The sequence below is a fragment of the Achromobacter sp. EG18 genome (assembly GCF_059759395.1).
The window spans coordinates 4,826,471-5,275,399 of record NZ_CM186213.1 but is presented as its reverse complement, the minus strand read 5'-3'; the positions used below and the strand labels follow the sequence as shown (position 1 = coordinate 5,275,399).

At 67.9% G+C, this 448,929-nt stretch carries 434 protein-coding genes, 3 tRNA genes, 1 pseudogene and 1 riboswitch (2 of these 439 only partly in view); of the genes and pseudogenes, 219 read left to right on the top strand and 219 right to left on the bottom strand.

Annotated elements, in window-relative coordinates; translation table 11 throughout:
* The 3 genes in view from AC6CR5_RS24395 to AC6CR5_RS24385 are tightly spaced (at most 7 nt apart) and all read right to left on the bottom strand, a layout consistent with a single transcriptional unit that may run on beyond the window.
* Positions 1-1,369, bottom strand: partial view of a sensor histidine kinase gene (locus AC6CR5_RS24395; RefSeq protein ID WP_026382455.1) — the 5' portion only. The gene continues 164 nt to the left of window position 1, outside the view; the window shows 1,369 of its 1,533 coding nt (coding positions 1-1,369); it begins with the start codon at positions 1,367-1,369; its stop codon lies beyond the left edge, outside the window.
* 7 nt (positions 1,370-1,376) lie between these two features.
* Complete coding sequence (locus AC6CR5_RS24390; RefSeq protein ID WP_020925157.1) at positions 1,377-2,063, bottom strand: response regulator; 687 nt, start codon at positions 2,061-2,063, stop codon at positions 1,377-1,379.
* Entirely contained in the window at positions 2,044-2,616 is a 573-nt protein-coding gene (locus AC6CR5_RS24385) for an RNA pyrophosphohydrolase (RefSeq protein ID WP_006217428.1), read from the bottom strand. Before AC6CR5_RS24385 ends, AC6CR5_RS24390 begins: the two co-directional genes overlap by 20 nt.
* Before the next feature lie 65 nt (positions 2,617-2,681).
* Here AC6CR5_RS24385 and AC6CR5_RS24380 point away from each other — a divergent pair, with 65 nt between their 5' ends.
* From AC6CR5_RS24380 to AC6CR5_RS24335, 10 genes are all read left to right on the top strand, one after another.
* Entirely contained in the window at positions 2,682-4,412 is a 1,731-nt protein-coding gene (locus AC6CR5_RS24380; protein WP_054446655.1) for a proline--tRNA ligase, read from the top strand.
* Positions 4,413-4,469: 57 nt separating this feature from the next.
* Positions 4,470-4,892, top strand: coding sequence for a tol-pal system-associated acyl-CoA thioesterase (gene ybgC, locus AC6CR5_RS24375; RefSeq protein WP_006388743.1), 423 nt, complete (start codon positions 4,470-4,472; stop codon positions 4,890-4,892).
* A gap of 2 nt (positions 4,893-4,894) precedes the next feature.
* Positions 4,895-5,575: a protein TolQ gene (gene tolQ, locus AC6CR5_RS24370; RefSeq protein WP_006388742.1), complete on the top strand. Its 681-nt coding sequence runs from the start codon at positions 4,895-4,897 to the stop codon at positions 5,573-5,575.
* Complete coding sequence (locus tag AC6CR5_RS24365) at positions 5,575-6,033, top strand: ExbD/TolR family protein (RefSeq protein ID WP_006388741.1); 459 nt, start codon at positions 5,575-5,577, stop codon at positions 6,031-6,033. Before tolQ ends, AC6CR5_RS24365 begins: the two co-directional genes overlap by 1 nt.
* Before the next feature lie 39 nt (positions 6,034-6,072).
* Positions 6,073-7,161: a cell envelope integrity protein TolA gene (gene tolA / locus AC6CR5_RS24360; RefSeq protein ID WP_026382456.1), complete on the top strand. Its 1,089-nt coding sequence runs from the start codon at positions 6,073-6,075 to the stop codon at positions 7,159-7,161.
* A gap of 16 nt (positions 7,162-7,177) precedes the next feature.
* Entirely contained in the window at positions 7,178-8,500 is a 1,323-nt protein-coding gene (gene tolB / locus AC6CR5_RS24355; protein ID WP_006388739.1) for a Tol-Pal system beta propeller repeat protein TolB, read from the top strand.
* A 31-nt stretch (positions 8,501-8,531) separates the two neighbouring features.
* Positions 8,532-9,032 (top strand): peptidoglycan-associated lipoprotein Pal, encoded by a 501-nt coding sequence (pal, locus tag AC6CR5_RS24350; protein ID WP_006388738.1) that lies wholly within the window; start codon positions 8,532-8,534, stop codon positions 9,030-9,032.
* Positions 9,033-9,117: 85 nt separating this feature from the next.
* Positions 9,118-9,810: a tol-pal system protein YbgF gene (gene ybgF / locus AC6CR5_RS24345; protein WP_006388737.1), complete on the top strand. Its 693-nt coding sequence runs from the start codon at positions 9,118-9,120 to the stop codon at positions 9,808-9,810.
* Positions 9,810-10,853, top strand: a complete 1,044-nt coding sequence (locus AC6CR5_RS24340; RefSeq protein ID WP_006388736.1) for a FecCD family ABC transporter permease — start codon at positions 9,810-9,812, stop codon at positions 10,851-10,853. Before ybgF ends, AC6CR5_RS24340 begins: the two co-directional genes overlap by 1 nt.
* On the top strand, positions 10,850-11,650 hold the full coding sequence (locus tag AC6CR5_RS24335) for an ABC transporter ATP-binding protein (protein WP_054446654.1): 801 nt from the start codon (positions 10,850-10,852) through the stop codon (positions 11,648-11,650). The genes AC6CR5_RS24340 and AC6CR5_RS24335 overlap by 4 nt, the downstream gene beginning before the upstream one ends.
* Positions 11,651-11,703: 53 nt before the next feature.
* On the opposite strand, the gene AC6CR5_RS24330 is transcribed toward AC6CR5_RS24335, so the two are convergent.
* Complete coding sequence (locus AC6CR5_RS24330) at positions 11,704-12,201, bottom strand: YbaK/EbsC family protein (protein WP_006388734.1); 498 nt, start codon at positions 12,199-12,201, stop codon at positions 11,704-11,706.
* A gap of 142 nt (positions 12,202-12,343) precedes the next feature.
* Here AC6CR5_RS24330 and AC6CR5_RS24325 point away from each other — a divergent pair, with 142 nt between their 5' ends.
* Positions 12,344-13,153, top strand: a complete 810-nt coding sequence (locus AC6CR5_RS24325) for an alpha/beta fold hydrolase (RefSeq protein ID WP_026382459.1) — start codon at positions 12,344-12,346, stop codon at positions 13,151-13,153.
* A 12-nt stretch (positions 13,154-13,165) separates the two neighbouring features.
* On the opposite strand, the gene AC6CR5_RS24320 is transcribed toward AC6CR5_RS24325, so the two are convergent.
* Entirely contained in the window at positions 13,166-13,636 is a 471-nt protein-coding gene (locus AC6CR5_RS24320; RefSeq protein ID WP_006388732.1) for an Lrp/AsnC family transcriptional regulator, read from the bottom strand.
* 243 nt (positions 13,637-13,879) lie between these two features.
* Here AC6CR5_RS24320 and AC6CR5_RS24315 point away from each other — a divergent pair, with 243 nt between their 5' ends.
* A complete protein-coding gene (locus AC6CR5_RS24315) occupies positions 13,880-14,836 on the top strand; it encodes a DMT family transporter (RefSeq protein ID WP_026382460.1) in 957 nt (318 codons plus the stop codon).
* Between the two features lie 61 nt (positions 14,837-14,897).
* Here AC6CR5_RS24315 and fusA read toward each other — a convergent pair whose 3' ends face one another.
* From fusA to AC6CR5_RS24295, 4 genes are all read right to left on the bottom strand, one after another.
* Positions 14,898-17,009 carry an elongation factor G gene (gene fusA, locus AC6CR5_RS24310; protein WP_006388729.1) on the bottom strand — a complete coding sequence of 704 codons (2,112 nt, stop codon included), beginning with the start codon at positions 17,007-17,009 and terminating at the stop codon, positions 14,898-14,900.
* A 279-nt stretch (positions 17,010-17,288) separates the two neighbouring features.
* Positions 17,289-17,753 carry a universal stress protein gene (locus AC6CR5_RS24305; RefSeq protein WP_006388728.1) on the bottom strand — a complete coding sequence of 155 codons (465 nt, stop codon included), beginning with the start codon at positions 17,751-17,753 and terminating at the stop codon, positions 17,289-17,291.
* Positions 17,754-17,840: 87 nt separating this feature from the next.
* Positions 17,841-18,185, bottom strand: a complete 345-nt coding sequence (locus tag AC6CR5_RS24300; protein ID WP_006388727.1) for a protein tyrosine phosphatase family protein — start codon at positions 18,183-18,185, stop codon at positions 17,841-17,843.
* 57 nt (positions 18,186-18,242) lie between these two features.
* Positions 18,243-19,640 (bottom strand): aminotransferase-like domain-containing protein, encoded by a 1,398-nt coding sequence (locus AC6CR5_RS24295; protein WP_149895634.1) that lies wholly within the window; start codon positions 19,638-19,640, stop codon positions 18,243-18,245.
* A 172-nt stretch (positions 19,641-19,812) separates the two neighbouring features.
* On the opposite strand from AC6CR5_RS24295, the gene AC6CR5_RS24290 reads away from it, so the two are divergent.
* On the top strand, positions 19,813-20,739 hold the full coding sequence (locus AC6CR5_RS24290) for a DMT family transporter (RefSeq protein ID WP_462793996.1): 927 nt from the start codon (positions 19,813-19,815) through the stop codon (positions 20,737-20,739).
* Complete coding sequence (locus tag AC6CR5_RS24285; protein ID WP_020925166.1) at positions 20,736-21,380, top strand: LysE family translocator; 645 nt, start codon at positions 20,736-20,738, stop codon at positions 21,378-21,380. The genes AC6CR5_RS24290 and AC6CR5_RS24285 overlap by 4 nt, the downstream gene beginning before the upstream one ends.
* Positions 21,381-21,431: 51 nt before the next feature.
* On the opposite strand, the gene AC6CR5_RS24280 is transcribed toward AC6CR5_RS24285, so the two are convergent.
* A complete protein-coding gene (locus AC6CR5_RS24280) occupies positions 21,432-22,124 on the bottom strand; it encodes an LrgB family protein (protein ID WP_024067733.1) in 693 nt (230 codons plus the stop codon).
* On the bottom strand, positions 22,114-22,518 hold the full coding sequence (locus AC6CR5_RS24275; protein ID WP_054499723.1) for a CidA/LrgA family protein: 405 nt from the start codon (positions 22,516-22,518) through the stop codon (positions 22,114-22,116). The genes AC6CR5_RS24280 and AC6CR5_RS24275 overlap by 11 nt, the downstream gene beginning before the upstream one ends.
* A 95-nt stretch (positions 22,519-22,613) precedes the next feature.
* Between AC6CR5_RS24275 and AC6CR5_RS24270 the strand changes: the two genes are divergently transcribed.
* The 9 genes from AC6CR5_RS24270 to AC6CR5_RS24230 all read left to right on the top strand — a co-directional run bounded on the left by AC6CR5_RS24270 (position 22,614) and on the right by AC6CR5_RS24230 (position 31,091).
* Positions 22,614-23,501, top strand: a complete 888-nt coding sequence (locus AC6CR5_RS24270; protein ID WP_020925169.1) for a LysR family transcriptional regulator — start codon at positions 22,614-22,616, stop codon at positions 23,499-23,501.
* 71 nt (positions 23,502-23,572) lie between these two features.
* Complete coding sequence (locus AC6CR5_RS24265; RefSeq protein WP_006388720.1) at positions 23,573-24,460, top strand: alpha/beta hydrolase; 888 nt, start codon at positions 23,573-23,575, stop codon at positions 24,458-24,460.
* Positions 24,461-24,717: 257 nt separating this feature from the next.
* Positions 24,718-25,629, top strand: a complete 912-nt coding sequence (locus tag AC6CR5_RS24260; protein ID WP_020925171.1) for a dihydrodipicolinate synthase family protein — start codon at positions 24,718-24,720, stop codon at positions 25,627-25,629.
* 70 nt (positions 25,630-25,699) lie between these two features.
* On the top strand, positions 25,700-26,455 hold the full coding sequence (locus AC6CR5_RS24255) for an ABC transporter ATP-binding protein (RefSeq protein WP_006388718.1): 756 nt from the start codon (positions 25,700-25,702) through the stop codon (positions 26,453-26,455).
* Positions 26,448-27,167 carry an ABC transporter ATP-binding protein gene (locus AC6CR5_RS24250; protein ID WP_049053528.1) on the top strand — a complete coding sequence of 240 codons (720 nt, stop codon included), beginning with the start codon at positions 26,448-26,450 and terminating at the stop codon, positions 27,165-27,167. The genes AC6CR5_RS24255 and AC6CR5_RS24250 overlap by 8 nt, the downstream gene beginning before the upstream one ends.
* Before the next feature lie 86 nt (positions 27,168-27,253).
* Positions 27,254-28,459 (top strand): ABC transporter substrate-binding protein, encoded by a 1,206-nt coding sequence (locus AC6CR5_RS24245; RefSeq protein WP_006388715.1) that lies wholly within the window; start codon positions 27,254-27,256, stop codon positions 28,457-28,459.
* Positions 28,460-28,571: 112 nt separating this feature from the next.
* Positions 28,572-29,474: a branched-chain amino acid ABC transporter permease gene (locus AC6CR5_RS24240; protein WP_006388713.1), complete on the top strand. Its 903-nt coding sequence runs from the start codon at positions 28,572-28,574 to the stop codon at positions 29,472-29,474.
* A gap of 1 nt (position 29,475) precedes the next feature.
* Positions 29,476-30,441, top strand: coding sequence for a branched-chain amino acid ABC transporter permease (locus tag AC6CR5_RS24235; RefSeq protein WP_024067728.1), 966 nt, complete (start codon positions 29,476-29,478; stop codon positions 30,439-30,441).
* A complete protein-coding gene (locus tag AC6CR5_RS24230) occupies positions 30,441-31,091 on the top strand; it encodes a GntR family transcriptional regulator (RefSeq protein WP_020925174.1) in 651 nt (216 codons plus the stop codon). Before AC6CR5_RS24235 ends, AC6CR5_RS24230 begins: the two co-directional genes overlap by 1 nt.
* Here AC6CR5_RS24230 and AC6CR5_RS24225 read toward each other — a convergent pair.
* Positions 31,066-31,557: a multidrug/biocide efflux PACE transporter gene (locus AC6CR5_RS24225; protein WP_047993461.1), complete on the bottom strand. Its 492-nt coding sequence runs from the start codon at positions 31,555-31,557 to the stop codon at positions 31,066-31,068. The two genes, AC6CR5_RS24230 and AC6CR5_RS24225, sit on opposite strands and share 26 nt — an antisense overlap.
* A gap of 111 nt (positions 31,558-31,668) precedes the next feature.
* On the opposite strand from AC6CR5_RS24225, the gene AC6CR5_RS24220 reads away from it, so the two are divergent.
* Entirely contained in the window at positions 31,669-32,532 is an 864-nt protein-coding gene (locus AC6CR5_RS24220) for a LysR family transcriptional regulator (RefSeq protein WP_026382466.1), read from the top strand.
* Between the two features lie 51 nt (positions 32,533-32,583).
* Here the strand turns inward: AC6CR5_RS24220 and AC6CR5_RS24215 are convergent, their stop codons facing one another.
* Positions 32,584-33,399 (bottom strand): ChbG/HpnK family deacetylase, encoded by an 816-nt coding sequence (locus AC6CR5_RS24215; RefSeq protein ID WP_047993462.1) that lies wholly within the window; start codon positions 33,397-33,399, stop codon positions 32,584-32,586.
* A 36-nt stretch (positions 33,400-33,435) separates the two neighbouring features.
* Here AC6CR5_RS24215 and AC6CR5_RS24210 point away from each other — a divergent pair, with 36 nt between their 5' ends.
* The gene (locus AC6CR5_RS24210; RefSeq protein ID WP_498085015.1) at positions 33,436-33,831 is read left to right on the top strand and encodes a GtrA family protein; all 396 of its coding nucleotides are present in this window, start codon (positions 33,436-33,438) and stop codon (positions 33,829-33,831) included.
* Here the strand turns inward: AC6CR5_RS24210 and AC6CR5_RS24205 are convergent.
* On the bottom strand, positions 33,788-35,377 hold the full coding sequence (locus AC6CR5_RS24205; protein WP_498085014.1) for an ArnT family glycosyltransferase: 1,590 nt from the start codon (positions 35,375-35,377) through the stop codon (positions 33,788-33,790). The two genes, AC6CR5_RS24210 and AC6CR5_RS24205, sit on opposite strands and share 44 nt — an antisense overlap.
* Positions 35,377-36,429, bottom strand: a complete 1,053-nt coding sequence (locus AC6CR5_RS24200; protein WP_006388701.1) for a glycosyltransferase family 2 protein — start codon at positions 36,427-36,429, stop codon at positions 35,377-35,379. Before AC6CR5_RS24200 ends, AC6CR5_RS24205 begins: the two co-directional genes overlap by 1 nt.
* A gap of 268 nt (positions 36,430-36,697) precedes the next feature.
* On the opposite strand from AC6CR5_RS24200, the gene AC6CR5_RS24195 reads away from it, so the two are divergent.
* The 5 genes from AC6CR5_RS24195 to AC6CR5_RS24175 all read left to right on the top strand — a co-directional run bounded on the left by AC6CR5_RS24195 (position 36,698) and on the right by AC6CR5_RS24175 (position 40,830).
* Entirely contained in the window at positions 36,698-37,201 is a 504-nt protein-coding gene (locus AC6CR5_RS24195) for a GNAT family N-acetyltransferase (RefSeq protein WP_448685521.1), read from the top strand.
* Positions 37,202-37,349: 148 nt separating this feature from the next.
* Positions 37,350-38,558, top strand: a complete 1,209-nt coding sequence (gene gltS / locus AC6CR5_RS24190) for a sodium/glutamate symporter (protein ID WP_006388699.1) — start codon at positions 37,350-37,352, stop codon at positions 38,556-38,558.
* Positions 38,555-40,057 carry a TAXI family TRAP transporter solute-binding subunit gene (locus AC6CR5_RS24185; protein ID WP_498085013.1) on the top strand — a complete coding sequence of 501 codons (1,503 nt, stop codon included), beginning with the start codon at positions 38,555-38,557 and terminating at the stop codon, positions 40,055-40,057. Before gltS ends, AC6CR5_RS24185 begins: the two co-directional genes overlap by 4 nt.
* 42 nt (positions 40,058-40,099) lie before the next feature.
* Complete coding sequence (locus AC6CR5_RS24180) at positions 40,100-40,363, top strand: hypothetical protein (RefSeq protein ID WP_238912573.1); 264 nt, start codon at positions 40,100-40,102, stop codon at positions 40,361-40,363.
* The gene (locus AC6CR5_RS24175; protein ID WP_006388696.1) at positions 40,363-40,830 is read left to right on the top strand and encodes a YaiI/YqxD family protein; all 468 of its coding nucleotides are present in this window, start codon (positions 40,363-40,365) and stop codon (positions 40,828-40,830) included. The genes AC6CR5_RS24180 and AC6CR5_RS24175 overlap by 1 nt, the downstream gene beginning before the upstream one ends.
* A gap of 27 nt (positions 40,831-40,857) precedes the next feature.
* Here the strand turns inward: AC6CR5_RS24175 and AC6CR5_RS24170 are convergent, their stop codons facing one another.
* From AC6CR5_RS24170 to AC6CR5_RS24140, 7 genes are all read right to left on the bottom strand, one after another.
* Complete coding sequence (locus tag AC6CR5_RS24170) at positions 40,858-41,025, bottom strand: hypothetical protein (protein WP_006388695.1); 168 nt, start codon at positions 41,023-41,025, stop codon at positions 40,858-40,860.
* A 360-nt stretch (positions 41,026-41,385) separates the two neighbouring features.
* Positions 41,386-41,460: transfer RNA gene (locus AC6CR5_RS24165), tRNA-Val, on the bottom strand.
* Between the two features lie 60 nt (positions 41,461-41,520).
* Entirely contained in the window at positions 41,521-42,243 is a 723-nt protein-coding gene (gene dnaQ, locus AC6CR5_RS24160) for a DNA polymerase III subunit epsilon (RefSeq protein WP_020925183.1), read from the bottom strand.
* 4 nt (positions 42,244-42,247) lie between these two features.
* Positions 42,248-45,364: an efflux RND transporter permease subunit gene (locus tag AC6CR5_RS24155; protein ID WP_498085012.1), complete on the bottom strand. Its 3,117-nt coding sequence runs from the start codon at positions 45,362-45,364 to the stop codon at positions 42,248-42,250.
* 29 nt (positions 45,365-45,393) lie between these two features.
* The gene (locus tag AC6CR5_RS24150) at positions 45,394-46,482 is read right to left on the bottom strand and encodes an efflux RND transporter periplasmic adaptor subunit (RefSeq protein WP_049054735.1); all 1,089 of its coding nucleotides are present in this window, start codon (positions 46,480-46,482) and stop codon (positions 45,394-45,396) included.
* 240 nt (positions 46,483-46,722) lie between these two features.
* Complete coding sequence (gene rnhA, locus AC6CR5_RS24145) at positions 46,723-47,184, bottom strand: ribonuclease HI (protein ID WP_020925186.1); 462 nt, start codon at positions 47,182-47,184, stop codon at positions 46,723-46,725.
* Positions 47,185-47,233: 49 nt separating this feature from the next.
* Positions 47,234-48,013: a class I SAM-dependent methyltransferase gene (locus tag AC6CR5_RS24140; protein WP_020925187.1), complete on the bottom strand. Its 780-nt coding sequence runs from the start codon at positions 48,011-48,013 to the stop codon at positions 47,234-47,236.
* Positions 48,014-48,033: 20 nt separating this feature from the next.
* On the opposite strand from AC6CR5_RS24140, the gene gloB reads away from it, so the two are divergent.
* From gloB to fabI, 3 genes are all read left to right on the top strand, one after another.
* A complete protein-coding gene (gene gloB, locus AC6CR5_RS24135) occupies positions 48,034-48,855 on the top strand; it encodes a hydroxyacylglutathione hydrolase (protein ID WP_020925188.1) in 822 nt (273 codons plus the stop codon).
* Positions 48,856-48,862: 7 nt separating this feature from the next.
* A complete protein-coding gene (locus tag AC6CR5_RS24130) occupies positions 48,863-50,281 on the top strand; it encodes a transglycosylase SLT domain-containing protein (protein ID WP_006388688.1) in 1,419 nt (472 codons plus the stop codon).
* Positions 50,282-50,405: 124 nt separating this feature from the next.
* On the top strand, positions 50,406-51,191 hold the full coding sequence (gene fabI, locus AC6CR5_RS24125; protein ID WP_006388687.1) for an enoyl-ACP reductase FabI: 786 nt from the start codon (positions 50,406-50,408) through the stop codon (positions 51,189-51,191).
* 73 nt (positions 51,192-51,264) lie between these two features.
* Here the strand turns inward: fabI and AC6CR5_RS24120 are convergent, their stop codons facing one another.
* Positions 51,265-51,663 (bottom strand): OsmC family protein, encoded by a 399-nt coding sequence (locus tag AC6CR5_RS24120; RefSeq protein WP_020925191.1) that lies wholly within the window; start codon positions 51,661-51,663, stop codon positions 51,265-51,267.
* Between the two features lie 179 nt (positions 51,664-51,842).
* Between AC6CR5_RS24120 and AC6CR5_RS24115 the strand changes: the two genes are divergently transcribed.
* Positions 51,843-52,520: a tellurite resistance TerB family protein gene (locus AC6CR5_RS24115; protein ID WP_054508181.1), complete on the top strand. Its 678-nt coding sequence runs from the start codon at positions 51,843-51,845 to the stop codon at positions 52,518-52,520.
* 75 nt (positions 52,521-52,595) lie between these two features.
* Here AC6CR5_RS24115 and AC6CR5_RS24110 read toward each other — a convergent pair whose 3' ends face one another.
* The 3 genes from AC6CR5_RS24110 to AC6CR5_RS24100 form a co-directional block, all read right to left on the bottom strand.
* Positions 52,596-53,582, bottom strand: a complete 987-nt coding sequence (locus AC6CR5_RS24110; protein ID WP_026382472.1) for a tripartite tricarboxylate transporter substrate binding protein — start codon at positions 53,580-53,582, stop codon at positions 52,596-52,598.
* Positions 53,583-53,610: 28 nt separating this feature from the next.
* Entirely contained in the window at positions 53,611-54,489 is an 879-nt protein-coding gene (nadC, locus tag AC6CR5_RS24105) for a carboxylating nicotinate-nucleotide diphosphorylase (RefSeq protein WP_006388683.1), read from the bottom strand.
* Between the two features lie 84 nt (positions 54,490-54,573).
* Entirely contained in the window at positions 54,574-55,509 is a 936-nt protein-coding gene (locus AC6CR5_RS24100) for an NUDIX hydrolase (RefSeq protein WP_006388682.1), read from the bottom strand.
* 234 nt (positions 55,510-55,743) lie between these two features.
* Here AC6CR5_RS24100 and AC6CR5_RS24095 point away from each other — a divergent pair, with 234 nt between their 5' ends.
* Entirely contained in the window at positions 55,744-55,980 is a 237-nt protein-coding gene (locus AC6CR5_RS24095; RefSeq protein WP_026382474.1) for a hypothetical protein, read from the top strand.
* A gap of 44 nt (positions 55,981-56,024) precedes the next feature.
* Here the strand turns inward: AC6CR5_RS24095 and AC6CR5_RS24090 are convergent, their stop codons facing one another.
* Entirely contained in the window at positions 56,025-56,360 is a 336-nt protein-coding gene (locus tag AC6CR5_RS24090; RefSeq protein WP_006388680.1) for an STAS domain-containing protein, read from the bottom strand.
* Between the two features lie 195 nt (positions 56,361-56,555).
* On the opposite strand from AC6CR5_RS24090, the gene AC6CR5_RS24085 reads away from it, so the two are divergent.
* Both AC6CR5_RS24085 and alr read left to right on the top strand, forming a co-directional pair.
* Complete coding sequence (locus AC6CR5_RS24085; RefSeq protein WP_026382475.1) at positions 56,556-56,987, top strand: ATP-binding protein; 432 nt, start codon at positions 56,556-56,558, stop codon at positions 56,985-56,987.
* Between the two features lie 130 nt (positions 56,988-57,117).
* Positions 57,118-58,263, top strand: coding sequence for an alanine racemase (gene alr / locus AC6CR5_RS24080; protein ID WP_054508178.1), 1,146 nt, complete (start codon positions 57,118-57,120; stop codon positions 58,261-58,263).
* Positions 58,264-58,341: 78 nt separating this feature from the next.
* Here alr and AC6CR5_RS24075 read toward each other — a convergent pair whose 3' ends face one another.
* Positions 58,342-60,759 carry an MFS transporter gene (locus AC6CR5_RS24075; protein WP_081397373.1) on the bottom strand — a complete coding sequence of 806 codons (2,418 nt, stop codon included), beginning with the start codon at positions 60,757-60,759 and terminating at the stop codon, positions 58,342-58,344.
* Positions 60,760-60,919: 160 nt separating this feature from the next.
* On the opposite strand from AC6CR5_RS24075, the gene AC6CR5_RS24070 reads away from it, so the two are divergent.
* From AC6CR5_RS24070 to AC6CR5_RS24055, 4 genes are all read left to right on the top strand, one after another.
* On the top strand, positions 60,920-62,923 hold the full coding sequence (locus AC6CR5_RS24070; protein WP_020925199.1) for a SpoIIE family protein phosphatase: 2,004 nt from the start codon (positions 60,920-60,922) through the stop codon (positions 62,921-62,923).
* Positions 62,920-64,116 carry an ABC transporter substrate-binding protein gene (locus tag AC6CR5_RS24065; protein WP_498085011.1) on the top strand — a complete coding sequence of 399 codons (1,197 nt, stop codon included), beginning with the start codon at positions 62,920-62,922 and terminating at the stop codon, positions 64,114-64,116. Before AC6CR5_RS24070 ends, AC6CR5_RS24065 begins: the two co-directional genes overlap by 4 nt.
* A gap of 157 nt (positions 64,117-64,273) precedes the next feature.
* The gene (locus AC6CR5_RS24060) at positions 64,274-64,846 is read left to right on the top strand and encodes a BspR family type III secretion system anti-sigma factor (RefSeq protein ID WP_047993391.1); all 573 of its coding nucleotides are present in this window, start codon (positions 64,274-64,276) and stop codon (positions 64,844-64,846) included.
* A gap of 242 nt (positions 64,847-65,088) precedes the next feature.
* Positions 65,089-65,655, top strand: a complete 567-nt coding sequence (locus AC6CR5_RS24055) for an RNA polymerase sigma factor (protein ID WP_020925202.1) — start codon at positions 65,089-65,091, stop codon at positions 65,653-65,655.
* 73 nt (positions 65,656-65,728) lie between these two features.
* Here AC6CR5_RS24055 and sctC read toward each other — a convergent pair whose 3' ends face one another.
* The 23 genes from sctC to AC6CR5_RS23940 all read right to left on the bottom strand — a co-directional run bounded on the left by sctC (position 65,729) and on the right by AC6CR5_RS23940 (position 83,052).
* Positions 65,729-67,621 (bottom strand): type III secretion system outer membrane ring subunit SctC, encoded by a 1,893-nt coding sequence (gene sctC, locus AC6CR5_RS24050; RefSeq protein WP_035199458.1) that lies wholly within the window; start codon positions 67,619-67,621, stop codon positions 65,729-65,731.
* 47 nt (positions 67,622-67,668) lie between these two features.
* Positions 67,669-68,067, bottom strand: coding sequence for a CesT family type III secretion system chaperone (locus AC6CR5_RS24045; RefSeq protein ID WP_179840943.1), 399 nt, complete (start codon positions 68,065-68,067; stop codon positions 67,669-67,671).
* Positions 68,064-69,122, bottom strand: a complete 1,059-nt coding sequence (gene sctU / locus AC6CR5_RS24040) for a type III secretion system export apparatus subunit SctU (protein ID WP_045953356.1) — start codon at positions 69,120-69,122, stop codon at positions 68,064-68,066. Before sctU ends, AC6CR5_RS24045 begins: the two co-directional genes overlap by 4 nt.
* Entirely contained in the window at positions 69,119-69,919 is an 801-nt protein-coding gene (gene sctT, locus AC6CR5_RS24035; RefSeq protein ID WP_047993389.1) for a type III secretion system export apparatus subunit SctT, read from the bottom strand. The genes sctU and sctT overlap by 4 nt, the downstream gene beginning before the upstream one ends.
* A 15-nt stretch (positions 69,920-69,934) precedes the next feature.
* On the bottom strand, positions 69,935-70,201 hold the full coding sequence (sctS, locus tag AC6CR5_RS24030; RefSeq protein WP_008163300.1) for a type III secretion system export apparatus subunit SctS: 267 nt from the start codon (positions 70,199-70,201) through the stop codon (positions 69,935-69,937).
* Between the two features lie 7 nt (positions 70,202-70,208).
* Positions 70,209-70,877, bottom strand: coding sequence for a type III secretion system export apparatus subunit SctR (gene sctR / locus AC6CR5_RS24025; RefSeq protein ID WP_459228960.1), 669 nt, complete (start codon positions 70,875-70,877; stop codon positions 70,209-70,211).
* A complete protein-coding gene (gene sctQ, locus AC6CR5_RS24020; RefSeq protein WP_498085010.1) occupies positions 70,874-71,953 on the bottom strand; it encodes a type III secretion system cytoplasmic ring protein SctQ in 1,080 nt (359 codons plus the stop codon). The genes sctR and sctQ overlap by 4 nt, the downstream gene beginning before the upstream one ends.
* Before the next feature lie 12 nt (positions 71,954-71,965).
* Positions 71,966-72,526: a hypothetical protein gene (locus AC6CR5_RS24015; RefSeq protein ID WP_020925209.1), complete on the bottom strand. Its 561-nt coding sequence runs from the start codon at positions 72,524-72,526 to the stop codon at positions 71,966-71,968.
* Positions 72,523-73,029 carry a type III secretion protein gene (locus tag AC6CR5_RS24010; protein WP_020925210.1) on the bottom strand — a complete coding sequence of 169 codons (507 nt, stop codon included), beginning with the start codon at positions 73,027-73,029 and terminating at the stop codon, positions 72,523-72,525. The genes AC6CR5_RS24015 and AC6CR5_RS24010 overlap by 4 nt, the downstream gene beginning before the upstream one ends.
* Positions 73,026-74,357 carry a type III secretion system ATPase SctN gene (sctN, locus tag AC6CR5_RS24005; RefSeq protein ID WP_020925211.1) on the bottom strand — a complete coding sequence of 444 codons (1,332 nt, stop codon included), beginning with the start codon at positions 74,355-74,357 and terminating at the stop codon, positions 73,026-73,028. Before sctN ends, AC6CR5_RS24010 begins: the two co-directional genes overlap by 4 nt.
* Positions 74,358-74,359: 2 nt before the next feature.
* On the bottom strand, positions 74,360-75,010 hold the full coding sequence (locus AC6CR5_RS24000) for an HrpE/YscL family type III secretion apparatus protein (protein WP_498085009.1): 651 nt from the start codon (positions 75,008-75,010) through the stop codon (positions 74,360-74,362).
* Complete coding sequence (locus tag AC6CR5_RS23995; RefSeq protein WP_020925213.1) at positions 74,980-75,636, bottom strand: SctK family type III secretion system sorting platform protein; 657 nt, start codon at positions 75,634-75,636, stop codon at positions 74,980-74,982. The genes AC6CR5_RS24000 and AC6CR5_RS23995 overlap by 31 nt, the downstream gene beginning before the upstream one ends.
* 2 nt (positions 75,637-75,638) lie before the next feature.
* Positions 75,639-76,484 carry a type III secretion system inner membrane ring lipoprotein SctJ gene (gene sctJ, locus AC6CR5_RS23990; protein WP_054472448.1) on the bottom strand — a complete coding sequence of 282 codons (846 nt, stop codon included), beginning with the start codon at positions 76,482-76,484 and terminating at the stop codon, positions 75,639-75,641.
* Positions 76,484-76,927, bottom strand: a complete 444-nt coding sequence (sctI, locus tag AC6CR5_RS23985) for a type III secretion system inner rod subunit SctI (protein ID WP_223821552.1) — start codon at positions 76,925-76,927, stop codon at positions 76,484-76,486. Before sctI ends, sctJ begins: the two co-directional genes overlap by 1 nt.
* Complete coding sequence (locus AC6CR5_RS23980) at positions 76,908-77,303, bottom strand: hypothetical protein (protein ID WP_227740002.1); 396 nt, start codon at positions 77,301-77,303, stop codon at positions 76,908-76,910. The genes sctI and AC6CR5_RS23980 overlap by 20 nt, the downstream gene beginning before the upstream one ends.
* Before the next feature lie 69 nt (positions 77,304-77,372).
* Positions 77,373-77,852 (bottom strand): SycD/LcrH family type III secretion system chaperone, encoded by a 480-nt coding sequence (locus AC6CR5_RS23975; protein WP_269474960.1) that lies wholly within the window; start codon positions 77,850-77,852, stop codon positions 77,373-77,375.
* Between the two features lie 26 nt (positions 77,853-77,878).
* The gene (gene sctE / locus AC6CR5_RS23970) at positions 77,879-79,156 is read right to left on the bottom strand and encodes a type III secretion system translocon subunit SseC family protein (protein WP_054480529.1); all 1,278 of its coding nucleotides are present in this window, start codon (positions 79,154-79,156) and stop codon (positions 77,879-77,881) included.
* Positions 79,157-79,181: 25 nt separating this feature from the next.
* Positions 79,182-80,003, bottom strand: coding sequence for a type III secretion system translocon subunit SctB (gene sctB, locus AC6CR5_RS23965; protein WP_200220828.1), 822 nt, complete (start codon positions 80,001-80,003; stop codon positions 79,182-79,184).
* 1 nt (position 80,004) lies between these two features.
* Entirely contained in the window at positions 80,005-80,508 is a 504-nt protein-coding gene (locus tag AC6CR5_RS23960) for a SycD/LcrH family type III secretion system chaperone (RefSeq protein WP_053074847.1), read from the bottom strand.
* A 22-nt stretch (positions 80,509-80,530) separates the two neighbouring features.
* Positions 80,531-80,842, bottom strand: coding sequence for a hypothetical protein (locus tag AC6CR5_RS23955; RefSeq protein WP_047993381.1), 312 nt, complete (start codon positions 80,840-80,842; stop codon positions 80,531-80,533).
* Positions 80,843-80,877: 35 nt separating this feature from the next.
* Positions 80,878-81,474 carry a hypothetical protein gene (locus AC6CR5_RS23950; RefSeq protein ID WP_498085008.1) on the bottom strand — a complete coding sequence of 199 codons (597 nt, stop codon included), beginning with the start codon at positions 81,472-81,474 and terminating at the stop codon, positions 80,878-80,880.
* Positions 81,475-81,558: 84 nt separating this feature from the next.
* Positions 81,559-82,278, bottom strand: a complete 720-nt coding sequence (locus tag AC6CR5_RS23945; RefSeq protein ID WP_070780654.1) for a hypothetical protein — start codon at positions 82,276-82,278, stop codon at positions 81,559-81,561.
* 105 nt (positions 82,279-82,383) lie between these two features.
* Positions 82,384-83,052, bottom strand: coding sequence for a hypothetical protein (locus AC6CR5_RS23940; RefSeq protein ID WP_223821554.1), 669 nt, complete (start codon positions 83,050-83,052; stop codon positions 82,384-82,386).
* Between the two features lie 283 nt (positions 83,053-83,335).
* Here AC6CR5_RS23940 and sctW point away from each other — a divergent pair, with 283 nt between their 5' ends.
* Genes sctW through AC6CR5_RS23900 form a run of 8 tightly spaced genes read left to right on the top strand, consistent with a single transcriptional unit; the run spans position 83,336 to position 89,676 of the window.
* A complete protein-coding gene (gene sctW / locus AC6CR5_RS23935; protein ID WP_316312857.1) occupies positions 83,336-84,436 on the top strand; it encodes a type III secretion system gatekeeper subunit SctW in 1,101 nt (366 codons plus the stop codon).
* A complete protein-coding gene (locus AC6CR5_RS23930) occupies positions 84,433-84,813 on the top strand; it encodes a hypothetical protein (RefSeq protein ID WP_047993377.1) in 381 nt (126 codons plus the stop codon). Before sctW ends, AC6CR5_RS23930 begins: the two co-directional genes overlap by 4 nt.
* A 22-nt stretch (positions 84,814-84,835) precedes the next feature.
* Positions 84,836-85,243, top strand: a complete 408-nt coding sequence (gene sctX / locus AC6CR5_RS23925) for a type III secretion apparatus assembly protein SctX (RefSeq protein ID WP_020925226.1) — start codon at positions 84,836-84,838, stop codon at positions 85,241-85,243.
* A gap of 8 nt (positions 85,244-85,251) precedes the next feature.
* The gene (gene sctY / locus AC6CR5_RS23920) at positions 85,252-85,611 is read left to right on the top strand and encodes a type III secretion apparatus assembly chaperone SctY (protein ID WP_020925227.1); all 360 of its coding nucleotides are present in this window, start codon (positions 85,252-85,254) and stop codon (positions 85,609-85,611) included.
* Between the two features lie 8 nt (positions 85,612-85,619).
* A complete protein-coding gene (gene sctV, locus AC6CR5_RS23915) occupies positions 85,620-87,713 on the top strand; it encodes a type III secretion system export apparatus subunit SctV (RefSeq protein WP_498085007.1) in 2,094 nt (697 codons plus the stop codon).
* Between the two features lie 25 nt (positions 87,714-87,738).
* Positions 87,739-89,100 (top strand): type III secretion system inner membrane ring subunit SctD, encoded by a 1,362-nt coding sequence (sctD, locus tag AC6CR5_RS23910; RefSeq protein WP_150101715.1) that lies wholly within the window; start codon positions 87,739-87,741, stop codon positions 89,098-89,100.
* A gap of 26 nt (positions 89,101-89,126) precedes the next feature.
* Entirely contained in the window at positions 89,127-89,399 is a 273-nt protein-coding gene (locus tag AC6CR5_RS23905) for an EscE/YscE/SsaE family type III secretion system needle protein co-chaperone (RefSeq protein WP_020925230.1), read from the top strand.
* Between the two features lie 10 nt (positions 89,400-89,409).
* Positions 89,410-89,676 carry an EscF/YscF/HrpA family type III secretion system needle major subunit gene (locus AC6CR5_RS23900; RefSeq protein ID WP_020925231.1) on the top strand — a complete coding sequence of 89 codons (267 nt, stop codon included), beginning with the start codon at positions 89,410-89,412 and terminating at the stop codon, positions 89,674-89,676.
* Positions 89,677-89,708: 32 nt separating this feature from the next.
* On the opposite strand, the gene AC6CR5_RS23895 is transcribed toward AC6CR5_RS23900, so the two are convergent.
* Positions 89,709-90,215 carry a CesT family type III secretion system chaperone gene (locus AC6CR5_RS23895; RefSeq protein ID WP_150101716.1) on the bottom strand — a complete coding sequence of 169 codons (507 nt, stop codon included), beginning with the start codon at positions 90,213-90,215 and terminating at the stop codon, positions 89,709-89,711.
* Between the two features lie 95 nt (positions 90,216-90,310).
* On the opposite strand from AC6CR5_RS23895, the gene AC6CR5_RS23890 reads away from it, so the two are divergent.
* Both AC6CR5_RS23890 and AC6CR5_RS23885 read left to right on the top strand, forming a co-directional pair.
* On the top strand, positions 90,311-91,228 hold the full coding sequence (locus AC6CR5_RS23890) for a hypothetical protein (protein ID WP_498085006.1): 918 nt from the start codon (positions 90,311-90,313) through the stop codon (positions 91,226-91,228).
* Complete coding sequence (locus tag AC6CR5_RS23885) at positions 91,225-93,012, top strand: patatin-like phospholipase family protein (protein WP_150101718.1); 1,788 nt, start codon at positions 91,225-91,227, stop codon at positions 93,010-93,012. Before AC6CR5_RS23890 ends, AC6CR5_RS23885 begins: the two co-directional genes overlap by 4 nt.
* 70 nt (positions 93,013-93,082) lie before the next feature.
* Here the strand turns inward: AC6CR5_RS23885 and AC6CR5_RS23880 are convergent, their stop codons facing one another.
* Both AC6CR5_RS23880 and AC6CR5_RS23875 read right to left on the bottom strand, forming a co-directional pair.
* Positions 93,083-94,561 carry a glutamate-cysteine ligase family protein gene (locus AC6CR5_RS23880; RefSeq protein WP_020925235.1) on the bottom strand — a complete coding sequence of 493 codons (1,479 nt, stop codon included), beginning with the start codon at positions 94,559-94,561 and terminating at the stop codon, positions 93,083-93,085.
* A 144-nt stretch (positions 94,562-94,705) separates the two neighbouring features.
* Complete coding sequence (locus tag AC6CR5_RS23875; RefSeq protein WP_020925236.1) at positions 94,706-95,611, bottom strand: LysR substrate-binding domain-containing protein; 906 nt, start codon at positions 95,609-95,611, stop codon at positions 94,706-94,708.
* Positions 95,612-95,753: 142 nt separating this feature from the next.
* On the opposite strand from AC6CR5_RS23875, the gene AC6CR5_RS23870 reads away from it, so the two are divergent.
* On the top strand, positions 95,754-96,746 hold the full coding sequence (locus AC6CR5_RS23870) for a Bug family tripartite tricarboxylate transporter substrate binding protein (protein ID WP_020925237.1): 993 nt from the start codon (positions 95,754-95,756) through the stop codon (positions 96,744-96,746).
* Between the two features lie 17 nt (positions 96,747-96,763).
* Positions 96,764-98,035 carry a hypothetical protein gene (locus AC6CR5_RS23865; protein WP_054518093.1) on the top strand — a complete coding sequence of 424 codons (1,272 nt, stop codon included), beginning with the start codon at positions 96,764-96,766 and terminating at the stop codon, positions 98,033-98,035.
* A gap of 48 nt (positions 98,036-98,083) precedes the next feature.
* Here AC6CR5_RS23865 and AC6CR5_RS23860 read toward each other — a convergent pair whose 3' ends face one another.
* The 3 genes from AC6CR5_RS23860 to AC6CR5_RS23850 form a co-directional block, all read right to left on the bottom strand.
* Positions 98,084-98,734 (bottom strand): DsbA family oxidoreductase, encoded by a 651-nt coding sequence (locus tag AC6CR5_RS23860; RefSeq protein WP_006388669.1) that lies wholly within the window; start codon positions 98,732-98,734, stop codon positions 98,084-98,086.
* A 169-nt stretch (positions 98,735-98,903) separates the two neighbouring features.
* Positions 98,904-99,662, bottom strand: coding sequence for a putative nucleotide-diphospho-sugar transferase (locus AC6CR5_RS23855; protein WP_223821555.1), 759 nt, complete (start codon positions 99,660-99,662; stop codon positions 98,904-98,906).
* Between the two features lie 313 nt (positions 99,663-99,975).
* Entirely contained in the window at positions 99,976-100,356 is a 381-nt protein-coding gene (locus AC6CR5_RS23850; protein ID WP_026382496.1) for a tautomerase family protein, read from the bottom strand.
* Positions 100,357-100,439: 83 nt separating this feature from the next.
* Between AC6CR5_RS23850 and AC6CR5_RS23845 the strand changes: the two genes are divergently transcribed.
* Together AC6CR5_RS23845 and AC6CR5_RS23840 are read left to right on the top strand one after the other, a co-directional pair.
* Positions 100,440-101,297, top strand: coding sequence for a LysR family transcriptional regulator (locus AC6CR5_RS23845; RefSeq protein WP_006388666.1), 858 nt, complete (start codon positions 100,440-100,442; stop codon positions 101,295-101,297).
* 1,219 nt (positions 101,298-102,516) lie between these two features.
* Positions 102,517-102,804, top strand: coding sequence for a hypothetical protein (locus AC6CR5_RS23840; RefSeq protein ID WP_448202388.1), 288 nt, complete (start codon positions 102,517-102,519; stop codon positions 102,802-102,804).
* Between the two features lie 82 nt (positions 102,805-102,886).
* On the opposite strand, the gene AC6CR5_RS23835 is transcribed toward AC6CR5_RS23840, so the two are convergent.
* Together AC6CR5_RS23835 and AC6CR5_RS23830 are read right to left on the bottom strand one after the other, a co-directional pair.
* Positions 102,887-103,912: a phage portal protein gene (locus tag AC6CR5_RS23835; RefSeq protein ID WP_179841035.1), complete on the bottom strand. Its 1,026-nt coding sequence runs from the start codon at positions 103,910-103,912 to the stop codon at positions 102,887-102,889.
* The gene (locus AC6CR5_RS23830; protein ID WP_263914258.1) at positions 103,909-105,663 is read right to left on the bottom strand and encodes a terminase ATPase subunit family protein; all 1,755 of its coding nucleotides are present in this window, start codon (positions 105,661-105,663) and stop codon (positions 103,909-103,911) included. Before AC6CR5_RS23830 ends, AC6CR5_RS23835 begins: the two co-directional genes overlap by 4 nt.
* A 140-nt stretch (positions 105,664-105,803) precedes the next feature.
* Here AC6CR5_RS23830 and AC6CR5_RS23825 point away from each other — a divergent pair, with 140 nt between their 5' ends.
* The 25 genes from AC6CR5_RS23825 to AC6CR5_RS23705 all read left to right on the top strand — a co-directional run bounded on the left by AC6CR5_RS23825 (position 105,804) and on the right by AC6CR5_RS23705 (position 123,029).
* A complete protein-coding gene (locus AC6CR5_RS23825; protein WP_448202387.1) occupies positions 105,804-106,667 on the top strand; it encodes a GPO family capsid scaffolding protein in 864 nt (287 codons plus the stop codon).
* Positions 106,668-106,710: 43 nt separating this feature from the next.
* Entirely contained in the window at positions 106,711-107,718 is a 1,008-nt protein-coding gene (locus AC6CR5_RS23820; protein WP_448202386.1) for a phage major capsid protein, P2 family, read from the top strand.
* Positions 107,719-107,720: 2 nt separating this feature from the next.
* Positions 107,721-108,416: a phage terminase small subunit gene (gene gpM, locus AC6CR5_RS23815; protein WP_058664980.1), complete on the top strand. Its 696-nt coding sequence runs from the start codon at positions 107,721-107,723 to the stop codon at positions 108,414-108,416.
* A 92-nt stretch (positions 108,417-108,508) separates the two neighbouring features.
* Positions 108,509-108,979, top strand: a complete 471-nt coding sequence (locus AC6CR5_RS23810; RefSeq protein ID WP_448202385.1) for a head completion/stabilization protein — start codon at positions 108,509-108,511, stop codon at positions 108,977-108,979.
* Positions 108,979-109,185, top strand: coding sequence for a tail protein X (locus tag AC6CR5_RS23805; RefSeq protein WP_006390738.1), 207 nt, complete (start codon positions 108,979-108,981; stop codon positions 109,183-109,185). The genes AC6CR5_RS23810 and AC6CR5_RS23805 overlap by 1 nt, the downstream gene beginning before the upstream one ends.
* A gap of 5 nt (positions 109,186-109,190) precedes the next feature.
* The gene (locus tag AC6CR5_RS23800; protein WP_172999746.1) at positions 109,191-109,553 is read left to right on the top strand and encodes a putative holin; all 363 of its coding nucleotides are present in this window, start codon (positions 109,191-109,193) and stop codon (positions 109,551-109,553) included.
* Positions 109,550-109,849 (top strand): phage holin family protein, encoded by a 300-nt coding sequence (locus AC6CR5_RS23795; RefSeq protein ID WP_172999747.1) that lies wholly within the window; start codon positions 109,550-109,552, stop codon positions 109,847-109,849. The genes AC6CR5_RS23800 and AC6CR5_RS23795 overlap by 4 nt, the downstream gene beginning before the upstream one ends.
* Entirely contained in the window at positions 109,842-110,651 is an 810-nt protein-coding gene (locus tag AC6CR5_RS23790) for an N-acetylmuramidase domain-containing protein (protein ID WP_448202384.1), read from the top strand. The genes AC6CR5_RS23795 and AC6CR5_RS23790 overlap by 8 nt, the downstream gene beginning before the upstream one ends.
* Entirely contained in the window at positions 110,648-111,070 is a 423-nt protein-coding gene (gene lysB, locus AC6CR5_RS23785) for an Rz-like lysis system protein LysB (RefSeq protein WP_172999749.1), read from the top strand. The genes AC6CR5_RS23790 and lysB overlap by 4 nt, the downstream gene beginning before the upstream one ends.
* Entirely contained in the window at positions 110,964-111,185 is a 222-nt protein-coding gene (gene lysC, locus AC6CR5_RS23780; RefSeq protein WP_232066841.1) for an Rz1-like lysis system protein LysC, read from the top strand. The genes lysB and lysC overlap by 107 nt, the downstream gene beginning before the upstream one ends.
* Positions 111,169-111,672 (top strand): phage tail protein, encoded by a 504-nt coding sequence (locus tag AC6CR5_RS23775; RefSeq protein ID WP_448202383.1) that lies wholly within the window; start codon positions 111,169-111,171, stop codon positions 111,670-111,672. Before lysC ends, AC6CR5_RS23775 begins: the two co-directional genes overlap by 17 nt.
* A complete protein-coding gene (locus tag AC6CR5_RS23770) occupies positions 111,665-112,126 on the top strand; it encodes a phage virion morphogenesis protein (RefSeq protein ID WP_320566050.1) in 462 nt (153 codons plus the stop codon). The genes AC6CR5_RS23775 and AC6CR5_RS23770 overlap by 8 nt, the downstream gene beginning before the upstream one ends.
* Before the next feature lie 61 nt (positions 112,127-112,187).
* A complete protein-coding gene (locus AC6CR5_RS23765; protein WP_448202382.1) occupies positions 112,188-112,823 on the top strand; it encodes a phage baseplate assembly protein V in 636 nt (211 codons plus the stop codon).
* The gene (locus tag AC6CR5_RS23760; protein ID WP_227739984.1) at positions 112,820-113,176 is read left to right on the top strand and encodes a GPW/gp25 family protein; all 357 of its coding nucleotides are present in this window, start codon (positions 112,820-112,822) and stop codon (positions 113,174-113,176) included. Before AC6CR5_RS23765 ends, AC6CR5_RS23760 begins: the two co-directional genes overlap by 4 nt.
* 1 nt (position 113,177) lies before the next feature.
* Positions 113,178-114,095: a baseplate J/gp47 family protein gene (locus tag AC6CR5_RS23755; RefSeq protein WP_058664989.1), complete on the top strand. Its 918-nt coding sequence runs from the start codon at positions 113,178-113,180 to the stop codon at positions 114,093-114,095.
* 1 nt (position 114,096) lies between these two features.
* The gene (locus AC6CR5_RS23750; protein ID WP_238876241.1) at positions 114,097-114,717 is read left to right on the top strand and encodes a phage tail protein I; all 621 of its coding nucleotides are present in this window, start codon (positions 114,097-114,099) and stop codon (positions 114,715-114,717) included.
* Positions 114,714-116,120, top strand: a complete 1,407-nt coding sequence (locus AC6CR5_RS23745) for a phage tail protein (RefSeq protein ID WP_448202381.1) — start codon at positions 114,714-114,716, stop codon at positions 116,118-116,120. Before AC6CR5_RS23750 ends, AC6CR5_RS23745 begins: the two co-directional genes overlap by 4 nt.
* 5 nt (positions 116,121-116,125) lie before the next feature.
* Positions 116,126-116,338: a hypothetical protein gene (locus tag AC6CR5_RS23740; RefSeq protein ID WP_448202380.1), complete on the top strand. Its 213-nt coding sequence runs from the start codon at positions 116,126-116,128 to the stop codon at positions 116,336-116,338.
* A 135-nt stretch (positions 116,339-116,473) separates the two neighbouring features.
* Positions 116,474-117,655, top strand: a complete 1,182-nt coding sequence (locus AC6CR5_RS23735) for a phage tail sheath protein (protein WP_448202379.1) — start codon at positions 116,474-116,476, stop codon at positions 117,653-117,655.
* A gap of 57 nt (positions 117,656-117,712) precedes the next feature.
* Positions 117,713-118,228: a phage major tail tube protein gene (locus AC6CR5_RS23730; protein ID WP_058664993.1), complete on the top strand. Its 516-nt coding sequence runs from the start codon at positions 117,713-117,715 to the stop codon at positions 118,226-118,228.
* 21 nt (positions 118,229-118,249) lie between these two features.
* The gene (locus tag AC6CR5_RS23725; RefSeq protein ID WP_448202378.1) at positions 118,250-118,609 is read left to right on the top strand and encodes a phage tail assembly protein; all 360 of its coding nucleotides are present in this window, start codon (positions 118,250-118,252) and stop codon (positions 118,607-118,609) included.
* An 8-nt stretch (positions 118,610-118,617) separates the two neighbouring features.
* On the top strand, positions 118,618-118,734 hold the full coding sequence (locus tag AC6CR5_RS23720; protein WP_081322395.1) for a GpE family phage tail protein: 117 nt from the start codon (positions 118,618-118,620) through the stop codon (positions 118,732-118,734).
* Positions 118,735-118,737: 3 nt separating this feature from the next.
* Entirely contained in the window at positions 118,738-121,476 is a 2,739-nt protein-coding gene (locus AC6CR5_RS23715; protein ID WP_448202377.1) for a phage tail tape measure protein, read from the top strand.
* 12 nt (positions 121,477-121,488) lie between these two features.
* Entirely contained in the window at positions 121,489-121,944 is a 456-nt protein-coding gene (locus AC6CR5_RS23710) for a phage tail protein (protein WP_058664995.1), read from the top strand.
* Positions 121,944-123,029, top strand: a complete 1,086-nt coding sequence (locus AC6CR5_RS23705; RefSeq protein ID WP_448202376.1) for a contractile injection system protein, VgrG/Pvc8 family — start codon at positions 121,944-121,946, stop codon at positions 123,027-123,029. The genes AC6CR5_RS23710 and AC6CR5_RS23705 overlap by 1 nt, the downstream gene beginning before the upstream one ends.
* 11 nt (positions 123,030-123,040) lie before the next feature.
* Here the strand turns inward: AC6CR5_RS23705 and AC6CR5_RS23700 are convergent, their stop codons facing one another.
* The 3 genes from AC6CR5_RS23700 to AC6CR5_RS23690 all read right to left on the bottom strand — a co-directional run bounded on the left by AC6CR5_RS23700 (position 123,041) and on the right by AC6CR5_RS23690 (position 124,207).
* Positions 123,041-123,331, bottom strand: coding sequence for a hypothetical protein (locus AC6CR5_RS23700; protein ID WP_110134403.1), 291 nt, complete (start codon positions 123,329-123,331; stop codon positions 123,041-123,043).
* Positions 123,332-123,462: 131 nt separating this feature from the next.
* Complete coding sequence (locus AC6CR5_RS23695; protein ID WP_448202375.1) at positions 123,463-123,756, bottom strand: hypothetical protein; 294 nt, start codon at positions 123,754-123,756, stop codon at positions 123,463-123,465.
* Between the two features lie 49 nt (positions 123,757-123,805).
* Complete coding sequence (locus tag AC6CR5_RS23690) at positions 123,806-124,207, bottom strand: helix-turn-helix domain-containing protein (protein ID WP_448202374.1); 402 nt, start codon at positions 124,205-124,207, stop codon at positions 123,806-123,808.
* 310 nt (positions 124,208-124,517) lie between these two features.
* Between AC6CR5_RS23690 and AC6CR5_RS23685 the strand changes: the two genes are divergently transcribed.
* The 7 genes from AC6CR5_RS23685 to AC6CR5_RS23655 all read left to right on the top strand — a co-directional run bounded on the left by AC6CR5_RS23685 (position 124,518) and on the right by AC6CR5_RS23655 (position 130,599).
* Positions 124,518-124,805, top strand: coding sequence for an Ogr/Delta-like zinc finger protein (locus tag AC6CR5_RS23685; protein WP_035359366.1), 288 nt, complete (start codon positions 124,518-124,520; stop codon positions 124,803-124,805).
* Entirely contained in the window at positions 124,795-125,184 is a 390-nt protein-coding gene (locus AC6CR5_RS23680; protein ID WP_238876250.1) for a hypothetical protein, read from the top strand. The genes AC6CR5_RS23685 and AC6CR5_RS23680 overlap by 11 nt, the downstream gene beginning before the upstream one ends.
* A 125-nt stretch (positions 125,185-125,309) precedes the next feature.
* Positions 125,310-125,504: a hypothetical protein gene (locus tag AC6CR5_RS23675; RefSeq protein WP_179841076.1), complete on the top strand. Its 195-nt coding sequence runs from the start codon at positions 125,310-125,312 to the stop codon at positions 125,502-125,504.
* 2 nt (positions 125,505-125,506) lie between these two features.
* Positions 125,507-128,209, top strand: a complete 2,703-nt coding sequence (locus tag AC6CR5_RS23670; RefSeq protein ID WP_448202372.1) for a toprim domain-containing protein — start codon at positions 125,507-125,509, stop codon at positions 128,207-128,209.
* Entirely contained in the window at positions 128,206-128,475 is a 270-nt protein-coding gene (locus AC6CR5_RS23665) for a hypothetical protein (protein ID WP_054448001.1), read from the top strand. Before AC6CR5_RS23670 ends, AC6CR5_RS23665 begins: the two co-directional genes overlap by 4 nt.
* Positions 128,475-130,304 carry a DNA cytosine methyltransferase gene (locus AC6CR5_RS23660; protein WP_448202371.1) on the top strand — a complete coding sequence of 610 codons (1,830 nt, stop codon included), beginning with the start codon at positions 128,475-128,477 and terminating at the stop codon, positions 130,302-130,304. The genes AC6CR5_RS23665 and AC6CR5_RS23660 overlap by 1 nt, the downstream gene beginning before the upstream one ends.
* Complete coding sequence (locus AC6CR5_RS23655; protein WP_448202370.1) at positions 130,297-130,599, top strand: helix-turn-helix transcriptional regulator; 303 nt, start codon at positions 130,297-130,299, stop codon at positions 130,597-130,599. The genes AC6CR5_RS23660 and AC6CR5_RS23655 overlap by 8 nt, the downstream gene beginning before the upstream one ends.
* Here AC6CR5_RS23655 and AC6CR5_RS23650 read toward each other — a convergent pair.
* The 5 genes from AC6CR5_RS23650 to AC6CR5_RS23630 all read right to left on the bottom strand — a co-directional run bounded on the left by AC6CR5_RS23650 (position 130,596) and on the right by AC6CR5_RS23630 (position 137,064).
* On the bottom strand, positions 130,596-131,870 hold the full coding sequence (locus tag AC6CR5_RS23650) for a tyrosine-type recombinase/integrase (protein WP_448202369.1): 1,275 nt from the start codon (positions 131,868-131,870) through the stop codon (positions 130,596-130,598). The genes AC6CR5_RS23655 and AC6CR5_RS23650 overlap by 4 nt on opposite strands.
* Positions 131,871-132,059: 189 nt before the next feature.
* Positions 132,060-132,150 (bottom strand) — tRNA-Ser (locus AC6CR5_RS23645).
* A 178-nt stretch (positions 132,151-132,328) separates the two neighbouring features.
* Positions 132,329-133,879 carry a SpoVR family protein gene (locus tag AC6CR5_RS23640; protein ID WP_020925243.1) on the bottom strand — a complete coding sequence of 517 codons (1,551 nt, stop codon included), beginning with the start codon at positions 133,877-133,879 and terminating at the stop codon, positions 132,329-132,331.
* Positions 133,876-135,135 carry a YeaH/YhbH family protein gene (locus AC6CR5_RS23635; RefSeq protein WP_020925244.1) on the bottom strand — a complete coding sequence of 420 codons (1,260 nt, stop codon included), beginning with the start codon at positions 135,133-135,135 and terminating at the stop codon, positions 133,876-133,878. Before AC6CR5_RS23635 ends, AC6CR5_RS23640 begins: the two co-directional genes overlap by 4 nt.
* Positions 135,136-135,147: 12 nt before the next feature.
* A complete protein-coding gene (locus AC6CR5_RS23630; RefSeq protein ID WP_370445607.1) occupies positions 135,148-137,064 on the bottom strand; it encodes a PrkA family serine protein kinase in 1,917 nt (638 codons plus the stop codon).
* A gap of 874 nt (positions 137,065-137,938) precedes the next feature.
* On the opposite strand from AC6CR5_RS23630, the gene AC6CR5_RS23625 reads away from it, so the two are divergent.
* Both AC6CR5_RS23625 and AC6CR5_RS23620 read left to right on the top strand, forming a co-directional pair.
* On the top strand, positions 137,939-139,135 hold the full coding sequence (locus AC6CR5_RS23625) for a DUF3142 domain-containing protein (RefSeq protein WP_020925246.1): 1,197 nt from the start codon (positions 137,939-137,941) through the stop codon (positions 139,133-139,135).
* Positions 139,122-141,578 (top strand): hypothetical protein, encoded by a 2,457-nt coding sequence (locus tag AC6CR5_RS23620; RefSeq protein WP_054441081.1) that lies wholly within the window; start codon positions 139,122-139,124, stop codon positions 141,576-141,578. The genes AC6CR5_RS23625 and AC6CR5_RS23620 overlap by 14 nt, the downstream gene beginning before the upstream one ends.
* On the opposite strand, the gene ribD is transcribed toward AC6CR5_RS23620, so the two are convergent.
* Positions 141,575-142,696 (bottom strand): bifunctional diaminohydroxyphosphoribosylaminopyrimidine deaminase/5-amino-6-(5-phosphoribosylamino)uracil reductase RibD, encoded by a 1,122-nt coding sequence (gene ribD / locus AC6CR5_RS23615; protein WP_085941813.1) that lies wholly within the window; start codon positions 142,694-142,696, stop codon positions 141,575-141,577. The genes AC6CR5_RS23620 and ribD overlap by 4 nt on opposite strands.
* A 240-nt stretch (positions 142,697-142,936) precedes the next feature.
* On the opposite strand from ribD, the gene AC6CR5_RS23610 reads away from it, so the two are divergent.
* Positions 142,937-143,506 carry a cysteine hydrolase family protein gene (locus AC6CR5_RS23610; protein WP_047993362.1) on the top strand — a complete coding sequence of 190 codons (570 nt, stop codon included), beginning with the start codon at positions 142,937-142,939 and terminating at the stop codon, positions 143,504-143,506.
* A 12-nt stretch (positions 143,507-143,518) separates the two neighbouring features.
* A complete protein-coding gene (locus AC6CR5_RS23605) occupies positions 143,519-144,478 on the top strand; it encodes a GlxA family transcriptional regulator (protein WP_020925249.1) in 960 nt (319 codons plus the stop codon).
* Positions 144,479-144,525: 47 nt separating this feature from the next.
* Here AC6CR5_RS23605 and nrdR read toward each other — a convergent pair whose 3' ends face one another.
* Together nrdR and glyA are read right to left on the bottom strand one after the other, a co-directional pair.
* On the bottom strand, positions 144,526-145,005 hold the full coding sequence (gene nrdR / locus AC6CR5_RS23600) for a transcriptional regulator NrdR (protein ID WP_006388651.1): 480 nt from the start codon (positions 145,003-145,005) through the stop codon (positions 144,526-144,528).
* A 206-nt stretch (positions 145,006-145,211) separates the two neighbouring features.
* A complete protein-coding gene (glyA, locus tag AC6CR5_RS23595) occupies positions 145,212-146,462 on the bottom strand; it encodes a serine hydroxymethyltransferase (RefSeq protein WP_006388650.1) in 1,251 nt (416 codons plus the stop codon).
* Between the two features lie 205 nt (positions 146,463-146,667).
* Between glyA and AC6CR5_RS23590 the strand changes: the two genes are divergently transcribed.
* The gene (locus AC6CR5_RS23590) at positions 146,668-147,306 is read left to right on the top strand and encodes a LysE family translocator (protein WP_448684640.1); all 639 of its coding nucleotides are present in this window, start codon (positions 146,668-146,670) and stop codon (positions 147,304-147,306) included.
* A 79-nt stretch (positions 147,307-147,385) separates the two neighbouring features.
* On the opposite strand, the gene AC6CR5_RS23585 is transcribed toward AC6CR5_RS23590, so the two are convergent.
* Both AC6CR5_RS23585 and tyrS read right to left on the bottom strand, forming a co-directional pair.
* Complete coding sequence (locus tag AC6CR5_RS23585) at positions 147,386-148,042, bottom strand: YbhB/YbcL family Raf kinase inhibitor-like protein (RefSeq protein ID WP_006388648.1); 657 nt, start codon at positions 148,040-148,042, stop codon at positions 147,386-147,388.
* A 72-nt stretch (positions 148,043-148,114) separates the two neighbouring features.
* The gene (tyrS, locus tag AC6CR5_RS23580) at positions 148,115-149,344 is read right to left on the bottom strand and encodes a tyrosine--tRNA ligase (RefSeq protein ID WP_024067702.1); all 1,230 of its coding nucleotides are present in this window, start codon (positions 149,342-149,344) and stop codon (positions 148,115-148,117) included.
* A 257-nt stretch (positions 149,345-149,601) separates the two neighbouring features.
* Here tyrS and AC6CR5_RS23575 point away from each other — a divergent pair, with 257 nt between their 5' ends.
* Both AC6CR5_RS23575 and AC6CR5_RS23570 read left to right on the top strand, forming a co-directional pair.
* On the top strand, positions 149,602-151,011 hold the full coding sequence (locus AC6CR5_RS23575; RefSeq protein WP_026383217.1) for a M23 family metallopeptidase: 1,410 nt from the start codon (positions 149,602-149,604) through the stop codon (positions 151,009-151,011).
* Positions 151,012-151,089: 78 nt separating this feature from the next.
* Entirely contained in the window at positions 151,090-152,199 is a 1,110-nt protein-coding gene (locus AC6CR5_RS23570) for an anhydro-N-acetylmuramic acid kinase (protein ID WP_024067699.1), read from the top strand.
* 105 nt (positions 152,200-152,304) lie between these two features.
* Here the strand turns inward: AC6CR5_RS23570 and erpA are convergent, their stop codons facing one another.
* The 12 genes from erpA to pmbA form a co-directional block, all read right to left on the bottom strand.
* A complete protein-coding gene (gene erpA / locus AC6CR5_RS23565) occupies positions 152,305-152,676 on the bottom strand; it encodes an iron-sulfur cluster insertion protein ErpA (protein WP_006388644.1) in 372 nt (123 codons plus the stop codon).
* A gap of 85 nt (positions 152,677-152,761) precedes the next feature.
* Complete coding sequence (locus AC6CR5_RS23560) at positions 152,762-153,508, bottom strand: DUF6776 family protein (protein ID WP_006388643.1); 747 nt, start codon at positions 153,506-153,508, stop codon at positions 152,762-152,764.
* 40 nt (positions 153,509-153,548) lie between these two features.
* Complete coding sequence (argC, locus tag AC6CR5_RS23555; protein WP_498085005.1) at positions 153,549-154,613, bottom strand: N-acetyl-gamma-glutamyl-phosphate reductase; 1,065 nt, start codon at positions 154,611-154,613, stop codon at positions 153,549-153,551.
* Between the two features lie 188 nt (positions 154,614-154,801).
* On the bottom strand, positions 154,802-155,194 hold the full coding sequence (rpsI, locus tag AC6CR5_RS23550; RefSeq protein ID WP_006388641.1) for a 30S ribosomal protein S9: 393 nt from the start codon (positions 155,192-155,194) through the stop codon (positions 154,802-154,804).
* 9 nt (positions 155,195-155,203) lie between these two features.
* A complete protein-coding gene (gene rplM, locus AC6CR5_RS23545) occupies positions 155,204-155,632 on the bottom strand; it encodes a 50S ribosomal protein L13 (protein ID WP_006217309.1) in 429 nt (142 codons plus the stop codon).
* Between the two features lie 364 nt (positions 155,633-155,996).
* Positions 155,997-156,710, bottom strand: a complete 714-nt coding sequence (locus AC6CR5_RS23540; RefSeq protein WP_006388640.1) for an ABC transporter ATP-binding protein — start codon at positions 156,708-156,710, stop codon at positions 155,997-155,999.
* The gene (locus AC6CR5_RS23535) at positions 156,707-157,495 is read right to left on the bottom strand and encodes an ABC transporter ATP-binding protein (RefSeq protein ID WP_020925256.1); all 789 of its coding nucleotides are present in this window, start codon (positions 157,493-157,495) and stop codon (positions 156,707-156,709) included. The genes AC6CR5_RS23540 and AC6CR5_RS23535 overlap by 4 nt, the downstream gene beginning before the upstream one ends.
* Positions 157,488-158,354 carry a branched-chain amino acid ABC transporter permease gene (locus tag AC6CR5_RS23530; RefSeq protein WP_006388638.1) on the bottom strand — a complete coding sequence of 289 codons (867 nt, stop codon included), beginning with the start codon at positions 158,352-158,354 and terminating at the stop codon, positions 157,488-157,490. Before AC6CR5_RS23530 ends, AC6CR5_RS23535 begins: the two co-directional genes overlap by 8 nt.
* Positions 158,355-158,356: 2 nt before the next feature.
* Positions 158,357-159,238 (bottom strand): branched-chain amino acid ABC transporter permease, encoded by an 882-nt coding sequence (locus AC6CR5_RS23525; RefSeq protein ID WP_006388637.1) that lies wholly within the window; start codon positions 159,236-159,238, stop codon positions 158,357-158,359.
* 249 nt (positions 159,239-159,487) lie between these two features.
* Positions 159,488-160,642: an ABC transporter substrate-binding protein gene (locus tag AC6CR5_RS23520; protein WP_020925257.1), complete on the bottom strand. Its 1,155-nt coding sequence runs from the start codon at positions 160,640-160,642 to the stop codon at positions 159,488-159,490.
* Between the two features lie 257 nt (positions 160,643-160,899).
* On the bottom strand, positions 160,900-162,150 hold the full coding sequence (locus tag AC6CR5_RS23515) for a TRAP transporter substrate-binding protein (RefSeq protein ID WP_498085004.1): 1,251 nt from the start codon (positions 162,148-162,150) through the stop codon (positions 160,900-160,902).
* Between the two features lie 133 nt (positions 162,151-162,283).
* Positions 162,284-163,648 (bottom strand): metalloprotease PmbA, encoded by a 1,365-nt coding sequence (gene pmbA / locus AC6CR5_RS23510; RefSeq protein ID WP_006388634.1) that lies wholly within the window; start codon positions 163,646-163,648, stop codon positions 162,284-162,286.
* Between the two features lie 58 nt (positions 163,649-163,706).
* Here pmbA and yjgA point away from each other — a divergent pair, with 58 nt between their 5' ends.
* The 6 genes from yjgA (at position 163,707) to AC6CR5_RS23480 (ending at position 168,625) form a co-directional block, all read left to right on the top strand.
* On the top strand, positions 163,707-164,255 hold the full coding sequence (gene yjgA, locus AC6CR5_RS23505) for a ribosome biogenesis factor YjgA (protein WP_006388633.1): 549 nt from the start codon (positions 163,707-163,709) through the stop codon (positions 164,253-164,255).
* A 15-nt stretch (positions 164,256-164,270) separates the two neighbouring features.
* Positions 164,271-164,948: an alpha/beta hydrolase gene (locus tag AC6CR5_RS23500; protein WP_006388632.1), complete on the top strand. Its 678-nt coding sequence runs from the start codon at positions 164,271-164,273 to the stop codon at positions 164,946-164,948.
* Positions 164,949-165,263: 315 nt separating this feature from the next.
* Positions 165,264-166,271, top strand: a complete 1,008-nt coding sequence (locus AC6CR5_RS23495) for an ABC transporter substrate-binding protein (RefSeq protein ID WP_437257178.1) — start codon at positions 165,264-165,266, stop codon at positions 166,269-166,271.
* Positions 166,271-167,083: an ABC transporter ATP-binding protein gene (locus AC6CR5_RS23490; protein ID WP_006388630.1), complete on the top strand. Its 813-nt coding sequence runs from the start codon at positions 166,271-166,273 to the stop codon at positions 167,081-167,083. Before AC6CR5_RS23495 ends, AC6CR5_RS23490 begins: the two co-directional genes overlap by 1 nt.
* A gap of 3 nt (positions 167,084-167,086) precedes the next feature.
* Positions 167,087-167,923 carry an ABC transporter permease gene (locus tag AC6CR5_RS23485; RefSeq protein ID WP_006388629.1) on the top strand — a complete coding sequence of 279 codons (837 nt, stop codon included), beginning with the start codon at positions 167,087-167,089 and terminating at the stop codon, positions 167,921-167,923.
* 9 nt (positions 167,924-167,932) lie between these two features.
* Positions 167,933-168,625 carry a cysteine hydrolase family protein gene (locus AC6CR5_RS23480; RefSeq protein WP_049071161.1) on the top strand — a complete coding sequence of 231 codons (693 nt, stop codon included), beginning with the start codon at positions 167,933-167,935 and terminating at the stop codon, positions 168,623-168,625.
* Between the two features lie 47 nt (positions 168,626-168,672).
* Here AC6CR5_RS23480 and AC6CR5_RS23475 read toward each other — a convergent pair whose 3' ends face one another.
* The gene (locus AC6CR5_RS23475) at positions 168,673-171,114 is read right to left on the bottom strand and encodes a bifunctional acetate--CoA ligase family protein/GNAT family N-acetyltransferase (RefSeq protein ID WP_026383211.1); all 2,442 of its coding nucleotides are present in this window, start codon (positions 171,112-171,114) and stop codon (positions 168,673-168,675) included.
* A 120-nt stretch (positions 171,115-171,234) separates the two neighbouring features.
* Between AC6CR5_RS23475 and gltX the strand changes: the two genes are divergently transcribed.
* A complete protein-coding gene (gene gltX, locus AC6CR5_RS23470; protein WP_026383210.1) occupies positions 171,235-172,641 on the top strand; it encodes a glutamate--tRNA ligase in 1,407 nt (468 codons plus the stop codon).
* Positions 172,642-172,715: 74 nt separating this feature from the next.
* Here the strand turns inward: gltX and AC6CR5_RS23465 are convergent, their stop codons facing one another.
* The 3 genes from AC6CR5_RS23465 to AC6CR5_RS23455 form a co-directional block, all read right to left on the bottom strand.
* On the bottom strand, positions 172,716-173,909 hold the full coding sequence (locus AC6CR5_RS23465) for an MFS transporter (RefSeq protein WP_006388625.1): 1,194 nt from the start codon (positions 173,907-173,909) through the stop codon (positions 172,716-172,718).
* A 129-nt stretch (positions 173,910-174,038) separates the two neighbouring features.
* Positions 174,039-174,545, bottom strand: coding sequence for a hypothetical protein (locus tag AC6CR5_RS23460; protein ID WP_006388624.1), 507 nt, complete (start codon positions 174,543-174,545; stop codon positions 174,039-174,041).
* Positions 174,546-174,733: 188 nt separating this feature from the next.
* On the bottom strand, positions 174,734-175,633 hold the full coding sequence (locus AC6CR5_RS23455) for a LysR family transcriptional regulator (RefSeq protein WP_054446587.1): 900 nt from the start codon (positions 175,631-175,633) through the stop codon (positions 174,734-174,736).
* An 83-nt stretch (positions 175,634-175,716) separates the two neighbouring features.
* Here AC6CR5_RS23455 and AC6CR5_RS23450 point away from each other — a divergent pair, with 83 nt between their 5' ends.
* Together AC6CR5_RS23450 and AC6CR5_RS23445 are read left to right on the top strand one after the other, a co-directional pair.
* The gene (locus AC6CR5_RS23450; protein WP_241072005.1) at positions 175,717-176,559 is read left to right on the top strand and encodes an alpha/beta hydrolase; all 843 of its coding nucleotides are present in this window, start codon (positions 175,717-175,719) and stop codon (positions 176,557-176,559) included.
* Positions 176,560-176,702: 143 nt separating this feature from the next.
* Positions 176,703-177,683: a Bug family tripartite tricarboxylate transporter substrate binding protein gene (locus tag AC6CR5_RS23445; protein ID WP_238875089.1), complete on the top strand. Its 981-nt coding sequence runs from the start codon at positions 176,703-176,705 to the stop codon at positions 177,681-177,683.
* A 543-nt stretch (positions 177,684-178,226) separates the two neighbouring features.
* Here AC6CR5_RS23445 and AC6CR5_RS23440 read toward each other — a convergent pair.
* Positions 178,227-178,676 carry an Lrp/AsnC family transcriptional regulator gene (locus AC6CR5_RS23440; RefSeq protein ID WP_006388620.1) on the bottom strand — a complete coding sequence of 150 codons (450 nt, stop codon included), beginning with the start codon at positions 178,674-178,676 and terminating at the stop codon, positions 178,227-178,229.
* A 138-nt stretch (positions 178,677-178,814) separates the two neighbouring features.
* Here AC6CR5_RS23440 and AC6CR5_RS23435 point away from each other — a divergent pair, with 138 nt between their 5' ends.
* The 5 genes from AC6CR5_RS23435 to AC6CR5_RS23415 all read left to right on the top strand — a co-directional run bounded on the left by AC6CR5_RS23435 (position 178,815) and on the right by AC6CR5_RS23415 (position 188,508).
* Positions 178,815-182,321 carry an indolepyruvate ferredoxin oxidoreductase family protein gene (locus AC6CR5_RS23435; RefSeq protein ID WP_498085756.1) on the top strand — a complete coding sequence of 1,169 codons (3,507 nt, stop codon included), beginning with the start codon at positions 178,815-178,817 and terminating at the stop codon, positions 182,319-182,321.
* 303 nt (positions 182,322-182,624) lie between these two features.
* Complete coding sequence (locus tag AC6CR5_RS23430; protein ID WP_024067687.1) at positions 182,625-185,555, top strand: ribonucleoside-diphosphate reductase subunit alpha; 2,931 nt, start codon at positions 182,625-182,627, stop codon at positions 185,553-185,555.
* 20 nt (positions 185,556-185,575) lie between these two features.
* Entirely contained in the window at positions 185,576-186,775 is a 1,200-nt protein-coding gene (locus AC6CR5_RS23425; RefSeq protein ID WP_006388616.1) for a ribonucleotide-diphosphate reductase subunit beta, read from the top strand.
* A 345-nt stretch (positions 186,776-187,120) separates the two neighbouring features.
* Positions 187,121-187,768, top strand: coding sequence for a histone H1-like DNA-binding protein (locus AC6CR5_RS23420; RefSeq protein WP_006388615.1), 648 nt, complete (start codon positions 187,121-187,123; stop codon positions 187,766-187,768).
* A gap of 179 nt (positions 187,769-187,947) precedes the next feature.
* The gene (locus AC6CR5_RS23415) at positions 187,948-188,508 is read left to right on the top strand and encodes a YggT family protein (protein ID WP_026383203.1); all 561 of its coding nucleotides are present in this window, start codon (positions 187,948-187,950) and stop codon (positions 188,506-188,508) included.
* Between the two features lie 64 nt (positions 188,509-188,572).
* On the opposite strand, the gene AC6CR5_RS23410 is transcribed toward AC6CR5_RS23415, so the two are convergent.
* The 13 genes from AC6CR5_RS23410 to AC6CR5_RS23350 form a co-directional block, all read right to left on the bottom strand.
* On the bottom strand, positions 188,573-190,021 hold the full coding sequence (locus AC6CR5_RS23410) for a D-alanine--poly(phosphoribitol) ligase (protein WP_047993350.1): 1,449 nt from the start codon (positions 190,019-190,021) through the stop codon (positions 188,573-188,575).
* A 16-nt stretch (positions 190,022-190,037) separates the two neighbouring features.
* Complete coding sequence (locus tag AC6CR5_RS23405; RefSeq protein ID WP_006388612.1) at positions 190,038-191,165, bottom strand: MBOAT family O-acyltransferase; 1,128 nt, start codon at positions 191,163-191,165, stop codon at positions 190,038-190,040.
* Positions 191,166-191,172: 7 nt separating this feature from the next.
* Complete coding sequence (locus tag AC6CR5_RS23400; RefSeq protein WP_006388611.1) at positions 191,173-191,379, bottom strand: hypothetical protein; 207 nt, start codon at positions 191,377-191,379, stop codon at positions 191,173-191,175.
* Positions 191,376-192,554, bottom strand: a complete 1,179-nt coding sequence (locus AC6CR5_RS23395) for a D-alanyl-lipoteichoic acid biosynthesis protein DltD (RefSeq protein ID WP_006388610.1) — start codon at positions 192,552-192,554, stop codon at positions 191,376-191,378. Before AC6CR5_RS23395 ends, AC6CR5_RS23400 begins: the two co-directional genes overlap by 4 nt.
* Complete coding sequence (locus AC6CR5_RS23390) at positions 192,532-192,771, bottom strand: acyl carrier protein (protein WP_006388609.1); 240 nt, start codon at positions 192,769-192,771, stop codon at positions 192,532-192,534. Before AC6CR5_RS23390 ends, AC6CR5_RS23395 begins: the two co-directional genes overlap by 23 nt.
* A gap of 414 nt (positions 192,772-193,185) precedes the next feature.
* Positions 193,186-193,689 carry an outer membrane lipoprotein gene (locus AC6CR5_RS23385; RefSeq protein ID WP_006388608.1) on the bottom strand — a complete coding sequence of 168 codons (504 nt, stop codon included), beginning with the start codon at positions 193,687-193,689 and terminating at the stop codon, positions 193,186-193,188.
* 220 nt (positions 193,690-193,909) lie between these two features.
* Positions 193,910-194,851 carry a carbohydrate kinase family protein gene (locus AC6CR5_RS23380; protein ID WP_024067683.1) on the bottom strand — a complete coding sequence of 314 codons (942 nt, stop codon included), beginning with the start codon at positions 194,849-194,851 and terminating at the stop codon, positions 193,910-193,912.
* 12 nt (positions 194,852-194,863) lie between these two features.
* Positions 194,864-196,276 carry a DUF3426 domain-containing protein gene (locus tag AC6CR5_RS23375; protein ID WP_038502800.1) on the bottom strand — a complete coding sequence of 471 codons (1,413 nt, stop codon included), beginning with the start codon at positions 196,274-196,276 and terminating at the stop codon, positions 194,864-194,866.
* Positions 196,277-196,301: 25 nt separating this feature from the next.
* Positions 196,302-197,228 carry a 50S ribosomal protein L11 methyltransferase gene (prmA, locus tag AC6CR5_RS23370; RefSeq protein ID WP_006388605.1) on the bottom strand — a complete coding sequence of 309 codons (927 nt, stop codon included), beginning with the start codon at positions 197,226-197,228 and terminating at the stop codon, positions 196,302-196,304.
* Positions 197,229-197,330: 102 nt separating this feature from the next.
* A complete protein-coding gene (accC, locus tag AC6CR5_RS23365; RefSeq protein ID WP_006388604.1) occupies positions 197,331-198,677 on the bottom strand; it encodes an acetyl-CoA carboxylase biotin carboxylase subunit in 1,347 nt (448 codons plus the stop codon).
* 9 nt (positions 198,678-198,686) lie between these two features.
* The gene (gene accB, locus AC6CR5_RS23360) at positions 198,687-199,148 is read right to left on the bottom strand and encodes an acetyl-CoA carboxylase biotin carboxyl carrier protein (protein WP_006388603.1); all 462 of its coding nucleotides are present in this window, start codon (positions 199,146-199,148) and stop codon (positions 198,687-198,689) included.
* Positions 199,149-199,236: 88 nt separating this feature from the next.
* Entirely contained in the window at positions 199,237-199,671 is a 435-nt protein-coding gene (aroQ, locus tag AC6CR5_RS23355; protein ID WP_006388602.1) for a type II 3-dehydroquinate dehydratase, read from the bottom strand.
* Positions 199,672-199,760: 89 nt separating this feature from the next.
* Positions 199,761-200,291, bottom strand: a complete 531-nt coding sequence (locus tag AC6CR5_RS23350) for a TlpA family protein disulfide reductase (protein ID WP_006388601.1) — start codon at positions 200,289-200,291, stop codon at positions 199,761-199,763.
* Positions 200,292-200,387: 96 nt separating this feature from the next.
* Here AC6CR5_RS23350 and mpl point away from each other — a divergent pair, with 96 nt between their 5' ends.
* From mpl to AC6CR5_RS23285, 13 genes are all read left to right on the top strand, one after another.
* Entirely contained in the window at positions 200,388-201,758 is a 1,371-nt protein-coding gene (mpl, locus tag AC6CR5_RS23345; protein WP_006388600.1) for a UDP-N-acetylmuramate:L-alanyl-gamma-D-glutamyl-meso-diaminopimelate ligase, read from the top strand.
* Positions 201,759-201,808: 50 nt separating this feature from the next.
* Entirely contained in the window at positions 201,809-202,411 is a 603-nt protein-coding gene (locus AC6CR5_RS23340; protein ID WP_054473793.1) for a YqiA/YcfP family alpha/beta fold hydrolase, read from the top strand.
* Between the two features lie 65 nt (positions 202,412-202,476).
* A complete protein-coding gene (locus AC6CR5_RS23335) occupies positions 202,477-204,384 on the top strand; it encodes a ribonuclease catalytic domain-containing protein (protein ID WP_024067678.1) in 1,908 nt (635 codons plus the stop codon).
* Between the two features lie 988 nt (positions 204,385-205,372).
* The gene (locus AC6CR5_RS23330) at positions 205,373-206,044 is read left to right on the top strand and encodes a response regulator transcription factor (RefSeq protein WP_006388597.1); all 672 of its coding nucleotides are present in this window, start codon (positions 205,373-205,375) and stop codon (positions 206,042-206,044) included.
* Positions 206,031-208,517: a sensor histidine kinase gene (locus AC6CR5_RS23325; RefSeq protein WP_498085003.1), complete on the top strand. Its 2,487-nt coding sequence runs from the start codon at positions 206,031-206,033 to the stop codon at positions 208,515-208,517. Before AC6CR5_RS23330 ends, AC6CR5_RS23325 begins: the two co-directional genes overlap by 14 nt.
* A gap of 197 nt (positions 208,518-208,714) precedes the next feature.
* Complete coding sequence (locus AC6CR5_RS23320) at positions 208,715-209,812, top strand: ABC transporter substrate-binding protein (RefSeq protein ID WP_006392747.1); 1,098 nt, start codon at positions 208,715-208,717, stop codon at positions 209,810-209,812.
* Positions 209,813-209,960: 148 nt separating this feature from the next.
* The gene (locus tag AC6CR5_RS23315; RefSeq protein WP_024067677.1) at positions 209,961-211,739 is read left to right on the top strand and encodes an ABC transporter permease; all 1,779 of its coding nucleotides are present in this window, start codon (positions 209,961-209,963) and stop codon (positions 211,737-211,739) included.
* Positions 211,732-212,820 carry an ABC transporter ATP-binding protein gene (locus AC6CR5_RS23310; protein ID WP_024067676.1) on the top strand — a complete coding sequence of 363 codons (1,089 nt, stop codon included), beginning with the start codon at positions 211,732-211,734 and terminating at the stop codon, positions 212,818-212,820. Before AC6CR5_RS23315 ends, AC6CR5_RS23310 begins: the two co-directional genes overlap by 8 nt.
* A gap of 38 nt (positions 212,821-212,858) precedes the next feature.
* The gene (locus AC6CR5_RS23305; RefSeq protein WP_080981541.1) at positions 212,859-213,758 is read left to right on the top strand and encodes a TonB family protein; all 900 of its coding nucleotides are present in this window, start codon (positions 212,859-212,861) and stop codon (positions 213,756-213,758) included.
* Positions 213,755-214,618 (top strand): shikimate dehydrogenase, encoded by an 864-nt coding sequence (aroE, locus tag AC6CR5_RS23300; protein ID WP_498085002.1) that lies wholly within the window; start codon positions 213,755-213,757, stop codon positions 214,616-214,618. Before AC6CR5_RS23305 ends, aroE begins: the two co-directional genes overlap by 4 nt.
* Positions 214,619-214,622: 4 nt before the next feature.
* Positions 214,623-215,357: a monofunctional biosynthetic peptidoglycan transglycosylase gene (mtgA, locus tag AC6CR5_RS23295; RefSeq protein ID WP_006388590.1), complete on the top strand. Its 735-nt coding sequence runs from the start codon at positions 214,623-214,625 to the stop codon at positions 215,355-215,357.
* A gap of 91 nt (positions 215,358-215,448) precedes the next feature.
* Positions 215,449-216,627: an LPS export ABC transporter permease LptG gene (gene lptG / locus AC6CR5_RS23290; RefSeq protein ID WP_054473845.1), complete on the top strand. Its 1,179-nt coding sequence runs from the start codon at positions 215,449-215,451 to the stop codon at positions 216,625-216,627.
* Positions 216,624-217,457: a symmetrical bis(5'-nucleosyl)-tetraphosphatase gene (locus AC6CR5_RS23285; RefSeq protein WP_107316693.1), complete on the top strand. Its 834-nt coding sequence runs from the start codon at positions 216,624-216,626 to the stop codon at positions 217,455-217,457. The genes lptG and AC6CR5_RS23285 overlap by 4 nt, the downstream gene beginning before the upstream one ends.
* An 899-nt stretch (positions 217,458-218,356) precedes the next feature.
* Here AC6CR5_RS23285 and AC6CR5_RS23280 read toward each other — a convergent pair.
* From AC6CR5_RS23280 to AC6CR5_RS23255, 6 genes are all read right to left on the bottom strand, one after another.
* The gene (locus AC6CR5_RS23280; protein WP_006388587.1) at positions 218,357-219,082 is read right to left on the bottom strand and encodes an amino acid ABC transporter ATP-binding protein; all 726 of its coding nucleotides are present in this window, start codon (positions 219,080-219,082) and stop codon (positions 218,357-218,359) included.
* Positions 219,079-219,795 carry an amino acid ABC transporter permease gene (locus AC6CR5_RS23275; RefSeq protein WP_020925283.1) on the bottom strand — a complete coding sequence of 239 codons (717 nt, stop codon included), beginning with the start codon at positions 219,793-219,795 and terminating at the stop codon, positions 219,079-219,081. Before AC6CR5_RS23275 ends, AC6CR5_RS23280 begins: the two co-directional genes overlap by 4 nt.
* Entirely contained in the window at positions 219,796-220,497 is a 702-nt protein-coding gene (locus AC6CR5_RS23270) for an amino acid ABC transporter permease (RefSeq protein WP_006388584.1), read from the bottom strand.
* 28 nt (positions 220,498-220,525) lie between these two features.
* Entirely contained in the window at positions 220,526-221,353 is an 828-nt protein-coding gene (locus AC6CR5_RS23265; protein WP_241060465.1) for an ABC transporter substrate-binding protein, read from the bottom strand.
* A gap of 68 nt (positions 221,354-221,421) precedes the next feature.
* Entirely contained in the window at positions 221,422-222,639 is a 1,218-nt protein-coding gene (locus AC6CR5_RS23260; RefSeq protein WP_498085001.1) for an aminotransferase class I/II-fold pyridoxal phosphate-dependent enzyme, read from the bottom strand.
* Complete coding sequence (locus AC6CR5_RS23255; RefSeq protein WP_006388581.1) at positions 222,636-223,310, bottom strand: RraA family protein; 675 nt, start codon at positions 223,308-223,310, stop codon at positions 222,636-222,638. Before AC6CR5_RS23255 ends, AC6CR5_RS23260 begins: the two co-directional genes overlap by 4 nt.
* Positions 223,311-223,476: 166 nt before the next feature.
* Between AC6CR5_RS23255 and AC6CR5_RS23250 the strand changes: the two genes are divergently transcribed.
* Positions 223,477-224,373 carry a LysR family transcriptional regulator gene (locus AC6CR5_RS23250; protein ID WP_020925287.1) on the top strand — a complete coding sequence of 299 codons (897 nt, stop codon included), beginning with the start codon at positions 223,477-223,479 and terminating at the stop codon, positions 224,371-224,373.
* A 920-nt stretch (positions 224,374-225,293) separates the two neighbouring features.
* Here the strand turns inward: AC6CR5_RS23250 and AC6CR5_RS23245 are convergent.
* The 6 genes from AC6CR5_RS23245 to AC6CR5_RS23220 form a co-directional block, all read right to left on the bottom strand.
* Positions 225,294-226,034 carry a lysophospholipid acyltransferase family protein gene (locus tag AC6CR5_RS23245; protein ID WP_047993570.1) on the bottom strand — a complete coding sequence of 247 codons (741 nt, stop codon included), beginning with the start codon at positions 226,032-226,034 and terminating at the stop codon, positions 225,294-225,296.
* On the bottom strand, positions 226,031-227,335 hold the full coding sequence (locus AC6CR5_RS23240; protein ID WP_054516764.1) for a dihydroorotase: 1,305 nt from the start codon (positions 227,333-227,335) through the stop codon (positions 226,031-226,033). Before AC6CR5_RS23240 ends, AC6CR5_RS23245 begins: the two co-directional genes overlap by 4 nt.
* Positions 227,332-228,321: an aspartate carbamoyltransferase gene (locus tag AC6CR5_RS23235; protein ID WP_076469028.1), complete on the bottom strand. Its 990-nt coding sequence runs from the start codon at positions 228,319-228,321 to the stop codon at positions 227,332-227,334. Before AC6CR5_RS23235 ends, AC6CR5_RS23240 begins: the two co-directional genes overlap by 4 nt.
* Positions 228,322-228,340: 19 nt before the next feature.
* Positions 228,341-228,742: a Holliday junction resolvase RuvX gene (gene ruvX, locus AC6CR5_RS23230; protein WP_241061363.1), complete on the bottom strand. Its 402-nt coding sequence runs from the start codon at positions 228,740-228,742 to the stop codon at positions 228,341-228,343.
* Complete coding sequence (locus tag AC6CR5_RS23225) at positions 228,735-229,322, bottom strand: YqgE/AlgH family protein (protein ID WP_006388575.1); 588 nt, start codon at positions 229,320-229,322, stop codon at positions 228,735-228,737. Before AC6CR5_RS23225 ends, ruvX begins: the two co-directional genes overlap by 8 nt.
* A 127-nt stretch (positions 229,323-229,449) precedes the next feature.
* Positions 229,450-229,614, bottom strand: coding sequence for a rubredoxin (locus tag AC6CR5_RS23220; protein WP_003814980.1), 165 nt, complete (start codon positions 229,612-229,614; stop codon positions 229,450-229,452).
* Between the two features lie 119 nt (positions 229,615-229,733).
* Here AC6CR5_RS23220 and AC6CR5_RS23215 point away from each other — a divergent pair, with 119 nt between their 5' ends.
* Genes AC6CR5_RS23215 through hemL form a run of 3 tightly spaced genes read left to right on the top strand, consistent with a single transcriptional unit; the run spans position 229,734 to position 232,524 of the window.
* Positions 229,734-230,579, top strand: coding sequence for a bifunctional hydroxymethylpyrimidine kinase/phosphomethylpyrimidine kinase (locus AC6CR5_RS23215; RefSeq protein WP_349666361.1), 846 nt, complete (start codon positions 229,734-229,736; stop codon positions 230,577-230,579).
* On the top strand, positions 230,576-231,241 hold the full coding sequence (thiE, locus tag AC6CR5_RS23210) for a thiamine phosphate synthase (RefSeq protein WP_058665305.1): 666 nt from the start codon (positions 230,576-230,578) through the stop codon (positions 231,239-231,241). The genes AC6CR5_RS23215 and thiE overlap by 4 nt, the downstream gene beginning before the upstream one ends.
* Before the next feature lie 5 nt (positions 231,242-231,246).
* Positions 231,247-232,524, top strand: coding sequence for a glutamate-1-semialdehyde 2,1-aminomutase (gene hemL, locus AC6CR5_RS23205; protein ID WP_047993571.1), 1,278 nt, complete (start codon positions 231,247-231,249; stop codon positions 232,522-232,524).
* Positions 232,525-232,625: 101 nt separating this feature from the next.
* On the opposite strand, the gene AC6CR5_RS23200 is transcribed toward hemL, so the two are convergent.
* Positions 232,626-233,369 carry a lytic transglycosylase domain-containing protein gene (locus tag AC6CR5_RS23200; protein ID WP_026384888.1) on the bottom strand — a complete coding sequence of 248 codons (744 nt, stop codon included), beginning with the start codon at positions 233,367-233,369 and terminating at the stop codon, positions 232,626-232,628.
* Between the two features lie 308 nt (positions 233,370-233,677).
* Here AC6CR5_RS23200 and AC6CR5_RS23195 point away from each other — a divergent pair, with 308 nt between their 5' ends.
* On the top strand, positions 233,678-235,405 hold the full coding sequence (locus tag AC6CR5_RS23195) for a flagellar assembly protein A (protein WP_024067662.1): 1,728 nt from the start codon (positions 233,678-233,680) through the stop codon (positions 235,403-235,405).
* 130 nt (positions 235,406-235,535) lie between these two features.
* On the opposite strand, the gene AC6CR5_RS23190 is transcribed toward AC6CR5_RS23195, so the two are convergent.
* The 6 genes from AC6CR5_RS23190 to AC6CR5_RS23165 are packed head-to-tail and all read right to left on the bottom strand — an operon-like array spanning position 235,536 to position 241,315.
* Positions 235,536-236,342: an SDR family oxidoreductase gene (locus AC6CR5_RS23190; RefSeq protein WP_498085000.1), complete on the bottom strand. Its 807-nt coding sequence runs from the start codon at positions 236,340-236,342 to the stop codon at positions 235,536-235,538.
* 14 nt (positions 236,343-236,356) lie between these two features.
* Positions 236,357-236,968, bottom strand: coding sequence for a cysteine hydrolase family protein (locus AC6CR5_RS23185; protein WP_020925297.1), 612 nt, complete (start codon positions 236,966-236,968; stop codon positions 236,357-236,359).
* Positions 236,965-237,498: an aromatic-ring-hydroxylating dioxygenase subunit beta gene (locus AC6CR5_RS23180; protein WP_020925298.1), complete on the bottom strand. Its 534-nt coding sequence runs from the start codon at positions 237,496-237,498 to the stop codon at positions 236,965-236,967. The genes AC6CR5_RS23185 and AC6CR5_RS23180 overlap by 4 nt, the downstream gene beginning before the upstream one ends.
* Positions 237,489-238,832, bottom strand: a complete 1,344-nt coding sequence (locus tag AC6CR5_RS23175) for an aromatic ring-hydroxylating dioxygenase subunit alpha (RefSeq protein ID WP_498084999.1) — start codon at positions 238,830-238,832, stop codon at positions 237,489-237,491. The genes AC6CR5_RS23180 and AC6CR5_RS23175 overlap by 10 nt, the downstream gene beginning before the upstream one ends.
* A gap of 9 nt (positions 238,833-238,841) precedes the next feature.
* Positions 238,842-240,086, bottom strand: coding sequence for a dienelactone hydrolase family protein (locus AC6CR5_RS23170; protein ID WP_047993563.1), 1,245 nt, complete (start codon positions 240,084-240,086; stop codon positions 238,842-238,844).
* A 41-nt stretch (positions 240,087-240,127) separates the two neighbouring features.
* On the bottom strand, positions 240,128-241,315 hold the full coding sequence (locus AC6CR5_RS23165) for an ABC transporter substrate-binding protein (RefSeq protein WP_047993562.1): 1,188 nt from the start codon (positions 241,313-241,315) through the stop codon (positions 240,128-240,130).
* A 262-nt stretch (positions 241,316-241,577) separates the two neighbouring features.
* On the opposite strand from AC6CR5_RS23165, the gene AC6CR5_RS23160 reads away from it, so the two are divergent.
* The gene (locus tag AC6CR5_RS23160; protein WP_437262822.1) at positions 241,578-242,564 is read left to right on the top strand and encodes an AraC family transcriptional regulator; all 987 of its coding nucleotides are present in this window, start codon (positions 241,578-241,580) and stop codon (positions 242,562-242,564) included.
* Between the two features lie 485 nt (positions 242,565-243,049).
* On the opposite strand, the gene AC6CR5_RS23155 is transcribed toward AC6CR5_RS23160, so the two are convergent.
* The 18 genes from AC6CR5_RS23155 to AC6CR5_RS23070 all read right to left on the bottom strand — a co-directional run bounded on the left by AC6CR5_RS23155 (position 243,050) and on the right by AC6CR5_RS23070 (position 263,351).
* Positions 243,050-243,454 carry a RidA family protein gene (locus tag AC6CR5_RS23155; RefSeq protein WP_006388562.1) on the bottom strand — a complete coding sequence of 135 codons (405 nt, stop codon included), beginning with the start codon at positions 243,452-243,454 and terminating at the stop codon, positions 243,050-243,052.
* A gap of 52 nt (positions 243,455-243,506) precedes the next feature.
* Positions 243,507-243,932 (bottom strand): acyl-CoA thioesterase, encoded by a 426-nt coding sequence (locus AC6CR5_RS23150; protein ID WP_020925303.1) that lies wholly within the window; start codon positions 243,930-243,932, stop codon positions 243,507-243,509.
* 20 nt (positions 243,933-243,952) lie between these two features.
* Entirely contained in the window at positions 243,953-245,593 is a 1,641-nt protein-coding gene (locus tag AC6CR5_RS23145) for an AMP-binding protein (protein WP_006388560.1), read from the bottom strand.
* Positions 245,594-245,653: 60 nt separating this feature from the next.
* Positions 245,654-246,823: an acyl-CoA dehydrogenase family protein gene (locus AC6CR5_RS23140; protein WP_173001502.1), complete on the bottom strand. Its 1,170-nt coding sequence runs from the start codon at positions 246,821-246,823 to the stop codon at positions 245,654-245,656.
* A 2-nt stretch (positions 246,824-246,825) separates the two neighbouring features.
* Positions 246,826-247,683, bottom strand: coding sequence for an enoyl-CoA hydratase family protein (locus AC6CR5_RS23135; RefSeq protein ID WP_020925306.1), 858 nt, complete (start codon positions 247,681-247,683; stop codon positions 246,826-246,828).
* 38 nt (positions 247,684-247,721) lie between these two features.
* The gene (locus tag AC6CR5_RS23130) at positions 247,722-248,513 is read right to left on the bottom strand and encodes an SDR family NAD(P)-dependent oxidoreductase (RefSeq protein ID WP_020925307.1); all 792 of its coding nucleotides are present in this window, start codon (positions 248,511-248,513) and stop codon (positions 247,722-247,724) included.
* The gene (locus AC6CR5_RS23125) at positions 248,510-250,861 is read right to left on the bottom strand and encodes a bifunctional salicylyl-CoA 5-hydroxylase/oxidoreductase (protein ID WP_006388556.1); all 2,352 of its coding nucleotides are present in this window, start codon (positions 250,859-250,861) and stop codon (positions 248,510-248,512) included. The genes AC6CR5_RS23130 and AC6CR5_RS23125 overlap by 4 nt, the downstream gene beginning before the upstream one ends.
* 1,142 nt (positions 250,862-252,003) lie before the next feature.
* Positions 252,004-252,558, bottom strand: coding sequence for an EAL domain-containing protein (locus tag AC6CR5_RS23120; RefSeq protein ID WP_498084998.1), 555 nt, complete (start codon positions 252,556-252,558; stop codon positions 252,004-252,006).
* On the bottom strand, positions 252,489-254,618 hold the full coding sequence (locus tag AC6CR5_RS23115; RefSeq protein ID WP_498084997.1) for a sensor domain-containing protein: 2,130 nt from the start codon (positions 254,616-254,618) through the stop codon (positions 252,489-252,491). The genes AC6CR5_RS23120 and AC6CR5_RS23115 overlap by 70 nt, the downstream gene beginning before the upstream one ends.
* Positions 254,619-254,657: 39 nt before the next feature.
* A complete protein-coding gene (gene siaD, locus AC6CR5_RS23110; RefSeq protein ID WP_006388554.1) occupies positions 254,658-255,455 on the bottom strand; it encodes a biofilm regulation diguanylate cyclase SiaD in 798 nt (265 codons plus the stop codon).
* Positions 255,452-255,829, bottom strand: coding sequence for a biofilm regulation phosphoprotein SiaC (gene siaC / locus AC6CR5_RS23105; RefSeq protein WP_006388553.1), 378 nt, complete (start codon positions 255,827-255,829; stop codon positions 255,452-255,454). Before siaC ends, siaD begins: the two co-directional genes overlap by 4 nt.
* A 38-nt stretch (positions 255,830-255,867) precedes the next feature.
* The gene (gene siaB, locus AC6CR5_RS23100; RefSeq protein WP_006388552.1) at positions 255,868-256,407 is read right to left on the bottom strand and encodes a biofilm regulation protein kinase SiaB; all 540 of its coding nucleotides are present in this window, start codon (positions 256,405-256,407) and stop codon (positions 255,868-255,870) included.
* 23 nt (positions 256,408-256,430) lie between these two features.
* Positions 256,431-258,425, bottom strand: coding sequence for a biofilm regulation protein phosphatase SiaA (siaA, locus tag AC6CR5_RS23095; protein WP_200903989.1), 1,995 nt, complete (start codon positions 258,423-258,425; stop codon positions 256,431-256,433).
* Between the two features lie 217 nt (positions 258,426-258,642).
* Positions 258,643-259,347 (bottom strand): ABC transporter ATP-binding protein, encoded by a 705-nt coding sequence (locus tag AC6CR5_RS23090; protein WP_006388550.1) that lies wholly within the window; start codon positions 259,345-259,347, stop codon positions 258,643-258,645.
* The gene (locus AC6CR5_RS23085; RefSeq protein WP_058665353.1) at positions 259,347-260,147 is read right to left on the bottom strand and encodes an ABC transporter ATP-binding protein; all 801 of its coding nucleotides are present in this window, start codon (positions 260,145-260,147) and stop codon (positions 259,347-259,349) included. The genes AC6CR5_RS23090 and AC6CR5_RS23085 overlap by 1 nt, the downstream gene beginning before the upstream one ends.
* Complete coding sequence (locus AC6CR5_RS23080) at positions 260,144-261,115, bottom strand: branched-chain amino acid ABC transporter permease (RefSeq protein WP_006388548.1); 972 nt, start codon at positions 261,113-261,115, stop codon at positions 260,144-260,146. Before AC6CR5_RS23080 ends, AC6CR5_RS23085 begins: the two co-directional genes overlap by 4 nt.
* The gene (locus AC6CR5_RS23075) at positions 261,115-262,035 is read right to left on the bottom strand and encodes a branched-chain amino acid ABC transporter permease (protein WP_006388547.1); all 921 of its coding nucleotides are present in this window, start codon (positions 262,033-262,035) and stop codon (positions 261,115-261,117) included. The genes AC6CR5_RS23080 and AC6CR5_RS23075 overlap by 1 nt, the downstream gene beginning before the upstream one ends.
* A gap of 152 nt (positions 262,036-262,187) precedes the next feature.
* Positions 262,188-263,351, bottom strand: coding sequence for an ABC transporter substrate-binding protein (locus tag AC6CR5_RS23070; protein ID WP_006388546.1), 1,164 nt, complete (start codon positions 263,349-263,351; stop codon positions 262,188-262,190).
* Between the two features lie 260 nt (positions 263,352-263,611).
* Here AC6CR5_RS23070 and AC6CR5_RS23065 point away from each other — a divergent pair, with 260 nt between their 5' ends.
* The 13 genes from AC6CR5_RS23065 (at position 263,612) to AC6CR5_RS23005 (ending at position 277,817) form a co-directional block, all read left to right on the top strand.
* A complete protein-coding gene (locus AC6CR5_RS23065; RefSeq protein WP_006388545.1) occupies positions 263,612-264,106 on the top strand; it encodes a MarR family winged helix-turn-helix transcriptional regulator in 495 nt (164 codons plus the stop codon).
* A gap of 110 nt (positions 264,107-264,216) precedes the next feature.
* The gene (locus AC6CR5_RS23060; protein ID WP_053498939.1) at positions 264,217-265,257 is read left to right on the top strand and encodes a hypothetical protein; all 1,041 of its coding nucleotides are present in this window, start codon (positions 264,217-264,219) and stop codon (positions 265,255-265,257) included.
* Between the two features lie 121 nt (positions 265,258-265,378).
* Positions 265,379-266,605 carry a bifunctional glutamate N-acetyltransferase/amino-acid acetyltransferase ArgJ gene (gene argJ, locus AC6CR5_RS23055; RefSeq protein ID WP_498084996.1) on the top strand — a complete coding sequence of 409 codons (1,227 nt, stop codon included), beginning with the start codon at positions 265,379-265,381 and terminating at the stop codon, positions 266,603-266,605.
* A 300-nt stretch (positions 266,606-266,905) separates the two neighbouring features.
* On the top strand, positions 266,906-267,772 hold the full coding sequence (locus AC6CR5_RS23050) for an ATP-binding protein (protein ID WP_020925316.1): 867 nt from the start codon (positions 266,906-266,908) through the stop codon (positions 267,770-267,772).
* On the top strand, positions 267,765-268,727 hold the full coding sequence (locus AC6CR5_RS23045; RefSeq protein WP_498084995.1) for a Nudix family hydrolase: 963 nt from the start codon (positions 267,765-267,767) through the stop codon (positions 268,725-268,727). The genes AC6CR5_RS23050 and AC6CR5_RS23045 overlap by 8 nt, the downstream gene beginning before the upstream one ends.
* Positions 268,728-269,022: 295 nt before the next feature.
* Complete coding sequence (locus AC6CR5_RS23040) at positions 269,023-270,459, top strand: ABC transporter substrate-binding protein (RefSeq protein ID WP_054473513.1); 1,437 nt, start codon at positions 269,023-269,025, stop codon at positions 270,457-270,459.
* A 4-nt stretch (positions 270,460-270,463) separates the two neighbouring features.
* Complete coding sequence (locus AC6CR5_RS23035) at positions 270,464-271,585, top strand: ABC transporter ATP-binding protein (protein WP_173010723.1); 1,122 nt, start codon at positions 270,464-270,466, stop codon at positions 271,583-271,585.
* The gene (locus AC6CR5_RS23030) at positions 271,582-272,526 is read left to right on the top strand and encodes a carbohydrate ABC transporter permease (RefSeq protein ID WP_462794013.1); all 945 of its coding nucleotides are present in this window, start codon (positions 271,582-271,584) and stop codon (positions 272,524-272,526) included. Before AC6CR5_RS23035 ends, AC6CR5_RS23030 begins: the two co-directional genes overlap by 4 nt.
* Entirely contained in the window at positions 272,516-273,415 is a 900-nt protein-coding gene (locus AC6CR5_RS23025; protein WP_054473506.1) for a carbohydrate ABC transporter permease, read from the top strand. The genes AC6CR5_RS23030 and AC6CR5_RS23025 overlap by 11 nt, the downstream gene beginning before the upstream one ends.
* A gap of 9 nt (positions 273,416-273,424) precedes the next feature.
* The gene (locus tag AC6CR5_RS23020; RefSeq protein ID WP_498084994.1) at positions 273,425-274,354 is read left to right on the top strand and encodes a DUF6963 family protein; all 930 of its coding nucleotides are present in this window, start codon (positions 273,425-273,427) and stop codon (positions 274,352-274,354) included.
* Complete coding sequence (locus tag AC6CR5_RS23015; RefSeq protein ID WP_024067639.1) at positions 274,341-275,006, top strand: TetR/AcrR family transcriptional regulator; 666 nt, start codon at positions 274,341-274,343, stop codon at positions 275,004-275,006. Before AC6CR5_RS23020 ends, AC6CR5_RS23015 begins: the two co-directional genes overlap by 14 nt.
* A gap of 7 nt (positions 275,007-275,013) precedes the next feature.
* Positions 275,014-276,513 (top strand): N-acyl-D-amino-acid deacylase family protein, encoded by a 1,500-nt coding sequence (locus AC6CR5_RS23010; RefSeq protein ID WP_498084993.1) that lies wholly within the window; start codon positions 275,014-275,016, stop codon positions 276,511-276,513.
* A gap of 50 nt (positions 276,514-276,563) precedes the next feature.
* A complete protein-coding gene (locus tag AC6CR5_RS23005; RefSeq protein ID WP_024067637.1) occupies positions 276,564-277,817 on the top strand; it encodes a D-amino acid dehydrogenase in 1,254 nt (417 codons plus the stop codon).
* Positions 277,818-277,890: 73 nt separating this feature from the next.
* Here AC6CR5_RS23005 and AC6CR5_RS23000 read toward each other — a convergent pair whose 3' ends face one another.
* The 8 genes from AC6CR5_RS23000 to AC6CR5_RS22965 all read right to left on the bottom strand — a co-directional run bounded on the left by AC6CR5_RS23000 (position 277,891) and on the right by AC6CR5_RS22965 (position 290,679).
* Entirely contained in the window at positions 277,891-278,889 is a 999-nt protein-coding gene (locus tag AC6CR5_RS23000; RefSeq protein WP_024067636.1) for a Bug family tripartite tricarboxylate transporter substrate binding protein, read from the bottom strand.
* Positions 278,890-279,098: 209 nt separating this feature from the next.
* Positions 279,099-280,673 carry an efflux transporter outer membrane subunit gene (locus AC6CR5_RS22995; RefSeq protein WP_024067635.1) on the bottom strand — a complete coding sequence of 525 codons (1,575 nt, stop codon included), beginning with the start codon at positions 280,671-280,673 and terminating at the stop codon, positions 279,099-279,101.
* Complete coding sequence (locus AC6CR5_RS22990) at positions 280,670-283,780, bottom strand: multidrug efflux RND transporter permease subunit (protein WP_498084992.1); 3,111 nt, start codon at positions 283,778-283,780, stop codon at positions 280,670-280,672. The genes AC6CR5_RS22995 and AC6CR5_RS22990 overlap by 4 nt, the downstream gene beginning before the upstream one ends.
* The gene (locus AC6CR5_RS22985; RefSeq protein WP_498084991.1) at positions 283,777-286,875 is read right to left on the bottom strand and encodes an MdtB/MuxB family multidrug efflux RND transporter permease subunit; all 3,099 of its coding nucleotides are present in this window, start codon (positions 286,873-286,875) and stop codon (positions 283,777-283,779) included. Before AC6CR5_RS22985 ends, AC6CR5_RS22990 begins: the two co-directional genes overlap by 4 nt.
* 15 nt (positions 286,876-286,890) lie before the next feature.
* Positions 286,891-288,168, bottom strand: coding sequence for an MdtA/MuxA family multidrug efflux RND transporter periplasmic adaptor subunit (locus AC6CR5_RS22980; RefSeq protein WP_035200201.1), 1,278 nt, complete (start codon positions 288,166-288,168; stop codon positions 286,891-286,893).
* A gap of 137 nt (positions 288,169-288,305) precedes the next feature.
* The gene (zapD, locus tag AC6CR5_RS22975) at positions 288,306-289,058 is read right to left on the bottom strand and encodes a cell division protein ZapD (protein WP_026383627.1); all 753 of its coding nucleotides are present in this window, start codon (positions 289,056-289,058) and stop codon (positions 288,306-288,308) included.
* A gap of 42 nt (positions 289,059-289,100) precedes the next feature.
* Positions 289,101-289,748 carry a dephospho-CoA kinase gene (gene coaE / locus AC6CR5_RS22970; protein ID WP_006386940.1) on the bottom strand — a complete coding sequence of 216 codons (648 nt, stop codon included), beginning with the start codon at positions 289,746-289,748 and terminating at the stop codon, positions 289,101-289,103.
* Positions 289,749-289,821: 73 nt separating this feature from the next.
* Positions 289,822-290,679 (bottom strand): prepilin peptidase, encoded by an 858-nt coding sequence (locus AC6CR5_RS22965; RefSeq protein ID WP_020925331.1) that lies wholly within the window; start codon positions 290,677-290,679, stop codon positions 289,822-289,824.
* Positions 290,680-290,861: 182 nt separating this feature from the next.
* Between AC6CR5_RS22965 and AC6CR5_RS22960 the strand changes: the two genes are divergently transcribed.
* The gene (locus AC6CR5_RS22960; protein WP_026383626.1) at positions 290,862-291,638 is read left to right on the top strand and encodes a copper resistance protein NlpE N-terminal domain-containing protein; all 777 of its coding nucleotides are present in this window, start codon (positions 290,862-290,864) and stop codon (positions 291,636-291,638) included.
* 133 nt (positions 291,639-291,771) lie between these two features.
* Here AC6CR5_RS22960 and AC6CR5_RS22955 read toward each other — a convergent pair whose 3' ends face one another.
* The 4 genes from AC6CR5_RS22955 to AC6CR5_RS22940 all read right to left on the bottom strand — a co-directional run bounded on the left by AC6CR5_RS22955 (position 291,772) and on the right by AC6CR5_RS22940 (position 294,290).
* Positions 291,772-292,170 (bottom strand): response regulator transcription factor, encoded by a 399-nt coding sequence (locus tag AC6CR5_RS22955; protein ID WP_020925333.1) that lies wholly within the window; start codon positions 292,168-292,170, stop codon positions 291,772-291,774.
* Positions 292,171-292,295: 125 nt separating this feature from the next.
* Positions 292,296-293,150 carry a pantoate--beta-alanine ligase gene (gene panC, locus AC6CR5_RS22950; RefSeq protein ID WP_026383624.1) on the bottom strand — a complete coding sequence of 285 codons (855 nt, stop codon included), beginning with the start codon at positions 293,148-293,150 and terminating at the stop codon, positions 292,296-292,298.
* A gap of 44 nt (positions 293,151-293,194) precedes the next feature.
* Positions 293,195-294,085 carry a segregation and condensation protein A gene (locus tag AC6CR5_RS22945; RefSeq protein WP_024067627.1) on the bottom strand — a complete coding sequence of 297 codons (891 nt, stop codon included), beginning with the start codon at positions 294,083-294,085 and terminating at the stop codon, positions 293,195-293,197.
* A gap of 16 nt (positions 294,086-294,101) precedes the next feature.
* Entirely contained in the window at positions 294,102-294,290 is a 189-nt protein-coding gene (locus tag AC6CR5_RS22940; RefSeq protein ID WP_006386935.1) for a DUF3460 family protein, read from the bottom strand.
* Between the two features lie 98 nt (positions 294,291-294,388).
* Here AC6CR5_RS22940 and AC6CR5_RS22935 point away from each other — a divergent pair, with 98 nt between their 5' ends.
* Both AC6CR5_RS22935 and glpK read left to right on the top strand, forming a co-directional pair.
* The gene (locus AC6CR5_RS22935; RefSeq protein WP_006386933.1) at positions 294,389-295,843 is read left to right on the top strand and encodes a DHA2 family efflux MFS transporter permease subunit; all 1,455 of its coding nucleotides are present in this window, start codon (positions 294,389-294,391) and stop codon (positions 295,841-295,843) included.
* Positions 295,830-297,353 carry a glycerol kinase GlpK gene (gene glpK, locus AC6CR5_RS22930; RefSeq protein WP_498084990.1) on the top strand — a complete coding sequence of 508 codons (1,524 nt, stop codon included), beginning with the start codon at positions 295,830-295,832 and terminating at the stop codon, positions 297,351-297,353. Before AC6CR5_RS22935 ends, glpK begins: the two co-directional genes overlap by 14 nt.
* A 43-nt stretch (positions 297,354-297,396) precedes the next feature.
* On the opposite strand, the gene AC6CR5_RS22925 is transcribed toward glpK, so the two are convergent.
* Complete coding sequence (locus tag AC6CR5_RS22925) at positions 297,397-297,954, bottom strand: hypothetical protein (protein ID WP_006386931.1); 558 nt, start codon at positions 297,952-297,954, stop codon at positions 297,397-297,399.
* On the bottom strand, positions 297,954-298,889 hold the full coding sequence (locus tag AC6CR5_RS22920; protein WP_006386930.1) for a LysR family transcriptional regulator: 936 nt from the start codon (positions 298,887-298,889) through the stop codon (positions 297,954-297,956). The genes AC6CR5_RS22925 and AC6CR5_RS22920 overlap by 1 nt, the downstream gene beginning before the upstream one ends.
* A gap of 169 nt (positions 298,890-299,058) precedes the next feature.
* On the opposite strand from AC6CR5_RS22920, the gene gtdA reads away from it, so the two are divergent.
* The 12 genes from gtdA to AC6CR5_RS22860 all read left to right on the top strand — a co-directional run bounded on the left by gtdA (position 299,059) and on the right by AC6CR5_RS22860 (position 310,136).
* On the top strand, positions 299,059-300,111 hold the full coding sequence (gtdA, locus tag AC6CR5_RS22915) for a gentisate 1,2-dioxygenase (protein ID WP_498084989.1): 1,053 nt from the start codon (positions 299,059-299,061) through the stop codon (positions 300,109-300,111).
* A gap of 59 nt (positions 300,112-300,170) precedes the next feature.
* Positions 300,171-300,869, top strand: a complete 699-nt coding sequence (locus AC6CR5_RS22910) for a fumarylacetoacetate hydrolase family protein (protein ID WP_498084988.1) — start codon at positions 300,171-300,173, stop codon at positions 300,867-300,869.
* Positions 300,870-300,881: 12 nt separating this feature from the next.
* Positions 300,882-301,520, top strand: a complete 639-nt coding sequence (maiA, locus tag AC6CR5_RS22905; RefSeq protein WP_006386926.1) for a maleylacetoacetate isomerase — start codon at positions 300,882-300,884, stop codon at positions 301,518-301,520.
* The gene (locus AC6CR5_RS22900) at positions 301,517-301,915 is read left to right on the top strand and encodes a chorismate mutase (protein WP_054473498.1); all 399 of its coding nucleotides are present in this window, start codon (positions 301,517-301,519) and stop codon (positions 301,913-301,915) included. The genes maiA and AC6CR5_RS22900 overlap by 4 nt, the downstream gene beginning before the upstream one ends.
* Positions 301,908-302,912 carry a Bug family tripartite tricarboxylate transporter substrate binding protein gene (locus AC6CR5_RS22895; protein ID WP_038502759.1) on the top strand — a complete coding sequence of 335 codons (1,005 nt, stop codon included), beginning with the start codon at positions 301,908-301,910 and terminating at the stop codon, positions 302,910-302,912. Before AC6CR5_RS22900 ends, AC6CR5_RS22895 begins: the two co-directional genes overlap by 8 nt.
* 83 nt (positions 302,913-302,995) lie before the next feature.
* Positions 302,996-304,348 carry an FAD-dependent oxidoreductase gene (locus AC6CR5_RS22890; RefSeq protein WP_498084987.1) on the top strand — a complete coding sequence of 451 codons (1,353 nt, stop codon included), beginning with the start codon at positions 302,996-302,998 and terminating at the stop codon, positions 304,346-304,348.
* 19 nt (positions 304,349-304,367) lie between these two features.
* On the top strand, positions 304,368-305,588 hold the full coding sequence (locus tag AC6CR5_RS22885; protein WP_053497538.1) for a 3-hydroxybenzoate 6-monooxygenase: 1,221 nt from the start codon (positions 304,368-304,370) through the stop codon (positions 305,586-305,588).
* A gap of 26 nt (positions 305,589-305,614) precedes the next feature.
* Entirely contained in the window at positions 305,615-306,790 is a 1,176-nt protein-coding gene (locus tag AC6CR5_RS22880) for an ABC transporter substrate-binding protein (RefSeq protein ID WP_148317642.1), read from the top strand.
* Positions 306,791-306,805: 15 nt separating this feature from the next.
* A complete protein-coding gene (locus AC6CR5_RS22875) occupies positions 306,806-307,720 on the top strand; it encodes a branched-chain amino acid ABC transporter permease (protein ID WP_241060451.1) in 915 nt (304 codons plus the stop codon).
* A 7-nt stretch (positions 307,721-307,727) separates the two neighbouring features.
* Positions 307,728-308,696 carry a branched-chain amino acid ABC transporter permease gene (locus AC6CR5_RS22870; RefSeq protein ID WP_498084986.1) on the top strand — a complete coding sequence of 323 codons (969 nt, stop codon included), beginning with the start codon at positions 307,728-307,730 and terminating at the stop codon, positions 308,694-308,696.
* Entirely contained in the window at positions 308,689-309,444 is a 756-nt protein-coding gene (locus tag AC6CR5_RS22865) for an ABC transporter ATP-binding protein (RefSeq protein WP_054446327.1), read from the top strand. The genes AC6CR5_RS22870 and AC6CR5_RS22865 overlap by 8 nt, the downstream gene beginning before the upstream one ends.
* Positions 309,444-310,136 carry an ABC transporter ATP-binding protein gene (locus AC6CR5_RS22860; protein WP_006386914.1) on the top strand — a complete coding sequence of 231 codons (693 nt, stop codon included), beginning with the start codon at positions 309,444-309,446 and terminating at the stop codon, positions 310,134-310,136. Before AC6CR5_RS22865 ends, AC6CR5_RS22860 begins: the two co-directional genes overlap by 1 nt.
* Before the next feature lie 32 nt (positions 310,137-310,168).
* Here the strand turns inward: AC6CR5_RS22860 and AC6CR5_RS22855 are convergent, their stop codons facing one another.
* The gene (locus tag AC6CR5_RS22855) at positions 310,169-310,531 is read right to left on the bottom strand and encodes a glyoxalase superfamily protein (RefSeq protein ID WP_006386913.1); all 363 of its coding nucleotides are present in this window, start codon (positions 310,529-310,531) and stop codon (positions 310,169-310,171) included.
* Between the two features lie 84 nt (positions 310,532-310,615).
* Here AC6CR5_RS22855 and AC6CR5_RS22850 point away from each other — a divergent pair, with 84 nt between their 5' ends.
* On the top strand, positions 310,616-310,975 hold the full coding sequence (locus AC6CR5_RS22850; RefSeq protein ID WP_047993009.1) for a hypothetical protein: 360 nt from the start codon (positions 310,616-310,618) through the stop codon (positions 310,973-310,975).
* Between the two features lie 134 nt (positions 310,976-311,109).
* Here AC6CR5_RS22850 and AC6CR5_RS22845 read toward each other — a convergent pair whose 3' ends face one another.
* The 5 genes from AC6CR5_RS22845 to AC6CR5_RS22825 form a co-directional block, all read right to left on the bottom strand.
* A complete protein-coding gene (locus tag AC6CR5_RS22845) occupies positions 311,110-312,126 on the bottom strand; it encodes a Bug family tripartite tricarboxylate transporter substrate binding protein (protein ID WP_006386911.1) in 1,017 nt (338 codons plus the stop codon).
* 268 nt (positions 312,127-312,394) lie between these two features.
* A complete protein-coding gene (locus tag AC6CR5_RS22840; protein WP_006386910.1) occupies positions 312,395-313,135 on the bottom strand; it encodes an amino acid ABC transporter ATP-binding protein in 741 nt (246 codons plus the stop codon).
* A 60-nt stretch (positions 313,136-313,195) separates the two neighbouring features.
* Positions 313,196-314,299, bottom strand: coding sequence for an amino acid ABC transporter permease (locus AC6CR5_RS22835; RefSeq protein ID WP_006386909.1), 1,104 nt, complete (start codon positions 314,297-314,299; stop codon positions 313,196-313,198).
* Position 314,300: 1 nt separating this feature from the next.
* Positions 314,301-315,464, bottom strand: coding sequence for an amino acid ABC transporter permease (locus tag AC6CR5_RS22830; protein ID WP_026383613.1), 1,164 nt, complete (start codon positions 315,462-315,464; stop codon positions 314,301-314,303).
* Between the two features lie 238 nt (positions 315,465-315,702).
* Complete coding sequence (locus tag AC6CR5_RS22825) at positions 315,703-316,719, bottom strand: amino acid ABC transporter substrate-binding protein (RefSeq protein WP_110059857.1); 1,017 nt, start codon at positions 316,717-316,719, stop codon at positions 315,703-315,705.
* Between the two features lie 315 nt (positions 316,720-317,034).
* Here AC6CR5_RS22825 and AC6CR5_RS22820 point away from each other — a divergent pair, with 315 nt between their 5' ends.
* The 3 genes from AC6CR5_RS22820 (at position 317,035) to cheD (ending at position 319,797) form a co-directional block, all read left to right on the top strand.
* Positions 317,035-317,748 (top strand): cell division ATP-binding protein FtsE, encoded by a 714-nt coding sequence (locus tag AC6CR5_RS22820; protein WP_006386903.1) that lies wholly within the window; start codon positions 317,035-317,037, stop codon positions 317,746-317,748.
* The gene (locus AC6CR5_RS22815) at positions 317,745-318,653 is read left to right on the top strand and encodes a cell division protein FtsX (RefSeq protein ID WP_020925351.1); all 909 of its coding nucleotides are present in this window, start codon (positions 317,745-317,747) and stop codon (positions 318,651-318,653) included. The genes AC6CR5_RS22820 and AC6CR5_RS22815 overlap by 4 nt, the downstream gene beginning before the upstream one ends.
* A 415-nt stretch (positions 318,654-319,068) precedes the next feature.
* Complete coding sequence (cheD, locus tag AC6CR5_RS22810) at positions 319,069-319,797, top strand: chemoreceptor glutamine deamidase CheD (RefSeq protein ID WP_498084985.1); 729 nt, start codon at positions 319,069-319,071, stop codon at positions 319,795-319,797.
* Between the two features lie 12 nt (positions 319,798-319,809).
* Here the strand turns inward: cheD and AC6CR5_RS22805 are convergent, their stop codons facing one another.
* On the bottom strand, positions 319,810-320,781 hold the full coding sequence (locus AC6CR5_RS22805; RefSeq protein ID WP_498084984.1) for a GlxA family transcriptional regulator: 972 nt from the start codon (positions 320,779-320,781) through the stop codon (positions 319,810-319,812).
* Positions 320,782-321,074: 293 nt separating this feature from the next.
* Between AC6CR5_RS22805 and AC6CR5_RS22800 the strand changes: the two genes are divergently transcribed.
* Positions 321,075-321,764, top strand: coding sequence for a M24 family metallopeptidase (locus tag AC6CR5_RS22800; RefSeq protein ID WP_498084983.1), 690 nt, complete (start codon positions 321,075-321,077; stop codon positions 321,762-321,764).
* An 86-nt stretch (positions 321,765-321,850) separates the two neighbouring features.
* On the opposite strand, the gene AC6CR5_RS22795 is transcribed toward AC6CR5_RS22800, so the two are convergent.
* Positions 321,851-325,462, bottom strand: coding sequence for an indolepyruvate ferredoxin oxidoreductase family protein (locus AC6CR5_RS22795; RefSeq protein WP_498084982.1), 3,612 nt, complete (start codon positions 325,460-325,462; stop codon positions 321,851-321,853).
* 170 nt (positions 325,463-325,632) lie between these two features.
* Here AC6CR5_RS22795 and mutY point away from each other — a divergent pair, with 170 nt between their 5' ends.
* On the top strand, positions 325,633-326,709 hold the full coding sequence (gene mutY, locus AC6CR5_RS22790; RefSeq protein ID WP_498084981.1) for an A/G-specific adenine glycosylase: 1,077 nt from the start codon (positions 325,633-325,635) through the stop codon (positions 326,707-326,709).
* 282 nt (positions 326,710-326,991) lie between these two features.
* Here the strand turns inward: mutY and AC6CR5_RS22785 are convergent, their stop codons facing one another.
* Together AC6CR5_RS22785 and AC6CR5_RS22780 are read right to left on the bottom strand one after the other, a co-directional pair.
* Positions 326,992-327,948: an IS110 family RNA-guided transposase gene (locus AC6CR5_RS22785; protein WP_049055769.1), complete on the bottom strand. Its 957-nt coding sequence runs from the start codon at positions 327,946-327,948 to the stop codon at positions 326,992-326,994.
* A gap of 318 nt (positions 327,949-328,266) precedes the next feature.
* Positions 328,267-329,085, bottom strand: a complete 819-nt coding sequence (locus AC6CR5_RS22780; protein WP_020925358.1) for a helix-turn-helix transcriptional regulator — start codon at positions 329,083-329,085, stop codon at positions 328,267-328,269.
* 201 nt (positions 329,086-329,286) lie between these two features.
* Here AC6CR5_RS22780 and iaaH point away from each other — a divergent pair, with 201 nt between their 5' ends.
* Complete coding sequence (gene iaaH, locus AC6CR5_RS22775) at positions 329,287-330,732, top strand: indoleacetamide hydrolase (protein ID WP_498084980.1); 1,446 nt, start codon at positions 329,287-329,289, stop codon at positions 330,730-330,732.
* A gap of 31 nt (positions 330,733-330,763) precedes the next feature.
* Here iaaH and AC6CR5_RS22770 read toward each other — a convergent pair whose 3' ends face one another.
* The 10 genes from AC6CR5_RS22770 to metH all read right to left on the bottom strand — a co-directional run bounded on the left by AC6CR5_RS22770 (position 330,764) and on the right by metH (position 343,409).
* Positions 330,764-332,326 carry a mannitol dehydrogenase family protein gene (locus AC6CR5_RS22770; RefSeq protein ID WP_498084979.1) on the bottom strand — a complete coding sequence of 521 codons (1,563 nt, stop codon included), beginning with the start codon at positions 332,324-332,326 and terminating at the stop codon, positions 330,764-330,766.
* Entirely contained in the window at positions 332,314-333,525 is a 1,212-nt protein-coding gene (manD, locus tag AC6CR5_RS22765) for a D-mannonate dehydratase ManD (protein ID WP_006386881.1), read from the bottom strand. Before manD ends, AC6CR5_RS22770 begins: the two co-directional genes overlap by 13 nt.
* 28 nt (positions 333,526-333,553) lie before the next feature.
* Complete coding sequence (locus AC6CR5_RS22760) at positions 333,554-334,285, bottom strand: amino acid ABC transporter ATP-binding protein (protein WP_026383606.1); 732 nt, start codon at positions 334,283-334,285, stop codon at positions 333,554-333,556.
* A gap of 125 nt (positions 334,286-334,410) precedes the next feature.
* Positions 334,411-335,070, bottom strand: a complete 660-nt coding sequence (locus AC6CR5_RS22755; RefSeq protein WP_006392648.1) for an amino acid ABC transporter permease — start codon at positions 335,068-335,070, stop codon at positions 334,411-334,413.
* The gene (locus AC6CR5_RS22750) at positions 335,067-335,732 is read right to left on the bottom strand and encodes an amino acid ABC transporter permease (RefSeq protein WP_006392647.1); all 666 of its coding nucleotides are present in this window, start codon (positions 335,730-335,732) and stop codon (positions 335,067-335,069) included. Before AC6CR5_RS22750 ends, AC6CR5_RS22755 begins: the two co-directional genes overlap by 4 nt.
* Before the next feature lie 31 nt (positions 335,733-335,763).
* Positions 335,764-336,801, bottom strand: a complete 1,038-nt coding sequence (locus AC6CR5_RS22745) for an L-idonate 5-dehydrogenase (RefSeq protein WP_054516664.1) — start codon at positions 336,799-336,801, stop codon at positions 335,764-335,766.
* A 12-nt stretch (positions 336,802-336,813) separates the two neighbouring features.
* On the bottom strand, positions 336,814-337,647 hold the full coding sequence (locus AC6CR5_RS22740) for a substrate-binding periplasmic protein (RefSeq protein WP_498084978.1): 834 nt from the start codon (positions 337,645-337,647) through the stop codon (positions 336,814-336,816).
* A 130-nt stretch (positions 337,648-337,777) separates the two neighbouring features.
* Complete coding sequence (locus tag AC6CR5_RS22735; protein WP_054443771.1) at positions 337,778-338,644, bottom strand: substrate-binding periplasmic protein; 867 nt, start codon at positions 338,642-338,644, stop codon at positions 337,778-337,780.
* 83 nt (positions 338,645-338,727) lie between these two features.
* Entirely contained in the window at positions 338,728-339,456 is a 729-nt protein-coding gene (locus AC6CR5_RS22730) for a FadR/GntR family transcriptional regulator (RefSeq protein WP_020925365.1), read from the bottom strand.
* Positions 339,457-339,635: 179 nt separating this feature from the next.
* Positions 339,636-343,409 carry a methionine synthase gene (gene metH / locus AC6CR5_RS22725; protein WP_498084977.1) on the bottom strand — a complete coding sequence of 1,258 codons (3,774 nt, stop codon included), beginning with the start codon at positions 343,407-343,409 and terminating at the stop codon, positions 339,636-339,638.
* Between the two features lie 447 nt (positions 343,410-343,856).
* Between metH and AC6CR5_RS22720 the strand changes: the two genes are divergently transcribed.
* The 6 genes from AC6CR5_RS22720 to AC6CR5_RS22695 all read left to right on the top strand — a co-directional run bounded on the left by AC6CR5_RS22720 (position 343,857) and on the right by AC6CR5_RS22695 (position 351,016).
* Positions 343,857-345,902, top strand: coding sequence for a TonB-dependent receptor (locus AC6CR5_RS22720; protein ID WP_269877956.1), 2,046 nt, complete (start codon positions 343,857-343,859; stop codon positions 345,900-345,902).
* Between the two features lie 54 nt (positions 345,903-345,956).
* Positions 345,957-346,865: a cobalamin-binding protein gene (locus AC6CR5_RS22715; RefSeq protein ID WP_200220792.1), complete on the top strand. Its 909-nt coding sequence runs from the start codon at positions 345,957-345,959 to the stop codon at positions 346,863-346,865.
* Between the two features lie 247 nt (positions 346,866-347,112).
* Complete coding sequence (locus tag AC6CR5_RS22710; RefSeq protein ID WP_020925370.1) at positions 347,113-347,922, top strand: thiazole synthase; 810 nt, start codon at positions 347,113-347,115, stop codon at positions 347,920-347,922.
* The gene (thiD, locus tag AC6CR5_RS22705; RefSeq protein ID WP_020925371.1) at positions 347,919-348,761 is read left to right on the top strand and encodes a bifunctional hydroxymethylpyrimidine kinase/phosphomethylpyrimidine kinase; all 843 of its coding nucleotides are present in this window, start codon (positions 347,919-347,921) and stop codon (positions 348,759-348,761) included. The genes AC6CR5_RS22710 and thiD overlap by 4 nt, the downstream gene beginning before the upstream one ends.
* 141 nt (positions 348,762-348,902) lie before the next feature.
* Entirely contained in the window at positions 348,903-349,583 is a 681-nt protein-coding gene (locus AC6CR5_RS22700) for a protein-L-isoaspartate O-methyltransferase family protein (protein ID WP_026383599.1), read from the top strand.
* Positions 349,584-349,684: 101 nt separating this feature from the next.
* Positions 349,685-351,016, top strand: coding sequence for a TolC family outer membrane protein (locus AC6CR5_RS22695; RefSeq protein WP_020925373.1), 1,332 nt, complete (start codon positions 349,685-349,687; stop codon positions 351,014-351,016).
* Between the two features lie 15 nt (positions 351,017-351,031).
* Here AC6CR5_RS22695 and AC6CR5_RS22690 read toward each other — a convergent pair whose 3' ends face one another.
* From AC6CR5_RS22690 to ubiE, 6 genes are all read right to left on the bottom strand, one after another.
* A complete protein-coding gene (locus AC6CR5_RS22690) occupies positions 351,032-351,520 on the bottom strand; it encodes an adenylyltransferase/cytidyltransferase family protein (RefSeq protein WP_020925374.1) in 489 nt (162 codons plus the stop codon).
* A gap of 89 nt (positions 351,521-351,609) precedes the next feature.
* The gene (locus tag AC6CR5_RS22685; protein ID WP_006386867.1) at positions 351,610-352,488 is read right to left on the bottom strand and encodes a ferritin family protein; all 879 of its coding nucleotides are present in this window, start codon (positions 352,486-352,488) and stop codon (positions 351,610-351,612) included.
* 181 nt (positions 352,489-352,669) lie between these two features.
* Positions 352,670-354,223: a ubiquinone biosynthesis regulatory protein kinase UbiB gene (gene ubiB / locus AC6CR5_RS22680; RefSeq protein WP_498084976.1), complete on the bottom strand. Its 1,554-nt coding sequence runs from the start codon at positions 354,221-354,223 to the stop codon at positions 352,670-352,672.
* Positions 354,224-354,226: 3 nt separating this feature from the next.
* The gene (locus tag AC6CR5_RS22675; RefSeq protein ID WP_026383598.1) at positions 354,227-354,865 is read right to left on the bottom strand and encodes a ubiquinone biosynthesis accessory factor UbiJ; all 639 of its coding nucleotides are present in this window, start codon (positions 354,863-354,865) and stop codon (positions 354,227-354,229) included.
* A 195-nt stretch (positions 354,866-355,060) separates the two neighbouring features.
* Positions 355,061-356,059 (bottom strand): Tim44 domain-containing protein, encoded by a 999-nt coding sequence (locus tag AC6CR5_RS22670; protein ID WP_020925378.1) that lies wholly within the window; start codon positions 356,057-356,059, stop codon positions 355,061-355,063.
* 176 nt (positions 356,060-356,235) lie between these two features.
* Positions 356,236-357,012 carry a bifunctional demethylmenaquinone methyltransferase/2-methoxy-6-polyprenyl-1,4-benzoquinol methylase UbiE gene (gene ubiE, locus AC6CR5_RS22665; protein WP_107316722.1) on the bottom strand — a complete coding sequence of 259 codons (777 nt, stop codon included), beginning with the start codon at positions 357,010-357,012 and terminating at the stop codon, positions 356,236-356,238.
* Between the two features lie 161 nt (positions 357,013-357,173).
* On the opposite strand from ubiE, the gene phoB reads away from it, so the two are divergent.
* The 13 genes from phoB to AC6CR5_RS22600 all read left to right on the top strand — a co-directional run bounded on the left by phoB (position 357,174) and on the right by AC6CR5_RS22600 (position 372,219).
* On the top strand, positions 357,174-357,872 hold the full coding sequence (gene phoB, locus AC6CR5_RS22660; RefSeq protein WP_006386862.1) for a phosphate regulon transcriptional regulator PhoB: 699 nt from the start codon (positions 357,174-357,176) through the stop codon (positions 357,870-357,872).
* A gap of 12 nt (positions 357,873-357,884) precedes the next feature.
* Positions 357,885-359,192, top strand: coding sequence for a phosphate regulon sensor histidine kinase PhoR (phoR, locus tag AC6CR5_RS22655; protein ID WP_498084975.1), 1,308 nt, complete (start codon positions 357,885-357,887; stop codon positions 359,190-359,192).
* Positions 359,193-359,256: 64 nt separating this feature from the next.
* Positions 359,257-359,943: a heavy metal response regulator transcription factor gene (locus AC6CR5_RS22650; protein WP_006386860.1), complete on the top strand. Its 687-nt coding sequence runs from the start codon at positions 359,257-359,259 to the stop codon at positions 359,941-359,943.
* Positions 359,940-361,340, top strand: coding sequence for a heavy metal sensor histidine kinase (locus tag AC6CR5_RS22645; RefSeq protein ID WP_020925379.1), 1,401 nt, complete (start codon positions 359,940-359,942; stop codon positions 361,338-361,340). The genes AC6CR5_RS22650 and AC6CR5_RS22645 overlap by 4 nt, the downstream gene beginning before the upstream one ends.
* Before the next feature lie 74 nt (positions 361,341-361,414).
* A complete protein-coding gene (locus AC6CR5_RS22640; protein WP_020925380.1) occupies positions 361,415-361,909 on the top strand; it encodes a cupredoxin domain-containing protein in 495 nt (164 codons plus the stop codon).
* A gap of 18 nt (positions 361,910-361,927) precedes the next feature.
* Positions 361,928-363,766: a copper resistance system multicopper oxidase gene (locus AC6CR5_RS22635; protein ID WP_498084974.1), complete on the top strand. Its 1,839-nt coding sequence runs from the start codon at positions 361,928-361,930 to the stop codon at positions 363,764-363,766.
* A 264-nt stretch (positions 363,767-364,030) separates the two neighbouring features.
* Positions 364,031-364,855: a copper resistance protein B gene (locus AC6CR5_RS22630; RefSeq protein WP_422841693.1), complete on the top strand. Its 825-nt coding sequence runs from the start codon at positions 364,031-364,033 to the stop codon at positions 364,853-364,855.
* A gap of 18 nt (positions 364,856-364,873) precedes the next feature.
* Positions 364,874-365,350 carry a DUF411 domain-containing protein gene (locus tag AC6CR5_RS22625; protein WP_498084973.1) on the top strand — a complete coding sequence of 159 codons (477 nt, stop codon included), beginning with the start codon at positions 364,874-364,876 and terminating at the stop codon, positions 365,348-365,350.
* Positions 365,351-365,495: 145 nt separating this feature from the next.
* Positions 365,496-366,695: a phosphoglycerate dehydrogenase gene (gene serA / locus AC6CR5_RS22620; protein WP_006386855.1), complete on the top strand. Its 1,200-nt coding sequence runs from the start codon at positions 365,496-365,498 to the stop codon at positions 366,693-366,695.
* Between the two features lie 179 nt (positions 366,696-366,874).
* Entirely contained in the window at positions 366,875-367,399 is a 525-nt protein-coding gene (locus AC6CR5_RS22615) for a sigma-70 family RNA polymerase sigma factor (RefSeq protein ID WP_047993025.1), read from the top strand.
* Complete coding sequence (locus tag AC6CR5_RS22610; protein WP_498084972.1) at positions 367,399-368,412, top strand: FecR domain-containing protein; 1,014 nt, start codon at positions 367,399-367,401, stop codon at positions 368,410-368,412. Before AC6CR5_RS22615 ends, AC6CR5_RS22610 begins: the two co-directional genes overlap by 1 nt.
* 250 nt (positions 368,413-368,662) lie before the next feature.
* Positions 368,663-371,044 carry a TonB-dependent receptor gene (locus AC6CR5_RS22605; RefSeq protein ID WP_155871768.1) on the top strand — a complete coding sequence of 794 codons (2,382 nt, stop codon included), beginning with the start codon at positions 368,663-368,665 and terminating at the stop codon, positions 371,042-371,044.
* Positions 371,044-372,219, top strand: coding sequence for a PepSY-associated TM helix domain-containing protein (locus AC6CR5_RS22600; protein ID WP_498084971.1), 1,176 nt, complete (start codon positions 371,044-371,046; stop codon positions 372,217-372,219). Before AC6CR5_RS22605 ends, AC6CR5_RS22600 begins: the two co-directional genes overlap by 1 nt.
* A 31-nt stretch (positions 372,220-372,250) precedes the next feature.
* Here the strand turns inward: AC6CR5_RS22600 and AC6CR5_RS22595 are convergent, their stop codons facing one another.
* On the bottom strand, positions 372,251-372,859 hold the full coding sequence (locus AC6CR5_RS22595) for an HD domain-containing protein (RefSeq protein ID WP_054483603.1): 609 nt from the start codon (positions 372,857-372,859) through the stop codon (positions 372,251-372,253).
* Between the two features lie 72 nt (positions 372,860-372,931).
* The gene (locus AC6CR5_RS22590) at positions 372,932-373,807 is read right to left on the bottom strand and encodes a LysR family transcriptional regulator (RefSeq protein ID WP_006386853.1); all 876 of its coding nucleotides are present in this window, start codon (positions 373,805-373,807) and stop codon (positions 372,932-372,934) included.
* Between the two features lie 141 nt (positions 373,808-373,948).
* On the opposite strand from AC6CR5_RS22590, the gene AC6CR5_RS22585 reads away from it, so the two are divergent.
* From AC6CR5_RS22585 to AC6CR5_RS22570, 4 genes are read left to right on the top strand one after another with little or no spacing between them, the layout of a single operon-like run.
* The gene (locus tag AC6CR5_RS22585; protein WP_498084970.1) at positions 373,949-374,380 is read left to right on the top strand and encodes a VOC family protein; all 432 of its coding nucleotides are present in this window, start codon (positions 373,949-373,951) and stop codon (positions 374,378-374,380) included.
* A gap of 24 nt (positions 374,381-374,404) precedes the next feature.
* Entirely contained in the window at positions 374,405-375,139 is a 735-nt protein-coding gene (pxpB, locus tag AC6CR5_RS22580) for a 5-oxoprolinase subunit PxpB (protein WP_054439324.1), read from the top strand.
* On the top strand, positions 375,136-376,137 hold the full coding sequence (locus AC6CR5_RS22575) for a 5-oxoprolinase subunit C family protein (protein WP_049053066.1): 1,002 nt from the start codon (positions 375,136-375,138) through the stop codon (positions 376,135-376,137). Before pxpB ends, AC6CR5_RS22575 begins: the two co-directional genes overlap by 4 nt.
* 55 nt (positions 376,138-376,192) lie before the next feature.
* Complete coding sequence (locus tag AC6CR5_RS22570; RefSeq protein ID WP_026385182.1) at positions 376,193-376,963, top strand: LamB/YcsF family protein; 771 nt, start codon at positions 376,193-376,195, stop codon at positions 376,961-376,963.
* Between the two features lie 88 nt (positions 376,964-377,051).
* On the opposite strand, the gene AC6CR5_RS22565 is transcribed toward AC6CR5_RS22570, so the two are convergent.
* Entirely contained in the window at positions 377,052-377,753 is a 702-nt protein-coding gene (locus tag AC6CR5_RS22565) for a GntR family transcriptional regulator (RefSeq protein ID WP_024067588.1), read from the bottom strand.
* Between the two features lie 110 nt (positions 377,754-377,863).
* Positions 377,864-378,502 (bottom strand): trimeric intracellular cation channel family protein, encoded by a 639-nt coding sequence (locus AC6CR5_RS22560; protein ID WP_006386844.1) that lies wholly within the window; start codon positions 378,500-378,502, stop codon positions 377,864-377,866.
* A gap of 259 nt (positions 378,503-378,761) precedes the next feature.
* Here AC6CR5_RS22560 and AC6CR5_RS22555 point away from each other — a divergent pair, with 259 nt between their 5' ends.
* A complete protein-coding gene (locus AC6CR5_RS22555; protein WP_006386843.1) occupies positions 378,762-379,631 on the top strand; it encodes a universal stress protein in 870 nt (289 codons plus the stop codon).
* Between the two features lie 37 nt (positions 379,632-379,668).
* Here AC6CR5_RS22555 and AC6CR5_RS22550 read toward each other — a convergent pair whose 3' ends face one another.
* The 4 genes from AC6CR5_RS22550 to AC6CR5_RS22535 form a co-directional block, all read right to left on the bottom strand.
* Positions 379,669-380,949, bottom strand: a complete 1,281-nt coding sequence (locus AC6CR5_RS22550; RefSeq protein WP_080684560.1) for a muropeptide transporter — start codon at positions 380,947-380,949, stop codon at positions 379,669-379,671.
* 69 nt (positions 380,950-381,018) lie between these two features.
* Complete coding sequence (gene metW, locus AC6CR5_RS22545) at positions 381,019-381,633, bottom strand: methionine biosynthesis protein MetW (RefSeq protein ID WP_006386841.1); 615 nt, start codon at positions 381,631-381,633, stop codon at positions 381,019-381,021.
* Positions 381,630-382,901, bottom strand: coding sequence for a homoserine O-succinyltransferase MetX (metX, locus tag AC6CR5_RS22540; protein ID WP_020925391.1), 1,272 nt, complete (start codon positions 382,899-382,901; stop codon positions 381,630-381,632). The genes metW and metX overlap by 4 nt, the downstream gene beginning before the upstream one ends.
* Positions 382,891-382,972, bottom strand: a riboswitch (SAM riboswitch). Its footprint overlaps the gene before it by 11 nt.
* 147 nt (positions 382,973-383,119) lie before the next feature.
* Positions 383,120-383,875: a GntR family transcriptional regulator gene (locus AC6CR5_RS22535; RefSeq protein WP_054448549.1), complete on the bottom strand. Its 756-nt coding sequence runs from the start codon at positions 383,873-383,875 to the stop codon at positions 383,120-383,122.
* A gap of 182 nt (positions 383,876-384,057) precedes the next feature.
* Between AC6CR5_RS22535 and AC6CR5_RS22530 the strand changes: the two genes are divergently transcribed.
* From AC6CR5_RS22530 to AC6CR5_RS22505, 6 genes are all read left to right on the top strand, one after another.
* A complete protein-coding gene (locus AC6CR5_RS22530) occupies positions 384,058-384,339 on the top strand; it encodes a UxaA family hydrolase (protein WP_006386838.1) in 282 nt (93 codons plus the stop codon).
* Positions 384,340-384,369: 30 nt separating this feature from the next.
* Positions 384,370-385,545 (top strand): UxaA family hydrolase, encoded by a 1,176-nt coding sequence (locus AC6CR5_RS22525; protein ID WP_006386837.1) that lies wholly within the window; start codon positions 384,370-384,372, stop codon positions 385,543-385,545.
* 251 nt (positions 385,546-385,796) lie between these two features.
* Positions 385,797-386,810 (top strand): Bug family tripartite tricarboxylate transporter substrate binding protein, encoded by a 1,014-nt coding sequence (locus AC6CR5_RS22520; protein ID WP_241060940.1) that lies wholly within the window; start codon positions 385,797-385,799, stop codon positions 386,808-386,810.
* Positions 386,811-386,823: 13 nt separating this feature from the next.
* Positions 386,824-387,759 carry a hydroxyacid dehydrogenase gene (locus tag AC6CR5_RS22515; RefSeq protein WP_238866241.1) on the top strand — a complete coding sequence of 312 codons (936 nt, stop codon included), beginning with the start codon at positions 386,824-386,826 and terminating at the stop codon, positions 387,757-387,759.
* A 30-nt stretch (positions 387,760-387,789) separates the two neighbouring features.
* Positions 387,790-388,797: an Ldh family oxidoreductase gene (locus AC6CR5_RS22510; protein ID WP_006386835.1), complete on the top strand. Its 1,008-nt coding sequence runs from the start codon at positions 387,790-387,792 to the stop codon at positions 388,795-388,797.
* A 75-nt stretch (positions 388,798-388,872) separates the two neighbouring features.
* Positions 388,873-389,481: an SUKH-4 family immunity protein gene (locus AC6CR5_RS22505; protein ID WP_498084969.1), complete on the top strand. Its 609-nt coding sequence runs from the start codon at positions 388,873-388,875 to the stop codon at positions 389,479-389,481.
* A 21-nt stretch (positions 389,482-389,502) separates the two neighbouring features.
* Here AC6CR5_RS22505 and AC6CR5_RS22500 read toward each other — a convergent pair whose 3' ends face one another.
* Entirely contained in the window at positions 389,503-390,402 is a 900-nt protein-coding gene (locus AC6CR5_RS22500) for an AEC family transporter (RefSeq protein WP_006386833.1), read from the bottom strand.
* 118 nt (positions 390,403-390,520) lie between these two features.
* Between AC6CR5_RS22500 and AC6CR5_RS22495 the strand changes: the two genes are divergently transcribed.
* Positions 390,521-390,772 (top strand): helix-turn-helix domain-containing protein, encoded by a 252-nt coding sequence (locus tag AC6CR5_RS22495; protein ID WP_006386832.1) that lies wholly within the window; start codon positions 390,521-390,523, stop codon positions 390,770-390,772.
* Here AC6CR5_RS22495 and AC6CR5_RS22490 read toward each other — a convergent pair.
* Positions 390,762-391,301 carry a hypothetical protein gene (locus tag AC6CR5_RS22490; RefSeq protein WP_006386831.1) on the bottom strand — a complete coding sequence of 180 codons (540 nt, stop codon included), beginning with the start codon at positions 391,299-391,301 and terminating at the stop codon, positions 390,762-390,764. The two genes, AC6CR5_RS22495 and AC6CR5_RS22490, sit on opposite strands and share 11 nt — an antisense overlap.
* A gap of 61 nt (positions 391,302-391,362) precedes the next feature.
* Between AC6CR5_RS22490 and AC6CR5_RS22485 the strand changes: the two genes are divergently transcribed.
* From AC6CR5_RS22485 to AC6CR5_RS22475, 3 genes are read left to right on the top strand one after another with little or no spacing between them, the layout of a single operon-like run.
* Positions 391,363-392,256, top strand: a complete 894-nt coding sequence (locus AC6CR5_RS22485; protein ID WP_269877948.1) for an alpha/beta hydrolase — start codon at positions 391,363-391,365, stop codon at positions 392,254-392,256.
* A 32-nt stretch (positions 392,257-392,288) separates the two neighbouring features.
* A complete protein-coding gene (gene gshA, locus AC6CR5_RS22480; protein ID WP_054515518.1) occupies positions 392,289-393,860 on the top strand; it encodes a glutamate--cysteine ligase in 1,572 nt (523 codons plus the stop codon).
* A gap of 38 nt (positions 393,861-393,898) precedes the next feature.
* A complete protein-coding gene (locus AC6CR5_RS22475; RefSeq protein WP_020925402.1) occupies positions 393,899-394,420 on the top strand; it encodes a lipocalin family protein in 522 nt (173 codons plus the stop codon).
* 124 nt (positions 394,421-394,544) lie between these two features.
* On the opposite strand, the gene AC6CR5_RS22470 is transcribed toward AC6CR5_RS22475, so the two are convergent.
* The 13 genes from AC6CR5_RS22470 to AC6CR5_RS22410 all read right to left on the bottom strand — a co-directional run bounded on the left by AC6CR5_RS22470 (position 394,545) and on the right by AC6CR5_RS22410 (position 407,239).
* On the bottom strand, positions 394,545-395,489 hold the full coding sequence (locus tag AC6CR5_RS22470; protein ID WP_200220779.1) for a M14 family metallopeptidase: 945 nt from the start codon (positions 395,487-395,489) through the stop codon (positions 394,545-394,547).
* 85 nt (positions 395,490-395,574) lie between these two features.
* Positions 395,575-396,567 (bottom strand): Bug family tripartite tricarboxylate transporter substrate binding protein, encoded by a 993-nt coding sequence (locus AC6CR5_RS22465; RefSeq protein ID WP_047993036.1) that lies wholly within the window; start codon positions 396,565-396,567, stop codon positions 395,575-395,577.
* Between the two features lie 174 nt (positions 396,568-396,741).
* Complete coding sequence (locus AC6CR5_RS22460; protein WP_026385171.1) at positions 396,742-397,656, bottom strand: LysR family transcriptional regulator; 915 nt, start codon at positions 397,654-397,656, stop codon at positions 396,742-396,744.
* Between the two features lie 25 nt (positions 397,657-397,681).
* The gene (locus tag AC6CR5_RS22455) at positions 397,682-398,566 is read right to left on the bottom strand and encodes an alpha/beta hydrolase (protein WP_238880005.1); all 885 of its coding nucleotides are present in this window, start codon (positions 398,564-398,566) and stop codon (positions 397,682-397,684) included.
* The gene (locus AC6CR5_RS22450; RefSeq protein ID WP_006386821.1) at positions 398,559-399,320 is read right to left on the bottom strand and encodes a GntR family transcriptional regulator; all 762 of its coding nucleotides are present in this window, start codon (positions 399,318-399,320) and stop codon (positions 398,559-398,561) included. The genes AC6CR5_RS22455 and AC6CR5_RS22450 overlap by 8 nt, the downstream gene beginning before the upstream one ends.
* Positions 399,321-399,404: 84 nt before the next feature.
* Positions 399,405-400,442: a carbon-nitrogen hydrolase family protein gene (locus AC6CR5_RS22445; RefSeq protein ID WP_054443760.1), complete on the bottom strand. Its 1,038-nt coding sequence runs from the start codon at positions 400,440-400,442 to the stop codon at positions 399,405-399,407.
* Positions 400,443-400,462: 20 nt separating this feature from the next.
* On the bottom strand, positions 400,463-401,155 hold the full coding sequence (locus AC6CR5_RS22440; protein WP_006386818.1) for an ABC transporter ATP-binding protein: 693 nt from the start codon (positions 401,153-401,155) through the stop codon (positions 400,463-400,465).
* Complete coding sequence (locus AC6CR5_RS22435; RefSeq protein WP_006386817.1) at positions 401,142-401,897, bottom strand: ABC transporter ATP-binding protein; 756 nt, start codon at positions 401,895-401,897, stop codon at positions 401,142-401,144. The genes AC6CR5_RS22440 and AC6CR5_RS22435 overlap by 14 nt, the downstream gene beginning before the upstream one ends.
* Positions 401,898-401,991: 94 nt before the next feature.
* Positions 401,992-402,978, bottom strand: a complete 987-nt coding sequence (locus AC6CR5_RS22430; RefSeq protein ID WP_006386816.1) for a branched-chain amino acid ABC transporter permease — start codon at positions 402,976-402,978, stop codon at positions 401,992-401,994.
* A complete protein-coding gene (locus AC6CR5_RS22425; RefSeq protein WP_006386815.1) occupies positions 402,975-403,889 on the bottom strand; it encodes a branched-chain amino acid ABC transporter permease in 915 nt (304 codons plus the stop codon). Before AC6CR5_RS22425 ends, AC6CR5_RS22430 begins: the two co-directional genes overlap by 4 nt.
* Complete coding sequence (locus AC6CR5_RS22420) at positions 403,886-405,055, bottom strand: ABC transporter substrate-binding protein (protein ID WP_006386814.1); 1,170 nt, start codon at positions 405,053-405,055, stop codon at positions 403,886-403,888. The genes AC6CR5_RS22425 and AC6CR5_RS22420 overlap by 4 nt, the downstream gene beginning before the upstream one ends.
* Before the next feature lie 58 nt (positions 405,056-405,113).
* Entirely contained in the window at positions 405,114-406,025 is a 912-nt protein-coding gene (locus tag AC6CR5_RS22415; protein ID WP_020925409.1) for a fumarylacetoacetate hydrolase family protein, read from the bottom strand.
* An 89-nt stretch (positions 406,026-406,114) separates the two neighbouring features.
* The gene (locus AC6CR5_RS22410; protein WP_498084968.1) at positions 406,115-407,239 is read right to left on the bottom strand and encodes a cupin domain-containing protein; all 1,125 of its coding nucleotides are present in this window, start codon (positions 407,237-407,239) and stop codon (positions 406,115-406,117) included.
* 207 nt (positions 407,240-407,446) lie between these two features.
* On the opposite strand from AC6CR5_RS22410, the gene AC6CR5_RS22405 reads away from it, so the two are divergent.
* A complete protein-coding gene (locus AC6CR5_RS22405) occupies positions 407,447-407,707 on the top strand; it encodes a hypothetical protein (protein WP_498084967.1) in 261 nt (86 codons plus the stop codon).
* A 242-nt stretch (positions 407,708-407,949) separates the two neighbouring features.
* Here the strand turns inward: AC6CR5_RS22405 and AC6CR5_RS22400 are convergent, their stop codons facing one another.
* The gene (locus AC6CR5_RS22400) at positions 407,950-409,062 is read right to left on the bottom strand and encodes a porin (RefSeq protein ID WP_047993041.1); all 1,113 of its coding nucleotides are present in this window, start codon (positions 409,060-409,062) and stop codon (positions 407,950-407,952) included.
* A 248-nt stretch (positions 409,063-409,310) separates the two neighbouring features.
* Complete coding sequence (locus AC6CR5_RS22395; RefSeq protein ID WP_020925411.1) at positions 409,311-410,246, bottom strand: MBL fold metallo-hydrolase; 936 nt, start codon at positions 410,244-410,246, stop codon at positions 409,311-409,313.
* A 297-nt stretch (positions 410,247-410,543) separates the two neighbouring features.
* Here AC6CR5_RS22395 and AC6CR5_RS22390 point away from each other — a divergent pair, with 297 nt between their 5' ends.
* The 3 genes from AC6CR5_RS22390 (at position 410,544) to AC6CR5_RS22380 (ending at position 413,149) form a co-directional block, all read left to right on the top strand.
* Positions 410,544-411,422, top strand: a complete 879-nt coding sequence (locus AC6CR5_RS22390) for an RNA polymerase sigma-70 factor (protein WP_047993042.1) — start codon at positions 410,544-410,546, stop codon at positions 411,420-411,422.
* A gap of 120 nt (positions 411,423-411,542) precedes the next feature.
* Positions 411,543-411,974, top strand: coding sequence for a cupin domain-containing protein (locus tag AC6CR5_RS22385; protein WP_026385166.1), 432 nt, complete (start codon positions 411,543-411,545; stop codon positions 411,972-411,974).
* A gap of 170 nt (positions 411,975-412,144) precedes the next feature.
* On the top strand, positions 412,145-413,149 hold the full coding sequence (locus AC6CR5_RS22380) for a LysR family transcriptional regulator (RefSeq protein WP_024067564.1): 1,005 nt from the start codon (positions 412,145-412,147) through the stop codon (positions 413,147-413,149).
* Between the two features lie 4 nt (positions 413,150-413,153).
* On the opposite strand, the gene AC6CR5_RS22375 is transcribed toward AC6CR5_RS22380, so the two are convergent.
* From AC6CR5_RS22375 to AC6CR5_RS22365, 3 genes are read right to left on the bottom strand one after another with little or no spacing between them, the layout of a single operon-like run.
* Positions 413,154-413,648, bottom strand: a complete 495-nt coding sequence (locus AC6CR5_RS22375) for an Ohr family peroxiredoxin (RefSeq protein ID WP_006386805.1) — start codon at positions 413,646-413,648, stop codon at positions 413,154-413,156.
* A gap of 20 nt (positions 413,649-413,668) precedes the next feature.
* The gene (locus AC6CR5_RS22370) at positions 413,669-414,424 is read right to left on the bottom strand and encodes an SDR family oxidoreductase (RefSeq protein ID WP_047993044.1); all 756 of its coding nucleotides are present in this window, start codon (positions 414,422-414,424) and stop codon (positions 413,669-413,671) included.
* A gap of 10 nt (positions 414,425-414,434) precedes the next feature.
* The gene (locus AC6CR5_RS22365; protein ID WP_006386803.1) at positions 414,435-414,914 is read right to left on the bottom strand and encodes a carboxymuconolactone decarboxylase family protein; all 480 of its coding nucleotides are present in this window, start codon (positions 414,912-414,914) and stop codon (positions 414,435-414,437) included.
* A 390-nt stretch (positions 414,915-415,304) separates the two neighbouring features.
* Here AC6CR5_RS22365 and AC6CR5_RS22360 point away from each other — a divergent pair, with 390 nt between their 5' ends.
* Positions 415,305-416,486 (top strand): MFS transporter, encoded by a 1,182-nt coding sequence (locus tag AC6CR5_RS22360; RefSeq protein WP_498084966.1) that lies wholly within the window; start codon positions 415,305-415,307, stop codon positions 416,484-416,486.
* Between the two features lie 20 nt (positions 416,487-416,506).
* On the opposite strand, the gene AC6CR5_RS22355 is transcribed toward AC6CR5_RS22360, so the two are convergent.
* A tRNA-Arg gene (locus tag AC6CR5_RS22355) sits at positions 416,507-416,581 on the bottom strand.
* 229 nt (positions 416,582-416,810) lie between these two features.
* On the opposite strand from AC6CR5_RS22355, the gene AC6CR5_RS22350 reads away from it, so the two are divergent.
* Complete coding sequence (locus AC6CR5_RS22350) at positions 416,811-417,734, top strand: c-type cytochrome (protein ID WP_024067561.1); 924 nt, start codon at positions 416,811-416,813, stop codon at positions 417,732-417,734.
* A gap of 98 nt (positions 417,735-417,832) precedes the next feature.
* On the opposite strand, the pseudogene AC6CR5_RS22345 reads toward AC6CR5_RS22350, so the two are convergent.
* From AC6CR5_RS22345 to AC6CR5_RS22330, 4 genes and pseudogenes are all read right to left on the bottom strand, one after another.
* Positions 417,833-419,368 (bottom strand): annotated as a pseudogene (locus AC6CR5_RS22345) (3-hydroxyacyl-CoA dehydrogenase); the annotation flags it as partial.
* Between the two features lie 43 nt (positions 419,369-419,411).
* Positions 419,412-420,641 (bottom strand): CaiB/BaiF CoA transferase family protein, encoded by a 1,230-nt coding sequence (locus tag AC6CR5_RS22340; RefSeq protein ID WP_006386798.1) that lies wholly within the window; start codon positions 420,639-420,641, stop codon positions 419,412-419,414.
* A 540-nt stretch (positions 420,642-421,181) separates the two neighbouring features.
* Positions 421,182-422,330 carry an acyl-CoA dehydrogenase family protein gene (locus AC6CR5_RS22335; RefSeq protein ID WP_006386797.1) on the bottom strand — a complete coding sequence of 383 codons (1,149 nt, stop codon included), beginning with the start codon at positions 422,328-422,330 and terminating at the stop codon, positions 421,182-421,184.
* A gap of 35 nt (positions 422,331-422,365) precedes the next feature.
* Positions 422,366-422,989 carry a TetR/AcrR family transcriptional regulator gene (locus AC6CR5_RS22330; protein WP_006386796.1) on the bottom strand — a complete coding sequence of 208 codons (624 nt, stop codon included), beginning with the start codon at positions 422,987-422,989 and terminating at the stop codon, positions 422,366-422,368.
* Positions 422,990-423,188: 199 nt separating this feature from the next.
* On the opposite strand from AC6CR5_RS22330, the gene AC6CR5_RS22325 reads away from it, so the two are divergent.
* Both AC6CR5_RS22325 and AC6CR5_RS22320 read left to right on the top strand, forming a co-directional pair.
* Positions 423,189-424,160 carry an NAD(P)H-dependent flavin oxidoreductase gene (locus AC6CR5_RS22325; RefSeq protein ID WP_238920585.1) on the top strand — a complete coding sequence of 324 codons (972 nt, stop codon included), beginning with the start codon at positions 423,189-423,191 and terminating at the stop codon, positions 424,158-424,160.
* On the top strand, positions 424,157-424,897 hold the full coding sequence (locus AC6CR5_RS22320) for an enoyl-CoA hydratase-related protein (RefSeq protein WP_024067558.1): 741 nt from the start codon (positions 424,157-424,159) through the stop codon (positions 424,895-424,897). The genes AC6CR5_RS22325 and AC6CR5_RS22320 overlap by 4 nt, the downstream gene beginning before the upstream one ends.
* A 115-nt stretch (positions 424,898-425,012) precedes the next feature.
* Here AC6CR5_RS22320 and AC6CR5_RS22315 read toward each other — a convergent pair whose 3' ends face one another.
* A complete protein-coding gene (locus AC6CR5_RS22315; protein WP_020925438.1) occupies positions 425,013-425,846 on the bottom strand; it encodes an enoyl-CoA hydratase/isomerase family protein in 834 nt (277 codons plus the stop codon).
* 90 nt (positions 425,847-425,936) lie between these two features.
* Between AC6CR5_RS22315 and AC6CR5_RS22310 the strand changes: the two genes are divergently transcribed.
* The 3 genes from AC6CR5_RS22310 (at position 425,937) to AC6CR5_RS22300 (ending at position 429,266) form a co-directional block, all read left to right on the top strand.
* Positions 425,937-426,806: an NAD(P)H-hydrate dehydratase gene (locus AC6CR5_RS22310; protein ID WP_047993050.1), complete on the top strand. Its 870-nt coding sequence runs from the start codon at positions 425,937-425,939 to the stop codon at positions 426,804-426,806.
* A 121-nt stretch (positions 426,807-426,927) separates the two neighbouring features.
* Positions 426,928-427,161, top strand: a complete 234-nt coding sequence (locus AC6CR5_RS22305; RefSeq protein WP_006386792.1) for a hypothetical protein — start codon at positions 426,928-426,930, stop codon at positions 427,159-427,161.
* Between the two features lie 491 nt (positions 427,162-427,652).
* Complete coding sequence (locus tag AC6CR5_RS22300) at positions 427,653-429,266, top strand: ABC transporter substrate-binding protein (RefSeq protein WP_006386791.1); 1,614 nt, start codon at positions 427,653-427,655, stop codon at positions 429,264-429,266.
* A 74-nt stretch (positions 429,267-429,340) separates the two neighbouring features.
* Here AC6CR5_RS22300 and AC6CR5_RS22295 read toward each other — a convergent pair whose 3' ends face one another.
* Positions 429,341-430,255: a LysR family transcriptional regulator gene (locus AC6CR5_RS22295; RefSeq protein WP_024067556.1), complete on the bottom strand. Its 915-nt coding sequence runs from the start codon at positions 430,253-430,255 to the stop codon at positions 429,341-429,343.
* A 166-nt stretch (positions 430,256-430,421) separates the two neighbouring features.
* On the opposite strand from AC6CR5_RS22295, the gene AC6CR5_RS22290 reads away from it, so the two are divergent.
* From AC6CR5_RS22290 to AC6CR5_RS22250, 9 genes are all read left to right on the top strand, one after another.
* Entirely contained in the window at positions 430,422-431,858 is a 1,437-nt protein-coding gene (locus AC6CR5_RS22290; protein ID WP_024067555.1) for a M20 family metallopeptidase, read from the top strand.
* 53 nt (positions 431,859-431,911) lie between these two features.
* Positions 431,912-432,883 carry a M14 family metallopeptidase gene (locus AC6CR5_RS22285; RefSeq protein WP_047993052.1) on the top strand — a complete coding sequence of 324 codons (972 nt, stop codon included), beginning with the start codon at positions 431,912-431,914 and terminating at the stop codon, positions 432,881-432,883.
* 64 nt (positions 432,884-432,947) lie between these two features.
* On the top strand, positions 432,948-434,588 hold the full coding sequence (locus AC6CR5_RS22280; protein WP_024067553.1) for an ABC transporter substrate-binding protein: 1,641 nt from the start codon (positions 432,948-432,950) through the stop codon (positions 434,586-434,588).
* Positions 434,589-434,638: 50 nt separating this feature from the next.
* Complete coding sequence (locus AC6CR5_RS22275; RefSeq protein ID WP_006392551.1) at positions 434,639-435,616, top strand: ABC transporter permease; 978 nt, start codon at positions 434,639-434,641, stop codon at positions 435,614-435,616.
* A gap of 5 nt (positions 435,617-435,621) precedes the next feature.
* Positions 435,622-436,539: an ABC transporter permease gene (locus tag AC6CR5_RS22270; protein WP_026385154.1), complete on the top strand. Its 918-nt coding sequence runs from the start codon at positions 435,622-435,624 to the stop codon at positions 436,537-436,539.
* A gap of 129 nt (positions 436,540-436,668) precedes the next feature.
* Entirely contained in the window at positions 436,669-437,652 is a 984-nt protein-coding gene (locus tag AC6CR5_RS22265) for an ABC transporter ATP-binding protein (protein WP_006386784.1), read from the top strand.
* Positions 437,649-438,659: an ABC transporter ATP-binding protein gene (locus AC6CR5_RS22260; RefSeq protein WP_020925445.1), complete on the top strand. Its 1,011-nt coding sequence runs from the start codon at positions 437,649-437,651 to the stop codon at positions 438,657-438,659. Before AC6CR5_RS22265 ends, AC6CR5_RS22260 begins: the two co-directional genes overlap by 4 nt.
* Before the next feature lie 5 nt (positions 438,660-438,664).
* Positions 438,665-439,570, top strand: coding sequence for a prolyl oligopeptidase family serine peptidase (locus AC6CR5_RS22255; RefSeq protein WP_026385153.1), 906 nt, complete (start codon positions 438,665-438,667; stop codon positions 439,568-439,570).
* 33 nt (positions 439,571-439,603) lie between these two features.
* The gene (locus AC6CR5_RS22250) at positions 439,604-440,731 is read left to right on the top strand and encodes a M20 family metallopeptidase (protein ID WP_047993053.1); all 1,128 of its coding nucleotides are present in this window, start codon (positions 439,604-439,606) and stop codon (positions 440,729-440,731) included.
* An 84-nt stretch (positions 440,732-440,815) separates the two neighbouring features.
* On the opposite strand, the gene ppk2 is transcribed toward AC6CR5_RS22250, so the two are convergent.
* A complete protein-coding gene (gene ppk2, locus AC6CR5_RS22245) occupies positions 440,816-441,736 on the bottom strand; it encodes a polyphosphate kinase 2 (RefSeq protein WP_054443752.1) in 921 nt (306 codons plus the stop codon).
* 157 nt (positions 441,737-441,893) lie between these two features.
* Here ppk2 and dapD point away from each other — a divergent pair, with 157 nt between their 5' ends.
* Positions 441,894-442,874, top strand: coding sequence for a 2,3,4,5-tetrahydropyridine-2,6-dicarboxylate N-succinyltransferase (gene dapD, locus AC6CR5_RS22240; RefSeq protein WP_053499010.1), 981 nt, complete (start codon positions 441,894-441,896; stop codon positions 442,872-442,874).
* A gap of 29 nt (positions 442,875-442,903) precedes the next feature.
* Here the strand turns inward: dapD and AC6CR5_RS22235 are convergent, their stop codons facing one another.
* Positions 442,904-443,836 carry a GlxA family transcriptional regulator gene (locus tag AC6CR5_RS22235; RefSeq protein WP_054439362.1) on the bottom strand — a complete coding sequence of 311 codons (933 nt, stop codon included), beginning with the start codon at positions 443,834-443,836 and terminating at the stop codon, positions 442,904-442,906.
* A 128-nt stretch (positions 443,837-443,964) separates the two neighbouring features.
* Here AC6CR5_RS22235 and AC6CR5_RS22230 point away from each other — a divergent pair, with 128 nt between their 5' ends.
* Entirely contained in the window at positions 443,965-444,801 is an 837-nt protein-coding gene (locus tag AC6CR5_RS22230) for an SDR family NAD(P)-dependent oxidoreductase (RefSeq protein ID WP_173000697.1), read from the top strand.
* On the opposite strand, the gene AC6CR5_RS22225 is transcribed toward AC6CR5_RS22230, so the two are convergent.
* The gene (locus AC6CR5_RS22225) at positions 444,768-445,607 is read right to left on the bottom strand and encodes a class II glutamine amidotransferase (RefSeq protein ID WP_006386776.1); all 840 of its coding nucleotides are present in this window, start codon (positions 445,605-445,607) and stop codon (positions 444,768-444,770) included. The genes AC6CR5_RS22230 and AC6CR5_RS22225 overlap by 34 nt on opposite strands.
* 138 nt (positions 445,608-445,745) lie before the next feature.
* Between AC6CR5_RS22225 and AC6CR5_RS22220 the strand changes: the two genes are divergently transcribed.
* Complete coding sequence (locus AC6CR5_RS22220) at positions 445,746-446,804, top strand: threonine aldolase family protein (protein ID WP_047993056.1); 1,059 nt, start codon at positions 445,746-445,748, stop codon at positions 446,802-446,804.
* Positions 446,805-446,828: 24 nt separating this feature from the next.
* Here the strand turns inward: AC6CR5_RS22220 and AC6CR5_RS22215 are convergent, their stop codons facing one another.
* Together AC6CR5_RS22215 and AC6CR5_RS22210 are read right to left on the bottom strand one after the other, a co-directional pair.
* Entirely contained in the window at positions 446,829-447,656 is an 828-nt protein-coding gene (locus AC6CR5_RS22215) for an AraC family transcriptional regulator (protein WP_006386774.1), read from the bottom strand.
* A gap of 72 nt (positions 447,657-447,728) precedes the next feature.
* On the bottom strand, positions 447,729-448,929 hold the 3' portion of the coding sequence (locus tag AC6CR5_RS22210; RefSeq protein WP_026385150.1) for a UvrD-helicase domain-containing protein. 863 nt of this gene lie beyond the right edge of the window; 1,201 of the gene's 2,064 nt are visible here — the last part of the coding sequence; its start codon lies off the right edge, out of view; it ends in the stop codon at positions 447,729-447,731.

The window sequence follows — 448,929 nt, the reverse complement described above, 5'->3', positions numbered from 1 at the left end:
CGATGGCCAGTCCCAGGCCCGAACCGGAGGATGCCACCGGTTTGTCGGTCCCGACACGCTCGAAGCGGGCGAAGGCGCGGGCCCGCAGGAGCGGCTGTAGCCCGGGGCCGTTGTCGGACACGGCCACCTCGGCACGGTTTTCGACCCGGCTGACCGATACCGTGATGCGCGCCCCGACGGGCGCGTAATGGATGGCGTTGTGGACCAGGTTGGACAAGGCCTCATGCAATTCGGCTTCGCTGCCGGAGACGGGCGCGCCGATTTCCTGGCCCTGCGCGTTGACGGCCTGCACCCAGCCCAGGTCCTGTTGCTTTTCGTGCGCCAGCGGCAGGTACTGCAACACCACCTCGCGCGAGACCGCGTTCATGTCGAGCAGTTGGCGCGGCAACTGGTCCGCCTGGTTGGCGTGCGCCAGCGACAGCAATTGCTCGGTCAGGCGGCGGGTGCGGCCCAGTTGGTCGACGATGGCGCGCAAGCCTTCCTGGGCCCGCGCCGGATCGCGTTCGCGCAAGGCGTATTGCGCCTGCGTCAGCATGATGGCCAACGGCGTGCGCAACTGGTGCGAGGCGTCGGCCAGGAAATGCGACTGCTCTTCCAGCACGCGGCGGTAACGGGCGATGTGGTGATTGACGGCGTCGACCAGCGGCGCAACTTCGCTGGGCACGCGGGAGGCATCGAGCGGGGTCAGGTCGTCGGGCCTGCGGTTGCGGATGTCGGCGCGCAGGCGGCGCAGCGGTTTCAAGGCCCAGGACACCCCCCACCAGACCAGCAGCACCACGAGCGCCAGCATGCGCGCGTCGCGCAGGATTTCCTGGCGCCGGGCGCTGTTCTCGGCCTCGATGCGCTTGCCCGTGCTTTCGGCCACCAGCACCAACACCTGGCGATGCACGCCCTGGTAATACAGGTCGCGCACCAGCGATACCACCCGCACCGGGTCATTGCGGTAGACCCCGTCGTAGAACACCGGCGGCCCGTTGGAGCGCGGCCAGCTTGGCGGGCGCGGCAGTTCGGGCATGCCCAGCAGCGTCTTGCCCTGCTCCAGGGGCACCGGCGCGCCGTCCGGCAAGGGCGGATCGATCTGTTCGATGCGGAAATACTTGCGCAGCCCGGCGCGCGATTCCAGCATGACCTGGGCGTACAGCGGCGTCGCCACCTGGAGCGAGCCGTCGGGCGTGAATTCCAGGCTGCTTTCGAGGACCCGGGCAGGCTCAACCAGCGCGCTGTCGTAGGCCTCGTTGGTGATCTCGGACAGGGTGCGGTAGTCGTTCAGGCTGTCGATGACCAGCAGCGCCACCACGCCGGGCAGCAACAGGATGATCAGCAGCGCGCGGATGCCGACCCGCGGCAACCCAGGGATCCGGAGGCTCACGAGGGCGTCAGGAGTCGGCGGCTTCGCTGGCGACGCTTTCCAGCATGTAGCCGAGCCCGCGCACCGTGACTATGCGCACGTCGCTGCCGGCCAGCTTCTTGCGCAGGCGGTGCAGCACCACCTCGATGGCGTCCGGATTGGCCTCGCTATCGTGGGTGAAGACCTTGCCGAACAGTTGCGACTTGTCCACCGGGTAGCCGCTGCGCGTCAGCAGCGCCGCCAGGGCGGCATGCTCGCGCGGGGTCAGGAACAGGAGGGAGCCGTCGAGCGTGAAGGCGCGGCTTTCACTGTCGTACGACAGCGATCCGCACTGCAGGCGCGGATGCTGGCGGCCGCGGCTGCGGCGCACCAGCGCGGTCAGGCGGGCTTCCAGTTCTTCCAGGGCGAACGGCTTGGTCAGGAAATCGTCAGCGCCCAGGTTCAGGCCGCGGACCCGGTCCTGCAGGGCGCCCTGGGCGGTCAGCAGCAGCACCGGGGTGCGGTCATCGCGGTTGCGCATCTCACGCAGCACCACCAGGCCGTGCTTGTCGGGCAGGCGCAGGTCCATGACGATGGCGTCGTACTCGGTGCCCGCCATGAAGGCCTCGGCCGTGCGCGCGTCGGCCGCGTGGTCCGGCACGAAGCCGCTTTGCGCGAGCGCGCGCATCAGCCAGGACGCCATGTCCCGTTCATCTTCAACCAACAATATGCGCATGACCGTCCGTTCCTTCGGGCAAGTTCTCCGCCGCCCGCTGCCCATGCACGCGCTGACGCAGGTAGCGGGTTTCGTGATGACGCCGAAAGAGGATTGCCGACAACTCGTTCAACGCCTGGGTATAGACGTCCCGCTTGAACTCGATCACGGCATCCAGCGGCACCCAGTACTGGCTCCAGCGCCAGGCGTCGAATTCCGGATGCTGCGTCGCGCGCAGGCATACGTCGCTGTCACGTCCCACCAGGCGCAACAAGAACCAAATCTGCTTTTGTCCTTTATAGTGGCCACGCCACTCACGCCGGACGAAGTGATCGGGCACGTTATAACGTAACCAATCGCGTGTACGCCCCAAAATACGGACATGCTCGGGCTTCAGGCCCACCTCTTCATGGAGCTCGCGATACATGGCCTGCACCGGGCTTTCGCCGTACTTGATGCCGCCCTGCGGGAACTGCCAGGCATGTTCCCTGATACGCTTGCCCCAAAAGACCTCGTTTCTGCTATTGACGAGAATGATGCCGACATTGGGGCGGTAGCCTTCGCGGTCAAGCATGGGCCACCCCCACCGAATTCAATACAATTACAGTCGATTATACGTATCTGCTGCCACCTTTAAACATGCGCGCATCCAACTACCATATCAACACCCTGAAAGAAGCCCCTTCCGAAGCCGAAGTCGCCAGCCACCAGCTGATGACCCGGGCCGGCATGATCCGCAAGCTCGCGGGCGGCATCTACACCTACATGCCGCTGGGCCTGAAGATCATCCGCAAGGTCGAGGCCATCGTCCGCGAGGAAATGAACGCCTCGGGCGCGATCGAACTGCTGATGCCGGTAGTCCAGCCGGCCGAACTCTGGATGGAATCGGGCCGCTGGGAGCAGTACGGCGCCGAGCTGCTGCGCATCAAGGACCGGCACCAGCGCGATTTCGTGCTACAGCCGACCTCGGAAGAGGTGATCACCGACATCGCCCGCAACGAGATCCACAGCTACCGTCAGCTGCCGCTGAATTTCTATCACATCCAGACCAAGTTCCGGGACGAACGCCGCCCCCGCTTCGGCCTGATGCGCGGCCGTGAATTCACCATGAAGGACGCCTACTCCTTCGACCGCGACGAAGCCGGCGCCCAGAAGAGCTACGACAACATGTACGCCGCGTACATGCGCATCTTCGGCCGCCTGGGCCTGGAATTCCGCGCCGTCGCGGCCGACACCGGCTCCATCGGCGGCACCCGCAGCCATGAATTCCAGGTGATCGCCGACACCGGCGAAGACCTGCTGGTCTACAACGCCGATTCCGACTACGCCGCCAACATCGAGCTGGCCGAGGCGCCCGGCCTGTACGCCGAGCGCGGCGCGCCCACCCAGCCCATGGCCGACGTGGCCACCCCGGGCGCCGCCAAGTGCGAAGACGTGGCCCGCCTGCTGGAACTGCCGCTGGAGCGCACGGTGAAGTCCATCGTCCTGGCCACCGATGGCGACAAGGGCAAGGTCGAGATCTGGCTGCTGCTGCTGCGCGGCGACCACGAACTGAACGAGATCAAGGCCAGCAAGCTGCCCGGCCTGGCCGGCTTCCGTTTCGCCACCGAAAGCGAAATCGTCGAGCATTTCGGCTGCAAGCCCGGCTACCTGGGCCCGGTGCGGACCGCGCGCCCGGTGCACGTCATCGCCGACCGCACCGTGGCCAACATGGCCGATTTCGTCTGCGGCGCCAACCGCGAAGACTTCCACATCCAGGGAGTGAACTGGGGCCGTGACCTGCCCGAACCCGAACAGGTGGCCGACCTGCGCAACGTGGTCGCCGGCGACCCCTCGCCGGACGGCAAGGGCACGCTGTCGATCCAGCGCGGCATCGAGGTCGGACACGTTTTCTACCTGGGTAAAAAGTACTCCGAAGCCCTCAAGGCCACCTTCCTGGACGAAACCGGCAAGCCGGCCGTGCTGGAAATGGGCTGCTACGGCATCGGCATCACCCGTATCGTCGGCGCCGCCATCGAGCAGAACCACGACGACCGCGGCATCATCTGGCCGCGCGCCATCGCGCCGTTCGAAGTCGTCATCTGCCCGGTGGGCTGGGGCAAAAGCGAAACCGTGCGTAACACCTCCCTGAAGCTGTACGAATCGCTGCTGGCGCGCGGCGTGGACGTCATCCTGGACGACCGCGACGCCCGCCCCGGCGTCATGTTTGCCGAATGGGAATTGATCGGCGCGCCGCTCCGTGTAACAGTTGGAGAACGCGGATTGAACGACGGTGTGGTGGAATTGCAGGCCCGTCGGGAAACCGAAGCGGCCAAGATTCCGGTAGAGTCCGCGCTTGAAACCGTGCTGACGAAACTCGACACGCTGTAAACCTTAAAGTAACTACGGACTTTTCGCGTCCCGACCCGCATCATCGAATCTCCCATCGTGACCGATCCGAAGTCCACCGAATCCCTCCTGCAGGTCCGTGTCTACTACGAAGACACGGACGCGGGCGGGGTGGTTTTCTACGCCAACTATTTGAAATTCCTGGAGCGCGCCCGCACCGAATGGCTGCGCGACCTGGGAGTCAATCAATCCGACCTGGCCGTCGGCGAGCAGCGCCTGTTCGTTGTCCGCGCCCTGGACATGTCTTATCGCAAACCGGCCAAGCTGGACGATTTGCTTACGATACGCAGCCGGGTCACACGACTGGGCCGCGCTTCGATACACTTCGCGCAGCGCGCAGAACGGGACGGGGAACTGCTTGCCGAAGGCAATATCCAAGTCTGCTGCGTCGATGCCGTCAACATGCGGCCGGTGGAATTACCGGCCGACGTCCGCGCCAAACTGGAATCAATTCAGGAATAACCATGCAAGCCACCAACGACATGTCGTTGCTTTCGTTGATTTCGCACGCCAGCGTGCCGGTCCAGTTGATCATGCTGATGCTCCTGGGCATCTCGATCATGTCCTGGACGTACATCTTCGCCAAGCGGCTGGCCATCAAGCGCGCCCACGCCCAGACCCGCCGTTTCGAAGACGATTTCTGGTCGGGCGGCGACCTGTCGATGCTGCAGCAGGCGGTGGCCTCGCGCCGCGACGAGCAAGGCGCGCTGGCCCGCATCTTCGATGCCGGCATGACCGAGTTCCTGAAGGCCCGCCGCGGCAACGCCAGCAATGACGCCACCGCCGTGCTCGACGGCCCGCGCCGCGCCATGCGCGCCGCCTACCAGCGCGAAATGGACGCGCTGGAATCCCACTTGAACTTCCTGGCCTCGGCCGGCTCGGTTTCGCCCTACATCGGCCTGCTCGGCACGGTCTGGGGCATCATGCACGCCTTCATCGGTCTGTCGAACATGCAGCAGGCCACGCTGGCCTCGGTGGCCCCGGGTATCGCCGAAGCGCTGATCGCCACCGCCATCGGCCTGTTCGCCGCCATCCCCGCGGTGGTCGCGTACAACCGCTTCACCAACGACATCGATCGCATCTCGATCCGTTTCGACAGCTTCGTCGATGAATTCCTGAACATTCTGCAACGGCAGGTGCGCTAATGCCCTCGGTAAGCTCGCGCGGCAGGTCCGGCCGCCGCATGAAGGCCGACATCAACGTGGTGCCCTACATCGACGTGATGCTGGTGCTGCTGGTCATCTTCATGGTGACCGCACCGCTGATCACGCCGGGCCTGATCCAGCTGCCGTCGGTGGGCGCCGCGTCCGACGTTCCCGTCAAGCCGCTGGAAGTCCAGATTTCGGAAGACGGCAAGATCGCGCTGCGCATGCGCGAACCCGGCGCCACCATGCAGGACATTGCCCGTCCCGAACTGGTGGCGCAGGTGCGTTCGCGCATCACGGCGGAAACGCCGGTGGTGATCGCGGCCGACGGCAAGGTGCCCTACGAGACGGTCGTGAAGGTCATGGACGAACTGCGTACCAATGGCATCACCCGCCTGGGCCTGCTGGTGGACCAGTCCGCCGGCGGCAACCAGCCCGCCCCCGCGAAAAAACGCTAACGCGACGTCCTCCGCCGGCGCCGCCGGCCTGCAACGCTCATGACGCCACCCATCATTCGACACCACAGCGGCCCCCCGGCCACGCCGCCCAACAACGACAACCGGATCGCCCTGGTCCTGGCGTTGCTGGTGCACGCGCTGCTGCTGGCCGTGTTGATCTTCAACCTGAACTGGCGCACTGAAAACCCGGGACCGGTGGAAGTGCAGCTGTGGGCCGACGGCAATTCGCCGGTCTCGCCCCCGCCGCAACCGCAACCCGAACCGCCCAAGCCCCAGCCCAAGCCGCAACCCGAGCCCGAGCCGGAAAAGCAGCCCGAGCCGCCGCCGCCCCCGCCCAAGCCGGAGCCGCAGGCCCAGCCCAAGGCCGACGAGGTCGATCCCGAGATCGCGCTGCAGGAAGCCAAGAAGAAGAAAGAGAAGGAAGAACAGGCCCGCCAGGCCGCCGAGGCCGCCAAGGAAAAGGCGCGCCTGGAGGAAGAGCGCAAGCAGGCCGAGCTGAAGGAAAAGAAGCGCCTCGAACAGGAACGCCAGGCGGCCGAGAAGGCCGCCGCCGACAAGGCTGCGGCTGAGAAGGCGGCTGCGGACAAGGCCGCTGCCGAAAAGAAGGCCAAGGAAGACGCCGCCAAGAAGGCAGCGGCTGAAAAGGCGGCTGCCGAGAAGGCCGCCGCTGAAAAGGCCGCGGCCGACAAAGCCGCCGCTGAAAAAGCCGCCGCCGAAAAGAAGGCCAAGGAAGAAGCCGCCAAGAAGGCCGCGGCCGACAAGGCCCTGAAGGATGCGTTCCGCAACGACGCCCTGGGCGCGGCCGGCATTCCCGGCGGCACCGCCGACCGCAATCAGGCCGGTGGCGGGCGCGACAGCGGCTATGGCGCCAAGGTGCGTGCCTGCGTGCAACCCGGCGTGGCCTACCCGCCGCCGCCGCGCAGCGGCTCGGACAATCCGACGGCCCAATACCGGGTACAGTTAGGTTCTGACGGGAAGGTTAACGGGGTCACGTTGACCAGTTCCTCCGGCAACGCGGGCTTCGACCGCGCGGTCGAGACCGGCATCCGCCGCTGCAACCCCTTCCCCAAGCCTTCGACCGGCCGCTACGAGCCCATCATTGACGTTGTGTACAGAATGTATGATTGACAGGAGATTGCTGATTATGACTCCCGCCCATAGCCGACGAGCTTCCCCCCTCGTTCTCTGGCGATCGTATGGATTCGGCCTGTTGCTGCTGGCGCTGGCCTGCCTGATGGCCCTCAAGCCCGCCCAGGCCCAGCTGCGTGTCGACATTTCCGGCACCGGCGCCACCCAATACCCCGTTGCCATCGCCGATTTCGCGGTGGACGACGCCCATGGCCGCGCCCTGGCCGAAGTGATTCGCGCCGACCTGACCCGCACCGGCCAGTTCCGCCTGATCAGCGCCGCCGGATCGGGCCTGAACGTCGATTCGCCCATCGCCCATGACGACTGGCGCGCCAAGGGCGCCGACTTCATCGCCTACGGCAGCATCGTGCGCGGCAACGACGGCCGCTACGACGTGCGCTACCGCCTGGCCGACACGGTCAAGAAGGGCCAGTTGGATGGCGTTGCGTTCTCCGGCACCGAGCAGGAACTGCGCCGCGTCGCCCACCAGATCGCCGACCGCATCTATGAAAAGATCACCGGCGTGCGCGGCGTGTTCTCGACCCGCATCGCCTACGTGCTCAAGCAAGGCGCCACCTACGAACTGCAGGTGGCTGACGCCGACGGCCAGAATCCGCAGGTCGCCCTGCGTTCGCGCGAGCCGATCATCTCGCCGTCCTGGTCGCCCGATGGTTCCAAGCTGGCGTACGTGAGCTTCGAATCCGGCAAGCCGGTGGTGTACGTGCACACCCTGGCCACCAGCGCCCGCGTGCCGGTCGCCAACTTCAAGGGCAACAACAGCGCCCCCGGCTGGTCGCCCGATGGCACCCAGCTTGCCGTGGCCCTGACGCGTGATGGTCTGTCGCAAATTTACATCGTTAGCGCGGCCGGGGGCTCGAATATGAAGCGAGTTACGCGTTCTCCCGGGATTGACACCGAGCCGAGCTTTACGCCGGACGGCCGTTCCATTATCTTTACCAGTGACCGCAGCGGCGGGCCGCAAATTTACCAAACCGGCCTGGACGGTGGCGATGCTCGCCGCCTCACGTTTAATGGTGGTTACAACATCTCACCCCGAATTTCCCCCGATGGATCGACGCTGCTGTACGTTGCCAGACGCGACGGCGCGTTTCGAATCGCATCGTTGAACCTGTCCTCCGGCTCGGAGAACTTGTTGACCGATGGTCGTGACGATCAGTCGCCAAGCTTCGCGCCGAACGGCATGCAAGTCCTCTACGCCGCGATCCAAAACGGACGTAGCGTGCTTGCAGGTGTTTCGAGCGATGGTCGCGTACGGCAGACGCTTTCGGTACTGAACGGGGAAATACGTGAACCGACTTGGGGCCCATTTACCCGATAACACGTGTGACTCTCTTTGCAAAGGAACTATCATGAAGTCGCGCATTGCCAAAAGCCTAACCATCGCCGCTCTGGCCGCCACCCTGGCAGCTTGCAGCTCCGTCCCTCTCGACGATAAAGCGGGTCAGGGCGGAGGCGCTGGCCAAGGATCCTCGGCCTCCGGCCAGATCCTTGATCCCTTCAACCCCCAAAGCATCCTGGCGCAACAGCGCTCGGTATACTTTGACTTCGACAGCTACACGGTGTCCGACCAGTACCGCGGCTTGGTGGAAACCCACGCCCGTTACCTGGCTTCGCACCAGCAGCAGAAAATCAAGATCGAAGGCAACACCGACGAACGCGGCGGCGCCGAATACAACCTGGCCCTGGGCCAGCGCCGTGCCGACGCCGTGCGTCGCATGATGACCCTGCTGGGCGTCAGCGACAACCAGATCGAAACCATCAGCTTCGGTAAAGAAAAGCCGAAGGCGACTGGCTCGTCGGAAGCCGACTTTGCGGAAAACCGCCGCGCCGATATCGTTTATCAGCGTTAAGCTTTTCGTATAGTTAAGTGCCCCACCACGCGTCGGGACGGTCAGCCGGCCGTCCCGACGTTTGTTTTTATCCCCGGGAATTTTCATGCGCGATTACGTTCTGTCCCTGCGTCCCTTGATGGCGGCCACTGGCCTGGTGCTGGCGGCCCTGGCGGCCCCCGCCCACGCTTTCTCCGATGACGAGGCCCGCAAGGCCATCCTGGATTTGCGCCAGCAGGTGCAGCAGCAGAACGAGCAGAGCCAACGGGCCAAGCTGCAATTGGCCGATCAGATCCAGGCCCTGCAGCAGGAAGTCGCCCAGTTGCGCGACCAGCTCGAGCTGGTGTCGCGCCAACAGCCCAGCGCCAACAAGCCGGGCGGCGCCGCCGGCGGCGCCAACCCGCCGGGCGCGACGGCCGGCGATCCGCAGGAGCAGGCCGCCTACGACGGCGCCATCGACCTGTTCCGCAAGGGCCAGTACAAGGAAGCGTCCGAATCGCTGGCCGCCTTCACCGCGCTCTACCCCGCCAGCCAGCTCGCGCCCAGCGCCCAGTTCTACCTGGGCAGCAGCCGCTACGCGCTGAAGGACTTCAAGGGCGCCATCGAACAACTGAACGCCATGGTGCAGAAGGCGCCCGACAACGCCCGCGCCCCTGACGCCCTGCTGGTCATCGCCGGCAGCCAGATCGAGATGAACAACCGCGCCGGCGCCAAGACCACGTTGCAGCGCATCGTGCGCGACTACCCGACCACGCCGGCCGCCAACACGGCCAAGAGCCGCCTGCAACTGCTGCAGTAATGGCGGAAGCCGCAACCGCGGTCGCCGCCTACCGGCACATCCTGCGCCGCCGGGCAGGGCTCATCGCCCTGCTGCTGGCGGCGATTTGCATTGGGCTGCTGCTCGATTTCACGCTCGGTCCCTCGGGCCTGGGCTGGGGCGAGTTGTGGCGCACGCTGAGCGCGCCGGCGTCGGCCGATCCGACGCTGCGCGTCATCGTCTGGGATATCCGGCTGCCCTACGCGCTGATGGCCGCGCTGGTCGGCATGGCGCTGGGCCTGGCGGGCGCGGAAATGCAGACCATCCTGAACAATCCCCTGGCCAGCCCATTCACGTTGGGCGTGTCGTCGGCGGCCGCCTTCGGCGCGTCGCTGGCCATCGTGCTGCACCTGGGCGTACCCGGCATCCCCGACGGCTGGCTGATCGCCGGCAATGCCTTCCTGTTCGCCCTGCTTGCCGCCCTGATGCTGGACGGCGTGGCGCGGCGCGGCGGCATGAACACGTCGGGCGTGGTGCTGTTCGGCATCGCCATGGTGTTCACTTTCAACGCGCTGGTGTCGCTGGTGCAGTTCACCGCCAGCGCCGAGGCGCTGCAAAACCTGGTGTTCTGGACCATGGGCAGCCTGGCGCGCTCGAGCTGGACCACCGTGGCCACGCTTGGACTGGCCTTCGCCGTGGCATTGCCGTTGGCGTTGCGCCAGTCCTGGAAGCTGACCGCCCTGCGGCTGGGCGAGGAACGCGCCGCCAGCTTCGGCGTGGACGTGCGCCGCGTGCGCGTGACGGCGCTGGCGCGCGTCAGCCTGCTGTCGGCGCTGGCGGTGGCGTTCGTCGGCACCATCGGCTTCATCGGCCTGATCGCGCCGCACATCGCCCGCCGCCTGGTGGGCGAGGATCATCGCTTCTTCCTGCCGGGCAGCGCGCTGGTCGGCGGCGTGATCCTGTCGCTGGCCTCGGTCGCCTCCAAGAACCTGGCGCCAGGCGTGATCGTGCCAGTGGGCATCGTCACTTCGCTGATCGGCATCCCGTTCTTCGTGGCGGTAGTGCTGCGCCGGAGGCTGCCATGACGGCCGCCCCGCAGCCGGCGCTGGCGATCGAAGGCATCACCGCCGGCTATGGCGGCACGGACGTGCTGCACGATCTGTCGCTGCCCCGGCTGGACGCGGGCGAAGTCACGGCCCTGCTGGGTCCCAACGGTAGCGGCAAATCGACGCTGCTCAAGGCGCTGGCGGGCCTGGTGAAGGCGCGCGCCGGCCAGGCGCGGCTGGACCACCTCGATCTGACGCGGATGGATTTCGCGACCCGCGCGCGCCATCTTGTCTACCTGCCGCAAAGCCTGCCTGCCGCCGTGCACCTGCGGGTGTTCGAATCGGTGCTGGTGGCCGCCCGCGCCAGCCAGGCCGAAGGACCGCCGGCGGATCTGCACGGGATCGACCGGCTGCTGGAGCGGCTGGGCATCGCTCACCTGGCGCTGTGCTACCTGGACGCCCTGTCGGGCGGACAGAAGCAGCTGGTGGGGCTGGCGCAGGCGCTGGTGCGCCGTCCGCGCGTGCTGCTGTTGGACGAGCCGCTGTCGGCGCTGGACCTGAACTACCAGTTCCACGTGATGCGGCTGCTGCGGCAGGAAACCGCGCAGCACGGGCTGATCACGGTGATCGTGCTGCACGACCTGAACGTGGCCCTGCAGCATGCCGACCGCGCGGTGATGATCCATGGCGGCAGGCTGGCCGCCGCCGGCGCGCCTGCCGAGGTGATCACGCCAGCGTCGCTGGCGGCTGTATATGGAGTGCAGGGCCGGGTCGAAGCCTGCTCGCGCGGACGGCTCCAGGTGCTGATCGACGACCTGGAAGCGCGTCCGCACTGACCGCTACGTCCCGCGCGGGACCCTGAGGCCGGCGGTCCGGCGGCCAGGCAACGCTAGGCGCGCTGCGCGACGTCCGCAACCGGCGCGCCGGTCATGGCGGCCAACTGCTGCGGCGTCAGGTTGAACACGGCGTGCGGGTGCCCCGCCGCCGCCCACAGGCTGTCGTACTGGAACAGGTCCTGGTCGAGCAGCATGACCGGCTTGACCGCGTGGCCGATGGGGCAGACGCCGCCGATGGCGTAGCCGGTCATGTCGCGCACGAACTTGGCGTCGGCCTTGGCCAGGGCGCCGACCTGCTGCGCGACCTTGGCCTCATCGACGCGATTGACGCCGCTGGCGATGACCAGCACCGGCGCATCGTCCGCGGCCCGGCGGAAGATGATCGACTTGGCGATCTGGGCCACTTCGCAGCCCAGCCCCGCGGCCGCTTCCGCCGAGGTCTTGCCGGTCTGCGGTAGCACCACCACCGGCTTGTCATGACCCATTTCGGCGAGCAGTCGGGCGACGCGTTGGGCGGACTCGGGAAGATCGGCGGGGGTGGCGGGGGACATCTGGCGAACTCCGTTCAAGGGAAAAAAGATCGGGAAACGAGTTTATCAGCCCCCGCCAATGCCCCCGCCGCGGGCGCGGGCGTGCCGTGGGCGGGGGAGCGAACCGGCTAGAATGCCCGCCTGGCTTTCCCAACCCGATCCGATGCGTTCAGAACCCGTCCTGCCCCTGCAAACCGCCGACATCGGCGGCTATGCCATGTCCTACACCGAATACGGCGAGGGCGAGCCCCTGGTGCTGGTGCACGGCTCGCTGTCGGACTGTCGCTACTGGAAGTCGCAGATGGCGCCGCTGGGCCGCTCGTTCCGGGTGCTGGCGGTGTGCCTGCGGCGCTACTGGCCCGAAACCTGGGATGGCGAAGGCGAGGGGTTTTCGGTGGCGCAGCATGGCGCCGACGTGCTGGCCTTCATCGACCAGGTCGCGGGCCAGCCGGCCCACCTGGTGGGCCATTCGCGCGGCGGCCGCGTGGCGCTGGAGGCGGCGCTGGCGCGCCCCGACGCGCTGCGCAGCCTGACGCTGGCCGACCCGGGCCTGCCGCTGCCCGGAGACAACGATCTGCGCGGCGGCTTCCGTCAGCGCGCGCTGGAATTGATCCGCGACGGCGCGCTCGAAGAGGGCCTGGCGCTGTTCGTCGACACCGTGACAGGGCCGGACACCTGGCAGCGCATGGTGCCCTGGTTCAAGGAGATGGTGCGCGACAACGCCGGCACGCTGTTCGGCCAGGCCCGCGAAACGCCCGCCACCCTGAGCCCGGAACAGATCGGTTCGCTGGCCCTGCCGACGCTGCTGATCGGCGGCGCGCTCAGCCCCGCGCCCTACCCGGCGGTACTCGACGCGCTGGCGCAGTGGCTGCCCCAGGCGCGGCGCGTCGACATCGCCGGCTCGTCGCACGGCATGAACCTGGGCAACCCGCGCGCCTTCAATGGCGCCATCGAATCGTTCCTGCGCGGCTGACCCCGCGCGCCGTCAGGGTTCGACCGACGGCGTGTGCTTGAGGCGCTTGAGCACGAAGGTCGAGCGGCTGTGGCGCACGCCGGGCAGCTTGTAGAGCCGCTTGCGCAGGAATTCCTCATAGCCTTCGGTGCCCGCCACCGCGACCTTGATCAGGTAGTCGTATTCGCCCGTCACCAGGAACGCCTCCACTACCTGCGGCAGGCGCGTGATCGCCTCGCCGAAGCGCGCCAGCGTGTCGTCGTCGTGGTGTTCGAGCGTGACCTCGATCATCACCGTGTCGGGCAGGCCCAGCGCCTTCTGGTTCAACAGCGCCGCGTAGCCCTCGATCACGCCCGCGTCCTCCAAGGCCTTGACCCGGTTCCAGCAGGGCGTGGGCGACAGGCCCACCTGCTCGGCCAGTTTCAGGTTGGTGAGGCGGCCATCGGTGCGCAGCGCGCGCAGGATCTTGCGGTCGGTTTCGTCGATTTTGGGCGGGGTGGACACGGCTGAGAATCCGCAGAAGAGAATATCCCTGTAAAACTTAATTTTATAGGATATATATTCCTCTATCTCTACGGAAATGGCGGGAATCAGGAAACCTATTTTCCCGACCCGGTCGTAGACTTTCCAGCAAGACGGGCATTACCCCGCCCGTCGGATCCAGCGCCTGCGCCGCGGCACAACCCGGCCTTGGCGCCGGTGTAGTCCACCGCAGTTGCCGCGCGCCGATCCGCGCGGCGGGAAATCATGTCTCACGCAGCAGCAGTACCCGCAAGAACCGGCCTGGGCCTGTCCGGCACCGCCATGCTCCTGGCCGCGCCGGCGCTATTCGCCTCCAACATGGTGGCCGCCCGCTGGGCCCACGACGCCGCCCTCCCCCCCGTTTTCCTGGCCTTCGGCCGCTGGCTGATCGCCTTCCTGATCCTGTTGCCGCTGGCCGCGCCGGCCTTGCTGCGGCATCGCCAGGCGCTGTGGCGCGGCCTGCCCACGCTGCTGCCGCTGGCGGTGTTGGGCATGGGCGTGGCGGTGGCGCCGCAGTACATCGGCGCCCAGAGCACCAGCGCCACCAACATCGCCCTGATCTTCTCGTGCAGCCCGATCCTGGTGGCGCTGCTGGAAGCGATCATCTGGCGCAAGCCTCTCTCGCCGCTGCGCGCCGCCGGGCTGGCGCTGGCGCTGGGCGGCGTGCTGGTGGTGCTGACGCGCGGCGACGCCTGGGCGCTGGCGCGGCTGGCGTTCGGCCAGGGCGACCTGTGGGTGCTGCTGGCCGCCACCGGCTGGGCGTTCTATACGGTGCTGCAGAAGCGCCTGACGCTGCCGGCCGTGCCGGACGGCGCGCGGCTGGCGGCGATGATGCTGGGCGGCGCGATCGCGCTGGCGCCCTTCGCCGGGATCGAGGCCGCCGCCGGCGCCACTCCCCCCTGGAGCGATCCGCGCCTGGCGGCGGTGCTGCTGTTCCTGGCGGTCGTGCCGAGCCTGGGCGCGTACTACGTCTACGGCCGGCTGATCAGCCGCGCCGGCCCCGCCACCGCGGGCCTGTCGATGTTCCTGGTGCCGGTGTATGCGGCGTTGCTGGCCTGGCCGCTGCTGGGCGAGGCGCCGCAGCTATTCCATGCCTATGGCTTCGTGATGATCCTGTCGGGCGTGAAACTGGCGTCCTTGCGCATGCGGACGACGACGGCCGGCGCCGCCGCGCCGGCCTGAGGCGCGAGAAAGAAAAAAGGGCCACCCGCGCGGGTGGCCCTCGTTACGGGCAGCTCCGGATTCAGCGGCCCGTGCCCTGGGCCGCGATCACTTCCTGCGCCACCTGGCGCGGCGCTTCGGCGTAGTGCTTGAACTCCATCGTGTAGGTGGCGCGGCCCTGCGTCAGCGAGCGCAGCGAGGTGGAGTAGCCGAACATCTCGGCCAGCGGCACCTCGGCGCGCACCACCTTGCCGCCGCCCCCGGCGATGTCTTCCATGCCCTGCACCATGCCGCGGCGTGACGACAGATCGCCCATGACGTTGCCGGTGAAGTCCTCGGGCGTTTCCACCTCGACCTGCATCATCGGCTCCAGCAGCACCGGATCGGCGCGCCGCATGCCTTCCTTGAAGGCCATCGAACCGGCCATCTTGAAGGCGTTCTCGTTCGAATCCACGTCGTGATACGAGCCGAAGAACAGTGTCGCCTTGACGTCGACCACCGGGTAGCCCGCCAGCACACCGGCGTTGAGCGCCTCGCGGATGCCCTTGTCGACCGCCGGGATGAACTCGCGCGGCACCACGCCGCCCTTGATGGCGTCGACGAATTCGTAGCCCTTGCCCGGCTCCTGCGGCTCGAGCTTGAGCACCACGTGGCCGTACTGGCCGCGGCCGCCCGACTGCTTGACGAACTTGCCTTCGACCTCGTCACAGGTCTTGCGGATGGTCTCGCGATAGGCCACCTGCGGCTTGCCCACCGTGGCCTCGACGCCGAACTCGCGCTTCATGCGGTCGACCAGGATTTCCAGGTGCAGCTCGCCCATGCCGGAAATGATGGTCTGGCCGGACTCCTCGTCGGTGCGCACGCGGAACGAGGGATCTTCCTGCGCCAGCCGGCCCAGGGCGATGCCCATCTTTTCCTGGTCGGCCTTGGTCTTGGGCTCGACCGCCTGCGAGATGACCGGCTCGGGGAACACCATGCGCTCCAGCACGATGACGTGCGCCGGATCGGTCAGCGTGTCGCCCGTGGTGACGTCCTTGACGCCCACCGCGGCGGCAATGTCGCCGGCGTAGACCTCGGTGATTTCGCGCCGCTCGTTGGCATGCATCTGCAGGATGCGGCCCAGGCGTTCCTTCTTTTCCTTGACCGGGTTGTAGACAGAGTCGCCGGACTTGACCACCCCGGAGTAGACGCGGAAGAACACCAGCTGACCCACGAACGGGTCGGTCATGATCTTGAAGGCCAGCGCCGAGAACGGTTCCTTGTCGGTGGGATGGCGCTCGATCTCGTGGTCGCGCTCGTCGTGGCCCTTGATGGCGGGCACGTCGACCGGCGACGGCAGGTAGTCGATGACCGCGTCCAGCATGGCCTGCACGCCCTTGTTCTTGAAGGCGCTGCCGCACAGCATCGGCACGATCTCGTTGGCGACCGTGCGCTGGCGCAGGCCCTGCTTGATCTCGGCTTCGGTCAGCGCCTCGCCGCCCAGGTATTTCTCCAGCAGCGCCTCGTTGGCCTCGGCGGCCTTCTCGACCATCTTGTCGTGCCACTCCTGCGCCTGCGCCTGCAGCGCCGCCGGAATGTCGCGATACTCGAAGCGCACGCCCTGACTGGCGTCGTCCCAGATGATGGCTTTCATCTTGACCAGATCGATCACGCCCTCGAAGCCGTCTTCCGCGCCCACCGGCAGTTGCACCGGCACGGCGTCGCCCTTGAGGCGTTCGCTGATCTGGCGCTGCACGCGCAGGAAGTCCGCGCCGACGCGGTCCATCTTGTTGACGAAGGCCAGCCGCGGCACGCGGTACTTGTTGGCCTGGCGCCAGACGGTCTCGGATTGCGGCTGCACGCCGCCGACCGCGTCATAGACCATGACCGCGCCATCCAGCACGCGCATGGAGCGCTCGACCTCGATGGTGAAGTCGACGTGGCCCGGCGTGTCGATGATGTTGATGCGGTGTTCGGGATAGTTGCCGGCCATGCCTTTCCAGAAGGCGGTGGTGGCGGCGGACGTGATCGTAATGCCACGTTCCTGTTCCTGTTCCATCCAGTCCATCACGGCGGCGCCATTGTGCACTTCGCCGATCTTGTGGGTGATACCGGTATAGAAGAGGATGCGCTCGGTGGTCGTCGTCTTGCCCGCGTCGATGTGGGCGCTGATGCCGATGTTCCGGTATAGCTCGATAGGCGTCTTGCGAGTCATGGCCTCGTTCCTTGCAGTAATCACCAGGAATGGGCGGCAGGTCCGACCGGATACTGCCGCGGCGGGCGCCATGCCGCGTTGAGAGGTGTGCTCGGGGATTGCGAAACCGCGCCCGCACTATCCGTGAATATTACGCGCCGCGAGCCGGTTTACAAGCTTTAGCCATAAGCGCCATAGGGAATGGCGCGGACATGAAAAAGCCCCTCGGCGGGAGGGGCCTGGCATGCGTCGACGCCGGCGGGCCTGACAGCGGCCTGACACCGGCGGCGGGCAGCGGTGTTACTTCTTTTCTTCCTTGACGCGGTACACCAGCACGGCGGTGCTGGCCAGCGACAGCACCTTGGCGGTGACGCTGCCCAGCAGCAAACGCGACAGGCCGCTGCGGCCGTGGCTGCCGATGAAGATCAGGTCGCAACCGGCGTCGGCGGCGGCCTGGACGATGCCGTCGGCCACGTTGAAGTTGGACACGGCGCGCGCCTCGGACTTCACGCCGGCGGTGTCGGCGCGATCGGTGATCTGCTTGAGGTACTTGTCGGCCTGTTCGGCCGAGGCCTTTTCGTAGTCTTCGTCGGTGATGGCGTAGGCCGCGGCCATGCCGTCGAAACCGATGGTGGCGGCGAACGGCTGCGTCACGTAGAGGGCGACGACGTCAGCGCCCACCGAGCGCGCGAAGGAAATGCCGGCGTTGGCGGCTTGGGCCGACAGCGGCGAGCCGTCGGTGGGAATCAGGATCTTCTTGAACATCTTGCCTGCTCCTGTTTGAGAGGAAGCTCCATGCTACCGGAAACCCGCCAGGTTCACATCAAGCGAACCCGGGGTCCTTGATGCGCGTCAACCCAGTTGCTGGGCGGCCGCGAACAGGTTGGTGCAGCGCGTCCCGGTGCGGCAGTACGCCAGTACCGGGCCCGGCAGCGTGCGCAGCAGTTCGGCGAAGCGGACCACGTCGGCGGCGGTCATGGCGCTGCCGACGACCGGCTGGTATTCGATTTTCAGACCGGCGGCAGCGGCGGCCTTGGACACATCGGCGGCGGTCGGCTGGTCGGGGCCGCCCTCGAAATCGGGACGGTTGATGATGACGCTCTTGTAGCCGGCGGCCGCCACGTCGGCCATGTCGTCGGGCCCCAGTTGCGGGGCGACGGCGAAATTGTCGGTCAGGGGCTTGATCGGTGCGGACATGGCGATTCCTTGATGGCGAGGTAGAGAGGGCTGGATCCTATTATTGCAGGTGCCGTTTCAGCCGAACAGTTTTTCCAATACGCTCCAGGCCCCGCGTTCGTCCGCCATCGACACCGAAAAACGCAACATGGTGGATGGCGCCTGCGATGGCGAGAACAGCGTGCCCGGCGCCAGCAGCATGCCGCGGTCGGCGGCGGCGCGGGCCAGCACCTCGCTGTCGCGGCCGCAGTCGGCCCAGACGAACATGCCTGCCTGCGGCTCGTGAGGGACCGTCAGGCCCAGCTTCAACAGGCCTTTCAGGCAGCGCTGGCGGGCTTCGTCCACCCGCTGGCGCACACGCTCGATATGACGCCGGTACTGGCCTTCCATCAGCACCCGGTGCACCACCCGTTCGCCCAGTTCGGGCGAGGTCAGGCCCGCCAGCATTTTCAGGTCGGCCAGTTTCTGCAGGATGTCGGGATTGGCGGCCAGGTAGCCGACCCGCAGGCTGGCGGCCAGCATCTTTGAATAGCCGCTGACCAGGATCACGCGGTTCAGGCGATCGAGCACCGCCAGCTTCATGGCGCCGCCGGGGTGCAGATCGCCATAGGTATCGTCCTCCACCACCATGAAATCGTGGCGCTCGGCGATGCGCAGGATGTCGTAGGCGGCGCCGGCCGACAGGGTATGGCCGGTCGGGTTGTGCACGGCGCTGTTGACGATGAAGAGCCTGGGCTTGTGCTGCGCCGCCAGTTGTTCCAGCTGCGCGATGTCGGGACCATCGGGACCGCGCGGCACGCCGATCAGCCGCGCGCCGAACGCGGCCAGCCGGCCGAAGATGACGAACCACGCCGGATCCTCGACCAGCACGGTGTCGCCGGGCTGCACCAGCAGGCGGGCAATCAGGTCCAGGCCGTGCGTGACGCCGTTGGTGGTGAGCAGGTTGCGATCGGGATGGGCCGGCACGCCTTCGCTCTGCAGCGACGCCGCGATCTGCTGGCGCAGCGGCGAAAAGCCCTGCGGATGCCCATAGGACACCAGATGGCCGCGCACCGAGCGCCCGACGGCGCGTACCGCGCTCGCCACCATGTCCGGATCCAGCCAGTCGGCCGGCAACAGGCCGGCGCCGCCCGGCATGCCGGGGCCGCCACCTTCACGGAACATGCTGCGCAAGAGCCAGGCGATATCCACCCGCGCGGGCGGCGTGAACCCCTGGCTTTCGGGAATCGCGGCGGCCGCGGCCAGCGGGCCGTTGCGGGCCCGCACGAAGAAACCGGCGCCGCGGCGCGACTGCACCAGGCCGCGCGCCACCAGCCGGTCGTAAGCCTCCACCACCGTAAACCGGCTGACGCCGGATTGCTCGGCCATCTTGCGGATGGAGGGCAGGCGGGTGCCGGGACGCAGGCCCTGCTCGTCGATACGGCGGGCCAGGCCGTCGGCCAGTTGCGCCACCAAGGTGGCGTCGGCCTGGCGCACCGGCTGCCAGGGCATGGAGGGGGAGGCAACTGTCATGGGGATTTCACCAGGCCAGTGGTTAAAGTGACATGCAAAAGTGTACCGGTACTGTACCGATGACTATGCGTAGAGTGACAGCAATGGCGCCAACCCGCAAGCCCTGTGGACCGCCCCTTCTTCCGGATGTCCACCGATGAGCCGTTCCGTGCTGTATCCCTCGCCCCAGGTCGCTCCCGCCGCGTCCGCGGTCTCCTCCTGGGAAGGCTATGGCTACGGCCTGCTGGGGGTGGTGGTGTTCTCGCTGACTCTGCCGATGACCCGCGTCGCCGTCGCCGAGCTGCCGCCGTTGCTGGTGGGCCTGGGCCGGGCCCTGCTGGCGGCCGTGCCGGCCCTGGCGCTGTTGTGGCTGACACGCAGCCGGCGGCCCGATCGCCGCGAATGGCCCGGCGTCATCCTGGCCGCGATCGGCATCGTGGTGGGCTGGCCGCTGGCGTCGTCGCTGGCGATGCAGACCGTGGCGTCTTCGCACGGCGCGGTGTTCAACGGCCTGCTGCCCCTGTCCACGGCGGTTTTCGCGGCCTGGCGCAGCGGCGAACGGCCATCGCCGGCGTTCTGGGGCTGGGCCATGGTGGGCTCCGCCCTGGTCTGCGCATTTGCGCTGCGCGAGGGCCAGGGCAGCCTGGTGATGGGCGATTTCTGGCTGTTGCTGGCCGTGCTGCTGGGCGGCATGGGTTATGCCGAAGGCGCGCGCGCCTCGCGCACGCTGGGCGGCTGGCGCACCATCTGCTGGGCGCTGGTGATCAGCGCCCCGGTGCTGGTCGCACCGGTGGGCTGGATGGCCGCGCAACAGGCGGCCTGGCCTGGGGCCGACGTCATCTGGGCCAGCGCCTATCTGGCATTCGGCTCGATGTTCCTGGGATTTTTCGCCTGGTATCGCGGCCTGGCCGTGGGTGGCATTGCCCGTGTCGGGCAGATTCAGCTGCTGCAACCGTTCCTGACGGTACTGGCCGCCACCCTGTTCTTTGGCGAATCGGCGGACATGATCACCTTCCTGTTTGCCGCCGCCGTTATCGTTGTGATCGCCGGTGGACGCCGCGCGATCGTTGGAGTCAAGAAATGACGCTGTTCCCTTCCAGCCTGGCCGATGTGCCGCTCGCTTCCCTGTCCCTGCTGGGGCCCCTGGCGCTGTTCGCGCTGGTCAGCTCGATCACGCCCGGGCCGAACAACGTCATGCTGGCCGCCTCCGGGCTGAACTTCGGCTTCCGCCGCAGCATGCCGCACCTGCTTGGCGTGAACCTGGGATTCACGCTGATGATCTTCCTGGTGGGCATCGGGCTCGGCTCGGTTTTCCAGCAGGCGCCGGTGCTGTACACCGTGCTGAAGTACGTGGGCGCCGCCTACCTGCTGTACCTGGCCTGGAAGATCGCCAACTCCGGCGGCGTGGAGGAGGGTGAAGCGCGCGGCAAGCCGATGACCTTCCTGCAGGCAGCGGCCTTCCAGTGGGTCAACCCCAAGGCCTGGGTGATGGCGGTGGGCATCATCGCCACCTACACGCCGCAGGCCGGCTTCTTCGCCAACCTGGTGATCGCCACACTGGTCTGCGGCCTCGTCAACCTGCCCAGCATCGGCATCTGGGTCACCTTCGGCACGGCGCTGCGCCGGGTGCTGCACAAACCCTGGGCGATCCGGGCCTTCAACATCACCATGGCCCTGCTGCTGGTGGCCTCGCTGTATCCGGTGGCGCTGGAAGCGCTGCACTGACATGGCCGGGGGCCGGCGCGCCGCGATGCTCGTGACGCACTGACCCTGGCCTCAGGCCAGCAGGGCGACCACCACGACGGGCGTGACGAGCACGTTGAACAGGCCCGCCATCACCATCACCAGGCCCGCCACCGCGCCCTCTTCGGCCGCCAGCTCGCGCGCCTTGGCGGTGCCGGCGCCATGCGCGCCCATGCCGAACAGCGCGCCGCGCGCCAGGGCCGAGCGTAGCGGCAGCCAGCGTCGCATGAACTGGCCGATGGCCGCGCCGAACACCCCCGTGACAATGACGAACACCGCCGTCAGATCCGGCACGCCGCCAACGTGCGACGACACCGCCACCGCGAACGGCGTGGCCACCGAACGCGGCAACAGGCTCAACCGCAGGCCCGGCGGCAGGTCCAGCAGACTACCCAGCAGCCAGGCGCTGGCGCCGGCGATAGCGCTGCCCACCGCCACGCCGGCCAACAGCACCGGCCAATAGCGCCGGATCAGCGCGCGCTGCTCATACAGCGGCAACGCGAACGCAACGATGACCGGCCCCAGCATCATCATCAACCAGTGGGAGCCGGACATGTAGTCGCGATAGCCGGTGTGCAGCAGCAACGCCAGCATCAGCAGCAGGGCTGGCGCCACCACCAGCGTGGACGTCCACCAATAGGCATAGCGGCGATAGAACAGGCGCGCGCAGACATAGGCCAGCACCGTGGCCAGCGGCCAGAACAGCAGATTGAATTCAGCCCGCATGGCGGTTCATCCAGCGGTAGCAAAGGTCGATCGTCAGCGCGGTGCCGAGCATGACCAGGGCCGTGCCCAGCAGGATCACGGCCAGCAGTTTCGCGCCCAGCACGCCGAGGAATTCGCGATGGTCCAGCAGCGACATCACCGCGGGCACGAAGAACAGCAGCATCTCGCCCAGCAGCCAGCTGGCGCCTCGGTGCACATTGCGCACCCGCAACAGGCCGGCGGCCAGCAGGGCCAGCACCAGCACCATGCCGATGACGCCGCCCGGTATGGGCAGGCCGGCGGCGTTGGCCAGTACCTGGCCGAGCAGGGAAAACAGGATCAGCAGGACGATCTGCAGCACGCGGCTGCGGCGCAGCAGGCTGCGCAGGACGATGGGATAGCGAGGGCGAGACATGGAATTTCCAGCGGACAGGAAACGTTTTACGCTCGGCGCGACCATAGATAAAATGAATTTGTCGAATTCATCCCATTCCAAACAGGCATACCCCCATGGATCTGCGCCCCTTGCGCGCGCTGGTGGAAGTGGTCCGCCAGGGCGGATTCTCCCAGGCCGCGAAAGCGGTTTTCGCCACCCAGCCCACGGTCAGCAAGGCCGTGCGCCAGCTGGAAGACGAGATCGGCATGCCGTTGCTCGACCGCCAGGCGCAGCCGCCCCGGCTGACCGAGGCCGGTGAAATCGTCTACCGGCGCGCCGTCAAGATGTTGGCCGAGCGCGACGATCTGTACGCCGAACTGGACGAGCTGCGCGGCCTCAAGCGCGGCGTGCTGCGGCTGGGCCTGCCGCCGCTGGGCAGCAGCACGCTGTTCGCGCCGATGTTCGCGCGCTTTCGCAGCCGCTATCCGCACATCGAGATCAGCCTGCTGGAACACGGCGGCCACCGGCTCGAAGAAATGGTGATGGCCGGCGGGATCGAGCTGGCGGCGTCGCTGCGGCCGGACTCCGACAATTTCGACTGGCAACCGGTGGCGCGCGAGCCGCTGGTGGCGTTGCTGCCGGCCGATCACCCGCACGCCCGGGCCGCCACCGTCGGCCTCGACCAATTGCGCGACTCCCCCTTCATCCTGTTCGAGACCGGCTTCGCCCTGAACCGCATCATCCAGGAGGCTTGCCGGCGCGCCGGCTTTGCGCCGGCCATCGCCGCGAGGAGCGGCCAGATCGACTTCATCGTGGCGCTGGTCAGCGCCGGGCTGGGCGTGGCCTTCCTGCCGCGCGTCAAGGCGGAGGAAGAACGGCACGCGGGCGTGGCGCTGGTGCCGTTGCGCGATGCCCATACGGATTGGGAGATGGGACTGGTGTGGCGGCGTGGCGGTTACCTGTCGCCCGCGGCGCAGGCCTGGCTGGCGCTGGCGCGCGAGATGCATCCGGACACGGCTTGAAGCGATGCGCCAACAATCCGCGTTGTATGCTGGCGGCGCGACCGCGCCCGTCGGCGCGGGTTTCATTGATCATGCCCGCCCTGCCCCGCTTCACCGTCCGCCGCCTGTTCGGCGCCGCCGTGCTCGCCGCCGCCAGCGTGGTCGGCTGTTCGCAGCTTGACTCCTGGCAGCGCCAGACCATTTTTTCGCCGCAATCCGAACCTCAGACCTGGTGGCGCGAGCCAGCCAAGGGCACGCAGGTCTACGACCTGGCGCTGGCCAATGGCGACAAGGTGCGGGCCTGGTACTGGCAAAGCCCGCAAGCCAACGCGCCCACAGTCCTGTACCTGCATGGCGCGCGCTGGAACCTGAACGGCAGCGCCTTCCGCATCGACGGCTGGACGCGCAAGGGCTATTCGGTGCTGGCCATCGACTATCGCGGGTTCGGCGCGTCGACGCCGCGCCTGCCGTCCGAGGCCAGCGCGCTGGAGGACGCCATGGCGGGCTTGAAGGAATTGGCCCGCCTGCAACCGGACCCGGCGCGCCGCTTCATCTACGGACACAGCCTGGGCGGCGCCATCGCCATCAACCTGGCGGCGCGCCCGGAGCAACCGGACTTCGCCGGGCTGATCGTCGAATCCAGTTTCACCAGCATCAGCGCGATGCTGGCCACCATGAAGTGGGGCCGCGTGCCCGGCGCCAGCCTGTTGGTCACGCAACCGTTCGACTCGGTGCAGACGCTGGCGCAACTGCACACGCCGATGCTGTTCATGCATGGCACCGCGGATCGCGTGGTGCCGCACACGATGAGCGACGAACTCTACGCCGCCGCCCGGGGGGTGGCGCCCGAACTGAAGCGGCTGGTCAAGATCGAGGGCGCGACGCATTCGGGCGCGTTCCGCAGCGGCGAACAGTACGACGACGCCGTGAAGACCTTCATGCGCGACGCCAGTCGCGCCTATCAACGCAAGGCCGGCTGACCCTCGCGCCCCGCGACCAGGGGCGGGGCCATCCGTCGAATCCTTCCCGGGTCGGGCAGGCGCGCCCGGCGTTCGCCGGTTCCCTTCCCGGCCCACTCCCCTGCGCCTGATAAGGCGCCCGCACGGTTCTCCCCGGGGAAACCCGCTCTCGGGAAACTCCCATATCAAAATATCTTCTAAATATATTTAACAGATATTAGACTTTCTCCCACCCGCCGCCCTTCCTTCGCGGCGCCGGCCATCCGAGGAGAATCCAGTTGAGTAACGTGCGTTGGCAGGGCGTCTTTCCTGCCGTAACCAGTAAGTTTCATGCCGACGAAACCCTCGACTTCGAAGCGATGCGCAAGCATTTCGGCTTCCTGATCGACAACGGCGTGCATGGCCTCGTCACCTGCGGTTCGCTGGGCGAAGCCAGCACCCTGACGCTGGAGGAAAAGCTGGCGGTGACGCGTTGCGCCGTGGAAGTCAGCGGCGGCCGCATCCCGGTGCTGGCCAACGTGTCGGAGACCAGCACCCGCGAGGCGCTGCGCTTCATCAAGGCCGCGGTCGAGCTGGGCGTGGACGGCTTCATGCTGATGCCGTCGCTCATCTACGTGGCCGATGCGCGCGAGGCGATGCAGAGCATCCGCACCATGGCCGAGGCCGCCGCCAAGCCCTGCATGATCTACAACAACCCGGTCGCCTACCGCGTCGACCTCAAGCCCGAGCACATGGCCGAGCTGGCCGATTGCCCCTGGCTGGTGGCGATCAAGGAAAGCAGCGACGACATCCGCCGCGTGACCGACCTGCGCAACAAGCTGGGCGACCGCTACCAGCTGTTCATCGGCGTCGACGACCTGTCGTTCGAAGCCCTGGCGCTGGGCGCCGACGGCCTGCTGGCCGGCCTGGTGACCGCCTTCCCGCGCGAGACCGTGGCGCTGTATGACCTGATGAAGGCCGGCAAATGGCAGGAAGCGCTGGCGCTGTACCAGTGGTTCACGCCGCTGCTGCACCTGGACGTGTCGACCAAGCTGGTGCAGAACATCAAGCTGGCCGAGACCCTCGCCGGCGTCGGCAACGAGCACGTGCGCCGTCCGCGCCTGCCGCTGGTGGGCGCCGAGCGCGAGCGCTGCGCCGGCATCATCGAAGCGGCGCTGGCCAAGCGGCCGCGGCAATACCAGTCGAAGTAAACGACCCAGCCCGAAGCAGGACAGGCGCGCCCGCCAGGCGCGCCGTCCACCCGCCAGCCTCTCGGACACCATGCACAGCGACATCATCCTTCAGACCCGGGGCCTCACCAAGGAATTCCGCGGCTTCGTGGCGGTCAACGACGTCAACCTGAGCGTCAGGCGCGGCGCGATCCATGCGCTGATCGGTCCCAACGGGGCCGGCAAGACCACGGTCTTCAACCTGCTCACCAAGTTCCACATCCCCACCCGCGGCGAGATCGTCTACGACGGCGTCGACATCACCGGCGAACGGCCGGCGCAGACGGCGCGGCGCGGCATCGTGCGCTCGTTCCAGATTTCGGCGGTGTTCCCGCAGCTGTCGGTGCGCGAGAACGTGCGCGTGGCCTTGCAGCGCAAGCTGGGCGTGGACTATTGCTTCTGGCGTTCGGAGCGCTCGCTGGAGCGCCTGCATGCGCGGGTCGAGGAACTGCTCGACCAGGTCGGCCTGCGCGCGCAGCTGGACGTGGCCGCCGGCGACCTGCCCTACGGCCGCAAGCGCACGCTGGAGATCGCCACCACGCTGGCGCTGGAGCCCGAACTGCTGTTGCTGGATGAGCCGACGCAAGGCATGGGCCACGAGGACGTGGACCGCGTCAAGCACCTGATCAAGCAGGTCTCGGCCGGTCGCAGCATCCTGATGGTGGAACACAACATGAAGGTGGTGGCCGACATCTGCGACACCATCACCGTCCTGCAACGCGGCGAGATCCTGGCCGAGGGTCCGTACGCCGAGGTGTCCGCGAACCCCGCGGTGCGCGAAGCGTACATGGGAGCGGAAGATGAATGACGAGACCCCGGCGCGGTCCATGCTGGAGATCCGCGACCTGCACGCCTGGTATGGCGAATCGCACATCCTGCACGGCATCGACCTGGACGTGAAGGCGGGCGAGTGCATCACGCTGCTGGGCCGCAATGGCGCCGGCCGCAGTTCGACCCTGAAGTCGGTGCTGGGCCTGGTGGGCCGGCGCAGCGGCTCCATCAAGGTGCAAGGCCAGGAAACCATCGGCCTGCCGCCGCACAAGATCGCGCGCCAGGGCATCGGCTACTGCCCCGAAGAGCGCGGCATCTATGCCTCGCTGACCGCCGAGGAAAACCTCATGCTGCTGCCCACGGTGGGGCCGGACGGCATGTCGGTGGACGAGATCTACACGATGTTCCCCAACCTGAAGGAACGCGCCCACAGCCCCGGCACCCGGCTGTCGGGCGGCGAGCAGCAGATGCTGGCGATGGCGCGCATCCTGCGCACCGGCGCCCGCCTGCTGCTGCTCGATGAAATCACCGAAGGCCTGGCGCCCGTCATCGTGCAGGCGCTGGGCCGGGTGATCCGGCAATTGCAGGAGCGCGGCTACACCACCGTGCTGGTCGAGCAGAACTTCCGCTTCGCCCGGCACCTGGCCGACCGCCATTACGTCATCGAGCATGGCCAGGTGGCCGCCGTGATCGAGCGGGCCGAGGTCGAGCGGTCGCAGGACCGGCTCAACGCCCTGCTCGGCATCTGAAGGCCGTCGCGCGCAGTTCCCCGTCGTTGCAGTTCCCGTGGTGCTTCCGACCGCAGTCCCCCCATTCCCATACGGAGCGTAGTCAGATGAAATTGAATCGAATCGCAGCGGCGCTGTGCGCCATCGGCCTGGCGGGCGTCGCCCACGCCGAGGCCGGCATCAGCGACGGCATCGTCAAGGTCGGCGTGCTGACCGACCTGTCGGGCGTCTATTCCGACCTGGCCGGCAACGGCTCGGTGGTCGCGGCGCGCATGGCGGCCGAGGAAATGGGCAACAAGGTGCTGGGCAAGCCGGTCGAGGTGGTGGCCGCCGACCACCAGAACAAGCCCGACGTCGCCGCCAACCTGGCGCGCGAATGGTTCGACCAGGGCAAGGTCGACATGATCACCGACTTCCCCACCGCGTCGACCGCGCTGGCCGTGATGGAGATCGCGCGCCAGAAGAACCGCGTGACCATGCCGTCCGCCGGCCTGTCGACCGCGATCCTGGGCGAGAAGTGCTCGCCGCTGAACGCGCAGTGGACCACCAACACCTATGCGCTGGCGGCCGGCACGGCGCGCGCGCTGGTCAAGGAGGGCAAGAAGACCTGGTACTTCATCACCGCCGACTACACCTTCGGCCACTCGCTGGAAAAGGACGCCACCGAAGTGATCCAGGAAAACGGCGGCAGCGTGGCCGGTGTCTCGCGCCACCCCTTCCCCGGCAACGACTTCTCGTCGTTCCTGCTGAAGGCGCAGGCCTCCAAGGCCGACGTGATCGCCCTGGCCAACGCCGGCAACGACACCGTCAACGCGGTCAAGCAGGCCAATGAGTTCGGCATCACCAAGAAGCAGATCGTGGCGCCGCTGCTGACCTACATCTCGGACGTGCACAGCATGGGCCTGGCCAAGGCGCAGGGCATGTACCTGACCGAAGCGTTCTACTGGGACTACGACGACGCCTCGCGCGCCTGGGCCAGGAAGTTCTTCGAGAAGACCAAAAAGATGCCGACGGCATCGCAGGCCGGCGTCTACTCGGCCACGCTGTCGTACCTGAAGGCGATCGAGGCGGCCGGCACCGACGAGGCGCCGGCGGTCATGGCCAAGCTGCGCGAGATGACCATCAACGACGCCGTGATCCGCAACGGCAAGCTACGCGCGGACGGCGCGCTGGTGCACGACATGCTGCTGTTGCAGGTGAAGGCGCCGGCCGAGTCCAAGGCGCCGTGGGACTACTACCACGTGAAGTCGGTGCTCAAGGGCGACGAGGTCTTCCCCAAGCCGCAGGCCGCCTGCGCGCTGAACAAGTCCTGACGCCCGCTGGCGCCGGGCGGCTTGCGCCCGGCGCCGGTTCGATCCGCCCGCGGCGCGCGGCAACGCGCGCCTCCCGCAAACCGACGCGTCCCGTTTCCGATCGCCGCCCACTATGTTCGACATCTCGCTTCCCGCCCTGCTCGCCCAACTGCTGGTGGGGCTGATCAACGGCTGCTTCTACGCCATCCTCAGCATGGGGCTGGCCATCATCTTCGGCCTGCTCAACATCGTCAATTTCACCCATGGCGCCCAGTTCATGATGGCGGCGTTCCTGGCGTGGATCGGCTTCACCCAGCTGCCGCAACTGCTGGGCCCGGGCGCGCAGATCAACTTCTGGGCGGCCCTGGTGCTGGCGCCGCTGATTGTCGGCGCGGTCGGAGTGGTCATCGAGAAGACACTGCTCAAGCGGCTCTACCACCTGGACCACCTGTACGGCCTGCTGCTAACCTTTGGCATCGCGCTGATGATGGAAGGCGGATTCCGCTACTTCTACGGCATATCCGGCGTGGGCTACGAGCCGCCCGAGATCCTGCAGGGCGGCTTCGACCTGGGCTTCATGTTCCTGCCGGCGTACCGCGCCTTCGTGGTGGTGGCTTCGCTGCTGCTGTGCCTGCTGACCTGGTACCTGTTCGAGCGCACCCGCCTGGGCGCGCTGCTGCGCGCCGGCACCGAGAACGCCCGGCTGCTGCAGGCCTTCGGCGTCAACGTGCCGGTGATGATCACGCTGACCTACGGCTTCGGCGTGGCGCTGGCCGGCGTGGCCGGCGTGCTGGCCGCGCCCGTCATGCAGATCAATCCGCTGATGGGCTCCAACCTGCTCAATATCGTGTTCGCGGTGGTGGTGATCGGCGGCCTCGGCTCGATCATGGGCGCCATCGTCACCGGCCTGGCGCTGGGCCTGCTGGAAGGTCTGGCCAAGGTGTTCTACCCCGAAGCGTCCACCGTGGTCGTATTCATCGTGATGGCGGTGGTGCTGCTGACGCGCCCCGCGGGCCTGTTCGGCAAGGAGAAATAAGGTGTCGCGCTTTCCTCTTTCCATCCGCATCCTGGCGCTGCTGCTGGTGCCGGCGCTGCTGGTTCCGTGGTTCCCGCAGATTGTCTATCCGGTCTTCGTCATGAAGGTGCTGTGCTTCGCGCTGTTCGCGCTGGCCTTCAACCTGCTGACCGGCTTCACCGGCCTGGTGTCGTTCGGCCATGCGGCCTTCTTCGGCTGGGCCGGCTATGCCGCGGGCGAGATGATGATCCTGTACGGCGCGGCCGGCCTGCCGCCGGAACTGGCCATGCTGTGCGGCGTGGCCATGGCCGCCGCCATCGGTTACGCGATTGGCTGGCTGGCGATCCGCCGCACCGGCATCTATTTCGCCATGATCACGCTGGCGCTGTCGCAGGTGGCCTACTTCATGGCGGTGCAGGTCCGCTGGACGCGCGGCGAGGACGGCATGCAGGGCATTCCGCGCGGCAAGTTCCTGGGCCTGGTCGACCTGAGCGCCGACACCAACATGTATTACTTCACGCTGGGCGTGTTCGTGCTGGGGTTCCTGTTCGTCTACCGGGTCATCCATTCGCCCTTCGGCCAGGTGCTCAAGACCATCCGCGACAACGCGCCGCGGGCGATTTCGCTGGGGTACGATACGGATCGGTGCAAGCTGCTGGCGTTCGTGCTGTCGGCCTCGGTGGCCGGCCTGGCCGGTTCGCTCAAGGCGCTGGTGCTGCAGCTGGTGGCGCTGAACGACGTGTCGCTGGCCACCTCCACCGAAGTCCTGCTGATGACGCTGCTGGGCGGGATCGGCACCGTGTGGGGTCCCGTGGTGGGCGCCACGCTGGTCGTCAGCCTGCAGAACTACCTGGCCACCCTGGGCGATGTCGTCACCATCGTCATCGGGTTGATTTTCGTGTTGTGCGTGTCGTTCTTCCGGCGCGGGTTCGTCGGCGAATGGCTGGCCTACACGCAGTGGCGCAAAACGAAGGAAAACAACCGTTGATGGCAGGAGCAGAACCCAAAAGGCGCGCGGCAGACGTCGCCTATGACCAGATCGAAAGCATGATCGCCACCCTGCAATTGCAGCCGGGCAGCGCGGTGGTGGAAGCCGATCTGGTCGAAAAGACCGGCCTGGGCCGCACCCCGCTGCGCGAAGCCCTGCTGCGCATGGTGGCGGCCGGGCTGATCCGCCAGGAGCCGCGGCGCGGCCTGCGGGTGTCGATGATCCAGCTGGCCGACCACATGGACCTGATCCAGACCCGCCGGGCGCTGGAGCAGTTGATCGCCGCCAGCGCCGCGCGCCGCGCCACGCCGGCGCAACGCGCCCAGATCGTCGAATGCGCGACGCAGATGGTGCGCGCGGCCGAGGGCGGCAACCTGGACGACTACATGCAGGCCGACCAGTTGCTCGACCACGTCTGCCACAGCGCCTGCCGCAACGTGTCGGCGGTGAACGCGGTGGAACCGCTGATTATCCAGTGCCGGCGCTTCTGGTACGCCTACCAGCACGAAGGCGACATCGCCGAGGGCGCGCGCCGCCACATGGCCATGGCCGCCGGCATCGCCACGGGCGACGAAGCGGCGGCCATCCGGGGCGCGGATTCTCTGATGGACTACCTGGAGATGTTTACGCGCAAGGTGATTGACGCGTAGCGCTCGCGGCCGGGGCGGCGGCGTCCTTGGCGCCGCGCGCCAGCCACGCCATGACGCGCGGGCGGGCGCGGTCGTAGCCCAGGTTGTAGAAGAAGGCGTACGGCAGGTAGAACAGCACCAGCGCGATGTCCAGCACGAAGGCCTGCCACAGGCTGATGTTCAGCCACCAGGCGGCCAGCGGGATCACGATGAGGATCAGCCCGAGCTCGAAGCCGAACGCGTGGATCACGCGCACGCGCAGGTTGCGGGTGATGCCCAGGCGGTTCTCCAGGCGGTCGAAGCCGGCGTTGTAGATCATGTTCCAGACCAGCGCGATCCAGGCGATCACGGCGGTCAGCACGCCCATTTCGAACAGCGACTTGCCCATGGCCCAGGCGGCCACCGGCGCGCACAGGCCGATGGCGAGGATTTCGAACAGGAAAGCGTGGATGAAGCGCTCTTTGATGGTTTTCTTGGCTTGCGTCATGACCCACCTCTGAGGTCGTTTGTTTCAGTGACCGGGGGATTTTCGACGATATTTCCGGTACGATAAAGATAATATCCATCGGAAAAACCGATAATGAAAACGCCCGCCGCCATGCGCCACTCCCTCGAGTCCCTGGCCACCTTCGCCCAGGTGGCCGCCGAGGGCACGTTTTCGGCGGCGGCCCGCAAGCTGGGCAAGAGCCAGTCCACCGTCAGCGAGACCATCGCCAATTTGGAGGTCGACCTGAACGTGACGCTGTTCGACCGCAGCCAGCGCCAGCCGGCCTTGACCGAGGCCGGCCAGGTGCTGCTGGGCCAGGCCCTGCAGGTGCTGGCGGCCAACGACCGCCTGAACCGCAGCGCCAGCCAGCTGTCGGCGGGGCTGGAACCGCGCCTGACCGTGGTGCTGTCGGATACGTTTCAGTCCGAAACCTTTGAGAACATGCTCAGCCAGATCGACCAGCGCTATCCGGCACTGCGCTTCGAATGCCTGATCGCGGAATACGAGGACGTGGTGGCGCTGGTGCAGCAGGGCCGCGCCCACCTGGGGTTGATGGCGGCCCAGGAAGACTACCCGCCCGACATGGCTCACGCGACGCTGCGCGAAGCCTCGGAAATCGTGCTGTGCGTGGGCCGCGGCCATCCGCTGGCAACCTTGTCCGGGGTGACCAAGGACCACCTGAAGACCGAACGTGAATTGCGCCTGAGCACCTACGAGCTGGACGACAAGGCCCCCGCGCCATCGCAGTCCACCTGGTCGGCGCCGGGCTATCTGATGTTGCTGGAAATGGCCACGCTGGGATTCGGCTGGGCGGAGTTGCCGCGCTGGATGCTGCACCGTTTCGGGCGCGGACAGCTGGTGGAACTGGCGGTGCCGGGCTGGCCGCGCCAGATCCGCGTCGACGCGGTGTGGTCGACGCGCCGTCCGCTGGGGCCGGCCGGCGCGTGGCTGCTGCAAAGCCTCACGCGGGCCTAGGGCCTGTTTACGCTGAAAGGCGCCTCGCAGGCGCAGCCAACTACCCGGGCGCTAGCGCGCCCCCGAGGGCAGGCGCGAGATACGCACGCCGTTGGCGAGCATCCAGTCGCCCAGCTTGGGGCAGGCCAGCACGTCGTATTCGGCACGGCGCTGGCGCGCCATGGCGCCGCCGCCCCGGGCATCCTTGGCCGGGTGGCACATCAACAGGTCGCCATCGCGCGCGTTGAACAGCCAGTTCTGCAGCAGGTCGGCATAGCGCCGGCGGCCTCCGTCGAAGCCATACACTCCCAGCAACCGGCGGTTGGTGCGCAGACCCTCGCGGTCAGCCCGGCGGCCCAGTTCCGCCGCGCCCAGCGCGCCGATGATGCGAGCCTTGATCGATTCCTTGAGCGGAATGCCGCAGAGCATGCCCGGCGCGGTCTGGCGCAGCCAGGGCCGGTGCGCGCCATAGCGCTGCTTGAGCGCCAGCAGCAGGCGATCACGCACCACCGGCAACTGGTGCACGTGCTGATGCCCGTCCACGTAATCCGGCGCGCGTCCGAATGCGGCCTCGAAGGCGTCGAACTGGCGCTGCAGGTGCCGGTCGACCCAGGCGGCGTCCAGCCGGCCGGTGTAGGCCCGCAGGATCAGCCGGGACAAAGACGGCAGGTCCGCATCGCCATCGCCCAGGCGTTCGGTCAGATTCACATGCAGGCCGAGATCGGCGTCCATCAACGCCAGCCGCGGCGCGTTGGCCACGAAGGTCGGGCCCAACGACAGGCAGCTGATGGCGCTCAGCCGACGCATGCCCGCCAGCGCGATCATGCCTTCATCGATGTCGGCATTCATGCCAAAATCATCACCGCAAACCACGATGCGCTTGGTCAAGTTCTCACCTCGCTTTCTTTCTTCGACACGCCCCACATGCGCGCCCTGCTTCAACAAGTCAGCCTGTTCATCGCCGTCGGATGCGCAGCGGCCGCCACCCACTGGGGCGTCGCGGTCGCCTGCGTCGAAGGCCTGGGCGCCGCTCCGCTCCTGGCCAACCTGCTCGGCTGGCTGGTGGCGTTCGTCGTTTCCTTCAGCGGACACTACCGGCTTACGTTCAGACATTCGAAAACACCCTGGACCATAGCAGCACGCCGTTTCTTCTTCATTTCAGCCGTCGGCTTCATCATCAATGAATCCGCTTACGCCTGGTTGCTGCGGGTAACGGCGGTTCCCTATGACGTGCTGCTGGCCCTGATCCTGATTGCGCTGGCGATCGTCACCTTCATCACGAGCCGGCTGTGGGCGTTCCGCCACAGACCCGCTGCTTGAAGGCGGCATCCGACACGACCTGCCAGATCACGTATTTCACGCTGTTCGCGACCGGCTCCAGGCCCGCCAACGCCCGATAGGCGCCCGCGTCCGACCGGGTGCCCCAGACCCAGTAGCGCGCGCCTTCGGGCGCCGCGCACAGGCGGGACTGGAATTCCTGCGGGCTGATCAACACTTGCCTGCCCACCTCGGGCTCGAACCTGGCCGCGTCGTAGAGTTCCTTGCGCCAGTTGTCGCGCACCGGCACTTCCGGATTGAGCCAGTCGTCCACCACCCAGGTTGGCCTGGGCGCCTGGGCGTACAGCGCCAGGTCGAACGGATAGGTGTGCAGCGACACATAGGTATCGCCGGGCTTGGCCAGCGGACGGACCATCGCGGCCAGCGGGCCCGCGCTGCCGCGGGCTGAATGGGCCGCAATGCCGATGGCCAACACACAGATCGCGGCGCCAACCCCGGCGCAGATGCGCACCAGGCGCGGCGCCAGGGCGTCGGCCTTGTCGCGGCTCGCGGCCACGATCACTTCGGCCAGCAGGAAGGCGAGCGGCGGCACCGCCGGCAACACATAGCCCACCAGCTTGGAATTCGGCAGCGAAAAGAATCCCACCACCACCACGAACCATACCAGCGCCAGGCGCCGCAGATCGCGCTGCGGCCCCGCCGCCCAGAACGCCTTGCGCAGGATGCCGCCGCCCCACAGCGACCAGGGCAGGCTCAGTCCCACCACCACCGGCAGGTAAAACCAGAACGGCTGGGCGTTGTTGAAACCGGTGGCGGCGAAGCGCTGAAAATGCTGGTAGACGAAGAAATAGTCGTAGAAGCCCGGATAGCGGACCTGCATCAGGACGAACCACGGCACGGCGACCGCCGCGAACACCAGCAGCGCGGGCGGCCACAACAGCGCCCCGAGCGCGCGCCAGCGGCGCCCCCAGACCAGCCAGATGAAAAGGATGGCGCCGGGCAGAACCAGGCCGATCAGCCCCTTGGCCAGCACCGCCAGGGCCGCCAGCGCGGCGGCGGCGAGCGACATCCACCGATAGGCCTGGCCGCGCTCCAGGCGCAGCACGGTGTCGGCCGCGGCCAGCACGCACAGGGTGATCATGCCGGCCACCAGCATGTCGAGATTGGCGAACTGCGCGCCGCCGTAGAAGAAAGGCAGGGTCGCCAGCGCCAGCACGGTCAGCGTCGCGGTGGCGGCATCGCGATGGCGCCGCAGGAAACCATACAGCGCGGCGGCGGCGGCCCATGCCGCCAGCAGCGACGGCAGGCGCGCGGCCCAGGGATGCACGCCGAACACCGTGAACGACAGTTCGGTCAACCAGTAATACAGCGGTGGTTTGTGGAAATAAGGCATGCCATCGAGCAACGGCACGGCGTGCGAACCGCTGCGCAGCATGTCCCAGGCGACACCGGCATAGCGGCCTTCGTCAGGCAGCGTCAGCGGCCGCACCCAGGCCAGGAACGCCAGCCAGACGCCGACCGCGAGCAGGAACCATCCCGCCGGCGGGATCCAATCGGAACGCGCCGGCCGTTGCATCGCGGCGGCCATCAGGATGCGACCTTGTCAGAATGGGAGGCTCGCCCCTGGCGGCGGCGCACCACGAACAACGGCCGTCCCTTGACCTCGTCGAAGATGCGCGACACGTACTCGCCTACCACGCCAAGCGAGATCAGGTTGACGCCGGCGAAGAACAGCACGGCCGTCACGATGGTGGTCCAGCCCGACACGGCATTGCCGGAGACCAGGTAATCGATCACGAGATAGCTCGCATAGGCCATTGCCAGCACCGCGAACAGCACGCCCACCAGGCTGACCAGGCGCAGCGGCCAGGTCGTGAACGCCGTCAATCCATCCAGCGCGAGGCGTGCCAGGCGCATGCCCCCGAAACGGCTGTCGCCATGCATGCGCTCGTCGGGCGTATAGGGCAGCGCTTCACCCTTGAAACCGACCCAGGCGTACAGGCCTTTCATGAAACGGGTGCGCTCGGGCAGCGCGTTCAGCGCGTCCACCACGTTGCGGCTCATGAGACGGAAGTCGCCGGCGTGGGCCGGCACCTCGACGCCGCGGGCGCCGCTGAGCAGCTTGTAGAACCAGCGGGCGCCGGTGCGCTTGAGCCAGGATTCGTCGGCGCGGGTCTCGCGCACGGCATAGACCATTTCGGCGCCGGCGGCCCAGCGCGCCAGCATCTGCTCGATCAGGGCCGGCGGATGCTGCATGTCGGCGTCCAGGCAGATGATGGCGTCACCCGTGGCGCTTTCCAGGCCGGCGCTGAGCGCGGCCTCCTTGCCGAAATTGCGCGACAGCTGCACGTAGCGGAAGCCGTCGTATTGGGTCCATTCAGCCATCAGGGCCTCGGTGCCGTCGGTGCTGCCGTCGTCGGCCACGATGATTTCCCAGCCGGTGCACAGGGCCGCCAGCCGGCTGCGGAGCAACGGCAACAGCACGCGCAGGTTTTCGCATTCATTCAGGCAGGGAATGACGCAGGTGACGCAGGCGTCGTAAGGCACGTTGGCAGCGGCCGTGCGCCAGATCGCTTCCACGGGAAGCGCTTTGGCCAGGACTTGCTGCCCCATGGGCTCGGACCGGAATTGAATGTGCATAAGGCTCTGGAACTGGAATGCGGGACGTTATGCCCGGCAGTATGCGCAAGCCCTCGTCGAATTTTCATGAAATGCTTTCGGTATCGGACTCGTCGCAATCGAGGCGATTCTAGGCAGGCATGCGGCCAAATGTATGAAGCGCCGTTTAGGCTCCGTAAACCTCTGTCCCCGATTTGTGAAAGGGCGTAAAGCGGCCCCGGCCCCGGCATCGGTAAAATGCGCGAAGCTCTTGTTTTCAAAGGTGGTTATGCAATATCGAGTCCGCCCCATGCTGGCCGGCGACATGGACGGCATCCTGGCAATCCAGGCCGGCGCCTATCCGGGTTTCCTGCTGGAGAGCGCTGATTTCTTCCTGAACCGGCTGACGCTGGCGCCAGCCCATTGCTGGGTGGCGCAGACCGACGCGACGCCGGATTCCCCGCACCTGCTCGGCTATCTGGTGTCGTACCCGTGGGATGCCGGCCTGCCGCCCACGCTGGACGCTCCGCTTGCCGCCCTGCCCGAGCGGCCGGACCACTGGTTCCTGCACGATTGCGCGGTGGCGCCCTCGGCCCAGGGGCTGGGCGTGGGACAGGCGCTGTTGCGCACGGCCGCCGGCCATGCCGCGCAAACCGGGTTGCAACGCGCCAGCCTGGTGTCGCTGGGTTCGGCGGTCGGTTATTGGACGCGGCATGGCTACGCGCCCGTCGCGGCCGGCGGCCGCGAACTGGCCGACAAACTCGAGGGCTACGGCCCCCAGGCCAGCTACATGGCGCGCGCCTTTCCGCTCTGACCGGCGCGGCACGGCCCGCCTTCGTTCGTTGCCGCGCGCATGCCGCGCCGCCGGCGTCCCGTTAAGATGGGAACGCAATCCCGGAAAGACATGGCGGCAACGGTTTCCACAGCCTGACTTCGCTGCGCCCGCGGGCGCGAAGGTTTCCATGATTTCACTCTCGCCCGTCCAATCCCTGCTGGCCTGCTGCCTGGTGCTGGCCATCGGCCGCGTCCTGACCACCCGCATCGGCGTGCTGGCGCGCTACAGCATTCCGGACCCGATCGTCGGCGGCCTGCTGTTCGCGATCGGCGCCTATGCGCTGTCGACCTGGGGCGGCCATGCCGTTTCCCTGGAAACCAGCATCAAGCCGACCCTGCTGCTGCTGTTCTTCGGTTGCATCGGCCTGACGGCGAACCTGAAACTGCTGGCCAAGGGCGGCCCGCGGCTGATCGCCTTCCTGCTGGCGCTGATCCCGTTCCTGGTGCTGCAGAACGCGGTCGGGCTGGGCATGGCCTGGCTGCTGGACATGCATCCGCTGATGGGGCTGCTGGGCGGCACCATCACGCTGGTCGGCGGCCACGGCACGGGCGCGGCCTACGCCACCCGCTTTGCGGACGTCAACAATATCCAGGACGTGATGGCGCTGGCCATGACCGCGGCGACGATAGGATTGGTGCTGGGCGGCGTGGTCGGCGGCCCCGTGGCGGAATGGCTGATGCGCCGCCACAAGCTGGCCGGCAGCCTGGATCGCCAATCGGCGGCGGGCCACGAGGCGCCGGACCTGAGCGAAGCGCAGGCGCCGTCGACGGCCGCCTCGTTCATCACCTCGATGACCGCCGCCTTCGTCTGCCTGGTGGCGGGCGGCTACCTGGCCACGCTGGTGGAAGGCGCGCCGGTAAGCCTGCCCAACTTCCTCTGGTGCCTGGCGACCGGCGTGCTGATCCGCAATGGCGGCGAACGCCTGGGCCTGAAACTGGACGACCGCGCCACCGAGATCATCGGCACCATCACCCTGTCGCTGTTCCTGGCCATGACCATGATGACGCTGGACCTGACCAGCGTGGCGCGCCTGGCCGGGCCCCTGGCGCTGATCCTCGCGGTGCAAACGCTGTTCTGCGCGCTGTATTCGGCCTGGGTGGTGTTCCGCCTGCTCAAGAGCGACTACGAGGCCGCCATCATGTCGGCCGCCTTCTGCGGTTTCTCGCTGGGCGCCACCGCCACCGCCATCGCCAACATGCAGGCGCTGACGCGGCGCCATGGCCCCGCGCCGCAAGCCTTCATCGTGGTGCCGGTGACCGGCGCATTCCTGGTGGACATCCTCAACGTGATCGTGCTGACCTCGTTGATCTCGCTGCCGTTCGTGGGAGGAATGTGACCATGCTCAAGCGCATCCTCCTTATGGCCCTGTGCCTGCTCGTGGCCGCCTGCGGCCGCGCGCCCGATACCGACGCGCTGCTCGCCGACGTCGAACGCGGCCTGGCCGCCACCTACGGCGCGGGCCTGTTCCGCATCGACCAGCTCAAGAGAATGGGCTCCGCCACCGACAGCAGCGCTCCGGCAGGCGAAACCCGCCGCGTGGTCTATTACGACCTGCGGCTGGAAGTGACCCGCGACATCGCGCTCGGCGCCTGGGACCAACCCGGCGCCGCCGCCCTGGTAACGCTGCTGGGCGCGGGCCCGCGCAGCATCAGCGGCGTGAAATCCAGCGGCAACCAGGCCGGCGACCAGATCGTGGCGCATGCCAGCGCCATCTACCGCAAGGAAGGCGAAGGCTGGACGCTGGTGACCCCCTCCGGCTTCAAGGCCGCCGAGGCGCCCTCATTGGACACCGGCGCGCCGCCGCCCGTGACGCAGCGGCTGCTGGACACGCTCGACCAGATCACCCATTCGGTTGCCTACAGCGCCTCCAGCACCGCGCAGCACGTGGTGCAACAGGAACTGGAACGCTCGGTCGCCCGCATCAATGGCCGGCTGGCGCGCATGCAGCAGGGCTATCCGCTGGCCGGCGGGCCGGACCGCGGCGAGTACGTCACCTTCGCGCGCGCGCTGGGCGCGGTGGGCCAGGCGCGCCAGATCCGCGTCACGCCGCTGATCACCGGCGGCGGCGCCGAGAACATCGCCCTGCTGCGCAGCGGCGACGCCGTGGTCGGGCTGGCCCAGGGCGATACCGCCAAGCTGGCGTACGAGGGCCGCGGTCCGTTCGCGTCGCAAGGGCCGTTCGCCGGCCTGCGGGCGCTGGGCAGCCTCTATCCCGAAATGGTGCATATCGTCGTGCGCGACGACGCCAAGCTGCGCGGCGTGCGCGACCTCAAGGGCAAGAAGATCGCGCTCGGCGCGCAGGGTTCGGCGGTGCGGGCCACGCTGGAAGCGGTGCTGGCGGCGCATGGGCTGCAGCCTGGACGCGACTACGAGGCGGTTCCCACGCCCTTCACGGCTTCGCTGCCGGCGCTCAATGCCGGCCTGATCGACGCCGCGGCGCAGGTGATCGGCATTCCCGCCACGCCCCTGCGCGACGCCCTGACGCAGGCCCACCTGAAACTGCTGCCGCTCGATCCGGCCGCGGTCAAGACGCTGGCCGCCCAGGACAACGCGCTGATGCCCCTGGAAATCGCGGCGGGCACCTATCCCAACCAATCGGAACCGGTCGCCACCATCGGCACCGCGGCGCTGCTGCTGACCACGTCCGACCTGACGCGCGACGAGGCCCTGCAGGTGGTGCGGGCGGTCTACCAGACCGGCCAGGACCTGCTGGCCGCCGGCTCGGCCCAGGGCGCCCAGGTCAATATCGCCAACGCCCGGCGTGGCCTGACCGTGCCGTTGCACGACGGCGCCGAGGAAGGCCTGGCCGCGCTGGAGAACGCAAACCCCCGCTGACCGCGCTTGCGCTTATGATGGCGCTCCCAATCAGGAATATTCATGAACAAATTCGATCTGCAGAAGAACCAGGCGCTGAAACTGGCCGGCCAACTCAAGCAAGCCGGCACGCCCGACCGCTTCGGCACCGCCTCGCAAGTGCCCGACCGCCGCGAGCAGCGCAAGCTCGACCAGGCCGCCGGCCTGGTGCCGTTTCCGCTGAAGCTGTCGCAGGCGCAGGCGGACCAGCTGCGCGCGGCCGCCGCCGAACGCGGCCTGAGCACCAACGACATCATCGCCGAAGCCTTGCAGAAGGCCCTGGGCTGATGCATATCTGGGTCGACGCCGACGCCTGCCCCGGGGTCATCAAGGACATCCTGTTCCGCGCCGCGCAGCGCTGGCAGGTGCCGGTGACCCTGGTGGCGAATCAGGCGCTGCATACGCCGCCTTCGCCACTGATCCGGGCGGTGCAGGTGCCGCGCGGCTTCGACGTGGCCGACGCTCACATCGCCGAACGCGCGGTGGCCGGCGACCTGGTGATCACCGGCGACATCCCGCTGGCGGCGCAGGTGCTGGAAAAAGGCGCCATGGCGCTGAACCCGCGCGGCGAACGCTATTCGCCCGAGACCATCCGTGAACGGCTGGCGCTGCGGGACATGATGGAGGAATTGCGCGCGAGCGGCGTGGACACGGGTGGACCGTCTTCGTTCAGCCAATCCGACCGCAAGGCCTTCGCCAACCAGCTCGACACCCTGCTGGCGCGCGCGGCGCGGCTGGCCGCGCCCAAGGCCTGAACGACGCGGGCAATGCGCCCGGCCGCGTCAATAGAACGTGATGTACGCCTTGTAGATGATGGTGCCGATGGCCGTGATAAGGCCGATGCCCATCAGCCCCATGCCGATGTTGCGATCCCGCAGCCCAAACCCGAGCAGCATGAGCGCCACGCCCGTGACGATGATGATCAACATGGTGTTGGTGCTGGGGTGCATGAAGGTCTCCCGGTAAACGACGCGTTTCGCGTCTCAGTCTGCGTTTGCCTTTGCTCTTGCTTTTGCATCCACATCCGGTTGCCGCGGCCCGGCCACGCGCTTTGGGTCGAGCTTTGGGTCGAGCTTTGGGCCAAAATTGCGACTTCAGATTTCATCATAGACAACCCGGGGCACGATGGCGCCCAAATCCGGCGGTCGCGCTTGCGGCATATCAAGGCCGCGCGCAAAACAAAAAAGCCAACCGGCTAAGGTTGGCTTCATTGTCGCTCGGGTTTGCGTCTTTGCTTGCGCAAAGCGCTTGCACCGGTCTCGAGTCGCGACTGCCGGCTTTTCAGCCTGACGGCGCTCTTCGAGGGTCTTTGGTGGGTAGTACTGGGTTCGAACCAGTGACCCCTGCCGTGTGAAGGCAGTGCTCTACCACTGAGCTAACCACCCCGAAAGAGGCGAAATATTAGCACGCTTTTTTGAAAGTGTGCAAGTCGCCTCGAAAAAACTTCAAGCGGCCGCCACCGGCGCGTCCAGCTTGCGCCACACGCATTCGCCGCCAACCGACTTGTCCAGCGCCGCCAGGTAGGTTTCGTGCTCGGCCAGTTCGGCTTCGCTGGCCTTCACCACCGGCAGGCCGGAGGCGTCGAACCTGGCCAGCACCACGCCGCCGCCCGCGCCCGAGTCGTTGTCGTCGACATCGATCAGCAGCGCATCCTGGCCGCGGGTCATGGCCAGCCAGACTTCCGCCAGCAGTTGCGAGTCGAGCAACGCGCCGTGCAGCGTGCGGTGCGCGTTGGAGATGCCGAAGCGGTCGCACAGCGCATCCAGCGAGTTGCGCTTGCCCGGGAACAGCGAACGCGCGTGCAACAGCGAATCGGTGACCGTCGCGCAGTATTCGGTGATCGGGCCGCGGCCGGTCTTGGCCAGCTCGGCGTTGAAGAACTTCACGTCGAACGCCGCGTTGTGCGCGATCAGTTCGGCGCCCTGGATGAACTTGACGAACTCGTCGGCCACTTCCGCAAAGCGCGGCTTGTCGGACAGAAACTCGGTGGTCAGGCCGTGCACCGCCAGCGCCTCGGGGTCGCTGTCGCGGTCCGGGTTCAGGTAGATGTGCAGGTTGTTGCCGGTGGCCATCCGGTTGACCAGTTCGACGCAGCCGATTTCGACGATGCGGTGTCCCTGGGCGGGATCCAGCCCGGTGGTTTCAGTGTCAAAGATGATCTGGCGCATAAAGCTATTCCGACGCTTGGGCCGCTGGCGCCGACGGCGTCTTGCCATCCGCCGGGCCGGCCGGGGGATGCGCTGCGCTGCCGGCCGGGCCGGGTTTCCTGCGTGCGGTGGCGATCAGGGTGTAGGCCACCGGCACGACGAACAAGGTCAATAGTGTACCCAGCATCAGCCCGCCCACCAGGACCCAGCCGATCTGCTGGCGCGATTCGGCGCCCGCGCCCGACGACAGCGCCAGCGGCACGGTGCCCAGCACCATGGCGCCGGTGGTCATCAGGATCGGCCGCAGGCGCAGCACACTGGCCTCGGTGACGGCCTCGAACAGGGCCTTGCCCTCGTCGCGCAGCTGGTTGGTGAATTCGACGATCAGGATGCCGTGCTTGGTGATCAGGCCCACCAGCGTGATAAGGCCGATCTGGCTGTAGATCGACAGCGTGCCGCCCGTCAGCCACAGCGCCAGCAGCGCGCCGGTCATCGACAGCGGCACCGACAGCATGATGATGAAGGGGTTGCGCCAGCTTTCGAACTGGGCCGCCAGCACCAGGTAGATGAAGGCCAGCGCCATGGCGAACACCAGGTAGATGCTGCCTGACGAATCGCGGAACTCGCGCGACTGGCCGTCCAGGTCCGTCACCACCGTATTGGGCAGCACGTCACGCGCCACCTGGTGCATGTGGGTCAGCACCTCGCCCAACGCATAGCCCGGCGCCACGGCGGCGTCGATCTTGACCGCGCGCAGGCGGTTGAAGTGGTCCAGCGACTGCGGCGACACGCCTTCGTGCACGGCTACCAGGTTGTCCAGTTGCACCATGCTGCCGTCACGCGCCCGCACGTGGATGCCGGAAATATCGGTAGGGGTGGCGCGGTCGCGCGGCGTGACCTGCACGATCACGTCGTACTGCTCGCCCTGGTCCTTGTAGCGGGTCACCTGGCGCCCGCCCAGCATCGATTCGAGGGTGCGGCCCACGGTGTCGACGTTGGTCCCGACGTCGGCCATCTTGTCGCGGTCCACCCGCACCCGCAACTCGGGCGTGTTCAGGCGCAGGTCGGTGTCCAGGTTGAGCAGGCCGGGATACTTGCGCAGTTCCGTCAGGAACACCTCGGTCAGGCGCGCCAGTTCCTCGTAGGAGGCCTGGCTCATGATGATGAATTCCACCGGCTTGGAACGCGCCGACTGGCCCAGCGACGGCGGATTGGTCGGGAACGCCCGCACCCCCGGCAGCGACGAGAACAGCGGTTGCAGTTCCTGCGTGATGGCCTGCTGGCGGCGGCCGCGCTCCTCCCAGGGCTTGAGGCGCAGGATCGCGGTGCCGTCGGTGACCGTGGGAAAACCGACGGTGACCTGGCTGCCGCTGGCCTCGGGAATGGCGGCGTAGAACTGCTCGATGCCGAGCATGCTGTCGAGCGTGTAGTTCAGCGTCGCGCCTTCCGGCGAACTGACGATGCCGAACACGACGCCGCGGTCCTCGACCGGCGCCAGCTCGCTCTTGACCACCTTGAACAGCACGCCGCTGGCCGCCGCCACCGCGATGCCGATCGCCACCACCAGCCAGCGATGGCGCAACGCCAGCGCCAGTGTCCGCCGGTAGCCATTGCTCATGGCGTCGAGCCAGCCTTCGATCAGGTTGTACCAGCGGCTGTGGCTGCTCTGGTGGCGCAGCAGTACCGAGCACATCATGGGCGTCAGCGTCAGCGCCACGAAGCCGGACACCAGCACCGCGCCGGCCAGCGCCAGCGCGAACTCGATGAACAGCCGCCCGGTGCGGCCGGTGGCGAAGGCCAGCGGCGCGTACACCGTCACCAGGGTCATGGTCATGGCCACCACGGCGAAGCCGATCTCGCGCGAGCCGCGCAGCGCCGCTTCCTTGCGCGGCATGCCGTCCTCGATGTGGCGGAAGATGTTCTCCAGCACCACGATGGCATCGTCCACCACCAGGCCGATGGCCAGCACCATGGCCAGCAGCGTCAGCGTGTTGATCGAGAAGCCGAACAGGTACATCAGCGCGCAGGCGCCCACCAGCGACACCGGGATGGTGACGATGGGAATGATGCTGGCGCGCAGGTTGCGCAGGAAGAAGAAGATCACCAACACCACCAGGACGATGGCTTCGCCGATGGTGTGGAACACGGAGTCGATGGAGCGCTCGATGAACACCGACGAGTCGTAGGCGATGGTCAGCTTCATGCCCGCGGGCAGGTTCTCGTTCAGCCGCGCCACTTCCTCGCGCGCCGCCTTGGACAGCTCCAGCGGGTTGGCGGTGGACTGACGCGTGACGCCGATGTTGATGGCCGGCTTGCCGTTGAAGCGCGACAGGATGCGGTCGTTGGCGGCCCCGATCTCCACCTTGGACACGTCCCGCAGCCGCACCGGATAACCCTTCACGTTGGCGACGATGACGTTCTCGAACTGCGCCGGGGTCTGCAGGTCGGTGGACGACACCACAGAGAACTCGCGCGCCCGCGACTCGATGCGGCCGGCCGGAATCTCCACGTTCTGGCTGCGCAGCGCCGACTCGACGTCCTGCACCGTGAGGCCATAGGCCGCGAGCTTGTCGCGGTCGACGTAGATGCGCATGGACGGCAGCCGTTCGCCGAACACGCGCACCTCGGCCGCGCCGGGCAGCACCGACAGGCGGGTCTTGATGTAGCGGTTGATGTAGTCGGAAGTCTGGATGGCCGAATACGAGCCGGACTCGACCGCGATGTAGATGATGGGCTGCGAATCCGCCTCGACCTTGCCGATGATGGGCTCGTCGATCTCGTCGGGCAGGAAACGGCGCGCGCGCGAGACCTTGTCGCGCACTTCGGCCGCCGCCGCGTCCGGATTGCGCGACAGGTTGAACTTGATGTTGATCAGGCTGCGCTCGGAGCGGCTGCGGGAGGTCATCACGTCCACGCCCTCGATGCCGGCCAGCTGGTCTTCCAGCGGCTTGGTCACCTGCGACTCGATCACCTCGGGCGAGGCGCCCTTGTAGGTCGTGTCCACCGACACGATGGGCTCGTCGATCTTGGGATATTCCCGCACCGTCAGGCGCGAATACGAGATCAGGCCGATCAGCACGATGACCAGTGACAGCACCGATGCGAACACCGGCCGCTGGATACAGGTTTCCGAAATGCGCATGAAGGCCGCCGCTCGCTGGGATAGTGGCGTCAGGCGCCGTTGTTGACGACCTGCACCGGGCCGCCGTCGGTGACGCGCTGCAGTCCGGAGACCACCAGTTGGTCGCCCGCCGCCACGCCCGTCAGGATCTCGACCTTGCCTTCACGGCGCTCGCCGATGGTGACTTCGCGGCGCTCGGCCACGCCGTCCTTGACGCGGTATACGTACTGGGTCTCGCCGGACGGCGACAGCGCCGCCTCGGGCGCGACCAGCGCCTTGTCCTGGTTGAACAGCAGTTGCACGCGCGCGAACATGCCCGGACGCAGCAGCGAATCGGCGTTGGCCACGGTGGCGCGCAGCAGGATGGAGCGCCCGCCCGCATCGACCAGCGGGCTGACCGCGTACACCAGGCCGGGGCGTTCCTGGCCCGGCAAGGCATCCAGGCGCAGCGTCAGCTGCTGCCCCACGCCGACCTTGCTGAGATACATCTCGGGCACGCGGAAATCCACCTTGAGCGGGTCGATCGCTTCCAGCGGCGCCAGGTCCTGGCCCTGGTTGACGTAGTCGCCCACCGACACGCTGCGCAGGCCGGCGAAACCGGCGAACGGCGCGCTGATGGTCATCTTGTCCAGGCGCGCCTGCGCCAGCGCCACCGCGGCCTCCTGCACCTTGAGCGTGCTGGCCGACTCGTCGCGCGCCTGCTGGCTGACGAAGCCCTTGGCCTGCAGCGCCACGGCGCGGCGATAGTGGCTCTGCGCCAGCGCCAGGTTGGCACGGGCCTGCGCCAGTTCGGCGCGCGGCACGGAATCATCCAGGCGGATCAGCGCCTGGCCGCGCTTGACCGGCTGGCCTTCCTTGAATTCGATCGACTGGATCCGGCCGGCCACTTCGGGCCGCAGCATCACGGCCTCATCCGAGCGCAGGCTGCCCACCGCCGACAGGCCGCGGGCGAACGGAATTTCCGTGACGGCGGAGACTTCGACCCGCACTGGAGCCGCCTTGGAGACGGGTTTGGCGGGCGCGGCGGCGCTGGCCGCCTGCGTGGCGACCGGCGCGAGCCAGCGCGGCACGAATACGCCCAGAGCGGCCCCCGCGGCCACTCCCGCCGCGATAGCGGCCAGCAATGCTGCTTTTTTCATGCGAATGTGGCGGTATCGCGGCGCGTGCCAGGCATCCCCCGCTGGGACGGCGCCGCAGGAACAGGATCAAGGGTTGGCACTTTAGCACCGGATTTACAACCTGGAACAATCCTGAAGCGCACTGAAAGCACTAAACCGGCCGACCCAGGGTATTTCCCGATGCGGCAGGCCGCCGCAGCGCGCCCGCATCGGTGAAAACACAGAGCCGTTGGCGGACGCCGCGGCGCCCCGGCGGGTCGTTCAGCCGCGTCGGACCGACTCGACGCCCTGGTTGGCCAATTGGTCGGCGCGCTCGTTGCCGGGATCGCCGGCATGGCCACGCACCCAGCGCCACGACACGGTGTGACGGCGCACCTGCTCATCCAGGGACTGCCACAGCTCGGCATTCTTGACCGGCTTCTTGTCGGCCGTCATCCAGCCGCGCCGCTTCCAGTTGGCCAGCCATTCGGTCATGCCTTTCATGACGTACTGGGAGTCGGTGTGGATGGTGACCGCGCAGGGACGCTTGAGCGCGCGCAGCCCCTCGATCACGGCCAGCAGTTCCATGCGGTTGTTGGTGGTCTGGGCCTCGCCGCCGTGCATGGTCTTTTCGTGCACGCCGGCGCGCATCAGCACCCCCCAGCCGCCCGGACCGGGATTGCCCTTGCAGGCGCCGTCGGTCCACATTTCCACTTTCTGGTCGTTCGCGTTGTTGTCCTGCATGGTGCTGCTTGTATGTCCTTGTACTCTCGATGTGAATGCGGCGGGCCGCTCAGGAGCGGTCGAAGCCGTCGTCGGCCTGGCGGTTGACCACCACCGACGCGGCGCGGGCCCGCTTGGGCTTGGTCTTCCAGGCCGGGCCGATGATACGCATGCCGGCCACGCGCTTGACCGCCGACACCAGGTAGACCGCGCCGCCCACGCTCCACCATCGCGCGCCGGCCGATTCCAGAAAGCCCCAGCGCTGCAGCCATTTTTCGCTGCGGCAAGCCGGCGCGTAGCAGCCAAAGTGGCTTTGCTCGACCTCCAGCGACAGCAGCTTGAACCAGTCTTTCAGGCGCGGCAGCGACACCTGCGACGACGGTGGTTGCGGCAGCCAGGGCTCCATGCCCGGCATGCGGGTGCGCGCGCCCCACATGCTCCAGGGGTTGAAGCCGGAGATCACCACGCGCCCTTCCGGCACCAGCACGCGCTCGACCTCGCGCAGCACGTTGTGCGGCTCGCTGGTGCATTCGAAGGCGTGCGGCAGGATCAGCAGGTCCACGCTCTGCGATTCGAACGGCAGCGCCTCGGGCTGCGCCAGCACCACCCGCGACTGCCAACCGGCGATGCTTTCGGCGGTCGGGGTTTCGGTGCCGACATACCCCTTGAAGGGCATGCGGTTGGCGCGCAGCAGGTTCAGGTCGGCCAGGCCGACCTGCCAGGCGTAATATCCAAAGACGTCCGCCACCGCCGCGTCGAACTGCGCGCGCTCCCAGGCCAGGGCGTATTGCCCTGGCGGAGTCTGGAACCATTCGGCCAGTTCTACAATCGGCGGAGTCTCTTCTGCCACGTCCTATTCCTTCGAATCCCATGCAAGCCTTGACCGCCCCCGCAGGCGGCCGCGAACGCAATGCCGCGGTCTTGCCCCTGCCCGCCTTCACCGACAACTATATCTGGGCCATCGTCCGCGACGGCCAGGCCGCCGTGGTCGACCCGGGCGAAGCCGGCCCGGTGCTGCAATGGCTGGCCCGCGAAGGCCTGCGACTGCGCGCCATTCTACTCACGCACCATCATGGCGACCATGTGGGCGGTGTTCTCGAATTGTCCCGCATCGGCGACATCACGGTGTACGGCCCGGCGCGCGAAAAATTGCCGCGCTGCGACGTGCCGCTGGTCGAAGGCGACCGCGTGGTGCTGCCCGAACTGGACCTGGACCTGGCCGTGCTGGACGTGCCGGGACATACCGCCGGCCACATCGCCTACACCGGGCGGGCGGCGGGAAAACAGCCTGTGCTGTTCTGTGGCGACACCCTGTTTGCCGGGGGCTGTGGCCGGCTTTTCGAGGGCACTCCCGCGCAAATGTCTGATTCTTTGGAAAAATTTTCTGTTTTACCGCCAGATACACAGGTTTTTTGCGCACACGAGTACACTCTAGCGAACTTGCGCTGGGCCATGGCGGTCGAACCCGCCAACCGCACCCTGCAACAGTGGTATCAGCGGGCCCGGCAATTACGCGCAGAAGGTCTCCCCACGCTTCCGTCGACCATCGGCCAGGAACGCGCGACCAATCCGTTTTTGCGTACGCAGCAAGCTGACGTCGTCCGCGCCGCAGACAACTGGGCCGGCCACGACCACCCGACGCCGGTAGAGGTTTTTGCCTCCCTTCGTGAATGGAAGAACGATTTCAAGTGACCGCCCGATGAATTTCTCCCGACTCCTTCTGCCACTTCTGCTGGCAGTCCTCGCCGGTTGCGCAGGAACCAAATCCCACGACAGCAAGAACCTCACCACCAATTCCCAAGGGCGCTACATCGCCCGCGACACGTCCCGCACGGTCGACCTGACCAATCCGCCGGTCGACGCCTGGGACCGCATCCGCCGCGGCTTCGCCATCCCCAACCTGAACACCGACCTCTCGCAGCAGTGGACCGACTACTACGCGTCCCACCCCGAGGCGGTGCAGCGCATGGCCGAGCGCGCCGGCAAGTACCTGTATTTCATCGTCGACGAGATCAACCGGCGCGGCCTGCCGACCGAGCTGGCGCTGCTGCCTTTCGTCGAAAGCGCCTACAACCCCACCGCGCTGTCGCGCGCCCAGGCCTCGGGCCTGTGGCAGTTCGTGCCGGCCACCGGCCAGCATTTCAACCTGAAGCAGGACTGGTGGCGCGACGAGCGCCGCGACCCCATCGCCTCGACCAACGCGGCGCTGGACTACCTTGAAAAGCTGTTCGAGATGCAGGGCGACTGGTACCTGGCGCTGGCCTCGTACAACTGGGGCGAAGGCTCGGTGCAGCGCGCCATGGCCAAGAACGAGGCCGCCGGCCAGCCCACGGACTACCTGTCCCTGAACATGCCGGACGAGACCCGCAACTACGTGCCCAAGCTGCAGGCCATCAAGAACATCATCGCCGACCCGCAGCGCTATGCGGTGGCGCTGCCGCCGGTCGGCAACACGCCCTACTTCGTGACGGTGCAGAAGAACAGCGACATCGACCTGGAAATCGCCGCCAAGCTGGCCGAGATGCCGCTGGACGAATTCAAGGCGCTGAACCCGTCGTTCAACCGCCCGGTGATCCGCGGCGACCACGCCCCCACCCTGCTGCTGCCGGCCGACCGCGTCGAGATCTTCAACGCCAACCTGACCAACTACAAGGGCGACCTGAGCGCCTGGAAGGTCTACCACTCGCGCCGCGGCGAATCCTACGCCTCGATCGCCAAGCGTTTTGGCGTGACCGAAGCCAAGCTGCGCGAAACCAACGACATAGGCTCGCGCCAGAAGGTAGCGTCGGGCCAGTCGCTGCTGGTGCCGGGCGACCCGGGCACCGGCGGCGTGCAGCTGGCCTCGCTGGCCGCGCCGGTGGGCGCGCTGGATTCGGCTCCCGTCAGCACCGGCAAGACGCCGGCGCCGCGCGGCAAGGCCGCCGCGCCAGCCGCCCGCGGGGCCAATGCCCGTCCCAACGTGCGCACCCACAAGGTGCGCCAGGGCGACACGCTGTTCTCGCTGGCCAAACAATACGGCACCTCGGTGGACGCGCTGCGCGCCCTGAACAACCTCAAGGGCAGCGCGCTCAAGATCGGCACCCAGCTGCGCGTGCCGGGCACCAACGCTCGCGGCTGACCCCGCGATCGATACGCTTCATGCAGCGGCGCCCGCAAGGGCGCCGCTCTGTTTTGTCCGCGAAACCGCCAAACTCCTTAAAATAGGCGGTCTCCAGCAGGAAAAAATCAAAGGAATCACACACATGGGCTTTCTCGCCGGCAAACGCATCCTGGTCACCGGGGTGCTTTCCAACCGCTCCATCGCCTACGGCATCGCGCGCGCCTGCCATCAGCAGGGCGCCGAACTGGCCTTCACCTACGTCGGCGACCGCTTCAAGGACCGCGTGGCCGAATTCGCCGCCGAGTTCGGCAGCGACATCGTGCTGCCCTGCGACGTCGCCGAAGACAGCCAGATCGAAGCCACCTTCACCGAGCTGGCCAAGCGCTGGGACGGCCTGGACGGCCTGGTGCACTCGATCGGTTTCGCGCCGCGCGAAGCCATCGCCGGCAATTTCCTGGATGGCCTGTCGCGCGAAGGCTTCCGCATCGCCCATGACATTTCCGCCTACAGCTTCGCCGCGATGGCCAAGGCCGCGCTGCCGCTGATGGAAGGCCGCAACGGCTCGGTGCTGACGCTGACCTACCTGGGCGCCGAACGCGTGGTGCCCAACTACAACACCATGGGCCTGGCCAAGGCCTCGCTCGAAGCCAGCGTGCGCTACCTGGCCACGGCGCTGGGTCCGCGCGGCATCCGCGCCAACGGCATTTCGGCCGGCCCGATCAAGACGCTGGCCGCCAGCGGCATCAAGGACTTCTCGGCCATCCTGAAGTTCGTCGAGGCCCAGGCGCCGCTGCGCCGCAACGTCACCATCGATGACGTCGGCAACGTCGCCGCGTTCATGCTGTCGGACCTGGCCGCCGGCGTCACCGGCGAAATCACCCACGTGGACGCCGGTTTCTCGACCATCGTCCCGGGCATGGAAGAGTAATTCCGTTGGCGGGCCGGGCGCGCCGCCCGGCCGTTGCGCCCCGGGCGGGTCTTCCGCCCGGGCTGCCGGCGCCTCAGGCCGGCCGCACCACCAGCGTGGACACCTGCACGTCCACCGCGGTCATCAGTTTGTGGATCGGGCATTTCTCGGCCACCGCCAGCAATTCGTCGATCTGCGCGTCCGACAGTTCGCCATGCAAGGTGAGCTTGGCGGTCAGGCGATAGACGCCCTTGCGTTCCTCGCTGGCATCGCGCACCACGTCAACGCCCACCGACTCCAGCGGCAGCCCCTTGCGCTGCGCGTAGACCATCAGCGTCATGGCCTTGCAGCCGCCCAGCGCCGTATCGAAGTAATCGTGGGGATCGGGGCCCGCGCCTTGCGGCTGCGGCATGTCCAGCGGCAGGTCGTGGCCTTCGGCCGTGGCGGTGAACTGCAGGGTCTTGGGCGCGTTCTGGCGCACGTGGATGGTCATGGGCGGGGTTCCTCGCGTTGCGGGCGGCACGACGGGCCGCTCCTGCCCCGTTTGTAGCATCCGCGGCCGGCTATCGGGCTTCCGCAACACTCATTTCTGACTGTAAGCTGAACTTCCAGCCTCGGCGCTGGTCGGATATTGCTGTCCGCAAGATCGTTTGCATTCAACAGGAAGACCGCATGAGCGCCAGACAACTTCTAGACCAATTACTGCAATCCGGCCAGGGCCTGCTGGCCGACGCCGGTTCCAAGGTGCAGGGAGCCACGGGCGGCAAAGGATCGTCCTTCCTGACCGGGTTGGGCGGCGGCGCCCTGGGCGCCGGGGCGCTGGGCCTGCTGCTGGGCAGCAAGAAGGCCCGCAAGATCGGCGGCAAGGTCGCCATGTACGGCGGCATGGCCGCGCTTGGCGCCCTGGCCTACCGCGCCTATGGCGACTGGCAGCGCAAGCAGGCCGGCGCGCCCGCCGCCCCGCCGCAGACGCTGGACCGCCTGCCCGCGCCCGAGGCCGAACAGCACAGCACGGCGGTGCTGACCGCGATGATCGGGGCGGCCAAGGCCGACGGTCATATCGGGCCTGAAGAACGCGCCCTGCTGGAAACCGAGTTGGCCAAGCTGTCCAGCGATGCGCAGGACCATCGCTGGCTCGAAACCGAGTTGTCGCGCCCGCTCGATCCCGCCGTGATCGCGCAGTCGGCCAAGACACCGGAAATGGCCGCCGAAATGTACCTGGCCAGCCTGCTGGTGGTCGACGAGGAAAGCTACATGGAGCGCGCCTACCTGGACGAACTGGCGCGCCAGCTCAAGCTGCAACCGGGGCTGAAGGAACAGCTGGAACAGCACGCGCGCGCGGCGGCCTGACGGCGGGCGCGTCGCGCCAGCCCGCAGCGGCGGGGCCAGCGGCACAACCGCCGGCCCCGCCGTTTTCATGTCCTGTCAATCGGCATGCAGGCCGATTGCGGCAGTCAGCGCCGTGTAGCGGTCGATATCGGCGTTGATCATGTCCTGGAACGCGCCTGGCGAGCTCGTCGTCGGCGTGAAGCCCTGCTCGCGCAATGCCGCCTGCACGTCGGGCCGCAGCATGATGCGCGCCAGCGTGGCGTTCAGCCTCGCCACGACCGCCGGCGGCGTGGCGGCCGGGGCCAGCAGGCCGTGCCATTGGTCCAGCGCGTAGCCGCTGATGCCTTGCTCGGCCACGGTCGGCACGGCCGGCAGCAAGGGAGAACGCTGCGGCGACGTCACCGCCAGCGCGCGCAGGCGGCCCGCCGCGATCAAGGGCGCGGCGCTGGACGCCGTGACCACGCCCATGCCGACCTGGCCGGACATCACATCGGTCAGGGCCGGACCGCAGCCCTTGTAGGGCACCTGCTGCAAGGGCGCGCCCGTGGCCCGCGCCAGCATTTCACCCGCCAGGTGCTGCGGCGTGCCGTTGCCGCAGGAGGCAAACGGCAGCGGACGCTCGGGTCGGGCCGCGTTGAGCGCGTCATCCAGGGTGCGCAGCGGCGAGGCCGCCGGCACCACGAACACGGATGGCACGAACGCCACATTCATCACCGCCGTGAAGTCGCGCCTGGGCGCAAATCCCAGGCTGCGGTACACACCGGGATTGATCGCGAACGAACTGTTGACCATCAACAAGGTGTAGCCGTCGGGCGGCGATTCGGCGACCACGCGGGCGCCGATGTTGCCGCTGGCGCCCGGCCTGTTCTCGACCACCACCGGCTGGCCGAACTGTTCCTGCAGGTCGGCGCCCAGCCGCCGCGCCAACAGGTCGGTGCCACCGCCAGGCGGGAAGGTCACCACGATGGTGATGGGGCGGGTCGGATAGGTCGCGTCCGCGACGGGATCGCCGGATGGCGGATTGCCGCAGGCACCCAGCGCCAGGGCCAGCGGCAGCAAGCAAAATCGAAGGGCGCGTTTCATGATGCGTATCCCTGGCAAAAGGCCGGACTCAGGCGTCCAGTCCGATATCGAGCACCTTGGCGCTGTGCGTCACCCAACCGACGGCGATCTGGTCGACACCGGTGGCGGCCACCGCGGCGGCGGTGTCGGGCGTGATGCGGCCGGAGGCTTCGGTAATGGCGCGGCCGCGCGCCATGGCAACCGCCTGGCGCAATTCGTCCAGGCTCATGTTGTCCAGCAGCACCACGTCCACGCCCAGCGCCAGCGCGGTTTCCAGCTGCGCCAGCGTGTCCACTTCCAGCTCGATCTTGACCATGTGGCCGACGCTGGCGCGGGCCCGCTGCACCGCGGTCTCGACGCTGCCGGCCAACGCGATGTGGTTGTCCTTGATCAGCACGGCGTCGTCCAGGCCGTAGCGGTGGTTGCTGCCGCCGCCCACCCGCACCGCGTACTTCTGCACCGCGCGCAGGCCCGGCATGGTCTTGCGGGTGCAGGTGACGCGGGCGCCGTGGCCGGCGATGGCGCGGGCGATCGAAGCCGTTGCGGTGGCCACGCCGCTCAGGTGGCACAGGAAGTTCAGCGCCACCCGCTCGGCGCTGAGCATGGCGCGGGCGTTGCCGCGGATGGTCGCGATTTCGGTGCCGGGCGCCAGCTCGGCGCCATCGCGTTGCGCCACGCGAAACTCCATGGCGGGGTCCAATGCGCGAAACGCCAGGCGCGCCAGGTCAAGACCGGCCAGTACGCCATCCTGGCGCGCCACCAGGCGCGTCTGCGCCACGGCATCGGCCGGCACGATGGCGTCGGTGGTCAGGTCTCCGGCCCGTCCCAGGTCTTCGAGCAGGGCCGCGCGCACCAGCGGCTCCAGCATGACATCCGGCAGGGAGGGAATGGTCAATCGGGCAAACGGGGCTTCAGCATTAATGCTCATTTTGAGTATTTGTTGGTTAAAAAAAGGCGCGCTCCAATTGCGCATGCACTTATGCTAAAGATGAGTATATAAGCTTGTCAAGCGTCAGAGTCCGCGCGACACGGGCAACTTGCTGCCGGCGATGGCGCGCTCGAGCAGCACATCGCGGCGGAAGCGGAACAGTTTGGCCGGACGACCGGCCGTGCCGGTTGCCATTTCGCCGGTCTCTTCCACCAGCGCCTGCTGCTCGATCAGGCGCCGGAAGTTCTGCTTGTGCAGGCCGCGCCCGGCCAGGGCCTCGACGGCCTGCTGCAACTGCAGCAGCGTGAACTGCGCCGGCATGAGTTCGAACACCACCGGCCGGTACTTGATCTTGGCGCGCAGCCGCGCGATCCCGGTGGCCAGGATGCGGCGGTGGTCATGGCGCATCGGCTCGCCCGGCAGCGCGGCGGCCTGCCCCGCCGCGTGGCGTCGCCCCGCCTCGGGCACCAGGCCGGCCTCGAACAGCAGCTCGTAGCGCTGCAGCACCATGTCTTCGTTCCAGGCAGCGCCATCGAGCCCGAAGGTGATGGCAACGCGCTGGCCGCGGCGGTTGCGCATGGCGGTGTCGGAAGCGCCTTCACACCACGCCCGCAGGCGTGGCACGATCAGTTCGTCCAGCACCGAGGGCGTGCCCGCGCGCCGGTCTTCCCACGGGAAATAGCGGTACCAGTCCTGCCAACCGACCTGCGCCACGCCGGTCTCGCCCGCCTCGCGAGTCAGGCCGAGATAACTGACGGACATGACCCGCGCACCCGACTCGTCGGAACGATCGCCGTCGGCGAAGGTATAGAGCTGCTCGACGTAGCCCAGGGGATGATGCGTCTGCGCCTCCACCCACGCCCGCAAGCCCGCTTGCAGCGAACGGTGCGAGAGTTCGAAAGGCCCCGCCGGCAAGGCGCGCGCGTCATCGGTGGTCAGGACGCGCGGCTCGCCGTTGGTGACGGCGACCAGGACGGCGACGAGTTCGGCATGGACGGAGCGTTCGACGGATTCGGTCAAGGTGGATGGCTGGAAATGAAGGAAACCGGGCGCTGTGGAGGGAGGTCGCGAGGCCAGGACATTCGTGGTCTGGCAACGTCGCAACGCGCTCGGCATTATAAGGGCCAGGACGTTGCAACAGCCCCTTGCAAACGTGACAACGCAAATGGCGCCGCGGGCCGATGGCAGCCCTAAGATGAAGGGAAATCCCCGGCGCGTCGCCATCCTGGGACGCCCACAACCGGAGACGTCATCATGCTGAAAACCGTCATCGATTCTTCCGCCGCCGCGACCAAACCGGAACCGGCCAAGGACAAGGCTGCCACCGTCGACCCACGCAAGGGCACCGGCGTGCTGCCGATGCCCGACCAGAGTCCCACGGTCGCCGGCATGCCACGGCAGGGCCGCGCCATCGAGCCACCCGGAGATCCCGGCATCATCACGCCGGAGGACGATCTGCTCGATACCTCGTACGAAAACCGCAAGCCCTGAGGCTGCGCGCCCCCCCCCCCGGCCGGGGCGCCGCGCGCGGGCCGTCAGCCGACCTTGGCCACCGCTTCCTGGCGCGTGTCGACCACCGTCAGGATGGCCAGGAACCCGCTGATGTCGAACACCTCGCGCACGTGCGGCTGCATCGCGCACAGCGCCAGCGCGCCAGCGCTCTGCTTCAGGCGCTTGGCCAGCACCAGCACCACGCGCAGCCCGGCGCTGGAGATGTAGTTCAGGTTCGACATGTCGAGCACGAAGCGGTGCTCGCCCTTTTCCACGTGCGACAACAGGTCCGCTTCGATGCCCGCGGCGTTGCCGCTGTTGATCTGCCCTTCGGGCGAGACAACCAGCACTTCCCCGACTTTCTCGATTGCGAGATTCATAGTGGTTCCCGGAAATTGACCGGCGCCCCGATCCCGGCGCTTGCGGGCGGCGGCGCGATGCCGAGATGATACGCGAGGCGCCCGCGCAGCCAAACGCAAACTTCAAAACGCGCGCGCCATAGCCTGCCGGTACGCCGTCGGCGCGCATTCGGGCATACTTCCACCTGCACGTGTACCACTGAACGCAAGGCGACCATGCCCTCTCAGCCCGATACGCTTGACCTCGTCCCCGACGCCCGCGCCGTCGCTTCCGCCATCGAATGGCTGGAGGCCATCGCCGAGCGCGACGGCTGGTCACCCAAGCTGAGCTTCGGTCTGTCCTTGAGCCTGGACGAAGCGCTGACGAACATCGTTTCGTATGCCTTCGACGATCCCCTGCTCGCGCCCGATCCTGCCCGCGTCAACCTGGCCTGCCGCCAGGATGACGAATGGATATCGCTGGAGATAATCGACAATGGCCGACCGTACGATCCCACCAAGACAGCGCCTCCCCCATTGGCCGCTACGCTCGACGACGCCGAGATCGGCGGCCATGGCGTGCGGCTGATGCAGCACTATCTGCACGACCTGCGCTACACGCGCGACGGCGGCCGCAATCGCCTGACCCTCGTGATGCGCGCCGCGTGACTCACCGGCGCGTCCCATCAAGACGCGCTATCGACAACTTGCAATGCATAGACAGAAAGTACCGAACGAAACCCGGTGATCTGTCACTCATGCATAGACTGCGCGCCGGTTGCGCGTGGCCCCCGCTCAGATGCCGCCCGTGAACGCTCCCTATCGTCCAGAAGGATTGCTTGCCCGCCCCCTGCATGCCCGCGTCGACGCGAGCGCCGTGGCCCACAACCTCGCGCGCTTGCGCGCCGCGTTGCCGGACAGCGACGCGCCACGGCTGTGGGCCACGGTGAAAGCCGATGCCTACGGCCACGGCCTGGCGCGCGTGCTGCCGGCCCTGCGCGACGCCGACGGCCTGGCCGTGCTGCACCTGGACGAAGCCCGCGCCTGCCGGCAACTCGGATGGAACGGACCGGTGCTGGTCTATGGCGGCCTGTACTCTCCCGCCGACACCTTGTTGCTGGACACGTCGGACCTGCACCTGGTCATCACCCACGCCGCGCAGCTGCAATGGCTGGCGCAATCGCCGGCGCGCGAGCGGCCGGCGATCTGGCTGCGTTTCGCCGGAGACATCCATCACACCGGCTTCTGCGCGGACGACTATCGCGCCGCCTTCGAACAGGCCCGGCAGCTGGCCGCGCGCGGCCTGGTCGGCGAAATCGGCCACTTGAACCACTACGCCCGCGCCGATGAAGCCGACGGCGTCGACCAGGCCGACGCGCACTTCCGCGAGGTGGTCCGCGGATTGCCGGGCCCGGTGTCCACCAGCAATTCCGCCGCCGTGCTGCGACATGCCGGCCTGGCCGCCGGCACGCAATGGGTGCGCCCCGGCCTGGCACTGTATGGCGCCAGTCCCTTCGCCGACCGCAGCGCGGCACAGTTGGCATTGCGGCCCGCAATGTCGCTGCACTCGCAGGTGGTCGGCATCCAGCGCGTGCGGGCCGGCGCCGGCGTCGGCTACAGCGGCGCCTTCGTGGCGCCGGCGACCATGGACGTCGGCATCGTTACCTGCGGCTATGCCGACGGCTATCCGCGCCATGCGCCCACCGGCACACCGGTGATGGTGGCCGGCGTGCGCACCCGCCTACTTGGACGCGTGTCCATGGACATGATGGCGGTGGACCTGGATCCCATCCCGCAAGCCGCCATCGGTTCCCCCGTGACGCTGTGGGGCGCGGACGGCCCGCCGGTCGAAGAAGTGGCGATGGCCGCGGGCACCATCGCCGCGCAATTGCTGACTGGCTTGAGCGCGCGCGTGCCGGTGGCGCTGGCCGGCGCCACGCGCTGAATGACGGCGCCCAGGACACGCGGCGCCTCCCCGACGCAAGCCGCGGCGCGGCGCGCCACGGCGGTACCGTCGCTGGCGTCAGGCCGTTTCTTCGCGCGGCCTGGCCGGCGCGAACAACAGGAACACCAGCGTCGCGCCCAGGTAGATCACGCCGGTCGCGGCCAGGCCCGCGCCCATGCCCGCGGCGCCGAACATCGCGCCGACCACCAGCGGACCGGCCATCTGGCCCAGCTTGTCGGCAGCCCGCATGACGCTGGTGGCGCCCGCGGCGCCGTAGCGCTGCACATCCGGCAGGGCCAGCATGTAGGGCGATTGCGACGCGCCGGCGAAGCAGCTCGCCAGCGCCAGCAGCAGCACCGCGGCGGCGGCGGCCAGCAGGCCGCTGTTGAAGTACAACCCCAGCATGCCGGCGCTGCCCACCAGGCCGCCCAGCACGATCCAGCTTTTCTTGATGCTGCTGCGATCCACCACCCGCCCCATCAGCGGCCCGACGTAGATGACGCACAGGCCATAGATCATCAGCACCCGGCCGATGCTGGACGCGGCCACGCCTTCGGCTTCGAGATAGAGCGGCAAGGCGAAGGACAGCAGGCCGACCTGGGCGATCGAGAACGGAATCACGCTGCCCAGCAGCAACAGGCCGAAGTCGCGCGTGCAAAGCAGGCGCAAGGTATCGGTGAAATGCGCGTGGACGCGTCCCGCCGCCTGCGCGGCCAGCTTGCGCCCGCGGTCCATGTAGGGGCGCATCAGCACCAACACGCCCGCCAGCGGCATCGCCAGCATCACCGCGCCCACCGCGAAGACGGCGCGAAAGCCCACCTGCTCCATCAGCATCGCGCCCACCGCGGCGCCAGACAAGTGCCCGGCGAACAGGCCGGCGATCACGCCGGTCATGTTGCGGCCACGATACTGCGGCGGGCTGCGTGTCACGATGAAGCCCTGCAGCCCCATCCACGTCAGGCCGTAGCCCAGGCCCACCAGGCCGCGCGCGGCGCTGAACATCAGCAGATTGGCGGCGGCGGCGCAGGCCAGCATGCCCGCGGCGGACACGCCCAGGCCCGCCAGCACCGGCACCTGCCAGCCCCTGCGGTCGGTCAGCCGGCCGGCCAGCAGCGAGGTCAGCAGGCCACAGCCCATTTCCACCGAGATCGGCAGGGCCAGCAACAGATTGGCCGGCAGGTCCAGGCCGCCGGCCGGCAGGCTGCGCGCATACAACGGCAGGAAGCCCAGCGGCAACGCCCACGCGAACAGGAAGCCGAACATCACCGGCCGCGCGATGCGTCCCACTTCGGATTCATCGTCGGGACCGACGCGGCTGCCGTCGGCCAGGGTGGCGCGCGCGGCGAAGGCGCGGTTCATCAGCAGCGCCAGCAGCAACAGCATCTCGATCGCGGCCACCAGCGCCACCGCCACCACCGTCACGGCATCCAGCGCACGACTGCGCACGCCCGCGGCGATGACATCGCCGGACAGGCGCAGCACCAGGTCGCCATGCGCCTTGGGATCGGCCAGTGCCGCGCCGAGGGGCAGCACCAGCGTCAGGTCGTCGGCCTGCGGCCGGCTCACGGGCAACTGCGACACGTCCAGCGCCCCGCGCGCATCGGCGCCGTAGAGGACGCGGCCGTTGCGGTCGGCCAGTTCGATCTGCGCCACCGCCGGGAAAGTGCCGGCCAGGCGGCTGAACGGCGCCTCGACGCCACGCAGCCGGTCCACTTCCAGCCCATAGCCGAGCACCCGGTTCAGGTCGCGCTGCAGGCCCTCGGCCAACAGGCCGACGTTATTGCGCGTCACGTCGAGCCAGCCGCTGCGGAAAGTGGAAATGGTGTAGGCCGCGTACACGCCCTGTGCCAGCACCAGCGCCAGCAACGGCACCACGAAACGGGCCCGGCCGCCGGCGGCGAGCGAGGTCAGCGGCACAACGTATTTGAAGACCGCCGCCAATCCCAATCCGACCAGCACCGTAACCAGCAACAGCACCTGCAGGTTGTCGATGATGAGCCGGCGACTGGCCTCGCCGTCCTTGGCAGCGGACAGCACCACGGCGCCCACCACCTTGCCGCCCGCGGCGCTCAGCGGCACGGCCACCGTCACCCCGTCGTCGGCAACGCCGACCAGGGCGCCGGAGCCACGGCGCGCCAGGCCCGCCGCGAGCGGGCCGCCCGCATCCAGCGTGCGCGCCAACCGCGCCGCGCCTTCGGGCAGCTCGCCCTGCGTGGCCAGTGCCTGGCCATCGGCCAGCAGCACCGCGGCGCCCTGCACGCCGCGCGAGCCCGCGGCCCCATCGCGCAACGTGTCGCGCAGACCGAAGTACTGTTCAAGCGGCTTGCCAAGGCGCAGGCCGTTTTCGATATTGCCGGCGACGCGGCGCGCCACCACCTCGACGCGGTCGGCGGTGGTATCCACCACCAGCCGGTTCAGCGCGGACAGGCTGAGCGCGCCGATCAATGCCTGCGCCAGCAGCAGCACGGCCAGACAGGCCAACGTGACTTCAAGCACGGGGCGACGACGCAACCCATCGAGCACTATTTGTATTGGTTCGCTACGCATGGGGCCCCGCCGCCGCAAAGTATTTACACACGGGCACCAATGGTATTTACAATTAATGCAAATTGCATCTTATTTCACGCCTTCACCTCATCCGCCGCCTATCGCCCCCATGTCGTTGCGCTCGCTCCGTAGCAAGATTTTTCTACTGGTCGTAGCGCTGCTCCTGGCGGTCGCGGCATTCGTGATGCTGACCACCCAGCGCAATGTCACGCGCACGGTGGTCAACAGCGAGCGCCACGCCGTCAGCAACGTGATGGAACTGGTGCTGCGGGATGCCGAGGCGCGCTGGGGCGCCCTGCTGGCGGACAAGATTTCCACGGTGCGCAGCGGCCGGCGGCAGCTGATGCAGAGCGGCACGGTGGTGGCCGCGGCCCTGAACGCCTATGCCGACATGGCCGAACGCGGCATCATGACGCCCGGCGCGGCCAAGGGCATGGCGCGCGCCTGGATCAATCGCCTGAAACTCGACGATCGCCGCTACGCCTTCGTCTATGACGCCGACTTCCAGGTGCTGGCCAGCGGCAACCCGGACATGATCGACCGCGACCTGTCGTCGCTGTCCGACTTCAAGAACCGGCCGCTGGCCCAGGCCCTGCTCGAGGAAAGCCGCAGCTCGGGCTATGGCTTTGCCATCTACCGCTGGCCGCCGTCGGCCCAGCGTGGCGATGGCGAAACGCGCTACGCCTATTTCGGCTACTTCCGTCCCTGGAACTGGGTCTTCGCCATCTCCGACAGCGCCCAGGATGTGATCGAGCAGATCGAGACGCGCCGCGCGCAATTGGAAAACTCGGTGCGCGACACGCTGTCGAAACTGACGCTGGCGCAATCGGGCTTCATCTTCATCGCGGCCGATGACGGCCGCATGGTCGTGGCGCCTCCCGAGGCGCGCGCCGGCCTGCTCGACGCCAAGGATGGCCAGGGCGAAACGCTGCGCGCGCTGCTGGCGCGCCAGGACCGCGGCGGCAAGCTGCAAAGCCTGCGCTTCGAGGGCGGCGACGGGCCTTGGCAAATCGACAGCGCCCGCTTCGCGCCGCTGGGCTGGACCGTGGTGGCGGTGGTTCCCGAAAGCGACCTGACGGCGCCGGCGCGCGAGCTGCTGAATCGGCAGGCGCTGATCTTCGTCGGCATGATGCTGGTGGCGCTGGTATGCGCCTGGCTGGTGGCGGCGCGCATCGTGCGCCCGCTGGAGACGCTGACCCACTATGCCCGCCTGCTGCCCGAGCAGGACCTGACCGCGGCATCCAGCGTGCCCGCCTACATCGCCGCGCTGCCGGACAGGCACAAGGATGAGGTCGGCCGGCTGGCGGCATCGTTCCTGTTCATGGACCGCAAGCTGCGCGAGAACATCTCCCGGCTGATGCGCGAGACCACGGCCCGCGAACGCTTCGAAAGCGAGCTCAATATCGCGCGCGCCATCCAGCTCGGCCTGTTACCGGTGCCGCTGTCGCCGCTTACGCGGGAGCAGATCGACCTGAATGCCGTGATGCTGCCGGCCAAGGAAGTCGGCGGCGACCTGTACGACTACTTCACCCTGCCCGACGGCCGGCTGTGCCTGGCCATCGGCGACGTTTCGGACAAAGGGGTGCCGGCGGCACTCTTCATGGCGGTGACGCGCACCTTGATCCGCGCCACCGCCGAGGACGAGACAGATCCGGCGTTGATGATGCAGAAGATCAACAATCGCCTGTCCGAAAACAATCCCAACATGATGTTCGTCACGCTGCTGGTCGGTGTGCTGGACATGACCACCGGCGAACTCAAATGGGCCAACGCCGGCCACCTGCCGCCGGCGGTGGTGGGCGCCGACGGCGTGGTGCGGTTGCTGGAAGGCCGCAGCGGCCCCGCCTGCGGCGTCCAGGAGAACCTGGAGTACCGCTGCCTGTCGACCGTGCTGGGGCCCGGCGAGATGTTCGTGGGCTACACCGACGGCATCACCGAGGCCGTCAATCCGCAGAATGCGCAGTACGGCGACCCGCGCCTGCTGGCCGTGCTGTCCAATCCCCCCGTGCCGGCGGCCAGCCTGGCCAAGCGTCTGCTGGAAGACGTGCAGGCCTTCGCCGACGGCGCGGAACAATCCGATGACATCACATTGATCGTGATCCGCCGCCCATGAAGACATCGCTGTCCCCCCTATTGCTGAGCCTGGCCCTGCTGGCGCCCGCCGCGAGCCTGGCCCAGGCCGCGGCGGCGGCCCCCACCGCCGGTCCTGCCGCGGCCACGCCGCCCGCCGCCACACCACAGGTGTTTCCCACCAAGCCGGTGACGCGCCCCGACGGCAGGAAATGGCGCATCGGCTATTTCGAGAGCGGCGACTACAGCGAATATCCGCGCACGCTGCGCGTCACCGTCGATGGCCTGCAGAAGCTGGGCTGGATCACCGTTCCCGCCATCCCCGACGGCCTCAATGGCAGGCAGATGTGGGAATACCTGGCCGACAACGTCCGCAGCGACACGCTGGAATTCGTGCGCGACGCCTGGTGGCAGCCGGGCAACTTCGACGCCGCGCAGCGGCCGGCCGTGCGCGAATCGATCAAGCAGCGCCTGGAGGGCAGGAAGGACATCGACCTGATCATCGCCATGGGCACCTGGGCTGGCCAGGACATGGCGGGCCTGGGCGCGCCGGTGCCTACGATCGTGGCCTCGACCAGCGATGCGGTCGGCGCCCGCATCACCCGCTCGGTGCAGGACAGCGGCCTGGACAATCTGCACGCGCGGGTCCAGCCTGAGCGCTATCAGCGGCAAGTGCGCCTGTTCCATGAGATCGTGCCGTTCAAGCGGCTCGGCCTGGTATACGAGGACAGCCCCGAAGGCCGCACTTACAGCGCGGTCGAGGCGGTCGAGCAGGTGGCGCGCGAACAGGGTTTCAAGGTGCTGAGCTGCAACGCGCCCTCCAATGGCATCGCGCCCGAAGTGGCCACCCGCAATGCGCTGGAATGCTATGCCAGGCTGGCGCCGCAGATCGACGCGGCCTACGTCACGGTGCATCGCGGCGTCACCCCGACGTCGATCGACACGGTGGCCGAGATCCTGCGGCAGGCGCGGGTGCCCAGCTTCTCGATGCTGGGTTCCGAAGAGGTCAAGCATGGCCTGTTGCTGAGCCTGGCGCAGGCCGACTATTCGTACGTCGGCCTGTTCTATGCCGAGACCATGGCGCGCATCTTCAACGGCGCCAAGGCGCGCGAATTGAGCCAGGTCTGGATCGATCCGGCCAAGATCGCCTTGAACCTGCAGACCGCCCGCGTGATCGGCTTCGATCCGCCCGTGGACATCCTGCTGGCGGCCGACGAAGTCTACGAGGCGCGGTAACCCCCTGTATCCGGCGCCGGCCTGAAATCGCGCAATCGCATAAAATCCGCATACGTGTCGTGGCAACGGAACTAAAACGCCACCCGGGTTACTCAATCACAGGGGCTGTTGAATCTCCTCTGGGCCCGATCTCGGACACGCCGGATTTATTGGCTGCATGACAATTTCATCGGTTACCCCATCATCGCCGTTCGTCTCTCTCGATGCCTTCGCCAAGGCGGCGCAGAGCGGCGAGGACGTCTACGTCGACATCGCGGGCGAAACGCTGCGGGTTCTCGGCGTGGGCAGCACGCCCGGCGGCCGCAGCGTGGCATGGGTGGCGCCCAATGTCGACACGACCGGCATGTTCGCCCAGGCGTTGGCCCGCAGCTACGGCCAGGGCATCGCCAGCGCGGTGTCGCGCGAACTGGGACTTGAACCGAATCCGGGCAAGCCGCTGTCGGCGCGCACCGTCACGCTCGCACTCGACATGGCGCAAACCTCGCGCGACGCCCTGTCGGGCGTTGATTTCATGACACGCCTGGCGCTGTCCGCCACCAACGACGCGCCGGCCTTCCAGCAGGCCTGTCGCGACGCCGGCGTGGCGCCCTCCGGCCTGGACGCCGGGCGCCGCGGCGCGCTCGACCAGGCCATGCAGGCGCGCTTCGACCAGGCGGCCGAATCCGGCCACAGCCCGGTTTCCCTGGCCACCGCGGCGGGCTGGCTGCGCGACCTGCTCAAGTCCGCCTGAAGCGCATGCCGGCAGAGGATTCCGCTCCCCGGAATATCCTCGCGCGCGGTTTACTTGTTTTTACATATCTGACTTAAAAAACGCTACTTTTGCCTCAATATTTCGATTTTCGAAATATTGTGACAGAGGTAAGCTGCGATAATTCGCGCCATGCCGGTAGTAACTTGTAGCTTAATACACGTTTCTTTTCCCAACCCATGACCAATCCGAGCGATTGCACAACCGCTTCCCCGGAAGCGGATTTGCCTCCCATTCGCCCTGACGGCGAAGGGCAGGGATGGGACACGGGCGAGGAATACCTGCTGCGCGACCTGGTGCGGGAACACGCCACCCGGCTGCAACGCTTCATCGTCAAGCACATCGGCAACAGCAGCGAGGCCGAAGACCTGGCCCAGCAGGCCTTCGTCGAAGCGGCCCGTTCGTACCGCAGCTTCCGCGGCGAATCGCAACTGTCCTCCTGGCTGTACGGCATCGCGCTCAACCTGGTGCGCAACCACCTCTCGCGCGCGCCGGAGCGGCGCCACGACTTCGTCAGCGACAGCGTGCTGGCCGACCATGCCGCTGACGACCTGTCTCCGGACCGCGTGGCGGAACAGAACCAGACCCTGGCCCTGCTGCAGGAGTCGCTGGAAGAACTCCCGGAAAACATGCGCGACATCCTGCTGATGGTGGGCATCGACGAAATCTCGTACGAGGACGCGGCCGCCCTGCTGACAGTGCCGGTGGGCACCGTGCGCAGCCGCCTGTCGCGCGCACGCGCCGCGCTGCGCGACAAGCTGGCACAGAAGGGCTTGCGGCTCGACGCCTGAGCCGCGGCGGCCCAGGCCGCCCCCTTCGCGGCTTGTCCGCTAATGTGCCGTGCCGTATCTGCGGGACAGCACACTAGGGCGCCCTGCCCGTCCCCGGCGCCGCCACCGGCTCGACCTGGATCACCGGCCCCTGCTGCGCGTTGGACTTGCCTTCCAGCACCGGCGCGGCGCTAGGCGTGCCATCGAGCCATTCGGAGGCCCGCACCGGGCCGCTGCTGCGACGCAACTCCACATTCGGTCCGAAGACGATGCGCGTGCGCTGGCTTTGCGCCAGGTCGAGATACTGCCCCGCCGTCATGCGCCCGTCTCCTCCCCATGTGGCGTTGAGCATGGGGCCGGTGCCCGCGGCGCCGGGCGTGGCCACCACTTCGCCGTTGATCGCGACCACCTTCGGCCGGATCAGGAACAGGCGTTCGCGCCGCTGCACGGTCTTGGACTTGTTGGAGAACAGCAATCCCAGGCCCGGAATGTCGCCCAGGATCGGCACCTTGTCGACCTGCTCCGAATTCTGGCTGCTGTTGTAGCCGCCGATCAGCAGGGTCTGGTCGTTGCCGACGATGGCCAGGGTGCTGATATTGCTCTTTCGGACGGTAGGCAGATTGTCGATCTGGCGCTCTTCCTGGATGCGGCCGTCTTCGATGTCGACCGTCAGCTCGACCCGCGCGCCGTTCTTCGATTCGATATGGCGCGGCGTCACGCGCAATGAGGTGCCCACGGTCACCGGTGTCACGGTCGCCACGCGCTCGCCGCGCGTCTGGATATAGAAGGTGTCGGACAGGTCGATCATGGCGCCGAGATTGTCGGCGGTCAGGATCGACGGCTGCGACAGGATGTTGGCCTGTCCCTTGGTCTGCAGCGCGCGCAGGCGCGCCGCCAGGGTGTTGCCGACGCTCACGCCGATGGTGCCGGGCGACAGGGCGGCGCCGCTTTCCAGCGGCAGGCCGCCGCTGGGACCGAGGCCCAGGTTGCCATAGCCGAAGGTGGTGGAGCCGGCGCGCGCGCCCCAGGTCACGCCCAGTTCGCTGACCAGGTCGGAGTTGACGTCCACGATCATGGCCTCGATCTCGACCAGCGTGCTGGGCAGGTCGAGCTGCTCGATCAGGCTGCGGTAGATGGGAATGCGGTCCGGGATATCCTGCACGATGATGGCGTTCAGGCGCGCATCGGCCTGCACCGTGGGCTCGCGCAGGCGCAAGCCCGACTTGCCCGTGCTGGCAGGCGCGGCAGGCTGATTGCCCGCCTGCCCGGCCGGCGCTGCGGCGCCGTCGCCAGCCACCTGCGGGAACGCCGGCGGATTGTCGCGCAACGGCGCCGCGATCGCGGCCAGGGTTTCGTTATTGGCGCCGCCCCCGCCGCCGGTGATCAGGTTGCGCAGCACGGTCGACAGGCCGGGCGTCACCACCTTCTGGTCGCGGTAGCTGATGGTGCGGTCGTTGACCGAAGCATGCTTGAGCCGGAACACCGCCACCTGCTGGCCGCCGGCGCCCATCGGCAGCGCGGCCACGGTGCGTTCCACCAGGTCCACGTAGCCCGGAGGGCCCGACACCAGTGCAATGCCCTGGTCGGGCAATTCGCCCCAGCCAAAGCGCGGGTCCAGCACACCCAGCTGCTGCAAGGCCTGGCGCAAGGCGCTGATGGAACTGCCCATGGCGCTGACCGAGCGCGTTTTCATGTCGTTGGTGCGGCTGACGAACAACGTGCCCGCGTAGACAAACCAGTTGAAGCCGTACACGCCGCCCAGCCGGTCCATGAACTCGGTCGGCGTATTGGCGTTGAATTTGCCATTGACCGTGCCCGTGACATTGGGGCCGATCTGCAGCGACAGGCTGAAGCCCCCGGCGAATTCACGCAGCAACGTCTGCAGGTTCTCGTCGCGGGCATAGTAGCTGTAGGGCACGTTGGGCCAGTTCGGCGCGGCTTGCGCGCCGGCCGCCAGGCCCAGCGACAACGCGGTCGCCAGAATCATCCGCTTCAACACTCTTTCTCCTCGGGCGGAATGCCCGTCACGCGTGTTCATGCCAGCCGCCGCGCGGCGCCGGCCCAAAAGGAAAGCGCATTGGCGAACGCGCCCATGGCTTCGTCCAGCGCCAGCTCCCCGCTGCCCGGCTGCAAGGACTGCTGCAGCCACAGCGCCCGCCCCTGCGGATCCACCACGCAGGTGGCCGCATGCCTTGCCAGCATGCCCGCGGCCAGCTTGCCGATTTCCGTCACCAGCCGGTCACGGTCGGCGTCGCCGGCCGGCAAGGCGCAAAGGCGGGCGGACATGGCCAGCCAGCCGTCACGCACCGGCTGCAGATGGACGCGGTAGGTGTCGTCGATCACCACGGTGATGCGGCCGTCGGCGCGTGTCGACGGCGCCAGGCCATGGCGCGCCGCATAGGCGGCAATCAGGGGATGCTGGGGTGCGTTCATGTCGGATCGTCCGCATTGCCGGCCAGCTTCCTGACGAGTCGCAGGACTTCGGCGACCGGCTCGATCAGTTCACTGGGAATGTATTGGTCTGGCAGCGCGGACGCCATCAACGCTCGCGCCAGGGGAATGTTCTGCATCACCGGCACACCGGCTTCGCGCGCCGCCCGCATCATCTGCTCGGCCAGCGCGCCCTCGCCCTTGGCCAGCACCACCGGCAGCGGCGTCTCGTCGGGCTCGTAGTAGATGGCCACCGCCAGGTGGGTGGGGTTGGTCACCAGCACCGAGGCCTTGCGCGTGCTGGCAACCGCGCCGTGCATCACCATTTCCTGGTGCAGGTGCTTGCGCTTGTGCTTGATGTGGGGATCGCCCTCCATCTCCTTGAATTCCTGCTTGATGTCTTCCTTGCTCATCATCAGCCCCTTGCGGTACTGCATGCGCTGCCAGACGAAATCGGCCAGGGAGATCACCACATAGGCCACGGCGATGTTCACGATCAGCGCGCGCATCATGCCGCCCACGCCCGCTTCCAGGCCGGCCAGGCCGCTGTGCGGCACCGCCATCAATTCCGGCAGCGCGTCACGCACCACCAGCGTCACCAGCACCGACAGGAAGGCGATCTTGATGATGGACTTGAGCAGTTCCACGAGGTTCTTCTTCGAGAAGATGTTCTTCAGGTTGCTCATCACGTTGAGCTTCTTGGCCGACGGCTTCAGCTTCTCGAACGCCAGCACCACGCCCACCTGCAGGAATTCGGAGAACATGCCCACCACCAGCACGATCAGCACGAACGGCAGCACCAGGTAGACCGCTTCGCGCAGGGCCGCGTCCAGTGCGATTGGCAGCGCTTGTTCGAAAGACTGTCCCACCAGCGTGGACGGGATCAGGACCAGCCGCCCCAGCGCCTCGACGATGCCATGGGCGTTGCCCAGCAGGTAGCCGAACAACGCCAGCACCAGCAGTGTCTGGGTGAAGTCCTTGCTGTGCGCGACATCGCCTTTCTGGCGCGCGTCGCGCAGCTTCTTTTGGGTGGGCTGTTCGGTCTTTTCGCCGCTCATGGCGCCCGCCATTGGTTGTCCAGGAACGGCAGGGCCGAACCGATCTGGCCCGTGGCCTCGGCGGCATACTCGAACAGCGTGCTCATGTAGAGCACCATCACCAGCAACGCCAGCGCGCTCTTGATCGGCATCGCCAGGAAGAACACCTGCAACTGCGGCGCGAAGCGGCTGACCAGCGCCAGCCCCACTTCGGCCAGGAACATGGAGATGATGGCCGGCGCGGCGAACAGCAGCGTCAGCCGCAGGAAGCGGCCCAGCTGGTCCAGCATCAGCGGCACGCTTTCGCGGCGCAGCGTGGGCGCCCAGTCCCACAGGTCCCACAGGCGGAAGCTGTCGTACAGCATCGTCAGCATCAGCATGAAGCCGCCGCCCACCAGGAAGAACACCATGAAGGCCTGGTTGAACAGGATCCCGAGCGGCGACGAGTCGTTGCCCGTGGCCGGGTTGATGGTGGCGCCCAGGCTGGCGCCGCGCTGGTTGTCGACCACGAAGCCCACCGCCTCGAAGATCCAGAACGGGATCGCCACGAGAAAGCCCATCACCAGGCCGATGAAGACTTCCTTGGCCACCAGCAGCACCAGCTCGACCGCGTCCAGGTCAATCACGGCGTAGCGCGGCGCCAGGGCTGGCACCAGCACCAGGCCGATGGCCGCGCACAGGGCGTAGCGCAGCATGCCGGGCAGCAGCTGGCGGTTGAACAGGGGCAACATCGCGCACAACGCCAGGATCCGCGGCTGCGTCAGCGCCAGCGTGCCCAGGAAGACTTTCGCTTCGACGAAGTTGATGCCCGAGGTCATGGTTGCGCGCCGCTCCTAGTGGATCTTGTAGAAGAGGTCGAACACGGAGATCGTGAAGTTGTACAGCTCGGCGCTGAGCCAGCGCGCCGTCAGCATGATGGTGGCGAACACCGCGATCAGCTTGACGGCGAACGACAGCGTCTGTTCCTGGATCTGCGTCAGCGCCTGGAACAGCGAGAACAGCGTGCCCACGATCGCCGCCACGGCGATCGGCGGCAGGGACAGCCACAGCACCAGGTAGAGTGCCTGCGTCATGTACGAAACGAGGTCGACGGTTCCCATGGCGGCCTCAGGTATAGGACAGCACCAGGCCCTGGATCAGCCGCGTCCAGCCGTCGACCATGACGAACAGGAACAGCTTCAGGGGCATGGAAATCGTGACCGGCGACACCATCATCATGCCCATCGCCAGCAGGATGTTGGAGACGATCAGGTCGATGATGACGAACGGCAGGTAGAGCAGGAAGCCAATCTGGAAAGCGGCGGTCAGTTCCGACAGCAGGAACGACGGAATCAGCACCAGCAGGTCGTCTTCCTTCAGGTTGCGGGCCTGCTGCTCGCCCCACAGTCCGCGCGCGGTGCGCAGGAAGAAATCGCGCTGCTCCGCGCGGCTGTTCTTGAGCATGAAGGCGCGCATCGGCTCGGCGCCGCGCGCCACCGCGTCGAGAATGCCTTCGAGCCGGTCCGGCTCGGGCGTGCCAGGGGCCGCCACGGCCGGCGGCGCGCGCAGCTCATCACCGATCTGCATCACCACGGGCCCCATGACATACGCGGACAGTATCAGCGCCAGCCCGTACAGCGCCATGTTGGGCGGCACCTGCTGCACGCCAAGGGCATTGCGCACCAGCGTCAGCACCACCGCGATCTTCAGGAACGAGGTGGTCATGACGGCGGCCAGCGGCACCAGCGCCAGCAGCGCCAGGACAACCGCCAGGCTGATCGGATCCGCGCCGTTCATGCGCCCGCCTTGCCCAGGCGATGCAGCGTGACGCCGATGCGGCCGTCGATCTCGACCAATTCACCGCTGCCGACCAGCGCGCCGTTGGCGCGCACCAGCACCGGCCCCTCGGCCAGCGGCCGCGCCAGATCGAAGGTCTCGCCGGGCTGCAGTTGGCGCAGCTCTCCCAGGGTGATCAGGCGCTCGCCCAGTTCGAAAGTCAGTCGGACGGGGATGGCGTCGATATCGAGCGGCGTCTGGGCGCCCGCGTCGGCATCCTGCGGCGATTGCGGCGTCTCGGTCATGAGGGAAGTCCAGCCTTGGGTAACGAGGTATGAAGAATCCTGGCGGCGCACGCGCAGCCCCTGGGCGCCGGCGCCCAGCCACAGTTCGCCCTCGGGCGACACCAGGCAGTGATCGAGGAACACCGTGTCGCGGGGCGCCAGGCTGCGCAGTTGCGCCGCGTCCAGCTCGGTCCAGCCCAGGCAGGCGGCGATGCGCACCGGCACGGCGTCGGCATCGATTTCGTTGGCTGCCGGCGCGGCGCGGCCGATCAAACCCGCCAACAGCATCAGGCCAAGGCCGTCCGCGGCCAACGTGGCGTAAATCGTCTCGCCGCTGGCAGGGTGGCGCGCGGCGAGCGTCCAGGCATGCGCCAGCGCCGCCGCCGGCGCGTCGCGGGCGACCACCCGCAGCGGGCCGCCTGGGGAAGTTTCGCCCAGGGCAGCGACCACCTCGGCCAGCAGCGTTTCGATGGCGGCCGACACCAGGGCGGGAGGCAGCTCGCCCGTATCCAGGTCGGGCCAGCGAGCCGCCAGCCAGGCCTGGGCCGCGCCGGCCGGCAGGCCCAGGCGCAGCCGCGCGCCGGCCCATTCCAGGTCGGCCGACAGCGTGGCCGAGCGCTGCACGGCGTCGGGCGCCCCGGGCGTGAAGCCCAGGCGCCAGCGCGCGGGTTCGGCGTCACTGCCGGCCAGTGGCGCCAGCGTGACCGCCAGGTCGGCGCCATGGCGCGCGATCAGCGAACGGGCGCGGGCCTCGTTGCCGGACAGGCGCGGCAGCGGGAGCGGAGACGAGGGGGAAAACGTACTTGCGGTCATGGGTTCCAGGGATCAACGGAGCGGCGCATCGGCGTCGGTCTCCGTCAGGCAGGGGTCTTCCGGGTCATCGGTGCCGACGCGCACGCGCGTCGGCCGGCCCAGGTTCTCGGCCAGCTGCTCGGCCAGCGGCCGCGCCAGAGTGGCCAGGCGTTCACGCGAGGTCTCGTTGGCGCAGACGAAATCGGCGACGACGCGTCCTTCCGCTTCGTAGACCGACACGCTCACGCCCGGCAACACCTCGTCTTTCAACTCCACGCGCACCTGGCGCCGGCCCTGGCTGCCGTCGGCCACCAGCAACTGCTCGGCGCCGCCCAGCAGGGCCTCGGCCAGTGCCCGGGACGGCGCGTCGGCGGGCACAACGGCCTGCGCGCCGGCGGCCCCGAACAGCGAAAACGGCGTGGGCGCCGCGGACGGCGCCGGGCTCGATTCGTCGCCGCCTTGCGCCATGGCCTGCTCGAATGCGCGCCGATCGGCGTCGCTGGCCTGGCGTCCGGACGTCTGGGCATCCGACTGGGCCAGGCCCGAGCCGTGGGTGATCGCGGTATCCAGGCCGATGCGGCGGTCGATGCTCATGCCGGCTCGTACTCCTCGTGCTGTTCCCAATCCTCGCGATCGCGGGACAGCGACGCGGCCTCTTCCATTTCCATGTCTTCCTTGTGCTCCAGCGCCTTCAGGTGCTCGGCCAGATGGAGGCTGGCCAGCTCCACGAACTTGCCCGTCAGGCGCACCGCCTGCTGGTGCTGATCGCGACGCTCGGCCAGCGCCCGGGCCTCGTCGCCCAGGCGCTGCGCCGCCTGCTCCAAGGCCTGTTCGCGCTGGCGTTCGCCTTCGCGCAGGCCGGCCACGCCCTGCAGCACGTCCTCGATCTCCCGCACCCGCACCACGCGGCTGCACAGGTCGCGGTACATGGCGCGCTCGCGCCGCTCGGATTCGTCGCGGAAATCGGCCAGCGCCTGCTCCGACGCCAGGCGCGCGGCATCGGCCTCGGCGTGCCGCAGGCGCTGGCGCGACACCGCGATCTCGGCCTGGCCTTCGCGAAAGCGCTTGATGGCGAGCAGCTCGTCGAACACGCTCATGCCGCCCCCACGATGCCGGTCATCTGCGCCAGCGCCTCGGGCAGCGTGGCGCGTTCGTCGGTGCGCTGCCGCAGGAACTGGTTGATCGCGCCGATCTTGTCGATGGCCTCGTCGGTGACCGCGTCGCCGCCGCGCTTGTACTCGCCGATCTTCACCAGCAATTCGACTTCCTGGTACTTGGCCATCAGCTCGCGCAGCCGGCCGGCGGCGCGCTTGTGCTCCGGCGTGATGACCGCGTTCATGACGCGGCTGGCGGAGGCCAGCACGTCGATCGCCGGATAGTGATTGGCCGCGCCCAGCTTGCGCGACAGCACGATGTGGCCGTCGAGGATGGAGCGGGTCTCGTCGGCGATGGGCTCGGTCATGTCGTCGCCCTCCACCAGCACCGTGTACAGCGCGGTGATGGAGCCATGCTCGTTCATGCCGGCACGCTCCATCAGCTTGGGCAGCGTGGCGAACACCGACGGCGGATAACCCCGCCGGGTCGGCGGCTCGCCGGCCGCCAGGCCGATTTCGCGTTGCGCCCGGGCGAACCGGGTCACGGAATCCATCAGGAACAGCACACGCTTGCCCTGGTCGCGGAAGTATTCGGCAATGGCGGTGGCCACATAAGCGGCCTTGGCCCGCTCCATCGACGACTTGTCGCTGGTGGCGCAGACGATCACGCTCTTGCGCCGGCCCTCGCGGCCCAGTTCGTGTTCCAGGAATTCCCGCACCTCGCGGCCGCGTTCGCCGATCAGGGCGACCACGGTCACGTCCACCGCCGCGCCCTTGACCAGCATGCCCATCAGCGTCGATTTGCCGCCGCCGGCGGCCGCGAAAATGCCCATGCGCTGGCCTTCGCCGCAGGTCAGCACGCTGTCCAGGGCGCGCACCCCCAGTTCCAGCGGCTGTGAAATGATGCGGCGCTTGAGCGGGTCCGGCGCCTCCGCGAACACGGGATAGAACTTGCTGGCCTCCAGCGGCCCGCGCTCGGCTTCGTCCAGCGGCCGGCCCAGCCCGTCCAGCACCCGGCCCAGCAGGCCCGGGCCGACGGGCACCATGTGGGCACGGCCGGTGGGGATGACTTCGGTGGCGGTGGAGATGCCATACATGTCGCCGATCGGCGTGAGCAGCGCCGCGTCGCGCGCGAATCCCACCACCTCGCCCTTCATCTCGAAATTCTCGCCAGGGTTGCGCAGGATGCAGACCTCGCCCACCTTCACCGACGGCACCACGGCCTTGATGATGGTGCCGATCACCTGCGTGACACGGCCCTTGATACGCAGCGTCGGCGTGTCCTGGAGCGCCAGCGCCATCATCTCGGAGATGTAGTCGAACTGACGCATGGCTATACGCGGCTGCCCAGGGTGCGCTGAAAGGCCTGGCGCAAGGCCTGGATCTGCCCTTCCAGGCTGGCTTCGACCATGCCGATCTCGCTTTCCAGGATGCAGGAGCCACGCGCCAGCCGGCCATCGGCCAGGATGTCGAGATAGCCCACGCCGGGATAGGCCGCCAGCAGCTCGTTGATCTGTTCTCGCACCGTATCGACTTCCGCCGGATTCAGGCGCAGCGTCATCTGCTTCTGGTTGCGCACGACGGCCAGGGCATTGCGCACCACCACCATCACCTTCTCTCGATCGTCAAAGCCGTCGACCACCTTGCGCACCGCCGACATCACCAGCTCGACCATCTCGTTTTCGACGCCGGCGAAATAATCCACCGTCCGGCCCACGGTCTCGATCATTTTCTCGGCCTGGTCCAGCAGCGCCGCCTCGTGGCCCTCATCGTAGCCGCGCTGGCGTTCCGCCTCGAAGGCCGCCTGGGTGCCGCTGATGATCGCGTCCGCCTGCGCCCGCGCATGCGCCAACAGCCGCTCCGCGTCGGCCCAGGCCAACAGCTCGGCGGCCCGCAGCACGCGCGTGGCCGGATCGATGCGGCCCGCGGCGTCGGTGTCCGCGCTGCGCGGCGTCAGCGGATCGCGGGGAATGAGGAAAGCCATGTGGGATCCGTTTGCTTCAGGAGCGACAAGCCCAGCGTCAGAGCCTGCGGCGCCGGCAGGGGTGGCGCAGGCGTGGCCACGTCGGGCAGTTTCAATTCGGCGCGGCGCGCCAGTTCGGGGCCGGCGCCGCTCCAGGCGGCGCGCAGCGCGCCCAGTCCCAGCGAGTCGATCGCGGCGGTGGTGTCGGCCAGGGTCCAGGCGACGCTGTCGGCCAGGCCGCCATGCAGGCTGGCGGCTGTGCGGCGCGAGAACGCGAGCAGGTCCCCGCCCAGGTCGGCGATGAGGGCGCGCACCTCGTCGCCGGCGATGGCGCGGCGCAGGCGCGGGCCGCACAGCACCGCCCCCAACTGGCGCGCGCATCGCATCATCGCGTCCGGCGCCAGCAAGGCCAGCGCCAGCTCCGGATGGTCCGGATCGGTCACGGGGCGCTGCCGCAAGCCCAGCGTCTCGAGGATCTCGCGCGACCAGTGCCGGTGCCACGCCGGCGCCAGCGCGGGCGCGGCGGCCACCAGCGCCAATGCCGGGCGCGGCGCATACGCGGCGTGCCGGCTGGGATGCAGGGTGCGACTGGGCAGTTGGTTGAACTCGACCAACCTGCGATCCAGCAGCGTCGATGCCGAGACCATCGCTAGCGCGCCTCGGTCACGGGTTCGCGGCGCTCGGGCCGGACGCGGCCCGGCATGCCGTGGCGCCACAGCAGGTAGCCCAGGCCGCCGGCCAGGCACAGCACCAGCAGGACCAGCGCCGTCATCCAGGCTATCAGCGTGGCCGACGATCCCTCGCCGACCTCGATGCCCAGGACGTGACGGCTACCGCCGGCGACAGCCGATGCCGCCGCGGCCGGCTGCGCCGACACCAGGGCGATCGAGACCCGGTCTTCCGTCAGCCCCGGAATCGCGTGGGTGACCAGCTTGCGGATCTGCGGCTGCAACGCGTCCAGGTTGTAGCCGGTCTGGTGCTTGATGAACACCGCGGCGGTGGATGGCGTGGTGTTCTCGCCCACGCCGCCACGCTCCGGCAAGACCACATGCACCCTGGCGGCCAGCACGCCATCCATCTGCGACAGCGTGTTGGTCAGCTCCTGCGACAGCGCATAAATATAGCGGGCGCGTTCCTCCAGGGGCGACGACACCAGTCCTTCCTTGCGGAAAATCTGTCCCATGCCGTCGAAGCGTTCCCGCGGCAGGCCGCGGGAACGCAGGATGTCGAGCGCGCGGGCCACCTGCTGCCCGTCGACCGACACCGCCACGCCGGTCTTGGTGGTGGCCTTCTGCGCCGCTATCCCGGCATCCAGCAGCACCGACAGCACCTCATTGGCCTCGCTCTCGTTGGCGGCGGAAAACAGCTCCACGCGGGCGCCGCAGGCGGCCAGGAGCAATGCCAGGCCCAGCAGCAGCCAGCGCAGGCGCGACAGCGGTCCGCCATGGGCGCGGCCATCGACGGCGAAAGAAGACGGCATTGGAACAGCTTGCATTAGGACATCCTGACGAGCGAATCGATGTTCTGGGTGGTGCGCGAGACGGCCTTTCCGACCAGCTCGTACTGCACCGACACCTGCACCAGGTCGGCCTGCAGCCGCAGCATGTCGGCGATGGCCGGCGCGGACGACATCGCGTCCAGGCGGCCCGAGATGTTCTGCCACTTCTCCGAATACTCCGTCGTGGTGCTGCGCAGGCTGGCCAGGATCTGGTTGCCGAGCGTGGCGGGGGCTGCGTCTACAGCAGGCGCGAAGGCGGTTTGCAGCGCGGCCTGCAGGCCGGTAAGCGCGGGCGTTCCGGCTTCGGGCGCAGCCATCAATTGGGCAAAGCGTTCCGTGACCAGCTCGGACGGCGTGGTCTTGACCGTGTCCAGCACGGGCGCCATTACGGCGGAAAGCGCGGTGATCTCCATGGTTCCCCTACCTAGATCTGTCGTCATTCAATTCGTTCTGCAATCCCAGCAGCGAACGCGCCAGTGCGGCGCCCTCGTCGCCCTCTCCGCCTTGCGCGCAGGCCCGCAACAGGCGCGTGCTTTCGGCTTTGCGGCCAGCCAGTTGCAGGGCCAGGCCGCGCCAGGCCGTCAACAGTGCGCGCTCGCCGGGCGCGCTGACCTCGCCCTGCTCAAGCAGCCGTACCGCCTCGTCCGCGCTATCCGCATTCAGCCGCGCCACAGCCAATCCCAGCCAGGGGTAAGCTCGGCCCGGCCGCAAGGCGCGCAACGCCAGGAAGATGGAATCGGCATGCGCCACGTCGCCGCGGCCGGCGGCCAGAAACCCTACTTCGGCCAGGATGCGGGCATCGTCCGCATCAAGCACAAAAGCCGTCTCATCCGAGACGGCCGTTGCGGTGCCTGCACCCCCCCTATCGATCATGGCGTTTGCGTCTCACGAGGAGACTCCTTTTCCGGTCAGTGCCAGCAGGCTTGCCGCCCGCGCCCCCAATTGGGCATAGCTGTCGTCACCCTGAGCGACGGCCATCACGAGCTGCAACGATTCTCGTGCTTCCTCGGCCTGCTCCAGAGCCAACTGGCACTCCGCCACGCGCAGCGTCGCCTCCGGCGCCAGCGGATACAGAACGCCGATCAATGAATGGATCCGGATCGCTTCTTCGTAGCGCGCCTGCATCTGCAGGCACAGGGCCAGGCCGGCCAGGTAATGCTTGCGGGTGGGGCCGTACTGCGACAGAAAGGCGAACAGCGGCAATGCCTGGGCATACTGGGCCTGCGCCACGTGCGCATAGGCCATGGCGTAGATCACTTCGAGTTGGTCGGCGGTGAGCCGCTGGCTGCCCGGCAATGCCGCCAAACCGTCATAAAGTTGCTGCCCGAAGGGGCTGCGCGACGCCGCGGATGAGAATTGGGACACTTGGTTTTCTCCGATATTGACGCCAGTCAGACCATGGCGCGCTTGCCGATATTGGCGGTGACCTGGCTCATGCTCTCGGCCGCCGCATTGATCATCTTGCTGACCATCTGCATCGACTCGTCCATGGCCTGCAGCACACTCTTGATCTTCTCGCGGTCTTCCTCCATTGAGGCCTGCAGCTTGACCAGCAGCGCCTCGAGCGCCTTCTTGTCGGCCAGCACCTTGTCGGCCGCCTCCTGCGCCTGCGCCGACTTGATGGTTTCGGCGCCGGTAATGACTTGACCCGCGCCCTTGGCCACCGCTGCCGCGCCCGAGGCCACCTGGCCGGCAGTCTTGACGCTGTCGGCCACGGTGCGCGCCGTTTGCGAGCCGACATTGGCGGCCGCGTTGGCCCCGGCCGATACCGCCCCGGCGCCGAACGAGGCCACCGCCATCACCACCCCGACCGTGATCGTCGCGGCAAGGCCGACCGCCATCGCGATATAGCCCGCGGTCTGCGGATCGGCCCCAGCGACCACCGCGATGGCGCCGGCCATCTTGCCCAGCGCGCCGGGTTCGATAAGGATTGCGCCAGTCATCAGCATCGAGGCGCCGGCGACGATATTGCCGATCTTCTCCGCCAGATCCGGCTCCACGCCAAAAGCCTGCAGCAACTTGCTCACAGCCTGGGTGATCAGATTGCTGATGCTGATTTCGGGGCCGCCACATTCTGCCGATATCTGATTGGCCAGCAGGCTGACCGCACCCGCCACCGCGATGGCCGCCAGCGTCACCATGACCGGACCCGCCGCACCGCCCGTGACGGCCGTGGCCGCCACCGCCGCCACCACCATCAGCGCCGCGGCGATTGCGGCCACGATGGCGCCGATCCAGCCGAAGATCTTGCCCAGGATGCCACCCTTTTCAGCTTCCTTGCTCTTCTGGATCCATTCGTCGACCTTGCGCGCCTGCTCCTCGTTGTTCTTGGCCTGCTCGATGCGGTTGTTTTCGATGTTTTCCTTGGCGCTGCGCAACTGCGCATCCTGTGTCTTGCCCTGCAGGGCCCGCAACAAGTCCACCATTTCGGCGGCCGAGAACTCGCGGCTCGGTGGTGTGATGGCAGGCTTGCCGTTGGCGTTGGTCACGCCGTCGCCGCCGCTGCGAGCTTGCGCGACGCTGGATGCCCACTGCGATGCCAGTGCGGCCAGGTCCAAGCCGCTGGCCGCACGCAGCACAGCCTCGGCCGCCGCGCCGGCGGCTCCAGCGCCGGACGCATCCGGGGTCGGCGTCAATCCGGCGTTGCCGGTCGAAGGGCGGATGTCCATGGTGTCGGCTCCTCTTGTGGCGGACTCAGAGGTTGCGGGCGATGCCGCGATTGGTCTCGCTACGGCTCTGCTCGATCGCACCGAGCTTTTCGCGGATGTCGCGGATGATGTCCATCATCTGCTGCATCATGTCATTGGCATGCTGCGCCCCCGACTCGGCCACCTTGGCCTGGGCCTCCAGCTGGGCCCTGACCGCGTCGGCCTCGCCCGCCTTGCGGTCGTAGGCCGCCTGGACGATGCCGCCGATTCCACCGGCCATGCCGCTCAAGCCCTGGCCGATGCCGGAGGAATTACTGGCAAAGCCATCCAGGCGCGCTTGCGTCACGGTTTGCTGCGCGGTCAGCGGGCTGGAGGTGGTGGTCATGCGGGCCGAGGCGCCCATGGCGGCCACGCCACCGGCACCGACGCCGGCCTGCATCACGCCGCCGACGATCTGGCTGATGCCCTGCGCGAGAGCGCCCTTGAAACGCTCCTCGGCCGCTTCCTTGATCTTGTCGGCCGCGGCCAGCAACGACTGCGTCTGCGCGTCCAACGACGCGGCGCGATCGGCACGGGCGGCATTGCGCTGTTCCTGCGAGATCTTCTGCAGCAACGCCATCACGGCGTACATATCGGTGTCGGCATTGCTCATCAGTTTGTTCAGTGCATCGGTGGCGCCGGCAAAGGCCCCGCTCACGGGTGGCGGCAGGCCCAGCGCGGCCAGCTTGTCGGCCCCGCCCCCCTTGCCAACGAACTTAGCGGCGTCCAGTGCGGTGTAACCGGGAACCGCCGACTTGGCGCCTTCGACGCCGGCCAGCGGATCGAGCAGCGCCGGGTTGATGGCGCCCGGGGTGTTAACGTTGATCATCTCAATTCTCCTTGGCGCCACGCGCCGCCAGCAGATCACGCAAGCCGCGCGCACGCTCGGCCAGCGCGGCGTGGCGATCCGGTTTGCACATGGCCAACGCCAGGTCGCACGATTGCAGGGCGGCGGCGGGTTGGCCCATTTCCAGCAGGCATTGCGCCGCATGGAACACGGGCGCCGGTTCTAGCGGATCGAGCAGCGTCGCGGCCATGTACTGCTGCAGCGCGTCGGCATGCTTGCCCATGGCCTGCGCGGTGGCGCCCAGAGCCATCAGATAGCGATGCTCCGTGTGGTCCAAAGTCACCAGATAGGCCAGCACCTTGAGGGCATCGGCGTAGCGCCCCTTTTCATACAAGCCGTAGCCCAGCGCGTAGAGCGCCTCGCATTCGTCGGCGGTCATACTCTTGAGCTGCCGCAGACTGCCACCCCGGGCCATCTGATCGACGATCTGGTCGTGCAACGCTGCATACTCCGCGCCGGTCATCGGCGCCTGGGTGGCGGTATTCATGGCGGGCTCCCTGGCGTCAGGATCAGACCATCGTGCGCGGACGCTTGACAGGCGCGCCCGAGGCGCGCGGCGTGCTGCGCTGGCGGGCGTAGGCGGCTTCCTGCTCGACTTCGCGGTCGACCGCCTCCATGTCCTGACGGAACAGCGCCTCGGCCTGCTGGCGCTGGCGCTCGTCCATCGGCTGCGCCAGCAACGTGGCGCGCACCTTGTCCGGATCCAACCCGAACTTGCGCAGGTTGTCGTCGGATGATTCGAGGGACCGCTGGGCCTCGCGCACGGCGGCTTCGGCGCGTTCGATGAGGTCCTGAATGTTCTGATATTGGGTGTCGGCCATTGCCGTTCTCCGGATTGCGGGCAGGTGGGAGGGGCTCAGCGCATGTTGCCGATGATCGACGAACGGCTGTCCTGCATCTTCTTGATGAAGTTGGTCATAGTGTCGAAGGCTTCATTGCGCTTGTTCGACAGGCTCTGCAAGCGCAGCATGTCCATCTGCTGGCTATTGCTGGCGGAATCGAGCTTGCTCTTGAGATCCGGGATCGCCTTCTCCAGACCTTCGCGGGTCGGCATGCCGGTCACATTGGCGCCAACGACGTTACCCGCGGCATCCTTGATCGGGGTGGCCGTCACAGGCGCCGGATCCATGCCCAGCTTGAACGCCTGCGTGGCGTATTCGGTGGCCAGCGTCTTGTTGGTGGGCGTGCCAGCGCCTTCGCTTACCTTGTCCCCCGGCTTGGCGTCCTTGGACTCCAGCGTGGCCTTCATGCCGTTCAGCTTGGCCTGCATGTCGTTCAGCGCGCCGGTCAGCTCGTTGCGCTTCTGCACTTCCTCGATCTGACTTTTGAGCTGGCGGTCCAGCAGCTTGGTGCGCTCGCTCTGTACCATAATCAGGGCAGTCTCGATATCCATGCCGGAGATATCGGTTATGTTGATGGCGCCAACGCCGGCGGGGTTCATGTTCACGCTCATGAGAGAGACTCCTGGTCCGGGCGGATCGCCTGGTTTCGATGTTGCGGTTGACCGACTATGCAGCGTAAGTAACGGAATCCGGCGTCAGGTTCCACGAATCTTTTCGGAAATCGCCATCCGGCTGTCCTGCATCTTCCTGATGTAATTGGTCAGCATGTCGGCGGACTCGTTGCGGCGATTCATCAGTGCCTGCAACCGCAGCATCTGGTCCTGCTGCAGATTCGAAGCCTCATCGATCGCGCCCTGGACCCGGGTCACGGCCTTGCGCAATTCACCGTATTCCGAGTCGTAGCGAATGCCGCCAGGGCAGCGGTTAAGGGTTTGCCCGGGGTAGTCGGGCGCCATGAAGCCATCACGGCCGGCCATCCGGTCAACCAGTTGCGCGGCCAGCAACTGGCCCCGCAGGTCGCCCTTGTCGCGCCACTGTGCCAGCAGGTCGGCCTGCCCGGAGGGCAAATAGGCGCGGGCAAAGTCCTTCATGTCGCCCATGTGGCCGAACAGGCGCCAGGTATTGCTGTCGGCGGCGAAGCCCAGGTTGATGCCCGCCTCGGCCGCCGCCCGATTGATGCGGTCAGCCAAGCGGAAACTCCAGCCACCACTGGCGTCATCCCATTCCTTGTCGTACTTGGCGCTCGCATTGAACTGCGCCTGTACCGCTTTCAGGCCGGCCTGCACGATGTTGAGCAGCTCCAGGCGCCGGTTAAGCGCCCGCAATTCCCGGATCTGCGTCTCGATCTGCTTGTCGAGCAGGCGCCCACGCTCGCCCTGCACACTGAGCATCGCGGTGTCCTGGTCGGCGCCCACCAGGTCGGCGCCACGAACGCCACTGGAACTTTCCAGGCCCACGCCTCCCAGGCTGGGCTGACTGCCGTTGACCGGTCTGGCCATAATCCGCCCCCGTTTATTTCATCAGCGCATGTTGCCTATGATCGACGACCTGCTCTCCTGCATCTTCTTGATGAAGTTGGTCATCACGTCGAAGGCCTCGTTGCGCTTGCCGGTCAGCCCTTGCAGCCGCAACATTTCCATCTGCTGGGTATTGCTCAGGTTGTCGAGCGAGCTCTTGATCTCGTTGACCGCCTGTCTATTGGCATCGATGGCCTTGGCGTTGTTGGCGACCTGGGCCTCGAGCGCCGAAATCTTGGCGCCGAGCTGATCGACGAAACCCTGCACCACCCGTCCCTTCGCATCCATGGTCCCGTTGCGATCAACATCACGGGGCGCGTCGTCGCCAGTCGGGATCGTCAGTCCTGCCGCCTTGATCTGGTCCAGCGTGGCGTGCGAAAGCGCCTTGTCGTCACCCTGCCCCCAGGACAATCCGTACCATCCCTCGGGGTTGGGACACTTGCTGGCCGACAGCCGCCCCTGCAGGTCCTTGAGCTGATCGATCTGGCCCTGCAGCGTCACGTTGGACGATTCCAGCTTCAGGCTTTCAGCGTTCTTGGCGTTCATGGCCTCGTTCAGGCCGGCCATCTGCGCATTGCGCCCATTGACCGAATCGAGCTGCTGGCGCAAGGCGTCCTCCAGCATCTGCGAGCGCTGGGTCTGCACCGCCATCAGCGCGGTCTCCAGATCCATGCTGGCCAGATCCATGCCCGCAACACCCCCTACTCCCATTCCGGAAACCGTAGACATTCCTTTCTCCTTGATCGCCCCTCCCGGTCACCACGCGGCAATCGGACGGCACGGGTTAACCCTGAAATTTCTCGCGGCTCATCCGGATTCCGGGGAATCCGCGGCCTGCCCTTGTACGTAACGGCCGCCGGGCCTTGGTTCCATGCAAAGTAGATGGAACTTTTCCAGCCCAACCGTTACTACCCCTGACTGTGCGCGGCCTCCGGCCGCCTTTCCTCGCGCCCCCATGAACCGTATCGACGCCGGCCTGCCCGCCTCCGCCTTCTCATCCACGACCTCGCATGCCGACGTCCAGCACGGCCAGCAGCAGGTCGGCACGATGCTGGGCCAGGCCGTCGTGACGGTGGAGGGCGAGATCTCGCTGGCGGATTCGGCCGAGGAACTCAGCCTGCACATGGCCGAGAAGACCGAGGACAAGCATCACGCCGAACGCAGGATTGGCCGGGACCCCGCGCAGCAGCTGCTCGGCGCCGAGGCGATCATGGCCTACCTGGCCGAATCGCATGACGCCGACGCCCAGGAAAAACTGGTGGAACTGGCCCGCCACCTGCTGACCGGCCAGGCCGATCCGCGCCAGGGCGCCGCCCGGGCGTTCGGCGATGCGGCCCGCCAGTACCTGGGCCTGCAATACGCGCTGCGGCAAGGTGAACAGCAGGGCGCATCCGAAGAAATCCTGGACGGACTGCGCGAAGCCCTGGCCGATCTCGAACTGGAAAGCGGCCCGCAGATACGCGCCAGCCTGAACACCGTCGGGGCGGCGGCCGGCTATGCCGACGACGCGCGCGGCGTGGCTGATTTCCAGCGCACCTACCAGGATGTGGTGCTGGGGGAGGCCTCGCTGGCCAGAACCCTGTCGCTGGCGCTGGAACGATTCGGCGGCAAAGACGTGGGCCGCGGCCTGCAGCAACTGATCCAGGCCCTGGGCCAGGACCTGGCAGCCGCCCGCCCGTCCACCAGCCCCGACCGGCTGCAGGCCCTGATGCAGGACCTGTACCAGCTCGGCGTGGCGGTCACGGTGCTGGACGGCTGCGGCGAACTGGGCGAAAAAATGGCGCATGAACACGGCAAGCCGCTGGCGGCCGACCGCCTGATGCAGGATCTGGTCAATATCAGCAACGAGAAGTGGATTTCCGAATCCCGCTTCGCGGCGCTGGCCGCGAGCCACGGCGTCGACAGCGTGGCGGCGCGCATCGCATTCCTGGGCGGGGTGCGCGCCGTGCTCAAGGATCTGCCCGTGCCGATGTACCCGGACGCCGACGCACGCCAATCGGTCCTGGGCGCGGCGCAACTGGCCCTGGATGCGGCCATCGACGAGGAATACGAATGAATGGCCTGGATGGCGCCCTGGGGGCATTCGGTGAAAGCATCGGCCTGGAGCGGCTGGCGCTGGGCGCGCGCGGCAACCTGGCCCTGCAACTGGATTCGGGACGCCGCCTTGCCATCGAGCCCATCGGCGACGAAGTGCTGGTCTATGTCTCGGAACCGGTGCCTTACGACGCCGCGCAGCGCCTGCTGCGCGCCTGGCGGCGGGCCCACCATTCGCGCCTGGAGGGCCTGGCGGTGCAGGCTGCCCTGCGCGACCAGGACGGTATCCCGCGGCTGCTGGCGCTGGCCCGGTTGCCCGCGGCACAGGCCGACGCGCCGGCGCTGCGGCGTACGGTGGAGCAGCTTGCGCGCTGGCTCGACGACACGCGCACCGACTGACCCACGACGGAGACCCCGAATCATGTCCGACATGCGCATCAACAGCTTTGCCTTCGACCGCGGCCTGGACGGCATCTCCTACGCCGGCCGCGAGGCGGCGGGCCAGCACCTGCCGGAACGCCAGGAACTGGCGCCTCCCGCGGACGGCGTCAAGGCGCAGCTGGCCCAGTTGCTCGACACGCCCAACATCGACCGTTACCTCGACAACCAGTTGCGTCCCACGGTGTCCAACCGCGACCTGCTGCTGCCGGGCAAGTTCGCGCAGGCCCTGCAATCGACGCTGGAAGGCCTGAGCGCCGCGGCCGAACAGGGCCCGGAGCGCAGCGCCGACGACGCCCGCGCGCTCAACCGCGCGGTGCGCCTGCTCAAGGACGAAGCTGGCCTGCGCGAACTGGTCGCCATGTATCGCAGCGCGCTGTACCAGGGATGAACGCCTCCATGTCCTTGACGCCCGACGCCCGCGAACTGCTCAGCCTGCTCGCCTATGTCTATCTGGAAAACAACCGCCCGGAAAAGAGCGCGGTGCTGTTGAATGCGCTGCGCACACTGGGCCTGGCCGACAACCGCCAGCTCGCCACCCTGGCGCTGGCCCAACTGCGCGCCGGCAAATCCGAAGCCGCCCTGGCTACCCTCGACCTGTTGGCCATGCAGGGCGGCATCGACGCCTCGTTCCACCTGATCCGCTCGCAGGCCCTGCTGGCCCTGGAGCGGCGCGACGAGGCCGCCGCGGCCATGCGCGCCTACGTTGCCCTGCGCCCCGCCCCGGCGGCCGCGCCCACCGAAGCAGAAACGACTTGAGCCGCCCCATGCAAGCCCTGAACCGCGTCGTCGCCGCCGCCACCAGCCGCAACGATATCGTCCTGGCGGTCCTGATCGTCTCGATCATCTTCATGATGATCCTGCCGCTGCCCACGACGCTGGTCGACGTGCTGATCGGCGCCAACATGACGCTGTCGGCCATCCTGCTGATGGTGGCCATGTACCTGCCATCGCCGCTGGCGTTCTCGTCGTTCCCGTCGGTGCTGCTGGTCACCACGCTGTTCCGCCTGGGCATCTCGATCGCCACCACCCGCCTGATCCTGCTGCAGGGCGATGCCGGCCACATCATCGAGACCTTCGGCAACTTCGTGGTGGGCGGCAATCTCATTGTCGGCCTGGTGGTGTTCCTTATCCTCACCATCGTGCAATTCGTGGTCATCACCAAGGGCGCCGAGCGCGTGGCCGAAGTAGCGGCGCGCTTCTCGCTGGACGCCATGCCCGGCAAGCAGATGTCGATCGACGCCGACCTGCGCGCCGGCACCATCGACATGGACGAGGCGCGCAAGCGCCGCTCGGTGGTGGAAAAGGAAAGCCAGCTGTACGGCGCCATGGACGGCGCCATGAAATTCGTCAAGGGCGACGCCATCGCCGGACTCATCATCGTCGCGGTCAACCTGCTGGGCGGCATCCTCATCGGCACCATGCAGCGCGGCCTGTCCGCCGGCGAGGCGGTGCAGGTGTACTCGATCCTGACCATCGGCGACGGCCTGATCGCGCAAATCCCGGCGCTGTTCATCGCCATCTGCGCCGGCATCATCGTGACCCGGGTGCAGACCGGCGACGGCCCCTCCAACGTCGGCAAGGACATCGGCGCCCAGGTGCTGGCGCAACCGCGCGCGCTCTTGATCGCCGCCGCCATCGCGATCGGCATGGGCCTGATCCCGGGCATGCCGACCCTGACCTTCCTGGCGCTGGCCGCGGTGGTCGGCACCATCGGCTTCGTGCTGCTGCGCGGCACGCGCAAGGTGGTGGACGAGAAGACCGGCGAGATCACCGAAATCCCCGCCCTGGCGGCCGATGGCCAGAAGCCGCAGGCCAGGCCGCGCGCCGACGGCAGCGCCGAGTTCGCGCCCACCCTGCCGCTGATGATCGACGTGGCCGCCGCGCTGCAACGCAGCTTCGACGCCGACGAGCTCAACGAAGAACTGCTGAAGATCCGCCGCGCGCTCTATTTCGACCTGGGCGTGCCGTTCCCCGGCATCCAGCTGCGCTTCAACGACGCGCTGCCGGCGGACAGCTACAACATCCTGCTGTCCGAAGTGCCGATCTCCCAGGGCAAGCTGCGGCCGGGCGCGGTGCTGGTGCGCGACACGGAACAGAACCTGCAGGCGCTGCAGGTGCCCTACGAAACCGACAAGCGCTTCCTGCCCAACGTCCCGACGCTCTGGGTCGACGCCGGCCTGGCGCCCACCTTGACGGCCGCCGGCATCCCGTTCCTGGACCCGCACCAGGTGCTGACCTGGCACCTGGCCTTCGTGCTGAAGAAATACTCGTCGGACTTCATCGGCATCCAGGAAACGCGCTTCCTGTTGACGGCCATGGAAGACCGCTTCCCCGACCTGGTCAAGGAAGCGCTGCGGGTGATGCCGGTGCAGAAGATCGCCGAGATCCTGCAGCGGCTGGTGTCCGAGGACATCTCTGTGCGCAACCTGCGCGCGGTGCTGGAAGCGCTGATCGAATGGGGCCAGAAGGAAAAGGACTCGGTGCTGCTGACCGAATACGTGCGCGTCTCTCTCAAGCGCCACATCAGCTACAAGTACTCCAGCGGCCAGAACATCCTGCCGGCCTACCTGCTGGCGCCCAACGTCGAAGAAACCGTGCGCGGCGCCATCCGCCAGACCTCGGCCGGCAGCTACCTGGCGCTCGACCCCAATGCCTCCAGGAAGCTGGTGGACAACATCAAGCGCGTCGCCGGCGACCTGACGGCGGCAGCCCAGAAGCCCGTGCTGCTGACCTCGATGGACATCCGGCGCTACCTGCGCAAGATGATCGAGCAGGACCTGTACGAGCTGCCGGTGCTGTCCTACCAGGAGCTGACCCAGGAAATCAACGTGCAGCCGCTGGCCCGGGTGGATCTGTGAAGACACCCGCAACCGGAGCCCCCTCATGAGCGAAGCACTGGAACTGCGCGTGCTGTCCGGCCTGCATCGCGACGCCCGCTGCCTGGCCGCCGATGGCGCGGTCCTGGGCGCCGACCCGGCCTGCGACATCGTGCTGGCCGACGACGGCATGGGTCCGCGCGCCGCCCGCCTGCGCATCGGCGAGACCGGCTGGGACCTGGCGACCGATGACGGCGCGCCGGCCGATCCGGCCGGCGGCCAGCCGCGCACGCCATTCAACCGTCCCGTGCCGCTGGGTCCGGTCTGGATCACCGTCGCCCGCCGCGGCGACCCCTGGGCCAATCCGCCCGACGCCGCCAACGATGCGCTGGCCGGCGGCGCAGTGGTGGTGGCGGCCGCCGACGATGCGGCCGCGCCGTCCGTCGCGCCCGCGGCGGTGGCGCCCAACCCGGACGAAGAACGTCTGCTGGAGCGACGCCTGCCGCTGCCGCCGATACAAGGCCGACGTCGCAAACGCGACTCCTGGCCGGTGCTGCTCGGGCTGGCGGCCGTGGTGCTGACCGTCGTCGTCGCCATTTTCCTGGCATGGATGCCGCAGTCCACCGCCAGCCGCGCGCCGCAGGTCGATCCGCGCCTGGCCGCGGCGGAAAAATCCGTGGGGCAGATATCCGCGGTCTTCGAACGCATGGGGCTGGCCTCGCGGCTGCATGTCTCGATGGCGCGCGACGGCGTGGTGACGGTATCGGGCTGGGTGCGCAACGCCGCCGAGCAGGACGCCGTGGCGGCGGCGCTGTCGCAGATCTGGCCGATGCCGGCCATGCGCATCAGCAACGAGGACGCCGCGGTGCGCACCGCGAGCACGGCGCTGCGCGCCTTCAACGTGCGCTATGAGCCGCGCTACGAGGGCGACGGCCGCCTCATTGTCGCCGGCATCGCCAGCAGCGCGCGCGAGCGCGCCTCGGCGCTGGACGCGCTGCGGGCGCAGCTGCCCGGCATGACCGTGCTGGGCAACGATATCGCGCTGGCCCAGCAGGTGAGCGACACGCTCTCCAGCAGGCTGGTGGATGCCGGCCTTTCCGGCGTCACCCTGACCTGGAAACCCGATCACCTCGAAATCGCCGCCGGCGCGCTCGACGACGATCAGCAGGCGCGCCTGCAGGAGACGCTCGACGACTTCAACAAAAGCCATCTCGGCGTGGCCAGGCTGGCCGCCGCCAGCGCCACCGCGGCGGCCGACAGCGTGCCCTTCGTGATCCGCAGCGTGGTGGGCGGCGCCCAACCCTTTGTCGTGCTCGAAGACGGCAGCAAGCTGCTGGTGGGCGGCGTCTACCGCAAGTACCGTCTGGTGGCCGTGGAAAACACCCGCATCATCTTCGAAGGCCCGCGCACGGCCATCGTGACGCGCTGACCCCCTGAACCGCCCATTTCGCAACCATGAACGCACCGACCGCCCTGACCGAACTGGAACAACGCCTTGCCGCGCCCGGCGGCGCCGAGCTGCGCGCCACGTTGTCGCAACGGCTCGCCACGCTCGAACAGGCCGCCCGCGAGCGTCTGGACTCGGGCCTGGTGCCCGTCGCTTTCCAGCAATGCCAGGCGGTGGCGCAGGCCGCCGCCGCGGCGCGCGAGGTGCTGGCCGGCATGACGCTTGATTCAACGGCGCGCACGGCCGCGCCGCCTTCCCCCTTCTCTCGCTCGACCCGCTAGGAGACGCACCATGGCACTGAACGGATTGACCGGCTCGTCCGGCCTGAATTTCAACAGCGTGAACAACACGATCTACGACAGCATCCGCTCGCAGGAAAGCAACCTGCAGACGACCTTGTCGACCATGCGCACCAACGCCGACGGCAGCGTGTCCCAGGCGGACATGCTGAAGATGCAGCAGCAAGTGCAGCAATGGACCATGCTGATCGAAATCCAGAGCACGATCACCAAGCAGATCGCCGACTCGCTCAAGGGCGTGATTCAGAAAGCCAGCTGACCCGTCCGGCCGGCGCATGCCGGCCGCCGGCGCTATACCGACTGCCGCATGAATGTGGGGGTGCGCCGCGGCGCGTCCGGTTCGGCGCGCGCGCCGCGTTTTTCCCAGGCCTCGACCTGGTTGAGCAGCGCATCGATCGCCGCCAGCAGCGCCTGGGCGTTGCATTGTTCGCGCGGGACGCCCAGCTGCAGATGCATGCGGCCGTCCGGCGCCGCGCACGCCACCACGCCGCCGCCCGCCTGCAGGAAGTTGCCCTGCGCGGCCAACAGCGCCTGCGCCCCGTCCATCTTGCCGCCGCCCACCGCGCATGACAGCAGGATCTGGCCGCGCGCGCCGTGCGCCAGCAGTTGCACCAGGTGGCGGCCATCGAACGCCAGCTGGCACAGCCCGCCCTCGGCCGGCGCCAAGGCGGGAATGCCCAGCGCCTGGCCAAGTTCGGAAAGCGCCTGGGCGAAGTGGGAGTCTGACACGATGATGGAGGGCGATACCGGCGTCGTCTTGCGCGGCTGGCCGTAGGCACGAAATTGAAGAACCGCCATTATGGCACCCGCATCGCGCGAATCCCAGCCCCGACTGGGAACCCGGAGAGGGTCCGCGGTTACTCAGGGAGTGATTTCCACTCGGCGAGCTCTTCATGGCGCAAAACTCCCTCTTCGACATCGCGCAAGCGGCCGCGCAATACACGCACGCGCATTTCCATTCCGACGACACGCAACAGCCCGCGCAGTGGGTCGCGCCGGTGGACGACCACCATCAGGTGGGCATGGCCCGCAATGCCTATGACGGCAGCGTAGTCCTCACGGCCTGGCGCCACGCCTTCAACGACGCCCCCGGCTTTGACGATCCGCAAGGCGAAGCGCTGCTGCGTCGCGGCTTCGATACACGGCTGGGCGCAGGCCTGATCGGCGGCATTTCCCCTGAACTCGGCCCGAGTCTCAGCATTGCGCTGTATTCGCCTTGCGATGCCCAGGCGCTGCATGACACCGCCGATGCGCTGCTGCGCGAACTCGATCGCCTCGAGCGACCGCTCGCGCACGACACATCCTCCGCATCGGCGCTGCCGCGCGGGCCGCAAGGCGATGCGCGCCAGGCCGAGCACGACCTGGCGCGCCTGGCCCGGGCTTGTGGACTGGACGCCCTGCCCATCGGCGCGCGCCAGTTCGATCTGCTGTTCGACGATCTGCCCGGCCGCATCACGCTGCACCCATCCAACCGGTTGCTGCTGGCCGACTTCTTCCTGCACGACGCCGCCGCCCTGCAAGGCGCCCTGCGCCGCGCGGTCATTAAGAGCGCGCTGCTGATCAACCAGAACGCGTTGCGCGGCCACGCCTACGTGGTCGGTCTGGACAGCCGCCAGTTCATCACCGCGACCGGCCGTATCGCGCTCACAAGCCTGGACGACGACACGTGGCCGCGTTGGCTGCAATACCAGGTGGCACAGGCGAGCGACACGCGCGCCCTGGTCCGCAACCTGGCGCTGGAAGACGCGCAGATCGCGTATGGCACGGCGGCCGCCGTGGCCGGCACGACCACACCGGGAGCCCTGGCATGAACGGAATTTCCAGCGCCATCCAGAACAGCGCCGCCGCCTCCGTCTGGCAGCCGCCCGCGCAACAACCCGCATCACTGCTGGGCCAGCTGAAAGGCCTGTTCGTCACCCCCGACAGCAACGCCGCGCATGTGGACTCGGCCAGGCAGTCCTTCGAGCAGTACTTCCTGCGCGAGACCAGCGCGCTTGCCGACATGATGGGCGCCAAGGGCATCGAGGGCTTTGCCAGCGACGTGCAGACCCGTTTCGATTCCATCGTCCGGCGCACCTTCGACGCCCTTGCGCGCAAGGACGACGGCTCCGTCGCCGGCAAGGATTTCGCCAACGCCATGAAGTCCGCCGGCAAGCAGGCCGTCATGGCCCTGGACCGGCTCAAGGTCGACGCCGCCCGCGCCGAACTGCTGTCCAATCTGGGCCCGGTCGATACCCGCCCGCAGATCATTCCACGCGGCGACAAGTTCGTGGTCATCCGTCCCGCGCCCCAGCTGGAAAACATGGTGCTGCGAGGCGGCGGCGCCAAGGGGATCGGCTACAGCGCCGGGCTGGACCAGCTGGAGAAAGCCGGCATGCTGGCGGGTATCAAGCACCTGGCGGGCTCCTCGGCGGGCGCGCTGACCGCCACCTGCCTGGCGGCCGGCCTGAGCGCGGCGCAATTCGAGAAAGGCCCGGCCGACGCATTGTTTCGCCCCGGCATGCTGGATGCGCTCAAGGGTGGCGCCGACGCCGCGCGCATCTATCCCGGCGTGCGGATGGAAGGTGGCCTGGCGCCCGCCTTCGCGTCGCTGAAGGTGATCGATCAGACCACGGCCCAAAGCGTGCGCAGCTATCTGACGGAACACTGGAACACCCCGGCATTCCAGGACAGATTGGTGGCCCTGGCGGACCAGGGGCGGCTGGACGACCGGCAACTCGCCCGTCTTTCCCTTTTGCAGCAGACGCCCGATTTCGATCAGCCGCACGAGGACAACATGGTCACGTTCGGCGACCTGAAATTGCTGAACCAGCTGGCGCCTGACAAATTCAAACAGTTGACGCTGACCGGCTGGGGCAAGACCCCGCCCGGCGAAACGTACTTCGACGCCGACACCCATCCGGACATGCCGGTGGCGTATGCCGCGCGCATCTCGATGGCGTTCCCGATCGCATTCAAGGCCGTGTCGATCGAAACCGCGGAGGGCGGCAGGAAGGTCTATGCCGATGGCGGCATCGGCAGCAACATGCCTTCCGAGGTGTTCACACGGCCCGTCAACGCCCACGGCGTTCGGGTCCCGCTGGCCGGCCCGGAGATGGCGCAGGCCCGCGCCCGTACCCTGCTGCTGACCTTCGACGAGAACGGCAAGGCCTACCAGATCATGCACGGCGGACCGCCGCAGCGGCCGGCGCCGGGCGCGCTGGGCAAGATCACCTCGTTTTTCGTCAACCTGGTCACCGGCCATCCCAACCAGGCGGACGCGGATCTCGCCGACCAGCGCAAGGTGTGGGCGGCCGGTCCCAATGCGCTGCCGGTGTTCCATGGCGGCATTGGCACGCTGACCTCGAACATCAGCGACCAGACCCAGCACCAGGCCCATATGCTGTCGGCCTGGAAATCGCTGGAGCAGATCGACGCCCGCACCCAGCAAGCCTACTCGATGGAATGCGGCAGCCTGGAGGAACTGGCGGGGCTGTTGACCGACGATGAAAAGCAGGCGTTGCGCACGGGCGCCGCGCCGGATGGCTTGCAGCGTCAGTTGCTGGCGCTGCTGGACCGGACGCCGGGACTGGACCCCATGCTGCTGCGCGTCTGAAGCGCGCCGTCCGCAAGTAGCGGGCGGCCCGTGCAAGGCCTGCCCCGCCGTCTGCCGCTGCCACTGCCGCTTACAGCGGCACCACGGCCCGCGCGCGGCAGATCGCCGCCAACCGGTTGGGGTCGCCTTCCAGCTCGCGCCACAGGCGCAGCATGCGGTCGGCGCCGGTGCTGCACGCGTCCACCGCATAGCGGGCATAGGCCAGCCAAGGGCGCTCGTGCGGCGCCAACCCGCCCTCGGCCACCGCCAGCACCTCGCCCGCCAAGGCCCGCACGGCGGGATCGTGCAGCGCGTCGCGCATGGCATCGGCGCGCATCGTGCGCAATCGCAACCAACCCCACGAACGCAGCAAGTCTTCCGCCTGCGACAGGTTGCGCATCAGGCCCAGCTGCAACGCGGAGGGCGCCATCACCAGCGTGGCCGCCACCGACGCCCCCGCCTCCCGCAGCAACTGCGCGTCGGCAAACCCGGCGCCCGGCGCCCGGCCTTCGATATAACCGATGGCGCCCAGGCCCGCGTACAGGTCCTCGATACCGCCCGGCCGCCGCCAGGCCTCGCGCAGCGCTTCCAGCGGCGGCGGCGTTGCCAGCCGGTAGCGCCAGCGCGCATCCAGGAAATGCGCGAACTGCGAATACTCGAAATGGCCGCCCTGCGGCGTCATGGTCACCGTTTCACCGGTGTCCGAACGCCGGCCCGGCCAGCCATCCGACGCCAGGAAGGCCGACAGCGACGGCGCGCCGTGCAGATACACACCAGCGGCGGACTTGTAGCCCTCGTCCACGGCCAAGGGCAGGCAACGGCTCGCCGTGCCGGGCGCGAACATCCAGCGGAAGTAATCACCCAGGTCCACGAACGGCCTTTCGGGCAGCCGCTGCAGGTAGTAATCACCGGCATAGCGCGAATGGCGGAACATGCGGTCCCAAACGGTCAGCCGGTTTTCCTTCAGGCCGGTCACGCGCCCCTGCGCGAGCGGACTGTTGGCGAAGATCGCGATGCTGGCCGGCGCCAGCGCCAGCACCACGTTCAGCGCGCGCGCCGCCTGCGACACGTCCACCGAGGTGCAGGGACTGTTCTGGGCCTTGGCGTCGATGCCCACGCGGTGCAGCCATTCGCGGTGGCCGACCAGTTCGTGATAGATCGGCCGCGGCACGTGCACCGCCGCGTACCACTGCGGATCCAGCGTGCAATCCGGATGTTCCGACGCATTCAACAGCACCGCGCCTTCCGCTTGCAGCGCGGCGCAGGCATCGCGCAGCTCGCGCGTGATGCGCCGCGCCAGTTCGGCCAATCCGCCTTCCTGCTCGGACACCGGGGCGAACGCGGTTTCCAGCAGGTTGAAGCCGTTGTCCAGCCCGCTCTCGCCCGCCGCCACCGACACGCCGACCGCCCGCTCGCCAATGCGCGCCAGGTCCGGCGCTTCGCCGCGCGCGGCCTTGATCGCGGCGAGCGCTTCGAAGTAGCCGGCCACCGGGTGGCTGGCGCCGGTATCGTGCCGCGCCACCGCCATTTCCATCTCCAACCCCAGCGTGCGTCCGGCGAGCGGCGTCATCGCGCCGCTCCGCCCGGGCGGATGGCGGCGGGGCGATGCCGGACTCGAGGGATGGCGGCAGACATGGGGCGAATTCTCCAGGGACAATGGACGCAGTGCAGACTTAGTAACACGAATTGCGCGGACGTTCCGCCAGGCCCCGGATCAGGCGACGTCTGCCATGGCCCGGAAGCGTTGCGTCAGGATGTCGACAAAGGCTTCCGTCACCACCGACGGCGCCGTCTGCGCGGGATAAGCCATGCAGACGCGCACCGGCAGGCTCGGCGTGAACGGCCTTATCGCCAGTTGCTGCGCGAACACGTCGGCAATGTACGGATTGACGATGCCCAGGCCGGTGCCGGCAGCGGCCAGCGCGCAGATCGTCGAGGAATAGGTGGTCTCGATTTCGGACACCGGCTGCACCTGGTGCGCCAGCATGGCGCCGCGCAGCTGCAGGTAGACGTCGTCGTCCGCGTTCAACACCAGCAACCGGCGCTCGTTCAGGTCGGCGATGCCGATGGCGGGCAGCGCGGCCAACGGATGGTCGGGCCGCATCACGCAGACCGCCGCGCTCTCGTGCAGGCTGTGCAGCGCCAGGTGCGCGCCGTCCAGCGGCACCGTCGTCACCACCACATCGTAGGTGCCATGCAGCAGGCCTTCGCGCAGGTACTGGCTGCCAACGGTCTGCATGTTGATGTGCACGTCGGGATAGCGCTGCGCGAATTCCTCGACCGCGCCCGGCAACATGCCCAGGCCCAGCGCCGGCGTGCAGGCCAGCCGCAGCACGCCGCTGCCGCTGCGGCGCATGGCGGCCACGCGATCCTCGATGCGCTCCAGGCCCACGAAGTGCCGCTTGACGGTGTCGAACAGGTCCTTGGCCTCGCGTGTCGGACGCAGGCGGCCACGCTCCATGTCGAACAGCTTCAGGCCGCTGGCCTGCTGCGCCTGCGCCAGCAGGCGGCTGATCGACGGCTGGGTGGTGCGCAGCATCTGCGCGGCACCCGTGGTGGTGCCGGCCAGCATTACCGCGTGGAAGGCTTCGATCTGACGGAAATTCAGCGGTCGGCTCATGGCGTCACAGGGTATTGCAAACCTGCATAGCCTATGCCGAAAAAAGAATTTTTTCAAATACCCTCGCCACTCCTACACTCGTGGCTCCCAGGGTGTGGTCACTCGCGCCCCTCTTGAAATCCAACTGCTGTGGGGAATTACCATGTTTTCATGCCGTCCCTGGCGCCGCCGCGTCCTGCAAGCCCTTTGCCTGACCCTCGCCGGCGCGGCCCTGCCGTTCACCGTGCAGGCCCAAGCCAATTATCCCGACCGACCGTTACGGATCATCGTACCGTTCACGGCCGGCGGCAGTTCGGACATCCAGGGGCGCCTGCTCGCCGAACACCTGGGCAAGCTCTATGGCCAGTCCGTCGTGGTCGAGAACCGGCCCGGCGCCGGCGGCCATATCGGCGGCAAATACGTGGCCGATTCCGGGCCCGATGGCTACACCCTGCTGCTCGGCTCCATCGGCCTGCACGCCACCTATGGCGTCTACAAGACCTTGAACTACCGCCCCGCCGACGACCTGAAGCTCATCACCATCGTCGCCGAGATGCCGCACGTCGTGGTAGCCAATCCAGCGCTGGAGGCCACCACCCTTGCCGAGCTTACCGCGCAGGCCAAGGCCAAGCCGGAAACGCTGCACTTCGGCTCGGCCGGCGTGGGCTCTTCGGTACACATGGTAGGCGAACTCTACAAGACCGCCTCCCAGGCCCCGATCGTACACATACCGTACCGCGGCAGCTCGGCCGCCCTCAACGACCTGCTCGGCGGCCAGATCCAGCTGCTGTTCGAGAACGTGCCCACCACCATCGGCTACATCCAGTCCGGCAAGCTCAAGGCGCTGGCCATCACCGGCGCCACGCGTTCGGCCGCGCTGCCCGACGTTCCCACCGCCGCCGAGGCCGGCCTGCCAGGCCTGACGGTCACCTCCTGGACCACGCTGGCCGCCGGCAAGGACGTGCCCGACGCGCTGATCGAGAAGATCAGCGCCGACCTGCGCCGCGTCTACGCCGACCCCGCGTTCCGCGCCGGGCTCGAACGCCTGGGCATGACCCCGGTGGGCAACACCCCGGCCGAGGCGCGCGCCTTCGTCGAACGCGAACGCGCCCGCTGGAACAAGGTCATCGAGGCCGAACACATCAGCGCCGGTTGAACCTTTTTTCCCGACCCATGACTCGCATGACCACACCCATCGCCTGCCGCCGCCTGGGCGCCGCGCCGCATCATCATTTCTTCGGCTACTACAACAAGACCGTCTGGCACCGTGACGGCCGCTATCTGCTGGCCAATCGCACCGCGTTCAAGGATGCGGTGCTCACCCCGCAACTGCAGGCCGAAGTGGGCTACTTCGACCTGCGCGACGGCGGACGCTACCACGCCGTCGGCGCCACCACCGCCTGGAACTGGCAGATGGGCTGCCAACTGCAATGGCTGGACGGCAAGGCCGAACCGCAGCTGATCTACAACTGCCGCCGCGACGACGAAAGCGGTTTCTATCCCGGCCTGCGCTCGGCGGTGCACGATCTCGGCACCGGCGAAACCCGCTACCTGCCGCTGCCGATCTACGTCGCCGCGCCCAACAGCCGCTACGCGCTGTGCGTGGACTACCGGCGGCTCTACATCACGCACCAGACCATCGGCTACAGCGAACACGCGCCGGGCCCGGTGGCCAACGCCCCGGCGGACGACGGCATCCACGCCCTGGACCTGGACAGCGGCGACCACCGCCTGCTGGTCAGCTATGCCGAACTGCGCAACTTCCACCCGCGCGCCTCGATGGAGCGCGCCATCCACTGGGTCAGCCACATCGAGGTCAACCCGTCATCGACCCGCATCCTGTTCCTGCATCGCTGGACCGAACGGGTCGAGGACGAAACCTGCTTCCTGCACCGCCTCATCACGATGAATCCGGACGGCAGCGACATGCGCCTGCTGGAATGCTCCGACCATCCCTTACCGCAGCTGGCCGCCGACTTCGATCCGAACGCGGTCGGCACCTTCGACTACGAGAAGTCGGAATACCAGATCTCGCACCCGCTGTGGCGCGACGACCGCTCGATCATCGTGTGGGGGCCGCACGCCGGCAGCATCCACTACCACCTGTACGAGGATGCCGACGGCGGCCAGGTGCAAGTGGTCGGCGACGGCATCCTCACCGAGAACGGCCACATGACTTTTTCGCCGGTGGACACCCGCTGGCTGCTGAGCGATACCTATCCCGATCCCGTCACGCACGAACGCATCCTGTTCCTGTACGACATGCGCACCGGACAACGCCACGATCTCGGCAGTTTCTACGCCGATCCCGCGCTGTCCAAGGAAAACCGCTGCGACCTGCATCCGCGCTGGAGCCGCGACGGCACCCAGGTCTGCATCGATTCCGTGCACGAAGGCGAGCGGCAGATGTACGTGCTGGACGTGGGCCCGATCGTGCGGGCTTGAAGGCGGTCGACGGAATGCGGCGGCCGGGCTGCCCGCAAGGGCGCCGCCTCAGCCCTCGCGCGCCACCTGGCGCAGCGCCTGTTCGAACACGTCGGCCGGCTGGCCGCCGGACACCAGGTACTTGCCGTTGAGGATCACCGACGGCACGGACGTGATGCCCCGGTCGCGCCAGTCGGCCTCTTCCTTGCGCACCTCGTCGGCATAGCGCCCGGACGCCAGCACCTCGCGCGCCTGCGCTTCATCCAGTCCGGCGTCGGCCGCGGCCCGCGCCAGCACCTGGGCATCGCTGGTGTCGTGGTTCTCGTAGTGATAGACCTCCAGCAGGCGCTTCTTCAGCGCGGTCTGGCCGGCCTGGCCCTGCAATCCGGCCCAATGCAACAGGCGATGGGCATCAAAGGTATTGAACGAGCGGTTGTCATCCTCCATGCGCATGCGCATGCCGACGGCTGCCGCGCGTTCGCTGATCACCTTGCGATTGGCCTGCACCTGCTCGCGGCTGTAGCCGTATTTCGCCATCAGCCGTTCGATGGTGTTCTGCCCGCCCTTGGGCATGTCGGGATTGAGTTCGAACGGCCGGAAATGCAGTTCGACGTCGGCCTCGCCCGCCACCCGCTCCATCGCGGCCAGCAGGCCGCCCAGGCCCACCGCGCACCAGGGGCAGGCAACATCGGACACGAAATCGATAGTGATCTTGGGCATGGCAATCTCCGGGAACAGGCGATTAGCGTAGAACATTGCCGCGCGCCGCCATGCAAAAGCCCTGGGCCTGCCAGGGATTCAGGGCAAATCCGGCTGCCGGCGCCAGGCGGACAGGCAGGTCGAATGCCTGCTGGACCACATCATCTATGCCGTGGCCTGACGCGCCCCTTCATTCGAACAGGATCCGCTCGATCGCGCGCACCCGGTCCCGCCGGCGCCTGACCGCGCGGACCGGCCTGCCGAACACGCGCTTGCGTTGCGTGGCTTCCCGGCTGGCCTGCAGATGCTCGACGTAGATCTCGTCGCACGGCGCATTGTCGGTCTTGTCGAAGATCCAGCAATAGGCAACGGGCAACCGCGCCAGCCGATAGCGCGGTTCGGCGCAGGCGGCGTCGCTGTCAAGCAGCCGCTCGAGCACCAATTGATCCCATTCATCCGGATTCTCCGCGCAAGCCTGCGCCCAGGCTTGCAACAACGCGGTGGCGGCCGGCGTATGGTTGATGAACAGCGTGCCGCTCAGCAGATGCCCCTGCGGCTCGTAGTAGGCGGCGATATCGCAGTCCATCGCGGCCAGCGCCGGCCACGGGTCGCGATGAAACACCGCGTCCACGTCGACGTACAACATGGGGCCCGCGTGCTTGCGGCGCATGGCAACCAGCACCGACGGCTTCATGGACGCATTGCGCACCCAGGACCCGGTGGATTCGATCGGCTCGGCGTCGACGGCCAGTCCCAATCTTTGCGCCGATCGCAGCAGACGGTTCTTTTCCGTCTCGTAGATGCTGTCGCGCGTGAAGAACGCGACCACCACGCCGGTGGCGTCACCGCCACGCCGGTCCGGCGCCCCCGTATCCCGCGGAAAGCTCGGCACCACGCGCGTCTGCTCCGCGGACCACCCGAACCACTTGCGTCGAAACCAATCGAACATGCTGCGCCACGCTTTTCAAGATGAGGTAAAGCGGGCGTACCGGCAACGTCGGATCGACAGCGCGGCGGCAGGCTCGCACAACGCGGCATCCCGCCGCCGCGCGGCGCGTTTGCCGGGCCGCGCAAGCGGGCGCGGGATGACGCGCAGGCGGAGTGTATGAATCGCCGCATTTGGCGTCCATGTATTTGCAATCAGTCGAAATGCAAAGCGCCATGCTGAAACACGCGCCCTGCGGACTTCCCTGGGAAACCCGGCCACCGGGTCAACACAACTTTCAACTGGCTTTCCAGATTACGGCCTGTCGCGGGCCAGATCAGGCGTACTGCGCCAGGCCGCGTCCCAGCGACCAGTTTTCTTTCACGACCTCGACGAGACTGACGAACACGTCCTCGGACCGGATGCCGGGATTGTCGCCAAGCAATGCCGCGATCCGCTGGAACAACGCCTTCTTCTGCTCCACGCCGCGCGTGTTGTTCGCGGTGATCTGAATGAACACGAGATCGTCGCTGCGGGCGACATCGAGGTAAGTCGCACCGTAGCGAAAGTTCGCGGCCTCGTGCTCGGTCAGGAACATGAACTGGTCGTCTTCGGGAACATCGAATGTCTCGCGCATCGCGCGATAAACGCCATCGAAGATCGCCTGCCTGTAAGCCTCCGTCTTTCCGGTACGCAACGAGATATGAGCGAGCGGCATCGTGGATTCCTCCATGGTTGTCAGCCTTCATGTTATCTATTCTGATAACGTATAGATCTTTATTTCAACGATAAACTATTGAAATGACTGAGCGCGCCCTCGACCTGGAAGCCGTCCGAGCCTTCATCCGCATTGCGGAACTCGGGAGTTTCACCCGCGCCGCCGAAGCCTTGCAGACCACGCAGGCGGCGGTCAGCCTGCGGCTCAAGCGGCTCGAAGACAGGCTGGGATTCAGGCTTGTCGAACGCACGCCTCGCAGCGTGGAACTTTCTGCACAGGGCGCGACCTTTCTCGAACATGCGCGCGAACTCATGCAGGCCCATGACCGGGCGGTCTCGGTTGTCGCGCAAACGCGGCGGCGTCTCGCCATCGGCATCAGCGACCATGTCGCCGGCCCGGAACTGCCCGCCTTGATTGCCCGCATGAACGCGCAGGACCCGCAACTGCTGATCGAAATCCGCATCGGATCGTCAGCGGAGCTGCTTCAGAGTTTCGACCGCAGGGAACTCGACACGGTGATCGTCCGCTTCCACGCGGGCCGCGGCGATGGAGACCTCCTCGCCGAAGAGAAGTTTGGCTGGTTCGCCATGCCGGGCTGGCAACATCGCGCGGGAACGCCCCTGCCGCTGGCCACGATGGCCGAACCTTGCGGCGTGCGCGCCATGGCTGGACAGCTGCTCGACGAGGCAGGCATACCCTGGACGGAAGTATTCGTGGGCGGCGGCGTGATGGCGGTCGCGGCCGCCGTGATGGCCGGGCTCGGCGTTGCCGCGCTCTCCGCGCGCATGGTGCCGTTCGGGGCGGTCGACGTCGGGCCCAGGCTGGGGTTGCCGGAATTGCCGCGCCTGCCCATTCTGCTTCATACCAGGGTCAGGGACAGCCGGGCGCGCGACGCGCTTGCCGCGCTCTCGGCGGCCTTTCGCAGCGTGGCGCGAAACTGAGGCAGGCAAACAACAGCGGGCAACAAAAAACCCGCAGAACCAATGTTCATGCGGGTTTGTGACATTGCCGGCAAGGCCGGGCAAGGGCTTGGGGAAATCTTGGCGGACAGAGGGTCACCCGTACACTTTGCGGAGACCCGTATAAACACTGCGTTTTCAAAGTTTGAAAACGATAGATACCCGCAAAAATACCCTATACCTGTTGGAAGCGCGGGTTGGCATCGAGCTACTGACCATGCCCACCGCGACCTGCAGCGCCGGCACTTACCCGGCGCGCCGCCGGCGGCCGCCGCGCGCTGCTGGCCACGTCCACCACCACCTGCAGCGCCAGCTCCTGGCCAGCGCGCCGCCAGGGGCCGCTGCGAGCTGCTGGCCACGTCCACCACGACCTGCAGCGCCGGCACCTGGCCAGCGCGCCGCCGGCGGCCGCATCGAGCTGCTGGCCACGTCCACCACGACCTGCAGCGCCGGCACCTGGCCAGCGCGCCGCCGGCGGCCGCGCGCTGCTGGCCACGTCCGCCACCACCTGCAGCGCCAGCACCTAGCCAGCGCGCCGGCCGGCGCCGGAGCGCGATCGAGGAATCTGAGCGACGACGGCGAGCGCACCAGAAACCGGCGTGGCAGAGCGCCTTTTCAATATTTCGGGAGGGGCTGGGAAAAACCTAACCTTCCTAACCAGACATAGCGAATCGGGCGGAGCGCCTTTATTCATGCGGGTTTCCGACGTTTCGGAAAACCTAACTTTTTCCTAACCAAAGCCTAACCCGGTTAGGTTTCTATACCCTAACCTTATAAAAAATAGATATCCATATAAATCAACGACTTACGGAGAGGTTAGGTTTCAGGTTAGGTCAGGTTAGGTTTTGAACCTAACCAAAATTGTCCATACAAATCAACGCTTTACCCATCATTTTCAGGCCCGGTTAGGAAGGTTAGGTTTTTCCCAGCCCCTCCCCCAATCTGCGCAGAAGTTGAGCAAGTCGCCTTGTGTCGCACATCCAGGGCATCAATCCGCGTCCCTACTGCGTCGCTTTGCGTCAACCGACAAGGCCCCAAATCGGGCCGCTGAGGCGCTTAAAGCTTGGCAGTGGAGGGTGACGCAGGGGTGAGTCTTTTTTTGCCCATTTAGCGCGCAGGCGTGGAGGGGGGAAGACTGCGCGCCAGAGGTGGTGACGGGTCGATCTACTGTATATTTGTACAGTACTATGAGGTGCCCAACATGACCCTGCTCGACCGTCCCCCACCTACGCCCATGCCTGCGGCGCGCATACGCGAGCTGTACGCCCGCAACCCCACCACCGAGACCTGCGCCATGGCCTGGGAAATCTGGCGCCTGCAGCGCGTTCTGATCGCTTTGGAAGCCGGCATGCGAAACGCGGCAAACCTGCGCCATCGCCAGGATGTGATTGACCAGGTCACCGGCCTGCTGGAATACATCCAGGGCGAACCCTGTCTGACCGAGCCGCTGGCAGTAAAACAGGGGCGCAAGCGCGGCGAGCGTCGGTAAGGGCCAGGCCTGCAGACCAGCGCGCGGCGCGGACGAAAAAAAACCCCGCTGATGCGGGGCTGATGCCTGTGGCTTGGGCGCACTACTCGTCGCCTTCTCCGGGGATCATGTAGGGCTTGAAGCGCACAACCTCATCGCCCAGCCAGTCATTGATTTCCAGGAACTTGGCCTGCAGCGGCTCCAGCTCGTTACGCGCGAACACCTTCGCCGCCGATATCGGCGTGCCGAAGCCGCCCGAGTTCGTCGGCACCAGGCCCATGAGCTGCGGCGGCACCCGGTGCGCGGCGAGCACGTCATCGCGCGACACGTTCTTGATGTTGAAAAAGTCATCGCGCGCGGCCACCTCGCTAACCGGGATGATCTGCATGCCGTCTTTCTTGCCGCCGGGTGCATAGACAAAGAGGTTGCGGAAGTTGCCCGGCCCCTTCGAGTTCTTCATCGCCTCGCGGATGTCATCGACATAGCCACCATCCGGCAGGGTGTCCGTCACGTACATGATGAATCCCGCATGACTGCCGTTGTGGTAGTACTTGCGCCGGAACAGCGTCGCCGACTCGTTCAACCATGCGGCATTGAGCGCGGCCAGGTATTCGGGCAGTCCATAGATTTCCTGGTTGATGTCGGGCTGCATCAGCTGGCACACCGTGCCGGCGCGGAATTCATGCTCCTGGCCGGAGCTGGGCAGAAAGAAGAAGCGGCCAGGCTCTACGCCGCGCCGCGTGTACTTCGCAAGCGCATGCTTCATCATGATCAGCTTGCCCGTCATGCTGTCCAGCCGCTCCGCGTAGGTGTTGCCGAAGGTCAGAAAGTCGATGGCCATTTTCAGGCAGGTATCACGGCCAAACGCACGATGCGGCAGCAGCGTGGAGGCCAGGATATTGGCCTTGAAGTAGATAGCCGAACTGTGGTGCGGGCTGGCCCGGAACGTCTTGGACAGGCCGCCGAAATTGATCGGCGGCTCATACCAGCGCCCATTGCGCCAGCACTCCAGATAGTCCAGTATCTCGCGCCGATCAAGCACCGGCACCGGGTCGCCGAAGGTGAAGGCCTCGACCTTTTCAGGCATGGGCGCCGGCGCAGCGCTGGCCGCCTTGCTTTTCCGTTTCATCCGTAAATCTCCATGAAGCTTTTTCCGACGCCTGCGGCGCCTTCCAGGGGTTCCCAATCCAGCGCGTGCATCAGCGCCCAGGCCAAGTCGGCGTGTCCGGTCTCGCTGGCCCGGCCGGCGTCGTATGTGACACTGCGCCCGCTGGCGGTTGTGGTCTTGCGAATTGCCATGAGCGACTGCGCCAGGTCGGTGGCGCCGGCGTCGAACTCCAGGCGTTTATTGCGGATCACGTCCCCCGCCTTGAGCACCAGGCGGCCTTTGACCTCGGGCGAATAGCTGTAGGACCGAACGCCGGGAAAGAACTGCTTGACCAGCTGGAACACGCCCTGCCCCATGCCGGTCGCGTCGATACCGATGTAGGCAACGGCGTACCGCTTCGTGATTTCCTCAATCTTTTTGGCCTGCGCTGCGAAGTCCATCCCCCTGAACTGGTGATACTCCAGCACGCGGAACTTGCCGCCGGGGGTGCGCGGCGCTGCCAACACGACACAACCGGCGGAATCCCCCGACAACGACGGGTCATATCCCACCAGCACCGGCCAGTGTCCGTAGGGCCGCAGCAGAAATTTCTGCACGTCGACCCACTCGACCATGGAATCCACCATGCAGCCCTGCAGCACCGACAGCGGGAAGATGGATGCGGTGTCATCGATGAAACCGCACATCAGCAGGTTTTCGAACTGATCGGGGCTGTACTCAAGCCGCAGCTCATCGATGTCAAAAAGGTTGCAGCCGCCAGCCTCGGCGTCCAGGATGGTGACGATCTGCCGCCAGATGCGGTCATCACACTGGTGGCCATTCTTCAAAATCGAGTGCGCCAGCTCAATGGCCACTTGATCGCGCTTGGCGCGGCGCTTGTTGAACACGTCGCCAGTCCAAAGTGGATAGGCTTCGTGGGCCATGCTGGACGGGGTAGAAAAATAGGTCTTGCGCCAGTGCTTATGCAGCGCCATGCCGCTGGCCACCTTGTTCAGCTCGGCGAACTTCGGCACCCAGAAGAACTCATCGAAGTAGAAATTGCCGTGGTAGCTCTGCGCCGTGCGTGCGTTCGTCCCCAGAAAGTACAGGTGCGCGCCGTTCGGCAGGACGATGGGATCGCCCTTGAGATCGACGTCCGCGGCCTCTCGCGCGAATTGAACGATGTACTGCTTGAAGACGTGTGCCTGCGCCTTCGAGGCGGACAGGAAGATTTGATTTCGGCCCGTCCTGATCGCATCGTCCAGCGCCTCGCGCGCGAAGTACCAGGTTGCCCCGATCTGCCGCGACTTGAGGATCATCCGGGTTCGCTGATCGCCGTTGCGTAGCCAGACCTTTTGATAGTCGAAGAGAGAATCGCGGAACGCCTGTGACAGCTTTTGCGCCTGTTCGTCGCTGATCGCGTTGCGCTCGGGCTTGCGCTTCGGCCCAGCATTGCGCCGGTCAAGCGCGGGGTTCAACGTGGAATCGCGCCCGTCCTCATCGAACTTGCGCACGCGCGCCGTGCGCTCAAGCTGGCGCCCCAGCAGGTCGATTTCCTTGAAGTCGCGCCCGTCCTTCTCAGTCTTGGCGATGAGCGTACACAGGCGCGCATCAAGCGCGGTCTCTACGCGCTCGACCGGCGAAGCCTTGTCCCAGCCGTCGCGCGTTTTCCAACTGTGAACCGTGGTGCGCTTTTCGCTCAGGTGGCGGGCAATGGACGAGATGCGCCAGCCCTGCCAGTACAGGTCACGGGCGACGCGGCGCGGGTCGATGTGGTCGGTGGATTGCAACATGCCGCCATCCTGCCGGGCTTCTCCGCGCGCGCGTGAAGCCGTCTCTTCTGGATCGCACGCGCACAACGCCGCGCCGTTGAGTGGCCGGGCGGCGGGGGCCAGTATGGCAACACCCGAACACCACCGACGAGCCAAACCCTATGAAAAAAGACCGCTGGTTTACCGTGGCCACCGAAGGCCAGACCACCGATGGCCGCAACATCCAGCGCACCTGGCTGGAAGAGATCGCGGCAACCTACAACCGCGAGAAGTACGGCGCGCGCATCTGGATGGAACACATTCGCGGCGTCGTGCCGGAAAGCCCGTTCTGCGCCTATGGCGATGTCCTGGCCGTGCGCACCGAAGAGAACGATGAAGGCAAGCTCACGCTGCAAGCGCAGCTCGACCCCACTCCCGCGCTGGTGTCCATGACGAAGGGCCGCCAGAAAATCTATACGTCCATCGAACTTCAAGAAGACTTCGCCGGCACCGGCAAGTGCGGCTTGGTCGGCCTGGGCGTCACCGACAGCCCGGCCAGCCTGGGGACCTCCATCCTGCAATTCGCCGCCAAGAATCCTGCATCCAACCCGCTCGCTGGCCGCAAGCAGTCGCCGGAAAACCTGTTCTCCAGCCTGCTGGAAACGCCCCTGAACTTCGACGAAGAGGCCAAGCCCACCGACGACACCGCCAAAGCCCTGCAGGGGTTCGCCGCCTTCTTCCGCTCCCTGCTGCCGAGCCAGCCGCAAGCCGCAGCACCGCAGCCCCCGCAGGTGGCCACCGCGCCGGTTGACGTGGCCGCCGCAACACAAGCCTTCAACGCACTGGAAGCCGCGATCAAGAAGACCACCGGAGACCTGGCCGACGCCGTGACCAAGGTCAGGACCGAGATGGAGGAATTCAAGAAGAACGCTGCGACGGCCAAGGAACTGGCCGAGCTGCGCGCCCAGCTCGACAAGACGCCCGGCAACCACTCGCAGCGCCCGCCGGCCGCTGGCGGTAACGGCCGCGTGAAAACGGACTGCTAACGCGGGCCGCCCCTGCCCCATCAATATCAACCGGAACCACAACATGCGCAACGAAACCCGCGTCCTCTTCAACGACTATCTGCACAACCTGGCCCAACTCAACGAGGTCGATAGTGTCGCCCACACTTTCAACGTCGCGCCGACCGTGCAACAGACGATGGAAACCAAGATCCAGGAAAGCTCGGCCTTCCTGACCAAGATCAACATGATCGGCGTCACCGAACAGCAAGGCGAAAAGCTGGGCCTGAACCTGTCCGGCCCCATCGCCTCGCGCACCGACACCCAGACCAAGGACCGCGAGCCGCGCGACCTGACCACGCTGGACGTGAACGGTTACTACTGCCGTCACACCAACTTCGATTCGTTCATTCCCTACGCCAAGCTGGACGCCTGGGCGCACTTCAAGGACTTCGAGACCCGCATCCGCGATCTGCTCGTCCAGCGCCAGGCGCTCGACCGCATCATGATCGGCTTCAACGGCACCAGCGTAGCCGCTACGACCAACCCCAGCGCCAACCCGCTCCTGCAGGACGTGAACAAGGGCTGGCTGCAGAAGATGCGCGAGTACGCGGAAGAGCGCGTCATGAACGAGGGCAAGACGACGGGCAAGGTCCAAGTGGGCGCCAGCGGCGACTACAAGAACCTGGACGCCCTGGTCTACGACGCCATCACGCTGCTGGACCCGTGGCACCGCGAAAGCGCCGGCCTGGTCGCCATCGTCGGCCGTGGCCTCATGCATGACAAGTATTTCCCGCTGGTCAACCAGGACAGCCGCGCCACCGACACGCTGGCGGCAGACCTGATCATCAGCCAGAAGCGCATCGGCGGCCTGCCGGCGGTGCAGGCGCCATTCTTCCCGGAAAAGAAGGTGCTCATCACCACTCTGGATAACCTGTCGTTGTACTGGCAGATTGGCGGCCGCCGCCGGCACATCGAGGAAAACGCCAAGCGCAGCCGGGTGGACACCTACGAAAGCTCGAACGATGACTACGTTGTGGAAGACTACGGCCAAGCCGCCATGGTCGAAAACATCGAGCTGGTGCAGGCCTGACCATGACCAGCCCCGCACAACAACACCGCACGCGGGTGCTGGCCGCCCGCGCAAGCGCTGCCGATGGCGACGCCCCGGCCGTCATGGGCGGCATCTACGGTCAGATGATGGCCAAGCTGACCCAGGACCGGCGGCGCCTGCACGATATCCAGTCCGTGGAGCGAAAGGTAGCCGTGAAACGCGAGTTGGTCCCCGAGTACGCCGACTACCTGCAGGGTGTATTGGCGGGCGATGGCGGCCAGCCTGATGAAGTGGTGACCACGCTGATGGTGTGGCACTTCGACATCGGCGCATTCGCGCCCGGCCTGCAGCTCGCCGACTACGTACTGCGCCATGACCTGCAACTGCCGGAACGGCTCAAGCGCAACACGGCCACCCTGCTGCTGGACGAGGTGGCCGGCCAGGTCGCCAACGGCGCAGTGTCCAAACCCGACGAAGCCATGCAGGTGCTGCAGGAAGTCGCGCGCCTGGTGGACGGTCAGGACGCGCCGGACCAAGCCCGCGCCAAGCTGCACTTGGCCCTGGGCAAGACGCTGGCGGCCCAGGCCGGCGAGGAGCCGCGCGGCCCGCAGCTGGAAATGGCGCGGGCCAGCGTCGCACAACTGCGCCGCGCTGTGGAGCTGCACAGCGGCGTGGGCGCGAAAAAGCTCATCGAACAGCTGGAACGCAAGATCAAGAACGCCGGCGACGCCGGCTAACCGAGTGCCCCCAAGCGCACGGCGGCGCGGGCGGAAGGTCGGTCACAGACCGGCTGGATGCCCGCCCACCGCCGATTTCATGAGAACAGGCCATGAGCTTCATCGCAACCGCACCCGCGCCCCGCACCGAACCGCCGCAAACGGTCGGAAATGATGGCTTTTTCCCGGATATCGACCTGGCCGACGCCCGCGAGACGTTGCGCCTGGATGGCACGGTGACCGCACCGCGCCTGCGCTTCGCGCTCGTTGGCGCCATGCTGGAAGCCGGCAATAGCCTGGCCGCATGGAAGGCTATCCAGCGCGCCAAAGGCTACACCCAGCTCCAGGAAGTCCCGGCGGAAAAGATCGACGGCGCCACCCGCCTGGAACACGCCTACCGCCGCGCCGTCTACAGCCTGGCCAAAGCCGACCTGATCGAACGCATGACAGACTACGACGCCACGGCCGCCGGCCAGAAACGGGCGGAATGGCTGGACGAGGCGCCCAGCGACCACCGCCGCAACGCGCGCTGGGCCATCGCTGATGTCGTCGGCGCCAAGCGCAATATCGTGGACCTCATCTGATGAAAGTCCGCGCTCAACAAGGCGACACCGTGGATGCGCTCTGCTGGCGCCACCTCGGCACGACACGGGACGTGGTCGAAGCCACCTACGAACTCAATCCCGGCCTGGCCGACCTCGGCGCGGTGCTGCCGCACGGTCATGTGGTTGTCCTGCCGGATGCCGCCCCTCAACCTACGGCGGCGCCTGCCGTCAAACTCTGGGACTGAACCCAATGGCCGAACCCTCGACCGTATCAAGCGCCGTGGCTACCACGCTGGTATCTGGCGCGGCCCTGTCGCAAATCCTGCCGCTGATCGACGCAAACGCGGCCTTCGGCGCTGTCATCGGCGCCGCCCTGGTGGCGAGTACCAAGAAAGACCTCACCTCCTGGAAGCGCTTCGTTTCCTTCCTGGTCTCGGGCCTGTGCGGCTACGGCGGCGCCGGCGAAATCGTCGCCCGCGAGCTGGCCAAGGAATCCTTTCTGCCGGCGCTGATTGGCGCGATCGTCATCGTGCCGCTGGCGCTCAAGCTGCTGGCCAAAGCACCGGACTTCGACCTCGGAAGCATTTTCCGAGGCTTTGGGGAAAAGAAATGATCGACCTGCACCCCACCCCTGCGCTGTCCCTCATCGCGGTGGCCTGCGCCCTTCTGTACGCCGGCACGGCGAGCCGCTTCCTCTGGTATCAGCCCAATGGCGCACGCCATCGACGTGTGCTGTCGTGTCTGGCCACTGCTCTGATTGCAGCGCTGTTCTGCCGCGCCGTCGAAATCCTGCTGCTGCACTCGCCGGCCAGCCTGTCCGAGCTGGTCATCGCCGCCCTGCTGTTCGCCGGCGCCTGGCGCGCACGCGGCAACTTGGCAACGTTCACCCGAGGAAACCCCGATGTCTGAAATTCTGCGCAAGGGCGCCATCGGCCAGGCCGTGGCCGACCTTCAATCCGATCTGCAGCGTGCCGGATACAAGGTTGAACGCACGGCGATCTACGACGACGCCACGCGCGGCGCGGTGGCAGCGCTGCAGCGGGCCACCGGCTTGGTGGTCGATGGCGTCTATGGGCCGAAAAGCCGCGCCGCGCTGGCACACTACGATGTGACGCGCTTTCTGCGGGAACCCGACCTGATCGCGGCCGCCGAGCGCCTGGGCGTCCCCTTGGCCAGCATCAAGGCCGTGAACGAGGTGGAAGCGAACGGGCGTGGCTTTCTGCCCGATGGGCGCCCCGCAATCCTGTTCGAGCGGCATGTCTTCCATGAACGCCTGCGCGAGCATGGCATCGACCCGGCACCGCACACCGCGCGCCTTCCTGCCATCGTCAATCCCAAGCGCGGCGGCTACGCGGGCGGCGCGGCCGAGTACGTCCGCCTCGCTGCCGCGATCCAGATTTGCCGCCCTGCAGCGCTGGAGGCCGCGAGCTGGGGCGCCTTTCAAATCATGGGCTACCACTGGCGCCGGCTGGGGTTTGAAAGCGTGGAAGCATTCGTTGCCGCGCAACAGGAAAGCGAGGGTGCGCAGCTCGCCGCCTTCGTGGGCTTCATCGAGACCGATCCGGGTCTGCATAAAGCTCTGGCCGGCCGCAAGTGGGCGGCATTCGCGCGCGGCTACAACGGCCCGGCCTACGCTGAAAACCTCTATGACGTGAAGCTGGAGCGCGCCTACGCGCGATTCTCCGAAAAAGACGCGGGGCAGGCAGCATGAACACGTTCCTGCGAGCCATCGCGCCCTATGCGGCAACCGCCATCCTGGCCGTGGTGGTTTGGTTCCAGCGTGGCGACATCGCGCGCCAGGATGTCGCCATCACCGCCTATGGCCAGGTGATCGAGCGCCAAGCCAGCGACCTGGCGGACCTGGGAAACCGCATGACCACCCAGCGCCTGGACCTGGCGCAACTGGAGCGCACGCAAGACGACTTCCGCAACGCGCTGGACCAGCGCACGTTCGACCTTGAAAGGCTCAAGAATGAAAATCCGCAAGTTCGCAGCTGGGCTGATACTGTGCTGCCTGATCCTGTTGCAAGGCTGCGCCAGCGCCCTGCCCTCGCCGGGGCCGCGGCTTACGCTGAATACCTGCGCACCCGTGACCCCGTGCAGTCTGCCGGCGGCGGCGCCAAGGACTGACGGCGATCTGAACCTGTTGATAGACCGCCTTGAGGCCGCCTGGGCTATGTGCGCGGCCAAGGTGGACACCATCATCAAATGCCAGGACGAGGCGAGCCATGCGAAAGGCCAATGAGCTGCGCGAATACCTGACGCGGCACAACGAGTTTCTGTCCACGAACCCGGACAGGCTGCATGTTTTCGTTGACGACGGCAGCATCCATTGCACGGGAACGCGTAACCTCTCGCACGAATATCGGTACACCCTCACCATCGTGGTGACCGACTACGCGGGGCAGGCCGACACCATCATGCTGCCCCTGTTGGCTTGGCTTCGCATCAAGCAGCCCGAACTGCTGATCAACCCGGAACGACGCGCCAGCGCAATCCAGTTTGATGTTGAGCTGCTGAGCCATGAGTCGGCGGACATTGAAATCAAGCTGCCGCTCACCGAGCGCGTAGTGGTGAAGCCATCGGGCGCCGGTGGCGCCCTGGTGGCCGAGCATGCCGACGAACCTGCCGACGCCGAACTGCCGGCCGAAGATGAGGAAATCACCATCGTCATCCCGGGCGCGGCCCCGGTTACCGTCACTGTCCCGGCGTGGCGCCATCCCGATGAGTGACGATTTCTCGGACGTGCAGGCCTGGGCGTCGGCGCTGCTGGCGCAGCTGCGGCCAGCCGAACGCCGCCGCGTGAATCGCGCTGTGGCCGTGGAGCTGCGCCGCACCGAGGGCCAGCGGATTGCGGCCCAGCAGAACCCGGACGGCACGCCCTACGCCCCAAGGCGTACCAAGAACCTGCGTGGCAAGCGCGGCGCCATCCGTCGCAAGATGTTCACCCGGCTGCGCACCGCGCGATATCTGCGCGTAGAGGCCAGCGACACCGACGCGGTGGTCGGCTACAGCGGCCGCGTAGCGCGCCTGGCCCTGGTTCACCAGGAAGGCCGCAGCGACCGTCCGGCACGCGGCCAGAAGCCCGTGCGCTACCCGCGCCGCAAGCTGCTGGGATTCACCGAACGCACCCGTGAAATGGTGCTCGACACCTTGGCGCGGCATCTGGCCGGCCAAGGCCTGTAGCACGCCGAAGCACAAGGCGCGCCCCGTGCGCGCGCGAAGGCGGCCCGGCAACATGGCCGCTATGCATGAAATCGCCGAACTCTTCCGCCTCATCTCCAACCTGATCCGCATCGGTACGGTTTTCGCCGTTGATCTGGCCAGCCAGCCGGCGCGCGTGCGCGTCGCGTCGGGCGACCTTCAAAGCAACTGGTTGCCGTGGCTGGAGCTGCGCGCCGGCACGACAACGACGTGGAACCCGCCGACCATCGGCGAACAAGTCGTTTTGCTGTGTCCTGACGGCGACCCCGCCGCCGGCGTGGTGCTGATGGGTTTGAACTCGGATGCGATACCCGCCCCGTCCGCCAGCGCGGCGGAACACGTCACGCGCTACCCGGACGGCGCCCGCATCGTGTACGACCACGAGGCCGGCCAGCTCACGGCTGAAGGCATCAAGACGGCAACGGTCACCGCCAGCGAGTCGGCCACCCTCAAATGCCCGGAAATCACCCTTGACGGCAATGTGACCGTGACGGGTCTGTTTACCTATCAGGCCGGCATGAGCGGCAAGAACGGCAAGGGGAACAACACGACTATCACCGGCGACCTTCGCCACACCGATGGCGACCTTTCCTCCCATGGCGTCATCCTGCATAAGCACCCCCACGGCGGTGTATTGCGGGGAGGGGCGCAGACTGACGCACCGGAGGCCACCGCATGACCTACATCGGGATGGACGCCAATACGGGCCTGCGAATCAGCGGCCGCCAACACCTGAATCAGTCCGTGACCAAGATACTCACGACGTCGATAGGGACACGCATTCGCCGCCGCCCCTTCGGCGCACTGGCCGCCGACCTGATCGACACCCCCACCAATGGCGCCGCCGTCCTGCAGCTCTACGCGGCGGCGGCCACGGCGCTGATGCTGTGGGAACCCCGGCTGCGTGTTCGCAGCTTGTCGGCCAGCGTCAGCGCAAACCGGCCCGGCGCCGTCGTGCTGAACATCATCGGCGAAGCCGACACCGGCGACCGCACCGAAAGCGTGTCCCTCTCCACCACCTTGAGCGCCTGACATGGCAAGCCCGAACATCATCGACCTTTCCCAGCTTCCCGCACCGGACGTGGTGGAAACGCTGGACTACGAACGAATCCTGGAGACGCGCAAGGCGCGGTATCTCGCCCTGTTCGCGCAAGAAGACCGCGACGCCGTGGCCAAGGCGCTGGCGCTGGAGTCGGAGCCGCTCGTCATCACCCTGCAGGAAAACGCCGAGCGCGAAGTCATCTTGCGCCAACGCATCAACGATGCCGCGCGCTCCGTCCTGCTGGCATTCGCGCGAGGCACCGACTTGGAACACATCGCAGCCGAGTATGGCGTAAGCCGCCTGGTCATCCGGCCGGCCGATCCCGTCGCCGTGCCGCCGGTCGAAGCCGTCTACGAAAGCGACGACGAACTACGCGAGCGCGCGCAGCTGGCATGGGAAGGCCTGTCAACCGCAGGCCCGCGCGATGGCTACGTCTTCCATGCCTTGACCGCGGACGGACAGGTCGCGGACGCGACCGCCACCAGCCCCGAGCCTTGCGATGTGCGCATCTGCGTACTCGCCCGCGATGGCGACGGCACCGCGCCGGCCGAGCTGCTGGACAAGGTACGCGCCAAGCTCAACGACGAGGACACCCGCCCCATGGGCGACCGCTTGACCGTCCAATCCAGCAGCATCATCACCTACAGCGTGCGGGCGGTTCTCCACATGAAAGGCGAAGGCCCGGGCCGGTCGGTCGCGCTGGAGGCCGCCACGCGCGCGTGTCGCGCCTACGTCAACCGGCCCCGCCGCGCCGGCGTATCGGTCTGGCGATCCGCTATCAATGCCGCGCTGCATGTCGAAGGCGTCGCGCATCTCGACTTGATCGAGCCGGCGGACAACCTGGTTCTCGACTCCACGCAGGCCGCCACATGCGTGGCGGTGGAAGTCTCCATTGCGCCCGGCGGTTGAAATGGCGAAAAAGCCTACTCTGCTGCCGCCCTCATCCACCCCGGTTGAGCGCAAGCTTGCCCAGGTCGGCGCCGACATCGAGGAAATCCCCTTGCCCTTGCGCAAGCTGCGCCGCGCGAGCACCACGCCCGCCCTGCTGCTGCCCTGGCTGGCTTGGGAAAGATCGGTGGACCGCTGGGACGATACCTGGTCAGAAGCGGCCAAGCGTAAGGCCATCGCCAATTCTTTCAAGATTCACCAGCTGAAAGGGACCATCGGCGCGCTGCGTCGCGTGGTAGAGCCGCTGGGCTATCTGCTGGAGGTGACGGAATGGCACCAGATGGCACCAGAAGGTCGGCGCGGAACGTTCCGGCTCACTATCGGCGTGCTCGATGGCGGCATTTCCGAAGCGATGTATTACGAGCTGGGCCGCCTCATCGACAGCACCAAGCGCCTGAGCCAGCACATGACCGGCCTGGCCATCGCGGTGGAAGTGCGGGCGCCCCTGAATCACTGCATCGCGTCCTATGACGGCGACGAGATGACCGTATACCCCTATCAACCCCAACCCGTGGAAGTCGCGGCCGCCACGCCGGCCGCCCTGGCCACGCACATCATCGACACCCTGACGGTATACCCATGACTACCTATTTCGGAATCCTGACCAAGATCGGCGAGGCCAAAGAAGCCAACGCCAAGGCGCTGGGCGTTCCCGTGAAAATCGCCGAGATGGAAGTCGGCGACGGCGGCGGCGTCCTGCCCGTCCCGGACCGCGAGCAGACATCGCTGATCGGCTCCAAGCATCGCGCGCCCATCAATCGGATATTCGTTGATCCGAACAACCCGGCGTGGCTGGTGGTAGAACAGGTCATCCCCGAGCAATTCGGCGGCTGGTGGGCGCGCGAGCTGGGATTGCGCGACGCGGACGGTGACCTCATTGCGGTCTCCAATTGCCCGCCCACGTACAAGCCGCAGATGGCGGAGGGGTCGGCGCGCACGCAGGTGGTGCGCATGGTGCTACAGGTTTCCAGCACCAGCAATTTCACGCTCAAGATTGATCCGGCCGTGGTGCTGGCCACGCGGGCATATGTTGACGAGAAGGCAATTGAGGTCCGGGTATATGCGGACCGAGAACTGGCAAAGAAGCTTGATAAGAATGGAACTGCAATAGCGGCCGAAAAGATCGCTACGCCGCGAAGAATATCTCTCCAAGGGGATGTTGTAGGCGAAGCGACTTTCGATGGCACCAAGGACATTTCCGTGGCGGCAAAAGTCACTCAGTTGAACCCCGACGATTGGGCGCTTGGCACATTCGGCGCCCGCAACAAGGAACTGTTGACCGTTCCTGGTTCCGGGGTATGGGCTGTGCCTGCCGGCGTCACTCGCATACGAGTTCGCGTTGTAGGAGGCGGAGCAGGCTTCAATGGGCTGCATGGCGGTGGCGGCGGCGGCTTCGCCGGCGGCACGTTCTCTGTCGAGCCCGGTGAACGAATTCCCTACGTTGTCGGCGCTGGCGGCCTCACGGGTGCGAATGGTGGATCCTCATCGTTCGGGGGGCTTGTGTCCGCCACGGGCGGAGTGGGAATTCGCGGTGGTCGCGGCTATGGTCCAAGGATTGCCCCGGGTGGCATGGGCGGCACAGGCGCAATTTTCAACACGGACGCAGTTGGAACTGGCGGCGGTGGCGCTGGCTCTCCGTATGGACCCGGCGGGGCTGGGGCAGACTACCTACCGTCCTCCAGTCAGGGCGTTGTCCACGGCCGAGCGGGCTCATCCGGCGGCGCAGGAGGGGGAGCATCAAGCGGAACGCCGCAAGGCGCCTACGGTCTGCCCGGTGGAATCGGCTCGTCGGATCAGGCCGCCCTTGCAGTTGGAATGGACGGCGGGGATTCAGTAGCCGGTGGCGGTGGTGGAAACGGTGGCGGCCTGGCAGGAAAAGGACAGGCGGCTGCGGCGAATGTTCGTGGTTCCGGTGGTGGTTGGGAAGGTGGGCAATCTACCCCGGCTTCGCGCGGTGGCAATGGCGGTATCGCAATCGAATGGTGAATCCAATGAAGCAATATGCGCGTGTAGTGAACTTCCAGGCAGTGGATGTCGTCCCAGAAACTGTCAACGGGTACAAGCTGTCTGATCGATACCACCCGTCTTTGCTCACCGAATTCCAGGAAGTTCCTTCCCAGGTCAAAGCGGGGTGGTACTTCTGGGATGGGGAATGGCAGGCTGAAAAGCCGGCCGCCCTGCAGGAGGAGCCGACGCACTACTAGCCAACGTCGATAGCTGTTGTATTGACCGCGCGGACAAGGTGAACTTCGTGCGCGCGCGAGACCAAGCCCCCAGAATTTGAGCGATCCCCGCCCGAGGTAGAGCGGGATTCAGCTCAACTCTCTGAGGGCTTTTTCATGGCACTTGATCAATACCACCACGGCGTGCGCGTCATCGAGGCCGACGACGGCACGCGCCCCATCCGCACTGTCTCATCCGCTGTGGTCGGCCTGGTGGCCACGGCCGAAGATGCAGACCCGAAAACCTTCCCGCTGAATACGCCGGTGCTGGCCACCAACATTCTGGCGGCCGCCGGCAAGGCCGGCACCAAGGGCACCTTGGCGCGCTCGCTGGATGCCATCGGCGCCCAGACCAACCCCGCTACGGTTATCGTCCGCGTCGCCCAGGGCGCCACCGAGGCTGAAACCACGTCCAACGTTATCGGCGGCGCCGGCAGCGACGGCCGCTACACCGGCCTCAAAGCGCTGCTGGCTGCGCAGAACTCCGGCCCCAAGCTGAAACCGCGCATCATCGGCATCCCGGGCCTGGAGAACGCCGCCACCACGGCGGCGCTGGCCGAGACCGCGCAGAAGCTGCGCGGCTTCGGCTATGCCAGCATGAAGGGTTGCGAGACCAAGGAAGACGCCGCAGCGTTCCGCGAAGGTTTCGGACAGCGCGAACTCATGCTGATCTGGCCCGAGTTCCTGGGATGGGACACGCGCGCGAACGCCGAAGGCATCATCACCGCGTCGGCCGCCGCGCTGGGCCTGCGCGCCAAACTGGACAAGGACATCGGCTGGCACAAGGTGCTGTCCAACGTCGCAGTCAACGGCGTCACGGGCATCAGCAAGGACGTCTTCTGGGACTTGCAAGACCCCGCCACCGATGCCGGCTACCTGAACGAGAAGGACATCACCACGCTGGTGAACCGCACCGGCTTTCGCTTCTGGGGTAGCCGCACATGCGCCGGCCCTTCGAGCCTCTTCCCGTTCGAGAACTACACGCGGACCGCGCAGATTCTGGCGGACACGATGGCCGAGGCGCACATGTGGGCTGTGGACGCGCCCCTGCATGCATCGCTGATCAAAGACATCCTGGAAGGCATCAACGCCAAATTCCGCCAGCTCAAGTCCCTGGGCCTGATTATCGACGGGCAAGCCTGGTACGACGAAGAGCCGAACACCAAGGAATCGCTCAAGAGCGGAAAGTTGGTGCTCGACTACGACTACACGCCCGTGCCGCCGCTGGAAGACCTGGGCTTCCGCCAGCGCATCACCGACCGCTATCTGCTGGACTTCGCGCAGCGGATCGCCGCGTAACCCATCCTGCCCAGCGCACGCCCGCGCTGGGCCATCTGCACATTCGGAGCCAATTCCATGGGACTGCCCACCAAGCTCAAAAACATGAACGTCTACAACGACGGCACCAGTTACGCCGGCGTCGCCACGTCCGTCACCCTGCCCAAGCTGACGCGCAAGATGGAAGCGTTTCGCGCCGGCGGCGTCGCCGGCGCCATCAAGGCTGACTTCGGCCTGGATGACGACGCGCTGAAAGTCGAATGGACTTGCGGCGGTAACGTCAAGCAAGTCCTGCAGCAGTACGGCGCCGTCGACGTTGCGGGCGTTCAGCTGCGTTTTGCCCAAGCCTACCAACGCGACGACACCAACGAAGTGACCGCAGTGGAAATCATCGTGCGCGGCCGCCACTCGGAGATCGACCGCGGCGAGTCGAAAGTCGGCGATGACACCGAATTCAAGATCGTCACCGAGTGCGTCTACTACAAGGAATCGCACGACGGCCAGACGGTCTTCGAAATCGACCTGGTGAACATGATTCACATGGTCGGCGAGATCGACACCATGCAGGCCATCCGAACCGCCATCGGCCTGTAACCCCCTTTTCCTGGAACCATCATGACCCAAAAGACCACCCCGAACCTCGACCAGCAAGCCCAAGGCGACGGCGCCGGCATCATCGACACTCTCGACCTGAAATCTGTTGACCTGGATGAGCCGATCAAGCGCGCCAGCGGCGACATCGCCCGCCTGCTGATCCGCAAGCCGAAGTCCGGCGCCCTGCGCGGCGTCACGCTCATGGCTCTGGTGCAGGTCGACGTGCAGGCGCTGACCACCGTACTGCCGCGCGTTTGCGAACCCATCCTGACGCCGGCCGAAATCAGGGATCTGGACCCCGCCGACCTGTTGAACGTGGGGGCCACGGTCGCCAGTTTTTTTATGAGCAAGGCGGAACGGCTGGCTATCCAAACTGCGTAGAAGACGCCATGGCGGATATCGCCATGGTCTTTCACTGGCCGCCGGCCGAGATGGATTCAATGGAATTGACCGAGCTGGCCGACTGGCGCGAGCGAGCGCGCGTGCGCTACCAACCCGAGACGTAACAGATGGACAAGGCGTTACAGCTTCGCGTCATCGCGGCCCTGCAGGACAAGCTGTCGGGGCCGCTTCGCAAGATCAAGAGCACAGCCGGCGCGTCCGCCCAGGGCGTCGCCGATCTGCGCGGAAAGCTCAAGCAGCTGACGGCGGCGCAGCGCGAGGTAGGGCAATTCCGCGAGCTGACGCGCGGCCTGCAGACCACCCGCGCTGAACTGGCGACGGCGCAGCAGCGCGTAGCCGCCCTGGCCCAGCAGATGCAGGGGGCAACCAATCCCACCCGTGCCATGACGCGGGAATTCAACCAGGCGGTGCGTGCGGCCCAGCAGCTGAAAGAGCGACACGGCCAGCAGTCCGTAGAGCTTCAACGCCTGCGAGATAACCTGACGCGCGCCGGCCTTTCTACATCGAACCTGGCGCGCGACGAACGCGACCTGCGCCAGAAGATCGACAACACGTCGCAGGCGCTGGACCGGCAGACGCGCAAGCTGCAGGCCGCCGCCGCACACCACCAGAAACTGGCCACGGCCAAAGAGAAGTACGGCAACGGCAAGGCGGCCGTGGGCGCAATGGCCGGCGCCGGCGCCGCTGGCCTGGCGTCCGGCGGCGCTGCCCTGTACGCGGAATCGCGCTTCATCCGGCCTGGTGTCGAATTCGACGCCAAGATGAGCAAGGTTCAGGCGCTGGCCCGCATCGAGAAGGACAGCGCCGAGATGCAGGCGCTGCGCAAGCAGGCGCGAGACCTCGGCGCTAAGACAATGTTCTCCGCGACGCAGGCGGCGGACGCGCAAGGCTTCCTGGCCATGGCGGGCTTTACCCCCAAGGCCATCCAGGACGCCATGCCCGGCATGCTGTCCCTGGCCAAAGCCGGCGACACCGATCTCGCTCAGACCGCCGACATTGGTTCAAACATCCTCACCGGCTTCAAGCTCCCGGCCGAACAGATGAACCGCGTGGGCGACGTGCTGACCGGCGCTTTCACGCGCTCGAATACCAGCCTGTACATGCTGGGCGAGACCATGAAGTACGTGGCGCCCGTGGCGGCCGGCGTCGGCCAGGATATCGAGACCGTGGCGGCCATGGCCGGCAAGCTGGGCGACGCAGGTATCCAGGGCAGCATGGGCGGCACCGCATTGCGGGCGGTCATCGGCCGCCTGGCCGCGCCGCCGAAAGCGGCGGCCGACGCGCTGGACGCGCTGAACATCAAGACCAAGGACGCGAACGGCAACCTTCGGCAGTTGCCGGACATTCTGGCCGAACTGCACCAGAAGACGGCGAAGATGGGGAACGCCGAACGGTCGGGGTTCTTCAAGCACATCGCCGGCGAAGAAGCATTCAGCGGCCTGCAGGTGCTGGTGGAGCAAGCCGGCACGGGCGAGCTGCAGAAGTTCATCGCCATACTGAAGAAGGCCGCCGGCGAAGCGGACAAGACGGCCGGCACCATGGCCAACAACCTCACCGGCGACCTGGACGAACTGAAAAGCGCCTGGGAGGATGTCGGCATCCAGACGGAAGAACTGCACGATAAGACGCTGCGCCGCCTCACCAAGGGCCTGGCCGGCGTCGTGAGTGCCGTGGGCGAGTGGATGAAAGCCAACCCGCAGATTGCCCGCGCGCTCACCGCCACGGCCGCCGTCATCGCCGGCCTGGTCGCGGCCTTCGGCGCGCTCACCCTGGCGCTGGCCGCCGTGCTGGGGCCGTTCATCGTCGTGCGCTACGGGCTGTCCATGCTTGGCATCCAGGGCGGCAGTCTGATTGGCGTGCTGTTCAACTTGGCCAAGGGCGGCTTTGGGCTGCTGGGAAGCGCCATCGTGTCCGTGGGAAAGCTGCTGCTCGGCAATCCCATCGTCCTGGCGGTCGCGGCCATCGCTGGCGCCGCGTATCTCATCTACCAGTACTGGACGCCGATCAAGGCGTTTTTCTCCGGCCTCTGGGCGCAGGTCACCGCGGCGTTTGATTCGGCCATGGCGTGGCTGGGCCAGCTGCTGGCTGCCCTGAACCCCATACCGATACTTTCCGCCGCATGGAACGGCCTCACGACGTTCTTTTCCGACATCTGGGAGTCCGTGAAGGTGGCCTTCGATGGCGGCCTTGCCGGCATCGGTGCGCTGCTGGTGAACTGGTCACCGCTGGGCCTGCTGTACCAGGCGATCACCGGCGCGCTGGGTACGCTGGGGGTTGAGCTGCCCGGCAACTTCACGCAATTCGGCTCGATGCTGATCCAGGGTTTGATCAACGGCATTTCCAGCATGGCCGGGGCGCTCAAGGAATCGATTTCCAACATCGGTACGGGTATCGTCGGCTGGTTCAAGGAAAAACTTGGCATTCACTCGCCCAGCCGGGTATTTGCCCAGATGGGCGGCTTTGTGTCCGAAGGCGCCGCTGTCGGCATCGAGGCGGGCCAGCCGGCCGCCGTAAAGGCCGCCCAAGCGCTCGCGGCATCCGTGGCCATAGGTGGGACCATGTTGCCTGCCTCAGGCGCTCTGGCGGCCTCTGGCGGCCTGCTGGCAGCACCCGCCGGCATGGTCACCGATGCTGGCACCCTGGCGCGCATCGATCACCGGCCGGCCATGGCCGCCAACGCAGCGGGCGGCCGCTCAATCACGATCCAGGGCGACACGATCACCATCCATATCAACGGAACCGGGGCCGGCCCACAAGACATTGCCCGCGCGGTGGACGATGCCTTGCGCCGGCGCGATGCCGACAAGGCCGCGCGCCTGCGCTCCGCCTACTACGACAACGATTAGGAGACCACCACCATGATGATGGCCCTTGGCATGTTTATTTTTGGCCTGCCCACAGCCGCCTACCAGACCCTCAAACGGCAGACGGAATGGCGGCATCCGTCGAACTCGCGCATGGGCGCGGGCCCGGCCTATCAGTTTGTGGGGAAGGGAGAAGACACCATCACCCTGTCGGGAACCATCATCCCCCAGCTGTTCGGCACAACCGGCGCCATCCGCTTGCTGCGCCGTATGGGCGACACGGGCAAGGCCTATGTCATGGTGGATGGCATCGGCACCGTCTACGGCGCCTTCATCATCACCGGCCTGGATGAAGAGGGGTCGATGTTCGTGGTGAACGGCCTGCCGCAGAAGACGGATTTCACCCTCACGCTCAAGTGCGTTGACGATTCGCAGGCGCGGCCGCTGCTGGATGACCTGCAGATTCCGATCGACACCATGGACGGCTCTATCGCCGGCTGGGGGCTTTGATGTTCGCCGCCCTATCCGATGGCCTGCAGCGCGGCCGCACCGAGTACCTGGCACCGCGCTGGCGCGTCCTGCTTGGCGATCAGGACGTCACCGGCAAGCTCGCGCCGCGCCTGATCAGCCTTTCCATCACCGAATGTCGTTCGGAACAGGCCGACCAACTCGATATCACCCTGAGCGACCATGATGGGCTGCTGGAGCTGCCGCGCCGTGGCGTGGTCGTGCGGGTCTTTCTCGGCTGGAGCGATTCGCGCGGCATGGTCGATAAAGGGACGTTCGAGGTGGACGAAGTGGAGTTTTCCGGGCCGCCAGATGTCGTCACGCTGCGCGCCCGCAGCGCAGACATGAGCAACGCGCTACGCACGCGCGCCACGCGCAGTTTCCACAAGACGACCATCAAGGCCATCGTGGAGACCATCGCCAAGGCGCACAAGCTCGCGCCCGTGGTTGGCACGTTCGGCGGGACGAAGATCGCGCACATAGATCAGACCGACGAATCCGACCTGGCATTTTTGAACCGCATCGGCAAGCGCTACGACGCCGTGGCCACCATCAAAGAGGGAAAGCTCCTGTTCCTGCCCATTGGCAAGGGAGACACCGCCAGCGGCAAGGAAATGCCAACCATCGAGCTGACGCGGCGCGATGGTGACGCCATCCGCTACCAGGTCGCGGACCGCGATTCATACACCGGCGTTCACGCCTCATGGCAGGACAAGGGTAAGGCGAAGCGCCGCCACGTCCTGGCGGGCGTCATCGGCAACGCCAAGCGCCTGCGGCAGCTATATGCGAGCGAAGAGGACGCCCTTGAGGCGGCTCGCGCGGAATGGGCGCGCCTGCAGCGCGGCACGGCCACGCTGCGTTTTGAATTGGCCTATGGCCGGCCCGACCTGGCACCACAAACCAAGGTGCGCATGCTCGGCACCAAGGCGCTTATCAGCTCCACGGTCTGGCTGCTTTCTCGGGTCACGCACAAGCTGGACGACGGCGGCCTTACCACCAGTTGCGAGGGAGAAACGGCAGACGCACGAAAGACCGATGATGATCAATCAGACGGCGACCTGCCCACGATTGAGGACGGCGCGGAATAGCGCGCTGTGTCCTATCGCTTCACGTTCATCGTTACTTGCACAACCAGCTGTACCGCGCCGATCTGGATATTGTTGTTGCCGGTTATCGACTGGTTTGGCATTGCCTGTGCGGACATCTGGATATTGCCGTCACCGCTGATCTGCTGATCATTAGAGGCCGGCGCGGCGGCGTTATCTTGTCTCCGTTCCTTCGCACCCTTGAGCGCATGGAAGAGGGTTCCGAGCACGTCGCCCGCTTTCACTTCGGCCGCAGGCAAGTTGAGAAAATGAACGTTTGAACCGGGGTCTTGAGGCTTCTGCATTTCTTATATTTCCTGTGCGTTCGCCGGCTCCATACGGCTGCACACGCGAACAGCCGCAGCCCTTGCCGGCTATGTAGGGCAACCGGCACCCCCCAAGGCCTCATATACCCGGTTCAGTCAGTCAGCGGGCGCTACCCCTTCTTTCCGTTCATCATGCACATGGCGGCGACCGTGGCCACTTCCTGGCCCTGGGCCGCTTTCTCGCTGGCCACCTCGTCAATGCAGGACGCGGCCCTAACGGATTGCTCCACAACCTCCATCGGTCGTTTTGCCAGTTTCGCCGCCACCACCATATCTGCCATGGTGGCCATTTTGTTTTGTGTCGTGGCGGATGCCCATTGCTTCAGCGTGGCACTGTGCAGCGTGCCGCCTTCGTACCATTCGCCAGCGGCATTCGCCAGCGGCGTGGCCGCCATCAGGGCCATTGCAAATCCAACTCTGAACACCTCTTTCTCCTTTTTATGGGACGGTCAATCAGGCCGCCAGCTGCAGAACCAATTCGGTCAGCTTGTCTTTGTCCATCGACATTTGCGCCTTGCTCGCTTGATACAGCGCGTCAGCCGCTTTGCGCTTCTTCGCCGGGCTTAGGTCGCGCCCTGCGGCTTCCAGAGCCATTTCCAATGTCTCCCAGGCGTCACCATACCTTTTGAGATCGTCCGCGAGGTCTTGAGGTGCGATGGCCCGCACACCCGTAACGATGTACTGAATGTCGGCGCCGTGAGCGGCGATTTTTTCCAGATACGCGGCATCGGGCATGCGTTTGCCGTTCTCGTAGTTCGATTGGGCGACCGTCTGCACGCCGCCGATCTGTCCGAACGGGCCTTGATCCAGACCGATGCGCTTGCGCTCCTCCCGGAGCCTATTTCCTATGCTCATTTGAATATGTCCCATTGACTAAATATCCATTTGGATAAATAATTGAGGCTCACACTTGCTATCAATTGCCAATGAGCATGAAACATACACCAAGCCAGAAGGCCCGGACCGGCCTGCCTCCTGATGCCGAGGCGCAAAAGATGGTCGGATTTCGAATCCCGGCGGATGATTTCGAGCGTTGCGTCACATATGCAATTGAGCAACGACGCACGCATTCCTCATTCATTCGAATGCTCGCCCTCAAAGGCCTGGAGCATTTCGAAAGTGAGCGCCAGGGCGAGACGCGGGGCCGCCGGAAGAGGACCCCCAAATGAATCGCTTTGGGATGGCCTGCCCCTACTGCGAGACCTGGGCAACGGTACGCACCAGCGAACAGCTGTCCCCCCTGGTGCGCGCCGCTTACTTCCAATGCCGCAATCTGCACTGCGGTTTCACCTGGAAGGCACACATAGAAGCAGTGGCCGCGATTTCACCATCTGCCCTGTCCCAAGCCAGGCCCGATATTCAGTTGCCCCTGTCCCCGTTCAGCACGTCCTTGCGGCTTGCTGCCGCCGCGAAGTCTGACCCACGCCAAATGAGCCTAGACCATGATGAATAGCCAACGTCTTGCCCTTGTAAATGGTTCCGCCACCAACTGGAGCCGCCCCTTTCTCGCCGACCAGGCACACCAGTTTCTTGCGGTGGAAAAGGACAACGGCGCCACGATGCCCGGGCCGCGTGACAACCAGTTGCTGGAGCGCTGCGTTGCGCACTTGATGGCCGTGGCCAACTGCTCGCAACGCACCGCCGAGACCGAAGCGGCGAAGGCCATCGCTGAAATCGGCAGCCGGTCCAGCCCGGTCAACTTCGACATGGACCGCAGCACCAGCCACGCGCTGTTTGTCGTTGACCGCGCCTCCGGCCGCACTCGCGTTCTTTCCTCGGTCGAAATCGCCCACCTCCTGAGCGCCCAGGAAGCCGCCGCCCTGGCGCTGTAGCACCTCTACCTACCCCACGTCATACCGCCTTGCCGGCGGGCGCATCTGCGCCCGTCGCGGGGAACTGTTTTCCGAAGGAATCGAATATGCCTGCCATCCCCGTGCATGCCCGCATCGAAACACACATGAACGATGACGAGGTGAAGGCCTTGGCCACGCTCACCGAATATCTCGTACGCGGCGCCTATGAGCCCGGCCAATCCCTCTTCTTGACGGCCTCGGCCGGCGATACCGTTCTGTCCGGCCACATGCTTACCGCCGCCTGCGCCGTTCACGCCGCCGCCATGCGCACCCTGCGCGAACGCAACCTGATGGCGTAATCATGAAGCCCGATATTCACCGCGACGTTATGTCCCGCCTCGCGGACTTTGAGTTCAAAGAGCGGCAAGGCTGGCTTCGTCAGGGCATCTGCCCCGCTTGCAAGAAGCGCGAGGTTTACACGCACGCAGACCACCCCTGGGTGCTGCGTTGCGGCCGTCTCGATAAATGCGGCTGGGAGGGCCATGTAAAAGAGCTGTTCTCGGACATCTTCGAACACTGGTCGAAACGCTACGCCGAGGACATGAAGACCAACCCGCACGCGGCCGCTGACGCCTACCTGGCGCACGCCCGCGGCTTCGACGTGGCCCGGCTGGCCGGCTGCTACACGCAAGAGACCTATCACGACCGCGCGCGCAATCTCGTTTCCGCAACGGTGCGCTTCCCCGTTGGCCGCACCTATTGGGAACGCCTGATTGATGAGCCGGGGCGCTTCGGTAAGCAAAAGGCCCGTTTCCAGCCCGGTGGCAGCTACATGGGCGAGTGGTGGACGCCGCCCGGCTTCGACCCCGCCAAGGTCACCGAACTGTGGCTGGTCGAAGGCATCTTTGATGCAATCGCCCTATGGTTGGTTGGCGTCCAGGCCGCTGCCACGATGTCGTGCAACAACTATCCATCCGTCGCACTGCGCGCGCTGGCAGACGCACGCCCCAACAATTTGCCGCACCTGGTCTGGGCGCTCGACGGCGACGCCGCCGGCCGGCGCTTCACGCGCAAGCACGCCGAACGCGCTACCGAAGACGGCTGGACGTGCAAGGCGGCCATCATCCCGCAGGACGGGAAGCGTAAACGCGACTGGAACGACCTCTACCAGCTCGACCAGCACGCACCGGACGGCGCCCCGCGCCGCCTGTCCCAAGAAGGCCGCAAGCTGTACCTGCACCATGGGGCGGTGCTGCTGGCGCGTAGTGCCACCGAAAAGGCGCTGCTGCTGTATGAGCACGACAACAGCCGGACCGAGTTTGATTTCGAGTTCGGCAAGCGCCTGTACTGGTTCCGGATGGATATCGACGCCTACCAAAAGGCGATGGATCGGATCAGCAACGAAGCAAAGGAGCAGCTTGCACAGGACGAGCTGCGCGCGCTCGCGCTGCGCGAGGCGGGCGGCATCCGCACCATTTCCAACTGCTACCCCACGCCTCTGTACTTCCAGGAAAACAAGCTCACGGACGAAAGCTGGTACTACTTCCGCGTGGAATTCCCGCATGACGGGCCGCCCGTGAAGAACACCTTCACATCGTCCCAGGTCTCCACCGCCAGCGAGTTCAAGAAGCGCCTCTTGGCCATCGCCCCGGGTGCGATGTTCTCCGGCCAAGGCCATCACCTCGACAGGATGATGGAGCGCCGCCTATACAACATCAAGCGCGTGGAAACGGTGGATTTCATCGGCTACAGCCGCGAGCATGGCGCGTACATCCTGGGCGCGCTGGCGGTGAAGGACGGCACGATCTACGAGGTCAACGAAGAAGACTTCTTCGACATTGGTCGCCTTTCGGTCAAAAGCCTGAATCAATCCGTCACGCTGACTGTGAACGGCGACCCGCACGAATACAAGGAGGATTGGGTGCAGCATGTCTGGACCGCCTTCGGTGCTAAGGGCATCGTGACACTGGCATTCTGGTTCGGCTCGCTGTTCGCAGAACAAATACGCGCGCACCAAAAAAGCTATCCCTTTCTGGAAGTCGTGGGCGAGGCAGGCTCGGGCAAGTCAACACTGATTGAATTCCTGTGGAAGCTGTTCGGACGGACCGACTACGAGGGCTTCGACCCGTCCAAGTCCACGACACCGGCGCGCGCGCGCAACTTCGCCCAGGTCGCAGGCCTGCCCGTGGTGCTGATCGAATCCGACCGTGAGCGCCTGGGCGAAGAGAAATCGCATGTGAAGTCGTTTGATTGGGACGAGTTGAAAACCGCCTACAACGGCCGCAGCATCCGTTCTCGCGGCGTGGCCAACGGCGGCAACGAGACCTACGAACCGCCGTTCCGAGGATCCATTGTCATCTCGCAAAACAACGAGGTGAACGCGTCCGAAGCCATCCTGTCTCGCATCGTGCATATCAACATCGACCGGGCCGGCCAGAACGCCAAGACGTTGGCCGCCGCCGTCGCGCTGGAGACCACGCCTACCAGCGATGTATCCGGCTTCATTCTGGCGGCGACCAAGCGCGAGGCAAAAGTCTTGGAGACCGTGTTTTCGCGCTACCAGGATCACGTTGACGCTTTGCGCGAGCGTGGCGATATCAAGATGACCCGCATCATGAAATGCCACGCGCAGCTGCTAGCGGTCCTGGATGCGCTTCGCCTGGTGGTTCGGCTGACCGATGAGCAATACCAGGCGGCCGCCGACCTCATCGGCACGATGGCGGCCGAGCGGCAGCAGGTCATCAATGCGGACCATCCCATCGTGCAGGGATTTTGGGAGGCTTACACCTATCTCAACGGCGACGACGAGATGGCGCCCCAGCTCAACCATTCTTGCAACGACGAAGAGATCGCGGTCAACCTGAATCACTTCATCGAGGCCGCAGCCACGCACCGCCAGCAGGTGCCAGCGTTGAGCGATTTGAAGAAGGTGCTACGCACCAGCCGTCAGCACAAGTTCCTGGAGGTGAAGACCGTCAAGAGCCGCATTCGTCAGAACGCGAGCCAGGCCGGCGCCACCAAGGCCACGACGGTGCATTGCTGGGTCTTCCGGAAGGGGGCATGACGATGCACAAGCCTACCCTTCCCCAGCTCGCGCAGGCGCACGCGGCCGCGCGCCTTCGCGGCACGCTCGCGGATGCCCTGCGCTCACCGGCGCTCGCCCGCTGCCTTGAAATTACAGCGCAAGCTATGACCCAGCCACGCGCCGGCCAACTTCGACCGCCGCCAGCCGCCCCGCCGTCCGTATCCCCTCTGCAGGCAACCGACCATCAGAAACAACTGTGCCGCGACTTCAAACGAGCAAGCGCGGCGGACAAGGACGAACTCTAATGAAGTACTCGGAAATCACTCACTTCGGCGTATTCTCGGGATCAGGCATTGGCGCGGCCGGAATGCAGCAAGCGCAACCGGAAATCCCTGGCCTGCGCGGCCGCATGGTTTGCCTGGGGGGAATCGACGTAGACCCCGCCGGCGCAGCCGACTTCCAACGCTTCACGGGCGTTCGCTGCACGGTGCGCGACCTGTTCAGCCGAAACCAGTACATCGCCTTTCACGGGCATCAACCGCCCGAGGGTTGGGCCGAGGCACTGCCCGCCGACATGCGCGCAGCTGCTGGTGGCCTCCGGCCGAACATCCTATTTCTTTCGGCCCCGTGCAAAGGATTCTCGGGCCTGTTGTCTCACGCCCGCAGCCTGACCGCCAAGTACCAAGCGCTCAATGAGCTGACGTTGCGCGGCATCTGGCTGTGCCTTGAGGCATGGAAGGATGATCCCGTGGAGGTGATTCTTTTTGAGAACGTGCCGCGCATCGCTACGCGCGGGCGCCACTTCCTTGATCAGATCGTCCAGCTGCTGCGTCACTACGGCTATGTGGTGCGCGAAACCGCGCACGACTGCGGCGAGCTGGGCGGCCTGGCCCAAAGCCGCAAGCGCTTTTTGCTGATCGCCCGCCACGCCGAGAAAGTGCCGGCGTTCATCTACGAGCCGCCGAAGCGCCCGCTGCGCGCCGTGGGCGAAATCCTGGGCCGTATGCACCTGCCAGGCGACCTGCGCGCCGGCCCTATGCACCGCATCCCGAACCTGAGCTGGAAAACCTGGGTGCGGCTGGCGTTCGTCCAAGCCGGCGGCGACTGGCGCAGCCTGAACCGTTTGGCCGTGCAGGACGGCTACCTGCGTGACTTCCTGCTGGTGCCGGAAATGCATCGCGGCGCCCTGGGCGTGCATTCGATGCAGGATAGCGCCGGCGTCATCGCCGGCCGGAGCCATCCGCTGAATGGTGCCTTCTCGGTGGCTGATCCGCGCTTCGATCCGTCGGCGGCGTGGAAGGACGGCCAGGCCTACGGCGTGCGCCGCTGGGAGGCGTCTACCGGTGCAATTGCGGGCCAGCAGGGGCCGGGACAAGGCGCATACAGCGTAGCGGACCCGCGCCACCACGGCCCCGCCAAGCACAGCAACGAATTCCGGATCGTGCGCTACGAAGACACGGCGCGCGCCGTCACGGGCGCGCACGGAACAGGGCAATGCGTCGCAGACCCGCGCACGGGTTGGCATCGGCACAGCAACAACCTCAAAGTTGTGGATTGGCAGCGGGCAGCGGGTGCGGTTATCGCCGGCGGTAAGGGCGTGCAGGGCGGATGGATGTCCATCGCTGACCCACGCCCAGGCCTGGCCCGCGAGCGGGGCGATCACTACCTGACCGCCGGACACTATGGCGTGGCAGCATGGGATAAGCACGTCGGCGCGGTGTCAGCGTCGGCCTGCCATGACAATGGCTCATGGTCGGTGGCTGATCCGCGGGCGCTGCCTGCGGCCAACGACAAACTGGTATGCCGCATCATCGCCGAGGACGGCACCTGGCACCGCCCGTTCACGACACTTGAGCTGGCGGCCCTGCAGAGCATCTACGACCCCGACGACTACGCCGAGGCCGAGGCCAACGGCGAGCCCTTCCAGATGGACGGCACGTCCGACAGCGCACACCGCGAGCGCATCGGCAACGCCGTACCCAGGAAGGCGGCCAAGGCCATGGCCGAGGAAATCGGCCGCGCCATCCTGCTGTCTCGGACGGGCGAAACGTTCCAGCTGTCGGCCGCTCCTATCTGGGTGCGCCCTATCATCACGGCGCTTGCCGTGCGCGGTGGAGACCAGGACCATGGGTGAACGCGCATACCAGGCCCTCCAGCGGCATGAGACTCACCCCACCGGCGAACCGAAGAGGCGGCGCCAAAAGCGCCTGCTTCTACCAGACCGCCTTTTGCCCGGTGCGCTGTATTCCTGGACCGAGATAGAGACGTTTGTCCGCGTCAGCCGGGAAACCTGGCGCATCCGCGTCATGGACGGCACCGCCCCGCCCAAGGTAAAGACGGGTGAGCGAGGGGTGAAATATCGTGGCGCCGAGGTGCTACGCTGGATTGATGATCCCGCAGGCTACCAGGCACCGAAGGCGCGATCCTAAGCTGCCTTTACGAGTACCAACGGCGAGGCGGGATGCCTCGCCAACGTCTCGATGTAGTCGGCCCACTGCTGCATGAACGCGATGCGCTCATCGAGGAAGGCAGTACGGTTGTAGGCGCGCCCCATCGCGTCTACAACCTTGTGCGATATCTGCAGCTCAAGCACGCGCTCATCGGCTTTCATCCGCTCGGCAGCCAGTGTCCGCGCCGAGGCGCGGAAACCGTGCGCGGTCATCTTCTTGGCATACCCCAGGCGCCGTAACGCGGCCAGGATGGCCCCCTCAGACAAGGGCTGATCCGTCTTTCTGTTCGACTTGAACACCCACCCCGTGTGCTCCGTTGCCGGCCGCAGGGCTTCCAAGATGCTGACCGCCTCGCGCGACAGCGGCACCAGGTGCGATTCCCAGCCAGTGCGGGTGATTTTTGTGTCCCCTTCGGCCTCCGCGCGCTCGGCAGGAATTTCCCACATGGGCGCGCCCCAGTTCTTTCCGGCCAGGTCGAATTCATCCCATCGTGCCTCGCGCAACTCTGATGGCCGCTGAAACACCAGCGGCGACATCCGCAATAGCGCGCGTGTGACCAGCTCGCCGCGATATGCATACATCTTGCGTAGCAGCTCACCGAAGGCTGCCGGGTCGGTAATGGCGGCGAAATGCTGGGTCTTCGGTGTGATGACCGCCCCGCGCAGCGCTTGCGTGGGGTCGCCCTTCGCCTTATTACGTGCGATCGCATGTCGGAACACTTCGCCGATGAAGCCGCGAAGCCGCCTCGCGGTTTCCGGCGCCCGCGCCTCGACCCGCTCCAGGATTGCCAGGATGTCGGCCGCCGTGATGCCCGCTATCGCCCGCCGACCGATCCATGGAAATACATCTTTCTCCAGCTTGGCAACGACTTCTTCGACATAGCCCACTGACTTGCCGGTTGCCAGTTTCTTTGCCCACATTTCCCGCGCGATGCCTTCAAAGTCATCAGCCGCGGCTGCCCTGGTGGCGTGCTTTTCTTGCTTGCGCTCGGCCATGGGGTCCAGGCCTGCGGCCAGCTGCGCCCGCGCAGCAGCGTGCCTTTCCCGCGCAACCTTGACGGTGACCTCAGGGTACACACCGAAGGCCATGGTTCGATCCTTGCCGGCGTGTCGGAAGTTGTACCGCCAGTACCGCGTGCCGTCCGGCTTAACCAGGATGTGGAGTCCTCCCCCATCGGCCAGCTTGTAGGGCTTCTCCCTGCCCTTGGCCGTGCGAATTGCGGTATCTGTCAGCTTGGCGAGCGTGGCCATATCTCCCCTATGAAAAACGGGTACTTTTTTCGGAATTTGGCCCACCTGGGCCGAGATACCCGCGAAAGTACCCGATTTATGGGGTTGCTTCTAGTGGTGCTCGCTGGGCAAGCCTGGGCAAGAAAAAACCCGCAGAACCAATGTTCATGCGGGTTTCCGGGCAATGCTTGGCAACTCTTGTAGAAATCTTGGCGGACAGAGGGGGATTCGAACCCCCGATACGCTTTTGACGTATACACGCTTTCCAGGCGTGCGCCTTCAACCACTCGGCCACCTGTCCTGATCTGGATACGCATTCCTGAAAATGCGAATCCGCGATTCTAGCAGATCGGCAGGAAAGCTGCATTGGCGGAACGGGGTAAAGAAAAAGGGGACGTTATTGCGTCCCCATTTGCCGCAGGCTCCGCTGCGCGCCCCGCGGCCGCCATCCCGCGCTCGTCCGGAGCGGCCATGCTCGCTCAGGCGTTCGGTGGGTCCTGTTCGCGGTACGAGCTGACCGTGCCGTCCGGCTCGGTTTCCTCCAGCCGCACCCGGAAGCCCCACAGCCGCGCCAGGTGCTTCATCACCTGCTCCGCGTCCTCGGCCGCCAGCGGCCGGCCGCGGCTTCGCAGATGCCGCAGCACCAGCGAGCGATCGGTGTCGCGGTTGAAGCGCGTGACCTGGATGTCCGGCACCTGGTTGTCGCGGTTGTGCTGCGCGGCCAGCAGTCGGCGGATGTCGCGGTAGCCTTCGTCGTCGTGGATCGCGGCCACTTCCAGCTTGGGATTGGCCTGGTGGTCCGAGATCGCGAAGAAGCGGAACTCGCGGATCAGGCGCGGCGACAGGTATTGCGAGATGAAGGACTCGTCCTTGAAGTTGCGCATGGCGAAGTCCAGCGTCTTGAGCCAGTCGCCTCCGGCGATGTCGGGGAACCAGCGGCGGTCCTCGTCGGTGGGCTTTTCGCAGATGCGGCGAATATCCGACATCATCGCAAAGCCCAGCGCGTACGGGTTGATGCCGCCGTAGCCGCGCTCGTCGAAGCCGCGCTGGCTGACGACGTTGGTGTGGCTCTGCAGGAACTCCATCATGAAGCCGTCATTGACCAGCCCCTTCTCGTGCAGCCGGTTCAGGATGGTGTAGTGCCAGAACGTGGCCCAGCCCTCGTTCATGACCTTGGTCTGGGTCTGCGGATAGAAATACTGGGCGATCTTGCGCACGATGCGCACCAGCTCCTTCTGCCACGGCGCCAGCTTGGGCGAGTACTTCTCGATGAAGTACAGCAGGTTCTCTTCCGGCTCGGGCGGGAACACCGACGCGGCGACCCGCTCGTCCTTGTCGGCCTCCAGCCGCGGCAGCGTGCGCCACAGGTCGTTGTATTGCAGGCGCGCGTGTTCCTGGCGTTCGGCCTGGCGCGCGGCCTCTTCCTTGTACGAGATCGGCGTCGGCCGCTTGTAGCGGTCCACGCCATGGTGCGACAGCGCGTGGCAGGAATCCAGCAGCGCCTCCACCGCATCGATGCCGTAGCGGTCCTCGCAGTCCATCACGTACTTGCGGGCGAACACCAGATAGTCCAGCACGCCGTCGGCGTCGGTCCACTGGCGGAACAGGTAATTGCCCTTGAAGAACGAGTTATGGCCGTAGCAGGCGTGCGCGATCACCAGCGCCTGCATCGTCATGGAGTTCTCTTCCATGAGATACGCGATGCACGGGTTGGAGTTGATCACGATCTCGTAGGCCAGGCCCTGCATGCCGCGCCGGTAGAACTGCTCGTTGCGGATGAACTCTTTGCCGTACGACCAGTGCGGATAACCGATGGGCAGGCCCGCCGACGCATACGCGTCCAGCATCTGCTCCGAGGTGATCACCTCGATCTGGTTCGGATAGGTGTCCAGCCCGTACTCGCGCGCGACCCGCGAGATCGCTTCGTCATAGGACTGGATCAGTTCGAACGTCCATTCGGAACCTTGCGACAACGGCCGGGGGCTGTCGGCCGATTCCGGCTCCACCAGTGCGCCCAGGATGGCATTCATGCGGTTTCCTTCTTGAACAGGTCATGGAACACGGGATAGATCTCCCCGCGCTCGCAAATCCGCCGCATCACGAAATGCGGCTCCAGCTTCTGTTCATACTCCGCCCACAGGCTGCTCTTGCGCGCCTCCTGCGAGTCGGGAACCTCGATATAGGCAAAGTAGCGCGTGGCTGGCAACAGGTGCTCGGCCAGGAAGCGCGCGCTCTTGCCGGCGTCGGCGCCGAACGAGTCGCCGTCGCTGGCCTGCGCCGCATACACGTTCCAGGCCGAGGGCGGATAGCGCTTTTCCACGATCTCGCGCATCAGTTCCAGCGCCGACAGCACGATGGTGCCGCCGCTCTTGGGATCGTAGAAGAAGGTCTGCTCGTCCACTTCCTCGGCGTTGTCGGTGTGGCGGATGAAGACCAGGTCCACGTGCTCGTACTTGCGCGACAGGAACAGGTACAGCAACGTGAAGAAACGCTTGGCCAGGTCCTTCTTGCCCTCGTCCATCGAGCCGGACACGTCCATCAGGCAGAACATGACCGCGCGCGCCATCGGGATCGATACCGACACGCGATTGCGGTAGCGCAGGTCCAGGTCGTCCAGGAACGGCACGCGGGCCAGGCGCTCGCGGCAGTCCTCGACATCCTGTTCCAAGGCCTTGATCTGGTCCGCGGGCGCGCCCGCCGCCTTGGCCTTGGCCAGGCGCTCCTCCGCGTCCTCGAGGTCGGCCCGCGCCTTCACGCTCAACGCCACCCGCCGCGCCAGCGACGACTTCAGCGTGCGGCTGATGCTGAGCATGCTGGGCGAGCCGGTGGTGGTGTAGCCGGCGCGTTGCCATTTCTTCTGGCTGACCTCGCCGAGCGTGTTGCGGGCCAGGTGAGGCAGTTCCAGGTCTTCGAAGAACAGGTTGAGGAATTCCGCCCGCGACAGGCTGAAGGTGAACTGATCGACCGACTCGCCTTCGCCGGGCTCGGAACCGCCCTGGCCTTCTCCTCCCTGGGGCCGGTCGAACGTATCGCCCTTGGCGAACTCGCGGTTGCCCGGATGCACCATTTCCCGGTCGCCGCCCGCGCCGTGCCGGAACGTCGGCTCGGAAATATCGCGGGCGGGCAGGTTGATCTCGCCGCCCTGATCCATGTCCTGGATCGAGCGGTCGCGGATCATCCCGTGGACCGCCTTGCGGATCTGGTCCTTGTAACGCCGCAGAAAGCGCTCCCGGTTAACGGCGCTCTTGTTGCGCCCGTTAAGACGGCGATCGATCAGTGAATTCATGATTCACCTCGCTCAGGAAGACTTCCTCACACGGAGATACCACTCGCACAGCAGCCTGACCTGCTTTTCCGTGTAGCCCTTCTCCACCATCCGGTCGACGAAGCTCTGGTGCTTGGTCTTGTCCTCGGCCGACGCCTTGGCGTTGAACGAGATCACCGGCAGCAGGTCTTCCGTGTTCGAGAACATCTTCTTCTCGATCACTTCGCGCAGCTTTTCATAGCTGGTCCAGGTCGGGTTGCGGCCGTTGTTGTTGGCGCGCGCCCGCAGCACGAAGTTCACGATCTCGTTGCGGAAGTCCTTCGGATTGGCGATGCCGGCCGGCTTCTCGATCTTCTCCAGTTCGTCGTTCAGGGCGCTGCGGTCGAAGCTCTCGCCGGTTTCCGGGTCGCGGAATTCCTCGTCCTGGATCCAGCAGTCGGCGAACGTGACGTAGCGATCGAAGATGTTCTGCCCATACTCCGAGTACGACTCGAGGTACGCCGTCTGGATTTCCTTGCCGATGAACTCGGCATAGCGCGGCGCCAGGAAGCCCTTGATGAACTCCAGGTAGCGCCGGCGGATTTCCTCCGGATAGTCCTCGCGCCCGATGCGTTGTTCGAGCACGTACATCAGGTGCACCGGATTGGCCGCCACCTCGGTCTGGTCGTAGTTGAAGACGCTGGACAGGATCTTGTACGCGAAGCGCGTCGAGACCCCGTTCATGCCTTCGTCGGTGCCGGCGTAGTCCTTGTACTCCTGCAGCGCCTTGGCCTTCGGGTCGACGTCCTTCAGGCTTTCGCCGTCATAGACGCGCAGCTTCGAGTAGATGCTGGAATTCTCCGGCTCCTTCAGCCGCGTCAGCACCGAGAACTGCGCCATCATGTCCAGCGTCCCCGGCGCGCACGGCGCCGTCGACAGCGAGCTGTGATGCAGCAGCTTTTCGTAGATGCGGACTTCTTCCGACACCTGCAGGCAGTAAGGCACCTTGACGATATAGATACGGTCGAGGAACGCCTCGTTGTGCTTGTTGTTGCGGAAGGTCTGCCACTCCGATTCGTTCGAGTGCGCCAGGATGCAACCGTTGAACGGGATCGCCGAGAAACCCTCGGTGCCCTTGAAGTTGCCTTCCTGCGTCGCCGTCAAGAGCGGATGCAGCATCTTGATCGGCGCCTTGAACATTTCCACGAACTCGAGCAGGCCCTGGTTGGCCAGGCACAAGCCGCCGGAATAGCTGTAGGCGTCCGGGTCGTCCTGCGAATGGCGGTCGAGCTTGCGGATGTCGACCTTGCCGACCAGCGACGAGATGTCCTGGTTGTTCTCGTCACCCGGCTCGGTCTTGGCGATCGCCACCTGGCGCAGCACCGACGGGTTCAGGCGCACCACGCGGAATTGCGAGATGTCGCCGTCGAACTCCTTCAGGCGCTTGACCGCCCACGGCGACATGATGCCCGTGAGATAGCGGCGCGGAATGCCGTATTCCTTTTCGAGCGTGTCGCCGAAGCGTTCCGGATGGAACAGGCCGAGCGGCGACTCGTTCACCGGCGAGCCCTTGAGCGCGTAGATGGGGTGGACTTCCATCAGCACCTTCAGGCGTTCGGCGATGGACGACTTGCCGCCGCCCACCGGCCCGAGCAGATAGAGGATTTGCTTGCGCTCTTCCAGTCCCTGCGCGGCGTGCTTGAAGAACGCCACGATCTGCCCGATGACGTCCTCCATGCCGTAGAACTCCTGGAACGCCGGATAGCGTCGGATGGTCCGGTTGGAAAACAAACGGGAAAGACGTGGGTCGTTGCGCGTATCCACGATTTCAGGTTCGCCAATCGCCGCCAGCATGCGCTCAGCGGGGCTGGCATATGCCATCGGGTCACGCTTGGCGAGGTTCAGATATTCCTCGAGGGAAAGTTCCGACTCCTGCTCTCTTGCATACTGCGACTTGAAGCCTTCGACGATGTTTTGCACGGAAACCTCCTACAACACGCGAAAAAGCCATGACGTCCCTACGTGTCCCCATTGTGTGCCTCAGTGCTTCAGCGTGACTAGGGTCAACGCGCTATAAGCAATCTCGGCACGGTTGTATGTTGCTTTCGCCACACATCAACCAAGAGCACGATCGGGCCCTTTCCGTTTAGGCTGCACCCTTCGGACACAAGTTCCGTCAGGGATTGCAACCAACGTGAATAAGTTCACTCGTACGCCTTCAGCATATTGCTGTAGAACGGGCGCAGGATGCAGCCACGCATGAAATGGTCAGCAATGATTTGAAGGGATGAGATATCCCGGTGGATTCTTATGATCCGGACAACAGGTCCGGTGCGTTCGCTATGCGATGGCAGCGAACGGTCTGAACGGCGCAAAGCGACTACGTTCAGCAAGTATCGGTCCGGTGTGTGAAAGCGCCGGTACGCGACACTGGAATCCGTGGTGACGAGGGCGCGTGGCGGGTTATGGATCGGGCCATGAGCGCGTAGCGCCAAGTCATGGCCTAGCTTAAGCCTAATTGACGGTTTTGTGGCAATTCATTTGGGGCGCCACGGTAAAAAAATACCAATCGACAACCCTTGGAGCGGCGTCGGGAAATCGCTCTCAAACTTGCTGCGATCACCCCGCAAGCCGCGCGGGCAAACGCTATCGACCCGATCGCGCTGCGCTATCGCGGCATCGATTGGCAGCCGAGGGATGAGAGTGCTAATACCCCTGGCGCCGTCGAGGATAGAATCACGCCACCGCAGCAGCAGCCGCGCGCCGCTTTTTCAAACACCGTCCGCACATCATGTTGCCACGCCCGCGCCCTGTCCCGGATCGGCCGCGCATCGCCCACGCTTCGATGCGCTGTTGGCGTCTGGCGGTTCTGTGCGGACTGCTGCTGCTGGCAGCCTGCGAACGCAACGCCCCTCCCTTGCCCAACGATGCCTACGTCTGGCAGCGGCGCTGGACGCCCGCGCTGAACCACGCACTGGCTGACAGCGCCGACATGCTGCGCGCGTGGCGCGTGCTGGCGGCCGAACTGCGCGCCGACGGCGCCTGGTTCGAGGCAACGCCCGATCTGGCCGCGCTGGCGGCAACCGGGCGTCCCGTCGTGCTGGTACTGCGGCTCGACGGTCGCGCCGGCGCCCTGAGCGAGGCCGACATCGACGCGCGCGCGGCCGCCATGCTCACGGCCTGGCGCGGCGCCGGCATCGCGCTGGCCGGCCTGGAGATCGACTACGACTGCCCCACGGCGCGATTGCCGGCCTACACCGCGCTGCTGGCAAGGCTCAAGGCTCGCCTGCCACAGAACGTGCGGCTGTCCATCACCGCCCTGCCCACCTGGCTGGAAAGCGCCGCGCTGACCGAGCTGCTGGCGGTGCCGGACGAAACCGTGCTACAGGTCCATGCCGTATTGAATCCGGCGCAAGGGTCGCTGTTCGACGCCAGGCGCGCGCGCGCCTGGCTCGCTGCCTACGCCGACCGCACCGCAAAGCCCTGGCGGGTGGCGCTGCCGGCCTACGGCAGCCGCGTCGCGTGGGACGAACAAGGCCAGATCGTCGCCGTCGAAAGCGAACGGCCTGCGTTGATACCGGGCGGCCGTTCGGCGGAACTGCTGGTCGCGCCCGACACCATCGCGGCCTTTGTCGCCACGCTCGACCGCGATCGGCCGGCCGGGCTGGCGGGCATCGCCTGGTTCCGCCTGCCGACCCAGGCGGACACGCGCGCCTGGAGCCTGCCGACCTGGCGCGCGGTGCTGGCGCGCCACCCCCTGACGCCGGCGCTCGCGGTCGCGGCCGCTGCGCCAGGGCCGGGCGGGGCGCGCGACGTGTTGCTGTCCAACCGTGGCAACACCGATGCGCCGCTGCCCTTCATCGTCAGGCTGGACGCCCGCTGCCGCGCCGCCGACGGCATCAACGGCTATACCCTTGAATATGATCGGCAGGGCGGGTATCTTCGGCGCGCGCGGGATGGCCTGCTGCGCGCCGGCGCCGAACGCGCCATAGGATGGATCCGCTGTGACGCCGCAACCCCGAGCTTCCATGTACAACCGTAAATCGCTGATCGCCGCCTTGCTGCTGGCCGGCGCGGGCATCGTCATTGCCTGCGGTCCCGACTTCCCGCCCCAACTGCTGGACGACCGCGCCGGCACGCTGCAGGGCACGCCCGCCAATTCGTTCGCCTACGAGGCGATGCGCCTGGTCCCCGCCACGGACTCGCTGCGCGCCAATGAATCACCACTGCTGCCGGACGGCAGCTACCGCTCCGACGCCATCCCGGAAGCCTACGACCCCGCGCTCACGCCGGCACAGCTCGACCAGCTGCGGTTGATGCGCACCCGTCCGGACGGCGAGCAGGCGTACGCCGCGGGCGCCGGCCTGCCTGAAGCGGTCCGCCTCTATGCCGCGGCCGCGGTCGACTACCACACAGCGCCGCAGGCCCCGCACGAGCAGCGCTGGGAACGGGCGCGCCAGCGCCTGCGGGCAATCCTGGCGCTGCCCGCCGAGCAGGCGGCGACGCGCAGCGTCTGGGCCGCCTACATGCTGGCCGAAACCGGGGACCCGGGCTCGGCGGCGCAGGACTATGCGCGCGTGCGCGAGATGGCGCTGCAAGGCGCCCCCGATCCGCTCGGCCTGGCCGTTGCCAGCTACGGCCAGCAGGCGCGGCTGTCGCTGACCGGCAGCCTGGGACAATGCGCGTATGAAGACGTGGTCAATGCAACGCCCTGCCTGGACGCCATCGCCCCGGCCGGCCTGCATCAGGCGGTGCGCCTGTACGCCGCCCAGGCCGCCCGCGACTCGATCAGCGGGCGCGAATCGCTGCGCCTGATCGCCGACTGGGCGCTGGCGTCGGCGGCGCGAGCCGGCCGCCTGATCGACGACCCGGTGGGCCAACGCCTGCTGGTGGCGTATGGCCTGGCCCGTATCGGCGATATCGTCGACGGCAAGCCGGACAGCGCCCGCGACCCGTTCGCCAACTTCGAACAGACCGGCCGCCTGAGCCTGGCCGATGCCGCCGGCGGCGCGCCCAACGTCGCGCCCAACCCGGCGCTGCAATCGCTCGTGGCCGCGTTGCAGACCCAGGACCCGCAACGCATCGCCGATGCCGATCGGGTCGCGGCGCTGGCCTATCGCGTGGGCCGCTACGATCTCGCCCAGACCCTGGCCGAGCGGCTCGACACGGCATTGGCCTGGTGGGTGCGCGCCAAACTGGCCATCCGCCGCGGTGACAACGAACTCGCCGCCCAGGCCTATGCCCGCGCGATCGCGGCATTCCCGCGGGCCGATGGCAGTCTCGAACCTGGATCGGCCTCCCTGCTCAAGGCCGAACAAGGCGTGCTGTCGCTGTCGCGCGGCCAGTACGTGGAAGCGCTGGACCAGCTGTACCGCGCCGCCGCGACCCGCGACGGCGCCAGCCCGGCCGATGACGGCTGGCCTCTGTCGCCCTACTGGAACGATGCCGCCTACGTGGCCGAACGCGTGCTCACGACCGAGGAGCTCAAGGCCTATGTCGACCGCCTGCCGCCGCCCGCGCCGGCGCCTGCGCGTCCGGCCGGCTTCAGCCGCTATACGCCCGAACAGTTCTATCAATGGAGCCGCCTGAATCCGCCGCCCGCGCATGACCGCCTGCGCCAGCTGCTAGCGCGGCGCCTGGTGCGCGAGGGCCGCGTGGCCGAGGCCCTGCCCTACTTTCCGGCCGATTCCGATCCGCGCTTTGCCAGCGGGGGCTACGACGACGGCGCATGGAAGATCCAGGAGTCCGACGTGCGCCAGCGCGCCGCCCGGTACGGCGACGCCCTGCGAGCGGCAGGCAGCGCCTGGGGCCGCACCGCCCGTGCCCAGGCCTGGTACCAGGCGGCGACGCTGGCGCGCCGCGACGGCATCCGCATCATGGGCTATGAACAGGGCCCGGACTACGCCGTCTATGACGGCAACTATTCAGCCGGCGCGGGTCGCGACGCCAACCCGTGGTGGCGCGAAGCCCGCGCCGACGCCGGCATGCCGCTGGATACCCCGCTGCAGCGCGCCGAGGCCGACCTGCCGGGCCCCTATGTGACACAGGAAGAACGCAAGCGCTATGCCGCCAGCGAGGCGCGCCCCAACGTGCGCTACCACTACCGCCAGATCGCCGCCGACTACGCGATGAAGGCGGCCGACGAACTGCCCAGCCGCTCGCAGGCCTTCGCCGCCGTGCTGTGCCGCGGCGCGCGGTACGTCATCGACGACACGCCGGAACGCGCCTCCGCCATCTATCTGCGCTACGTGGACCAGGGCGCCCGGGTGCCCTTCAGCGACACCTTCGGCCGCGAATGCCCTGAACCGGACTTCCAGTCGGCCGCGCGCTTTCACTACATCCAGGCATGGAAAGCCTGGGAGCGCGCGCGCCAGCAGCATCCGGGCCTGCTGCTGGCCGGCGGCCTGCTTGCGCTGGCGGCGCTCGGCGCCGCGCTGTGGGCCTGGCGCAGCGCCACCCCGGCGGCTCGCGGCGGCAAGCGCTAGGGCGTCTGAACGGCGGGCAATTCGACTCGCCGCAACAGTCCGCGCCAATGCTCCGGCACCCGGGCGCGCACGCGCAGGTCTGCCGCCACCCGCTGCGCCTCGATGAATTCGTAGCGCGGGGCGGCGTCCAGCCGCTCCAGCAGCGGCAGCCTGACCACGCCGGCGGCGTCGCCCAGCAACATCGGCGCCATATATATCAGCAGTTCGTCGACGCAGCCGGCCGCCACCAGCGCGCCGCTCAAACCGGCGCCGGCCTCGACGTGGACTTCGTTGAACTGCTGCGCGGCCAGCCAGCGCATCATCGCCGGCAGGTCCACGCGGTCGGGCTCGGCGGCGGGCATCGACACCACGCGGACGTTCCTGGCTTCCAGCCGCGCCTGCTTGGCGGCGTCGACCCGCGCCGTGAACACGATGACCTCGCCGCCGTCGAACAGGCGCGCGTCCTCGGGAATCTCGAAGCGCCCGTCGACCACCGCCCGGCGCGGCTGGCGCGGCGTCTGCACGCTGCGCACGGTCAGTTGCGGATCGTCCTTGAGCACGGTGCCGATGCCGGTCAGCACCACGCAACTGCGCGCGCGCCACAGATGCCCGTCGGCGCGCGCCTCGGGGCCGGTGATCCATTGCGACAGGCCGTTATGCAGGGCGCTGCGGCCATCCAGCGACGTCGCCATCTTGAGCCAGGTCCACGGCAGCCCGCGGCTCATGCGCGAAATGAAACCGGCGTTCAGGGCCAGCGCCTCTTCGCGGCAGATGCCGGTGGTGACGGCGATACCGGCCTGGCGCAGGCGCGCCAACCCCTTGCCATTGACCAGCGGGTTGGGATCGCCGATCGCCACCACCACCCGCGCCGGCGCGGCCGCCAGCAAGGCGTCCACGCAGGGCGGCGTGCGGCCGAAATGGCTGCACGGCTCCAGCGTGACGTAGACGGTGGCGCCCGCCACCGATTCGCCGCGCGCCTGCGCGTCACGCAGCGCGCACACTTCGGCATGCGGGCCGCCGGGAGGCTGGGTGGCGCCCTCGCCCAGCACGCGGCCATCGCGCACGATGACGCAGCCCACCCGGGGGTTGGGCGCCGTCGAGTACATGACGGTCTGCGCCAGGGCCAGGGCGCGCCGCATCCAGGACAGGTCGTCGGATTCGCTGGGGTTCTTCATCATGCACGGATTGTATGTCCGCGGCGGATCGCCGGCACGCCGCGCTAGCCGTCCCGCGCCGGCGCGCTATGATCGTTCAAGCGGCCCGGCAGCCATGTCCGTTTTGGGCCGATGCTGGTCTCGGGACGGCCTCGCCCCGCCGCCGGGGCAGGCCCACAATACGCCACGTATCTCTCGAAATCCCAAGGCACGGAGCCCGCCGCCATGAAACAAGCATTGATCGTCATCGACGTCCAGGATTCCTTCCGCCAGCGTCCGTTTTGGGACGAGTCGGAATATCCGGCATTCGTCTCGCAACTCCAGGGCCTGATCGACGCCGCCCGCGCCCGCGACATCCCGGTGCTGCAGGTGTTCCATATCAGCGCCGCCAACGACCCGGCCAATCCGTTCTCGCTGGCATCCGGCCACGTCAAGACGCTCAAGGAACTGCGCATCGAGCCCGACGCCGTGTTCCACAAGACCGTGCATTCGTCCCTCTACGCCAAGGACGCCGACGGCGCCACGCTGCGGGACTGGCTGCGCAAGCACGGCATCGAGGGCGTCATCGTCAGCGGCATCCGCACCGAACAGTGCTGCGAGACCACCACCCGCCATGCCAGCGACGACGGCTTCAAGGTGGTGTTCCCGACCGACGCCACGCTGACTTTCGCCATGCAGAGTCCGTCGGGCAAGCACTACACGCCGGCCGAGATCCGCGACGCCACCGAACTGGTGCTGCAGGGCCGCTTCGCCCGCATCGCCCGCGCCGCCGACGTCTTCGCCGACGCGCAATAACGACGCGCCGCCATGATTCCGGTGTACTTCGTGTTGCCGCGGGGAATCGTGCTGCTCGACGTGGCCGGGCCGGCCGAGGCGTTCCGGGTCGCCAACAAGCTGTGCCCGGACGCCTTCGCCCAGCATTTCTGCGGCCCGTCCACCGAAGTCGAAAGCGGCATTCCCGGCCTGCACCTGGCCCGGATCCAGCCGCTACCCGAGAAACTGCCGCCCGAGGCGCTGGTGATCGTGTCCGGCGTGGTCGGCAAGCACATCCGCCTGGATGAACCCGAGGCCCGTCTAATCATCGACTGGCTGGCGCAGCGCCATCCGGCCGACGGCTTCACGCTGATGACGGTCTGCGCCGGCGCCCTGTTCGCCGCGGCGGCAGGCCTGACGCGTCAACGCGAATGCACTACCCACCATAGCTGCCTGGCGCAACTGGCCGACCTGGATCCCAGCGCCCGGGTGCACGACAACCGCATCTTCGTGGAGGACGGCAACCTGGTCAGCAGCGCCGGCATCACCGCCGGCATCGACCTGGCGCTGCACATGGTGTCGCGCCATTGCGGCCCGCGCGTGGCCAGCGAAGTGGCGCGCGACATGGTGGTGTACCAGCGCCGCGCCGGCACCGACTCGGCGCTGTCGCCCTGGCTTGAACACCGCAACCACATGCATCCGGGCGTGCACCGCGTGCAGGACGCGGTGGTGCGCAACCCGGCGGCGCCGTGGTCGGCGCAATCGCTGGCCGAACACGCCCACACCAGCCCGCGCCACCTGACGCGGCTGTTCCGCGAGCACGCAGGCTGCACGCCCATGGACTACCTGTATCAGATACGCGTGGCGCTGGCGCGCGACATGCTGCGCGAAACGCGCTTGAATCTGGAGCTGGTGGCGGAGAAATCGGGCTTCGGCTCGGCCCAGCACCTGCGCCGCGTGTGGCGCAGGTTCCAACCGCAGACGCCCAGCATGGCGCGGACACCCGCGCTATAGCGCGCCTTGCGAGTCAATCCGCGCCCCTCAGGCGCCGCGCAGCGCCCTCATTCCTTGCGCAGCTTGGCGGGCAGCACCGGCCCCTGCATCTCGCGGATCGCCTCGACGAATTCGCCGATGTCCTCGAAGCTCTTGTACACCGACGCAAAGCGCACGTAGGCCACCTTGTCGAGCTTGCGCAGCTCGTTCATGACCAGTTCGCCGATATGCCCGGAAGCCACTTCGCGCAGCCCGCTGGCCAGGAGTTGTTCCTCGATGCGGGCGACGGCGGCGTCCACGTCCTCGGTACTGACCGGGCGCTTGCGCAGCGCCAGGCTCAGGCTGGCGCGCAGCTTGGCGGGATCGTAGTCGCTGCGGCTGCCGTTGCGCTTGACCACGGACGGCATCGCCAGCTCCACCCGCTCGTAGGTGGTGAAGCGCTTGTCACAGGACTGGCAGCGGCGCCGGCGACGGATGGCGTCGCCCTCTTCCGAGACACGGCTGTCGACGACCTGCGTTTCGGAGTTGCCGCAAAATGGACACCGCATGTGTGATCCCTGAAAACACGGAAAGCAATAATTCGCCCACATTGTAACGAGGCGACAGTCGATCCGTGGCGACCATGACAAATTCGTCCCTATTATTTTTGCCACGATGACCGCTGGCGCGCAAGCGCCATTGGCCCGAAAACAAAAGGACGGCCCCTTGCGGAGCCGTCCTCGTCATGTGCCGGCGGGAAAGATCCGCCGCCGCATCACTTCTTGCCGTACACCGGCAAGCGCGAGGTCAGCTCATTGACCTTGGCGCGCACGGCGGCGATGTTGGCTTCGTCACGCGGGTTGTCCAGCACGTCGGCGATCAGGTTGGCCGTCAGCTCGGCCTCGGCTTCGGTGAAGCCGCGGGTCGTCATGGCCGGCGTGCCCAGGCGGATGCCGCTGGTCACGAAGGGCTTTTCCGGATCGTTCGGGATGGCGTTCTTGTTGACGGTGATATGAGCCTGGCCCAGCACGGCTTCGGCTTCCTTGCCCGTGATGCCCTTGGCACGCAGGTCCACCAGCATGACGTGGCTTTCGGTGCGGCCCGAAACGATGCGCAGGCCGCGCTTGACCAGCGTGTCGGCCAGCACCTTGGCGTTCTTGACCACTTGTTGCGCGTAGGTCTTGAATTCGGGTTCCAGCGCTTCCTTGAAGGCCACGGCCTTGCCGGCGATGACGTGCATCAGCGGACCGCCCTGGATGCCGGGGAAGATGGCCGAGTTGATGATCTTCTCGTATTCGGCCTTCATCATGATGACGCCGCCGCGCGGGCCGCGCAGCGACTTGTGCGTGGTCGAGGTGACGAAGTCGGCGTGCGGCACCGGGTTGGGGTACGCGCCGCCGGCGACCAGGCCGGCGTAGTGGGCGATGTCGACCATGAACAGCGCGCCGTTGTCGTGGGCGATGCGGGCCATGCGCTCGAAGTCGATGTGCAGGGCGTAGGCCGAGGCGCCGGCGACGATCAGCTTGGGCTTGTGCTCCTTGGCCAGCTGCTCGACCTGGGCGTAGTTCAGGACTTCGTTTTCGTCCAGGCCGTACGAGATGAAGTTGTACAGCTTGCCCGAGGCGTTGACCGACGCGCCGTGCGTCAGGTGGCCGCCTTCGGCCAGGCTCATGCCCAGCACCGTGTCGCCCGGCTTCAGGACGGCCATGTACACGCCCTGGTTGGCCTGCGAACCCGAGTTGGGCTGCACGTTGGCGGCTTCGGCGCCGAAGATCTGCTTCAGGCGGTCGATGGCCAGCTGCTCGACCACGTCGACGTATTCGCAACCGCCGTAGTAGCGCTTGCCCGGGTAGCCTTCGGCGTACTTGTTCGTGAGCTGCGTGCCCTGGGCTTCCATGACGGCCGGGCTGGCGTAGTTCTCCGAAGCGATCAGCTCGATGTGCTGCTCTTGGCGAACGTCTTCCTTCTGGACGGCGGCCCAGACGTCCGGGTCAGCCTTGGAGAGGGTGAGGTTGCGGTCAAACATGACGGGGGGTTCCTGAGGCGGTAAGAGAGGAGAAAACTGCGCCCGGGTGGGTAAACCCGGATAATGACGAATAGTTTACCGCGTACCGCCGCTTTCCCTGTCGCCAAAATGCCCCGAATGGCGGCAAAATTCCCGCCAAGGGCGCGAAATTTCCGCGATCCATCCGTGGCAGGAAAACCCTCTCAATCCGACTTGAGAAACTTTCATGCAAACCCAGACTTTGCTCGCCTACACCCTGGTCGCCGCCGTCAGCGTCGTCACCCCCGGCCCCGCCAGCATCCTGGCCATGCGCAATGGCGCCGCCGGCGGCCTGCGCGCCGTGCTGCCGTCGTCGCTAGGCAATATCACCGGCCTGTTCCTGCTGTCCGGCGCCGCCATGCTGGGCCTGGGCGTAGTGCTGCAATCGTCCGCCCTGCTGTTCGCCATCCTCAAGATCGCCGGCGCCGCCTACCTGATCTACCTGGGCCTGCGCCACCTGCTGGGCCGCAGCAGCGTGGCCGCGCCGCCGCCAGACAGCCAGGGCCGCCCGCCGCGCGGCGCGCTGGCGCTGTACCTGGAGGCCACCCTCGTGGCCGGCCTGAATCCCAAGCCCATCCTGTTCTTCACCGCGCTGTTCCCGCAGTTCCTGAACGCGGCCGAGCCGCTGCTGCCGCAGTTCTTCATCCTGACCGGCATCTTCATGGGCCTGTCGCTGCCATCGCTGCTGGCCTACGGCCTGCTGGCGCGCCGCGCCCGCCGCCTGTTCCAGCAGCCACGCGCGCTGCGCTGGATCAACCGGGTAGTGGGCTCGGTGTTCGTCGCCTTCGGCGTGGCGCTGCTGCGCCTGAAACGCGCCGGCGCCTGAAGGCGCCGCGCATCCGGCGGATGGCCGGGAAATAAAAAAGGGCCGCATTGATGCGGCCCTTTTTACTGATCGCGAGGAATCAGGACGCCGAGGTCGCCCCGATCTGCTTGGGCGCCAGCTTCGGGTTGAGCGTATAGGTGCCGGTCAGCGACGCCTGCGCCAGCACGTGCTTCTGGATGGCGCGCAGCGCGTCCTCGCCGGTGAACGAACCCTGCAGGTTCAGCGTATGGACGTCCAGCGCGTAAAGTGTGAACACGTAGCGGTGCACCAGTGCGTCGTTCCAGGGCGGGCACGGGCCGTCATAGCCGAAATAGTCGCCGCTCATGTCGTGGTCGTTGGCGAACCAGGACGAGTACGAATTGATGCCCTGACGGGCATCCAGCGGCGCCAGCGGGCCGCCCTTGCCACGCGGCGTGATGCCGCTGGAAAAGGCGCCTTCGTCGATTTCGCGCATGTCGGCCGCCAGGTCGACCAGCACCCAATGGAAGAAATCGACCCGCGGCAGATCGGCCGGCACTTCACGGCCCTCCTGGTTGACGTCGTCGGGCTTGGAGGGAACGTCCGGGTCGTGGCAGATCAAGGCGAACGACTGCGTACCCGCCGGGACGTCGTCCCAGGAAAACTGCGGGTTGTAGTTGTCAGCCAGCGCGACGTGCGATTGCGCATCGATCTTGCCGAAGGCGTAGCGCTCCGGAATCGACTCGTTATCGGAAAAAGACAAACTCGAAAGTTTCATGTCGTGCTCCTTGAAGTGCTGCGAAGGCATCCCAGCCTTGAACGTCCCTCCAGCGTATCAAAATCTTCGCGATTATGGGTTCAACTTAACACGCGCGAACTTGCGCTTGCCCACCTGGACCACGTAAGTCCCCGCAGGCAGTTGCAACGATTTGTCTTCGACCCGGTCGCCATTGACGCGCACCCCGCCCTGCTCGACGTTGCGCTGCGCCTCGGAACCCGAAGCCACCAGGCCAGCCTCGCGCAACAGTTTGAGGATGCCGACCGGCGCGCCGCCGATGCTGACCTCGGGCATGTCCTCCGGAATCGCGCCGTCGCGGAAACGCGCCTCGAACGCGGCCAGGGCGTCCTCGGCCGCCTTGGCCGAGTGGAAACGGGTGATGATTTCCTGGGCCAGCATGACCTTGGCGTCGCGCGGATTGCGGCCGCCGTCGATCTCCTGGCGCAGCGCGGCGATGTCTTCCAGCGAGCGGAACGACAGCAGCTCGAAGTAGCGCCACATCAGCGTGTCGGAAATCGACATCAGCTTGCCGAACATCGAATCGGGCGACTCCGAAATGCCGATGTAGTTGCCCTTGGACTTGGACATCTTCTCGACGCCGTCGGTGCCGACCAGCAGCGGCATCGTCAGGATGCACTGCGGCTCCTGTCCATACTCCTTCTGCAGCTCGCGGCCGACCAGCAGGTTGAACTTCTGATCGGTGCCCCCCAGCTCCAGATCGGACTTCAGCGCCACCGAGTCGTAACCCTGCATCAGCGGGTACAGGAATTCATGCACCGAGATCGGGATGCCGCCCTTGAAGCGCTTGGTGAAATCCTCGCGTTCCATCATGCGCGCCACGGTGTAGCGCGACGCCAGCTGGATCATGCCGCGCGCGCCCAGCGGGTCGCACCACTCCGAGTTGTAACGGATCTCGGTGCGCGCCGGATCCAGCACCAGGCTGGCCTGCGCATAGTAGGTCTTGGCGTTGGCCTCGATCTGCTCGCGCGTGAGCGGCGGGCGGGTGCTGTTGCGGCCGCTGGGATCGCCGATGGTCGAGGTGAAGTCGCCGATCAGGAAGATGACCTCATGGCCCAGGTCCTGCAACTGGCGCATCTTGTTGAGCACCACCGTGTGGCCCAGGTGGATGTCCGGCGCGGTCGGGTCCAGCCCCAGCTTGATGCGCAGCGGCACGCCGGTGGCGCGGCTGCGGGCCAGCTTGCGGGCGAATTCGGCTTCGACCAGCAACTCATCGCATCCGCGCTTGGCAATACGCAGATCGGCTTCGACTTCGGGGGTGATGGGGGCTTCGGAGGGTGACATTTTTGGGGGGCCGCAACGGCTTCAGCCGATAAAAAGGTGTAAAAAGTGACGAAAACTATCGAAAATTCTAGCCGAATCAGCTAGGATACCGCCCTAATCATACGCAACTGTCATATATACGCAGTTGTGCTCCGGTTACCACCCGTTGTTCACAAGATGCGCCCCGCGCCAGCCCTTGCCCCGGAAAACGTGGCGCGCGGGGGCCGTTCGTGTCACGCACCCTGCGAGCTCATGCCACCTGAGAGGGTATCTTCACGATGAATCGTGGCCTCCACGACCTGGCGAGTAGCATCAAACGCAAAGTTGCCGCCGTATTTGCGCCCGTCGAGCCCAAGCCGCATCGCTCGGGACTTTTCCGCCGCACTCTCCTCGTCACCGCCATGGGTCTGTTTGCCGGCGCCGCCGCCTTGGGCATGGTGCAGCAACCCGACCGCAGCGAACTCCCCCCGTCCCGCGTCATCCAGAGCATCCTGCCGCTGACCACCGAACAGGTCGAAGTCAGCACCCCCAGCGCCGCGCCCTACATCAGCGAAACCCGCATCCGCGCGGGCGACACGCTGGCCGCCGTGCTGCAGCGCCTGGAGCTGGACTCCCCGGACCTGCAGACCTTCCTGACCCACGACGCCAGCGCGCGCAGCATCTACAAGCTGTACCCGGGCCGGTCGGTGCAGGCCGCGACCGACGCCGAAGGCAACCTGATCTGGCTGCGCTACATCCACACCCCGGGTAACGAGGCCGACGGCCAGGTCGTCACCCGCATGCTGCACGTGGCGCGCACCGACGACGGCTACAAGGCCGAGGAAATCACCGAAAGCACCGATCGCCAAACCCGCGTCGCCGTGGGCACGATCCGGTCCTCGCTGTTCGGCGCCACCGATGCCGCCGGCATCCCCGATTCGGTCACCATGCAGATGGCCGACATCCTCAGCGCCAAGATCGACTTCCTGCGCGACCTGCGCCAGGGCGACCAGTTCCGCGTGGTCTACGAAGTGCGCTCGCACGATGGCCGCTACGCCGGCGCCGGCCGCGTGCTGGCCCTGGAATTCATCAACGGCGGCAAGACCTACTCCGCCGTCTGGTTCAGCGCCGACAACAAGACCGGCTCGTACTACGACTTCGACGGCACCAGCCTGCGCGGCGCGTTCCTGCGCACCGCCCTGAAGTTCAGCCGCATCAGCTCGACGTTCGGCATGCGCATGCACCCCATCCACAAGACCTGGACGGGGCACAAGGGCGTGGACTATGCCGCGCCATCAGGCACGCCGATCCACTCCACGGCCGACGGCACGGTGGAATTCGCCGGCTGGCAGAACGGCTATGGCAACGTGGTCATCGTCAAGCACCACGGCAAGTACTCGACGCTCTACGCGCACCAGAGCCGCATCGCCGAAGGTATCACCAAGGGCAGCAAGATCTCGCAAGGGCAACTGATCGGCTACGTCGGCGCCACCGGCTGGGCCACCGGTCCGCACCTGCACTACGAATTCCGCGTCGACAACCAGCCGATCGACCCGTTGTCGGTCGACCTGCCCGTCGCCCGCGCCCTGGAACCGGCCGAAATCCGCGCCTTCAATCAGGCCGTGGCGCCGTACAAGCAGCAGATCCAGCTGCTCACCGAATTCCAGCAGACCCTGCCGGACGCGCTGACCAACGTGGCCAGCCGCTGAGCCGGACCTGCATCACGCATCCGCAAGGCGGCCCGCGCATCTCGATGCCGGGCCGCTTTTTTACAGGCGGCTTTTGACATGACGACACCCCAGCATTTCATCGGCCTGATGTCTGGCACCAGCGTGGACGGCGTCGACGGTGTCCTGGCGCGACTGCGCGACGGCCAGCCGCCGCAGGTGCTGGCCAGCGCCAGCCTGTCAATGCCCGCCGCGCTGCGGGCCGAGTTCCTGGCCCTGAACCTTGCCGGCGACGACGAATTGGCCCGCGCCGCGCTCGCCGCCAACGAACTGGCCCGCCTGTATGCGCAGGTGGTGGCGGACCTGCTGGCCGGCGCCAAGCTGCAAGCGCGGGACGTTGCCGCCATCGGCGCCCATGGCCAGACGGTACGCCACCGCCCCGACAGCGGCTATACCGTGCAATTGAACGCGCCCGCCCTGCTGGCGGAGCTGACCGGCATCGACGTGGTGGCGGACTTCCGCAGCCGCGACGTGGCCGCCGGCGGCCAGGGCGCGCCGCTGGTGCCGCCCTTCCACGCGGCCGTGTTCGGCGCGCCGCAAGGCCGCGCGGTGCTGAACCTGGGCGGCATCGCCAACGTCACGCTGCTGGCGCCGGACCAGCCGCCACGCGGCTTCGACACGGGCCCGGCCAATGTCTTCCTGGATGGCTGGTGCCAGCGGCACCTGGGCCAGTCCTATGACGCCGACGGCCGCTGGGCCGCCAGCGGCCAGGTGCTGGCGCCGCTGCTGGAACAACTGATCGCGAGCGAACCGTGGTTCGCGCTGCCGCCGCCCAAATCGACCGGCCGCGACCTGTTCAACATGCGCTGGCTGGACGACCGGCTGGCCGCCTACGATGGTCCCAGGCCGGCGCCGCAGGACGTGCAGGCCACCCTGCAACGCCTGACGGCCCGCACAGTCGCCAACGCCATCGACGCCGCCGGCACGGACGTGCGCGAGCTCTATGTCTGCGGCGGCGGCGCCTGCAACCCCGGACTGATGCGTGAGTTGGCGTATTGCCTGCAGCGCCCGGTGCATGCCACCGACGCGCTGGGCGTCCCGGCGCAACAGGTGGAGGCGCTGGCGTTCGCCTGGCTGGCCCAGGCCTTCCTGGCGCGCCGCCCCGCCGGCCTGCCCGGCGTCACCGGTGCGCGTGGCGCGCGCATCCTGGGCGCCTTGTATCCCGCCTGACGCGCGCCGCCCGCACGACAAAAAGCCCCTCGGAAAACCGAAGGGCTTTTTTTGTGGCCGAGCGGGCGTGGCCCGCCGCCATCGCGGCGCAATGCCGCTACCGGCTTACACCGAGAACGACGAGCCGCAGCCGCAGGTGGTGCTGGCGTTGGGATTGCGGATGACGAACTGGGCGCCTTCCAGGTCTTCCTTGTAGTCGATCTCGGCGCCGACCAGGTACTGGAAGCTCATGGGGTCAACCAGCAGTTGCACGCCGGCCTTGTCCAGCACGGTGTCGTCTTCGTTGACGACTTCGTCGAACGTGAAACCGTACTGGAAACCCGAACAGCCGCCGCCCTGCACGAACACGCGCAGCTTCAGCTCGGGGTTGCCTTCCTCGGCCAGCAGGTCCTTGACCTTGGCGGCAGCCGAGTCGGTGAACACCAGGGGAGCAGGCGGGGCGGCCTGCAGGTCGACAGTTTCGGTCACTGCATTCATGATTCACTCCTGGCCGCTGGGGCCGTATTCCGATGAGCGGCTGCGCCGCTCGCATGTAGTCACTATAGCGCAGCGCCGCCCGGACTCAAAGTTCGAGCTTGACGCTGCGGGAGGCGCGGACCACATCGCCCTCCAGGACACTGATGGTGACGCTTTCGGGGACAAATCCCTCGGGCACGGCCAGGACGCCCTGGCTGCGCTGGTACTGGTCGAACTGCAAGGCCAGCGACGCCGCGGTGGTGGTTTCGCCGGTGGCGGGCACGGGACCGCTTTCGGCCTTGACCTGCATCGGCGCCAGGTCCACGGTGACGGTTTCGCCCTTGAGCGTGCCGACGGCCTGGAACCGCAGCGTGCCGGCGAACGGGGCGGCACCATTGCGGCCGCTGCGCATCAGCAGCACCTTGTAGCGCAGCCCGCCGCCTTCGCGGTCGATCTGGGCGCCACGGATGTCCACGGTGCCTTCGGGCCCCGGCGGCAGCAGTTGTTCATAGAACGCCAACTGGTCGCGCACGCGGCCGATCTCGGCCTGCGCGGCGTGCAGCTGGGTTTCGAGTTCCTGGCGCGCCGAGCGCTCGATCACCAGCTCGCCGTCGGCGGTATCGAGCTGGCCGCGCAGGTAGCGCAATTGCACCGCCTGCTGGCGCATGGCTTCGTCGCGCGTCTCGACCTGCGCCGCGCTGAGCACGACGGCGTCCTTGGGTTGGTAGACGCCGCGCGCGTAGTAATAGCCCGCCGCCGCGCCCGCCAGCACACCGGCCAGCACGCCGGCGGCGACCCGCAGGCCGAGGCCGGCACGGGAAGTTCGAGGCGTCGCGGAGGAATCGTTGGACATGGGGAGCGGGCCGGCGGCAAACCGCCAGCCCGGCCGGACATCAGGGCAGGATCGCGACCTGGTCCAGGCCGACGGTCTCGGGCAAGCCGAACATCAGGTTCATGTTTTGCACGGCCTGGCCGGCCGCGCCCTTCACCAGATTGTCCTGCACCACCATGATGATGAGCTGGTCGCCGCCGCCCGGGCGCGACAGTGCGATGCGCAGGTTGTTGGAAGCGCGCACCGAGCGCGTCTCGGGCAGGCTGCCAGCGGGCATGACGTCGACGAACGCTTCGTCGGCGTAGCGCTGCTCGAACAGGGCCTGGAAGTCGGTGTCGCGCGCCTCGGGCTTGATGCGCGCGTAGATGGTCGAGTACATGCCACGGATCATCGGCACCAGGTGCGGCACGAAGGTCAGGCCGACCTTGCCGCCGGCGATCTTCTCGAGCTGGGCAACGATTTCGGGATGGTGGCGGTGGCCGGCCACGCCGTAGGCCTTGAAGTTGTCGGATGCCTCGGAGAACAGCGAGCCGACTTCGGCCTTGCGGCCGGCGCCGGACACGCCCGACTTGCAGTCGGCGATCAGGGTCTGCGCATCGACCAGTTGCTTGCCGCCCTCGAGCAGCGGGGCCAGGCCCAGCAGCACGGTGGTCGGGTAGCAGCCCGGGTTGCCGATCACGCGCGCCTTGGCGATGGCTTCGCGGTTCAGCTCGACCAGGCCGTACTGGGATTCAGCCAGGATGTCCGGGCAGGTATGGGGAATCTTGTACCAGCGTTCGAAGGTGGGCACGTCCTGCAGGCGGAAGTCCGCGGCCAGGTCGATGACCTTGGTGCCGGCGGCGATCAGTTCCTGGGCCTGGGCCATGGCCACGCCGTGGGGCGTGGCGAAGAACACCACGTCGCAGTCGGTCAGCGTGGCCTTTTCCGGCGAGGAAAAGGCGATCTGCACGCGGCCGCGCAGGTTCGGGTACATGTCGGCCACCGGCAGCCCGTCTTCCTTGCGGGACGTGATGGCGGTCAATTCCACATGGGGATGCTGCGACAGCAAGCGCAGCAGTTCGACGCCGGTGTAACCGGTGCCGCCGACGATACCAACCTTGATACGGGAGTTCGATGCTTGGGCCATGATGTGTGCTCTTCGTAGAACGAGGCTCGATTGTATCGCTCGGACAACCGGCCTTGCCGCCACGCCGGAAACCGCGCGGCGACCGATGTCCGACCGGACGAAGCCCGCGGAGTTCCGCGGGCCTGGGCGGGGCCTGGGCCCCGGGATGTAAAAAAAAGCCCGCACGAGGCGGGCTTTTTTCGCAGCGATTAACGCTTGCTGAACTGCTTGCGACGGCGCGCCTTGCGGAAGCCGACCTTCTTGCGTTCGACTTCGCGGGCATCGCGGGTCACGAAACCAGCTTGCGACAGCGCGGGCTTCAGGGTCGCGTCGTAGTCGATCAGGGCACGCGTGATGCCGTGACGGACTGCGCCGGCCTGGCCGGTTTCACCGCCGCCGTGCACGTTGACCTTGATGTCGAACGATTCCAGGTGGCCGGTCAGTTCCAGCGGCTGGCGCACGACCATGCGGCCGGTTTCACGGGCGAAGAACTCGTCGACGGGCTTGCCGTTGACGACGATCTTGCCGGTGCCCTTCTTGATGAAAACGCGAGCCACCGAAGTTTTGCGACGGCCGGTTCCGTAGTTCCAGTTACCGATCATGGCGTTTCCTTAGATATCCAGCGTCTTGGGCTGCTGGGCGGTGTGCGGGTGCTCGGCACCGGCATAGACCTTCAGCTTCTTGATCATGGCGTAGCCCAGAGGACCCTTGGGCAGCATGCCCTTGACGGCCTTCTGAATGGCGCGACCGGGAAAACGCTCTTGCATCTTCTCGAAGTTCGTTTCGCGGATACCACCCGGGTACGTGGTGTGGCGGAAGTACTTCTTGTCCTTCGCCTTGGTACCGGTAACGACGATATCGGAAGCGTTGATGATGACGATGTAATCGCCGGTATCAACGTGCGGCGTGAATTCAGGTTTGTGCTTGCCACGCAGACGACGTGCGACTTCGCTGGCCACACGACCGAGGACTTTGCCCTTGGCGTCGATCACAAACCAGTCACGTTGGACTTCATGCGGCTTGGCCACAAAGGTCTTCATGATGGTTCCTAGATATGAAAAATGGTCTCTGACTGGACGATCCAGCCAGGCTTTTTCCCTCAACTAGACAATGGAGCCGGCATCTTTCCAGCAACTGGGTTTCAGTGCCGGGTTTCAGCCAACCCACGGTCCCTATCGACGTCCCGCCTAAGCGTTATTACCCGCCCGTGCAATGGTCAAAATGAGGGAAAGCCTGAAATTCTACCACGGATGCTCAAAAAGTGGGCAGCCGCGATCGAATCCAGGTGGATGGACAGCCGTTCCGAGGGAAACGACTGTCGCATTTTTAAAGGGGACGCAAGTGCGCGCCGCCGGGAACCCCGCCAGCGCGCTCCGGCGCCCCTTGCCCGTTCCGCCGCGCGGATCATGCGCCCAGATAGGCTTCCAGCACCCGCGGGTGGCCCAGTAGCCCGCGACCGGTGCCCGACAGCGCCATGGCGCCGTTCTCCAGCACATAGCCGTGCTGGGCGATCTTGAGCGCCTGGCGCACGTTCTGCTCGACCAGGAACAGGGTCAGGCCGTCGGCGTTGATGGCCCGCAGCGAGCGGAAGATTTCCTGCACCACGATCGGCGCCAGGCCCATCGACGGTTCGTCCAGCAGCAACAGGCGCGGCTTGGCCATCAGGGCGCGGCCGATCGCCAGCATCTGCTGCTCGCCGCCGGAGAGGTTGCCGGCGATGCCGGTGATCCGCTCTTTCAGGCGCGGGAACAGGTTGAAGACGTATTCCAGGTCCGAATCGATGTTCTTCAGGCCGCGGCGGTAGGCGCCCAGCTCGAGGTTTTCCAACACGGTCATGGTGGTGAGGATGGCCCGGCCTTCAGGCACCTGGACGATGCCGCGCGCCACCAGCTGGTGCGGCGCCAGGTTGGTGACGTCCTCGCCTTCGAACAGGATCTTGCCGCGCGCCTTGGGCAGCAGGCCCGACAGCGCCAGCAGCGTGGTCGATTTGCCGGCGCCGTTGGCGCCGACCAGGGCGGTGATTTCCTTGGCTTCCAGGTCCAGGTCGATGCCGCGGACGGCTTCGATATGGCCGTAGTTGACCTCGAGTCCGCGGACTTCCAGCATTGCGCTGCTCATTGTGCGGCCTCCGCGTTGTCGATGTCGTCGTCGTCCTCGCGGCCCAGGTAGGCCTCGATGACCTGCTCGTTGTTGCGGATCTCTTCAGGCCCGCCGCAAGCGATGATCTTGCCGAAGTTCAGCACCGCGATGCGCTCGCACAGCCCCATCACGAAGCGCATGTCGTGCTCGATCATGAGGATGGTGTAGCCGCGGTCGCGGATCGCCAGGATCTCGCGCATCAGCTCGGCGCGCTCGCCGGTGTTCATGCCGGCGACCGGCTCGTCCAGCAGCAGCAGCTTGGGCTCGGTGGCCAACGCGCGCGCCAGCTCCAGGCGGCGCTGCTCGCCGTACGACAGGTTGTCGGCCAGGTCGTTGGCCTTGTGGTCCAGGCGCATCCACGTCAGCAACTCGTGGGCGCGCTCGCGGGCGCGCTTTTCGTGCTCGCGGTAGCCCGGCAGGCCCAGCAGCAGGCTGGGGAAGCCGTAGTTCATGTGGCGGTAGGCGCCCACCACCACGTTCTCCAGCAGCGTCATCTCCTTGAAGAGACGGATGTTCTGGAAGGTGCGGGCGATGCCCATGCGGGTGATGGCGTGCGGCTTGCGACGCAGCAGGCTTTCGCCATTGAAGGCGATGCCGCCGCCGCTGGGCGGCAGCAGGCCGGTGATCAGATTGAACACCGTGGTCTTGCCGGCGCCGTTGGGGCCGATCAGGCCGAAGATCGCGCCTTCGGGCACCGACAGGCTGACGTCATGCAGCACGTGCAGGCCGCCGAAGCTCTTGGAAACGGAGGTCAGCTCAAGCATGGCGCTTGCCTCCTTGACGCATCCAGCGCTTGAAGCGCGCCGGATCCCAGATGCCTTGCGGCAGGAAAAGCACAATCACCACCAGGATCACTCCGTTGATGACCAGGCGGAAATCTGCGAACCCGCGCAGCAGCTCGGGCAGCACGGTGATGATGAAGCTGCCCAGCACCGGACCGGCCAGACCGCCGATACCGCCCAGGATGGCCATCGTCAGGATTTCAACGCCACGGTCGAAGCCGTATTCGTTGGGGCCGATGAAGAAGGTCAGGTGCGCATTCAGCGCACCGGCCAGGCCGGCGATCATCGCGCCAGCCACGAAGGCCAGCATCTTGTTGGCGCGCACGTCGATGCCCATCAGGCCGGCCGCGGTCTCGTCGCCGCGGATGGCCTCGAAGGCGCGTCCGATCTTCGAGGCGCGCACGCGCCACAGCACGAACAGCACGATGACGACCGCCAGGATGACGTGCCACCACTGCGTCAGCTGCGGAATGCCGTTAAGGCCCAGCGCGCCGCCGGTGATCGACTCGGTGTTCAGCACCGTCACCCGCACCACTTCGCCGAAACCCAGCGTGGCCATGGCGAGATAGACCCCTGACAGCCGCAAGGTCGGCAAGCCGATCAGCGCCGCCACCAGGGCCGGCGCCGCCATGCCACCGGCCAGCGCGACCGGGAACGAGACGTCGTAGTTCATGGTGAGCAACGCCGCCGCGTAGGCGCCGATGCCCATGAAGGCCGCATTGGCCATGGCCAGCATGCCGCAGGCAAGCGTCAGCCAGATGGAGAGGGCCAGCAGGGCGTTGGTGCCGAGCGTCAGCACCAGGTTGCCATAGATGGCCCAGAAGTTTTCGAATCCGCTCATACTCAAGCCTTGCGTTGAACCACTTTGCCGAACAGACCTTGCGGGCGCACCAGCAGGATCAGGAACAGCAGGCCGAATGCCACCGCGTCGCGCATGGTGGAGCCGATATAGGCCACCGACAGCACTTCAGCGAAGCCCAGGAACAGCCCGCCCAGCATGGCGCCACGAATGTCGCCCATGCCGCCAAGGATGATGACCGCGATGCCCTTGTGCAGCATCGGCTGGCCCATCAGCGGGAACAGCGCGTTCGAGTACAGGCCGATCAGCACGCCCGCGACCCCGCCCAGGGCGGCGGCGGCGAACGAGGTGGTGATGAAGAGCTTTTCGACGTTGATGCCCAGCAGCCAGGCGGCCTTGGGCGATTCGGCAATGGCGCGCAGGGCGCGGCCGAACTGCGTGCGACGCATCACGAACATCAGCAGGGCCATCAGCGCGAACGACAGGAAGATGATGCCCAGTTCGATCACGGTCAGGTGCAGGCCGGCGATCTCGATCACTTCCTCGGGCACGGTGCCGTGCGGGAAGCGCAGGTTGCTGGCGCCGAAGATGCCTTGCGCGCCATTGTTCAGGATGATGCCCACGCCGATCGTGGCGATCATGGGGATCAGGTGGGGGGCATTACGCTTGCGCAGCGGCTTGAGCACCAGGTAGTCGATGATGACCCCGGTGAAGCCGGCGACGAAAAATGCCACCATCAGCGCCGCCCACAGGGGCAGGCCGAAATGCTGCACCACGGAGAGCGCCGCGTAGGCCCCCACCATGAAGACGGCGCCATGCGCGAGGTTGATCACCCCGAGCACGCCGAATACCAGCGTGAAGCCCAGCGCGAACAGTGCGTACACACAGCCCAGCGACAAGGCGTTAACGAATTGTTGTTCCAACATGATGGGACATATTCCAAATCAAAAAAGAGCCCCCACGCCGCGCCCCCTGCGTGGACTTGCCGCTCGCCAGGCACGGCTTCGGGACTCGGGGCAGGCCTGTGTAAGGCCTTCCACGCCGCGCATTGCGTGGACCTGCCGCCCTGAGAGAGCCGTTCTATTCCTGGGGAGTCCTACGATAAAAAGCGCCTTGCGGACGACAGCTGGCCGCCGTCCGCAAGGCGCATCCCCCCGCGCGGGGATGCTGACTGCTTACTTCTCGATGACGTACTTGCCGTCCTTGGTCACGCTGACGATCGGCGCCTGGTCGGCGTCGTAGCCGGCGGGCTTGCCGGCGCGGTCGGTGGCCTGGCGGAACTTGAAGGCGCCGGTGGCGCCGGTCCATTGCACCGAGGGCAGCGCGTCGCGCAGGGCGGCGCGGTCCTTGGCCAGTTCGCCGGAGATCTTGGTGTTCTTCAGGGCCTGGGCGACGATGTACATGGCGTCGTACGACTGCGCGGCGAACTGGTCGGGCGCGCCGTTGAACTTGGCCTTGTAGGCGTCGATGAACTTGACGTTCTCGGGGGCCTTGTTCTCGATCGACCACGGGCTGCCGATCCACAGGTTGTTCGACGCGCCGCCGGGGGCCAGGTCGAAGATCTTGACCGAGTTCATGCCGTTGCCGCCGATGACGGGCACGTTCAGGCCCAGCTGGCGGGCCTGCACCATGATCGGGGCGCCTTCGGCCAACAGCGCCGACAGCACGATGGCGTCGGGGTTGGTGCCCTTGATCTTGGTCAGCTGGGCCTTGAAGTCGACGTCGCCCTTGGCGAACGTTTCGGTCGTGGTGACCGGGATCTTCTGGTCTTCCAGGGCCTTCTTGAAGTTGTCGTAGCCGCTCTTGGTGAAGACGTCGTCGTTGCCGTACAGCACCGCCACGTTCTTCAGGCCGGTCTTGGCCTTGACGGTGGAGATGGTGGCGGGCAGCACGTCGGCTTCGGTGACCGAGTTGCGGAACACGTAGTTGCCGATGGAGGTGATACCGTCGGCGGTGTTGGAGGTGCCGAAGGCGACCGTCTTGGCGGCCTGGGCGATCGGGTCGGCGGCCTGGGCCGAGTTCGACAGCGTCGGGCCGAACACCATCAGGACGTTGTCCTTGAAGATCAGCTTCTTGAAGACGTTGATGGCTTCTTCTTTCTTGCCTTGCTCGTCCTCGACCACCAGCACGATCTTGTTGCCATTGATCCCGCCCGCGGCGTTGATCTCGTCAGCGGCCAGTTGGAAACCGTTGCGGATCGACACGCCGTACTGAGCGGCGCCGCCCGACAGGGCCTCGGCCACGCCCAGCTTGATGTCGGCCGCATGGGCAGCCGGGACGATACCGGCGGCGATCAGCGCGGCCAGCAGCTTCTTGGTCTTGGATTGCATGGTTGATACCACCTTAAAGTCTGTCTCGGAATGTTGGTTATCCAGGCCGGGATGTTCCCGCCGGATTGACGTCCAATGGCGCCTGAAGGCGTCACGTTTGCGCGTCAAGACCCGGGATATTACTCCTTTGTATCAGGCCGAAACTCGAATGCCGTTCAACAAAAGGAGCAAAACCGCCCATTTTTTTGTAAAAAACACGGGGTTATCAGCGAAAACCCCACCTCCAACCGAATGCCATTCGGCATCCGGACCTGCCATCAACTGCGAGCGGACAGCGCCACGCCCAGGTACTGGTCGTAGGCGCCCTCGGTCAAGCGGAGCCAGGGCATCGCGTTGTCGCGAAAACCCATGTAGTTGTCGTGGATCGCCTTGAATTTCGGGTCCTTCTCGCCCAGGTCCTTGTAGACCTGCTGGGTCGCCTCGAACGCGGCATCCATGACCGAGCGCGGCAAGGCGCGCACCTGCGCGCCGGCCGCGACCAGTTGGGCCAGCGCGGCCGGATTGCGGGCGGCGTAGGCCGCCGTGGTGCGCGCATGCGCGGCCAGAGCGGCGGCTTCGACCACCGCCTGGTAGTGCTTGGGCAGCTTGGCCCAGGCCTCTTCATTGATATAGAGCGACAGCTGTTCGCTGGCGGCCCACCAGCTGGGGCCGTAATAGAACCTGGCAGCCTTGTTCAGGCCGAGCTTGCCGTCGTCGTAGGCGCCGGCGCCGGCCACGGCGTCCGGGCCCGCCTTGGCAGCGGCCTCGGCGGGCTTGGCGGCGTCGGCGGACTTGGCGGCGTCGGCGGACTTGGCGGCCTCGGTCGGCTTGCTGCCCTCCGCCGGCTTGGCGTCCTTGGGATCCTTGGCGGCTTCTGCCGGCTTGGCATCCTGGGCGGCCTCGGCGCCCTTCCCGTCATTGGCCTGCGCGGCCGCGCCGGTCTGCTGCGGCAGCACGCCCAGATGCGCCAGCACCTGCGCCGCCAGGCCGTCGACGCGCATCCTCAAGTCTTTCAAATCGGTCGCGCGCTTGATCTCGCGGTTGGACCACAGGCCCATCTGCGAACCGGTGTTGCCGAGCGGAAAGTTGATGATCTTCTGCGCCTTGAACAGTTCGCGCATCAGGCGCAGGCCGTCGCCTTCGAGCATCCAGGCATTCATCTGGCCCGCGTCCAGCCCGAACGGCACCGCCGAATCGAAGCAGAAGGCGGGGTTTTTGGCGAAGTAGATGCCTGATGACACGTGGGCGCATTCGACCGTGGCGGCGCCGACCGCGTCCATCAGTTGCGCCGCGGGCGCGACCTCGCCTTCGGCCAGTTGCTTGATGCTGAACTTGCCGCCGGTGGCATCGGAGACGAATTTGCGGAAAATCTCGCCAGCGCCGAAGCGCAGGTCCAGCGCCGCCGGAAAGCCGGACGCCAGGCGCCAGCTGATCGAGGGGGAATCCTGCGCCAGGGCGGGAGCGCTGACCGCCGCCCCCGCCGCCACGGCGCCCAGGCCGGCCTGCTTCAAGAATGAACGTCGTTGCATCTCTTTGCTCCTCTACAGCGATACCAGTTTGAGCAATACCCGCCGGATATTACACGTTGCCATCGCCGCTGACGGCTAGAGGAATTCCCGAGCGGTCAAGGATTGCAAAGAGCGTTGTGACGCGGTTGCCGGGTCAGGTGCCGGCGATCGCCATCTGTTCGATCAGGATCGAACCGGTGGTCTTGGTGCCGCGCGAGATGGTGTCGGCGCCCACCGCGACGATCTGGCGGAACATGTCCGACAGGTTGCCGGCGATGGTGACTTCCTGCACCGCATGCTGGATCTGGCCGTTCTCGACCCAATAGCCGAACGCGCCGCGCGAATAGTCGCCGGTGACGTAGTTCACGCCCTGTCCGATCAGCTCGGTGACCAGGAAGCCCGTGCCCATCTTCTTGAGCATCGCCTCGAAATCGTCGCCACGGCGCGTCAGCGTGGAGCTGAAGACCAGGTTGTGCGAACCGCCCGCGTTGCCGGTGGTCTGCATGCCGAGCTTGCGCGCGGTGTAGGAGGACAGGAAATAGCCTTCCAGCACGCCAGCCGAGACCACGTTGCGCTTGCGGGTGCGCACGCCTTCGTCGTCGAACGGCGAACTGCCCATGGCGCCGCGGATGTGCGGGTCTTCGGTCAGGTTGATGTGTTCGGGGAAGATCGGCTTGCCCAGGGCGTCGAGCAGGAAGCTGGCCTTGCGGTACAGCGCGCCGCCGTTGGCGGCCTGCGTCAGGGCGCCGACCAGGCCGAGCGCCAGCGGCGCCTCGAACAGGACCGGGAACTTGCCGGTGCGGATGCGGCGCGCCGACAGGCGCGACAGCGTGCGCTCGGCGGCGTAGCGGCCGACGGCCTCGGGCGTGGCCAGCTTGGCCGGATCGCGCTCGGAGGTGTACCAGTAGTCGCGCTGCATGCCGTTGCCGCGGCCGGCGATGGGCGCCACCGACAGGCTGTGGCGCGAATACGGGTAGCCGCCCAGGAAGCCACGGGTGTTGCCCATGACGAACTGGCCTTCGTAGGTGCCGACCGTGGCGCCGTCGGTATTGGTGATGCGGGCATCGACCTCGCGCGCGGCGCGTTCGGCGCGCAGCGCCAGCTCGGCGGCTTCCTCGGTGGAAACCGTCCAGGCGCGATGCAGGTCGAGGTCGGGGAATTCGGTGGCCAACTGGTCGGCGTCGGGCAGGCCGGCGGCCGGATCGGCGGCAGTGTGGCGGGCGATGTGCCAGGCGGCTTCGACCGTCTGGCGCAGCGCGGCTTCGGAGAAGTCGGAGGTCGAGGCGGAGCCGCGGCTCTGGCCGGCGTAGACCGTCAGGTCGAGCGAGCGGTCACGGGTCTGTTCGACGGTCTCGATGTCGTTCTTGCGCACCGATACCGACAGGCCCAGGCTTTCGGAGACTTCGGCCGCGGCGTCCGAGGCGCCGATCTGGCGCGCGTAGGCCAGGGTTTGCTCGACGAGTTCGGAAAAACGCGCGTGATTGGCCGCCAGCGGCAAGGAGGAGGAGGATTTGACCATTGCTGTCCAATTTGCAGAGACGGTTATCATAGCCAAGTCTGTCATTGCGCAGTTTTCCATGAATTCCCACATCGAAGAAGAATCCTCCGACGGCTACGACGAGAACGGCTACGATCGTCCCAGCAAGTCCCAGGTCAAGCGTGAAATGCACGCGCTGCTGGACCTGGGCAAGCAACTGATCGAACTGTCCCCCGAACGCCTCAAGCAGTTGCCCCTGGCCGAACGCCTCTACGAGGCGATCCGCGAGGCGCAGCGCACCACCAGCCGCGAAGGCCGCCGCCGCCAGACCCACTTCGTGGGCAAGCTGATGCGCGACGCCCCCGCCGACGAGATCCGCGCCCAGCTCGACGTGTGGGAAAACGGCTCGCGCGAGGAAACCGCGGCCATGCACCGCCTGGAAACCCTGCGCGACCGCCTGCTCGACGACGACGACGCGCTGACCAAGCTGCTGAACGACAATCCGCAAGCGGATGTGCAGCAGCTACGCGCGGTGATTCGCGCCGCCCGCAAGGAAAAGCTGGCCAACGCCTCGCTGCTGCAAGGCCAGGAACCGCAGAAGAAGCACTATCGCGCCCTGTTCCAGGCCCTCAAGACCCTCACCCACTGATTGCGCCCGCCGTCCATGAACGCCCCCACCGACCTGCTCGATTGCATCGAGATCGAAACCGCCTCCAATCCCACGCACGCCGTGATCTGGCTGCACGGCCTGGGCGCCGACGGCAACGACTTCGCGCCCATCGTGCCGGAACTGGACCTGCCGGCCGGCCTGGGCGTGCGCTTCGTATTTCCCAACGCTCCCGTGCAGCGCGTCACCATCAACAATGGCATGGCGATGCGTTCCTGGTACGACATCCTGGTGATGGATCTGGTGCGGGTGGAAGACGCCAAGGGCATCCGCGCCTCGGAGGCCGCGATCCACAAGCTGATCGCGCGCGAGAACGCGCGCGGCATCCCGACCTCGAACATCGTGCTGGCGGGCTTCTCGCAGGGCTGCGCCATGACCCTGCACACCGGCCTGCGTCTGCAGGACAAGCTGGCCGGCATGATGGGCCTGTCGGGCTACCTGCCGCTGCTGGACAGCGCCGAGGCCGAGCGCGCTCCCGCCAACCAGCGCACTCCCATCTTCCTGGCCCACGGCCTGTATGACCCGGTGGTGTCGCTGCCGCGCGCCGAGGCCTCGCGGGCCGAACTGGAACGGCTGGGCTACGACGTGCGCTGGCACACCTACCCCATGCCGCATTCGGTCTGCGCCGAGGAAGTGGCCGACATCTCGCGCTTTCTGAACCAGGTGCTGGTGTAACTCCGGCGGCGCGCGCCGCGCCGCCACCCTCCCCCGGGTCCGGATTCTCCGGGCCGTTCGCACGGGGATTCCCTGCTTTGTATACCAAGTGGTATTCCAGCCCCGAATTTTCCGGGGCCCGGCTTCGCTCGTCCATAGAGAAAAACGACAATACTAAAACGCTTGCTGCTCGCCTAGGTTGAATATAGTATTCAATCCAAGCCGTATCGGCCCGATCGCAATCGCCTCGGGCTTCCCTGTTGTTGCAGTCGATCCATCCCATTGGCCGTGTCGCGCCGGGTTTCGGCGAGGCATTCAGACGCAGGAGAAAGTCCCGTGAAGCCCTTGCCATTGCCTCGCCTGGCAGCGGTGGCGCTGCTTGCCGCCGTCCTCGCCCCGTTCGCCAGCCACGGCGAAGCCCTCAATCCCCCGGTAAAGGTGCGCTACGAAGAGGTGGTGCGCTCGATCCTGTACGTGCCCAAGTACGTCGCGCTGTCGCAGGGCTACTTCAAGGATGCCGGGCTGGACGTGTCCATGAAGACCTCGCAGGGCACCGACAAGGGCATGACCGCCCTGCTCTCGGGCAGCGCCGACATCGTACTGATCGGCCCCGAGGCCTCGATCTACGTGCAGAACAGCGAATCGCCGGTCAAGCCGAAGATCTTCGCCGGGTTGACCGCCACCGACGGCTTCTTCCTGCTGGCGCGCAAGCCGGTCGAGAAGTTCGACTGGAGCATGCTCAAGGGCAAGGAGGTGATCGGCTTTCGGCCCGGGTCGAACCCCATCGTGTTCCTGGAGACCGCGCTGCGCAAGCACGGCCTGGACCCGCAGAAGGACGTCAAGCTGCTCAACAACATCGGCATCCCCGCCCGCGCCGGCGCCTGGATGGCCGGCCAGGGCGAGTACGGCATCTTCCTGGAACCCGAGGCCGGCGAGCTGGTGCGCAACGGCAAGGGCTACATCGTGGCCTCGGTCGGCCATGAGGTCGGCCAGGTGGACTACACGGTCTTCACCGCCACCGACAAGTACATCCGCGACAACCCCAAGGTGATCCAGGCCTGGACCAACGTGGTGGCGCGCGCGGAAAAGTACGTGAAGGACACGCCCGCGGCCACGCTGGCGCCGCAGATCATGAGCTACTTCCCCGGCATGGATGCGGCCGCGGTGACCGACGCGATCGAGCGCTACAAGCAGTACCAGATCTGGAAGACCACGCCGCTGGTGACGGCCGAGGCCATGAACCGGCTGCAGGACATGCTGGTCGCCAGCGCGGTGATGAAGGACGGCGCCCGGGTCAAATACGAGGATGTGGTGGTGGCGGACTTCGCCAGGAAGGTGCCGTGATGAGCGCCGTCGTCCACAACCTCAAGCCGGACCCGGCCACCGCCAAGATCGAACTGCGCGATGTCTGCCTGAGCTACTTCACGCCGGAAGGCGAGACCGAAGCGCTGTCGCAGGTGTCGTTCGCGCTGGCGCCGGGCGAATTCGTCAGCCTGATCGGCCAGAGCGGCTGTGGCAAGAGCACGCTGCTGTCGCTGATCGCCGGCCTGCACGCGCCGACCTCGGGCACGGTGATGATCGACGGCCAGGCGGTCACCGAACCCAATCCGCGCATCGGCTACATGCTGCAGCAGGATTATCTTTTCGAGTGGCGCACCATTCTGGACAACGTCATGCTGGGCGCCGAGATCCAGGGCCGGCGCGATGCGCGCAGCGAGGCGCGGGCCGTGCACCTGCTGGAAAAGTGCGGACTGGGCGCGTTCCTGTCGCATACGCCACGCCAGTTGTCGGGCGGCATGCGCCAGCGCGCCGCGCTGGCGCGCACGCTGGTGACCGAGCCCGACGTGATCCTGCTGGACGAGCCATTCTCGGCGCTCGATTCGCAGACCCGGCTGGCGATCTCCGACGAGGTCGTCGACATCCTGCGGCGCGAGGGCAAGACGGTGGTGCTGGTGACGCACGACATCGGCGAGGCCATCGCCATGACCGACCGCGTCATCGTGCTGTCGCGCCGGCCCGGCCGGCTCAAGAGCCAGTACCGCATCCACTACGGCGACGGCGCGCGCCCCACGCCGTTCCAGGCCCGCTCGCGGCCGGAATTCAATGCCTACTTCAAGCAGCTCTGGGACGAGCTGGACGTCCATGTGGAGGGTTGAGCCGTGAACGCACCGATCGCCAACACCGTGCCGCTGCGCGCCGTGCCCGCGCCCAGCCAGAAGTACCTGGACTACCTGCGGCGCGACCGCGCCCGCCGGCGCCACATCCGCATCGCCCAGGCGCTGCTGCTGGTGGTGTTCCTGTGCGCCTGGGAGATCCTGCCGCGCATGCACATCCTGAACCCGCTGCTGACCAGCTATCCGAGCGCGCTGTGGCCGACCTTCCTGGAACTGTGGAGCCAGGGCAACCTGGCGCGCCACATCGCCACCACGCTGTCGGCCACGCTGGTGGGCTTCACGCTCAGCATGGTGATCGGCATCATCGTCGCCGCCGCGCTGTGGTGGTCGGACTTCCTGTACAAGGTGCTGGATCCGTTCCTGGTGGTGGCCAATGCCATGCCCAAGATCGCCTTCGTGCCGATCTTCTACCTGTGGCTGGGGTCGGACTACGCGGTCTACGGCATGGCTGTGGCAATCGCCGTGTTCGTGACCATCATGGTGGTGTACGCCGGTTTTCGCGCCATCGACCTGAACAAGGTCAAGCTGGCCCGCACCTTCGGCGCCAGCCGCTGGCAGGTGCTGACCAAGGTGGTGCTGCCCGGCAGCGTGCCGACCCTGATCGCCGCGGTGAAGATGAACATCGGCCTGGCGCTGGTGGGCGTCATCGTGGGCGAATTCCAGTCGGCCGACTCGGGCCTGGGCTTTCTCATCATGAACGGCAGCCAGGTCTTCAAGCTGAACATCGTCATGACCGCCATCGCCATGCTGGCGCTGATCTCCAGCGTCATGTACCTGGTGGTGTACCGCATCGAAGCCGCCGTGGCGCGGCGCTACGGATAAGGAACCGCCATGCAGATTCCGCAATGGGTGCAGGACCGCGTCATCGCCCGCCAGGGCTGCCTGCATCCCTACGACAGCCTGCCCGGCGCCCGCACCGCGGTGGTGGTGATCGACATGCAGCAGTACTTCACGCTGCCCGGCTACCAGGGCGAATGCGCCGCGGCGCGCGACATCATCGCGCCGGTCAACCGCCTGTGCGACGCGGTGCGCGCGGCCGGCGGCACGGTGGTCTGGGTGCAGACCGCGTCCGACAACGCCGACGCCTTCTGGTCGCACCACCATGGCGTGATGCTGACGCCCGAGCGCAGCGCCCGGCGCCTGGAAACCCTGCGCCGCGATGCGCCGGGTTTCGCGCTGCATCCGGACCTGCGGCCGGCCGACAGCGACTTGCGCGTGACCAAGCGCTTCTACAGCGCCATGGCCACAGGCTCGTCGGAACTGGAGCCGCTGCTGCGCGGACGCGGCGTGGACACGCTGCTGATCGCCGGCACGGTCACCAACGTCTGTTGCGAATCGACCGCGCGCGACGCGATGATGCGCGACTTCCGCACCATCATGGTGGACGACGCGCTGGCCGCGGTGACGCCGGCCGAACACGAAAACGCCCTGCATGGCTGGCTGCTGTTCTTCGGCGACGTGCTGTCGGTGGATGAAGTGGCGACGCGGCTGCGGCCAGCCCAGGCCGCGCGCAAGACGGCCTGAAGCCGGCATGGCCACGGCCGGGCGCGGGCCCGCGCCGGCCGCGGCGCTCAGCGCAGGTTGAGCCAGACCCGCCGCATGGTCGGGTCTTCCGGATCCGGATCGTTGGTGAAGCCCAGGCTGGTCATCAGCGCCAGCATCGGCCGGTTGGTCGACAGCACCAGGCCGTCGATGTATTCCAGCCCCTGCTCGCGCGCCGCGTCGATCAGCGCCGTCATCAGCTGGCGGCCCAGGCCGCGCCGCTGCCAGTCGTCGCCGATCACCAGCGCGTATTCCGCGCCGCGCCCGTCGGGGTTGCGCAGGTAGTGCGCGAAGCCGACCAGCACTTCGTGCGGATGGCCGCGGTTGGCCGGGTTGGGCACCTGGGTGGCGGCCACCAGCGCCAGCTCGCGGTGGTAGTCCACCTGGGTGTAGCGCGACACCATGCGCGGCGTCAGCTCGCGCATCATCGACACGAAGCGCATGTAGCGCGAGCGTTCCGACAGGCCGCGGATGAAATCCTGCAGCGGCTGGCCGTCCTCGGGGCGGATCGGCCGCAGCACCCACGGAATGCCATCGGCGAAGCGGCGCACCTGCACCAGGCGCGCCGGGTACGGGTGAATCGCCATGTGCGGATAGCCGGCGGTCTGGGGCGTTTCGCAGCCCGGCTTCTCGGCCAGCGTCATGCGCAGGCCGCCGGCGCGCAGATGGGTCTCGCCGGCATACAGTGGGTCGATGTCGAGCGTTTCGATGTCCGGCAGCTCCGACACCATCTCCGAGACCAGCACCAGCGCCTGCTGCAAGGCCTCGGCGGCCAGGTGGCCGACACGCGGCGCCAGCACCCGGCGCCACAGCCGGCTGCGCTCGATCATCTGGCGCGCCAGGAAGCCGTTGAGCGGCGGCAGGTCGATGCCGCGGTCCGATTGCGACAGCACCGCGTCCGGGCCGCCGGCGCCGAAGCGGATGACCGGCCCGAACTGCGGATCGCGCCGTACGCGGATCGCCATGGGGCGGGATTCCGGTTCGGCCGCCGCCACGTCCAGCGGCATGTCGCGCAAGGGGACATAGAACAGGGACAGCAGCGCGCGGACCTCGGAGGTATTCAGTTCGCGCCGGCAATCGGCCCGCACCCGCGCCAGGATCTCGCGCGCGGCGGCCAGGTCGGGCACATGGGTGGCCGGCTCGGGCGGCTGGGTCTGCAACAGCAGTTGCTGGTTGTAGTGGTGCGTGGCCAGCACGCCGAAGGCGTCGGCAGCGGACTCGGGCGTGCGGAACGCCGAGGTGCCGGCGTCGTCCAGCATGCGCCGCAACGGCCGCATGCCGGCGTCGCCCATGAAGCAGGTGACCACGGGCTTTCTGGCCTTGGGCGCGATCTGCGCCAGCTCGCGCGCCACCGCCGGCATGTCGGCCAGCGCGTCGGGCGCCAGCAGCACCAGCACGCCGTCCACGCCGGCGTCGTCCAGCACCACGTCGAGGATGGCGCGGATGCGTTCCGGCGTCAGCGGCACGTAGGTGATGACAGGATTGGCGCTGGCCGCGTCCGGCTCCAGCATTGCCGCCAGCGCGCGCTGCGTGGCCGGCGCCAGCTCGGCGCGCAGCACCGCCGCGTCCGGGCCGATCAGGTCCATGGCCAGCTGCGGAGGCCCGCTGCCGTTGGAGATCAGCGCCACCCGCCGCCCCTTGGGCCGGCGCGTGTAGCCCAGCACCTTGACCGCCGAGAACAGCTGCACGAAGTAGCGCACCCGCACCGCGCCGGCGCGCCGCAGCGCGGCGTCGAAGATGGCGTCGGCGCTGTCGGTGTCGGCGCGGCCGGCCTTGAGCACGATGACCGGCTTGACGCTGGCCGCGGCCCGCAGCGTGCTCATGAACTCGCGCGCCGGCCCGACGTCTTCCAGGTACAGCACGATGCTGTCGGTGCGAGGATCGCTGGCCAGGTAGTCCAGCACCTTGGACAGGCCCACCACCGCCTCGTCGCCCAGCGACACGGCGGTGGAAAAGCCGATATGCACGTCCTCGGCCCAGTCCATGACGGCGGCCATGATGGAGCGCGACTGCGCCAGCAGCGCCACGCGGCCGGCGCGCGCCAGCACCGGATGCTGGCTCAGGTTCAGGCCGGCATGCGGGCGCTGGGCGCCGAACGAGCGCGGCCCCAGCAATTCGCAGCGGTTTTCCTCGGCCCAGGCGCGGCACAACGCCAGCGTGCCGCGCGGGTAAGGGTCGGGCAGCTCGTGCGGCAACAGGATGACCGAGCGCGGGGCCAGCGGGGACAGCCGGCGCAGGGTCTCGGGCAGCACGGCCGGCGAAACGCAAACCAGGGCCAGATCGGGCCGCTCGCCAGCGGCCAAGCCCTGGAGCGTCTCCGGCAAGTCGGGCGCGGCGCCAGGGTCGCAGGCCACCACCGTGGTTTTCGCCTTGAGCGCGGGTGGCAGCGACGTCGCCGCCGGCAGCGGCCGATCGGCGACGATCACCAGCGAACCGGGTTCGAACATCGGGGCAAGAGCGTGTCGCAGCATGGCGGGAACAGGCACTAATCTAAAATAGCGTCCATCGTAACAAGACAACCCCGCCGTCCGCTTGATCCGGGCCAGTCCGACGCCGCATTCGCGGCGCCGCAGCCGCTATCATTGCCACCTATGACTTCCAACGCCTCCTCCCCCATCCGTACCCGCTTCGCGCCTTCGCCCACGGGCTTCCTGCACCTGGGCGGCGCCCGCACCGCGCTGTTCTCCTGGGCCTTCGCGCGCCACCACAAGGGCACCTTCGTGCTGCGCATCGAAGACACGGACGTCGAACGCTCCACGCCGGAAGCGGTGCAGGCCATCCTGGACAGCATGGACTGGCTCGGCATGCAGCCGGACGAAGGCCCGTTCTACCAGATGCAGCGCATGGACCGCTACCGCGAAGTGGTGGCGCAGATGCTGACCGCCGGCACCGCCTACCACTGCTACAGCTCGCCCGAGGAAGTCGAGGCCATGCGCGAAGCAGCCCGCGCCCGCGGCGACAAGCCGCGCTACGACGGCACCTGGCGCCCCGAGCCCGGCAAGACCCTGCCGCCGGTGCCCGAAGGCCGCAAGCCGGTGGTGCGCTTCAAGAACCCCCAGGACGGCGCCACCGCCTGGAACGACATGGTCAAGGGCCCCATCAGCTTCGACAATACCGAGCTGGACGACCTGATCATCGCGCGCCCGGACGGCACCCCCACCTACAACTTCTGCGTGGTGGTGGACGACTGGGACATGGGCATCACCCACGTGCTGCGGGGCGATGACCACGTCAACAACACCCCGCGCCAGATCAACATCCTGCGCGCGCTGGGCGCCACCCTGCCCGAATACGGCCACGTGCCCATGATCCTCGGCCCGGACGGCGAAAAGCTGTCCAAGCGCCACGGCGCGGTCAATGTCATGGAGTACGACAACGAGGGCTACCTGCCCGAGGCCATGATCAACTACCTGGCGCGCCTGGGCTGGAGCCACGGCGACGACGAACTCTTCAGCCGCGACCAGCTGGTGGAATGGTTCGACACCCGCCACCTGTCCAAGTCGGCCTCGCAGTGGGATCCGAAGAAGCTGAACTGGGTCAACGCCCACTACATCAAGCAGATGGACAACGCCGAACTGGCCGAACGCGTGGCGCCGCGCGTCGCCCATCGCGGCGGCCATCCGGAAAAGATCGACCTGCCGGGGGTGATGGGCCTGCTCAAGGACCGCGCCGAGACCCTGGAACAGCTGGCCGACGGCGCCATGCTGTTCTGCGGCGCCTTCCAGCCGGCCGCGCCGGAGCTGGTCGAGCAGCACCTGACCGCCGCCGCGCGCGAGGCGCTGGCCGATTTCGCCCGGCGCGCCCAGGGCACCGACTGGACCCGCGAGGCCATCTCGGCGCTGATCAAGGCAGTGCTGGCCGATCGCGGCCTGAAAATGCCGCAACTGGCGATCCCGCTGCGCGTGGCCGTCACCGGCCAGACCCAGACGCCCGCGGTGGACGCGGTGCTGGCCCTGCTGGGCAAGGACGTCGTGCTCCAGCGCCTGGCCGCGATCTGAGCGGGCATCCGCCCGCGAAAAAGCCCCGTCCGGCCTGGCCGTTCGGGGCTTTTTTTCATCGCGCAGAGGGTGTATCAGGCGGCCTTGGGACGCGCCTTCAAGGCCCGCGAGAAGAACGCGCCCAGCAGCGGCAGCAACACGGCCGAGCCGCCGAACAGCACCGCGGCGCCGGCCTCGTCCACCACCGAACCGGCCAGCGCCACACCGGCCGCCTGCCCCATGAAGAGGCAGGACGCGAACCAGGCCACCGCCGTGCCGCGCGCCGACGGCACCATCTGGGTGGCGTTGGTCTGCAGCGTCGCGTGCAGCAGGTAGTAGCCGAAGCCCGCCAGCACGCTGGCCAGCAGGCTCCATAACCACACCGGCCCCAGCAGGTACGACAGGAACGCCACGCCCAGCACCAGCCCGCCCGCGACCGCCAGGCCACGTTCGCCCAGGCGCTTGAGGACGCGGCCCGCCACCACGGTGTACAGCAGCCCGCCCACGGCGTACACCGCCACCAGGGCGCCGGCCGCGGTCAGCGAGATATCGAAGCGCTCATGCAGGTACGACGGCGCGAACGCCAGGGCGCCGAACACCAGCAGGCCCTCGATGAACACCGTGGCCAGCACCACCCGCGCCCAGGGCGTGCCCAGCACCAGCCGCGCCTGCGCCACGAAGCCCTGGCGCGGCGCGTTGGGGTCGACCACGCCCAATCCCAGCGCGCGCTGGCGCCGCACCTCCAGCTGCAGCAGCGTGCCCACCACGAGGTAGCCGACCACCAGCGCCGCGAAGGCCCAGCGCCAGCCCAGGGTGTCGGCGAACAGGCCGCCGGCCAGTTGTCCGGCCGCCATGCCCAGGATGGTCCCGGTCAGGAAGCGCGCCAGCGTCGCCTGGCGCCTTTCGTACGGCACGGTGTCGCCGATCCAGGCCATCGACAGCGGCACGATGCCGGCCCCCGCCGCGCCCGACAGGGCGCGGCAGAACACCAGCACGTCCAGCGACTCGGCCACGAACGCGCCGGCGCTGCCCAGCGCGCAGGCAAACGTCGCCACGCTGACCACGCGATACTTGCCGTAGCGGTCGCCCACCGGGCCGAAGAACATCTGCAATACGCCGTAGGCCACGGCGAACGCGGTCACCGCGCGCGCGGCCTGGCCAGTGGTGGCGCCGAACTCGGCGGCCAACTGCGGCAACATGGGATCACAGATACGAAAGGCGCTGGCGCTGACGAAAGCGGCCAGGGCGAGCAGCGCGATGGCGCGCGCTTCGGAAGAGAGGGCGGGCATGGAAGGCCGGCGGGGATGGAGGACGAAGTCCGCACCTTACCGCAGGCGCGCCCGCTTGGCGACGCCGGCCGGCGGATTCCGTCCGTCCGGCGCAACGTCGGGTTGCCGGCCGGGCCGGCCGGACCGGGATCAATACGGCAGGCGGTAGCCCTGCGGCATGCGGCGCGCGGTAACGACCTGGCCGCCGCTCTTGAGTTCCCGCAGCGTCAGCTTGGCCTGCTCGACTTTCTCGACACGGTAGCGGTTGACGTAGATCGGATCGGCGGCGTCGACGATCTCGCCGTTCGATTGCGTGGTCTGCATCGTGTAGACGCCGTCCACCACGCTCCAGCAACCGGTCTCGCGCAGCGCCGGGCGCGTCTTGCGGCCGATCTTCAGCTGGGTTTCGTAGGCCATGCGGCCGTCGGCGTACAGCACCGTGAGCGCCTGGAAGTCACCGCTGACGCCCTTCGGCCTGGAGTTCGAATACCAGGTGCCTATCATGGGATCGCCGCTTTTCGCCGGTACGCACGCGGCCGGCTTGGGCGGGCCCTCCGGCTGGGCCTCGGTGATGGAGGCGGGTTTCCGGGCGGCGCAGCCGGCCAGGATCAGAAGGGCGCAGGCCACGCCCGCCGAACGCAAATACACACTGCTCATGACTTCCTCAACACGTCTGTCGACGCGCCGCGCCGCTCAAACCGGCACGCCCCCGCGCAGCAAACATCACGCACTCTAAAGATGCGCTGGTGAAGAATCAACGACGATCGGCGGCGTGTGCAATTGCGCAACAGTCCTTGCCGAAAACCCCGTGTTTTAAGGCCTCAACGCGCAAAAATGCGTTGGTTTCAAGCGACACTGCGACCACCGCGCGCGGCCTTGGCGCGCAGCATTTCCTCCATGCGCGCGGCGGCCGGCGACAGGTGGCGGCCAGCCAGCCGGGTGATGCCCAGCTCGCGTTCGATGCGCGGCCGGGCCAGCGGCACGAAAACCAGACCAGGCGAATCCGGCGGCACCCCCAACCGCGCCAGCACCGTCACGCCCACGCCGCGCTCCAGCATCGCCAACAGCGACATCATGTTCGACACGAACACCTGGCGCTCCATCATGAATGCGGCCTGCGGATAGTCCGCCAACTGGCGATGGGCCACCGTGCCCACCAGCGGCAGCCCGGCGATCTCGCGCCAGGTCACGGACTTGCGCCCCGCCAGGGGATGGCCGCGATGGCAGACCAGCCCGAATGCGTCGCGCAGCAGCGGCTCGAACGCCAGCCGTCGGTCGCGCAGCACCGGGCTGCACACCCCCAGTTCCACCTCGCCCGCCAGCACCATGCGTTCCACGCCCTCCGAGTTGTCGTCGAACAGGCGCAGCGCCACCGCCGGATAGCGCTCGCGATAGGCCGCCACCAGCTCGGGCAACCAGTGCATCGCGACCGTCGCCACCGAGGCCATGGTCAGGGTGCCGGCCTCGTTGCCGGCCAGCCCCGCCAACGTGCCGGCCACGCGATCGTGGTGCTCGACCAGCTCGCGCGCCAGCGGCAGGCAGTCCTGGCCGAAACGCGTCAGCGCGTTGCCATTGCCGCGCTCGAACAGCGGCTGGCCCAGGCGTTGCTCCATTTCGCGGATCGACAGCGACAGCGCCGGCTGCGAGCGGAACGCGCGCGCGGCGGCGGCGCGAAAGCTGCGCAATTCCGCCACCAGCAGGAAGTGGCGGTAGTGCGCAATCGAGAGTTCGGGCAAGGCGGGCATCGCGGCAGTCGATTTGATGAACTTATCAAACCATAGGAAAAATAAAGTTTTCTCATCATAGGGCGGCACTTAACATGGCCGCAATGACTACCGCGACTCTCTCCCCCGCCCGCGCCCAGGCCGTCGATCCGCTCGACTTCAGCCTCGCCGACCGGCTGCCCGCCTGCGTTGCCGGCCAGGGCCGGCTGCTGACCGCCGCCGCGCCCAACGGCAGGCCCGGCCTGCTGCTCGTGCCCGGCGCCTATCACGGCGCCTGGTGCTACGCGCACTACCTGGACCATTTCGCCCGCGCCGGCCTGGCCTGCGCCGCCATCGACCTGCGCGGCCACGGCCCCTTACCGCAGCCGCCCGGCTTCGTCGACACGGGCATCGCGGACCTGGCCGCCGACGTCGTCAGCGCGCTCGACCTGCTGGACGCGCCCACCGTCCTGGTGGGCCACAGCATGGGCGCCCTGCCCGCGCTGCTGGCCGCCAGCCAACGCCGCGTTGCCGGCGTGGTGCTGATGGCGCCGTCGCCGCCCGCCAACCTGCCCGGCGCGCTGGGCCTGCCGCCGGTGCCCGCCGACGCCGTGCGCGCCACGCCCGCCGCCAGCGAGATCCGCGCCCGCTTCCTGGCCACCACTCCAACACGCGATGTCAGCGCCGTCACCCAACGCCTGAATCCCGAAAGCCCGCGCGTGCTCAACGACCGCTACCTGCTGCGCGTGCCCGTCGACCCCGCCGCCATTGCCGCTCCCGGACTGTGCCTGGAGGCAGGCCTGGACACCCACGACCGCCATCCCCCCGGCCAGGACCACGCCATCGCGCGCCTGTTCGGCTTTTCCCACGCCGTCCTCGCCGGACAGCCCCATTGCATGATGTACGGCGACCAATGGCAGGTTGGCGCGGACGCGATCCTCGACTGGTATCGCCAGCAGTTCGGCTGACCCGCGACGCCCGCCCACGCCGGACACCATCGACATCCGCCAACGAACCCCAAGCAGATCCACCCGGCCCGCGCTCAGCGCGCCATGACACACCCCGCAAGCCATAGAACATGACGGCGCCACCGCCGCCCCAGGAGACAAGCATGACCCTCACCGCCCTCGCGCCCCGCGCCTTCCTGCGCCATGCGCTCGCCGCCGCCAGCCTGCTGCTGGCCGCCACCACGCACGCCGCCGGCTGGCCCGAAAAACCCATCACGCTGATCGTGCCATCCGCCGCCGGCGGCGCCGCCGACCTCACCGCCCGCACCTTCGCCCAGTTCCTGGGCAAACAGACCGGCCAGACCGTCATCGTCGAAGACCGCCCCGGCGCCGGCGGCATCGTCGGCACCAACGCCGCCAGGAACGCCGCCGCCGACGGCTACACCTTCCTCTTGTCCACCAACTCGACCCACGCCGCCAACCAGTTCCTCTACAAGCGCCTGCCCTACGACGCGCAAAAGGACTTCGCGCAGGTCGGCATGCTCGGCACCTTCGGCACCGTCGGCATCGTCGCCCCCGACAGCCCCTATCGCACCGTGCCGGAACTGGTGGAGTACGCCAAGAAGCATCCCGGCGAAGTCTTCTTCGGCTACTACAGCTCGTCCTCGCAAGTGCCGTCCGAACTGTTCAAGCAACGCGCAGGCATCAACATCGGCGCCGCCGGCTACAAGAACATCACCCAGATCATCACCGACCTGCGCGGCAAGCAGATCGGCTTCGCCTTCGTCGACTACCTGACCGCCATGGGCCAGATCGACGGCAAGGGCCTCACCCCCCTCGCCGTCACCGCCGCCCAGCGCCACCCCGCCTGGCCCGACGTCCCCACCATGTCGACCTACTACCCCGACTTCGTCGTCGCCGGCTGGCTCGGCATCTCCGCCCCCGCCGGCACCCCGCCCGACATCGTCGCCAAGATGAACGCCGCCACCCAGGCCGCCGTCAACGACCCCGCCACCGCCGACAAACTCCGCGCCCTCGGCCTGACCCCCGAAGCCATGGACACCGCCCGCTTCGACACCTTCGTCAAGGAAGACACCGCCCGCTGGAAGGAATGGATCAAGATCTCCGGCATCCAGCCGCAGTAACCGCCCACAGCAAATAAAGAAACGCCCTCTATATATAGAGGGCGCCGCAATATAGAGACCATCAAAAGATCGCGCCCATCGAATCAAGCGCGATGACGCAGGATTCACCAGCCCCTCCCATCACGATCGCGCCGCGCCATTGCCCCCGAGCAACACCCCTCTCTCCAGCAGCGCGCAGCGTCCTCGCCTCGACGCAAGACACCCAAATGCCAAAAAAGGCCGCCCGCGCGGCCGCTTTTTGACGACCCCGCAAGATCCTCCCTCCCCCCAGATTGACGGCAAGAACGCCAAGCACACAACTCGCCCCAAAGCCCGGCCGTTAAGTCTCATCAAAAGCGGGAGTCGGGGCAGGCGGGGGATGGCGGGGCGTGTAGATGCGCCCGACGGAATCTGAAGGAACAGCCGAAGGCTGTGACGAAGATGAGGAAGGGGCAGTCCGGAGCGAAGGCTCCGGACCGCAATCGTAGCCCCGCCATCCCCCGCCTGCCCCGGCTCCCGCGACTAAAGAACCCAACCCGCCACAAGAGCCCACATAGAAGCCCCCTACAAAGGCAACTTCAACTCATGCTTGATCTCCCGCAACGCCACAATCGTCCGCGTCTGCCGAATCCCCGGCATATTGAACAAGAACCGATGCAAGAACCGGTCATAAGCCTCCGGACTCTCCACAAGAATCTTGAGCAGAAAATCCGAATCCCCCGTCACCGCATAGCATTCGAGAATCTCCGGCGCATCCCGCACCGACCGCTCGAAGTTCTCCACCGTATTCGCCGAATGCCGCTCCAGGCTGATCTGCGCAAACATGCAACCCAGCCCCACCTTGCTGCGATCCACCTGCGCGCTGTAACCCTGGATCACGCCGCTGGCCTCCAGCGCCTTCACCCGCCGCCACACCGGCGCCGCCGATAGCCCCACCTTGTCCGACAGCTGCTGTGCCGAGGCCCGGCCATCCTCCTGCAGGGCCTTGAGGATGCCGATATCGGTCTTGTCCATCGTCTTGTCTCCTTTTTGGGTCGAAATTCCGCGAACACGAAATATTCATTGCGAATTATAGGGATAGCACGATCCGAAAACGCAATAAACCCGATGCCTCGCGAACCTATCATGGTGCCGACTACAGGAGCATTCATGATGGACGGCCCCCCCGCCCCCGAGCCCGCGCTGGACCTCGACTACCAGCTCGCCGACAACCTCACCCGCCAGACCGGCCGCATCTTCCTGACCGGCACCCAGGCCCTGGTGCGCATCATGCTGACCCAGCGCCGCGTCGATCGCGAGCGCGGGCTGAACACCGCCGGCTTCGTCTCCGGCTACCGCGGCTCGCCCTTGGGCGGCGTCGACATGGCGATGTGGAAGGCGCAGAAGGCGCTCGACGCCAACCAGATCTCGTTCCTGCCCGGCATCAACGAAGACATGGCCGCCACCGCCGTCATGGGCACGCAGCAGGCCGGCATGCGTGCCGACCGCAACGTCGATGGCGTCTTCGCCATGTGGTACGGCAAGGGCCCCGGCGTGGATCGCGCCGGCGATGCCCTGCACCACGGCAACGCCGCCGGCGCCTCGCGCCATGGCGGCGTGCTGGTGGTGGTGGGCGACGACCACACCGCCGTCTCCTCCTCCATCCCGCACGCCAGCGAGGCCTCGCTGATCGGCTGGCAGATGCCCATCGTGCACCCGGCCTCGATCGACGAATACGAAACCTTCGCCCTGTGGGGTTGGGCCCTGTCGCGCCACTCCGGCACCTGGGTCGCCTTCAAGGCCGTGTCCGAGACCATCGAGAGCGGCCACTCCTTCACGCCCGCGCCGGTGCGCAGCTACGACATGCCGGCCGATCCGGACCTGCCGCCGGAAGCGCTGGAATACTCCGCCCGCGACTTCCTGTCGCTGGCGGTCGAAACCCGCATGAACCTGCGCATGAAGGCGGTGGCCGCCTTCGCGCGCCGCCACAGCATCGACCGCCTCACCTGTCCCGCGCCCAAGGCCACCGTCGGCATCGTCACCGTCGGCAAGGCCCACCTGGACGCGATGGAAGCGCTGGCGCGCCTGGGCGTGGACACCGTCACCGCCAACGCGCCGGTGCGCGTCTACAAGCCCGGCCTGACCTGGCCGCTGGACGCCGAACGCATGCTCGAGTTCGCGCGCGGCCTGTCGCACATCCTCGTGATCGAGGAAAAAGGCGCCGTGGTCGAGACCCAGCTCAAGGACCTGCTGTTCAACCTGCCCGAGCGCGCCACCGTGGTCGGCAAGAAGGGTTTCGACGGCGAGACGCTGGTGCCGTCCGCCGGCCAGCTGCGCCCGTCGCTGCTGGCGCGGCCGCTGGCCCAATGGCTGTCGCGCAGCGCCGGCCTGCAGCCCGGCGTCGACCTGGCCACCTTCGACTGCCAGGACATGCTGTCCAACGACGCCGACGGCATGCGCCGCCGGCCCTATTTCTGTTCCGGCTGTCCGCACAGCACCTCGACCAAGGTGCCCGAAGGCAGCCAGGCGCTGTCGGGCGTGGGTTGCCACTACATGGCCGCCTGGATGGACCGCGACACCGGCGGCCTGACCCAGATGGGCGGCGAAGGGGTCGACTGGATCGGCCTGTCGCGCTACACCAAGATGCCGCACATCTTCCAGAACATGGGGGAAGGCACCTATTACCACTCCGGCTACCTGGCGATCCGCCAGGCCGTGGCCGCCAAGGCCAACATCACCTACAAGATCCTGTTCAACGACGCCGTCGCCATGACCGGCGGCCAGCCGGTGGATGGGCCGATCTCGGTGCCGCAGATCTGCCAGCAGCTGCGCGGCGAGAACGTCGCCCGCATCGTCGTCACCAGCGACGAACCCGAGAAATACCAGGGCGTGGACCTGGGCGCCGGCATCAAGGTACACCACCGCCGCGACCTCGACGCGCTGCAACGCGAGCTGCGCGAGATCCCCGGCGTCACCGTGCTGATCCACGACCAGACCTGCGCCGCCGAAAAGCGCCGCCGCAGGAAGAAGAACCAGTTCCCCGACCCGGCCCGCCGCATGCTGATCAACAGCGCCGTGTGCGAAGGCTGCGGCGACTGCGGCGTGAAATCGAACTGCCTGTCGGTGGTGCCGCTGGAAACGCCCTACGGCCGCAAGCGCGCCATCGACCAGTCCAGCTGCAACAAGGACTATTCCTGCGCCGAAGGCTTCTGCCCCAGCTTCGTCTCGGTCATGGGCGGCAAGCCCAGAAAGAGCGCGGCGCCCAAGGCCGACCAGGAACGCCTGCAGCGCCTGATCCAGCAACTGCCGCTGCCGCAACCGCCGGCGCTGGAACGCCCTTACCGCCTGCTGGTGGCGGGCATGGGCGGCACCGGCGTCATCACCATCGGCGCCATCGTCTCGATGGCCGCGCACCTGGAAGGCCTGTCGGCCGCGGTGCTGGACCTGACGGGCCTGGCGCAGAAGGGCGGCACGGTCGTCAGCCACATCCGCCTGGCGCCCGCGGGCGCGGCCGCCGGCCCGGTGCGCCTGGACTGGCAGCAGGCCGACGCCGCCATCCTGTGCGATCCGGTCGCCGCCGTGGCGCCCGACTCGCTCGGCGCGCTGCGCCGCGGCCACACGCAGGTCACCGTCAACACCTACGTCGCCCCGGTGTCCGATTTCACCCGCAACCCGGACGCCGCCATGCGGCCGGAAGCGCTGCTGGCCAAGATCAGCCACGCCGCCGGCGACGAGCACACCGCCGCCATCGATGCGCACGAGGCCGCGCTGGCGCTGTTCGGCGACAGCATCCTGTCGAACATGTTCATGCTGGGCTACGCCTGGCAGCGCGGCTGCGTGCCGCTGTCGCAGGCCGCCATCAACCGCGCCATCGAACTGAATGGCGTCGCCGTGGCCGCCAACCGCGCGGCCTTCGACAGCGGCCGCCTGGCCGCGCACCAACCCGAAGCGCTGGAAGGCGCGCTGCGCCCGCGCGCCCAGGTGGTGCAACTGCATGTGCCGGAAACCTTCGAGCGCGCCGTGGCGCGCCGCGTCGAAGACCTGACCGCTTACCAGGACGCCGCCTACGCGCAGGCCTACCGCGAGGTGGTCGAACGCGTCGCCGCGCGCGAGCGCGAGCTGGCGCCCGACGCCAGGACGCCGCGCCTGGCCATGGCGGTGGCGCGCGGACTGTTCAAGTTGATGGCCTACAAGGACGAATATGAAGTCGCCCGCCTCTATACGAGCGAGGCCTTCCAGGCCCAGCTCAAGGGCCAGTTCGAGGGCGACTACAGCCTGCGCTTCCACATGGCGCCGCCGATCTTCGCGCGCAAGGACCCGCGCACCGGCGTACCGCGCAAGGTGATGCTGGGCCCGCGCACCATGACCGCGCTCAAGCTGCTGACTCGCTTCAAGCGCCTGCGCGGCACCTGGTTCGATCCGTTCGGCCACACCGCCGAACGCAAGATGGAGCGCGCGCTGGTGGGCGAGTACCGCCAGACCATAGACCAGTTGCTCGCAGGGTTGAACCGCGACAACCTGGCGCAAGCGGCTACAATCGCCGCCCTTGCAGAAACCATCCGCGGCTTCGGCCACGTGAAGGCTGCGAACGTCGAGAAGTACAGGACGGAGCTGGCCCGCTTGATGCAAAGCTATACGGCGCCTGCCCCGCGCGATGTACCCCTGCGGAAAACCGCATAAACACTCGCGCTGAGCGGCATTCTCCTGGGCGCGCCTTGCTAGGCGCGCCCAGTGCATTTAGTAACAATGTTTTGGGAACCTGATCCTATCTTCTTCTTGTAGCTGTCGTACTCGATCACTAGAATTAGTGTCCAACGAGGGGTGCTACACTACATCTTGTGGTCGCCTAACCGCTGATACTCGTCGGCCACGCCATGCGGATTCGTCCGTCCAAGCGTTGCGACCCCCTCAATAAGATCCAATTTCGTACCTGACATGACGTCGTCATGTCGCTATCTACGCGCTTTTCGCACAGGAGCTTCCATGCAGACTACGATCGCCTCTGTGACCCGGCCCTCGGCCGTGCCGCCCTCGCAAACCGATTCCCCTGCCGACGCCAACGGCGGGCAATGGGCCAGCTACAACATCATCCGCCGCAATGGCTCGGTGGTCGGGTTCGAACCCGGCAAGATCGCCATCGCCATGACCAAGGCCTTCCTGGCCGTCAACGGCGGCCAGGGCGCGGCCTCGGCCCGCGTGCGCGAGCTGGTTGAACAACTGACGACCCAGGCCGTCAACGCGCTGGTGCGTAACCGCCCCGGTGGCGGCACCTTCCATATCGAAGACATCCAGGACCAGGTCGAACTGGCCCTGATGCGCTCGGGCCAGCACGACGTCGCCCGCGCCTACGTGCTCTACCGCGAGAAGCGCACCCAGGAACGCGCCGCCGCCGCGGCCGCCGAAGGCCAACAGAAGGTCGACGCCGTGCCGCAGGAAAACGTGCTGCACGTCACGGACGCGGGTGTCCGCCGTCCGCTGGACATCGCCGAACTGCGCGCCACCATCGTCGCCGCCGGTGAAGGCCTGGCCGAATTCATCGACTCCGAAGCCATCCTGAAGGAAACGGTCAAGAACCTGTACGACGGCATCCCCGTCGACGAAGTGTTCAAGTCCGCCATCCTGTCGGCGCGCGCGCTGGTCGAGAAGGACCCGGCCTACAGCCAAGTCACCGCCCGCCTGCTGCTGCACACGATCCGCAAGGAAGTGCTGGGCGAGGAAGTCTCGCAGGACGGCATGGCCGCCCGCTACGCCGAGTACTTCCCCACCTTCATCGCCCGCGGCATCGAAGGCGGCCTGCTGTCGCCCGACCTGGCCGGCTACGACCTGACCAAGCTGGGCAAGGCGCTGAACGCCAAGCGCGACCTGCAGTTCGGCTACCTCGGCCTGCAGACCCTGTACGACCGCTACTTCCTGCACATCCGCGGCACCCGCATCGAACTGCCGCAGGTGTTCTTCATGCGCGTGGCCATGGGCCTGGCGCTGCGCGAGACCGATCGCGAAGCCCGCGCCATCGAGTTCTACGAGATCCTGTCGTCGTTCGACTTCATGAGCTCGACCCCGACGCTGTTCAACTCGGGCACCCTGCACTCGCAGCTGTCGTCGTGCTACCTGACCACCGTCTCCGACGACCTGGAAGGCATCTACGACGCCATCAAGGAAAACGCTCTGCTGGCCAAGTACGCCGGCGGCCTGGGCAACGACTGGACCCCGGTGCGCGCGCTGCGCAGCCACATCAAGGGCACCAACGGCGAAAGCCAGGGCGTGGTCCCGTTCCTGAAGGTCGTCAACGACACCGCCGTGGCGGTGAACCAGGGCGGCAAGCGCAAGGGCGCGGTCTGCACCTACCTGGAATCGTGGCACCTGGACATCGAGGAATTCCTCGAACTGCGCAAGAACACCGGCGACGAGCGTCGTCGCACCCACGACATGAACACGGCGAACTGGATTCCCGACCTGTTCATGAAGCGCGTCATGGAAGGCGGCGAATGGACCCTGTTCTCGCCGTCCGACTGCCCCGACCTGCACGACAAGTACGGCAAGGCCTTCGAAGAAGCCTACGTCGGCTATGAAGCGCGCGTCGCCAGCGGCGACCTGAAGCTGTTCAAGAAGATGCCGGCGCTGACCCTGTGGCGCAAGATGCTGTCGATGCTGTTCGAAACCGGCCACCCGTGGATCACGTTCAAGGATCCGTGCAACATCCGTTCGCCGCAGCAGCACGTCGGTGTGGTCCACAGCTCGAACCTGTGCACCGAGATCACGCTGAACACCAACGAATCGGAAATCGCGGTTTGCAACCTGGGGTCGGTGAACCTGGTCGCGCACATGAAGCCGGCCGCTGGCGGCGGTTTCGAACTCGACCACGAGAAGATCAAGCGCACCGTCAGCATCGCCATGCGCATGCTCGACAACGTCATCGACATCAACTATTACGCCGTCGACAAGGCCCGCAACTCCAACGCGCGCCATCGTCCAGTGGGCATGGGCATCATGGGCTTCCAGGACTGCCTGCAGATGATGCGCGTGCCGTACGCGTCGCAAGCCGCCGTTGAATTCGCCGACCGCTCGATGGAAGCGGTGTGCTATCACGCCTACTGGGCCTCGAGCCTGCTGGCCGAAGAACGTGGCCGCTATCAATCGTACGAAGGCTCGCTGTGGTCGCGTGGCATCCTGCCGCAAGACACGTTGAAGATGCTGCGTGACGAACGCGGTGGTCATGTCGAGGTCGATGAATCGAGCACGCTCGATTGGGATGCGTTGCGCGCGCGCATCAAACAACATGGCATGCGCAACTCCAATTGCATCGCAATCGCCCCAACCGCGACTATTTCCAATATCATTGGTGTATCTGCGTGCATCGAACCCACTTTCCAGAACTTGTACGTCAAATCGAATCTCTCCGGCGAGTTCACGGTCGTTAACGATTACCTCGTGCGTGACCTGAAGAAACTCGGTCTCTGGGACGAAGTCATGGTCGCCGACCTCAAGTACTTCGACGGCAGCCTGTCCCGCATCGATCGCGTACCTTCCGAACTCCGCGAACTCTACGCCACCGCGTTCGAAGTCGAACCGAGCTGGCTGGTGGAATGCGCCTCGCGTCGCCAGAAGTGGATCGATCAAGCCCAGTCGCTGAACATCTACATGGCCGGCGCCTCCGGCAAGAAGCTGGACGACACCTACAAGCTGGCCTGGAAGCGTGGCCTGAAGACGACCTATTACCTGCGTACCCTTGGCGCCACCAGCGCCGAGAAGTCGACGGGACGCGGCGGCGAACTGAACGCCGTCAGCGCCGGTGGCACTTCCGCCGCCGCCCCCGTGTCCGCTGCACCTGTTTTGCCGGAACCCGAAGTTCTCGGGGCGGTTTGCACCATGCGGCCGGGCGACCCCGGCTTCGAAGAGTGCGAAGCCTGCCAATAACCGCCTCCGGAGAATGAATCATGATTAATTGGGAAGACGACACCCTCGCCACGCAACCTGCACAAGCCCCCGCGCCCGCGGCGGGCGGGCAGGCTGCGCCCGAAGTCCGGGCGGCGACCGGCGTGTTCGGCGACACCGCCATGCCGACCCCGGCCGCGCCGCAGCATGCGGCCGGCCTGACGGCCAGCGGCAACGCCACCTCGCAACGCGTGAAGGTCGCCGACAAGCGCATCATCAACGGCCAGACCGACGTCAACCAGCTGGTGCCGTTCAAGTACAAGTGGGCATGGGAGAAATACCTGGCCACGTGCGCGAACCACTGGATGCCGCAAGAAATCAACATGTCGCGCGACATCGCCCTCTGGAAGAACCCGAACGGGCTCACCGAGGACGAACGCCGCATCGTCAAGCGCAACCTGGGTTTCTTCGTCACGGCCGACTCGCTGGCCGCGAACAACATCGTGCTGGGCACCTACCGCCACATCACGGCCCCCGAATGCCGCCAGTTCCTGCTGCGCCAGGCCTTCGAAGAAGCCATCCACACGCACGCCTATCAATACATCGTCGAAAGCCTGGACCTGGACGAAGCGGAGATCTTCAACGCTTACAACGAAGTGCCGTCCATCCGCGCCAAGGACGAGTTCCTGATTCCGTTCATCGACGCGATCGCGGACCCCAACTTCAAGACGGGCACGCCCGAAGCCGACCAGACGCTGCTGAAGTCGCTGATCGTCTTCGCTTGCCTGATGGAAGGCCTGTTCTTCTACGTTGGCTTCACGCAAATCCTGGCGCTGGGTCGCCAGAACAAGATGACCGGCGCGGCCGAGCAGTACATGTACATCCTGCGCGATGAATCCATGCACTGCAATTTCGGCATCGACCTGATCAACACCGTCAAACTGGAAAATCCGCATCTGTGGACGCCGGAATTCCGCGAAGAAATTCGAGAACTCTTCCGCAAAGCGGTCGAACTCGAATACGCTTACGCCGAAGACACGATGCCGCGCGGTGTGTTGGGCTTGAACGCTCCCATGTTCAAATCCTACCTGCGCTTCATCGCCAACCGTCGTTGCCAGCAAATCGGTATCGAACCGCTGTACCCGCAGGAAGAGAATCCCTTCCCGTGGATGGCGGAAATGATCGACCTTAAGAAGGAACGCAACTTTTTTGAAACTCGCGTGATCGAATACCAAACCGGTGGCACGCTGAGCTGGGAGTAACGCAGTTCGCCTTCGGGCCCGGCGCGGGCACGCTCTTGCAAGAGCGTCGCGTTCGCGCCAGGCCTTGAGGGCGATCTCCCAGGTCAGGGTGTTTTCGAACACGTAGAACAAGCGGTAGGCGGTCTGTGATCAGGCTGCCCACCGGCGCCATTTGAAATGGCTCGCGCCAAAGGAGCGGGGGCCATATCAAATGGCTGTGCCGAATTCATTAGCGCAAACCGTAGTAGCTGTTGCTCGCACAGAACAGCGGCATGCGCCGATGAATAGCCCGGGCACGGTTCGCCTTGTTGGCGGATCGGGGCACGGGTTTAAGTTCTGGGACCCCTGAACCTAAGGAGCATGACCATGGCAACAGCCAAGAAAGCCGTAAAGAAAGCGGTGAAGAAGCCCGCCGCCAAGAAGGCAGTAGCTAAGAAGGCCGCTCCGGCCAAGAAAGCTGCCGTCAAGAAGGTAGCCGTCAAGAAGGTCGCCGCCAAGAAGCCGGCGGTGAAGAAGGTTGCCGCCAAGAAGCCGGCCGCCAAGAAGGTCGCGAAGAAAGCGGTAGCCAAGAAGGCCGTCGCCAAGAAAGTCGCGGCCAAGAAGCCGGTAGCCAAGAAGGCAGCGGCCAAGAAGGTCGTCGCCAAGAAGGCGGTTGCCAAGAAGGCCGTCGCCAAGAAAGCGGTAGCCAAGAAGGCCCCCGCCAAGAAAGCGGTTGCCAAGAAGGTCGTCGCCAAGAAAGCGGTAGCCAAGAAGGCCGTCGCCAAGAAGGCGGTTGCCAAGAAGGCCCCCGCCAAGAAGGCGGTTGCCAAGAAAGTCGTAGCCAAGAAGGCCCCGGCCGCCAAGAAGCCCGCTGCCAAGCCGGCTGCGAAGCCCGCCGCTGCCAAGAAGCCGGCTGCGAAGAAAGCCGCTCCGAAGAAGCCCGTCACGCCGCCGTCCACGGCAGCCGCTCCGGGCGCGAAGACCGCGCTGAACCCCGCCGCGTCGTGGCCGTTCCCGACGGGTGGCCGTCCGTAATCGGACCGGTCACAACGGCAGCAGTGCCTCAAACCGCCTGGCCTTGGCCAGGCGGTTTTTATTTCGGGCCGCCTGGCGCGCCTACCGCAAGAAAGAACGCCCGCTCGAGGGGTAGGACGCCACCGTTGCCGCATTGCCGTGAGACAATAAAAGCCGTCTTCATTAGGTAGATAGCGTCCATGCTCGGTGAAATCCTCCGCTTCCTGCTCGAAATCGCATTCACGCTGTTCGGCGCGGCCCTGATCGCCCGCGCCTGGATGCACGCGATACGGCTGCATCCCTTCAACCCGCTGGCGCGCGTCATCTACCAGGCCACCAATTGGCTGGTGCTGCCCCTGCGCAAGATCATTCCCGCGGGCAACAAGATAGACTGGACCAGCCTGGTGGCAACCTGGCTGTCGGCGCTGGTCTATCTGGTGCTGATCTGGCTGGTCGCCATCGGCGCGCTGATCCCGGCCGTATTGCTGCCTTCGGCCATGCTGTCGGCGCTGCTCATGGCGCTCAAGTGGGCCTTGAACCTGATCGTGTGGCTGACCCTGATCCAGGCAGTGCTCTCGTGGGTCAACCCGATGGCGCCCATGATGCCGCTGCTGCAGGCGCTGACCGCGCCGATGCTGGACCCCATCCGCCGGCTGCTGCCGCGCACCTCGATCGACTTTTCGCCCTTGGTACTGCTGATCGTGGCGCAGGTCCTCCTGATGGTCCTGGCGCGCCTGAGCTACGGCCTGATGGGCGTCTGAAAAAACGGAAACGGCCCGGCAATACCGCCCGGGCCATTTTCCGCCATGCGCCGCAACCGGCGCGCTACGCCGGAATCGCGGCGTAGATATCGATCAGCTTCTTGCGGTCGATCTTGTGGTTGTTCGACATGGGCAGCACCACGCAGGCCACCAGCTCGGACGGAACCATATAGGGCGGCAGGCGCTGCGCCAGTCGCTCCTTCCAACCCGACAGCGCATCCTGCTCAAGCAGGCAGGCATCATCCCGCCCCGCGGCCGTGCCGGCGACGAATCCAATCAGGCGCACCGCCGTGCCATCGGGCCGGCGCAGCACCGCGCAGGCGCCGCCCGCCACGCCCGGCAGACCATGCAAGGCCTCGTCGATCTCGGCCAGCTCGATGCGATAGCCGTTCAACTTGATCTGGTCATCCATGCGGCCACGGCAGAACAGCAGCCCGTCCGCGCCCAACTCACCCAGGTCACCGGTGCGAAAACCGCGGCGGCCATCCTCGGCCACGAACAGCTTGGTCTCGTTCAGGTCCTGGCGGTTCAGGTAGCCGCGCATGACGTGGTCGCCGATGATGCAGATCTCGCCGTCCTGGATGCGCAGCTCGCAATCCGGCTTGGCGTGGCCGACCGGCAACGGGTCGTGCATCGCCAGCACGGCATCGGTGATGGCGATCCAGGTGGTGGCAACGGTGGCCTCGGTCGGGCCATAGGTATTCAGGATGACCGCGTCCGGGAAACGCTGGCGCAGCTTCTTCGCCAGCGCGGCCGGCAGCGGCTCGCCGCAGAACAGGAAGGTGCGCAGCGTCGGCAGCGTGGCCGGCGAGAAGTCGCGGTTGGCCAGTTGCTGGTGCGCGAACGACGGCGTCGACACCCACACGCTTACGCCGTTCTGCGCCAGCCGGCCCATCCAGGTGGCGGCCGCGCCGATCTGCTCGCGGGAGTTCAGCACGCAAGTGCCGCCGGCGGCGAGCGTGGCGAATACCTCGTACATCGACAGGTCGAAGCTGAACGGCGCCTGGTTCATGAACACCGGCGCCTCGCCCAGGCCGAAGCTGCCCAGCATCCAGTCGCCCAGCAGGCCGACGCTTTCGCGGCCGATCTGCACGCCCTTGGGGTCGCCGGTGCTGCCGGACGTGAACATGATGTAGGCCAGGCCGCGCTCGGCCAGCTCGGCGCCCTCGCCCGGCTCGAAGCCCTGGGCCGCGGCGTCGTAGACGGCGGCGGCGCGCACGATCTCGACGATGCGGCGCAGGCGTTCCGGCGGGTAGATGGTATCGACCGGCACGAATGGCGCGCCGATCAGCAGCGCGCCAACCATGGCAACGAAGAACGACGCTTCCTTGTGGCCATAGATGGCCACCGGCACGTCCGGCGCGGCGCCATGTTCGCGCGCCTGGGCGGCCCAGGCTTCGGCCTCCTCGCGCAGTTGCGCCCAGGTCAGGCTGCGGTCGGCGCCGACCACCGCGAGCGCGTCGGGCGCGCGCGCGGAGTCAATGAACTGGAATGTCTTCAGGTCGAAACGCATGCCGAAACTCCCGGCGTCAGATGGGGCTGCGGCCGCTGAACACGTAGAGCGCCAGGGCAGCCAGGATCAGGGTGAGCACGCGTCCGAGGAAACGCATGACGGGCCGCGCCAGCGTGGCCTGCAGCGCCGGCCGGGTGCGGGCGGCGTTGATCAGCAGGTTGTGACCGACCGAATAGGCGCCGAACATCAGGCCGCTGACGATGTAGTGCACCGACAACCCGTTCCACACACCCATGGCCAGCAGCGTGGCGAAGATGCCGATGTTCTGCGCCGCCAGACGGTGGCGCGAGAAGAACGAGGTCTTGCTCAGCGCCTTGTAGATCGGCATGAACACGACGTCGCGCAGCCATTCGGACAGGCTGATGTGCCAGCGGCGCCAGAAGTCCTGCGGATTCAGCGTCGCCAGCGGGTTGCGGAAGTTGATCGGCAAGGTGAAGCCGAACAGCATGCCGATGCCGATGGCCATGGTGGAATAGCCGGCGAAATCGAAGAACAGGTAGGCGCTGTAGAGCGAGGCGTTCAGCGCCACGCCGGTGAACGAATAATCGTGGGCGTCCAGGGTCGACAGGCCGTAGCGCCAGATCAGCTCGGCCAGGCCGAACTTCTGGATCACGCCCAGCATGATCAGTTCCAGGCCGGTCAGCCAGGTGTTCAGGTTGACGCCTTCATAGCCGCGCTTGAGGTCGGCCTGGAAATTGCGCCAGCGGTACATCGGGCCGGCCAGCAGCGTCAGGGGGAAGAACAGGTAGATGAAGTAGTCCAGCGGCGACACGCGCTCGTTGCGCGGCGCGAACAGCAGCACGTCGATGGCGCGGAAGGTGGCGAACGACAGGCCCAGCATCGCGCCCAGGTGCGACACACCGGTCTTGACCAGCAGCAGCGGCGTCATGGTGATGACAACGGCCAGCCAGGTCGGGATGTAGTTGCGGCGCATGGCCCACAGCGCGCTGCCCGAGATGGCCAGCAGCGCGATGGGCTGGTAGGGACGCGCCCAGAACACCGCCATCCACACGCCCAGGCAGATCACGCCGATGATATGGCGATAACCAATGCGCAGCGGCATGCCGACCGAACGGTAGGCCAACAGGCCCAGCCCGCCGAACAAGGCGCCGCCGAAAAAACTCAAACTTGCGAACAATTCCATGCTGCGGTCAGAACTGTTGATATTGGAATTCGACCTTGATAGGTCCGCCGCTGCCCGTGGTGGGCTGCGCCTGCAGCACGAACACCAGGATCACCCCGATATACAGGCACAGGTGCCAGAAGAAGCGCCGCCCCCAGGCCTTGGCCGCCTTGCGGGCGTCCTGCTTCTGGCCGGCTTCGCCTTGCGCCGCATCGGCGCCTGGAATGAGATTCATCGGGAAAAGTACTCCGCAATGCCCTGGTCCGCCATCGCCCAACCGAGTTCGGCCAGATGCATGTCATCGCGCACCATGCCCGGCTCGAAGGGAATGCTGTACATATCCAGGCAACCCATCTGGTAGCGCTGGCACATGCCGGTAATGGCGGCCACCACCGGATCGAAGCGTTCGACGTCGAGGATGAGCTTGGGATTGAACGGCTGGATCACGAAGTAGGCCTTGACCTTGCGCCGTTGCAACAGGGCCATGACACGCGACAGGTCGCCCAGCTCGGTGCGCGTGAGCGGATCGACGTCGGCGAACTCGTTTCGCGCCGGCGAATACAAGGGCGCCAGGTATTGCTTGTAGTAGTCGTCGCGCACGTCGTAGGGGTTGTTGCCGCCCAGCTGGTGTTCGACTTCGCGCGCCTCGTGCGTAAGGCGCGACCATTGGCCCGGGTTGAGCCGCGCTGACGAGGGCCATGTCACGAAGCGATGCGCGGGCACCGACAGCTTGCTGCGCGGACGATCTGGCGCGGGTTCCTTGCGCGCGTTCCACCACAGCGACAGCTTGTCCTTGAGCTCGGCAACCTGGCCGTTGGCGATCAGCCAGAGCAAGCCCCAGTTGGCGTTGTCGCTGATCCAGTTCTGCATCTGTTCGCGCGTGCTGGGCTTGTCCCAGAGACGATCCCAGACCGGGCCGGTGACGTGTTCGGCGAACGCGCTGCGAGGCAGCTGGCCGCCCGAGGCGAACCAGGCCGGCGACACCATGATCACCAGGCGCGTGTTGGGGGTCAGTGAATCCGCGACGGATTCCAGCACGCTGACGATGCCGTAGGACTGGAACATCGCGTGCCCATAGGCCAGCGTCGGTACCTTCAGTTCTTCGGGGAAGAAACGGTAGGGAACGAAGCGCAAGTCGTGGCTGGACAGCTCGGACGAACCCAGCACCACCAACGTGCCGTCGCTGAGCGCATTGCCCAGGCGATTCAGGTTGACGTGCTGCGTGCCCCAATCCGGCCCCAGGTTGGGCAGATAGTTGTTCTTGTCCGACGCCACCGTGGAAACGGGGCGGACAATCCGGGACAGTACGTCATCCGCGCCGCAAAAGGCCCCGTACGCCAGCGCCGCCGCCGTGATGGCGGCCGCGGCGTGGGACAGCAGGCGGGGATTACGAAAGATTGGCAGCGACATAGCCGGCGAGCGTGCGTACCGACTGCAGATGTTCGGCGATCTCGGGAGCCGGGATGCTGCAGCCGTACTCCGCCTCGACCGCCAGCGTGATATCCACGGCGGCGAGCGAATCGACCAGGCCGGTGGCAATCAGTTGTGTATCGGGAGTGACTTTCTTCATGACGATCGACTCGACGATCGCGCCAATCTTGGTGTGGAGTTCTTGCTCGGTGTGCATAGCTAGTACGGCGTTACATTGCCTCGTTGGCAAAATCATCCCCGCCCCGAGTTTCTGGACGGCGAGTATATAGAAATCAGCTGAAAGTCGTCTGACAGATTTCAGCCTTCCGGAAGGAGCCGCCGATGCACTTGGTTACATCAAATTCACGCGGCGACTTCGTTCACGGGTGCCATCATGGCACTTCAACCGTTGAATCGCCATGAAACTTACAGACCAAATCGCTATAAATGGCTCGAAAAGGTAACGCCTTGGGGTAAATCCCGGGTGTTGCGTTGCAGCGGAGCGACAGAATCCCCTCCTCGCCGCGCTGACTGCCCTGTCCCCAGCCACCAAGGCGATTGTCCAGCCGCCCGCCGGAACGAAAAAAAGCCCGCATGCGCGGGCTTCGGGTGGTGGCAGGCGCCAGAAGGATTACATCGGCGTGACGCGGGTCGGACCGGCGCCGCTGATGACCTGCACACGCTGGCCGACGCTGATCGGCACATCGGCTTCCTGGGCCACGACGCGGGTTTCGCCGTTATCCAGGCGCACCGTGATTTCGTAGCCGGAATTCTTGCCAACCTGGTTTTCCACGGCGTTGCCGGCCAGTGCGCCCAGGATGGCGCCGCCGACCGTGGCGATGGTACGGCCCGTGCCGCCACCGATGGCGTTACCTGCCACGCCACCCAGCGCGCCGCCAGCCAGCATGCCGACGCCGCTGGACTTGTCGTTCTGGATGACGATGGGGCGCACGCCCGTCACCGTGCCCGTGCGGACGATCTGTTCGCGCTGGGCTTGATCATAGCTATACACACCGCTGGACGCGCTGCGATTGGCGCAACCGCCCAGGACTGCCATCGAGGTCACGACGGCAGCCACGGCCAGCCACCGGCCGGTACGCGGCGTCAACAAGGAAAAGGTTTTGCTTTGGTTCATTTGGACTCCTCGATCGGGCACAGCCGACGATCTGATAATACTCCGCCCTACGGGGACTGCAGCCTAACGTGCAACACACTGAAACGCACCGCCACGGGCGGAAAACCAGCTTGCGAACCGGCCGCGGCGCTAAACCGCCACGGCCTGTTTTTGCCGGCTATTCGACCATTGCCACGCGGCCGGGTTCCCGCCGCGGCCGGATCGCCAACCCGAAACGGGATCAGGCCGGCAGGTGGATGCCGTAGGTGGCGTGCAGCACGGCGTCGATCTCGGCGCGCGACGGGGCATGGTTCTGCGGACCGCGCGAGGCGATCTTGATGGCGCCCATGACGTTGCCCAGGCGGCAGCTGTCTTCCCAATTCCAGCCGCTGGTCAAGCCGTAGAGCAGGCCGCCCCGCTGGGCGTCGCCGCAGCCGGTGGGATCGACCACCTGGGTGGCGCGCACCGGTTCGATCTGGAAGCTCTTGCCTTCGGTCAGCAGCGTGGCGCCTTCGGCGCCGCGGGTGACGACCACCGCCTGCAAACCGGTGGCGATGTCCGCCATGCTGCGGCCCGTGCGCTGCTCGACCACGCCGGCCTCGTAATCGTTGACGGTCAGGGCCTGGGCCAGGCCGAGCATGCGTTCCAGGTCGGCGCCGTCGAACAGCGGCATGGCCTGGCCCAGGTCGAAGATGAAGGGGATGCCGCTGCGGTGCAGGCGTTCGGCGTGGGCGAACATGCCTTCCTTGGCATCCGGGGCGACGATGCCCCAGCTCGCCTTGGCATCGCTCAGGTCATTGCTGGCCGAGAACGACATGGCGCCCGGGTGGAACGCGGTGATCTGGTTGTCGTCCAGGTCCGTGGTGATGAAGCATTGCGCGGTGAACGTGCCCGGCACCACCTTGACGCGGCTCACGTCGATGCCCAGGCCGGTCAGGCGCTCGAGGTATTCACCGGCGTCCTCGCCCACGGTGGCCACCGGCACCGGCTTGCCGCCCAGCAGATTCATGTTGTAGGCAATGTTGCCGGAGCAACCGCCGTATTCCTTGCGCATGCTGGGCACCAGGAACGACACGCTCAGGGATTGGATGCGGTCGGCCAGGATGTGCTCTTTGAAGCGGCCTTCGAACACCGCGATGGTGTCGAACGCCATCGAACCGCAGACCAGAACGGGGGTCGCCATGAATGTCATCCTTCAAGGAAAGAACTTGTCGAGTTGATAGCCGTTGACTTGAACACCGGTCACTTCAATCGGCACGGAAATCTTCAGTTCGCCCGCCGGCCCGAAGGGGCCGCGCAGTTGTTCGGGCGTCAGGTAATTCTCGGGCATCAGCACGCGGCGCACCACCACCGTGTCCGACAAATCAGTCAGGTCCAGCACCAGCGCCGGCCAATGTTGCGGCTTGTCGTAGCGATTGCGCAGCACCAGGTTCAGCACCAGCCGCGTGCGGCCGTCATCGATGGCGGCCGCGCCCGTGGGCGGCTGTAACGACGACGAAGAGATGGCGATGCGCTCCAGGCGGCGCGCGTAACCGACCGTGCAGCCCAGCGGCTTGCAGGCGGCTTCGAGCGCCGGCCGCAGCACCGGCACGGAATTGGCAATGTCGATGCGGTACACGTACAGCAGCTGCAAGCCCAGCGCGAGCAGGCCGATCAGGCAGGCGTAGCCCCACAGCTTGCGCAGCAGGCCATGGCGCTCCTGGCGATCCTGGTCCAGGAATTCGGGCGGCGCGCGACCGACGTCGGTGGCGCTGGAATAGCGCGTGCGCGTGTCTCCCAGGATCGGCTCGGCGGCGCCGTCGAGGTCGCGCCTGTCATCGGCGTCCTGATCATCGTCATCGGGATGACGCAGGCCGATCTCATCGTCATCGCCGGGCGGCGTGGGCCGCGCGTCGTCACGCACCACGAATACCGGTTCGGCGGGCCGGGCATGGCGCGGCGCCTCGTGGTTCGCGCTGTCGCGCACCGCCACGATGGGCTCGTCGCGCGGCGCGGCCGGCGCCGGCCAGCGCGGCGGCGCATGGCTCAGGCGCGGTTCGTCGTCGTAGCGATCCAGGTCTTCATTTTCGTCTTCGTCATCGTCGCCCTCTTCCGCCAGCGCGGCGTCGGGTTCGATGCGGCGGCGGATGTCGTCACGGCCGCGCAGCACGGCGGGCGGCACGGCGGACGCGAGAGGCCGGGGGGCCGGTTCCTCGGTCGGCGCGACTGACGGGGCGGCGGCCGGGGACGCGCCGCTGGCTCCCGGATGAATGCCCGGCGAGGCGGGCTCATCGGGCAGGTCGTCCCAGGGCGCGACCGCGCGCGGTTCGACAGACGGACGCCGCACCGGCGGCGGCGCCCCGTCGTCGACAGGCGGCGCCGGCGGCGTCACCAGGACCGGCGCGGCGATCGCCTGCGGCGCGGCGGGCGCAGGCCGCGCGATTGGCGTGTTCGAGGCGGGAATGGCCGCGGCCGGCATGCCCGCGCCCGTCTCGGGCAGCAGGCAGGCGCGGCCGTCGAACACGGTGGCGCAGGCGCCGCAGCGCACCAGGCCGTTGCGGACCCGAAGCTGGTCGGGCACCACCTTGAACGATGTACCGCATTGCGGGCAGCGGGTGGTCAGGGCCATGGCGCGGGATCCTGCGGAACCGGGCTCAGGCCTTCTGGCCGTGCAGGCAGACCCAGCCGTCACGGGCGCGCCAGACCGACATGGCGATCCAGGGCGCGTAGGCGGCGGCCACTTCCTCGGCCTGCCGTTCCAGCACGCCGGACAGCACCAGGTGGCCGCCCGCGGCGACCCGGCCGGCCAGCATGGGCGCCAGCACCTTGAGCGGGTTGGACAGGATGTTGGCCACCACGACCTCGAAGGTGCCGTCGGCCAGGCCGTCGGGCAGCATGGCCTGCAGCTCGACGTGGTTGACCTCGGCGTTGAAGACCGTGCTCTGCACCGCCTGGGCGTCGATATCGACGGCCTGGGTCGGGCCCGCGCCCAGCTTGCGCGCGGCAATCGCCAGGATGCCCGAGCCGCAGCCGTAGTCCAGCAGGGTCGCGCCCTTGGGCAGTTCGGCTTCCAGCCAGGCCAGGCACAGGTGCGTGGTCGGATGGCTGCCGGTGCCGAAGGCCAGGCCCGGATCGAGTTCGATGTGGATGGCGCCGTCCTCGGCGGCGGGCGTTTCCAGGCCCGGCACGTCCGGGCTGTCGCGATGCCAGCTGGGTACGATCCAGAGACGTTCGGCGATGTGGATGGGGCCGAACTGCGATTGCGTCAGGCGCACCCAGTCGGCGTCGGGCACGTCGCGCAGGCTCCAGCCGGCAAACAGCGCGGGATCGAGTTCGCCCGCCGCGGCGGCTTCTTCCATGATCTGCGCGGGATCGGCGCCGTCCGGCAGCAGGGCCACGACGCGGTTGCGTTCCCAGGCCTGCACGTCGGGTTCGGTGCCCGGCTCGCCGAACAGCGGACGCTCATCATCGGTGCCCAGGTCGGCATCCTCGACGGACACCGACAGCACGCCCGCCTCCAGCAACGCATCGGACAGGGCTTCGGCTTGCGCCTCCTGGCAGTGGAGCACGAGTTCACGCATGATGATTCTTCCATCTGGCCAACGGGCCGCGGCAAACGCCGCGGCCCGGTCAGCCGGTTAAGGCAGTAAAAGGGGGGCCTGAGCCCCCCTGCTATCGGCTGGTCAGGGACGCTGGGCCAGCTTGTTTTCCAGATAGTGGATGCTGGTGCCGCCTTCGACGAAGCGGGCATCCTGCAGCAGTTCGCGATGTAGCGGGATGTTGGTGGAAATGCCCTCCACCACCATTTCCGACAGCGCGGTGCGCATGCGCGCCAGCGCCTGGTCGCGCGTGTCGCCGTAGGTGATGACCTTGGCGATCATCGAATCATAGTTCGGCGGCACGAAATAGCCGTTGAACGCGTGCGAATCGATGCGCACGCCCGGGCCGCCCGGCGTGTGCCAGTTGGTGATGCGGCCAGGACTGGGCACGAAGCGGAACGGATCCTCGGCGTTGATGCGGCACTCGATCGCGTGGCCCTTGAAGGTGATGTCGCGCTGGCGCAGCGTGAACTTCTCGCCGGCGGCGATCAGGATCTGCTGCTGCACCAGGTCGACGCCGGTGATCAGCTCGGTGACCGGGTGTTCGACCTGGATGCGGGTGTTCATTTCGATGAAATAGAACTCGCCGTTTTCATACAGGAACTCGAACGTGCCCGCGCCACGGTAGCCCATCTTGCGGCAGGCGTCGGCGCAGCGGTCGCCGATGCGCTCGATCAGGCGGCGCGCGATGCCGGGGGCCGGCGCTTCCTCGATGACCTTCTGGTGGCGGCGCTGCATGGAGCAGTCGCGTTCGCCCAGCCACACGGCGTTGCGACCGCCGTCGGCCAGCACCTGGATTTCCACATGGCGCGGGTTCTCGAGGAACTTCTCCATATAGACTTCCGGGTTGTTGAACGCGGCGCCCGCTTCCGAACGCGTCATGGTGACGGCATTCAGCAGCGCGGCCTCGGTGTACACCACGCGCATGCCACGGCCACCGCCACCGCCGGCGGCCTTGATGATGACCGGATAACCGACTTCGCGCGCAACGCGGATGATTTCCTGCGGATCGTCGGGCAACGCGCCTTCGGAACCCGGCACCACCGGCACGCCGGCTTCGATCATGGCGCGCTTGGCGCTGACCTTGTCGCCCATCAGGCGGATCGTGTCGGGACGCGGGCCGATGAAGACGAAGCCGCTTTTCTCGACGCGATCGGCGAAATCGGCATTTTCGGACAAGAACCCGTAACCCGGGTGGATTGCCTCGGAATCCGTGACTTCGGCCGCCGAAATGATGGCCGGCATGTTGAGGTAGCTTTCGCGCGACGGCGCGGGCCCGATGCACACGGATTCATCGGCCAGGCGCACGTACTTGGCTTCGCGGTCGGCCTCGGAGTGCACCACCACGGTCTTGATGCCCAGCTCGCGGCAGGCGCGCTGAATGCGCAGGGCGATTTCGCCCCGGTTGGCGATCAGGATTTTTTCGAACATTTTCAGCTATCAGCCAATGACGAACAGGGGTTGACCGTACTCGACGGGCTCGCCGTTTTCGACCAGGATTTCTTTGATGACGCCGGACTTGTCGGCTTCGATTTCATTGAGCAGCTTCATGGCTTCAATGATGCACAGCGGATCGCCTTCCTTGACCGACTGGCCCACGTCGATGAACGGCGCGGCGCCCGGGTTCGGCGAGCGGTAGAAGGTGCCGACCATCGGCGCCTTGACCACGTGGCCCTGGATCACCGGAGCGGCTTCGGCCGCGGCGGCGGCGGGCGCGGCCGGGGCGGCGGGCGCAACCGGGGCGACGGCGACGCCGGCTTCCGGCTGGTGGTAGGCCACCGGCTGCAGGGTCTGCGAGAACTTGACGATGCGAACCTTGCCTTCGCCTTCGGTGATTTCCAGCTCGGCGATGCCCGATTCAGCCACCAGGTCGATCAGGGTTTTGAGTTTTCGAAGGTCCATAGAAGCTGCTTCCCGAGATAGTGTCGGCAACGTCCCGGTCGTCGGGTCCGCGCCATATAAGATGTAAAAGCTGAGAGTTGGTGCGAGATCAATGCCGCACTGCGTAACGCAGAGCCGCTTCGTAACCGTCCGCGCCCAGGCCGCTGATGAGGCCTACCGCCAAGTCGGACAGGTATGAGTGATGCCTGAAGGGCTCTCGCTTATACAGGTTGGACAAATGTACTTCAATAAATGGGATCGCGACCCCGGCCAGCGCATCGCGGATCGCGACGCTGGTGTGCGTATATGCCGCCGCGTTGATGATGATGAAATCGGTGCCGTCTTGCCGGGCCGCCTGAATGCGGTCAACCAGCGCGCCTTCGTGATTGCCTTGCCACGCGCTCAGCGTGGCGCCCAAATCACCGGCCAGCCGCTCCAGGCCCTCGTTGATCTGGGACAGCGTGAGGCTGCCGTAGATGTGAGGTTCCCGGGTGCCGAGCAGGTTCAGATTCGGGCCATGCAATACCAGTATGTTTTGCGCCATGCGCTTGCCAATGAGTGGATTGCCAATTGTTGGCAAAACAGCCGATAAACCAGCTTTTTACGCCAATTCCTACTATTTGTCCAACAGACTTACGCCTTTAAACCAGAGAGCGTCCGGTCGAGGTCATCGGGCTGGATTTCACCCAATATCTTCCGGTTAATGCTGCCATCTGCGTTGAAAACAATGGTAAACGGCAGGCCGCCGCTCGGATTTCCCAGCTTGCGCAAGGTATCGATGGCGCCGGCGCCGATGACCCACAACGGATAGGAAACCTGTACTTTCTCGACAAATTTTTGCATGTTGGCGGCAGAATCCACGCCGATGCCGACAAACTTGATTTGCGGATATTTTTTCTGCAACGCGTCGAGTTCGGGCATTTCCTTGACGCAAGGCGCGCACCAGGTTGCCCAGAAATTGACCACGATGGGCTGGCCCTTCCAGGCGGCCAGCGACTGGGTCGCGCCGTTCAGGTCGGGCAATTGCAACTGCATCAGGGCGGCGACGGGATCCTCGGCGGCGGGCGCCGCGGGCTGGGGCTTGTTGCGGCCCAGCAGGGTGTAGCCACCCGCGACCGTGGCGGCCACGGCCACGGCGGCGGAAAGGAGTAGGCGTCGATTCATGGCGCGATCATAACCGTTGCGGCCGGTTTGCGCCGCCGCGGCCTGGACGGCGCTTGACCGCTGCCTATATATACAATGCAGGCAGGAGATTTTTCAATGCATCTGCATATTCTTGGCATCTGCGGTACGTTCATGGGCGGCCTGGCGCTGATCGCGCGCGCCGCCGGCCACAAGGTCACGGGTTGCGACGCGGGCGTTTATCCGCCCATGAGCACCCAGTTGTCCGAACAGGGCATCGAGCTGATCGAGGGCTTCGGCCCCGAACAGATGGCCCTCAAGCCGGACCTGTACGTGATCGGCAACGTGGTCAGCCGCGGCAATCCGCTGATGGAAGCCATCCTGGAATCCGGCGCCCGCTACGTATCGGGCCCGCAATGGCTGGGCGACAACATCCTGCCCGGCGCCCATGTGCTGGCGGTGGCCGGCACCCACGGCAAGACCACCACCAGTTCGATGCTGGCCTGGATCCTGGAAGCCGCGGGGCTCGCCCCCAACTTCCTGATCGGCGGCGTCGCGCCGGACCTGCACGTATCGGCGCGCTACGACCCCGCGCGCCGCCCCTTCGTGATCGAGGCGGATGAATACGACACGGCTTTCTTCGACAAGCGTTCGAAGTTCGTCCACTACCGCCCGCGCACCGCCGTCCTGAACAACCTGGAATACGATCACGCGGACATCTTCCCGGATCTGGCGGCCATCGAAACCCAATTCCACCACCTGGTACGCACCATCCCGGCTTCCGGCCGCATCATCCGCCCCGCCCACTCCGACGCGCTGGACCGGGTGATTGCGCGCGGATGCTGGTCCGAAACCGTCACGTTCGGCGCCGACGGCGCCTGGCAGGCCGACGCGCCCGATGCCGACGGCGCCTTCGAGGTGCGCTGCAATGGCGCCGCCGTGGGAACCGTGCGCTGGGCCCTGGGCGGCGAGCACAATCGCATGAACGCCCTGGCCGCGCTGGCCGCCGCCGAACACGCCGGCGTGCCGGCGGCCGAAGGCGTGGCGGCCCTGAGCCGTTTCGGCGGCGTGAAACGCCGCATGGAACTGCGCGGCACGGTCAACGGCGTCAAGGTCTACGACGACTTCGCCCACCACCCCACCGCCATCGCCACCACGGTGCAAGGCCTGCGTCGCCAGGTCGGCCCGGCCCGTATCCTGGCCGTGCTGGAACCGCGTTCCAACACCATGAAGCTGGGCGCCATGGCGGCCCGGCTGCCCGATTCCCTGCGCGACGCCGACCTGGTGTTCTGCTTCGGCGCCCGCGCCGGCAAGCACGCGCTGGGCTGGAACCCGGCCGAAGTGCTGGCGCCGCTGGGCGACCGCGCCTCCAGTTACGATGACATCGACGCCCTGGTGGCGGCCGTCGTGCAGGCCGCCCGGCCTGGCGACCAGGTGCTGGTGATGAGCAACGGCGGCTTCGGCGGCATCCACGGCAAGCTGTTGACGGCCCTGGAGGCGCGCGGCTGAACGGCCGCGCCCCCGCCGCGCAACAGGCAGATCCCTCGGAAAGGCACGAAATGATCCTTTACCTGCACGGCTTTCGTTCCTCGCCGACGTCGTTCAAGGCCCGCATGATGGCCGACGCCATGGCCGCGCGCGGGCGGGAAGGCGATTGGGCCTGCCCGCAATTGCCGGCCAGCCCGCGCGAGGCCGTCGATCTGGCGCTGGGCATCGCCCGCCAGCAACTGGCGCGTGCCACCGAGCCGCGCGCGCTGACCGTGGTCGGCTCGTCGCTGGGCGGTTTCTACGCGACCTGGCTGGCCGAGCAACTGGGTTGCAAGGCGGTGCTGCTCAACCCGGCGGTCGAGGCGGCTCGGGACCTGGCGACCCAGGTGGGCGAACACCGCATGTATCATTCCGACGCGCCATTCCAGTTCCTGCCCGGATACGTGGAGGAACTGGCCGCCCTGCACGTCAGCCGGATCAGCCAGCCGGACCGGTATTTCCTGGTGGCGGCGACCGGCGACGAGGTGCTGGACTGGCGCGAAATGCGTGACCGCTATGCGGGCTGCCGGCAGCGCATCGTGGCCGGCAGCGACCATGGCCTGTCGGATTTCGCCGACTGGATGCCCGAGGTGCTCGAATTCGCCCTTGGCTGCGCTCCAACCGACCCCAGATAACTCTCAACACTCTTTATATTGCTGCGCAAGGCGGCGCGTGCGCGCCGCCCAGGACGACCCTCACCATGTATGTGTTTTACGAAGACGACGGCAGCTTCAAGGCCGGCCATATCCTGTCCGAAACCGACGCCAGCCTCCAGGTGGAGTCGGAGTCGGGCAAGCGCAGCAAGATCAAGCGCGCCAATACGCTGTTCAATTTCGCCGCGCCCGAACCCGCCGCGCTGATGGCCCAGGCGGCCGCGCTGGCCGAAACCCTGGACCTGCAATTTCTGTGGGAATGCGCGCCCCAGGAGGAATTCGAGTCCCCGGCCCTGGCGGCCGACTATTTCGGCCACGCCCCCACCCCGGTCGAGCAGGCCGCCCTGTTGATGCGCCTGCATGGCGCGCCCGCCTATTTCCACCGCCGCGGCAAGGGCAGTTACCGCCCTGCCCCGCCCGACATCCTGGCCGCCGCCCTGGCCGCGCTGGAAAAGAAACAGCGCCAGGCCGAGCAGCAGCAGGAATGGGTGGACGAGATGGCCGCCGGCCGCCTGCCCGAGCCCATCGCCCAGGTCGCCGAATCGCTGTTGATCCGGCCCGACAAGAATTCGCAGCAATGGAAGGCGTTGGACGCCGCCTGCGCCAGGCTCGGCAAGAGCCCCGACCGCCTGTTGCTGGAACTGGGCGCCTGGCCGCACGCCCTGGCGCTGCACAAGCGCCGCTTCCTGGCGGTGAACTTTCCCCGGGGCCTGGCCTTTCCCGAGCTGGAACTGCCGCCGATCGACCGCGAACTGCCGCTGTCGGACGCCGAGATCTATTCGGTCGACGACGTCACCACCACCGAGATCGACGACGCCCTGTCGGTTTCCACCCTGCCCGACGGCAATCTGCGCGTCGGCATCCACGTGGCCGCGCCCGGCCTGACGGTGACGCGCGACAGCGAATTCGACAAGCTGGCGCGCGCGCGTCTGTCCACGGTCTACATGCCGGGCGACAAGATCCCGATGCAGCCCGACAACGTCATCAAGGCCTTCTCGCTGGACGCGGGCCGCGAGGTGCCGGTGCTGTCGCTGTACGTGGTGGCCAACCCGGAGACCGGCGAGGTCATCGAATCCGACACGCGCCTGGAGCGCGTGGTGGTGCGCGAAAACCTGCGCCACAACATGCTGGACGCCCAGGTCACCGAAGACAGCCTGAACGACACTTCCACTGACCTGCCCTACGGCCACTGGCTGCGCCCGCTGTGGAAGCTGGCGCAGGCGCTGTCGGCGCAGCGCGAGAACGTGCGCGGCAAGCCCGAGAACAATTCGCGGGTGGAGTACAGCTTCTACCTGGACGGCGACCCCGACGATCCCGACACCCCGGTGCGCCTGGTGCCGCGCCAGCGCAACGCCCCGCTGGACCGGATGGTGGCCGAGTACATGATCCTGGCCAACAATCTGTGGGGCGGCCTGCTGAACCAGCATGGCGTGCCGGGCATCTACCGCTCGCAACAGGCCGGCCGCGTGCGCATGAGCACGCAGGCGCTGCCGCACGAAGCCATTGGCGTGCCGCAATACGCCTGGAGCACGTCGCCGCTGCGCCGCTACGTCGACCTGGTGAACCAGTGGCAGTTGATCGCCGCGGTCGAGCACGGCGTCTCGGCGCGCCTGGTGGCCCCCTTCAAGCCGCGCGACGCGGATCTGTTCGCGATCATCGGCGCGTTCGACGCGCAATACGCGGCCTGGGCCGAGTTCCAGAGCGCGATGGAGCGCTACTGGTGCCTGCGCTGGCTCAAGCAGCACAACATCACCCGCACCGTGGCGCACGTGCTGCGCGAAGACCTGGTGCGCTTCGCCAACTGCCCGCTCGTCACCCGGATCGGGGGGATGCCCGAGCTGGAGCGCGGGACGGCGGTGGAGGTGGAGATTCTGGGGATGGATGAGTTGTCGCTGGAGCTGGATTGCCGGTATGTGGGGCAGGTGGGGCCGGCGGCTGAAGAGGCTGCTGCTTAGGGTGGCGGTTGGTCTGCCTGTCTTTGGGCTTTTTCCGCTGACTTCGGAGGGTCTTTCTTAGGCCGCCCGTCTGGCAGGCGGCCCGGGCGGCGGGCGCCCACGATTGCGGTCCGGAGCGTTCGCTCCGGACTGGCCTCGGCGGCCCCCCCCTGCCTCATCCTCGTTGCCGCCTGCCGGCGGCTGCCTTCGGATTCCGTCGGGCGCATCGAGGTTGCCCGCCGCCCGGGCCGCCCGCCAGACGAGCTACGTTTTTCTTGGCCTGTGGCGCTGCAAGAGCGAGGAAACTTCACGAGATTGCTGATGCCCGTTGCGGGTGGCCGCGCGGGCGGCCGCCCGCAACTTACGCGGTGTCTTGGTTTGGCGCGTTGGCGCTGCGCGCGGGTGGCGGGTTGCTTGCTTGGGGTGCCGTCCAGTCGGGGGGAAGAGAGTGGCGGCGCGCGATGGGGGCTGGCTTGCGCGTGACGGGCTTGGCGCGCGCCTGATCTGAGGAAGAACGGCTGACGGGGAAGATGCTTGGCGATGCATCCCGGATTCTTCCAAACGGAGGACCGCCGGCATTGCCTCACCGATTCCTCCGCATCTCGCCCGACCTTCCCCCCAAACGCCAAAGAAGGCCGCCCGCGCGGCCGGTTTTGGCGGCCCCGCCAAATCTTCCGTCCCGCCCCGGTCTGCCGCCAGAACACCAAGCACACGATTCGCCCCCGCGCCGGTGAAGTGATCACGCTGTAGCCCGTGGCGTCGGCGGCCGGTGGGGCGCGGGGCGTGTAGATGCGCCCGAGGGAATCCGAAGGCAGCCGCCGGCAGGCGGCAACGAGGATGACGAAGGGGCAGTCCGGAGCGAACGCTCCGGACCGCAATCGTAGCCCCGCGCCCCACCGGCTGCCGACGCCACGGGCGGCCAAAAGAACACTACCCCCCCCGACAGCGACAGCACCAAAACCTCCCGTTAAACTCCCGAAAAAATCACAATCGATATCGGAGGACGGACATGCGCATTCTGCTGGTCGAGGACAACCTCGACCTGGGCGATGCCGTGGAGAGCAAACTGCGTTCGGCGGGCCATAGCGTACAGTGGGTGCGCGACGGCGTCGCCGCGCTGCGCTGGGGGCTGGACGAAACATGGGATGCGCTGGTGCTGGACATCAACCTGCCCGGCAAGGACGGCTTCAGCGTCATCCGCGAACTGCGCGCCGCCGGGCTGGAAGCGCCCGTGCTGGTCATGACCGCCCGTTCCGAAATCGAAGACAAGATCGACATGCTCGACCTGGGCGCCGACGACTATCTCGTCAAGCCCTTCGACCTGCGCGAACTCGAAGCGCGGCTGCGCGCCCTGCTGCGGCGCCCGGCCGGGCAGACCAGCAGCGTCACCGCCTACGGCAACCTGAGCCTGGACCTGGCCAATCGCCACGTCACGCTGGCCGGCGCGCCGCTGGAACTGGGCCGGCGCGAGTTCCGGCTGCTGGAGATCCTGCTGGGCAAGCTGGGCCAGACCGTGGCCAAGGAACGGCTCATGAACCAGCTGTTCGACCTGGACGACGGTTCCCTCAACGCGCTGGAACTGCTGATCTCGCGCCTGCGCAAGAAACTGGCCGGCGCCTCCATCGATATCGTCACCGTGCGCGGCGTCGGCTACCAGGCCCGCAGCCATGACCCTGCCTGACAGCTTCTCGATCCGCCGCCGCGTCTTCACGCTGGGCGCGGCATTGCTCGCCTGCGCGCTCATCGGGCTGGTGTTCTTCCTGCGCGACTATGCCCAACGCGCCGCCGAACAGGCCTTCGACCGGCTGCTGGCGGCGTCGGCGCTGACGATTGCCGGCTCCGTGCAGATCGAGGACAACGGCGTCACGGTCGAACCGCCGGTATCGTCGCTGGCCATGCTGTCGGGCAGCGAACGGGTGTTCTACGAAGCCCGCGCGTCCAACGGCCGGCTCATCACCGGCTATGCCGACCTGGCGCCCGGCCTGCCGCTGGCGCAGTCGGCCACGCCGGTGTTCGCCTATCTGCGCTATCACGATGAGCCGGTGCGCGTGGCCACGGTGGGACGGCTGGTGTCAGCCAGCCAACACGCCGGCTGGGTCACCGTGCGCGTGGCCGAGACACTGGGCTCGCGCGAGGAGCTGGCCGACGAGATCCTGGGCCGCAGCGTGCTGCCGCTGATCGTGGTGTCGCTGGTCGCGCTGGGCCTGCTGTGGTTCGGCGTGCAGCGCGCCTTCGCGCCGCTGGCCGTGGTCGAAGGCGAATTGCGGCACCGGGCGCCGGATGACCTGGCGCCGCTGGTCACGCCGGTGCCGACCGAGGTGCGACGCCTGGTCGAGGCCCTGAACGCCTTCATGCAACGCCTGTCCGGCATCATGGACACTCTCAACACCCTGGTTGCCGATGCCGCGCACCAGGTGCGCACGCCGCTGGCCTCGCTGCGCGCCCAGGCCGAAGTGGCGCTGGACGAAACCGACCCCAAGCGCCTGCACGAGCGCCTGGGCCGCATCCACCAGAATGCCACCCACGCCAGCCAGCTCATCAACCAGCTGCTGATGGACGCCACCATCACACACCGGCTGGGCAAGGGCGCGCGCGCGCCGGTGGGCGTGGCCGAGACCATCAACGAAACCCGGCGCCGCATCGGGCCGCTGGAGGCGCAGCGCCTGCGCATCGAGATCGCCCCCGAGGTGCGCCGTGCCCGCATCGCGGGCGATCGCGTGGCGCTGCGCGAGATGCTGCGCAACCTGGTGGACAATGCCCTGCGTTATGCGCCGCAGGGCAACGTCGACATCCAGGCGACGCCGGTGGCGGGGTATCGCGTGGCGCTGACGGTGTCCGACCGCGGCCCCGGCATCGCCGACGATGAAAAGGAAGCCGTGCAGCAACGCTTCACGCGCGGGCGCACCGGTGAATCGCAGCCCGGCTCGGGCCTCGGGCTGGCCATCGTGCGATCGGTCGCGCTAGCGCACGGCGGCTCGCTATGGCTGCAGGACCGGGCCGGCGGCGGCCTGTCGGCGCGCGTCATCCTGCCCCTGGCGCGCCAGCGGACGGGACGCGGGCTGGCGGGATGGATAGGCGTAGTCGGCGCGGCGTTCCTGCTGCTGTCCGCCGCGCCGGCAGACGTGCGCGCCGCCGAGGTCCCTGAGATCGTCACCCGCTATCCCGCGCCGCAGCCGTCATCACGCGTGCTGACCATTGCCGGCCCCACCGACACACCGGTGGTGGCGCCGCTGATCCTCGGCTTCCAGGCGCAGCGGCCCGACGTCACCGTGGTCTACCGCGAGATGGGCAGCCGCGAACTGTACGAAGCGGCGATCGAGGACCGCCTCAAGGACGTGGACGTGCTGATGAGTTCGGCCTCGGACCTGCAGATCCGCCTGGCCAACGACGGCTACGCGCAGCGCTACACCTCTCCCTATGCCGCGCGGCTGCCATCGTGGGCGGTGTGGCGCAACGAGGTCTACGGCTTCACCTTCGAGCCGGCCGTGATCGTCTACAACCCCAAGCGCTACACCGAGGCCACGGTGCCGCGCTCGCGCCAGGACCTGCTACGCACGCTGGAGCACGACCGCGCTCGGCTGCATGGCCGCGTCGGCACCTACGACATCTCGCGCAGCAGCGTGGGCTACCTGATGGCCGAGCAGGACGAGCTGGTGTCGTCGAACTTCTGGGGCCTGGCCAACGCCTTCGGCCAGGTTGGCGTGCGGCTGTCGGCCACCAGCGCCGAACTGCTCGATGCCATCGAGAACGACGAGATGGACCTGGGCTACAACATCCTCGGATCGTACGCCCTGTCGCGCCAGGCGGCGGGCGCGAAGATCGGCGTGGTGTTCCCGCAGGACTACGTGCTGGTGCTGGCGCGCTCGGTGCTTATCGCGCGGCGCGCGCCCAACCCCGACCTGGGGCGCGCGCTGGTCGACTGGCTGCTGTCGCCTGCCGGCCAGCAGGTGGCGTCCAGCCACGCGGCGCTCGGCTCGATCATGGAGGACACGCCCGGCCGCTGGACTTCCGAGGCGGTGCTGGCGCGCTCGCAGGGCATCGTGCAGCCTGTGGTGCTGTCGCCGGCGTTGCTGGTGGGGCTGGACCAGCGGCGCCATTCGCGCTTCGTGCAGAACTGGATCCGGCTGGTCACCGACACGCCCGAACGGCCGTAGGACGCGGCGGCCCCGGACTCGCGCGCGGCAAGGCAGGCGAATGGCCGCCCCCAAAAGATCGGCCGCTTGCGCGAACACCGGGATTACCCCTACCCCGGCTGTCGCCCCATGACAGGACGACGACAGACGCCGAATCCTAAGATGGACGCCAACAGGTCCATGCGCCTGTCGATACCAATTCCAAACGGAGACAAGACATGCTTGCCAAGTCCAGACTGGCGGCCGCCTGCGCCGCAGCCTTCGCCATCGCCGCCGGCAGCGCCTACGCCCAGCAAGTGCCCGCGGGCTACCCGGCCGACTACCAGAAGATCCTCGACGGCGCCAAGAAGGAAGGCAAGGTCGTGATCTACTCGACCACCGACACCAAGGCGGCCGGCCCCATCATCAAGGGCTTCGAAGCGCTGTATCCCGGCGTCAAGGTCGAATACAACGACATGAACAGCACCGAGCTGTACAACCGCTACATCAGCGAGCAGGCGGCGGGCGGCAGCAGCGGCGACATCGTCTGGAGCTCGTCGATGGACTCGGCCCTCAAGCTGGCCACCGACTACGCGCTGCAGTACAAGTCGCCCGAGATCGGCAAGCTGCCGGCCTGGGCGGTGTGGAAGGATTCGGCCTACGGCACCACCTACGAACCGGCGGTGTTCATCTACAACAAGCGCCTGATCCCGGCCAACGAAGTGCCGACCACGCACGGCGCCCTGGCCAAGCTGATCGCCAGCCAGCCGGACAAGTTCAAGAACAAGGTCACCACCTACGACATCGAGAAGTCGGCCGTGGGCTTCATGCTGGCGGTGCAGGACAAGGCCAACGATCCCAAGTACTTCGAGACGCTCAAGGACATCGCCAAGGGCGGCCTGATCGTGCAGTCGTCCACCGGCACCATGATGGAACGCGTCTCGTCGGGCGAGAACCTGGTCGGCTACAACATCCTGGGCTCGTACGCCGAGACCCGCGCCAAGACCGATCCGTCGCTGGGCGTGGCCTACCCGACCGACTACGCGCTGGTGCTGTCGCGCGTGGCGTTCATCAGCAAGAAGGCCAAGAACCGCAACGCCGCCAAGCTGTGGATGGACTACCTGCTGTCGCAGAAGGGCCAGGAAATCATGGCCAACCAGGCCGACCTGGCGTCGGTCCGCGACGACATCGAAGGCGACAACGACGTCGACGGCATGACCAAGAAGCTGGGCGCCTCGCTCAAGCCGATCCCGGTCAACGAGACCCTGCTCGACTACCTGGAGCAGAACAAGCGCCTGCAGTTCATCAAGGACTGGCGCGCCGCCGCCGGCAAATAAGGCTGTCGCCGGTACAGCCGGGGGCCGCGCGCCCCCGGCCGCAAGCACGCGGACGGGCGTAGCACCGCCGCCCGCCAGGCCGCCCGCGGGCCGGGTGTTCATGGCCCACGGGCGCGGCCCGCGTCTATCGAGATAACAGGATTTCCCCATGCAGTCATTGCGCAGAAAATGGCAGTCCCTGCCACGCGGCGTGGTGGTGCTGATCACAGCCTTGGCCATCTACGTGCCGCTGTCGTTCATCATCATCCAGAGCTTTCTATCCGCGCCCTTCTTCACGCCGTCCAAGGTCTTCAGCCTGGATGCGTTCCGCTTCATCTTCGCGGACCCCGATTTCTACAAGGCGCTGAAAAGCGGCTTCATCCTGGCGTTCGGGCTGGCCATCATCGCCATTCCGCTGGGCGGCATGCTGGCGTTCCTGATGATCCGCACCGACCTGCCGGGCCGGCGCTGGATCGAACCGCTGATCCTGGTGCCGATCTTCGTGTCGCCAATGGTGCTGGGCTTCGGCTACGTGGTGGCGGCGGGCCCGGTCGGCTTCTTCTCGACCTGGGCGCAGAACATCCTGGGTTTCGTGCCCTGGAACGTCTATTCGCTGACCAGCATCGTCATCATCGCCGGCCTGACGCACGTGCCGCACGCCTACCTGTACATTTCGTCGGCGCTGCGCAGCATGGGCTCGGACGTCGAGGAGGCGGCGCGCGTCAGCGGCGCCTCGCCGCTGCGCGTGATGGTGTCGGTGAGCCTGCCGATGGTGCGGCCGGCCATGCTGTACGCCACCGTGCTGCTGTTCTTCCTGGGCCTGGAAGTGTTCGGCCTGGTGCTGGTGCTGGGTGACCCCGAAGGCAACCTGGTGCTGGCCACCTACCTGTACAAGTTGACCAACAAGCTCGGCATCCCCTCGTACCACCTGATGGCCGCGGTGGCCGTGGTGCTGATCTGCATGACGATTCCGCTGGTCATGCTGCAGCGCCGCCTGATGCGCACCGCCAACCGCTTCGTCACCGTCAAGGGCAAGGCCTCGCGCGCCCGTCCGCTGCCGCTGGGCAAGTGGCGCTGGGTGGCCGGCGGCGTGGTGGCGTTCTGGCTGCTGGTCACCATCGTGGTGCCGCTGCTGGGCGTGCTGCTGCGCGCCTTCGTGTCCAACTGGGGCATGGGCGTGTCGCTGTTCGACGTGCTGTCGCTGGACGCGTTCCGCACCGTGTTCTCGCAACCCAACCTGATGCGCGCGATCGTCAACTCGGTGGCCATCGGCGTGTTCGGCGGCGCGCTGGCGGTGATCTGCTACACCTTCGTCGGCCTGGCCATGCATCGCAAGCCGGACAACGTCACGCGCTTCATGGACTACAGCGTGCTGGTGCCGCGCGCCGTGCCCGGCCTGCTGGCGGGCCTGGCCTTCCTGTGGGTGTTCCTGTTCGTGCCGATGTGGCTGGACAACGCGCTCGACGCCGACCTGGGCGGCTGGCTGTCGGGACTGCCGTTTGCCGAGTGGGCGCGCGAGAACTTCGTCGAATGGCTGCGCGCCATGCGCAGCACCATTTTCAGCGTGTGGCTGGCCTACACGGTGGTGTGGATGGCCTACGGCCTGCGGCTGATCTCGTCGACGCTGCTGCAGGTCGGCCCCGAACTGGAAGAAGCCGCCCGCAGCGCCGGCGCGCGCCGCGGCCAGGTCACGCGCCACGTCACCGTGCCGCTGGCCAAGTACGGCCTGATCGGTTCGTGGCTGCTGATGTTCCTGATCTTCGAGCGTGAATACTCCACCGGCGTCTACCTGCTGTCGCCCGGCACCGAGACCATCGGCTCCATGCTGGTATCGCTGTGGGCCTCGGGCGCCATCGACATCGTGGCCGCGCTTTCCTTCATCAATATCGTTCTGGTCGTGATCGGCCTGGGCATCGCCCTGCGATTCGGAGTCAAACTTCATGATTGAGCTTTCTGTAGAAGACCTGCACCTGGATTACGGCGACAACCCGGTGCTCAAGGGCGTGTCGATGCAACTGCGCCAGGGCGAGGTGGTGTCGCTGCTGGGCCCCTCGGGCAGCGGCAAGACCACCCTGCTGCGCGCCGTTGCCGGCCTGGAAGGCCCCAAGCGCGGCCGCATCACCATCGGCGATCGCACCGTCTACGACGGCGCGGCGCGCCAGGAGATTCCGGCCGAGGAGCGCAACCTGGGCCTGGTGTTCCAGTCGTATGCCCTGTGGCCGCACAAGACCGTGTTCGACAACGTCGCCTACCCGCTCAAGCTGCGCAAGGTGCCGTCGGGCGAAGTGCGCGAACGCGTGCAGGCGGTGCTGGACCAGCTCGGCCTGGGCAAGCTGGGCCAGCGCCATCCGCACGCGCTGTCCGGCGGCCAGCAGCAGCGCGTGGCCATCGGCCGCGCCCTGGTTTACAGCCCGCCCGTGATCCTGCTGGACGAGCCGCTGTCCAACCTGGACGCCAAGCTGCGCGAGGAGGCCCGCGCCTTCCTGCGCGAGCTGATCATCCGCCTGGGCCTGTCGGCGTTGATGGTGACGCATGACCAGAGCGAAGCCATGGCGATTTCCGACCGCATCCTGCTGCTGAACAACGGCAAGATCGAGCAGCAGGGCACGCCGCAGGAGATGTACGGCGCGCCCAAGACCTTGTTCACCGCCGAGTTCATGGGCAGCAACAACCGCCTGGACGGCAAGGTCACCGAAGTGCGTGATGGCCGCGCCCGCATCGAGGGCCGCGGCTGGGCGCTGTGGGGCCAGGCCGGCGAAGGGGTAGCCGCGGGCCAGGACGCCACCGCCGTGATCCGGGTCGAACAGGTCCGCCTGGCGGACGATCCCGACGGCAACCACATCGACATGCCGCTGCTGACCAGCATGTACCTGGGCGACCGCTGGGAATACCTGTTCCGCACCCCCGACGCGGATCCGGCAAATACCCTGGCGCTGCGCGCCTACGGCCCCGAGGGCCGCGAACCCGGCCCCTGCCGCCTGGCGCTGCCGGCCGGCAAGGTGTGGGTGTTCCCGCGCCCGGCCAAGTAGGGTGACGGCGGCGGGCGGAGTGGCTCTACAATGCGTGCGTGCAACGCCTCGCTGACTCCCCCTTCCCGCTGAGCCGGCCGCTGCGGTGGCTGGGCGCGCCCGCCCAGCACTACCTGCGCATCGGCATCGCGATTTCGCTGTTGGTGCACGCCGGCGCGCTGGCGTGGCGCTTCGGCGCGCCCGCCCTGTCGCGCCCGCCGGCCACCAGCCTGGAAATCGTGCTGCTCAATGCGCGCAGCGAAACCCCGCCCGACACGCCGCGCGCCCAGGCGCAGAACCAGATGAGCGGCGGCGGCAACGCCGAACGCGGCCTGGCCACCACCCCGCTGCCCCAGACCGGCGCCTCGGCCGAGACCATCGTGCTCGAGGCCATGCGCAAGCGCCAGGTCCAGCTGGAGGCCGAGCAGACCCGCCTGATGACCCAGCTGCGGGCCGCCGACAAGGCCGGCGCCGAGCGCCAGGCCGTCAACCCCTGGCCAGACGGCAACGAGCGGGGCAAGGACGCCGAGGACCAGGCCAGCGTCATCCAGAACGCCCAGGTCGCCGCCCTGGCGGCCAAGGTCCAGCAATACAACGCCGAACCGCGCAAGCAGTTCGTGGCGCCCTCCGCCCAGGCCTCGCGCTACGCCGCCTACCTGGATGCCTGGCGCGCGCGCATCGAGGCGGTCGGCACCCAGCACTATCCCGACGAAGCCCGCGGCCGCATCTACGGTTCGCTGCGCATCACCGTATCGGTGCGGGCCGACGGCAGCATCGCCAATGTCGAGATCGACCAGCCGTCGCCGCACGCGGTGCTGAACCAGGCCGCCCGCCGCATCGTGCAACTGGCCGCGCCGTTTCCGCCGTTCCCGCCCGACATCGCGCGCGACACCGATGTGCTGGTCATCACCCGCACCTGGCATTTCGTCAACGACACCCTGGAAACCGAAGCCCCATGACCGAGGCGCCCCCTCTTGCCCGCTATGCCGTGATCGGCAACCCCATCGCGCACAGCCGTTCGCCCCAGATCCACGCCCTGTTTTCCCACCAGACCGGCAAGCCGCTGCGCTATGAGCGCCTGCTGGCGCCGGTGGACGGCTTCACGGCGGCCGTGGCCGGGTTCGCCGCCGAGGGCGGCCTGGGGCTGAATGTAACGGTGCCGTTCAAGCAGGAAGCCTATGCCTTGGCCTCGGGGCATCTGTCCAGCCGCGCGCGGCTGGCGGGCGCGGTCAATACCCTGTCCTGGCGCGACGGCGCCTGGCACGGCTGCAACACCGACGGCGTCGGCCTGGTTTCCGACCTGCTGCGCCTGGGCGTGCGCCTGAGCGGCGCCTCGGTGCTGCTGGTGGGCGCGGGCGGGGCCGCCCGCGGCGTGCTGCAACCGCTGGCGCAATCCGGTTGCGCCCGCATCCATATCGTCAACCGCACCGCTGCCCGCGCCCTGGAGCTGGCCGAAAGCTGGCGCGAGACGGGCGCCGAGCCGCAGACCCGCGTTACCGCCGGCGGCCTGCCCGACGCCGCCCTGCCCGGCGGCTGGAACCTGGTCGTCAACGCCACCGCCAGCGGGCTGCAGGACGCCGCCCCCGATCTGCCCGCCGGCCTGTACGCCGAAGGCGCCGCCGCCTACGACATGATGTACGGCGCCCAGCCGACGGCGTTCATGCGCCAGGCGCGCCAGGATGGCGCCGCGCTGACGGCCGACGGCCTCGGCATGCTGGTCGGCCAGGCGGCCGAGAGTTTCTTCATCTGGCACGGGGTGCGGCCCGACCCCGCCCCGGTGCTGACGGCGCTGCGCGAGGCGCTCATGGCCGGGACCTGAGGGCATGGCCGCCCGCGGCAAGAGCGGCAAGCGCCGCTCCTGGTTCCGTATCATCACCGGCACGCTGATGGCGCTGGTGTGCGCGGTGCTGCTCTACCAGTTCTGGCTGTTCGGGCTGGTGGTCTGGTACAACTACCAGAACCCCGGCAGCAGCGCCATCATGCGCGAGGAACTGGCGCGCCTGCGCGACGGCAACCCCGATTTCCAGCTGAAGTACGAGTGGGTGCCCTATGACAAGATCAACCGCAACCTGAAGCGGGCGGTGGTAGCGTCCGAGGATTCCAACTTCACGGAACACGACGGCGTCGAATGGGATGCCATCCGCAAGGCCTGGGAATACAACCAGAAACAGGAAGCGGCCGGACGCAGCAAGATGCGCGGCGGCTCGACCATCACCCAGCAGCTGGCCAAGAACCTGTTCCTGTCCAGCTCCCGCAGCTACCTGCGCAAGGGCCAGGAACTGGTGCTGACCTACATGATCGAACACGTCATGACCAAGGAACGCATCCTGGAGCTGTACCTGAATGTGGCGGAATGGGGCACCGGCGTGTTCGGCGCCCAGGCGGCCGCCAGGCATTATTTCAACGTGCCGGCGGCCAACCTGGGAGCCAGCCAGTCGGCCCGTCTGGCGGCCATGCTGCCCAATCCGCGCTTCTATGACAGCCACCGCAATTCCAACTACCTGAATTCGCGCGTGTACACCCTGACCCGGCGGATGCAGATGGTCGACATCCCCTGATACGGAAACCCGCCATCCGGACCGGTTCCCGCCCACCTTGGGCGGCCGGATTTGTTAAGCTTTCACGTTTACGCGCTCCTTCGTCCCTTACATGCGTACCGCCCGTCGCTACCTGGCCCGCGAGATCTATCGCTCTTGCGCAGTGGTCCTTATGGCCCTGCTGGGTCTTTTCACGTTCTTCGCACTGGTGGACGACCTGGACAACGTGGGTGACAAGTTCTCCATGATGGCCCTGCTGTACATGCAGGCGCTGGCCATCCCGACCCGACTTTACGACCTGCTGCCCATCGGCCTGCTGATTGGCGCCATCCTGGCCCTGGCCGGCCTGGCCCAGCGCAACGAGCTGGTGATCCTGCGGGTCTCGGGCGTCAGCGGCATGCGCCTGCTGCGCATGCTCTGGATCGTCACCATCCCGCTGATGATCGGGGCCGCCCTGCTGTCCGAGTACGTCACCCCCTGGGCCGAGATGAAATCCGGCGAGGCCAACCTGATGTTCCGCGGCAAGGCCGGCGGCGACCGCCTGAACAGCGGCTACTGGTTCAAGGAACCCACGGCCAACGGCGGCACCCGCATCATCAACATCGCCGCGCTGCAGGGCGACGGCCAGGTCACCGGCGTTACCCTCTACGAATTCAAGAAGGACCTGACGCTGTCGGTGCTGTCGACCGCGCCCAATGGCCTGTTCGCCCACGGCGACCTGGTCCTCAAGGACGTCTCGGAAACCCGCCTGGACGACAACGCCGCCGAAACGCTGGCCGACGCCCGTCCGCCCAAGAATCCCCCGGCGGTGGTGGTCAAGCTGCCCGAGCGCACGGTCGACACCACCCTGAGCGCGGAACGCCTGCTGGCGCGGGTCCTGACCCCCGAGCGCATGTCGATCGTGACGCTGCTGGACTATGTGGATTATTTGCGCAACAACCAGCTGCAATATGGTCGACAGGTGGTCGCCTTGTGGCGCAAACTGGCGTATCCGTTCACGTTGCTGGTGATGATCACCATCGCCGCCCCCATCGGCCTGATGCAGACGCGCCGTGGCGGCGTGGGCGCCAAGGTGTTCATCGGCATCCTGCTGGGCGTGGGCTTCTTCATGCTCAACCAGCTGGCGCTGAACGTAGGCATGCTGGGCAAGTGGCCGCCCTGGCTCACCGCCCTGGGGCCGAACATCGGCGCCATGGCCCTGGCGCTGGGCGCCATGAGCTATATGGAGTACCGCCACACCATCACCCGTATCGTCCAACAACGTTGGCCCTGGAGCAAGAGTCCCGCATGAACGGCAGTATCTGGATGATCGGCGACGTGCAAGGTTGCTGCTCGCCGCTGGATCGCTTGCTGTCCCACCCCGAACTGGTCGGCGATCCAAAGTCGCGCTTCTGGTTCGCCGGGGATCTGGTCAACCGTGGCCCGCAATCGCTGGCGACCCTGCGCCGCATCATCGACCTGGGCGACCGCGCCACGGTGGTGCTGGGCAACCATGACCTGCACCTGCTGGCGGCCGCCGCGGGCGTACGCAAGCCGTCCAAGTCGGACACGCTGGACGAGATCCTGCGGGCGCCGGATTCGGCCGAGCTGATCGACTGGCTGCGCTCGCGGCCACTGGCGCATTTCGAGCAGGAGCACCTGATGGTGCACGCGGGCACGCTGGCCAAGTGGGACGTGGCCAAGACGCTGTCGCTGGCGGCCGAGGTGCAGGATGCGCTGCGCGGCCCGAACTGGCAGAAGGCGCTGCAGAAGATGTACGGCAACGAGCCGGCCACGTGGAAGGAAGACCACAAGGGCGGCAAGCGGATGCGGGTGATCATCAATGCGCTGACGCGCATCCGCCTGTGCACGCCGAATGGCCATATGGAGTTCGCGACCAAGGTGACGCCGGGCGCCTGGCCGGCGGGCCTGGTGCCGTGGTTCGACGTGCCGAACCGCGCGACGCGCAACGTGACGACGGTGTTCGGCCATTGGTCGACGCTGGGGCTGATGGTGCGGCCGGATGTGATCTGCCTGGATACGGGATGCGTATGGGGTGGGGCGTTGACGGCGTTGCGGTTGCAGGATCGGAAGCTGGTGCAGGTTAAGTGTTCGCAGTTTCAGGATCCGTTGGCTGAGTGATTGTGCTTGGTGGCGGGTTTTTTCTGCTGCTGCTTTGGGGTTTGGTGTTTTTTTGGCGTCGTCGTTGATCTTCGTAGGTCGCCCCTCGGTCGGGCGGACCCGATGGCGGGCGCCCACGATTGCGGTCCGGAGCGTTCGCTCCGGACTGCCCCATCCTCGTCCTCGCCTTCGGCGACTCCTTCGGATTCCGTCGGGCGCATCGAGGTTGCCCGCCACCGGGTCCGCCCGCCCGAGGGGCTACGCGTATCTAGGCTTGTCGCGCTGCTAGACCTGTGTGCGGGGAATGGAACCTGCAGGGCTGCCAGTTGCGGCCGCGCGGGCGGCCACAACTGGCGTCTGTCCATTTGACTGTGTTGCGGGTGCGCTGCGCGCTGGCGGCGTGCGGTTTTTTAATGATTCCGCACGTCAGGGGGAGGGGCGGTGGTGCTCGGCGCGGCGTCAAGCGTTTTGCGCGTGACGACCTCTCGCGCCGACCACAAACAGGCGTGGTGCCAGCAGCTTTCAATAGCAAGCGATTCGGCCTATCCCACACGCGAGAGCGTCATCATTCCGACGCAAGACATCGCGTAAGCCGCAAAAGGCCGCCCGCGCGGCCGGCTTGCGGCGGGCCCCGCAAGACCCTCCTCTCCAGCCCCGATGTGCGCCAAAACGCCAAGCACACCGCTCGTCCCAGAGACCGTCATTACGTCTCATCGCGAGCGCGTGGCGGGGTCGGTGGGGGATGGCGGGGCGTGTAGATGCGCCCGAGGGAATCCGAAGGCAGCCGCCGGCAGGCGGCAACGAGGATGACGAAGGGGAAGTCCGGAGCGAACGCTCCGGACCGCAATCGTAGCCCCGCCATCCCCCACCGACCCCGACACGCGCGCCTCAAGAACCCAACCCCAAGCGCAACACCCCATTCACCTCCGAATCTCAGCCAGAAACTTCCGCGCCCGCTCCGTCTCCGGCCGACCGAAAAACGCCTCCGGCCCAGCCACCTCCACAATCCGCCCCGCATCCATGAACCAGACCGTATCGGCCACCTCCCGCGCAAACCCCATCTCGTGCGTCACGCACACCATGGTCATGCCGTCGCGAGCCAGGCCCTTCATCACCTGCAGCACCTCGCCCACCATCTCGGGATCCAGCGCGCTGGTCGGTTCGTCGAACAGCATCACCGGCGGATTCATCGCCAGCGCCCGCGCGATCGCCACGCGTTGCTGCTGGCCGCCGGACAACTGCGCCGGATAGGCCTCGGCCTTGTGCGCCAGGCCAACGCGGTCGAGCAATTGCATCGCCCGTTCGCGCGCCTCTGGACGGCGGGCGCGTTTCAGTTGCAGCGGCGCCAGCATCAGGTTCTCCAGCACCGACAGGTGCGGAAACAGGTTGAACTGCTGGAATACGAAACCGATGTGGCTGCGCAGCGTGTCCAGGTGCACCTTGCCGCCGTAGATGTCCTGGCCATCGACCTCGATCACGCCCTTCTGGATGGGCTCCAATCGGTTCACGGTGCGAATCAGTGTCGACTTGCCCGATCCGGACGGGCCGCACACCACCACCACCTCGCCGCGGCGCACCTGCGCGGTCACGTCGGCCAGCGCCTGATAGTCGCCGTACCACTTCTGCACTTCGGAAAATCGGATCATGTCGGGACCACCTTGGGAACGGGTGCGCGGCCGGCGCGGCGGCTGCCGATGCGCTTTTCGGTCAGGTGCACCAGGGCGCTCAGGCCGAAATTCAGGATGAAATAAGTCAGCGCCAGCAACGCGAACACTTCGAACGGTTTGGTCAGCAGCACGCTGTTGATCTGGTTGGCGGCGTACGTCAGTTCCTGCACGCTGATCACGTAGGCCAGCGAGGTTTCCTTCACGGTCGAGACGAACTGGCTCAGCATGCTGGGCAGCATGTTGTAGAGCGCCTGCGGCAGAATCACCCGGCGCATGGTCTGCATGTACGACAGGCCGAGCGCGCGGCCGGCCTCCTGCTGGCCGGGGGGCAGCGCCTGGATGCCGGCGCGGATGATCTCGGCCAGGTAGGCGCTTTCGTAGCACACCAGCGCCACCACCATCGTCGTGGTGCCCGCCACCGGCCGGCCGATGATGAGCGGCACGAAGAAGTAGGCCCAGAAGATGAACATCAGCAGCGGCAGGCCGCGCACCAGGTACACCATGGCCGAGGCCGGCCAGCGCAGCGCCCGGTATGGGCTGATGCGGCCCAGCGCCAGCAGCACGCCGCAAGGCAGGGCCAGCGCCAGGCTGACGGCGGCCAGGCCCAGCGTGGCGGCCAGGCCGCCGATCGGGCCATGCGGATACTGGCCGATGAGCAGCAGCAGCCAGTTGTCTTTGAGGATATCCCACATTCAATGGCCTCCCAGCGGACGGTAGCGCCGCTGCAGCAGCGCGCCGCCGCCCATGATCAGGAACGACAGCAGCAGGTAGATCGCCGTCACCACCGCGTAGGCCTCGAAGGTGCGGAACGTGTAGTTCTCGATCTCGCGGCCGGCGGCGGTCAGCTCGGCCACGCCGATGGCCATGGCCAGGCTGGTGTTCTTGACCAGCAACAGCGTCTGGTTCAAGAGCGGCGGGATGGCGATGCGGAAGGCCTGCGGCAGCACCACGCAGCGCATGGTGCGCAGAAAACCGAGGCCCAGCGCGCGCGCCGCCTCGACCTGGCCCGGCGGGATGCCGCGCACCGCGCTGCGCAGGTCTTCGCAGACATAGGCCGACATCACCAGGCCGATGGCGATGCACGACAGGATGAACTCGCTGCCATGTGTGTTGAGCCAGTCGGTGGCGACCTGTGGCAGCAGGGCCGGCACGCCGAAATACCAGAACAGGATGTGCACCAGCATCGGCACGTTGCGATGGAAGGCCACGTAAAGCGCGATCAACGCGTTGGCCACGGGCGAGCCCGTCAGGCGGATGACCGCCAGCAGGCTGCCCACCAGGAACGCCAGGATCCAGGCCAGTCCGGCCAGCGCCAGGGTGGTGACGAGCCCCCTGAGCAGCCAGGCCGGGTACTCCCCCTGGAAGATGGCGGAGAAGTCGAAGACGTAATGCATCGGCGAAGGCTCCGGCGCGCGCGGCGCGTCAACCCTTGATCGCTTCGATGCGGAAGTCGCGCTTCATGTTGAACTGGGTGCCGACGCCGAACCACTTGTCGAAGATCTGCGTCGCCTTGCCCGAGGCTTCCAGGCCGTCCAGCACCTTGTTCACCTGGTTCAGCATCGCGGTATCGCCGCGGCGCACGCCCATGCCCCACGGCTCCACGAACAGCGCGGGTTCGAGGATCTTGGCCGGCACTGCGCTGGTCGCGGCCTGCTGTTTGAGCTTGACCAGCATCAGCTCGGAGCCGACAAAGCCGCTGACCTTGCCCTGCTGCAACGCCAGGAAGGCGCCGCTGGGGTCCTTGAAGGTCACCGGCTCGACGTTGGGGATGAACTTGCGCGCGCCTTGTTCCGACGAGGAGCCGCGCACCGCGCTGACGCGCTTGCCGGTCAGGTCGGCGGGCGCCTTCAGGTCCTTGTCCGATTCACGCGCCAGCACCTTCTGCAGGCTCACGAAATGCTGATGCGAATAGTCGATCTGCTGCGCCCGCTCGGGGCTCCAGCCCAGGTTGGCCGCGACCACGTCGACGCGGCCGGCGATCAGTTCGGGAATGCGGGCCTCGACCGCGATCAGCTTGAGTTCCAGCGGCACGCCCAGGCTGTCGGCCACCGCCTGGCACATGTCGACCTCGTAGCCGACGATGGCGCGGGTCTTGGGGTCCTGGAAGCTGAACGGTTCGGCCGTGCCCATGGTGCCGCAGATGAATTTGCCGCGCGCCTTGATGTCCTGCAGCGTGTCCGCGTGGGCCGCGGGCGCCAGGGTGGCGGCCAGGCCGATGGCGGCCGCGCAGGTGATGATCCAGTGCTTCATGTCGATTCCCTTGAAATATAGGTATGGGTACTGCCAACAATGGCGGCCCCTGCGCGGGGCCGTCGGATTCAGGTCAGCCGGCCGCAGGCCTGGGCGATGCGGCGACAGCCTTCCTCGATGTTGTCCATCGAAGTGGCGAAGCTCAGGCGCAGGTAGGGCGACAGGCCGTAGGCCGTGCCGTCCAGCACCGCGACGCCGGCCTCGTCCAGCAGGAACATGACCACGTCCAGGTCGGTGCGCATCAACGCGCCGGCCGGCGTGCGTCGTCCCAACAGGCCTTCGACGTTGGGGTAGACGTAGAACGCGCCCTGCGGCCGCGGACAGCGGATGCCCGGCACCGCGTCCAGCAGCGTCACGATGCGGTCGCGGCGCGCGTGGAACACGGCGGCTGCCTCGCCGACGCAGGCCTGGTCGGCGCTCAATGCCACGCGCGCGGCGGCCTGGCTGATGGCGCTGACGCAGCTGGTGCTTTGCGAGATCAGCGTGGCCATGGCCTTGACCAGCGTCTTGGGGCCGCCGGCATAGCCCAGGCGCCAGCCGGTCATCGCGTAGGCCTTGGAGACCCCATTGATGGTCAGCGTGCGCCCGGCCAGTTCCGGCGCGACGGCGGCCGGCGACGCATGACGCGTGTCGCCGTAGGCCAGGTGTTCGTAGATTTCGTCGGTCATCAACCAGACCTGGGGATGGCGCGCCAGCACGTCGGCCAGCGCGCGCAGTTCCGCCGCGCTGTACATCGCGCCGGTCGGATTGGATGGCGTGTTCAACAGCAGCCACTTGGTGCGCGGCGTGATGGCGCGTTCCAGCGCCTCGGGCGTGAGCTTGAAGCCGTCGGCCTCCGGGCACGCCACCACCACCGGCGTGCCGTCATTGACCAGCACCATGTCGGGATACGAGACCCAGTACGGCGCGGGAATGATGACCTCGTCGCCGGCCTGCACGGTGGCGGCCAGCGCGGTGTATAGCAGTTGCTTGGCGCCCACGCCGACGATCAACTCATCGATCGCATAATCCAGCCCGTTCTCGCGCTGGAACTTGGCGCGCGCCGCTTCCAGCAGCGGCCGCGAGCCGGCCGACGCGGTGTAGCGGATGTCGCCGCTGTTCAGCGCATCGATGCCGGCCTGCACGATGTGCGCCGGCGTCGGCAGGTCGGGCTCGCCCACGGTGAAGTCGATGATGTCGCGCCCTTGCGCCCGCAATTGATCCACCCGGGTCTTGGCCGCCATGCTGGGCGAAGGCTTGATGGCGCGGGCGCGCGCCGCCAGCAGCAAGGTATCGGCGCCGCTCATGCCAGCCCCTTGGCGGCGAAGGCAGCCTGCATCCAGCTTTGCGTACGCGCGCCGGCGTCGATCTCGGCCATGATGCGCGCCTCCTTGTCGGCATGCGCGCGCGCCGCCGCGATCAGCGCAGGCGCCTCGTCGGCCGCGAAACTCACCAGGCCGTCCTCGTCGCCCACGACGATGTCGCCGGGGTGGATCACCTGGCCGCCGATGGACACGGGCACGTTGACCTCGCCCGGGCCGTCCTTGTAGGGGCCGCGGTGGATGTGGCCGCGCGCATAGCAGGGAAACGCGTCGGCCTCGAACGCACCGACGTCGCGAATGGCGCCGTCCACCACCACGCCGGCGCAGCCGTGCGCCTGCAGGTAGCGTTTCATGATCTCGCCCAGCACGGCGTTGGACAGGTCGCCGCCGGCGTCCACCACCAGCACGTGGCCGGGCTGCACCTGCATCATGGCCTTGTAGATCATCAGGTTATCGCCCGGCCGGGTCTTGACGGTGAGGGCGGTGCCGACCAGCTTGCCGGCGCGGTTGTAGCGATGCAGCCCGGCGATGCCTTCGCGGCGCGCCAGGTTGTCGCTGAGATGCGGCGTGACGATGCCGGCCAGCGCCTGCAGGATGGAATCGGGGGCAACGGGAGCGGCCGGCAATATGCGCGTGCCGGTGATGAGGGTGGCCATGGCGGTCTGCGTAGTCCTGAATCGAATGAGTCAGACCGAATGGTCGGCGCTTTCGGCAATCCGAAAAAGGGATTAAATTTCCACGAACTTCATCCCTTTTAGGAATATAGGGGTTAGCCCTTATCGGAAATTTCGGAATGAATCAGACTGTCTCGCGGAACCCCGCATGCTGACCTTCAAACAGATCGAGGCGCTCTACTGGACCGTGCGCCTGGGCACGTTCTCGGCGTCGGCGCAGAAGCTGCACACCACCCAGTCGGCCATCACCAAGCGCATCCAGGAGCTGGAGGCGGACTTCGACGTGGCCCTGTTCGACCGCTCCGGGCACCGCGCCGAACTGACCGCGCGCGGCCACGAGGTCTATGCGCTGGCCGAGGAAATGCTGGGCCACCGCGACCGGCTGCTGGTGCGCCTGAAGGGCCAGCACACGCTGACCGGCACGTTCCGCTTCGGCATCACCGAGATCACCGCGATGACCTGGCTGCCGGCCCTGATCCGCCTGCTGCGCGCGCACTATCCGCGCATCACGCTGGAGCCGCATATCGACCTGGGCGCGGACCTGCAGAAGCGATTGCAGGCCGGACAATTGGACATGGCATTCCTGCACGGCGAATTCGCCGAGCCCGGGCTGCAGGTCGTGGCGTTGCAGCGGCTGGAGTTCGCCTGGATGGGCAGCCCCGACATGATCGACCCGAGCCGTGTCTACACCCCCGCCGACATCGCCGCCCTGCCGCTGTTGCGGCAAAGCCGCGAGTCGGGCCTGAACATGATCTACGACGGCTGGCTCAAGCCCCATACGCCGGCCAGCAACCTGTTCACCATCAACAGCCTGATCGCCATGGCGGGCCTGACCGCGGCCGGCTTCGGGGTGAGCTGCCTGCCGCGGGATTATTTCGCGGAGATGGTGAGCGCCAGGCAACTGGTGATAGCGCGGACCAGCACCGCGGCGCCGCAATCGGTGTACTGCGCAATGTACCGGAAGGGGGCTGATGATGCGTTTTGTGAGAGTGTGGCGGAGGTGGCGCGTAGTTGTTGTGATTTTTCTTCTAATGGGCGGCATTGAGGCGGGGGTTTTTTGTGTCGCGGGGTTGGGTTCTTGAGGCGCGCGTGGCGGGGTCGGTGGGGGATGGCGGGGCTACGATTGCGGTCCGGAGCGTTCGCTCCGGACTGCCCCTTCGTCATCCTCGTTGCCGCCTGCCGGCGGCTGCCTTCGGATTCCCTCGGGCGCATCTACACGCCCCGCCATCCCCCACCGACCCCGCCACGCGCTCGCGATGAGACGTAATGACGGTCTCTGGCGCGAGCGGTGTGCTTGGCGTTTTGGCGCACATCGGAGCAGGAGAGGAGGGTCTTGCGGGGCCCGCCGCAAGCCGGCCGCGCGGGCGGCCTTTTGCGGCTTACGCGGCGTCTTGCGTCGGGCTGGTGACGCTCTCGCGTGTGGGCGCGGCGGAATAGTTTGCTATTGAAAGTCTGCTGGCACCACGCCTGTTTGTGGTCGGCGCGAGAGGTCGTCCCGCGCAACATGTCTGATGCCGCGCCGACCACCACCGCCCCTCCCTCTGACCTGCGGAATCATTAGAAAACCGCTCGCCGCCAGCGCGCAGCGCACCCGCAACACGTTCAAATGAACAGACGCCAGTTGTGGCCGCCCGCGCGGCCGCAACTGGCAGCCCCGCAGGTTCCATTCCCCGCACACAGGTCTAGCAGCGCGACAAGCCTAGATACGCGTAGCCCCTCGGGCGGGCGGACCCGGTGGCGGGCAACCTCGATGCGCCCGAGGGAATCCGAAGGCAGCCGCCGCCAGGCGGCAACGAGGATGACGAAGGGGAAGTCCGGAGCGAACGCTCCGGACCGCAATCGTGGGCGCCCGCCATCGGGTCCGCCCGCCCGAGGGGCGACCTACGAAGCACAACGCCGACGCCAAGAAAAACACACAACCCGCCACAAGCAAGAATCCCCCCCAAGCCCGCAGCAACAAAAACCTCAAAGCACCGCCTGAATCGCATCCCGAGCCTGATGCGACAGTTCCAACCGCGTCGGCAACGTCCCATCGGCATGCTTCGTTGCCAATACCGGCAAGAACACCACCTCCACCGACAGCCCCGTCGTCCCCATCACCCGCCACAGATTCGCCACCAGCGTTTCCTCCCCCACGAACGCCGCGAAACCGCTGCGTTCGCCGTGTTGCAGGAAGCGCAGCGCCACCGGCTGGATCTCGACCGCCGCCGCGCGGGCCGGTTCGAACAGGCTGGCGTGGAACGGGCGCAGCGTGAAACCCTCGCTGGTCGTGCCTTCCGGGAACAGGCCCACCGCGTCGCCCAGCTTGAAGCGCGCCTGCATCGACTCGCCCATCGCGTGCACCGCGTGGCGTTGGCCGCGTTCGATGAACAGCGTGCCCGCGCCCGCCACCAGCCAGCCGATCACCGGCCAGCTGCGGATCTCGCTCTTGGCCACGAACGACGTCGCCCGCGCCGAATTCAGCACGAAGATGTCGATCCAGGAAACGTGGTTCGCCACCAGCAGTACTGGACCCGTCATGCGCGGCTCGCCCTTGAAGACGACCCGCAGGCCACAGGCCGCCATCAGGCAGCGCGACCAGGTTCGATTGAGCCAGGCCCGCGACTTCGGGCGCAGCAGCGGATACACCAGGCCCACGCACAGCAGGCCGAAGACGATCAACGGCACCACCAGCATCAGGCGAAGGACAAAGCGCAGCAGCTTCAAGCAGGGGTCTCCCAGGCCGGGTTGCCACCCACCAGGGTGGCGCGGACACGGCCGGGCAGCATCATACCCGCGAACGGCGTATGGCGGCTTTGGCTTTGCAGGGCGCCGGGCGCCACCAGCCATTCGGCCTCCAGGTCCACCAGGCACAGATCCGCGGGCGCGCCCACGCCCAGCTCGCCCAGGCCGGACAAGGCCGGTGACAGGCCGCGCAGCACCGCCGCCGGCCCCGCGGTCACCCGGGCCAGCGCCTGCGTCAGCGGCAGGCGGCTGTCGCGGGCCCATTTCAGCGTCAGCGACAACAGCAATTCCAGGCCCGTGGCGCCGGGTTGCGAATAGGGAAACGGCAGGGCCTTGCCCGCGTCGTCCACCAGCGCGTGATCCGAGCACAGCGCCTCCACCAGCCCCTCGCGCAACGCCGCCTGGATCGCATCGCGGTCGCGCTGGCCGCGCAGCGGCGGGCGCAGGTGGAAATCGGTATTGAAATAACCGATGTCCACATCGGTCAGGTGCAGGCTGTTGGCCGAAACGTCCGCGCTGACCGGCAGTCCCTCGCGGCGCGCGGCGCGCAACAGTTCCAGGCCGCCGGCGGTCGACAGGCGCGACAGATGGACACGCGCGCCCGTGGCGCGTTGCAGCTCGAAAATCGTTTGCAGGGCCAGCGCCTCGGCCTGCGGCGGCAGGCCCGGCAGGCCGAGACGGTCGGCGTAGGCGCCGGCGGCGACCACGGCGCCCTGCGCCAGCCATGGGTCCTGCGGCCGCAGCCACAATGCCAGGCCCAGCCCCGCGGCGTAGCGCATGGCGCCCCACAGCACCCGCGTATCGGCGATGCCGCACTCGCCCGGCGAGAACGCCAGGCAGCCCGCCTGCGCCAGCAGGCCCATTTCCGCCAGGGTTTCGCCGCGCAGGCCGACTGTCAAGGCGCCGATCGGCAGCACCCGGCCGTGGCCGGACGGAGCCTCGCGCAGCAGCGCTTCGATCTTGGCCGGTTGGTCCAGCGGCGCGTCGGCATCCGGGGGCATGGCCAGCGTGGTTACGCCACCAGCCAGGGCGGCGCGCAACTCGGCGCTGGACAGGCGCGAGTCCGCCGGCGCGCCGCTGTCCTGGCGCAGCAGGCGCGCCGACAGGTCCACCAGGCCTGGCAACACGGCCAGGCCTGCCGCGTCGATGCGCCGGTCGGCCTGGAAGCCGTCCGGCGCCTGGCCGCTCGCGACCACGCGGCCGTGGGCAATGAACAGGTCTTGCAGGCCGTCGCGGCCGTGGGCCGGATCGATCAGGCGGCCGTTGGCGATGTGCAGCCTCATGCGGCGCCTCCTGCCAGCACGCTCAGGGCGGCCAGGCGCAGATCGCGTTCGGATCGCGCCAGGCTGGCCTCGGTGTCGGGCAGGCCGGCGCCGATGTCGCCGTCGATCTCGATGCCGGGCGTCAAGCGGCCGGCGGGCAACAGCAGGAAGTCGGCTTTCGCCACGGCCAGGCGGGCCGGCGTCACTCCGCAGGCGGCCGCGTAGTCCCTGGCCGACGGCAGCAGCGCGCCGCTCATGCGTTCGGCGCGCAGCGGCAGCACGATCACGACATCGGCGTCGGCCAGGCATTCGCGCAGCGTGCCGCAGGCCCGTACGCCCAGTTGCGGCAGGCCATCGGGCAGCAGGGTGCGCGGCGCTGTGGCGCGCACTTCCGGCACGCCCAGCGTGGTCATGGCATGGATCAGGCTGCGAGCCACGGCGCTATGGCGAATGTCGCCCACCAGCGCCACGGCCAGGTTGGTCAGATCGCGTTTGGCGCGCAGCATCGCCTGCACCCGGGCAAGGGCCGGCAGCGGGTCGGCATGGGCGCCGTCGCCAGCGTTGATGATGCGCAGGCCGGGCGCCTGGGCGCCGGCGGCACAGACGGCCGCGCCGCTGGCGGGATGCCGCAGCACCAGGATGCCGGCCGGCAGGCCGGCGGCAACGGCGGCGGGCGACGGCGCGGCGGGAGCATGCGTCGAGGGTGGAGCCCCGGCGCCCACGCCATGGCCTTGATCCACGCCCGCATCGACGCCCGCGCTGCCCGCGAGCGGCACCGGCCGCAGGCCCAACTGGCCCGCGGCGGCCTCGAAACCCTGGCGCAGGTCGATGTCGCCGGCCGGCAGGCTCAGGAACAATGGCAAGTCGGCGGCGGGCGCGGCGGGCGGCGAGCCATCGGCAAAACGCGCCGCCATGTCGAGCAGCCGCTCGACATGGCGGCGCGGCAACCCTTCCGTGGTCAGCAGATGAATCAGTTCGCCACGACGGTCGAGTTGCGGATTGAGCATGGGCGGGCCGGCGTCGGCGTCAAGGCGCCGGCGGCTTGTCCAGGTAGCGTTGCAGGATGACGGCCGCGGCCACGGCATCGTCGGCCGCGTGCGTGCCAAGCAGGCGTTGCGCCTCCATGCTGGAGCCGCGCTCGTCGACCAGTTCCACCGCGACGCCGAAGCGGCCGTGCAGCTGATTGGCGAAGCGGCGGCAGCGCGCGGTGGCGGGCTGCTCGCCGCCATCGGCATCGAGCGCCAGGCCGACCACCACGCGATGCGGTTGCCATTCCCGCAGCAGCGCCTCGATGCGCGCGAAACGCACATCACGCACTTCGCTGAAGATGATTTCCAGCGGCCGCGCGTGGCGCGTCAGCGTATTGCCGATGGCCACGCCGATCTTCTTCTCGCCGAAGTCGAACGCCAGCAGGGTTTCTTCAGGCATGGCCCGCGTCGCCGGCCAGCATCACGGGATCGATGCCCAGCAGCTTGAGCGCGGCGGGGTAGCGATCCTCGGGCGGCACGTCGAAGATGATGTGGTCGTCGGCGCCGACCGACAGCCAGGCGTTCTGGCCCATCTCGCTTTCGAGCTGGCCGGCGCCCCAGCCGGCGTAGCCTAGCGTGACCAGCATGCGGGCCGGGCCGTTGCCGTCGGCCACGGCCTGCAGCACATCGCGCGAGGTGGTCAGGGCCATGGCGCCCAGCTTGATGCTGGAGCTGTAGTCGCCGGCCGGCGCGTGCAGCACGAAGCCGCGGTCGGTCTGCACCGGGCCGCCGAAGAACACCAGCGTGTCCTTGACCGGGCCGATTTCCAGCGCCAGGTCGATGCGCTCGAACAGCGTGCCGAGCGTCAGGTCCGTGGGCCGGTTGATGACCAGGCCCAACGCGCCGCGTTCGGAGTGCTCGCAGATATAGATGACCGAGCCGGCCAGGCTGCCCTCGACCATGCCGGGCATGGCGATCAGGAACTGGTTGGCGAAGTTGGCGGCCTGCGTGGTGGTTTCTTCGTGGTGTTTTTCCGTCATGGCAACCCCTCTGTGGGTAGTCTGATAGAACCGGGGGCCCGCCGCACTGGCGTGGCCCGTCGGGAGCGCGGGGTGGACATGGCCTCCCCTCGTTGCAAGCCTTGGCGGAATACGTCGGCGCTGCGGATCAGATTTCCATCAGTTCGAAGTCCTCTTTGCGGGCGCCGCATTCAGGACAGACCCAGTTCGGCGGCACATCTTCCCAGCGGGTGCCGGGCGCGATGCCTTCGTCGGGCAGGCCTGCCTCTTCGTCGTAAACCCAGCCACAAATCAGACACATCCAAGTACGCATAGTTCTCTCTTACATCAAATCCCTGCCGTCGTCCCCGCTACGGGGCAAAGGCGGGAGGCATCCATTAGAATGGGGACAATCTTACCGAAACCCAATAGGGGTTCCCCTGATTCTTCGCAATTGAGTCCGGGCACCCTTACTCTAGCGCTGTCCACGTGGCCCCCGTTACTCCCCCTCTCGTTTTGGTCTTCGGCCCGCTCGATCCTTCGGGCGCCGACGGCTTGCCCGCGGATGCCGTCACCTGCGCCCGCCTGGGCTGTCATGGCTTGGCGGCCGTCACGGCGCTGACCGTGCAGGATACCGCCGGCATCGAAGAAATCCATCCCGTGTCGCCCGACCTGCTCGACGACCAGGCTCGCTGCCTGCTCGAAGACATGTCGGTGCAGGCGATCAAGGTGGGCGGACTATACACCGCCGAAACGGCAAGCGTGGCCGCCCAGGTAGCGGCCGATTACAGCCAGGTGCCGCTGGTGCTGCACCTGGGCCAGCGCGCCCAGGTGCCGGCCGACGCCGCCGACGAGGACGAGGCCGACGATCTGCTGGCAGCCGTTCTTGAACTGGTGCTGCCGCAGACCGATTTGCTGATCGTCGAACACCTGCGCCTGGCGCAATGGCATGCGGACGGCGACATCGATATCGGGGACGCACCGTCGCCGATGCACGCCCTGGTGGCGGCCGGCGCCGAATGGGTGCTGGTGCTGGGCAGCCCGCAACGGCCCGGCCACCATGCCAACGTGCTGCTCGGCCCCAACGGCCAGACCACCACCCTGCCGTGGCAGACGCCGCCCGACCGCAACGGCGATGCGGGCGGCCTGGCGGCCACCGCCATCACCGCCCTGCTGGCGCGCGGCCTGGAAATGCCCGAGGCGGTGCGCCAGGGCCTGGCCCACGCCGACGCGGCGGTCGCCGCCAGCTTCCTGCCGGGCATGGGCCGGCGCATTCCCAACCGGATCCAACCGCAATGAAAGCCCTGCGTTTTCCCGCCGGCCTGTACGGCGTCACCCCCGAATGGGACGACACCGAGCGCCTGATGCGCGCGGTGCGCCAGGCCGCCGAGGGCGGCATGCGGGCGCTGCAACTGCGCCGCAAGGACGTGCCCGACGCGGTGCGCGCCGAGCAGGCGCGCGCCCTGGCGCCGCTGTGCCGCGAGCTGGGCGTGGTGTTCCTCATCAATGACGACTGGCGCCTGGCGCTGGAAGTCGGCGCCGACGGCGCCCACGTCGGCCGCGACGACGACAGCCTGGCCCGCATCCGCGCCGAGGCCGGCCCCGACCTGATCCTGGGCGGCTCCAGCTACGACGACCTGGACCGCGCCCGCGAACTGCTCGACGCCGGCGCCGACTACATCGCGTTCGGCGCCATGTTCGCCTCGCGCGTCAAGCCGGACACCGTGCGCGCGCCGCTGTCGGTCCTGACCGAGGCCCGCGCGCTGGTCGAGCAACGCGACGCGCCGCGCCCCGCGGTGGTCGCCATCGGCGGCATCACGCCCGAGAACGCGGCGCAGGTGGCCGCCGCCGGCGCCGATTCGATCGCCGTCATCACCGGCCTGTTCGAGGCGCCCGCCATCCGCGCCGCCGCCGCGGCCTGCGCCGCGCCGTACTCCATCAACCGCAACCTGAAGCCTTGATCGCCATGTCACGTAACGCCCAGCTTTTCGAACGCGCCAGCCGCAGCATCCCCGGTGGCGTCAACTCGCCCGTGCGCGCCTTCCGCTCCGTGGGCGGCACGCCGCGCTTCATCAAGCGCGCGCAAGGCCCGTACGTGTGGGACGCGGAAGACAAGCAGTACATCGACTACGTCGGCTCGTGGGGCCCGGCCATCCTGGGCCATTCGCACCCGGACGTGGTGCGCGCGGTGCAGGAAGCGGCCGTCAATGGCCTGTCGTTCGGCGCCCCCACCGAGGCCGAGATCGAGCTGGCCGAAGTGCTGATCGCGCGCCTGCCGTCGCTGGAACAGGTGCGCCTGGTCAGCTCCGGCACCGAGGCCACCATGACGGCCATCCGCCTGGCGCGCGGCGCCACCGGCCGCAACAAGATCGTCAAGTTCGAGGGCTGCTACCACGGCCACTCCGACAGCCTGCTGGTCAAGGCCGGCTCGGGCCTGCTGACCTTCGGCAACCCCAGCTCGGCCGGCGTGCCGCCCGAGTTCGTCTCGCACACGCTGACCCTGGAATACAACAACCTGGACGCGGTGCGCGAGGCCTTCGCCCAGCACGGCGCCGACATCGCCTGCATCATCGTCGAGCCGATCGCCGGCAACATGAACCTGATCAAGCCGGCCGCCGGCTTCCTGGAAGGGCTGCGCGAGGTCTGCACGCAGCACGGCGCGCTGCTGATCTTCGACGAAGTCATGACCGGTTTCCGCGTCGGCCCGCAGGGCGTGCAGGGCCTGTCGGGCGTCAAGCCCGACCTGACCACGCTGGCCAAGGTGATCGGCGGCGGCATGCCGGTGGGCGCCTTCGGCGGCAGCGCCGAGATCATGAAACACATCGCGCCGCTGGGCGGCGTCTACCAGGCGGGCACGCTGTCGGGCAACCCGGTGGCCGTGGCCGCCGGCCTGGCCACGCTGCGCCTGATCGCCGCGCCCGGCTTCTACGACAAGCTGGCGGCGCAGACCGCCAAGCTGGCACAGGGACTGCAGGAACGCGCCCGCGCCGCCGGCCTGGCGTTCTCGGCCGATTCGGTCGGCGGCATGTTCGGCATCTACTTCAGCGACAAGGTGCCGGCCACGTTCGCCGAGGTCTCGGCCTGCGATACGGCGCGCTTCAACCGCTTTTTCCACGCCATGCTGGACCACGGCGTGCATTTCGCGCCGTCGGCGTTCGAGGCCGGCTTCGTCTCGGCCACCCACGACGACGCCGTCATCCAGGCCACCCTGGATATCGCCGAGAAGGTCTTCGCGACGGTCTGAGCGCGGCGCGAGGCGCGCCGGCGGGTCCCCAGCCTGCCGGACGCGCTGCAACACGCCCTGGCGGCCCTGGAAGGGCTTGCGGGGCGTTTTTGTATCCAGCCCTAGGGTGTCTTGTATTGCTGGTACAGCGCCGTGACGTTGCGCACGTACTGCTGGGTCTCGGCATAGGGCGGCACCGCGTCGTACTTGCGCACCGCGCCCTCGCCCGCGTTGTAGGCCGCCAGCGCCAGGTCCAGGCGGTTGGGATACTGGTCGATCAGGCGCCGCAGCAGGCTTGAACCCGCCTTCACGTTGGTGGCCGGGTCCACCAGCGCCCGCTCGATGTCGTCCGACACCAGCAGGGTCGCCGCCGTCGCCGGCATCAGTTGCATCAGGCCCAGCGCCCCCTTGGGCGAGCGCGCATCGCTGCGGAACCCGGATTCCACCGCGATGACGGCGGTCAGCAAAGCCCGGTCCACGCCTGAATCCCTGGCTGCCTGCGCGATCAGTTCGTCATGCGCGGTGGACGGCGGCGCCGCCCGCCAACGGGCGGCGCGATCGCCCAGGGTCAGCAGGCTCGCGCCGTCACCCGCACGCGGTTCGCAGTCCAGGCAGACTTTGAGGCGGGAGCCGCGCAGCGCGGTGCGGACCTGGGCGCGCTTGTAATACTTGGCATAGCCATTGGGCACCTTCATGGCGCGCCAGACGCCGAACGGATCTTTATAACGATAAATTTCTGCGGCGCTGGCGCCGCTGGCGGGCGCCAGCGCCGCTACCCCGGCCACCAGGGCCGCGATCACCAGGCCGGCCACGCGCCCACGACAGCGGCGCGGCCTGGCCGACGGGAAGGAAAAGGGGGATGACATGGCATCGAGGCTCCGGCGGCGTCCGGGGACGCGGGATCGAACGCCTATGCTGAGCCGCTGCGCGCGCTTTGTCGCTCCTGCCTATGGACTAGGACGCGCTGGCGTTGCGGTTCGAGCGCGCCCCGCGCCGCCCCCAGCGGCTGGGGTGGCAATCCGTCTGAAATAAGGGCCGGACCTACATCTTTTTATGCGCTCCAGCCCCCTTCTACTGCGCAGTAGCCCCGGATTCATGGGTTAACATGTCGCAATATTTCGTTTAATTACTAAATGAATGGAACCCGGCGCAGACCGCCGGGCGGGAGGCGGAGATGGGCGCAGACAACACGCTCCAGCTGGTGCTGGATGCCACTACCAACGTCCTGACGGCGATCTACACGCCGCCATCCGCCCCGGAGGGCGCCAACGCGCCCCCGGCCGCGCCGTCCGAAGGCGAATCGGCCGAAGCCTCGGACACCGTCATCGCCGCTCCGCTGGCCGCCACCCTGCCCAGCTGGGATACCCTGGCCGCCCTGGCCACTGCCCAGGGCTGGTCGACGGAGGCGCTGGACAACCACGCCGTCATCGCCTTCATCGACCTGTGCCGCCACGCCGCCGAACCGGTCCAGGTGCCGGTGGGCAAGCTGATCGACGGTTCGTTCGACCTGGAAGTGGACGCGACCTGCATGTCCGCCCTGGTCACCCTGCATCCGCCCAAGGGCGGCAAGCCGGTGGCCCTGGCCGTGCTGCGCCAGGCCATCGCCGACCAGGGCATCGTCCACGGCGTGCTGGAAAAGGAACTGGCCGAAGCCGTCGAGCGCGGCGGCGCGCAGACCGTGCTGATCGCGCAAGGCACGCCGCCCACGCGCGGCACCCCGACCCGCTTCGAGAGCCTGCTGGACCGCCTGAAGCCGCGCGCGCAGGAAATCGACGAACTGGCCCAGATCGACTACCGCGACCTCGGCAGCCTGTTGCTGGTGACCCCGGGCATGCCGCTGATGCGCCGCATTCCGCCGCTGCCCGGCATCGACGGCTGCAACGTGCTGGGCCAGCCGGTGCTGCCGGATGAACTGCCCGACACGCCGTTCAATGCCGAGATGTCCGGCGTCGAGATCGATCCGGAAGACCCCAACCTGCTGCGCGCCGCCATCGCCGGCTCGCCCAAGCTGATCCACCAGGGCGCGCAGGTCAATCCGGTGGTCGAGGTCGACGCGGTCGACCTGTCCACCGGCAACATCAACTTCCAGGGTTCGCTGCAGGTGCGCGGCGACATCAGCGCCACCATGGAAGTGCGGGTGACCGGCGACGTGGTCGTCAACGGCACCATGGAGGCCGCGCTGGTCGAGGCCGGCGGCAACGTCACGGTCAAGGGCGGCATCATCGGCATGGCCGAGGCCGTGGCGGACGGCGCCGGTGGCGGGGCCGCCAACACCGCCGCGCGCACTGCCCACATCGTCTGTGGCGGCGAAGTGCGGGCCCGCTTCATCACCAACGCCATCATCAGCGCCGGCCAGAACGTGGAAGTGGAACGCGAGATCCGCCAGAGCAGCATCGCCGCCGGCGGCAGCGTCAACGTCGGCCCGCCCAATACCCAGCAGACCGCCATCACCGGCGGTCAGACCCGCGCCCTGCAATCGGTGCGCGCCGGCACCATCGGTTCGCCGGCGGGCGTACCCACGCTGGTGCAGGCCGGCCTGGATCCGCATGCCGACATCAAGCGTTCGGCGCTGACGCGCAAGCGCCTGAAGATGAACGAGGAAAAGGCCAAGCTCGAACAGCTGCTGCTGTTCCTGCACGCCAACCCCGGACGCGCCGCCGGCGACGTGGTCGAGCGCGCCCGCAACACCCACACCAAGCTGGGCCGCGACCTGATCGAACTGGACGAGGAAGAAGCCCAGCTGATCCGCGACCTGCAGCCGCTGCATACGGCCACCATCATCGCCGCGCGGCGCTTTTGCGGCGGCACCAAGATCCAGGTGGGCAACCGCATGCAGGAATTCCTGGAAGACCAGGTGGGAGGCAAGGCCGCCCTGGAAGAAGGCGAGATCGTCATCCGCTGACGCGCGCCCCGCGGCCTGGCCGGCCCCCGGCATCACGCCCCGGCGCCGCCCGGCCCGCGCCGGGATCGCGGCGCGATGCCGGCCATGCCCGCGCGGTCCGATCCCGCGTCCCTCCGGCCGGCAGCCCGCCTCAGGGCGCCAACTGCTTGAACCAGGCGCGCGGCGAAATGCCGCGGTCCGGCCCCAGGATCGAGAAACCGCCGTCCACCGGGATATCCACGCCCGTCATCCACGAGGCCGCGTCGGAGCAGGCGAAACACACCGCCGCCGCGATCTCCTCGCCCGAGCCGACCCGGCCCAGCGGATGGAAGTGCGCGCCGACCGCGTCGGCGGCTTCGCGCGAGCCGCCGGCCAGTTGTTCGACCGACGGCGACCAGGTCCACGCCGGCGACACCGCCAGCACGCGGATGCCGGCCGGCGCCAGTTCCACGGCGAAGTTCTTGGTGATCTGCAGCAAGGCCGCCTTGGAGGCCGGATACAGCGCGCGCCCGGCCGCGCCGAACTTGCCGCCGGTGCTGCCCAGGTTGACCACCACGCCGCCGCGCGGCAGCAGCGGCGCCGCCATCTGCGTGAAGATGGCGGCCGACACCAGGTTGGTGTCGAGCGTGGCGTGCCATTCCTCGCGGCTGGAGGCCAGCCCGCGATCGTTGTACTGGCAGGCGTTGTTCACCAGGATGTCGACCCGCCCGAAGCGCGCCAGCGCGGCATTCAGGCAGTGGCGGATCTGGTCGTCCTGGCCGATGTCGGTCTCGTGGAACAACGCGCGGTCGCCCAGGGCGGCGGCCAACGCCTGCCCCGCCTGCGCGTTGCGCCCCACCAGCACCACGTTGGCGCCGGCCGCCGCCAGCCCGCGCGCGATGTCCGTGCCCAGGCCCTGCGTGCTGCCGGTGACGATGGCGGTCTTGCCGGCCAGGCCGGGAAAGCCGGAAAAATCCATGATGTGTCCTTCGTTCAGTGCGCGGTGGCCGCCCAGCGCACCGCCTGCGCCACCGAGCCGGTCTGCGCGATCAGGCGCATGCTGGCCAGCGAAGCGTCATGCACCGCCGGATCGGCCGAAGCGCAGGCGTCTTCGGCCACCATGACATTGAAACCGATATCCGCCGCATGCCGCACGGTGCCCTCGACCACCGAGTGGGTGGCCACGCCCGCCACCACCAGCCGGCGCGCGCCCAGCAGCCGCAGCGTCTCTTCCAGCGGCGTGCCGTAGAAGGCGCTGATGCGGGTGTGCTTGACCACGAACTCGCGCGGGCTGCCGGCCAGCGGTTGCAGGCCGTCGTAGAAGGCGCTGCCCCATTGCCCCTCGGCCACGGCGCCAATGCTGGCGACGTTGCGGAAGATATCGCAGTTGGGCAGCAGGTCGGCATAGTCGGGCCTGAAGGCGATGCGCACATGCACGATCGGCAGGCCATGGCTACGGGCGCCGTCGAGCAGGTCGGCGGCGCCGCGCAGCAGGCGCTGGCGCTCCGCGCCATCGGCGTCCAGCCCGACGCGGATCTTGCCTTCGGGATGCAGCACGTCGTTCTGGTAGTGCAGCGCCAGCACCGCGGCGTCGATCGCGCTCACACGAACACCTCGAACACGTCGTGCGCGTCGTCGCAGTTCACCAGGTCCACGCGCTTCATGCGGATGCGCCAGCCGTCGCCATCGGCGGCCAGCTTGTGGGTGTAGCGGCCGGCCAGCTGGCGCGGCTGGCGCTTGCGCCATTCGGTCATCTGGAACGCCGAGTGCACCACCAGGTTGCCGCCGGCATCCACGCCCTCGACCTGCACCGCGCCCACCAGCCGCGCGCTGCGCGTGGGCGGCTGCTGCGACCAGTTGCGCGGGTGTTGCAGCCGGCGGATGCGCACGTCGCGCAGCATGCGGTCTTCCCAGAACAGCGAGATATGGTCGTAGGGGCTGGCCTGGCCCGGCTCGCGCGGCATCCAGTACATGCCGTCGTCGGTCCACAGCGACTGCCAGTCGTCGTAGCGGCGCTCGTCCAGCAGCCGCGCCTCGCGGTACAGGAACTGGGCGATGCGGTGATAGGCCTCGGCCGGCACGTCGGCCGGCGCCAGGTTGGCGGTGGATACGTCGAATTCCAGGTCTAGCAGCATGCGCCTTCTCCTTGGCCGTGGGCGGGCGCCACGGGACCGGCCTCCATGTAGTTTTTCCAGGCGCGGAACTGGTTGCGCATCGGCAGCTCGCTGGTGCCGTTGACCGACACCATGCCGTCGGCGTCGCTGCGGTCGGTGCCGTGGTAGCGGTGCATGCTGACCCACTCGCCGCCACGGGTGGCGTTGCCTTCCTGGCAGCGGTTGTAGAGCTCGATGTCGTCCGGCATGACGTTGGACGACGGCGAATTGATGACGTTGGCGTACAGCATGGCGCGTTTGAACACGCCGTCCGGCGCACCCTTGCAGCGGAACGTCTGGATCTCGATCAGGGTGCGGTCGACAGCGATCGGCCGGATCACGCGGAACTGCTGGAACACCGTGTGCGGCGAGCCGCTGCCGTAGATGACGGTGTTGTGGCGGTTCATGCCGAGGATCTCGCGGGCGCGGTCGGCGCCGTAGGCCGCGGTCAGCGCCTCGAAATGGGCGCGCGACACCGGGTCTCGTTCGGCCGCGCCCGGGTTGAAGATGCCTTCCATGTAGCCGTGGCCGTTGTCGTAGGCGCGCAGCTCCAGCTTTTCCCAGAACTCGTAGGGCTCGCCGTTGCCGTCCATGATGTGCAGCTCGAACGGCATTTCGCCGATCTCCTTGGCTTCGTCGCGGGCGGCGGCGAAGGACGATTCGTGCGTCACGCGGGCATGCATGGTGTCGTGCAGATTCTCGTAGAACACCTTCCAGTTCGAGCGCTGCATCACGCGGAAAATGCCGCCGGCCACCTCCACCTCGCCCACCGGCGAGCGGTCGCACAGGTTGTCGATGGACGAGCGCACGCCGCCCAGGAATTCCTCCAGGCCCTGGCCGTCACGCGCCTGGCTGGCGAAGACGAAGCCGCGATAGCTTTCCACGCGCGGCAGGCGCCGCATGGAGAAGCTGGGGTCGGTGGGATCGTAGGCGGTGCCTTCCAGCCCCTGCTTGAGCGGCACGCCGAGATGGCTGCCGTCGAGCTTGAAGGTCCAGGCGTGGTACGGGCAGCGGAAGAACTTGCCAACGCAGCCGTCGCCGTCGGCCACCACCTTGGCGCCCTTGTGCGGGCAGCGGTTGTACAGGACGTGCACGCGGCCGTCGCTGGCGCGCACCATCAGCACGTCCTGGTCGCCCAGGCGCGTGGTGTGATAGTCGCCCGTCCTGGGCACCTGGCTTTCGTGGCCCACGTAGACCCAGGCGCGGCCGTAGATGCGCTGCATCTCCAGCTCGAAGATCGCCGGGTCGGTGTACAGGGCGCGGTGCACGCTGTCGCCGCGCACCATCTCGCCCAGTTGTTGATCGCTATACGGCATGGCGGTCTCCTACTTGTTCTCGCTGTCTTTCCAGCGCGCCATCAGGGTGTTGGAAGGCAGGGTCTCGTCCAGCAGCTTCTGCGCGGTCTCGCGGCCGGCCACCGGCAGGCCCTTGGGATCGAGCACGCCAATCTGCACCAGCACGCTCGCCTGATCCCAGTAGATGTGTTCGTGGCAGAGCTTGTCGCCGCGGAACTTGACGATGGCCACCAGCGGGATTTCGACGTATTTGCCGGTGGGCGCGACGCCGGGCAGCAGCCAGTCGATCTCGGTGGTGTGAGTGAAGCAGAACAGCAGTTCGTCGACGATCTGCGTCGCGCCCACGGTGCGCGACAACGGCACCAGTCTGGTGTCGGGCGGATTGCTGTTGACGAAGTGGTGCTGGTAGAAGCGCGACAGCTCGCGGTAGCCCACGCCGCCGGTCATGGTGGGGATGTGGTTGACATAGGGCTCGGCCACCATCGTGGCCATGGTCGCGGCCACGTCGCGCGTGCCGAATTCGTATTCGCAGTGCTTGTCCCACAGATACGAATAATCGAACTGCGGCCCGATCACGCGTTGCAGCGCGGCCATGCTGCGCTGGTGCGCCATCAGCGCCGACGGCTTGTCATAGTGCGCGCCGCCGGTGCGGGCAAAAGCGTGGTCCATGCCGGGGTACACGTACAGCTCGACGTTCGGCTTGCCGCCCAGCGCCTCCAGGATGCGCTGGCGCGCCGGCGGCGGACAGAAGCCGTCCTTTTCGGCGATGTGCAGCACCAGCCGGCCGCGCAGGTTGGCGGCTTCTTCCAGGCTGTCCTCGATGCCCACGCCGTAGTAGCCGATGGCTACGTCGGCATCGGTGCGGCAGGCGGCCAGGTAGGCCAGCTTGCCGCCCAGGCAATAGCCCAGCACGCCGGCGCCGCCCTGCTGCTCGGGCAGGGCGCGCAGCGCCGCCAGGGTCGCGGCAATGTCCTTGACGCCCAGCTCAACGTCGAAACGCTGATACAGCTCGAAGGCGCGCGGCATGTCGGCCGGGCCGTCGGTCAGCTGGATGCCGGGCTGCTGGCGCCAGAACAGGTCCGGCGCCAGCACCACGTAGCCTTCCTCGGCCAGCGCCTGCGCGGTGCGGCGCATGAAGTCGTTGATGCCGAATATCTCCTGGCACAGCACCAGCCCGGGTCCGTGGCCCGAGGCCGGCACGGCCAGGTAGGCGCTGAATGATTTGCCGTCGTGCGAGGCGATGGTCACCTCGCGCGTCGTGATGGTTGCGGTCATGCGTCTCTCCTTGATGCGTGCTGATGCATGCGTCGCCTGCCTTACTTCATCTGGCAGGCGGCGGCGAACGGGTCGTGATACTGCGTCAGCACCGTGCCCGACAGCTTGTTGGCCAGCTTGCCGTCCGCGCCCTTGACGATGGTGCGCAGGTAGTAGTTCTGGATCGGGTACTGATTGCGATTGAACTTGAATTCGCCGCGCACCGACTTGAAATCAGCGCGGCGCAGGGCCGGGCGCAGCCCATCGGCGCCCAGCTTGCCGCCGGTCTGCCTGACCGCGCTGTCCAGCAGCATGGCGGCGTCGTAGCCCTGCGAGGCGTACAGCGTGGGGGTGCGGTTGTAGGTTTTCCTGAAGTCCTCGACGAACTTGCGGTTGGCCGGGTTGTCCAGGTCGGCCGCCCATTGCGACGAGTTATGCAGGCCTTCGATCGGCGCGCCCACCGCCGCGATCGTATCCTCGTCGCCCGAGAAGCCCGGCGCCAGCAGCGCGATCTCCTTGCCCAGGCCGGCGCCGTTGAACTGCTTGATGAAATTCACGCCCATGCCGCCGGGCAGAAAGAAGAACACGGCATCCGGCTTGCTGGCGCGCAGCCGCGTGATCTCGACGCCGTAGTCGAGCTGGCCCAGCTGGGTATAGATCTCTTCCGACAGACCGCCCTTGTACAGGCGCTTGAAGCCATTGAGCGACTCACGCCCGCCCGGATAATCCGGCGCGATCAGCGCCACCCGCTTGAAGCCCTGGTCGGCGGCGTACTTGCCCATGGCTGCCGGGATGTCCTCGTTCTGCCAGGCCACCGCGAAGAAATTCGGATTGCAACCCGCGCCGGCATAGTTCTCGGGCCCGGTGTTGGTGCTGAGGTAGATCGTGCCCGACTGCAGGATGGCCGGCATCACCGGCAGCAGCACGTTGGAAAACACGATCCCCGTCATGACGTCGACCTTGTCGCGCTTGAGCAGCCGCTCGACCGCCTGGCGCCCGGCATCGGCCTTCTGCTGGTCATCGGCCACCACCACCTCGGCCGGCAGGCCGCCCAGCTTGCCGCCGGTATGCTGCAGCGCAAGATTGAAGCCGTCGCGGATCTCATTGCCCAGCGCCGCGCCCGGCCCCGACAACGTGGTCAGCAGGCCGACCTTGATCTTGTCCGCCGCCGACGCGCCGCCGGCCGCCGTCATACAGCCCACCGCGACCAGCGCCGCCAGCGCGCGCCGGCGCCATAGTTTTCCGTTCATGAGCCACCCCGCAGGTATCCGCCGGCGCCGCCGGCGCAATGCTGACAGAATCCGTCTGCCGTCGGTACACCCAGCCACCGATGAAAACTGCCAGCTTACGCGCCACGGCGCCGCCTTCCAACAACCCCCAGCTTAGGACGGCCGGGCGCGCGGCTCTATCCGAATCGGCGCACGCCTATCCGGGATTCACTTAATTCCAAACGCTTGACGATTGCATTACGCTCGACGGCGATACGGGAGCGTTCCCGTCCCGGAGGCATCCATGCACGGCTGGTCCCGCATCGAGCTGGCGCCATTGCTCAAACGACGCGTCTTCAGTTCCACCCAGCCCGCCGAAACGCGCGAACGCGTCTCCGAAGCGCTCAAGGAACACCGCCTGACCTGGAAAGGTGGCCGCGTCGACGCCGAACTGAACCGCGCCCGCTTCGGCGCCCTGAGCGTCTGTACGCTGCGCTACGGCGCCGAAGTCCACATCGAACCCGACCGCCTGCAGGACTTCATGCTGGTGCAGGTGCCGCTGCGCGGCCGCGCCCGCATCGAATGCGGCACCGACTGCGTCGACGCCCACCCCGACTGCGCCGCCGTCATCGCCCCCAACCGCGCCCTGAAGCTGCACTGGGAAGCCGGCTGCGAACAACTGCTGCTGAAGATCCCGCGCGGCAAGCTCGAAGCCATCGGCCACCGCATCTTCGGCGACGCCGCCGCCCGCCCCCTGGACTTCAGCCCCGCGCTACGCCTGGACACCCCCGTCGGCGCCGCCTGGCGCAGCATGATGACCAGCCTGATCCACCTGCTCCCCACCCTGGACGACGGCGCCCCAAGGCCCCCCGCCGCCTGGCTCGAACACCTGGAAGACACGCTCGTCCTGCACCTGCTCTACAACCAGCCCAACACCTGGCAACGCCACGCCGGACTGGCCCCCGCCCTGCCCCGCCGCATCACCCAGGCCGAAGCCTACATGCGCGCCCACCTGGCCGCCCCCCTGACCCTCACCGACATCGCCCGCGGCGCCGGCGCCAGCCCCAGCGCCCTCACCCGCCTGTTCCAGCAACACCGCGAGACCACCCCCATGCAGGCGCTACGCGTCCTGCGCCTGGACGCCGCCCGCGAAAAACTGCAACAAGGCGCCTGCGAAAGCGTCACCGAGGTGGCCGTCTCCGTAGGCATCAGCCACCTGGGCCGCTTCTCCGAGTACTACCGCGACCGCTTTGGCGAACTTCCCCGCGAAACCTTCCAGGCCAGCAGATAGGCCTGACAATTCTGGCGCCATGCGCCAACCCCCGCAGCCACAAGCGAAGAATCACAAACGTAGTTAAGCCAACACATATGTCATAACGCGCCCCGCCCGCGAGCGCGCAGCGTCATCCGCCCCCGCAAGACACCACGTAAGCTTCAAAAGGCCGCCCGCGCGGCCGCCTTAAAGCGGGCCCCGCAAATCGCTCTGAACCCGCGTCGCCGACCATCAGAACGCCAAGAACCCCAATCGCCCCAGCCCCCGCCATTAATTCTTATCGTGAGCGGGTGAGGGGGCAGGCGGGGGGATGGCGGGGCGTGTAGATGCGCCCGAGGGAATCCGAAGGAGTCGCCAAAGGCGAGGACGAGGATGACGAAGGGGCAGTCCGGAGCGAAGGCTCCGGACCGCAATCGTAGCCCCGCCATCCCCCCGCCTGCCCCCTCACCCGCGGCTCAAGAACCCCCCTCGACGCGCATCAACACGTCAAGGCCGGCCCACCATCAAGCCGGCACCACCGCCGTAACTTCAATCTCCACCTTGGCCCGATCCTCCACCAGATCCGCCACCTCCACCGCCGTCATCGCCGGAAAATGCCTCCCGATCAATTCACGATAGTGCTTCCCGATCTCCGGATAAGCCGCCACATACGCATCCTTGTCCGTCACATACCACGTCATGCGCACGATATGCTCCGGCCTGGCCCCGCCCTCGGCGAGAATCGCCACGATGTTGGCCAACGTCTGCCGCACCTGATCGGCCAGATCATCCGACTCGAACTGCTGCTGCCCGTTCCAGCCCACCTGCCCGCCCACGAACACCAGCTTGCTCCCCACCGTCATCTCGGTCAGGATCCCATTCGAATAGCCCCGCGGCGCCATCCAATCCGGCGGTTGCAGAATCTTCATAACGTCTCATCCTATTTTCAAAAAACAAACACCAGGGCGGCCCCCGCCGAACTCACTCGGCGGCAACCAGATAATCCTGCATGCGCTCGCGCAGATCCGCCGGCAGCGGCATCGACTTCATCGTGCGCAGATCCACCGTCACAATCGTCAGCGTCGCCGACAGCCGCAACTGCCCGTCCGGCCCCTCGAACCGAACCAGCGCCTTGAACGACGCGCCGCCGATGCGCTGCACCTGCAGCGTCTGCCGCAGCTTCTCGTGCCAGCGGCTCGGCGCGCTGAAATCGCACGTCACCGACGCCATCGGCGTGCCGATATGGCGCTCCACGTGCAGCGCGTGGAATGGCAAGCCCATGCCCTTGTCGAACCACTCCTCGACAAAATCATTGATCATCTCGAAATAGCGCGGGTAGAAAACGATGCCCGCCGGATCGCAATGACGGAAGCGGACTTCAACCTGGCTGACGAACGGAGCTGCCATGGAATTTCCTTGATTCGGAATCAGGCCATCTTGCGCAGCGCGAAACGCTGCAGCTTGCCCGTCTCGGTGCGCGGCAGCGCGGAGACGAACTCGATGGCACGGGGATACTTGTAGGGCGCGATGTTGGCCTTGACGAACTGCTGCAGCGCCGCCACCAGCGCCTCGCTCGGCTCGAAGCCGGGCTTGAGCACCACGAACGCCTTGACCAGCTGGCCGCGCTCGTCGTCGGGCGCGCCCACCACGCCGCATTCGGCCACCGCCTCGTGGCGCAGCAGCGCGTCCTCGACCTCCGGCCCGGCGATGTTGTAGCCGGCCGAGACAATCATGTCGTCGTTGCGCGCCTGGTAGAACAGATAGCCGTCATCGTCCTGCACGAACGTATCGCCCGGCAGGTTCCAACCCTTCTGCACGAAACGCCGCTGGCGCTCGTCGGCCAGGTAGCGGCAGCCGGTCGGCCCCTTGATCGCCAGGCGCCCCACCGTGCCATTGGGCACCGGGTTCATGTCGTCGTCCACGATCTGCGCGATATAACCGGGCACCACGCGGCCGATGGCGCCGCGGCGCACCGACTCGGGCGGGCTGGACACGAACACGTGGATCATCTCGGTGCCGCCGATGCCGTCGATCATCTCGATGCCGCTGGCCTCCTTCCACAACTGGCGCGTCGCGTCGGGCAGGGCCTCGCCGGCCGACACGCTCTTCTTGAGCGAGGACAGGTCGAACTTGCCCACCAGCGCCGCCATCTGGCGGTAGAAAGTCGGAGCGGTGAAGACGATGGTGGCGCGAAAGTCCTGAATCAGCTGCAGCAGGCTTTCCGGCGTCAGGCGCTCGGCCAGCACGGTGCTGGCGCCGACCCGCAGCGGAAAGCACAGCAGGCCGCCCAGGCCGAAGGTGAACGCCAGCGGCGGCGTGCCGCAGAAAATGTCATCCGGACCCGGCTTGATGACATGCTTGGGAAACAGGTCGCACATCGCCAGCACATCGCGATGGAAATGCATGCAGCCCTTGGGCGCGCCGGTGGTGCCGCTGGTGAAGGCGATCAGGCAGACGTCATCGGCGGCGGTATCGCAGGCCGTGAACTCATCCGGCTTGCCCGCTGCCAGCGTGTCCAGCGCCTCGGGCGCCGTGTCGTTGAAATACACGATCTGCGCCAGCCCCGGACAATGGTGTTCGTGGTCCGGCTGGGCGCAGAACTGCGCCTCGTCCTTCAGGCGCACGTCGCACAGCACCGCCTGGACCTGCGCCTTGTCGATGATCTGCTTGAGCTCCTTGGCACGCAGCAGCGGCATGGTCGGCACCGTCACCAGACCGGCCTTGATGGCGGCCAGCCACGAAGCGGCCATCATCGGATTGTTGGGGCCGCGCAGCAGCAGGCGGTTGCCCGGCACCAGCTTCATGTCCTCGACCAGCACGCGGGCAATGCGGTTGGTCAGCGCGGCCAGCTCGCGATAGGTCATGGTGGCCGGCTTGCCGTCCTGCGCCCAGCGCAGCGCGACGCGCTCGCCGTGGCCACGGCCGACCATGGCGTCCACCAGCTCCACCGCGCAATTGAAGCGCTTGGGATAGGCCACGTCGGGGCCGTCCAGCAGGAACTCGGGCCATTGTTCGCCCGGGGGCAGATTGTCCCGGGCGAAAGTGTCGATGTGGGCGGATACTTCCATGAAATTCCCCTTGCTGATGCGGTGTAGTTGACTGCCGAAAGCGGAAACTCGATGGTTTCTTCAGGCCTTCAGCAGTTCCCGGGCGATGATCAACTTCTGCACTTCGGTGGCGCCTTCGTAGATACGCAGCGCTCTGATTTCCCTGTAAAGCTTCTCCACCGGCATCCCCGACACCACGCCCGCGCCGCCGAACATCTGCAGCGCGCGGTCGATCACGCCCTGCGCCGATTCGGTGGCCGTCATCTTGGCCATGGCCGCTTCGCGCGTGGTGCGTTGTTTCTGCACGTCGCGCATCCACGCGGCGCGATACGTCAGCAGCGCCGAGGCATCGATGGCCGTGGCCATGTCGCCCAGCGCCGCCTGCGTCAGTTGCAGGTCGGCCAGGGTCTGGCCGAACATGCGGCGCGACCTGGCGCGCGCCAGGCCTTCGTCCAGCGCGCGGCGCGCAAAGCCCAGCGCGGCGGCCGCCACCGAGGCGCGGAAGATGTCCAGCGTCATCATCGCCAGCTTGAAGCCCTGCCCCGCCTCGCCCAGCCGCTGCGACACCGGGATGCGGCAGTGGTCGAAGGTGATGGTGGCCAGCGGGTGCGGCGCGATCAGTTCGATGCGCTCCGAGATCTCGAAGCCCGGGGTGTCGGCATCCACCACGAAGGCGCTGATGCCGCGCGCGCCCGGCGCCTCGCCGGTGCGGGCGAACACGCAATAGAAGTCGGCGATGCCGCCATTGGAAATCCAGGTCTTGGCGCCGTTGAGCACGTAGTGATCGCCCTCCAGCCGGGCCTCGCAGGCCAGCGCGGCCACGTCCGAGCCGGCATCCGGCTCCGACAGCGCGAAGGCGGCGATCGCCTCGCCGCGGGCCACGCGCGGCAGGTAGCGCTGGCGCAGCGCGTCCGAACCCATCAGCGAGATCGCGCCGCTGCCCAGGCCCTGCATGGCGAAGGCGAAGTCGGCCAGGCCCTCGTGGCGCGCGAAGGTCTCGCGCAGGATGCAGACCGAACGCGAATCGACCTCGGGCAGCGCGCCGCCCCAGGCGCCGCCGGGGCCGCCCGCGACCGCGTAACGCAGCCAGCCGGCCTGGCCCATGGCCTTGACCAGCTTGCGGCAGGCCGCATCGGCGTCGTGGTGGTCGACGTCTCCCAGGGCGCTTTCGCACCAGCCGTCGACCTCATGCGCCAGCTTGCGGTGGGCGTCGTCGAAAAAGGGCCAGTCCAGCCAGCTTGCGTCGCGCATCATCAGTTCCCCTCGAAGACCGGCTTCTGTTTGGCCACGAAGGCCTCGTAGGCGCGATGGAAATCGCGCGTCTGCATGCAGATGGCCTGGGCCTCGGCTTCGGCCTCGATGGCCTCGTCCACGCCCATGTTCCATTCCTGGTGCAGCAGTTTCTTGGTCACGCCGTGGGCGAAGGTGGGGCCCGCGGCCAACTGCGCGGCCAGTTTGGCGGCGGCCTCCATCAGCGCGTCGGACTCGTGCAGGGCGTTGAAGAAGCCCCAGCTGGCGCCTTCCTCGGCCGTCATGGCGCGGCCGGTGTACAGCAGTTCGGAGGCGCGACCCTGGCCGATCATGCGCGGCAGCAGCGTGCAGGCGCCCATGTCGGCGCCCGCCAGGCCCACCCGCGTGAACAGGAAGGCGGTGCGCGCGGCCGGCGTGCCCAGGCGCATGTCGGAGGCCAGCGCCACCATCGCGCCGGCGCCGGCGCAGACGCCGTCCACCGCCGCCACGATCGGCTGCGGGCAGGCGCGCATGGCCTTGACCAGGTCGCCCGTCATGCGGGTGAAGTCCAGCAGCTCGGGCATGCTCATCTTGGTCAGCGGCCCGATGATTTCATGCACGTCGCCGCCGGAGCAGAAGTTGCCGCCGGCGCCCGTCACCACCACTACCTTGATGTCGGTCGCGTACACCAGCGCGCGGAACAGGTCGCGCAGCTCGGCGTAGGAATCGAAGGTCAGCGGATTCTTGCGCTCGGGCCGGTTGAGCGTGATGGTGGCGACCTTGCCGTCGGCCGACACCTGCCACAGGAACGTCCGGGCCTGGTAGCCGGCCAGCGGGCGCTTGTGGTGCTTCATGGTGTGCTCTTCGGGCTGCGTGCTCATGGTGTCTCCGTTCTGGAATCGTAGGGGTGGGCGGCGGCTCAGCCGGTCATCACTTCGCCGCCGTCGACGGCGATGGCCTGGCCGTTGATGGACGACGAGGCCGGCAGCGCCAGCCAGGCGACCGTCTCGGCCACTTCGTCGGGCTGCACCAGGCGGCCCTGCGGGTTGCGCTCGGCCAGCTTGGCGCGGGCGGCTTCCGGCGTCATGCCGGTCTTCTCGACGATATTGGCGACCGCGCCGCGCACGATGTCGGTCTCGGTATAGCCGGGGCAGACGGCGTTGACAGTGACGCCCTTCTGCGCCGTCTCCAGCGCCAGCGAGCGGGTCAGGCCGATCACGCCGTGCTTGGCCGCGCAGTAGGCGCTGACGTAGGCGTAGCCGATCAGGCCGGCGGTGCTGGCCACGTTGATGACGCGGCCCCACTTGGCGGCCAGCATGCCGGGCAAGGCCGCCTGGATGCAGTGGAAGGTGCCAGTCAGGTTGACTGCCAGCATCGACTGCCACAGCGCCGCGTCGGTGCGGTCGAAGCGCTGGCTGACGGCCTGGCCGGCGTTATTGACCAGCACCAGCACCGGACCCAGTTCGGCCTCGGCCTGGACAAAGGCCTGGCGCACCGAGGCCTCGTCGGCGATGTCGGCGCTGACCGCCTGCACCTGGCCCAGGCTGGCCAGACTGTCGACGGCCGCCTCCAGCGCGCCGCCGTCGCGGCCCAGCAGCGTGACGCGGGCGCCGCGCGCCAGCAGCGCGCGGGCGCTGGCCAGGCCGATGCCGCGGGCGCCGCCCGTCACCAGCGCGTGGCGTCCGGCCAAGGGAAGGGAGGACGTGCTCATTTGATGTCCAGTTGCGCCATGGCGGCGGCGCGTTCGAAATTGGTTTCCAGCTGGCGCTTGCCGGCGAAGTACTGGCTCGGCCAGCTCACGTCACGATAGCCCACGCGGGCCGATTCGCGCAGCGTCCAGGAGGCGTCGGCCAGATGGGGACGGGCCAGCGCGCAGAGGTCGGCGCGGCCCGAGGCGATGATGCCGTTGGCGTGGTCGGCCTCGAAGATGGCGCCCACCGCGATGGTGGGGATGCCGGCCTCGTTGCGCACGCGGTCGGCGAACGGCGTCTGGAACATGCGACCGTAGACCGGCTTTTCTTCCTTGCTGACCTGGCCCGACGAGCAGTCGATCATGTCGGCGCCAGCGGCCTTGAAGTGACGCGCGATCTCGACGGCGTCATCGGGCGTGATGCCGCCCTCGACCCAGTCGCTGGCCGAGATCCGCACCGACATCGGCTTGTCCTCGGGCCACACGGCGCGCACCGCGCGGAACACTTCCAGCGGGAAGCGCAGGCGGTTTTCCAGGCTGCCGCCGTATTCGTCGTCGCGCCGGTTGGTCAGCGGCGAGATGAAGCTGGACAGCAGATAGCCGTGGGCGCAATGCAGTTCGAGCCAGTCGAAGCCGGCGGCCTGGGCGCGGCGCGCGGCGGCCACGAAGTTGTCGCGCACGTCGTCCATGTCGGCGCGCGTCATGGCGCGCGGCGTCTGCGACACGCCTTCGATGTACGGCAGGGCCGAGGCCGACAGCAGCGGCCAGTTGCCTTCGGCGAGCGGATGGTCGATCTTCTGCCAGCCCAACTGCGTCGAGCCCTTGCGGCCGGCATGGCCCAACTGCACGCCGATGCGGGCGTCGCTGTTGCCGTGGACGAAGCCGACGATGCGGGCGAATGCCTGCTGCTGCTCGTCGTTCCACAGGCCCGGGCATCCCGGGGTGATGCGGCCGTCGGGCGAGACGCAGGTCATTTCCACCATCACCAGCCCGGCGCCGCCCATGGCGCGGGCGCCCAGGTGCACCAGGTGGAAGTCGCCCGGCACGCCGTCGGTGCAGGAATACATGGCCATCGGCGACACCAGGATGCGGTTCTTGAGCTTGACGCCGCGCGCCTGGTACGGCGTCAGCATGGGCAGTGGCGGCCGCTGGCCGGCCGGCGCCTGGGCGCCGGCATGCTCGGCGATCCAGCGCTCGAAGCCTTCCAGCCAGGCCGGATCGCGCAGCCGCAGGTTTTCGTGCGAGATGCGCTGCGAACGGGTCAGCAGCGAATAGGCGAATTGTTCGGGTTCGAGTTCGGCGTAGCGCGCCACGTTCTCGAACCACTCGGTGGAGTTGCGGGCGGCGTTCTGGATCTTCAACACTTCGACGCTGCGCACTTCCTCGTAATGCTTCAGGCCGCGCTCGACGCTGCCTTCGGCGCCGCTCAGGCAGCGCGCCAGTTCGATGGCGTCTTCCAGCGCCAGCTTGGTGCCCGAACCGATGGAGAAGTGCGCGGTGTGCGCCGCGTCGCCCATCAGCACCACCGGCACGGCGCGCTTGCCGCGGCGGGTTTCCAGCTGGTTCCAGTGGACCCAGGTGTTGCAGATGACGCGCGGGAAGCGGATCCAGATGGCCGAGCCGCGCAGATGCGAGGCGTTGCTGACCAGGGGATTGCCGTCGAGCCAGGGCGCAAACAGTTTTTCGCAGTAGGCGATGCCTTCTTCCTGGCTCATCTGCTCGATGCCGGCGGCCTGCCAGGTTTCCTCGGGCGTTTCGACGATGAAGGTCGACATGCCGTCTTCGTAGCGGTAGGCGTGCGCCTGGAACCAGCCGTGCTCGGTCTGCACGAAGGCGAAGGTGAAGGCATCGAACACCTTCTTGGTGCCGAGCCAGACGAAGCGGCAGCGGCGCTGGTCGATATCGGGATGGAAGGTGTCGGCGTAGCGGGTGCGGACCTGGCTGTTGATGCCATCGGAGGCGATGACGAGGTCGGCGTCGTATTCGCGGGCGATGGCCTGGTCGTCCTGGACGAAGTTCTCGAACACCAGTTTGACGCCAACGTCTTCGCAGCGCGCCTGCAGGATGTTGAGCAGCTTCTTGCGGCCGATGCCGATGAAGCCATGGCCGCCGCTGCGGATGCTGCGACCCTTGAAGTGGATGTCGATGTCGTCCCAGTGGTTGAAGGCGTCACCGATGGTCTGGGCGGAAACCGGATCGGCTTCGCGCAGGTTCTGCATGGTGGCATCCGAGAACACCACGCCCCAGCCAAAGGTGTCGTAGGGCCGGTTGCGCTCGATCACGGTGACTTCGTTGGCCGGGTCTTGCAGCTTCATGAGCAGGCCGAAGTAAAGGCCGGCGGGACCACCACCAATGCATACGATTTTCATTGCCGTAACGCTCCAAGAAGTGCGGCCCGGAAGCTTGGGGCGGGTCGCTGCTATTTTTAGGCCTTGATAGTTTAGGCTTGAAATATATACCTGGAATGGGAGGATCGCAAATGGGGGAAACGTGGGGGGGGATTTTGGGGACGGGTTTGGGGTGCTGAGGGGATTGGCAGTGGGGGTTGGCGTCGGTTGATCTTCGTAGGTCGCCCCTCGGTCGGGCGGACCCGATGGCGGGCGCCCACGATTGCGGTCCGGAGCGTTCGCTCCGGACTTCCCCTTCGTCATCCTCGTTGCCGCCTGCCGGCGGCTGCCTTCGGATTCCCTCGGGCGCATCGAGGTTGCCCGCCACCGGGTCCGCCCGCCCGAGGGGCTACGTGCGTCTAGGCTTGTCGCGCTGCTAGACCTGTGTGCGGGGAATGGAATCTGCGGGGCTGCCCATCGCGGCCGCGCGGGCGGCCACGATGGGCGTCTGTGCATTTGAAAGTGTGGCGGGTGCGCTGCGCGCTGGCGGTGGGCGGTTTTCTAATGATTCCGCACGTCAGGGGGAGGGGCGGTGGTGGTCGGCGCGGCGTCAAGCATTTTGCGCGGGACGACCTCTCGCGCCGACCACAAACAGGCGTGGTGCGGGCGGTGTTTCATTGGCGCATGATTGCGATGTGCCCACGCCGCCAGGCTGCTCGTGCTGACTCGGCGGCATGTTACGCATGACGCGTCCTCCCGCCGACCACAAGCCGTCGGGATGCCAACAGACTATCAATAGCAAACGGTTCAGCCGTCCCCACACGCGAGAGCGCCATCACCCCGACGCAAGACATCGCGTAAGCCGCAAAAGGCCGCCCGCGCGGCCGGCTTGCGGCGGGCCCCGCAAGACCCTCCTCTCCAGCCCCGATGTGCGCCAAAACGCCAAGCACACCGCTCGCCCCAGAGACCGTCATTACGTCTCATCGCGAGCGCGTGGCGGGGTCGGTGGGGGATGGCGGGGCGTGTAGATGCGCCCGGCGGAAACCGTAGGGAGCCGAAGGCGGACGAGGTTGAGCCCGGGGCAGTCCGGAGCGAACGCTCCGGACCGCAATCGTAGCCCCGCCATCCCCCACCGACCCCGACACGCGCGCCTTAAGAACCCCCCGCGAAAAAAAGCAAACCGCTCACCCCCTAGCCCGCAGCCACTCCTCAAGATCCCCCGCCGGCAACGGCGGCGAAAACAGAAACCCCTGCCCCGCCGCGCACCCCTGCTCGATCAGGAAGCGCCGCTGCTCCTCATTCTCGATCCCCTCTGCCACCACCGGCAGGCTGAGGCTCTCCCCGATCCGGATCACCGCGCTCGTCAGCGCCCGGGCCGCGTCATCGCTCTCCAGCCCCTGGACGAAACTGCGGTCCAGCTTCAGTTCGTCCACGATCAAGCGCCGCAAATGCCCCAGGCTGGAATAGCCCGTGCCGAAATCGTCCATCGACAGCCGCACCCCCAGGCGGTGCAGCTCCGCGATCGTGCGCAGCGTGCCCGCCGTGGCGTCGAGCACCACGCCCTCGGTGATCTCCAGCATCAGGTCCGACGCCGCCAGTCCGAACTCGGCCAGCGTCGCCGCGATCATCCGCGGCAGGTTCAGGTTGTGGAAATTGGTCGCCGACAGGTTCACCGACACCGACGGCACCCGCAGCCCGTTGTTGCGCCAGATCGACAGCTGCGAGCAGGCCTCGCGCACCGCCCAGTCGCCCAGGTCGCCGAGCAGGCCTCGCGCACCGCCCAGTCGCCCAGGTCGCCGATCAGCCCGCACTCCTCGGCCAGCGGCACGAACCGGGCCGGCGAGATATCGCCCAGCGTCGGATGGCGCCATCGGGCCAGCGCCTCCACGCCATACAGGCTGCCATTCTTCAGCCCCACCTGCGGCTGGTAGTGCAGCCGCAACGCGCGGCCCTCCAGCGCATCGCGCAACGCCGCTTCCAGTGCCAGGCGTTCCTGGGCCTGCCGGTTCATCTCGGCGCTGAAGAACGAAATGCGGTTGCGCCCGGCTGTCTTGGCCTGGTACATCGCCATGTCGGCGTGGCGCAGTAGCGTGTCCATGTCGCGGCCGTTCTCCGGGAACACGCTGATGCCGATGCTCACCGACGGGTTGAGCGTGACGCCGCCCGCCACGAACGGGTGCGACAGCGACACCAGGATATGCTCGGCCGCGGCCGTCAGGCGGCCATGCTCGAAATCGGGCATCAGCATCACGAACTCGTCGCCCGACAGGCGGCCGACAATATCCGTGGCGCGCGCCAGGCGGCGCAGGCGCTGGGCGATGTCGCGCAGCAGCGCGTCGCCGATGGGATGGCCGAGCGTGTCGTTGACCTGCTTGAAGCGGTCCAGGTCCAGGAACAGCACCGCCACGCGCTTGCGCTCGGGCTCGGCGCGGGCGATGGCCTGTTCGGCCTGGGCCAGCAGCAGGTTGCGGTTGGGCAGGCCGGTCAGTTCGTCGTAGAACGCCAGCTGGCGGATGCGGGCGCGGGCCTCTTCGCGCTCCAGCGCCAGCGCGCACAGGTACACGCATACGTCGACCAGGCGATGATGGAAATCGTCCGGCAGGCGGCGTTCGCGGAAGTAGAAGCCGAACGTGCCGATCACGCGACCGTCGCTCGACTTGATCGGCGAGGACCAGCAGGCCTTGATGTCCTCCGGCAGCGGCAAGTGGCGGTAGTTGTCCCACAGCGGGTCGGTGGCGATGTCGGGCACGATCACCGGGCGCCCCAGGAAGGCCGACGTGCCGCAGGCGCCCGCCTGCGGCCCGATGGCCTCGCCGTCCAGGGCGTCGGCGTAGGCGGGCGGCATGCTGGGCGCGGCCAGCGGGCGCAGCTTGCCGGCCTCGTCGACCCGCAGCACCGTGGCCGCGACCTCGGGCGCCAGGCGCTCGACCTCGCGACAGACCATGTTCATCACTTCCACCACCGAGGCCTCGTTGACCATGGCCTGCAGCACCCGCCGTTGCAGCACCTCGTGCACCTTGGTGGGCGTGATGTCGGTCAACACGTCGACGATGTTGACCAGCGATCCGCGTTCGTCGAACACGGAATTGGCCATGACCGACACCCATAGCGGCTTGCCGCCCCGGTCATACACCAGCACGTCCTTGTGATAGCCCTCGCGGCAGGCGATGCGGCGGTCCAGTTCCTCGCGCGTGCCGCCGTCGGGCCGGCCGCCGGCCAGCAGTTCGCCCAGCTCCTGCGCCAGCGCGTCGGCGCGCGAGAAGCCCAGCATGCGTTGGAAGCCGTCGTTGACGTAGACAATGCGGCCATCGCGGCCCGACACGGCCACGGCGTTGCCGGTTTCGTTGATGCCCAGCAGCAGCAGGCGGATTTCCTCCTGGCGCTCGGCGTCGGCGATGGACTTGCGCGAGATGACCGCGATGCGGCGGACCTCGCCGCTTTCGTCGCGCATCGGCAGATAGGTGGCCTCGATCCACACCGAGGTCCCGCTGCGCTTGCGATAGCGGCAGGTGCCCGAGAAGAACTCGCCACGACGCAGCCGCGCCCAGATCTGCTCGGCGCTGGCGATGCCCTTGCCTTCGTCCATGCTGTCGCACAGCAGGTCGTGGCGCAATCCGGCCACATCGGCGCGGGAATAGTCGAGCGCGGCCAGGAAGTTGTCGTTCGCGTTCAGGAGGGAGCCGGCGGCATCGAAGTCGAACAGCAGCAGTGCCCGGTCCATCGTCGCCAGATAGTTGCCCACCTGCCACGCGGCGCCCTGCGGGGCCACGCTCGAACCGCCTGGATGAGAATCAAGCATAAGGGGCTCCATACCGGAAGACAGCGGCTCCGGGTTCATTCAGCGCCGGGGGAATCCAAGTGCGACGCGGTCGCGTCCGTCCTGCTTGGCCAGGTACAAGGCCTGGTCCGCCCGGCTGAGCGTTTCTGAAAAGGTTTCTCCGAGCTGGTGATAGGCCATGCCGATGCTGACCGTCAGGCGCAGCACGTCGGCGCCGACATCGATGGCCAGGGCGCGCACCGCGCCGACCAGCCGGTCCATCACGCCCTGCGCCGTTTCCGGCGGCGTGGCCGGCAGCAGCACCAGGAATTCCTCGCCGCCCCAACGGCCGCACAGGTCGTATTCACGCACGCTGTGGCGCATCGCGCCGGCCAGCTCGACCAGGGCGCGGTCGCCGACTTCGTGGCCGTAGCGGTCGTTGACCGCCTTGAAGTGGTCGACGTCGAGCATGGCGACCACGAAAGCCTGGCCGCCGCGGGCCGCGCGCTGCACTTCCTGCTTGATCAGCTCCATCAGGGCGCGGCGGTTCAGCAATCCGGTCAGCGGATCGCGGCGCGACGTTTCTTCCAGCGTCGCGTTCAGGTCGCGCATCATGTTCTGGTAGTGGTCGGAGATGCGCGCAATCCGCGCCAGTCGCCGCAGCTGGCGGTCGAACTGCTCGCACAGCCCCATTTCGCGCTGGTGCGCCATGGACTGGTAGGCGTCCGACAGGTGCGTGATGCGTTCGATCCGCGACATCTGCTCGGCGGTGTGGCGCCACAGGTCCTGCAAGGCCTCGCGCAACGGATGCCCGGCGTAGGCAGGATCCGCCAGCAAGGCGGCGATGCGTTCGTCCAGCTCGGCGTTGCCGGGCTTCATTGGCGGCCGACGACCGAGAATGGGAAGGTGCAGTCTTCCTTGAATTCCTCGGCCAGCTCGCCGACGCGCTCGTTGCGCATGTCGTAGAACCAGGTCACGCTGACGCCGCGGCCCTTGGCGTGGGCGGCTTCCAGCAGGTCGAAGATGTCCATCACGGACTTGATGCTGCTGGTGTTCAGGTACAGCAACTCCAGTTCCAGGTTGAGCGGCGCCGTGCCGTTGAGCAGGTAGGCTTCCACCCACTCGATGACGGGGCCGAACAGTTCGAAGGAATTCTCCGGGTAGGAGTCGCCGCGCATCGCCAGCACGCCGGCGGCGGCGTCGGCGGTGATGGCGGGCGTGGACTGGGTCCCGGGAATGTTCAGGTCTTTCATCAATAACTCCGAAAAGGGTCTATGGCTCGCGGGCGCGGTCAGATCACGACGCTCAGGCTGAAGAAGGCCCGGCCCTCGCCCGCCGCGGGCGTCAGGCTGGCTTCCAGCGGCGCGCCGGCGCGGCGGGCGATATCGATCAGGCCCAGCCCCGCGCCCGAGGCCACGCCGGGCGTGCGCGGCTTGTGCAGCTGGGCCTTGTATTCGGCCTTCAGGGCGGCCTTGTCCAGCGCGGCCAGCTGCTGGATGCGGGCCACCAGGTTGTGGCCGTCCTCGGCCTTGACCAGGTTGCCGGCGGAGACCACGTAGCGGCTCTCGTCGCGGCGGCCGATGACCACGGTGGCGGCGGCGTCGGCGTCGCCGTTCTGCGCGGCGTACTGGCGGATGTTCTGGATCATCTCGATATACACCGAGAACACGTCCATGGCTTCGGCCGGCCGCGCATGCTCGGCGTTCAGGTAGTTCTTCAGCGCATTGCCGATTTCCTCGATCAGGCTGCGGGAGATCGGCCCGTTGAAGCACAACAGCGTGCGATTCTGGTCGAACCGCTCGCCCAATGCGTAGAGATCGGAGGCATTCATGGGAGTTACCGCCCTGATAACGATTATTCGAAACGGAAAGACAGCAAGGTAATGTCGTCGCGCTGCGGCATCTCGCCCTGGTACCGGGCCAGGGCCTCGGTAAAGGCCGCCGCCTGGTCGGTTAACGGCTGCCGCGCGTGTCTCTTGAGCATTTCGGCGAAACGCGTGTTGCCGAAGCCGAAGCCATGCTCGCCGCCGGCCTGGTCCAGGAAGCCGTCGGTCGCCAGGTAATAGGTCCAACCCGGCTCCATGCGCAATTCGATGTTCTGGTAAGTCCCGATCCGCTTGTCGCCCAGCGCGCGCTTGCCCCCGGGCACTTCGCGCAGGGTCTCGCCGTCGCTGGCGTACAGGCTGATCTTGGCGCCGGCATACCGCAAGCTGCCGGATTGGCGGTCAATATATACCAGCCCCGCGTCCGTGTTGGTGGCCAGCGCCCGCGGCAGCTGGGCGTCGGCCAACATGGCGCGGATGGCGCTGTCGGTGCGCGTCAGGATGCCGGCCGGATCGGCCGGGCCGGCCTCGGTGATCGCTAGGTCGATGGCGGCGCGCGCCAGCATGGTCATCAGCGCGCCCGGCACGCCGTGGCCGGCGCAGTCCATGATGCCCAGCAGGCAGTTGGCGCCGTCCGAGCGGAACACGTAGAAATCGCCGCCGACCACGTCGCGCGGCTTCCACAGCACGAAGTGGTGGGCGCCGAGCGACTGCGTCAGCTGGCGGTCGGGCAGGATGGCGCGCTGGATCAGGCTGGCGTAGTCGATGGAATCGCCGATCTTCTTGTGCGCGGCGGCCATGGCGCGGTTGGCGTCCTCCAGCTCGGAGGTGCGCTCGCGCACCTTGCTCTCGAGCTCGGCGGTGTGCTGGCGCACCTTGTCGGCCATGACGCCGAAGGCGCGGCTCAGGTCGCCGATCTCGTCCTGTCCGCCCGGCGGCAGGCGCACGTCGTAGCTGCCGTTGGCGATGGCGCGGGCCGATTGCTGCAGGCGGCGCAGCGGCCGCAGCATCAGGCGCTCGATGGCATAGCCGAAGCACAGCAGCAGGGCCGCGAACAGCAGCACCAGGCCGATGGCGGCCGGCCACAGCCAATCGGTGTCCAGCACCCGGGCCGCGCCCAGGTCGACCACCGTCAGCACGTGCCAGTGCAGCTCGGGCATGTAGGCCACCGACACCAGCTGGCGCACGCCGTCGATCGAGACCCAGGCCGACTGCACCGATTGCGGGTCGGCCTGGGCCGCATGCAATGCCGAGCGCAGTTCGTCGCGGCCGCTGCCGGGGTCGAGCAGGTTGAACACCATGCCGTGGCCGCTGGCCCCTTGCGTGCCGCTGGCGCCCGAGTTGTAGGCGATCAGCGTCGGATCCATGTGCGCCTGGATCGCGCCATCCTCGTCGACAATGATGGGTGTCACGCCGGGCTGGCCGCTGTTGACGAAGTCGCGCAGGAAGCCGCCCACGTCCAGGCCCGCGCCGGTCAGGCCGATGACCTTGTCGCCGTCGCGCACCTGTACGTTGATCCAGACCCGCGTGGTCTTGAGCTTGAGGTCCGGATTGACGTTGATGTTGTAGCGCGCGCCCGCCTTGAGCGAGTTGTAGAACCAGCCGTCGTCGGCCGCCTGGCGGCTGAGCGTGTAGCGCGGCGCTTCCGACAGCGGCTGGTCGTCGTTGAAGTAGTAATGGCCGGTGGCGGCGCTGGCGATGAAATAGGCCCGGCCCAGCAAGTCGCGGCGGTAGCCGTCGGCCTCGCGGAAGAACAGTTCGCGCGCGGCCGGGTCGCTTTCATTGCGCAGCCAGCGGCGCGTGACCTCGCTGTCGGCCAGCCGCTGCGACAGCGCCAGCTCGCGCGACACCGGGGCCAGGATGCGCTGGCGGTTCAGCTGCGTGAAGTTGTCGGCGAAGGCGCGGCCGAAGTGATCGCGCACACCGTCCAGCACCTGCCAGCCGATCAGCGCGGCCGGCGCCAGCGCGACCAGGCAGGCCAGCAACAGCGCCATCAATGATTTTTTGCGCAAACCCCATTTCGCCATGCGAAGTCTTCCCTGACAGCTTGTTAAGACGTGACGCATCCACGCGGTACGCACGGCGCGCTAAGTGTAGAGAACCACGGGATGAATGGAAACAGGCGTAAACACGCGGATTTGCCAAAGGTCAGCCTATTTACTGCCGATCCGGACAAACCTCGCGTTTATTGCGTTTTATATCGAAAGAAACACCGCGGCCCGCGCCGCATTTGCGGCTTTCGCGCTACACGCCCAGGTAGCGTTCCCACAGGCCGCGGTCGGCATCGAGCGCCGCGGAGTCGCCCGTCCAGACCACCTTGCCGCGTTCCAGGATGACGTGGCGGTCGGCCAGGCTCAACAGGCGCTCGACGTACTTGTCGATCACCAGGATGGTCTGGCCGGCCTGGCGCAAGCGCGCCAGGCAGTTCCAGATCTCTTCGCGGATCTTGGGCGCCAGGCCCTCGGTGGCCTCGTCCAGGATCAAGAGGCGCGGGTTGGTGACCAGCGCGCGGCCGATGGCCAGCATCTGCTGCTCGCCGCCCGAGAGCTGGTTGCCCATGTTGCGGGCGCGCTCGCCCAGTCGCGGGAACAGTTCGAACACGCGCTCGGGCGTCCACGGCTCGCCGATGGCGGGATTGCGCGCGGCCACGAAGGCCGTCAGGTGCTCGCGCACCGTCAGGTTGGGAAAGCACTGGCGCCCCTCGGGCACGATGGCCATGCCGGTGCGGGCGATGCGGTCCGGGCTCCAGCCGCTGATGTCCTGGTCGGCGAAATGGATCCTGCCACCGCGCAGCGGCAGCTGGCCGAACAGCGTGCGCAACAGCGTGGTCTTGCCCATGCCGTTGCGGCCCAGCAGCGTCACCACCTGGCCCGCGCCGATCTGCAGGTCCACGCCGAACAACACCTGGCTGGCGCCGTAGCCGCTCTGGGCCGATTCAATGCTGAGCATCAGGCAGTCTCCTGGCGCGCGGGCGCCGTCTCGTCGTCACCCAGATAGGCCTGGCGCACGTCCGGGTTGGCGCGGATCTCGTCCGGCGTGCCGGTGGCGATCACACGGCCGTAGACCAGCACCGAGATGCGGTCGGCCAGCCGGAACACCGCCTGCATGTCGTGCTCGACCAGCAGCATGGCGGCGCGGCCGCGCAGGGATTCGATCAGGTCGGTCAGGCGCAGGGTCTCGTCGGGCCCCATGCCGGCCATGGGTTCGTCCAGCAGCAGCACGCGCGGCCGCGCGGCCAGGGCCAGCGCGAACTCCACCTTGCGCTGTTCGCCGTGCGGCAGGGTGCCGGCGGCGCGGCCCAGCAGGCTGGCGTCGATGGCGCATTCGCGCGCCAGTTCGCGGGCCTGCTCGTACAGGGCCGACTCGGCGGCGCGCGGCTTCCAGAAGCGGAAACTGCTGCCGGCATGGGCCTGCACCGCCAGCACCAGGTTGTCCAGCACGCTGGACTGCTTGAAGATGTTGGTGATCTGGTACGAGCGCGACAGGCCCGCCGCCACGCGCTGGTGCGCGTTCATGGCGGTGACGTCGCGGCCGTCCACGGCCAGCGAACCGGAATCGGCCGCCAGCGTGCCGGACAGCAGGTGGATCAGGGTCGACTTGCCGGCGCCATTGGGGCCGATCAGGGCGTGGATCTCGCCCGGGTTCAACGAAATCGAGACGTTGTCGGTGGCCACCAGCGCGCCGAAGCGGCGCACCAGGTTGCTGGCCTGCAGGGCGGGCGCCTGCGTGGGAGTATGCGTCTGGTTCATGATCCCGCCTTGCCGGTTTGCGTGGCGGCGCGACCGCCGAACAGCGGGCCGAGCAGGCCCACCAGGCCGCGCGGCGCGCCGAACACCACGCACAGCAGCAGCACGCCCAGCGGCAGGTGCCAGTATTCGGTCCACTGGCGCAGCACTTCCTCCAGCACCAGCATCACCACCGCGCCGGCCACGCCGCCGTAGCGCAGGCCGATGCCGCCCACCAGCACCATGATCAGCAGGTTGGCCGACTGGGTCCAGTGCATCAGGCTGGGCGAGATGAACAGGTTGTGGTTGGCCAGCAGCGCGCCGGCCAGCCCGGCCACCGCGCCGCTGAGCGTGAAGGCCGTGAGCTTGATGCGGTAGACCGGATAGCCCATGGATTCCATGCGCGACTCGTTTTCACGGATGCCCTGCAGCGCGGTGCCGAAGCGCGACAGCGTCACCCGCCCGAACAGCCACATCATCACGGCGAAGATCACCAGCACCAGGTAGTAGAACGCCACGTCGTTGGCCAGGTCGATGCCCGGCAGCGACGAGTAGCCCGGCAGGTTCAGGCCGTCCTCGCCGCCGTACTGGCGCAGCGAGATGAAGATGTAGAACAGCATCTGCGCGAACGCCAGCGTGATCATGATGAAGTACACGCCACGGGTGCGCAGCGAGATCGCGCCCGTGATGAAGGCCAGCAGCGCCGCCAGCAGCATCGCCACCGGCCACGACACCAGCGCCGAGGTCACGCCCGACATCGCCAGGATGCCGACCGCATAGGCGCCGGCGCCGAAGAAGGCCGCGTGGCCCAGCGCCACCATGCCGCCGTAGCCCAGGATCAGGTTCAGGCTGGTGGCGGCCAGCGCGTAGATCAGCACGCGCCGCACGAAGGAGATATAGAAATCCAGGCCAAGCGCCGGCGCCACCAGCGGGAACAGCGCCAGCGCGGCCAGCAGGGCCAGGGTCCAGAGGATCGAAGCAGTCCGCATCATCAGCCTCGCGCCGGAAACAGGCCGGAAGGCCGGAACACCAGGACCGCCGCCATCAGCACGTAGATGGCGATGGCCGCCAGCGTCGGGCCGACGCTGGAAGCGACCGCGGGCGAGAACACCTGGCGCAGCAGCATCGGCAGGAAAGCGCGCCCGGCGGTATCGACCATGCCCACCAGCAGCGCGCCGACGAAGGCGCCGCGGATCGAGCCGATGCCGCCGATGACGATGCACACCAGCACCAGGATCAGGATTTCCTCGCCCATGCCGACCTGCACCGAGGTGATCGGGCCCAGCAGCGCGCCGGCCACGGCCGCCAGCATGGCGCCCAGCACGAACACGCCCAGGAACAGCAGCGGCACGCGCACGCCCATCAGGGTGGCCATCTGCCGGTTCGAGGCGCCGGCACGCACCAGCACGCCGGCGCGGGTGCGCGTCACGAACCAGTACAGCCCGACGGCCGAGGCCACGCCGAAGACGATGATCATCAGGCGGTAGGCCGGATACAGCAGGTCGGGCAGCAGGCGCACCGGCCCGGACAGCAGCGCCGGCATGTTCAGCATGACCGGGGCCGGGCCCCAGATCATCTTGACCAGGTCATTGGCGATGAGGATGACGGCGTAGGTGCCCAGCACCTGCGCCAGGTGGTCGCGCAGCGCCAGGCGGCGGATCAGCGTCAGTTCCAGCGCCACCCCGACCAGGCCGGTGGCGACGGCGGCCACCAACACGGCGGCGGTGAAGGACCCCGTGCGCTGCATGGTTTCGGCGGCGACATAGGCGCCTGCCATATAGAGCGAGCCGTGCGCCAGATTCATGATGTCCATGATGCCGAACACCAGGGTCAGCCCGGCCGCGATCAGAAACAACATCAACCCAAACTGCAGACCGTTCAGCAATTGCTCGACGATGAGCGTGAACGTCATGAAAAATCCCCTCTGCTGTAGACCCGCCCCAGCAGCGCTGCGCGCTTGCCCCTCAAGGGGCGTCGCGACGGACCGCCGAAGCCGGATCCGCGCGACCCCGCGGGGTCGGGCTACATCGTGTAGCCGCGACGCTTTACGCGTCCCGCCGCCTTTTATAGTTTGCAGTCGCCGACGTAGACGTCCTGGTACTTGTCGAACACCTTGCCGACCAGCTTGTTGGTGATGCGGCCGCTGGCGTCCTTGTCGACCACGCGCAGGTAGTAGGCCTGGATCGGGTAGTGGTTCTTGCCGTAGGTGTAGCTGCCGCGCACCGAGGGGTAGTCGGCCTTGGCCAGCGCCTTGACGATGGCGTCGCGGTCGGAGGCCTTGCCGCCGGCCTGCTTGACGGCGGCGTCCATGGCCATGATGACGTCATACGCCTGGGCGGCGTACACCGACGGGTAGCGGCCGTTGTATTCCTTGCGGAAGGCCTCGACGAACGCCTTGTTCTGCGGCACGTCCAGGTCATGCGCCCACTGCGCCGTGTTGTACATGCCCAGCATCGGCTCGCCCACGGCCTGGATCACGTCCTCGTCGGCCGAGAAGCCCGGGCCGATCAGCTTGACGCTCTGCGACAGGCCGGCCGACACGAACTGCTTGACGAAGTTGATGCCCATGCCGCCCGGCAGGAAGATGTAGACCGCGTCCGGCTTGGCGGCGCGGATCTGGGCGATTTCGGCGGCGTAGTCGATCTGGCCCAGCTTGGTGTAGACCTCGTCGCCCGGGGCGGTCTTGTAGCCGCGCTTGAAGCCGGCCAGCGCGTCCTTGCCGGCCGGGTAGTCCGGGGCCATGATGAACATCTTCTTGAAGCCGCGGTCGGCCGCGACCTTGCCGGCGGCTTCGTGGAAGGCGTCGTTCTGGTAGGACGAACCGAACCAGTAGTTGTTGCACTGGGCGCCGGCGAACTGGCTGGGGCCCGGGTTGTTGGACAGGTACGGCACCTTGGCGGCGAACAGCGCGGGGCCGACGGCCAGCGCCACGTTCGAGCCGATCGGGCCGGTGAAGAAATCGACCTTGTCGCGCTGGATGTAGCGCGTGACCAATTGGCGCGCCTGGTCCGGGTTGCCGCCCATGTCGGTCTGCAGGAATTCGGCGGGCTGGCCGCCCAGCTTGCTGCCCAGTTGCTTGATGGCCAGGTTGAAGCCGTCGCGGGCTTCGGCGCCCAGGGCCGAGAACGGGCCGGAAATGTCATTCGCGATGCCGACCTTGACCGGATCGGCGTGCGCCAGTGCCGGAACCAACGCGGCGGCGGCAACGAGGGAAGTGATGAAACGCATGGTGGTGTGCTCCGTGCGCGAGCCGCGCAGAGGGTGTTTTTCTGGGATTGCGATTCGAAGGACTTCTATGCCCGGCCTGCCGGCCCGTTCAGGCGGCGCGTCAGACCGGCGCCCGCAGCAGCCGATCCCGTGGTACGGCAAGGGGAGAACTGGCGTGGTTCATAGTTTAGGTTTAAAGTATCCGGCAAAACAAGTCTAGGGTTTTTACCAGTGACTCACGAATACAGACCTCTCCACGCATTCCCGGTAACCTCCCGACCATGACAGACGCCCCCGACCTGGAATCCCGCGCCGCCCCCGACGATCACCACGCGCTGCGCCTGTGGCTGCGCATGCTGACCTGCGCCAATCTCATCGAAGGCGAGATCCGCAGCCGGCTGCGCAACGAATTCGACACCACCCTGCCCCGTTTCGACCTGATGGCGCAATTGCAGCGCGCCCCCAAGGGCATGAAGATGGGCGAATTGTCGCGCCACATGATGGTCACCAACGGCAATATTACCGGTATCACCGACCAACTCGAAAAAGAAGGCCTGGTGGTGCGCACCAAGGTCGAGTCCGATCGCCGCAGTTCGCTCATCAAGCTGACGCCGCAGGGCAGGAAGAGCTTCGCCAGGATGGCCCGGGCGCACGAGTCGTGGGTCAAGTCCATGTTCGGCGAACTGCCCGAAGGCAGCCGCAACGCCCTGTTCCAGGCGCTTGGCGAACTGAAGCTGCAGGTCATCGCCACCCGCTCGGCCAACGCCAAGGACTGAGCGGGTCCGAGCCGCGCCCGGCGCCGCCCGCCGACCGACGGCGCACCAGCGTCGCCCGGACGCGGCGCCAGCCTCAAAAAACGGCAACGCTTTGGCGCATAATTGCCGCCATGATTCCGGTATCTCTCCCTGGCGGTAATTATTACGTGCTGATGGCGGTCTCGCTGGCCTGCCTGTCCACGCTGCTGACCTGGCTGGCCGTCCTGGCCACCAGCCGCGGCGCCCGCCTCTGGCTGGGCGACCATCGCCGCGGCGGCACGATCCTGATGGCGCTGCTGGCCCTGGTCGGCGGCATCTTTCCCTACCAGCAACTGGGCCAGTGGCTGGCCGCCCAGCGCGACGCGCGCCTGGGCGCCAGCCTGAACCTGGTGCTGGCCCAGCCCACCCGGCTGGCCGGCGTCGACATGCCGACCGGCACGGCGCTGCGGCTGGCCACGCCCGGCGACCCGGCCTCGTTCGACCGCGCCACCTTCCCGGACGGCCAGCCGGCGACCGTGCAGGGCGTGCGCGCCACCCGCCTGTTCCATTACCCGGCCACCAGCCGCCAGCCCGAGAGCCTGTCCGTCGAGATCGACCGCGACCAGGCCCTGGACGGCTGGCTCTGCGCCCACGGCCACCGGGTCGAATTCGTCATGCAGGGCGGCCAGCCGCGCTTTTCCAGCTGCCACCTGGCCATCGGCAACAGCTTGAACCAGCAGCCGGTTCCGCCCGGCGCCTGGCTCAAGGTCGACGAGGCGGCGCGCGGCAGCGCCCCCGATCCCGCCAGCCCCGCGCCCCGCTGGCTGCTGCGCGCCGAGGGCAGCGAACCGCTGACGGTGGCCGGCATGCCGCTATTGAAAGTCGACATGACGCTGGATGCCCAGCGCCGCCTGCTGGCGTTCGAGGGCCTGCTGGGCCGCGAAAGCGCGCTGGGCGGCATCACCTACCCCACCGGCACCCGCATGCTGACGGCCGGCCCGCGGGTGCCCGGCGTGCAGCCCGGCGACCTGCTGTTCTCGCCCTCGCGCGGGCGCTCGGCGCGCCAGGCCGACGGCAAGGAAATCGCGGCCGGCATGTCGGTGCTGCAGGCGCCGGACGGCCGCGTGCGCGCCATCCTGTCCAACCGCGAGGCCGGCGTGCTGGACGTGGCCGCCATGCGCACCGCCCCCTGACAGCCGGCTTTCGGGCGGCCGCGGCCGGCTGTCGCAAAGCAGTGGGATAATACGAAGCTTTCCCCCGCGCGCCGCCTTGCCCTGGCGGCGATTCCGTCCTGCTCATTCATGAGACGAAGTCATGGCCGTTAACCTGCAGATCCCCTCCGAGTCCGAAATTTTCCCTGTTGCCGGCGTTGAAATCGGCGTCACCGAGGCCGGCATCCGCAAAGCCAACCGACGCGACCTGACCGTATTCCGCCTGGCCGAAGGCAGCAGCGTGGCCGGCGTGTTCACCCGCAACCGCTTCTGCGCCGCCCCCGTGCAGGTCTGCCAGGCCCACCTGGCCGACGGCGGCCCGACCCGCGCGCTGGTCATCAACACCGGCAACGCCAACGCCGGCACCGGCGCCGAGGGCCTGAAGAAGGCCCAGGACACCTGCGCCGAACTCGGCCGCCTGCTGGGCGTGCCCGCCGCCCAGGTGCTGCCGTTCTCGACCGGCGTGATCCTGGAGCCGCTGCCGCTGGACCGCCTGTTCGCCGGCCTGCCGGGCGCCATCGCCAACCTGGGCGCCGACCATTGGTCCAGCGCCGCGCACGGCATCATGACCACCGACACGCTGCCCAAGATCTCGTCGCGCCGCGTCCAGATCGGCGGCAAGACCGTCACCTTCACCGGCATCAGCAAGGGCGCCGGCATGATCCGCCCCAACATGGCGACCATGCTGAGCTTCCTGGCCACCGACGCCGGCATCGCCCAGCCGCTCTTGCGCAAGCTGGCGGTCGAGATCGCCGACGCCTCGTTCAACCGCATCACCGTGGACGGCGACACCTCCACCAATGACTCGTTCATCATCGTCGCCACCGGCAAGTCGGGCGTCGAGGTCAATGCCGAATCCGACGCCGCCTACGCCGCCGTGCGCGAGGCCCTGACCGCCGCCGCGCTGGAACTGGCGCAGAAGATCGTGCGCGACGCCGAAGGCGCCACCAAGTTCATGACCATCCGCGTGGAAGAGGCCGGCAACACCGAGGAAGCCCTCAAGGTGGCCTACGCCGTGGCCCATTCGCCGCTGGTCAAGACCGCCTTCTTCGCCTCGGACCCCAACCTGGGCCGCATCCTGGCCGCCGTGGGCTATGCCGGCATCGACGACCTGGACGTGTCGAAGATCCGCCTGTGGCTCGACGACGTGCTGGTGGCCAAGGACGGCGGCCGCAACCCGGCCTACCAGGAGGCCGATGGCCAGCGCGTGATGAAGCAGGCCGAGATCACCGTGCGCATCGCGCTGGGCCGCGGCCAGGTCAGCGACACCGTCTACACCTGCGACTTCTCGCACGAGTACGTGTCGATCAACGCCGACTACCGTTCCTGATCAAGACCCGCCATCCGCCCGGCTGACCCCGGGCGCGAAGCGACGGCGTTCAGTTGCGCGCCGGGCCTCGCGGGATGGCGGCAGCAATGAAATCCAGTGGCTGCGCCTTACCCATCGCCGGTCACTGCCCCCGGGGAATCCGTGGCACCACCGCGGTCCCCGGCAGGTGACAACCGTTGAGCGGCGCGCGTCCCCACGACGCCTTGCGGCGGGATACGCGCCCTCTTCTTCCGACGATGCCCGCGAATGCGACGCGGGCCCGGTGCCGGGCCCGCCCGTTCGCTCTTCCAGGATCACACCGTGACCGCGACCGAATTCACCACCCTCATCCAGCGCGCCGAGCGCGTCCTGGCCCAGCTCGAAGCCTGGCTCCCGCCCGCTCCTCCCGACATCGACTGGAACGCCCACGCGTTCCGCTGGCGCAAGCGCGGTTCGCGCGGCTGGCTCGACGCCGTGCGCCACGTGGCCCGCATCGAACTCGAAGACCTGCAGCACATCGAGCGCCAGAAGGGCATCATCGACCGCAACACCGTGCAGTTCATCGAGAAGAAGCCCGCCAACAACGTGCTCATGACCGGCGCCCGCGGCACCGGCAAGAGCTCGCTGGTCAAGGCCATGCTGGCGGCCTACGGCGACCGCGGCCTGCGCCTGATCGAGGTCGACAAGTCCGACCTGGGCGACCTGGCCGACATCGTCGAACTGGTGGCCGCGCGCCCCGAGCGCTTCATCGTGTTCTGCGACGACCTGTCGTTCGAGGAAGGCGAGGCCGGCTACAAGGCGCTCAAGTCCGTGCTGGACGGCTCGGTGGCCGCCTCGGGCGACAACGTGCTGATCTACGCCACCTCCAACCGGCGCCACCTGATGCCGGAATACATGAGCGAGAACCTGCAGGCCAAGCACCAGCCCGACGGCGAGATCCACCCCGGCGAAACCGTCGAGGAGAAGATCTCGCTGTCCGAGCGCTTCGGCCTGTGGCTGTCGTTCTATCCCTTCAAGCAGGACGACTACCTCGACATCGTCTACCACTGGCTGCGCGAACTGGGCTGCCCGGAAGACCAGATCGAACCGTCCCGCACCGAGGCGCTGCAATGGACCATCGAGCGCGGTTCGCGCTCGGGACGCGTCGCCTATCAATTCGCCCGTGACTGGGCTGCCCGCCATGTCTGACAAAATCATCGATGTCGCCGCCGGCCTGATCCTGCGTCCGGACGGCATGCTGTTGCTGGGGCAACGCCCCGAAGGCAAGCCCTGGTCGGGCTGGTGGGAGCTGCCCGGCGGCAAGCTCGAACCCGGCGAGACCGTGCTGCAGGCGCTGGCGCGCGAGCTGCAGGAAGAGATCGGCATCCGCGTGACGCAATCTCGCCCGTGGGTGACCTACGTACACGCCTACCCGCACACCACGGTGCGCCTGGCGTTCTGCCACGTCACCGGCTGGGAAGGCGAGCCGCGCAGCCTGGAGAACCAGCGCCTGGAATGGGTCGACCCGGCCAACGCCGCGTCCGTCGGCGACCTGCTGCCCGCCACCCTGCCGCCGCTGCGCTGGCTGCAGCTGCCGACCGCCTATGGCATCAGTTCGATCGGCTCGCGCGCCGGCCTGTCGGCGTTCCTGGGCCGGCTGGACGCGGCGCTGGCGCGCGGCGTCAGGCTGGTGCAACTGCGTGAACCGCAGTGGCCCGACGGCCCGGCCTCGGCCTCGCTGCACGAGGCGCTGCAGCAGATCGTCAAGCGCTGCCGTGCCGACGGCGCCCGCGTGCTGGTCAACAGCGCCCATCCAGCCGCCTGGTGGCGCGAGGCCGACGGCGTGCACCTGCGCAGCGCCGACGCCGCAAGGCTGACCTCGCGCCCCGAATTGCGGGCAGGCGCCCTGGTCGGCGTCTCGGCGCACGACAACGCCCAGGTGGTGCATGCGCGCGAGCTGGGCGCGGACTTCGCCGTGCTCGGCCCGGTGCTGGACACGCCCTCTCACCCCGGCGCGCCGACGCTGGGCTGGGACGGCTTCGTCGCCGGCAACCGCGACGCCGGCATCCCGGTCTTCGCGCTCGGCGGGCAATCCACTCAGACCGTCTCGCAGGCCCTGCGCCACGGCGCGCACGGCATCGCCAGCATTCGCGGCCTGATCTGACGCGGACGGCGCAGGCAGGATCGCCGGTCCGCCGCCCTGCCCATGACCGGCGCGCCGCGCCGGTTTTTTACGTCCTAGGGAAACTCCCCCCTTGCCGCGAAAGGTGGCCAGGTCCTATCTTCGCTACTGATGTGACCACATGGTCACTTCGGATGGCCAGCTCGTCGAACGCGAGGCGGAGCAACGGGTTCAACATCCCGACGCCCGCTCGCTGGCGCCATCGCGCCGCCATCCCGCTTCATCGCTTTTGCTGCACCGTTTCTTTGTCGTCGATCCCACCACAAGGAAGTCCAGCATGCCCCAGCCCCTCCATCCCGATGGCCGCCCCAACCCGGTTCCGGCCGACGCCCAGCGTCGCGACTTCATCCTGCGCGGCGCCGCGGGCCTGGCCGGCGCGGCCGGGCTGGCGGCCGGCGGTTGGCCCCTGCGGGCGCTGGCACAGGCCGCCTCGCCGCTGACCTTCGCCTTCTGGCCCTGGGGCAGCGAGATCGTGCAACAGGGCGCCGCCCGCTTCACGCAGGAAAGCGGCGTGCCGGTGAATCTGTCGCCGATTCCCGGCGACTACGCCGCCGTGCTGGAAACCCAACTGGCCGCAAAGGCGCCGCTGGACATGTTCTATGCGCAGCGCGGCCAGGCCTCGCGCTGGTACGCGGCCGGCTGGATCCGCCCGATCGACGACATGCCCGGGCTGGCGGACATCCAGAAGCAGATGTTCCCCGGCATCGTCGAGGACGCCAAGGCCACCGACGGCCGCTACCTCGGCCTGACCTATTACAACGGCGGCCCCTACGCGCTGTTCCGCAACGAGAAGATGCTGGGCGAGGCGGGCTACGGCGGCACCGCCAACGCCGCCGACTACCCGCGGGACTGGGCCACGGTCGAAAAGCAGGCGCGCGAAATCAAGCAAAAAGGGTTGGCGCAGCACCCGATGCTGATGCCCTGGTACAACGCCTGGACCGGCCTGCCATGGGCCCTGATCGCGCAATGCTTCGCCGAGGGCGAGCGCTTCGTCGACGGCGAGCTGCGCGCGACCTTCGGACCCGACACGCCGCTGACCAAGGTGCTGAGCGACTGGAAGCGCTGGTGGGACGATGAACTGGTGCAGCGCGCCGTGCTGACGTGGTCGGGCACCGAGACCTCCAGCTCCTGGATGAAGGGCCAGCACGCCTTCCACCTGAACATCGATTACTACAGCTTCAACTACAACGATCCCGCCAAGAGCCAGATCGCCGAATACTCCAGCTACAACCCGGTGGTGCCGGGCGCCACCCACGACACCGTGCTGGTGGGGCATGCGCTGTTGTGCATGTCGACGCGCAAGCGCGGCGACGCCGAGCAGGCCGCGCTGTGGGAACTGGTGAAGTACTTCGGCTACCGCGACCGCGCCGGGCAACTGACCACGCACAAGAACTGGATCGCCAAGGCCAACCTGGAAGTGCCCTTTCCCGAGCTTTACCGCGATCCCGAAAGCCGCGCCGCCATCATGAAATGGATGTACCCGGCGCATCGGGAGCAGGTCTACCAATGGCTGTTCGAGGGGCGCGAGAAGGCCGTGGCCGCCAATATCCTGAAGGCCCCCTGGTACCAGGAATGGGATACCGGCATGCATGAGATGATCGCGCAGGACATGCTGATCAAGGGCACCCGCACGCCCGCGCAAGTGGCCACCGAGCTGCGCGCGCGCTGGGACGGCCTGTACAAGAAGTACGCCAAGATCCTCAAGCGGAGCTGATGACATGGCCAGCGTCTCCCTGCAAGGCATCGAGAAGTCATACACCCACTTCCAGGCGGTGCGCTCGCTCGACCTGGACATCCGCGACGGCGAGTTCGTGGTGCTGCTGGGGCCATCTGGCTGCGGCAAGACCACCACGCTGAACATGATCGCCGGCCTGGACACGCCCACCGGCGGCCAGATCCGCATCGACGACCGGCGCGTGGACCAGGTGCCGCCGCACCGGCGCAACGTGGCCATGGTGTTCCAGAGCATCGCGCTGTATCCGCACATGACGGTGCGCGAGAACATCGGCTTTCCGCTGCGCATGCAGAAGCTGCCGGCCGCCGAAGTGCGCGGCAAGGTCGAGCGGGCGGCCGCGCTGCTGCGGGTGGAATCGATGCTGGACCGCAAGCCCTACCAGCTGTCGGGCGGGCAGCGCCAGCGCGTGGCCATCGGCCGCGCGGTGGTGCGCGACCCCGACCTGTTCCTGTTCGACGAGCCGCTGTCCAGCCTGGACGCCAAGCTGCGCACCGACATGCGGGTCGAGCTCAAGCGCCTGCATCGCAGCCTGAACGCGACCTTCATCTACGTCACCCACGACCAGGTCGAGGCCATGACGCTGGCGGACCGCATCGCCGTCATGTCGGGCGGCAACCTGCTGCAGTTCGCCGATCCGGACACCATCTACCGTCGCCCCGCGACCATGGAAGTGGCGGACTTCATCGGCAACCCCGGCATGAACTTCCTGCGCGGCACGCTGGAAGCGCAAGACGGCGCGCCGGCGCTGCGCACCACGGGCGGCGCCTATCCGCTGCCCGCCGCGCTGGCGGCCGCCGCGCGCCGGCTGCCGGCGGGCAGCCAGGCGGCGATCGGCATCCGCCCCGAGGCCATGGCGCCGGCGCCGCTGGCCGGCGACGGCCTGCTGCTGCAAGGCCAGGTGTGGGCGGTGGAACCGGTCGGATCGGACCAGTTCGTCGACGTCATCACCGCCGGCGAGGACGGCCCGCGCCTGCGCGCCCGGCTGTCGCCGGAACGGCGCTACGAAGTCGGCGCGCCGATCGCGCTGGCGCTGCCGGCCGCCCGCCTGTACCTGTTCGACGCCGCCGGCCTGCGGGTCCATGGCGGCGAGGAGCCGCGCGCATGAGCGCCGCCAGCCTGCCACGCGCGTCCCTGCCGCTGCCCGCGCGCGGCGGCAAGGAGATGTCGGACCTGGGTTTCGCGATGACGGTGATCATCGCGGTATACGCGCTCAACACCCTCATCATCGGCGTCCCACTGGGCTATTCGTTCTGGCTCAGCCTGCACGACACCAACGCGATCCTGCGGACCCAGGAGTTCGTGGGCGCCGACCTGTATGCCGAGGTGCTGTCCGACAGCGCCGTCACCGACGCCATCTGGCGCAGCCTGGGCTTCGTGGCGATGTGCGTGGCCGGCTCGTTCGTGGCGGCGCTGGGCATCGCCCTGGTGCTGAACGAGGACATGCCGCTGCGCGGCCTGGTGCGCGGCCTGGCATTGCTGCCGTGGGCCATGTCGCAGGTGGTGACGGCGACGGTGTTCTCGTTCCTGCTCAACCCCAGCTTCGGCGCGCTCACGGGACTGCTGGCGCCGCTCGGGCTGGCCGGGCCGGGGACGGTGTGGCTGAGCAGCGACTGGGCCCTGTTCTGGGTGGCGCTGGCCTTCGTCTGGCACGTCGCGCCGCTGGGCAGCTTCTTCTACCTGGCGGCGCTGCAGACCATTCCGCGCGACCTGTACCGCGCCGCGCGGGTGGACGGCGCCGGTCCGCTGGCGCGCTTTCGCCACATCACGCTGCCGCACCTGAAGCACACCACGCTGATCGTGCTGGTGGTGATGACGGTGGAGGCCGTGCGCCAGTTCGACCTGCTGTTCTCGCTGACGCGCGGCGGGCCCGGCACGTCGACGCAGATCCTGCCGCTGCTGATCTTCCGCTACAACTTCGAGTTCTCGAAGTACGGCCTGGCCTCGGCCGCCGCGTTCCTGCTGACGGTGCTGTCGCTGCTGCTGGCCACCGCCTACTTCATGCTGATCCGCAAGAAGCGCCCGCAAGGAGGCAACCATGCGCAATGACGCGGCCCGCGTGGCCGGCGAAGGCTGGCGTCCCTGGCTGGTGGGCGCGGGCGTGGCCCTGGTGGCGTTCTGGTGCCTGTTCCCGCTGTACTGGACGCTGAAGGCCTCGTTCATGGACGAGTCGGCCATCATCATGGGCGTGGCGCACCATGCGGGCGGCTACACCTTCGAGAACTACCTGCGGGTGCTGGGCCTGTCCAGTTCCGATTCGATCTTCGGCGGCCAGACCCGCGCCATCATGGCCGGCTTCGTCAACAGCGCGCTGGTGGCGCTGCCGGCCGCGGCCGCCGGCACCGCCATCGCCACGCTGGCCGGCTACGTGCTGGGGCGCTTCGAGTTTCCGTTCAAGGGACCGCTGCTGTACGTGCTGCTGGCCTCGCGCACACTGCCGCCGATCGCGCTGCTGATTCCTTACTACGTGTTCTTCGCCGCCATCGGCCTGGCCGGCAGCCTGCTCGGGCTGTGGATCGTCTACCTGACCGCCGTGATCCCGCTGCTGTCGTGGGTGCTGATGGGCTATTTCGCCTCGCTGCCGGTCGAGATCGAACGGGCCGCGCGCATGGACGGCTGCACCCGCTGGCAGATGCTGCGGCACGTGACGCTGCCGATGGCGCTGCCGGGCATCGCGGCGGCCTTCATCATCGCCTTCCTGGTGGGCTGGAACGACCTGCTGTTCGCCATCGTGCTGACCGGCGGCACCTCGGCGCAGACGCTGTCGGCGGCGCTGCTGGGCCTGTCGCCGCTGATGCCGGGCTTTCGCGCCGACCTGGGGCTGTTCGCCGCCGCCAGCATGCTGGCCGCCCTGCCGCCGCTGGCGCTGGCCATGCTGTTCCAGCGCTTCATCACCAACCTGAACATCGTCGATCCCGTGACGAGCAACACGGACTAGGAACCAGGCATGACCATCGGCATCGCGGCTTACGGACCGAACGCCGGCGCGGCGGTACGCGCCGCCGCCCTGGGCGCCGAGCTGCTGGGGCACGGCGCCATCGGCGGCTTCGCCGTGTTCGCGGTGCTGGACGAGCAGGGCCGCGCGCGGCACGCGACCGTCCAGCGCGGCGGCGTGACCGCGCTGGACCTGCCGCCGGATTGGCTGCGGGCGCGCCATGCCGCCCTGATCGAAAGCGGCCCCGACCGCCCCGAACCGCTGGCGCAGTTCCTGCCCGGCGCCGACGGCGTCGGCCTGGTGACCGGCCACCGCCTGCCCAACCGCCCCGGCGCCGACGGCGTGCCGCTGAACCAGGCCGTGCTGCGGCGCCTGGCGGCGGGCGAGGCCGCGGGGGTCGCCGTGGCCGAAACGCTGCGGGCCCACCCGGAAGTCGACGCCGGCCTGATCGCGCTGTCCGCGTCGGGCCAACTGGCCTGGGGCAACACCGCCCGCGTGGCGCGCCGGCCCGACCAGGGACAGGCCTGGCGCGACGACGGCGCCTGCCGGCTGGCGGTCCTGCACAATTCGATCTTCCCCTGCCCGCCCCTGGCCGAGGCCATGGCCGATCTGGCCTGGCACCTGCTGACCGGCGGCGTCGGCGCCTACCGCGCGCTGAGCCTGCGCGCGCCCGTGGCCATCAGAGCCGGCCCGCGCGACCGGGTGCTGGTGGACGACCGCTTGCGCGTCACCGGCATCGAACAGGCCGATCCGTCGCTGCCGGCGACGCGGCGGCGCGCCAATGCCGTCTACCTGGGCAGCGAAGTCTGGCAAGATGGCAGGCATATCGGCCATACCGTCAGCGAACTGGTTGTGGACATGGCCGACGGTCGGGTGTCCGGTCTGCCGGACCCCGCCCGCTCCCTCCTCATCATGAAGGAACCGGCCAATGTCCCGACGTGAGAATACCGAGCGCCAGATACTGCAGGCCCTGGAAGACCAGATCAAGGAAACCGGCATGGGCGGCGTGGGCATCAACGCCATCGCCAAGCGCGCCGGCGTCAGCAAGGAACTGATCTACCGCTATTTCGACGGCATGCCCGGCCTGATGCTGGCCTGGATGCAGGAACAGGATTTCTGGACCCGCAACCCGGGTCTGCTGGCGGCCGACGAATCCAGCCAGCGCAGCCCCGGCGAACTGGTGCTGTCGATGCTGCGCGCGCAGATCGACGCGCTGGCCGGCAACGAGACGCTGCGCGAGGTGCGGCGCTGGGAACTGATCGAACGCAACGAGGTGTCCGCGCCGCTGGCCGAACGCCGCGAACGCGCCGCGCGCGGCTTCATCGACCGCGTCGACGGCCTGACCGACGACATGGACGCGCCCGCCGTGGTCAGCGTGATGCTGGCGGGCGTGCTGTACCTGATGCTGCGCGCCAAGACTGAAAGCCACTTCCTGGGCGTGCCGCTGCGCACGCAGGAAGGCTGGGACCGCATCAATGGCGCGCTCGAACACCTGGTCAAGCACGGTTTTCCCGACTCGCTCAACCAAGAATCCCTGGCCAACCTGGAAGCGCGCCGCAAGAAACCCCGGCCGCCCGCCGACACCGAGACCTGACACGCCCATGCCCGCGCAACCCGACCCGCAGGAATACGACCTCATCATCAGCGGCGGCCTGATCGCCGACGGCCTGGGCGGCCCCGCGCGCCGCGCCGACGTGGCGATCAACGGCGAACGCATCGCCGCCATCGGCGACGGCTCGGGCTGGCTGGCGCGGCGCCGCATCGACGCGAGCGGCCGGGTGGTGGCGCCGGGCTTCATCGACTGCCACACCCACGATGACCGCGCCCTGCTCGGCTCGCCGCTGATGCGGCCCAAGGTCAGCCAGGGCGTCACCACCGTGGTCACCGGCAACTGCGGCATCAGCCTGGCGCCGGTGCACGCGCCCGGCGATACGGTGCCGCCGCCATTGAACCTGCTGGCGCAGCACACCGGCGAACTGTACGCCCGCATGCAGGACTACGCCGCTGCCCTCGACGCCAGCCCGGCGGCGGTCAACAGCCTGGCGCTGGTGGGCCATTCCAGCCTGCGGGTGTCGGCCATGGAGCGCCTGGACCGGCCCGCCGACAAGCGCGAGATCGCCGCCATGCGCCATGCGCTGGACCAGGCCATGGCCGCCGGCGCGGCGGGCCTGTCCACCGGCCTGTACTACCCCACCGCGATGCACGCCAGCACCGAGGAGGTGATCGGGGTGGCCGAGCCGCTGTCGTCCTGGCAGGGCCTGTACACCACCCACCTGCGCGACGAGGCCGACCACGTCTGCGACGCCATGGAAGAAGCCTTCCTGATCGGCCGCGCCGCCGACGTGCCGGCGATCCTGTCGCACCACAAGGTCACCGGCAAGCACAACCACGGCCGCACCGCCGAAACGCTGGCGCTGTTCGATCGCGCCCGCGCCGACCAGCCGCTGGGCATGGACGTCTACCCCTACGCCGCCTCGTCCACCATCCTGGAGCCGCGCCGCGTGCCGGCCGGCGAAAAGATCATCGTCACCTGGTCGCAGACGCGGCCCGAGATCCAGGGCGTGGACCTGCGCGAACTGGCGGCGCGCGAGGGCAAGGATCCGCAGCGCCTGGCCGAGGAACTGTCGCCCGGCGGCGCCATCTACTTCTCGATGGACGAGGACGACGTCAAGCGCGTCATCGGCCATGGCAGCGTGATGATCGGTTCCGACGGCCTGCCCCACGACCAGCGGCCGCATCCGCGCCTGTGGGGCGCGTTCTCGCGGGTGTTGGGGCGCTACGTGCGCGAGATGCGGGTGCTGGGCATGGAAGAGGCGATCCGCCGCATGACCAGCCTGACGGCGGCCCAGTTCGGCCTGCGCGACCGCGGCGTGCTGCGCGCCGGCTGTTATGCCGACGTGGTGGTGTTCGACCCGGCCGTGGTGGCCGACCTGGCCACCTTCGCCGAACCGCTGCAACCGTCCGCCGGCATCCAGGCGGTGCTGGTCAACGGCCAATTGGTGGAAGAAGGCGGCGCGCCCACCGGCGCCCGGCCCGGCCGCCTGCTGCGCGGCGCGGAACGCGCCGCGCCCGGTTTCGAGACGCCCGCCTGGGCTGCCTGAACCCCGCCATCCGGCGTCGTCGGCGCACGCCGCCCCTTTTCCGGAGCATCATGCACACAATCGTCATCGGCGCGGGCGTGGTCGGCATGGCCACCGCCTACTACCTGCATCGCGAAGGCCATCGGGTCAGCGTGGTCGACGCCAGCCCGGGCCCGGGCCTGGCCACCAGCCGGGCCAACGGCGCCCAGCTCAGCTACAGCTTCGTCGCGCCGCTGGCCGACCCCGCCGTGCTGCCCAAGCTGCCGGCCTGGCTGCTGGGGCGCGACACGCCGCTGCGCTGGCGGCCGCGGCTGGATCCGGCGCAATGGCGCTGGTGCCTGGACTTCCTGCGCGCCTGCACCCGCGGCAAGAGCCGCGCCACCACGCGCGAACTGCTGGCGCTGGGCCTCTACAGCCGTCAGTGCGTGCACGAGCTGGTCGGCCGCGAGCGGCCCGATTTCGATTTCAGTTCGCGCGGCAAGCTGCTGGTGTACCAGGACGCCGCCGCCTATGGCCGCGCGCTGGCGCAGATGGACTACCAGGCCACGCTCGGTTGCGAGCAGCGCGCGCTGGACCGCCAGGCCTGCCTGGACCTGGAACCGGCGCTGGCCGACATCGGCGCCAGCATCGCCGGCGCCATCTACACGCCGACCGAGGATGCCGGCGACTGCCTGCGCCTGTGCACGGAACTGGAGCGGCTGCTGCGCGCCACGCCCGGCCCGGTGGACTTTCACTTCGACACGCCGGTCACGGCGCTGCGCGGCGAGAACGGCCGCATCGTCGCGCTGGACACGCCGCGGGGCGAGCTGCGGGCCGACAACTACGTGCTGGCCGGCGGCATCGGCGCCCAGGCGCTGGCGCGCCGCATCGGACTGGACCTGCGCATCTATCCGCTCAAGGGCTACAGCCTGACCTACACCCTGACGGCCGACAGCGTCGCGCCGATGTCGAGCATCAGCGATATCGGCCGCAAGGTCGTCTATGCGCGGCTGGGGCAGCGGCTGCGGGTCGCGGGCATGGTCGATATCGGCGCCGCCGATGCGGCCATCGACCGGCTGCGCACCGACAGCCTGGAGGCGGACGTGGCGCGCTTCTTCCCGCGCCTGAATCCCGCTGGCGCGCCGCAGCCCTGGGCCGGCCTGCGCCCCGCGCGTCCCGATGGCAAACCGCTGATCGGCGCCACGCCGTGGCGCAATCTGTGGCTGAACGCCGGGCATGGCGGCCTGGGTTTCACGCTGGCAGCGGGCAGCGCTCGGATGCTGGTGGACCTGATGCGCGGGCGCCGCCCCGCCGTCGATCCGGCGGCATTCGCGCTGGCCGCCTGAAGGCCCGTCCCGGCCTCGCACCGCCGGCGCTTCAGGCCGGCGCTTGCGGAAGATCGCGGCCGGCCTGGCCGCCTCAGTCCGCCTTGATGCCGCGGCTCTGGATCAGCTTGCCCCACTTGTCACGCTCCTTCACCTCGAAGGCCGCCAGATCCGCGCCGAACAGGTTGCCCGGGGTGGCGCCGCCTTGCGCCAGCGACTGCTTCAGGGCCGGCGATTGCAGCGCCTGCTTCATCGCCGCGATCAGCTTGTCGACCACCGGCGCCGGCGTGCCGCGCGGCGCATACAGGCCCGACCATGCGGTGACTTCGAAACCGGGCAGGCCGGCTTCGGCCATGGTGGGCAGGGCGGGCGCGGCGGGGCTGCGCTCGGCCGACGTGACCGCGATGCCCCGCAGGCGGTCACCGGCCTTGAGCGCGGCCATCGAGCTGGGCAGGTTGTCCATCAGGATGTCGACCTGGCCGCCGATCACCGCGGGGATCGCCGCCGACGAGCCCTTGAACGGCACGTGCAGCATCTGCAGACCCGCCATCGATTCGAAGTAGGCGCCCGTCAGGTGCACCGACGAACCGATGCCCGGCGAGGCGTAGGAATACTTGCCCGGGTCTTTCTTCACCGCGGCCATGACATCCTGCAACGTGCGCCACGGCGAGCCGGCCGCGACCGCCATCACGTTGGGCGTGGACGCGATCATGCCCAGCGGCACCAGGTCGGTGGCGGGATTGAAGCCGATGTTGCTGTAGAGGAACTGGTTGACGCTCTGGGTGCCGACCGAACCCAGCACGATGGTGTAGCCGTCCGGCTGGGCGCGGGCCGCGGCGGCCACGCCCAGGTTGCCGGCGGCGCCCGGCTTGTTCTCGACCACGATGGACTGGCCCAGCGCCGGCCGCATGTGCTCGGCGATGGTGCGCGCGAAGATATCGGTGGTGCCGCCGGGCGGGAACGGCACGATCAGCGTAATGGGCCGCTGCGGCCACGTTGCCGCGGCCGCCGGCGCGGCCATGCCTGCCGCCATCGCGATCACGCCGGCGCACGCCGCGGCGGCGCCGGTCCCTGCACGAAACAACCTGCCCATCCTCTTTCCCCTTCGTGTGAAGTGTTCGATTGATCAAACGGAATCGGGTGCATCGGTACTTCGCGGTTCGACGCGGCCGGCCTCGCCATGGGCGGGATGTCGCATCGTGGGCTGACGCCCGACGTGACCACACGGTCACTTTTTCCGCATTAGGAACCCGGGGCCCCGGCTTGTCAATCGGGAGAAGGAGGAGTCGGGCGTTATCCCTACTAAGGTTGGCTGGCCGGCTGCGCGCCGGCCGGCGCCACGCTCTGGCCCGCGCCCGGCCGATCGCCGGCCATCGGCGCGCCAGCGGCCTGGCCGCCGGCCGCGGCGCCGCCCTGCGCCGGCGCCAGCCCCTGCCAGCCTCCGCCCAGCGCGACGATCAGGTTGACGCTGGCAATCAGGCGGTTGCCGTACAGGCTGAGCGCGCTGCGCTCATTGCTGAGCGCGGTGGCGTCGACCACCGCCACGCTCAGGTAATCGACCAGCCCGGCCTTGTACTGGTTCTGCATCAGCCGCAGCGATTCGCGCGCCGATTCCAATGCGCGGCGCTGTACCGTCTGTTCGTTTTCCATCACCCGCAGCTGGATCAGATAGTCCTCGACCTCGCGCAATCCTGTCAGCGCCGCCTGCCGGTAAGCGGCCGCCTGCGCATCGTAGGATGCGCGCGCCTGCTCGACCTGCGCCTGGCGCGCGCCGCCATCGAAAATCGTCAACGCCAGCGCCGGCCCCAGCGACCAGAAGCGCGCCGGCGCGGTCAGCAGTTCGGCGAACTGGCCGTTGCGAAAGCCCCCGTCGGCGGACAGGGTCAGGCTGGGGAACCAGGCCGCCTGCGCCACGCCGATCTGCGCATTGGCGGCGGCGGCGCGGCGCTCGGCGGCAGCCACGTCGGGACGGCGCTCCAGCAGCTCGGACGGCAGGCCCACCGGAATCTGCGGCAGTTGCAGCGAGAACGGCGCCGGCGGCAGGCTGAAGCGCGACGGCGCCTGTCCCATCAGCACCGCGATGGCATGTTCGTACTGGCCGCGCTGCCAGTCCAGGTCGATCGACTGCGCGCGCGTGCTTTCGACCTGGGTGCGCGCCACCGCCACGTCCGACTGCCCCGCCACGCCAACGTTGTAGCGGTTCTGCGTCAGCTGCAGCGACTTCTCGTAGGCCGCCACGGTGGCGTCCAGCAGGCGCTTCTGCTCATCCAGCACGCGCAATTGCAGATAGGCCTGCACCAGGGCGGCCTGCGCGCTCAGGCGCGTGGCGGCCAGATCAGCCAGGCTGGCCGCGGCGCTGGCCTCGGAAGACTCGACGCTGCGGCGTACCCGCCCCCACACATCCAGTTCCCAACTGACGTTGCCGGTCAGCGAGTACTGGTTGGACACATTGCCGCCGCCGGCCGACGAGGACGACGAACCGTTGCCGCCGCTGCCCGAGCGCGTCAGGCCGGCGCCCGCGCCCACCGTGGGGAAGAACCCGGCGCGCGCGCCACGCACCAGCCCCAACGCCTGCCGGTAGTTGGCCTCGGCCTGGGCGATGGTCTGGTTGGACGCATTCAGGTTGTCCACCAGTCCGTTGAGCGTGGCGTCGTCGTAGACGCGCCACCATTGTCCGCGGTCGACGTCGTCGCGCGGTTCGGCCCGCTTCCAGCCTGGCACCTCGACCTGTCCTTCCTTGTAGGCCGCGCCCACGTCCAGCGCCGGGCGCTGGTAGTCGGGGCCGACGGCGCAGGCGGCCAGCGCCGCGCACAGCGCCAGCGTCAGGCCGGCGCGCGGCAGGAATGCGTAGGGGAAAAGCTTGGCGTTGCGGATCATGGTTGTTCTATCGAAGCGGCCCCGCCGCGCCGGGCGCGCCCGCGCGCGGCCCAGAGGCGGAAGCGGTCAAGGTAAAGATAGACCACGGGCGTGGTGTACAGCGTGAGAATCTGGCTCAGCACCAGCCCGCCCACGATGGTGATGCCCAGCGGCTGGCGCATCTCGACGCCGGCGCCGGTGGCCAGCACCAGCGGCAAGGCGCCGAATATGGCGGCCATGGTGGTCATCATGATGGGGCGGAACCGTGTCAGGCAGGCCTGGAAGATGGCTTCGCGCGGCGCCATGTGCTGGTTGCGCTCGGCCTCCAGCGCGAAGTCCACCATCATGATGGCGTTTTTCTTGACGATGCCGATCAGCAGGAACACCCCGATCAGCGCGATCAGCGTGAAATCGGTGCGCACCAGCAGCAGGGCCAGCAGCGCGCCCAGCCCGGCCGACGGCAGCGTCGACAGGATCGTCAGCGGATGCACGAAGCTCTCGTACAGGATGCCCAGCACGATATACATGGTGACCAGCGCCGCCAGGATCAGCCAGGGCTGCTGCGCCAGCGTCTGCTGCAGCACCGCCGCCGTGCCCTGGAAGCCGGCCTGGATCTGATCCGACGGCAGGCCGATGCGCGCCACCGCGGCGTCGATGGCGGCGGTGGCCTGGCCCAGCGACACGCCCGGCGCCAGGCTGAACGACACCGTGTCGGCCACGAACAGGCCCTGATGCTGCACGCTCAGCGGCGCGTTGGCGTTCTCGAAGCGGGCGAAGGCCGCCATCGGCACCCGCGCGCCGGTCGAGGTGATGACCTCGACCTGCTTGAGCGACTCGATGTCCTGCGCGAACCTCTGGTCCACCCCCAACACCACGTGGTACTGGTTCAGCGGTCCGTACATCACCGACACCTGGCGCTGGCTGAAGGAATTGTTCAGCACCGTGGAAATGGTGGCCATGCTCACGCCCAGCCGCGTGGCGGCGTCGCGATCGATCACCAGGTTGATTTCGCGGCCCTTGTCCTCGACGTCGGTATCGACGTCGGTGATCTCGGGTACCTTCGCCATGGCCTGCTGCACCTTGGGCATCCACGAACGCAGCAATTGCAGGTCGCCGGACATCAGCGTGTAGTCATAGGAACCCTGGCTCTGGCGGCCGCCGACCCGGATGTCCTGCTGCGCCACCAGGAACATGCGCGCGCCCGGCATGTTCTGCAATCGCGCCCGCAGCCGGTTGATGACCTGGTCGGCCGATACCTTGCGTTCCCCCAGCGGCTTGAGCTGGATCTGCATGAAGCTGCTGTTGCTGCCGCCGCGCCCGCCCGCGTAGCCGGTCATGCTCTGCACCGCCGGATCGGCCAGCACCACCTTGCGCAGCGCTTCCAGCTTGGGCACCGTGGCCTGGAACGAGGTGCCCTGGTCCACCCGGAAAAAGCCCAGCAGCTGGCCGGTGTCCTGCTGCGGGAAGAAGCCCTTGGGCACGACGGTGTACAGGTACACGTTCAGGCCGACCGCCGCCGCCAGCACCAGCATCATCAGCCGGCCATGGGCCAGCGCCCACGCCAGGCTGCGGCGGTAGCCGTCCTGCATCCAGTCGAAGCCGCGTTCCGCCCAGCGCGCCAGGCGGCCGGGCGGCTTCGGTTCCTTGGGCTCGGCCTTGAGCAGGCGCGCGCACATCATCGGCGTCAGCGTCAGCGACACCACCAGCGACACCATGATGGAGGCCGACAGCGTCACCGCGAATTCCCGGAACAGCCGTCCCGCCACCCCGCCCATCAGCAGGATCGGGATGAATACCGCCACCAGCGACAGGCTCATCGACAGCACCGTGAAGCCCACCTCGCGCGAGCCGCGCAGCGCCGCCCGCATCGGCGACATGCCGTTCTCGACGTGGCGCATGATGTTCTCGAGCACCACGATGGCGTCGTCCACCACGAAGCCGGTGGCCACGATCAGCGCCATCAGCGAAATGGTGTTGAGCGTGAACCCGCACAGATACATGATGCAGAAGGTGCCGATCAGCGACACCGGCACCGCGACGCTGGGAATGATGGCCGCGCGCCAGCGCCGCAGGAACAGCAACACCACCAGCACCACCAGGCCCACCGCGATGATCAGCGTCAGCTCGGCCTCGTGCAGCGAGGCGCGGATGCTGGGGGTGCGGTCCTGCGCCACGGTCAGCTGCACGTCGGCCGGCATCAGCGCCAGCAGCGTCGGCAGTTGCGCGCGCACCGCGTCCACGGTCTCGATGATGTTGGCGTCGGCCTGGCGCCGCACGATCATCAGGATCGCGTTGCGCTGGTTGTAGAAACCGGTCTGGAACAGGTCCTCGACGGAGTCCTCGACCTTGGCCACGTCCGACACCCGCACCGGCGCGCCGTCGCGCCAGGCCACGATCAGCGGCCGGTATTGTTCGGCGCGGCTGAGCTGGTCGTTGACCATGATCTGCCAGTGGTACTGGTCATTCTCCAGCACCCCCTTGGGCCGGTTGGCGTTGGCATTGGCCAGCGCCGTGCGCACCTCGTCCAGCGACACGCCGCGATTGGCCAGCGCGCCCGGCAGCACGGTCACGCGCACCGCCGGCAGCGAACTGCCGCCCACCGTGACCTCGCCGACCCCGTCCACCTGCGACAGTTTCTGCGCCACGATGGTCGAGGCCAGGTCGTACATCTGGCCCTGGCTGAGCGTATCGGACGTCATCGCCAGCGTCATGATGGGCGCGTCCGACGGATTGGACTTGTGGTACGTGGGATTGCTGCGCAGGCTGGTGGGCAGCAGCGAGCGGGCGGCGTTGATGGCCGCCTGCACGTCGCGCGCGGCGCCGTTGATGTCGCGCGACAGGTCGAACTGCAGCGTCACGCGGGTCGAGCCCTGCGAGCTGCTGGAGGTCATCTCGGTCACGCCGGCGATGCTGCCCAGCGAACGCTCCAGCGGCGTGGCGACGCTGGACGCCATGGTCTCGGGGCTGGCGCCCGGCAGGCTGGCCGACACCGAGATGGTGGGAATGTCCATCTGCGGCAGCGGCGCCACCGGCAACAGGAAGAACGACAGCATGCCCGCCAGCACGACCGCCAGCGACAACAGCGTGGTCGCCACCGGCCGGACGATGAAGGGCGCCGACAGGATCACGGCGCGCTCCCGGCGCGCGCCTCGCGCATGCCGCGCCAGCGCCGCGACATGCGGTCGAACATCAGGTAGATCACGGGCGTGGTGAACAGCGTCAGCACCTGGCTCAGCAGCAGGCCGCCCACCATCACCAGGCCCAGCGGCTGGCGCAGCTCGGCGCCGGTGCCCGTGGACAGCATCAGCGGCAGCGCGCCGAACAACGCCGCCAGCGTGGTCATCAGGATCGGCCGGAAGCGCAGCAGCGCCGCCTCATGGATCGCCGCGCGCGGCGACAGGCCGCGCTTGCGCTCGGCGTCGAGCGCGAAGTCGATCATCATGATGGCGTTCTTCTTGACGATGCCGATCAGCAGGATGATGCCGATGATGCCGATCATGTCCAGCTCGGTGCCGCTGATCAGCAGCGCCAGCAGCGCCCCCACCCCGGCCGACGGCAGCGTCGACAGGATGGTGATCGGGTGGATGTAGCTTTCGTACAGCACGCCCAGCACGATGTACATGGTGACGATGGCCGCCAGGATCAGCCACAGCGTGCTCGACAGCGAGTTCTGGAACGCCAGCGCCGCCCCCTGGAAGCGCGTTTCGACGCTGGCCGGCATGCCGATCTCGGCCTCGGCCGCGGTGATTGCCTCGACCGCGGCCGACAGCGACGCGCCCGGCGCCAGGTTGAACGACACCGTCACCATCGGGAACTGGTCCAGCCGGTTCACCGCCAGCACCGTCTTGCCCTCGGTGATGCGGGCGATGGACGACAGCGGCACCTGGGCGCCGGTCGAGGTCGGCACGTGGATCTGCCCCAGCGCGGCCGGGTTCATCTGGAACTGCGGCTGCACCTCCAGCACCACGCGGTACTGGTTCGACTGGGTGAAGATGGTCGAAATCAGGCGCTGGCCGAAAGCGTCGTACAGCGCCTCGTCCACCACGGAGGCGGTGATGCCCAGGCGCGAGGCGGCGTCGCGGTCGATCTCGACCCAGGTCTGCAGGCCGTCGTCCTGCAGGTCATCGGTCACGTCCTTCAGGCCCGGCACCTGGCGCAGCCGGTCGATCAGCTTGGGCGTCCATTCGCTCAGCACCTTCAGGTCCGGGTTGGACAGCGTCATCTGGTACTGCGTGCGGCTGACGCGGTCCTCGATGGTCAGGTCCTGCACCGGCTGCATGTAGACGGTCAGGCCGTCCTGCTTGCCGAAGGCTTGCTGCAGCCGCGCCATGACCGTGCGCAGGTCGCCGTTGCGCTCGGCCTGCGGCTTGAGCGCGATCTGCATGCGGCCGGCGCTGAGGGTGGCGTTGCTGCCGTCCACGCCGATGAAGGACGACACCGCCTGCACGTCCGGATCCTCCAGCGCCAGCCGCGCCGCCACCTGCTGGCGCTCGGCCATGGCGGTGAACGAAATGGACTGCGGCGCCTGCGTGATGGCCTGGATCAGCCCGGTATCCTGCTGCGGGAAAAAGCCCTTGGGAACCAGGATGTACAACAGCACCGTCAGCGCGAAAGTGGCCAGGGCCACCAGCAACGTCAGCGGCTGGTGGCGCAGCACCTTCTGCAGCATGCGGTCGTAGGCGGCGATGGTGCGGTCGATGAAGGCGCCGGTGACCTGGTGAAAGCGCCCGTGCTTCTGCTCGGATTCGGCGCGCAGCAGGCGCGCGCACATCATCGGCGTCAGCGTCAGCGACACCACCAGCGAAATCAGGATGGACACCGCCAGCGTGATGGCGAATTCGCGGAACAGCCGCCCCACCACCTCGGTCATGAACAGCAGCGGGATCAGCACCGCGATCAGCGAGAAGGTCAGCGAGATCAGCGTGAAGCCGATCTGCTGCGCGCCCTTGAGCGCGGCCTGCAGCGGCGTCTCGCCCTCTTCGATGTGGCGGGCGATGTTCTCGATCATGACGATGGCGTCGTCCACCACGAAGCCGGTGGCGATGGTCAGCGCCATCAGCGTCAGGTTGTTGATGGAGAAGCCGGCCAGGTACATGATGCCGAAGGTGCCCACCAGCGACAGCGGCACCACCACGCTGGGGATCAGCGTCGCGGTCAGGCTGCGCAGGAACACGAAGGTCACCATCACCACCAGTGCCACGGCCAGCAGCATCTCGAACTGCACGTCGGCCACCGAATCGCGGATGGTCTGGGTGCGGTCCGACACCACCGTCACGTCCAGCGTGGCCGGCAGCGCGGCGCGCAGCTGCGGCAGCAGCGCCTGGATGCGGTTGACCACGTCGATGACGTTGGCGCCGGGCTGGCGCTGGATGTTCAGCAGGATGGCCGGCTTGTCGCCGGCCCAGGCGGCCTGGCGCGTGTCCTCGGCGCCCTCGACCGCGCGCGCCACGTCCGACAGGCGCAGCGGCGCGTTGTTCTTGTAGGCGATGATCAGGTCGTTGTAGTCGGTCGGCGACTTGAGCTGGTCATTGGCGTTGATGGTGGTCGAGCGCAGCGGCCCGTCCAGGTTGCCCTTGGGCTGATTGACGTTGGCGCCCACCACGGCGGCGCGCAGGTCGGTCAGCCCCAGGCCATTGGCCGCCAGCGCCTGCGGATTGACCTGCACCCGCACGGCCGGGCGCTGCCCGCCCGCCACGCTCACCAGGCCCACGCCCGGAATCTGCGACAGCTTCTGCGCCACCCGCGTATCGACCAGATCGCGCACCTGCGGCAAGGGCATGGTGGGCGAGGTGATGGCCAGCGTCAGCACCGCCGCGTCGGCCGGATTGACCTTGTTGTAGATCGGCGGCACCGGCAGGTCGCTGGGCAGCAGGTTGGATGCCGCGTTGATGGCGGCCTGCACCTGCTGCTCGGCCACGTCCAGCGGCAGCGTCAGGTTGAACTGCATGGTGATGACCGAGGCGCCGCCCGAACTGGTCGACGACATCTGGTTCAGGCCCGGCATCTGGCCGAACTGCCGTTCCAGCGGCGAGGTCACCAGCGACGTCATCACGTCCGGGCTGGCGCCCGGATACAGCGTGGTCACCTGGATGGTGGGGTAGTCGACTTCGGGCAGCGCCGACACCGGCAGCATGCGGTAAGCGATGAAGCCCGCGATCAGGATGGCCACCATCGACAGCGTGGTGGCCACGGGCCGCAGGATGAACAGGCGCGACGGGCTCACGGGGCGGCCCCTCGATCAGCGCGTGGCGGGCGTGGTGCCCGCCGGCGCGCCCCCGCCCAGCGACTTGTCCTTGGCGGCGGGGATCACCTCGCCCCCTCCCACGACCTCGACCTTGGCGCCGGCGCGCAGGCGGTCGGTGCCCTCGGTGACGACGCGGTCGCCCGGCTGCAGGCCTTCGTTGACGGCCACCATGCCATTGTTGATGGCGCCCAGCTTGACCTGCCTGACCTGCACGGTATCGTCCGGCTGCACCAGGAACACGAAGGCCCCGGCCGAACCCTGCTGCACCGCCGCCGTCGGGATCGCGGTCACGCCCTTGCGCGTCAGGACGTGCAGGCGCACGTTGACGAACTGGTTGGGAAACAGGGCGTCGTCCTGGTTGTCGAACCTGGCCTTGAGCTTGAGGGTGCCGGTGGTGACGTCGATCTGGTTGTCCAGCGTCTCCAGCGTGCCGGACGCGATGCGGCGAGTGTCGGCGCGGTCATAGGCCTCCACCGCCAGGGTGCGGCCCTGGGCCAGTTCGGCGCGCACTTCGGGCAATTGCGTCTCGGGCAGCGTGAACACCACCGAGATCGGCTGGGTCTGCGTGATCACCACCAGGCCGTTGGTGTCCGAACTGGACACCAGGTTGCCGCGGTCGACCTGGCGCAGGCCGAGGCGGCCGCTGATCGGCGCGGTGATGCGGGCGTAGTCCAGCTGCAGGCGGGCATTGTCGACATTGGCCTGGTCGCTCTTGATGGTGCCTTCGTATTGCCGCACCAGCGCGGCCTGGGTGTCGACCTGCTGCTTGGCGATCGAGTCCTGCTTGAACAGGGCCTGGTAGCGTTGCAGGTCGCGGCGCGCGTTTTCCAGCAGCGCCAGGTTCTGCATCTGGGTGCCGCGGGCCTGGTCCAGCGCCACCTGGAAGGCGCGCGGGTCGACCTGGGCAAGCAGGTCGCCGGCCTTGACCCGCTGCCCTTCCTGGAACGGCACGTCCACCAGTTCGCCGCTGACGCGGCTGCGCACCGTGACGGTGTTGTAGGCGGTGACGGTGCCGAGCGACTTGAGATAGATGTCGATGTCCTGCGTGACGGCGCTGGCCACCCGCACCGGCACCGCCATATTGGCCATCGCCGCGGCCATGTTGGGCCGCCCGCCCGCGCCCGGGCGTCCGCCGCCGGCATTGCCTGGCGCGGTCGCGGGCCGCAGCGCCCACCAGGCGATGCCGGCCGCCACCAGCAAAAGCACCGCCAGCCCGATGATTCTGCGGCGGGTCCAGCGGGAAGGCGACGAAACGGGGCGGCTATCGGACATGGGAAACGGTTCCGGCACTGACGGAGAAAGCCGTATTGTGACCTAGACGGCCGACATTTCCGTCATTGTCCGTTGCCGCTGAAATAGGCCGCAACAGGAATCGGGGCGGTATCGCCCCCCCTGGCATTGCGTCAGGGTCAGGAGTTGCAGAGGGTCATCTGGAACGGGATGCTGCGGGCCACCTGCTGGGGCTTGAACTCGCCGTCCTGGGTCGAAAAGCGGATCCAGATCATGTACTTGTTGGCGCTGATCTCAGGGAACACGCCCTGGTCGGGGTCGATCCAGACGCGCAGCAGCTGGTATTGCTTGCCGCCCAGCATCTGCTGGTAGGCGCCCTGCTCGGCCACGATGTCGGCCTTGCGGCCGGATTCGCGCAACAGGCGCAGGGCCAGGGTCAGGCCGTCGTGCAGGGCAATGAAGGGCGCCAGCCAGGCCTGCAGGTCGGCGCAGCGCGCCGCTTCCGGCTTGTGCTGCCAGGCGTAGTACGAGGGCATGTCGACCTGGGTGGCGCCGCCCGGCACCGACAGGCGGCCCCGCAGGCTGGTGAGCCATTCGTTCTCGCGCAGCGACTGGCCGGTCTTGCCGGGCGCGGCCAGGGCCGCCACCACTTTCTCGAGTTCGCGCAGCATGCCTTCGAGCGCGTCCTGCGCCACCCCGGGATGATCGCGCAACCCCACCAGCGCCACGCGCTGGCGTTCGAGATCCTGCAGCACCGCGCCTTTCACGTCGGTGCGTTCGCACACGTCGAGCAGATCGAACAGCGAACTGACCGCGACCTGGTGCTGCCGTGAATCCCCCTCGCGGGCAAAGAAGAACAACCTGTCGAACAGGTATTCAAGCCGCAGGTAAGCGCGAATGCGCTCATTGAAGGGATATTCGAAAACGATCACGCTGGTAAACAGGCCCATCGGAGGTCGGCCCGCGGGCCGAGATTATTCAGGGGTGCCGGCCAAGCCCGGGGCTTGCCGGCCCGTCGTGGCCGCCAGCGCCAGCCAGCGGTCATGCAGGGTCTTCGCCTGCGCGCGCAATTGTTCGGGTGATGTCGCGCCGCCATTGTCGATGACGTCGTCCGCGACTTCGAGCCGACTCGCCCGCGCAGCCTGTGCCGCCATGATACGCCGGATGGCTGAGTCCGTCAGCCCGCTGCGCGAACGCACGCGCGCCACCTGCGTTTCCGGATCGCAGTCGACCACGCAGATGCGGTCGACCCGGTCGCGCCAACGCGCGATCGACTCCACCAGCAGCGGCACCACGAATACCAGGTAATGCCCGTGAGCGGCCTCGGCCTGGCGCTCGGTTTCCTGGCCGATGACCGGGTGCAGCACGGCTTCGAGGCGCTGGCGCACCCGTGGATCGGCAAAGGCGCGTTCACGCATCCAGTCGCGGTCGAGCGCGCCGGCAGGCGTCAGGGCGCCGGGCCCGAACTCGCGCTCGATGGCCGGCATCGCGGCGCCGCCGGCCGCCGTCAGCGCGCGCGCAATCTCGTCGGTGTCGACGACCGCCGCGCCCCATTCGCCCAGCATGTCGGCCACGCGCGACTTGCCGGAGCCGATGCCGCCGGTCAAACCAATCTTGAACATAGTCTTCATCCCTCCGCGGCCCTGCCTCGGCCGGTTCCGCGCATCGCCTCCTGCCGGGCGGCGCTTCGCGCGCTCAGTGCAGCAACCATCCCAGGCCCTGCTCCCCGCCCAGCAGCAGCACGGCCACGCCCGCCAGCGCCAGATAGGGGCCGAACGGCAGCGCCTGTCCCCGGCTGGCGCGGCCACTGAGCGTCAATGCGCCGCCGACCACCACCCCCGCCACCGACGCGGCGAGCAGCAGCATCGGCAAGGCGCCGACGCCGAACCACGCGCCCAGCGCCGCCAGCAGCTTGAAATCGCCAAAGCCCATGCCCTCGCGTCCGGTCAGCAGGCGGAATGCATGAAAGATAACCCACAGGAACACGTAGCCAGCCACCGCGCCCACCACCGCCATCGACAACGGCGTGAACGCGTCGAACAGATTCACCAGCAGCCCGGCCCAGGCCAGCGGCAGGGTGATCGCGTCGGGCAGCAGGGTCGTCTCCAGGTCTATCCAGGCCAGCGCCACCAGCGCCGCCGACAAGCCCATGGCGCACAGCGCGATCGGCGTGGCGCCGAAGCGCCAGGCGCAGGCGGCGAACAGGATGCAGGTCATCGACTCGATGGCCGGATAGCGCCAGCCGATCGGCGCGTGGCAGGCGGCGCAACGGCCCCGCAGCGCCAGCCAGCCCAGCAGCGGCAGGCGCCGCCAACCGGTGACCGGCGCCTGGCAGGCGGGGCAGTGGGCCGCCGGCGCCAGCAGGCCGTAAGCGGCGGCGGACCGCGGCTTGCCGGCCGCCTCCTGGCATTGCGCCTGCCACTCGTGCTCCATCATGCGGGGCAGACGATGGGTCAGGCGCGTCAGCCAGCCCCCCGCGAACAGGCCGGCCAGCGCGGCCAGCGCGACGAACGGCGCCAGCGGCACGGGAAAGACGTGCCACAAGGTCGTCATAAGCGGTCCCTCGGCTGCCGTTGTCCGGCCTCGACGCCGGGGCGGCGGGCATGAGGCCCGGGGCCGTGTCGTAATTTGTGCATAAAGTGCCGGCAACGCCTTTCTGGGTGAGGGGGGATCGTATCGAATCTTCGCATAAGTGCGTAAAATCGGAGACAGACTCAACTTACGGATCAGCTGCCATGGCCGCGCGCGTCGAAATCCTTACCCGCCCCCGCAAACTCAGCATCATGGGGCTGCTGCTAGCGGGCACGGCGCTGGGGGCCGCGGGGTGTGCCCAGCAGCGCACCGAAGGCTATTACGATCCTCCCGTCGAAAGCACGGTCACGGACGCCCAGTACCAGGGGTCCGGCGCCGGCTACCGCACGGTGCTGCGGGCGCCGTCGCAGGTGCAGATCGCGCTCAAGCCCGACCAGAAAAAGACGCCGAGCCAGGCGGCCGCCGCGGCCCAGGGCGCCGCCACCACCGAAGACGGCCAGGCCGCGCCGGAAGGCGCCGACAGCGGCTCGGGCTCCTCCGGCGCGGCGCCGGCCCCCGTGGCGCCGGCCTCTGCCCAGAGCGCCGCGGCCAACAGTCTGGTGCCGCAACCGCAGACCTACATGGGCACCCTGCCGTGTTTCTCCCCCGCCATGCAGTGCACGGCGCAGCGCGTCACGCTGACGCTGGCACCCAATGGCCGCTGGCGCGGTCGCACGGCCTACCTGGAAAACGACCCCAAGAAGGCCGCGCCGGTGGTCGAGCAAGGTTGCTGGGACGCCACCGACGAACGCCCGCCCCGCGTCATCCTGCTCGACGGCCAGGGCAACGTGCGGGTCGAATTCGTCGTCGCCGCCAATAACGTGCTGCGCGTGCGCTCCGTCGCCGGCCAGACGCCGAACCTGAACTACAACCTGACCCGCCAGCCGGACCTCGATCCCATCGACGAGCTGGCCAAGGCCAAGGCGCCCCAGTGCCCCTGAACCCGGCAGGCCGGATCCGCCCGGCCTGAACCGAAGACCTGCCACCACAGGGCCCGCCGGACACCCCGTCCGCCGGGCCCTGTGCTTTTCAGTTGGCAGGAACGCCGCGCATGCTCCAGTCGAATGTAAGCGCCTACTTACTCCAAAACCCTTTGTTTATGAGACTCGCCGAACAATCGGAGATGATCACATCGATCGGCGTGGCCGCCACCGCGTAGTCCGCGCCGGTTCGCGCCGGCTCCGCCGCCGGCCCGGCCGGCGCCTGGCCCTCGCCCGGCGCGCCGCAGCCCGCCACCGGGGACAGGCCCTGCCGCGCGTAGGCGCACAGGCGGCACGCCAGCTGCATGGCGTTGCGCACCCCCAGCTTGGCGAAGATGCGGGCGCGATGGGCTTCGACGGTGCGCAATGAAATGGCCAGGTCGATCGCGATGACCTTGTTGGGCTGCCCGGCCGCGACGTAGGCGACGATCTCGCGCTCGCGCGGCGTCAGGGTGGCCAGGATGACAGGGAGATCGGGATGGGGGACGGGCATGGGACTCTATGTTCTGCAATGAAGACTTGCAGAGAGTCTGCCGTGCCGAGGCGGGCGGCGTAAGCTGGCAATTTTGCCAGGGGGCCGGGCGCGGCACGGCACGGCGTAGCCGGCCCGGCGCGGCCTCAGGCCGTGTAGGACAGCTCCAGGTTGTCGATCAGACGCGTCGCGCCCAGCTTGGCGGCGGCCAGCACCACCACCGGCTCGCCGGCCTGCAGGTCGGCGGCTTCCGGGCGCTTGAGGTCGCGCTGGCGGCGCAGGGCGATATAGTCCACCTTCCAGCCGCGATCGGTCAGGTGCTGGGTGGCCTCGCGTTCCAGCTTGGCGGCGTCGCGCTCGCCGGCCGCCAGGCGCTGGCCCACGTTCCGCAGCGCGGCATACAGGGCCGGGGCCTCGGCGCGCTCGGCGTCGCTCAGGTAGCGGTTGCGCGAGGACAGCGCCAGGCCATCATCGGCGCGCACGGTCTCGTGCGCCAGCACTTCCACCGGCAACTGGAACTGGCGGCACATGTTGCGCACCACCATCAGCTGCTGGTAGTCCTTCTTGCCGAACACCGCCACCCGCGGCTGGACACAGGAGAACAGCTTGAGCACCACGGTGCTGACGCCGGCGAAGAAGCCGGGGCGGAACTCGCCTTCGAGGATGTCACCCAGGTCGTCCGGCGGCTGCACGCGGTAATTCTGCGGCTCGGGGTACATCTCGCGTTCGTTGGGCGCGAACAGCACGTAGACGTCGCGCTCGCGCTCGAGCTTCTCGATGTCGGCGGCCAGGGTGCGCGGGTATTGGTCGAAATCCTCGTTCGGCCCGAACTGCAGGCGGTTCACGAAGATGCTGGCGACCACCGGATCGCCGTGCTGGCGCGCCAGCTTCATCAGCGCCAGGTGGCCTTCGTGCAGGTTGCCCATGGTGGGCACGAACGAGACGCGGTTCTGGCCGCGCAGGTGGTCGCGCAGTTCCTGGATGGTGTGGACGACTTTCAAGGGGAATCTCCGGGGTTGGGCGCACAGCCCGGGGGGGAATTGGATCAGGCCGCGACCGCCGCGACGCTGGTGTAGGCCAGGCGCACGTAGATGGGCGCGTAGGGCTCGGCCTGGGTGATTTCCAGCAGCGACTCGCGCGCCAGTTCCAGCATGGCGATGAAGTGCACCACCACCACCGCGGCCGGCGCGCCTTCGCGCACCCGTTCCATGAACAGGTCGCCGAACTCCATGAAGCGCACGTCGTTCAGGCGCCGCAGGATGTGCGTCATGTGATCGCGCACCGACAGCTGTTCGCGGGTGATGTGATGGTGCTGGTTGAGCTTGGCCCGCTTCATGATGTCGGCCCACGCGGCGCGCAGGTCGTCCACGCTGACGTCGGGCAGCATGCGCTCGACGCTCAGGTCGGCGACCGCGTGGCTGCTGACGAAGTCGCGGCCCAGCTGCGGCATGGCGTCGAGCTTCTGCGCGGCCAGTTTCATCTGTTCGTACTCGAGCAGGCGGCGCACCAGTTCGGCGCGCGGATCCTCGGGCTCTTCGCCGGTGTCGGTCTTCTTGACCGGCAGCAGCATGCGCGACTTGATCTCGATGAGCATGGCCGCCATCAGCAGATACTCGGCGGCCAGTTCGAGGTTGTGGATGCGGATCTGTTCCACGTACGACAGGTACTGCCGCGTGACATCCGCCATGGGGATGTCCAGCACGTTGAAGTTCTGCTTGCGGATCAGGTACAGCAGCAGGTCCAGCGGCCCCTCGAAGGCCTCGAGGAACACCTCCAGCGCGTCCGGCGGGATGTACAGGTCCGTCGGCATCTGGAACAGCGGCTCGCCGTACAGGCGCGCGAAGGCGACGCTGTCAACGGTATCGGGCGTGCTGTCGACGGGCGGTTCCACTAGCGCGGCCAGGGCGTCGCCCGGGACGGAGGGGTTGTGGGCCATGGCTGCCGCAACGGTATCAGTCGGCCTGATACACGTACGGCTTTTGCGGCACGCGGGCCGCGCGGAAGCCTTCCAGCAGTTCCGCGTCCTGCGGCTTGTCCCAGAGACGGGCGCGGCCTTCACGCTGGCGCTCTTCGGTGCCAGGATGCGACTGCTTGTAGTCTTTCAGGAACTTGGTGATCTCGGATTCGTAGTTGGTCGCCATGGCACCAATTTCAGTGGGTTTCGGATGCCGCCAGTTTACTGCACCCGGGGCCGAGACCCGGCGTTACAATCTTCCAGGTCCCTCCGCCCTCCTCCGCCATGTCCGCAGAATCAGCAGCCGCAGCCAATCCCGCTCCTCCCTCGACCCCGGACGCGGCACGCGCGGCGCGCATGATTCCCTTCATCGTCGGCTGCGCGCTGTTCATGCAGATGCTGGACGCGACCGTGGTGGCGACCGCCCTGCCGGCCATGGCCCGGGCCCTGGGATCGACCCCGGTGCGGCTGAACGTGGCCATCACCTCCTACCTGCTGTCGGTGGCCGTGTTCGTGCCCGTCAGCGGCTGGGCCGCCGACCGCTACGGCGCGCGCCGCGTCTTCATCGCCGCCATCGGCCTGTTCACACTCAGTTCCGTGGCCTGCGCCCTGTCGCAGGACCTGCCGCAACTGGTCATCTCCCGCGTGGTGCAGGGCATGGCCGGGGCCATGATGGTGCCGGTGGGCCGCATCATCCTGCTGCGCACCGTGCCCAAGCAGGACCTGCTCAAAGCCATGTCGTTCCTGTCGATCCCGGCACTGCTGGGGCCGGTGATCGGGCCGCCGCTGGGCGGTTTCATGGTCACCTACATGTCGTGGCACTGGATCTTCCTGATCAACATCCCCATCGGCGTGCTCGGCATCGCGCTGGTGCTGCGCTACGTGGCCGAGATCAAGGAAGAATCGGCGCCGCGCCTGGACTGGCTCGGCTTCCTGCTCAGCGCCGTGTGCCTGGCGACCCTGGTCAGCGGCTTCGAGGCCATCGGCCGCGACGTGATGCCGCTGCCGCTGCTGCTGGGCCTGATCGCGGTCGGCATCGCCTGCGGCCTGCTCTATGGCTGGCACGCGCGCCGCACCGAGCATCCCATCATCGACCTGGCGCTGATGCGCATCCCGACCTTCGCCATCTCGACGCTGGGCGGCAACCTGTGCCGCTTCGCGGTCGGCGCCACGCCCTTCCTGCTGGCCATGCTGCTGCAGGTGGGCTTCGGCCTGTCGCCGTTCTCGGCCGGCCTGATCACCTTCGCCAGCGCCGCCGGCGCGCTGCTGATGAAATTCGTCGCCACGCCTATCGTCAGGCATTTCGGCTTTCGCCGCGTGCTGACGGTGAACGCGGTGCTGACCGGCGCCTTCATCGTGGTCTGCGCCACGTTCACGCCGTCCACCCCGGTCTGGCTGATGATCGCCATCCTGCTGATCGGCGGCTTCTTCCGCTCGCTGCAGTTCACCGGCGTAAATACGCTAACCTATGCCGACATACCCCCGGCCAGGATGAGCCGCGCCAGCAGCTTCGCCGCCATGGCGCAGCAACTGGGCATCAGCCTGGGCGTGGGCGTGGCCGCGGTGACCCTGAACATCAGCATGACCCTGCGCGGGGCCGAAACGCTGGCGGTCGGCGACGTGATCGCCGGCTTCATCGTCATCGGCCTGATGTGCGCGGCTTCGGTCTTCTCCTTTAGACGCCTCGACCCGCTGGCCGGGGCACACCTGAACGGCGCCAAGAACAGTGACGACGAATGAATTTATCCTGGCCCTGGACCAGGGCACGACCAGCTCCCGCGCCATCGTGTTCGATCGCGACGGCGTGGTGCGCGGCATCGGCCAACGTGAATTCCGCCAGCACTACCCGCGGCCGGGCTGGGTCGAGCACGACCCCGGCGAAATCTGGCACAGCCAGCTGGACGTGGCGCGCGAGGCCTTGCGCAACGCCGCCGCCAGCGCCGCCGACGTAGCCGCCATCGGCATCACCAACCAGCGCGAAACCACCCTGATCTGGGAGCGCGCCAGCGGCCGCCCGCTGGCCCGCGCCATCGTCTGGCAGGACCGCCGCACCGCGCCCATGTGCGACCAGCTGCGCCAGGACGGCCACGCCGACTTCCTGCAATCGCGCACCGGGCTGGTGCTGGACGCCTATTTCTCGGGCACCAAGCTGGCCTGGCTGCTGGATCACGTGCCCGGCGCGCGCCAGAAGGCCGAGCGCGGCGAACTGGCCTTCGGCACCGTCGACACCTGGCTGATCTGGCAGTTGACCGGCGGCGCGGTGCACAGCACCGACCCCAGCAACGCCTCGCGCACCATGCTGTTCGACCTGCATACGCAGGACTGGAACGACGAGATCCTGGCGCTGCTCAACATCCCGCGCAGCGTGCTGCCATCCATCGCGCCCAGCAGCGCGGTGGTGGGCGAAGCCCTGCCCGAATGGCTGGGCGGCTCCATTCCCATCGCCGGCGTGGCCGGCGACCAGCAGGCCGCCACCTTCGGCCAGGCCTGCTTTGCGCCCGGCATGGCCAAGAACACCTACGGCACCGGCTGCTTCATGCTGATGAACGTGGGCGACAAGCCGGTGCAATCGCGCAACCACCTGCTGTCCACCGTCGGCTGGGGCTTGCCCACCGCGGGCCAGGACGGCTGGCGTGCGGCCTACATGCTGGAAGGCGGCGTATTTGTCGCCGGCGCCGCGGTGCAATGGCTGCGCGACGGCCTGGGCATCATCCAGCGCTCCGAGGAAATCGAATCGCTGGCCGCCAGCGTGGCCGACACCGATGACGTCTTCATGGTGCCGGCCTTCGCCGGCCTGGGCGCGCCGCACTGGGACCCCTACGCCCGCGGCACCCTGGTGGGCCTGACGCGCGGCACCACCCGCGCCCACATCGCCCGCGCCACGCTCGAATCCATCGCGCTGCAGAGCGCCGAACTGCTGACCTGCATGAACGGCGACAGCGGTATCGCGCTGACCGAGCTGCGGGTGGACGGCGGCGCCGCCCGCAACGACCTGCTGATGCAGATGCAGGCCGACCTGCTGGGCGTGCCGGTGGTGCGCCCGCGGGTGCCCGAATCGACCGCGCTGGGCGCGGCCGGCCTTGCCGGCCTGGCGGTCGGCTTCTGGTCGGATCAGGACGAATTCGCCTCCAAGTGGCAGGCCGAACGCACCTTCGAACCGGCCTGGCCGGACTCGGTGCGCGAGGCCCGCATGCGGCGCTGGCGCCAGGCGGTGGAGCTGTCCAAGGGCTGGTCCAACACGGCCAAGTGATGGCCGGCCGGGCGGTCTTCGCCTCGCCCGCGCCAACGGCGGCTCACGGCCGCCGCGCCTGCGCCTGCATCACCCGCAACGCCATGCGATAGCCGGCGAACAGATAGAACGCATTGCTGTTCATCAGCAGCCACGCGCCGGCGCCGCCCAGCAGCGCGACCACCGGGCCGACCGCGCGCATGTCGCCCTGCGACCAGGCGATCAGGCCCAGCGCGCCGGCAGTGGCCAACGCCAGCGCGGTGCGCTTGAGCAGCACCAGCCCCAGGCTGTAGCCGCCCATGAACGCCACCACGCCGATCGCCAGCGCCAAGGCCGTGACGGCGCAGGCCAGCACCAGCGCGAAGGCGGCCAGGGCCGGCCCGGCCGGCCGCAGCAGCAGGCTCAACAGGCCGATGCCGACGCCGATGCCGCCGACCATCGTCAATACGGCCAGCGCCAGCGGCGACCACAGCCCCGGCGGCGCGGCGCGCGCATCCATCTCGGCGACGAAGCGGTGCATGGCCGCTGACGTGTCCGGCGCGCCCGCCTCGTCCCGCAGCGCCGCCTCCAGCCGGCGGCATTGCGCGATCAGCGCATTCAGTCCGGGCCCGGATGGCGCCATCAGAGCCTCGTCACGCCCGGCGCGTGTTCCGCCACCGTGTTGCGCAGCGCGGCCATCGCCTCCTGCACGGCGGTCGGCCTGAATGCGTCCTCGCGCCAGTACATGGCCACCGAGCCGAAGCCCGACAGGCGCACCGGGATGATGCGCATCGCCTTCATCTGCGTGAAGCGCAGCGCGGCGCGATGCGAGGCCACGCCGATCATGTCGCTGTTGTTGATCAGGGTGAGGTTGATGGTGACCGAATTGGATTCGACGTGATCGGCCGGCGGCGCCTGGCCGGCCGCCGCCAGCGCGGCGTCGACCGCGTTGCGGATCGGCGTGCCCTTGGGCCACAGGATCCAGCGGTACGACAGCAGCTCGGGCCAGCCCGGCTGCTCCAGCGCGAACAGGGGATGGCGCGGCCGCGCCACCAGATGGATCGGCTCCAGGTACAGGGCCTCGAAGCGGATGGCCGGATCATGATGCTCGGGCGCCGAGCGGCCCACCACGATGTCCAGGTCGCCCTGCGCCAGTTGCGCCAGCAGGCGGTCGGTGGTGCCCTCCACCAGCTTCACGCGGGCCTGCGGCATGCGTTCGAGCAGCTTCATCACCGCCAGCGGCACGGTGTCCGACGCGGACGCGCCCGAGGCTCCGATCACCACCCGTCCGCCGCCGCCCTCGCGCAGCGCGGCCATGTCGGCGCTGGCGCGGTCCAGCTGCGCCTCGACCCGCTGCGCGTGCGCGATCAGCACGTCGCCATGCGGCGTGGGCCGCAGGCCGCGCGCATGGCGCTCGAACAGCGGCAGGCCGATGTCGTCCTCCAGATCCTTCAGCCATTTCGACAACCCCGGCTGGGTCGTGTTGAGCATCGCGGCCGAGTGGCTGATGTTGCGGGTCTGGGCCAGGCTGAGGAGCATTTTCAGGTTGCGCAGGCGCAACCGGTGAGTCCAGTCCATGGAGTCCCCTTTGGTCTCTTATCCATATAGTTATTGGTATGGATAATAAGATAATTTCATTTCAAAACACATAGCTCGTTACGCATAATCGTCTCCATATCAGGCCCCGCCGCGCCCGCCGCGTCGGGCCCACAGAAGCCGGCCCCGACGCCGGCCCCAGGAGACAGACATGCCCGACGGTCACCCCCCCGGCGCGGATCGCGCCGCCTATTACGCGCGCATCGCCCAGAAGCACATGGCCCCGCTGTGGGAGTCGCTGCACAACCTGGTGCCGCGCCAGCCCGCGCCGCGCTGCATGCCAGCGATCTGGAAATACGACGAGGTGCGCGACGACGTGCTGGCTTCCGGCTCGCTCATCAGCGCCGAGGAAGCCGTGCGGCGCGTGCTGATCCTGGAGAACCCGGGCCTGCCCGGCCAGGCCAGCATCACGCAGAGCCTGTACGCCGGCCTGCAACTGATCCTGCCGGGCGAGATCGCGCCCAGCCACCGCCACACCCAGTCGGCCCTGCGTTTCATCGTCGAAGGCCGCGGCGCCTACACCGCCGTCAACGGCGAGCGCACCACCATGCATCCGGGCGACTTCATCATCACGCCGTCCTGGACCTGGCACGACCACGGCAACGCCGAGACCGTCGACGGCGGCGAACCGGTGGTCTGGCTGGATGGCCTGGACATCCCGCTGCTGCGCTTCCTGGACGCCGGCTTCGCCGAGAACTATCCGTCCGCCACCCAGCCGGTCACGCGTCCCGAAGGCGACAGCATGGCGCGCTACGGCCACAACATGGCGCCGGTGCGCCACCGCGCCACCAGCGGCACCTCGCCGATCTTCAACTATCCCTACGAGCGCAGCCGCGAGGCGCTGGACGCGCTCTACCGCCATGGCGAGCTGGACCCCTGGGACGGCGTCAAGCTGCGCTACCTGAACCCGGCCACGGGCGGCTACCCCATGCCCACCATGGCCACCTTCATGCAGCTGCTGCCGGCCGGCTTCCAGGGCAAGGCCTATCGCAGCACCGATTCCACCGTCTACAGCGTGGTAGAAGGCCGCGGCATCGCCCGCGTCGGCGACGCCGAATTCCATTTCGGCCCGCGCGACGTGTTCGTGGCGCCGTCGTGGCAGCCGGTGCAGCTGGCGGCGCTGGAAGACGCCACCCTGTTCAGCTATTCCGACCGCCCGGTGCAGGACGCGCTGGGCCTGTGGCGCGAAGAACGCACCGCCTGAAGCGGGCGGGCCGCGGCGCCCGCCCTCCCCCTTTCCGTTCCGCCTTCAAAGGTTGATTCATGTCTTACGTGTTTGCTCCCGCCGACCCCGTCGCCGTGCCCGTCGCCGGCAGCCCGGATCGCTTCCCCGTGCGCCGCGTCTATTGCGTCGGCCGCAACTACGCCGCCCACGCCCGCGAGATGGGCTTCGATCCCGACCGCGAACCGCCCTTCTTCTTCTGCAAGCCGGCCGATGCCGTGGTGCCGGTGGCGCAGGACGCCACGCTGACGCTGCCCTACCCGTCCGAGACCGCCAACTTCCACTATGAAATCGAACTGGTGGCGGCCATCGGCAAGGGCGGCGCCAACATCGCGGTCGACGCCGCGCTGGAACACGTGTGGGGCTACGCCGTCGGCCTGGACATGACGCGCCGCGACCTGCAGATGAAGATGCGCGAAGCCGGCCGCCCGTGGGAACTGGGTAAGGCCTTCGACCAGAGCGCGCCGATCGGCTCGCTGGTGCCCGCCGCGCAGGCCGGCGACATCCACCGCGCCGGCATCTGGCTGCAGGTCAACGGCGCCGACAAGCAGCGCAGCGACATCGGCAAGCTGATCTGGTCGGTGGCCGAGACCATCGCCTACCTGTCGCGCTACTTCCGCCTGGAAGCCGGCGACCTGATCTACACCGGCACGCCCGAAGGCGTGGGCCCGGTGACGCGCGGCGACCGGATGGTCGGCGGCGTCGACGGCCTGGGCACGCTCAGCGTGCAGATCGCCTGAGGACCGCCACCCATGCAACTGCACAGCTTCTTCAACAGCTCCACCTCGTACCGCGTGCGCATCGCGCTGGCGCTCAAGGGACTGCCGGTCGACATCGTGCCGGTGAACCTGCGCAAACAGGAGCAGCGCGCCGCCGACTACGTGGCGCGGAACCCGTCGGCCGGCGTGCCGCTGCTGACGGAAGGCGATTTCCAGCTGTCGCAATCGCTCGCCATCATCGACTACCTGGACGCCACGCACCCCGAGCCGCGCCTGATCCCGGCCGCGCCGCGCGAACGCGCGCGGGTGCTGGAACTGGCCAACGCCATCGCCTGCGACATCCACCCGGTCAACAACATGCGCATCCTGCGCTACCTGCAGGAAGAACTGGGCGCCACCGAGGCGCAGAAGAACGCCTGGTACCACCACTGGATCCGCGAAGGCCTGACCGCGGTAGAGGCGCTGCTGGCGCGCCATGGCGGCGGCGCCTATTGCTTCGGCGACGCGCCGACGCTGGCGGACTGCTGCGTGGTGCCGCAGGTGGCAAATGCCCAGCGCATGGGCTGCGACCTGTCGGCCTATCCGCGCCTGCTCGGCGTGTACGACCACTGCCTTGCGCAGCCGGCCTTCCAGCAGGCCGCGCCCGGCAACCAACCGGACTACATCAAGTGACCTCGCAAGCATCCCCGGGCCGGGAGCCCGACACCCAGGGCGCGCCGCTGCGCGAATACACCGATCCGGCCTACCGCCCGCTGTGCGCCAACCTGGCCGAGGTGCGCGCCAACATCGACCGGCTGGACGACCAGATCGTGCGCTTGATGGCCGAACGCGCCATGTACGTGAAGGATGCCGCGCGCTTCAAGCGCGACGCCTTCCAGGTCAGCGCGCCGGCGCGCCAGGCCGAGGTATTCGAGAAAGTGCGGCGCCTGGCCGAGCGCCACAACCAGGGCTTCGAGAACCTGGACCAGGTGGTGGACGCGGCCTACCGCGCCATGGTGGCAGCCTTCATCGCCAACGAACAGACCTATTTCAACAATATGAAGATCGCGGGAGACAAGCATGCATAAGTCCTCAACCCTGGCGCGGGCGCGCACCGTCGCGGCGCGCGCGCTGGCGCTGGGGCTGATCGCGCTGGCGCCGTTGGGCGCGGCGCGGGCCGCCGACGCCTGGCCGTCGCAGCCGCTCAAGGCGCTGGTGCCGTTCGGTCCGGGCTCCAGCCCCGACCAGGTCGCGCGCATCGTCGGCGAGAAGGCCGGCGCCATCCTCGGCCAGACCGTGGTGGTGGAGAACAAGCCGGGCGCCAGCGGCAACATCGGCACCTTCGCCATCGCCAACGCCAAGCCCGACGGCTACACCTTCGGCGTCTCGATCACCGGCCCGCTGGTGAACAACACGCTGCTGTTCGACAAGCTGCCCTACGCCCCCGCCACCGACCTGTCGCCGCTGACGCTGGCGGTGCACCAGCCGAACGTGCTGGTGGTGCCGGCCAACTCCGGCATCGACAACGTCGGCCAGTTGCTGGAAGCCCTCAAGAAGAACCCCGACAAGTACAACTTCCCCTCGCCCGGCGCCGGCACCGTTTCGCACCTGGCGGTGGAACTGCTGCTGCAGCGGATCGGCGCGCGCGCCACGCACGTGCCGTATCCGTCGTCGCCGGCCGCGCTGACCTCGCTGCTGTCGGGCGACACGCAGTTCGCCGCGCTGCCGCCGATCGCCGTCATGAGCATGGTCAAGGACGGCCGGCTGAAGGCGCTGGCCGTGACCTCGTCCAGGCGCTCCACGCTGCTGCCCGAGATCCCCACGCTGGCCGAAGTCGGCGTGCCCGGCATCGAGGGCTCGGCCTGGATCGGTTTCGTGATCTCGTCCAAGGTGCCCGCCGACATCCAGAAGAAGCTGTCGGACGCCTTGATCCAGGCGATCCGCGACCCCGAGGTGGTCAAGCGCCTGCAGGCACAGTTCATGGACCCGGTCGGCGGCACGCCGGCCGAGTTCCGCGCCTACATGGACGATGAGCTCAAGCGCTGGGAACCGCTGATCACCAAGCTCGGCATCAAGGGCCAGTAAGAAGGCCTGTGAACGGGCGGCCTCGCCGCCCGGCATTTCGCAACACAGCTCGCAGTCAAGCAGGACAAGCAAGGAGACAAGGCATGACCCTCACCGAACCCGCCCGCCAGGTGCCGCTCTACGGCGAATACGACGTCGTCGTGCTGGGCGGCGGCCCCGCCGGCATCCTGGCGGCCGCCAGCGCCGCCCGCAACGGCGCCAGCGTGCTGCTGGTGGAACGCTATGGCTTTCTCGGCGGCATGGGCACGGCGGCGGGCGTCTCCAACTTCTGCGGCCTGCACGCCAATGTGCGCGGCGCCATCCGCCAGGTGGTGCATGGCATGACCGATGAACTTCTGGACCGCATGCGCGCGCTGGACGGCCTGAACGACCCGCACCTGATCCTGGGCAAGATCCACGCCCAGGCCTACGACATCTCGGCCTTCAAGTGCGCGGCCGACGGCATGGTGCAGGACAGCGGCGCACAAATCCTGTTCCACGCATTGGCCACCGGCCTGGCGCGCGACGCCGCCGGCAGTGTCGACGCGCTGTTCCTGGAGACCAAGTCCGGCCGCTGCGCGGTGCGCGGCAAGGTCTTCATCGACTGCTCGGGCGACGCCGACATCGCGCAATGGGGCGGCCTGCCGTTCGAAAAGGGCGACGCGCACGGCCACATGCTCTACCCCACGCTGATGTTCAAGGTCGGCAACGTCGACGGCGCCCGCGCCCAGGAGGCCTGGAAGACCATTCCCCAACTGATGGACCAGGCCGCCGCCAGCGGCGAATTCACCTTCCCGCGGCGCGGCGCCATCGTGCGGCCGCAAAAGCATGACTACGAGTGGCGCGTCAACGTCACCCAGCTGGCCAACGCCGACGGTAGCGCGGCCGACGGCACCGACGCCGCCTCGCTCTCGGCCGGCGAGCTGGAAGGCCGCCGCCAGATCACCGAATACCTGAAGTTCCTGCGCGCCAAGGTGCCGGGCTTCGAAAACGCCTATGTGCTCGACATCGCGCCGCAACTGGGCATCCGCGAAACCCGCCGCATCGTCGGCGAGGCCATGCTGACCAAGGAAGACGTGCTGGGCTGCGCCGACTTCGAGGACAGCATCGGCGTGAACGGCTGGCCGCTGGAAATGCACACCGCCGGCGACGTGCAATGGCTGTGGCCGCCGATTCCCGGATCGCGCGGCTACAACCAGTTGCCGTTCCGCATGATGGTGCCGCGCCGCGGCCCGGGCGTGGCCGCCAACGTGCTGGTGGCCGGACGCTGCGCGTCGATGACGCACGAAGGCCAGTCGGCCGCGCGCGTCAGCGGCAGCTGCTTCGTCATGGGCGAGGCCGCCGGCACCGCGGCCGCCATGGCGCTGCGCGACGGCAACGCGCCTGCCGACGTGCCCGTGGCGGCGCTGCAGGCGCAACTGCAACGGCAAGGCGCCTTCCTCGGCCGCCAAGAGTGAACACGCAAGGAACCACGCAATGAACGCAACCCCCGCAAAGAACCCGCCCCAATCCGTCATCGTCGTGGGCGGCGGCATCGGCGGCCTGGCCGCGGCACTGGCGCTGACGCGCCAGGGCATCGCGGTGCAGTTGCTGGAGCAGGCCGCGCACATCGGCGAGATCGGCGCCGGCATCCAGCTCGGCCCCAACGCCTTCGCCGCGCTCGACGCGCTGGGCGTGGGCGCCACGGCGCGCCAGCGCGCGGTCTTCACCGACCACATCATCATGATGGACGCGGTCGACGCGCGCGAAGTGGTGCGCATCGACACCGGCGCCGCCTTCCGCGAGCGTTTCGGCGGCCCCTACGCCGTGATCCACCGCGCCGACATCCACCTGTCCATCCTGGAAGCGGTGCAGCAGAACCCGCTGATCCGCTTTCGCACCTCGACCCAGATCGCCAGCGTCACGCAGGACGAAAAACGCGTCGAGGTCACCGACACCGAAGGCAACCGCTACCAGGCCGACGCGGTGATCGGCGCCGACGGCGTCAAGTCCGTGATCCGCGAACACCTGATCGGCGATCCGCCGCGCGTGACCGGCCACGTGGTCTACCGCGCCGTGGTCGAGCGCGACAACATGCCCGAGGAACTGCGCATCAACGCGCCGGTGCTGTGGGCCGGCCCGCACTGCCACCTGGTGCACTACCCGTTGCGCGGCGGCCAGCAATACAACCTGGTGGTGACCTTCCACAGCCGCGAACAGGAACAATGGGGCGTGCGCGAAGGCAGCAAGGAAGAGGTGCTGTCGTACTTCCAGGGCATCCACCCGCGCCCGCACCAGATGCTGGACCGCCCCACCTCCTGGAAGCGCTGGGCCACCGCCGACCGCGAGCCGGTCGAACAGTGGGGCCAGGGGCGCGTCACGATCCTGGGCGACGCCGCCCATCCCATGACGCAGTACATGGCCCAGGGCGCCTGCATGGCGCTGGAAGACGCGGTGACGCTGGGCGAGGCCGTCAAGCGCTGCGACCACGACCTGCAAGCCGCCTTCCGCCTGTACGAATCGGTGCGCATCCCGCGCAGCGCGCGCGTGGTCTGGTCGACGCGCGAGATGGGCCGCCTTTATCACGCGCGGGGCGTCGAACGCACCGTGCGCAACATGCTGTGGACCGGCCGCGGCCAGTCCCAGTTCTATGACGCGTTGCAGTGGCTCTACGGCTGGAAGGTGGAGAACTGCCTCGCGGGCCCCATCCAGCCATAAGAAAACAGAAGGCACAGGAGACAACCATGACGACACGCATCACCCGCGGCGGCGCCGCGCTGCTGCTGGCACTGGCCGCCGGCGGCGTCCAGGCGCAGCAGAAACCCGTGGACATCGGCTTCATCGGCACGCTGTCCACCCCCGCCGGCTACATCGGCGAGGACGAACGCGACGCCTTCATGCTGGCGGTCAAGGAAGGCGGCGGCAAGCTGGGCGGGGTGCCGGTCAACGTGCGGGTCGAGGACGACGCGCTCAAGCCCGCCAACGCCAAGCAGATCGCCGACAAGATGGTGCAGGGCGGCGTGCGCCTCTTTACCGGCATCAATTTCTCCAACGTCATGGCCGCGGTCGGGCCGACCGTGCTCAACGCCGGCGGCTTCTACGTCAGCCTGAACGCCGGCCCCTCCAACTATGCCGGCAAGGCCTGCAACCCCAACTATTTCTCGGTGGCGTTCCAGAACGACTCGTACGCCGACACCGCCGGCATCGCCGCCAACGAACTGGGCGCCAAGCGCATCGTCGTGATGGCGCCCAACTACCAGGCCGGGCGCGACGCCGTGGCCGGCTTCAAGCGCACCTACAAGGGCGAGATCGCCGACGAGATCTACACCAAGCTCGAACAGGCAGACTTCTCGGTCGAGCTGGCGCGCATCCGCTCGCTCAACCCGGACGCCATCTTCCAGTTCCACCCGGGCGGCGCCGGCATCAACCTGACCAAGCAGTTCGCCAACTCCGGCCTGGCCGACAAGATCAAGATGATCACGCCCATCTACTCGATGGACGAACGCATGCTGGCCGCCACCGGCAACGCCGGCAAGGGCTTCTACCTGAGTTCGCTGTGGAGCGCCGACCTGGACAATCCGCAGAACAGGCACTTCGTCGAAGCCTTCACCAAGGCCTACAACCGCGCGCCCACCGCCTATGCGGCCCAGGCCTACGACACCGCCAACCTGATCGGCTCGGGCCTGAAGGCCGTGGGCGGTGATATCACCGGCAAGGCCGACGCCTTCCGCGAGGCGCTGCGCCGCGCCGATTTCCCCAGCGTGCGCGGCAAGTTCAAGTTCGGCCCCAACCAGCACCCGGTGCAGGACTGGTACCTGCTGCACATCGAATCCGGGCCCGATGGCAAGCTGGTCTACAAGAACCTCAAGGCGATCGCCCGCGACCATACCGATGTGCACGCGGCCGACTGCAAGATGTAGCCTCCGGAGCCCGCCATGCTGATGTTCCTGGAACAGGTCCTGAACGGCCTGCAGTACAGCGCGCTGCTGTTCCTGTTGTCGGCCGGCCTGACGCTGGTTTTCGGCATCATGAACGTCATCAACCTGACGCACGGCTCGTTCTACATGGTGGGCGCGTTCTGCGCCGCCAGCGCGGCGGCAGCCACCGGCTCGTTCCTCGCGGCGTTGCTGGCCGCGTTGGCTGGCGCCGCGCTGTACGGGCTGGTGGTGGAGCTGCTGGTTATCCGCCATCTCTACCGCCGCGACCACCTGGACCAGGTGCTGGCCACGCTCGGGCTGACGCTGTTCACCAACGAGCTGGTCACGGTGCTGTTCGGCCGCAGCCCGCCGTTCATGGACATCCCGCCGTTCCTGGCCGGCTCGGTGGCGCTGCTGCCCGGCCTGAACTATCCGGTGATGCGGCTGGCCTTCATCGGCGCCGGTGTGCTGGTGGCGCTGGGCCTGTGGCTGCTGATCTCGCGCACCCGCGTCGGCATGCTGGTGCGCGCCGGCGCCGACGACGGCGAGATGGTGGACGCGCTGGGCGTGAACATCCAGCGCCTGTTCACCCTGATCTTTACGCTCGGCGCGCTGCTGTGCGGCTTCGCCGGCGTCATGGCGGCGCCGCTGCTGGCGGTGGAGATCGGCATGGGCGAACGCATCCTCATCACCACTTTCGTCGTCATCGTGGTGGGCGGCGTGGGCTCGGTGCGCGGCGCGCTGGCCGGTTCGCTGATGATCGGCATGACCGACGCGCTGGGCCGCGCCTACATCCCCTTCTGGATGTCGCGCCTGCTGCCGCCGCAGCTGTCGGACTCGGCCAGTTCCAGCCTGGTCTCGGCCAGCATCTACATCCTGATGGCCATCGTGCTGCTGTTCAAGCCGCGCGGCCTCGTGCCGGCGACTCGCTAGGAAACCCATGAGCCGAAAAACCCTCGTAAACCTGGCCGGGCTGGCGCTGTTCGCGCTGGTGCCGGCGCTGGCCTCGGCCACCGGCGAAGCCTTCCTGGTCAACCTGATGACCCGCTTCCTGATCTACGCCATCGCCGCCGTCAGCCTCGACCTGATCCTGGGCTACGGCGCCATGGTCAGCTTCGGCCACGCGGCCTTCTTCGGCCTGGGCGGCTACGTGATCGGCATCGCCGGCTACCACTTCGCGCAGGGCGATACGCTGTTCGGCTGGAGCGGCAGCCAGGCCGCGCTGGTCATGTGGCCGCTGGCCGTGGCCTGCGCCGCGCTGGCCGGGCTGGTGATGGGCTTCCTGTCGCTGCGCACCGCGGGCGTGCAGTTCATCATGATCACGCTGGCCTTCGGCCAGATGCTGTACTTCATCCTGGTGGGGCTGGTGGTCTACGGCGGCGACGACGGCCTGTCGATCGACGCGCGCAACACGCTGCCCGGCCTGGACCTGAACGGACCGGTCACGTTCTACTACGTCTGCCTGGCGCTGCTGGCGGCATGGGTATTGCTGTGCCGGCGCATCGTCAACTCGCCCTTCGGCATGGCGCTGCAGAGCCTGCGGCAGAATCCGCGCCGCAGCACCGGGCTGGGTCTGGCGCCGCTGCGCTACCGCCTGACCGCCTTCGTGCTGTCGGCCGCCGGCGCCGGCCTGGCCGGCGCGCTGTGGGCCAACTACGCGCTGTTCGTCAGCCCCGACATGGCCGGCTGGCAGAAGTCCGGCGAGCTGATGGCCATGGTGATCCTGGGCGGCATGGGCTCGATCTTCGGGCCGGTGCTGGGCGTGGCCGTCTATCTGGGGCTGGAGCAACTGGCCACCGCCTGGACCGAGCACTGGATGCTGATCCTCGGCCCCGTGCTGGTGCTGGTGGTGCTGTTCGGCAAGCGCGGGGTCTATGGCTGGCTGACGGGAGGCGCGCACCATGACTGAACCGGCCAAGCTCGCCATCGAGGGCCTGCGGAAAGCCTTTGGCGCGGTCCGCGCCACCCAGGGCGTCGACCTGCAACTGCGGCCCGGCGAACTGCATGCATTGATCGGCCCCAACGGCGCCGGCAAGACCACGCTGCTGTCGCAGATCAGCGGCGAGATCCTGCCCGACGCCGGCCGCATCCTGCTCGACGGCCGCGACATCACCCGCCTGCCCGCGCACAAGCGGCCGGCGGCCGGGCTGGCGCGCTCGTTCCAGATCAGCCAGCTGTACCCGCAGTTCACCGCCGAAGACAACGTCGCCATGGCGGTGCAGGCGCGCAGCCCCGGCGGCTTCAACCTGTGGCGCAATGCGCGCCGCATGGCGCGCCTGCGCGAGCCGGCGCGCGCGGCCTTGGCTCGCGTGGGCCTGGCCGACCGCGCCGGCGTGCGCGTGTCGGCCCTGGCCCATGGCGAAAAACGGCAACTGGAACTGGCCATGGCGCTATCGCTGGACGCCTCCGTGCTGTTGCTGGACGAACCCATGGCGGGCATGGGCGCCGAGGAATCGCAGCGCATGACCGGCCTGCTGCGCGAACTGAAAGGCCAGTACGCCATCCTGCTGGTCGAACACGACATGGACGCGGTGTTCGCGCTGGCCGACCGCATCACCGTGCTGGTCTACGGCAAGACCATCTTCACCGGCACGCCCGACGAGGTGCGCCGCCACCCCGACGTGCGCGCCGCCTATCTGGGCGAGGAGGAAGACTGATGCTGCAAGTCGCGCAACTGCAGGCCGGCTACGGCGCCAGCAAGGTGCTGTTCGGCGTCGACCTGGACATCGCGCCGCGCCAGGTGGTGTCGCTGATCGGCCGCAACGGCATGGGCAAGACCACCACCGTCAAGACGTTGATGGGCATGCTGCCGGCGCAGGGCGGCCAGGTGCTGCTGGACGGCCAGCCCATCACGGGCCTGGCGCCGCACCGCATCGCCCGGCTCGGCATCGGCCTGGTGCCCGAAGGCCGGCGTGTGTTCGGTTCGCTGTCGGTCGAGGAGAACCTGGTCGCCACCGCGCGCCAGGCCCGCCCCGGCTGGCACATCGATCGCGTGTTCGAGCTGTTTCCGCGCCTGAAGGAACGGCGCGGCCAGTCGGCCCGCACCCTGTCGGGCGGCGAACAGCAGATGCTGGCGGTGGGGCGCGCGCTGTTGATCAACCCGCGCCTGCTGATCCTGGACGAAGCCACCGAGGGCCTGGCGCCGCTGATCCGCCACGAGATCTGGAACTGCCTGCGGCGCCTGAAGGACGAAGGCCAGACCATCCTGGTGATCGACAAGAATCTGAAGGAAATGGCCACCCTGGTCGACCGCCACCACGTGCTGGAAAAAGGCCGGGTGGCCTGGCAGGGCACGCCCGCCGAACTGGCCGCGCAACCCGAACTGGCCCAGCGCTACCTGGGCGTGTGAGGCGCGCGGCCCAGGCCGCGGGGTTGACGGGCTCAGTCGCTCGATTCGCAGAAGGTCAGGCGGTTGCCGAACGGGTCGGTCACCTTCAGCAGCCGGCCCCAGGGCGCGTCCTCGACGCCGGGCCGCGCGTAGCCGTATTGCTTGCCGATCAGCTCGGCCTGGTAATCGTCGACGCCGGTGGCGCGCACGAAGATGGCCGCGCCCGGCGTGGCATCGCCGTAGTGCTCGCTCAGGTGCAGCACCAGCTCGCCGCGATGCACCTGCGCGTACAGCGGCAGGCCCGGTTCGAAGCGGTGTTCCCAGTCCCACTCGAAGCCGAGGAAATCCAGGTAGAACTCGCGCGCCTTGTCGACCGAAAAGATGCGCAGGATGGGTATGGCGGGGGACAAATGCATGATCTGGCCTTAGTATGCGGGAGGTCGCGCCCGCGGACTTCCAAACGTGCGCGCATCCCGCCAGCATAAATCAAACCGGTTGCCATGCCCGACGCCCAAGCCGCATCCTGGAAACACCTGCCCGCGCCGAAGAAGCGCGCCGCGCTGCCCTTTGAGGCCACCTACACGGCCGGCCAGTACGCCCGCCTGCGGCAGGGCCGCATCCCGCGGGAAATGGAAGACAAGTGGTTCATCTATTTCGACGATAGCGTGCTGCGCTTTCATCGCAGCTGGACCGGCATCTGGATCTACGCGCTGCGGCTGGACGCCGCGGGCGACCAATGGCGCGCGCATGACGCCTGGGTCAACCGCGAGGCCGACCAGTACGGCTGCACCGACCTGGAAACCGACCGCAAGCTGCTGGCGCGGCTGGTGGACGGCCTGCTGACCGCGCCGCGCGAATGATCGAACCGCGCGACTGAAGCGCGGATGCCGCCATCGCGCCGCCCAAAAGATACGCAGGGGGATGCGCCGCCCGACGGACAGGGGCGGCGTCAGGCCTGGCGCGTGCCCGACGGGACGCGCCAGGCACGCCCGTCTCAGTTCAGGCTGGCGCCGGAGATCTTCACGATCTCCTGGTACTTGGCCTTTTCGTTCTTGACGAACTCGGCGAAGGCTTCGGGCGTCATGGGAGGCGCTTCCGAACCCATCGTCAGCAGGCGCTGCTTGACGTCGGGCTGCTGCATCGCTTCCGAGTAGGCCTTGTTCAGCTTGGCCACCACCGGCGCCGGCGTGCCGCCGGTCGTGAAGACGCCGAACCAGGTGCCCAGGTCGAAGCCCTTGATGCCCGACTCTTCCACCGTCGGCACGTCGGCCAGCAGCGACGAACGCTTGGCGGTGGTCACGGCCAGCGCCTTGACCTTGCCGTCCTTGATCAGCGGCGCCGAGGCCGCCAGGTTGTCGAACATGAAGTCCGACTGGCCCGACAGCAGCGCCAATTGCGCCGGGGCCGCGCCCTGGTAGGGAATGTGCTCGACGTTGATGCCGGCGCGCGCCTTGAGCAGCTCGCCCGACAGGTGGCCAGCGCTGCCGTTGCCGCCCGAACCGTAGTTCAGCTTGCCCGGATTCTTCTTGGCGTACTCGATCAGGTCCGACAGCTTCTCGATCTTGTTCTTGGCGGCAAATTCGACGTTCATCACCAGCACGTTCGGCACCGACGCCACGATGGTGACCGGGGCGAAATCCTTCACCGGGTCATAGGGCAGGTTGGCGAACAGCCAGGGGTTGATGGCGTGGGTCGCGACGGCGCCCATCACCAGCGTGTAGCCGTCGGCCGGGGCCTTGGCCACCAGGTCGGCGCCAATGTTGCCGCCGGCGCCCGAGCGGTTTTCCACCACGACGGGTTGGCCGAGCGAGCCGCGCACCTTCTCGGCCAGCATGCGGGCCATGGTGTCGAGCGGGCCGCCGGGCGGGTAAGGCACCACGAAGCGCAGCGGCTTGGTGGGGAAATCGGTGGTCTGGGCCAGCGCGGGCGCGCCCAGGGTCAGCGTGGCGGCCAGGGCCGCGGCGCCGCCCAGCAGGACGCGGCGCATGGCGCCGCGGGGGGTCTGTTTCATCTGGTTTGCTCCTCTCATTGCATCGATGGCGGTCGGTAGCATACCGCAGCGGGGTGAACGGCGTAACAAAGGGATACCAGGAGAACCGAGCGCTTTTCCCGTGAACGGCGCGCCCCGGCCGACTGGAAACAACGTGCGCCGGCCACCCCGGCGTGCTCGGCGCCTTCCCTTTCGCGCCGCCTCGCCAACGGCCGGCGCCCAAAGAAAAGCCGCCTTCCAGGGAAGGCGGCTTCGGATCCGGGCGCGGCGGGCCGGAGCCCGCCCGGCCTCAATGCAGGATCTGGCTCAGGAACAGCTTGGTGCGCTCGTTCTGCGGATTGTCGAAGAACTCGTCCGGGCTGTTCTGTTCGATGATCTCGCCGCGGTCCATGAAGATGACGCGGTTGGCGACCTTGCGCGCGAAGCCCATTTCATGGGTCACGCACAGCATCGTCATGCCGCTCTCCTGGGCCAGGTTGACCATCACGTCCAGCACTTCCTTGACCATTTCCGGGTCCAGCGCCGAGGTCGGCTCATCGAACAGCATGATCTTGGGGCTCATGCACAGCGAACGGGCGATGGCCACGCGCTGCTGCTGGCCGCCCGAGAGCTGGCCGGGGAATTTCTTGGCCTGGTCCGGGATGCGCACGCGCTCCAGGTATTTCATGGCCGTGGCCTCGGCTTCGGCGCGCGGCTTCTTCAAGACCCACATCGGGCCCAGCGTCAGGTTCTCCAGCACCGTCAGGTGCGGGAACAGGTTGAAGTGCTGGAACACCATGCCGACGTCCTTGCGGATGGTCTCGATGTGCTTGAGGTCGTTGGTGAGCTCCGTGCCGTCCACGATGATGTGGCCTTTCTGGTGCTCTTCGAGCCGGTTGATGCAGCGGATCATGGTGGACTTGCCCGAGCCCGACGGCCCGCACACCACGATGCGCTCACCCGGCGCCACGTCCAGGTTGATGTTGCGCAGCACGTGGAACTGGCCGTACCACTTGTTCACGTCCTGCAGTCGAATGATGGCATCAGACATGCCTGTACTCCCGTAAATATCGCATTGCGGGTCCGCCGGTGGCGGACCCGCGGCAAGGTTCTAGCGTGCGTGGCCCGTGGCCAGGCGTTTTTCCAGCGCCTGGCTGTATTTGGACATGGAGAAGCAGAAGACGAAGTAGATCAGCGAGATGAACAGATACGCCTCCACCCCGAATCCGCGCCATGCCGCGTCGGACAGGGCCGCCTTGGCCGCCAGCGTCAGGTCGAAGATGCCGATGATCACCACCAGCGAGGTGTCCTTGAACAGCGCGATGAAGATGCTGACCAGCGGCGGAATCACGATCTTGAGCGCCTGCGGCAGGATGATCTTGCGCATCTGCTGCCAGTAGTTCAGGCCGAGCGAGTCGGCGCCTTCGTACTGGCCCTTGGGGATCGCCTGCAGGCCGCCGCGCACCGTTTCGGCGATGTACGCGGCCGCGAACATGATGATCGCGATCTGCGCGCGCAGCAGCTTGTCGATGGAGAACCCTTCCGGCAGGAACAGCGGCAGCATCACCGACGACATGAACAGCAGGCTGATCAGCGGCACGCCGCGGATCAGCTCGATGTACACGACGCACAGCGCCTTGATGGCCGGCATCTTCGAGCGCCGGCCCAGGGCCAGCAGCACGCCGATCGGGAAGGCGAAGGCGATGCCGAACGTCGACAGGATCAACGTCAGCGGCAGGCCGCCCCAGCGCGCGTTCTCGACGTAGGTCAGGCCCAGCACGCCGCCCCACATCAGGATCGCCACGGCGGTCAGGCCGACGGTCCAGATGATGGCGAGCTTCCAGTTCCAGAAACGGCGGATGCCGCTGCACACGATCACCGCGACCAGGATGATGGTCGCGATCAGCGGCCGCCATTGCTCGTCGTACGGATAGGTGCCGAACAGGATCAGCCTGTGCTTCTCGATGATGAAGGCCCAGCAGGCCCCGCCCACCGAGGCGCGGCATTCCTGCGCGTTGGCGGCGGTGAAGTTGGCCTTGATGAAGGCCCACTCGACCAGCGCCGGCACCGACATCAGCAGGAACCAAGCCAGCAGCACCGTGATCAGGATGTTCAGCGGCGAGGAAAACAGGCGCGAGCGCAGCCACGCCCACGCGCCGACATGGGTCTTGGGCGGCGGCAGCCCTTCGCTGGGGGTATGCGTAGTGCTGCTCATATCAACGCTCCACCAGCGCAATGCGCTTGTTGTACCAGTTCATGAAGATCGAGATCGACAGGCTGACCGTGAGGTACGCGCCCATGATGATGAGAATGCCCTCGATGGCCTGCCCGGTCTGGTTCAGCGTGGTGTTGACCACCGACACGATGTCCGGGTAACCGATGGCCACGGCCAGCGAGCTGTTCTTGGTGAGGTTGAGGAACTGGCTGGTCATCGGCGGGATGATCACGCGCAGCGCCTGCGGCAGCACCACCAGGCGCAGCACCTGCTTGCGGCGCAGGCCCAGGGCCCCGGCGGCTTCCCATTGGCCATTGTTGACCGCCTGGATGCCCGAGCGCACCACTTCGGCGATGAAGGCCGAGGTGTAGATCACCAGGCCCGCCAGCAGCGCGGCGAACTCCGGCGACAGCGTCAGGCCGCCGCTGAAGTTGAAGCCCTTCAGTTCCGGCATGTCCAGCGTCAGCGAAGCGCCGCTGACCAGCCAACCGACGATCGGCAAGCCGATCAGCAGGCCGATGGCGGCGCGGCCCAGCGGGAACACGTGGCCGGTGGCTTCCTGGCGCTTCTTGCCCCAGTGGCCCAGGAACAGGATGGCGACGATGGCCAGGCCCAGGCCGGCCAGCATCCAGTCGAGCGAGTTGCCCTCCAGCGCCGGCACCTTCAGGCCCCGGTTGGAGATGAACACGCCCGGCAGCGGGTTGTGCGCCTGGCGCGGGCCGGGCATGTTCTCGGTGATCAGCGCATACCAGAAGAACAGCTGCAGCAGCAGCGGCACGTTGCGCATCACTTCGACGTAGACCGAGGTGATTTTGGCGACGAGCCAGTTCTTGGACAGCCGGCCGACGCCGATCAGCGTGCCGAGGATAGTCGCCAGCACGATGCCGAGCACGGCCACGCGCAGCGTGTTGAGCAGGCCCACCCAGATGGCGCGGCCATACGTGTCGGCGGGGGTATAGGCGATGGGCGTTTCGCCGATGGCGAAGCCGGCCTCGCGTTGCAGGAAACCGAAGCCCGTGGCGATGTTGCGCACGGACAGGTTGTGAAGCGTGTTTGAAACCAGGAACCACACCGCCAGGGCGACGGCGGCCAGTGCGATCACTTGATAGACCACGGCGCGCACGCCGGGATCGTTCCAGTTCAGACGCCGGGGGGGTGCCGAAATCGGGGCGTTCTCTCGCCGCCGGGCCGCCCCAAGGCGAGAGACATCCCCCTCGGGGGGTAGCGGGCCCGCATTTTGGGCCCGCTTGGGGGCATCATTATTTGAAGTCGTCATGAATGAATCTACAGAAGTCGGACACCGGGCAGCGGGGGCCTTGCGGCCCGCGCCGTCCACTCCTGCCGCCCGCTCGAAGGCGGGCTAGGCATGGCACGCGTCGCGCGCCATGCCGGGCAGCCGTGTGTTAGCGCACCGGCCAGCCGTACATCAAGCCACCTTGCTTGTAGCTGGCGTTCAGGCCGCGGTCCAGCTTCATCGCGCTGCTCTTGCCGAGCGTGGCTTCGAAGCTTTCGCCGTAGTTGCCGACCTGCTTGATGATGTTATAGCCCCACTTGTCGTCCACGCCCAGGTTCTTGCCCATGCCCGGGGTCACGCCCAGGATGCGCTGGATGTTGGGGTTGGTGCTCTTGGTCATTTCATCGACGTTCTTGGACGTGATGCCGTATTCCTCGGCTTCCAGCATCGCGTTCAGCGACCAACGCACCACGTTGAACCACTGCTCGTCGCCCTGGCGCACCATGGGGCCCAGCGGCTCCTTGGAGAAGTCTTCCGGCAGGATGATGTACTTGTCCGGATTCTCCAGCGTGGTGCGGGTCGAGGCCAGCTGCGACTTGTCGGTCGTGAAGGCATCGCAACGGCCGGCCGAGAAGGCGCGGATGATTTCGTCGTACTTGTCGATCACGACGGGCTTGAATTCGATCTTCTGGCCACGGAACCAGTCGGCCAGGTTCAGCTCGGTGGTGGTGCCCGGCTGCACGCAGATGGTGGCGCCGTTCAGTTCCTTGGCGCTCTTGACGTTCAGGTCCTTGGAGACCATGACGCCCTGGCTGTCGTAGTAGTTCACGCCCACGCCGATCAGGCCCAGGGTGGTGTCGCGCGTCAGCGTGACGGTGGTATTGCGGGTCAGCACGTCCACCTCGCCCGATTGCAGGGCGGTGAAGCGCTGCTGCGTGTTCAGCGGCGTGACCTTGAACTTGCTGGCGTCGCCGAACATGGTGGCGGCGACGGCGCGGCACAGATCAACGTCCAGGCCCTTGTATTCACCCTTGCTGTCCGCGATCGAGAATCCCGGAATGCCGGTCGAAACGCCGCATTGGACAAACCCTTTTTTCTTGACGTTATCGAAGGTCGCACCCGCATTGGCAGCCGCGGACGCAGCGAACAGGGCGGTGCCAATGGCAGCGAGTTTCAGTACTTTCATCTTGATCTCCGTAGGGGTGTTGCGAAGCCGAACGCAAGGCCGGGTTGGGCTTTACGCATGGGGCGGATGGTAGCGTCCGCAAAGCGGCCTCCGCATCCGGGAATTCCCTTGAAATATAGGGACACTGGATGAAATCAAACAGGGTTTTGAGCTAAAAACGGGGACACTATTCCTGCCCTATAAACGTGTCCGGGCGGTCACTTCGTCCGAGTCATTTCCGTCACATCGGAACACTTTTTCCGCCGCCGGCGCCACGCCGTTTTAGGCCAGCTTACTGTCCCCGAGTTACTATTGCGGCTTCATCCGACAGCCGCCATGATCGAATTCCAGCACGTCTTCAAATCGTATGGTCGCGGCCGCAATATCCTGGCCGACATCAACTTCCGCGTGAGCGCGGGAGAGTTCGTTTTCGTGTCGGGGCCGTCCGGCGCCGGCAAGTCCACCCTGCTCAAGCTGATCGGCGGCCTCGAGCCCGCCAGCCGCGGTTCGATCCAGGTCAACGGCCAGCGGCTCGACAAGCTGCCCGCCCGCGCCCGGCCCTACCTGCGCCGCGCCGTCGGCGTGATCCTGCAGGACACGCACCTGCTGTTCGATCGCAGCGCCTTTGAAAACGTGATGCTGCCGCTGGCGGTCACCGGCCATCCCTGGAATTCGGCCGCCGCGCGCGCCCGCGCGGCGCTGGATAAGGTCGGCCTGTCGGGCAAGGAAGACCTCAATCCCATCGAATTGTCGGGCGGCGAACAGCAGCGCCTGGCGATCGCGCGCGCCATCGTCAACCGGCCCGCCATCCTGATCGCCGACGAACCCACCGCCAACCTCGACCACGACAACGCGCAGCGCATCATGAACGTGTTCCGCGACTTCAACCGCGTCGGCGTCACCACGCTGATCGCCTCGCACGACCAGGAACTCATGGCGCGCTACGCCACCCGCACCCTGCGCATCGACCCGGGCCGGTTCGCCGACTCGCACGGCGCCGCCACGCCCCCGGCCGACGCCGGCCACGGCATCGCGGGAGAACCGGCATGAACGCCTGGCTGCGGCAGCATCGCTATGCCCTCATGGTCACCCTGCGCCGGCTGGTCAAGCAGCCGTTCTCGTCGCTCGCCAACCTGCTGGTGATGGCGCTGGCGCTGGCCCTGCCGCTGTTGGGCAGCGCCATCCTGGTGTCGGTCCAGCCGGTGGCGCGGCAGATGTCCGTCACCCCCGAGGTCACCGTCTTCATGCGGGTCGATGCGCCCGCCGGCGCCGCCGCCGACATCGCCAGGCGCATCCAGGGCGAATACGCCAGCGACGTGCGCGCGGTGCGCGTGGTCGGCCGCGACGACGCCCTGGCCGACCTGCGCGCCAATCCTGCCTGGCAACAGGCGCTGGCCGTGCTGCCCGGCAATCCGCTGCCCGACGCGGTGGTGGTGACGCTGGCAGACGGCGAAGACCTGGCCGGCCGCGCCGACAGGCTGGCGCAGGCCTGGAAACAATGGGACCAGGTCGACCTGGTGCAGCTGGACAGCGCCTGGGTCCAACGGCTCGAAGCCATCCTGCGCTTCGCCCGCATCGGCCTGGGCTTCCTGGCCGCCTGCGTGGCGGTGGTGGTGCTGGCCACGGTGTTCAACACGGTGCGCATGCAGGCCCTGTCGCAACGCGAGGAAATCGCCGTGGCGCGCCTGGTGGGCGCCACCGAGTCGTTCGTGCGGCGGCCCTTCCTGTACCTGGGCGCGCTGTCCGGCGCGCTGGCCTCGCTGCTGGCCATCGGCGTGGCGGCGGTGGCGCTGTCGCCGCTGAACAACGCCCTGCTCGGCCTTGCGCGCAGCTACGGGGCGGAATTCGCCCTGCATCTGCCCGGCGCGCCGGTGCTGCTGGCGGCCATCGTCGCCTCGGCCGCCCTGGGCGCGCTGTCGGCGCGCTGGTCCGTCACGCGCAGCACGCGATTCTGAAAAGGGCACCGGTCTTCGTCCGATTTTCCTGAAGGCCGGCCTGCCTAAAGCCACGTATAGCCCCCCTTCGTCCCCGTGATCCGGGGAACGGCCGCGCCCGCCGTGGGTACGATGGCAGCACCTGCTCGCCGCGGCCTTCTCTGGCCAGTGTGCGCATGGCGTCTGTCCCGTGTCACGGGCCGCCCTGCGCTCCCCGGGGGCCGCGCCAGGAATGGCGCCGAAACGCCGGACCCGCGGGCAAACGGCCATATTTTTCAGGGACATAACAAAGTTGCGGTTACACAGGTTTTCCCCCCATTACAGGCCAGATGTGCAAGAATAAAGCGACATTTTTCTACATATTTTGAAACGTTTATCGTTCCACCGAGCGCCGCCTTCGTGTCCCAATCGTTGTTCCTGCCCTTGATTACGCCCCATGGTCGCCCGTCTTGAAGCCCGCGCGACGCGCCATTATTTCGATAGCGCGTTCCAGTCCCAGGCGGTGAAAGTACTCCCCAACGAGTACTACGTCACCGACGAAGACATCATGATCTCGACCGTGCTGGGGTCGTGTGTGGCCGCCTGCATCCACGACCCCGTCACCGGGGTCGGCGGCATGAACCATTTCATGCTGCCTGAAGGCGACATGCAGTCGCCGGCCTCGGCCACCATGCGCTACGGCGCCTTCGCCATGGAAGTGCTGATCAACGAACTGCTCAAGGCCGGCGCGGTACGCGACCGCCTCGAAGCCAAGGTGTTCGGCGGCGGCGCGGTGCTGTCGGCCATGCAGCAGATGAACATCGGCGAGCGCAACGGCCAGTTCGTGCTGAACTACCTGCGCACCGAAGGCATTCCGGTCAAGGCGCAGGACCTGGGCGACGTGCATGCGCGCCGCATCAACTATTTCCCGCGCGACGGCCGCGTGATGGTGCGCAAGATGGCGCCGCACCATCAGCGCGCCGAAGAAATCATCGCCAAGCGCGAACAGGCCGCCGCCGAGAGCGTGCAGGCCAAGACCCACAGCCCGCCGCGCGTCGAACGCTTCGCGCGGCCCGCGGCGCGCCCGGGCGTGGAGCGTTTCGATCGTCCCGCCGCGCGTCCCGGCGTGGAACGGTTCGACACCGGCGTCACCCGCCGCCGCAAGCCGGAAACCGCCGGCGGCTGAGGCCGCGCCGCCTCAGCCCGCGCCGCCCGGGCGGCCGAAGCTGGCGCGGTATTGGCTGGGTGACACGCCCAGCCGCCGCTGGAACACCTCGCGCAGGTGGCGGGCATCGCGAAAGCCGCAATGAAAGGCCACGGTTTTGAGGGGCGCCGACTCGCGCTCCAGCCGCGCGCGGGCCGCATCCAGCCGCGCGCTCTCGACGAACTCCGCCGGCGTGACGCCGGCATCGCGCAGGAACACCCGCGCGAAATTGCGGCGGCTCATGTTGGCCACCGCCGCCAGCGCCGCCACGCCCAGGTCGTCGGCCAGATGGCCCAACACATGCTGCTGCACCTGCGCCACCGCCGAGGTCTCTTCGACGAACGGCGTGAGGAAGGGGCTGAACTGCGACTGGCCGCCGGCGCGCTGCATGAACACCACCAGCCGCTTGGCCACGTTCAGCGCCACGTCGGGCCCGTGGTCCTGCGCCACCAGGGACAGCGCCAGGTCGATGCCGGCGGTCACGCCCGCCGAGGTGTGCAGCCGGCCATCCCGCACGTAGAGCCGGTCGGGCTCGACCCGCAGCTCCGGATAGCGCGCCGCCAGCGCCTGCGCATCGTTCCAGTGCGTGGTCACGATGGCGCCGGCAGGCAGGCCTGCCCGAGCCAACAGGAAGATACCGTTGCAGATCGCGCCGTAACGGTCGGCGCGCGCAAAGGCCGCGCGCAGCCAGGCCAGGCCTTCGTCCGGTTCGCGCGCCGCCGGCAGGTCCGGCCCGCCCGCGACCAGCAGCAGGTCGGGCGCCTCGTCGACCTCCGCGTAGTGACGCTGCGGGACCAGCAGCATGCCGTTGGAGCAGGGCACCGCGCCACGCGTCAGGCCGATCAGTTCCATCCGGTACTGGCTGGCGGGCAACAGGAAGCGGTTGGCCTCGGCGAACACGTCCAGCGGCCCGCTGACGTCCAGCGACTGCACGCCGGGAAAAACGAGAATGGCGACGGATTTCATGGGATCGGATAACCGGGAAGCCTGCGCCGCGCGGCCGCGCGGCGCAGGCATGGCGACGGCGCGCCGCCAACACACGCTACCTTAGCGCAACGACAGCGGTGTTCACCGCGCTGTCCTTGCCTTGGCCGCAATCCGCGCCAGCGCGGCCGCCATCCGCCGCCACCGCCCGGGTTGGCCGCCGCGCGCGCCACCCTGGCCGCAATCCGCCCCATCCGCCGCTGGTCCGTGACCGCGGGCGCGCCCAGACTTTCCGTACCGCCCTTTCCGGGCTTGCCACGCAAGGAAACCGCCCCATGCAAACCCCTCATTCCGATCCCAGCGAACGCGTCGGCCCGGCTTTCTCGGTCGACGGCATGCTGCTGGCCCGCAACAAGACGCGCCAGGCCATCGAGGACATCGCCGCCCGCATCCGCCCCGGCATGATCGAGGAAGACGCCGTCGCCCTCGCCAAACAGACCTTGATCGACGCCGGAATGGCGCTCAGCTGGCATCCCACGCGGGTGCGCTTCGGCGCCAACACCATGAAGGCCATGCGCCAGGCCTCCACGCCCGGCGCGGTGCTGGGCGAACACGACATCTTCTTCCTCGACATCGCGCCGCGCCTGGACGCCTGGGAAGGCGACGGCGGCAAGAGCTATGTGGTGGGCGACGACCCCGGCCAGGCGCGCTGCGCCCGCGACGCCGAGGCGCTGTTCCATGATGTGCGCGGCGTCTGGCTGCGCCAGCGGCTGAGCGGCCAGGCGCTGTACGCCTACGCCGACCGCCAGGCGCGCGCCATGGGCTGGGAACTGAACTTCGACCTGCCCGGCCACCGCGTGTCCGACTTCCCGCACGCGGCGATCCACATCGGCTCGCTCGCCGACCTGGCCATCAGCCCGTCGGAGATGCGCTGGATCCTGGAAATCCACCTGCGCGATCCGCAGGGCCGCTATGGCGCGTTCTTCGAGGACATGCTGCTGGACGACGCCCACTATCCCGCGTGAAGCCCGCGCGAGGCACCGGCGCGCATGCGCCCGGCACCCGCGCGGCGGGCCCGACCGGCCGTCATGCGCCGCGCCGTCCCGCCCCGTTAGGCCGCCCGCGCGCCGCCGATCGACACCACGCTGGCGGTGAAATCCTTGAGCAGGGCCTCGCGCCGCGCCGCGGCCTTCTCCATCGCCGCCTCTTTCACATGGCCATAGCCGCGGATCTCCTCCGGCACGCTGGCCAGGGCGACCGCCCGATCCAGGTTGCCGCGATTGAGCTTGGACAGGATCGCGCTCAGCGTCTCGCGATACTCGCGCGCCAGCTCGCGCTCGGCGCGGCGCTCGCGCGTGTAGCCGAACGGATCGAAGCGCGTGCCGCGCAGGCGCTTCATGCGCGCCAGCAGGCGGAACACCCGCAGCATACCGGGGCCATAGGCTTTCTTGACCAGATGGCCGTCCGCGCCGCGGCGCGCGAACAGCGGCGGCGCCAGATGGAAGCGCAGCTTCCAGTCGCCCTCGAACTGCTCGCCGATGCGCTTGAGGAACTCCCCGTCCGTATAGAGCCGCGCCACCTCGTACTCGTCCTTGTAGGCCAGCAGCTTGAAGTAGTAGCGCGCCACCGCCAGCGCCAGGCGCTGGGTGCCGGTGGCCTCGTGCTCGGCGTGCGCCACTTTGTCCACCAGGTCGGTGTACTGCCTGGCGTAAGCCGCGTCCTGGTACTGCGTCAGGAACGCGCGGCGCGTTTCGACGACGCGCGCCAGCTCGCCGGCCGGTTTCTTCAGTTCCACCACCGGTTGGACCACGCGCGGCCGGCGAATCTCGATGATGCCCTCCGGATGCGCAGGAGCGCCGCCGCTTGCCAGCAGGCGCGTCACGCCGGCCAGGTCATGGGCCGCGCGGCGGCCCCAGGCGAACGCCGCCAGGTTGTTGGGCACCTGCTGGCCGTTCAGTTCGATGGCGCGCAGCAACGACTCGCGCGACAGCGGCAGCCAGCCCTTCTGGTAGGCGTAGCCCATCATCAGGGGATTGGAATAGATGGCGTCGCCCAGCAGCCCCACCGCCAGCGCCGACGCATCCACCGTGTGCAGGTTGTCCTTGCCGCAGGCGGCCTGCAGGTCGGCCGTCAGGTTGGCGCCCGGCAGCGTCCAGTCGGGATTGGTGACGAACGCGGCGGTGGGCGCGGTGTCGCTGTTGAGCAGCGCGCGCGAGCGGCCCGGACGCAGCCGCGCCATGGCGTCGGCGCTGGTCGCCACCACCAGGTCGCCGGCCAGCATCAGGTCGGCCTCGCCCATCGCCACGCGCGTGTTCATCAGGTGATCCGGCGTCTGCGCCAGCACCACGTGCGAATACACCGCGCCGCCCTTCTGCGCCAGGCCGGCCATGTCCAGCACCGAACAGCCCTTGCCTTCCAGGTGCGCGGCCATGCCCAGCAACTGGCCGATGGTGACCACGCCGGTGCCGCCCACGCCGGCGATGAATACGCCATAGGCCTGCGCCAGCGCCGGCAACGCCGGTTGCGGCACGTCGTCGTCGACCGCGCCTTCCGGCGCCAGCGCGCGCGGCTTGCGCAGCTTGCCGCCTTCCACCGTGACGAAGCTGGGGCAGAAGCCCTTCAGACAGGAGAAGTCCTTGTTGCAACTGGACTGGTTGATGGCGCGCTTGCGGCCGAACTCGGTCTCCAGCGGTTCCACCGACAGGCAGTGCGATTTCTGCGAACAGTCGCCGCAGCCTTCGCACACGCGCTCGTTGATGACCACGCGCCGCGCCGGGTCGGGATAGGCGCCGCGCTTGCGGCGGCGGCGCTTCTCGGTGGCACAGGTCTGGTCATAGATCAGCACCGACACGCCGGGGTGCTCGCGCAACTCGCGCATCACCGCGTCCAGCTCGTCGCGATGTTTCACCGGCACGCCCGGCGCCATGCCGGCCATGCCCTGGTATTTCTCCGGCTCGTCGGTCACCACCACGATCTTGTCGATGCCCTCGGCCGCCACCTGGCGGCTGATCATCGGCACGCTGATGGGGCCGTCCACCGGCTGCCCGCCGGTCATGGCCACCGCGTCGTTGAACAGGATCTTGTAGGTGATCGGCGCCTTGGCCGCCACCGCCGCGCGGATCGCCAGCAGGCCCGAATGGAAGTAGGTGCCGTCGCCGAGGTTGGCGAACACGTGCTTTTCCTCGGTGAACGGCGCCTGCCCCAGCCACGGCACGCCCTCTCCGCCCATCTGCGTGTACACCTGCGTGTTGCGGCCCATCCAGGTCACCATGTAGTGGCAGCCGATGCCGGCCATGCCGCGCGAGCCTTCCGGCACCCGCGTCGAGGTATTGTGCGGACAGCCCGAACAGAACCACGGCTTGCGGTCTTCCACCACGCGCGGGCGCGCCAGCGCCTGTTCGCGATCGGCGATGAAGGCCAGGCGCGCCTCGATGCCGGCGCGCACGTCGGCCGGCAATTCGAAGCGCAGCAGGCGCGCGGCAATGGCCTTGGCCACCATCGCCGGCGAGAACTCGTAATGCGCCGGCAGCAGCCAGTTGCCCTGCGGCACCGCCCATTCGCCGCCATCCTTGTCGTCGAACTTGCCGACCACGCGCGGGATCTTCTTGCCGCTGCCGATCCAGCTGAACAGTTCCTCCTTCAACTGGTATTCGAGCACCTGGCGCTTTTCCTCGACCACCAGGATCTCGTCCAGGCCATCGGCGAAGCGCGCCATGCCGGTGGACTCCAGCGGCCACACCATGCCGACCTTGAACAGCCGCAGGCCGATGCGCTGGCACACCGCCTCGCTCAGCCCCAGGTCGGACAGCGCCTGACGCGTATCCAGGTAGGCCTTGCCCGAGGTCATGATGCCGAAGCGCGCGTCGCGCGCCGGCACCTGCCACAGCTCGCGGTTCAGGTTGTTGGCGCGGGCGTAGGCCAGCGCCGCGTACAGCTTGTAGTCCAACAGCCGCGCCTCCTGCTGCAAGGGCGTGTCCGGGATGCGGATGTTCAGGCCGTCCGGCGGCAGGCGGAAATCCCCGGGCAGCACGATCTGCACGCGGTAAGGATCCACGTCCACCGAGGCCGACACCTCGACGATGTCGGTGATGCACTTCATGCCGACCCAGACGCCGGCATAGCGGCTCATGGCCCAGCCATGCAGGCCGTAGTCCAGCACCTCCTGCACGCTGGAGGGGAACAGCGCCGGGATCATGCAGGCCTTGAGAATGTGGTCGCTCTGGTGCGGCAGCGTCGACGACTTGGCCGGATGGTCGTCGCCGGCCACCACCAGCACGCCGCCGTGCGGCGAGGTGCCGGCGGCGTTGGCGTGCTTGAACACGTCGCCGCAGCGGTCCACGCCCGGCCCCTTGCCGTACCACATGCCGAACACGCCGTCGTACTTGGCGCCCGGGAACAGGTTGACCTGCTGGGTGCCCCACACCGCGGTGGCCGCCAGGTCCTCGTTGATGCCCGGCTGGAATTCGACATGGTGCGCCTTCAGGTACTTGGCCGCCTTCCACATGTTCTGGTCGACCCCGCCCAGCGGCGAGCCCCGGTAGCCCGACACGAACCCGGCCGTGTTCAGCCCCGCGCGCAGGTCGCGCAGCCGCTGCATCATCGGCAGGCGCACCAGGGCGTGGATGCCGCTCATCCAGGCGCGGCCGCTTTCCAGGGTGTATTTGTCGTCCAGCTGGACGGATTCGAGCGCCGCGCGCAGCGCGGGCGTGAGGGGGGCATTCATGTCTACTCCGAGGGTCGTGGAACGCCCGCGGCAGCCAACGCACCACGCCCTCTTGAAGCGCATGCGGGCAAGCGGCGGGAGGTGAATTCCGGGCGCTCGATGCGCCTCTGTCCTACGGTTGTAACCGCTCGCCCCACCCCCGGCAATAGGGCGATGCGATAATTGTGGGCATGGACTTCGCCCCTCGCATCGTCGCCTGGCAACGCCAGCACGGCCGCCACGATCTCCCCTGGCAAAACACCCGGGATCCCTACCGCATCTGGCTCTCCGAGATCATGCTGCAGCAGACGCAGGTGGCCACGGTGATCCCCTACTACGAACGCTTCCTGCAGCGCTTCCCCGACGTGGCCGCGCTGGCCGCCGCCGCCCAGGAAGATGTGATGCCCTACTGGGCCGGCCTGGGCTACTACGCCCGCGCCCGCAACCTGCACCGCTGCGCCCAGGAGATCGCGCGCGACTGGAACGGCCGCTTCCCGCCCAGCGCCGAAGCCATCGCCACCCTGCCCGGCATCGGCCGCTCGACCGCCGCCGCCATCGCCGCCTTCGCCTATGGCGAGCGCTCGCCCATCCTGGACGGCAACGTCAAGCGCGTCTTCACCCGTCACTTCGGCATCGCCGGCGACCCCGCCAGGCGCGAGATCGAGCAGCGCCTGTGGGCCCTGGCCGACGCCCAGGTCGAGGCCGCGCCCGGCCTGGACATGGCCGCCTACACGCAGGGCCTGATGGACCTGGGCGCCACCCTCTGTACGCGCGGCAAGCCGGCCTGCGAGCGCTGCCCGGTCGCCGATACCTGTGTTGCCCGGCGCGAAGGCCGCCAGGCCGAACTGCCCACGCCCAAGGCGCGCAAGGCGATTCCGGAACGCGAGACCGCGATGCTGGTGCTGCAGCACCAGGGCGCGTTCCTGCTGCAGCAACGCCCCGAACCCGGTATCTGGGGCGGCCTCTGGAGCCTGCCCGAATTCGACGCCGCCGGCGACCCCCTGGCCGCCTCCCGCGCCCTCGGCCTGGACCCCGAACAGCGCTTCGAACTCGCCGCCTTCGCCCACACCTTCACCCACTACCGCCTGCACATCCGCCCCTGGTACGTGCCCGTGCGCAGCGCCTCGCTGCGCCAACCCACGCAACCCGAACGCTGGGTCACCCAGGCCGAACTCCCCGACACCGCCCTGCCCGCCCCCGTCAAGAAACTCCTGCTGGGCCTGATCGACGCCGGCCTCCCCGGCGACCTGCAGGCCAACAGCAAGTAGCGCCCTCCGACCGCCCCCCACGCGCAGCGTCACCGCCCCGACGCCAGACACCCAAACGCCAAAGAAGGCCGCCCGCGCGGCCGCCTTTGGCGACCCCGCAAACCCTTTCCGCCCCGAAGATTGCTGACAAGAACGCCAAGCACACCGCCCGCCCCAACAACCGCCGTTAAGTCACGACGCGAGCGAGTGGCGGGGCAGGCGGGGGATGGCGGGGCGTGTAGATGCGCCCGGCGGAAACCGAAGGCAGCCGCCGTAGGCGGCAACGAGATTCTATGGTCCGGATCAAGCTTTTTTCAGGTTCAACCTCCCCGGATCGAAGGCTTGCCCGGTGCGCCAGACCCCGTAGGCAATACGCAACAACTTGCGCGCAATCACCACCAGCGCTGCCGTCGAGGCCAGCCCACGGGCCCTGAGCATGGCGTAGTAATCCTTGAAGTGATCCGTGCGGGCTGCCGAACTGGCCGCGTTGTACAGCAACGTCCTGGCGGCCTTGTCGCCCTGTTTGCTCAAGCGTCGCCGGCCAACTTTGCGGCCAGACTCGTTGGGCCGCGGATCTAGCCCGCAGAACGCCACCGCCGCATCGCTGCTGGCGAAGTGGATACGGTTGAACAAGGTCGTCAGGGCGGCCCCGTTGATCGGCCCGATGCCGCAGATGCCGGTCAACAGACCGTAGGTCTTGGCCCACTCGCTCTGAGCCTTGATCTTGGCGATCAACTCGCGTTCGAGCTGCTCGGCCCAGCAACCCAGACTAGCTAAGGCCTGCTTCTGATGCTTGCTGGCGCAGCCATGACGCTGCGCCGACAGTCTCAAGGACGTGCCCACCCGCACCACCGTCGACCTCAGTGCCTGAAGTGCCCGAACCTGTTGCAACTCGGGCGAGATCGGCTCGTAGCGGTGCAGCTTGGCGTGGCGCTGAGCGATGTACTGCGCAATGACTTGGGCATCCAGCCGGTCGGTCTTGCCTCGGTTGCCCAGCGAGATCGCGTAGTGGTGCACGTGCGTCGGGTTCAAGACATACACCACGAACGCGCGCTCGTGCGCCAGGCGGGCCAACAATTCCTGGTAGCCCCCGGTCGCCTCCATTGCGATCACGCTGCCGGCCGGCAGGCGCTTGAGCCAACCGACGATGCCGGATCGGCTGTTGGGCAGGACCCCGGACACGATTGCGCCCTCGTGGCCGGCCACTTGCAGCTCGAACTTACCGACATCGACTCCAATAAAGCAGCCAGATATTTGCATGATGGCTCTCCCTGCGATACGTTTAGTCCGCTGGGGTAGCCTCGCCTCGGGCGTTACCTTGCGATCAATCGGCGGTCCTAGGCCGCTAGATTCCTTATCGACGCTGTGAGGCGGGGTGGGATGCTCTCGTTGTGGCAGTCCGGGTGCTACCGGCTGATGGTTGAGCACGTCCCTACCCCAGCACCCTCCCACCGCGGAAGGTGCACCCACACCATACAAGGTTGAGCACGGGGCAGTCCGGAGCGAACGCTCCGGACCGCAATCGTAGCCCCGCCATCCCCCGCCTGCCCCGTCGCTCGCGCCTCAAGAACCCACTCGTCACGCATCCCCCAGCAACATCACCAGCTTCAGATCCAGATGCGTCGCCAGGCGAAACGTGATCTGCTGGAACGCCATCCGCCCCCGCCGCGGATGCGCGAACTCGCGCAGGCCGCCTTCGCGTTCGACGACGGCGTGCCGGTTCCACCAATGCGCGAACACGGGACTCTGCCGGTTCAGGGCGTCGATCAGCGCCAGCACCGCCGGCTCGTCCAGATGCGCGCCCGCGTCGGCCCGGAACTCGGCCACCACGCGCCGCGCGCGCTGCTCCCAGTCCACCACCAGTTCGCGCGCCGCCGGGTCCAGGAAGATGTAGCGCAGCAGATTCGGCTCCGGATCCCGGGTCGGCCAATCGTCGAATAGCTCGCGCAGCGGTTCATTACAGGCCAGCACGTTCCAGGCCCGGTCCAGCACGTAGGCCGGCGCGGTGATGGCGTCCACGCACTCGCGCAGCGAACCCGGCGCCCCCAGCGCGTCATCGCGCGCATGCTGCGGGTCGGCACAGTCGGCCAGGTCGAACAGATAGGCCCGCTCGGCCCGCGCCAGTTGCAGCACCCCCGCGATGCGCGACCAGACCGACGGCGATACCGACACCTCGCGCCCCTGCTCGATCCAGGTGTACCAGGTGACGCTGATGCCGCACAGCTGCGCCACCTCTTCGCGCCTCAGCCCGGGCGTGCGGCGCCGCATGCCTTCGGGCAGGCCGGCCATCTGCGGCGTGATGCGCGAGCGGGCGCTGCGCACGAACTCGCCCAGCGCCTGGCGGCGCAGGCGGGAGCCTTCATGGCCGGCGGCGCCGGCTTGGGGGGAAGTGTTCATACCAGGATAAGGGAGGCACTTGTACGTGTATAAGCTCCGCCTATCTTACGCCTGTCCGCAGCGATGGCGCTCCGCTACGCCGACAGGCGACCATGGGTCGGACCGGCATATCGACGAACGGCCCGGGCCGCGCTACGGTCGACCCTGTACAGAACGGCATCGAACCGACGACACCGCATCAACACGAAGGAGACACCCCCCATGCCCGTCCCCCAGACGTCCCCGAGCTGCCCGACCGTGACCGAAGCCGCGGCGCTTTTTCGCGATGGCCAGGTCACCAGCGAAGCCCTCACCCGGGCCTGCCTGGACCGCATCGCGGCCCGCCAGGACCTCAATGCCTTCATCACGGTGGACGCGGACGGCGCGCTGGCGCAGGCGCGGGCCGCCGATGCCGCGCGCGCCGGGGGACACACCGCCCGGCCGCTGGAAGGCGTGCCCGTGGCGATCAAGGACAACATCCACGTCGCGGGGCTGCCCAACACCGCCGGCACCCCGGCCCTGCGTGACTTCATCCCGGCCGAGGACGCCCCGATCGTGCGGCGCCTGCGCGAAGCCGGAGCCATCATCGTCGGCAAGACCCACATGCATGAACTGGCGTTCGGCGTGTCCGGCTACAACTCGGCCTATCCCGGCCCGCGCGGCGCGGGCACGCGCAACGCCTATGACCCCGAACGCATCGCCGGCGGCTCGTCCTCGGGCAGCGGCGCGGCGGTGGGCGCGCGCCTGGTGCCGGCCGCGCTCGGCACCGACACGGGCGCCTCCGTTCGCCTGCCTGCCGCGCTCAATGGCGCCGTGGGCTTTCGGCCTTCGGTGGGCCGCTATGACGGTTCGGGCATTACGCCGATTTCGCATACCCGCGACACGCCCGGGCCCATCGCCAACGGCATGGCCGACATCGCGCTGCTGGATGCCGTGCTGACTGGCGACGACAGGCCGTTGCCAGCGCTGGACGCCGCCGGCCTGCGGCTGGGACTGCCCGGCTATTTCTGGCAGGACCTGGACCCGCAGGTGCAAGCCGTCGCCCAGGCCGCACTTGAGCGCCTGCGCGCGGCCGGCGTGACGCTGCTGCCGTTGGACATGCCCGGCCTGGAGGCCAGTAACGCCGCGACCGGCATGCCGCTGTGCCTGTACGAACAGAAGCCAGACCTCACCGCCTACCTGGCGCGCCACGAGGTCGGCGTCAGCTTCGAGGAATTGGTGGCGCGAATCTCCAGCCCCGACGTCAAGGCCATCTTCAACGACCTGGTCGTGCCGGGCGTGCTACCCACGCCATCGGGCGAACTGCTGCCGCTGCAGCCACTGTACGACAGCGCCATCGCGGTCCATCGCGGGGCGCTCATCGACGTCTACCGCCGCGCATTCGAGCAGCATGCGCTGCACGGGCTGCTGTTCCCCACGGTGCCGGTGCCGCCGCCGCTCGCCGCGCCCGAGGCCAGCAGCCTGGAGTCGTTCCTGCGGCTGGCGCGCAACGTCGACCCCGGCAGCAACGCGGGCCTGCCCGGCCTGAGCCTGCCCGCCGGCCTGTCGGACGACGGCCTGCCGATCGGATTGGAGGTGGATGGCCTGCCGGGCGAGGACCGCAAGATCCTCGCGGTCGGCGTGGCGCTGGAACCGTTGCTGGGCCGCCTGGCGCCGCCGCCAGCCTGATGCGCCTTTCGGCGCGGACGGCGGCCGCGTATCAGTCCTGGCCCGCGCGCATCGCGGCCAGGGTCGCCTCCAGCGCGCCGGCCACGCCCAGCGTGCGCAACGACTGCGCCGCCTGCGCCACCTCGCGCACGAAACGCTCGTCGCGGCCCAGGTCGCCGAACACGGCGGCCAGGGCTGTCATCTCGCGCGCCCAGGCCAGCGCGGCGGCCGGCCCCGGCGGCGCCTCGCGCGCCGCCTGCTCCGCCTGCGCCAGCCGCTGCGCCAGCGTCTCGGCCAGCGGGTCATCGATGGGATAACGCCGTCCTGCCTGATCCACCCCGCGCAGGAAATGCAGCCAGCCGGCCAGCGCCAGCGCCAGCCCGGCGATCGGCCGGTCCGCCGCCAGCCGCGCCCGCACCGTGCCCAGCAGGCGCTGCGGCATCTTCTGCGATCCGTCCATGGCGATCTGCCGCGTCTGGTGCCGCAGCGCCGGATTGGCGTAGCGTTGCAGCAGCCGCTCCTGGTAAGCCGCCAGGTCCAGGCCCGGCAGGGCCGGCAGGGTCGGCGCGATCTCGTTGCGCATCAGGTCGGCCAGATAGCGCCGCAACGCCGGCTGCGCCACGGCCTGGTCCACCGTGGCCCAGCCCGCCATCACCGACAGGTAGGCCAGCGCCGAATGCGCGCCGTTCACCATGCGCAGCTTGAGCGTCTCGAAAGGCGCCGCCTCCGTGGCGAAGCGCGCCCCGCCCGCGGCCCAGTCCGGCCGGCCGGCGGCAAAGCGATCTTCCACCACCCATTCCAGGAATGGCTCGGCCTGCACCGGCCAGGCGTCCATCATGCCCAGCGCCTGCGCCACCGCGGCGCGATCCTCATCGGTGGTGCGCGGCACGATGCGGTCCACCATCGCGCAGGGAAAGGCGCAGGCCTGGTCGATCCATTCCGCCAGCCTCGCGTCCACCTGCGAGGCGAAGGCCAGCACCAGGCCGCGCAGCAGGTGACCGTTGCCGGGCAGGTTGTCCAGCGACAGCAGCGTCACCGGTCCCAGGCCCGCCGCGCGCCGGCGTTGCAACCCCCACACCAGGAAGCCGATAGTGCTGCGCGGCGCCAGGGGCTGCGCCAGATCGTGCGCGATGTCGGGGTGCGCCAGGTTCAGCGCGCCGCTGGCCGGATCGTGGCAATAGCCTTTTTCGGTCACGGTCAGGCTGACGATGCGCGTATACGGACTGGCGATGCGCGCCAGCACCGCCTGCGGATCCTCGGGCGCCACCAGCGTTTCCAGCAGGCAGCCGATCACGGCCAGCCGCGCTTGCGGCCGGCCCTCGGCGTCGGCGCTGCGCAGCGCCAGCGTGTACAGCCCGTCCTGCGGCGCCAGCGCGTCGCGGGTATCGGCCTGCCGCAGCGACACGCCGCAGATGCCCCAGCGCGGGTCGCCGCTGGCATGCAGGGCCGCCTCATTCACCGCCGCCAGGTGGCCGCGCGCGAACGCGCCCAGCCCCAGGTGCACGATGCCGGCGCGCAGGGCGCCGCGGTCGTAGGCCGGCCGCGCCACGCCGGGCGCCAGCGCCTGCAGGCGCGCCGGATGCAGCCGGACGGCCGCCGGGGCTACCAGTTCCATAACGTGCCGTCCTGCTGCAGCCGGTTCACCGGCAGGTAAGCGCGCTTGTACGGATACTTGGCGGCCAGCTTCTCGTCGATGTCCACGCCGTGACCCGGCACATCGCCCGGATACAGCATGCCCTGCGAGAAGGTGTAGGCGTGCGGGAACACCGCGTCCGTCTCCTCGGTGTGGCGCATGTATTCCTGGATGCCGAAGTTCGGCACCCACAGGTCGAAATGCAGCGCCGCGCCCATGCACACCGGCGACAGGTCGGTGGCGCCATGGCAGCCGGTGCGCACCTGGTACAGCGAGGCCAGGTCGGCGATGCGGCGCAGGTGGGTGATGCCGCCGGCGTGCACCACGGTGGTCCGGATGTAGTCGATCAGCTGGTTCTGCACCAGGTCCTTGCAGTCCCAGATCGAGTTGAAGATCTCGCCCACCGCCAGCGGCGTGGTGGTGTGCTGGCGGATCAGGCGGAAGGCCTCCTGGTTCTCGGCCGGCGTGGCGTCCTCCATCCAGAACAGGTTGTACGGCTCCAGCGACTTGCCCAGGCGGCCGGCCTCGATCGGCGTCAGGCGGTGGTGCACGTCGTGCAGCAGGTGATGCTCGAAGCCGAGCTTTTCGCGGATGCGCTCGAACAGCTTGGGCGCATGTCGCAGGTACTTCTCGGTGGACCAGTCGTGCTCGCTGGGCAGATCGGCGTCGGCGGGTTCGTAGAACAGGTTGCCGCGGCCCACGCCGTAGACCTTGTCCAGCCCCGGCACGCCGCTCTGCGCGCGGATCGCGCGGTAGCCCATGTCGGCGTAGCGCAGCACCTCGTCGACGGTGTGCTCGATGTCGCTGCCGTTGGCGTGGCCGTAGACCATCACCCCGGTGCGGCTCTTGCCGCCCAGCAGCTGGTACAGCGGCAGGCCGGCGGCCTTGGCCTTCAGGTCCCACAGCGCGGTGTCGACCGCGGCGATGGCGGTCATGGTGACCGGGCCCCGGCGCCAGTAGGCGCCCTTGTACAGGTATTGCCAGATGTCCTCGATCTGGTGCGCGTCGCGGCCGATCAGGCAGGGCACCACGTGTTCGGTCAGGTAGGCCGCCACGGCCAGCTCGCGCCCGTTCAGGGTGGCATCGCCGATGCCGGTCAGGCCCTGGTCGGTCTCGATCTTCAGGGTCACGAAATTGCGGCCCGGCGAACAAACAATGACGCGTGCGTTCGTAATTTTCATCATGGATTCCGTGAAACGGGGGGGGTGTTCAGCCTTCCCAGCCCAGGTGGCTGAGGAAGTCGCGGGTACGGGCGACCTGCGGGTTGTCGAAAATCTGCGCGGGCGGGCCCTGTTCCAGGATGGCGCCGTTCTCGAACACCACCACCCAGTTGGCCACGCGCCGGGCGAAACTCATTTCATGCGTGACCACGATCATGGTCATGCCTTCCTGCGCCAGCTTCTTCATGACGTTCAGCACCTCGCCCACGGTCTCGGGGTCGAGCGCCGAGGTCGGCTCGTCGAACAGCATCACTTCCGGCTCCATCGCCAGGGCGCGGGCGATCGCCACGCGCTGCTGCTGGCCGCCGGACAGGTTGGCGGGGAAGTTGCCGGCCTTGCTGGCCAGGCCCACCTTCTCCAGCAGCGCCATGGCGCGGGCCCGCGCCTGCTCCGGCGCCATGCCGAGCACGGTGATCGGCCCCATGGCGACGTTGTCCAGCGCCGACTTGTGCGGGAACAGCTCGAAGCTCTGGAACACCATGCCCATGCGCTGGCGCACCTTGCGCACCTCGGACTCGGCCTCCGGCACCGCCACGCCGTCCAGCAGCACGCGGCCGCCGTCGATCTTCTCCAATGCGTTGGTGCAGCGCAGGAGCGTGGACTTGCCCGAGCCGGACGGGCCGATCAGGCACATCACCTCGCCCTTGTTGACCTGCAGCGAGACGTCGTTCAACGCCACGAAGTCGCCAAAGACCTTGCGCACGTGCTCGTACACCAGCACCGGCGGCTGGTCGGCGCCCTTGCGGGTGGCGGCCGATGCCGCGGCAGCGGTCGCTGCGGCAGGCGTTGCTGCGGCGGCCACCGCCGCGCCGGCCGTGTCGGCCGTTTGTTCCAGGATCATCTCGTTCACTCCTTGACTCCGTATTTGCGGTGGATCCAGTCGACCAGCTTGGCCTGCGGATAGCCCATCAGCCAATAGATCACCGCCATCGCGGTCAGCATTTCCAGCACGCGGAAGCTCTGCGCGCGCACCTGCATCGAGGCATAGGCCAGCTCGCTGACGGCGATCACCGACACCAGCGAGGTGTCCTTGAACAGCGATATCCAGGTGCTGGCCAGCACCGGCAGGATGCGCCGCGCCGCCTGCGGCACCAGCACCTTGAACATGGCCTGGCGGCGCGACATGCCCATCGCCAGCGCGGCCTCCATCTGGCCCTTGCGGATCGAATTGATGCCGGCGCGGAAGGTCTCGGAGTTGTAGGCCGACACGTTCAGCACCAGCGCCACCAGCGCCGTGGTCACCGCCGAGAACTGCACGTCCAGCGCCATCGGCATGACGTAGAACGCCCAATAGATCACCAGGATCAGCGGCAGGTTGCGGAAGAACTCGACGATCGCCACCGCGACGCCGTTGGCCACGCGGTTCGACGACAGCCGCATCAGTGCCAGCACCATGCCGCCGGGTACCGCCAGCGCCATCGTCACCACCGTCAGCATCACGGTCATGGCCGCGCCCTGCAGCAGCACCTGGCGCGAGTCCCAGATAATTCCCCAGTCCAGATTCATGAGCGCCCCAGGTGTGCGTAGCGTTGGTACAGCCGGTCCACGCCGCGCGTCACCGGAAACAGGATCACGAAGTACGCCACGATCACCGCGGTGAACACCTCGATCGGCCGGTAGCTCTGCCCGGCGATGGTCTCGGCCTTGTGCATCAGCTCGGGCACCGCGATCACCGTGGCGATGGCGGTGTCCTTGATCGCCACCGTCAGCACCGAGCCGAAGGCCGGCAGCATGCGGATGGTGGCCTGCGGCAGGATGATCTTGCGCAGCGCCTGGGCCCGCGACATGCCGAGCGCCAGGCCGGCGCGCATCTGCCCCGGCCGCACCGACTCGATGCCGGCGCGGATCACCTCGGCCGAATAGGCCGCGATGTGCAGCGTCAACGCCACCAGCGCCGCCCAGAACGGCGCGAAGGTCACCCCGGCCAGCAGCGGGAAGGCGAAGTAGATCCACACCAGCACCACCAGCACCGGGATGGCGCGCATGCTGTCGATGTAGAACACCAGCAGCACCCGCAGCCAGCGCGGCCCGTACAGGCGCAGCAGCGCGATCACCAGGCCCAGCAGGATGCTGGAGACGGCCGTGACGGCGCTCAGCGCCACCGTGATGCCCAGGCCGCTGGCGAAGAAGCGCCAGTTATCGACGATGGGGGAAAAATCGAAGTCCATGCAATCTCCGTGCGATTCGCGAGCGCCGGGCTCAGAACGTCACCATCACTTTCATGGCCTGGCGCCGGTCCGCCGCCAGCGCGAAGGCCTCGTGCGCCTGGCGCGCCGGCACGGCGGCCGTCAGCAGCGGCGCCACGTCCACCAGGCCGCGGCCCAGGTAGTCGACCGCCCAGGCGTATTCATCGACGAAGCGGAAGCTGCCGATGACGTTCAGGCTCTTGACCATGATCTGGTTGAACGGGCACTGCTCGCTGCTGCCATTGAGCGTGCCCACCGTGACGATGGTGCCGCGCGGCCGCGTGGCGCGGATGCAGTTGGCCAGCCCGGCGTAGTTGCCGGAGGCCTCGAAGCACACATCGACCGTGCCCTTGCCCGCCGCCAGCTCGTCCAGCGCGCCCGGCTCGGCGGCGGCGTTGATGGTGCGCGTGGCGCCGACCTTGGCGCAGGTCGCCAGGGTCTGGTCCACGATGTCGACCACGATGACCTGGCTGGCGCCGGCCAGGCGCGCCGCCATCAGCACCAACGCGCCGATCGGCCCGGCGCCCACCACCATCACCGTCTTGCCCAGCAGCGTGCCGGCGCTGCGCACCGCGTGCAGCGCCACCGCCAGCGGCTCGCCAAAGGCGGCCAGCTCGAACGACAGGCTCTCCGGCACAGGCACGCACTGTTTTTCCTGCACCACCACCTGCTCGCGCATCGCGCCCTGCATGTGCGGATAACGGCTGGCGCTGCCGAAGAAGAACACCGCCTCGCAGTGGTTGGAATCGCCCTGGCGGCAATAGCGGCACACGCCGCAGGTGCGCGCCGGATCCAGCGCCACGCGGTCGCCGGGCTTGACGGCGGTGACGGCCGAACCGACCTCCAGCACCTGGCCCGAGGCCTCGTGGCCCGGCGTCAGCGGTTCGCGGATGACGAAATCGCCGACCCGGCCGTGGCGGTAGTAATGCAGGTCCGAACCGCAGATGCCGACCGCCTTGACGCCGACGCGCACCTGCGTCGGGCCCAGCGGCTCGGGCGCCTGTTCCACCAGCCGCAGGTCCTCGGCCCCATGAATCGCGCAATTGAGCATGGTGTGTCCGCCTTACTTCAGGTTCTGCGTCACGCGGCGTTCTTCGGCCACCAGTTCGGGATGCATGCGCGCTTCCACCTTGCGCAGCCACTCCAGGTACACCGGCTGGTTCTTGGCCACGCCCATGCCCGCGTCGATCGCGAAGATCTTGCTGTCCTGGCAGTCGTTTTCCTTGGGGAACACGGCCAGGCCCTTGACCTTCCTGCTGATGTTGGGCCACAGCATGCGGTTCAGCGGCGCCACGTCGGAGCGGCCCGCCAGCACTTCCTCTATCGGCGCCACCGAACCCGAGTTGGTCACGCCGCGCAGCTTGGCCTTGGGAAAGTTCTCCAGCACCAGCGGCTCTTCGCCCGCGCCCGAGAAGTAGGCCATGGTGATGCCGGGCTGGTTGAAGTCCTCGACCTTGGTGGCGCTGGTGAACTTGGGGTTGGACGCCAGGCCGAACATGCAGACGCTGGTGTTCGAGAACGTGACGAAGTCGATGATCTTGGCGCGCTCGGCGTTCTGGTTCAGCGGCCCGATCATGATGTCCATCTGGTTGGCGATCAGCGCCGGCACCTTGGTTTCGTGGCTGACCTGCACCGGCACGATCTTCACGTCCAGCAGGCGCGCGAACTCCTTGCCCAGCAGCCACGACGAGCCCATCCAGGGCTCGCCCGAGCCGGTGGTGTTCTGCACCAGCCACGGCGGGTTGTTGACCACGCCCACGCGCAGCACGCCGGCCTTGCGGATGGCGTCGATGCGCGGGCTCTCGCCGGGCGCGGGCGGCGTCTGCGCCTGGGCGGTGGCGGCGCCGGCCAGCAGCAGAGCGGTGGCGGCGAAACGGGTGAGAAAGGACGGTTGCATTGCGGTCTCCTTGGAGGCAAGCCCGGCGGCGGACGCCGGATGCGGGCGCGCGAGGCCGCGGGCAGTCGCCCGGGCCGCGCGCCTTGCGCGGGTCGGTGAATCCGGTGGGGTGGGGAAAGGCCGGAGCGGCCTACGGGGTCTGTTCGATGATGCGCATTTCGTCGGCGTCCAGGCGCGTCTTCATGCCGGCGGCCACCTGCCGCAGCCAGGCCAGGTATTCAGGCTGGTTCTTGTCAATGGCCAGGCCCACGGGCGAGGCCTTTTCGGTGCTCTGCTGGCAGTTGGCCTCGGCGGGCAGCACGGCCAGGCCGCGCACCTTGCGGCTCAGGCCGACCCACGGCACGCGATTGATCGGCGCCGCGTCGGCGCGCTTGGCCATGATTTCCTCGATCGGCGCGGTGGCGCCCGAGTTGGCCACGGCGCGCAGCGTGGCGTTGGGAAAGCGCTGCTTGACCCAGGCTTCCTCGGCGCCGCCAGTGAAGTATGCGATGGTGACGCCGGGCCGGTTCAGGTCATCGACCGACCTGGCCGCGGCCAGTTTGGGATTGGACGCCAGGCCGAACATGCAGACGCTGGTGGAGGAATACAGCACGAAGTCCACCACCTTCAAGCGTTCCGGCGTTTCGGCCAGCGGGCTGATGGTCATGTCGACCTGGTTGGCCGCCAGCACCGGCACCTTGGTTTCATGCGAGACCTGCACCGGCGTCAGCTTCACCCCCAGCAGGCGGGCGTATTCCTTGGCCAGCAGCCAGGCCGGGCCGCTCCAGCCCTCGCCGCCCTTGCCGGATACGTCCTGCAGCAGCCAGGGTGCGTTCTGCAGCACGCCGACGCGCAGCTCGCCGGCCTTGCGGATGGCATCGATACGCGCGCTCTGGCCCGCCGCGGGCGCTTCCTGCGCCATCGCCGGCGCCGCCAGCGCATAGGCCGCCAGCGCGCACGCCGACAGCATCGCCGCCGCCCTGTGCCAGGCGCGGCTCCCCTTGTTCCTTTGCTGCATCCTGTTGTCTCCTGATGTATGTCGCCCGGTTCCGGGGCGCGGTATCTTCCGCGCTCAGCCGGGGGCCGCCTGCCGGTATTACGTCAACGCCACCCCTGCGCGAACTCGCCGATCACGCGTTCGAGGTGATTGCGCATCGCCTGCCGCGCCCCATCCGCATCGCGCGCCACCAGCGCGCTGAAGATGCGCTGGTGATCTTCCTGCGAGGCCTGGCGCAATTCCTGCGTATGGAAATGCTGCTCGATCTTTTCCCAGATGGGGCCTTGCGCCTGGTCCCACATCGCCGTCACCGTGCCCAGCAGCACGCTGTTGCCGGTGGACTGCGCGATGTACAGGTGGAAACGGCGGTCGGCCTCCTGGTTTTCTTCCTTGTGCATCATCTGCTCGCGCATGGTGGTCAGCGCCTCGAAGATGCGATCCAGGTCGGCATCGTTGCGGGTGCTGGCCGCTAGCGCGGCGATTTCCGATTCGACCAGGCAGCGCGCGCGCAGCAGTTCGAACGGCCCCGCGCCCGGCTCCTGCGCGGCCGGCAGCCGCGCCACGCCCGGACGCGGTTCACAGACATAGATGCCCGAGCCGCCGCGCACTTCCACCACGCCCTGCAGCTCCAGCGCGATGATGGCCTCGCGCAGTGAAGTGCGGCTGACGTCGAAGCGCTCGGCCAGTGCGCGCTCGGCCGGCAGGCGCTTGCCCACCGCGAACTCGCCCTGCGCGACCAGGGCCTGGATCTGCGCGGCCAGCCGCAGGTAGGCGCGGTCGGCCACCGGCTTGCTGGCGGGTTCCTCGGGCTTGGGGATCAGTTGTAGTGTCATGGCGTTGAAAGTGGTTGGACCAAATATTATGTGGTTTACCAATTTGGCACATCATGGTTTACCACTATCCATTTGGTAAACCGTCCGAATAAAACAAAGCGCCGCGCCGGACGAGCCGGGGCGGCGCTGGGGTGGCGCTGGGATGCCGGGCGGGCCCGGCGCGGCGGCGGAAACCCGCCTCAGCCCAGGTTCGGCGCCAGCGTGCGCTTCAGATCCTCGATGCTGCGGCCGCTGCGCGCGGCGTAGTCCTGCAACTGGTCTTCGCCGATGATGCCGACGTTGAAGTACTGCGACTGCGGATGGCTGAAGTAGAAGCCCGACACGCTCGAGGCCGGGAACATGGCGTAGCTGTCGGTCAGCATCATGCCGATGTCGGCGCCGTCCAGCACGCGGAACATGTCGGTCTTGACCACGTGTTCCGGGCAGGCCGGATAGCCCGGCGCCGGGCGGATGCCGACGTACTTCTCGGCGATCATGTCGTCGTTGGACAGCGCCTCGTCCGGCGCGTAGCCCCACAGGTCCTGGCGCACGCGGGCGTGCAGGCATTCGGCGAAGGCCTCGGCCAGGCGGTCGGCCAGCGACTTGAGCATGATGCCGGAATAGTCGTCCAGCGCCTTCTCGAACTCGGCTTCCTTTTTCTCGATGCCGATGCCGGCCGTCACCGCGAACATGCCGATGTAGTCGAGCTTGCCGCTGGATTTGGGCGCGATGAAGTCCGACAGCGACTTGTTGCTGACGCCCTCGCGCTTGGCGCCCTGCTGGCGCAGGTTGCGGTAGGTGAACAGCACCTCGCTGCGGCTCTCGTCCTTGTAGACCTCGATGTCCTCGTCGTTGACGCTGTTGGCCGGGTAGAAACCGACCACGCCGTTCGCGGTCAGCCAGCGGCCCTCGACGATGCGCTTCATCATGGCCTGGCCGTCAGCGTAGACCTTGCGCGCCTGTTCGCCCACCACCTTGTCCTCCAGGATGGCCGGATACGGGCCGAACAGGCTCCAGGTCTGGAAGAACGGGCCCCAGTCCACGTACTTCGCGATCTCGGCCAGGTCGTAGCTCTTGAAGGTGCGGCGGCCGATGAACTTGGGGCGCGGCGGCGTGTAGCTGTCCCAGTCGATCCGCGGGCGCGAGGCCCGCGCCTCGGCCAGCGGCAGGATCGGCGTGGCCTTGCGGTTGGCGTGGCGGCGGCGCACGTCCTCGTATTCCTCGGCCAGCTCCGCCAGGTAGGCGTCCGCCTGGTCGGACATCAGGCTGGTGGCCACGCCCACCGAACGGCTGGCGTCCGGCACGTAGATCACCGGGCCTTCGTAGTTGGGCGCGATCTTCACGGCCGTGTGCACGCGGCTGGTGGTGGCGCCGCCGATCATCAGCGGCACCTTGCGGCTGCGGAAATACTCGTCGCGCTGCATTTCCGAGGCGACGTAGGCCATCTCTTCCAGGCTGGGCGTGATCAGGCCGGACAGGCCGACGATGTCGGCGTTCTCTTCCTTGGCTTTCTCCAGGATCTGGGCGCAGGGCACCATCACGCCCATGTTCACCACTTCGAAGTTGTTGCACTGCAGGACCACCGACACGATGTTCTTGCCGATGTCGTGCACGTCGCCCTTGACGGTGGCGATGACGATCTTGCCCTTGGCGCGCACGTCGCCGCCGGCGGCCGCGATCTGGCGCTTTTCCTCTTCGATGAAGGGGATCAGGTGGGCCACGGCCTGCTTCATCACGCGCGCCGACTTCACCACCTGCGGCAGGAACATCTTGCCGGCGCCGAACAGGTCGCCGACCACGTTCATGCCGTCCATCAGCGGGCCTTCGATCACCTCGATCGGGCGGCCGCCGCGCGCGGCGATCTTCTGGCGCACCTCTTCGGTGTCCTCGACGATGAAGGCGGTGATACCGTGCACCAGCGCGTGCGACAGGCGCGCCTCGACTTCGGCATTGCGCCAGGCCAGGTCTTCTTCCTTCTTGGCGCCCGAGCCCTTCACCGTGTCGGCGAACTGCACCAGGCGCTCGGTCGGCGTGCGTTCGTCGGACGGGTCGGTCTTGCCGACCGGCTCGGCGCGGTCCAGCACCACGTCCTCGACCAGGTCGCGCAGCTTGGGATCGAGGTCCGCATACACGCCCAACTGGCCGGCGTTGACGATGCCCATCGTCATGCCTTCCTTGACCGCGTAATACAGGAACACGGTGTGGATGGCCTCGCGCATCGGCTCGTTGCCGCGGAACGAGAAGCTCACGTTCGACACCCCGCCCGAAATGCGGGCGTGCGGCAGGTTCTCGCGGATCCAGCGCGTGCCTTCGATGAAATCGACGGCATAGTGGTTGTGCTCGTCGATGCCGGTGGCGACCGCGAACACGTTGGGATCGAAAATGATGTCTTCCGGCGGGAAGCCCTCTTCCTCGACCAGGATCTTGTAGGCGCGGCCGCAGATTTCCTTGCGGCGCTCCAGCGTGTCGGCCTGGCCCTGCTCGTCGAACGCCATCACCACCACCGCCGCGCCGTAGCGGCGGCACAGGCGGGCGTGGTGGCGGAACGGCTCCAGGCCTTCCTTCATGGAGATCGAGTTGACCACCGGCTTACCCTGCACGCACTTCAGGCCGGTCTCGATCACGTCCCACTTGGAGCTGTCGATCATCACCGGCACGCGCGCGATGTCGGGCTCGGAGGCGATCAGGTTCAGGAAGCGGTGCATGCACGCCACCGAATCCAGCATGGCCTCGTCCATGTTGATGTCGATGATCTGCGCGCCGTTCTCGACCTGCTGGCGGGCCACCGCCAGCGCCTCGTCGTATTTCTCTTCGCGGATCAGGCGCGCGAACATCTTGCTGCCGGTGACGTTGGTGCGTTCGCCCACGTTCACGAACAGCGTGTCCTCGTCGATGTTGAGCGGCTCCAGGCCCGACAGGCGGGTCTTGACCGGGATCTCCGGCACCACCCGCGGCGTCAGCGCCGCGACCTTGTCGGCAATCGCGCGGATGTGGTCGGGCGTGGTGCCGCAGCAGCCACCGGACATGTTCACCAGCCCGGCGCGGGCGAATTCCTCCAGCAGCGCGGAAGTATCGGCCGGGGTCTCGTCGAAGCCGGTCTCGGCCATCGGGTTGGGCAGGCCGGCGTTGGGGTAGACGCAAACGTAGGTGTCGCAGATCTTGGACAGCTCGGCCACGTACGGGCGCATCAGCGCCGCGCCCAGCGCGCAGTTCAGGCCGATGGTGACCGGTCGCGCATGGCGCACCGAGTTCCAGAAGGCCTCCACGGTCTGGCCCGACAGGATGCGGCCGGAGGCGTCGGTGACGGTGCCCGAGATCATCACCGGCAGGCGGATGCCGCGCTGCTCGAACACTTCCTCGGTGGCGAAGATCGCCGCCTTGGCGTTGAGCGTGTCGAAGATGGTTTCGATCAGGACGATGTCGATGCCGCCATCGAGCAGGCCGTTGAGCTGTTCAACGTAGGCCACGCGCAGCTCGTCGAAGGTGACGTTGCGCGCGCCCGGGTCGTTCACGTCGGGCGAGATCGACGCCGTCTTGGGCTGCGGGCCGAGCGCGCCGGCCACGAAGCGCGGCTTGTCCGGCGTGCTGTACTGGTCACAGGCCTGGCGCGCCAGTTGCGCGGACACCAGGTTCAGTTCGTAGGCCAGTTCCGGCAGGTCGTAGTCGCCCTGCGCGATCGAGGTGGCGCCGAAGGTGTTGGTCTCGATGACGTCGGCGCCGGCTTCCAGGTACTGGCGGTGGATCTCCGAGATCACGTCCGGCCGCACCAGCGACAGCAGTTCGTTGTCGCCCTTGAGGTCCTTGCCATGGCCGGCGAAGCGCTCGCCGCGGAAATCGGCCTCGCCCAGCTTGTAGCGCTGGATCATCGTGCCCATGGCGCCGTCCAGGATCAGGATGCGCTGGCCCAGCAGGCGGGCGAAATCGCCGCCGCGGGTGAAGCTCTCGGGCGGGTAAGGCAGGCGGGGATACGACACGTTCAGGTCCGAAAGGAGGGTTGGGCAACGAAAGCGGCCGCGCAAATGTCGCGAAAAAGCGATAAAGGCCGAAAAATCAACCCCTGATCGTAACAAAACAGGCCCTGTTTCGCCCTCCGGTGATACAGTTTCGGCCCCGAACCGGTGCTTTCGGCGCACAGGGACAGGCAAGAACGCAACACTTGCCGGTCCGCGCGCGAAAGGTAAACGGGAAACAGGAAGACATCCGCCCCGCCGCCCACAAGGCCGGCCGGCCCGGACATCCAGCCTGTGCTGCCCCCGCAACGGTCCCCATGCGCGCGATGCGCCCATGGCAGCCCGATACCGGCCTGTTCGATCGCCAGGACGCCCGTCCGGCGCCGGCTCCCCAGGGATCGCGGCGTGGCCCGGGTTTCCTCCCCATCGTGATTGACCTGCGGGGTCGCGGGTCGCATCGAGGTCTTGTAGATGAAATCCCGCTCCATCCGGCGCTACGCCGGCGCCCTGCTCTGCTCCGCCCCGGCCCTGTCGGCCGCCCAGCAAGCCGCCACCCCCGCTCCCGAACTCGACACCGTCACCGTCACCGCCCAGCGCGTGCCCAGCGACGGCCGCACCTTGCCAGTGTCGATCTCCGTCATCACCGCGGAAGACATCGCCGCCAGCAGCGCCCGCACCATGCAGGACCTGCTGTCGACGCAGGCCGGCATCCACCTTGTCAACACCACCAGCGCCAGCGACAACGCCATCGTCGACCTGCGCGGCTTCGGCATCACCGGCGCCAGCAACACGCTGATCATGATCGACGGCGTCAAGCAGAACACCAACGATCTGTCCGCCCCCAGCCTGGGCGTGGTGCCGCTGGACCAGGTCGAACGCGTCGAGATCGTGCGCGGCAGCGGCTCGGTGCAATACGGCGGCGGCACCACCGGCGGCGTGATCAACATCATCACCCGCAAGGACTTCGCCAAGGAGCCGGTCACTGCCCGCGCCACCGCCACCTTCGGCAGCTACGGCCTGCGCCAGTACGACGCCGCCGTGGCCCTGAACAACCAGAAGGTGGGCGTGGACGCCTACATGCAGTCGCTGCACAGCGACGGCTACCGCGAGCATAGCGGCGAGCGCCGCGAGGGCGGCGGCGGCGGCATCACCTTCCGCCACGACAACGGCTCGATCCGCCTGTATGGCAACACCACCACGCAGAAGCTGGACCTGCCGGGCCCGCGCCTGATCAACCCGACCACGGGCGAGAACCAGTTCGAAAGCGACCCGCGCGGCGCCAAGAACAAGGTCGACTTCGTCAAGACCACCACCACCACCTTCGGCCTGCAGGTCGAACAACAGCTGGGCGTGGGCACCCTGTACGCCGACGCCTCGGCCCGCGAGAAGAAGCTCAACGGCCTGTCGTACGACGGTTTCGGCGACACGCTGCGCCAGCAGAAGCTGGAAGAGAACCTGGCCAGCCTGCGGTACCGCCTGCCGATCAACGGCGGCCACAGCGTGGTGTTCGGCGCCGACGCGCAGGAAGCCAAGACCTCCGCCGACCAGAACGCCTATTACGACTTCGCCCCCTCCAAGTGGCAGTCGCGCCAGCACCAGTACGGCCTGTTCGCCGAAGGCCAGATCCGCGCCACCGACAGCACCTACGTCACCCTGGGCGCGCGCCGCCAGTACGCCTCCGACAAGCTGGAAGTGATTTCCGGCTCGGGCGAGGAATCCGACAAGGGCCACCACCTGACCGCCTGGCAGCTCGGCGTGCGCCAGGACCTGCCCGCCGGCTTCGGCCTGTACGGCAAGGTCGGCCGCAGCTTCCGCCTGCCCAATGCCGACGAAGCCCTCTCGGTGCAATCGCCGCTGGCGCCGCAGACGTCCACCGACAAGGAACTGGGCGTGACCTGGGCCTCGGACACCACCAGCGCGCGCCTGTCGTGGTTCCGCTATGACCTGACCAACGAGATCCAGTACAACCCGCTGGCCGACGGCATGTGGGGCCCGGGCACCGGCGCCAACACCAACCTGGATCCGACCCGTCGCCAGGGCGTCGAACTGGAAGGCCACCACAAGCTGACCAGCAGCCTGACGCTGGACGCCAACCTGACCTGGATGGAAGCGCAATTCCGCTCGGGCACCTACGGCGGCGTCGACCTGGCGGGCAAGACCGTGCCGCTGGCGCCCAAGTGGCTTGCCAACGCCGGCGTAACCTGGCGCCCCACCGACGCGTTCCTGTGGAACGTGACGGCGCAGTACGTGGGCAAGTCGCGCATGGACAACGACCAGGCCAACCAGTTCGACACGCAACTGGATGCCTACGTGCTCTTCAATACCAAGGTGGCCTACAAGTTCACCCGCAACATCGAAGGCGCGTTCGGCATCAACAACCTGCTGGACCGCAAGTACGCCACCTACGGCATCCGCGGCGGCGACGCCTCGTTCCAGATGCTGGGACCGGTTGCCAACTACAACCTGTACCCCGCGCCCGGCCGCAACTTCTACGCCTCCCTCACGGTGCGCTACTAAGCGGCGATCCGATATAGTCGGCGTTCCTCCACGCCGACTGTATCGATCCCTCGCATGACCTTCGTCCGCGCCCTTCCGTTCGCCGTCCTCGGGCTGCTGTGCGCCCCCGGTCCGGCGACGGCCGACACCTCTGCCGGCCCCACTGCGGCGATCCACGCGCGCGACGATCGCGGCCGCGACCTGACCCTGGCGGCCCCGGCGCGGCGTGCGATCACCCTCGCGCCGCATGCCACCGAGCTGGTCTACGCGGCCGGCGCCGGCGCCTACCTGGTTGCCACGATCCGCGGCAGCGACTATCCGCCCGCGGCCCGCGCCCTGCCGGTCATCGGCGACGGCACCCAGCCCGATCCCGAGCGCGTGGCCGCCGCCCGCCCCGACCTGGTCATCGCCTGGCAACCATCGGCCGCCGCGCCGCTGGCGCGCGTGATGGACAAGCTGGGCGTGCCGCTCTACTACAGCGACCCGCAGACGCTGGCGGCCATCCCCGACGCGGTCGAACGCCTGGGCGTGCTGTTCGGCACCGGGGCCCAGGCGGCGCCCGCTGCACAGGCCCTGCGCGCGCGACTCGACGCGCTGGCCGCGCGCTACGCCGGCCGCGCGCCGGTGCGCGTCTTCGTGCAGGCGGGCCTGGACCCGATCTACACCCTGAACCACGCCAGCATCGTCAGCGACGCGCTGCGGCTGTGCGGCGGCGTCAATGTCTTCGAACAGGCGCCGGTCGTGGCCCCGCAGGTCGGCCTGGAAAGCGTGCTGGCGGCGCGTCCCGACGCGGTGCTGGCCGGCGTCTCCGCGCCCGCCGACACCGCCCGCAACCTGGCGGCCTGGCGCGCCATGGGCCTGCCGGCGGCACTGGCCGGCCACGTCTACGGCATCGACGCCGACGCGCTGTACCGGCCCGGCCCGCGCCTGATCGACGCGGCCGAGCAGTTGTGCGCGGACCTGGACGGCCTGCGGGCGCGCTAGGGCCGGTGGCTCGAAAGCCCCCGCCCGGCGCGGGGCCGGCGGCATACCCCTATCCGCGACCCGGTCATTCGCGCCCGCCCGTCGTGCGCGGGAAGCGCGATTTGTGGAACGCGCCAGCGTGGCCTTGGTCGCAGCCGCGCCGCGCCGTGCTTTATGATTCGCCTAACCGTGATCAACCCGTTGATCCCCGATGATCAGCCAGCCTCCGCGGGTCCCGCTGCGCGCGCCCGCTCTTTGAAGCACCGCCATGACCACTCAAGACACTCTCACCATCGCCGGCCGCGCCTATTCGTCGCGCCTGCTCGTCGGCACCGGCAAGTACAAGGATTTCGAACAGACCCGCGCGGCGCTGGACGCCAGCGGCACCGAGATCGTCACGGTCGCCATCCGCCGCACCAACATCGGCCAGAACCCGGGCGAGCCCAACCTGCTCGACTACGTGCCGATGTCCAGGTTCACGCTGCTGCCCAACACCGCCGGCTGCTACTCGGCCGACGACGCCGTGCGCACGCTGCGCCTGGCGCGCGAACTGCTGGACGGCCACGCCCTGGTCAAGCTGGAAGTGCTGGGCGACCCGCACACGCTGTTCCCCAACATGCCCGAGACCCTGAAGGCCACCAAGACCCTGGTCGACGAAGGCTTCCAGGTCATGGTCTATTGCACCGACGATCCCATCCAGTGCCGCATGCTCGAAGACATGGGCGCCGTGGCCGTGATGCCGCTGGCCTCGCTGATCGGCTCCGGCATGGGCATCCTGAATCCCTGGAACCTGCGCCTGATCATCGACCAGGCGCGCGTGCCGGTGGTGGTGGACGCCGGCGTGGGCACCGCCTCGGACGCCGCCATCGCCATGGAACTGGGTTGCGACGCCGTGCTGATGAACACCGCCATCGCCGCCGCGCGCGACCCGGTGCTGATGGCCAGCGCCATGAAGAAGGGCGTCGAGTCCGGCCGCGAGGCCTTCCTGGCCGGCCGCATGCCGAAAAAGCTCTACAGTGGCGCGCCCAGCTCGCCCACCGAGGGCCTGATCACCGCCGCGCCCGGCGCCGCCAAATGAGCAGCCGCCAGCCGGCCGCCAACGGCCGCCCGATCCCCAACGCGCTGACCATCGCCGGCGTCGACCCGTCCGGCGGCGCCGGCATCCTGGCCGACGTCAAGGCCATGAGCGCCCTGGGCGCCTATGGCTGCGCCGTCATCGCCGCGCTCACCGCGCAGAACACCCAGGGCGTCAGCGGCATCTCGCCGGTGCCGCCGGCCTTCGTCGGCCAGCAGATCGACACCCTGTTCGCCGACGTGCGCATCGACGCGGTCAAGATCGGCATGCTGGGCCAGCAGCCGGTGATCCAGGTGGTGGCCGAGAAGCTGGCCAAGTGGACCCCGGCGCATGTGGTGCTGGACCCGGTCATGGTGGCCAAGAGCGGCGACCTGCTGCTGGAACGCGACGCCGTCGGCGCCATGCGCGAAGCGCTGCTGCCGCAGGCCACGCTGCTCACCCCCAACCTGCCCGAGGCCGGCGTGCTGCTGGAAGAGCGCCCGGTGGAAACGGTCAAGGAAATGCGGCGGGTGGCCGAACGCCTGCGCAACAAGCTGGCGCATTCGGGCCAGCGCTGGGTCATGGTCAAGGGCGGCCACCTGCCCGGCAACGACACCATCGACCTGCTGCACGACGGCGACCGCATGATCGAGCTGCCCGGCCACCGCATCGAGACCGCCAACACCCATGGCACCGGCTGCACCCTGTCGGCCGCCCTGGCCGCGCTGCTGCCCCAGGTCGAGGACGTGCCCGAGGCCGCGCGCCGCGCCAAGGCCTACCTGACCGAAGCCATCCGCCACGCCGAGCGCCTGTCGGTCGGTTCCGGCCATGGCCCGGTGCACCACTTCCACGCCTGGTGGTGATACCGGCCGTCATTGCGTCCGAAAGCGCCGCCCCGGCTGACGGTTTCCCCGGTCTGTAACCAGGCCGCGGCCCCGGCGGCGTCACAGGACGCTACGAATCGGTACAATGGTCAGTTGATTCCTCTGTTTTTTCTGACCGTCATGAACGCTTCGACCCTGCCCGACGTAGAACAAGCCCGCTTCAACATGGTGGAACAGCAGATCCGCCCCTGGGAAGTCCTGGACGCCAACGTGCTGCAGGCGCTGTTCGATGTGCGCCGCGAACAGTTCGTTCCGCCGGCCCTGCGCGCCCTGGCGTTTTCCGACCTGGAACTGCCGCTGGAAATCAACGCGGTCAACACCCGCCAGACCATGCTCGCCCCCAAGGTCGAAGCCCGCCTGGCCCAGGAACTGCAACTGAGCAAATCCGACTGCGTGCTGGAAATCGGCACCGGCTCCGGCTACCAGGCCGCGCTGCTGGGCTACCTGGCGCAGCAGGTCACCTCGGTCGAGATCGACAGCCGCCTGGTCACGTTCGCGCAGCAGAACCTGCAGATGAACAACGTCACCAACGTCAAGGTCGAAACCGGCGACGGCCGCAACGGCTGGGGTTCCACCGAATACGACGCGATCCTGGTGACGGGTTCCGTGCCGGTCGTGCCGGACGCGCTCAAGTACCAGCTGCGCGTCGGCGGCCGCCTGGTCGTCGTCGTCGGCCAGGCCCCCGTCATGACGGCCTGTCGCATCACCCGCACCACCGCCGCCAGCTTCGAGACCGTCAATCTGTTCGAAACGGTCATCAAGCCCCTGCGCGGCGCCACGGTGTCGCAGTTCAAGTTCTGAGTTCCCAGGCGGGGCCGTTCGGCCCCGCCACGTCGGCCCGCCCGGCTACACGGGCCCCCGCCCTGGATTCCCTGGAGCAGCACCCCTCCCCCTGACAGATCATGCGCGTCCGACTGCTTACGGCTTTACTGGTTTTTACCTCCGCCGCAAGTGTCGGCCCGTCTGTCGCGTGCGCGCAGAACCTGCTGCAGGTATGGCAATCCGCCCTGGGCAATGACCCGATCTACGCCGCGGCGCGCGCCAGCTACCGCGCCGGCCTCGAAAAAGAGCCGCAGGCGCGCGCCCTGCTGCTGCCCGAGGTCTCGGCCGGCGTCGGCGGCGCCTACCAGGAAACCCGCAGCACCCGCGGCCTGAGCATGGCCTATAGCGGCGGCCGCGGCGTCTGGGACCTGGCGCTGACCCAGCCGCTGTTCGACTGGGGCCGCTGGCAGAACTACGAACAGTCCAAGCTCATCGTCGCCGATGTCGAGGTGCAATTGCAGCAGGCCTACCAGGACCTGCTGCTGCGCGTGGCCGACGCCTATTTCAACGTGCTGTACGCGCAGGACGCCCTGACCGCGACCGAGGCCGAGAAAGCCGCCGTGGCCGGCCAACTGGAGTCGGCCAAGCGCAATTTCGAGCTGGGCAACGCCACCATCACCGACACCTACGAAGCGCAGGCGCGCTACGACCTGGTGGTGGCGCAGGAACTGCGCCTGCAGAACGACCTGGACGTGCGCCGCGAGGAACTGGCCAGGATCATCGGCACGGCCCCCGGCGCGCTGGCCGAACTGCCGCCCGGGGTGCAACTGCCCGCGCCGCAGCCGGCTCGCGTGGCGGACTGGAGCAACCAGGCTGAATCCTCCAGCCTGGAGGTGCTGCGGGCGCAACTGCTGACCCGCATCGCCGGACGCGAAATCCAGATCGCCAGGAGCGGCCACTACCCCACCCTGAACCTGCGCGCCACCAGCGGCAGCGCCAGCGATGCGGTGATGCGCAACGCAGCGCCGGGCAAGCCGATCGACAGCACCATCGGCGTGGTGCTGTCGATTCCGCTGTATTCGGGGGGTGGCGTGTCCTCGCAGGTCACGGAGAAAGTGCAGCTGGAACAGAAGGCGCGCCACGATTTCGAGGCGGCGCGGCGCCAGGCGGTGCAGGCCGCGCGCCAGTACTACACCGGCGTCACCAGCGGCCTGGCGCGCATCCAGGCGCTGGAGGCGGGCGAAAAGTCCAGCCGCGCCGCGGTCGAGGCCAACCGCACCGGCTACGAGGTAGGCGTGCGCATCAACCTGGACGTGCTCAACGCCCAGCAGCAGCTCTATGCCACCCAGCGCGACCTGGCGCTGGCGCGCTACAGCACGGTGCTGTCGGGACTGCGCCTGAAGGCCACCAGCGGCATTCTGGCCGAGTCCGACCTGGAAGCCATCAACCGATTGCTGCGCGAACCGCGCTGAGCGCGTGGCGCCGCCTCAGGCGCCCTGGATCTTCCTGACCAGCGCCGTGGTGGACCGCTCGAACTCGAACGGAATGGCCACCGCGCGGCCGCCCCAGGACTTGACCAGGGCGGTTTCGGGCAGCTTTTCCATGTCGTAGTCGCCGCCCTTGACGATCAGGTCCGGCTTGAGCTGGCCGATCAGGGCCTCGGGCGTGTCCTCGTGGAACGAGGTCACTACGGTGACGAAGCCCAGCGCCGCCAGCAGCGCGGCGCGGTCTTCCATGCGGTTCAGCGGGCGCTCGGCGCCCTTGCCCAGGCGGCGCACCGATTCATCGGTATTGACCGCCACGACCAGCGTCGCGCCCAGCTGGGCGGCCTGGTCCAGGTAGGTGGCGTGGCCCCGGTGCAGGATGTCGAAGACGCCATTGGTAAACACCAGCGGCCGCGGCAGGCGGCCGGCGGCAACGGCGGCGACGCAGTCGTCGCGGGACAGGACTTTGGATTCGAAACGGGCGGCTGGCATGGCGCGATTGTACGACGGCGGCCGCGGCCGCCGTCATCGGTCATCGAACGCCCCCGGCCGGGGCCGGCGCGCGCCGCCGTGGCGCCCGATCAGGCGCCGGCCAGCACGATTTCCTTTTCCTTGGGCACCACCAGCGCCGTCATTTCCTTGCGGTAGCGGTTCAGGTCCTTGACCGTCTCGAAGCTGCGGTCCATCAGCTTGGACAGGATGTGCAGGATGCGGGTGGCGACCTTCTGCTCCCAGATGCCGTCGAAGCGGATCTGGCTGTCCAGCCAGTGCTCCAGCCAGCCCGGCTCGGGCAGGCGCGACTGCACCGTGTCGTTGGGGAACAGGTCCTTGTTGACGTGCAGGTTGGTCGGGTGCAGCGCCTGCTGGGTGCGGCCGGCCGAGGCCATCAGCACGCCGATCTTGGAGAACGCCAGGCGCGCCTGGACGCTGGTGTCCTCGCCGCGGTTGTGCAGCGCGCGGCGCATGTACTGCAGGTAGGCGCCGGCATGGCGGGCCTCGTCCTGCGCCACGGTCTTGTAGATGGCCTTGATGACCGGCTCGGTGTGCCATTCGGCGGCGCGGCGATACCAGTGGTTCAGGCGCACTTCGCCGCAGAAGTGCAGCATCAGCGTTTCCAGCTCGGGCGCGACGTCGAATTCGAAGCGCACGTTGTGCAGCTCTTCTTCCGTGGGCACCAGATCGGGACGGAAGCGGCGCAGGTATTCGATCAGCACCAGGGAATGCTTCTGTTCTTCGAAGAACCACACCGACATGAAGGCGCAGAAATCGCTGTCGCCGCGATTGTCGCGCAGGAACATCTCGGTGGCCGGCAGCGCGGCCCACTCGGTGATGGCGTTCATCTTGATCGTGTGCGCCTGCTCGTCCGAGAGCTTGCTGCGATCGAAGTCACCCCAGGGAATATCGTGCGCCATGTTCCAGCGCACCGCTTCCATGGTCTTGAAGAGTTCAGGATAAAGCATGTTCTGCCCTTGTTTTCGTCCCGCCAGTGGGGCTATAGAAATTGATGAATGGCGCACGCACTTGCCGGCGTGACGCTGCACAAGTCTGCCCAGCGCTATTTTTCGCCGTCTCCCGCGAAGCTATGATGACCGTTTCATGAATGAAACATGACAGGGGATCGCACTTACACCATCGCGCCGCCTATCGGGTCAATGCCCACAACGCCACCCCGATCCCGAGGGCCAGCACGCCAACCAGCGCCGCGACCAGCCGGTTGTTCTGCTCCTGGGCCCGCCGCAACTGCGCCATCTCGGCCAGTAGGGCCGGCGAGAGATTCGGGCGGTTCAGGTGGTCGTGGACCAGCCTGGGAAGCGCGGGCAGCATCTGCGACCACTGCGCGGCTTCTTTCTCCAGGCTCTGCCGCAAGCCCTTGATTCCGACACGCTGGCGCATCCAGCGTTCCAGGTAGGGCTTGGCGGTCTTCCAGAGATCCAGGTTGGGGTCGAGCTGCCGCCCCAGGCCTTCGACGTTCAGCAACGTCTTCTGCAGCAGCACCAGCTGCGGCTGGATCTCCACATTGAACCGGCGCGAGGTCTGGAACAGGCGCAACAGCACCTGGCCCAGCGAAATCTCGGACAACGGCCGGTCAAAATAGGGTTCGCAGACGGCGCGCACCGCGCCCTCCAGTTCTTCCTCGCGCGTATCGGGCGGCACCCAGCCCGACTCGATGTGCAACTGCGCCACGCGGCGGTAGTCGCGATGGAAGAAGGCCAGGAAGTTCTGCGCCAGGTAGTTCTTGTCGAATTCCGACAGCGAGCCGACGATGCCGAAGTCCAGGGCAATGTAGCTGCCCAGCGTCTCGGGCCGGTCGGACACGTAGATGTTGCCCGGGTGCATGTCGGCATGGAAGAAGCCGTCGGTGAACACCTGGGTGAAGAAGATCTCGACGCCGGTGCGCGCCAGGGTCGGAATGTCGATGCCGGCGGCGCGCATGCGCTCGACCTGGCCCACCGGCACGCCATACATGCGCTGCATGGTGAACACGGTGGACGCGGTGTATTCCCAGATCACCTCGGGCACCATCAGCATGTCGCCGCGGCCGGATTCCGGGCCGAAATTGCGGCGCAACTGGCTGCAGTTGGAGGCCTCGCGCACCAGGTCGAGTTCGTCGTGCAGGTACTTGTCGAACTCGGCCACCACCTCGCGCGGCTTGAGCCGGCGGCCATCGGCGCCCAGGCGCTCGATAATGCGGGCCACGATCTTGAGCAGCGACAGGTCTTTCTCGATGATGCTGAGCATGCCCGGGCGCAGCACCTTGACCGCCACCTCGCGGCCGTCGTGCAGCACCGCGAAGTGCACCTGGGCGATGGAGGCCGACGCCACCGGGTCCACCTCGAACTGCGCGAACAGCTTTTCGGGCGGCGCGCCCAGCGCGGCCTCGATGCAGGCGGCGGCCTGGGCTGACGGGAACGGCGGCACGCGATCCTGCAGCAGGGCCAGCTCGTTGGCGATGTCGGCCGGGATCAGATCGCGGCGGGTCGACAGCACCTGGCCGAACTTCACGAAGATCGGCCCCAGCGATTCCAGCGCCAGGCGCAGCCGCAGGCCGCGCGGCTTGCGCGGCCGGGTGCCCAGGCGGATGACGCGCAGCAGGCAGGTGGCCAGCGGATGGTTCAGGCTGGAGAGCACCAGCTCGTCCAGGCCATAGCGCAGCGAAACCAGGATGATGCGGAACAGGCGCAGCAACGGGAACATGGATCAGGCGCCCCGCTTGGAGGCGGCCGTGGCCAGCCGGTTCTGCAGGGCGGCGGCCGAGCGCGCCAGCGCGTCGGCGCGGGCGTTCAGCTCGGCCAGGTCCAGGCGCCATTGCTCCAGCGCCGGCCGCCCCAGCAACATGCCGTTTTCCTCGGCCAGGTATTCGGACACGTTCTCGGCCAGGCGCTGGCCGGCCTGGCGCGCGCCGCCGGCGGCCGCGCGCAGCCCGCCGGCGATGCGCAGCGCGGGAATGTCGCCCACCAGCCGGGCCAGGCTGTCTTCCGGGTCCCAGCGCAACTGCTTGGACAGGTCCGCCACCACCTGGGCCAGGGCGGCGTCGCCGGAAATGTGCGTGGCTTCGGCGAAATCGGGCGCCGCGCCGCCCGCGCCCAGGCGCGGCAGCGGCAGCTTCTCGGGCGCCACCGTCAGGGTCACGTCGGGCACCACGGCAGCATCGGCCTGGGCCGCCAGCCCCTCGCTGTCGATGGTCAGGCCCAGCGTGAAGCCGCCCAGCGCGAAGCGCACTGTCTTGCCGGCGTGGCGGGCCAGGCGTTCGCGCGCCCAGTCCTCACGCTTCAACAGGGCGTTGAGCGCGCCGACGGCCAGCCGTGCAGGAGTGGGCAGAAACGAAAAGGGCAACATGACGGTCCGCGACCCCGCGCAACGGGGCTGACGAAGTTGATGGGTAAATCGGGAGTGTAACGGGTTGGATGGGGGTGTGTTCCGGACAGTCGGGACGCGGTTTGCGCCCGCGCATGGAAAAACCGGCCCTGAGGGGCCGGTTGTGGCGGACGGCCGCGAGGCCGCCGCGATAGCAGAAGGTTGGCGCCAGCCGGATCAGCTGGCGTATTCCACCGGGATCTGCTGGATGCCGGCCAGCAGCCAGCCGCCGTTGGCGGGCTTGAACAGGTTCCAGACTTCCTCGAAGCGGAAGGCTTCGGCGCCCGGGGTCTCGCGCAGCATGCCCGAGAAGCGCACGCTGGCCAGGTGGCCGTCGGACACCGTTTCGATGCCCAGCAGCTCGGCGTTCAGCAGCACCACTTCGGTCTTGTTGGGCGCGGCGCCGCGCTCGGCCAACTGCGGCTTGAGCTCGGTGATCAGGTCGTCGGTCAGGTAGTCGCGCAGGCGATCGGTGCTGCCGCTGTCCCACACGGCCTGGATGCGCACGAACTGTTCCTTGGCCTGCTTCAGGAAGTTGGGCGTATCGAAGTCGCCGGGCACGAACCAGTTGTTGTCGTCGCCTGCCTTGGGCAGCACCGCGGCCGGCGCCGCGGCGGCAGCGGCCGGGGCCGCAGCCGGGGCGGTCGGCTTCAGCGCTTCACGCCACATGGGCTGTTGCTGCGGCTGGCCGGGCGCGTTGTTGGCGCCACCGAAGGCGCCCTGGGTGGCCGGACGCGGCGCCGCGCCGCGCAGGCGGCGGATGATGAACATCACGGCGAACACGACCAGGGCGATCAGCAGCGCTGACGACAGGAATTCGGCGAAAGCGCCCGACAGGCCCATGCTCGACAGCAGGGCGGCGATGCCCAGGCCGGCGGCGATGCCGGCGATGGGGCCCAGCCAGCGCGATGCGCCGCTCTTGGCGGCGGCGCCCGCGGCACCGGCCGTGGCCGCGCCGGCGGCCGCCGGCGCCGCGGTGGCGCCCGCGGTGTTGCTGGCGGCGGTCGGCGGCGTGGTGGCCTGGCGCTGCTGGGTCACATTGGAGGATTGGCGGCCGACGCTGCTGCCGCCGCCGGCGCGGCGGGCTTCGGCGTCGAACGACGCCGTTACCAGCGCGGCGCCGGAAATGGCGATGAGCGCCGCGGCGACAAACCGCGAGAAACAGAATTTGGTCATGGATGTGCTCCCTCGTACCCGCGCCCCGCTGCCCCCGAGCAGCGGAAGGCCGCACGGATCGTGCGGTCCTTCAGCGCGACTTCCTTACAGTAATCTGAATGACGTAAGAATAACGGACAAGCCGCCGCCCCACAAGTTCCCCGGGGCAACGGCAAGCCGAATCGGACCCAGCGCAATCAGGCCAGGCGCACGCCCTCGTGCAGGGCCGCGATGCCGGCCGTCAGGTTGAAGTACTGCACCCGCTCCAGGCCGGCGGTGCGCAGCATGTCCGCCAGGGTTTCCTGGTCGGGATGCATGCGGATGGATTCGGCCAGGTAGCGGTAGCTGGCCTCGTCCTTGGCCACGGTCTTGCCCAGCCAGGGCAGCACGTTGAAGGAATACCAGTCGTAGGCCGGCGCCAGCGGCTTGGCGATGCGGGAGAACTCCAGCACCAGCAGCTTGCCGCCCGGCTTGAGCACGCGGGTCATCTCGGCCAGGGCGCGATCCTTGTGGGTCATGTTGCGCAGCCCGAAAGCCACGCTGACGCGGTCGAAATAGCCCGTCGGGAACGGCAGGCGCTCGGCGTCACAGACGGCGGTGGGCACCAGCAGGCCGGCGTCGGCCAGGCGGTCGCGGCCGACGCGCAGCATGGAATCGTTGATGTCGGTCAGCCAGACCTCGCCGGTGGGGCCGGCGCGCTTGGCGAAAGCCTTGGCCAGGTCGCCGGTGCCGCCGGCGATGTCCAGCACCTTCATGCCGGGGCGGATGGCGGCGCGGCCGATGGTGAAGGCCTTCCAGACGCGGTGCAGGCCGGCCGACATGAAATCGTTCATGATGTCGTAGCGCTGCGCCACCGAGTGGAAGACTTCGGCGACCTTGCGGGCTTTTTCGCTTTCCGGCACCGATTGGAAGCCGAAATGCGTCGATTGGGACGCGGAATCCGCGGAATGTTGCGATTCGGAGGGGTTTTGCATGGTGAATTCCCGATATATCGTCCAATGGTAGCCTATCGGGGCCCGCCGGATGCCGCCCGCGGGCGCGGGAAGGCGCCGTGCGGTCACATACCTGAAATATTGCGGCCATACTATCGCAATGTTCGCGCCGCGCCGGCGCTCCGAAGCGTGCCCTATCCGCCATGTCCAGCACCATCCTCGTCGTCGAAGACGAACCCGCAATCCAGGAACTGATCGCCGTCAACCTGTCCTTCGCCGGCCACAAGGTGCTGCGCGCCTTCGACGCCGACCAGGCCCAGACCCTGATCCGCGCCGAACTGCCCGACCTGATCCTGCTGGACTGGATGCTGCCCGGCACCTCCGGCCTGGCCATGGCGCGCAAGCTGCGCAACGACGAGCGCACCCGCGCCGTCCCGGTCATCATGCTGACCGCCAAGGGTTCCGAGCAGGACAAGGTCGACGGCCTCGAAGCCGGCGCCGACGACTACATCACCAAGCCCTTCTCGCCCAAGGAGCTGATGGCCCGCATCAAGGCCGTGCTGCGCCGCCGCGCGCCGCAGCTGACCGACGACGTGATCGACGTCGGCGGCCTCAAGCTCGATCCGGTGACGCACCGCCTGTCGGGCAACAGCCAGTCGCTGCAGATCGGCCCCACCGAATTCCGCCTGCTGCATTTCTTCATGACCCATCCGGAACGCGTGTTCTCGCGCTCGCAACTGCTGGACCAGGTCTGGGGCGATCATGTCTTCGTCGAGGAACGCACCGTCGACGTGCATATCCGCCGGCTGCGCAAGGCGCTGGAGCCCAGCGGCCACGACGCCCATGTGGAAACGGTGCGCGGCAGCGGCTACCGGTTTACGGCACAGGTCCCGGCGCGGTAAAACTCCCGCACGATGATCTGGCTGCGCACCCTTATCCTGGTCGCCCTGTGGGCGGCGATCGCGCTATTGGCGCAATGGCTCATTGGAGATCCGGCCGGTTGGGTGCTGTTCAGCGCCGCTCTGGTCGTCATGCTGCTGTGGCGCAGCTGGCGCCTGCACCTGGTGTCGCACTGGGCCAGGCATCCCGACACCTCGCCGCCCGCCTCGGTCGGCCCCTGGGACGATATCCTCGCCCCGTTGTACCGCTACACCCGGGCCCGGGCCCGCGAGCTGGCCGAAACCCGCGACACCATGCAGGGCATGCTGGCGGCGGCTCAGGCCCTGCCCGACGGCGCGGTCACGCTCAATGAAGACTTCCAGATCGACTGGTGCAACCGCATGGCGCGCCAGCACCTGGGCCTGCGCCTGCCGGCCGACCGCGGCCACAACCTGCTGAACCTGCTGCGCGCGCCGGAATTCGTCGAATACGCGCACCGCGCCTCCTGGCCCGATCCCATCCTGGTGCGCCTGGGCCAGAACGGCCAGGAGCGGCTGATGATGATGCAGCTGACGGCCTACGCCAGCAATCAGCGCCTGCTCATCACCCGCGACGTGACCCAGATCGAGCGCCTGGAAACCACGCGCCGCGATTTCGTCGCCAACGTCTCGCACGAACTGCGGACGCCGCTGACGGTGCTGGCCGGTTTCCTGGAAACGCTGCGCGACATGCCCGCCGACGCCCTGCCGCCCGAGCGGCGGGCGCAGTACCTGGACATGATGCACGAGCAGGCCCAGCGCATGCAGGCCATCGTCGAGGACCTGCTGACGCTGTCGACGCTGGAATCGTCGCCGGGCAGCGACCCGCGCGCGGTCAACATGGGCGCGCTGCTGCAAAAGGCGCGCCAGCAGATCGAGGCGCTGTCGGGCGGACGCCATGTGATTGAATGGCACATCGACGAAACCGTCGACGTGCTCGGCGCCGAGACCGAACTGACCTCGGCCCTGTCGAACCTGCTGACCAACGCCGTGCGCTACACGCCCGACGGCGGCACCATCACCGTGCGCTGGGAACGCGAGGCCGACGGCGGCGGGCGCTACAGCGTGCAGGACACCGGCATCGGCATCCCCGCGCGCCACATCCCGCGCCTGACCGAACGCTTCTACCGCGTCGACCGCGGCCGCTCGCGCGCGGTCGGCGGCACCGGCCTGGGCCTGGCCATCACCAAGCACATCGCCATGCGCCACGATGCCGAGCTGCTCATCAGCAGCGAGCCCGGCAAGGGCAGCCTGTTCGCGCTGCGCTTCCCGCCGGATCGCATCGCGGTCGACCCATCCGCCTGACACGCCGGCGCGCCACGCGCATGATCCGCGCCGCAACCGCGGCGCGGATGGTAAATTCCCGGCCATGCGCATCCTGGTCATCGAAGACGAACCCAAGCTGGCCGACTACCTCAAGAAAGGCCTGTCGGAGCAGAGCCATGTCGTCGACCTGGCGCGCGACGGCGTCAACGGCCTGCACCTGGCGCTGGAAGGCGCCTACGACCTGATCGTGCTGGACGTGATGCTGCCCGGCGTGGACGGCTTCGGCATCCTGGCCGCGGTGCGCGCCAACAAGGACACGCCGATCCTGATGCTGACCGCGCGCGACGCCGTCGAGGACCGCGTGCGCGGGCTGGAAGGCGGCGCCGACGATTACCTGATCAAGCCCTTCGCCTTCTCCGAGCTGCTGGCCCGCGTGCAGGCGCTGCTGCGGCGCGGCCGCTCGCAGGAACCCACCGTGTTCCGCCTGGCCGACCTGGAACTGGACCTGGCGCGGCGCAAGGTCGCGCGCGGCGGCCGCCGCCTGGACCTGACCGCCAAGGAATTCAACCTGCTGGCCCTGCTGCTACGGCGCCAGGGCCAGGTGCTGTCGCGCACCACCCTGGCCGAACAGGTCTGGGACATGAATTTCGATAGCGACACCAACGTCATCGACGTGGCCGTGCGGCGCCTGCGCAGCAAGCTGGACGACCCGTTCGAGGCCAAGCTGCTGCACACCGTGCGCGGCATGGGCTACGTGCTCGAATCGCGGCCGGAGCCCGCGCGCGGATGAAGCCGCCGCGCGTGCGCTCGATGCAGGCGCGCCTGACCCTGCTGCTGGGCGCGATCGCGCTGCTGGTTTCCAGCCTGGCCGGCGCCACCCTGTTCTGGGCCCTCAAGCGCGAAGTCGAACGCCAGGAGATCACCGAGGTCAGCGGCAAGCTGGAACTGATCAACCACCTGATCGACATGCAGAACAACGCGCGCGGCCTGCACGACCTGGCCGCCACCTTCGACGACATGCGCGCCGGCCAGAGCCAGCTCGGCATCTGGATCGTCGACGCGCAGGGCCATCCAGTCTATGGCGGCGCCATCCCCGAAACCCTGCAGGTCCTGCCGGACCGGCAGGTGCTGTTGCAGCAGGCCGACGGCAGCCGCCTGCGCGGCCTGCGCGTCGCGGTCGACGACCGCATCCTGCCAGGCGCGCAGTTGACGGTGGCGGTCAGCACCCGCACCAGTTCGCAGTTCCTGTACGCCTACGGCACCGCGCTGGCGCTGATCTGCGCGCTATGGGTGGGCGCCACCGTGGTGCTGGCGGCCTGGGCCGTGCGCCGCAGCATGGCGCCCACGCGGCGGCTGTCGGAACAGGCGGCCCGCATCCAGCCCGACAACCTGGCCGTGCGCCTGCCGCTGCGCGACACCGACCGCGAGCTGCATGAGCTGGTGCTGTCGTTCAACCGCACGCTGGAACGGCTGCAGGCCGCCTACCAGCAGATGGAAGGATTCAACGCCGACGTGGCGCACGAACTGCGCACGCCGCTGGCCACACTGATCAACGGCACCCAGGTGACCCTGTCCAGCGGCCGCGACGCGGCCGAGCTGCGCGACGCGCTCGAATCCAACCTGGAAACGCTGGAAGACCTGAAGACGCTGGTCAACGACATGCTGTTCCTGGCCCGCGCCGACCGCGGCGAGCGCGCCGCCGACCTGGCGCCGGTGTCTCTGGCCGCCGAGGCCCGACGCGTCGCCGACTTCTACGAGGCGGCGCTGGAAGACCGCGGCGTCACGCTGCGCTGCGACGGCGACGCCATCGTCGCCGCCAACCCCGGACTGGTGCGCCGCGCGCTGGCGAACCTGATCTCCAACGCCATCAAGGCCACGCCGCGCGGCGGCGAGATCGTGCTGGCCTGCCAGCCTCGCCCGGCCGGCGCGCGGGTCGAAGTGCGCAACCCCGGCGCGCCGATTCCGGCGGCCGACCTGCCGCGCATCTTCGACCGCTTCTTCCGCTCCGGCCAGGCGCGCGCGCCGCGCAGCGAGGGCCACGGCCTGGGCCTGGCGATCGTGCGCGCCATCGCCCGCATGCATGGCGGCGAGGTCGACGCGGCCTCCGGCGCCGATGGCACGGTGGTCGGCATCACCCTGCGCGGGTCGGGCCCGGACACCGCCGGCGGCCACATTACAAAGAAGTAATCTTCGCGACAGAACCGGGTCACCCCGGTTTTCCTAAAGTGTCTCCCATGGTCAACCCCCATCAAGGGAACAGCATGAAAGGCACTTTGCTCCGCATCACCCAGATCACGGCCCTGGCCGCCCTGCTCGGCACCGGCACCGCCTTCGCCGCCGGCGCCCATGGCGAACACGCCGGCCACGCCATGCCGGCGGCCTCCGCCCCCATCGGCACGCCCGGCGACGCCGCCCGCGTCACCCGCAGCATCGACATCGACATGACCGACGCCATGCGCTTCACGCCGGCGCAGGTGCAGGTCAAGGCCGGCGAGACCGTGCGCTTCAACGTGCGCAACTCGGGCCGCATCCGCCACGAAATGGTGCTGGGCACCGACGCCGACCTGCAGGCCCACTACGCCATGATGATGAAGGACCCCGGCATGCGCCACGAAGAGGCCAACGCGATCTCGCTGGAGGGGGGCAAGAGCGGCCAGATCGTCTGGAAGTTCGACCGCGCCGGCACCGTTTCTTTCGGCTGCCTGGAACCCGGCCACTACACCGCCGGCATGAAGGGCGCGGTGTCGGTGCAATAACGCCGCCGCGGATCCCTCATGAAAACCTTCCCTATTCCCACCCGCCGCCGCTTCGTGCAGGGACTGGCCGCCGGCGGCGCGTTGGCGGCGCTGGGCGGCTGGCGCGCCGCCAGCGCGGGCCCGCGCGCGGCGCAGGCCGCGGCCGCGCCCGCCGAACTGCGCGGCACCGAATTCCACCTGGAGATCGGCGAAACGCCGGTCAACTACACCGGCGCCGCCCGCATCGCCACCACCGTCAATGGCCAGGTGCCGGCCCCGCTGCTGCGCTGGCGCGAGGGCGACACGGTCACGCTGCGCGTGACCAACCGCCTGCGCGAACAGACCTCGATCCACTGGCACGGTATCCTGCTGCCCACGGAAATGGACGGCGTGCCGGGCCTGAGTTTCCCGGGCATCGATCCGGGCCAGACCTTCACCTACCGCTTCGACGTGCGCCAGAGCGGCACCTACTGGTATCACAGCCACTCGGGGTTCCAGGAGCAGACCGGCCTGTACGGCGCCATCGTCATCGACCCGAAGCGGCCCGATCCCATCGCCGCGGACCGTGACTACACCGTGCTGCTGTCGGACTGGACGGACGAAGACCCGATGCGGGTCTTCGACAAGCTCAAGGCCATGCCCGACTACTACAACCGCAACCAGCCCAGCGTCGAGAGCCTGATCCGCGAGGCCGGCGAGAAGGGGTGGCGGGCGGCGCTGTCCGAGCGCCTGATGTGGGAACAGATGCGCATGAACCCGTCCGACCTGGCGGACGTCTCCGGCGCCACGTACACCTTCCTGACCAACGGCGCGACGCCGGCCGGCAACTGGACCGGCCTGTTCAAGCCGGGCGAACGCGTGCGGCTGCGCTTCATCAACGGCTCGGCCATGACGTACTTCGACGTGCGCATCCCCGGCCTGAAGATGACGGTGGTGGCGGCCGACGGCCAGGACGTGCGGCCGGTCGACGTGGAGGAATTCCGCATCGCCGTGGCCGAGACCTACGACGTGATCGTCGAGCCCGCCGAAGACCGCGCCTACACCATCTTCTCGCAGGCCATGGACCGTTCCGGCTACGCCCGCGCCACCCTGGCGCCGCGCCCCGGCATGCAGGCCGAGGTGCCCGCGGTCGACCGGGTGCAGCTGCTCGGCATGATGGACATGGGCATGAAGCACGACATGGGCGGCATGGATCATGGCGCCGCGCCCGCGGCGACCGCCGGCGCAATGGCTGGCATGGACCACGGTGCCGCGGCCGCCGCCCCCGGCGCGATGGCCGGCATGAACCATGGCGCCATGCCCGGCATGGACCACGGCAGCTCCCACGGCGGCGGCGCGGACCAGGGCGGCATCGTCGAGGTCAGGCACCCCTATCCCGAGGAACGCGGCCCCGGCAATTCGATGCTGCCCGACGTGGTCTCCACCCGCCTGGACGACCCCGGCATCGGCCTGCGCGACAACGGCCGCCGCGTGCTGACCTACGCCGACCTGCGCTCGATCCGCGAACCCGACGACAACCGCGCGCCGACCCGCGAGATCGAGCTGCACCTGACCGGCAACATGGAACGCTACATGTGGTCGTTCAACGGCGTGAAGTTCTCCGACGCCAAGCCCATCGTGCTGCGCTACGGCGAGCGCGTGCGCTTCGTGCTGGTCAACGACACCATGATGACCCACCCCATCCACCTGCACGGCCTGTGGAGCGACCTGGAATCGCCCGACGGCGCCTTCCAGGTCCGCAAGCACACCCTGTCGCTCAATCCGGCGCAGCGCCTGAGCTACCGCGTCAGCGCCGATGCCCGCGGCAACTGGGCCTACCACTGCCACCTGCTGTACCACATGGAGGCCGGCATGTTCAGGGCGGTCGTGGTGGAGTAGGCGATGAGAAACCGGAATATGCGCACTTCCTTTCCCCCGTTCCGCCACGCCGCGCTGGCCGCCGCCCTGCTGGCGGCCCTGGCCGGCCAGCCGGCCCTCGGCCAGGCCATGAACGACCACGCCGGCATGGATCATGGCTCGATGCCGGGCATGAACCACGGCGCCGCCAAGCCACAGCCCGCGATGCCGCCCGCCATGGACCATTCCTCCATGCCCGGCATGAACCACGGCAGCGCCAAGCCAAAGCCAGCGATGCCGCCCGCCATGGATCATTCGTCCATGCCCGGCATGGACCACGGCAGCGCCAAGCCAAAGCCAGCGATGCCGCCCGTCATGGATCATTCCTCCATGCCCGGCATTGACCACGGCGCGCCGGCCGTCGGCAGCCTGCCGTCCAGCGACGGCGCCGGCGAGCGTGGCTATGACAGCTACGGCCTGCACCCACACATGATGGACAGGGACGCCTCGTCGCGGCTGCTGTTCGACAAGTTCGGCTGGTCGCGCAACCGCGACGGCCAGAACGCGCTGGAATGGGACGGCCGCTTCTGGTGGGGCACCGCCACCGACCGGCTGGTGATCAAGAGCGAAGGCGAACGCGAAAGCGGCGGCGGTTCCGGCGCCAAGGTCGAGGCCCTCTGGAGTCACGCCATCTCGCCTTTCTGGGACCTGCAACTGGGCGCGCGGCGCGACTTCGGCACCGGTCCCAAGCGCAACTGGGCCGCGCTCGGCCTCGAGGGCGTGCTGCCCTACAACATCGAGTTCGAGACCACCGCCTACGCCGGCCCATCGGGCCGCACCGCGCTGGCCCTGAAGGCCGAGTACGATCTGCTGCTTACCCAGCGTCTGATTTTCACGCCGGAGATCGAGGCCAGCGCCTACGGCCGCAACGACCCGGAGCGCGGCATCGGCTCGGGCCTGTCCGACGCTTCGCTGTCGCTGCGCTTGCGCTACGAAATCACGCGCCAGTTCGCGCCCTACGTCGGGGTATCCTTCGAACGTAAGTTCGGCCGCACCGCGGACTATGCGTCCGCCGCCGGCCAAGGTCGCTCGCAGGCCGCCGTGCTGGCCGGCGTGAGCTTCTGGTTCTGATCTTTCTCGCGGAGACCCATGAAAACACCTCTCATCCCCGCCCGTCGCCTGCTGCTGGCGGCCGCGCTGTCCCTGCCCCTGTACGCCGCGCCGATCCTCGCGCAGGCCCAATCCGCCCCCAAGGTCCAGGTGTGGAAGACGCCCACCTGCGGCTGCTGCGAGGACTGGGTCAAGCACATGCGCGACAACGGCTTCGAGGTCACCACCCACGACGTCCAGGACACCGGCCCGGTGCGCCGCAATGCCGGCATGGCCGACTATGGCTCGTGCCATACGGCCGTGGTGGACGGCTATGCCATCGAAGGCCACGTGCCGGCCAGCGACGTGCGCCGCCTGCTGCTCGAAAAGCCCGATGCCCCCGGCCTTGCCGCGCCTGGCATGCCGCTGGGTTCGCCCGGCATGGACGGCCCCGAATACGGCGGCCGCAAGACGCCACATGATGTCCTGCTGGTGGACAAGCGCGGCGGCGCCAAGGTGTTCCAGGCGTATCGTTAGGAGATGCCCCGGGATGCTCCCGGCCGGGCGCCGCCCGGCCGTTCTGAAACAATTCATCCCCACCCGGGCAATGGGTACCTCTTGCACCGCAGCAAAAATGCGCCACAATAAATAAAACGCATTTCTCACCCGACCCCTGGCAGTCATGGCACACATCGTCCTGTTCGAGAACATCCACCCGAGCGCCCGCGCCGTCTTCGAAGCCGCCGGCTACACCGACATCGTCACGCACGCCGCGGCCCTGCCGCCGGCGCAGCTGCAGGACGCCCTGCGCGGCGCCCAGGTCGCGGGCATCCGTTCTCGTACCCACCTGGATGCCGCCCTGCTGTCCGGCAACCCCGACCTGCGCGTGGTCGGCTGCTTCTGCATCGGCACCAACCAGGTCGACCTCGACACCGCCATGCAGCGCGGCATCCCGGTGTTCAATGCGCCCTTCTCCAACACCCGCTCGGTCGCCGAGCTGGTGCTGGGCGAAGCCATCCTGCTGTTGCGCCGGATCCCCGAGAAGAACGCCCGCGTCCATCTCGGCCACTGGGACAAGAGCGCCGCCGGCGCCTTCGAGACCCGCGGCAAGACGCTCGGCATCGTCGGCTACGGCAACATCGGCTCGCAGATCAGCACCCTGGCCGAAGGCCTCGGCATGCGCGTCATCTACCACGACGTCGAAGCCAAACTGCCGCTGGGCAACGCGCGTCCGGCCGGCTCGCTCAACGACCTGCTGGAACAGGCCGACGTGGTCACCCTGCACGTGCCCGGCGGCAAGTCCACCGAGAACATCATGAATGCGGAGACCATTGCCCGCATGCGCCGCGGCGCCATCCTCATCAACGCCTCGCGCGGCACCGTGGTCGACATCGACGCCCTGCACGCCGCGCTCAAGTCCGGCCACCTGGCGGGCGCCGCGCTCGACGTGTTCCCCACCGAACCCAAGGGCGCCGACGAACCGCTGGCCAGCCCGCTGATCGGCCTGCCCAACGTCATCCTGACCCCGCACATCGGCGGCAGCACGCAGGAATCGCAAGAGAACATCGGCCGCGAAGTGGCCGAGAAGCTGGTGCGCTTCCTGCAGGCCGGCACCACCAAGGGCGCGGTCAACTTCCCCGAACTGCCCTACCTGGAACAGGCCGGCGCCACCCGCATCCTGCACGTGCACCGCAACGCCCCCGGCGCGCTGGGCACGCTGGACAACCTGATGGCGCAGCACGGCCTGAACATCGTCAGCCAGACGCTGCAGACCAAGGGCCAGATCGGCTACGTGATCACCGACGTCGACGGCGAGGTCGATGATTTGGTCATGACGACGCTGCGCGATCATCCGATCACCGTGCGCTGCGACCGGCTGTAAACGGCGGCGCTCTGGACGAAAAAGGCCCGCTCGCGCGGGCCTTTTTCCTGGGTCGCGGCGGCAGCGTCAGGCGGGCCTGGGTCTGCCGGCATTGCGCGACCTATCGAACTTCAGTTATAAACGATAACCATTCCTATCCATATTGAAATAGGCGTTCCTCCCGCGTCTGGGTCCGTCCGATGTCCGCCGCCGATCTCCCCGTGCAGCAAGACCTGCACGCTCTTTACAGCGATCATCACGGCTGGCTGCTGGGATGGCTGCGGCGCCGCCTCGGCAATGCGGCGGATGCCGCCGATCTGGCGCACGACGCCTTCCTGCGCCTGATCGTCCGGCCCGCGCCCGATGGCTTCGCCAGCGCCGGCGCCGCCCGCGCCTACCTGCGCACCATGGCGCAGGGCCTGTGCACCGACCTCTGGCGCCGCCGCCAGGTGGAACAGGCCTGGCTTGACAGCCTGGCCGCGCAGCCCGAAGCCTACGCGCCATCGCCGGAGCATCAGGCGCTGGTCATCGAAACCCTGCTGGAAGTCGGCGAATGGCTTGGGCGCTTGCCGGGAAAAACCCGCACAGCGTTCATCCAGGCTCAGATACATGGGCTTTCCAGCCGCGAGATCGCCGACCAGATGGGCGTATCGCTGCGGATGGTACAGAAATACCTGGCCCAGGCCATGCTGCACCTGGCGTTGATCGACGCCGGACTCAATTAATGGCAGCGCCCCGCCCGGCCGTGACGTCGGGCCTCTCCCAGGCGGATTATGAAAGCCTGAAAGTCGCGGCCGAGTGGTACGCCCGCCTGCAAAATGCCGATATCGACGCCCGGCAACGACTCGCTTGGCAACATTGGTTCGACGCGCGGCCCGAACACCGCAGCGCCTGGGCCCACGTCGAAGCGGTGAGCCGTCGCTTTGCGGTGCTGCGCGTCGATGGCGAACGCGACGCCGCCGAGCAAGCGGTCCAGATCGCCTCGCACCGCCCCTCCGCGCGCCGTCGGGCGGCGAGCCGCATCCTCGCGCTCGGCGGTGTCGGCATGCTTGGCTGGCTGGGCTGGCTGGGCTGGCGCTTCACGCCACTGCCCGCCGTCGTGACGGCCTGGCGTTCCGACTATGCCACCGGCATCGGCGAGCAACGCCAGCTCGTCCTGGACGACGGCACCCGCGTCTGGCTCAACACCCGCAGCGCCATCAACGTGCGCCTCGACGAGACGCAACGCCTGCTGACCCTGACCGGTGGCGAGATTCTCACCGATACCGCCAAAGATGCGCGCCAACGCCCGTTCTTCGTCGACACCCGCTTCGGCCGGCTGCAGGCCCTGGGTACCCGCTACACGGTCAGGCAGGAGGACCACGACATCCTGCTGGCCGTCTACGAGGGCCAGGTAAGAATCCGCACCCTCTCCGGGCAGGAAACACTGGTACGCGGCGGCGAACAGAAGCGCTACACCGCCAACACGATCTCCGAGGCCGCACCGGCCGATCCTGCCCGCGAAGCCTGGTCTCGCGGCGTGATCCTGGCCGAGAACCTCCCGCTGGACGATCTGGTCGCGGAACTTGGGCGCTATCACGTCGGCCACACCGGCGTGGATCCTCGCATCGCCGGCCTGCGCGTCGTGGGCCGCTACCCGGCCAGCGACCTGCCGCGCACGCTGTCGATGCTCGAACGCGAATTGCCGATCCGCATCCAGCGCACCTTGCCGTGGTGGACGACGCTCGAACCGAAGTAAGGCCTTTAAGAAAAATCGACGCCTCGGTTCGCTTTTACGCGGCTCGTTCGATCAACAGGGAGAGAGGACCAAGCAGACCCGTGTCGCGTCCCCGCCGCCCGGCCCGCCCGGACAGCCAGGCGACGCCCGGCGCACAAGCCGCGGCCCTCTCCTTGCCCATCCCTGCTCCAAGGAAGACCGCTCCATGCGCCGCCCTCGCCTCCCCGCCCGCCCCGGGTCGTTCAATCCCTCATCGCCTCGGCCCGTTGCCATGAATCGCGTGTTGCGCGAGACCGTGCTCGGCACGCTCCTGATGACCGCGCTGGCCCCGGCGGCCCATGCCCAGGACGCCGCCCGCGCCGTCAGCGCCACTCATGCCTATGACGTGCCCGCGGGCCCCCTGGCGGGCGCCCTGAGCCGCTTTGCCGAACAGGCCAACATCCTGCTCAGCGTGCCGGCCGACATGACCGCCGGCAAGACCAGCCCCGGCGTGCGCGGCGCCCACAGCGTCGACAGCGCGTTCCGCGTCCTGCTCGCCAACACCGGCCTGGAAGCCGTGCGCCGGGCCGAGGGCGGCTACGCGCTGCGGCCCGCCCCGGCGACATCCGCCACCATCCTGCCCGCCGTGGTGGTGAGCGGCGCCAGCGCCTCGGCGCTGCCTGAAGCGTACGCGGGCGGCGAAGTGGCGCGCGGCGCGCGCATCGGCCTGCTGGGCAACCGCGACTTCCTGGACACCCCGTTCAGCGCGACGTCGTACACGGCCAAGCTGATCGAAGACCAACAGGCGCAGAACATTGGCGACGTGCTGGTCAACGATCCCTCGGTCCGCAACACCTATTCGCGCGGCGCGGGCCGCGACGAATTCAATGTCCGCGGCTTTACGCTGTTCAACTACGACGTCGCCTACAACGGCCTGTACGGCATCTCGCCGCGCAACGCCACGTCATTGATCGGCATCGAACGCGTCGAGGTGCTGCGCGGCCCCAATGCGCTGCTCAATGGCATGGCCCCGTTCGGCTCGATCGGCGGCTCCATCAACCTGGTGCCCAAGCGCGCGGGTGATGAACCGCTCAACCGCATGACGCTGTCGTACATCGAGAACAACCAGTTCGGCGCGCAGGCGGATATCGCCCGTCGCTTCGGCGAGGATGATCGTACCGGCGTGCGGCTGAATGTGCTGCGCAGCGGCGGCGACATGAACATCTCCGGCGCCGGCGAAGACCTGGGCGCGGTCTCGCTCGGCCTGGACTATCGCGGCAACCGCTTGCGCATCGACGGCGACATCAACTACCAGAACCGCGTGACCGATGCCCGCAGCGGCCTGCTGTTCCCGCCCGGCGGCGGCCAGGAAATCGGCCAGGCGCCGGACCCAAAGCGCAACTTCTTCCCCGACTGGACCTACTGGAAGGCCAAGGAATGGAGCGGCGACGTCCGCGCCGAGTATGACCTTTCCGATGACTGGACCGTCTATGGCGCGCTGGGCGCCCGCAAGCACGACTTCGAAAGCCTGCAGACCACCTGGCTGATGCTCGACTCGGCCGGCCGCATCGGATCCGTGCCCGCCCGCCTCAACGAACGGCTGCTAAGCAAGACCGGCGAGGTCGGCATCCGCGGCCGCTTCGATACCGGCCCGGTCAAGCACGAGCCGACGCTGTCCGCCAGCTTCCTCGATATCGACTATTCATCGGCGCGGGTGCGCTCGTCCACGGTGTTCTCGGACCTGTACGATCCCGTCGATCTGGCCAAGCCGAACATCGCCAAGCCCACCGACCTGGGCAAGACGAGCGAAACGCGGCTGTACAGCGTGGCGCTGGCCGATACGCTGTCCGTGATGGACGGCGCGGTGCAGTTGACCGCTGGCCTGCGCCAACAGCGCGTCCAGTCGGTCAACTACAACCCGGCCACCGGCGACCGCACCTCGGACTACGGCAAGTCGGCCGTCACGCCGGCCATCGCGCTCGTGGTCAAACCGACCCACCGCCTGTCGCTGTACGGCAACTACATCGAAGGCCTGAGCCAGGGCGGCACGGCGCCGGCGGAAGCCGTGAACGCCGGCGAGACCTTCAAGCCCGACGTCTCCAAGCAGTACGAGATCGGCGCCAAGTACGACTTCGGCACGGTCGCGGCGACCTTGAGCGCGTTCCAGATCGAGCAACCCAGCGCCTACGTCGACCCCGATACCCTGCGCTACCAGGCCGACGGCCGGCAGCGCAACCGCGGCGTCGAATTCCTGCTGCAGGGAGAACTGATGCCGCGCGTGCGCCTGCTGGGCGGCGTGGCGTACACCAATGGCGTGCTGACCAAGACCGAAGGCGGCCTGAACGATGGCCGCGCCGCGCCGGCGGTGCCGCGCTGGCAGTTCAACGCGGCGGCGGAATGGGACACTCCGTTCGTGCAGGGCCTGACCTTGACCGCACGCATGCTACGCACCAGCACCCAGTACGTGGACGCGGCCAACACCCAGCAACTGCCTGGCTGGACCCGTTTCGACGTGGGCGCGCGCTACGCCATGAACATCAACCGCACGCCGGTGACGTTGCGGGCGACGGTGGAAAACGTGTTCAACAAGCACTACTGGCAATCCGCCGCGCGCGAAGGGCTGACGGTTGCCGCGCCGCGCACTCTGCTGCTGTCCGTGACCGCGGAATTCTAGTGCGGCCGCAAGCCCGCGCCACGCCCGGCGCGCGACCGCCGGCGTCCTCATCGCGGCGCGCGCCGGCGGGGCGCGGCAAGGCCTGGTATCGGATCCACAAATGGTCCAGCCTGGCCTGTACGCTGTTTCTGCTGGTGGTCTGCCTCTCGGGCCTGCCATTGATCTTCGATGAAGAGATCGTGACCTGGCTCGACCCCTCGCCGCCCTGGTCCACGCTTGCGCCGGGCACGCCGGCGCCGTCGCTCGACGCCATCATCGCTGCGGCGCGGGCGCGCCATCGCGCGCACCGGGTCGTCGACGTGGAAGTCTTGCGCGATCCGCCCCGCATCACGCTCGGGCTCGCCCCCGGGCCACAGGCCGCCGCCTGGACGCCGTCGCTGCGCCTGGAGTTCGATGCGCGCGACGGCTCCCCGCGAGCCGCCATCGCCGATTCGGACGAAGGGCTGGGCAGCCGCATCGTGACGCTCATGACGCGCCTGCACATCGATCTCTACGGCGGTTTGCCCGGCCAGTTGTTCCTGGGCGCCATGGCCCTGCTGTTCTCGCTGGCGGTGATATCGGGCGTGGCGCTGTATCACCCGTACATGAAAAAACTACCCTTCGGCACCGTCCGCGTCCACCGCGCGCGCCGCCTGAAATGGCTGGATCTGCACAACCTGCTCGGCATCGTCACCGTGGTCTGGGCGCTGATGATGGGCCTGACCGGCGCCCTGCACGAACTGGCGGTTCCCTTCTTCCGCCATTGGCTGTCGACCGAGGTCCAGGTCGCGATTTCGCCCCGGATCGATACTCCCCCGGCCAGCGCCACGGCCTGGGCCTCGGTGCAACAGGCCTATGCCACCGCGCGGGCCGCCGTGCCGGGCAGGCAGGTCGAATCGCTGCGCTTTCCCGATGCCAGCCTGGGCCTGCCCCGCCACTATCTGCTGTGGGCCAAAGGCGACACCGCCCTCGGCGCGCACCTGTTCGACGCCGTCCTGGTCGATGCCCCCACGGGCAAGCTGACCGCGGTGCCGGACATGCCCTGGTATCTGCGCGCGCTGCAGTTCTCGCGGCCGCTGCACTATGGCGACACCGCCGGCCTGCCGCTCAAGCTGATCTGGGCCGCGCTCGACCTGGTCGTGATCGTGATCCTGGGAAGCGGCCTCTATCTCTGGCGCCGGCGCGCCGGGCAATAGCGACACCCGGCCCAGGGCCTCGACGGCCGGCTCAATCCACCGCGTCGGGCGCCGCCAGCGAAACTCCCGCGAAATGCGCCGCCACCCAGCGCTCACAGACTTCCCACAATTTCGGCGCCCCGCGCTGGATGACCGGACCGTAGCGGGCCAGCACCTGCTCGCGCGACACGCCGTTCTCGGTCCAGGTGCCGCCGCCCGTGAACACGTTGATCAGCAGCGGCTGGAAGCGGTCCAGCGCCTTGGCGAAGCGCGCGTCTTCGCTCTCGGCCTGCTCGAATTCCCGCCACAGCGCCAGGAACTCATCGCCCTGCGGCGAGGGCAGCAAGCCGAACAGCCGCTGCGCCGCCTTGTCCTCGTGCTCGGCCTGCCAGGCCGCCGACGATCCGCCGTGGATCGGGAAATCGCCGACGTCGATCTCGACCACGTCGTGCAGCAGCAGCATCCGCATGACCCGCTGGGTATCCACCGGACCGCTCGCGTATTCGCTCAGCACCAGCGCGTACAGCGCCAGGTGCCAGGAATGCTCGGCGGAATTCTCCTTGCGGCTGCGGTCCAGCAGCGGCGATTGCCGGACGACGGTCTTGAGCCGGTCGATTTCGCGGAGGAATTGCAGCTGTTTTTCCAGTGAGGTCGATGCCATGGTGTCCTGCGTGGGTGGCGGTCTTGGCGCGAATGCCGATCGCATCCCCGACACTGTACCGCCCTGGCTGGCTCAGGGCGCCAACGCGGCCCCCGCCGCCCGCGCCAGGCACTCGGCCATCTTGCCGCGGACGCTGCCGGCGTCGAACGGCAACCGCCCGATGAGGCCGATCTCGCGATGAAACGCCGCATCGCCCAGCGACACCAGCCGCAGGCCGTCCGTATCCAGGCCGCGCAAGCGCGGCAGCAGCGCCACGCCCAGTCCGTGGCGCACCATGTTGGCGATGGCCTCGATCTCGTCCAGCTCCACGGCCTCGTGCACCGTGATGCGCTGCTTCTTCAGGAACAGGTCCACCACGCGCCCGCCGAACGACGCGCGGTCGTAGCGGATGAAGGGCTGCGCCGCCAGCACCTCGCGCCACGGCGCCAACGCCATCGCGGCCGGCATGGCCAGCACCACTTCCTCGCGCAGCAACGGCTGCCAGCCCAATTCCGGCGGCAGCGCGAACGGCGGCCGGATCAGCAGCGCCATGTCGACCTCGCCGGCGTCCACCTGCCCCAGCAGCGACAGCGACACCCCCGGCACGATCCGCACCCGCACGTCGGGGTAGCCGGCGCGGAACTCGCCCAGCGCCCGCACCAGCAGGTCCTGCTGCACCGAGGCGATGGCGCCGATGCGCAGCGATCCGCTGACGTGGCCGGCGCCGGCCGTGGACGCCATGCGCTCGGCCATGGCCACCAGTTCCTCGGCCTGCGGCAGCATCTCGCGGCCATGGTCGTTGAGCACGGCGGCGCGCGCGCTGCGGTCGAACAGCGCCACGCCCAGATAGTCTTCCAGGCGCTTGATCTGCGCGCTGACGGCCGACTGGGTCAGGCCCAGCTGGGCGCCCGCCCCGGTGAAGGTGCCATCGCGCGCCACGGCGATGAAGGTCTTGAATTCTTTGATCACGATCAATATTTTCGATGCTAAGACACAAAAAATATCGTTTTTCAATCAAAAAAACAATTCATAAACTAGCAGCTCAGGACACGACCCGATAGCGATCGTCCGCATTCTGAATTACCTTTTCCGCCTCATCCGGAGCTTTTCATGACCGCTCAAACCAACCTGCCGCCGTTCCACCTGGCCTTCCCGGTCCGCGACCTGGCCGAAGCCCGCGCCTTCTACGGCGAAAAGCTGGGCTGTCCGGAGGGCCGCAGCTCGCCCGAATGGATCGACTTCAACTTCTACGGCCACCAGATCGTCGCCCACCTGGCGCCCAGCGAGTGCGGCCACAAGGCCACCAGCGCGGTCGATTCGCACAATGTGCCCGTGCGCCATTTCGGCGCGGTGCTTTCCATGGAACAATGGGAAGCCATGGCCAAGCGCCTGACCGATGCCGGCGCCGAGTTCGTCATCGAGCCCTACATCCGCTTCAAGGGCGAAGTCGGCGAACAGGCCACCATGTTCTTCCTGGATCCGTCGGGCAACGCGCTGGAATTCAAGGCGTTCAAGAACCTGGATTCGTTGTTCGCCAAGTAATCCGTCTCTACAGGTTTCGTGCCGTTGAACGCAACACCAGACCCATCTTCTTCGGCCGAAGCCACCTGGCGCATCCAGCCCCAGGGTGACCGCTGCCTCATCGTTTCTTTCGGCGACCGGATCGACGCCGCCGTGGGCCGCACCTGTCTGGCGGCGGCGCGCAAGCTGCGCGACGCCGGCCTGCCGGGGGTGACCGACGTGGTGCCGTCGTTCGTGGCGGTGGCCGTGCATTACCGACCCGACGGGCTGGGCCACGGCCCCACCTACGCCGACCTGGCCGAGCGCATCGAAGCGCTGCTGGCCGACGGCATCGCGGCCGACAATGCCGCCGGCCGCGAGGTCGACGTACCGGTCTGCTACGGCGGCGAGCACGGGCCCGACCTCGACGAGGTCGCCCGCGCCGCCGGCCTGACGCCCGACGAAGTCATCGCCCTGCACAGCGGACCGCGCAGCATGGTGTTCATGCTGGGCTTCGCCCCCGGCCACGCCTACCTGGGCGTGCACGACGAAAAACTGAACCTGCCGCGGCGCCCCTCGCCGCGCACCGCCGTGCCGGCCGGCGCGGTGGCCATCGCCAACCGCCAGACGGTGATCTACCCCAACCGCCTGCCCGGCGGCTGGCACATCATCGGCACCACGCCGCTGACCATGTTCGACCCCGCGCGCGAGCCGGCCGCCTACCTGCAGCCGGGCGACTCGGTGCGCTTCGTGCCGATCAGCGCCGACGAATTCGCGCGCCTGCGGGGGAACCGGTCGTGAGCATCACCATCATCAAGCCGGGCATGCTGTCCAGCTTCCAGGACCGCGGCCGCGAGGGCTACCAGCACCAGGGCATCCCGGCCGCCGGCGCCATGGACGAACGCGCCCACCGCCTGGCCAACGCGCTCGCCGGCAACAGCGGCGACCCCGCCACGCTCGAAATGACCCTGACCGGCCCGACGCTGCGCTTCGACGCGCCGGCCTGCTTCGCGCTGGCCGGGGCCGACCTGGGCGCCACGCTCAACGGCCAGGAGATCCCGCAGCACCGGCCGCTGGTGGCCCGCGCCGGCGACACGCTGGCCTTCGGCGCGCGGCCCGCCAACGGCGTGCGCGGCTACCTGGCGGTGCACGGCGGCTTCGCGCTGGCGCCGGTGATGGGCAGCGAAACCACCTACCTGCGCAGCGGCTTCGGCGGCTTCGAGGGCCGCGCGCTGGCCAAGGGCGACCAGGTCGGCTTGCGCCAGGCGCTCGATGGCCACGGCCTGGACGCGCTGCAAAAGGCCCTGTGGGACCTGCGCATCTACCTGCCCGGCACGCTCGGCCACAAGCAGCGCGACGCCATCCGCTTCCTGCCCGGCATGCAGTGGCAGGAATTCTCCGAAGCCAGCCGCCACGCCTTCGGCGGCTCGGAATTCCGCATCAGCCCGCAGTCCGACCGCATGGGCTACCGCCTGCAGGGTCCGGCGCTGTCCATGAGCCAGCCGCGCCAGATGCTGTCCGAGGCGGCCTGCTTCGGCACCGTGCAGGTGCCGTCGGGCGGCGAGGCCATCATCCTCATGGCCGACCGGCAGACCACCGGCGGCTATCCCAAGATCGCGCAGATCGCCAGCGTCGACCTGCCCTTGCTGGCGCAGTACGCGCCGGGACGCGCGCTGCGGTTCGCCATGATCGAACTCGACGAGGCGCAACGCCTGGACGGCGAGCGCGAACGCGCCTTCGCCCAGTTGCTGGACGCGCTGGCGCCGCTGCGCGCGCTGCTCGGGCCTGGCCACCCTTGAGGCCAGCTCGCAAGCGCCCCCGAATAACCGCCCGAACCTCCACAGGAACCCCATCATGAGCACAAGCATCGACCTGAACTGCGACATGGGCGAAAGCTACGGCGCCTGGAGCATGGGCAACGACGCCGCGGTGCTGGCCTTCGTCAGCTCGGCCAACATCGCCTGCGGTTTCCACGGCGGCGATCCCGCCACCATGCGCAAGACCGTGGCCGCCGCCCTCAAGCAGGGCGTGGCGCTGGGCGCGCATCCCAGCCTGCAGGACCTGGTGGGCTTCGGCCGCCGCGCGATCCCGATCACGCCGGACGAAGCCTACGACATCACGGTCTACCAGATCGGCGCGCTGGCCGGCGTGGCCGCCTCGCAAGGCGCGCGGCTGCATCACGTCAAGGCGCACGGCGCGCTCTACAACATGGCCGCCAAGGACGAAGGCCTGGCGCGCGCCATCTGCCAGGCAGTCAAGGATGTGGACGCCACGCTGCTGCTTTACGGGCTGGCGGGCAGCAAGCTGATCGACGCCGCGCGCGCCATCGGGCTGGCCGCGGCCAACGAGGTCTTCGCCGACCGCTCCTACCAGGACGACGGCTCGCTCACGCCACGCACCCGCGCCGGCGCCATGATCGAAGACGTCGACCAGGCCGTGGCGCAGGTGGTGCGCATGGTCCGCGAGGGCAAGGTGCGCTCGGTCGACGGCAGGGACGTGCCGGTGCAGGCCGACACGCTCTGTATCCACGGCGACCAGCCCAACGCGCTGGTGTTCGCGCGCGCCATCCGCGAGGCGCTGGAACGGGCCGGCATCGCCGTGCGCACGCCGTCCGCGCGCGCCTGACGCCGCCATTCGCGGGCGACGGGCGGCACTGTTTCGATGACGCAGCAAGAACGCGTCGGCGCCTCGGGCGCCGGACGCGGTCCCGCGGTTACGCGCGGCCGTAGCGCGGCGCGGGTTCCTCGGCGTCCTGCAGCGAGGCCTCGTGGTAGGCCCGCAGGATACCCGGCAGCACATCCAGCACGTAGCCGCGGGTCAGTTCCGCGGCGCGGTCGAAATCGCGGCTGGCGAGCGCCTGCGTGATGCCCTGCGTATAGGTCTGCAGCCTGTTCGATTCCATGGTCTGCCGCGCCAGCAGGTAGCGCAGCGGCTCGACCTGTTCGTACAGCTTGGTCAGCACCTCGGCCAGCGGGGCGTTGCCGGTGAAGCGGGCGCCGGCCAGGTAGAACTCGCGCAGCGCCGCGATATAGGCGCGCACGTCGCGCTTGGCCATGGCGGCGGCGATCGCCTCGTCATAGGCGCGCAGTTCGGCCACCAGCGGCGAAATGTCGTCGATCTCGGCGACTTGGCGGATGCAATAGGCTTCCAGCTCCGCGCGCAGCTTGTACAGGTGGCGGATCTGGGTTTCGGAATACAGGGTGACCCGGAAGCCTTTGCGCTGGACATGCGTCACCAGGCCGCTCAGTTCCAGCAGACGCAGCGCTTCCCGGATGGGACTGCGGCTGGTGCCGAAACGCTGCTCCAGTTCCTGTTCCCGCAATGGCTGCCCGGGCCTGATAGTGCCATCCACTATCAACTCACGAATCTGTTCCTGTAGGAAGTACGGAATCGTGGCGGGCGCTTTGACGTCCAATCGGCTCCCCTTGTACTGCTGATGCAAGTATTGCGACAGCGACAAGATACTAGAAATTTATTGAAACACAAATAGGAAAATTGTTGCAGGAATGAGGTCCGGCGCGAACCTCAATGCCAGTCGTCGCGGTACACGAACTTCGGCATCTGCCAATTGAAGCGCAGGGCCAGCAGGCGCAGCGCCAAGCCGACCGCCAGCGCGATGGGCACGGCAGCGTTGGCCGGCAGCCCCAGGGCCTGCGCGCCCAGGTACAGCGCCCCGGTCACCACCGACACGCTGGCGTACAGCTCCTTGCGGAACAGCAGCGGCACCTCGTTGCAGAGCACGTCGCGCAGCACCCCGCCGGCGCAGCCGGTGATCATGCCGCTGATCAGCACCACCGTGATCGGCAGCTGCATCAGTTGCGCGACCTGGCAGCCGATGACCGTGAACGCCACCAGGCCGAGCGCGTCCGCCAGCAGGAAGACGCTGCGCAGGCGCCGCATGACAGGCGCGATCAGGGCGGTCAGCAGCGCCGCGCCCGCCGTCATCCACAGGTATTCGGGATGGACCACCCAGGTCAGCGGATAGTGCCCCAGCAGCACGTCGCGCAGCGAGCCGCCGCCCAGCGCGGTGACGCAGGCGATGATGCAGACGCCCATCCAGTCCATGTCGCGCCGGCCGGCCGACAGCGCCGCGGTCATGGCTTCGGCCACGATGGCGACCAGGTAGAGCGTGTGCAGCAGGGCGGGCGAAAGGTCGTAGAACATGGAACGGCAAGGGGGAGGGACGAAACCCGCGGGCGCAACGGCTGCCCGGCACGGGCGACAGGCCCCATTGTATTGACACGGCATCGCCCCCCGCCATTGCCGCCGCCCCCCATCCTCCCTTACGCTGGAAGTGCGTTGATATCGGTCAAGCCCCGGTCCGCGCCCTGGCGGGACAATGGGGGTGTGCCCGCAAGGGCGATATCGGCCGGCCGGCGGGCTAGCGGGAGCCACCGGCCCGGCCCCATCTCGGGAGAAACGTATGTCGCAACAACCTGGCCCCATCCTACTGGCCACGGATCTCAGCGCGCGGGGTGATCGCGCCCTGGATCGCGCGCTGCAACTGGCCAAGGAACTCGATACCAAGCTGGTCGTGCTGCACGTCATGGAAAACCACGGCGTGTCGGCGCGCCTGACCACGCCGGTCTGGCGCCGGCTGGCCGCCGACCACAAGGCGGTGGCCGAGCGCGAACTGGCCGAGGACCTGGCCAACGCCGGCGTGGCCACCGAAGTGGTGGTGGTCACGGGCGATCCCCTGGTCCGCATCATGGAAACCGCCGACAGCTTCGGCTGCTCGCTGATCATCGCCGGCATCGCGCGCGACGAGACGCTGGGCCGCCTGCTGCTGGGCACCACGGTGGAAAAACTGGTGCGCCAGGCGCGCCAGCCGGTGCTGGTGGTCAAGAACCGTCCGCGCAAGCCGTACCGCGACGTGCTGGTCGCCACCGACTTCTCGGCCGGTTCGCGCCAGGCGCTGCGCGCCGCGCTGCAACTGGTGCCCAACGCCGACCTGACGCTGTTCCATGCCTATGACGTGCCGTTCCAGGGCAAGAACGTGCCGGACGACGCCGTGACCCGCAGCTTCTACCACGCGGCCGAGCAGAGTTCGCGCGAGTTCATCGCCGAAACGCCGGAACTGGCCAACGTGGCGCCGCCCAAGGTCGTGATGGAATGCGGCCAGCCGGAAACGGTGCTGTCGGAATATTCCTTCAACCATCGTTCCGACCTGGTCGTCACCGGCACCCATGGCCGCACCGGCCTGTTGCGCACGGCCATCGGCAGCGTTGCCGAACGGCTGCTCGAAGCCCTGCCCAGCGACGTGCTGATCGTGCGCCTGGCCGGCGAGGAGTGACGCGCCGCGCTGACGCCGGGGCCCCCGGGCCCCGGCGTCAGGCGTCGCCGTCCTGCATCATGGCTTCGATGCGGCCGCGCAGCAGGTGCAGCAGCACCAGGCCCGGCAGCGCGATCACCACCGTCACCAGGAAGAACCCGGGCCACCCCAGGTGCTCGACCAGCGGCGGCGTCAAGGGTCCGGCCAGGTAGGTGCGACCCACCGCCGACAGTGCGGACAGCAGCGCGAACTGCGTGGCCGAGAAGCGCTGGCGGCACAGGGCCATCAAGAGCCCGACGAACGCCGCCGTGCCCAGGCCGCCGCACAGGTTTTCCAGCCCGACCGCGGCGCCCATGAGCCAGATGCTCTTGGGGCTGACCGCGATCACCCAGTAGCCCAGGTTGGACACCGCCTGCAGCAGCCCGAACACCATCAACGACCGGTACAGCGTCCAGCGCGACATGACGAGGCCGCCGGCAAGGGCGCCGACGACGGTCGCCGCCATGCCCATGACCTTGTTGACCGCGCCCACCTCGGTAGGGGTATAGCCCGCGCCGCGGATCAGGAACGTGGTCGAAAGCGCGCCGGCAAAGGCGTCGCCCAGCTTGTACAGCACGATCAGCAGCAGCACTGCCAACGCGCCGCGCCGGGTGAAGAATTCCTGCAGGGGCGCCGACACGGCCTCGCCCAGGCTGCGCGGCGGCTTGGCCACGAGCTCCGGCTCGGGCGCCCACAGTGTCGCCAGCGCGCACAGCAGCATCAGGCCGCCCATCACCACATAGGTATTGCCCCAGCCGATCCACTGGTCGGCCAGGATCAGCGCCAGCCCGCCCGAGACGATCATCGCCACCCGGTAGCCCATGACCTTGATGGCCGCGCCGGCACCGCGCTCTTCCTTGCGCAGCACGTCGGTGCAATAGGCATCGAAGGCGATGTCCTGGGTGGCCGACAGGAACGCCACCAGCACGGCCAGCAGGGCCAGCGCCTGCAAGGCCGACGACGGCGACAGCGTGCCCATGACCATGATCGCCAGCCCCAGCAGCACCTGCGTCACCAGCATCCAGCCGCGACGCCGGCCCAGCAGCGGCGGCGCATAGCGGTCCACCAGCGGCGCCCACAGGAACTTGAGCGTGTAGGCGGTGCCCACAAGGGTCAGGAAACCGATCTGCTGCAAGGGCACGCCGGCCACCGTGGCCCACGCTTGCAGGGTGCCGCTGGTCAGGGCCAGCGGCAATCCGCTGGCGAACCCCAGGACCAGCAGGGGCGCGACGCGGGGACTGGTGTAGACGTTGGATACAGCGGTAATGACGGTCTCCTGAAACGGGCCGGCCGGGCGCACGGACGGGCGCGGTGGGCTTGCGGCATTTTAGGCGCTGGCGCCCGGGCCGTCAGCCGGCGTTTCAGAATGTCAGGGCGAGGCGAAGCGGTACACCGCCAGGGTGCTGCGCCAGCTGGGGAAGGTCTTGATCTCGCGCCCTTCGTTGAAAGTGGCGCGCTCCAGGATGCGCAGGCCCAGCTCGCCGGCCAGCTGTTCGAAGTCGCGCAGCGTGCACAGGTGGATGTTGGGCGTGTTGTACCACTGGTAGGGCATCTGGCCCGTCACCGGCATGCGCCCGCGCAGGATGGCCCAGCCATGCGGCCAGTAGCCGAAGTTGGGAAACGACACCACGCCGTGGCGCGCCACCCGCGCCATCTCGCGCAGGATGTGCTCGGTGCGGTGCATGGACTGCAGCGTCTGCGACAGCACCACGGTGTCGAACTGCTTGTCGTCGAACAGGGCCAGGCCGTCTTCCAGGTTCTGCTGGATCACCTCGACCCCGCGCCGCACGCAGGCGATGACGCAGGTGTCGTCCAGCTCGACGCCCGCGCCGCGCACCTGGCGGTGATCGCGCAGGTGCGCCAGCAGCGCGCCGTCGCCGCAACCCAGGTCCAGCACCCGGCTGCCCGGTTCGATCCAGCTGGCGATGCGCGCCAGGTCGGGGCGCAGCGTGTTGACGGCGGGACGAGGAGTCACAGGATTCATGCGGAGCGTCCTTCGGTCTGAGCGGCGTCGGTCAGTCCCAATTCGCGGGCGATGCGCTCGTAATAGCCGCGTACCACGGCATGGTAGCGCGCGTCGTCCAGCAGGAAGGCATCGTGCCCGTGCGGCGCGTCGATCTCGGCGTAGGTGACGGGGCTGGAATTCTTGAGCAGGGCCCGCACGATCTCGCGCGAGCGTTCCGGCGGGAAGCGCCAGTCGGTGGTGAACGACACCAGCAGGAAATCCGCCTGGGCCGGCGCCAGCGCGCGCGCCAGGTCGCCGCCGGTCTTGCGCGCCGGATCGAAATAATCCAGCGCGCGCGTGATCAGCAGGTAGGTATTGGCGTCGAAATAGCGGGTGAACTTCTCGCCCTGGTAACGCAGGTACGACTCGACCTCGAACTCGACGTCGTAGCCGTAACGGTAGGCGCCGTTGGCGGCCGGTTCGCGCTGGGCGCGGCCGAATTTCTCGGCCATGTCGTCGTCGGACAGGTAGGTGATGTGGCCGATCATGCGCGCCACCGACAGGCCGCGGCGCGGCACGGTTTCCTGCGCGTAGTAGTCGCCGCCATGGAAATCCGGATCGGTGATGATGGCGCGCCGCGCCACTTCGTTGAAGCCGATGTTCTGCGCCGACAGGCGCGGCGTGCTGGCGATGACCACGCAGTGGGCCACGCGCTCGGGCAGCGTGATGGCCCAGCTCAGGGCCTGCATGCCGCCCAGCGAACCGCCCATCACGGCGGCGAAGCGCTCGATGCCGAAGTGGTCCGCGACCCGCGCCTGCGCCTGCACCCAGTCCTCCACCGTCAGCACCGGGAAGGCGGCGCCCCAGGGCTTGCCGGTCTCGGGGTTGATGCTGGCCGGGCCGGTCGAACCGAAGCACGAGCCCAGGTTGTTGACGCCGATGACGAAGAACACGTTGGTGTCGACCGGCTTGCCGGGTCCCACCATGTTGTCCCACCAGCCGACGTCGCTGGGGCTGTCCGCGGCCTGGCCGGCCACGTGGTGCGAGGCGTTCAGGGCGTGGCAGATCAGCACCGCATTGCTGCGCGTGGCGTTGAGCGTGCCATAGGTCTCGACCGCCAGCTCGTAGCTGGCCAGCGACTGGCCGCTGAGCAACGGCAGCGGCTCGTCGAAACGCAGGAAGACGGGAGCAACCAGTCCGACGGAACCGGGATCAGCGGCATCGGACTGCGTGAGGGTGGCGGCGGGCAGGGTCGCGAGCGCGGCACTGGCCGAATCACCGGCCAAATTCTGGGCAGGAGTGGTCATACGGACCTCTTTAGCTGGATTTATTGGAAGGCGCCCGCAAGCGGATCAGGCAAATCGGCGCCGAAAATTGGATAGTGCGGCAGGAATTCTAGCACTGCTGGCGGCGGGGACGGCAAGCGCGCGGCTCGGCGGCCGTCGGCGCCCGATCACATGGAGGCCGGCGCCGGCATGCCAGCCCCTTGCCTGCCGCCTGGTCCGGCCCCGGAACGCGCTGGCCCTCAGGCCCCCGCCTCCCAGGGCTCATGGCCCAGGTATTCGTAGCGTTCGGTATTGACGCGCGAGATGCGCCATTCGACCGGCTGGCGGTTGTACGAATAAGCCACGCGGCGGATCTCCAGCAGCGCCGCGCCCTCGGCCACGCCCAGCCAGCGCGCATGGGCGCGGTCCGCCAGGCAGGTGCGCAGGCGTTCGTCGGTCGCGATGACGTTGACGCCGAACACGTCCTGGTACAGCGCATACAGCGTGCTGGCGCGCTCGCGCAGGTGCGCCTCGGTCATGCCCGGAAAGCGCGATTCCGGCAGGCAGATGTCATCGACCATGACCACGTCGCCGTTCAACGACAGCATATTGAGGAACTCGAACACGTAGGCGCCGGCCGGCAGCCCCAGCTTGTCGCGCGCCTCGGCCGAGGCCTTGACGCGGCGAAAGCGCAGCAGCTCGGTGGCCGGGTACGACTTGTGGCCGTCCTGGCGCAGGATGCGGAAGAACTTGAAGAAGTGGTGGTTGCGGGTGTGCACCGCGACGTAGGTGCCGCGGCCCTGGTGGCGCACCAGGATGTTTTCGGCCGCCAGTTCGTCGATCGCCTTGCGCAGCGTGCCGATCGACACGCCGAAGCGCTCGGCCAGGTGCTTTTCCGGCGGAATCGCCTCGCCCTGCTTCCATTCGCCTTGGGCCAGCGCGGCAAGCACGGCCTGCTTGACCTGCTCGTACAAGGGACTGCCCAAAGGCACAGTCGATGACAGGCTGGTGTTCATGGGTGCATCGCAATAAATCCGGGGCTCCAGTGTAGCGGCGCGAGGCGCCTCTCCTCAAGTCATACAATTCATATATATGATTTAGTTGACATACTGAAAAACGAGCCATAAGATTTGCCGAACGTTGTGATCCGAAGCGCCCGCGGCACTCCGCCGCGGCGCTCACCCAGGAGGGAAAGACGATGATTCACGCCGTATTGCACGATGCCAAGGACACGGTGGCGGTCGCCGTGGTGGAAGGACTGACCGCCGGAACGGAGCTCAATGCCTGGATCATGGACGAGGACAAGATCATCCATGTGCGGGCCGCGCAGGACATTCCCATCGGCCACAAGGTCGCGATGAAGGACATGGCCGTGGGCGACACGGTCTACAAGTACGGCGTGGACATCGGCCGCGTGGTCGCGCCGATCCAGGCCGGCCAGCACGCCCATGTGCACAACATCAAGACCAAGCGCTGGTAAGCCGATCCTTCGCCCACACAGGAAACCATCATGTCCGTCATCAATGCTCAGACCACCTTCCAGGGCTACCGCCGCGACAACGGCCGGGTCGGCGTGCGCAACCACGTCATCGTGCTGCCCGTGGACGACATCTCCAATGCGGCGGCCGAGGCCGTCGCCAACAACATCAAGGGCACGCTGGCCCTGCCCCACCCCTACGGCCGCCTGCAATTCGGCGAAGACCTGGAACTGCACTTCCGCACCCTCATCGGCACCGGCTGCAACCCGAACGTGGCGGCGGTGGTGGTGATCGGCATCGAGGAAGGCTGGACCAAGCGCGTGGTCGACGGCATCGCCGCCACCGGCAAGCCGGTCATGGGCTTCAGCATCGAACTGCACGGCGACCACGACACCATCATGCGCGCCTCGCGCTGCGCCAAGGAATTCGTGCACTACGCCACCGCCCTGACCCGCAGCACGTGTCCGATTTCGGACCTGTGGGTCTCGACCAAGTGCGGCGAGTCCGACACCACCTCGGGCTGTGGCGCCAACCCCACCGTGGGCAACGCCTTCGACAAACTCTACGCGCTGGGCTCGACGCTGGTGTTCGGCGAGACCTCGGAGCTGACCGGCGGCGAGCACATCGTGGCCGAGCGCTGCGCCAACGACGCCGTGCGCGAACGCTTCATGTTCATGTTCGACCGCTACCAGGCCATGATCGACCGCTGGAAGACCAGCGACCTGTCCGAATCGCAACCCACCAAGGGCAACATCGCGGGCGGCCTGACCACCATCGAGGAAAAGGCGCTGGGCAACATCCAGAAGATCGGCAAGCAGTGCCGCGTCGACGGCGTGATCGACAAGGCCGAGATTCCCGACGGCCCGGGCCTGTGGTTCATGGACTCGTCCTCGGCCGCGGCCGAGATGGTGACGCTGTGCGCGGCCTCGGGCTACGCGGTGCATTTCTTTCCCACCGGCCAGGGCAACGTCATCGGCAACCCGATCCTGCCGGTCATCAAGATCTGCGCCAACCCGCGCACGGTGCGCACCATGTCGGAGCACATCGACGTCGACACCAGCGGCCTGTTGCAGCGCGAGATCGACCTGAACCAGGCCGGCGACAAGCTGCTCGAGTGCATGCTGGCCACCGCCAACGGCCGCTGGACCGCGGCCGAGGCCCTGGGCCACCGCGAGTTCGTCCTGACCCGCATCTTCGAAAGCGCCTGACGGCGCCCCGATCCCGCGCGCGCCGGCCGTCCGCGCCATCGCGCGGGCGGGAGCGACGCGGCGGCGGCCATGTCGCCGCCGCGTCGCCGCCCCACCGCAAACCGCAGTCCTTGCAACACCTCGCTCTCGCGCAGCACCCGCAGTCCCTCGCAGCACACGCAAAAAATGCATGCAGACCCGGGCGCAAGCCGCCACGGCAGCACAGGCGCAAGCATTCCTACCCGGGCGCCAACCCCCAAGGAGGAAGACCGATGAACCGCGAGCAACACCCCCCCATCGACGACGCGCAACGCCGGCGCTTACTCGGCGCGCTGGGCGCCGCCGGCCTCTGTGCGCTGGTGCCGTGGCAGCAGGCGCTGGCGCAGAAGGGCAACTGGCCCGATCGCCCCATCAACTACGTCGTGCCCTTCCCGCCCGGCGGCCTGACCGACGTGGCCGCCCGCCAGGTGGGCAAGGCGCTTGGCGACGCCGAACGCTGGAATGTGGTCGTGGAAAACAAGCCCGGTGGCAGCGCCAACATCGGCGCGGCGCATGTTTCGCACGCCGCGCCGGATGGCTACACCTGGCTGGCCATCACCCTGTCGCATGCCGCCAACGCCACCTTGTTCGCCGGCAAGGCCGGCTACGACCTGACCCGCGACCTGGCGCCGGTGGCCGGCCTGGCGTCATCGCCCATCATGGTGGTGGTCAACGCCAAGAGTCCCATCAAGAGCATGGCCGACCTGGCGCGCGCGGCCGCCGCCAAGCCGCTGGCGGCCGGCTCCAGCGGCAATGGCACGCCGCCGCACCTGACGCTGGCGCTGTACCAGAAGCTGACCGGCACGCCGCTGATGCACGTGCCCTACAAGGGCGGCGCGCCGTCGCTGACCGACCTCATCGGCGGCCACCTGGACGTGGTGTTCTCGAACTACCCCGAGTCGCTGTCGCACGTGAAGAACGGCTCGCTGCGGGCGCTGGCCATCACGACCCGGGATCGCAGCCGGGACCTGCCCGACGTGCCCACCGTGGCGCAGGCTGGCCTGCCGGACCTGATCGTGGAGAATTTCACCGGCGTCATGGCCCCCGCCAACACGCCGCCGGAGCTGGTGCAGCGCATCGGCGATGCCATCGTCAAGCAGATTTCGCAACCCGCCATGCAGCAGGCCCTGCAACAACTGGGCTTCGTGCCGCAGCCGCGCGGGCCGGCGGAATTCGGCAGCTATCTGCGATCCGAGGTCGACCGCTGGGCCAGGATCATCCGCGACGCCAACATCCAGATCGCCTGACGCCGGAGCCGCCATGCATGTGCTTATCTCGGAATTCATGGACGCGCCCGCGGTCGACGCGCTGCGCCAGCGCTTCGACGTGCGCTACGCCCCCGACCTGGTGGAGCAGCGCGACGCCCTGCTGCGCGCCGCCGGCCAGGCCGACGCCCTCATCGTGCGCAACCGCAGCCAGGTGGACGCGGCGCTGCTGGCGGCCGCGCCGCGCCTGCGGGCGGTCGGTCGGCTGGGCGTGGGGCTGGACAACATCGACCTGCCCGGCTGCGCGGCGCGCGGCATCCAGGTGGTGCCGGCCACCGGCGCCAATGCGCGCGCGGTGGCCGAATACGTCATCGGCACGCTGCTGGCGCTGCTGCGCAGCGCCTATGCCGCCAGCGCCGAGGTGGCGGGCGGACAGTGGCCGCGCGCGGCCTTGTCGCAAGGCCTGGAGGCGCATGGCCGCACCCTGGGCGTGGTGGGGTTCGGCGGCATCGGCCAGTTGACCGCGCGGCTCGCGGCCGGGCTGGGCATGCGCATCGTCGCCTGTGACGCCGCCTTGCCGGCAGATCATCCTGCCTGGGCCGAAACCGGCGCCACGCGGCTGGAACTGGACGACCTGCTGGCCCAGGCCGACGCCGTCACCCTGCACGTGCCGCTGACCGCCGGCACCCGCCACCTGCTGGACGCCGCCCGCATCGCCCGCATGCGGCCGGGCGCGGTGCTGATCAACACGTCGCGCGGCGGCATCGTCGACGAGGCCGCCCTGGCGGCGGCGTTGCGTGGCGGCCACCTGGGCGGCGCGGCGCTGGACGTGTTCGAACAGGAACCGTTGCCCGCCGGCGGCCCGCTGGCCGGCGCGCCCAACCTGATCCTGACCCCGCACATCGCCGGCCTGACGCGGGAAGCCAACACCCGCGTTTCCGACATGGTGGCCGCCGGTGTGACAATAGCGCTTACCGGCGGCGCCCAATGAAACGCGGCGCGCCTCGCTGACAGGAAGGATATGGCTCACATCTATCTGGACGAACTCCAACACCTGGCCGCGGCCAGCCTGGCCGCCGCGGGCGCCAACCCGGCCATGGCCGACAGCACCGCCCGCGCGCTGGTCTTCGCCGAAAGCCAGGGGCTCAGTTCCCACGGCCTGTCGCGCGTGCCGTTCTACGCCGGCCACCTGCGCACCGGCCGCGCCCTCGGCGCCGCCGTGCCACGCATCCTGCACGAGCGCGGCGGCGCGGCCCTGATCGATGCCGGTTCGGGCCTGGCATTTCCCGCCTGCGCGCTGGCGGTCGAGGAAGCCACCCGCCGCGCCCGTGAACATGGCGTGGCCTTCATCGGCGTGGCCAACAGCCACCACTTCGGCGAGGCCGGCTATCACCTGGAAGCCCTGGCCGACGCCGGCCTGGTGGCCCTGGCGCTGAGCAACTCGCCGGCCGCCATGCCGGCCTGGGGCGGCAAGCGCCCCTTGTTCGGCACCAACCCCATCGCCGCCGTGTTCCCCCGCCGCGGCGGCGGCCGCATCGTCATCGACCTGTCCTTGTCGCAGGTGGCGCGCGGCAAGCTCATGATCGCCGCGCGCGACAACCAGCCGATCCCGCTGGGCTGGGCGCTGGATGCCGACGGCCAGCCCACCACCGATCCCAAGGCCGGCCTGGCCGGCAGCATGCTGCCGGCAGGCGGCGTCAAGGGCGCGATGCTGGCGCTGATCATCGAACTGCTGGCCTGCGCCCTGACCGGTTCGCACTTCGGCTTCGAGACCGAATCGTTCTTCGTCGACGAGGGCGGCCCGGCGCGCCTGGGCCAGGCCTTCATGGCGATAGACCCGGGCGCGCTGGCGGGCAACGAGGCCTATCTGGAGCGCGTCGAAACGCTGGTGGAGGCCATGCTGGAAGACGACGGCGTGCGCCTGCCCGGCGACCGCCGCCGCAAACTGCGCGACGAAGCCCTCAAGCACGGCGTGGAGATCCCCGAGGCGCTGATGGCGCAGTTGCGCGCCATGTCGGGCGTGGCCTGAATCCGCCGCGCCTTGCCCGCTCAACCACCGAAACCCACCGCGCCCGCCCCGACGACGGGCGCGCGCCCCGATCACATGAACCACGACGAGCTGGCCGGCCTCTATGCCGGCGGCGCCACCCGCCTGGCGCCCGACACATTGGCCGGCGCCGGGCTGGACGCCCACGCCTGCGCCTGGCTGCTCGACCCCGGTCTGCCGATGCGTCCCGACCCCGCCGTGGCATTGGTCGAGTTCGTGCCGCCGGCCATACACCGCTCGCCGGGCGGCGCGATGCTGGTGTTCGCGCGCGAACCCTGGGCCGACGCGCTATGGCTTGCAATCGCGGCCGATGGCCGGGTGGTGACGGCTGGCGAGGATGCGGCCACTCTGTTCGTCAACACGCGGGTCGAACACTTCCTGCATTTCCTCGCGGCCCTGCAACGGTTCCAGGCCGAGGCGAGCCGCCACGGTGCCGGCCCGCGCGTCTACAGCCAGTCTGAAATGCAGGCCCGGCTCGACGCCCTGCGACGCGGTGAATTCGTGCGACGGCATCAGCCTGCGGCGGGATCCGAGCCGCCATCGTTCGATCGCCCCGCCGCGCTGCGCCAGCTCGATCTGACCTGGCAGCAGCACGATGCCAAGGCGCTGCGGCGCGGCGGCTGGTGGTGCCGGATCCGCGAACAACTGCGCGACGGGCTGCTGTAACGCCGGACGCCGGCCCGCCCGCTACGTCCCCGCGTGGCTGAACCACAGCATCAACGGCGCCAGCAGCAGGAACACCACGGTCGACACCAGCACCGCGCCGGCGGCGGTATCGCCCATGTCGGTATAGCGCTTGGCATACATGTAGCTGACCACCGCGCAGGGCATGGCCATCTGCAATGTCAGCGCGCCGGCCAGCACCGGCTCCAGGTCGAGCGCCCAGACGATCGCCAGGCCCGCGGCCAGGCCGGTCGCCAGGCGCATCGCCGCCACCTTGGCGCCATCGCGCAGGCCGTTGGCCGGGATCAGCGCCAGCGCGTGGCCCAGGCTCAGCAGCATCAGCGGCACCGTCACGGCGCCCAGCATGCGGGTGGTCTCGATCAGCCAGGCCGGCACCGGAACGTTCAGCAGCCGCATCGCGACGGCCAGCACCGAAGCCAGCAGGATGGGGCTTTTCCAGCTGCCCCGGGTGTTGACGCCCGGCAGCAGCCGCACCGCGATGGTGTGCATGACAAAGGAATTGACGGCGAAGAACGCCACCGCCACCGACAGCCCGGCATCGCCGAAGGCCAGCTGCGAAATCGGCAGGCCGAGGTTGCCGGCGTTGGGCAGGAAGGCGGTCGGCAGCAGCGTGCGCACCGGCAGCCGGCCCAGCTTGAGCAGCAAGGCGCAGGCCAGCGCGCACAGCAGCAGCGCCAGCAGCGTGGCGGCGGCCACGTCGGCCAGCGCCCGATCGTCCAGGCGGGTGGTGACGAAGGTGTGGAACACCAGCGCGGGGGTGGTCACCGAGGTGACCAGGGTGGTGATGAAGGCGCCGCCGAACGGCAGGTCGCGCTTGCCCCAGAAGATGCCGATGCCCACGCACGACAACAGGGGCAACATCAGCACGATGGCCGACAAATAGAACTGCGCGATGGCCAGCATGCGTTTATTCCGTCAGAGATTCAAAGTGAGATACGTGGCGGCATCGCCGCTTGTCCGGGGGCCATCGGGGGTCGGAGCATGGGTTGTCTTTTTCCAGGCTATCTGCGCCCTATCCGTCATGTCCGCCAAACCCGCTTCCGCCATCCCGCGGGCGCCCGCCCCCGTCCGGCTTTCGCCTCGAGAATCCGCCTCGCTGCACTGGAGCGCCATCGGCAAGACCAGCTGGGAAACCGCCCGCATCCTCGACATCAGCGAAAGCACCGTCAATTTCCATCTGCGCAACGCCTGCCGCAAGCTGCAGGTGCGCGGCCGGCGCGCCGCGGTGGCCACGGCCATCCGGCGCGGACTGCTGAACACGGTCACGGCTTGACCACGACCGACCTCAGGAATTCGCGCGCCCGCTCCTCGGGCAGGCTGGCTTCGGTGCCCGCCGCCACGGCCTCGATCAGCATGGTGTCGGTCACCCACACCCGCGCGCGCAGCCAGCCGGGCTTGCCCATGGCCTTGCCCTGCACGTCGATGTCCTGCCCATAGGGCGGCCACTCGGTGGGCGGCGGCGCCTGCATGTTGACATACAGCGAGCGCATCAGCGCCATGCCCAGCGCCTGCCGCGCCACCGGATCGGCCGCGATCTCCCGCGGCAGCGGCGCCGAGCCGATGGCGAACACCGCCTCGCCCACGGTGGCGCTGGCCAGCGTGAAATCCAGCGTATGGGTATCCAGCCGCAACTGGCGGGTCTCGGTCTGCACGCGGTTCGGGAAAGCCGCCCGCACGCGGCCATCGGCCACGTCGACCTCGCGCCAGTTGTAACGGGGCGAGCAGGCGCTGGCCAGCAGGGCCACCACAAGAATCAGGCCGGCTTTCTTGAACATGAAACGAAACAGCGATGAAATCGTCATTACCGTAAAGACCCCACGGTCTTTTCATTTCGAGGACAGCCCCAAATTGTCGCCGATTTCCATGACCCCAGCGCCCGACGGCACGCTCCTGGCCAATCATGCCTGGCCCGCCGCCCCGAATGTGCCTTCGCCGATCGTCGGCCCGGGCACGCCCAGCATCTATCTGCTGCATGGGCTGAGCGAGCACGCCGGGCGCTATGACCGGCTGGCGCGCTGGCTGGCGGCCCGCGGCTGGACGGTGGGCGCCCATGACCACCGCGGCCATGGCCGCTCGGGCGGACGCCCCGCCACCCTGGCGCACCAGCAAGACCTGGTGACCGATGCCGTGGCCCGCCTGGCCGACTGGACCGCCGCCCAGGGCCGCCCGCCGATCCTGCTGGGCCACAGCCTGGGCGCCCTGGTGGCGGTGCGGATCGCACTGCAACGGCTGGCGCCGATCGACGCCCTGGTGCTCAGTTCGCCGCCCTTCGTGGTCAACGTCCCGCTGTGGGTGCGCCGCACCCTGACCTGGATGTCGCTGCACGCGCCCGACCTGCGGGTGCCCCATGGACTGGCGCCGGCGCGGATCTCGCACGACCGGGCGGTGGTCAAGGCCTATCGGTGCGACCCGCTGGTGCGGCGCAGCATGACCGGCCGGCTGGCGCGCTTCGTCGATGACGGCGGACGCGATTCGCTGCGCGAAGCCCATCTGCTGCCATGCCGCACCCTGCTGATGGTGGCGGGCGACGACTCCATCGTGGCCGCCGAGGGCAGCCGCCAGTTCGCCCAGCGAGCGCCCGCCGAGCTACTGACCTTGCGTTGGTACGACAGCGCCTGGCACGAGATTTTCAACGAAACCGCCCCCATCGCCGACCCGGTCTATGCCGACCTGGACGAGTGGCTGGCGCGCACCGCCGCGCAATTGTCCCTGTCCCCGGTATTGACTCCCTCGGCAGAGGAGGCCAGCACCCCGTAAAATCCGGCGACAGACCCCACCGAGAAGATTCCGTGACTGATACCGCCGCCCAACGCCTCTCCCGCCTGGAAGCCAACCGCTCGCTACTGGCCCAGACCCTGCGAGGCATCGAAAAAGAAGGCCTGCGCGTCGACGAGCAGGGCATCCTGGCCCGCACGCCGCACCCGGCCGGGCTCGGCTCCGCGCTGACCAACGAACACGTCACCACCGACTATTCGGAATCGCTGCTCGAACTGATCACCGGCACCCACGCCAATGTCGACGCCCTGCTGGCCGAACTGACCGCCACGCACCGCCATGTCTACAGCGTGCTGGATCATGAGCTGATCTGGAACCAGTCGATGCCGGCCACCCTGCCCGCCGAGGCCGACATTCCCATCGCCTGGTACGGCACGTCCAATACCGGCATGCTCAAGCACGTTTACCGCCGCGGCCTGGCCGAGCGCTACGGCAAGACCATGCAGTGCATCGCCGGTGTCCACTACAACTTCTCGCTGCCCGAAGCGCTGTGGTCGGTGCTCGACACCCAGCCCGGCACCGACCAGGACCGGCGTTCGCGCGGCTACATCGGCCTGATCCGCAACTTCACGCGCTATTCCTGGCTGCTGATGTACCTGTTCGGCGCCGCGCCGGCGCTGGCGCGTGATTTCCTGCGCGATGGCGAGCACGGCCTGCAGCGCCTGGGCGCCCATACCCTGTACCTGCCCTACGCCACCAGCCTGCGCATGAGCGACTTGGGCTACCAGAACAAGGCGCAGTCGCAGCTCAAGCTCTGCTACAACGATCTCGACACCTTCCTCGGCCGCCTGTACGACGCGGTCACCCAGCCCTGGCCCGACTACCAGAAGCTCGGCACGCATCGCAACGGCGAATGGATCCAGCTCAACACCAACGTGCTGCAGATCGAAAACGAGTACTACTCCAGCATCCGCCCCAAGCGCGCCACCGGCCGCTGCGAACGCCCCATCACCGCGCTCGCCGAACGCGGCGTGCAGTACGTGGAAGTGCGCTGCCTGGACATCAACCCCGAATCACCGGTGGGCATCGACGCCGACACCAGCCGTTTCGTGGATGCCTTCCTGCTGTTCTGCGCTGCCTCCGACAGCCCGTTCTTCCCCGCCAACGGCTACTGTCAGCGCAGCGCCGACAACTTCGCCACCGTGGTCAAGGAAGGCCGCAAGCCTGGCCTGCAGCTGGACCGCGAAGGCAAGGCGGTCGAGCTGGCGCAGTGGGGCCGGGAACTGCTGGACCAGATCGCGCCCTACGCCGCGCTGTACGACGCCGCACTGGGCGGCAGCGCCTACGCCGACAGCCTGGCCGCGCAACGGGCCAAGCTGGGCCGCCCTGACGACACGCCCTCCGCGCGCCTGCTTGCGGCGCTCACCGACAGCGGCGAATCGTTCCACGACCATTCCCTGCGCCAGAGCCGCGAACATGCCCAGGCCCTGCGTGCCGAGCCCCTGCCGGCGGACGTCGCCGCCGAATACCGCCAGGCCGCGCTCGACTCCAGCGCCGAACAGCGCCGTATCGAGCAATCCGATGACGTCGATTTCGACACCTACGTCGCCCGCTACCACGCCGCGCTGAAAGCGCCTCGCAAATAAGGCGTATCGTTAAGGTTTTGGATCAGGAGGCTTACCCCATGCGCCGCATTGCAACATTACTGCTGGCCCTGGCCGCCGGCGCGGCCGGGATCTCCTACGCCGCGCCGCCGCCCATGCAGACCGTGGAATCGGTCGACCTCAAGCGCTATGCCGGCATGTGGTACGAGATCGCCAATTTCCCGATGTTCTTCCAGCGCAACTGCGTTGGCGACACCACCGCGGAGTACACGCTGCACCCCGACGGCACCGTCGGCGTCAACAACCGCTGCCGCACCAAGGACGGCGACATCGACTCGGCCTCGGGCACCGCCACGGTGGTCGAAGGCAGCAACAACGCCAAGCTCGAGGTCTCGTTCTTCAAACCGTTCAAGGGCGACTACTGGGTCATCGGGCTGGACCCAGACTACCGCTGGGCCGTGGTCGGCACGCCCGACCGCAAGTACCTTTGGATCCTGTCGCGCTCGCCGCAACTGCCCAAGGAAGACCTGGACCGCGCGCTGGCGGCCGCCACGGCGCAGGGCTACCAGCTCGACGAACTGCGCTACACGCCGCAGAAGTAACGGCGGTCTGGACCGCCCCGAGACGTGACGCCTCGCGCGCCATGGCCCTGGGGCGGAGGGCGGACGTGGCGCGCGCGCCATGGCCCTCTTCGTCCTTCGACCGCCGTCATCGCGCCGGAGCCATTCAATCCGCGTAATCGCGCGCCAATCGCACCACCGTAACGCCCGGCTTGAGCTGGCGCAGCGACGGCATCACCAGCGTGCAGCGGTCATAGGGCGACACGATCGCGCGGCCGTCGGCCCAGCCGATCACCGATCCCGCCTTCTCCAGTGTCTCCAGGCCCTGCCAGGGCTGCGAGAAGCTCACGTCCATCGACGGCGCCACCACCGCGTCGGTCACTTCCAGCACGCGCTGCGCCACGGCATTCGGTTGCAGCCAGCCGGCCGGGACGTCAGCCGCGTCCATCACCTCCGATGCCATCAGCATGCGCGCCACCATGTCGCGCGCAACATCGCGCGCCGCCGGGTCGCCGTGAAAGCCGCACTCGATCAGCAGCGCGCAGGCCGTGTCGCGCGCCGGATCGCCGAACTGCGCGAAGTCGCGCATGCGCACGCCGTCCTTGTGGCCGGCATCCACGATGACATGCTGCGGCGCCTTCAAGCGTCGCGCCAGCGCGATATTGCGCGGCAGCACGCCTGTCAGCAGCAGCGGCGCGCCCGGCTCGTGCATCGAATGCAGGTCCAGCAGCCAGTCGGCGCGCTCGACCCACGGCCGCAACTGGGCGGCGCGCCGGCGGTCGCTGCTGACGGGATTGTCCAGGCGTTCGGCGCTCCAGACCCGGTTCATGTCCTCGTCGACGAAACGCGAGGCGTCATGCCGCGCCAGATCGAAACGGTCGAAGGCCGGCAGGTTGCAGAACGCCAGCGTCAGGCTGCCGCGGCGCGGCCGCAGGCCCGCCGCCAGCAGATCCTTCAGCGCCCAGGCGCCGCACAGTTCGTTGCCGTGCACCAGCGCGGACAGCATGAGGGCCCGGCCGGGCACGCCCGAGTCGAAATGCCAGACGCCCGGCGTATCGGTATTGCCCAGGCGCTCGGCGGCGAGGTCGGGAACGGGAAGGGTGAAATCCATGAAATAGCCTGCGTTGATGCGGTGTGGGGATCTGGATGCGCCGACGGCCGCGCTGGGCGGCCGCCGGCATGGAAACGGGTCGCGCTTATTGCGCCTCGATCTTGGCCGCCTTGACCAGCTCGCCATACTTGCGCGTCTCGGCGGCCTGCGAGGCCACCGGATCCACGCCCGGCTGCGCCAGCACGCCGCCGGCTTCCAGCATCTTGGCGCGGAACTGTTCCGACTTGAGCGTATCGGCCAGCGCCTCGCGCAGCTTGGCGGCCACCGGCTCGGGCAGGCCGGCCGGGCCGTACAGCGAGAACGTGATGCCGAGGTCGACCGCCTCGAATCCCGGCGTCTCGGCCAGCGCGGGAATCTCGGGCGCCACCGGCGAACGCTTGGGCTGCGTCACCCCCAGCGCCACGATCTTGTCGGCGCGTACCTGCGGCAGGCCCGAGGACAGCACCAGAATGCCGAAGTCCAGCTGGCCGCTCATCAGGTCGGTCACCAGCGGCGAAACGCCGCGGTAGGGGACATGCTCGGCGCGCGTCTTGGTCTCCTGGTTGATCATCTCGCCGGCCAGATGCAGCGTGGTGCCGACGCCCGACGAGCCGTAGTTGAAGCTGCCCGGCGCGGTGGCGCGCAGCTTCTGCAGGTATTCGGAAGCGGTCTTCACGCCGGAATTCTTGCTGGCCGCCAGCACCATGGGCTGCGAGGCGATCACGCCGAGCGCGGTGAAGTCCTTGGCGCCGTCGTACTTGACGGCGCTGTTGATCATGCGGGCGACCACCATTTCGTTGGTCGATCCCAGCAGCAGCGTGTAGCCGTCCGGCGTGGCGCGGGCCACGCGTTGCGCGCCGATGGTGCCGCCGGCACCGCCGGCGTTCTCGACCACCACGCTCTGGCCGATGCGCTTGGCCAGCTCTTCGCCGAACAGACGCGCGGTCAGGTCGACGCTGCCGCCGGCGGGATAGCCGACGACCAGCGAAATGGGATGATCGGGGTAGCCGGCGGCAATGGCCGGGGCGGCCAAGGCCAGCGTGGACGCGGCACAGAGCGCGGCCAGCGCGCCGCGCAGCGGATGCGTGATCGAAATCATGGGTTTCTCCCTGGGGTGCTGTGATGGACGGCGGCGCCGCCTCGTTTGGAATATCGGGAGACATTCTGCGGCGCGCATCGCGCCCACTTCGTGCCGAATCAGCACATTTGCGTGCTGATTTGGTTGCAAGCGGCCGGCTCGCCGGTGCCAGGCACCCTTGGCGGGCGACGCCCCCTAGGCCTTGCGATTCGCCGTGGCTTCCCAGGCGGCCTCGGCCAGGTCCGCCAGACGCGCGCGGGAGCGGTACAGCCGCACCTCGAATGCGATCTCGTCGCTGCGCCCGCCCAGCGACACGAGCGTGCCACGGCGGCAATCGGCCGCCACCATCGACCACGGCAACCAGGCCACGCCCAGCCCCTTGAGCGCGGCCCCATGCGCGGCATCGAGCGAATCGATGCGCACGAACGGCGTCAGCGCGTAGGGCGTGGAATCAAGCCGGTCGCCCAGGATGCGTTCCATCGACAGGCCGCCGGCGTAGGTGATCAGCGGCGCCGCCTGGCCGCCTTCACTCAACGCGTAGCGGGCGCGGCCGCGGCCGTCGGCCTGGCTGACCGGCACCAGCTTGTCGGTGCCCAGCGTCATGTAGCGGTAGCGCACCGGATTCAGTTGCATCGACAGCGCCGGATGTTCGTAGCAGCACAGCAGGTCGACCTTGCCCTGCTCCAGCCGCATCGCCATGTCTTCCATCTTGCCGGTGGAGATTTCCAGCTGCGTGCCTTCGACCAGGACCTTTGGCGCGCGGTGGCGCAGCCGCGCGATCCAGTCGCCCACCACGGTGCGCGACAGGCTGCGGCCGGTGGCGATGCGCAGCACCGCCTCGCCGCCCGCGCCGGAACTGCGGATGCGATGGCGCACCAGGCCCATCTGCTCGACCACCTGGGTGGCGGTCTTGAGCAGCGCCTCGCCCTCGGCGGTCAGCGTCACCGGCACGCGCTGGCGATCCACCAGCGGCGCGCCGGCCCAGGCTTCCAGGGTACGGATGCGGCGCCCGAAGGCCGGATGCGTGACGTGCCGCGCCTCGGCGGCGCGCACGAAACTGCCGCTCTGCGCAAGCGCGATCAGGTCTTCGAGCAGTTTCAGGTCGGCCATCGCGCGCCCGTCTCCGTCAACCCGCTCAGGCTTGCGCCAGGCCCATCATCGCCAGGGTGGCGCGGGTCAGCTCGCTGGCCGGGTCTTCCAGCTCGTTCACCAGGTCGAAGTGGTTGCAATGCGGCGTCGGGATGCGCGTGGCCTGCAGGCCGGCGCCGGTCCAGGCGCGCTCGAAGGCTTCGGTCTGGTTCTTGAAACCCTGCGTCTCCAGGCCGCCGACGGCCAGCAACATGGGGCCGGCGCGCTCGGGCAGGTTGAAGATCGGGCTGTGGCGCGCCGCCTGCTCCGGCGTCAGTTGCAGCCAGGTATTGGGCAGGACGTCGCACAGCGGCCGCAGGTCGAACAGGCCGCTCAGCGCCAGCGTGCCCTTGATCACGTCGTCCGGCACGCCGTAGCTCGCCGGCCAGGCGGGCGCGGCCAGCATCGCCGCCAGATGCCCACCGGCCGAACTGCCTCCGACGTAGATACGCTCGGGATCGACGCCGTACGTCGCCGCGTTATGGTACAGCCAGGCCAGCGCCGAGCGCATCTCGCGCACGATTTCCGGCAGCGTCGCTTCGGGCGCCAGGGTGTATTCCGGCACCGCCACCGCCGCGCCGGCCGCGTTGAAGGCCTCGGCCATCACCGGCGCGTCTTCCTTGCGCTGCGCGCGCCAGTAGCCGCCGTGGATGAACACGAACAGCGGCGCGGGGCCGCGGTTCGCCGCCGGCAGGAACAGGTCCAGCCGCTCGTCCTGGCCCATGCCGTAACGCAGGTTCAGCAGACCGGGGCGGCGCGACTTCACCGCGGCGGCCGACTCGGCATAGCGGCGCACGCAGGCGTCGAAGTCGGCCACCGATTCACGGGCGTTGTATTGCACCTCGCGCTCGGCGATGGTGGGGAAAAAGAGATCGATGTCCACGTCACGCATGAATGGCCTGCCTGTCTTCCTGGGAAATGATGTGTTCGATGAACTGCGCCGTCTTGCGGTAATGCGCCGCCAGCATTTCCACCGACCGCTCGACGTCGCGCGACAGCGCCGCCTCCAGCAGCTGGCGGTGTTCGTCGTCGACATTGCGTTCGGGGCCGTAGGCGGTGGCGCCGGCGCGCGCCGGGCGCCGGTAGCGCTCGGTCTGCGCGTACAGCTGCGTGGACAGGTCCAGCAGCCAGTGCGAGCGGCAGGCGCCGATCAGCGCATGGTGGAAGTCCAGATGGCGCGCCTCGAGCGATTCCTCCAGTTCCTGGCTGGGCGGCACGGCCTCGCCGGCGCGCTGCGCGGCCCGCGTCAGCGCGTGGTAGGCGCCGACCAGCCGCGCCTCCCAGGCGTCGTCGGCATTGGCCAGCGAGCGCCGCAGCGCGTCGCAGTCGATCAGGATGCGGGTTTCGCAGGCATCCCACATTTCCTCGACCGAGAGCGGCGCGATGCGAAAGCCGCGCGAGGTGGTGGTGATCACCATGCGTTCGCTACGCAGCCGGTTCAGGGCCTCGCGAATCGGGGAAAAGCTGCTGCCGTAGCGTTGCTTGAGCAATTCCAGGCGCAGCGACTGGCCCGGCGCGAACGCGCCGCTCATGATGTCGCGCCGGAGCAGGCGGTAGACCTGCTCGGACAGCGTGATTTCCTCTACCTCGGCGCTCCCGTCGGCGCCGGGCTCGTCCTGGCGGGACGCTTTGATTCTTGGCTTCAACGTGCTCTCCAGATGTCAGCTGGCGTTCGGCGGCGCGGCCGGTGGGCGCTCAGGCGGCCCATTCTACCCGCGGCGCGGCCGCCCTCACCCCCGCGCCTCGCGTGGCGAGTCGGGCAGCGGTTCGAAGTCGCCATCCAGGTCGGCGGCGCCCGCTTCGGCCAGGTCGTCGTAGCGCGCCGCCTGCAGCGGGCGCCGGTTCACCCGCAGGTCGAACACGTCGAAACGGTTGTAGTGACCCACGATGTCGTGCATCTGGCGCGGCTGGATGCAGCGCGACAGGTCGATATCGGCGTAGACGATGCCTTCGTCGTCGATCAGCGGCTCGCCGATCACGCGCCCGTCCGGCCCCAATATTCCCGAAAAGGCGCTGTTGCGGCGCGCCAGCATCTCGCGCGCCTCCGGATGGCTGGCGCTGATGGCGTCCTGGATCTCGGTGGAAATGGTCGAGCACGACACCACCGTGAACACCTTGCCCTCGAACGAATGCGCCGCCGCCCGCAGCCGGATGGCCTCGGCCATGTCGTAATCGGGCGGCGCCACCGGCAGCGAGATATAGCTGGCGACGTGCACCATCTCGCCCTGCGCCAGCAGCGAGAAGCGCGCCAGCGTGTTGGTGTTCTCGCCGCAGGCCAGGCCGCCGAGCTTGCCGACGGATGTGTCGTACACGCGCAGCGATTCGCCATCGCCATGGGCCCAGGTCAGCTTTTCGGCCCAGGTCGGCACCAGCTTGCGATGGCGGCCCAGGATGCGGCCTTCGTCGTTGATGAAGACCATGGTGTTGTAGATCGTGCCGACGCCGTAGCGGCTGCGCTCGTTCACGCCCACCACCACGTTGACGCGGTGCTGGCGCGCGGCCTGCGCAATGCGGCGGATCTCGGGCCCGGGCAGCTCGATCGCGCTCTTGCAGAGCTTTTCGAACCACGGGCTGCCCTGCACCGGGTTCATCACCCAGCTCCAGTAGGGATAGGCCGAGACGAACACCTCGGGAAAGGCCACCAGGCTGGCGCCGTTGCCGGCGGCCTCGGCGATCAGCGCGCAGGTCTTGTCGACGGTGGCGTCGGTGTCCAGGAACACGGGGGCCGCCTGGACGGCGGCGGCCTTGAAGACGGGCAGGTTCAACATGCGTGTGGCTCCTTTAGCGGTCAGATGCCGAGATAGCGTTGCGCCAGTTCGGGCTGCGCGGAAAGTTCCGCGGGCGCGCCCGACCAGGCCACGCGGCCCTTGTCGACGATGTAGTGGCGGTCCACCAGCGTCGCCATCTCGGGCAGGTTCTTGTCGATCACCAGGATGGTCTGGCCTTCGGCCTTCAGCGCCCGCAGGCAGCGCCAGATTTCCTGGCGGATCAGCGGCGCCAGCCCTTCGGTGGCTTCGTCCAGGATCAGCAGCTTGGGATTGGTCATGAGCGCGCGGCCGACCACCAGCATCTGCTGCTCGCCGCCCGACAGCGTGCGCGACGATTGCGCGCGGCGCTCCTTCAGGCGCGGGAACAGCGCGTAGACGCGCGCCAGGTCCCAGCCACCCGGCGCGGCGCGCGAGGTCGCCACCAGGTTTTCTTCCACCGTCAGCGAGCCGAACACGCGCCGCCCTTCCGGCACCAGCCCCACGCCCAGCCGCGCCACCGCGCTGGGCGCGGGCCGCGCCAGCGTCTGGCCGCGGAACTGGACCTGTCCGCCGGTGGCCGGCAGCATGCCCATCAGCGTCTTGATGGTGGTGGTCTTGCCCATGCCATTGCGGCCGATCAGCGAGATCACCTCGCCCTCGGCGGCCTCGAAGGCCATGCCGAACAGCACCTTGCTCGACCCGTAGCCGCCGGTCAGGCCCTCAACCTTCAACATGTTCTTCTCCCAGGTAGGCGGCGCGCACTTCCGGATGGCGCCGCACCTCGTCGGGCGCGCCGCTGAACACCACCTTGCCGTAGACCAGCACGCTGATGCGGTCGGCCAGCGCGAACACGGCGTCCATGTCGTGCTCCACCAGCAGGATGCCGTAGTCGCCCTTCATGCCCAGCAGCAGGCGCGTCATGCGCGCGGATTCTTCCGGCCCCATGCCGGCCATGGGCTCGTCCAGCAGCAACAGGCGCGGCGAACGCGCCAGCGCCACCGCCAGTTCGAGCTGGCGCTTCTCGCCGTGCGCCAGGTCGGCGGTGCGCACGTGGCGGCGCTCCGCCAGCCCGACGTGCGTCAGCCATTGCATCGCCTGCGCCTTCAGGCCGGCATCGCGGCGCGGATCGGACCATGCGCCAAAGGCGCGGCCGCCCTTGAGCATGCTGGACAGGATCACGTTTTCCAGCGCGGTGTATTCCTGGCACAGCTCGGTGATCTGGAACGAGCGGCCCAGTCCCAGGCGGGCGCGCTCGAAGGCGCGCAGCGCCGTCACATCGCGCCCGTCCAGCTCGATGGTGCCCGAGTCCGGCCGGATCTCGCCGCAGATCTGCGCGATCAGCGTCGACTTGCCGGCGCCGTTCGGGCCGATGATGGCGTGGATCTCGCCGGCGCGCACGTCCAGGTCCACGCCGTTGGTGGCGACGACCGCGTCGAAGGCCTTGCGCAGCCCGGATAGACGCAACAGCGTCTGCATGTTCGATGCCTCATCGGGATGCCACGGAGCCGGCTCCGCCGGGCCGTCGGCATGCCCCCTTGAGGGGGGAGCGCGCAGCGCTTCGGGGGTGGGTTCAATCCGCATGGCGCGTCTCCAGCAAGCGACCGAACAGCCCTTTCTGCCCCCACAGCACGACCAGCACCAGCACCGGCCCCATGTACAGCAGCCAATGCTCGGTCAGCGACGACAGCATCTGCTCCAGTCCCAGGAACACCGCCGCGCCCGCGATCGGACCCAGCAGCGTGCCCACGCCGCCGAGGATGACGATGGCCATCAGCTCGCCCGACTTGGTCCAGGCCGCCATGTCCGGCGTCACCAGCCCGGCATAGTTGGCCCACAGCACGCCCGCCAGCCCCGTGCCCACCGCCGACAGCACGAAGGCGCTCAGGCGATACGGCGTGGGCGCCACGCCCAGGTTGATGGCGCGCCGCTCGCTCTGCCGCAGCGCCTGCAGCACCATGCCGAAGCGCGAGTTGGTGACGCGGATGCACAGCAGCGTCCACACCGTCAGCAGCGCCAGGCAGACGTAGTAGAACGTCAGCGGGTTCTCCAGGTTCAGGCCCGGCAGCACATTGCGCTGCGAGATCATCAGCCCGTCGTCACCGCCATAGAACTGCAGCGACACCAGGATGAAATACACCATCTGCCCGAACGCCAGCGTGATCATGATGAACTGCACGCCGCGCGTGCGCAGCGCCAGATAGCCGAACAGCCAGCCCGCCAGCGCGCACACCGCCAGCGCGATCGGCCACACCACCAGCGCGGCGTTGCTGCCGGCCCAGCCGAACAGCGGCCCGGCTTCGGTGGTGTGGAAGGCGATGATGCCCACCGCATAGCCGCCCAGCCCGAAGAACATCGCATGGCCGAAGCTGACCATGGCGCCGTAGCCGATCACCAGGTCCAGGCTGACCGCGGCCAGGCCGTAGATCAGGAAGCGCGTCACCACGCCGATCAGGAACGGCGTGTCCGAGGCCGCCGCCGCGCCCGGCAGCGCCAGCAGCAGGATCAGTCCCGCCAGGCCCCAGCGCGCGCGATTGGAAAGCGTTTTTGTCATTGTCATCCCCGCGCCGGGAACAGGCCGCCCGGCTTGGCGATCAGCACGATCGCCATCAACACATAGATACTGGCCGACGCCAGGCCCGCGGCCAGCGGATCCGCCGTGGCCGGCGAGAACACCGCGCCCAGCAGCTGCGGCAGGAAGGCCCGCCCCATGCTGTCGACCATGCCCACCAGCAGCGCCCCCGCCAGCGCGCCGCGCACCGAGCCCACGCCACCGATCACGATGACCACGAAGGTAGTGATGAGGATGCGTTCGCCCATGCCGATCTCCACCGCCAGCAGCGGCGCCGCCATCACGCCCGCCAGCCCGCACAGCAGCGCGCCCAAACCAAACACCAGGGTGTAGAGCTTCTTGATGTCGATCCCCAGCGCGTCGACCATTTCACGGTCGTCGGCGCCGGCGCGGATCAGCATGCCGATGCGGGTGCGGTTCACCAGCCACCACAGCCCCACCGCCACCAGCGCGCCGACGGCGATGAACGACAGCCGGATCAGCGGATACTGGAACCCCGGCGCCAGCGTCACCGCGCCTTCCAGGAAGGACGGAATGCCCACCAGCGGCGGGCGCCGGCCGAAGATCAGGCTGACGGCCTCGTTCGAGAACAGCAGCAGGCCGAAGGTGGCCAGCACCTGGTAGAGGTGGTCGCGCTTGTACAGCTTGCGGATCACCACCACCTCGACCGACAGCCCGTACAGCCCCGCCCCCAGCAGCGCCGCCAGCACGCCCGCCAGGAACGAGCCGGTGCTGCCGATGGCGTAGGCCGCGCAGTACGCGCCCACCATGTAGAACGAGCCGTGGGTTAGGTTCACCACGCCCATGATCCCGAAGATCAGGGTCAGTCCGGCGGCCAGCAGGAACAGCATCGCGCCGAACTGCAGCCCGTTGAGCAACTGTTCGAAGAGCAAGGTCATGACGGCATCTTGCAGAATTGGGCGTAGGCGTCCTTGTCATCGGACACCAGCTTGCGCACCAGGTGCGGCGACAGGCCGCCGTCGGCGTCCTTGTCGATGCGCATCAGGTACAGGTCCTGCACCGGATGCTGGTTGGTGTTCATGCTGAACTTGCCGCGCAGCGAGGCAAACTCCGGCTTGCGCAGCGCGGCGCGGAACTCGGCCTGGCGCGACAGGTCGCCGCCGGTGGCCTTCAGGCCCGCGCCGATCAGTTGCGCCGTGTCGTAGGCCTGCATGGCATAGTCGGTGGGCACGCGGCCGTAGGCCTCCTTGAAGGCCTGCACGAAGGCCTTGGACTGCGGGTTGTCGAAATCCTGCGACCAGATGCCGGTGGTGTACGCGCCCAGCGCCGCGTCGCCGGTGGCCTTGATCATGCGCGCGTCCATCGAGAAGCTCGGCATCAGCATCGGCACGGTCTTGTTCAGGCCCGCCGCGGCGTACTGCTTGACGAAGTTGATGCCCGTGCCGCCCGGATGGAACTGGTAGACGGCGTCGGGCGCCAGCGACCGCACCCGCGCCAGTTCGACCGAGAAGTCCGACTGGTCCAGCTTGGTGTAGATTTCGGCGACCACTTCGCCCTTGTAGGTGCGCTTGAAGCCCTCGATGGCGTCGCGCCCGGCCTGGTAGTTGGGTGCCAGCAGCGCCACGCGCTTGTAGCCCAGTTCATTGGCGGCCACGCCGCCCGCCGTATGGAAGGCGTCGTTCTGGTACGAGGCGACGAAATAATTCTGGTCGCACTTCTCGCCGGCGAAGCTCGACGGGCCCGGGTTCAGGCTGACGTAGAACGCGCCCGACTTGACCACGCCCGGCGCCACCGCCGCCAGCACATTCGAAAAGTTCACGCCGGTGAACAGCTTGATGCCCGACTGCAGCATGCGGTCGGCCGCCTGCTTGGCGTTGGCCGGTTTCAGGCCATCGTCCTCGATCACCAGTTGCACCGGCACCCCGCCCAGCTTGCCGCCGCCCTGCTTGATCGCCAGGTTGAACGCGTCGCGCTCGTCCTCGCCGATGTAGCCGGCCGGCGTCGACAGCGTGGCGATGAAGCCGATCTTGACCGGCTCGGCCGCATGCGCCACGCCACCCAGCGTCCAGGCCAGGCCCGCCGCCAACATTGTTTGCTTGATCATTGTTTTCCCCTTGGAGACCGCCGCGCGCGCCGCCCCGCGACGCGCGCCGGAATTTCGCCTAGACCGCCACCACCGGATGGCGCAGCGTGCCGATGCCTTCCACGCACGCCACCACCACGTCGCCCGGCCACAGCCACTCCTGCGGCTTGCGGCCCGCGCCCACGCCCTCGGGCGTGCCGGTGGCGATGATGTCGCCCGGCTCCAGCGTGATGCCGGCGCTGATGTCCGAAATCAGGAACGGCACCTTGAACAGCATGTGGCGCGTGTTCGAGCCCTGCTTCTTCTCGCCGTTGACCGTCAGCCACAGGTCCAGCACCTGCGGATCGGGGATCTCGTCGGCCGTGACGATGCAGGGGCCGAACGGCGCGTAGGTGTCCTGGCCCTTGGAATAGATCCACTGGCCGGCGCGGCGGCAGTCGCGCGCGCTCATGTCCAGCATCACGCTGTAGCCGAACACGTACGACAGCGCGTCGGCCTCGGCCACGCGCGTGGCGCGGCGGCCCATGATCACCGCCAGTTCGACTTCCCAGTCCAGTTGCTGGGTGATCTTGGCGTTGTGCTCGATGGCATCGCCCGGGCCGATCACGGTGGTGGGCGGCTTGGAGAAGATCACCGGCTGCTTGGGCAGGTCGGCCGAGGTATCGAGCGTGCGGCTCGATTCGGCAACGTGCTCGACGTAGTTCAGGCCGATACCGAAGATGTTCTTGCGCGGACGCGGAATCGGCGCCAGCAGCTTGACGTTCTCCTGCGGCAGCGCGGTGCCCACGGGCCAGGCGCCGCGGTACGACTCCATCAGCTTCGAGGCCTGCGCCACGGCTACCGGGCCCAGGTCGATGAAGGCCAGCATGTCGTCCGGCAGCGCGACGCCGCCGGCTTGCCCCAGCAGGGCCAGGTCGATCACATAGCCTTCGGCCAGCGCGCCCAAGCGGGCGGCGGCGGTGGGATGGGCGCGAAAAGTTACCAAGCGCATAGGAACTCCAGGAAATTCAAGACGAGTTGAGACAGGCGCCCGGCTTGCGCCGGGCGGCGGATGAAAATTCAGTGGGGTTGGCGCAGCCGCTAGATCAGTTTCTGGTGGCCGTCGTTGTCCTTGACCGCTTCCTCGCGGTACAGCGCCAGCGCGCGCATCACCGGCAGGTCGTTGAAGCAGAACAGGCACGCGTCGTCGTTGGACGACAGGTTGGCGTGCTCGTGCACGGCCCAGGACGGCACACAGAAGATGTCGCGCTCGGTCCAGTCGTAGCGCTTGCCGTCGATGACCGAAAAGCCGCTGCCCTTGGCCACCTGGTAGAGAAAGCTGCCGGTGTGGCGGTGGGCCTTGGTGTGCTCGCCCGGACGCAGCAGCTGCATGCTGGCGCCGATGGTCGGCATGACCGGACCGCCGGTGGCCGGGTTGGTGTATTCCATCAGGATGCCGTCGTAGAGGCTGCCCGCCGATACCCGCGCGTGGCGGCGCAGCGCTTCGTAGGTGGGCTCCCATTCGTACTTGAAGAGCGGCGAATACGGCTTGGTCCAGCCCGCCGTCTGCGGCCGCAGCGCCGCGCTGCCCCACAGCGCGCTGGTGTCGTCCACCGGGTGCGTCACGGTCTGGTTCAGGTCGGGATGCACGGCGTAGAAGCCGGCCTCGAAGGCGTTGACCAGCGGGATGTCCAGGCCGTCCTGCCAGATGCAGGTGGTGCCGTCCTCGGCCACGCCGTGCTCGTGCCAGGTGCCGTTGGGCGTGAGCACGAAGTCGTTCGCGCCCAGCGTCATCTTGTGGCCGTCCACCACCGTGAAGGCGCCCTTGCCTTCCATGATGAAGCGCAGCGCCGAATGCGAATGCTTGTGCGCCGATGCCAGTTCGCCCGGCCGCATCACCTGCAGGCCCGAATACAGCCAGCCGACCGCGGCGGCAACGTCGCGCCGGCCCGGGTTGTTCAGGTAGATCACGCGGCGGCCGGCCTCTTCCGGAGAAACCAGCTCGGCCGAGCGCAGCACGTGGCCGCGCAGTTCCTGGTAGCGCCAGACCACCGGCACCGACGCCGAGCGCGGCGCCCACGGCTCGATCTTGTTGGCCACCGTCCAGAGCGCGCCGGTCTCGAGTCGCGCCAGGTCCTGGTAATAGGCGATGCGCTCCGGCGAGTCCGCCACGTTGGCGCGGCCGGCGGTGTCTTCCCGATAGGCGTCGTACCTGTTCGCTTCCATCCCTTGCCTCTTTTTTATAAAAATCAAAAGATTTTCGAAAATATTAGATGCAGCAAAGGAATCGGGCAATGATTGCGCGCTAGGGGTTTTCCTGGGGCCATCGCCCGCCTCAAAAAAAACCGGCGACGAATCCGAAAATACTGTACAAAAACACAGTGCGACGTGCTACATTGCGCTCGCCCGAAAAACGTCTTCCAGGAGACTCCTGTGTCCGAAGCCGCTCAAATCGCCCAGACTCACGTCGTCCAGTACATCGTCGTTCCCTACCGCACCGCCGCCAATGGCGTGGCCCCCGGCGAAATCCGGCCCGCCAGCAGCGAGTTCGGCGCCATCCGCATCGCCAACTCCATGGCCGACAAGTTCGCCGGCGTCGCCGCCTACGAGGTCATGATCGACAAGGAAACCGGCGACATGGAATCGCCGCGCATCCTGGCGCAGATCGGCACCGTGCCGTCGCTCGACGACTGACCTGGCCGCAACCGCCGCGCCAATGCAAACGCCGCCGGCGCCGCATCGCGGTGCCGGCGGCGCATGGACCGCTGAGCATGTGCCCATCCCGCCGAAGTTGGGGTGAGCGGACTGAGAGTGGAGCTAGGGAGGTGGCCGCTTTTTTCGCGTCTGTGGCCGGGTAAGACGCCCAGTCCGCTCAATGCAACCGCGGCGTCCGGCGACGCGCAACCCGCGCGCGCCGCCGGATCGCTGGCCGCCGCTTAGAAGCGGTGACGCACGCCCACCATGCCGACGGTGCTCTTGAGGCCGTCGATGAACGCGAAGTTCGTGGCATACGAACCCAGCGCGTACAGGTTGGTGCGCTTGGACAGGTTGTAGGTGTAGCCCAGGCTGTAGATGTTCATCGTGTCGTCGCCGCCGGTCAACGAGGTGTTGTTGGCGTCGGCGCGCTGCCACGAGAACAGGACATTGCCGGCGCCGCCGACCGGAGCCGACAGGCCGACCAGGTACGAGTTCGACTTGAAGTCCTTGGCCACGACGTTGCTGCTCAGGCTCTTGCCTTCGGGGCTGCCGCTGCCGAAGGCGTTGAGCGACTGGCCGGTGAACCAGCCGTCACGCGTCTGGCCGTAGGCCAGCGCCAGCTTGATCACTTCGAAGTCGTACGAACCGCCGATGATCCACTGCTTCGGCTTCTCGTCGGTGCCGAGCTGGTTGGCCATGTTCAGCTGGTCGTACGTCAGGGCCACGTTCAGCGGGCCGTTGACGTAACGCAGGCCGGTGGTGATGGCGCGGGTGTTGTCGGCCGTCTTGAAGCCGGTTTGCGCGGCGGTCGTGTCGGCCACGTTGAACGAGTAGCCCAGGCCGAACTGGAAGCCGCTGAACGACGGGGTCTGGTACATGACCATGTTGTCGTGGCGGACCGTGTTGGCGGCGCCGAAGGCGGCGCCAACGTTGGCCTGGCCGTAGCTGGCGCCGAACGGATCGATCGCGCCGATGTACTTCGAGGCGATGTTGGTCTGGCGGCCAAATTCCAGCAGGCCCCACGAATCGCCCTTCAGGCCGACGGTGGCCTGGCGGCCGAACAGGCGACCGCTCTGGCCCGACTGGCCGTTGGCCGAGTTGAAGCCGCTTTCCAGCGTGAACACGGCGCTCAGGCCGTCGCCCAGGTCTTCGGCGCCGCGCAGGCCCCAGCGCGAACCGCTGGACACGCCGTTGGACATGCCGACCTTCGATTCCTTGTAGCCGTCGTTGCCCTTGATGCGCTGGAAGCCCACGCCGGTGTCGATCAGGCCGTACAGGGTCACCGAGGTTTCAGCATGCGCCACGCCGGACAGCGCGGTGAACAGAGCGGTGACGAACAGAGTCTTTTTCATTACAGATTCCCGTTGATTGAACAGACATGCGCATGCGGGTCGGCACGCAACACGAGCGGCGATTCCGCGCATGACCGGAACGAATTCTAGGAACGCTGTATGTCAGTTTTTGGGACCTCGGCACAGGCGGATCATCATCGATGAAAATCGGACGAATGTGTGGCGCGAGCCCGACACCCAAGCCACATCGGGGCTTGCGCCCCGGTGTGTCACAACGGTGTGCTATTTAAAGGACAGCGCCGGCGCGGTCAGTAGTCCCAGATGACAGGCACCCAGCGAAAGGCCTCGCCATCGATCGCCACCCGGCCGACGGAGGGGAACGGCAGATGGGCGGCCACCAGCAGCCCGCGGTTCTGCGCCAGTTCCTGGAAAAGACGGAGCCGCACGCGGGCGGATTCCTCGGGGTCGTGCTCGAAGCCGTTGTGCCAGTCGGGATGATCGAAGCCCACGGGGAATATCGCGTCGCCGGCAAAGGTCAGCCGCTCATCGCCGCCGATCAGGTCGACCACGCTGTGTCCCGGGGTATGTCCGCCGGTGATGCGCACGACCACGCCGGGCGCCACTTCGTGCCGGTCCTGGAAGATCCGCAGCCGGTCGCGGTATTCGTTGTAGAAACTGGTCGCGGTCGACCTGAGCACGGCAGGCACCGGCTTGGGCATGACCGTATGGGAGAAGTCCGGCGACGTCCAGAACGCGACCTCGGTCGCGGACACGTGGATGCGCACGTCGGGCCGCAGGCGTTCCTTCACGCCATCGACCAGCAGGCCGCCGACATGGTCCATGTGCATGTGCGTGATGATCACGTCCGTCACCGACTCCAGCGCGATGCCGGCGTCCTCCAGGCGCTGGGGCAATTGGCCGGCGCGCGGAAAGCCCGGGAACTGCCCGCCGAGACCGGCGTCGATCAGGATCGTCTGGTCGCCGCTGCGGGCCACCATCACGTTCAGCGGCCAATCGAAGGCGTCCGGCGGCATGAACATGTATTGCAGCCACCGCGCCAGATCGGCGGGATCGGCATTGGTGGCCATGGTCGCGGTGGGCAACGGCAGCACGCCATCGCTGATCACCAGCGCATCGATCTCGCCCACCCGCAGCGCATAACGCGAGGGCACCAGATCGTGGGGAGGCCGGACGCCCGGATCGGACAGGCTGCTGAACGGCAGGGTTTGGGTTGCGGATGGCATGACAGGATCTCCAGAGAGGCGGTTGGATCAGGCTCGCGACAGCGCGGGCAGGTCGGCATTGACGCGATCCTGCGGGGTGGCGGCAAGGCCTTGCGGCGTGCCGGAAAGGCGATGCAGGCATCCTAGGGGTGGCGCGTCCCTGGCGGTAGGCTCGCGGCGGGAAGCATGCTGTTGTGCGCGACGCACCACTGCGCATCGCCAGGCGTTTGCATCAGTGTTTTCCGCTTGTCGCGGCGCGTCTCGCTGCGGCAAAATAGCCGCCTGCTACATCCCCTTCCCTTCGCGTCCACCCCTGCCATGACCGACTCGGTGACCCTGTTCGACAGTCATCGCCCGCGCCTGTATGCGATCGCGTACCGCATGCTGGGCGAAGTGGCCGAGGCCGAAGACGTGGTGCAGGACGCATGGCTGCGTTGGCATGGCGCCGACCGCGGCGCCATCGAAAATCCCGAAGCATGGCTGGTCACCGTCGCCACCCGCCTGTCCATCGACCGCCTGCGCCTGGCCAAGGCCGAGCGCGCCCATTACGTGGGAGTCTGGCTGCCCGAACCCATGTTGATGGCCGCGCCGTCCACGCCGGAGCAGCTGCACGAGCTGGCCGACGACGTGTCGGTGGCGTTTCTGTTCATGCTGGAGCGCCTGTCGCCGGACGCCCGCGCGGCCTTCCTGATGCGCGACGTGTTCGACGCCGACTATGAAGACATCGCGCAGACGCTAGACAAAAGCCAGGCCGCGGTGCGCCAGCTCGTCCGAAGGGCGCGGCAGCAGTTGCGCCAGGGCACCCCGCGCGAAGCCGTGCCAAGGGCGACGCTGCAGCGCCTGCTGGAGGCCTTCGCCGACGCGATGCAGCGCAGCGATTTCCATGGCCTGCATGCGCTGCTCAGCGACGATGCCGAACTCATTGGCGATGGCGGCGGCAAGGTCAGCAGCTTTGCCAGCCTGGTGGGAGGCAAGCGCCTGGCGCAGCTGTTCTACGCGGGCAAGCGCCGGTTCCGCGATGCGTTGCGCACCGAGGTGGTCCTGGTGAACGGGCAATGGGCCCTGCTGCGCTTCATCGATGGCGAACTGGAATCCGTGCAGTCCTATGAGACCGACGGCGAACGCCTGACGCGGGTGCTGGTGCAACGCAACCCGGACAAGCTGGCGCGCATCGCGGCGGCGCTGGCCCGGGGCTGACCACTGCCCGCCGGCCACGTTGGTGCGTGGCGGGCAACACGGTGATCCCCTGCTCGGACCTACCGCCGGGCCTGCCGCACTTCTACGATCGACCTGTCACCTTTCAACCAAGGACAGGCCATGTCGAGAATCGCGAAGTTCGCACTCCCCCTTATTGCCACCGGCGCATTGCTGGCCTCGCCGGCCCACGCCGCCTCCCACCACGCAGCCACCGCCGGGCCGGCCAATCCGGTGGTCACGGAATTGATGGCCAGGAACCTGCCGGACATTCCCGGCAAGGACGCCCTGATGCTGCTCGTCGACTACCCCCCTGGCGGCGCCGACCCGGTCCATCGCCACGACGCCCATGCTTTCGTCTATGTGCTCGAGGGCAGCATCGTCATGCAGGTCAAGGGAGGCAGGGAAGTGACGCTGACCGCCGGCCAGACGTTCTACGAAGGGCCGGACGATATTCACACCGTAGGCCGCAACGCCAGCCAGACCAGGCCGGCCAGGTTCCTGGTGGTCCTGATCAAGAAGCAGGGCGCCCCCGCCCTGACACCCGTCGAATAGGCGGTCGGCGGTTCGGAGGCGGCCCGGAGCGGACCCACGCGCACGCGGGCCTTGCCTCTAGGGAAAGCCCGTATTTTTTGCGGACGATGTCACAAAGTTGCCCGGTGTGCCGTCTTGAGGGGTAGGACCCACCCAAGGGGTAGGACCCACCCACTCACCGAGCCACCACCATGTCGACACTCTCATCCGCCTCGTCGGCCGCGCCCCGCTCCACCGCGCCGGACTCCCTGGCCGACAGCTTTGCAACCAGCTACGCGGGCGTCGTGGCCTTCATCGCCGTCGCCGCGGAAGGCAACTTCGCCAAGGCCGGCGACCGCCTGGGCATCGGTCGCTCGGCGGTCAGCCGCAGCGTGCAAAAACTGGAAGACCAGTTGGGCACCCGCCTGTTCGTCCGCACCACGCGCAGCACCTCGCTGACCCTCGAGGGCGAGCGCTTCTACGAACAATGCCATCCCGGTGTGGAACGCATCGTCCAGGCCCTGGACGACATGCGGGAACTGCGCGAGGGCCCGCCCGCGGGTCAATTGCGCGTGTGTTCCACCGTGGGTTTCGGCCGCAAGGTCGTCGCGCCGCTGCTGCAAGGGTTCCGCCACGCCAATCCTGATATTTCGGTGGAACTGTTGCTGGACGACGGCCCCACCGACTTCACCACCGACCGCGTCGACCTCTCGTTCCGCAACGGCCGCATGGAAGACAGCCAGGTGATCGCCAAGAAAGTGATACCCATGCAGATGATGCTGTGCGCCGCCCCCGCCTACGTCGCCCGCCATGGCCTGCCGGACAGCGTCGACGACATCGCCGGCCACCGCTGCGTGAACTTCCGGCTCGCCTCCGGACGCGTATATGAGTGGGAATTCAAGGTCGGCGGCCAGCTGCGCAAAGTCGCTCCGCCCGCCATGCTCACCTTCAATGACGCCGACCTGGTATTGCAAGCGGTGCTGGACGGCCATGGCATCGCGCAGATGGCCGGCTATCAGGTCTGTGATCACCTGCGCGCCGGCACGCTGGTGGCGTGCCTGCCGCAATACGCGCCCGACGACCGCGGACACTACCTGTGTTTCCTGAGCCGCCAACACCTGCCGGCGCGCATGCGGGTCTTCATCGACTACATGACCGAGCGCATCCGCGCGCTGGACCTGCAGATTCTCGACAGCCTGCTGTCGGCGCCGGCCTGAATCGCTATTGCGTCAACGCCACCACGCATTCGATACCGCCCTGCGCCATCTTGGCGTAAGGACACAGGCGTTCCGTATTGCGCACCAGCTCCTCGGCCACCGCCCTGGCCACGCCAGGCAGGTGGATGTTGATGTCCGCTGACAGCGCGAACAGGCCATCGACGGGATCGCGGCCAAAGGCGATGATGGCCGTCACCGAGGCATCGGCAATGGCCAGGCCGGCGCGCTCGGCCAGCATGCTGAGCGCACCGTGAAAACAAGCCGCATAGCCCGCGGCGAACAGTTGCTCGGGGTTGGTTCCTCCGCCCGGGCCGCCCAGTTCGACAGGCAGGCGCAGCTCGACCTGCAACGCGCCGTCATCCGACATGGCGATGCCGGAGGCGCGGCCATGCGCGGCCTCGCCGCCCCGCACCGTCACGCTGGTGGCGTACAGGGGTTGGAAATCACCGCCCCGGTACTTGTCCAGGAGCGCCTGCGCAGGCGGCCGCGGTCTGCTCATGGAAGTCTCCGCGCGCGCCGCTACTTGCCCGAACCCGAACGGCTGAACCACGTTTCGAAATCGATCGCGCCCAGGCGCGGGCCGGGGCCGGGCACCAGTGTCGTATCGTCGAGCAGCGCCCCGAAATAGCGCGCGCCCGCGTCCGCCCGCAGCGTGCGTGAGTCGCCGATCCTGTCCATGTAGCGCCGCGCCAGTTCGGCCAGGCGCAGGCGCTCTGGCCCGGCGATTTCCACGATGCCGTTCACCGGCGGCGCCAGCGTGGCGTCGGCCATGGCCAGCGCCACGTCGTCGGACGCGATCGGCTGGACGTAGGCGGGCGACAGGCGCACTTCGCCATCCTGGGTGCCCGACTGCACGATGCCGCCCAGGAATTCGAAGAACTGCGTGCTGTGAACGATGGTGTAGGGAATGCCGGCCGCCCGGATCAATTGTTCCTGCGCGATCTTGCCGCGGAAGTAACCGCTTTCGGCCAGCCGGTGCGTGCCCACCACCGACAGCGCGACATGGTGGCGCACGCCGGCGCGAGCCTCGGCGGCCAGCAGGTTGCGCCCCGAGGTTTGGAAGAATTCCAGCACGGCCCTGTCTTCGAACGACGGCGAGTTGGCCACGTCGACCACGGTCTCGACCCCGGCCAGCGCCGCGTCCAGGCCCGCGCCGGTGATCGTGTCGACGCCGGTCGCGGGCGACGCGGCGACAGCGTCATGGCCCCGTTCGATGAGCAATTTGACGAGCTTGGAGCCGATCAGGCCCGTGCCGCCGATGACCAGGATTTTCATGTCGAGCTCCTCAGTTGAACTTGGCCTTGTCCAGGCCATAGGCCTTGTCGGCCGAGCCGGGCACGGTCCGGAAGCCGACGTTCAGGCGATTCCAGCCGTTAATGGACATGATGGCGAAGCTGAGGTCGCTGATCTCCTTTTCCGACAATTGCGTGCGCACGCGTTCGTAGACCTCGTCGGGCACGCCCTGCGCGCCCAGCGTGGTCAGCGCCTCGGTCCAGGCCAGGCAGGCGCGCTCCCGCGGCGAGAACTCGGTGGATTCGCGCCAGATCGCCACATGGTGCAGGCGCAGCTCGCGCTCGCCACGGATCTTGGCTTCCTTCACGTGCATGTCCAGGCAGAAGCCGCAGCCATTGAGCTGCGATGCCCGGATCTCCACCAGGGACAGGATGGACTGCTCGATCGCGCCGGACTTCAAGAGCATGCCGAACTCGACGAATTTCTTGAACAGTTCGGGCGATTGGGCGAAAGCGTTCAGGCGTTGACTCATGGTGACTCCTTCAGGGGGTTGGGCAGGTCCAGGCAGCGTGGCGCGGGACGGTGCGCGCGCTGGAACGACACCCGGATCGTAGGTCGGCCTGAACCGCGGCAGAAGGCCCGGCCAGGGGATCATGGTGTTGCCTCGGCGACAACAATCAGCGGATGGACGCCATGGCCTCGCTTGGTCGGTTGAACGCGCACAACCAAGCCGGTATCATGACGTCGGTTGTCTGATCTCCGGATCAGCGCTGCTTGTTGTCCAGCCCCCCGCGGCTGTTCCCCCGCCTCGCGCACTCCGACGCCCCGCCTCCTCGCGGCATTCCCCAGCGTCGCCACTTTTCCCCGTTTTTCCCCCGTTTTCTTTCCATTTACCTCCACTCGCATCTGCACGGGAGAAGGCATGTCCTGTTCCAGAACCATTGCCGACGTCGGCAACGGACGCCACTTGCTGTCCGCACTTTCCCTGTCCGTGTTTTTCGTCGGCGCGAGCGAGTTCATGCTCGCGCCGATGTTGAACCCGTTGGCCGACGCCTTTCGCGCCAGTCCGGCCCAGGCCGCGTGGCTGATTTCCAGCTACGCGTTCGCCTACGCCATCGCGGCGCCGATCCTTGGCCACCTATCGGATCGCGTCGATCGGCGCCGGCTGTTGCTGGCCGGCCTGCTGTCATTCGCGGTCGACGGCGTCGGTGTCGCGTTGGCGCCAACCCTGGAGGTCGCGCTGGCGCTGCGGATTTTCGGCGGCCTCGCCTCCGCCGTCATCATTCCGAACGCGTTCGCGCTGGTCGCCGAAAGCATGCCGCGCGACCGCCAGGCTGCGGCCATGGGCGTCGTCATGCTGGGCATGACGGCGGGCATCGCGATGGGGCCCGCGCTGGCCGGCCTGCTGACCGACTGGATCGGCTGGCGCGCACCGTTCCTGCTGACGTCGGCGGGCTGCCTTGTCGCCTGCGTTGTCAGCGGCATGTCGATACCGCGTGGGCACGCCGCGCGCGCGCCGCGCCAGCGCAGCGCAGTACATTGGCTGCGCGCGCGGGCCATCGTGCGTCCGCTGTTGGCCAAAGGGCTCTGGAACGGCGCGGGCGTGGCCGCCTTTCTGCTTTCGGGGGAAATCCTGCGCGCGCGCTATCAGTTGGACGCGGCGCATGTCGGCCTGAGCGCAACGGCGTTCGGCATCGGGCTGGGGGTCGGCAACCTCTCCACCGGTGCGCTGCGCCGGCTGGGCTGCGGAGAAGAAGGCGCTTTGGTCATCACCACCACGCTGCTCGGTGGCTGCGTTGCGGCGTTCTATCTTCTGCCATTGCCACTGCCCGGCGCGCTGGCCTGCCTGGCGGCGTGGGGCGCCGCGCTGGGCGCGGGCGCGCCGCTATCCACGGCCGTATTGGCGAAACGATCGAATCGGGACAAGGGCGCGGTGCTGGCCGCGGCGGAGACGCTGAACAACGTGTCCATTCTGTCGCTGGTGCCGCTGGCGGCGCCGCTGCTTGCGTCTGGAACGGCCCATCAGGCCGCCGGCGTGCTGTTGGCCGGCCTGGGCATCGGCATCGCATTGACCATCCGCGACGCCGTTGCGGCAACGCGATGATGGGCCATCGAATTGGTCGATGGCGCGCCCGACAGGAATCGAACCTGTATCAAGAGCTTCGGAAACTCTCATTCTATCCATTGAACTACGGGCGCAGCGCAAGGAGGCGGTATTGTACCCAGTTTTGCGCAATCTGCATGAAGTGGATCAATTCGCCGGGCAAACTGCGTGAAAACCCCGTCCGGACGTTGGACGCGTGTCCGTGACACCGTTATATAATCCAGCGTTTGCTTGCAAGGCGGTCTGCTTTTGCCGCCCTTTGTGCAGTACTGATTTTCTGTTGCCGCCGCCAGGCGCCCCGGTACCCGTTAGCAGGATTTGGTCATGAGCAACGAGCAGGAACACATAGAAGAGCACTCCTCCCCCATCAAGACCCCGAAGCAACTGATCGTCACGGTCATACTGGCATTCGTGGTGCCTATCGCCATCATCATCCTACTGGTGAACATGGTCGCCTCGGGCTCCAAGGTCGGCGCCGGCTCGGATACGCTATCCACCGAAGCTGTCACCAAACGCATCGCCCCCGTCGCCGGGTTCGCGCTGGTCGACGCCAACGCGCCCAAGGTCTTCAAGACCGGCGAACAAGTCTTCCAAGCCGTCTGTACGGCCTGTCATACCGCCGGCGTGGCCGGCGCCCCCAAGGTGGGCGACAACGCCGCCTGGGCGCCCTTCATCAAGTCCGGTTTCGACGCGATGATGAACGTCGCGCTGCATGGCAAGGGTGGCATGCCCGCCAAGGGCGGCAACCCGACGCTGTCCGACTTCGAGGTCGCGCGCGCCGTGGTCTACATGGCCAACAAGTCGGGCGGTTCGCTGCCGGAACCGGCCGCGCCGGCTGAGGAAGGCGCCAAGAAGGAAGGCGACGCCGCGCCGGCCGCTGCGGCTCCGGCTGCCGCGCCCGCCCCGGCCGCCGCTGCCCCCGCTGCTGCTGCCCCGGCCCCCGCTGCTGCCGCGCCTGCCGCCGCACCGGCACCGGCCGCCGCGCCGCAACAGGCCGCCACGGTCAATCCCGCTGGTGAAAAGCTCTACAAGAGCGTCTGTTTCGCCTGTCACGCCACCGGCGTGGCCAACGCCCCCAAGTTCGGCGACAAGGCCGCCTGGGAGCCCTACATCAAGACCGGCATGGACGCCATGGTCAAGGTCGCGATGCAGGGCAAGCCGCCCATGCCGCCCAAGGGCGGCGCGGCCAACGCTTCGGAAGACGACATCCGCGCGGCGGTCCAGTACATGGTGGATGCGGCCAAGTAAGCGCTGCCCTTCGCGCCGCGCGACCGCGAGTCCCGCGGGCCCGAAAAAAAGCCCCTCGATGCATCGAGGGGCTTTTTTGTTTCCGGCGGCGCTTCGCGTCAGTCAGCGGCCGAGGTCTTGAGCAGCGACATGCCCAACTGCACGCGGCGCTGCAGCCACAGGCTGGGACGGTAGCGCGGGTCGCCCGTGACGCGCTGCATGCTCTTGAGGATCTCCAGGATGCGCTCCGCGCCCAGCGCATCGCCCAGGGCCAGCGGACCCACCGGATAACCCAGCCCCAGCGTCACGGCGCGGTCGATGTCTTCCGGCGTGGCGATCTGCTGTTGCGCGATATCGGCGGCGATGTTGACGATCATGGCCACGATGCGCTGCGCGACGAAGCCCGGCGAATCCTCGACCACCGACACCGGCACGCCGTCGCCGGCCAGCAGCGCGTGCGCGGCATCGCGCCATTTGGCCTCGGTTGCCGGCGACGCCATCAGGGTGCGGCGCTTGGCCTTGTCGAACGCGTGCAGGGTATCGAGGCCGACGCAGCGCGCCGGATCCAGCCCTTGCGCCGACGCCGTGGTGGACACGTCTTCACCGAACGGCGTGACGATGATGAGCGCATCGGCCGCCGGCGTGGAACCGGACACCAGCGGCGCGCCCAGCTTTTCCAGCAGCGCGGTGGCGCGCGCGTAACCTTCCGCGTGGCGCGGGCTGACCCAGACCTTCAGGCCTTGCGGCAGCGCCGGCACGGGCGGCTCGGCGGGCACTTGCTTCTGGCCGTCGACATACTTGTAGAAGCCCTCGCCGGCCTTGCGGCCGATCAGGCCACCGGCCAGGCGCACGGTGGTGATGGGCGACGGGCGAAAGCGCGGCTCGTCGAAGAACTGGCGGTAGATGGATTCCATCACCGGATGCGAAACGTCCAGCGCGGTCAGGTCCAGCAGCTCGAACGGGCCCATGCGGAAGCCGGCCTGCTCGCGCATGATGGCATCCACCTGCGCGAAGCTCGCCACCGATTCCTGCGCCACGCGCAGGCCTTCGGTGTTCATGCCGCGACCGGCGTGGTTGACGATGAAGCCGGGCATGTCCTTGGCGCGCACCGGCGTGTGGCCCATGCGGCGCGCCAGTTCAGCCAGCGCGTCGCCGGTCTCGGGCGCGCTGCGCAGGCCGTCGATGACCTCGACCACCTTCATCAGCGCCACCGGGTTGAAGAAGTGGTAGCCGGCGACGCGCTGCGGCAGCTTGCAGGCGGCGGCGATGGCGGTGATCGACAGCGACGAGGTGTTGGAGGCCAGGATGCAGTCATCGGCCACCACGCCTTCGAGCGCCGCGAACAGGTCGCGCTTGACGTCCAGGCGCTCGACGATGGCTTCGACCACCAGCTGGCATTGCGACATGTCGGTCAGCGCGGTGGCGGACTCGACCCGCTCCAGCGCGGCCTGCGCGTCGGCGGCGGTCAGCTTGCCCTTCTGGGCCAGCTTGTCCCAGGTCTGGCGCAGCGACTCGCGCGCGGCGGCCACGGCGTCGGCGCTGGTGTCGTACAAGCGCACCCGCAAGCCGGCCTGCGCCGCGATCTGGGCGATGCCACGCCCCATGGCCCCGGCGCCCACGACGCCGATGGTTTGAATCTCCGTCATCAACTTCTCCTGCCTGTCATTGGAATGGTGTGTGCGCCGCGCGCCGCGGGGATCAGGACGGGCTTTGCGCCAGCGCCTGGATCTCCGCGTCCGACAGCCCGAGCTTTTCGGACAGTACCTGCGCGGTGTGCTCGCCCAGCATGGGCGGGGCGCGACGGTATTCGACCGGGCTGCCCGAGAACTTCAGCGGACTGGCCGCCATGGGCACGGTGCCCGCAGTCGGATGCGGCAGTTCGCGCTTCATGCCGCGCGCCAGCACCTGCGGGTCTTCGTAGACCTGGTCGAGCGTGTTGATCGGGCCGGCCGGCACGCCCACGGCCTCGAGCGAGGCGAGCCAGTGGTCGCGCGCGCCGGTGGCCATGCGTTCGGCCAGCAGCGGCACCAGCGCTTCGCGGTTCTTGACGCGCTGCGGGTTGGTGGAGAAACGCGGGTCGGCCGAGAGTTCGGGCAGGCCGATGGCGCCGCAATAGTTGCGGAACTGGCTGTCGTTGCCCACGGCGACGATCAGGTGGCCGTCGCTGGCGGCGAAGACCTGGTACGGCACCAGGTTCTGGTGCGCGTTGCCGGCGCGGCGCGGGGCGTTGCCGGAGGTCATGAAGTTCAGGTTCTGGTTCGCCAGCATGGCGACCTGGCAGTCCAGCAGCGCCATGTCGATGTGCTGGCCCAGGCCGCTGACCGAGCGCTCGTGCAGCGCGGCCAGGATGCCGACGGTGGAGTACATGCCGGTCATCAGGTCGGCCACGGCCACGCCCGCTTTCTGCGGGCCGCCGCCGGGCAGGTCGTCGCGCTCGCCGGTGATGCTCATCAGGCCGCCCATGCCCTGGATCATGAAGTCGTAGCCGGGGCGGCTGGCGTAGGGGCCGGTCTGGCCGAAGCCGGTGATGGAGCAGTAGATCAGGCGCGGGTTCGCTTCCTTGAGGCTGGCGTAGTCCAGACCGTACTTGGCCAGGCCGCCGACCTTGAAGTTCTCGACCAGGATGTCGCTCTGCAAGGCCAGTTCACGCACCAGTTCGGCGCCGCGCGGCGAGGCGATATCGAGGGCGACGGAGAATTTGTTGCGGTTGGCCGAGAGGTAGTAGGCGGCCTCGGTGGTGTCGTTGCCGGCCGCGTCCTTCAGGTACGGGGGGCCCCAGGCGCGGGTGTCGTCACCGGCGCCGGGGCGCTCGATCTTGATGACTTCGGCGCCGAGGTCGGCCAGGTTCTGGGTGCACCAGGGGCCGGCGAGCACGCGGGTCAGGTCCAGGACGCGGATGCCTGTCAGGGGAGCGGGACGTTGCGACATCTTTTATCTTTTCGCCAGAGAGGATTAGGTCAGTGGGGATATTAGCCGGTGGGGGCTTGGGTGTGTTGGGGTGGTCGTTTTGGGTGGACGCGATTGGGTTCTTTAGACGCCCTTTGCTGTGGGGCGCGGGGTGCGGGGGGCTACGATTGCGGTCCGGAGCGTTCGCTCCGGACTGCCCCTTACTCATCCTCGTCCTCGCCTGCGGCGACTCCTTCGGATTCCGTCGGGCGCATCTACACGCCCCCCGCACCCCGCGCCCCACAGCAAAGGGCTGCACTGAAGGCTCATGACGGGCGCTGGGATGGGCGGTGTGCTTGGCATTCTGGTGACGACCATCGGGAGGTGAGGAGGTGGGGCGGGGCCGCCAAAGGCGGCTGCGCGGGCAGCCTTCTTTGGCTTACATGCTGTTTTGCGGTTGGATGATGACGCTGCGCGGGGGTGGAGGACCTTCACGATGCATGGCGACCTGCCCTATTGCTCCAGTGTTGAGGTGTCGGCATCGGGGGTGGCGGGTGGATGCCCGCCACGCCTTCGCACGGCTTAGCTGTTGGCCTTGATGACCTCGCGGGCGATGACCAGTTGCTGGATTTGCGAGGTGCCTTCGAAGATGCGGAAGAGGCGCACGTCGCGGTAGAAGCGTTCCACGGCGTATTCGGACATGTAGCCGGCGCCGCCGTGGATCTGGACGGCGCGGTCGGCGACGCGGCCGACCATTTCGGTGGCGTAGAGCTTGCAGCAGGCGGCCTGCATGGTGGTGTTCTCGCCGCGGTCGCGCAGGCGGGCGGCGTCCAGCACCATGCAGCGGGCGGCGTAGAGTTCGGCCTGGCTGTCGGCGATCATGGCCTGGATCAGCTGGAACTCGGCGATGGGCTGGCCGAACTGCTTGCGTTCGGTGGCGTATTTGACGGCGTCGCGCAGCAGGCGGTCGGCGATGCCGACGCACAGGGCCGAGATGTGCAGGCGGCCCTTGTCCAGCACGCGCATCGAGGTGCGGAAACCGTTGCCTTCCTCGCCGCCCAGCAGGGCCGAGGCGGGGACGCGGCAGTTGTCGAAGACCACGTCGCTGGTGAGCGCGCCGGCCTGGCCCATTTTCTTGTCGGGCTTGCCGATGATGAGGCCAGGCGTGCCGGCTTCGACCAGGAAGCACGAAATGGAATTGGCGCGGCGTTCGGGCGCGGTGCGCGCCATCACCGAGAACAGGCCGGCGATGGGCGCGTTGGTGATGTAGCGCTTGGTGCCGTTGAGCACGTAGTGGTCGCCGTCGCGTTCGGCCGACAGGCGCAGCGCCATGGCGTCGGAGCCGGCGTCGGGTTCGGTCAACGCGAACGAGCCGATCAGTTCGCCGCTGGCCAGGCGCGGCAGGTAACGGGCGCGCTGTTCGTCGGTGCCGGCCAGCACGATGGCCTGCGAGCCGATGCCGATGTTGGTGCCGGCCAGCGAACGGAACGCGGGCGAGGTCTGGCCCAGTTCGAACACCACCTTCACTTCTTCTTCCATCGTCAGGCCCAGGCCGCCGTGGTCGGGCGAGATCGACAGGCCGAACAGGCCCAGCTCGCGCATCTCGGCGACGATGTCCGGCGGCACCTGGCCGCTGGCGGCCAGTTCGTCCTCGGCGGGAATCAGGCGTTCGTGCACGAAGCGGCGCACGGCGTCCAGCAACAGGGTCAGGGTTTCGGTGTCCAGGGCCATGATGTCAGTCTCTCGGGAGTGCGGGGCGGCGGCGCTCAGGGGCGCATGCCGCCAACCAGTAAATCGAAATAGCCGGCGGCGATGGTCTCGGCGCTGTCGCCCTGGCCGGGCTTGTACCAGCGCACCATCCAGTTCAGCATCGACAGCACGGCGCGGCCGGTGGCGGGCACGTCCAGCGGCCGGAACGCGCCTTCGGCCACGCCCTGCGCGATCAGATCGCGCAGGCGCTTCTCGTAGCCGTCGCGCAGCCGGGCGGCGTCCTCGCGCTCGGGCAGCGCCATGCCGGAATAGCCGATCAGCATGGTGACGAACTCGGCGTGGTGCTGCTCGAAATAGCGGGCGTGGCCGACCATGAAGGCGCGCAGGCGGGCGGCGCCGCCCTCGGCGCGCGCCACGTCCTGGCCGACGCTCTGGTTCAGGCCGCTCAACACCGCCAGGATGATGGCGTCGTAGATGTCCTGCTTGGTGGTGAAGTAGTGATAGATGGCGGCCTTGGACACGCCAATGGCGGCGGCCAGGTCCGACACCGAACTGCCGTCGTAGCCGCTGCGCGCGAACAGCTTGGCGGCTTCGGCCAGGATGCGTTCGCGCGGCGCCGCCAGGGTCGGCGGGCGGCCGGCGCGGGCGCGTTTGGTGGCGGGGGCTGCGGAAGTCGCCATGAGGGAACCTGGTGAGGCGGCGTCGAGGCAGGCAATGCCGGACCGCGGGCGGTCCCGTTCCATTGACAGCGGTTCGGCGCTTGCCGTTAAATAAAGATTAATTAATTACCGGACGGTCGGTAGGTAATTGTAGGCACATCCCTTTCCGCCATGCAAGCGCGGCTTGGGCGCTCAACCCGAAACCACACGTGACGCCGTTATGCCCCACTCCCTCGTGACAGATCTGTATGGCCAGATGTCCCTGCCGGTCATCAGCGCCCCCATGTTCATCGTGTCCAACCCGAAGCTGGTCGTCGCCCAATGCACGAGCGGCATCGTCGGTTCGTTTCCGGCGCTCAACGCGCGTCCGCAGAGCCTGCTGACCGACTGGCTGGACGAGATCCAGGCGGGGCTGGCCTCGTACCGCGAGGCCAATCCGGGCGCCACCGTCGCGCCCTACGCCGTCAACCAGATCATCCACCAGTCCAACGACCGGCTCGAACAGGACCTGGCGGTGTGCGCCAGCCACCGCGTGCCGCTGATCATCACCAGCCTGCGCGCGCCCGGCGACCTGGTCAAGGGCATCCACGACTGGGGCGGCAAGGTGTTCCACGACGTCACCACCATCCGCCACGCCGAAAAGGCGCTGGAAGCGGGCGTGGACGGGCTGATCCTGGTGTGCGCGGGCGCGGGCGGCCATGCCGGCACGCTCAGCCCGTTCGCGCTGGTGTCCGAAGTGCGCCGCTTCTACGACGGCCCGCTGATCCTGTCGGGCGCCATCACCTCGGGCGCCCAGGTGCTGGCCGCGCTCGCCATGGGCGTGGACTTCGCCTACATGGGCACGCGCTTCATCGCCAGCGAGGAAGCCAACGCCAGCGAAGGCTACAAGTCCGCCATCGTCGAGGCCAGCGCCTCGGACATTCTCTATACCCCGTTCTTCACCGGCATCCCCGGCAACTACCTGAAGGCCAGCATCGCCGCCGCCGGCCTCGATCCGGCCAACCTGCCGCAGCCCGACAGCGGCGCCTCCAACTTCGGCTCCAGCCGCGTCAAGCCGTGGAAGGACATCTGGGGCGCGGGCCAGGGCGTGGGCAACATCGGCAGCGTGCAGCCGACGCGCCAGATCGTCGACACGCTGCGCCGCGAGTACGCCGAGGCCAAGACCCAGCTGGCCGCCAGGGCCTTCGCATGAGCGCCGGGCTGCGGGTCACGCGCGACGGCGCGGTGCTGACGCTGGTGATCGACCGCCAGGACCGCCGCAACGCGCTCGACACGGCCACCTACGCCGCGCTGACCGAACAGCTCGCGCTGGCCAGCGCCGATACCAGCGTGTCGGCGGTGATCCTGGCCGGCGCCGGCGAACACTTCACCGCCGGCAATGACCTGCGCGACTTCCAGGCCGAGCGCGGCGCCGGCGACAGCGCCGGCCTGACCTTCCTGCGCGCGCTGACGCAGGCCGACGTGCCGGTCATCGCCGCCGTAGAGGGCTACGCCATCGGCATCGGCGTGACGCTGCTGCAGCATTGCGACTTCGTCTACATCGGCGAAGGCGCCACGCTGCGCATGCCGTTCGTGGCGCTGGGCCTGTGCCCGGAGGGCGCGTCCAGCCTGCTGATGCCGCGCCTGGCCGGCGCCCGCCGCGCCGCCGAATGGCTGTTGCAGGGCAAGGCGTTCTCGGCGCGGGAAGCCTGCGAGGCCGGCCTGGCCACCGCGGTCACCGCCAAGGGCGGCGCCCTGGCGGCCGCGCAGGCCACCGCCGCCAGCCTGGCCAAGCAACCGCCGGCCGCCTTGCGGCTGACCAAGGCCATGCTCAAGCGCCCGGAGCGGCAGGCGATCCAGGACACGCTCGATTACGAGGCGCAGCAGTTCCGCGCCCGTTTGCAGACGGAAGAGGCGCAGGCCGCGTTCGCGGCGTTCTTCAAGAAGTGAATCCGGCACGGCCAGACGCCTTGCGCGCCCGCCGCGCCGCATGCGATGCCTGGGCCGGCGCGCTTGGCCAGATCCCGCCCGGCGCGGGGCCGGACGCGGCCGGCAGCCGCCCTTGTCAGAACGGCGAGTCGGGCCGGAAGTTCGGCGCCCGCCGCTCGCGCAACGACTGCACGCCTTCGCGCACGTCCGGGCCGCCGAACCCCATGAATTCCAGCGCCAGCGACGTATCGAAGGTCGGGCCGGCCATGCGCAGCCAGTTGTTCAGCGAATACTTGGTCCAGCGGATCGCGGTCTGCGAGCCGGCCGCCAGGCGGTTGGCGACCTCGAAGGCGCGGCCGATCAACTCGGCCTCGTCCACGCACAGCGACACCAGGCCGATACGCTCGGCCTCTTCGCCGCTCACGGTTTCGCACAGCATCAGGTAGTACTTGGCGCGCGCCATGCCGCACAGCAGCGGCCAGACGATGGCGGCATGGTCGCCGGCGGTGACGCCCAGGCGGGTGTGGCCGTCGATGATGCGGGCATCGCGCGCGGCGATCGAGATGTCGGCCAGCAAGCCGGCCACCAGCCCCGCGCCCACGGCGGCGCCGTGCATCGCCGACACGATCGGCTTGCTGCAGTTGATGATGTTGTAGACCAGATCGCGCGCCTCGCGCCAGACGCGGGTGCGCACGTCGAAGTCCTCGGCCATCTGCTGCACCAGGTCCAGGTCGCCACCGCCCGAGAAGCCCTTGCCCTCTCCGCGGATCACCACCACCCGGGTGTCCGGGTCGGTATCGATATCGCGCCAGATGTCGGCCAGCTCGCGGTGCATGCGGTCGTCGGCGGTGGACAGCTTGCCCGGCTTGCCGTCCTTGGAGCCCATGATCAGCTCCAGCACGCCGTTGGGATGGCGGCGCAGCTTGAGGGACTCGTAGGCGGAATAGTGTTCCAGCGTGATATCGGTCATCGTCGTCTCCGGTGGCGCGGGCGGAAGGCCGCGCGTTTTGGGGCACTATAGTGGATAGCCCCTGCCCCGACGATCCCGGAGCCTCAGCCCATGAACACCCCCGACTCCTCCTTTGCCGGCGAGATCCGCCGCGACGATCTGCCCGCCCTGTTCGCCGCGCGCGGCCCGGACACCCACAAAGGCAGTTTCGGCACCGTCGGCGTGGTAGGAGGCGGGCGCGGCATGGAAGGCGCGGCGCTGCTGGCCGCGCGCGCCGCGCTCAAGACCGGCGCGGGCAAGGTGCTGGTGGGCTTCGCCCAGGACGCCGCGCCGCTGCCCTGCGATCCGCTGCAACCCGAACTGATGCTGCGCGACGCCCGCTCGCTGCTGGACACGGACTGGGGCGTGACCGCCTGGGTCGCCGGGTGCGGCATCGGCACCGGCGCGACGGCCGCCAACGCCCTGTCGGAACTGTTCGTGCTGCGCCACGGCGCGCCGCTGGTGCTGGATGCCGACGGCCTGAACCTGCTGGCCAACGGCGGCATCCGGCCCAACTGGGGCGACGGCCCGGTCGTCCTGACCCCGCACCCGGCCGAGGCTGGCCGCCTGCTGGGCCAGGACACCGCCCGCGTCCAGGCCGACCGCGGCGCCGCCGCCCAGGCGCTGGCGCGGCGCTTCGGCGCCTGGGTGGTCCTGAAGGGCGCCGGCACGCTGATCTGCGCCCCCGACGGCACGTGGCGCCGCAACACCAGCGGCAACCCGGGGCTGGCCACGGCCGGAACCGGGGACGTATTGGCCGGCATGCTGGGCTCGTTGTTGGCTCAGCGCCTGCCCCTCGAGCAGGCCGTGGCCGGCGCGGTCTGGCTGCATGGCGCGGCCGCCGACGCTCTGGTGGCCCGGGGCATCGGGCCGATCGGGCTGACCGCGGGGGAGCTGGCGGATGCCGCCCGGGGCCTGCGCAACGGTGGACCGATAGCCTAAGTCCCCGGCGACAAATACATTTTTACAACATACTAGGGTTTTCCCCTAAAAACGCGTTGCTTTTGATTTAGGGTTATCCCTATAATGGTTTACCCCAAGACGAAACGGACTGGAGAAAACCATGAGCGAACTGACCCTGAACCACACTGCCCGCCTGACCGACGCGCTGGAGCGCGACCTGCTCCGCGGTGCCCTCGAGAACCAACCGAATTCCCACCCGCTGACCAACCTGAAGAAGGCCGGCAAGTCGATCGCCGCCGCTGTCGCCGCCGTGTTCGCCTTCATCGACGAAGTGAACGAGTCGATGAACAAGGCCCGCGCCGCCAGCTCGCGCTTCTCCGGTTCGCAGTGGTAAGAACAGCCGTGCCGGACTGAGTCGCGACCGATCTCCCGCGATTCAGCCTGGCGCGCTGCCGCTGTGACGCCCGCCACCGATGCGGCGCCCGTTGCATCGGACCCGGCGTCCGGGGCCTTTGGCCTTTCCCCTCACCGGGCGCCATCGCGCCGCGCCGGCCCCACTTGCGGGGCCCCGCGACGCCCTCCACGACGCAATTCCCCCGTCGCCCCAGTGCGAAGCCGTCCCGAAGCGGGACCGCCTCGAACTGGGGCGATTGGCATTTTTCGCGCGGCTTCGCCGGCTATTCTCCCTCTCGGCGTTTACCCTGACGTCGGCCCGGCGCGCATTGACAGCGCGCGAAGCCCCTACCGATAATCGGCCCCTTGCCGTCGTGCCTGGCGCCAAAAACACCGCAAGCCCCCCGGCCGACGTTGCGTTTCCCCGGTAGGCCCGCCCCTGTTCCACGCCGCCAGCACGATCCGGTTCGTTCCCCATCCGGAGTTGTCACCATGAAGTTGCGCACCACCCTGGCCCTCGTGGCCGCCGCCATTCCCTTGGCCGCTGCCCAGGCCCAGACGCTGAAGATCGGCCTGTCCGCCGAACCCACCTCGGCCGACCCCCACTACCACAAGATGACGCAGAACGACGCGTTCTCCGCGCACGTCTACAGTTCGCTGGTGGGCCGCAGTGCCGACATGAAGCTGGTGCCCGCGCTGGCCACGTCCTGGAAGAACCTGGACGACCTGACCTGGGAATTCAAGCTGCGCGACGACGTCAAGTTCTCCAACGGCAAGCCGTTCACGTCCGAAGACGTGCTGTTCACGATCTGCCGCACGCTGAACAACGAGACCAACGTGTCGCAGTCCTACATGGACACGACCAAGCTGATCACCGACGTGCAGACGCCGGACGCCCACACCGTCATCATCAAGACCGGCGCCCCCTTCCCGCTGATGCCCGCCGAGATGGCGCGCTCGCTGCCGATCATCTGGAACGGCATCGTCGAGCACGGCAAGCTGACCTTCGACCCGAAGAAGGGTTGCGGCGTGACCGGCCCGTGGCCCACGGTGGCCGACTTCAACAACGGCAAGGACGCCATCGGCACCGGCCCGTACACCCTGAAGTCGTACGTGAAGGGCACCGGCATCGAACTGGTGCGCAACGAGAACTACTGGGGCCCGAAGCCCTACTGGAAGGAAGTGAAGTTCGTGCCGGTGCCGGCCGCCGGCCCGCGCCTGACCGGCCTGCTGTCGGGCGACTTCGACATGATCGAGAACCCCGCCGCGCGCGACCTGCAACGCCTGAAGGACAACCCCAAGTTCGGCTTCGTGGCCACGCCCTCGACCCGCCTGGTGTTCTTCCAGCCCGACGTGGCGCGCAACCCGAGCCCGTTCGTCAAGAGCGCCGACGGCAAGAACCCGCTGCAGGACCTGCGAGTGCGCAAGGCGATCTCGATGGCCATCGACCGCAAGACCATCACCGCCCGCATCATGGACGGCATGGCCACCCCGGCCTACCAGTTCATGCCCGACGGCATGTTCGGCGCGCTGCCCAAGGCCCCGGAAATCAAGTACGACCCGGAAGGCGCCAAGAAGCTGCTGGCCGAAGCCGGCTACCCCAACGGCTTCGAGCTGACCCTCTCGTCCACCAACGACCGCTACGTCAATGACGGCCAGGTGGCGCAGGCCGTGGCCCAGTACCTGGCCCGCGTCGGCATCAAGACCAACGTCGACGCCATGACCGCCTCGATCTACTTCCCCAAGCGCGCCAAGCGCGAGTTCAGCTTCTCGATGGGCGGCTGGCCGGCGGAAACGGGCGAAGCCTCGGCGCTGTTCCAGCTGTGGGTCGCCTCGCTCGACTCGCCCAAGAGCCTGGGCACCAGCAACTACGGCGGCTTCACCAACGCCGATTTCGACAAGGTCTACAAGCAGGCCATCGTCACGGTCGACGCGCCCAAGCGCGAGAAGCTGCTGCAGGAAGCCACCCAGATCGCGCTGGACAACGTGCCGCTGATCCCGCTGCACTTCGAAAGCAGCATCTGGGCCTTCCGCAAGGGCATCTCCTACGAAGGCCGCCGCGACCAGTTCACGCTGGCCACCTCGGTCAAGCCCGACGCCAAGTAATCCGGCGCGGGACATGAAAACGGCTGCCCTCGGGGCAGCCGTTTTTGTTTGTGCCAGCGTCCGCGCGTCTTGCCTCAAGCGCCCGGGCCGTCCTCCAGCAGCACGTCCAGCTCGCGCGACAGCAGGGCAATGAAGGCCTCCGTCTTGGACGGCAGCTGGCGCCCCTGCATGACGTGCAGCTGCAAGGTGCGCGACTGCAACTGCGCGTTGGAGATCGGCACCGCCACCAGTTCGTCGCGCTTCAGGCTCCAGGCCACCGAGATGTAGCCGCTGAGCATGATGGCGTCGGAGCCGAACACGAAGCCGTGCAGCGGCGACGAGTCGTTGCAGGTGAAGGTCGGTTCAAGCTGCACCGACTCCAGCAGACAGCCCATCTCGAACAGATGCCGGGTGGTGGTGCCCGGGCCGGTCAGCGCCAGCGGGTAGCGGCCCAGTTCCTGCAGGCTGACGCTTTTGCGGCCGGCCAGCGGATGGCCCGCGGCCATGACGGCGTGTACCGGCGCGCGCCGCGAATAACGCACGCTGACGCCGCTGAGCCGCTCGACGTTGAAGGTCATGCCCAGCTCGACGCTGCCCTCGGCAACGCGGCGCGCGACGTCGGCCGGCGTGCCCACGTGCAGGTCGAAACGCACATCGGGCCAATCACGGCGGAACCGCGCCATGGCCGACGGCAGGAAAATGCGCGCCACGCCCTCCACCGCCGCCATGCGGATCTCGTTGCGCGCCATGCCCTTGAGCGCGGCGATCTCCTGCAGCACCGAGTCCGATTCAAGCAATGTGCGGCGCGCGTGGGCCAGCAGCAGTCGGCCGGCCTCGCTCAGCACCATGCCGCGCGCGGCGCGCTCGAACAAGGGCGCGCCCGCCTCTTCCTCCAGCTTGGCGATCTGCCGGCTGATGGCCGACACCGCCACGTGCAGGCGTTCGGACGCGCCGCTCAGGCTGCCCGCCTGGGCCACTTCGACAAAGTACCGCAGGGCGATGCCGTGCATGTTCGCGCCTCGTTGGGGGGTGAATCCATGAAGGAGGAAGCTTTGCCTTTTTTGCAAGGCTTCCGATAAATATTCTAATTGTAGAGAAAGCTTCCCTGATCCTAGAATTTGCGCAACGATCCAGCCGGACGCCCCCTGACGCGTCCGGCCAGAAAAGGGGAAGTCCGTGTCAGCAGCAATCCCGAGCGCCAGCCGCGCCGCGGCCGTCGGCCGCGCGACCGCCTATGCCGAGAGCGGCGCCTTGCAGCGCGACCTGGCAACGCTGGTCGCCCATCGCACCGAAAGCCAGAACCCCGACCAGCGCGAGGCGCTGTACGACTACCTGCGCGCGGCGATCGCGCCGCGCCTGGAAAGCCTGGGCTGTGCCTGGCGCGTCGAGGACAACCCGGTCGCAGGCGGCCCGCCGTTCCTGCTGGCGGAACGCATCGAGAACCCGGCCCTGCCCACCGTGCTGATGTACGCCCATGGCGACGTGGTGCGCGGCTACGACGAACAGTGGCGCGCCGGCCTGGCGCCGTGGCGCCTGACGGCCGAGGGCGATCGCTGGTACGGCCGCGGCACCGCCGACAACAAAGGACAGTACTGCGTCAACATGACCGCGCTGGAACAGGTGCGGGCCGAACGCGGCGGGCGCCTGGGCTTCAACCTGCGCATGCTGGTGGAATGCGGCGAGGAAGTCGGCTCGCCCGGCCTGCACCAGGCCTGCGCCGCCTGGCGCGAAGCGCTGGCGGCGGACGTCTTCATCGCCTCCGACGGACCGCGACTGGCGGCAGACCTGCCGACGCTGTTCCTGGGATCGCGCGGCACGCTGCTGTTCGACCTGACGGTTGACCTGCGCGGCCACGCCCACCACTCTGGCAACTGGGGCGGCGTGCTGCCCAATCCCGGCATCATCCTGGCGAACGCGCTGGCCAGCCTGGTGGATTCGCGCGGCCGCTTGCTGGTTGATGGCCTGCGCCCCCCGGCCATTCCGGCCGCGGTGCGCCAGGCGCTGGCGGACATCCAGGTGGGTCAGGACGACGACGCCCCCGACGTCGACCCGGACTGGGGCGAGCCCGGCCTGTCGCTGGCCGAACGCCTGTTCGGCTGGAACACGCTGGAAGTGCTGGCCTACAAGACCGGCAACCCCGACAACCCGGTGGGCGCGATCCCGCCACGCGCCAGCGCCACCTGCAACCTGCGCTTCGTGGTCGGCACCGACTGGCGCCAGGCCGAGGGCATCCTGCGGCGGCACCTGGACGCGCGGGGCTTGCAGCAGGTCAATGTCCGTGTGCGGCGCGGCACGCCGGCCACCCGGCTGGACCCGGATGATCCGTGGGCGCGCTGGGCCGTGGCCTCGCTGGCCGCCACCACCGGCAAGACTCCGGCGCTGCTGCCCAACCTGGGCGGCACGGTGCCCAACGACGCTTTCTCGGAAGTGCTGGGGCTGCCCACCATCTGGGTGCCGCATTCCTATCCCGCCTGTTGCCAGCACGGCCCCGACGAACACCTGCTCGCCTCCGTGGCGCGCGAAGGCGCGGCGGTGATGGCCGGCCTGTTCTGGGACCTGGGCGAACAGGGCGCGGCCGTGGCCGCGCAACGCGAGCGCCTGACCGCCACCTGACCGCCTTCGGGCGCCATCCCTTATACAATCCCCCTCGCTTGATCGGAGTTCCCATGTCCTCGTCCCCTACCGCGTCCCGTCCGCGCCCCTTTTTGCTCGCCTGTCCGGATCTGGCGGCCGAGCGCGTGGGCAACACGGATACCCCCGGCGTCTGGCATTTCGACTCCGGCGTGCCGGGCAAGCACGTGATGCTCAGCGCCCTGGTCCACGGCAACGAGCTGTGCGGCGCCTGGGCCCTGAAGGACGCGCTGGGCGCCGGCCTGCGCCCGCGCCGCGGTTCGCTGACGCTGGCGTTCTGCAACCTGGCCGCGTTCGACCGCTTCGATCCGGCCAACTACGCGCCGGCGCGCTTCGTCGACGAAGACATGAACCGGGTCTGGAGCGACGACAAGCTGGCCCAGCCCATCAGCCAGGAACGCCGCCGCGCCGCCGCCATCCAGCCCTGGGTGGCGCAGGCCGACTGGCTGCTGGACTTCCACTCGATGAGCAATTCCGACGTGCCGCTGCAACTGACCGGCATGGAACAGCGCAACATCGACCTGGCCCTGTCGCTGGGCAACCCCGCCACCATCATCGCCGACGCCGGCCATGCCGCCGGCGTGCGCATGCGTGACTACGGCCGCTTCGGCGAGGCCGGCGACAACGGCACCCGCTCGCTGCTGATCGAATGCGGCTTCCATGGCGCGCCCGAGGCGCGCAGCGTGGCGCTCGACCAGATGGCGCGTTTCCTGGTGGCGGCCGGCACGGTGGACGAGGCCGACCTGCCCGCCGCCTGGTTCGCCCCCCAGGCCAGCGCCCAGCGCGCGCTGCGCGTGACCCACGCGATCGCCGCCAAGAGCGCCGACTTCCGTTTCGCCGAGCCCTGGAAGGGCCTGGAGACGCTGGCGCGCGCCGGCAGCGTCATCGGCTGGTCCGAGGGCGAGGCCGTGACCACGCCCTACGATGACTGCGTGCTGATCATGCCGTCGACCGCCAACCTGCGGGCCGGCGTCACCGTGGTCCGGCTGGCCCAGCCCATCGTCTGATTCTTCGCGCGGCGCGCCCTCGATGGCGCGGCGCCTCATATAAAAAAACACCAAGGGAAGCAGCATGTCCGCAAACGTTTTCATTCGCAGCGCGTTATCGACCTGTACGCTGGCGGCCGCCCTGGCCGCTGGCGCCATGGCCCAGGCCCAGTCGGCCCCGCAGACGCTGCGCATCGGCCTGTCGTCCGAACCCACGGCGATGGACCCGCACTACCACCAGGTCACGCCTAACGACGCGATGACCTCGCACATCTTCGAGACCCTGGTCGGCCAGGACGCCAAGATGAACCTGGTGCCGCGGCTGGCGACCGCCTGGAAGGCGGTGGACGACACCACCTGGGAATTCACCCTGCGCGACGGCGTGAAGTTCTCCAACGGCCAGCCTTTCACGCCCGATGACGTGATCTTCACGCTGTGCCGCGCGCTGCACAACGAACAATCGATCGGCGGCTCGTATGCCAGCGTGGTGCAGAAGCTGGCCAGCATCGACGTGCGCGACGGCAACGTGCTGGTCATCAAGACCCACCTGCCCTACCCGTTGCTGCCCAACGACCTGACCCGCAACGCCATGCTGTGGAGCGGCATCGTCGAGCACGGCCCGATCCGCTTCGAGCCCAAGAACAATTGCGGCGTGACCGGCCCCTGGCCGACCATCAGCGACTTCAACAGCGGCAAGTCCGCCATCGGCACCGGCCCGTACACGCTCAAGTCGTACGTCAAGGGCAGCGCCATCGAGCTGGCGCGCAACGACGCCTACTGGGGCGACAAGCCGGCCTGGCCGAACGTGCGGCTGATTCCGGTGCCGGCCGCCGGCCCGCGCCTGACCGGCCTCCTGGCCGGCGACTTCGACCTGATCGAGAACCCCGCCGCGCGCGACGTCAAGCGCATTTCGGAAACGCCGGGCTTCGGCTACGTCATCACGCCGTCGGTGCGGGTGGTGTACTTCCAGTTCGACGTGGCGCGCAGCCCCAGCCCGATGGTGCGCGCCGCCGACGGCAAGAACCCGCTGCAGGACGTGCGCGTGCGCCGCGCCATCTCGATGGCGATCGACCGCAAGGCCATCGCCGCCCGCATCATGGACGGCGCCGCCACGCCGGCCAACCAGTTCCTGCCCGATGGCATGTTCGGCACACTGCAACCGCCGCCAGAACTGAAGTACGATCCGGCCGCCGCCAAGAAGCTGCTGGCCGAGGCCGGCTACCCGGACGGCTTCGAGCTGACCATCTCGTCCACCAACGACCGCTACATCAACGACGCGCAGATCTCGCAGGCCGTGGCCCAGTACCTGTCGCGCGTGGGCATCAAGACGACCGTGGACGCCATGACGCGCTCGGTCTACTTCCCCAAGCGCGCCAAGCGCGAGTTCAGCTTCGCCATGGGCGGCTGGTCGTCGGAAACCGGCGAAGCCTCGTCGTTCCTGCAGTACTGGGTCAGCGCCTTCGACAAGGAGCACGGCCTGGGCACCAGCAACTACGGCGGCTATGACAATCCGGCCTTCGACAAGGTCTTCAAGCGCGCGCTGACCACCGTCGATCCGGCGGTGCGTGAGAAGCTGCTGCAGGAATCCCTGACGCTGGCGCTGGCCGACCTGCCCAGCATTCCGCTGCATTTCGAAAGCAGCATCTGGGCATTCCGCAAGGGCCTGGCGTACGAAGGCCGCGCCGACCAATACACCCTGGCCATGTCGGCCAAGCCCGCCAATTAAGATCGCCGTTTGCGGCGCCTGCAACCCCGAGCCCACCAAGGAAATATCACGTGGCCCTTTTCATCCTACGCAGACTGATCCAGAGTCTGTTCGTGCTGCTGGCCGTCTCGGTCGTGGTCTTCTTCGCGGTGTATGCCGTGGGCGACCCGATCGAGCTGCTGGTCAGCCCCGAAGCCAGCCAGGCGGCGCGCGAGGCGATGATCGCCCGCCTCGGCCTGGACCTGCCCGTGTGGCAGCAATACACAGGGTTCCTGTGGCGCGCGCTGCACGGCGACCTGGGCACCTCGTTCGTGCACGGCATCCCGGCCATCGAGTTGATCGTGCAGCGCATCCCCGCCACCTTCGAACTGGTGATCGTGGCCATCGGCCTGACCTGTGTGATCGGCATTCCGCTGGGCCTGGTGGCCGGCCTGTACCGCGATGAGCCCCTGGGCCGCGGCATCATGGCCTCGTCGGTGCTGGGCTTCTCGCTGCCCAACTTCTGGCAGGGCATGATGCTGATCCTGCTGTTCGCGGTGTGGCTCGGCTGGCTGCCCGCCACCGGCCGCGGCGACACCGTGACGGTGCTGGGCGTGCGCCTGTCGATCCTGACGGCCGACGGCTGGTCGCACCTGATCATGCCGGCCATCAACCTGGCGCTGGCCAACATCGCGCTGGTGCTGCGCCTGACCGCCTCAGGCGTGGTCGAGGCCCGCAGCCAGGACTACGTGAAGTTCGCGCGCGCCAAGGGCATCAAGCCCGGCCGCATCGTGCGCCGCCACATCCTGCGCAACATCCTGATCCCGGTGGTCACCGTCATCGGCATGGAATTCGGCAGCCTGATCGCCTATTCCACCATCACCGAAACCGTGTTCGCGTGGCCCGGCATGGGCAAGCTGCTCATCGACAGCGTCTACCAGCTCGACCGGCCCGTGGTGGTCGCGTACGTGATGCTGGTCACCCTGATCTTCGTGGTCATCAACCTGGTTGTGGACATCCTGTACGCCGCGCTCGATCCGCGCGTGCAGCTCGTGACCCCCGCTCAATAATCGCCATGGCTCAATCTCCCAATACCGGCCGCACCCGTACCGTCCAGCCCCTGGCCGATACGCCCAAGCGCGCCTCGATCCTGAAGAAACTGCGGGCCCGCCCGACCGTGCGCGGCTCGGTCATCGCGCTGGCCATCCTGGTGCTGCTGGTGGTGTTCGCGCCCTACTTCGCGCCGCAGAACCCCTATGACCTGGCCAACCTGTCGCTGATGGACGGCCGCCTGGCGCCGCGCCAGGCGCTGATGGACGGCAGCATCGCCTGGCTCGGCACCGACGACCAGGGCCGCGACATGCTCAGCGCCATCCTGTACGGCCTGCGCATCAGCCTGATGGTGGGCCTGTCGGCCGTGGTGCTGGCCACCGCCGTGGGCGGCGCGGTCGGCCTGGTGGCCGCCTATGTCGGCGGCCTGGTCGATACCGTGCTGATGCGCATCGTCGACTTCATCCTGGGTTTCCCGACCATCCTGGTGGCGCTGGTGCTGCTGGTGGTGCTGGGGCGCGGGGTCGACAAGGTGATCCTGGCGCTGGTGCTGGTGCAGTGGGGCCACTATGCCCGCATCATGCGCAGCCGCGCGCTGCAGGAACGGCGCAAGGAATACGTCGAGGCCGCCGCCAACCTGGGCTTCCCGGCCTGGCGCATCATGGTGTTCCACCTGCTGCCCAACTGCCTGGGCCCCGTCATGGTGTTCGCGACCATCCAGATCGCCACCGCCATCGCGCTGGAAGCGACGCTGTCGTTCCTGGGCGTCGGCGTGCCGATCACCGAACCCTCGCTGGGCCTGCTGATCTCCAACGGCTTCCAGTACCTGCTGTCGGGCGACTACTGGATCAGCCTGTTCCCGGGCATTGCGCTGTTGCTGCTGATTCTCTCCATCAACATCGTGGGCGACCGCCTGCGCGAAAGCCTGGATCCGAGGAAATGACCCACCCCCGAAGCGCTTCGCGCTCCCCCCTCAAGGGGGCATGCCAGCGGACCGGCGGAGCCGGCTCCGCGGCATCCCGATTGGGCAAGGCCTCCGTATGCTTGGCGGCTGGCGCAATGGACAAATGATATGAATGACACGCTTCTAGAAGTGCGCGGCCTGCGCACCGCATTCCATACCGAGGCCGGCGCCTGGCTGGCGGTCGACGGCGTCGACCTGACCGTGCGCCGCGGCGAGATCGTGGGCCTGGTCGGCGAGTCCGGCTCGGGCAAGTCGGTCACCGGCTTTTCACTGCTGGGGCTGATCGATCCGCCCGGGGAAGTCGTCGACGGCGAAGTGAAGTTCAAGGGCAACGACCTGCGCAAGCTCTCCGAAGAGCAGATGCGCCAGTTGCGCGGCAACCGCATCGCCATGATCTTCCAGGACCCGCTGATGACGCTCAATCCGGTGCTGCGCATCGGCGAGCAGATGATGGAGGCCATCCTGACGCACGAGGACGTGCCGCGCGCCGAAGCGCTGGAGCGCTGCCGCGAGGCGCTGGCCATGGTCGGCATCCCGTCGCCGGAAAAGCGCCTGAAGAGCTACCCGCACGAATTCTCGGGCGGCATGCGCCAGCGCGTGGCGATCGCCATCGCCATGCTCAACAAGCCCGACCTGATCATCTGCGACGAGCCGACCACGGCGCTGGACGTGACCATCCAGGGCCAGATCCTGTACCGCATGCAGGAGATCTGCCGCGAGCACAACACGGCGCTGATCTGGATTACCCACGACCTGGGCGTGGTGGCCGAGCTGGCCGACCGCGTCGCGGTCATGTACGCCGGCCGCATCGTCGAGAGCGGCCCGGTCGAACAGGTGCTGGACGCGCCGCGCCATCCTTATACCCGCGGCCTGCTGGACTCGATGCCTGGCGCCACCACGCCGGGCGCGCGCCTGCACCAGATCAACGGCATGGCGCCCAGCCTGGCCGGCCGCCCGTCGGGCTGTGCCTTCCGGCCGCGCTGCACCCACGCGGTCACGCGCTGCACCGAGCAAGCCCCCACCGTTACCACCGAAGGTTCGCGCAGCTATCGCTGTTACGTCCCGATCGCCCGCGAGGCCGAGCAAGCATGAGTCAAGCCGATACCCCTGTCATCGAGCTCAGGAACGTCCACAAGCGCTTCGAACAGCGTCCCGACCTGGCCCAGCGCATCCTGGCCCTGGGCGGCCGCCCGATCGACCGCCGCACCGTGTATGCCGTCAACGGCGTCGACCTGCGCATCGGCCGCGGCGAAGTCGTCGGCCTGGTGGGCGAGTCCGGCTGCGGCAAGTCCACCCTGGGCCGCGTCGTCGCCGGCCTGCACCGCCAGACCGAAGGCGACCTGCTCTACCAGGGCCAGGACGCCCGCCGCCTGCGCGGCGCCGACAAGCTGGCCTACACGCTGGGCGTGCAGATGATCTTCCAGGATCCGCAGGCCTCGCTCAATCCGCGCCAGCGCCTGCGCCAGATCCTGGGCGAATCGCTCAAGGTGCACAAGCTGGCGCCGCCGGCCGAGATTCCCGCGCGCATCGACCAGGCCCTGAAGGAAGTGGGCCTGGACACGGAATACCGCGACCGCTTCCCGCATCAGATCTCCGGCGGCCAGCGCCAGCGCATCGGCATCGCCCGCGCGCTGATGGTGGCGCCCAAGTTCCTGGTGTGCGACGAACCGGTGGCGGCGCTGGACGTGTCGATCCAGGCGCAGGTCATCAACCTGTTCATGGACCTGCGCGAGCAGCACGGTTTCACCTACCTCTTCATCAGCCACGACCTGGGCGTGGTGCGCCACATCTCGGATCGCGTGGCTATCATGTACCTGGGCAAGATCGTCGAGATCTCGACCTCGGCCGAGATCTTCGCGCGCGCCAACCATCCGTACACCCAGGCCCTGATGGCCGAGGTGCCGGACGTGGCCCGCCGCGGCCGCAAGTTCACGCCGATCAAGGGCGAGATCCCGTCGCCGCTGAACCCGCCGTCGGGCTGTACCTTCAACCCGCGCTGCCCGCACGCCATGCCGCGCTGCCGCGAGCAGGCGCCGACGCTGAAGGAAATCTCTCCGGGCCACTGGTCGGCCTGCCACCTGAACGAAGCCACCGCCTGAACGCCATGAAACCCTCTGACATGTCCAACGTGGACCGCATCGCCATCGAAATGGGCCATGCCGGCCGCAACGCCATCACCTATATCGACGAGGATCGCAATTCCGATCGCCCGTTCAAGCTGCAGACCTACCGCCCCTACGGCTACACGCCGGACCGCCCGGTGGTGATCGTGCAGCACGGCGTGCTGCGCAACGGCGACGAATACCGCGACTTCTGGGTCGAGGCCGCCGACAAGCACAAGCTGCTGATCGTGGCGCTGACCTTCTCCAACGAGATCTGGCCGGGCGTGGAAAGCTACAACAACGGCCGCGTGTTCTCGGCCGGCGGCAACCCGCGCCACATCGACGGCTGGACCTATGCGCTGGTCGGCAACGTGATCCGCGACATGATCGCGGCCGAGATCACCGATGGCGAGAACGTCTACCTGTTCGGCCACTCGGCCGGCGGCCAGTTCGTGCACCGCCTGATGAGCAGCCAGTCGCACGCGCCGTTCAAGGCGGTGACCGCGGGCAACCCCGGCTGGTACACCCTGCCGACATTCGATTATCCGTTCCCCGAAGGCATGGACGGCGTCGGCCTGACCGAAGACCACCTGGTCAAGCTGCTGGCCTATCCGATGACCATCCTGGCCGGCGACCAGGACATCGCCACCGACGACCCCAACCTGCCGTCGGAACCGGCCGCCATGCGCCAAGGCCCGCACCGCTTCGCCCGCGCCCACAACTACTTCGAGGCCGGCCGCAAGGAAGCCGAGCGCCGCGGCGTGCCGTTCAACTGGACGCTGCAGGTGGTGCCCGGCATCGGCCACGACGGCCGCGCCATGTCCGCGGTCTGCGCCAGCCTGTGGTTCGAGGGCGGCATGCCGAGCGACGCCGAGCTGGCGCGCCTGGCCGGCCAGCAGGTCGCTTGAACGTTCCCTTTCATTCCCGCTAGCAGAATCGCCATGTCCACTTCCCGCACTGAACAACTCGTCGCCGGCATCCAGAGCTGGCTGCAATGCGAATCGCCCTCGAACTTCCCCGACGGCATCGCCGCCATGGCCCGCATCATCGCCGACTACGCCGCCGCGGCCGGCCTGACGGTGGAACTGTCGTCGCTCGGCCCCGCCACCGGCCCGCTGCTGTACGCCACCAACCGCGCCGCTGGCGACACCCGCCCCGGCATCCTGATCCTGGCGCACATGGACACGGTGCACCCGGTCGGCACGCTGCTGGAGAACCCGGTGCGCATCGACGGCGACCGCCTCTACGGCCCCGGCAGCTATGACATGAAGGCCGGCATCTACCTGGCGCTGACCGCCCTGGCCGGGGTCGCCCGCCCCGGCGCGACGCAACTGCCGGTGGACTTCCTGGTGGTGCCCGACGAGGAAACCGGCAGCCACGCCTCGCGCGCGCACATCGAGCGTTTCGCCGCCAACGCCAAGTACGCGCTGGTGTGCGAACCGGCCCGCCCGAACGGCGGCAAGTGCGTGACGGCGCGCAAGGGCACCGGCATGCTGAACCTGAACGTCAAGGGCCGCCCGGCCCACGCCGGCATGCAGCACGAGAAGGGCCGCAGCGCGATCCGCGAAATGGCGCACCAGGTGCTGGCGCTGGAAGCGATGACGGACTACGAGCGCGGCATCACCGTGAGCGTGGGCACCATCGCCGGCGGCACCGTGACCAACACCGTGCCGGCGCTGTGCCGCTGCGTGGTGGACTTCCGCGTGCCCGACATGGGCGCGGCCGAAGACGTGCTGCGCCGCATGCGCGAGCTGTGCGCGGTGGGCCCGGACGTGGAACTGGACATCGACGTGGAACTGAATCGCCCGCCGATGGTGAAGACCGAGGAAGCCGCCGCGCTGCTGGCGCTGGTGCAGGGCTACGCGGAACGCGCCGGTTTCCTGCTGGAAGACGCGCCGATGACCGGCGGCGGCAGCGACGCCAACTTCACTTCGGCCATGGGGATTCCGACGCTGGACGGCCTGGGCGCCGATGGCGACGGCGCGCACACGCTGAACGAGTACATCCTGGTATCGACGCTGGAACAGCGCCTGAAGTTCTGGGAGCTGCTGTTGAAGGAACTGGCGTAACGCCGGTCCGATGAAGCGGCGGGCCGTGGCCACGGCCCGCCCGCATCACGCGCCCGCGCGGTGCGCAGCGCGGGCGGCGCCCGCCTAGTACTTCTCCGGCACGAACATCTCTTCGGGCACCGGATGGCGCAGGTAGTCCTCGTGATGGACGCGTTCGGGCAGCACCACGTCGGCATGTGACACCGCCTGGTAGGGCACCTGTTCCAGCAGGTGGCTGATGCAGTTCAGCCGCGCCTTCTTCTTGTCGTCGGCGCGCACCACCCACCAGGGCGATTCCGGAATGTGCGAGCGCTCCAGCATGACTTCCTTGGCCTGCGTGTAGGCCTCCCAGCGGCGCCGGCTTTCCAGGTCCATCGGGCTGAGCTTCCATTGCTTGAGCGGATCGTCGATACGGCTCTGGAAGCGCGATTCCTGTTCATTGTCCGACACCGAGAACCAGTACTTGATGATCTGGATCCCGCTGCGCACCAGCATCTTCTCGAATTCGGGCACCGAACGGAAGAATTCCTCGTACTCGGCATCGCTGCAGAACCCCATCACGCGCTCCACCCCGGCCCGGTTGTACCAGCTGCGGTCGAACAGGACGATCTCGCCGGCGGCGGGCAGGTGCGCGGCATAGCGCTGGAAATACCATTGCGTGCGTTCGCGCGAGGTCGGCGCGGGCAGCGCGGCGACCCGGCACACCCGCGGATTCAGGCGCTGCGTGATGCGCTTGATGACGCCGCCCTTGCCGGCCGCGTCGCGCCCTTCGAACAGCACCACCAGGCGGTGGCCGCCATGCATCACCCAATCCTGCAGCTTGACCAGCTCGCCCTGCAGCCGCAACAGCTCGCGAAAGTACAGCCGCCGCTGCGCGTGCCAGCTGCCGCCGCCGGCGGCGCCATTGCCCACCCGCCAGTCGTCCAGTTCCATCTCCAGCTCTTCGTCCAGGCTATCGATCAGGTCTTCCTGCAGGCGCATTTGGCGCTGCAACGCATCCGTATCGCGTTCGAGCCCATTCTCCATGGCGGCCTCCCATTGTCGTTTCAGTCGTCGGCGCACGCGCCGTGCGCCCGGATCTGCGCTAGGGTGGCTGGCGAATGTGACAGGCGATCAAGGCCCCTGCCCGCGGTCAACTGGCCCTAAAATGTTCGCCGAGAGAGGCCCAGCAGAAAAACACGCCATGCAAGAAAACCCCGCAAGCAGCGCCATCGCCTACGGCCTGGCCACGATCGCCGCCGACGGCGCCATCCTGGACACCTGGTATCCGCGCCCGTCCCTGGCCGACCACACGCCGGCGGGCGGAACCCGACACCTGACGCCGGAGGAGGCCCGCGCGGCGCTGGGCGAGCACGTGCCCACCTCGCTCGGGCGCGACACGCGGCGCAAGGTCGACATCGTCGCCGTGCGCACCGCCATCGCCTCGCTCGACGCCCCGCCCGCCGACGCGCATGACGCCTACCTGCGGCTGCACCTGCTCAGCCATCGGCTGGTCCGGCCGCATGGCGTCAACCTGGACGGGCTGTTCAACGTGCTCGCCAACGTCGCGTGGACTTCGGCCGGGCCGTGCGCCGTCGACCAGGTCGAGGCGCTGCGCTGGCAACTGCGCGCCACCGGGCAGGTCCTGGAGATTCGCGGCGTCGACAAGATCCCGCGCATGACCGACTACGTCGTGCCCGCCGGCGTGCGCATCGCCGACACCGCCCGCGTGCGGCTCGGCGCGCACCTGGCGGCCGGCACCACCGTGCTGCACGAAGGCTTCTGCAACTTCAACGCCGGCACCCTGGGCGCGTCGATGGTCGAGGGCCGCATCAGCGCCGGCGTCATCGTCGACGACGGCACCGACATCGGCGGCGGCGCCTCCATCATGGGCACCATGTCCGGCGGCGGCAAACAGGTCGTGGCGATCGGCAAGCGCTGCCTGCTGGGCGCCAACTCCGGCATCGGCATTTCGCTGGGCGACGACTGCGTGGTTGAGGCCGGCTGCTACATCACCGCCGGCACGCGCGTGCTGACGCCGGAAGGCGCGGTGGTGAAGGCCGTGGAGCTGGCCGGCCAGCACGGGCTGCTGTTCCGCCGCAACTCGCAGACCGGCGCGGTCGAGACGCTGGTGCGCACGGCGGCCTGGGGCACCTTGAACCCGGCGCTGCACACGGGGCATTGATCGGGCGGGCCCGCGGCGCGGCGCCGTCGTCAGGCGTGCAGCAACCGCCGCATCGCCTGCGGCGACTGGCCGAACGCGCGCAGAAAAGCCTTGCGCATGCGGTCGCGGTCGCCAAAGCCGGTTTCGCGCGCCACCACCTCGGCCGCGTGGCGGCCGGACTGCATCATGTCCTGCGCCGCTTCCAGCCGCAGATGTTCCACCGCCTTGGCCGGAGACTGGCCCGTTTCCTGGCGGAACACGCGGCTGAACTGGCGCGGGCTCAAATGCGCGGCGCGGGCCAGTTCCTCCACCGACAATTCCGCCTTCAGGTTGGCCTTGGCGTAGGCCAGCGCCGTCTGCACCCGGTCGGACTTGGCATCCAGCTCCAGCAACGCCGAATACTGCGACTGCCCGCCCGCGCGGCGTTGCGTCAGCACCAGCTTGCGCGCCACGGCGCGCGCCATTTCCGCCCCCAGGTCCGCTTCCACCATGGCCAGCGCCAGGTCGATGCCCGCGCTCATGCCCGCTGACGTCCAGATCGGGCCGTCGGCCACGAAGATGCGGTCCTCGTCCACCTTGACGCGCGGGTACTCGCGTTGCAGGCGGCGCGCATAGAACCAGTGGGTGGTGGCGCGCCGGCCATCGAGCAGGCCGGCCTGCGCCAGCACGAATGCGCCGGTGCACATCGAGGCGCAGCGGCGCACCCGCCGGCTGGCGCCGCGCAGCGCGCGCAACAGGCTGTCGGAAGCGCCTTCGGCAGTGTTGTCGCCTGCGACGATCAAGGTGTCGAAGGTGCGTCGCCCCAGCCCGATGGTGTCCTGTGCGAACCCCAGCGAACTGGCCACGGGGCCGCCATGCTCGGACACCAGGACGACCCGATAGGCCGGCTCGCCGGTCTGCCGGTTGGCCATCTCGAAGACGGCGCTGGCCGCCAGGCTCATGAGCTGGAACCCAGGGTGCAACAGGATCGCGATGGTTTTCATGGCGGCGCCGTCCGTTCTTGCCGTATGTCCGAAAAAGACGTTTCTATGTCATTGAGGATATTCCATCCCGACTCTACTCTGCAAGCGTACCGGCACAACCCGCCGTCCCTCTATTCGGAGCACATCTCATGAGCAACACTCCGCTTGGCAACATTCCCGGCCGCGCCCTGGTCACCGGCGCCTCATCCGGCATCGGCGCGCGCTACGCCCATCATCTGGCCCTGCGCGGCCACGATCTGACGCTGGTGGCGCGCAACGTCGAACGCCTGGAAACCCTGGCCGCGCACCTGCGCGCCGAGACCGGCCGCGACGTGCGCGTGCTGCCGGCCGACCTGTCCCGGGCCGACGGCGTGCAACGCGTGGCGCAGGCGCTGCGCGAGGACGACACGCTGACCCTGCTGGTGAACAACGCCGGCATCGGCGCGGTGGCGCCGCTGCTGCAATCCGAGCCCGGCCAGATGCAGGCCATGATCGACCTGAACATCAGCGCCCTCACCCACCTGACCATGGCCGCGGCGCCCGCCTTCGTGGCGCGCGGTGGCGGCACCATCATCAACATTGCGTCGATCGTCGGTCTGCACCCCGAGCTGCTGAACGGCGTCTACGGCGCCAGCAAGGCCTATGTGCTGGCCTACTCGCAGTCGCTGCGCCACGAACTGGCGGACAAGGGCCTGCGCGTCCAGGCGGTGCTGCCCGGCGCCACCGGCACCGAGTTCTGGGACCTGGCAGGCAGGCCGGCCAGCGAGTTGCCGGCCGCCATCGTGATGAGCGCGGACGACATGGTGCGCAGCGCCCTGGCGGGCCTGGACCAAGGTGAGTTCATCACCATTCCTTCGCTGACCGATCCGGCCCTGCTGGAACGCCTGGAAGCCGCGCGCCAGGCCCTGGGGCCGGAGCTGTCACGCAACACGCCAGCGCCGCGCTACGGGCTTCAAGCGCCCGGCGGCACCGGCACGAACGGATAGTGATCCACCCGGCCGCGGCCGGCGATGATGGCGGTGGATTCGGGCACCTCTTCCCAGGCGCCCGGCATCTCGCTCAGCGGCTCGGACAGCAGCAGGAAGGCGTCGTCGTCCAGCGCCGCGACCTTCGGGTCGTCGGGATAAAGCTCGCGCAGGTGCCGCACGCAGGTGTTGTGGAACAGCGTGCGCGAATCGCGCTCGCTGGAATAGCGCACCGCGATCAGGCGCTCGCCGTCCAGGGCGCAGACCGTCATGTTGATCGGCCGTGCCACGCCGTGGCGCCGGCCGGTTTCCTCGACCGCCCCCACCATGCGCGCCAGCGCCGGCAGCGGATCTTCTTCCAGGCCGAAGGTCAGCGCCAGCAGGAACATCACCTCGGAATCGGTCGACCCCTCCAATGAACCGAAATACGCGGGCGCGATCATCAGCATCAGATCGCGCCGCAGCAGCGGATAGTCGCGGATCACGCCGTTGTGCACGAACAGCCAGTTGCCATGGCGGAACGGATGGCAATTGGTTTCCTGCGCCGGCGTGTCGGTGGCGGCGCGGATGTGGGCCACGAACAGCGGCGAATGGATGGCGCGCGCCGCCTCGCGCAGGTTGCGGTCGTTCCAGGCCGGATGCACGCTGCGGTAGCGGAACGGCGGTTCGGGCGGCCGGCCGTACCAGCCCAGGCCGAAACCGTCGCCGTTGGTGGTGGTGGCGCCCATGCGCGCATGCAGGCTCTGGTCGATCAGCGAGTGCGTGGCCTTGAACAGCACGCTCTCCATTTGCAGGGGACTCCCGGTATAAGCCAGCCAGCGGCACATGATGCGCTCCTTGGAAACCGGCCCGGCCAGTGGCGGCGGGCCGGTCCCAGTGTAGGAGCGGGGCGCAATTTTCTACAAGTCGGCGCCGTCCGGGCCGGGCATAGTCCGAGGCTTGTCTGTATCGCCGGAGCATCCGCCTTGGACACCCCCGCCTCATCTTCGCCACAGCTGGGCTTCGCCAGTGACAACACCGCCGGCGCCAGCCCGCAGATACTGGCCGCGCTGCTGCACGCCAATGAGGGACAGGCCCCCGCCTACGGCGCCGACGACATCACCCTGCGCGTTGAACGCCGCCTGGCCGAGATCTTCGAGCACGAGGTCGACGTGCTGCTGGTGCCCACCGGCACCGCCGCCAATTCGCTGTCGCTGGCGGCGCTGACGCCGCCCTGGGGCAGCGTGCTGTGCCATGCGCACAGCCACATCGCCAACGATGAATGCGGCGCGCCCCAGTTCTACAGCGGCGGCGCGCGCCTGGCGCTGCTCGATGGCGCCGCCTCCAAGCTCGACCCCGGGCAGCTGGCGCATGAAGCGCACCGCAAGGCCGGCGACGTGCATTCGATGCCGCCCGCCTGCGTCAGCATCACCCAGGCCACCGAGACAGGCAGCGTCTACTCGCTGGACGAGATCCAGGCCATCGGCGCCATCTGCCGCGACGCCGGGCTGCCCCTGCACATGGATGGCGCGCGCTTCGCCAATGCGCTGGTCAGCCTGGGCTGCACGCCCGCGGAAATGACCTGGAAGGCAGGCGTCGCGGCGCTGTCGTTCGGCGCCACCAAGAACGGCGTGCTGGGCGCCGAGGCCATCGTGCTGTTCGAGCCGGGGCGCGCCACGGAACTGGCCTACCGGCGCAAGCGCGGCGGCCACCTGTTCTCGAAGATGCGGCTGCTGTCGGCGCAGATGGAAGCCTATCTGGCTGACGACCTGTGGCTGGACAATGCGCGCCAGGCCAACGCCATGGCGGCGCGGTTGGCGGCCGGCATGGACGGCCTGCCCGGCGTGGCCTTGCAGGGACCTGTCCAGGCCAACATCCTGTTCTGCCAGCTGCCCGCCGCGGCCATCGACGGCCTGCTGGCGCAGGGCTTTCGCTTCTACCATGACCGCTGGGGCCCGGGCGTGGCGCGGCTGGTCACCTCGTTCAGCACCCGCGAGCAGGATGTCGATCATTTCCTGGCGGCATTGCGGGCGCTGGCGCGGTAGGAATGCCCCGGGGCTGTGCCCCGCTCAAGCCGCGCGCCGGTAGGCCGAGGGAGGCACCCCATAGGCGGCGCGGAAGGCCCGATTGAAATGGCTTTGGTCGTAGAAGCCGACATCGGCCGCGACCTGCGCGATCGTGGCTGGCGCGCGCGCCAGCGCGGCGCAGGCCCGTTCCAGGCGCAACCGCGTCAGCCAGGCGTGCGGCGTCAGGCCCACCGACAGCGCGAAGCGGCGCAGGAACTGGTAGCGGCTCAGCCCGCACAGCCGGGCCAGGTCTTCCAGCCCGATCTTGTCGCCCAGATGGCCCTGGCAGTAGTCCAGCACCATCCGCTGGTGCGCGAGCGACAGGCCGCCGCGCACCGCCTGCGGCGCCACCGTGCCGGTGCGCGCGAACAGCGCGCCCATCAATGCCAGCGACGCGGCCTCGTGCGCCAGCGGGCCGGCGGCCGCGTGCGCCATCCAGGATGCATGCAGCGCCACGAAGCGGGCCGCCAGCGCGCGATCCTCGATCAGGGTGCCCAGGAAGCGTTCGTCCGGCGCGCCGCCCGATACCTCGGCGATGAAATCGCGCATCAGCTCGGGCGCGATGCGGAAGGTCTTCAGGGTGTACGACTGGCCATAGTCGGCCACACCGGCACCGTCATGCACCTCGCCGGGAGGCATCAGGGCGATACCACCCGGCCCGAGCAGCGTGCTGCGGCCACGGAAGGTCTGGCGCTGCACGCCCTGGGTCACCAGGCCGACGTGATAGTCGACGTGGTAGTGCCGGTCGAACTGGAAGTCGACCAGGCGCGCCACGCCCAGCACCAGGCCGGGCGTGCCGGACACCGCTTGGTAACGCACATCGTCCTTCATCGTTGGCGCCATGATGCAAAGCGGCAGGTATAGGTCCTGGACGCGCCTCCCGTCATGTAATTTATTGCGGCGCTATTTCTTCAGCAAGGCCTTGAGCATGGCCATGCGCTCCTTGGGATTCATGGCCGCGGTGGCCTCGTCTTCCTGAATGCCCGGGGCGTCCAGGCCCATTTCCTCGATGAAACGCGACGGCTCGCGCACCAGATCCTCGCGCGCGCGGCGGCGGCGCTTGCACCAGCTCAGGTTAAGGCTGCGCTGGGCGCGGGTGATCCCCACGTACATCAGCCGCCGTTCTTCCTGGATGCGGGTGGCCAGGTTCTCGGCGGCGCGCGCCGGGTCGCCGACTTCGTCGTCCTTGCCCAGGTGCGGCAGCAAGCCTTCTTCGACGCCCGCCAGGTACACGTGTGGATATTCCAGGCCCTTGGAGGCATGCAGGGTCGACATCTTGACCGCGTCCGGCTCCTCTTCCTCGCCCCGTTCGAGCATCGTCACCAGCGCCACGTGCTGCACCAGCTCGAACAGCGACATGTTGTCCTCTTCGGCCTTGCGCTTGAGCCAGCCGGTCAGTTCCAGCACGTTCTGCCAGCGGGTCTGCGCCGGGCGTTCGTCGAACAGCTCGAACAGATGGCGTTCGTACTGGATCGCCTGCACCAGATCGTCCAGGATCACGCCGGCCGGCTCGGCGGGCGCGCCATCGGCGCCGGCGGTGGCGCCACGGCCGGCGCGCCACTGCATGCGGCGGATGAATTCGGTGAAGGTGCGCAGCGGTTCGAGCTGGCGCGGCGCCAGCAGGCTTTCCAGCCCGGTCTCATCGACCGCCGCCAGCAGCGACAGCTCGCGGCTGGCGGCATACTGGCCCAGCGTCTGCAGCGTGGCCTGGCCGATGCCGCGCTTGGGCGTGGTGGCGGCGCGGATGAAGGCCGGATCGTCCTCGTCGTTGGCCAGCAGCCGCAGATAGGCCAGGATGTCGCGCACCTCGGCCTTGTCGAAAAAGCTCTGGCCGCCCGCGATCGTGTACGGGATCTTCAGGTTGCGCAGCGCCTGCTCCAGGATGCGCGACTGGTGGTTGCCGCGATACAGGATGGCGAAGTCCTTCCACTGCGCCTGGCGCTCGAAGCGCGAGGCCGAGATTTTCATGGCGATGGACTCGGCCTCGTGCTCCTCGCCGTCCATCGCCGAAACGACGATCGGCTCGCCCACGCCCAGGTCCGACCACAGCTTCTTCTCGAACAGCTTGGGGTTCTTCTCGATCACCTGGTTGGCCGCAGCCAGG

Coding starts and splice junctions, on each gene's coding strand:
- AC6CR5_RS24390 (WP_020925157.1), bottom strand. CDS start 2,063: ATGCGCATATTGTTGGTTGAAGATGAACGGGACATGGCGTCCTGGCTG.
- AC6CR5_RS24385 (WP_006217428.1), bottom strand. CDS start 2,616: ATGCTTGACCGCGAAGGCTACCGCCCCAATGTCGGCATCATTCTCGTC.
- AC6CR5_RS24380 (WP_054446655.1), top strand. CDS start 2,682: ATGCGCGCATCCAACTACCATATCAACACCCTGAAAGAAGCCCCTTCC.
- tolQ (WP_006388742.1), top strand. CDS start 4,895: ATGCAAGCCACCAACGACATGTCGTTGCTTTCGTTGATTTCGCACGCC.
- AC6CR5_RS24365 (WP_006388741.1), top strand. CDS start 5,575: ATGCCCTCGGTAAGCTCGCGCGGCAGGTCCGGCCGCCGCATGAAGGCC.
- tolA (WP_026382456.1), top strand. CDS start 6,073: ATGACGCCACCCATCATTCGACACCACAGCGGCCCCCCGGCCACGCCG.
- tolB (WP_006388739.1), top strand. CDS start 7,178: ATGACTCCCGCCCATAGCCGACGAGCTTCCCCCCTCGTTCTCTGGCGA.
- pal (WP_006388738.1), top strand. CDS start 8,532: ATGAAGTCGCGCATTGCCAAAAGCCTAACCATCGCCGCTCTGGCCGCC.
- ybgF (WP_006388737.1), top strand. CDS start 9,118: ATGCGCGATTACGTTCTGTCCCTGCGTCCCTTGATGGCGGCCACTGGC.
- AC6CR5_RS24340 (WP_006388736.1), top strand. CDS start 9,810: ATGGCGGAAGCCGCAACCGCGGTCGCCGCCTACCGGCACATCCTGCGC.
- AC6CR5_RS24335 (WP_054446654.1), top strand. CDS start 10,850: ATGACGGCCGCCCCGCAGCCGGCGCTGGCGATCGAAGGCATCACCGCC.
- AC6CR5_RS24330 (WP_006388734.1), bottom strand. CDS start 12,201: ATGTCCCCCGCCACCCCCGCCGATCTTCCCGAGTCCGCCCAACGCGTC.
- AC6CR5_RS24325 (WP_026382459.1), top strand. CDS start 12,344: ATGCGTTCAGAACCCGTCCTGCCCCTGCAAACCGCCGACATCGGCGGC.
- AC6CR5_RS24315 (WP_026382460.1), top strand. CDS start 13,880: ATGTCTCACGCAGCAGCAGTACCCGCAAGAACCGGCCTGGGCCTGTCC.
- fusA (WP_006388729.1), bottom strand. CDS start 17,009: ATGACTCGCAAGACGCCTATCGAGCTATACCGGAACATCGGCATCAGC.
- AC6CR5_RS24305 (WP_006388728.1), bottom strand. CDS start 17,753: ATGTTCAAGAAGATCCTGATTCCCACCGACGGCTCGCCGCTGTCGGCC.
- AC6CR5_RS24300 (WP_006388727.1), bottom strand. CDS start 18,185: ATGTCCGCACCGATCAAGCCCCTGACCGACAATTTCGCCGTCGCCCCG.
- AC6CR5_RS24290 (WP_462793996.1), top strand. CDS start 19,813: ATGAGCCGTTCCGTGCTGTATCCCTCGCCCCAGGTCGCTCCCGCCGCG.
- AC6CR5_RS24285 (WP_020925166.1), top strand. CDS start 20,736: ATGACGCTGTTCCCTTCCAGCCTGGCCGATGTGCCGCTCGCTTCCCTG.
- AC6CR5_RS24280 (WP_024067733.1), bottom strand. CDS start 22,124: ATGCGGGCTGAATTCAATCTGCTGTTCTGGCCGCTGGCCACGGTGCTG.
- AC6CR5_RS24275 (WP_054499723.1), bottom strand. CDS start 22,518: ATGTCTCGCCCTCGCTATCCCATCGTCCTGCGCAGCCTGCTGCGCCGC.
- AC6CR5_RS24270 (WP_020925169.1), top strand. CDS start 22,614: ATGGATCTGCGCCCCTTGCGCGCGCTGGTGGAAGTGGTCCGCCAGGGC.
- AC6CR5_RS24265 (WP_006388720.1), top strand. CDS start 23,573: ATGCCCGCCCTGCCCCGCTTCACCGTCCGCCGCCTGTTCGGCGCCGCC.
- AC6CR5_RS24255 (WP_006388718.1), top strand. CDS start 25,700: ATGCACAGCGACATCATCCTTCAGACCCGGGGCCTCACCAAGGAATTC.
- AC6CR5_RS24250 (WP_049053528.1), top strand. CDS start 26,448: ATGAATGACGAGACCCCGGCGCGGTCCATGCTGGAGATCCGCGACCTG.
- AC6CR5_RS24245 (WP_006388715.1), top strand. CDS start 27,254: ATGAAATTGAATCGAATCGCAGCGGCGCTGTGCGCCATCGGCCTGGCG.
- AC6CR5_RS24240 (WP_006388713.1), top strand. CDS start 28,572: ATGTTCGACATCTCGCTTCCCGCCCTGCTCGCCCAACTGCTGGTGGGG.
- AC6CR5_RS24230 (WP_020925174.1), top strand. CDS start 30,441: ATGGCAGGAGCAGAACCCAAAAGGCGCGCGGCAGACGTCGCCTATGAC.
- AC6CR5_RS24225 (WP_047993461.1), bottom strand. CDS start 31,557: ATGACGCAAGCCAAGAAAACCATCAAAGAGCGCTTCATCCACGCTTTC.
- AC6CR5_RS24220 (WP_026382466.1), top strand. CDS start 31,669: ATGCGCCACTCCCTCGAGTCCCTGGCCACCTTCGCCCAGGTGGCCGCC.
- AC6CR5_RS24210 (WP_498085015.1), top strand. CDS start 33,436: ATGCGCGCCCTGCTTCAACAAGTCAGCCTGTTCATCGCCGTCGGATGC.
- AC6CR5_RS24205 (WP_498085014.1), bottom strand. CDS start 35,377: ATGGCCGCCGCGATGCAACGGCCGGCGCGTTCCGATTGGATCCCGCCG.
- AC6CR5_RS24200 (WP_006388701.1), bottom strand. CDS start 36,429: ATGCACATTCAATTCCGGTCCGAGCCCATGGGGCAGCAAGTCCTGGCC.
- AC6CR5_RS24195 (WP_448685521.1), top strand. CDS start 36,698: ATGCTGGCCGGCGACATGGACGGCATCCTGGCAATCCAGGCCGGCGCC.
- gltS (WP_006388699.1), top strand. CDS start 37,350: ATGATTTCACTCTCGCCCGTCCAATCCCTGCTGGCCTGCTGCCTGGTG.
- AC6CR5_RS24180 (WP_238912573.1), top strand. CDS start 40,100: ATGAACAAATTCGATCTGCAGAAGAACCAGGCGCTGAAACTGGCCGGC.
- AC6CR5_RS24175 (WP_006388696.1), top strand. CDS start 40,363: ATGCATATCTGGGTCGACGCCGACGCCTGCCCCGGGGTCATCAAGGAC.
- AC6CR5_RS24170 (WP_006388695.1), bottom strand. CDS start 41,025: ATGCACCCCAGCACCAACACCATGTTGATCATCATCGTCACGGGCGTG.
- dnaQ (WP_020925183.1), bottom strand. CDS start 42,243: ATGCGCCAGATCATCTTTGACACTGAAACCACCGGGCTGGATCCCGCC.
- AC6CR5_RS24155 (WP_498085012.1), bottom strand. CDS start 45,364: ATGCGCATTTCGGAAACCTGTATCCAGCGGCCGGTGTTCGCATCGGTG.
- AC6CR5_RS24150 (WP_049054735.1), bottom strand. CDS start 46,482: ATGAAAAAAGCAGCATTGCTGGCCGCTATCGCGGCGGGAGTGGCCGCG.
- rnhA (WP_020925186.1), bottom strand. CDS start 47,184: ATGCAGGACAACAACGCGAACGACCAGAAAGTGGAAATGTGGACCGAC.
- gloB (WP_020925188.1), top strand. CDS start 48,034: ATGCAAGCCTTGACCGCCCCCGCAGGCGGCCGCGAACGCAATGCCGCG.
- AC6CR5_RS24130 (WP_006388688.1), top strand. CDS start 48,863: ATGAATTTCTCCCGACTCCTTCTGCCACTTCTGCTGGCAGTCCTCGCC.
- fabI (WP_006388687.1), top strand. CDS start 50,406: ATGGGCTTTCTCGCCGGCAAACGCATCCTGGTCACCGGGGTGCTTTCC.
- AC6CR5_RS24120 (WP_020925191.1), bottom strand. CDS start 51,663: ATGACCATCCACGTGCGCCAGAACGCGCCCAAGACCCTGCAGTTCACC.
- AC6CR5_RS24115 (WP_054508181.1), top strand. CDS start 51,843: ATGAGCGCCAGACAACTTCTAGACCAATTACTGCAATCCGGCCAGGGC.
- AC6CR5_RS24110 (WP_026382472.1), bottom strand. CDS start 53,582: ATGAAACGCGCCCTTCGATTTTGCTTGCTGCCGCTGGCCCTGGCGCTG.
- nadC (WP_006388683.1), bottom strand. CDS start 54,489: ATGAGCATTAATGCTGAAGCCCCGTTTGCCCGATTGACCATTCCCTCC.
- AC6CR5_RS24095 (WP_026382474.1), top strand. CDS start 55,744: ATGCTGAAAACCGTCATCGATTCTTCCGCCGCCGCGACCAAACCGGAA.
- AC6CR5_RS24090 (WP_006388680.1), bottom strand. CDS start 56,360: ATGAATCTCGCAATCGAGAAAGTCGGGGAAGTGCTGGTTGTCTCGCCC.
- AC6CR5_RS24085 (WP_026382475.1), top strand. CDS start 56,556: ATGCCCTCTCAGCCCGATACGCTTGACCTCGTCCCCGACGCCCGCGCC.
- alr (WP_054508178.1), top strand. CDS start 57,118: ATGCCGCCCGTGAACGCTCCCTATCGTCCAGAAGGATTGCTTGCCCGC.
- AC6CR5_RS24070 (WP_020925199.1), top strand. CDS start 60,920: ATGTCGTTGCGCTCGCTCCGTAGCAAGATTTTTCTACTGGTCGTAGCG.
- AC6CR5_RS24065 (WP_498085011.1), top strand. CDS start 62,920: ATGAAGACATCGCTGTCCCCCCTATTGCTGAGCCTGGCCCTGCTGGCG.
- AC6CR5_RS24060 (WP_047993391.1), top strand. CDS start 64,274: ATGACAATTTCATCGGTTACCCCATCATCGCCGTTCGTCTCTCTCGAT.
- sctC (WP_035199458.1), bottom strand. CDS start 67,621: ATGATTCTGGCGACCGCGTTGTCGCTGGGCCTGGCGGCCGGCGCGCAA.
- AC6CR5_RS24045 (WP_179840943.1), bottom strand. CDS start 68,067: ATGAACGCACCCCAGCATCCCCTGATTGCCGCCTATGCGGCGCGCCAT.
- sctU (WP_045953356.1), bottom strand. CDS start 69,122: ATGAGCGGCGAAAAGACCGAACAGCCCACCCAAAAGAAGCTGCGCGAC.
- sctT (WP_047993389.1), bottom strand. CDS start 69,919: ATGACCTCGGGCATCAACTTCGTCGAAGCGAAAGTCTTCCTGGGCACG.
- sctS (WP_008163300.1), bottom strand. CDS start 70,201: ATGGGAACCGTCGACCTCGTTTCGTACATGACGCAGGCACTCTACCTG.
- sctR (WP_459228960.1), bottom strand. CDS start 70,877: ATGAACGGCGCGGATCCGATCAGCCTGGCGGTTGTCCTGGCGCTGCTG.
- sctQ (WP_498085010.1), bottom strand. CDS start 71,953: ATGACCGCAAGTACGTTTTCCCCCTCGTCTCCGCTCCCGCTGCCGCGC.
- AC6CR5_RS24015 (WP_020925209.1), bottom strand. CDS start 72,526: ATGAGCATCGACCGCCGCATCGGCCTGGATACCGCGATCACCCACGGC.
- AC6CR5_RS24010 (WP_020925210.1), bottom strand. CDS start 73,029: ATGAGCGTGTTCGACGAGCTGCTCGCCATCAAGCGCTTTCGCGAAGGC.
- sctN (WP_020925211.1), bottom strand. CDS start 74,357: ATGCGTCAGTTCGACTACATCTCCGAGATGATGGCGCTGGCGCTCCAG.
- AC6CR5_RS24000 (WP_498085009.1), bottom strand. CDS start 75,010: ATGGCTTTCCTCATTCCCCGCGATCCGCTGACGCCGCGCAGCGCGGAC.
- AC6CR5_RS23995 (WP_020925213.1), bottom strand. CDS start 75,636: ATGGTCTCGGCATCGACGCTGCTGGATCGCAGGTTGGTCGAGTTCAAC.
- sctJ (WP_054472448.1), bottom strand. CDS start 76,484: ATGCAAGCTGTTCCAATGCCGTCTTCTTTCGCCGTCGATGGCCGCGCC.
- sctI (WP_223821552.1), bottom strand. CDS start 76,927: ATGACGACAGATCTAGGTAGGGGAACCATGGAGATCACCGCGCTTTCC.
- sctE (WP_054480529.1), bottom strand. CDS start 79,156: ATGGACATCCGCCCTTCGACCGGCAACGCCGGATTGACGCCGACCCCG.
- sctB (WP_200220828.1), bottom strand. CDS start 80,003: ATGATCAACGTTAACACCCCGGGCGCCATCAACCCGGCGCTGCTCGAT.
- AC6CR5_RS23960 (WP_053074847.1), bottom strand. CDS start 80,508: ATGAATACCGCCACCCAGGCGCCGATGACCGGCGCGGAGTATGCAGCG.
- AC6CR5_RS23955 (WP_047993381.1), bottom strand. CDS start 80,842: ATGGCCGACACCCAATATCAGAACATTCAGGACCTCATCGAACGCGCC.
- AC6CR5_RS23950 (WP_498085008.1), bottom strand. CDS start 81,474: ATGAGCGTGAACATGAACCCCGCCGGCGTTGGCGCCATCAACATAACC.
- AC6CR5_RS23940 (WP_223821554.1), bottom strand. CDS start 83,052: ATGGATCTGGAGACCGCGCTGATGGCGGTGCAGACCCAGCGCTCGCAG.
- sctW (WP_316312857.1), top strand. CDS start 83,336: ATGAACCGTATCGACGCCGGCCTGCCCGCCTCCGCCTTCTCATCCACG.
- AC6CR5_RS23930 (WP_047993377.1), top strand. CDS start 84,433: ATGAATGGCCTGGATGGCGCCCTGGGGGCATTCGGTGAAAGCATCGGC.
- sctX (WP_020925226.1), top strand. CDS start 84,836: ATGTCCGACATGCGCATCAACAGCTTTGCCTTCGACCGCGGCCTGGAC.
- sctY (WP_020925227.1), top strand. CDS start 85,252: ATGTCCTTGACGCCCGACGCCCGCGAACTGCTCAGCCTGCTCGCCTAT.
- sctV (WP_498085007.1), top strand. CDS start 85,620: ATGCAAGCCCTGAACCGCGTCGTCGCCGCCGCCACCAGCCGCAACGAT.
- sctD (WP_150101715.1), top strand. CDS start 87,739: ATGAGCGAAGCACTGGAACTGCGCGTGCTGTCCGGCCTGCATCGCGAC.
- AC6CR5_RS23905 (WP_020925230.1), top strand. CDS start 89,127: ATGAACGCACCGACCGCCCTGACCGAACTGGAACAACGCCTTGCCGCG.
- AC6CR5_RS23900 (WP_020925231.1), top strand. CDS start 89,410: ATGGCACTGAACGGATTGACCGGCTCGTCCGGCCTGAATTTCAACAGC.
- AC6CR5_RS23895 (WP_150101716.1), bottom strand. CDS start 90,215: ATGGCGGTTCTTCAATTTCGTGCCTACGGCCAGCCGCGCAAGACGACG.
- AC6CR5_RS23890 (WP_498085006.1), top strand. CDS start 90,311: ATGGCGCAAAACTCCCTCTTCGACATCGCGCAAGCGGCCGCGCAATAC.
- AC6CR5_RS23885 (WP_150101718.1), top strand. CDS start 91,225: ATGAACGGAATTTCCAGCGCCATCCAGAACAGCGCCGCCGCCTCCGTC.
- AC6CR5_RS23880 (WP_020925235.1), bottom strand. CDS start 94,561: ATGACGCCGCTCGCCGGACGCACGCTGGGGTTGGAGATGGAAATGGCG.
- AC6CR5_RS23875 (WP_020925236.1), bottom strand. CDS start 95,611: ATGAGCCGACCGCTGAATTTCCGTCAGATCGAAGCCTTCCACGCGGTA.
- AC6CR5_RS23870 (WP_020925237.1), top strand. CDS start 95,754: ATGTTTTCATGCCGTCCCTGGCGCCGCCGCGTCCTGCAAGCCCTTTGC.
- AC6CR5_RS23865 (WP_054518093.1), top strand. CDS start 96,764: ATGACTCGCATGACCACACCCATCGCCTGCCGCCGCCTGGGCGCCGCG.
- AC6CR5_RS23860 (WP_006388669.1), bottom strand. CDS start 98,734: ATGCCCAAGATCACTATCGATTTCGTGTCCGATGTTGCCTGCCCCTGG.
- AC6CR5_RS23855 (WP_223821555.1), bottom strand. CDS start 99,662: ATGTTCGATTGGTTTCGACGCAAGTGGTTCGGGTGGTCCGCGGAGCAG.
- AC6CR5_RS23850 (WP_026382496.1), bottom strand. CDS start 100,356: ATGCCGCTCGCTCATATCTCGTTGCGTACCGGAAAGACGGAGGCTTAC.
- AC6CR5_RS23845 (WP_006388666.1), top strand. CDS start 100,440: ATGACTGAGCGCGCCCTCGACCTGGAAGCCGTCCGAGCCTTCATCCGC.
- AC6CR5_RS23840 (WP_448202388.1), top strand. CDS start 102,517: ATGACCCTGCTCGACCGTCCCCCACCTACGCCCATGCCTGCGGCGCGC.
- AC6CR5_RS23835 (WP_179841035.1), bottom strand. CDS start 103,912: ATGAAACGGAAAAGCAAGGCGGCCAGCGCTGCGCCGGCGCCCATGCCT.
- AC6CR5_RS23830 (WP_263914258.1), bottom strand. CDS start 105,663: ATGTTGCAATCCACCGACCACATCGACCCGCGCCGCGTCGCCCGTGAC.
- AC6CR5_RS23825 (WP_448202387.1), top strand. CDS start 105,804: ATGAAAAAAGACCGCTGGTTTACCGTGGCCACCGAAGGCCAGACCACC.
- AC6CR5_RS23820 (WP_448202386.1), top strand. CDS start 106,711: ATGCGCAACGAAACCCGCGTCCTCTTCAACGACTATCTGCACAACCTG.
- gpM (WP_058664980.1), top strand. CDS start 107,721: ATGACCAGCCCCGCACAACAACACCGCACGCGGGTGCTGGCCGCCCGC.
- AC6CR5_RS23810 (WP_448202385.1), top strand. CDS start 108,509: ATGAGCTTCATCGCAACCGCACCCGCGCCCCGCACCGAACCGCCGCAA.
- AC6CR5_RS23805 (WP_006390738.1), top strand. CDS start 108,979: ATGAAAGTCCGCGCTCAACAAGGCGACACCGTGGATGCGCTCTGCTGG.
- AC6CR5_RS23800 (WP_172999746.1), top strand. CDS start 109,191: ATGGCCGAACCCTCGACCGTATCAAGCGCCGTGGCTACCACGCTGGTA.
- AC6CR5_RS23795 (WP_172999747.1), top strand. CDS start 109,550: ATGATCGACCTGCACCCCACCCCTGCGCTGTCCCTCATCGCGGTGGCC.
- AC6CR5_RS23790 (WP_448202384.1), top strand. CDS start 109,842: ATGTCTGAAATTCTGCGCAAGGGCGCCATCGGCCAGGCCGTGGCCGAC.
- lysB (WP_172999749.1), top strand. CDS start 110,648: ATGAACACGTTCCTGCGAGCCATCGCGCCCTATGCGGCAACCGCCATC.
- AC6CR5_RS23775 (WP_448202383.1), top strand. CDS start 111,169: ATGCGAAAGGCCAATGAGCTGCGCGAATACCTGACGCGGCACAACGAG.
- AC6CR5_RS23770 (WP_320566050.1), top strand. CDS start 111,665: ATGAGTGACGATTTCTCGGACGTGCAGGCCTGGGCGTCGGCGCTGCTG.
- AC6CR5_RS23765 (WP_448202382.1), top strand. CDS start 112,188: ATGCATGAAATCGCCGAACTCTTCCGCCTCATCTCCAACCTGATCCGC.
- AC6CR5_RS23760 (WP_227739984.1), top strand. CDS start 112,820: ATGACCTACATCGGGATGGACGCCAATACGGGCCTGCGAATCAGCGGC.
- AC6CR5_RS23755 (WP_058664989.1), top strand. CDS start 113,178: ATGGCAAGCCCGAACATCATCGACCTTTCCCAGCTTCCCGCACCGGAC.
- AC6CR5_RS23750 (WP_238876241.1), top strand. CDS start 114,097: ATGGCGAAAAAGCCTACTCTGCTGCCGCCCTCATCCACCCCGGTTGAG.
- AC6CR5_RS23745 (WP_448202381.1), top strand. CDS start 114,714: ATGACTACCTATTTCGGAATCCTGACCAAGATCGGCGAGGCCAAAGAA.
- AC6CR5_RS23740 (WP_448202380.1), top strand. CDS start 116,126: ATGAAGCAATATGCGCGTGTAGTGAACTTCCAGGCAGTGGATGTCGTC.
- AC6CR5_RS23735 (WP_448202379.1), top strand. CDS start 116,474: ATGGCACTTGATCAATACCACCACGGCGTGCGCGTCATCGAGGCCGAC.
- AC6CR5_RS23730 (WP_058664993.1), top strand. CDS start 117,713: ATGGGACTGCCCACCAAGCTCAAAAACATGAACGTCTACAACGACGGC.
- AC6CR5_RS23725 (WP_448202378.1), top strand. CDS start 118,250: ATGACCCAAAAGACCACCCCGAACCTCGACCAGCAAGCCCAAGGCGAC.
- AC6CR5_RS23720 (WP_081322395.1), top strand. CDS start 118,618: ATGGCGGATATCGCCATGGTCTTTCACTGGCCGCCGGCCGAGATGGAT.
- AC6CR5_RS23715 (WP_448202377.1), top strand. CDS start 118,738: ATGGACAAGGCGTTACAGCTTCGCGTCATCGCGGCCCTGCAGGACAAG.
- AC6CR5_RS23710 (WP_058664995.1), top strand. CDS start 121,489: ATGATGATGGCCCTTGGCATGTTTATTTTTGGCCTGCCCACAGCCGCC.
- AC6CR5_RS23705 (WP_448202376.1), top strand. CDS start 121,944: ATGTTCGCCGCCCTATCCGATGGCCTGCAGCGCGGCCGCACCGAGTAC.
- AC6CR5_RS23700 (WP_110134403.1), bottom strand. CDS start 123,331: ATGCAGAAGCCTCAAGACCCCGGTTCAAACGTTCATTTTCTCAACTTG.
- AC6CR5_RS23695 (WP_448202375.1), bottom strand. CDS start 123,756: ATGGCCCTGATGGCGGCCACGCCGCTGGCGAATGCCGCTGGCGAATGG.
- AC6CR5_RS23690 (WP_448202374.1), bottom strand. CDS start 124,207: ATGAGCATAGGAAATAGGCTCCGGGAGGAGCGCAAGCGCATCGGTCTG.
- AC6CR5_RS23685 (WP_035359366.1), top strand. CDS start 124,518: ATGAATCGCTTTGGGATGGCCTGCCCCTACTGCGAGACCTGGGCAACG.
- AC6CR5_RS23680 (WP_238876250.1), top strand. CDS start 124,795: ATGATGAATAGCCAACGTCTTGCCCTTGTAAATGGTTCCGCCACCAAC.
- AC6CR5_RS23675 (WP_179841076.1), top strand. CDS start 125,310: ATGAACGATGACGAGGTGAAGGCCTTGGCCACGCTCACCGAATATCTC.
- AC6CR5_RS23670 (WP_448202372.1), top strand. CDS start 125,507: ATGAAGCCCGATATTCACCGCGACGTTATGTCCCGCCTCGCGGACTTT.
- AC6CR5_RS23665 (WP_054448001.1), top strand. CDS start 128,206: ATGACGATGCACAAGCCTACCCTTCCCCAGCTCGCGCAGGCGCACGCG.
- AC6CR5_RS23660 (WP_448202371.1), top strand. CDS start 128,475: ATGAAGTACTCGGAAATCACTCACTTCGGCGTATTCTCGGGATCAGGC.
- AC6CR5_RS23655 (WP_448202370.1), top strand. CDS start 130,297: ATGGGTGAACGCGCATACCAGGCCCTCCAGCGGCATGAGACTCACCCC.
- AC6CR5_RS23650 (WP_448202369.1), bottom strand. CDS start 131,870: ATGGCCACGCTCGCCAAGCTGACAGATACCGCAATTCGCACGGCCAAG.
- AC6CR5_RS23640 (WP_020925243.1), bottom strand. CDS start 133,879: ATGAATGCCATCCTGGGCGCACTGGTGGAGCCGGAATCGGCCGACAGC.
- AC6CR5_RS23635 (WP_020925244.1), bottom strand. CDS start 135,135: ATGAATTCACTGATCGATCGCCGTCTTAACGGGCGCAACAAGAGCGCC.
- AC6CR5_RS23625 (WP_020925246.1), top strand. CDS start 137,939: ATGCGCTGTTGGCGTCTGGCGGTTCTGTGCGGACTGCTGCTGCTGGCA.
- AC6CR5_RS23620 (WP_054441081.1), top strand. CDS start 139,122: ATGTACAACCGTAAATCGCTGATCGCCGCCTTGCTGCTGGCCGGCGCG.
- ribD (WP_085941813.1), bottom strand. CDS start 142,696: ATGCGGCGCGCCCTGGCCCTGGCGCAGACCGTCATGTACTCGACGGCG.
- AC6CR5_RS23610 (WP_047993362.1), top strand. CDS start 142,937: ATGAAACAAGCATTGATCGTCATCGACGTCCAGGATTCCTTCCGCCAG.
- AC6CR5_RS23605 (WP_020925249.1), top strand. CDS start 143,519: ATGATTCCGGTGTACTTCGTGTTGCCGCGGGGAATCGTGCTGCTCGAC.
- nrdR (WP_006388651.1), bottom strand. CDS start 145,005: ATGCGGTGTCCATTTTGCGGCAACTCCGAAACGCAGGTCGTCGACAGC.
- glyA (WP_006388650.1), bottom strand. CDS start 146,462: ATGTTTGACCGCAACCTCACCCTCTCCAAGGCTGACCCGGACGTCTGG.
- AC6CR5_RS23590 (WP_448684640.1), top strand. CDS start 146,668: ATGCAAACCCAGACTTTGCTCGCCTACACCCTGGTCGCCGCCGTCAGC.
- AC6CR5_RS23585 (WP_006388648.1), bottom strand. CDS start 148,042: ATGAAACTTTCGAGTTTGTCTTTTTCCGATAACGAGTCGATTCCGGAG.
- tyrS (WP_024067702.1), bottom strand. CDS start 149,344: ATGTCACCCTCCGAAGCCCCCATCACCCCCGAAGTCGAAGCCGATCTG.
- AC6CR5_RS23575 (WP_026383217.1), top strand. CDS start 149,602: ATGAATCGTGGCCTCCACGACCTGGCGAGTAGCATCAAACGCAAAGTT.
- AC6CR5_RS23570 (WP_024067699.1), top strand. CDS start 151,090: ATGACGACACCCCAGCATTTCATCGGCCTGATGTCTGGCACCAGCGTG.
- erpA (WP_006388644.1), bottom strand. CDS start 152,676: ATGAATGCAGTGACCGAAACTGTCGACCTGCAGGCCGCCCCGCCTGCT.
- AC6CR5_RS23560 (WP_006388643.1), bottom strand. CDS start 153,508: ATGTCCAACGATTCCTCCGCGACGCCTCGAACTTCCCGTGCCGGCCTC.
- argC (WP_498085005.1), bottom strand. CDS start 154,613: ATGGCCCAAGCATCGAACTCCCGTATCAAGGTTGGTATCGTCGGCGGC.
- rpsI (WP_006388641.1), bottom strand. CDS start 155,194: ATGATCGGTAACTGGAACTACGGAACCGGCCGTCGCAAAACTTCGGTG.
- rplM (WP_006217309.1), bottom strand. CDS start 155,632: ATGAAGACCTTTGTGGCCAAGCCGCATGAAGTCCAACGTGACTGGTTT.
- AC6CR5_RS23540 (WP_006388640.1), bottom strand. CDS start 156,710: ATGAGCAGCGCAATGCTGGAAGTCCGCGGACTCGAGGTCAACTACGGC.
- AC6CR5_RS23535 (WP_020925256.1), bottom strand. CDS start 157,495: ATGCTTGAGCTGACCTCCGTTTCCAAGAGCTTCGGCGGCCTGCACGTG.
- AC6CR5_RS23530 (WP_006388638.1), bottom strand. CDS start 158,354: ATGAGCGGATTCGAAAACTTCTGGGCCATCTATGGCAACCTGGTGCTG.
- AC6CR5_RS23525 (WP_006388637.1), bottom strand. CDS start 159,238: ATGTTGGAACAACAATTCGTTAACGCCTTGTCGCTGGGCTGTGTGTAC.
- AC6CR5_RS23520 (WP_020925257.1), bottom strand. CDS start 160,642: ATGCAATCCAAGACCAAGAAGCTGCTGGCCGCGCTGATCGCCGCCGGT.
- AC6CR5_RS23515 (WP_498085004.1), bottom strand. CDS start 162,150: ATGCAACGACGTTCATTCTTGAAGCAGGCCGGCCTGGGCGCCGTGGCG.
- pmbA (WP_006388634.1), bottom strand. CDS start 163,648: ATGGTCAAATCCTCCTCCTCCTTGCCGCTGGCGGCCAATCACGCGCGT.
- yjgA (WP_006388633.1), top strand. CDS start 163,707: ATGAATTCCCACATCGAAGAAGAATCCTCCGACGGCTACGACGAGAAC.
- AC6CR5_RS23500 (WP_006388632.1), top strand. CDS start 164,271: ATGAACGCCCCCACCGACCTGCTCGATTGCATCGAGATCGAAACCGCC.
- AC6CR5_RS23490 (WP_006388630.1), top strand. CDS start 166,271: ATGAGCGCCGTCGTCCACAACCTCAAGCCGGACCCGGCCACCGCCAAG.
- AC6CR5_RS23480 (WP_049071161.1), top strand. CDS start 167,933: ATGCAGATTCCGCAATGGGTGCAGGACCGCGTCATCGCCCGCCAGGGC.
- AC6CR5_RS23475 (WP_026383211.1), bottom strand. CDS start 171,114: ATGCTGCGACACGCTCTTGCCCCGATGTTCGAACCCGGTTCGCTGGTG.
- gltX (WP_026383210.1), top strand. CDS start 171,235: ATGACTTCCAACGCCTCCTCCCCCATCCGTACCCGCTTCGCGCCTTCG.
- AC6CR5_RS23465 (WP_006388625.1), bottom strand. CDS start 173,909: ATGCCCGCCCTCTCTTCCGAAGCGCGCGCCATCGCGCTGCTCGCCCTG.
- AC6CR5_RS23460 (WP_006388624.1), bottom strand. CDS start 174,545: ATGAGCAGTGTGTATTTGCGTTCGGCGGGCGTGGCCTGCGCCCTTCTG.
- AC6CR5_RS23455 (WP_054446587.1), bottom strand. CDS start 175,633: ATGCCCGCCTTGCCCGAACTCTCGATTGCGCACTACCGCCACTTCCTG.
- AC6CR5_RS23450 (WP_241072005.1), top strand. CDS start 175,717: ATGACTACCGCGACTCTCTCCCCCGCCCGCGCCCAGGCCGTCGATCCG.
- AC6CR5_RS23445 (WP_238875089.1), top strand. CDS start 176,703: ATGACCCTCACCGCCCTCGCGCCCCGCGCCTTCCTGCGCCATGCGCTC.
- AC6CR5_RS23440 (WP_006388620.1), bottom strand. CDS start 178,676: ATGGACAAGACCGATATCGGCATCCTCAAGGCCCTGCAGGAGGATGGC.
- AC6CR5_RS23435 (WP_498085756.1), top strand. CDS start 178,815: ATGGACGGCCCCCCCGCCCCCGAGCCCGCGCTGGACCTCGACTACCAG.
- AC6CR5_RS23430 (WP_024067687.1), top strand. CDS start 182,625: ATGCAGACTACGATCGCCTCTGTGACCCGGCCCTCGGCCGTGCCGCCC.
- AC6CR5_RS23425 (WP_006388616.1), top strand. CDS start 185,576: ATGATTAATTGGGAAGACGACACCCTCGCCACGCAACCTGCACAAGCC.
- AC6CR5_RS23420 (WP_006388615.1), top strand. CDS start 187,121: ATGGCAACAGCCAAGAAAGCCGTAAAGAAAGCGGTGAAGAAGCCCGCC.
- AC6CR5_RS23415 (WP_026383203.1), top strand. CDS start 187,948: ATGCTCGGTGAAATCCTCCGCTTCCTGCTCGAAATCGCATTCACGCTG.
- AC6CR5_RS23410 (WP_047993350.1), bottom strand. CDS start 190,021: ATGCGTTTCGACCTGAAGACATTCCAGTTCATTGACTCCGCGCGCGCG.
- AC6CR5_RS23405 (WP_006388612.1), bottom strand. CDS start 191,165: ATGGAATTGTTCGCAAGTTTGAGTTTTTTCGGCGGCGCCTTGTTCGGC.
- AC6CR5_RS23400 (WP_006388611.1), bottom strand. CDS start 191,379: ATGAATCTCATTCCAGGCGCCGATGCGGCGCAAGGCGAAGCCGGCCAG.
- AC6CR5_RS23395 (WP_006388610.1), bottom strand. CDS start 192,554: ATGTCGCTGCCAATCTTTCGTAATCCCCGCCTGCTGTCCCACGCCGCG.
- AC6CR5_RS23390 (WP_006388609.1), bottom strand. CDS start 192,771: ATGCACACCGAGCAAGAACTCCACACCAAGATTGGCGCGATCGTCGAG.
- AC6CR5_RS23385 (WP_006388608.1), bottom strand. CDS start 193,689: ATGAACCAAAGCAAAACCTTTTCCTTGTTGACGCCGCGTACCGGCCGG.
- AC6CR5_RS23380 (WP_024067683.1), bottom strand. CDS start 194,851: ATGGCGACCCCCGTTCTGGTCTGCGGTTCGATGGCGTTCGACACCATC.
- AC6CR5_RS23375 (WP_038502800.1), bottom strand. CDS start 196,276: ATGGCCCTGACCACCCGCTGCCCGCAATGCGGTACATCGTTCAAGGTG.
- prmA (WP_006388605.1), bottom strand. CDS start 197,228: ATGCGTGAACTCGTGCTCCACTGCCAGGAGGCGCAAGCCGAAGCCCTG.
- accC (WP_006388604.1), bottom strand. CDS start 198,677: ATGTTCGAAAAAATCCTGATCGCCAACCGGGGCGAAATCGCCCTGCGC.
- accB (WP_006388603.1), bottom strand. CDS start 199,148: ATGGACCTTCGAAAACTCAAAACCCTGATCGACCTGGTGGCTGAATCG.
- aroQ (WP_006388602.1), bottom strand. CDS start 199,671: ATGGCGCAAAACATACTGGTATTGCATGGCCCGAATCTGAACCTGCTC.
- AC6CR5_RS23350 (WP_006388601.1), bottom strand. CDS start 200,291: ATGAATCGACGCCTACTCCTTTCCGCCGCCGTGGCCGTGGCCGCCACG.
- mpl (WP_006388600.1), top strand. CDS start 200,388: ATGCATCTGCATATTCTTGGCATCTGCGGTACGTTCATGGGCGGCCTG.
- AC6CR5_RS23340 (WP_054473793.1), top strand. CDS start 201,809: ATGATCCTTTACCTGCACGGCTTTCGTTCCTCGCCGACGTCGTTCAAG.
- AC6CR5_RS23335 (WP_024067678.1), top strand. CDS start 202,477: ATGTATGTGTTTTACGAAGACGACGGCAGCTTCAAGGCCGGCCATATC.
- AC6CR5_RS23330 (WP_006388597.1), top strand. CDS start 205,373: ATGCGCATTCTGCTGGTCGAGGACAACCTCGACCTGGGCGATGCCGTG.
- AC6CR5_RS23325 (WP_498085003.1), top strand. CDS start 206,031: ATGACCCTGCCTGACAGCTTCTCGATCCGCCGCCGCGTCTTCACGCTG.
- AC6CR5_RS23320 (WP_006392747.1), top strand. CDS start 208,715: ATGCTTGCCAAGTCCAGACTGGCGGCCGCCTGCGCCGCAGCCTTCGCC.
- AC6CR5_RS23315 (WP_024067677.1), top strand. CDS start 209,961: ATGCAGTCATTGCGCAGAAAATGGCAGTCCCTGCCACGCGGCGTGGTG.
- AC6CR5_RS23310 (WP_024067676.1), top strand. CDS start 211,732: ATGATTGAGCTTTCTGTAGAAGACCTGCACCTGGATTACGGCGACAAC.
- aroE (WP_498085002.1), top strand. CDS start 213,755: ATGACCGAGGCGCCCCCTCTTGCCCGCTATGCCGTGATCGGCAACCCC.
- mtgA (WP_006388590.1), top strand. CDS start 214,623: ATGGCCGCCCGCGGCAAGAGCGGCAAGCGCCGCTCCTGGTTCCGTATC.
- lptG (WP_054473845.1), top strand. CDS start 215,449: ATGCGTACCGCCCGTCGCTACCTGGCCCGCGAGATCTATCGCTCTTGC.
- AC6CR5_RS23285 (WP_107316693.1), top strand. CDS start 216,624: ATGAACGGCAGTATCTGGATGATCGGCGACGTGCAAGGTTGCTGCTCG.
- AC6CR5_RS23280 (WP_006388587.1), bottom strand. CDS start 219,082: ATGATCCGATTTTCCGAAGTGCAGAAGTGGTACGGCGACTATCAGGCG.
- AC6CR5_RS23275 (WP_020925283.1), bottom strand. CDS start 219,795: ATGTGGGATATCCTCAAAGACAACTGGCTGCTGCTGCTCATCGGCCAG.
- AC6CR5_RS23270 (WP_006388584.1), bottom strand. CDS start 220,497: ATGCATTACGTCTTCGACTTCTCCGCCATCTTCCAGGGGGAGTACCCG.
- AC6CR5_RS23265 (WP_241060465.1), bottom strand. CDS start 221,353: ATGAAGCACTGGATCATCACCTGCGCGGCCGCCATCGGCCTGGCCGCC.
- AC6CR5_RS23260 (WP_498085001.1), bottom strand. CDS start 222,639: ATGAGCGGCGCCGATACCTTGCTGCTGGCGGCGCGCGCCCGCGCCATC.
- AC6CR5_RS23255 (WP_006388581.1), bottom strand. CDS start 223,310: ATGGCCACCCTCATCACCGGCACGCGCATATTGCCGGCCGCTCCCGTT.
- AC6CR5_RS23250 (WP_020925287.1), top strand. CDS start 223,477: ATGCTGACCTTCAAACAGATCGAGGCGCTCTACTGGACCGTGCGCCTG.
- AC6CR5_RS23240 (WP_054516764.1), bottom strand. CDS start 227,335: ATGAGGCTGCACATCGCCAACGGCCGCCTGATCGATCCGGCCCACGGC.
- AC6CR5_RS23235 (WP_076469028.1), bottom strand. CDS start 228,321: ATGCTCAATCCGCAACTCGACCGTCGTGGCGAACTGATTCATCTGCTG.
- ruvX (WP_241061363.1), bottom strand. CDS start 228,742: ATGCCTGAAGAAACCCTGCTGGCGTTCGACTTCGGCGAGAAGAAGATC.
- AC6CR5_RS23225 (WP_006388575.1), bottom strand. CDS start 229,322: ATGACGGAAAAACACCACGAAGAAACCACCACGCAGGCCGCCAACTTC.
- AC6CR5_RS23220 (WP_003814980.1), bottom strand. CDS start 229,614: ATGCGTACTTGGATGTGTCTGATTTGTGGCTGGGTTTACGACGAAGAG.
- thiE (WP_058665305.1), top strand. CDS start 230,576: ATGAAAGCCCTGCGTTTTCCCGCCGGCCTGTACGGCGTCACCCCCGAA.
- hemL (WP_047993571.1), top strand. CDS start 231,247: ATGTCACGTAACGCCCAGCTTTTCGAACGCGCCAGCCGCAGCATCCCC.
- AC6CR5_RS23200 (WP_026384888.1), bottom strand. CDS start 233,369: ATGTCATCCCCCTTTTCCTTCCCGTCGGCCAGGCCGCGCCGCTGTCGT.
- AC6CR5_RS23195 (WP_024067662.1), top strand. CDS start 233,678: ATGGGCGCAGACAACACGCTCCAGCTGGTGCTGGATGCCACTACCAAC.
- AC6CR5_RS23190 (WP_498085000.1), bottom strand. CDS start 236,342: ATGGATTTTTCCGGCTTTCCCGGCCTGGCCGGCAAGACCGCCATCGTC.
- AC6CR5_RS23180 (WP_020925298.1), bottom strand. CDS start 237,498: ATGCTGCTAGACCTGGAATTCGACGTATCCACCGCCAACCTGGCGCCG.
- AC6CR5_RS23175 (WP_498084999.1), bottom strand. CDS start 238,832: ATGCCGTATAGCGATCAACAACTGGGCGAGATGGTGCGCGGCGACAGC.
- AC6CR5_RS23170 (WP_047993563.1), bottom strand. CDS start 240,086: ATGACCGCAACCATCACGACGCGCGAGGTGACCATCGCCTCGCACGAC.
- AC6CR5_RS23165 (WP_047993562.1), bottom strand. CDS start 241,315: ATGAACGGAAAACTATGGCGCCGGCGCGCGCTGGCGGCGCTGGTCGCG.
- AC6CR5_RS23160 (WP_437262822.1), top strand. CDS start 241,578: ATGCACGGCTGGTCCCGCATCGAGCTGGCGCCATTGCTCAAACGACGC.
- AC6CR5_RS23155 (WP_006388562.1), bottom strand. CDS start 243,454: ATGAAGATTCTGCAACCGCCGGATTGGATGGCGCCGCGGGGCTATTCG.
- AC6CR5_RS23150 (WP_020925303.1), bottom strand. CDS start 243,932: ATGGCAGCTCCGTTCGTCAGCCAGGTTGAAGTCCGCTTCCGTCATTGC.
- AC6CR5_RS23145 (WP_006388560.1), bottom strand. CDS start 245,593: ATGGAAGTATCCGCCCACATCGACACTTTCGCCCGGGACAATCTGCCC.
- AC6CR5_RS23140 (WP_173001502.1), bottom strand. CDS start 246,823: ATGCGCGACGCAAGCTGGCTGGACTGGCCCTTTTTCGACGACGCCCAC.
- AC6CR5_RS23135 (WP_020925306.1), bottom strand. CDS start 247,683: ATGAGCACGCAGCCCGAAGAGCACACCATGAAGCACCACAAGCGCCCG.
- AC6CR5_RS23130 (WP_020925307.1), bottom strand. CDS start 248,513: ATGAGCACGTCCTCCCTTCCCTTGGCCGGACGCCACGCGCTGGTGACG.
- AC6CR5_RS23125 (WP_006388556.1), bottom strand. CDS start 250,861: ATGAAAATCGTATGCATTGGTGGTGGTCCCGCCGGCCTTTACTTCGGC.
- AC6CR5_RS23115 (WP_498084997.1), bottom strand. CDS start 254,618: ATGCTTGATTCTCATCCAGGCGGTTCGAGCGTGGCCCCGCAGGGCGCC.
- siaD (WP_006388554.1), bottom strand. CDS start 255,455: ATGAAGCCCGGCAACGCCGAGCTGGACGAACGCATCGCCGCCTTGCTG.
- siaC (WP_006388553.1), bottom strand. CDS start 255,829: ATGAAAGACCTGAACATTCCCGGGACCCAGTCCACGCCCGCCATCACC.
- siaB (WP_006388552.1), bottom strand. CDS start 256,407: ATGAATGCCTCCGATCTCTACGCATTGGGCGAGCGGTTCGACCAGAAT.
- siaA (WP_200903989.1), bottom strand. CDS start 258,425: ATGGCGAAATGGGGTTTGCGCAAAAAATCATTGATGGCGCTGTTGCTG.
- AC6CR5_RS23090 (WP_006388550.1), bottom strand. CDS start 259,347: ATGCTCAGCATTGAATCGGCCCAGAGCGGCTACGGCGCCAGCCAGGTG.
- AC6CR5_RS23085 (WP_058665353.1), bottom strand. CDS start 260,147: ATGAACCAGACGCATACTCCCACGCAGGCGCCCGCCCTGCAGGCCAGC.
- AC6CR5_RS23080 (WP_006388548.1), bottom strand. CDS start 261,115: ATGATGCGGACTGCTTCGATCCTCTGGACCCTGGCCCTGCTGGCCGCG.
- AC6CR5_RS23075 (WP_006388547.1), bottom strand. CDS start 262,035: ATGACGTTCACGCTCATCGTCGAGCAATTGCTGAACGGTCTGCAGTTT.
- AC6CR5_RS23070 (WP_006388546.1), bottom strand. CDS start 263,351: ATGCGTTTCATCACTTCCCTCGTTGCCGCCGCCGCGTTGGTTCCGGCA.
- AC6CR5_RS23065 (WP_006388545.1), top strand. CDS start 263,612: ATGACAGACGCCCCCGACCTGGAATCCCGCGCCGCCCCCGACGATCAC.
- AC6CR5_RS23060 (WP_053498939.1), top strand. CDS start 264,217: ATGATTCCGGTATCTCTCCCTGGCGGTAATTATTACGTGCTGATGGCG.
- argJ (WP_498084996.1), top strand. CDS start 265,379: ATGGCCGTTAACCTGCAGATCCCCTCCGAGTCCGAAATTTTCCCTGTT.
- AC6CR5_RS23045 (WP_498084995.1), top strand. CDS start 267,765: ATGTCTGACAAAATCATCGATGTCGCCGCCGGCCTGATCCTGCGTCCG.
- AC6CR5_RS23040 (WP_054473513.1), top strand. CDS start 269,023: ATGCCCCAGCCCCTCCATCCCGATGGCCGCCCCAACCCGGTTCCGGCC.
- AC6CR5_RS23035 (WP_173010723.1), top strand. CDS start 270,464: ATGGCCAGCGTCTCCCTGCAAGGCATCGAGAAGTCATACACCCACTTC.
- AC6CR5_RS23030 (WP_462794013.1), top strand. CDS start 271,582: ATGAGCGCCGCCAGCCTGCCACGCGCGTCCCTGCCGCTGCCCGCGCGC.
- AC6CR5_RS23025 (WP_054473506.1), top strand. CDS start 272,516: ATGCGCAATGACGCGGCCCGCGTGGCCGGCGAAGGCTGGCGTCCCTGG.
- AC6CR5_RS23020 (WP_498084994.1), top strand. CDS start 273,425: ATGACCATCGGCATCGCGGCTTACGGACCGAACGCCGGCGCGGCGGTA.
- AC6CR5_RS23015 (WP_024067639.1), top strand. CDS start 274,341: ATGTCCCGACGTGAGAATACCGAGCGCCAGATACTGCAGGCCCTGGAA.
- AC6CR5_RS23010 (WP_498084993.1), top strand. CDS start 275,014: ATGCCCGCGCAACCCGACCCGCAGGAATACGACCTCATCATCAGCGGC.
- AC6CR5_RS23005 (WP_024067637.1), top strand. CDS start 276,564: ATGCACACAATCGTCATCGGCGCGGGCGTGGTCGGCATGGCCACCGCC.
- AC6CR5_RS23000 (WP_024067636.1), bottom strand. CDS start 278,889: ATGGGCAGGTTGTTTCGTGCAGGGACCGGCGCCGCCGCGGCGTGCGCC.
- AC6CR5_RS22995 (WP_024067635.1), bottom strand. CDS start 280,673: ATGATCCGCAACGCCAAGCTTTTCCCCTACGCATTCCTGCCGCGCGCC.
- AC6CR5_RS22980 (WP_035200201.1), bottom strand. CDS start 288,168: ATGTCCGATAGCCGCCCCGTTTCGTCGCCTTCCCGCTGGACCCGCCGC.
- coaE (WP_006386940.1), bottom strand. CDS start 289,748: ATGTTCAAGATTGGTTTGACCGGCGGCATCGGCTCCGGCAAGTCGCGC.
- AC6CR5_RS22965 (WP_020925331.1), bottom strand. CDS start 290,679: ATGACGACCTTGTGGCACGTCTTTCCCGTGCCGCTGGCGCCGTTCGTC.
- AC6CR5_RS22960 (WP_026383626.1), top strand. CDS start 290,862: ATGGCCGCGCGCGTCGAAATCCTTACCCGCCCCCGCAAACTCAGCATC.
- AC6CR5_RS22955 (WP_020925333.1), bottom strand. CDS start 292,170: ATGCCCGTCCCCCATCCCGATCTCCCTGTCATCCTGGCCACCCTGACG.
- AC6CR5_RS22945 (WP_024067627.1), bottom strand. CDS start 294,085: ATGGCCCACAACCCCTCCGTCCCGGGCGACGCCCTGGCCGCGCTAGTG.
- AC6CR5_RS22940 (WP_006386935.1), bottom strand. CDS start 294,290: ATGGCGACCAACTACGAATCCGAGATCACCAAGTTCCTGAAAGACTAC.
- AC6CR5_RS22935 (WP_006386933.1), top strand. CDS start 294,389: ATGTCCGCAGAATCAGCAGCCGCAGCCAATCCCGCTCCTCCCTCGACC.
- AC6CR5_RS22925 (WP_006386931.1), bottom strand. CDS start 297,954: ATGGCGCCATCCGGGCCCGGACTGAATGCGCTGATCGCGCAATGCCGC.
- AC6CR5_RS22920 (WP_006386930.1), bottom strand. CDS start 298,889: ATGGACTGGACTCACCGGTTGCGCCTGCGCAACCTGAAAATGCTCCTC.
- gtdA (WP_498084989.1), top strand. CDS start 299,059: ATGCCCGACGGTCACCCCCCCGGCGCGGATCGCGCCGCCTATTACGCG.
- AC6CR5_RS22910 (WP_498084988.1), top strand. CDS start 300,171: ATGTCTTACGTGTTTGCTCCCGCCGACCCCGTCGCCGTGCCCGTCGCC.
- maiA (WP_006386926.1), top strand. CDS start 300,882: ATGCAACTGCACAGCTTCTTCAACAGCTCCACCTCGTACCGCGTGCGC.
- AC6CR5_RS22895 (WP_038502759.1), top strand. CDS start 301,908: ATGCATAAGTCCTCAACCCTGGCGCGGGCGCGCACCGTCGCGGCGCGC.
- AC6CR5_RS22890 (WP_498084987.1), top strand. CDS start 302,996: ATGACCCTCACCGAACCCGCCCGCCAGGTGCCGCTCTACGGCGAATAC.
- AC6CR5_RS22885 (WP_053497538.1), top strand. CDS start 304,368: ATGAACGCAACCCCCGCAAAGAACCCGCCCCAATCCGTCATCGTCGTG.
- AC6CR5_RS22880 (WP_148317642.1), top strand. CDS start 305,615: ATGACGACACGCATCACCCGCGGCGGCGCCGCGCTGCTGCTGGCACTG.
- AC6CR5_RS22875 (WP_241060451.1), top strand. CDS start 306,806: ATGCTGATGTTCCTGGAACAGGTCCTGAACGGCCTGCAGTACAGCGCG.
- AC6CR5_RS22870 (WP_498084986.1), top strand. CDS start 307,728: ATGAGCCGAAAAACCCTCGTAAACCTGGCCGGGCTGGCGCTGTTCGCG.
- AC6CR5_RS22865 (WP_054446327.1), top strand. CDS start 308,689: ATGACTGAACCGGCCAAGCTCGCCATCGAGGGCCTGCGGAAAGCCTTT.
- AC6CR5_RS22860 (WP_006386914.1), top strand. CDS start 309,444: ATGCTGCAAGTCGCGCAACTGCAGGCCGGCTACGGCGCCAGCAAGGTG.
- AC6CR5_RS22855 (WP_006386913.1), bottom strand. CDS start 310,531: ATGCATTTGTCCCCCGCCATACCCATCCTGCGCATCTTTTCGGTCGAC.
- AC6CR5_RS22850 (WP_047993009.1), top strand. CDS start 310,616: ATGCCCGACGCCCAAGCCGCATCCTGGAAACACCTGCCCGCGCCGAAG.
- AC6CR5_RS22845 (WP_006386911.1), bottom strand. CDS start 312,126: ATGAAACAGACCCCCCGCGGCGCCATGCGCCGCGTCCTGCTGGGCGGC.
- AC6CR5_RS22840 (WP_006386910.1), bottom strand. CDS start 313,135: ATGTCTGATGCCATCATTCGACTGCAGGACGTGAACAAGTGGTACGGC.
- AC6CR5_RS22835 (WP_006386909.1), bottom strand. CDS start 314,299: ATGAGCAGCACTACGCATACCCCCAGCGAAGGGCTGCCGCCGCCCAAG.
- AC6CR5_RS22825 (WP_110059857.1), bottom strand. CDS start 316,719: ATGAAAGTACTGAAACTCGCTGCCATTGGCACCGCCCTGTTCGCTGCG.
- AC6CR5_RS22820 (WP_006386903.1), top strand. CDS start 317,035: ATGATCGAATTCCAGCACGTCTTCAAATCGTATGGTCGCGGCCGCAAT.
- AC6CR5_RS22815 (WP_020925351.1), top strand. CDS start 317,745: ATGAACGCCTGGCTGCGGCAGCATCGCTATGCCCTCATGGTCACCCTG.
- cheD (WP_498084985.1), top strand. CDS start 319,069: ATGGTCGCCCGTCTTGAAGCCCGCGCGACGCGCCATTATTTCGATAGC.
- AC6CR5_RS22805 (WP_498084984.1), bottom strand. CDS start 320,781: ATGAAATCCGTCGCCATTCTCGTTTTTCCCGGCGTGCAGTCGCTGGAC.
- AC6CR5_RS22800 (WP_498084983.1), top strand. CDS start 321,075: ATGCAAACCCCTCATTCCGATCCCAGCGAACGCGTCGGCCCGGCTTTC.
- AC6CR5_RS22795 (WP_498084982.1), bottom strand. CDS start 325,462: ATGAATGCCCCCCTCACGCCCGCGCTGCGCGCGGCGCTCGAATCCGTC.
- mutY (WP_498084981.1), top strand. CDS start 325,633: ATGGACTTCGCCCCTCGCATCGTCGCCTGGCAACGCCAGCACGGCCGC.
- AC6CR5_RS22785 (WP_049055769.1), bottom strand. CDS start 327,948: ATGCAAATATCTGGCTGCTTTATTGGAGTCGATGTCGGTAAGTTCGAG.
- AC6CR5_RS22780 (WP_020925358.1), bottom strand. CDS start 329,085: ATGAACACTTCCCCCCAAGCCGGCGCCGCCGGCCATGAAGGCTCCCGC.
- iaaH (WP_498084980.1), top strand. CDS start 329,287: ATGCCCGTCCCCCAGACGTCCCCGAGCTGCCCGACCGTGACCGAAGCC.
- AC6CR5_RS22770 (WP_498084979.1), bottom strand. CDS start 332,326: ATGGAACTGGTAGCCCCGGCGGCCGTCCGGCTGCATCCGGCGCGCCTG.
- manD (WP_006386881.1), bottom strand. CDS start 333,525: ATGAAAATTACGAACGCACGCGTCATTGTTTGTTCGCCGGGCCGCAAT.
- AC6CR5_RS22755 (WP_006392648.1), bottom strand. CDS start 335,070: ATGAATCTGGACTGGGGAATTATCTGGGACTCGCGCCAGGTGCTGCTG.
- AC6CR5_RS22750 (WP_006392647.1), bottom strand. CDS start 335,732: ATGGACTTCGATTTTTCCCCCATCGTCGATAACTGGCGCTTCTTCGCC.
- AC6CR5_RS22745 (WP_054516664.1), bottom strand. CDS start 336,801: ATGCTCAATTGCGCGATTCATGGGGCCGAGGACCTGCGGCTGGTGGAA.
- AC6CR5_RS22740 (WP_498084978.1), bottom strand. CDS start 337,647: ATGCAACCGTCCTTTCTCACCCGTTTCGCCGCCACCGCTCTGCTGCTG.
- AC6CR5_RS22735 (WP_054443771.1), bottom strand. CDS start 338,644: ATGCAGCAAAGGAACAAGGGGAGCCGCGCCTGGCACAGGGCGGCGGCG.
- AC6CR5_RS22730 (WP_020925365.1), bottom strand. CDS start 339,456: ATGACACTACAACTGATCCCCAAGCCCGAGGAACCCGCCAGCAAGCCG.
- AC6CR5_RS22720 (WP_269877956.1), top strand. CDS start 343,857: ATGAAATCCCGCTCCATCCGGCGCTACGCCGGCGCCCTGCTCTGCTCC.
- AC6CR5_RS22715 (WP_200220792.1), top strand. CDS start 345,957: ATGACCTTCGTCCGCGCCCTTCCGTTCGCCGTCCTCGGGCTGCTGTGC.
- AC6CR5_RS22710 (WP_020925370.1), top strand. CDS start 347,113: ATGACCACTCAAGACACTCTCACCATCGCCGGCCGCGCCTATTCGTCG.
- thiD (WP_020925371.1), top strand. CDS start 347,919: ATGAGCAGCCGCCAGCCGGCCGCCAACGGCCGCCCGATCCCCAACGCG.
- AC6CR5_RS22700 (WP_026383599.1), top strand. CDS start 348,903: ATGAACGCTTCGACCCTGCCCGACGTAGAACAAGCCCGCTTCAACATG.
- AC6CR5_RS22695 (WP_020925373.1), top strand. CDS start 349,685: ATGCGCGTCCGACTGCTTACGGCTTTACTGGTTTTTACCTCCGCCGCA.
- AC6CR5_RS22690 (WP_020925374.1), bottom strand. CDS start 351,520: ATGCCAGCCGCCCGTTTCGAATCCAAAGTCCTGTCCCGCGACGACTGC.
- AC6CR5_RS22685 (WP_006386867.1), bottom strand. CDS start 352,488: ATGCTTTATCCTGAACTCTTCAAGACCATGGAAGCGGTGCGCTGGAAC.
- ubiB (WP_498084976.1), bottom strand. CDS start 354,223: ATGTTCCCGTTGCTGCGCCTGTTCCGCATCATCCTGGTTTCGCTGCGC.
- AC6CR5_RS22675 (WP_026383598.1), bottom strand. CDS start 354,865: ATGTTGCCCTTTTCGTTTCTGCCCACTCCTGCACGGCTGGCCGTCGGC.
- AC6CR5_RS22670 (WP_020925378.1), bottom strand. CDS start 356,059: ATGACCAAATTCTGTTTCTCGCGGTTTGTCGCCGCGGCGCTCATCGCC.
- ubiE (WP_107316722.1), bottom strand. CDS start 357,012: ATGCAAAACCCCTCCGAATCGCAACATTCCGCGGATTCCGCGTCCCAA.
- phoB (WP_006386862.1), top strand. CDS start 357,174: ATGTCCAGCACCATCCTCGTCGTCGAAGACGAACCCGCAATCCAGGAA.
- phoR (WP_498084975.1), top strand. CDS start 357,885: ATGATCTGGCTGCGCACCCTTATCCTGGTCGCCCTGTGGGCGGCGATC.
- AC6CR5_RS22650 (WP_006386860.1), top strand. CDS start 359,257: ATGCGCATCCTGGTCATCGAAGACGAACCCAAGCTGGCCGACTACCTC.
- AC6CR5_RS22645 (WP_020925379.1), top strand. CDS start 359,940: ATGAAGCCGCCGCGCGTGCGCTCGATGCAGGCGCGCCTGACCCTGCTG.
- AC6CR5_RS22640 (WP_020925380.1), top strand. CDS start 361,415: ATGAAAGGCACTTTGCTCCGCATCACCCAGATCACGGCCCTGGCCGCC.
- AC6CR5_RS22635 (WP_498084974.1), top strand. CDS start 361,928: ATGAAAACCTTCCCTATTCCCACCCGCCGCCGCTTCGTGCAGGGACTG.
- AC6CR5_RS22630 (WP_422841693.1), top strand. CDS start 364,031: ATGGATCATTCGTCCATGCCCGGCATGGACCACGGCAGCGCCAAGCCA.
- AC6CR5_RS22625 (WP_498084973.1), top strand. CDS start 364,874: ATGAAAACACCTCTCATCCCCGCCCGTCGCCTGCTGCTGGCGGCCGCG.
- serA (WP_006386855.1), top strand. CDS start 365,496: ATGGCACACATCGTCCTGTTCGAGAACATCCACCCGAGCGCCCGCGCC.
- AC6CR5_RS22615 (WP_047993025.1), top strand. CDS start 366,875: ATGTCCGCCGCCGATCTCCCCGTGCAGCAAGACCTGCACGCTCTTTAC.
- AC6CR5_RS22610 (WP_498084972.1), top strand. CDS start 367,399: ATGGCAGCGCCCCGCCCGGCCGTGACGTCGGGCCTCTCCCAGGCGGAT.
- AC6CR5_RS22605 (WP_155871768.1), top strand. CDS start 368,663: ATGAATCGCGTGTTGCGCGAGACCGTGCTCGGCACGCTCCTGATGACC.
- AC6CR5_RS22595 (WP_054483603.1), bottom strand. CDS start 372,859: ATGGCATCGACCTCACTGGAAAAACAGCTGCAATTCCTCCGCGAAATC.
- AC6CR5_RS22585 (WP_498084970.1), top strand. CDS start 373,949: ATGACCGCTCAAACCAACCTGCCGCCGTTCCACCTGGCCTTCCCGGTC.
- AC6CR5_RS22570 (WP_026385182.1), top strand. CDS start 376,193: ATGAGCACAAGCATCGACCTGAACTGCGACATGGGCGAAAGCTACGGC.
- AC6CR5_RS22560 (WP_006386844.1), bottom strand. CDS start 378,502: ATGTTCTACGACCTTTCGCCCGCCCTGCTGCACACGCTCTACCTGGTC.
- AC6CR5_RS22555 (WP_006386843.1), top strand. CDS start 378,762: ATGTCGCAACAACCTGGCCCCATCCTACTGGCCACGGATCTCAGCGCG.
- metW (WP_006386841.1), bottom strand. CDS start 381,633: ATGAATCCTGTGACTCCTCGTCCCGCCGTCAACACGCTGCGCCCCGAC.
- metX (WP_020925391.1), bottom strand. CDS start 382,901: ATGACCACTCCTGCCCAGAATTTGGCCGGTGATTCGGCCAGTGCCGCG.
- AC6CR5_RS22535 (WP_054448549.1), bottom strand. CDS start 383,875: ATGAACACCAGCCTGTCATCGACTGTGCCTTTGGGCAGTCCCTTGTAC.
- AC6CR5_RS22530 (WP_006386838.1), top strand. CDS start 384,058: ATGATTCACGCCGTATTGCACGATGCCAAGGACACGGTGGCGGTCGCC.
- AC6CR5_RS22525 (WP_006386837.1), top strand. CDS start 384,370: ATGTCCGTCATCAATGCTCAGACCACCTTCCAGGGCTACCGCCGCGAC.
- AC6CR5_RS22520 (WP_241060940.1), top strand. CDS start 385,797: ATGAACCGCGAGCAACACCCCCCCATCGACGACGCGCAACGCCGGCGC.
- AC6CR5_RS22515 (WP_238866241.1), top strand. CDS start 386,824: ATGCATGTGCTTATCTCGGAATTCATGGACGCGCCCGCGGTCGACGCG.
- AC6CR5_RS22510 (WP_006386835.1), top strand. CDS start 387,790: ATGGCTCACATCTATCTGGACGAACTCCAACACCTGGCCGCGGCCAGC.
- AC6CR5_RS22505 (WP_498084969.1), top strand. CDS start 388,873: ATGAACCACGACGAGCTGGCCGGCCTCTATGCCGGCGGCGCCACCCGC.
- AC6CR5_RS22500 (WP_006386833.1), bottom strand. CDS start 390,402: ATGCTGGCCATCGCGCAGTTCTATTTGTCGGCCATCGTGCTGATGTTG.
- AC6CR5_RS22495 (WP_006386832.1), top strand. CDS start 390,521: ATGTCCGCCAAACCCGCTTCCGCCATCCCGCGGGCGCCCGCCCCCGTC.
- AC6CR5_RS22490 (WP_006386831.1), bottom strand. CDS start 391,301: ATGACGATTTCATCGCTGTTTCGTTTCATGTTCAAGAAAGCCGGCCTG.
- AC6CR5_RS22485 (WP_269877948.1), top strand. CDS start 391,363: ATGACCCCAGCGCCCGACGGCACGCTCCTGGCCAATCATGCCTGGCCC.
- AC6CR5_RS22475 (WP_020925402.1), top strand. CDS start 393,899: ATGCGCCGCATTGCAACATTACTGCTGGCCCTGGCCGCCGGCGCGGCC.
- AC6CR5_RS22470 (WP_200220779.1), bottom strand. CDS start 395,489: ATGGATTTCACCCTTCCCGTTCCCGACCTCGCCGCCGAGCGCCTGGGC.
- AC6CR5_RS22465 (WP_047993036.1), bottom strand. CDS start 396,567: ATGATTTCGATCACGCATCCGCTGCGCGGCGCGCTGGCCGCGCTCTGT.
- AC6CR5_RS22460 (WP_026385171.1), bottom strand. CDS start 397,656: ATGGCCGACCTGAAACTGCTCGAAGACCTGATCGCGCTTGCGCAGAGC.
- AC6CR5_RS22455 (WP_238880005.1), bottom strand. CDS start 398,566: ATGCGTGACGTGGACATCGATCTCTTTTTCCCCACCATCGCCGAGCGC.
- AC6CR5_RS22445 (WP_054443760.1), bottom strand. CDS start 400,442: ATGTTGAACCTGCCCGTCTTCAAGGCCGCCGCCGTCCAGGCGGCCCCC.
- AC6CR5_RS22440 (WP_006386818.1), bottom strand. CDS start 401,155: ATGTTGAAGGTTGAGGGCCTGACCGGCGGCTACGGGTCGAGCAAGGTG.
- AC6CR5_RS22435 (WP_006386817.1), bottom strand. CDS start 401,897: ATGCAGACGCTGTTGCGTCTATCCGGGCTGCGCAAGGCCTTCGACGCG.
- AC6CR5_RS22430 (WP_006386816.1), bottom strand. CDS start 402,978: ATGACAATGACAAAAACGCTTTCCAATCGCGCGCGCTGGGGCCTGGCG.
- AC6CR5_RS22425 (WP_006386815.1), bottom strand. CDS start 403,889: ATGACCTTGCTCTTCGAACAGTTGCTCAACGGGCTGCAGTTCGGCGCG.
- AC6CR5_RS22420 (WP_006386814.1), bottom strand. CDS start 405,055: ATGATCAAGCAAACAATGTTGGCGGCGGGCCTGGCCTGGACGCTGGGT.
- AC6CR5_RS22415 (WP_020925409.1), bottom strand. CDS start 406,025: ATGCGCTTGGTAACTTTTCGCGCCCATCCCACCGCCGCCGCCCGCTTG.
- AC6CR5_RS22410 (WP_498084968.1), bottom strand. CDS start 407,239: ATGGAAGCGAACAGGTACGACGCCTATCGGGAAGACACCGCCGGCCGC.
- AC6CR5_RS22400 (WP_047993041.1), bottom strand. CDS start 409,062: ATGAAAAAGACTCTGTTCGTCACCGCTCTGTTCACCGCGCTGTCCGGC.
- AC6CR5_RS22395 (WP_020925411.1), bottom strand. CDS start 410,246: ATGCCATCCGCAACCCAAACCCTGCCGTTCAGCAGCCTGTCCGATCCG.
- AC6CR5_RS22390 (WP_047993042.1), top strand. CDS start 410,544: ATGACCGACTCGGTGACCCTGTTCGACAGTCATCGCCCGCGCCTGTAT.
- AC6CR5_RS22385 (WP_026385166.1), top strand. CDS start 411,543: ATGTCGAGAATCGCGAAGTTCGCACTCCCCCTTATTGCCACCGGCGCA.
- AC6CR5_RS22380 (WP_024067564.1), top strand. CDS start 412,145: ATGTCGACACTCTCATCCGCCTCGTCGGCCGCGCCCCGCTCCACCGCG.
- AC6CR5_RS22375 (WP_006386805.1), bottom strand. CDS start 413,648: ATGAGCAGACCGCGGCCGCCTGCGCAGGCGCTCCTGGACAAGTACCGG.
- AC6CR5_RS22370 (WP_047993044.1), bottom strand. CDS start 414,424: ATGAAAATCCTGGTCATCGGCGGCACGGGCCTGATCGGCTCCAAGCTC.
- AC6CR5_RS22365 (WP_006386803.1), bottom strand. CDS start 414,914: ATGAGTCAACGCCTGAACGCTTTCGCCCAATCGCCCGAACTGTTCAAG.
- AC6CR5_RS22360 (WP_498084966.1), top strand. CDS start 415,305: ATGTCCTGTTCCAGAACCATTGCCGACGTCGGCAACGGACGCCACTTG.
- AC6CR5_RS22350 (WP_024067561.1), top strand. CDS start 416,811: ATGAGCAACGAGCAGGAACACATAGAAGAGCACTCCTCCCCCATCAAG.
- AC6CR5_RS22340 (WP_006386798.1), bottom strand. CDS start 420,641: ATGTCGCAACGTCCCGCTCCCCTGACAGGCATCCGCGTCCTGGACCTG.
- AC6CR5_RS22335 (WP_006386797.1), bottom strand. CDS start 422,330: ATGGCCCTGGACACCGAAACCCTGACCCTGTTGCTGGACGCCGTGCGC.
- AC6CR5_RS22330 (WP_006386796.1), bottom strand. CDS start 422,989: ATGGCGACTTCCGCAGCCCCCGCCACCAAACGCGCCCGCGCCGGCCGC.
- AC6CR5_RS22325 (WP_238920585.1), top strand. CDS start 423,189: ATGCCCCACTCCCTCGTGACAGATCTGTATGGCCAGATGTCCCTGCCG.
- AC6CR5_RS22320 (WP_024067558.1), top strand. CDS start 424,157: ATGAGCGCCGGGCTGCGGGTCACGCGCGACGGCGCGGTGCTGACGCTG.
- AC6CR5_RS22315 (WP_020925438.1), bottom strand. CDS start 425,846: ATGACCGATATCACGCTGGAACACTATTCCGCCTACGAGTCCCTCAAG.
- AC6CR5_RS22310 (WP_047993050.1), top strand. CDS start 425,937: ATGAACACCCCCGACTCCTCCTTTGCCGGCGAGATCCGCCGCGACGAT.
- AC6CR5_RS22305 (WP_006386792.1), top strand. CDS start 426,928: ATGAGCGAACTGACCCTGAACCACACTGCCCGCCTGACCGACGCGCTG.
- AC6CR5_RS22300 (WP_006386791.1), top strand. CDS start 427,653: ATGAAGTTGCGCACCACCCTGGCCCTCGTGGCCGCCGCCATTCCCTTG.
- AC6CR5_RS22295 (WP_024067556.1), bottom strand. CDS start 430,255: ATGCACGGCATCGCCCTGCGGTACTTTGTCGAAGTGGCCCAGGCGGGC.
- AC6CR5_RS22285 (WP_047993052.1), top strand. CDS start 431,912: ATGTCCTCGTCCCCTACCGCGTCCCGTCCGCGCCCCTTTTTGCTCGCC.
- AC6CR5_RS22280 (WP_024067553.1), top strand. CDS start 432,948: ATGTCCGCAAACGTTTTCATTCGCAGCGCGTTATCGACCTGTACGCTG.
- AC6CR5_RS22270 (WP_026385154.1), top strand. CDS start 435,622: ATGGCTCAATCTCCCAATACCGGCCGCACCCGTACCGTCCAGCCCCTG.
- AC6CR5_RS22265 (WP_006386784.1), top strand. CDS start 436,669: ATGAATGACACGCTTCTAGAAGTGCGCGGCCTGCGCACCGCATTCCAT.
- AC6CR5_RS22260 (WP_020925445.1), top strand. CDS start 437,649: ATGAGTCAAGCCGATACCCCTGTCATCGAGCTCAGGAACGTCCACAAG.
- AC6CR5_RS22255 (WP_026385153.1), top strand. CDS start 438,665: ATGAAACCCTCTGACATGTCCAACGTGGACCGCATCGCCATCGAAATG.
- AC6CR5_RS22250 (WP_047993053.1), top strand. CDS start 439,604: ATGTCCACTTCCCGCACTGAACAACTCGTCGCCGGCATCCAGAGCTGG.
- ppk2 (WP_054443752.1), bottom strand. CDS start 441,736: ATGGAGAATGGGCTCGAACGCGATACGGATGCGTTGCAGCGCCAAATG.
- dapD (WP_053499010.1), top strand. CDS start 441,894: ATGCAAGAAAACCCCGCAAGCAGCGCCATCGCCTACGGCCTGGCCACG.
- AC6CR5_RS22235 (WP_054439362.1), bottom strand. CDS start 443,836: ATGAAAACCATCGCGATCCTGTTGCACCCTGGGTTCCAGCTCATGAGC.
- AC6CR5_RS22230 (WP_173000697.1), top strand. CDS start 443,965: ATGAGCAACACTCCGCTTGGCAACATTCCCGGCCGCGCCCTGGTCACC.
- AC6CR5_RS22225 (WP_006386776.1), bottom strand. CDS start 445,607: ATGTGCCGCTGGCTGGCTTATACCGGGAGTCCCCTGCAAATGGAGAGC.
- AC6CR5_RS22215 (WP_006386774.1), bottom strand. CDS start 447,656: ATGAAGGACGATGTGCGTTACCAAGCGGTGTCCGGCACGCCCGGCCTG.